The sequence below is a fragment of the Rathayibacter sp. VKM Ac-2835 genome, assembly GCF_013266705.1.
In the GTDB taxonomy this organism is placed as follows: domain Bacteria; phylum Actinomycetota; class Actinomycetes; order Actinomycetales; family Microbacteriaceae; genus Rathayibacter.
Window position 1 is genome coordinate 819332 of sequence record NZ_JABSNQ010000002.1, and the last position, 461373, is coordinate 1280704.

The window sequence follows — 461373 nt, forward strand, 5'->3', positions numbered from 1 at the left end:
TACCGCCGGTATCGCTTCCTTCTCCGCCTTGCATCCGACCGCGCGGAGCCCCGCGGGTCGGTGGGTGTCCGCACGGCCGCCTGCGGCGTTGTCGTCGGGCGCGATACCGCCGGTATCGCTTCCTTCTCCGCCTTGCATCCGACCGCGCGGAGCCCCGCGGGTCGGTGGGTGTCCGCACGGCGATCCGCGGCGTTGTCGTCGGTTGCGATACCGCCGGTATCGCGTTCTCCTCCGCCTTGCGGCTCACCGCGCGGAGACCCGCGGGCGGTTCGGCTTCCGCACGGCCGCCTGCCGCGTTGTCGTGGGAACCATCGGACGCGCGATGGGGTCTGCACGTCTACCTTCGCCCCGTTCGGGTCTATTCGAGCGGGCCGTGGCCGTCGAGTGGACGCGTGCGGGGGTGTGCGCACGAGCCGGACCCCATGTCGAGTCTCTTCGGGGAGGCGGCTGCGGATCGATCCGCGAGTGGACGCATGCCGGGGCATGTACGAGTGCCGGCCCCCTGTTCGCGTCTGTTCGTGCGGCGCGTCGACGTCGAGTGGACGCGGAGCGGGCGAGTGCGGTCAGCGGGACGGGCGCCAGCCGCCGGCCAGCAGGGCTCGGCGGACGCGGTCAGCGCAGCCGTGGAGGTCCGCGTCGAAGGAGGCGGAGGCGATGCGCACGACGGTCCACCCGGCGGCGGCGAGGCGCTCGTAGCGGATCAGATCGCGGTCCCACTGTGCTCGGTCGGTGCGATGGTGGTCGCCCTCGTACTCGACGACCACCCGCCATCGGCGGAACAGCAGGTCGACCCGCCCGATCCTCCCGTCGGCGTCGAAGAGCTCCACGCCGGGCGGTTCCCGCGGCAGATCGAGCGGCCACAGCCGGGCGGCGGTGATGCCGCAGAAGACCGCACCCTCCATGACGGTCGCATACGCACGAGCGCGCTGCGCCACGGTCACGGCCTCGCCCGGGGGAACACGGACTCCCCGGAACGGTGCCTCGAGATCACTCGCGCGCAGCCGCTCGATCCCGACCCCCGCTGCCAGCGCTTCCCGCACCGAGAACGCCCGCCCCGCGAGCGCGGGAGGGAGGGGTGCGGGCCGCGGCATCGCGCCATCCTGCCCGAGGGTTGGAGAGGCCCGCTCGCGTTCTCCACAGGGCGCGAGCGAGTGGCCGCGGAAGGGCCCCTGCTTCTTGTTCAGACCCCATCGAGTGTCCGCTCGCGGCCTGTCCGCGGGTGGGCGGTGCGCTGCCAGACTGGAGCGCATGAGCAGCGGAGCCCGCAGAGTGATCATCGCGCCCGACTCCTTCAAGGGGTCGGCGACCGCCGTCGAGGTGGCGGAGGCGCTTGCCGAGGGCTGGCGCAGCGCGCGGCCCGGCGACGAGCTGGTGCTCGCGCCGATGGCCGACGGCGGCGAGGGCACGGTCGACGCGTTCGCGGTCGCGGTGCCGGAGGCGCGCCGCCACGCGCTCACCGTCACCGGCCCCGACGACCGCCCCGTCGAGACGGCCTGGCTGCTGCTGCCCGACGGCACCGCGGTCGTCGAGCTCGCCTCCGCGAGCGGCATCACGCTGCTCGACCCGCTGCGCCCGCTCACCGCGCACACCCGCGGCTTCGGCCGGGCGATCGCCGCCGCGCTCGACGCCGGCGCCCATGCGCTGCTTCTCGCGATCGGCGGCAGCTCGTCCACCGACGGCGGCGTCGGGGCGCTGCGCGAGCTCGGCGCGCGCTTCCTCACCGTCTCCGGGCACGAGCTCGGCGACGGCGGCGGCGCGCTGCACGAGCTCGCGGTCGTCGACCGACACGCGCTGCGGCCCGTCCCGGGCGGCGGCGCGCGCATCCTCAGCGACGTCACCAATCCGCTGCTCGGCGACTCCGGGGCCGCGCACGTCTTCGGGCCGCAGAAGGGCGCGACCGTCGACGACGTGCTCCGCCTCGACGACGGCCTCCGCCACCTCGCGGCGCACCTCGACGCCGACCCGGAGGAGGCGGGCACCGGCGCGGCCGGCGGCACCGGCTTCGGCCTGCTCGCCTGGGGCGCGCGCCTGGCCCCCGGCTCGGCCGCGGTCGGCGAGGCGCTCGGGCTCCCGGCGCTCGTCGCCGGCGCCGACGTGGTCCTGACCGGCGAGGGCCGCTTCGACGCGCAGTCGATGGCGGGGAAGGTGCCCTCCTACCTGCTCGGGCTCGCGGAGGCGGCCGGCGCCCGGGCGATGCTCGTCGCCGGGGCGATCCAGGCGCCGACCACCGCCTTCGCCGCGGCGGCCTCGCTGACCGAGGCGGCGGGCTCGGCGGCGGCGGCGATCGCCGACCCGCTGCCGCACCTGCGGACGGTCGCGGCGGAGCTCGCGCGCGCCTCCTGATCACCCGTCGAGAGCCCTCCTGCGGCCCGTGCTGCCCCGTCCCCAGGAACCCGTCCGCCGCGCCGCCTCGACCCGTCCGCAGCCCACTCGCGGGGCCGCCGATGTCGGTGGTCGGCCGTAGCGTCGACGTATGGCCCGCGACGTGCGACGACCCCCACATGTAGTGGTCCGATCGCGCCCGAGCACCCGCATGTCGGGCATGCCGACACGCCGGGGAGCGTTGTACCCAGGGAACCCGTCGCGACTGTCCACAGCGGTGGATAACTCGGCGAGATCCGCGTCCTTCCGCGGGTCCGCGGGCCCCGGCCTGTGGATGGACCGGGGGAGGACCGGTGGATAACTACACGGATGTAACTACTACTCCTAGTGGGCTGCCGCCGGGCCGCCCACTATATGTAGTATTGCTGAGCAGGTCGGGCCGAGAGGCCCACCGGCACCGCCGCTCGGTCGCCGAGCGCCCCGCACCACCCCACATCACAACTCCCCACGACCGCCTCCCCGCCCGCCCGGACCCCCGGCGCGGCACCGGATCCGGCCCTCGGGACACCTCCTTCCGAAAGGACGACACCCATGGCTGTGACGGTCTACACCAAGCCCTCCTGCGTGCAGTGCACCGCGACCTACCGGGCCCTCGACAGCAAGGGCATCGACTACGAGATCTTCGACCTCTCCGTCGACGAGAAGGCCCTCGACGCCGTCAAGGCGCTCGGCTACCTCCAGGCCCCGGTCGTCATCACGGACGACGATCACTGGTCCGGCTTCCGCCCCGACAAGATCTCCGCTCTCTGAGGCGTCTGATCGGCCATCTGCGGCGTTGTCGTCAGTCGCCGTAGCGCCGCTACGACTCCTTCCTCCGCCTTGCAGCTGACCGACCAGACGCCTCAGAGAGGGTCTGGTCAGGACACGGCGACGGAGGCAGAGCACACAGCTTCGCCGGTCCGGGTGCGCAGGTTCTGCCCCGGGCCGGCGGAGGATCCGCGGGAGCGGGTCCGCAAGCGCCCGCGAGGGCGGACGACGGAAGGACGGGGGAGGCGCGCGATGAGCGGACTCGTGTACTTCTCGAGCAGCTCGGGCAACACCCACCGCTTCATGCAGAAGCTCGGGCGGCCCGCGCAGCAGATCCCCCTGCACTCCCGGCGGGACGGCGCCGCGGTCGACACGCTCCACGTCGACGAGCCGTACGTGCTCGTCCTCCCCACCTACGGCGGGGGCAACGGCGGGGGAGCGGTTCCCAAGCAGGTCATCCGCTTCCTGAACGTCCCGCGCAACCGCGCCCTGCTCCGCGGCGTCATCGGCGCCGGCAACACCAACTTCGGCGAGGCCTACTGCCTCGCCGGCGACATCATCGCCCGCAAGTGCGAGGTGCCGCATCTCTACCGTTTCGAAGTATTCGGCACACCCGACGACGTCCGCGCCGTCGACGAAGGATTGGACTCGTTTTGGACGCAGCAGTGATCGACGCCCCCCGGGACGCCGCGCAGATGGACTACCACTCGCTCAACGCGATGCTGAACCTGTACGGCCCGAACGGGGAGATCCAGTTCGACAAGGACCGCGAGGCGGCGCGCGAGTACTTCCTGCAGCACGTCAACCAGAACACCGTCTTCTTCCACTCCCTCAAGGAGCGCCTCGACTACCTGGTCGAGAAGGAGTACTACGAGAAGGCCGTCCTCGACCAGTACTCGTTCGACTTCATCCAGGAGCTGAACGACCTCGCCTACTCGAAGAAGTTCCGCTTCGCGACCTTCCTCGGCGCCTTCAAGTACTACACGTCGTACACGCTGAAGACCTTCGACGGGAAGCGCTACCTCGAGCGCTTCGAGGACCGCGTCGTCATGTCGGCCCTCGGCCTCGCGCAGGGCGACGAGAAGCTGGCGATCGCCCTCGTCGAGGAGATCGTCGCCGGCCGCTTCCAGCCCGCGACCCCCACCTTCCTCAACACGGGCAAGGCCCAGCGCGGCGAGCTCGTCTCCTGCTTCCTCCTGCGCATCGAGGACAACATGGAGTCGATCGCCCGCGGCATCAACTCCGCGCTGCAGCTCTCCAAGCGCGGCGGCGGCGTCGCCCTCTCGCTCTCCAACATCCGCGAGGCCGGCGCGCCGATCAAGCAGATCGAGAACCAGTCCTCGGGCATCATCCCCGTGATGAAGCTCCTCGAGGACAGCTTCAGCTACGCGAACCAGCTCGGCGCCCGCCAGGGAGCCGGCGCGGTGTACCTCTCGGCGCACCACCCCGACATCCTGCGCTTCCTCGACACCAAGCGCGAGAACGCGGACGAGAAGATCCGCATCAAGACGCTCTCCCTCGGCGTCGTCGTGCCCGACATCACGTTCGAGCTCGCGAAGAACAACGAGGACATGTACCTCTTCTCGCCGTACGACGTCGAGCGCGTCTACGGCCTGCCCTTCGGCGACATCTCGATCTCCGAGAAGTACCGCGAGATGGTCGACGACCCGCGCATCAAGAAGACCAAGATCTCCGCGCGCGAGTTCTTCCAGACCATCGCGGAGATCCAGTTCGAGTCGGGCTACCCCTACATCGTGTTCGAGGACACGGTGAACAAGGCGAACCCGATCAAGGGCCGCATCAACATGTCCAACCTGTGCTCCGAGATCCTCCAGGTCAACACCCCGACGACCTACAACGAGGACCTCTCCTACAACAGCATCGGCAAGGACATCTCCTGCAACCTCGGCTCGCTGAACATCGCGCTGACGATGGACTCGCCGGACTTCGGCCGCACCATCGAGACCGCGATCCGCGGCCTCACCTCGGTGTCCGACCAGTCGCACATCACCTCGGTGCGCTCGATCGAGGACGGCAACGACAAGTCGCACGCCATCGGCCTCGGCCAGATGAACCTGCACGGCTACCTCGCCCGCGAGCGGATCCACTACGGATCCGAGGAGGGCATCGACTTCACCAACATCTACTTCTACTCGGTGCTCTTCCACGCCCTGCGCGCGTCGAACAGCATCTCGATCGAGCGCGGCACCACCTTCGAGGGCTTCGCCGACTCGAAGTACGCCTCGGGCGAGTTCTTCGACACCTACACCGAGAAGGAGTGGACGCCCGCCACCGAGCGCGTCTCCCGCCTCTTCTCCGAGGCCGGCATCGCCGTCCCCACCCAGGACGACTGGCGCGCGCTCAAGGCCTCGGTCATGGAGCACGGCATCTACAACCAGAACCTGCAGGCCGTCCCGCCGACCGGCTCGATCTCGTACATCAACAACTCGACGTCCTCGATCCACCCGATCGCGTCGAAGATCGAGATCCGCAAGGAGGGCAAGCTCGGCCGCGTCTACTACCCGGCGCCGTTCATGACGAACGACAACCTGGAGTACTACCAGGACGCGTACGAGATCGGCTACGAGAAGATCATCGACACCTACGCCGCGGCGACGCAGCACGTCGACCAGGGCCTCTCGCTGACGCTGTTCTTCAAGGACACCGCGACCACCCGCGACATCAACCGCGCGCAGATCTACGCCTGGCGCAAGGGCATCAAGACCATCTACTACATCCGTCTCCGCCAGCTCGCGCTGGAGGGCACGGAGGTCGACGGCTGCGTCAGCTGCATGCTGTAACGTCCCCCGTCGATCCCCCGACAGTCTCGAACGACCTATCCGCACGAAGAAGAGATCATGACTCCCCCTGAGAAGCTCAAGCTGGTCAGCCACGTCGACGCCATCAACTGGAACCGCATCCAGGACGACAAGGACGTGGAGGTCTGGAACCGCCTCACGAGCAATTTCTGGCTGCCCGAGAAGGTCCCGCTGTCCAACGACATCCAGTCGTGGAACACGCTGACCCACGACGAGCAGCAGCTCACGATGCGCGTGTTCACGGGTCTGACCCTGCTCGACACCATCCAGGGCACGGTCGGCGCCGTCTCGCTGATCCCCGATGCGCTCACCCCGCACGAGGAGGCCGTCTACACGAACATCGCGTTCATGGAGTCGGTGCACGCGAAGTCGTACTCCTCGGTGTTCTCGACCCTGTCGAACACCCAGGACATCGACGAGGCGTTCCGCTGGTCGGTCGAGAACCCGAACCTGCAGAAGAAGGCGTCCATCGTCATGGACTACTACCGCGGCGACGACCCGCTGAAGCGGAAGGTCGCCTCCACGCTGCTCGAGTCGTTCCTCTTCTACTCGGGCTTCTACCTGCCGATGTACTGGTCCTCGCGCGCCAAGCTCACCAACACCGCGGACCTGGTGCGCCTGATCATCCGCGACGAGGCCGTGCACGGCTACTACATCGGCTACAAGTTCCAGAAGGGACTCGAGCTGGTCGACCAGGCCAAGCGCGACGAGATCAAGGACTACACGTTCTCGCTGCTCTACGAGCTCTACGACAACGAGGCGCAGTACACCCAGGACCTCTACGACCAGCTCGGCCTGACCGAGGACGTCAAGAAGTTCCTGCACTACAACGCCAACAAGGCCCTGATGAACCTCGGCTACGAGCCGATGTTCCCCAAGCAGGTCACCGATGTGAACCCCGCGATCCTGTCGGCCCTCTCGCCCAACGCGGACGAGAACCACGACTTCTTCTCGGGCTCCGGCTCCTCCTACGTGATCGGCAAGGCCGTGAACACCGAGGACGAGGACTGGGACTTCTAGGCGTCGACACCACGTCCCGGCCTCCACGGCGAACGGCTCCTCCCCTCCGGGTGAGGAGCCGTTCCTCGTCTCCGCGGTCGGTGCGCGGAGGCTCTTCGCGTCAGCCGTTCCCGCAGCGCCGCGAGCGGGGTGGAGCTGCTCAGAGCGGTACTGCCTCCTGGCGTATCGCGCGGACGACCTCGTTGTCGCAGTCGTCGACGACGACGTCGACCGGGAAGCCGAGCAGCTCCGCAGCCCGACCGCGGAAAGCCGCGAGACCGAGGAAGTCGACGGCTGGATCTGCGGCGACGAGCAGATCGATGTCGCTGTGCTCATGATCGGTGCCGCGGACCGTCGAGCCGAAGACGCGGACGTCGTGCAGTCCGTGCTCGGCCGCGAGGGCCCGCACCTGGTCGGCGAGCAGTTCTAGAGCCAGCGAGGGACGAAGGCGCGCCGCCTTCAGAATCCGAGTGAGCTGCTTCGGGCCCACCCGTCGCGTTCCGGACTCGATCGCAGTGAGATCGGACGGCCGGAGTCCGGCGGCGAGGGCGAGCGCGTCCTGCGACAGGCCGATGTCCTCGCGGGCGCGGCGCACCACCGCTGAGGTGTCGAGCGAGTCTCTCTGCACGTCCGACACGGTAACGGCCGAAGGAACGTCAAGGCGAAGTGGCGCGAGGCCTCTCGTCGACGGGCCGGTCCCTGCCGATCGAGGAGTCGCTCCGCGCCGCACGACGAGCGGCGTCCCGCTGGTCGAGTAGCCCCGCAGAGGCGAGTCACATGCTGGTCGAGTAGCCCCGCGGGGACGTATCGAGACCCACCGTCGTCAGAAGGGTGGGTCTGCAGACCGTCGTGCGACGCTGGTGGATCTCGAAACGCCCGCTGCGCGGACTACTCGATCAGCATGAAGCGCGGCCACCACGACTTGTCGGCGCGTTCACCTCAGCGGCAGGCGCATGACCACGCGCGGGAAGCCGTTCAGCACCGAGGTGGTGTCCGCCGCATGCGAGAAGCCGGCCTTCTCGAAGAGGGCGCGGGTGCCGACGTAGGCCATCGTCTGCTCCACCTTCGCGCCGGCGTTGTCGACGGGGTAGCCCTCGATCGCGGGGGCGCCGTGCTCGCGGGCGAAGCCGACGGCGCCGGCGAGCAGGGCGTGCGAGATCCCGCGCCTGCGGAAGCCGGGGCGGACGCGGATGCACCAGACGCTCCAGACGTCCAGGTCGTCGACGTGCGGGATCCTCCGGTTCTTCGCGTAGCTCGTGTCGGCCCGGCGGTGCACGGCGGCCCAGCCCGCCACCTCGCCGCCGTCGTAGGCGAGGACGCCGGGCGGCGGGTCCTGCGCGACGAGCTCGCGCATCCGCTCGCCGCGGGCCGGGCCGCGCAGGGCGTTGTTCTCGGCGGAGGAGAGCAGGCGGTAGCTCAGGCACCAGCACACGCTCGCATCGGGCCGCTTCGGGCCGTTCATCGTCGCCAGATCGTCGAAGACGGCGGCGGGGCGCACCTCGATCGTCATGGCGGCAGCCTCCCACCGCGGCGTCTCCCCGGCAAGGAGTGCGATTCACCACTCCGGCGCATGAATCGCACCAGCGCCCCCTGTTGGACGGCGCACAGGCGGCGCCCGTACCGTGGTCGAGGTATCCAACGAAGGAGCACTCCCTTGAAGCACGTCCCCCTCGGCGCCTCCGGCCTCGACTCCCCGAACGTCGTCCTCGGCCTCATGCGCATCCCCGACATGACCGACGATGCCATCCGCGACCTCGTCCGCACCGCGCGCGACTCCGGCATCGACTTCTTCGATCACGCCGACGTCTACGGCGGCGAGCTGCACCGCTGCGAGGAGCGCTTCGCCGAGGCGCTGGCGCTCACTCCGTCCGAGCGCGAGCAGGTCGTCCTGCAGACCAAGGCCGGCATCGTCGGCGACGGCCCGTACTTCGACTTCTCCTACGAGCACCTGATGCAGTCGGTCGAGGGCTCGCTGAAGGCGCTGCGCACCGACTACATCGACGTGCTCCTCCTGCACCGCCCCGACGCGCTGGTCGAGCCCGACGAGGTCGCCCGCGCCTTCGACGAGCTGCACGCGGCCGGCAAGGTCAAGCACTTCGGCGTCTCCAACCAGACGCCGTACCAGATCGAGCTGCTGAAGAAGTCGCTGAACCAGCCGATCGTCGCGAACCAGCTGCAGCTCTCGATCACGCACTCGCCGATGATCGCCCAGGGCGTGGCGTCGAACATGCTCGCCGAGGACCAGTCGGTCATGCGCGACGCGGGCATCCTCGACTACTGCCGCCTCAACGACATCACCGTGCAGGCCTGGTCCCCGTTCCAGAGCGGCTTCTTCACCGGCGTCTTCCTCGACAACCCCGAGTACGGCGAGCTGAACGCGGTCCTCGACCGCCTCGCCGCGAAGTACGACGTCCCGCCCCTCGCCGTCGCGACCGCCTGGATCACCCGCCACCCGGCGAAGATGCAGGTCGTCCTCGGCACGACGAACGAGCAGCGCGTGCGCGATGCAGCCCTCGGCTCCGACCTGCCGCTCACGCGGCCGGAGTGGTACGAGCTGTTCCGCGCCGCGGGCCACATCGTCCCCTAGAGCTCCCACCCCGGAGAAACGCGCGTCGGCGCACAGGGAGGCACGGACCGGACAGGGTCCGTGCCTCCTCTTCGTCTGCCCCCCTCCGCGAGATGCCACTTGCGTACGCGACACGCCGTGGAAGGCGTGCACAAGTGGCATCTCGCGGGCGGGAATAGGCGAGGGGCCCCTGCGTTGAACTTGAGTGCAAGTGACTCAACTCTTTCAGGAGGACTGGTGCCCGACAACTACAACGAGGCCGGAGCGAGCTCGTTCGACGACTTCCTCGCCCGCTACCTCGACGGTGAGCGCGCCCGCGCGGCGCGGTCCATCGACCTCAGCCGCTTCCTCAGCGCACGCACTCAGAGCATCCTGCAGTCCGCAGGGCGCTTCGCCCTCGAGCGCGGCCAGACCGAGCTCGACGCCCTGCACGTGCTGCGGGTCCTCGTCGACGACGAGGCCGTGTCGCAGGCGGTCCGCCGCATCGGCGTCGACCCCGGCGCCATCGCGACCGCCACGGAGGCGCGCCTGCCGCAGGCGAGCGAGGCCCCGGCCTCGCAGAACGCGGCGACCATCACCCCGAGCGCCCAGCGCGCGCTCTTCCACTCCTACCAGGTCGCCCGCTCCAGCGGCTCGACCTACATCGACCCCGAGCACCTCTTCTTCGCGCTCGTGCTCGGCCAGGACGCGCCCGCCGGGCAGGTCCTCGCCCGCGCGGGCGTGACCGCCGAGGCGCTCACCCAGGGCCTGCGCGAGACCGTCGCCGGCGAGCAGTCCGTCCCCGAGCAGGGCGCGCCCGCGTCCGAGACCCCGATGCTCGACAAGTTCGGCACCGACCTGACCGAGCTCGCCCGCGAGGGCCGGCTCGACCCGGTGATCGGCCGCTCCGACGAGATCGAGCAGGCCGTCGAGATCCTCAGCCGCCGCACCAAGAACAACCCGGTGCTCGTCGGCGAGGCCGGCGTCGGCAAGACCGCGGTCGTCGAGGGCCTGGCCCGCGCGATCGTGGCCGGCGAGGTCCCGGAGCAGCTGCGCGACAAGCGCGTCGTCTCGCTCGACCTGCCCGCCATGCTCGCGGGCACCCGCTACCGGGGCGATTTCGAGGAGCGCCTCACCACGACGATGGACGAGATCGCGGCTCACTCGGGCGAGCTGATCGTCTTCATCGACGAGGTGCACACCGTCGTCGGCGCCGGCGGCGCGGGCGAGGGCGGCATGGACGCGGGGAACATCCTCAAGCCGCGGCTGGCCCGCGGCGAGCTGCACCTCATCGGTGCGACCACGCTCAAGGAGTACCGCACCATCGAGAAGGACCCGGCCCTCGAGCGCCGGTTCCAGCCGGTCCGCATCGGCGAGCCGAGCATCGAGGACGCCGTGGCGATCCTGCACGGCCTCCGCGGCGCCTACGAGGAGCACCACCGCGTCGCCTTCACCGACGACGCCCTGCGCGCCTCCGTCGAGCTCTCCGCTCGCTACCTGCCCGACCGGGTGCTGCCCGACAAGGCGATCGACCTGATCGACCAGGCCGGCGCGCGGCTGCGCCTGAAGCTCGGCGCGGGAGTCGACACGGACGCGCTGCTCGCGCGGCTCGCCACCCTCGAGGGCGACAAGAACGCGGCCGTCTCAGCCGAGCACTACGAGGAGGCGTCTCGCCTGCGCGACGAGATCACCGCAGTGCAGGCGTCGCTCGATGCGGCGACCGCCGGGGGAGCCGTCTCGCAGGAGGCGGTCGTCGGTGAGGCCGAGATCGCGGCGGTCGTCGCCCGTGCCACCGGCATCCCGGTGTCGCGGCTGACCGAGGGGGAGCGCGACCGGCTCGCGCAGCTCGAGACCGAGCTGCACCGGCGCGTCATCGGCCAGGACGCCGCGGTCGCCGCAGTCGCCCGCGCCGTCCGCCGCAGCCGGACCGGGATGGGCGACTCCTCCCGACCCGTCGGCTCGTTCCTCTTCCTCGGCCCGACCGGCGTCGGCAAGACCGAGCTGGCCCGCACGCTGGCCGGCTCGCTGTTCGCCGACGAGCAGTCGGTGATCCGCTTCGACATGAGCGAGTTCGGCGAGCGGCACACCGTCTCGCGGCTGGTCGGCTCCCCTCCCGGGTACGTCGGCTACGACGAGGCCGGTCAGCTGACCGAGCGCGTGCGCCGGAACCCCTACTCGGTCGTGCTCTTCGACGAGATCGAGAAGGCGCACCCGGACGTCTTCAACCTGCTGCTGCAGGTGCTCGACGACGGGCGCCTGACCGACGGCCAGGGCCGCACGGTCGACTTCCGGAACACGGTGATCATCATGACCTCGAACCTGGGGTCGGAGTTCCTCGCGTCGCGCTCCGGCGCGCTCGGCTTCGTCGCGCAGAGCGACGAGTCGGCCGAGGGCTTCGCCTCGGAGAAGGACCTGCACGATCGCGTGATGGGCCGGCTCCGCGAGGCGATGCGACCGGAGTTCCTCAACCGGATCGACGAGATCGTGCTGTTCCGCCGGCTCGGCCGCGCGCAGCTGCGCGAGATCGTCGGGCTGGTGCTCGAGGCCAGCCGTGCGCGCCTCGCCTCCCGCGAGGTGTCGCTCGAGGTGACCGAGGCCGCGATCGACTGGCTGGCCGAGCACGGCTACGAGCCGCAGTACGGCGCCCGGCCGCTCCGCCGCCTGGTGCAGCGCTGGGTCGACGACCGCATCGCCGACCTGTTCGTCTCCGGCGACGTGACCGACGGAGGCGCCGTCCGCGTCGACGCGATCGCCGGCGACCTGGTCGTGACCTCGAAGGCGACCCTGCCCCTGGCAGCCTGACCCCGCACCTTCTGGTGAGGTGACGCCCCCGGCGTCCCTCCCGCGAGATGCCACTTGTGCACGCGTTTCACGGCGTGTCGCGCGCACAAGTGGCATCTCGCGGAGGGGAGCCGGGGGTTTCGCGCGTCCGGGGGGAGGAGGGGGCGGGGTGTCGAGTGGTTGCGGGGGGTCGCGCGGGCGGATAGACACGAGGGACGAGAACCGGAGGCACGATGTCGAACCCGCGCTACTACGATCCGGTCGGCAAGGCGGTCCGCGCGCTCCTGGTGATCAGCCTGGTCTGCTTCGGGCTCGCGGTCGGCTTCTTCGCCCTCGACATCGTGATGCCCGGCAGCATGACCGACGCGCACCGCCCCTGGTCGGAGGCGAGCGGCGGGTTGGCCTGCTTCGGCATCGCGGCGCTGATCGTGCACTACGCGACGGTCGCCATCGTCGGCGCGCTGCGCGGCCGCGGCTGACGCGGCCCTCTTCTGCTGAGCGAGCAGCCCGCGGAGCGGGCGTAGCGAGATCCACCACCGTCAGAAGCTGAGTCTGCAGACCCGCCCTGCTGAGGACGCTGGGCCTCGATGCGCCCCTGCGGAGCTACTCGACCGGCATGAGCCGTGACGCCCGTGCGGGGCTTCTCGGCCGGCAGGAGGCGCGGCCGCCGGCACGGGGAAACGGCTCCGGCTCGCGGGAACCGGGGGTTCTGCGAGCCGGAGGCGGTTTCACGTGCCGGAGGTGGGGGCTACGGGCACTTCTTGGCGGTGATCGAGACGCGGAGGGTGGCGTCGGGGGTGACGCCGGTGCCGCCCGCGGGGTCCTGGCCGGTCACCTGACCGGCGTCCGGGGCGTTGCCGTTCTCGGTGCAGGACAGGGTGATCTTCGAGAAGCCGGCCGAGGCGAACGCGGCCTTGGCGGTCTCGAGGTCCTGACCGACGACGTTCGGCACCGTCTGCTGGCCGGCCGCGGGGGCGGCCGGAGCGGCGGGTTCCGCGGTCGGGGCGGGGGCGGGGGCGGGCGCGGGTCCCGAGCTCGGGATGATCGTGACCGTGGTGCCGCGGGTCGCGGTGCCGGACGGGCTCTGGCGGACGACGGTGCCCGACGCGGCGGAGTTCGCCTCGGCGGCGCCCTCGCTCACGCTGAAGCCGGCCGACTCGAGCTTCGCCCGGGCGTCGCCGACCGAGAGGCCGGTCACGTCGGGGACGTTCACACGCGGCACGACCTGCAGCGAGCCGTCGGCCTCGGGGAACGTGGTGCCGCCGTACTTCGCATTGGCGGCGGCCATGACCACCGGCCAGATGCGGTGACGGGCGGTCGCCGCGGATCCGGTGTCGAAGGAGTAGCGCGGAGCGCGGAGGCTCGCGGCACCCTTGATGTTGAAGACACCCACGGCGGTCGCGACGCGGGTGCTCGCCCCGGTCATCCAAGTAGCGACGGCGTCGTCGGTGGTTCCGGTCTTGCCGATCAGCGGGATGCGGTCGGGAGTGCGGGAGGCGACCGCGGTGCCGCCGTTCGTGAACGTCGACTGGAGGGCTACAGCCGCCGTAGCGGCGACGTTGCGGTCGATCGACTGCCGGCAATCCGCCGACGGCACCGGCTGCTCGGCGCCGGTGGCGTCGGTGATGCGGTCGATCGCGATCGGGTTGCACGTCGATCCGCCCGAGGCGATGGTCGCGTAGGCGCCGGCCATCGAGAGCGGCGAGACGTAGTTGGTGCCGAGGACCGTGGCCGGGAACTTGTCGAGCTCGCCGTCGCTGCCCTGCACCACGCCCATGTCCTTCGCCGTGTTGCGGATGGCGCACAGGTCGAGCTCGCGAGCCATCCCCACGAAGCCGGTGTTCAGGGACGTCTTGGTGAAGGTCACGGGCGTGCCGACCTGGCCGTTGCCGCCCTCGTCGTTGCGGGCGGCGGTGTCGGAGCTGGTCGTCGAGCCGCTTGGCTCGCACGAGTCCTCGAACGTCCCCCAGGTCGCCTTCCGCGTCCCGTCCACCGACTCGTTGATGCTGTGCCCCTCCTTCAGCCACTCCACCAGGGTGAAGAGCTTGTAGGTGGAGCCGGGCTGGATGCCCGAGGAGCCGCCGTAGGCGCGGTCGGTGCTGAGATTGATGGCGCTGTAGGAGGGGTCGGCCGCGAGCACGTCCGGATCCTGCGAGTACTTCTTGTTCTGCGTCATCGCGAGGACGCGGCCGGAGCCGACCTCGACGCTCACGGAGACCGCTCCGACGTCGAAGTTCCAGGTCTGCGGGACCTGCGCGTTGACGGCGGCGACGGCCGCGTTCTGCAGATCGACGTCGAGCGTCGTGTAGACGTCGAGGCCGCCGCGGCGGAAGTTCGTCCAGCGGGTGTCCTCGTCGTCGCCGAACACCGGGTCGTTCTTGAGGATGTTGGTGACGTAGTCGCAGAAGTAGCCCGCGTCGCCGGCGGTGGAGCAGCCGGTGCTCGGCTCGGTGATCTGCGGCTCGATCGGCGACGCGACGGCGGCGTCGTGATCCTCCTGCGAGATCTTCCCCTCCTCCAGCATCTTGTCGATGATGTAGTCGCGGCGGTCCTTGTTGCGCAGGTAGCCGTTCGCGGCGCCGTTGTCGGGGTTGTCCGGCTGGTCGAGGCGGAGCACGGCCGGGTTGTTCACGATCGCGATGAGGCTCGCGGCCTGGGCGACGGTGAGGTTCGCGGCAGTGGTGTTGTAGTAGTAGTTGGCGGCGGTCTCGATGCCGTAGGTGGTGCCGCCGAAGAACGCGATGTTGAGGTAGCCCTGGAGGATCTGGTCCTTCGAGTACTCCTTCTCGAGGCCGATCGCGAGCTTCATCTCGCGGAGCTTGCGCTCGGGGGAGGTGCGCGTCGCGGCGTCGATGGCGGCGGCGCGCTCGGCCTCGTCGGTGAGGTTGCGGACGGCCTTCTCGACCAGCACGTTCTTCACGTACTGCTGGGTGATGGAGGACCCGCCCTGCGTGTCGTTGCCGAGCACGTAGGTCTGCGCGACGGCGCGCAGGGTGCCGGGGAGGTCGACTCCGCCGTGCTCGTAGAAGCGGGGGTCCTCGCCGGAGACGGCGGCGTCCTTGGCGAACTGCGAGATCTGGTCCAGCGGGACCTCGACGCGGTTCTCGACGTAGAAGGAGGCGAGCAGCTGCGGGGTGCCGTCGGCGCGGGTCGCGTAGATGTTGCTCTTCTCGGAGAGCTTGTCGACCTCGAGGTACTCGGGGAGACCGTCGAACACTCCGATGGACTGGTTCGCGGCGACGCCGGCGATCGCCACGGCAGGAGTGACGGTGGCGGTCACGAGGACTCCTGCCACGACGCTCATGCCGAGGAAGCCCACGATCGCCTTGATCACGCCACCGGTTGTCCTGCTGTCGGACGCCAAACCTTCTCCTTCGGGTCACCCCCGATCATCACGACGGCCGCCACCGACGCCCCGGACGCCCACTGCGCCGGGTCAACCCCGACAGACTAACCGCAGAACCGCGAATGACGAAGGGCCGGTCCGGGGCCTGAAAAGGGCCTGTGCGCGGGCGACGAGCGTCCCGGACGCCGCGGGAGCCCGTGCGGACGCCCGGAGCGGCGCTCCGACGGCGGCCGTCAGGCGGTGACCGGCCAGACGTAGTCCAGCCCGGGGAGGGTGTCCGGGAAGAGCGGCGCGTAGTGCTCCGGGTCCTTCTCCACCAGCTTCGAGCGGTGCGAGAGGTGCACGTCGTCGCGGCCGAACCAGGGCGGCAGCTCGATCTCGCCGGCGCGGTACAGCGCGGTGTCGTCGGGGTCGAGCGCGAGGGCGGCCTCGGTCTTCTCGAGGCAGGTGTCGGCGAAGCCGCGGTCGGTCCAGGCGTCGCAGGTCTCGCGCTGATAGGCCATCACCGCCGGCCGGTAGCCGCGCCACATCCGCACCGCGGGGTGGTGCTGCCAGCCATAGCCGGGCACGGTGAGCGCCCGCATGATCTGCAGGGTCTCGATCCGCTGCTTCCCGAGCCGCTTGCTGTCGAGGGCGCGAGCGCTCGCGCGGAGGTCGGGGACGGGGAGGAAGGTCTGCACCCGCCCCATTCAAGACGACGCGGATGCTCCTCGGCTGTGGCCGCCCGGACGCCGCCCGGCCACCGGCCCGTCACGCCGATGTCGCCTGCGCGGCGTACCGTGCGGCGCATGACCGGTCTCCCCCTCCTCGCCACCGACGACGTCCAGCTGCGCTGGGCGCGCCCCGAGGTCCTCGACTCCGCCCGGCACCGGATGCTTCGGCTGCTCACCCTCGCCGAGCGTCTGCGCTACGAGGCGACCGGGCGCCGTGAGGTGCGCGACGGCTTCCTCCTCGGCCGGGTCCTGGTCCGCGAGCTCGCCGCCGAGACGCTCGGGATCGATCCGCTCGACGTCCGCGTCGACGCGCGCTGCGGGCAGTGCAGCGGACCGCACGGGCGCCCCGTGCTCGGCGGCGACCACCCGGCGCTCGAGCGGATGCGGATCAGCATCGCCCACTGCGACGGCGCCGTCGTCGCCGCGCTCGCCACCGGTCGCGAGATCGGCATCGCCGCCGCCCGGGCCCGCGCGGTGCGCGAGCGGATCGCGTCGGGGAGCACGAGCGCGGAGCAGGTGCTGCAGGAGCTGCGGACCCGCGCCGTGGTCAAGGCCGACGGGCGCGGTGCGTCCGGCGAGGAGCACGTGCTCTTCCGCACCCGCGAGGGGGCGACGGAGGCGTGGATCGAGGGCTCGGAGGGCTATCTCGCCGTCTCGGAGCCGGTGGTGCACTCGGCGCTGGTCGTCACGGTCGCGGTCGCGCAGGACTGACGGCGCGCGGTGCGCGCCGGGACACCCGACGGCGGGCGCCGCCGAGCGGCGGTGACGCCCGAGCGCTCTACTCTCCGAGGACTCTCCTCCCACCGAGTCCTCGGGAGTCCTGCATGCCCGGCCGTCTCCGCCTGCCCGACCGTCCGGGAGGCGCCCGTGCGCCCGCTCCCTCCGCTCGGTGGATCCGCCGACGTCGTGCCGCGGTCGTCGCGCTGACGCTCCCCTCGCTGGTGCTCGGGGGCTGCGCGGAACGGGAGTCGCCCGATCTCGCGTCCGGCGTCGACGTCGACATCGCCGCCTCCGCCGACGCCGGTGCCGTCCTCGACCGGTCCGCCGGCACGATCGAGCTCCCGATCGACGCGTACTTCCTCGACCCGGCCGCTCAAGGGCGGGTGGTGCAGGCGAACGCCCTGCTGCTCGACGCCTGCCTCCGAGAGAGCGGCCGGTCCTACCCGCCGGCCGAGCTCGGGCCCGTGCCTCGTCCGCCGCTCGCCGACGGCGTCTACGGGGTGTGGACCCGGGAGCAGGCGGCGCGCTCCGGCTACGAGCTCGACGCGGAGCGGACGGCGATGATGCGCGCGCTCGACGAGTCGGTCCTCGCGGCGAGCCGGGCCGACGCGGGCTGGGGGCCCGCCTTCGCCGACTGCCTCGAGTCGACGGAGCACCTGCCCGAGCTCGGCCGCGACAGCGCGGACGCGGCGTCGCTCGCGATCACGGAGCTGCCGCGGCGGGTCCGCGAGCGGGCGCGGTCGGCCGCCGAGTCGACGCGCGAGTGGGCCGCGGTGCGCGCGCGGTGGAGCGCCTGCCTGGTCGAGCACGGGCTCGTGCTGCGGACCGGCGAGCGCTCGCCGGGGACGCCGGAGGTGCCGGTCGAGCGCGAGGACGCGGTCCGGACGGCGCTGATCGACGTGGGCTGCAAGGAGGAGACGGCGCTGGTCGAGACGCTGAGCGAGCTGGAGGCGCGGGATCAGGCGGCGCTGATCGCGCGGGAGCGGACGGCGCTCGCCGAGCTCGCCGAACGGGAGCACGCCGTCGCGGTGCGGGCGGAGGAGATCCTGGCGACGCTCGGGGAGTGAGAGCCGGGCCGGCTCACTCGAAGAGCGAGAGGGTGAGCGTCGAGCGGTAGCCGCCGGCGGCGACGCTCGGCTCGGTGGCGAGGAGGAGCGCGGCGGTCGCGGACCACGAGCCGGATGCCGCGGGGGAGCCGTCGGCGGCGCTGAGGAGCACCGCGTCGCTGAGGCCCGGGCCGCCGTCGAGGGTCCCTGCGACGCGGGGGCCCGCGGAGACCGCGTCACCGGTGCCCGTGAGCTCCGGGGTCCAGCCGAGGTGCTCGGCGCCGATCGTGCGGCCGCTCGTGCCGGTGAAGTCGCTCGCGGAGGCGAGGACGTACCAGCCGGAGGCGGCCGGGCTCGGCGCGGGGTCGCGGCTGTCGGTGACCGCGACGGTGGGCAGCGCGCCGACGAACCGTCGGCGCAGGGGTGTGGAGCCGGACTCGACGAGGGTGGCGGACGAGTCGGCGACGGTCATCGACAGGACTCCGGGGACGGCGGGCGGGTCGATGCTGACGCCCACGTCGACGCCGCCGGCGTCCTGCTGCTCGGGGACGCGCTCGGGGGACTCGGGGGAGGGAGTCGCGGTGGGGGCGGGTCCGTCGGGGGAGGCGGGCGACGTGGAGGCGGGTGGCGTGGCGTCCAGTCGCGTGGCGTCGTCACCCGGGGCGGCGGCGGGAGTGGCCGCGCTCGTCGCCGCGGGCGCTGCGCAGCAGGCGGTCGCCGCGTCCGTGACGGACTCGCGACCGCTGCGCGCGGCGGTCGAGGGCCAGGGCAGTGCCGTCGACGAGGCGGAGGACGTGGCGACGGGCACGGGCGCGGCCGTGGCCGTGCTCTCGGGAGCGGTGACCGCCTCCGGAGCGAGAGCGGCCGAGGCGAGGAGGACGCTCAGCGCGACGGCGGCGGTGGGGACCGCGGTCGCGAGGACGGCGCGGGTGGTGCGGATCACTGAGGTTCCCGTTCTGCCGGTCGCGGCGATGCACCGGCCTGAGATTCCTATCAGTGGCGGGCGGGCGGGGGAGACCCCGCTTCCGGGTGCAGTGGGGAAGGGGCGGACGCCCCTGCTCGTCGAGCAGCCCGCGGAGCGGGCGCCTTCGGCGCCAGCGCAGGGCGGGGAAGAGACCGACGTCCTTGGAGTGGAAGGGTCTCGATACGCCCTTGCGGGGCTACTCGACCAGCATGCAGAGACGCCGCTCCGCGGCTACTCGACCAGCATGCAGAGGGGGCCGTGCGCGAGCACCGACCGTCGCCGCTGCGCGATTCCTGCTGATCGAGCAGACCGCGCGGCGGGCGCCTCGAGATCCGGGGGTGTCAGCAGGTGCGGGCCGGGTAGCTCACCTTCTGCTCGAGGGTGGCCGGGCCGGACGCTGCGGTGACGGTGACCTCACCGGACGGCATCGCGGCCTGGCGCGTGGTCCAGCTGTGCGCGGCGTTCGCGCCCGCCGCGACGCTCGCGAAGGCCTTCTGGCCGTACGCGGACGAGACGGTGACGCCGATCGGCGCGCTCTCGCCGTTGCTCGCCGTCACCGACAGCACCGCCTTGCCGGCGATGCAGCGCGACGACACGACGGCCGGCACCGTCAGCGCCGGAGCCGCCGCCTCGGGCACCACGATCTCGGTGATCTTCAGGTACGAGTTCGGCGTCGAGAAGCTCAGCTTCAGCCCCGTGGCGTCGACCGCGGTGAAGGGGATCGTCGTCAGCGCGCCGTTCGCCGCGGGAGCGACGTTCTGCGCGGAGGTCGGGCGCCAGACGCCGTCGGTGCCGCGGTAGGCGATGCTCACCGAGGCGAGCGTCCCCTCGGTGTTGGTGAACGACAGCCCGGCGACGCGGTGCGCCTCCGTGGTGGTCAGCGTGAAGTCCGCACTGCCGGCGAACGCCTGGTCGGTCCAGGTCGACCACGCCGTCGCGACGCTCCCGTCGCAGGCGTTGCCGGCGGGCAGGGTCGCCCACTTGGTCTGGCTGAACGACGCCGAGACGGCGGCGCCCTTCACCCGGCAGACGTTCACGGGCGGCGCGGTGCCCCAGATCTGCACCTCGGAGATCGACTGCCAGGTGTTCGCGGCGCTCGTCAGGTGCAGGCGGAGTCCGGTGGTGTCCGGCAGCGAGGACAGGTCGAGGGCGACCGTCGGCGCGGCGTCGGTCGCGGCCTGCGAGAGCGTCGCCGCAACGGTGCTCGTGGTCCATGCGCCGTTCGCCTGGTACTCGACCTCGATGCGCGAGGGCCAGGTCGCCGTCGCACCGTCCTTGAAGGCGTGCACCGTCACCGAGTCGAGGTTCTGCGGGCTGCTCCAGGAGAACGCGAGCCGGCTGTCGCGGGGGTAGCCGGTGCCGGTCCAGTCGTCCCAGCCCTTCGCCTTCACGTTCCCGTCGACGAGCGTCGGCGCGAGGTCGGCGCGGCTCGAGACCGTCAGCGAAGCGCCGGGCGCGAGGTTCGCGATCCCGGGCTCCGCGACCTCGATCGTGCGGGTGAAGGTGCGGCCGGTCGCGAACTCGGAGTCGGCGGCGAGCGTGCCCGTCACCGTCAGCGTGCCGAGGAGCGCGGGGCCGGTCGGCGCCCAGGTGACCGCGACGTCGCGGGTGGCGGTGTCGGTCGTCACCGAGACCGTCGCGGGCAGGACGTCGGCGACGTCGGCGTTCCGGCGCACCGCGTCGGGGAGGCGGTCGTCGACGACCGACCAGGTGCCGGCTCCGACGCCCTTGTCGTCCCAGTAGGACTCGTTCCAGCCCGCGGCCCAGCGCGCCGGATCCTCGACGGCGGGGTTGCGCATCTCGAGGCGGCCGTTCTCGCCGACGGTCATCGGCAGCCAGACGTAGTTCGAGTTCGACTCGCCGTCGGCCCAGCGGTCGCCCATTTAGACGTACTTCCCGGGCGCGAGCGTCAGCACGTTCGTCGACTGCGAGCCGAAGGTGGTCTTCCGGGTGTCGCCGACGGAGAGGAGCCCGTCGCCGCCCTCGGGGATCGCGTTGTAGGCGACGTTCTCGTTCGCGTCGCCCTTCTCCACTCCGCGGATCCACGAGCCGAGGATCGAGTCGGCCGTGTAGTAGGTCTGCGGGTTGGGTGCCCAGCCGGTCGCTCCGGAGGCGATCGTGGAGTACTTCCCGCCGTTCGCGAAGATGGCGGGCGCCTCGAGGTGGCCGCACTCCTTCACGATCTGGAAATCGGTGCCGCGGACCGGCGCTCCGGCCTTCCCGTCGGCGAAGACGTAGGGGTAGGTGCTGTCGGCCGAGTACTGGCCGGCGTCGAGCGTGTCCGTCGTGGTCGTGCGCTCGACGTTGGTGTAGTCGGCGTCGAGCTTCGCGATGTAGAGGGAGTAGTTCTCCTCGGAGGAGTAGGAGATGTAGGCGGTGCCGTCCTCGTCCTGGAAGACGGTCATGTCGCGGGCCTGGCCGGGGACCGCCGAGGTGGTGCAGGCCTGGTAGTCCGAGCGGTTGTAGAGCCGGTAGACGCCCTGCATCGTGAAGGGGCCGGTCGGGCTGTCGGAGGTCGCGACGCCCGCCATCGACCGGGCGTAGGTGCTGCCGCCGGGGGTGATCCGGCCGTCGGAGTGCCACCACATGACCCACTTGCCGGTCTTCTCGTTGAAGAGCACCTTGGGCCGCTCGAAGATCGCGGTGTTGGGCGAGGACTGCGTCGTGTCGAGGTGGTGGTCGAGCTCCGCGATGCGGTCGGCACGCGGCTGCCCGGCGTCGTCGACGGTGTCGTAGAGGGCGTCGAAGTAGGGGGACTTCAGATCGTCGGGAGCGGCGACGCTGCGCAGCGCGACGCCCTTGTTCTCCCAGTTGTGGCCGTCGGTCGAGCGGTAGACGGCGACGCCGGGGCTGCTCCAGTAGCCCTCGGTGCGGTCCTCGCCGTACCAGTACTGCACCTCCTGGCCGTTCTCCTGCGTGGTGACGATCTGGCCGCCGTGCGCCTGGATGTGCCGCCCGTCGGTGTCGTACCAGGAGGGCTGGAAGTAGCCGGCGGCGGCGCGGCCCGGGTCCTGGATCGCGGGGTAGTCGGTGTAGACGGGCGGCGGACTCGTCCGCGGGACGCCGTCGTTCGGGTCGGTGACCACGCCGGAGGGGGCGGCCGCCGCGGGCGACACTCCCGCTCCGAGGAGGACGGCCGCGAGGAGGGCCGCCACTCCCGCCGCCACGGATCGCTGTCGAGGACTCATGCTGTGCTCCTTTGCACGCCGGACCGATGTTCACGCAAACATCGCACCTCGACCGTACCTGGCGACGTCAACACTTGGCGAGGGGTGGGGGACGCTCCGCTGGTGGACGTGGGTCTCGATACGCCCCTGCGGGGCTACTCGACCCGCATGGAGGGGAGGGTGAGTGGACGCGGGACGGGGCCTGGCGGGGTTGCGCAGGCCGGTCCGGGTCCACTCGCGTGGATGCGCGGACTCGAGTGGACGCGGGGAGGGCTCTGCTCGGGTCACGAGGCCCGGTGCGGGTCGGCTCGCGACATCATGCTGATCGAGTAGTCCGCGGAGCGGGCGCATCGAGATCCACCTTCGTCAGGAGTCGGGTCTGCAGAACCGGTCTGCTGACGATCGTGGGTCTCGATACGCCCCTGCGGGGCTACTCGACCAGCATGGAGGAAGGCGATGCCTCCTCCATTCCTCCCGGTCGACGTGCGGAGGTGCGGGGAGCGCGGGGTCAGCGCGGGGCGCGCAGCAGCGCCAGCGGGCCCTCGTGCAGGGGCTCCGTCTCCCAGCGCGCCGTGAAGGTGCCGTCGGCCGGGGAGAGCGCGAGGTGCAGGCGATGCGGCGTCTCGAGGAAGAGGACGTCGACCAGGAGGGTCCCGTCGTCGCCCGGGCCGGCGCTCGCCGCGAACGCATCGGTGACGGTCCACTCGCCGGAGCCGGGGGCCAGCAGCAGCCGCTCCTCGCCCTCGATCAGCGCGAGGGTCCAGCCGGCGGCGTCGCCTGCGATCTCCACCTCGGTCAGCGAGCGGATCGCCGACCCGGCCGCGGGCGAGAAGCGCCCGGGCTGCGGCGCCGCCGGCAGCACGGGGAGCGGCGCGAGCCCGAGCGCGCCCAGACGCTCGAGCAGCCGCGCGTCGGCGTCGGCGGTCGAGCCGCGGCCGACCGCCGGCAGCAGGTGCTCCCAGACGGCGGCGAGCAGCGTACCGGTGTCGGTGCTCTGCCCGGTGATCGCGACGACGAGGTCGTGCTCGGGCAGGATCAGGCTGAACTGGCCGTAGGCGCCGTCGGCCCGGTAGCCGTGCAGCGAGCGCCAGAACTGGAAGCCGTAGCCCTGCTCCCAGTCCGGGCCGTCGTTCGGGGGAGTGTCGACCTGGGCGGTGGACGCCTCGGCGACCCACTCCGGCGAGAGGATCGCCGCGTCACCCCAGCGCCCGTCCTGGAGGTAGAGCTGCCCGAGGGCGGCGGCCGCCTCCGTCGTGGTGTGCATCCCGCTGAAGCCGATCTCGCGATCCGAGGCGTCGCGGATCCAGGCGACCTCGCCGATCCCGAGCGGGTCGAGCAGTCGCGGGCGGAGGTACTCGGTCAGCGGCAGACCGCTCACGCGCTGCACGATCGCGGCGGCGGCGAAGGTGCAGGGCTGGTTGTAGGCGAAGACGCTGCCCGGATCCTGCTCCGGCGGCAGCAGCAGGAAGCCGCGGACCATGTCGACGGGATCGAGCTCGCGCGCCCGGTCGATCGTCTCGGCGGAGTGGCCGCTGGCCATCGCGAGGACGTCGCGGACGCGGATCGCCCGGGAGCGCTGATCCGTCACCTCGGCGTCGAGCTCGGGGAAGAAGGAGAGGACGGTCGCGTCGAGGTCGACGAGCCCCTCGCCGACGGCGAGGCCGACCGCCGAGGCGGTGAAGCTCTTGCTGAGCGAGTAGAGCAGGTGCAGCCGCTCGGCCGAGTACGGCGCCCACCAGCCCTCCGCGACGACGTCGCCCGCGTGCACGACCATCAGGCCGTGCAGCTCGACGCCGGGAGCGGCCTCGATCGCGTCGAGCAGATCGAGGACGCCACCGGCGTCGAGGGCGTGGGCGGAGGGGGAGCTTCTCGGCAGTGAGCGCGTCATCCTCCGATGCTACGGCGGGCTATGCGTCCGTCTCGGGACCGACGCCGGTGGGGAACGGCCCGAGGTCGAGCAGGAAGCGCAGGATCTCCCCGGCCGGGGCGCGGACGGCGGGGCCGGAGCCGAGCGACCAGGAGGCGTCGGTCGGGACGAGCGAGCTGCCGCGGGCCGCGGCGCGGATGGCGAGCGGGGCGCGGAGGGAGCGGTCCACCGCGACGGCGCCGCTCACCTTCTCGGGGAGCACGGTCTCGGGGGCGAGGGCGAGCTCGACCCGGACCGCTTCGACCAGCTCGGCGACGCCGGTGGGGCCGCGGCCGGCGCGGCGGGCGGTGGCGAGGGCGGTGAGCGCCGCCGGCAGCGCTGCCGGGGCGGGGGGATCGGCGGCCTCGCGAGCGCCGAGGCGGGAGGCGAGCCGCTGCGTCGTGCTGCTGGAGAGCCGCACGACGAGGGCGCCGAGAAGAGGGGTGGAGACGGCACTGGCCGCCCCGCCCTCCGTGAAGGAGGGGGAGGCGGCCAGGACGGCGAGCCGGTCGAGCCGATCCGCGACGAGCGGGCGCCAGTCGTTGCTGACCCCCGACTCGTCGACCGAGGCTCCGGAGCTGAGCGGCAGGAACCGCGACCAGTCGGCCACGACCGGAGCGGCTAGCGTCCGCCGGAGCGGCGCTTGTTGTAGACGTCGAAGGCGACCGCGAGCAGGAGCACGAGGCCCTTGACCGCCTGCTGCCACTCGATGCCGATGCCCATGATCGACATGCCGTTGTTCAGGACGCCGATGATCAGACCACCGAGGATCGCGCCGCCGATGGTGCCGACGCCGCCCTGGACGGCCGCGCCGCCGATGAACGCGGCCGAGATGGCCTCGAGCTCGAAGCCGTCGCCGGCCTTCGGACCCGCCAGGTTGAGGCGGGCGGTGAAGACGAGACCGGCCAGCGCCGCGAGGACGCCCATGTTGACGAACAGCCAGAAGGTGACGTTGCGCGTCTTGATGCCCGAGAGCTCCGCGGCGTGCAGGTTGCCGCCGATGGCGTAGACGTGGCGGCCGAAGACCGAGCGGTTCATCACGACGCCGTAGACGAGGACGAGCACGGCCAGGACGATCAGGGTCACCGGGATGCCCTTGAACGACGAGAGCGCGAAGGCGAACGCGGCGACGACGAGCGCGATGAGGACGAGCTTGGTGACGAACCAGGCGCCCGGCTCGACACCCTGGTTGTACTTCTGGCGGCCGCGGCGGGTGCGGACCGACTGCACGGTGAACGCGATGATCGCGAGCGCGCCGACGCCGAGCGACAGCGGGTCGAGACCCTCGGTCTCGCCGAACAGGTCGGTGAGGAAGCCGTTGCCCAGGGCGCGGTACTCGATCGGGAACGAGCCGATGTTCGCGTTGCCGAGGACGACGAGCGCCAGGCCGCGGAAGATCAGCATGCCCGCCAAGGTCACGATGAACGCGGGTATCCCCACGAACGCGATCCAGAAGCCCTGCCAGGCGCCCACCAGAGCTCCGATGAGCAGCGAGAGCACGATCGAGACGAACCACGGCAGGCCCATGTTGACGGCGAAGACACCGGACATGGCGCCGACGAACGCGGCGATGGAGCCGACCGAGAGGTCGATGTGCCCGGCCACGATGACCATCACCATGCCGATGGCGAGGATGAGGATGTAGCCGTTCTGGACGATCAGGTTCGAGATGTTCTGCGGACGCAGGAGGATCCCGTTGGTCATGATCTGGAAGAGCAGCACCACCACGATCAGGGCGAGGAAGATGCCGTTCTTGCCCAGGTCGCTGAGGACGTGGCTGAGGCGCTTGGTGAACGCGTTCTCGGTGGGGTTCACCTGCGCTCCCGCCGCCGTCGGCGGGGTGTTCTGCAGATCGGTCATCGTTGCTTCTCCTGGGTCATGAGGGTGAGGACTGCCTCGGGCGTGGCCTCGGCGATGGGCAGCTCGCCCGTGATGCGGCCCTCCGACAGCGCGTAGACGCGGTCGCAGATGCCGAGCAGCTCGGGCAGCTCGGAGGAGATGACGATGATCCCCTTACCCTCCGCCGCGAGCCGGTTGATGATGGTGTAGATCTCGTACTTCGCGCCCACGTCGATGCCGCGGGTCGGCTCGTCGAGGATCAGGACGTCCGGGTCGGAGTAGATCCACTTCGACAGGACGACCTTCTGCTGGTTGCCGCCGGAGAGCTTCCCGGTCTTGGCGAGCACGGTCGGCGACTTGATGTTCATGCTGCCGCGGTACTCGTTGGCGACCTCGAACTCGCGGTTGTCGTCGACGAGTCCGGCGCTGGACACCTTGGGCAGCGACGCGAGCGAGATGTTCCGCTTGATGTCGTCGATCAGGTTGAGGCCGTAGTGCTTGCGGTCCTCGGTGGCGTAGGCGAGCCCGTGGGCGATCGCCTCCGACACGTTGCGCATCTTGATCTCCTTGCCGGCCTTGAAGACCTGGCCGGAGATGCGGCTGCCGTAGGAGCGGCCGAAGAGGCTCATCGCGAACTCGGTGCGGCCGGCGCCCATCAGGCCCGCGATGCCGACGATCTCGCCGCGGTGCACAGTGAGGTTCACCTTGTCGACCATGACGCGCGTCGGGTCCTGCGGGTGGTGCGCGGTCCAGTCGACGACGCGGAGGATCTCCTCGCCGATGTGCGGCGTGTGGTCCGGGTAGCGGTGGTCGAGGTCGCGGCCGACCATGTCCTTGATGATCCGGTCCTCGGTCACGTCGTCGTGCGCGATCGTCTCGATCGTCTTGCCGTCGCGGATGACCGTGACGGTGTCGGCGATCTTCTTGATCTCGTTGAGCTTGTGGCTGATGATCAGCGACGTGATGCCCTGCTGCTTGAGGTGCAGGATCAGATCGAGCAGGTGGTCGGAGTCCTCGTCGTTGAGCGCCGCGGTGGGCTCGTCGAGGATGAGCAGCTTGACCCGCTTGGAGAGCGCCTTGGCGATCTCGACGAGCTGCTGCTTGCCGACTCCGATGTCCTGGATCTTGGTGGTGGGGTTCTCCTTCAGGCCGACGCGGGCGAGCAGCGAGGCCGCCTCCGCGTTGGTCTTGTTCCAGTCGATCAGACCGGCGAAGCCGCGGACCTCGTTGCCGAGGAAGATGTTCTCCGCGATGGAGAGGTAGGGGCTGAGGGCCAGCTCCTGGTGGATGATGACGATGCCCTTCGCCTCCGAGTCGCGGATGCTGGCGAACTGCATCACCTCGTCCTCGAAGACGATGTCGCCCTCGTACGTGCCGTGCGGGTACACGCCCGACAGCACCTTCATCAGCGTCGACTTGCCGGCGCCGTTCTCTCCGCAGATCGCGTGGACTTCGCCGCGCTCGGCGTTCAGCGTGACGTCCTGGAGCGCCTTCACGCCCGGGAACGTCTTGGTGATGCCGCGCATCTCGAGGATGTTCGTGGTCACGCGTGCCTCCCTTCCTTCGTAGTGGGGGAGGGCGCCCGATGGGCGCCCTCCCGGGGTCTAGCTGACTTCAGTGGAGGTGAGGCTTAGCCGTTGACTTCCGCGTCGGTGTAGTAGCCGCCGTCGACGAGGACCGACTGGATCTGGTCCTTGGTGACGATGACCGGCTCGAGCAGGAAGGACGGGACGACCTTCTCGCCGTTGTCGTACGTCTCGGTGTCGTTGACCTCGGGCTCGGTGCCCTCGAGGACGGCCTGGGCCATGGAGACGGCCTCCTTGGCGAGCTCGCGGGTGTCCTTGTAGATGGTCGCGTACTGCTCACCCGAGATGATCGCCTTGACCGAGTCGAGCTCGGCGTCCTGGCCGGTGATGACCGGGAAGTCGGTGCCCACGGTGTAGCCGGCGTCGGTCAGCGCGGAGATGATGCCGCGGCTGAGGCCGTCGTAGGGCGAGAGGACGCCCTGGATCTTCGAGCCGTCGGAGTACGTCTTGGTGATGATGTCCTCCATGCGGCTCTGGGCGACCTCGGGGTCCCAGCGCAGCGTGGCGACGGTGTTGAACTCGGTCTCACCGGACGCGACGACGAGGGTGCCCGCGTCGATGAACGGCTTGAGGGTGTCCATCGCGCCGTTGAAGAAGAACGTCGCGTTGTTGTCGTCGGGGCTGCCGGCGAAGAGCTCGATGTTGAACGGACCGGCGGGGGCGCTCGCCGCGGCGGTGCCCTCGAGGTCGGTCAGGCCGAGGCCCGCGAGGAGCGAGGTGGCCTGCTGGACGCCGACCTTGTAGTTGTCGAACGTGGCGTAGTAGTCCACGTTCTCGGAGTCGCGGATGAGGCGGTCGTAGGCGATGACGGGGATGTCGTTCGCCGCCGCCTCCTCCAGGACGCTGGTGAGGGTGGTGCCGTCGATCGAGGCGACGATCAGGGCCTTGGCGCCCTTGGTGATCATGTTCTCGAGCTGCGAGACCTGGGTGGGGATGTCGTCCTCGGCGTACTGCAGGTCGACCTGGTAGCCGGCCTCCTCGAGCTGCGACTTGACGTTGTTGCCGTCGGCGATCCAGCGCTCGGAGGACTTCGTCGGCATCGCGACGCCGACGAGGCCGCCGTCGCCCGAGCCGGAGCCCGAGTCGCCGGAGCCGCTCGAGCAGGCGGCGAGGGAGAGGATCATCGCGCCACCGGCGATGCCGGCGATGAGTGCGCGCTTCATTGTGGTCACTGTGATTCCTTCGTCATTGAATGCAGCGGGTGCTGGGCTGCCGCGGGGGGCCGGCGGCGGCGGGACGCTCATGTGAGCGATCACATGGAGTGATGCTAGACCTGTCGGCGGCAATCGTGCCACCGTGCATGTCTCGACTCGATAACGGCGCGGATCATCGGTGCGCCGCGCCGACGGCGGCCGGAGCGGAGCGGGGCACCGCGGTGGAGCCGCGGACGATCAGCTGCGGGTCGATCGGCGCCGACGCCTCGGGGCGCTCGCCCTCGATCAGGCTCAGCAGCGCGGCCACGCAGCGACGGCCGAGTTCGGCGAAGTCCTGCCGCACGCTCGTCAGCGGCGGCCAGTAGTACGCGGCCTCGGGGATGTCGTCGAAGCCGATGACGCTGACGTCCTCCGGGACGCGGATGCCGCGTTCGTGGAACGCGCTCATCACGCCGAGCGCCATCTGGTCGTTCGCGGCGAAGACCGCGGTGACGTCGAGGAGCCGGCTGAGCTCGAGGCCGACGTGGTGGCCGCGCTCCGCGCTCCAGTCGCCGAGGATCGGCGGGCGCAGCGGCAGATTCCGGTCGCCGAGCTCGACGAGGTAGCCGCGCATCCGGGCCTCGGCCTCGATCCAGTCCTGCGGTCCGGAGAGGTGCACGATCTCGGTGTGGCCGAGCTCGATGAGGTGCGCGGTCGCCATCCGCGCACCGGCCATCTGGTCGACGTAGAGCGCGTCGTCGCGCTCGGCGTCGGTGGTCTGCAGAGTGACGTTCGGGATCCGCAGCGCGACGCCGGAGAGGATGTCGAAGACCCGGATCTGCGGGGCGATGACCACGAGACCCTCGACCGCCTGGTTCAGCAGGTGCCGGATCCCGGCCCGGATGGAGTCGCCGTCGGTGCCGTCCACGTTCGCCGTGACGACCAGGTACCCGGCGTCGCGGGCGGCGACCTCGATGGCCTGGATGCTCGACGCGGGGCCGAACTGCAGGCTCTGCGAGGAGAGCACGCCGATCGTGCGCGTGCGGCTGGTGACCAGGGCGCGGGCGGCGAGATTGGGCCGGTAGTCGAGCTGGGCCATCACGTCGAGGACGCGCTTCTTGGTCTCGGCGCGCAGGCTGGGGTGGTCGTTGAGCACGCGGGAGACCGTCTGGTGCGACACTCCGGCCGCCCGGGCGACGTCGTAGATGCTCGGGGCCCGCGGCGCGGGCTTGTCTTCCGGCATCGGGCACCGTGGCTTCCTGTGATCGGGCGGCGCTTCGTCGCGGGGACGCGGGTGCCGCTGCGATGCGGGGCCCGCCCGTCCGCGGGCGCGTGTGAGCACACCTTACGTCTCCCGCGGGGCGGAACCCCTCTCAGGGGGGACGCGGGGGTGCGCGGAGGTCCGGCTCGCGGGATGGGACGGGCTCGCGGGATTGTGCGGTTGCGGCGTGCCGGGGGTGGCTCCGCGTGCCGGAGGTGGGTGGGGCGGAGGTTCGGCTCGTGGGTCGTTCTGCGGCGCGGATCCGGGGCGGGCGGCTCCTGCGGACTCCGGCTCGCCGAACGCCGTCCGGCTCGCGGGATCAGCGGGTTCCGGCGTGCCGGAGGTGTTTCCGCGTGCCGGAGGTGGCGCGTCGGAGGTTCGGCTCGCGGAACGATCTCGGGCTCGTCGTTTCGGGAGCCTTTCGCGTGCCGGAGACGGTTCCGCATGCCGGAGGTGGGCGGGGGAGCGGCGGTGGGCGGGAGGGTAGGCGCTCGACGGCGGGATGGCCAGCACCTCGCCAGCGGAGCGGGGGTGGACCGACGATGAAGGAGCAGGCGAGACGCGCACCGGCGCACGACCGGCGCGACGGCCCGCCCATCAGCACCGCTCCGCGTCACCGCGGGCACCGACGAGAGGACGACCGATGGGCTTCTGGGGACAGGACGACGACGACTCGCACGGCAGGCCGCGCCCGGTCGACGAGCCGCTGGGCGAGCTGGAGCTCGTGCACGAGTTCACCGAGGGGCCGATGCCGACGGGTGTGAGCGTGTCGCACACGGGCCGGATCTTCGTGAACTTCCCGAAGTGGGGCGACGAGGTCCCCGCGACGGTCGTCGAGCTGCGGGACGGCGTCGCGGTGCCGTTCCCGGACGAGGCGTGGAACTCGCCCGACGGGGACGACGACGCGGAGGCGCTGGTCTCGGTGCAGAGCATCGTGGTCGATCCGGCCGACCGGCTGTGGATCCTGGACACGGGCAGCCCGCTGTTCCAGCCGACGAAGCGCGGCGGGCCGAAGCTCGTCTGCGTCGACCTGGCGACGGACACCGTCGAGAAGGTGATCGTCCTCGAGCCGGACGTCGCCCTGCCGACGACCTACCTGAACGACATCCGCTTCGATCTGCGGCGCGGGATCGCCTACATCACCGACTCCGCCGACTCCGGGCCGAACGGGATCATCGTCGTCGACCTCGAGTCCGGCAGCGCGTGGCGCCGGTTGCACGAGCACCCGAGCACGAAGGCGCTGACGCCGCCCGAGCTGGTGCCGATGGCGGAGGGGCGGGTGCTGATGAAGCGGCCCGCCGACGGCGACCCGGAGCCCGTCACGATGGGCGCCGACGGCATCGCGATCTCGGCCGACGGCGAGCGGCTCTGGTACTGCCCGCTCGCCTCGCGGCGCTGGTACAGCGTCGCCACCGACGCGCTGGTCGACCGCGGCGTCTCGGACGAGGACGTCGCTGCGACGGTCGTCGACGAGGGCGACAAGGGCGGCGGAGCGGACGGGCTCGAGACCGACGACTGGGGCCGCTTCTACGCCACCAGCTACGAGAACAACGCGATCGTGCGCCGCCGCACCGACGGCACGATCGAGACGCTCGTGCACGACGAGCGGCTGCTCTGGCCCGACACGATGTCGCTCGCGACCGACGGCCACCTCTACGTCACGGCCAACCAGCTGCACCGCCAGGCCGACTACCAGGGCGGGACGGACCTGCGGGCCTACCCGTACTCGCTGTTCCGCCTCGCGGTCGACGCGGGACCGGTGCTGCTGCGCTGAGCGGCGATGCGATGCCGGTCGCGGACAGGACCATGCCGGTCGTGCGCCGAACCATGCCGGTCGCGCGCCGAAACATGCTGGTCGTGCGCCGAACCATGCCGGTCGCGCGCCGAAACATGCTGGTCGAGTAGCCGTCCGCGGGACGGCGTATCGAGACCCCGCGTCTGCAGAACGGTGGATCTCGATACGCCCGCTGCGCGGGCTGCTCGATCAGCAGGAGACGCGGGCTGCTCGGCCGCCAGCAGTGCCTGCTCAGGCGACGCCGGCCGCGCGACGCACCAGCGCGGCGACGGTCGCGCGGGTCGCGTCGTCGGCTGCGGTGAGCGCGTAGGCGGTCGGCCAGATGCTGCCGTCGTCGAGCTGCGCGCCGTCCTGGAAGCCGAGCGTCGAGTAGCGGGTGCCGAACTTCGCGCCCGGCTGGAAGAAGACGATCGCCTTGCCGTCGGCGCGGGCGTAGGCGGGGAAGCCGTACCAGGTCTTCGGCAGCAGCTCGGGCGCCTCGGCGGCGACGACGTCGTGCAGCATCTGCGCGATCGGCCGCTCGACGTCCGTCATCGCCGCGATCGCCGCCTCCGCATCGGCCTTCTCGGCGGCGGTCTTGTCGGCGCTCTTCTGCCGCTTCGCCTCCTCGCGCAGCTCGGCGGCGCGCTGCTTCATCGCGGCGCGCTCCTCTTTCGTGAAGCCGTCAGCCATGGGAGTCTCCTTCGCGCGGGCCGCCGTGGTCCGCCGCGGCTCATCGTCGCAGTCGCCTGCGGTTCCGGCAATGCCCGCGACCGCCCGGTGCTCAGCAGCCCTGTCGGCGGCCGCCGGTAGCGTGGACGGATGCGCCTCCTCCTGATCCGCCACGGCCAGACCCCCTCCAACGTCGACGGCATCCTCGACACCCGCATCCCCGGCCCCGGGCTCACCGACCTCGGCCGCAGCCAGGCGGCGGCGCTTCCGGCGACGCTCGCCGACGAGCCGATCGGCGCGCTCTTCGTCTCGACGATGCGGCGCACGCATGAGACGGCCGCGCCGCTCGCCGCCGCGCTCGGGCTCGAGCCCGTCGAGCGCGCCGGGATCCGCGAGATCGCGGCGGCCGGCCTGGAGATGCGCGGCGACGAGGCCGCGGTGGAGGAGTACATGGGCACGGTCTTCCGCTGGGCCGGCGGGGAGACCTCGCTGCAGCTGGCCGGCGGCGAGACCGGCGACGAGTTCGCCGCCCGCTACGACGCGGTGGTCGCGGAGGCGGAGGCGACCGGCCACGACGTCGTCGCGCTGGTCAGCCACGGCGCCGCGATCCGCTGCTGGGCGGGGCTGCGCTCGCTCGACCTCGACGCGCACTTCATCGCCGACCACCTGCTCGACAACACCGGCGTCGTGATCCTCGAGGGCTCCGGCTCGGAGTGGTCGCTCGTCTCCTGGGAGGGCGAGCCCATCGGCGGCGTCGGCGTCGCAGCGCCGTCCGGGCCGGCGGGCGAGACGACGGACTGAAACTCCCCGCTGGTCGAGCAGCCGGGCGCAGGCCGGCGTCTCGAGACCCGCCGTCTGCAGGTGGGTGGATCTCGATACGCCCGCGGCGCGGGCTGCTCGATCAGCAGGAGTCTCGAGCGGCAGGGGTGCCGGTTGCGCGGACCGCTCGATCATCCGGGCGCAAGCGGGCATCCGCGGGTAACGATCGGGCAACGGTGTGGAAAGACGCGCTGACCGGCTCAGACGCACTCGATAGCCCGGCTCTGCATCGTTGCAGACCCCCCGGAGGCGGCGCCCTCCGTTTGTCCGAACGGGCACCCGCGGCTACCGTGGACGGCGGTCCTCGAGACCCCGATGAATCGGTCCGCGCTCGTGCGGCGTCCTCCCCGACGTGCCGCGAGCGTACGGTCAACGGGTGCGCGAGGCGGCCCCGTGGCCGCCTCCCGGACGAACCGGAATCGCCTCCACGCCTCGCCGCTCACGCGCGGCGGGTCGCTCGCGGAGGCTGGAGAGACGGTCGTCCCCCGCACCCGACCCGGCACCACGAGATGAGAGTGCAGGGATGCGTCCCTGCGCGCCGACGGAGTGCACGTGCAGCAGAACCACCAGGACATCAGCGAGCCCGGGAACGGAGCCGCGACCGCGACCCTCGAGCGGGAGGGCCCGGCCCTCGAGGCGAGGAACCTCTTCAAGGTCTTCGGCCGCCGGCCCGAGGAGGTCGTGCGGCGGCTGCGCGAGGGCGCCGACCGCGCCGACCTCGCCGGCCAGGGCACCGCGGCCGTGATCGACTCCTCCTTCGAGGTGCGCCGCGGCGAGATCTTCGTCGTGATGGGGCTGTCCGGCTCCGGGAAGTCGACGCTCATCCGCATGCTCAACGGCCTTCAGGAGCCGACCGCGGGCGAGGTGCTGATCGACGGCGCCTCGATCACCGGCGTCTCCGAGAAGGAGCTGCGCCGCGTCCGCCGCTCGTCGATCTCGATGGTCTTCCAGCACTTCGCGCTGCTCCCGCACCGCACCGTGCTCGACAACGTGGCCTACCCGCTCGAGATCCAGGGCGTCCCCGCCGCGGAGCGCCGCGAGCGGGCACTGCTCGCGGTCGAGCGGGCGGGACTCGCCGGCTGGCACGAGAAACTGCCCGACGAGCTCTCCGGCGGCATGCGCCAGCGGGTCGGACTCGCCCGGGCGCTCGCCGCCGACACCGACATCGTGCTGATGGACGAGGCGTTCTCGGCGCTCGATCCGCTGATCCGCCGCGAGATGCAGGAGCAGCTGATCGAGCTGCAGCACGAGCTCGGCAAGACCATCGTCTTCATCACCCACGACCTCAACGAGGCCATGCTCCTCGGCGATCGGATCGCGGTCATGCGCGACGGCCGCATCGTCCAGATCGGCACGCCGGAGGAGATCCTCACCGACCCGGCGAACGACTACGTCGCCCAGTTCGTGCAGGACGTGGACCGCGCCCGCGTCCTCACCGCCTCGGCCGTGATGGAGCCGGCGCGCTCCGTCGTGACGCTCGCCGCCGGCCCGCGCGCGGCGCTGCGCACCATGCGCGACCAGCAGACCGCGGCGGCCTTCGTCGTGGGTGCCGGCCGCCGCCTCCTCGGCACCGTCCGCGACCGCGACGTGATCGAGCAGGTGCGCGCGAGCATCACCGACCTCTCGCTCGTCGTCACCGAGGCGGTCGTCAGCGTCGGCCCCGACACCGCGCTCAGCGAGATCATCGAGCCCGCCGTCGAGTCGGCGCTGCCGGTGGCCGTCGTCGACGAGGCGGGGCGGCTCCTCGGGGCGATCCCGCGCGTGACGCTCCTCGCCGCGCTCGGCAACGTCGGCACCGCCACCGGCGAGCTGCCGCTCGTCGAGCCGCCGGCCACGCTCCCGACCGAGCTGGTCACCGCGACCCTGCACGCGACCGGCGGCCCCGTCGACGACGCCGTGCTCGCGACCGAGGGGGGCGTGCGATGAACCCGGACCTCCGCCTCCCGCTCGGCGCCGCCGCCGAGACCGTCGTCGACGTGCTGACGCAGACCTTCCAGCCCGTCTTCGACCTCCTCCGCACCGTCTTCGGCGCCGCCTACACCGGCGTCGACTTCGTGCTGGCGACCCCGCCGTTCTGGGTCGTCATCGCCCTGATCGCGGTGCTCGCCTACGCGGCGCGCGGCTGGGTCTTCGGACTCGGCTCCGCGGTCGGACTCCTGCTGATCGCGAGCGTCGACCAGTGGGGCAACGCGATGGACTCGCTCGCCCTGGTGCTCGTCGCCTCCGCCGTCGCGATCGCGCTGAGCGTGCCGCTCGGGATCCTCGCGGCCCGCAACCGGACCGCCTCGGCGATTCTGCGCCCGGTCCTCGACTTCATGCAGACCATGCCGGCGTTCGTGTACCTGATCCCGGCGCTGATCCTCTTCCGCGTCGGCGTCGTGCCGGGCATCGTCGCGACGATCGTCTTCGCGATGGCACCGGGCGTGCGGCTGACCGAGCTGGGCATCCGCGGCGTGGACTCCGAGCTGGTCGAGGCGGGCGAGTCGTTCGGCTCATCGAAGTGGCGCATCCTCCGGCAGATCCAGCTGCCGCTCGCGCTGCCGTCGATCCTGGCCGGCCTCAATCAGGTCATCATGCTGTCGCTCTCGATGGTCGTCATCGCGGGCATGGTCGGCGCCGGCGGTCTCGGCGGCGACGTCGTGGCCAGCATCGGCCGGATCGACGTGGCGCTCGGCTTCGAGGCCGGCATCGCGGTGGTGATCCTGGCGATCATCCTCGACCGGATGACGAGCGCCCTCGGTGCGCCGTCGCCGGCCCGTGTCGCCCGGGCGAGCAGCCGCAAGGCCGTTGTCGCGACGCGCACGGCGATCGCCGCGGTGTCGGTCGGCGTCGTCGCGTCGCTCGGCGCCTCCGCGGTCGCCGGCCCGGCGACCACCGCGTCCGTCGACAACGGCGACCGCACCGACGTCACCCTCGCGGTCTTCCAGGGCTGGGACGAGGGCATCGCCGCGTCGCGGCTCTGGGGCGCGGTGCTCGAGGAGGAGGGCTACGACGTGACGCTGCAGAGCATCGACGTGGCGCCCGGCTTCTCGGGCCTCGCCAGCGGCGACTACGACCTGGCGCTGGACACCTGGCTGCCGATCACCCACGGCGACTACCTCGACGAGTACGGCGACCGCATCGTCGACCTCGGCGCCTGGAACGACGACGCGAAGCTCACCATCGCGGTGAACGAGGACGCGCCGATCGACACGCTCGAGGAGCTCGCGGCGAACCCCGAGGTCGTCGGGAACCGCCTGGTCGGCATCGAGCCCGGCTCGGGGCTCAACGGGGTCACGACCGACGCGGTCATCCCCGGCTACGGCCTCGAGGGGATGGAGTACCTCACCTCGTCCACGCCGGCGATGCTGCAGGAGCTGTCCAGTGCGACGGCGGCCGGCGAGAACATCGCGGTGACGCTGTGGCGGCCGCACTGGGCCTACGACGCGTTTCCGGTGAAGGATCTCGAGGACCCGAAGGGACTGCTCGGCGAGGCCGAGGGGATCCACGCGTTCGGCTCCGCGTCCTTCGACAGCGACTTCCCGACGCTGAGCAGCTGGCTGCGCGACTTCCGGATGGATTCGGACACGCTGTACTCGCTCGAGAACGCGCTGTTCAACGAGGGCGCGGACGACCAGGACGCGGCCCTCGAGTCGTGGCTGGCGGAGAACCGGGAGTACGTCGACGGCCTGACGAGCTGATCGCCGGATCTCGATACGCCCGCTGCGCGCGCTCCTCGATCAGCATGGAACGGAGGACGCCCGATGGGCGACAGCTCTCTCCCCATGCTGGTCGAGTAGCGCGCAGCGCGTATCGAGACCCGCCCTCTGCAGCCGGGTCAGGCGCGGGCCGCCGCGTACTGCTCGCGGATGACCGGGCGGTGGTCCGGCGCCGGCTCGGCGAGGGAGGTGACCTCCCAGGTCGGGCGCGCGCCGGTCAGCGCCCAGGCGGCCTGCACGGCGGCGCCGTCGGCGACGTACTCGCCCGGCGTCGGCACGACCACCGGCACGTCGAAGACCTGCGAGGCGGCCAGCTGCACGGCGCTGTTCTGCGCCGCCCCGCCGATCAGCAGGATGCGCCGCGCCTCGACGCCCTGCGCCCGCACGGCGTCCAGGCCGTCGGCGAGGCCGCAGAGCATGCCCTCGATCGCCGCGCGCGCCAGGTTCGGCCGCGTGGTCGACGCGATCGTCATCCCGTGCAGGCTCGCCGTCGCGTCGGGCAGGTTCGGCGTCCGCTCGCCCTCGAAGTACGGCACGAGCACGAGGCCGCCGGAGCCCGGCTCGGCCTCGAGCGCGAGCACCGAGAAGGCGTCGAAGTCGCTCCCGAGCAGCCCGGCCGTCGAGGCCAGCACTCGCGCCGCGTTCAGCGTCGCGACCAGCGGCAGGAAGCGCCCGCTCGCGTCCGCGAACCCCGCGACCGTCCCGGAGGCGTCGCGCACCGGGTCGTCCGTCACCGCGAAGACGGTCCCGCTCGTGCCGATGCTCACCACGACGTCGCCGGGACCCGCGCCGAGGCCGAGCGCCGCACCCGCGTTGTCGCCCGCGCCGGGTCCGACGACGAGACCGCTCTCGGTCGTGCCCGCCTGCTCCGACGGGCCGAGCACGCGGGGGAGGAGCGCCCGGTGCCCGAGCGCGCGCTCGAGCAGGTCGAGGTCGTAGCCGTCGGCGCCCCAGTACGAGGTGCCGGAGGCGTCGGAGCGGTCGGTCGTCAGCGCGTCCAGCTGCGGCCCGCGTGCGGAGTCGGGCCCGTAGCCGAGCAGGCGCCAGGTCAGCCAGTCGTGCGGGAGCGCCACGGCGGCGACGCGTGCCGCGTTCTCCGGCTCGGCGTCGCGCAGCCAGCGCAGCTTGGTGGCGGTGAAGGAGGCGACCGGCACGCTGCCGGTGCGCTGCGCCCAGGCCTCGGCGCCGAGCTCCTCGATCAGCTCGCGGGCCGCGCCGGCGCTGCGGGTGTCGTTCCAGAGCAGCGCGGGCCGGACGACCCGCCCGTCCGCGTCGAGCACGACCATGCCGTGCTGCTGGCCGCCGACCGAGATCGCGGCGACGTCGTCGAGTCCGCCCGCGTCCGCGAGCGCGATCTGCAGCGCCTCCCACCAGGCGGCCGGGTCGACCTCGGTCCCGTCCGGGTGCGAGGCGCGGCCGGTGCGGACCACGGCTCCGGTGTCGAGGTCGCGGACGACCACCTTGCAGCTCTGGGTGGACGAGTCGATCCCTGCGACGAGCGTCATCGCCGTCTCCGTTCGTTGTGGCGGTGCGGAGGCGCAGCCTCCGCTGAAGTCGGGGTGCGGAGGCGTCGCCTGCGCGGGGTGGGGACGGAGGCGCGGCCTCCGCGGGGGAGGGGCTGGGCCTCCGCCCGAGCATGCGAGAACGGACGAGACCCTGTGCCGAGGCACGGGATCCCGTCCGTCTCAGGGCGCCCTGCGAGGGGAGCGGCCCTGGTGGGTCAGCTGCGCGCGCCGAGCAGGTGCTCGGTGGCGAGCTGCTGCAGGCGGACGAAGCCGAAGCCCTTGCCGCCGAGGTACGCGTCGGTGTCGAACGACTCGTAGGAGGCGGTGTCCGCGAGCAGGTCGTCGTACGACTCGCCCTCGTTCAGCGTCGGGGTCGACAGCTCGCCGACCTTCGACGCCGCGAGCGCCTCCTGGACCTCGGGGTCGGCGCGGAAGGCCGCGGCCCGCTCCTTGAGCAGGAGGTAGGTGCGCATGTTGGCCGCGGCCGAGTCCCAGACGCCGGTCTCGTCCTCGGTGCGCGAGGGCTTGTAGTCGAAGTGGCGCGGGCCGTCGTAGGCCGGGACGCCGCCGGGGCCGCCGTTCTCCAGCAGGTCGACGAGCGAGAACGCGTTGTGCAGGTCGCCGTGACCGAAGACGAGGTCCTGGTCGTACTTGATGCCGCGCTGGCCGTTGAGGTCGATGTGGAAGAGCTTGCCGTGGTAGAGCGCCTGGGCGATGCCGGCCGTGAAGTTCAGGCCCGCCATCTGCTCGTGGCCGACCTCGGGGTTCACGCCGACGAGCTCGGGGCGCTCGAGCGAGTCGATGAATGCGATCGCGTGGCCGAGCGTCGGCAGCAGGATGTCGCCGCGGGGCTCGTTGGGCTTGGGCTCGATCGCGAAGCGGATGTCGTAGCCCTTGTCGGTGACGTAGTCGCCGAGCAGGTTGACGGCCTCGCGGTAGCGCTCGAGGGCCGCGCGGATGTCCTTCGCGGAGTCGTACTCGGCGCCCTCGCGGCCGCCCCACATCACGAAGGTCTGCGCGCCGAGCTCGGCGGCGAGGTCGATGTTGCGGAGGACCTTGCGCAGCGCGAAGCGGCGCACGTCGCGGTCGTTCGAGGTGAAGCCGCCGTCCTTGAAGACGGGGGCGCTGAAGAGGTTGGTGGTCACCATCGGCACGACGAGGCCGGTCGACTCGAGCGCGCCCTTGAGGCGGTCGATCTCGGTCTGGCGCTCGGCGTCCGTCGAGCCGAACGCGAAGAGGTCGTCGTCGTGGAAGGTGAGGCCGTAGGCGCCGAGCTCGCTCAGCTTCTCGACCGCGTGCACGGTGTCGAGGGGCTTCCGGGTCGGGCCGCCGAACGGGTCCGTCCCGTTGTAGCCGATGGTCCAGAGGCCGAACGAGAACTTGTCGGCGCGGGTGGGGGTCAGGGACATTGATCCGAATCCTTTCCGGCGACGTCGCCGAATTGTTGTTGCGCCCAACATATCGATCGGGGGCGTGCGGCGCAACGGTCGTCGCGACGTGTCGCGCGGTGGTGCTCCTCGATCGACGCGACGTCTCGCGTCGATATGTGGCGTGGCCCGACGAATTCCTTGCGGAAGCGTTTCGACTGTGCGTACAGTGCTCAGCAGCAACCCGGTCGAAGCGTTTCGAAGCACTGCTCTCCCGAGCAGGGCGGAGCGGCCGGGCACCGACGACGAGGTCCGGCAGGAGGAACGATGGCGAGCATCCACGACGTCGCCCGCGTGGCCGGAGTCTCGATCAGCACCGTCTCCTACGCCCTCTCCGGCAAGCGATCGATCGCCGCCTCCACCCGCCAGCGGGTCGACGAGGCCGTCCGGCAGCTGGGCTACCGGCCGCACGCCGGAGCCCGCATGCTCGCCGGAGCGCGGACCCACATCCTCGCCCTGTCGGCGCCGATGCGCGGCGAGCTCCACCTGCCCACTCACATGCGCTTCGTCACCGAGGTGCTCGAGCGGGCCCGCGAGTCCGACTACGACGTCCTCCTCCTCGTCACGGACGAGGCCTCCAGCGGCATCGCCCGCGTCTCCTCCTCCTCCCTCGTCGACGGCGTCGTGCTGATGGGCGTCGACGACGAGGACGACCGCGCGGCCCTCATCCGCGCGGCCGGCGTCCCGGCGACCTTCATCGGCGTCCCGGCCGACGCGCACGAGCTCGCCTGCGTCGACCTCGACTTCGCCGAGGCGGCCCGCCGCAGCGTGCGTCTGCTCGCCGAGCAGGGTCACCGCTCGATCGGCCTGATCGAGCACCCGCAGTCGTACACCGACCGCAACGCCGGTTTCGTCCGCCGCTTCGACGACGCGTTCGAGGCGGAGTGCGCGGCCCTCGGCCTCGCCCTCAGCGTCGAGCGCCCGCACATCGGCCGCGCGAGCGCGTCGGCGGCGGTCGACGCGCTGCTCACCGCTGGCGTGTCCGCCCTCGTGCTGCACTGCAACGAGCCGGTGGCGGAGGCGGCGATCGAGCGCCTCGTCGAGCGCGGCCTCTCGATCCCCGGCGACCTGTCGGTCCTCGCGGCCTGCGCGAGCTACGACGGCGCGGCGCTCCCCGTGCCGGTCAGCAGCATCCCCCTCCCGTTCGACGCGATGTGCCGTGCGGCCGTCGCCCGGACCCTCCAGCAGATCGACTCCGGTCGCAGCACCGGCGTCGACCTCCTCCCGCCCCACTACGTCGACCGCGGCTCCGTCGCGCTCGCCCCGGCCGGCGCTCCGGCGCCGACCGCTCCCTGACCTGTCCCCGTCCTCTTCGCCTCCGCCTCTCCGCGCCGATCGTCGAAACGCTTCGACACCCGTCACGTGCCCAGAGAGCGCTCTTCGACTCGCACGACCGACCACTCACAGCCCCTCGTCCACAGCCCCGCGGCACCGTTTGAAGGAGAACTCCCGCTATGTCGCTTCGTCCCCGCACCGCCTTCCACCGCCCCTCCGCCGCCACCGTCGGCTCGCTGAGCCGCCGCGGCCTGATCGCCGGCGGTGTCGGCATCGGCGCGATGTTCGCGCTCGCCGCCTGCTCCGGAGGCGGCTCCGACGCCGGCTCCGACGCCCTCGCCACCGACGTCGACGGTGCCGGCCGCACCCTGACCATGTGGGACTTCGAGACCCCCGACAGCGACCGCGGCATCGCCTGGCTCGCCGCCCGCGACATCTTCACCAAGGAGACCGGCGCCGAGATCGCCTACGAGTTCAAGGCCTTCGAGCAGCTGCGCACCGGTGCCAGCCAGATCTTCAACTCCAACTCCGCGCCCGACGTCGTCGAGTACAACAAGGGCAACGCGACCAGCGGTCTGCTCTCGAGCCAGGGCCTGCTCACCAACCTCGACGAGGCCGTCGAGTTCTACGGCTGGGACAAGCTGATCCCGGGTGCGCTGCAGACCACCGCGAAGTACGACGAGCAGGGCATCATGGGCTCCGGCTCCTGGTACGGCATCCCCAACTACGGCGAGTTCACCTTCGTCTACTACAACAAGGACGTCTTCGCGGCCAACGGCCTCGAGGTCCCGACCACCTACGACGAGTTCACCGCCGTTCTCGACGCCTTCGTCGCCAAGGGGATCACCCCGCTCGCCGAGGCCGGCGCGGAGTACCCGCTGCAGCAGCTCTTCTACCAGCTCGCGCTGCTGAAGGCCGACCGCCAGTGGATCACCGACTACCAGACCTACACCGGCGAGGTCGACTTCGAGGACGCGGCCTGGAGCTACGCGGCCGATCAGCTGCAGACCTACGTCGACAAGGGCTATTTCTCCGCCGACGCCTCCGGGCTCAAGGCCGAGGACGCGGGCACCGCGTTCATCTCCGGCGAGTACCCGATCTTCTTCTCGGGCTCGTGGTGGTTCGGTCGCTTCAAGACCGAGATCACCGGCTTCGAGTGGGACACGTTCCTCTTCCCGGGCGCCGAGTTCACGATGGGCTCCGCGGGCAACCACTGGGTCATCCCCGAGACGGCGAAGAACAAGGACCTCGCCTACAAGTGGATCGACATCACGATGCGCCCCGAGATCCAGAACCTCATCGGCAACAACGGCGGCATCCCGCTGGTCGTCGACGAGACCGCCATCACGGATGAGAAGAGCAAGGCGCTGCTGTCGCAGTGGAAGACGGTCGTCGACGAGGACCAGCTCTCCTTCTACCCCGACTGGCCCACCGCCACCTTCTACGACGACCTCGTCGCCGCCTCGCAGGAGCTCATCAACGGCTCGACCGACCCCAGCGGCATGCTCACCGAGCTCCAGTCCAAGTACGACGACGGCGTCGCCGACATCAAGTAACTGCAAGGTCGCCCCCTTCCGCGAGATGCCACTTGTGCACGCGACACGCCGTCAAAGCCGTGCACAAGTGGCATCTCGCGGCCCCCTCATACAGCCCCCACGTTCTAGGAGTACCCATGACGACGACCGTTCCGCGTCGCGCGGAGAGCGCCCCGCCGCCTCCCACGGCGGAGAAGCCGCCCCGCGAGAAGCGCTCCGGCGGATACTGGCTCTACCTGATCCCGGGCTTCGTGCTCTTCGTGTTCATCGTGCTGATCCCGCTGATCTGGAACGTCTACATCAGCTTCACCTCGTGGCGCGGCATCAAGCCGCCGATCTTCATCGGCCTCGACAACTGGATCGAGCTGATGGGCGACGACCAGTTCTGGACGTCGTTCCTGAACTCCGTCTACATGATCATCGCGATGGTGATCGTCCCGACGATCCTCGGCCTCCTCCTCGCCGCGATCCTCTTCGACCTGGTCGGCAAGAAGTTCGGCGGCCGGATCGCCTCCTTCCTCCGCGCGACCTACTACCTCCCGCAGATCCTGCCGACGGTCATCGCCGCCATCGTGATCGGCTGGATCCTCCGCCCGGACAACGGCGCGCTCAACTCGATCCTCGAGGCGGTCGGCCTCGGCTCGCTCGCGCACGACTGGCTCGGCAAGCCCGACACCGCGATGCTCTCGATCATGGTCGTGATGATCTGGGTCCAGCTCGGCTACCCTGTCGTCATCTTCATGGCCGCGCTGCAGCGCGTGGACCCCGAGCTCTACGAGGCCGCCGAGCTCGACGGCGCGAACTGGTTCCAGCGCTTCCGCTGGATCACGATCTCGATCATCCGCCCCGAGGTCTTCGTGGTCACCCTCACCTGCACCATCGCCGCGCTGAAGGTCTTCGGCCCGATCTACGCGCTGACCCGCGGCGGCCCGGGCGACTCGACCATCGTGCCGAGCTACTACTCCTACACCGAGTTCTTCCAGAAGCAGCAGGTGGGCTACGGCGCCACCATCGCGACCGCGCTGACGATCGTCATCGTGATCCTGGCCGTCCTCTTCATCCGCGCCCAGGAGCGCGTCGAGCGCAGCGAAGGAGCCCGCTGATGTCGGCCATCGAAGCCCTGCCGTTCACCCAGGCCGGCACGGACGACACCGATCTGACCACCCCGAAGAAGGCGCCCAAGGCCTCGAAGGGCGCGACCAAGCGCACCCTCGGCGACTGGGCGATCCTGGTCGTGGCCGTCGTGATCGGACTCGTCATCATCAGCCCGGTGCTGCTGATCCTGCTCAACTCGTTCAAGACCCCGGCCGAGTACTCGGTCGGCGGTCCGCTCGCCTTCCCGACCGGTCTCTCCTTCGACGGCCTCTCGACCTTCTGGGAGCGGGTGAACTTCCCGGAGAAGCTCGGCAACTCGATCCTGATCTCCGGCTCGGTCGCGATCCTCGCGGTCGCCCTCTCGGTGCTCAACGCCTATGCGATCGGCATCGGCCGGGTGAAGGGCCGCAGCTGGATCATCATCCTGTTCCTGCTGGCGAACATGCTGCCGCAGGAGGCCCTGCTCTACCCGCTGTACTACATGTTCAAGGCGGTCGGGATCTACGACAGCCAGCTCTCGGTGATCATCATCTTCACCGTGATCCAGTCGGCGTTCGGCACCTATCTGCTCTCCAGCGTCTACGGCACCTTCCCGAAGGAGATCCTCGAGGCCGCGGCGCTCGACGGCGCTTCGAAGTGGCAGGTGCTCACCCGGGTGATCGTGCCGATCTCGCGGCCGACGCTCTCGGTGCTGATGATCTTCTTCTTCATCTGGACCTGGAACGAGTTCCTCATCCCGCTGGTGTTCCTGGTGAGCGACGCGACCCAGACCGTCCCGATCGCGATCTCCAGCCTCCAGGGCGACAAGATCATGGACGTCACGACGACCAGCGCGAGCGCTCTGCTGGGTCTGCTGCCGACGCTGATCTTCTTCCTGATCTTCCAGCGCACCCTGACCCGCGGCATCACCGCCGGCGCGGTCAAGTAAGAGCTCCGCACGACGGCGCGGGCCTCCTCCACCGGGGCCCGCGCCGCTGATCCCCCCGGCGTGCCCGAGCGGGAATCGAAGCGCTTCGACCTCGCTCCCGGCATCGGCCTCCCATCAGAAAGGCACCACCCCATGAAGTTCACCGACGGGTTCTGGCAGACGAGGGCCGGATTCACGCCCCTCTTCGCGCAGGAGGCGTACGACATCCGCTCCCACGGCACCTCCCTCGAGGTGATCGCGCCGACCAAGGTGATCCAGGGCCGCGGCGACGTGCTGAACCGCCCGACGCTCACCGTCACCGTGTCCTCCCCGGCCGAGGGCGTCGCGAAGGTCCGGATCGAGCACTGGCGCGGCACCGTGACCCGCCGCGGCTTCGACCTGGTCGACGACGCGGTGGGCGAGGCGAGCCTCACCGAGACCGGCGGCGTGCTGCGCACCGGCGACCTCGAGGTCCGCGTCGCGCAGGGCGCGCCCTGGTCGCTCGAGTTCTGGGACACCGCGACCGGCACCCGCCTCACCGGCTCCGGGCACAAGGCCGAGGGCTACCTCACCGGTCCCGACGGGAAGGCCTACCTGCACGAGCAGCTCGACCTCGGCGTCGGCGAGCTCGTCTACGGCCTCGGCGAGCGCTTCGGCCCGTTCGTCAAGAACGGCCAGACCGTCGACGTCTGGAACGCCGACGGCGGCACCTCCTCCGAGCAGGCCTACAAGAACGTCCCCTTCTACCTCTCCAGCCACGGCTACGGCGTCCTCGTCAACGACCCCGGCCTGGTCTCCTTCGAGATCGGCTCGGAGACCGTCGAGCGCGTGCAGTTCTCCGTCGGCGGCGAGGCGCTGGAGTACCTGGTGATCCAGGGCCCGACCAAGAAGGACGTGCTCCGGCGCTACACCGGGCTGGCCGGCCGCCCCGCGATCGTCCCCGCCTGGAGCTACGGCCTCTGGCTCACCACGAGCTTCACCACCAGCTACGACGAGGAGACGGTGAACTCCTTCATCGACGGCTTCGCCGAGCGCGAGCTGCCGCTGTCGGCCTTCCACTTCGACTGCTTCTGGATGCGCGAGTTCCAGTGGACCGACCTCGAGTGGGACCCGCGCACCTTCCCGGACCCGGAGGGGATCCTCGCCCGCCTGCACGAGCGCGGCCTGCACACCTGCGTCTGGATCAACCCCTACATCGCGCAGGCCTCGGCGCTGTTCGAGGAGGGCCGCGAGAAGGGCTACCTGCTGCGCACCACCGCGGGCGACGTCTGGCAGTGGGACCTGTGGGTCGCCGGCATGGCGCTGATCGACTTCACCAACCCGGAGGCGACCCGCTGGTTCCAGGACAAGCTGCGGGTCCTCGTCCGCCAGGGCGTCGACTCCTTCAAGACCGACTTCGGCGAGCGCATCCCCTCAGAGGGCGTCGCGTGGTTCGACGGCTCCGACCCCGAGGGCATGCACAACTGGTACACGCAGCTCTACAACCGGGCGGTGTTCGAGGTACTCGAGGAGGAGCTCGGCGCGGGCCGCGCGGCGCTCTTCGCCCGCAGCGCCACCGTCGGCGGGCAGGCGCTGCCGGCGCACTGGGGCGGCGACAACACCTCCTCCTACGTCTCGATGGCCGAGACCCTGCGCGGCGGGCTCTCGCTCGCGCTCGGCGGCTTCGGCTTCTGGGCGCACGACATCGGCGGCTTCGAGGGCACGCCCGACCCGGGCGTCTTCAAGCGCTGGCTCGCCTTCGGTCTGCTCTCCTCGCACTCGCGGCTGCACGGCTCGTCGTCGGTGCGGGTGCCGTGGGCGTTCGACGAGGAGGCGGTCGACGTCACGCGGCTGTTCACCCGGCTGAAGCTCTCCCTGATGCCGTACCTCTACGCGGCGGGGGCGGAGGCGGCGCGCACCGGCACCCCGGTGATGCGGCCGATGACGCTCGAGTTCGAGGACGACCGCAGCGCGGCGCACCTCGACACGCAGTACATGCTCGGCCACGACCTGCTGGTCGCGCCGGTGTTCACCCCCGACGGCTCGGTCGAGTTCTACCTGCCGCGCGGGCGCTGGACGAACTGGTGGACGGGCGAGAGCACCGACTCGGCGGGGGAGTGGCGCCGCGAGGTGCACGGCTTCGACTCGCTGCCGCTCTACGTCCGCGAGGGCGCGGTCATCCCGGTCGGCGCGCGCAGCGACGTCGCCGAGTACGACTACGTCGACGGTCTCGAGCTGCGGGTGTTCCCGGGGGCTGACGGCGAGACGGTCGTCCGGGTGCCGGCGCACGACTCCGGTGCGGAGACGGTGTTCACGGTGACCCGCTCGGGCGGCGACGTGAGCGTCGACGCGCCCGCCGGCAGCTGGACCTGGACCCGCGCGGGGTCCTGACCGGCGAGGTCCGCGCACGACATCAGCGGAGAAGACGACTCATCGCCCATGGGGGTTCGTCGCCCTTCTCAGCTGATGTCGTGCGGCGGACCGGACGTCCACCCGCGGATAGGCTGGCCCCGGAGAGCAGAGGAGACCGCGGAATGGCCGAGAACGCGACGCGCGGCAACAACCTCGACCGGGTCCGCCGGCACAATCTGTCCGCGATCCTCCGGCTCGTGCACCGCGTCGGTCCGCGCTCCCGCTCGCAGCTGACCCGCCTCACCGGCCTCAACCGCTCCACCATCGCCGCCCTCGTCGGCGAGCTGGTCGAGCTGGGTGTCGTGCGCGAGCTGCAGCCCGAGACCCTCAACCAGGTGGGCCGGCCGAGCCCGATCGTCGAGGCGGATCCCCGCGTCGTCGCGATCGCGGTGAACCCCGAGATCGACGCCGTCACGGTCGCGGTCGTCGGCCTGGACGCCGAGGTGCGCCGCCGCATCCGCCGCACCGCCGCCGTGCCGAGCGCCGAGGCCGCGGCGGCGCTCGCGGCCGGCGCCATCGCCGAGCTGGTCGCCGAGCTGCCGGCGGACGCCCGCACCGTCGGCATCGGCGTCGCCGTCCCCGGTCTCGTCCGCGACGCCGACGGCCTCGTCCGGATCGGCCCGCACCTCGGCTGGACCGACGAGCCGTTCTCGCGGATGCTCGCCGAGGCGACCGGTCTGCCGGTGCTCTCCGCCAACGACGCCAACCTCGGCGCACTCGCCGAGAGCGTCCTCGGCGCCGGACGCGAGGTCTCGCACCTCGTCTACCTCAACGGCGGCGCGAGCGGCGTCGGCGCCGGCGTGATCGTCGGCGGCACCCCGTTGCACGGCATCGACGGCTACGCGGGCGAGATCGGCCACACGCTCGTCAACAGCGCCGGCGTCGACTGCCACTGCGGCGCGGTCGGCTGCCTCGAGACCGAGGTCGGCCGGGCGGAGCTGCTGCGGGTGCTCGGACTCGACGAGAGCGCCGACGTCAGCGAGCGGCTGGAGGAGGCGCTCGCCGCCTCCGGGGACCCCGCGGTGCGGGCCGAGGTGGAGCGGCAGCTCGGGCACCTCGCCGTGGCGCTGCGGAACGTCGTCAACATCTTCAACCCGCAGCTGGTGGTGCTCGGCGGGTTCCTCGGCGCGCTCGTCGGCGTCGCACCGGGCTTCCTCGAGGAGCGGCTGGGCCGCGGCGGGCCGTTCCGGGTGGCGCTCGACTCCGTGCGCATCGCCCGCACCGAGCTCGGCGCCGACCTGCTGATGCTCGGCGCGGCCGAGCTCGCCTTCGAGCGGCTGCTCGCCGACCCCCTCACCGCCGAGCTGCACCCGGTCGGCGGGGCGCGGCCCGCCGCCTGAGCGTCGCTCCGGGCATCCCGCAGGCGCACTCCGGCTCCCGAGGTCGGCTTCCGCTCTTGCGCGACACCGGTCGAATTGATTCGATAGTCGAGGAATGAATCCGGCCTCCCGTCGCTTGGCGGTAGAGGCTGTGCCCTTCCGCGACGCCCCTCTCCCTTCTCCGCTCTGCGCTCCGCAGGAAGGCTCCGTGACCTCTCTCGCCCCGACCCCCACCGGCTCGATCCCCGTGCACCGGCACGCCGGCGACGCCCTGACCAACCGTCAGCGCCTCGTCTACGTGATCGTCCTCGGCGCGCTCACCGCGCTCGGCCCGTTCACGATCGACCTCTACCTCCCCGCCTTCCCCGCGCTGCAGGGCGAGCTGAACGTGTCGGAGGCGGCGGTGCAGCTGACCCTCACCGGCACGACGCTCGGCTTCGCGCTCGGGCAGCTGGTCGTCGGCCCGTGGAGCGACGTGGTCGGCCGGCGGCTGCCGATCCTGCTCGCGACCTCGCTGCACGTCCTCGCCTGCGTGGGCGCGGCGTTCGCGCCCGAGATCGTCTCGCTCGGCGTCTTCCGCTTCCTGATGGGAGCCGGCGCCGCCGCGGGCGGTGTCGTCGCGATGGCGATGGTCCGCGACCTCTTCGGCGGGCGTCCGCTGGTGAAGATGCTGTCGCGGCTCGCATTGGTCTCCGGGCTGGCGCCCGTGCTCGCCCCGGTGATCGGCTCGCAGCTGCTGCTGGTGATGGACTGGCGCGGCATCTTCGTCTTCCTCGCCGCCTACGGCCTGCTGGTGATGCTGGCCGTCGCGCTGCTGATCGTCGAGACCCGCCCCCGGGTCGCGCGGGCCGACCGCGACTCCCGCTCGCTGGTGCAGCGCTACCGCGCCGTCCTCAGCGACCGGGTCTTCGTCGGCGTCGCGATCATCGGCGGCATGACCTTCGGCGGTCTGTTCACCTACCTCTCCAGCTCGTCGTTCCTCTTCCAGGGGCTCTACGGCCTGGACGCGCAGCAGTACGGCCTGCTCTTCGCGGTCAACTCGCTCGGCGTGGTCTCGGGCGTGCAGGCGTCCTCGTTCCTCAGCCGCCGCGGGGTCGGTCCGCAGTGGATCCTCGCCGTCACCACCGTCTCGCTCTTCGTCACCGCGGGGCTGATCGCGCTGTTCGACGTGCTGGGCTTCGGCATCTGGGGCACCCTCGTCCCGCTCTGGTTCTTCATCGCCTCCTGCGGCTTCAGCTTCCCCTGCGTGCAGGTGCTCGGCCTGGTCAACCACGGCCGCGAGGCGGGGACCGCGGCGTCGCTGCTGGGCGCCGTGAACTTCGGCACCGCCGGCATCCTCTCGCCGATCTCCGGCGTCTTCGGTGCCGAGTCGGCCGTGCCGATGGCCGGCGTCATGATGGCGACCGCCGCCGTGTCGATCCTGGCGCTCTGGCTCGTCGTCCGCCCCCGCACGGTCCCGGCCCTGCAGGACTGACCCGAGGGCCGGAGGTGCCCGACCCGCGCGACCCGCCCGCAACCCCCAGCGCGTGAACGGCCGACGACGGCATCATGTCCGGATGGATCCTCGCCACGACCCCCTGAAGACCGAGCCCGGCGTCGCCCAGCCCGACGCCGTGCAGCGCGAGCGCCTCCACCGGCGCGCCCCCTCGGACGACGTCGTCTCGAAGGTCCTCACCACGGAGGCCGCCCGGCACGTCTCGCGCCGCTGGCCGCTGATCTCCGCCTCGATCGCGCTGGCCGTCACGATCGTCCTCGCCGTGATCATCGCCTTCCGCCCCACGTCGGCGTTCTCGTTCGACGTCGAGTGGATGGACGAGGTCGTCGAGCACCGCTCGAGCGTCTGGGACGTCCCCGCCCTGATCATGAACACCGTCGGCGCCGGCATCGTCGGCACGGCGATCATCCCGGTCGCCATCATCATCGTGCTGCTCGTCTTCCGCCGGCGCTGGGCCGCGCTCTACTACGCGGTCGCGGCCCTCGTCAGCGTCGGCGCCACCCAGCTCGTGAAGGAGCTGGTCGGCCGCGCCCGCCCCGAGGACATGCTGGTCACCAGCGACTACGGCTCCTTCCCCTCCGGCCACACCGCGAACGCCTCGACCACGGCGATGGTGCTCGCCCTGGTCTTCCCGCTGCTCTGGGTCTGGATCGCCGGCTTCCTCTACTCCGTCGCGATGATGGCCAGCCGCACCTACCTCGGCGCGCACTGGCTCAGCGACACCATCGGCGGCCTCCTGCTCGGCCTGGCCGTCGCCCTGATCGTCTGGGCCCCCCTCGCCGGCCGCCTCCGCACCGAGTCCGAGCTCCCCCACCCGCCGATCTGGATCCGCCGCACGCACTGATCCCCGCCGCGAGATGCCACTTATGAGCGCGACACGCCGCGAAAGCCGCTCACAAGTGGCATCTCGCGGAGGGGGTCAGAACGCGCGCAGGCCGGTGAGCTCGTTGAAGGTGTAGACGTGCAGGCCGGCGAGGCGGTCGCCCGCGGCGGCCTCGAGGCGCGCGACGAACGCGGACGGGTCGAAGCGGCGGCCGCGCAGCAGCCCGCCCGCCACCGACGAGCTGCGCTTCAGGAAGCCGAGCGACGATCCGACGCCGATCCGCGCGCCCAGCGAGAGCAGCTTCGCCCGCTCGACCGGCCCCGGGACTCCGGCCCACAGCTCCGCGTCGATCCCCGAGTCACGCAGCCCGTCGGCGTAGCGGACGACCGCGTCCACGTCGAAGCACATCTGCGTGACGATCCCGCGGAGGTAGGGCGCCCGCTCGCGCAGGTGCTTCGCGATGCTCTCGTCCGAGAGGTGCGGGTGCCCCTCGGGGTAGCCGGCGATGTCGACGGCGAGCTCCGGCCGCAGCTCGCGGGCGTCGCGGATCAGCTCGAGCGAGGTCGAGTAGCTGCCGGAGGCGCTCTTCGCGTCGCCCGAGACGACGAACGCCTCGTCGATCCCCGCGTCCCGCATCCGCCCGAGCGCGCGCTCCAGGGCGTCGCGCCCGTCCACGTTCCGCGCCGCGAGGTGCGGCACGACCCGGAAGCCGCGGCCGGCCAGCTCCACCGCGGCGTCGATCGTCCGCTCCGTCCCGTGCTTCGGCAGGCTCGTGACGGTCAGCGTCACCGCTGCCGGATCGGGGAACGCCCGCTTCGCCTCCTCGCCGATGCCGTCCGACGGGATGATCTCGAAGCGCGCCCTGGTCACCCGCCCAGCCTCGCACGCAACGGTGTCGGAGGGTCGCCCTACCCTGGAGGCGGTCGTCGCCCGGCGGCCTCGGAGGGAATCGCATGTATCTCGAGGACGGCCGCATCGTCACGAGCCCGACCGATCTCTCCTCCTGGTCGGCCTGCGAGTGGGCGGTGCTCCGCCGGCTCGACGCGACCCTCGGCCGAGCGTCCCGCGTCGTCCTCGAGGAGGACGCGATGCTCCAGCGCACCGCCGTCCTCGGCGACGAGCACGAGGTCGCCTTCCTCGCCGAGCTGAAGCGCACGCACGAGGTCCTCGAGTTCGCCCGCCCCGAGCGCGCCGACTACGCGAGGGCCGCGGACGAGGCGGTCGAGGCGATGCGCGCGGGCGTCGACGTGCTCTACCAGGCCACCTTCTACGACGGCAGCTTCATCGGCTTCTCCGACTTCCTCCTCCGCACCGAGGACGGGGCCTACGAGGTCTACGACACCAAGCTCGCCCGGCACGCGAAGATCCCCGCGCTGCTGCAGCTCGCCGCGTACGCCGAGCAGATGGCGGTGCGCGGCATCCGCGTGGGCGAGCGCGTGCACCTCGTCCTCGGCGACGGCACGACCACCAGTCACGACCTCGCGACGATCGCCCCGGTGCAGCGGGTCCAGCGGGCGCGCCTGCGCACCGTCCTCGAGGAGCACCTCGCCGCCACGGAGCCCGTCGCCTGGGGCGATCCGCGCTTCACCGCCTGCGGCCGCTGCGGCCTCTGCGCCCCCGAGGTGCAGGCCCACCGGGACCCGATCCTGGTCGCCGGCATGCGCCTCGACCAGCGCGCGAAGCTCGCCGCCGCCGGCGTCACCACCCTCGACGCGCTCGCGGTCAGCGAGGGGCCGGTCCCCGGGATGAGCGCCGGCGCCGCCGAGACGCTGCGCGCCCAGGCCCGGCTGCAGCTCGCCACGGAGGCCTCGGCGGACCACGTCCCCGTCGTCGAGGTCGTCGACGCCTCCGTGCTGACCGCCCTGCCCGCCCCCGACCCGGGCGACCTCTTCTTCGACTTCGAGGGCGACCCCCTGCACGCGGAGGACGGCCAGTGGGGCCTCGACTACCTCTTCGGCATGGTCGATGAGGACGAGGCCTTCACCGCGTTCTGGGCGCACGACCTCGCGGCCGAGCGCCGCGCCCTCGTCGACTTCCTCGCCCTCCTCCGCGAGCGGCGGGCGCGCTTCCCGCGGATGCACGTCTACCACTACGCCTCCTACGAGCGCAGCCACCTGCTCTCGCTGGCGCAGCGGCACGGCACGGGGGAGGAGGAGATCGACGCGCTCCTGCGCGACGGCGTCCTCGTCGACCTCTACCCCGTCGTCCGCCGGGCGCTGCGGGTCGGCTCGCGCAGCTACTCGATCAAGAAGCTCGAGCCGCTCTACATGGGGGAGGAGGCGCGCGACGCGGAGGGAGTCACGAACGCGGCGGACAGCATCACCGAGTACGTCGAGGCGCGGGCGCTGCTGCAGCGGGCCGAGAAGGATCCGGGGAAGGCGGCGGCCGATCGCGCCGAGGGCGAGCGCCGCCTCGCCGAGATCGGCGAGTACAACGCCTACGACTGCCGCTCCACCCTGCGCCTGCGCGACTGGCTGCGCTCGCTCGTCCCCGCCCGCGAGGAGGAGCCGCTCCCGCTCGTCGACGTCGATCTGCCCGTGCCCCGCGAGCCCGACACCGCCGCCGTCGCGCTCCTCGCCGAGGTCGAGGGGATCGAGCCGCGCGAGCGCACCCCCGACCAGACCGCCCTCGCCCTCGCCGGTGCGGCGATCGACTATCACCGCCGCGAGGCGAAGACCTTCTGGCAGGAGCACTTCGACCGGCTGCGCCAGCCGCTCGACGACTGGGCCGACGCCCGCGACGTGGTCGTCGTGGAGCGGGTCGAGGTCGTCCGCGACTGGTCGACGCCGGCCAGGGCGCGCACCCTCTCGCGCGATCTGCGGATCCTCGGACGCCTCGCCCCGGGCAGCCGACTGAGAATCGGTGCCAAGCCGTTCCTCGTCTACGACTCCCCGGCGCCGCCCGGCGCGCCGTCTCCCGGTCCGGGGATGCGCGGCGCCTCCGACCGCGCCGAGATCCTCGCCGCGTCCGACGACGGCGAGCGGATCGTGCTGCTGCTCAAGGAGGGCCTGCGCGCGGGGGAGGACCCGCACGACGACGTCCCGATCGCCCTGGCGCCCGCGCCGCCGCCCCGTGCGGCCCCGCAGCCCGAGGCGATCGCGGAGTGGGGCGGCCAGGTGCTCGACGCCCTGCCCGCGATGCTCGCCGACCCCGCCCTCGACGTGCTCCGGCGCGTGCCGCCCGCCGTCGTGGCGCCGGTGCAGGGAGACGACGTCATCGGCGCGGTCGTCGAGACCCTGCTCGGCCTCGAGCGCGCCACGCTCGCCGTCCAGGGCCCGCCCGGCACCGGCAAGACCTACGTCGGCTCGCACGTGATCGCGCGGCTCGTCACCGAGCACGGCTGGCGGGTCGGCGTCGTCGGCCAGTCGCACTCCGTCGTCGAGAACGTGCTGACCGCGGTCGTCGCGAAGGGCGTCGACCGCGCCCGGGTCGCGAAGGTGCCCAAGGCCGGCAGCTCTGCGGAGGCGCTCGCCGCCATCGCCTGGACCCCGGTGAAGAACGGCGCCGCCCTCGCCGCGCTCGCCGAGGGCGGCGGCTGCGTCGTCGGCGGCACCGCCTGGACCTTCGCCAACGCGGGCAGCGTCCCGCGCCGCTCGCTCGACCTGCTGGTGATCGACGAGGCCGGGCAGTTCTCGCTCGCGCCCACCATCGCCTCCGCGATCGCCGCCGAGCGCGTGCTCCTCCTCGGCGACCCGCAGCAGCTCCCGCAGGTCAGCCAGGGCTCGCACCCGGAGCCGGTCGACGAGTCGGCGCTCGGCTGGCTCGCCGACGGCCACGACGTCCTGCCGCCCGCCTTCGGCTACTTCCTCGCGCAGACCTACCGGATGCACCCCGCGCTCGCCGCGGCCGTCTCCGAGCTCTCCTACGAGGGCGCCCTCTCCTCGCGCGCCCCGGCGGAGCGCCGGCTCGACGGCGTCGCGCCCGGGCTGCACGCGGTGCCGGTCGTGCACTCCGGCGACACCACGTCCTCCCCGGACGAGGCGCGCCGGGTCGTCGAGATCGCCCTCTCGATGGTCGGCCGCTCCTGGACCGACGAGCACGGCGAGCGCGCGCTCACCGCCGCAGACGTCATCGTCGTCGCTCCCTACAACGCGCAGGGCGCGCTCCTCCGCGACGCCCTCGACGCGGCCGGGCTCGAGGAGACGCTGGTCGGCACGGTCGACCTCTTCCAGGGCCGGGAGGCGGTCGTCGCGATCGTCTCGCTCGCCGCCTCCTCCGGCGCCGACGTCCCGCGCGGCCTCGAGTTCCTGCTGCTGCCCAACCGGCTGAACGTCGCGATCTCGCGGGCCAAGTGGGCCGCGTTCCTCGTGCACTCGCCGGCGCTCGCCGCGTCGCCGCCCACCTCGATGGCGGCGCTCGAGCGGCTCTCGCGCTTCATCCGCCTCCTCGAGATCGCGGAGGAGACGGAGCAGGAGTGACGGATTCCGTCGTGCAGATCCACCCCGCCTCCCGATTCCCGCGGTCCGGGCCTTGAACCACGAGCGATTCCGTCGCTACGGTGGCTGCATGAGAATCCTCCTGGTCGGCGCCGGCGGCGTCGGCGACGCGTTCGCGAAGATCGCCGCCCGCCGCACCTTCTTCGAGCAGATCGTCGTCTGCGACTACGAGCTCGCCCGGGCCGAGCGCACCGTCGCCTGGATCCTCGAGCGGCACGGCGCCGACGGCCTCGAGAACAGCTTCGTCGCCGCGCGCATCGACGCCTCCGACGCGGAGAACGTGGAGACCGTCGCCCGCGCCCACGGCGCCACCCACGTGATGAACGCCGTCGAGCCGTCCTTCGTGCCGACGATCTTCGCGGGCGCCCTCGCCGCCGGCGCCGACTACGTCGACATGGCGATGAGCCTCTCCCGGCCGCACCCCGAGGAGCCGCACGCGAAGACCGGACTCAAGCTCGGCGACGAGCAGTTCGCCGCCGCGCCCGAGTGGGAGTCCGCCGGCCGCCTCGCCCTGGTCGGGATGGGCGTCGAGCCCGGGCTCTCCGACGTCTTCGCCCGCTACGCCGCCGACCACCTCTTCGACGAGATCGACGAGCTCGGCGTCCGCGACGGCGCGAACCTCGTCGTCCGCGACGACTCCGGCGCCGAGATCTTCGCGCCCTCCTTCTCGATCTGGACGACCATCGAGGAGTGCCTGAACCCGCCGGTGATCTACGAGAAGGACCGCGGCTGGTTCACGACGCCGCCGTTCTCCGAGCCGGAGGTGTTCGAGTTCCCCGAGGGCATCGGCCCCGTCGAGTGCGTCAACGTCGAGCACGAGGAGGTGCTGCTGATGCCGCGCTGGCTCGACGCGAAGCGGGTCACCTTCAAGTACGGCCTCGGCGCCGAGTTCATCGGCGTCCTCCGCACGCTCAACCTGCTCGGCCTCGACCGCACCGAGCCGGTCCGGGTCCGCTCCGCCGACGGTCCCGTGCTGGTCTCGCCGCGCGACGTGGTCGCCGCGGGCCTGCCCGACCCGGCGAGCATCGGCCCGCGGATGACCGGCAAGACCTGCGCGGGCCTCTGGGTCTCCGGCGCGAAGGACGGCGCGCACCGCGAGGTGTACCTGTACCACGTGAGCGACAACGCGTGGACGATGGCGGAGTACGGCACCCAGTGCGTCGTCTGGCAGACCGCGCTGAACCCGGTGATCGCCCTCGAGCTGCTCGCGACCGGCGCCTGGTCCGGCTCCGGCGTGCTCGGACCGGAGGCGTTCGACGCCGAGCCGTTCCTCGAGCTGATGGCCCGCCCGCTCGAGGAGGGCGGCTACGGCCAGCCGTGGCACGTCCGCGAGGACTGAGCGGGAGCGGGGCCCGGGTCGCGCCGCGAGCCTAGGCTGAGCGCATGACCAACGACGACGGGCTCGCCTCGGCGAGGGACGACGCACGCACGGCCCTCGAGGCCGCCCGACGACTGCAGGCCGAGGCCGCGGAGGCGCTCGCCCGCGCCGAGGCGGCCGCCGCCGCCCTCGAGGCGGTCGCCGGTCCGGAGGAGGCGGCCGCGGTCGTCGACGACGTGCGGCTCGTCGACGGCGTGCCGGGGGAGGAGCCCGTACCCGTCGCAGTGCCCGCTCCGGTCGAGGCGTCCGCGCCTGCACCTGCTGCGGCATCCGCCCCTGCACCGTCCGCCGCCCCCACCCCCGGACCGCTCGCCGAGTCCGCCGTCGACGCCGTCCGCACCGGCTACGCCTTCACCGGCCCCGCCCTCGAGATCGGCGCCCTCGTCAACGGCGACGCCCGCGCCGACGTCCCCGTCCGCCTCCCGCTCGGGATGCTCAACCGCCACGGCCTCGTCGTCGGCGCGACCGGCACCGGCAAGACCAAGACGCTCCAGGTCCTCGCCGAGCAGCTCTCCGCGCACGGCGTCCCCGTCTTCGCCGCCGACATCAAGGGCGACCTGTCCGGACTCGCGACCCCCGGCACCCCCGACGAGAAGCTGCTCGCCCGCACCCGCACCATCGGGCAGGACTGGACCCCCGAGGCGGCTCCCGCCGAGTACTTCGCGCTCGGCGGCATCGGCACCGGCGTCCCCGTCCGCGCGACGGTCACCGGCTTCGGCGCCCTGCTGCTGGCGAAGGTCCTGGGCCTCAACCACACCCAGGAGTCGAGCCTCGGCCTGGTCTTCCACTACGCGGAGAGCGCCGGGCTGCCCCTCGTCGACCTCTCGGACCTCCGCGCCGTCCTCACCTACCTCGTCGGCGACGAGGGCAAGGCCGAGCTGGCCGAGCTCGGCGGGCTGTCCAAGGCCACCGCCGGCGTCATCCTGCGCGAGCTGATCGCCTTCGCCGACCAGGGCGCCGACGTCTTCTTCGGCGAGCCCGAGATCGACACCGCCGAGTTCCTCCGCCTCGCGCCCGACGGCCGCGGGATCGTCAGCCTGCTCGAGGTCCCCGGAGTCGCGGACAAGCCCGCGCTGTTCTCGACGTTCCTGATGTGGCTGCTCGCCGATCTCTTCAACGACCTGCCCGAAGTCGGCGACCTCGACCGGCCGAAGCTGGTGTTCTTCTTCGACGAGGCGCACCTGCTCTTCCGCGACGCGTCGAAGGACTTCCTCGCGGCGATCACGCAGACCGTGCGGCTGATCCGCTCGAAGGGCGTCGGCATCGTCTTCGTGACGCAGACCCCGAAGGACGTGCCGAGCGACGTCCTCGCCCAGCTCGGCTCGCGGATCCAGCACCAGCTGCGCGCGCACACCCCCGACGACGCGAAGGCCCTGCGCGCCACCGTCTCGACCTACCCCGAGAGCGACTACGACCTCGGCGAAGTGCTGCAGGCGCTCCCCATCGGCGAGGCGATCGTCACGGTGATGAACGAGCGCGGCGCCCCGACCCCGGTCGCCTGGACCCGGCTCCGGGCTCCGCGCGGCTCGATGGCGCCGACCCCCGAGGCCGAGCGGGAGGCGAGCGTCCAGCGCTCGCCGCTGCTCGCCCGCTACGGCACCCCGCTCGACCGCGACTCGGCCCGCGAGATCCTCACCCGCCGCCTCGACGCGGCCGCCGACGCCGAGGAGGCCCGCGCCGCCGCCGAGGAGCAGGCCGAGGAGGCCGCCCGCCGCGCGAAGGAGCAGGCCGCCGACGACGCCCGCCGCGCGAAGGAGGACGCCCGCGACGCCGCCCGCCGTGCCAAGGACCGCGCCGCCGCCGAGCGCCGCGCCGACGAGGCCGCTGAGCGCTCCCGCCGCCGCACCGCGCCGACCACCCGCTCCCGCTCCACCCGCCGCGACAAGACGGTCGTCGAGGAGGTCCTCGGGTCCTCGGTCGGGAAGACCTTGTTGCGCGAAGTCGTCCGAGGCATCTTCGGCACGGCCCGCCGCGGCCGCTGACACCGCCGTCTGCGGCGTTGTCGTCAGTCGCGATACCGCCGGTATCGCTCCTTCCTCCGCCTTGCAGCCGGCGGCGTCAGCGGCCGCGGCGCATGAGCGCTGACGGGGCGATCTGCGGCGTTGTCGTCGGGCGCGATGCCGCCGGTATCGCTTCCTCCTCCGCCTTGCAGCTCCCCCCGTCAGCGCCCGCGGCCCGCTCGGGCTGCGCCGCGCGCTGCCCCTGCTGATCGAGTAGCCCGCGCAGCGGGATTCCATGCTGATCGAGTAGCCCACGCAGCGGGCGTCTCGAGATCCACCGTGGCCAGTCGGGCGGGTCTCGATACGTCGCCCTGCGGGCGCCTGCTCGACCAGCATGTGCCGACGCCCCTCGTGCTGTTGGTGGAGCCGGCCCCGCCGCCCTTCATGCTGATCGAGTAGCCCGCTCCGCGGGCGTATCGAGATCCACGTCACCGGCACTCCCCGTGCACGACCGCTAACGCCGCCGTGTTAGCGTCGATACTCGTGACCGAGAGCCCGACGACCCGCGACCGCATCCTCAGCGCGACGGCGGCGCTGCTCGCGGAGGGCGGCCGCGACGCGGTCTCGACCCGCGCGATCAGCTCGGCGGCGGGCGTCCAGGCGCCCACCATCTACCGCACCTTCGGCGACCTCCGCGGCCTGCTCGACTCCGTCGCCGCCGCGGGCTTCGCCTCCGCCCAGGCCGAGTTCGACGCCGTCGACGCACCCGCCGACCCCGTCGACGCCCTCCGCGCCGCCTGGGACCACCACATCGCCTTCGGGCTCGCCGAGCCGCACCTCTACGCCCTGATGTTCACCGGGCGGCCGGGGGAGGAGTCCGAGGCGGCCCGCCTCGCCCGCGGCGTCCTCGCCGGCCACGTCCGCGCCGTCGCCGAGGCCGGCCGCCTCACCGTCGAGGTCGAGCACGCCGCCCGCCTGCTGCAGTCCGCCGCCCTCGGCTGCACGCTGACGCTGGCGTCCGCGCCGGACGACGAGCTCTCCGCCCGCTCCCGCGAGGCCGTCCTCGCCGCGATCACCACGACGGAGGCGGGCCCGACCGACCCCGCCGCCCGCGCCTTCGCCGCCCACGCGGTCGCCCTGCGCACCGCGCTGTCCGGCGTCGACGGCCTCAGCGCGGCCGAGAGCGCCCTCCTCGACGAGTGGCTCCTGCGCCTCACCCGCTGACCGGACTCCCGTCGATCGGTCGAGAGGCTGCGAGCGTCGTCAGATGTCCTCGTACTCGAGAAGGCCGGTCTCGAGCGCGTGCTGCCTGAATCCGCCCCTCCCGAACGGCAGGAAGTACTCGCCCTGCAGCAGATCGTCCACGAGCGATTCGACCATCGCCAGCGTGAGCAGCGTCGACCGTCTCCCCTGGCAGAGCAGCGGAACCGTTGCGGTCAAGCGGAGGCCGTGCTCCCGCGCGACGGACCGGGCTACGGAGTCATCGATGACCAGCTCGCAGCCGAACCGCTGGCCCAGGGCCAGGACCGCGCACTCGCCCACGTTCTTCCGGTCCGCGACGAGCCTGTCCTCGACGCTCGCGACAGCACTCAGGAAGTCCAGGTCGGTCGACCGGAAGACCTTGATCCAGGTGTGGCTCGAGAGATCGAGCCCGTCGAAGACGGTTCCCGGCGCGCTGTGCAGCTCCCGCTCGACGGCGTCGGGGATGACGACCGGGCGGTCTCCCGCGAGGAACTTGAGGACCCCCAGCCAGCCCTCCGCTGCGAAGTGGCGCATCGGTCCGGTGTCGAACACGAGCGCCTCCGCCGGCACTGTCATGAGACGAAGGACCAGATCTCGTCGGCGCGCCGCGGGCGGACCTCGGGAGGATCATCCTCCGCGAGAGTTCGACGCAGCAGGTCCAGGCCGCGCTCGCGGCTGATCCGCTCGGTCCTGACCAGATCGAGCACCGCCTTCGAGAACTGCCGAGGCACGCTCGTCCCCGTGAGCTCCTCGGGGGGAGCATGGAGATCGAGCTCGATGGAGTCCGCAGCGATCGGCTTGCACTGGCGGACCACCGCGTCGTCGTCCTGGCTGACGAGGTCGAGCTCCCGCAAGCGCGAGGCGAGCGAGGCGAAGTCGACTCGGTACCTGCTCGCGGTGAGGATCGCGGCGCTCCGTGCGCCCGAGGTCTCGACGAGAGTCGGCCACTCGCGCAGGAGCGCCTGCTCGGGAAGCAGGACCGCGCGAGCGAAGCGGTCGAGCTTGGATTCGAGGGGAACGGAATCGAGTCCGTGCTCGCTGACGCGCCAGTCGACGACGTACGCGGCGGCGGTGAGATGGTGTCCCAGCTCGTGCGCCAGCGCCAACCGCCGGCGCCCGACCTTCATGTGGCTGTTCACGACGGCGATCCCGCCGAGCGTGTACTGCACGGACCCGGCGTCGGCGGTGTCGGCCCCGATGTCGGAGGAGAAGGCGAGCAGCCCGGCCTTGCTGACGAGCTCGCTCAGATCGCGAGCCGGGGCGTCCTCGGGAAGCGCGAGAAGCTCCCGAGCGCGGACCGCGAGTGCTTCCGCCTCGCGGCCGGTGGTCGGTGGCGTCCACCGCGGTCGCGCACCGGTGTCGTCGACCGCTCGGGGCAGCTTCGCGGCGTTCAGTCCCGCGACGAACTCGACGTCCCGCACGAGTCCGGACAGGAGCCCATCGATGTTCGAGTCCACGGTGTCGAGCCCTCGGCTCGATCGGTGAGCGACGATCGCCGGAGCGGCGTCCTCGAAGAACTCCGACATCCGCGCTCCGAGGGCTGCCGCGATATCGGACAGCTCCAGGGCTGTCACCCTTCTGACCCCGGCCTCGATCTTGCTCACGACGGAGCGCTCCAGGCCGACCGCTGCGCCGAGCTCGTCCTGGCTCATCCCGCGGCGTGACCGGGTCTCGCGGATGCGCAAGCCGAGGACGCGGGAGTTCATCTCCGTCATGCGTGCGATTCTGGCACGGTCGTCCTGCCGCCGGTGCGGTGAGCGCGAAGAAGGCGGTGACCGACGCGATTGGACCGTTCCGAGGAGCAAGGTGCTCGCGAAGAAGACGTCGCGTCGGCGCCGGGAAACAGAGAACGGCGCCGCAGCTGGCGAGAGCGTGCGGCGCCGTTCGGCGGAGGATGGGGGATTCGAACCCCCGAGGGCTTGCACCCAACACGCTTTCCAAGCGTGCGCCATAGGCCACTAGGCGAATCCTCCTGGCGCGACCGTGGCCGCGACTCATCGATACTAGCCGGTGCCGGCGCCCTCCGCTGACCACGGCACCGCGACGGCCGTGCTCGCACCCCGCCGACGTCGGTTAGACTGTCTCCCGGCTCCCCGCGTGGCGCCATCCAGGCCAACTCCCCCAGGGCGGAAACGCAGCAAGGGTAACCGGGCTCTGGCGGGTGCGCGGGGGGTCTTTCCTCGTTAACGGGCCCCGCTCCGGCCCACCTCTCCTCCACACCCCGCCGCTCCTGCACGCTCTCCCATCCGGGGCACCCGCCCAGCCTCCGGAGGGCCCCCGTCGCTAGGCTTGCGCCGATGGTTCAGAGCATCTACATCTCGTCCGCCGAAGGTCATTCGGGCAAGTCCACGGTCGCCCTCGGCGTCCTCGACCTGCTCAGCAGCCAGGTGCAGCGGGTCGGCGTCTTCCGCCCGATCGCCCGCTCCACCTCCGAGCGCGACTACGTGCTCGAGATGCTGCTCGGCCACTCCGACTCGGGTCTCGCCTACGACGACTGCATCGGCGTCACGTACGAGGACGTCCACGCCGACGGCGAGGCCGCCCTCTCCCGCATCGTCGAGCGCTACAAGGCCGTCGAGGCGCAGTGCGACACGGTCGTGATCCTCGGCTCGGACTACACCGACGTCGGCAGCCCGACGGAGCTCGGCTACAACGCCCGCATCGCCGCCAACCTCGGCGCCCCCGTCCTCCTCGTCCTCACCGGCCGCGACCCCTCGCGGAGCGAGCAGCTCGGCCAGGCCCCCGCCCGCACGCCCGACGAGATGCGGCAGATCACCGAGCTCGCCGCCGTCGAGCTGCGCACCGCGCACGCGAGCCTCATCGGCGTCGTCGCGAACCGCGCCGACCCGGGCACCTCGGAGCAGGCCGTCGCCGCGATCCGCGAGGCCCTCCCCGCCGGCGCCCCGGTCTGGGCGATCCACGAGGACCCGTCCCTCGTCGCCCCGAGCGTCTCCCGCATCATCGACGCCGTCGACGGCGTCTTCGTCGCGGGCGACCCGGAGCTGCTCGGCCGCGAGGCCCTCGGCGTGGTCGTCGCGGGCATGTCGATGGTCAACGTCCTGCCGCGCCTGATGGAGGGCGGTGTCGTCATCGTCCCCGGCGACCGCCCCGAGGTCGTGCTCGCCGTGATCATGGCGCACGCCTCCGGCAACTTCCCGACGGTCTCCGCGATCATCCTCAACGGCGGCTTCGAGCTGCAGGAGCCGATCGTCCGCCTGATCGAGGGCGTCGACAACCGCCTGCCGATCGTGATGACCGAGCTCGGCACCTACGACACCGCGGTGCGCGTCACCGCCGCGCGCGGTCGCCTCGCCGCCGACTCGCCGCGCAAGCGCGACACCTCCCTCGCCCTGTTCGCCGAGGCGATCGACCCGGTCGAGCTGCTCACCCTCCTCGACGTCGGCCGCTCCGAGGTCGTCACGCCGCTGATGTTCGAGTACGGCCTGATCGAGCGCGCCCGCATCGCCGACCGGCACATCGTGCTGCCCGAGGGCGGCGACGACCGCATCCTCCGCGCCGCCGCGACCGTGCTCAAGCGCGGCATCGCCCGCCTGACGATCCTCGGCGAGGAGGTCGAGGTGCGCTCCCGCGCGGCGAGCCTCGGCCTGGACATCGACGGCGCCCGCGTCCTCAGCGTCCTCGACCCGGAGCACCGCAACCGCTTCGCCGAGGAGTACGCCCGCATCCGCGCGCACAAGGGCATCACCTTCGACCACGCCTACGACACCGTCACCGACGTGTCCTACTTCGGCACGATGATGGTGCAGCTCGGCCTCGCCGACGGCATGGTCTCGGGCGCCGCGCACACCACCGCGCACACGATCCGCCCCGGCTTCGAGATCATCAAGACCAGCCCCGGCGTCTCCGTCGTCTCGAGCGTGTTCCTGATGGCGCTCGCCGACCGCGTCCTCGTCTACGGCGACTGCGCCGTGAACCCCGACCCGACCGAGGCGCAGCTGGCCGACATCGCCATCTCCTCCGCCGAGACGGCGCAGCAGTTCGGCATCGACCCGCGGATCGCGATGCTCTCCTACTCCACCGGCGAGAGCGGAGCGGGCGCCGACGTCGAGAAGGTCCGCGCGGCGACCGCCCTGGTGCGCGAGCGCCGCCCCGACCTGCTCGTCGAGGGCCCGATCCAGTACGACGCCGCCGCGGACGCGGCCGTCGCCGCCTCGAAGATGCCCGGCTCGCAGGTCGCCGGTCGCGCGACGGTGTTCATCTTCCCGGACCTCAACACGGGCAACAACACCTACAAGGCCGTGCAGCGCTCGGCCGGTGCCGTGGCGATCGGGCCGGTCCTGCAGGGCCTGCGGAAGCCCGTCAACGACCTCTCCCGCGGCGCGCTCGTGCAGGACATCGTCAACACCGTCGCGATCACCGCGATCCAGGCGGCGACCCAGGCCATCGTCCCGCCGACCTCCGCCATCCCCGTCGTGCGCTGAGGGCCACCCGCCCGAGCGCCCCGTCCGACCCCGAACCCCCAGGAGTCCCACCGTGTCCGTCGTCCTCGTCGTCAACAGCGGCTCGTCGTCCTTCAAGTACCAGCTCATCGAGATGACGACGGAGGAGACGCTCGCCAGCGGCCTCGTCGAGCGGATCGGCGAGGAGACCGGCCGCACCAAGCACAGCCACGACGGCGACACGGTCGAGTTCGAGACCCCGATCCCGGACCACACGGCCGGCTTCGACGTGATGATCCGCGCCTTCGCCGAGCACGGCCCGAGCCTCGACGAGTTCCCGCCGATCGCCGTCGGCCACCGCGTCGTGCACGGCGGCAAGCGCTTCTACGAGCCGACCGTCGTCACCGACCTCGTCAAGATCAACATCGAGGACCTCAGCGACCTCGCCCCGCTGCACAACCCGGCCAACCTCGAGGGCATCGAGGCCGCGCAGAAGGCCTTCCCGGACGTCCCGCACGTCGCGGTCTTCGACACGGCCTTCCACCACACGATCCCCGCCGCGGCGTCCACCTACGCCATCCCCGCCGAGCTCGCCGACAAGCACCGCATCCGCCGCTACGGCTTCCACGGCACCTCGCACAAGTTCGTCTCCGAGGCGGCCGCCGCGTTCCTCGGCCGCCGCCGCTCCGACCTCAAGACGATCGTCCTGCACCTCGGCAACGGCGCCTCCGCGTGCGCGATCGACGGCGGCGCCTCCGTCGAGACCTCGATGGGCATGACCCCGCTCGAGGGCCTCGTGATGGGCACCCGCTCCGGCGACCTGGACCCCGCCGTCGTCTTCCACCTCGCCCGCAAGGCCGGCCTCTCCACCGACGAGCTCGACACCGTCCTCAACCGCCGCAGCGGACTCCTCGGTCTCTCCGGCCGCGGCGACATGCGCGACGTGCAGGACGCCGCCGAGGCTGGCGACGAGACCGCGACGGCAGCCCTCGAGGTCTACTACCACCGCCTCCGCCACTACGTCGGCGCCTACTACGCCCAGCTCGGCCGCGTCGACGCGATCGTCTTCACCGCCGGAGTCGGCGAGAACGTCCCCGCCGTCCGCGCCGGCGCCCTCCGCGGCCTCGAGGGCCTCGGCATCGAGCTCGACCCCGAGCGCAACACCGCCCGCGACCGCGGCCCCCGCCGCATCTCCACCGACGACTCCCGCGTCGCCGTCCTCGTCATCCCCACCAACGAGGAGCTCGAGATCGCCCGGCAGTCCTTGTCGGTCGTCTAGCAGCTTCGCTGCTAGACGACTCGCGGTCGGCTTGCAGAGGTGGGAGCGTTCCGCGGAGCGGGTCGCGTCGGGCTGCCCTGAATCGCTGGCACGCGATTCCGGGTCGCGGCCCTCTGCCCTGCCCGTGCAAGCCCGGTGCGGCCGATGTCCTCGGTGGTCGCCTGAGCAGCGGTGGGGCCGCGCTGCGCGCGAGCTGCTTTCGGCGACGTCGCCGGCGGACGTGCGAGCCGTGGAAGGGCCGCGCTGGCGCGCGAGCTGGTGCCTTCCGCGGTCAGCGCGCGCTGCGTGGTGGTCGAGGTGTCGCGGGAAGGGCGTGTGGAGATGCCGCGTCAGTCCGCGAGGCGGGCGTCGCCCGCGTAGACGTTGAAGCCCGCGCCGCGGCTGAAGCCGATGAGGGTGAGGCCCGAGTCGCGGGCGAGGTCGACGGCGAGGGAGGACGGGGCGCCGACCGCCGCGAGGAGGGGGACGCCCGCCATCACGGCCTTCTGCACGAGCTCGAACGAGGCGCGGCCCGACACCTGCAGCAGAGTGCCCCGCAGCGGCAGCCGCCCCTCGCGCAGCCCCCAGCCGACGACCTTGTCGACCGCGTTGTGCCGCCCCACGTCCTCGCGCAGCACCAGCGGCGTTCCGTCCGCGTCGAACAGCCCGGCCGCGTGCAGGCCGCCGGTGCGCTCGAACACGGCCTGCGCCTCCCGCAGCCGGTCCGGCAGCGACACGAGCAGCTCGGTCGACACCCGCAGCGGATCCTCCGCCACGCTCCACGCCGACTCCGTCGCGACCGCCTCGAGCGACGCCAGCCCGCACACGCCGCACGAGCTCGACGTGTACACCGAGCGCTCACGGTCGAGCAGGATCTCGGCGCGGCCCCCGCGGACGCTCGCGTCGATCACGTTGTAGGTGTTCTCGCCCGGCCCCGCGCCGCTCGCGCAGTAGCGCATGGCCGCGAGCTGATCGGTCGAGGTGAGCACCCCCTCCGACACCAGGAACCCGGCGACCAGGTCGAAGTCCTCCCCGGGCGTGCGCATGGTGACGCTGAACCGCCGCCCGCCGACCCGGATCTCCAGCGGCTCCTCGACGGCGAGCACGTCCTCGCGGCGGCGGGTCGGCTCCCCGGCGCGGACCGCGATCAGACGGGTCCGGGCGATGGCACGGCTCATGGGGTCCTCCTCGACGCGGCGGCGCACCGCCCCGCGACCTGAGAGCCCGGACGGCAGGCGCTCATCCTCCCACCCGCTCCCCGACGTACCATGCAGGAATGGTCGATGACGCCGAAGCCCGCGAGAACCCGATCGACGAGAGCGCCGTCACGGTCGGCGCCCCGAAGCGGCGGGCGGTCGGCATCCCCGGCGTCGCGCACGCGCTGCAGATCTCGCTCAAGCAGATGGGTCCGCTGCGCAGCGCCGAGACGCTCCTCCGGGTGAACCAGAAGACCGGCTTCGACTGCCCCGGCTGCGCCTGGCCCGAGGCCGACAAGCGGCACGTCGCCGAGTTCTGCGAGAACGGCGCGAAGGCGGTCGCCGAGGAGGCGACGCTGCGCACCGTCACCGCCGCCTTCTTCGCCGCGCACTCGATGACCGAGCTCGAGGGCTGGGACGACTACCAGCTCGGCCAGCAGGGCCGCCTCACCGAGCCGATGCTCCTCGACGAGGGCGCGACGCACTACCGCCCGGTCGGCTGGGACGAGGCCCTCGACGTGGTCGCGGAGGAGCTGCGCGCCTGCGCCGACCCGGACGAGGCGATCTTCTACACCTCCGGCCGCACCTCCAACGAGGCGGCGTTCGTCTACCAGCTGCTGGTGCGCGGCTTCGGCACCAACAACCTGCCCGACTGCTCCAACATGTGCCACGAGTCCAGCGGCTCGGCCCTGACCGAGACGATCGGCATCGGCAAGGGCACGGTCAGCCTGCGCGACGTCGAGCGGGCACCCCTGCTGATCGTCGCCGGGCAGAACCCGGGCACCAACCACCCGCGGATGCTCACCGCGCTCGAGCGGGCGAAGCGAGCGGGCGGCACCATCGTCGCGATCAACCCGCTGCCCGAGGCCGGGCTGCTGCGCTTCGAGAACCCGCAGACCGTCCGCGGGATGATCGGCGGCGGCACGGCCCTCGCCGACCACTTCCTCCAGGTGCGCCTCGGCGGCGATCAGGCGCTCTTCCAGGGCTTCGGCAAGGCGCTCCTCGACGCGGAGGAGGCGCGCGGCGGCGTCTTCGACCGCGCCTTCATCGCCGAGAGCACCGACGGCCTCGACGGCTACCTCGACGAGCTCCGCGGCACCACCTGGTCCGAGATCGAGCGGGCGAGCGGGATCGACGAGGCCCGGATCCGCGAGATCGCCGAGCTGATCGCCGCGAGCGAGGGCACCATCGTCTGCTGGGCGATGGGCCTCACCCAGCACGCCCACTCCGTCGCGACGCTCAAGGACGTCGTCAACGTCCTGCTGCTGACCGGCAGCATCGGCAAGCCGGGCGCGGGCGTCTGCCCGGTCCGCGGCCACTCGAACGTGCAGGGCGACCGCACGATGGGCATCTTCGAGCGCATGCCGGACTCCTTCCACGACGCCCTCGACCGCGAGTTCTCCTTCACCTCGCCGCGCAAGCACGGCACCGACACGGTCGCCGCGATCCGCGCGATGCGCGACGGGAAGGCCCGCGTCTTCATGGGCCTCGGCGGCAACTTCGCCCGGGCGACTCCGGACACCGGTGTCACCGAGGCCGCGATGCGCTCGCTCGCGCTCACGGTGCACGTCTCCACCAAGCTCAACCGCTCGCACGTCGTCACCGGCCGGCGCGCGCTGATCCTGCCGACCCTGGGCCGGACCGACTCGGACAAGCGCGCGACGGGGGAGCAGCGGGTGACGGTCGAGGACTCGATGAGTGCCGTGCACGCCTCCCGCGGGCGGCTCGCCCCGCCGAGCACGGTCCTGCAGTCCGAGGTGGCGATCCTCACCGGGATCGCGGAGCGCCTGCTCGCCGACCGGCCGAACACCCCGGTCGTCGACTGGGCGGCGCTGCGCGAGGACTACCGCCTCATCCGCCGGCACATCGCCGCGGTCGTCCCCGGCTTCGAGGACTTCGAGCGCCGCGTGAACGAGCCCGGCGGCTTCGTCCTGCCGAACCCGCCGCGCGACGAGCGCCGCTTCGCCACCGCGACCGGCCTCGCCCGCTTCACCGCGAATCCGCTGCAGTACCCGAAGGTGCCCGAGGGGCGCCTGCTGCTGCAGACGCTGCGCTCGCACGACCAGTTCAACACCACCATCTACGGCAAGGACGACCGCTACCGCGGCGTGCACGGCGGCCGGCGGGTCGTCTTCGTGCACGCCGACGACATCGCCGAGCAGGGCCTCGCCGACGGTGCGATGGTCGACCTGGTCTCGGAGTGGGAGGACGGCCTCGAGCGCCGGGCCCCGTCGTTCCGCGTCGTCGCGTACGACACCCCGCGCGGCTGCATCGCGGCCTACTACCCCGAGACGAACGTGCTGGTGCCGCTCGACTCCACCGCGGCCGTCAGCGGCACCCCGACCTCCAAGTCCGTCGTCGTCCGCCTGGAGCCGGCCGCCTGACCCGTCGGCCGCCCAGCGGCCGGCTCGCCCTCACGCTGGTCGAGCAGCCGCGGAGCGGCGTATCGAGACCCGCCCCGCCAGCAGTCCGGTCCCGCTCACCACGGCAGCGCCAGCAGCCGCACCGTCTCACCCGCCCCGCTGCCGCCCGACGGGACGACCGCGACCGCCTCCGCCACCGTCAGCCCCGAGAGCATGTGCGAGCGGATCCCGTGCACCGCCCGCCAGACGCCGTCCGCCTCGACCACCGGCACGAGCACGGTCGACCCGGCCCGCCCGAGCGGCTCGCCGAGCACACCCCGCCGCAGCGCGGACGCACCGGCCCGGCTCGCCGCATCCAGTGCCGGCGGCAGGAACGACAGCGCCGCCAGGAACGCCGCGAGCGGATTCCCGGGCAGCGCCAGCACGACCGCCCCGTCGGGCAGCACCGCGATCAGCGTCGGATGCCCCGGCCGCATCGCGACCCCGTCGACCAGGACGGTCGCTCCCGCGAGCCCCAGAGCTCGCCGCACCGCGTCGGCACGCGAGCGCCCGGTCCCGCCCGTCGTGACCCGCAGCGGAGCCGTCGTCGCGAGCAGCGCGCGGGCGACCGCCTCGTCGTCGTCGCCGAGCCGGGCGACGGAGCCGATCGCACCTCCGCAGCGCGCGACCAGCGGCGGCAGCAGCGGCGTGAACGCGTCCCGGACGCGGCCGGTCCCGGGCATCCCCGCGGTGTCGACCTCGTCGCCGGTGAAGAGCAGGTCGACCGCTGCCGGCCGGCGCACGACGAGCTCGTCGAAGCCCGCGATCGCCAGCAGTGCGAGATGCGCCGGCCGCAGCCGCACCCCGGAGTCGACGAGCGCGGTGCCCGCCGGAGCCTCGTCGCCCGCGCTGCGGATGTGCCGTCCGAGCGGCAGCGGCTGCTCCGAGGAGAGCACCTCGCCGGCCACCAGGCCGCGCTCGCTCGGCAGGACGGCCTCGCACCACTCCGGCACGACCCCGCCGGTCACGATCGGCTCGGCGCTGCCCGGTCCGAGCCGCCACGGCGACGCGCCGCGGATCGCCCAGCCGTCCATCGCGGAGGAGTCGTAGTGGGGGAGCGGCCGCGGCGCGAGCAGGGCGCCCGCCGTGACGCAGCCCTCCGCCTCGCGCAGCGGCACGGTCTCGAGCGGCCCCGGAGCGGTCGCCTCCGCGATCCGCGCGCGGGCGCCGTCCCAGTCGGTCTCGCTCATCCGTCCATTCTGGTCGCGGCGACCGCGCGGGAGCGACGGCGCCGGATCCGCGGACCCGGCGCCGTCGGCGGGATCAGCCGAGGTAGCCGTTCGGGTTCAGCACGAACTTCTTCGCGGCGCCCTTGTCGAAGTCGGCGTAGCCCTGCGGAGCCTCGTCCAGCGTGATGGCCGTGGCCTGCACCGCCTTCGCGATCTGCACCTTGTCGTGCAGGATCGCCATCATCAGCGAGCGGTTGTACTTCATCACCGGGCACTGGCCGGTCGTGAAGGACAGCGACTTCGCCCAGCCCAGCCCGAGGCGGATCGAGAGCGAGCCCTCCTGCGCGGCCTCGTCCACTCCGCCCGGGTCACCGGTGACGTAGAGCCCCGGGATGCCGAGCGCGCCGCCCGCCGCTGTGATCGACATCAGCGAGTTCAGCACCGTGGCCGGCGCCTCGGTGCCCGAGTCGGCTCCGTTGCCGTGCGCCTCGAAGCCCACCGCGTCCACACCGCAGTCCACCTCCGGCACGCCGAGGATCTGCTCGATCTGCCCGGCCGGGTCGCCCTTCGAGACGTCGACGGTCTCGCAGCCGAACGAGCGCGCCTGGGCGAGCCGCTCCTCGTTGAGGTCCGCGACGATCACGACGGCCGCGCCGAGCAGCTGCGCACCGACGGCCGCGGCGAGCCCGACCGGGCCCGCTCCCGCGACGTAGACGGTCGAGCCGACCCCGACGCCCGCGGTGACCGCGCCGTGGAAGCCGGTCGGGAAGATGTCCGAGAGCATCGTCAGATCGAGGATCTTCTCCAGCGCCTGGTCGCGGTCGGGGAAGACGAGCAGGTTCCAGTCCGCGTAGGGGACCATCACGTACTCGGCCTGCCCGCCGACCCAGCCGCCCATGTCGACGTAGCCGTAGGCGCTGCCCGGGCGGTCGGGGTTCACGTTCAGGCAGATGCCGGTCTTGCGCTCCTTGCAGTTGCGACAGCGGCCGCAGGCGATGTTGAACGGCACGGAGACGATGTCGCCGACCTTGACGAACTCGACGTCCGGCCCCACCTCGACGACCTCGCCCGTGATCTCGTGCCCGAGGACGAGATCGGCGGGGGCCGTGGTGCGCCCGCGGACCATGTGCTGGTCCGAGCCGCAGATGTTGGTCGAGACGGTGCGGAGGATCGCGCCGTGCGGCAGCTTCCTGCCGATGTTCGCCGGGTTCACGCCCGGTCCGTCCTTCAGCTCGAAGGTCGGGTAGTCGATGTCGATGACCTCGACGACGCCGGGGCTCTTGTAGGCGACGGCTCTGTTGCCTGACATGCGGTTCTCCTTCACGGGATGCGACCGCGGTGCGTGAGCGCCCGCGGGAGCCGCGCCGCGATCGTCCGGAGGAGGGCCGCGGCGTCGAGGCTCGAGCGAACCGTACGCCCAAAGCCTGGTGCCGGATCGAGGGGGAGGGAGTAGCGTCTCAGGATTCGTGCGTTCGCATGCGAATGGTCTCGAGCGACGTCCGCACCGCCGCGTCGATCGCCGCCCGGTCGCCACCCTGCAGGCCCGCCGCGTAGCCGGCGAGGAACGTCGTCAGCGGAGCGGCGGGCCGCACCACGCCGTGCGCCGCGTCGCCGGCCAGGGAGAGCAGGGCGTCGCGCTCGACCGGAACGTCGGCGAGCCCGAGGGCGGCGCTCAGCTCGTCCCACCAGGCGGCGAGCACTGCGGCGGTGTCCTCGCGGGCGCCGTCGCCCTCGCGAGAGTCGGGGGAGGAGGGAGAGGTCTCGTTCGTCTCGTCGGTCACGCGTTCATTCTGGGCCCGGCAGGCGATCCGCATCCGGCACTCGTCTCCCGTCCGGCACGCAGATGCCGTGGCGGAGGGCGTCCGCGGGATCGTCGACGTCCGCGGTCGATCCGGCCGGCACCTCGACGAGCACCACGGCCAGCCCGCCCAGCAGCGCGCGGACGGAGGCGCCGTCCGCCTCTGGCAGCCGCTCGACCGCGGCCGTCAGCGCGTGCCGGCGGTGCAGGCCGAGCAGGAGCTGCGCGCGGCCGTCCTCGTCGACGGCGAGCAGGGCGTCGGTCGCGGGATCCGCGGCGGCGGCCCTCGCCCGCAGTCGATCGAGGGCGGGGGCCGGATCGACGAGATCGGCGGCGACGACGGCGATCCAGTCGGGAGCGCCGGTCCGCGCGAGCAGGGGCAGTGCCGCGGCGAGACCGGCGACCGGTCCGCCGAACACGGGCTCCTCCTGGACGAGGAGCGCGGATCCGACACCGCCGCGGAGCAAGGAGGGCCCCGCGACGACGATGCTGCGCGCCTCGGCGACCGCCGCGAGAGCGTGCGCGAGCAGCGTCGAGCCGTCGTGCTCGAGCAGGGGCTTCGCGGCGCCGCCGAGGCGCTCGCCGCGTCCTCCGGCGAGGACGACGGCGTCGAACGGGGGAGTGCTCGGGCGGCCTGTCACGGGCTCGAGGCTACGGGAGGCGGCGGCGTCGGCGACCAGCGTCCGGTGTCGGAGGTCGCGGCTACTCTTGTCGGGTGGTAGCAGCCCTGTATCGCCGGTACCGGCCGGAGACGTTCGCCGAGATGATCGGCCAGTCCCAGGTGACCGATCCGCTCATGACGGCGCTGCGCACCAACCGCGTCAATCACGCGTACCTCTTCAGCGGCCCGCGCGGCTGCGGCAAGACGACGTCGGCGCGCATCCTCGCCCGCTGCCTCAACTGCGCCCAGGGCCCGACGGACACGCCGTGCGGCGTCTGCGACAGCTGCGTCGAGCTCAGCCGCGACGGCCAGGGCTCGCTCGACGTGGTCGAGATCGACGCCGCGAGCCACAACGGCGTCGACGACGCGCGCGACCTGCGTGAGCGCGCGATCTTCGCCCCGGCTCGCGACCGCTTCAAGATCTTCATCCTCGACGAGGCGCACATGGTGACGCCGCAGGGCTTCAACGCGCTGCTGAAGATCGTCGAGGAGCCGCCGGAGCACGTGAAGTTCATCTTCGCGACGACCGAGCCCGACAAGGTCATCGGCACGATCCGCTCGCGCACCCACCACTACCCGTTCCGGCTCGTCCCGCCCGCGCAGATGCTCGACTACACGCAGGAGCTCTGCGAGCGCGAGAAGGTGGGCGTCGCCGCGGGCGTCCTCCCGCTGGTCGTCCGCGCCGGCGGCGGCTCGGTCCGCGACACCCTGTCCCTGCTCGACCAGCTGATGGCCGGCTCCGAGGACGAGACGGTCGAGTACGAGCGGGCGGTCGCGCTGCTCGGCTACACCCACGGCGCCCTGCTCGACGAGGTCGTCGACGCGCTCGCCGAGCACGACTCCGCCGAGGCGTTCGGCGCGGTCGACCGCGTCATCCAGACCGGCCAGGACCCGCGCCGCTTCGTCGAGGACCTGCTCGAGAGGCTGCGCGACCTCATCGTCGTCGCGGCCACCGGCGGTGCGGCCTCCGCGGTCCTGCGCGGCGTCTCCCAGGACGAGCTCGACCGCATGGCCGGCCAGTCGCGCGCCCTCGGACTCGGCGAGCTCTCGCGCATCGCGGACATCGTCAACGACGCGCTCACCGAGATGACGGGCGCGACCTCGCCGCGCCTGCACCTCGAGCTGATGATCGCGCGCACCCTCGTGCACGGCGCGGGCACGGCGGCCGCCCCGGCGCCGACGCGGCCGGCGGCCGACTCCCGCGCTCCGGGGTCGCGCGCGCCCGAGTCCCGTGCCGCTGCATCCCGCGCACCCGAGACGCGCGCATCCGACTCGCGCATGCCCGAGCCGCATCTCCCGTCGCACGCCGCGACGCCGGAGTCGGTCCCCGAGTCGATCGCCGCGGCCCCCCGCGTCGAGACACCGGTCGTCTCCGCCGCGTCGGTCGACGCCGGCTCCGGCTCGGCCGGGGCGCCCTCCGCGCCCGACGCCGTCGCGGGTGCCGCCGCCGACGCGACTTCCGCCGACTCCGCTCCTGCCGACTCCACTCCCGCCGCCTCGACTCCGTCCGGCACCACGGCTCCGCCGTCGGCCGCGCCCGCTGCGGCGCCCCATCCCTCCGCGGCGGACGAGCCCGGCGGCGTCACACTGCAGCGCATGAAGGACAGCTGGCCCGAGATCCTCGAGGTCGTGCAGAAGGCCCGGATGACGGCCTGGCTCGTCGCCTACACCGCGCAGGTGCGGGCGCTGAAGGACGACGTCCTCACCCTCTCCTTCCCCAGCCAGAACGACGTCGACTCGTTCAAGATGGCCGGCAGCGCCGGTCAGCCGGGAGTGAGCGAGCACCTGCGCCAGGCGATCCAGCAGGTCCTCGGACTCCGGGTCAAGTACATCGCCCGCGTCGAGCCGCGCGCGACCGCGCCCGAGGCCGAGCGCGCGGCCGTCGAGGCGACACCGCCCGCCGCCGTCGAGCAGCCCGCTGCGGCGGCCGCCCCGAGCGACCCCGACGAGTGGGCGACGGTCGCCATCCCCGCCGATCCGGCTCCCGCCGAGGTCGCCGCCGAGCCCGCGATCGAGACGGTCGTCGCTCCCGAGCCGACCGACGTCCCCGTCCTCGCCCCGTCGCCGCGCTCCGCCCCGGTCGTCCCCGCGCAGGAGCCCCCGGTCCGCCCGGCCGCCGCGTCGGCCGGCCCCTCGGACGACGAGCCGCCGTTCGACGAGGAGCCGCCGGAGGAGGACATGCCGCCGGTCGAGCCGCCGATGCCCGACTCCTGGGCCGTGGTCGCCCCTCCCGGCGAGCCGACCGCGCCCCCGGCCCCCGCCGCTCCTGCCCCGGTCCGCGCCCGCGAGCGACCCGAGCCGGCGCCCCGCCCGGTGACCCGCACCACCCGCTCGGCCACGGCCGACGGCCGTCAGCGCTACGGCGAGGCGGTGGTGCGCGAGATCCTCGGCGCCCAGTTCATCGAGGAGCAGCCGCACGTCCCCCGCGGTCCGCGGGTGACCGGCGGATGACCGTCGTGCCGCTCCTCGCTCCCGCACTCCTCACCCCCGAATCCGCTCCCCGAGAGGAGGCGCCCGCATGTACGAAGGCATCGTCCAGGAGCTGATCGACGAGCTCGGCCGGCTCCCCGGCATCGGCCCGAAGTCGGCCCAGCGCATCGCGTTCCACATCCTGCAGACCGAGACCTTCGACGTGACGCGTCTCGCCGAGATCCTGCTGGAGCTGCGCAACCGCGTGCACTTCTGCGACATCTGCGGCAACGTCGCGGAGGAGGCGACCTGCGGCATCTGCCGCGACCCCCGCCGCAGCCGCGCCGTCATCTGCGTGGTCGAGGAGGCGAAGGACGTCCCCGCCATCGAGCGCACCCGCGAGTTCCGCGGGCAGTACCACGTGCTCGGCGGCGCGATCAGCCCGATCGACGGCATCGGCCCCGACCAGCTCCGCATCCGCCAGCTGCTGCAGCGCCTGGCCGACGGCGAGGTGCAGGAGGTCATCATCGCGACCGACCCCAACCTCGAGGGCGAGGCCACCGCGACCTACCTCTCCCGCATGCTCAGCACCCTCGGCATCCGGATCACCCGCCTCGCCTCCGGCCTCCCCGTCGGCGGCGACCTCGAGTACGCCGACGAGATCACCCTCGGCCGCGCCTTCGAGGGCCGCCGCCTCGTCGAGAACTGACGCCGAGCCGGCGGTCCGGGCGGCCTCGCCGCAACATGACCCCTCGCGCATGCGGCCGCCGGTAGACTCCTGCGTCGGGTCGCCACGGCCCGAGCCACTGACCCGGGAGTAGCGCGTGAGCCTGATCGTCCAGAAGTTCGGCGGGTCCTCCGTCGCCGACGCGGAGAGCATCAAGCGGGTCGCGAAGCGCATCGTCGCCACGAAGCAGGCGGGCAACGACGTGGTCGTCGCCGTCTCCGCGATGGGCGACACGACCGACGACCTGCTCGAGCTGGCCCACCAGGTCACGCCGATCCCCGCCCCGCGCGAGCTCGACATGCTGCTCTCCTCCGGCGAGCGGATCTCGATGGCGCTGCTCGCCATGGCGATCAAGAGCATGGGCTACGACGCCCGCTCCTTCACCGGCAGCCAGGCCGGCATGATCACCGACGCCCAGCACGGCGCCGCCCGCATCGTCGACATCACCCCGGTGCGCCTGCGCGCCGCGCTGGACGAGAACGCGGTCGTCATCGTCGCCGGCTTCCAGGGCTTCAACCGCGACACCAAGGACATCACCACCCTCGGCCGCGGCGGCTCCGACACCACCGCCGTCGCCCTCGCCGCCGGCCTCGGTGCCGACACCTGCGAGATCTACACCGACGTCGACGGCGTCTTCACCGCCGACCCGCGGGTGGTCAAGAAGGCCCGCAAGCTCGACCGCATCTCCAGCGAGGAGATGCTCGAGCTCGCCGCGGCCGGCGCGAAGGTCCTGCACATCCGCGCCGTCGAGTTCGCCCGCCGTCACGGGGTCACGCTGCACGTGCGCTCCTCGTTCAGCCCCAACGAGGGCACCATCGTCTACAACGCCGTGCCCGGCGAGGACGCCCCCGGAAGCACCGAGAAGAATGGACAGCCCGTGGAAGAGCCGATCATCGCCGGAGTCGCCGCCGATCTGAACGAGGCCAAGATCACCGTCGTCGGCGTGCCCGACATCCCGGGCAAGGCCGCGCAGATCTTCACGATCGTCGCCAAGACCGGCTCGAACATCGACATGATCGTGCAGAACGTCTCCGCCGCCGCGACCGGCCGCACCGACATCTCCTTCACGCTGCCCAAGGCCGACGGCCAGACGGTCCTCACCGCGCTGAACGCCGAGAAGGACGAGGTCGGCTTCGAGTCGCTGCAGTACGACGACCAGATCGCCAAGCTCGCGCTCGTCGGCGCCGGCATGCGCACCAACGCGGGCGTCTCGGCCAAGCTCTTCCGCTCCCTCTACGAGGCGGGGATCAACATCGAGATGATCTCCACCAGCGAGATCCGCATCTCGGTCGTCACGCGCGCCGACACGGTGAACGACGCCCTCCGCGTCGTGCACACCGCCTTCGGTCTCGACGCGGACGACGAGGCCGTCGTCTACGCCGGCACCGGTCGCTGACCGCCGAACGCCCCCGCGATCCTGCCGATCGCACCCTCCGGTCCCCGCGCCTCCTCCGGCGTTCGGTACCGTCTCCGGGGAGCCCGCCCCGGCACCTCCCGCCAGCACCCTCGGTCCGCTCCTCCCGCGAGCGCCGCACGGACGAAAGAGCACAGCATGAGCAGCACCCCCCTCCACATCGGAGTCGTCGGAGCCACCGGTCAGGTCGGCACCGTCATGCGCCGCCTCCTCGAGGAGCGCGACTTCCCGATCGCGTCGATCCGCTTCTTCGCGACCGCCCGCTCGGCCGGCACGACCCTGCCGTTCCGCGGCGAGGACATCGTGGTCGAGGACACCGAGACCGCCGACCCCTCGGGCCTGGACATCGCGCTCTTCTCGGCCGGAGCGACGGGGTCGCGCGCGCAGGCGCCCCGCTTCGCCGCCGCGGGCGCCGTGGTCATCGACAACTCCAGCGCCTGGCGGATGGACCCCGAGGTCCCGCTGGTCGTCAGCGAGGTGAACCCGCACGCGATCGAGCAGGCCGTGAAGGGCATCATCGCGAACCCGAACTGCACCACGATGGCCGCGATGCCGATCCTCAAGGTCCTCGACCGCGAGGCCGGCCTCACCCGCCTCATCGTCAGCACCTACCAGGCCGTCTCGGGCAGCGGGCTCGCGGGAGCGAACGAGCTGGCCGGTCAGGTCCGCGCGGCCGTCGCCGACGAGCACCTGCTCGACCTCGTGCACGACGGCTCGGCGGTCGCCTTCCCGGCGCCGGAGAAATACGTCGCGCCGATCGCGTTCGACGTCATCCCGTTCGCCGGCAGCCTCGTCGAGGACGGACTGAACGAGACCGACGAGGAGAAGAAGCTCCGCAACGAGAGCCGCAAGATCCTCGAGCTGCCCGGCCTGCTGGTCTCCGGCACCTGCGTGCGCGTGCCGGTCTTCACCGGCCACTCGCTCTCGGTCAACGTCGAGTTCTCCGCGCCGCTCAGCCCCGAGCGCGCCCGCGAGCTGCTCGCCGACGCCCCCGGTGTCGCGCTGCGCGAGGTGCCGACCCCGCTCGAGGCCGCCGGCAGCGACCCGAGCTACGTCGGCCGCATCCGCGCCGACGAGGGCGCCCCCGAGGGCCGCGGCCTCGCCCTCTTCATCAGCAACGACAACCTCCGCAAGGGCGCGGCGCTCAACGCCGTGCAGATCGCCGAGCTGATCGCGGCCAAGCAGCCCGTCGCCTGACCCGGCGCGGGTCTCGACACGCCCTCTGCGAGGGCTGCTCGATCAGCATGGAGCGCCCGCCTGCGCCGCGGCGCCCGCATGCTGGTCGAGTAGCCGCGGAGCGGCGCATCGAGACCCACGTGTCCGAGCATCGGCCGCCCCCGCCGACCCCCGACGGGAAAAGCCGTCAATTTGATGGGGGAGCGGGCCCCCGGCCCGCCTGCCGCCCGGCGCCCGACGGTAAACTCGACTCTCGTGAACTCCTCGGAACCGGTCGACGTCGCCCTCATCGGTGGGGGCATCATGAGTGCCACCCTCGGTGCACTCCTCACCAAGCTCCAGCCCGACTGGACCATCGCCGCCTACGAGCGCCTGGGCGACGTGGCGCAGGAGTCGTCGAACCCCTGGAACAACGCGGGCACCGGCCACGCCGCCCTCTGCGAGCTGAACTACATGCCCGAGGCGGCCGACGGCTCCGTCGATCCCGCCAAGGCGATCCAGATCAACGAGCAGTTCCAGATCTCCCGCCAGTTCTGGTCGAGCCTGGTCGAGGCCGGTGACATCCGCGAGCCCTCGAGCTTCATCAACTCCGCCCCGCACATGACCTTCGTGCACGGCGAGGCCAACGTCGAGTACCTCCGCAAGCGCTACGAGGCGCTGAAGGACCAGCCGCTCTTCGCCGGCATGGAGTTCACCGAGAGCACGAAGACCATCCACGAGTGGGCGCCCCTGCTGATGGAGCAGCGCCCCGCCGGTGGCGGCCCCTACGCCGCCACGCGCATCCCGGCCGGCACCGACGTCGACTTCGGCGCCCTCACCCACCAGCTCTTCGACCACGTCGTCGCGCACGGCGGCACCCTCGACACCGGCCACGAGGTCACCGGGATCACCCGGCAGAAGGACGGCACCTGGCGCCTGGACCTCAAGCAGAAGGTCGGCGGCACCCCCAAGAAGGTCGTCGCCCGCTTCGTGTTCGTCGGGGCCGGCGGCGGTGCCCTGCACCTCCTGCAGAAGTCGGGCATCCCCGAGATCAAGGGCTTCGGCGGCTTCCCCATCTCCGGCCAGTTCCTCCGGACCGACAACCCGGCGATCGTGGCCCGGCACCAGGCGAAGGTCTACGGCAAGGCCGCCGTCGGCGCCCCGCCGATGTCGGTCCCGCACCTCGACACCCGCGTCGTCGACGGCCAGGCGTCGCTGCTGTTCGGCCCGTACGCCGGCTTCACGCCCAAGTTCCTCAAGCGCGGCTCCTGGCTCGACCTGCCGCTCTCGATCCGCCCGCACAACATCGGCCCGATGCTCGCCGTCGCCCGCGACAACCTCGACCTGATGAAGTACCTGCTCGGCGAGGTCCTGGCGGGCCGCGACAAGAAGATGAAGGCTCTGCGCGAGTTCCTGCCCACCGCCCGCTCGGAGGACTGGTACCTCATCACCGCGGGTCAGCGCGTCCAGGTGATGAAGAAGGACGAGAAGAAGGGCGGCGTGCTGCAGTTCGGCACCGAGGTCATCACCGGCGCGGACGGCACGATCGCCGGCCTGCTCGGCGCCTCGCCCGGGGCCTCGACGGCGGTGCCGATCATGCTCGACATCGTCAAGCGCTGCTTCCCCGACCGGATGAAGGCCTGGGAGCCGCGGATCCGCTCGCTCGTGCCGAGCTACGGCTCCACGCTCAACGACGCCCCGGAGACGGCGGAGCGCACCGTCGCCGCGACCTCCGAGGCGCTCGCGCTCCGCGCCTCGGTCTGAGCACCGAGGGCGGGATGAGCACGCTGATCGAGTAGCCCGCACAGCGGGCGTGTCGAGATCCACCGTCCTCAGAAGACGGGTCTGAAGACCCGCCCTGCTGAGGACGGTGGGTCTCGATACGCCCCTGCGGGGCTACTCGACCAGCATGGATCCATCGGAATGTTCGAACACATGTTCTAATGGACGCATGAGGTGGAGCGGGCAGGCGATCGGCGCGGCGGACGAGGCCGCGCTCCCGGGCCTGGTCAAGCTCACCGAGCTCGTCCGGACCGTCCGCACCCCGGAGTTCGACGGCATCACCTTCTACGAGGTGCTCGCGAAGTCGGCGCTGAACCGGGTGCACTCCTCGTCGAAGATGCCGTTCGGCTGGACGATCAACCCGATGCGCGGCTGCACGCACGCCTGCACCTACTGCTTCGCCCGGCCCACGCACGAGTACCTCGAGTTCGACGGCGGCAGCGACTTCGATTCGCAGATCGTCGTCAAGGTGAACGTCGCCGAGGTGCTCGCCCGCGAGCTCGCCCGTCCCAGCTGGGAGCGCCACCCGGTCGCGCTCGGCACGAACACGGACCCGTACCAGCGCGCGGAGGGCCGCTACCGGCTGATGCCCGGCATCATCGCCGCGCTCGCCGCCTCCGGCACCCCGCTGTCGATCCTCACCAAGGGGTCGCTGCTCCGGCGCGACCTGCCGCTGCTGCGCGAGGCGGCTGAGCACGTGCCCGTCGACCTCGGCGTCTCGATCGCCGTGTTCGACGAGGACCTGCAGCGCTCGATCGAGCCCGGCGCGCCGACCGCCGCGGCCCGGCTGGCGACCGTCACCGCCGCGAGGGAGGCGGGCTTCGAGTGCTCGGTCTTCCTGATGCCGATCCTGCCGTTCCTCACCGACACCCGCGCCCACCTCGACGCCTCGCTCCGCGCCTGCCGCGAGGCGGGAGCGAGCACGATCATGTACTCCACGCTCTACCTCAAGCCCGGAGTGAAGGAGTGGTTCCTCCAGTGGCTCGCGCAGGAGCACCCGGAGCTGCTCGACCGCTACCGGTCCCTCTATCCCGGGCGCTCCGCCTACGCGCCGGTCGAGTACCGCCGCTGGCTGTCCGCGCGGATCCGGCCGCTGATGCGCGACCACCGGCTGGAGGAGGGCGAGGCCGACCCGGCGACGGGCTCGATGCGGTCCTCGGCGCTCGGCCCGATCGCGCGGGGGGCCTCGGCGCTCGCCTCGCTCGGCACGCTCCGGACGCTCGGCGGCGAGCACGGCCGACCGCAGGACGGCGAGGCGGGCACGCGGCACGACGGCCTCCGGAACGGCGGTCTGATCCTCCGCGAGCTGGGCGAGGACGGGGCCTCGGTCCTGCCCGGGGTCGGCCAGCCGACGCTGTTCTGAGGCCGCCGCGGTCGTCCGCGTCCCCGCGGCTAGGATCGTCGCATGCTCCCTCGCCCCGGTGAGCCGACGTCCGGCTCCTCCGCCCGGGCCGCGGAGGTCCGCACGGCGGAGACCCGGTCCGCCGAGATCCGGTCCGCCGAGACCAGGTCGGCGGAGACCCGGTCCGCCGAGACCCCGCCCGCCGAGGGAGCCGCCCGGCCGGTCCGGCTCGGCATCCTCGACGACCACGAGCTGCTCCTGGACAGCATGAGCAGCTGGATCGCCGCCAACGCGCCCGACTTCGAGCTCGTGGTGAGCGCCGGCACCTGGATGGAGCTGGTCACCAGCACCGTGTTCCCGACCCAGGTGGTCCTGATGGACTTCGAGCTGAGCGAGCCGATCTCGATCGAGGCGCGGATCCGCACCTGTCGAGCCGCCGGAGCGACCGTGATCGTCCTCGCCGAGCACGAGGACGAGGAGATCCGCGAGCGCTCGCTGCGGGCGGGGGCCGCGCGGCACCTCACGAAGGCGCAGTCGATGCAGGACGTGATGGAGGCGGCGCGCTCGGCGATGGCCATGCGCTCGACCGCCGGATCCGCCTCGCAGTGGCGCCCCCTCCCGATCGGCGTGGCCGCCCAGCAGCGGCCCCGGCTGAGCGCAGGGGAGCTGGAGGCGCTGCGCCTCTACGTGGCCGGCGCCAGCACTCCCGAGGTCGCCGCCAGGATGAACGTGCAGTTCGAGACGGCGAAGACCTACCTCCGCCGCGTCCGGCAGAAGTACGTGAAGGTCGGTCGGCCGGCCGGCCGGCGCGCCGATCTGATCCGCCGGGCCGCGGAGGACGGCTTCCTCGAGTGACCGCGACGATCACGACGGCGACGACCACGACGACCACGACGACGACCACGGCCGCGCACGGCGCGACCCGCGGGTGCAGCCCGCGACCGAGCAGAGACAGGATCTGATGGCGAAGCTCTACTTCCGCTACGGAGCGATGAACAGCGGCAAGAGCACCTCGCTCCTGCAGGCCGCGCACAACTACGAGGAGCGCGGGCACCGGGTGCTGCTCGCGAAGCCCGCGGTCGACACCAAGGGCGAGGAGCTCATCGTGTCGCGGCTCGGCGTGACCCGTCCGGTGGACATCCTGTTCGAGCCCGACGGCGATCCGATCGCGGTCTTCTCCGCCGCGCGGGCGCGCGTCCTCGCCGAGACGGCCCGCGACGTCAGTGCGCTGCTCGTCGACGAGGCGCAGTTCCTGCCCGAGTCGCACGTCGACGATCTGCTCCGGATCGCGATCCTGGAGAACGTGCCCGTCCTCGCCTACGGCATCCGGACCGACTTCCGGACCGCCGCGTTCCCCGGCAGCAGGCGGCTCCTCGAGATCGCGCACAGCCTCGAGGAGCTGAAGACGATCTGCCGCTGCGGCCGGAAGGCGATCTTCAACGGCCGGGTCGTGGACGGCCGGTTCGTCTTCGACGGCGACCAGGTCGCGATCGACGGAGCCGAGGTCACCTACGAATCGCTCTGCGGTTCCTGCTACCTCCAGGAGAGCCGCGGGCGGCTGCGCGGCTAGCAGTGCCGAGATGTGCTCATCCTGCGTGACCCATCCGAAACAAGGATGTGGGTAGCCTTGCGGGCGTGACATCACCGGAAACGCATCCAGGCCTTCCGACGCCGCACGCGCGGCCGGGGGGATCGACGGCGACGCAGGGGACCCCGCCCAAGCGCCGTCCGTCCTGGGAGCAGGACTACCGCCGGCGTCTTCTCGCCACCGACGTGATCGCGATCCTCGTCTCGGTCTTCGGCACGCAGCTGTTCTGGTTCGACCTCGACCTGAACTCCGACGTGGGCTTCAACAACCCCGTCGACATCGCCGTCAGCTACACCTGGGTCTCGGTCGTGCTCTCGATCGGCTGGCTCCTCGCCCTGCAGGTCTTCGACACCCGCGACCGCCGCATCGTCGGCACCGGCTACGTCGAGTACCGGCGGATCGTCGACTCCTCGATCTGGCTCTTCGGCATCGTCGCGATCATCGCCTACCTCCTGCAGATCCTGCTGGCGCGCGGCTACATCATCACGGCGTTCCCCGCCGGGATCCTGCTGATCTGCGTCGGCCGCCTCGTCTGGCGCTCCTGGCTCACCCGCCAGCGCAAGGTCGGCCGCTTCTCCAGCCAGGTCGTCCTGCTCGGCTCCCGCGCGAGCGTGCTGCACACGGCGCGCGAGCTGCGCCGCGGCACCGAGGCCGGCTACAAGCTGGTCGGGGCGGTCTCCACCTCCGTCGGCGGCGCCGAGGCGCTCACGAGCGAGGCGGAGCTGGCGGGTCTCTCGCTGCACGGCTTCTCCGGGATCGACGGCGTGCGCGCGGTGATGGACGCGACCGGCGCCGACACCGTCGTGGTCACGAGCTCCGACGAGCTCGCGCCCCAGCGGATCCGCGAGCTCAGCTGGACCCTCGAGCCCGGTCGCGAGCACCTGGTGGTGGCGCCGAGCCTCACCGACATCGGCGGTCCGCGCATCCACACCCGTCCGGTCGCCGGACTCCCGCTGATCCACGTCGAGACCCCGCGCTTCGACGGCCGGCAGCGCTTCGCCAAGCGGCTGTTCGACATCGCCGCGTCGACGATGCTGATCATCCTCAGCGCGCCCGTGCTGATCGTCGTCGCCGTGCTGGTGAAGACGACGAGCCCGGGTCCGATCCTGTTCCGGCAGGAGCGCATCGGGCTGAACGGCTCGACCTTCGAGATGCTCAAGTTCCGCTCGATGGTGGTGGACGCCGAGGCGCGCCTGGCCGAGCTGGCCGCGCAGCAGCGCGACGAGGGCAACAGCATCCTCTTCAAGATGGCGAAGGACCCCCGGGTCACCAAGGTCGGCACCGTCCTGCGCCGCTTCAGCCTCGACGAGCTGCCGCAGTTCCTCAACGTCTTCCGCGGCGACATGTCGCTGATCGGCCCCCGCCCGCCGCTGGCCCGCGAGGTCGAGCAGTACGAGGAGCACGTGCACCGCCGCTTCCTGATGAAGCCCGGCATCACCGGCCTCTGGCAGGTCAGCGGCCGCTCGAACCTCTCGTGGGAGGACACCGTCCGCCTCGACCTCTACTACGTCGAGAACTGGTCGATGACCGGTGACATCGTCATCCTCTTCAAGACCGCGCGCGCGGTCCTGGCGAGGGACGGGGCCTATTGACCGGCGCGGACCGGACGGGCGCCGAGCCCGCCGGCGCGGAGAAGACCCCGTCGCGGAGCCTGTCGCTCGCGATCCTGGAGGTGCCCTTCCGCGTCGAGCTCGGTCCCGGGCTCTCGGACGAGGACGTCGCGCGGATCACGAGCAGCTGGCAGTCCTGCGCGGCTGAGGACACCGCCGAGGCCCGCGTGATCTCCGCCGACGTCCTCGGCCCGGCCGCGAGCACCGGCGCCGGCGTCCGGGTCCAGGCGCACTCCGTCGCTCAGCTGGAGGAGTCGCTCACCTCGACGCTCACGCTCGAGGCCATCGGGGAGCGCCGCGCGGAGCTGCTCATGCTGCACGCCTGCGGGGTCGCCGCTGACGACGGCCGCGTCCTCGCGTTCGTGGCCGCCTCCGGCACCGGGAAGACGACCGCCTCGCGGGTGCTGGGCGCGCGCTTCGGCTACGTCACCGACGAGACGGTCGCCGTCACTCCCGAGGGCGGCGTGCTGCCCTACCCGAAGCCGCTGTCGGTGAAGCCCCTGACCGGCAGCGCGCCGAAGGCGCAGCTCTCGCCGGTCGACCTCGGACTGCGCCCCCTCCCGCAGGCGCCGCTCGTGCTGGCGGGCGTCGTGCTGCTCGATCGCCGCGACGGCGTCGACGAGCCCCGCCTCGAGCAGGTCGATCCGACCGACGCGATCGACGACCTGGTCCCGCAGACCTCCTACCTCGCCTCCCGCCCGAGGGCGCTCTGGGACCTGGTTCGCACGCTCGCCTCCGTCGGTGGCGTGAAACGACTGGTCTACTCCGAGGCGGAGGGCGTGCTCCCCCTGGTGGACGGCCTGCTCGCCGCCACCCAGGAGCCGGCACCGTCGATCTGGGACGAGGTCCTCGCTCTGCCGATCGACGTGGAGGACGCGGCGGGAGACGGGTCGGTCCGCCGTGCGCGCGTCGACGACGCGCTCCTGCTGCCCAGCGGCGAGGTCCTCGTCTTCCGCGAGAACACGGTGATCCGGCTCGCCGGCATCGGTCCGACGGTGTGGCGCGCCGCCGGCGACGGCGTCGATCAGCCCGCCCTCGTCGCCGCGGTCCTGGCCGAGCTCGGCGGTCCGCCGGAGGGGATCGATGCGGCCGCCGCCGTGTCCGCGGCCGTCGACGAACTGCGCGGTCTCGGCGTGATCACGAGCGGTGCTCCGCCCCGGCCAGCCCCGGAAGGGGTGCACGCCTGACCGGTCCGGAAACGGGCCCGTCATACCGGCGTGCAACAATTCTGAAGCCCGTCTCCGGCGCTCGCCGCTCGGTCCGAACCAGTGAAGGAACTTGACACTGTGGAACTTAGAGACGTCCTGCGACTTCTCCGCACGCACTGGCTCGCCCTCGTCGCGGCCGTGCTCCTGGGCACTCTGGTGGCCTACGGCTGGTCGCTGACCCAGAAGCCGCGCTACGCGGCCGAGGCGCAGGGACTCGTCTCCGCGGCGGTCGCCGACGCCGGAGGCGACCCGAGCCAGGCGATCTACCTCCGCCAGATCGCCGACTCGGTCGCGAAGTCGAGCACCCTGACCTACGTGCCGATCGCGAAGTCGCGGAACGTCGCCGAGATCGTCATCGCCAACCTCGGCCTCGACGTGAGCGCGGAGTCCCTCATCACCGCGGTCCAGGTCACCCCGGACCCGGAGTCGCCGATCCTCGACGTGCGCGCGACGGCGTCCACCCCCGAGGGCGCGCGAACCCTCGCCGACGCCTGGATCGACGCGATCGCGATCCGCATCCAGCAGGTCAACGAGGAGTCCGGGGCCGGCGACACCGTCAGCCTCGCCGGCGTCCAGTCGGCCGCTCTGCCGTCCGCGCCCGAGTTCCCGAACGTGCGCCTCGTGCTCGGCGTCGGCGCGCTGGCCGGTCTCGTGCTCGGCCTCGTCTACGCCTTCGTCCGCAACACCCTCGACCGCCGGATCCGGACCGCCGAGGTGGTCGAGCGCCTGTTCGACCTCCCCGTGGTCGGCACGCTCCCGATCGACAAGCGGCTGAACGAGACCAACCGCATCGTGCCCGAGGCGGACACGACCGACTACGTGAAGTCCGACGGCAAGCACGCTCTCGCCGAGGCGCTGCGCGAGCTGCGCACGAACCTCCAGTTCATGAACGTCGACAGCCCGCCGCGGATCATCGTCGTCACCAGTCCGCTGCCCTCCGACGGCAAGTCGACCGTGACCGCGAACCTCGCCGTCACGCTCGCCGCCTCCGGGCAGCGCACCGTCGTCGTCGACGGCGACCTCCGCAAGCCCACCGTGGCGAAGTCCTTCGGTCTCGTCCCCGGCGTCGGCCTCACCGACCTGCTGATCGGCAAGGCCGAGCTGCAGGACGTGCTCCAGCCCTGGGGCCCCTCGGGCAACCTCTGGATCCTCGGCGCCGGCTCGATCCCGCCGAACCCGAGCGAGCTGCTCGGCTCGAACGGGATGGACATCCTCCTGCACGAGATCGCCCGCGAGGCGATCGTCATCGTGGACGCCCCGCCGCTGCTGCCCGTCACCGACGGCGCGATCCTCACCGCCCGCACCGACGGCGCCCTCGTCGTCATCTCGGCCGGCCGGACCACGACGGACGAGCTCGGCAAGGCGATCCAGAACCTCGAGCGGGTCAGCGGCCACACCCTCGGTGTGATCCTCAACCGCGTCCCCCCGCGCGGGCAGGTCGGCCGCGGCTACGGCTACTACTACACGAGCTACTACGGCTCGCAGAAGTCGGGCGCCCGCCCCGACGCGGCGGCCCAACCGGCCCCCGCACCGGCCCCGTCCGCGGTCTGAGCGGTCGAGGATGACGTTCCCGGGTGACGACGGCCTGCGGCGCGCCCGGCGCGGCTGGCGTCCCGGTGAGGCGGCCACGCCGTCCTCGGCCCCGGTCTTCACCGTCCTCGCGGTCTGCACCGGCAACATCTGCCGCTCGCCGATGGCGGAGCAGCTCCTGCGGGCCGAGCTCGGCGATCTGACCGGTCCGACCGGAGCGGCGCTCCTCGCCTTCCGCAGCGCAGGCGTGCAGACCCGCGACGGCTACCCGATGGAGCCGACCTCGGCCCGCCTCTCGACCGAGCTCGGCGGCGACACCTCGAGCCACCTCAGCGCGAAGCTCACCGAGGCCGTCGCGGGGGAGGCGGACCTGATGCTCGCCATGACCCGCGAGCACCTCGTCGACGCGTCGCGGCGGCACCCGCCGCTTCTGCTGCGCGGCTTCACCCTCCGCGAGTTCGCCCACGTGCTGCCCTTCGTCCTCGCCGAGGTGCCGATCCCGGAGGTCGAGGACCCCGCTGCGCGGCTGCGCGCCGTGGTCCGCCTGGCCGCCGCGAACCGCGGTCGAGCGCCCCGCGGGGACGGCGACGACATCGACGATCCGATCGGCCGCAGCGAGAGCACCCACGTCCGCGTCGCTCAGGAGATCGCCGCGGCCGTCCACGACATCTCCCGGGATCTGAGAGCATTGGCGCGGAGCTGACCTCGCGCGCGCCGCGCGGGCTCCCTCTGCTCCACCTGTTCCTCCCTCACGCAGTCGCCGACGCGACATCGACCCGCCTACGATTCGGAGAAATCCCGTGAAGCTTTCTGTCATTGGTTGCGGCTACCTCGGAGCCGTCCACGCCGCCGCGATGGCCGAGCTCGGCCATGACGTCATCGGCATCGACGTCGACCCGGGGAAGATCGAGGCCCTCTCGGCCGGCACCGCTCCGTTCTTCGAGCCGGGTCTGCCCGAGCTCCTCTCCAAGGGCGTGGCCTCGGGCCGCCTCCGCTTCTCGACCGACACGGCCGACGCCGCCGACGCCTCGGTGCACTTCATCGCGGTCGGCACGCCGCAGAAGAAGGGCGAGAACGCCGCCGACATGACCTACGTCGACGCCGCGATCGACGGGATCCTGCCGCTGCTGACGGCGGACTCGCTCGTCGTCGGCAAGTCGACCGTCCCGGTCGGCACCGCCGCCCGCCTCGCCGAGCGGATCGCCGCCAGCGGCGCGACGCTCGCCTGGAACCCGGAGTTCCTCCGCGAGGGCTTCGCCGTCGAGGACACGATCAGCCCCGACCGCCTCGTCTACGGCGTGCCCGCGGGTGCGGCCGGCGAGGCCGCGAAGGCGACCCTCGACGAGGTCTACGCGACGGCTCTGGCCGCCGAGACCCCGCTGGTGGTCACCGACTACGCGACCGCCGAGCTCGTCAAGGTCTCGGCCAACGCCTTCCTCGCCACCAAGATCTCGTTCATCAACGCGATCGCCGAGATCGCGGAGGTCACCGGCGCCGACGTCACGCAGCTCGCCGACGCGATCGGCTACGACGTGCGCATCGGCCGCCGCTTCCTCAACGCCGGCATCGGCTTCGGCGGCGGCTGCCTGCCCAAGGACATCCGCGCCTTCTCGGCCCGCGCGGACGAGCTCGGCGTCGGGGACTCGGTCGCCTTCCTCAAGGAGGTCGACGCGATCAACCTGCGCCGCCGCCAGCGCGTCGTCGACCTCGTCACCGAGGGCCTCGGCGGCTCGGTCGAGGGCAAGAGGATCGCCGTGCTCGGCCTCGCCTTCAAGCCGGAGTCGGACGACGTCCGCGACTCGCCGTCGCTCGACGTCGCCACGCGCTTCCACGACCTGGGCGCCGAGGTCGTCGCGACCGACCCGGAGGCGATCGAGAACGCGCGCCGCCGCTACCCCGACATCACCTACACGACCGACATCGACGAGGCCCTGCGCGGCGCCGACGCCGTCGTGGTCGTCACCGAGTGGAAGCAGTTCCGCGCGATCGACCCCGCCGCCGCCGGCGAGAAGGTGGCCGGGAAGCTCGTGGTCGACGGCCGCAACTGCCTCGACCAGGACGCCTGGCGCGCCGCCGGCTGGGAGTACCGCGGCCTCGGCCGCTGATCCTCCCTCACCGGTCCCCGAGCCGCTGATCGTCCGCCGCTGTCGAGCGGTCGCCGGTCAGCGACGCTCCGACCGGGGCGGGACCGCTGGATCCTCGACGACGCCGGAGGCGCCGTGGAGCGGGACGCGCGCAGGAGCGCCGTCCGGTTCCGCGGCCCTCCGGCGTCGTCGTGCCAGGAGCAGGCCGCGCAGGAGGGCCCCGATCGCCGCGCCGACCGCGGCGCCAATCGTGTTCGCCAGCACGTCGTGCAGGTCGGCGTGGCGCTGCGCGAGCAGCAGGAGCTGCACGGCCTCGACGGCGGTGCTGGTCAGCATGCCGAGCAGGACGGCGAGCCAGGCCCTGCGCGCAGGCAGGTGCAGTGCGGCGAGCAGCCCCAGGGGGACGAACAGCAGCACGTTCGCCGCCGCCTCGATGCGGGTGTAGTCGAGGAGCTCGAGCCCCTCACGTCGCGGCCTGTCGAGGATCTGCCGGAGCTCGTCCGTGCGCCCTCCGTCGACGGGGGTGGGCCAGAAGACGACGGCCGCGAGGACCAGGGCGTAGACGATCGCCGCGAGGACGGTGAGGCGGGTCAGCGATCGGGGCACGGTGCTCGTCTCGGCGAGGGTCGCCGCGGCGACGGGAGGGAGCGCGTCGACGGCGAGCGCGAGAGCGTCCCAGTCTTCCCGGCGCGCTCGCGGTGCGTCGGCGATGGCGCCGGATCGTCGACGCGATGGCGCCGTCCGTGCGGTCCCGTCCGGCTGCGCCCCGGGAACGACGATGCCCGGGAACGCAGACGCCCGGAAGCGCAGACGCCCGGAAGCGCAGAAGCCCGGGAACGCAGACGCCCGGGAACGCAGAAGCCCGGCCCGGATCATCGATCCTGGCCGGGCTTCTCACCGGTCGGGGTAGCGGGATTCGAACCCACGACCTCCTCGTCCCGAACGAGGCGCGCTACCAAGCTGCGCCACACCCCGGTGGACTCTTCGCGGTGAACCGCTCACGAGCCTCGTCAATAGTAGCCGATTTCGGCGGCGGTGTCGGACACCCGCCGTGATGCCGGGCGAGGGCTGCTCAGGCCACCGGCTCGAGCGTCACCAGGCTGACCTCGGGGCGGCAGGCGAAGCGCACCGGCGCGTAGATCGAGGTGCCGACCCCGGCGGAGACGTTCAGGTGCGCGCTGCGCAGGCCGTTGTCCCAGCTGGAGAACCCGGAGACCTTGTCCCGCGGGATGTCGCAGTTGGTCACCAGCGCGCCGAAGCCGGGCACGCAGACCTGCCCGCCGTGGGTGTGGCCTGCGAGGATCACCTCGGCGCCGCGGGCGACGAAGTCGTCCAGGACGCGCTGGTAGGGCGCGTGCGCGACGCCGATGCTGACGCCGGCCGGCTCGTCCTCCGACGCCCGCAGCTCGTCGACGGCGCCCGCCACGAGGTCGATCCGGTCGAGGCCGATGTGCGGGTCGTCCACGCCGAACAGCTCGACCCGGGTGCCGCGGACGTCGAGGCTGGTCGCCGTGTTGTTGAGGTCCTGCCAGCCGAGCTCGTCGGTGAAGAAGCCCGTCAGCGCCCGGGTGTCGAGGTCGCTGGCGTTGCGCGCGGGGTTCTTCGACGGGCCGCGGAAGTAGCGCAGCGGGTTCTTCACCCGCGGGCCGAAGTAGTCGTTCGAGCCGTTGACGAAGACGCCGGGGACGCCGGCGAAGGGCTCGAGTGCCCGGCGGATGCCGAGGACGCCGTCGCGGTGGCCCAGGTTGTCCCCGGTGTCGACGACCAGATCGGGCGCCAGGGCGGTGAGCGAGCGGATCCAGTCCTGCTTCTTCGTCTGCCACGGCGCCATGTGCAGGTCGGAGACGTGCAGGATCCGCAGCGGAGCCGAGCCCGCGGGGAGCACGGGGACGGGCACGTGGCGGACGGTGAACAGCGTCCGCTCGATCGCGATGCCCCAGACGGCGGCGGCGCTCCCGACGGCGGCGACGGCCGCGAGGGCCGTGGTGAGGGGGCGAGCGCTGCGTCCGGTCATGGATCCTTCTCTCGTCGGGGGCGGGGCGCGGGAGCGACCGCGTACAGTCTGCCCGACGCGGCGCGGGGGACGACCCGGCGTCAGCCGCCGGGCGGCGGGGTGGACGGACCGGCGCTGATCTGCAGTGCGATCGGGGCCCCGCGGGTGAGGCGGGAGCCGGCCGGCGGGTTCGTCTGCGCGACCGAGCCCGCGGGTCGGTCGGAGGGCACGCGGTTAGGGTCGACCGTCACGACGAAGCCGAGCTCGCGCAGACGGGCGGTGGCGGCGGCGGGGTTCTGGCCGGTCACCTCGGGCACCGCCTGCTGCGGCGCGTCGACGAGCGACTGCTCGGGTGAGGGGAAGGCCGATCCGCCGTACTTCTGGTCGGCGACGCGCATGATCCGCGGCCAGATCTGGTGGCGCACCTGGCCGGCGTTGACCCGATTGAGGCTGAAGCCGCGCATCGAGGTGAAGCCGCTGACGTTGCCGACCCAGGTCGCCGTGGCCACCTCGGTGCTCGCGCCGACCATCCAGGTGTGCACGGCGTTGTCGGTGGTGCCGGTCTTGCCGATGTGCGGGACGCCGGTGCCGGTCGCGGAGGCCCGGCCGGTGCCGCCCGTCATCACCTGCTGGAGGGCGAAGTCCGCGGTCGCGGCGACCTGCTCGGACATGCCCTGCGTGCAGGTGCTCGCGGGCGGCGCGACATCGGCGCCGCCGCGGTCGACGATCCGGTCGATCGCGATCGGCGTGCAGACCGTGCCCTTGTTGGCGAAGCCCGCGAAGGCGGTCGCCATCGTCAGCGGCGCGATCTCGTTGGTGCCGAGGATGGTCGGCGCGAACTTCTGCAGCTCGGTGCCGTCGGCGCGGTGCACGCCCATCGCGAGCGCGGTGTTCCGGATGCCGCAGAGGTCGAGCTGCTGCGCCATCGCGGCGAAGCCGGTGTTGATCGAGCCCTTGGTCGCGTCGAGCGCGGAGTAGACGCCGCCGTTGCCGCCCTCGTCGTTCTTGGGGTCCCAGCTGTCGCCGTAGTAGGTGCCGTCGGGCTCGCAGCTGTCGCGGAAGGTCGTGTAGGCGCGACGGGTGCCGTCGACGGTCTCGTTCAGCGCGCGGCCCTCCTGCAGCCATTCGGCGAGGGTGAAGACCTTGTAGGTGGAGCCGACCTGGAAGCCGCTGGAGCCGCCGTAGCCGAAGTCGGTGCTGTAGTTGACGCTGGTGTAGTTGGCGCCGGTGACGTCGGGGTCGTTCGAGTAGTCCTTGTTCTGGGTCATCGCGAGGATGCGCCCCGTGCCGACCTCGACCGAGACGCTCGCGCTGCCGATGTTCACCCGCGCCATCGACTTCGGCACCCAGTCCTCGGTGGCCGCGACCGCCGCCTCCTGCAGGTCGGAGTCGAGGGTCGTGTAGATCTGGTAGCCGCCGCGCTTGAAGGTCGCGTCGCGCTCGTCCTGGCTCGCGCCGAAGGCGTCGTCGTTCTTGATCACCCAGGTCACGTAGTCGCAGAAGTAGGCGGCGATGCCGGCGGTCTGGCAGCCGGTGCTCGGCTCGGTGATCACGGGGACGACCGGCGTCGAGGCGGCCTCGCCGATCTGCTCCGGGGTGACCTTCGACTCGATCCCCATCCGGGTGAGGATGTAGTTGCGGCGGTTGAGCGTCTCGGGGTAGCCCTCGACGGCGAGGTTCGCCGGGTCGTCGGGGCGGTCGAAGCGGAACTTCTCCGGGTTGTTGACGATCGCGATGAGGGCGGCCGACTGGGCGAGGGTGAGGTCGCGCGCGCTGGTGTCGAAGTAGTAGCGCGCCGCCGCCTCGATCCCGTAGACCGTGCCGCCGAAGAGCGCGATGTTGAGGTAGCCGAGCAGGATGTCGTTCTTCGGGTACTCCTTCTCGAGCCCGATCGAGAGCCGCATCTCGGCGACCTTGCGCTCGGCGGTGGTCTCCGTGGCCTCGCGGTAGGCGGCGTCGCGCTCGATCGGGTCCGAGAGCGCCTCCGCCTTCTGCACGAGCACGTTCTTGACGTACTGCTGCGTGATCGACGAGCCGCCCTGCACGTTGCCGCCCGAGGCGACCGTGGCGGCGGCGCGGATCGTGCCGAGCAGGTCGATGCCGCCGTGCTCGTAGAAGCGCGGGTCCTCCGAGGCGACGACCGCGTCCTTCACGAACGGCGAGATGTCGTCCCAGCCGACCTCGACGCGGTTCTGCGCGTAGAACGAGGCGAGGAGCACGTCCCCGCCGTTCGCGTCCTTCGCGTAGACGTCGCTCTTCTCGGCGAGCGTGCCGATCTCGAGGTACTCGGGGAGGTTGTCGAACATCGTCACCGTGTTGTTCGCCGCCATGCCTCCGAGTGCGATCGCCGGGGTGACCGACGCCGCGACGAGGACTCCGGCGATGACGCTCATGGCGACGATCCCGATCAGTCCTCCGACCGCGGCGCCGATGGACGTGACGACCCTGTTCCCGACTGCCCCCGACATAGAATCAGCGTAACCGCCGCTCCTGACACGGGACGCGGCTCGACCCGCCGGCGCCGACTCCTCCGGGTGCGGTCCGCCTGGCATCCGCACCCCTGCCTCACGAGGAGAGCCATGTCCGTCCCCCGCTGGGAATACATCACGACGCCGCTGATGATCCACAACACCACCGCGATCCTGAACACCTGGGGCTCCGAGGGCTGGGAGCTCGTGCAGATCGTCACCGGGCCCGAGGGCGGGCTCGTGGCCTACCTCAAGCGCCCTGTCGCCGAGGCCGGCGCGTGATCGCCGAGCGCCTGGCCGAGCTGGGCATCGAGCTCCCCGCGGTCGCGGTGCCGGCCGGCGCCTACATCCCGGCCGTGGTCGAGGGGAACCTGGTCTTCACGGCCGGGCAGATCCCGTTCGTCGACGGCGCACTGCCGGCGACCGGGAAGGTCGGCGCGGGCGTCGAGCCCGAGGTCGCGAAGGACCTGGCCCGCGTCTGCGCGCTGAACGCTCTGGCCGCGATCGCCGACGTCATCGGCTCGCTCGACCGGGTGACCCGGATCGTCAAGGTCACCGGCTTCGTCGCCTCCGCGCCGGGCTTCAACGGCCAGCCCGGCGTGATCAACGGGGCCTCCGAGGTGCTCGGCGACGTCTTCGGCGAGGCGGGCAGGCACGCGCGCTCGGCCGTCGGCGTGGCGGAGCTGCCGCTCGACGCTCCGGTCGAGGTCGAGCTGATCGTCGCGTTCGCCTGATCCGGGCCCCGGCCCGAACGCCGAGGGGCGCCGCTCTCCTTCTCGGAGGCGGCGCCCTTCGGCGTTCCCGGCGGGCCCGTCGTCCGCGGCCCGGTCCTCGGCGGCTCAGTCCTCGGCGGCGACCGCGGAGGAGATGACGGCCATCACCTGGGTGTCGGCCAGCGTGGTCGTGTCGCCGACGGCGCGGCCCTCCGCCACGTCGCGCAGCAGCCGGCGCATGATCTTGCCGGAGCGGGTCTTCGGCAGCTCCTGCACGATGAAGATGCGCTTGGGCCGGGCGATCGCGCCGATGTGCTCGGCGACATGCGCCTTGAGCGTGGCCTCGAGCTCGTCGTGGCCGCCCGCGAGCGCCTCCGCCCGGCTCGCCTTGGCGATGACGAAGGCGACGACGGCCTGGCCGGTGGTCTCGTCCGCCGCGCCCACCACGGCCGCCTCCGCGACGACCGGGTGCGAGACGAGGGCCGACTCGATCTCGGCCGTCGACAGGCGGTGGCCCGAGATGTTCATCACGTCGTCGACGCGGCCGAGCAGCCAGAGGTCGCCGTCCTCGTCGAGCCGCGCTCCGTCGCCGGCGAAGTAGCGGTCGCCGAACTTCGACCAGTAGGTCTCGACGTAGCGCTCCGGGTCGCCCCAGATGCCGCGCAGCATCGACGGCCAGGGCTCGGTGATGACGAGCAGCCCGCCGGAGCCCGCGCCGACCGGGGCGCCGGAGTCGTCGACGACGTCGATCGAGATCCCGGGGACCGGGACCTGCGCCGAGCCCGGCTTGAGGGTGGTGACGCCGGGCAGAGGGGAGACCATGATCGCGCCGGTCTCGGTCTGCCACCAGGTGTCGACGATCGGGGTGCGGCCGCCGCCGATGACGTCGCGGTACCAGATCCAGGCCTCGGGGTTGATCGGCTCGCCGACCGAGCCGAGCAGGCGCAGGCTGGACAGGTCGAAGCGCTGCGGGATCTGCCGGCCGAGCTTCATGAAGGTGCGGACGGCGGTGGGGGCGGCGTAGAGGATCGTCACGCCGTGCTTCTCGATGATCTCCCACCAGCGCCCGGCGTGCGGGGTGTCGGGCGTGCCCTCGTACATGACCTGCGTGGCGCCGTTCGCGAGCGGTCCGTAGACCACGTAGCTGTGCCCGGTGATCCAGCCCACGTCGGCGGTGCACCAGTAGACGTCGGTCTCGGGCTTGAGGTCGAACACGGTGCGGTGCGTGTACGCGACCTGGGTGAGGTAGCCGCCGCTGGTGTGCAGGATGCCCTTGGGCTTCCCGGTCGTGCCGCTGGTGTAGAGGATGAACAGCGGCTGCTCGGCGGGGAACGGACGGGCGACGTGGTCGGCGTCGACCGCGACGATCTCCTCGTGCCACCACAGATCGCGCCCCGGGCTCCACTCGACGGAGTTGCCACCGCGGCGGACCACGAGGACGTGCTCGACGCTCGACCCGCCGCCGTCCAGGGCGAGCGCCGCATCGACGGCGGGCTTGAGCGGGAAGACCGAGCCCTTGCGCCAGCCGCCGTCCGCGGTGATGACGAGCTTCGCCTCCGCGTCGTCGATCCGCGCGCGCAGGCTCTCGGCGCTGAAGCCGCCGAAGACGACCGAGTGCACGGCGCCGAGGCGGGCGACCGCGAGCATCGCGACGACGGCCTCGGGGATCATCGGCAGGTAGATCGCGACGCGGTCGCCGGCCTGCACGCCCAGGCTCGTGAGGAGGTTGGCCGCGCGCTTCACCTCGGCGGTGAGCTCCGCGTAGGTGAGGTCGCGGCTGTCGCCGGGCTCGCCCTCCCAGTGGATCGCGACGCGGTCGCCGTGGCCGGCGAGGACGTGCCGGTCGAGGCAGTTGTAGGCGACGTTGAGCTCGCCGTCGTCGAACCAGCGCGCGAAGGGCGGCTCACTCCAGTCGAGGGTGCGCGTGAACGGCCGGTGCCAGTGCAGCAGCTCGCGGCTGCGGTCGGCCCAGAAGGCGAGGCGGTCGGCGGCGGCCTGCTCGGCCAGCCCGGCGGTCGCGGCGGCGTCGGCGGCGAACTCCGCGGGCGGCGGGAAGCGGCGCGTCTCCTGCTGGAGGCTGTCGATGGCGCTCGAGCCGGCGGCCCCGGACGCGTCGAGGGGTGTGGACATCTGCGATTCGCTCCTTCGCGAGTGCGACGTGCGCCGTCCGGCGTGGTCGGTTCCGGACCACCGTAGCGTCCGGCTCCGGGGCGGGGAGGGGGCGACGCGAAGCTGACCGTCCGGCGGGGTTTCGTGAAGAGTCGGCTCAGAACGCGAATCGGACTTGGCGAAACGGCCTCCGTGCCCTAACGTTGCATACGGCCGAATGAACTTCGGCTCAGCGGCGCAAGTGATTCCCCCCAATCCAGCGCCGCCGAGGCGGCACCTGTTCCCCCCAATGGGTGCCGCCCCCTTCTCTTCCCTCCGCTGGTCGAGCGCTCAGCTCCCCGGAGGATCCGCACGGTCGGCTCGCAGTCGGCCGGATGCGTCTCCGGCTCGCGCGAGGACGCGCCGGGCACGTCGCTCCTCCCCAGGGGCGTCCTCGGCCCCGCCGTCCACCGCTGCGGTCTTCTGCGCGCCACCGGCGAGCGCGCGCTCTTAGCGTTCCCGGATGACCACCGGTTTCGTCCCGCTCGTTCCCGCCGCCTATCGCCCAGACGCACCTCGCCCACCGGGTGAGGAGGACGGCGGTGCACCGCGGTCCGCGCCGGTCCGTCCCGCGGCGGCGGCGCTGGGCCTGCTCGCCCCGTTCGCGGCGGACCCTGCGGTGACCGACCTCTTCGTCAACGGGGACTCCGGTCTCTGGCTCGACCGCGGCGGCGGAGCGGTCCGCGTCCCGTCGTGGACGCTCGACGCCGCGGGTGCCCGGCGGCTGGCGGTGTCGCTGGTCGCGGCGGGCGGCCGGCACGTCGACGAGGCGAGCCCGTGCGTGGACGTGCGCCTCACGCACGGAGTCCGCGTGCACGTGGTGCTGCCGCCCGTGGCGACCGCCGGGACGCTGATCTCCGTGCGCGTCCCGCGGGCCGACGCCTGGAGTCTCGACGAGCTGCACGCGGCGGGGATGCTCGACGACGCCGGCCGCGGCCTGCTCCGGCGGGCGGTCGAGGCGCGCTGGAACCTCCTGGTCACGGGTGCCGGCGGCTCGGGCAAGACCACGCTCCTCGGCGCGCTCCTGGGCTGCGCGCCCCCGCACGAGCGCCTGGTCGTGATCGAGGACGTCGGCGAGCTGCGGCCCGCGCACCCGCACGTCGTCTCGCTCGAGGCGCGCCAGGCGAACCTCGAGGGAGCCGGCGGCGTCGGTCTCGACCGTCTCGTCCGCGAGGCGCTGCGGATGCGACCGGACCGGCTCGTGCTCGGCGAGTGCCGCGGGGTCGAGCTGCGCGATCTGCTCTCGGCGCTGAACACGGGGCACGACGGGGGAGCGGGGACGCTGCACGCCAACTCGCTCGCCGACGTCCCCGCGCGGCTGGAGGCGCTCGGCTCGCTCGCGGGCATGGGGCCGGAGGCGGTCGCGCGGCAGACGGTCAGCGCGATCGACCTGGTGCTGCACCTCGAGCGGCGGGGCGGCCGGCGCCGGCTCGCAGCCTCGGGCTGCTTCCGACTCGATCCCGCCGGGCGGCTGCGGATCGAGGAGGGCGCCCGGCCGCGCCGGTCCTCGTCGTGAGACGCGACGGGGGGATCGACGAGGTGGCCGCGGTGGTGCACCGGCTGGCGGTGCTGCTCGCCGCGGGTGTCGCGCCGGCGTCGGCGCTCGGGCACCTCGCGGCGTCGGACGGCTCGGAGGCGGCGGGAGCGGCGCGCCGCCGCCGGCTGCTGCGCGCCGTGGCGGTCGAGGCGGCCCGCGGCGGGGACGTCACGGCGGCGATCCTGGCCGGTGTGCCCGCGCCTCGCCGGGGAGAGGGGGCGCGGGCGGGTGTGCGCGCGACCCGCCGTGGGAAGGGCGTCGCGCGACGCCCGCGCGATCACGGCGAGGAGACTGCGTGGGCGGCGCTCGCCGCCTGCTGGCGGGTCGCCGCCGACTCCGGCGCTCCGATCGCCGCAGCCCTCGCCGAGCTGGCGGAGTCGATGCGCGAGCTGGGCCGGGCGCGGCGGGACATCGAGGTCGCTCTGGCGGGTCCGCTCGCGACGAGCCGGGTGGTCGGGGTGCTGCCGCTGGTGGCGCTCGGCTTCGGGACCCTGCTCGGCTTCGACGTGCTCGGCGTGCTGCTCGGGACGGTGCCGGGGCTCGTCTGCCTCGGCGGCGGGCTCGGGCTGATGCTCGCCGCCGCCGCGTGGACACGGCGTCTCGTCCGCGGCGCCGGCCCGGGCGATCCGGCGCCGGGACTGGCGCTCGACCTGCTCGCGGTGGCGCTCGCGGGCGGCGGATCGATCGGCGGCGGGCGGGAGCGGGTGCTGGCGGCGCTCGGCGAGTGCGGGCTCGCGTCGGGACCGCCGGCGCTGGAGGCCGCGGAGCCGGTGCTCGCGCTGTCGGCCGCGGCGGGGGTGCCCGCGGGTCGGCTGCTGCGGAGCGAGGCGGCGCTGGCCCGGGTGCGGGCGGCGTCCGAGGCGCGGGAGCGGGCGGCGAAGCTCGGGGTGACGCTGCTGCTGCCGCTGGGCGTGTGCGTGCTCCCGGCGTTCCTGCTGCTGGGGGTGGCTCCGATGATGATCTCGGTGCTGCTGTCGACGTTCGCGGGGCAGGGGTGAGCGGGTGCGCGGGCGCTCTCCCCAGGCCGCTCCTTCCTCGTCTCTCCACCGTTCGGGTGGGGTCGGCTCCGGGCGGCTCCGGGCTCGACGATCCTCGAGTGGGGGCAGCGAAGGCGAACGGAGCGAGCGATGGACGGCAGTCGGAGGAACGGTGCGGGGACGATCGGGGCGGGGATGATCGGGGCGGCGGGCCTCGGGGCGGCGCGGGAGTGCTTCCCGCAGCCCGCCTGGGAGGCGGGGCCTCTGCGGCGCTGGGGCGACGAGGAGGGCTCGGCCACCGCCGAGTACGCGATCGCCACGATGGCGGCGGTCGGCTTCGCGGGTCTGCTGGTGGTGATCCTCAAGGGCGACGAGGTGAGGGGCATCCTCACCGACCTGGTGACGCGGGCGCTCACCTCGGGGGGATGAGCGGTGCGGTGCCCTTTCGGCGGCACCCGGGCGATGGTCCGAGCGGGGGAGGGCCGGCCGGGCGGAGGCGGTCGCGGCGAGGAGGGCTCCGCGACGGCGGAGCTGGCGGTGGTGCTGCCGGCGGTGGTGGTCGTGCTGGCGCTCTGCCTCGGCTCGGTCGCGGCCTCGGCGCAGTACGTCCGGCTCGTCGATGCGGCGGCCGACGGTGCGCGTTCGCTGGCGCGCGGGGACGATCCGGTGCGTCCGGTGGCCCGGGCGGACGCGGGGGCGAGCGTGGCCACCTCGGCGGACGGCGGGCTCGTCTGCGTGGACGTCGCCGCGGAGCTGCGGCCGCTGCCGGCGGTGGCGCTGCCGGTCTCGATCCGGTCCTGCGCGCTGGGAGGAGGGCGATGAGTCCACGGAGGGGCAGGTGGAGAGGCCGAGGCCGACGGGTGGGGGGAGAGGGCGACCGCACGGGGGAGGACGGCTCGGCGGCGGTCGTCGCGGTCGGGGTCGTCGCGGCGACGATCCTGGTCACGGCGGCCGTGCTCGCCGGGTGCGGGGGAGTCGTCGGGCATCAGCGGGCGGTGGCGGCGGCGGACGCGGCGGCGCTCGCCGCGGCGGACGCGGCCTCCGGCCTGTTCCCGGGAGAGCCGTGCGGGGAGGCCGAGCGGGTCGCCGGAGCAATGACCGCGACCCTCGCGGGGTGCGCGCTGGAAGAAGGGATCGCGACCGTCGAGGTCGTCGTGGCCGTCGGACCGCTCGCGCTGCCCGCCCGATCGCGCGCCGGACCCCCGCCGTGACCGCGGCAGCGAGCCGACGCGGAGCCGGAGGGGAGGAGCTCCCGGTCCTCAGTCCGAGCTGACCCGCAGGTAGCGGTAGGCCGCAGCGGTGGGCCAGGCGCCGCCGCCCTCCTCGTGCTCGAGCGCGCCGGCGAGGAGATAGAGGTAGCGGGCGCCCTCGCGGGCGGCCGGGATCTCGAGGCGGCCCGCCGGGGCCGTGGCCTCGCCGTAGGAGCGGCGGAGGGTCTTGCCCTCGAGCGGTCCGTCGAGGAATTTCGCGGTGTAGGCGGAGATGGTCGGAGCGGAGGTGGGGTGCGTCGTTGCCATGCCTGTCATCATGCGCCGATCGCCGCGATCCGTCACGGGGTGCGGCCCGGGCGATCCGGCGGATCGCCGGGCGGCGACCGGGGCGCTCCCAGCCCGCGGCGAGCGGACGGCGGCGCGGGACGCCCGGGGTCAGTGTGTATGGTGTGCCTGTCGGGCGCCCGAAGCCGACGCGAACGGATCGTCGTTCCTCGTGCGGACGCCGCGCACCGCCTCCCCGCCGAAGGGGACCCGTCGGATTCACTGAATCGTCCGACCCGACAGCATCAATCGAGGAGAACTGTGTCCGGCACGAAGAAGCTGGTGATCGTCGAGTCGCCGGCGAAGGCCAAGACCATCGCCCAGTACCTGGGCGAGGGGTACGAGGTGCTCGCCTCCGTCGGGCACATCCGCGACCTCATCGAGCCGAAGAACCTGCCGCCCGAGCTCAAGAAGGGCGGGCTGGGCAAGTTCTCCGTCGACGTCGACAACGGCTTCGAGCCCTACTACGTCGTCTCCGACCAGAAGAAGAAGACGGTCGCCGATCTCAAGCGCGCGCTGAAGAACGCCGACGAGCTCTTCCTCGCCACTGATGAGGATCGCGAGGGCGAGGCCATCGCGTGGCACCTCCTCGAGGAGCTCAAGCCCAAGGTCCCCGTGAAGCGGATGGTCTTCCACGAGATCACCAAGGACGCGATCCAGAAGGCCCGCGACAACACCCGCGACATCGACACCTCTCTCGTCGACGCGCAGGAGACCCGCCGCATCCTCGACCGCCTCTACGGCTACGAGATCTCGCCGGTGCTCTGGCGCAAGGTCGGGCCCGGGCTCTCCGCCGGCCGCGTGCAGTCCGCCGCCACCCGCCTCGTCGTGGACCGCGAGCGCGAGCGCCTCGCATTCGTCTCCGCCTCCTACTGGGACCTCGCGACGGTCCTCGCCCCCGAGGCCGACGCCTCGGCGGCCTTCGACGCCCGCCTGGCGCGCCTCGACGGCAAGCGGATCGGCAGCGGCCGCGACTTCGACGACCGCGGACAGCTCAAGGGCGACGTCACCGTCCTCGACGAGTCGTCCGCCGGCGCCCTCGCCGAGGCGCTGCGCGACCCGAAGACGCTGGTGCGCGTCTCAAACCTCGAGTCCAAGCCCTACTCGCGCCGCCCCGCCGCTCCGTTCACCACCTCGACGCTCCAGCAGGAGGCGGCGCGCAAGCTCCGCTTCTCGGCGCGCCAGACGATGAGCGTGGCCCAGTCGCTCTACGAGAACGGCTTCATCACCTACATGAGGACCGACTCGCCCAACCTCTCGCAGCAGGCGCTGAACGCCGCCCGCTCGCAGGCGGCCTCGCTCTACGGCGCCGAGACGGTGCCCGAGAAGCCGCGCCTCTACTCCGGCAAGAACAAGAGCGCGCAGGAGGCGCACGAGGCGATCCGCCCCGCGGGCGAGACCTTCCGCACCCCGGACCAGCTCGCCGGCACCCTCCGCGGCAACGACCACCGCCTCTACGACCTGATCTGGAAGCGCACCGTCGCCTCGCAGATGGCCGACGCGAAGGGCTCGACCGCGACGGTCACCCTGCTCGCCAACCCGGCCGGCGACACGGAGCGCACCGCCGAGTTCACCGCCTCCGGAACGGTCATCACCTTCCGCGGCTTCCTGCTCGCCTACGAGGAGGGCCGCGACGAGGAGCGCCACGGCGCCCGCGACGAGAAGGACGCCAAGCTGCCCGTCCTCGAGGTCGGCCAGAGCCTCGTCGTCGCCGAGGTCGAGGCCAAGGGCCACGAGACGTCCCCGCCCCCGCGGTACACGGAGGCGAGCCTCGTCAAGTCGCTCGAAGAGCTGGGGATCGGGCGCCCCTCGACCTACGCCTCGATCATCACGACGATCGTCGACCGCGGCTACGTCACCCCGCGCGGCACGGCGCTCGTGCCCAATTGGATCGCCTTCTCGGTGGTGCGCCTGCTCGAGGAGTTCTTCTCCGACCTCGTCGAGTACGACTTCACCGCCGCGATGGAGGGCGACCTCGACCGCATCGCCGGCGGCGAGGAGGACCGGGTCGACTGGCTGAACCGCTTCTACTTCGGCGGCGGCGACCAGCCGGGGCTCCGCCACGTGGTCGACAACCTGGGCGAGATCGATGCGAAGAGCATCAACTCCGTCCGGATCACCGACGACATCACCCTGCGCATCGGCAAGTACGGCCCCTACCTCGAGGTCGCCCAGGAGGAGGGGCAGGAGACGCCGCGCCGCGTCAACCTGCCGCTCGAGCTCGCTCCCGACGAGCTCACGCCCGCGAAGGCGCAGGAGCTGGTCGACGCCCCCGTGCAGACCGACCGCGTGCTCGGCAGCAACCCGGACTCGGGCAAGACCGTCGTGGTCAAGGACGGCCGCTTCGGCCCGTACGTGACCGAGATCGACCCGGAGCCGGAGACCACCGCCGACCCCGCCACCGGCGAGGTCGTCGAGTCGGCGCCGGCCAAGCGCGGCGCCAAGAAGCCGGCCGCGGTGAAGCCGCGCACGTCCTCGCTCTTCAAATCGATGGACGTCGCGACCGTCGATCTCGCCACCGCGCTGCGCCTGCTCGATCTGCCGCGCACCGTCGGCGAGGACCCGGAGTCGGGCGAGCCGATCACCGCGCAGAACGGCCGCTACGGCCCGTACCTGAAGAAGGGGACGGACAGCCGCTCGCTCACCAGCGAGGACCAGATCTTCGAGGTCGACCTGCCGACCGCGCTCGAGGTGTTCGCCCAGCCGAAGTACGGCGCCAAGCGCGCCACGAGCGCCCTCGCGGAGTTCGAGGCCGACCCCGTCAGCGGCAAGCCGATCCGGATCCGCGACGGCCGCTTCGGCGCCTACGTGACCGACGGCGAGACCAACGTCACCATCCCCAAGGGCCAGCCGATCGAGGAGATCGACTTCGAGCAGGCGGTCCAGATGCTCGCGGACAAGCGGGCGAAGGGCCCGGCGCCCAAGAAGGCCCCGGCCAAGCGGGCGCCCGCCAAGAAGCCCGCGGCGAAGACCACTGCCGCCAAGACGACGGCGACGAAGACCACCGCCGCGAAGACCACGGCGGCGAAGGCGACGACGGCCAAGACCACGGCGGCGAAGACCACGGCCGCCGAGTCCACGGCGGCGAAGACCACCGCCGCGAAGAAGCCCGCCACCACCCGAGCCCGCAGCACCGCGGCGAAGGCGACGGGCGCGACGGAGTCGTGACCGGCCTCTTCGTCACCCTGGAGGGCGGGGACGGCGCGGGCAAGACCACGCAGGCCCGGCTGCTCGAGGAGTGGCTGGGCTCGCGCGGCGAGACCGTGCGGCGCACCCGCGAGCCGGGCGGGACCGATGTCGGCGTGCAGATCCGCGAGATCGTGCTGCACCACCGCGGGGAGATCGATCCGCGGGCCGAGGCGCTCCTCTACGCCGCTGACCGCGCGCAGCACATCGGCACCTTCGTCCGCCCCGCGCTCGAGCGGGGCGAGGTCGTCGTCCAGGACCGCTACATCGACTCCTCCGTCGCCTACCAGGGTGCCGGCCGGGTGCTCGACGCCGCGGAGGTCCGCTCCCTCTCGGAGTGGGCGACCCGAGACCTGCGCCCCGACCTCACGGTGCTGCTCGACCTCGATCCCGCCGTCGCCCGCACCCGGCTCGACGCCGCGCGCACCCGCTACGACCGGCTCGAGGCCGAGAAGGCGGAGTTCCACGGCCGCGTGCGCCAGGCCTTCCTCGACCTCGCCGCCGCGGACCCCGAGCGCTTCCTCGTCCTCGACGCGAGCCGCCCCGTCGACGAGCTCGCCGGCGCCGTCCGCGCGCGCATCGAGCCGATGCTCGACGCCGGTCCTCGCGGCGCGCGGCCCGCTGTCGGACCCCGCGGTTAGCCTGGAACCGTGAGTGTCTGGAGCCAGCTCGTCGGTCAGGAGCACGCCATCGGCGCCCTGCGCGACGCCTCGACCCCCCGCGACGAGAACGGCCGCGAATCGTCCGCGATGACCCACTCCTGGCTGATCACCGGGCCCCCCGGCTCCGGCCGGTCGAACCTCGCCTACGCGTTCGCCTCCGCGCTGCTCTGCCGCCGCGGCGGCTGCGGCGAGTGCCCCGACTGCGCGCAGGTCGCCGCCCGCTCGCACCCCGACCTCGCGGTGCTCGCCACCGAGCGCGTCATCATCTCGATCGAGGAGGTGCGCCGGCTCGTCTCCTCGTCGCAGTACTCGCCGTCGGTCTCGCGCTACCGCGTCATGGTCATCGAGGACGCCGACCGGATGAGCGAGCGCACCTCGAACGTGCTGCTCAAGGCGCTCGAGGAGCCGCCGGAGCGCACCGTCTGGATCCTCTGCGCGCCCAGCGAGGCCGACCTGCTGCCGACCATCCGCTCGCGCGTGCGCTCGGTGCGGCTCCGGGTGCCGAGCGTCGAGGACGTCGCGGGCCTCCTCGAGCGACGTGACGGCGTGGACGCGGCGACCGCCGAGCGCGCCGCCCGGCAGGCGCAGAGCCACATCGGCATGGCGCACCGGCTCGCGACCGATGCGAACGCCCGCGAGCGGCGCGAGGAGACCCTCCGCATCGCCCTCGGACTGCGCGGGGTGTCGGACGCGGTGCTCGGCGCCGCGCGGATGATCGAGGTCGCCACCGAGGACGCGAAGGCGTACACGCTCGAGCGCGACGAGGTCGAGCGGCAGCAGGCGCTGCGCTCGCTCGGCGTCGAGCCCGGCGGCACGATCCCGGCGCAGCTCCGCTCGCAGCTGCGGACCCTCGAGGAGGATCAGAAGCGGCGCGCGACGCGCAGCCTCCGCGACGGCCTCGACCGGATCCTCGTCGATCTGCTGTCGCTCTACCGCGACGTCGTGCGCCTGCAGCTGGGCGCCCCCGGCGGCGTGATCAACGAGGAGGTGCGCGCCGAGATGACCGCGCTGGCCCGGTCCACCGCCCCCGACCGCACGCTCGCGGTGCTCGACGCCGTCGCGACGGCGCGCCAGCGCATCGACGCGAACGTCTCGCCCGTCCTCGCGCTCGAGGCGATGCTCGTCGTCGCCGCCCGGCGCCCGGTGGCGGCATGAGGCGCGCGGGCCGATGGTCGGCGATCGCGGCCGTCGGAGCCGCGGTCGCCCTGCTCTCCGGCTGCTTCGCGCCCGGGCCGTCGCCCGAGCGCACGTCGACGCCCGCCGCGCAGCCGGTCGAGGCCGGCCTCGAGCAGTACTACGGCCAGACCCTGGTCTGGGACGAGTGCGGCGACGGCATGCAGTGCACCGACGCGACCGTCCCGCTCGACTGGGACGAGCCCACCGGCGACACCGCCTCGATCGCCCTGGTGCGCCACCCGGCGACGGGCGGGGACGCGATCGGCTCCCTGCTGGTGAACCCCGGCGGGCCCGGCGGCTCCGGAGTCGAGCTCGTCGGGGACAGCCTCGACTACGCGGTCGACGCCGAGCTCGCGGCCCGCTTCGACGTCGTCGGCTTCGACCCGCGGGGCGTCGGCGCCTCGACCGCGGTGTCCTGCCTCGACGCCGCCGGCCTCGACTCCTACCTGTACGACATCGTCCCGGGTGAGCGCGGCAGCGACGAGTGGATCGCCGCCCAGCGCACCGCCTCGGCCGCCTTCGCCGCGGCCTGCGAGGAGCGCAGCGGCGCGCTGCTGCCGGAGGTCGGCACGACCAGCGCGGCGCGCGACCTCGACGTGCTGCGCGCGGCGCTGGGCGACGAGTCGCTGCACTACCTCGGCTACTCCTACGGCACCTTCCTCGGCGCCACCTACGCCGGGCTCTTCCCCGACCGCGTCGGCCGGCTCGTGCTCGACGGCGCGATCGACCCGGCGGCGACGTCGCTCGACGTGGTGCGCGAGCAGGCCATCGGCTTCGAGAGCGCGCTGCGCGCCTACCTCGCCGACTGCCTCGGCTCGGAGGGCTGCCCCTTCACCGGCACCGTCGACGACGCGCTCACGCAGGTCGCCGCGCTGCTCGCGCGGGTCGACGCCTCGCCGATCCGCGCGGAGGACGGCCGGCAGCTCGGCTCGAGCACGCTGCTCACGGCGATCGTCTATCCGCTCTACTCGGCCTCGTCCTGGGGCGGGCTGAGCGAGATGCTCACCGACGTCCGCCGGGGCGGAGCGGAGATCGCCTTCCAGTACGCGGACGCCTACAACGGCCGGACGGCCGAGGGCGGCTACGACGGCAACACGACCGAGGCCTTCCTCGCGATCAACTGCGTCGACTACGCCTACGACTCCGAGACGGAGTCCATGCGAGCAGACGCGGCCGAGCTCGAGGCGGCGGCGCCGACGCTCGGCCGCTACCTGGCCTACGGCGACATCCTCTGCGGCGAGTGGCCGGCGGCCTTCGAGGGCTCCCGCGAGCCGATCACGGCGGAGGGCGCGGCCCCGATCCTCGTCGTCGGCACCACCAACGACCCGGCGACCCCCTACGTCTGGGCGCAGGCGCTGGCGGGCGAACTGTCCGACGGGCATCTCCTCACCTTCGACGGCGAGGGGCACACGGCCTACAACAAGTCGAACGCGTGCGTGAACGACGCCGTCGACGCCTACCTGCTCGAGGGCGTCGTCCCCGAGGAGGACCCGCAGTGCTGACCGAGCAGGAGCGCCGCAGCGCTCCGGAGCAGCCGGGCCTGCGCGAGCGCAAGCGCCTCGCCACCCGGCGCGCCATCGAGACCGCGGTCCTGCGGCTCGCGAGCGAGCGCGGTCCGGACCGGGTGACGATCGAGGACGTCTCGCGCACCGCCGACGTCTCGACCCGCACCTTCTTCAACTACTTCGCCTCGAAGGAGGACGCCCTCGTCGGCGGTCTGCCCGTGATCTCCGACGAGACCGCGGCCGCGTTCCTCGCCGGTGCTGCGCCGCTGCTCGCCGACCTGCAGGCCGTCTTCGTCGCGGCGGCGGAGGTCCCGGGGGAGGAGGACCGCGAGCTGCACCTGCTGCGACGGAGCCTCTTCCGCGAGCACCCCCAGCTCGTCGGCCTGAAGATCGCCGGGATGCGGGAGTTCGAGGTGGCGATCGAGGACCTGGTCGCCGAGCGCCTGACCCGCGGCGGGACGGACGCCGAGGCGGTGCGCAGCCGGGCCAGGATGCTCACCCTGCTCGGTCTCGCGGCCATGCGGCACGCGTGGGCGGGCTGGGTCGATCACGACGGTCGCGATGCGCTGCCGGGCCTCATCGTGCACTCGTTCGAGGAGCTCCGCGGCGCCCTCGCCGAGTAGCCCGCGGGCTCCGCGCCTCGATTCACGCCCCGGCCCGCGAGCAGGCTATGCTGTGTAATCGTGTCCGGGGCCATCGCCCCGCGAGCACGCCGCCTTAGCTCAGTCGGTAGAGCGTCTCACTCGTAATGAGAAGGTCGTCGGTTCGATTCCGACAGGCGGCTCCGTCTTCGTCGTCGTGGTGCAGCCGCGAGTGCCGTCATCGCCCTCAGGGCCCGTCGATCCCGGCCGGTTACCCTGGTCCGGATGACCGACACCCCGCCCCGCCGCCGACCGCGCGCCCTCGTGGCCGCGGTGGCCGCCGTCGCCGTGCTGCTCGGCATCGGAGCCTTCGGCGCCGGGACCGCCATCGGGCGCACGACGACTCCGGCCGCAGCGCCCTCGCCCTCCGCACCGGCGACCGCGCCGACGACCCCGCCCGCCGCGACGCCGACGCCCACCGCCCGCCCCGCCGGCACCGAGACCGCAGAGGCGCTGCGCACCTGCTCCGTCGCCGGGCTCGCCGCGGACCCGCGGCTCGGCTCGATGCAGGCGCGGGTCGTCGACGCCGCGACCGGCGAGGTGCTCTTCGACCGAGGCGGCACGACCGCCTCGCGCACCGCCTCCGCCCTCAAGATCCTCACCGCCGCCTCCGCGCTCGCCGTCCTCGGCCCCGACACCCGGTTCGCCACGACCGTCGTCGCGGGCGACACTCCCGGCAGCGTCGTGCTGGTGGGCGGGGGAGACCTCACGCTGAGCCGGCTGCCGAGCGGTCAGGAGTCGGTCTACGCCGGCGCCGCGCACCTCGACGACCTCGCCGCCCAGGTCGAGAGCGCCTGGGACGCCGATCCGGCGACGGCGGGCACCGCGATCTCGTCCGTCGTGCTCGACGCGTCGCTCTACTCCGGGGACACCTGGCAGCCGAGCTGGAACCGCAAGGAGCAAACCGACGGCTACATGCCCGAGATCACCGCCCTGCAGGTCGACGGCGACCGCGCGGACCCGACCGCCTCCACCTCCCGGCGGGGCGAGGACCCGATCGGCCGGGCGGGCGACGCCTTCGCCGACGAGCTGACCGGCTCGCCGACGGTGAGCACCGGCACCGCCCCGGCGGGCGCGAGGGTGCTCGGCACCGTCGAGTCCGCCCCGGTGAGCATGCTCGTGCAGCAGATGCTGCTCGTCTCGGACAATGCGATCGCCGAGATGCTCGCCCGCGTGGTCGCGATCCGCACCGGCTCGGGCAACACCTTCGGCGCCGAGCAGGCGGGGGTCCTCCAGGGTCTCGCCGGCTACGGAGTGGACACGACCGGGATCGCGATCGTCGACGGCTCGGGCCTGAGCGACGACAACGCGGTGGCCCCCGCGTACTTCACGAGCCTGCTGCGGAAGGTGCAGGCCAGGGAGGGGCAGCTCGGTGTCCTCCTCGACGGGCTCCCCGTCTCGGGGCGCACCGGCTCGCTGTCCTACGCCGACCGCTTCGCCGGCGACAACGCGGTGGCCGACGGCGCGGTCCGCGCCAAGACCGGCTGGATCGACACCGGCTACACGCTCGCCGGGGTCGTCGACGCCCAGGACGGCACCGCGCTCACCTTCGCCGTCTACGCGCTCGGCGACGTCTCCGACTCGGCGAAGACCGCCATCGACACGCTCGTCACCGGCGTCTACCGCTGCGGCGGCGCGCTCTCCGACTCCTGACCGCGCGCGAAAGCCCCGATTCCCGACCCGAGAGGACCACCATGACCACGGCACTCCTGATCGTCGACGTGCAGAACGACTTCACCGAGAACGGCGCGCTCGCCGTCGCCGGCGGCACCCGCGTCGCCGAGGGGATCACCGCCCACCTCGCCGCGAGCGCCGATCGCTACGCGGCCGTGCTCGCCTCGCGCGACTGGCACGACGGCGACTCCGACAACGGCGGGCACTTCGCCGCCGAGCCCGACTACGTCGACACCTGGCCGGTGCACTGCGTCGCGGGGACCCCGGGGGCGGAGTACCACCCGGCGCTGGCCCTGGACGCGGTCGATGCGCACATCCGCAAGGGCCAGGGTCGGCCGTCCTACTCGGCCTTCGAGGGGGCGACCGTCGACGGCGAGCCGGTGCCGGCGCTCCTCGAGCGCCTGGGCGTGACCGGACTCGACGTCGTGGGGCTCGCGACCGACTACTGCGTGCGGGCGTCGGCTCTGGATGCGCGCGCGGCAGGCCTCGAGGTCCGCGTGCTCTCCGACCTCGTGGCCGGAGTGTCGGCCGAGGCGAGCGCCGCCGCGCTGCGCGAGCTCGCCGAGGCGGGCGTGCACGTCGAGGCCTCCTCCACAGGGGCTCGTCCGTCCACAGCGGCGACCGGCTCCTGAGGAGTGCCGGGGGCCGGTCGTAGACTGAGAAGCATCGTCGTGCGGGGTCCGCGCGACTCGATCCGCACAGGAAGAGTGTTCTCGTGAGTGATTCCGTCGTTCGAAGCGCCGCCGAGGCGGCCCTGCTCGCCCGCGTCCCCGCGCAGCTGCTCATCGGCGGCGCCTGGGTCGACGGCTCGGGCGGCGGCACGATCGACGTCGAGGATCCGGCCACCGGCGAGGTGATCCGCACGATCGCCGACGCGACTCCGGCGGACGGTCTGCGTGCGCTCGACGCCGCCGTCGAGGCGGGGCCGGCCTGGGCCGCGACGGCACCCCGGAAGCGAGCGGAGATCCTCCGCCGCGCCTTCGACCTGCTGCAGGAGCGCAAGGACGACTTCGCCCTCCTGATGACGCTCGAGATGGGCAAGCCGTTCGCCGAGGCGCTGGGCGAGGTCGCCTACGGCGGCGAGTTCCTCCGCTGGTTCAGCGAGGAGGCGGTGCGCATCTCCGGTCGCTACGGCGTGAACCCGGAGGGCACGGGGCGGATGATCGTCTCGCAGCACCCCGTCGGCCCGTGCTACCTGATCACCCCGTGGAACTTCCCGCTCGCGATGGCGACGCGCAAGATCGCCCCGGCCCTGGCCGCGGGCTGCACCGTCGTCGTGAAGCCGGCCGAGCTGACGCCGCTGACGACGCTGGCCTTCGCGGCCCTGCTCGCCGAGGCGGGAGTGCCCGACGGCGTGGTCAACGTCGTCACGACCTCGTCGGCGGGCGCCCTGTCCGAGCCGATCCTCTCCGATCCGCGGCTGCGCAAGGTCTCCTTCACCGGCTCGACCCCGGTCGGCCGGACGCTGCTGCAGCAGGCGGCCGAGGGCGTGCTGCGCACCTCGATGGAGCTCGGCGGCAACGCGCCGTTCGTCGTCTTCGAGGACGCGGACCTCGACCGCGCGGTCGAGGGCGCGATGCTCGCGAAGTTCCGCAACATCGGGCAGGCCTGCACGGCCGCGAACCGGTTCTTCGTGCACGAGTCGATCGCCGAGGAGTTCGCCGCTCGCGTCACCGAGCGGGTCCGCGCTCTGACCGTCGGCCGCGGCACCGAGGCGGGCGTCACGATCGGTCCGCTGATCGACGACCGCGCGGTCGACAAGGCGGCCTCGCTCGTCCGGGACGCTGTCGACCGCGGCGCGGAGATCCGCATCGGCGGGCACGGCGTCGACGGAGCGGGGCACTTCTACGAGCCGACGGTGCTCGCGGGGGTCGCGCCCGGCAGCGAGATCCTGCGCACCGAGATCTTCGGCCCGGTGCTCGCGATCGTGCCGTTCCGCGACGAGGACGAGGCGGTCGCTCTCGCCAACGACACCGAGTTCGGGCTCGTCTCCTACGTCTTCACCCGCGATCTCGCCCGCGGTCAGCGGATGATCGAGCGGCTCGCCACCGGGATGATGGGCCTCAATGTCGGCGTCGTCTCCAACGCGGCGGCGCCGTTCGGCGGCGTCAAGCAGTCGGGCCTCGGCCGCGAGGGCGGCCTCGAGGGCATCCAGGAGTACCTCAGCACGAAGTACACGCTCACCCCCGATCCCTTCGCCTGATCCGTGGAGCTGATCGAGGTCCGCTCGCTCGAGGATCCCCGGCTGCGCGACTACGCGCACGCCACGGACGTCGCGCTGAAGAACGCCCGCGGCCCGCACGGGCTCTACCTCGCGGAGTCGGCGCTGGTGCTCGAGCGGGCCCTCGCCGCGGGGCACCGGCCGCGCTCGGTGCTCTCCCTCGGCGGCTCCGTCGAGGAGGCCGAGCGGCTGCTCGGCGGCCGGGACGTGCCGGTGTTCACCGGGCCCGGCGAGCTGCTGGCCGAGCTGACCGGCTACACGCTGCACCGCGGCCTGATCGCCGCGCTGGACCGGCCGGTGCTGGCCGACCCCGCGGAGCTGCTCGCCGACGCGCGCCGCGTGGTCGTGATCGAGAACGTGGTCGACCCGACCAACGTCGGCGCGATCTTCCGCTCGGTCGGCGCGATCGGCGCCGACGCCGTGCTGGTGACGCCGCGCTGCTCCGACCCCTTCTACCGCCGCGCGATCCGCGTGAGCATGGGCACGGTGCTGCAGGTGCCGTGGACGCGGGTGGGCGACTGGCCGGGCACCCGCGCGCTGCTGCACGACGCGGGCTTCACGATCGCGGCAATGGCGCTGACGCCGGAGGCGGTGCCGCTGCGCGACTTCGCCGCCGCCGCTCCGGAGCGGGTCGCGCTCGTCCTCGGCACCGAGGGGGAGGGGCTCACCGCCGAGGCGCTGGCCGCAGCGGACGTCGCGGTGCAGATCCCGATGCGGCACGGGATCGACTCGCTCAACGTCGCCGCCGCGAGCGCGGTCGCGATGTGGGCACTCGCGGCGCCCTGACCCCCGTCCGGGCCGTGGTCCGTCATTCCGCGCAGGCCTGGCACGCCGCTCCGCGGGCCTGCGCTACGCTCGCCACGAAACCGCCCGGCACCGGCCCTCCGCTGCCGCCCCGTTCCTCCGCCACCGCCCACTCCTCGAGGTCGTCCATGTCCGAGCGCTCCCGGCCCTCCGCCGCCCGCGCGCTGCTCACGCCCGCCGCCGCGCTGCTGCTGGTGCTGACCGCCGGCTGCGCGCTGGACCCGGCCGAGGTCCCCGATTCGGGCGCCACCCCCGCGCGGACGATCCGGGCGACCGACCCCGCGCCGGGAGCGACCGACGCGATCACGGACGGCGGCGACACGGTCTCGCAGCTGATCACCCGCTGCCTCGCGCGCTACGGCCTGAACGAGCGGCCCACCGCGCCGGACGGGTCCGTGAGCGAGACGGAGTGGCTGGCGGCCCAGGAGGCGATCGCCGACTACGACCGCACCCTCACCGACTGCTCCGCCGAGGCGCTGTCCACCGACGCGCCCGCCCCGACGATCGCGCCCTGATGCGCGTCGAGGGCTGCGCGGCGCTGGTCTCCGGCGGAGCCTCGGGGCTCGGAGCCGCGACGGCGCGCGCCCTCGCCGAGGCCGGAGCGCGGGTCGTCGTGCTCGATCTGCCGGCGGCTCTCGACAGCGCCGACCTGCCGGAGTCGGTCCGGCGCGTCGCGGGCGACGTCCTCGACACCGACGCCGTTCAGCGGGCCGTGGCGGCCGCCGACGGACTGCGGATCGCCGTGACCTGCGCAGGCGTCGCCACCCCGGGCCGGCTCCTCGGCCGCGACGGGCCGCTGGCGCTCGACGCCTTCGAGCGGGTCCTCCGGATCAACACCGTCGGCACGCTGAACGTCCTGCGGCTCGCCGCGGCCGCGATCGCGCAGGGCGAGCCGGTCGACGGCGAGCGCGGCGTCCTGGTCACCACGGCGTCGATCGCCGCCTTCGAGGGGCAGATCGGCCAGGCCGCCTACGCCGCCTCGAAAGGCGCCGTCGCCGCGCTGACCCTGCCGCTGGCACGGGAGCTGGCCGCGGCGCTGATCCGCGTCGTCTCGATCGCGCCCGGCACCTTCGACACCCCGCTGCTCGCCGGGCTGCCGGAGGCCGCCCGCACGGCGCTCGGCGCGGCGGTCCCGCACCCGGCCCGGCTCGGCCGGCCGTCGGAGTTCGCCGCGCTGGTGCGCCACGTGAGCGAGAACCCGATGCTCAACGGCGAGGTGATCCGCCTCGACGGTGCGCTGCGGATGCCGCCGCACTGACGACCTCCCGAAGGACCGGCCGCCCGGCTCAGACCAGCAGCTGGTGCTTGGCCAGGTCGCGGTAGAGCGGCGTCGACTCGACGAGCTCGGAGTGCGTGCCGATCCCGACGACCTCGCCCTTCTGCAGCACCACGATCTGGTCGGAGTCGACGACCGTCGAGAGGCGGTGCGCGATGACGAGGAGCGTCCGGTTCTCGGCCACGGCGTCGATCGCCAGCCGGAGGCGCTGCTCGTTCAGACCGTCGAGGCTCGAGGTGGACTCGTCGAGCAGCAGGATCGGCGGCGCGGCGAGGAGCGCGCGGCCGATGGCGAGGCGCTGGCGCTCGCCGCCGGAGAGCATCACGCCGCTCTCGCCGACGGGCGCGTTCAGGCCGAGCGGGTTGCGCTCGAGCACATCGGTGAGGTTCACGGCGTCGAGCACCCGCAGGCAGTCCTCGTCGGAGGCGTCGGGGCGGCCGAGCACGAGGTTCTCGCGCAGGGTGCCGGCGAGGACCGGTGCGTCCTGCTCGACGTAGCCGATCTGGGCGCGGAGGGCGTCGCGGTCGATCGCGGTGATGTCGACGCCGCCGAGCCGGACCACGCCGGCCTCGGGGTCGTAGAAGCGCTCGATCAGCGCGAGGATCGTGCTCTTGCCGGCACCGGACGGTCCGACCAGGGCGGTGCGCTTGCCGCGCGGGACCGTGAAGGAGACGCCGCGCAGGACGGTGCGGTCGCGCGCGTCCTCGTCGACGTCGAGGGCCTTCTCGTCGTAGGAGAAGACCACGTCGTCGAAGGCGATCGCGGAGTCCGCGACGCCCGGGCCGAGGCCGCCGCCGTCGCGCTCGCCGTCGCCCTCGATCGGCAGGTCGATGATCTCCTGGATCCGGCCGAGCGCGCCGAGGGCCGAGTTGACCGAGGTGATCGCGCCGATGAAGTTGCCGAGCGGCATCACCATCATGAAGAGGAAGAGGATGAACGACACGAGCTGCGCGATGTCGATCGCGCCCGAGGCGACGCGGTAGCCGCCGACGCCGAGCACGGCGAGGAAGGCCACCTGCATCGCGATCCCGGCGACCGGGACGACGAGCGCCGAGATGTGCGCGACGCGGATGCCGAGCCGGTACGCCTCGGTCGCGTGCGTGTCGACGACGGCGATCTCGCGGTCGGTGGCGCCGGCGGCGCGGATGGTGCGGACGGCGCTGATCGCGCGCTCCACGGCGGCGGCGAGGTCGCCGACCTTCTCCTGCGCCTTCCGGCTGGCGACGCGGATGCCGCGCCCGAGGGTGAGGGCCGCACCGAGGGCGACGGCGACCACGACGACGATGATCAGCAGCAGCACCCAGTCGATGATCGCCATGGCGACGATCGCGCCGACGAAGAGCAGCGAGCCAGCGATCGAGTCGACGAGGCCCTGGGTGAGCACGGCGCGCAAGAGGGTGGAGTCGGAGCCGACCCGGGAGACGAGGTCGCCGGTGCGGCGGGCGTCGAACTCGCGGATCGGCAGGCGGAGCAGCCGCGCGACGAGGCGGCGGCGGCTGGAGAGGACGATGCCCTCGCCGGTGCGCTGGAGGAGGTAGTGCGCGAAGCCGGAGATCAGGCCGGAGGCGACGACGAGGACGAGGAGCGCCCAGACGAGCGGGCCGAGGTCGAGGCCGTCCTGCACGCGGGTGATGACCTGGCCGACGACGAGCGGCTGGGCGAGGCTGGCGGCGGCGCCGAAGAGGCTGAGCACGACCACGACCGAGAGGATGCCGCGGTGCTCCAGCAGGTAGGGGACGAGCTGCGAGAAGGAGGCGCGGGGGCCGTCGTCCTTGCCGCGGCGGGGCCGCCGTCCGCCGCGCGTGCTCTCCGTGGTGCTGCTCATCGCTCGTTCGTCCTCGCTCATGCCCTGCCGTACTTCTTGTGGACCGCCTGGCGGCTGACGCCGAGGCAGAGCGCGATCAGCTGCCAGGAGGCGTTCGCGTTCCGCGCGCGGCGCACGGCGAGCGCCTCGGCCCGGTCGAGCTCGGCGCGCAGGCCGTGGATCGCTCGGAGGGCGGTGATCGGGTCGTCGGCGCCGGCGTCCCCCGCGAGGGTCGTGATCGTGCCGTCGTTCATTCTGCCTCCTCCTTGCTGCGAGCGGGCCGTCGGTCGCGCTCGCCGATGTGTCAACCGCGATTGACGTCCAGTCTGCGCGCCCCGCTCGAGAGCTGTCAACTCGCATTGACGCGCGGCGCGGGACGACGGCCCGCTGCGAGGCCCGGAGACAGGTCCGGCCCGCCGGGGGAACCGACGGGCCGGACGTGCAGGGCAGGAGCGCCCTACGACACGTTGTCGTGGTACGCCGTGTGCTGCGTCTCCTTCGAGAGCAGCAGGGCGATCAGCGTCAGCACCGCCGCGCCGCTGAGGTAGAGGCCCACCAGCAGGGTGCTGCCGCCGGCCGACTGCCAGAGCGCCACCGCGATGATCGGGGCGAGCGCCGCTCCGAGGATCGACGCGAGGTTGTACGACATCGCCGAGCCGGTGTAGCGGACGTTGGTCGGGAAGAGCTCGGGCAGGACCGCGCCCATCGGGCCGAAGGTGAGGCCCATCAGCGTGAAGCCGAGGATCAGCACCGCCATCACGCCGGCGAAGCCGCCGCTGAACAGCGGGACGAAGAGCAGGCCGAAGACGAGGATCGCCGAGGTGACGACGAGCAGCGTGCGGCGGCGGCCGAACCTCTCGGCCAGCGGTCCGGAGACCAGCGTGAAGATCCCGAAGAAGACGACGCCGACGATCAGCATGATCAGGAAGTCGTTGCGGCTGTAGCCGAGGCCCGGGGTCGCCGCGTCGGAGGGCGTGGTGCCGTAGGTCAGCGTGAACGTGGTCATCAGGTAGAAGAGCACGTAGGTCGCCAGCATGATGAACGTGCCGAGGATGAGCGGGCGCCAGCTGGTCTTGAAGACGCGGGCGAGCGGCAGCTTGGCCACCTCGCCGTTGTCGACGACCTTCTGGAACGCGGGGGTCTCGACGAGCTTGAGGCGCACGTAGAGGCCGACGATCACGAGCACGGCGCTCGCGAGGAACGGCACGCGCCAGCCCCAGGCGGCGAAGGTCTCGTCGCTCATGGTGCTCGCCAGCACCAGGAAGAGCACGTTCGCGACGATGAAGCCGATCGGGGCGCCGAGCTGGGGGAAGGTGCCGTAGATGGCGCGCTTGTTCGCGGGGGCGTTCTCGGTCGCGAGGAGCGCGGCACCGGACCACTCGCCGCCCAGGCCGAGGCCCTGGCAGAAGCGCATCACGACGAGCAGGAACGGAGCGAGGAACTCCCAGCCCGGCGTGAGGGCGGTCGGCAGGCAGCCGATCAGGAAGGTCGCGATGCCCATCGTGAGGAGCGAGGCGACGAGGGTCCCCTTGCGGCCGACGCGGTCGCCGAAGTGGCCGAAGATGATCGAGCCGATCGGGCGGGCGATGAAGGCGACGCCGAAGACCGCGAAGGAGGCGAGGAGGGCGACCGCCGGATCCTCGTTGACGAAGAAGAGCGACGGGAAGACCAGGACGGCGGCCGTCGCGTAGGCGTAGAAGTCGTAGAACTCGATCGAGGTGCCGATGAGGCTCGCCAGGATCACCCGGCCCCGCGAGTTCTGCGGGGCGGCGGCGGGAGCGTCGGCTGCGGTACGGGAAGAAGACATGGAAGAGGGCTGCTCCGATGGAGGGGTCTCCCGGTGCCGGCGGGGGCGGCGTCGATCGGGCGCTGCGGGCCGCGGGGGCCGAGGGGGAGGGAGGGTAGGGCCGCTCGTGACGACCCGTTCACTTTACTCCGCGGTCTCCCAGCAAGAGCGCCTCTCAGCACTCAGCGTCGGCGCCCCCGAGAAGGGGGTCGCCGGCGCTGAGTGCCGCGGGAGAGCGGCGTGCGAGGTCGCCCGCTAGCCGCGCAGCTCGCGGAGGACGAGTGCGGTCGCGATCGCCGCCTCCGCCGCCTCGCGGCCCTTGTCCTCCTTCGAACCGGGCAGCCCGGCGCGGTCGAGGCCCTGCTGCTCGGTGTCGAGGGTGAGCACGCCGAAGCCGACCGGCTTGCCGGTCTGGATCGAGACGTTCGTCAGGCCCGAGGTCGCCGCGTCCGAGACGTACTCGAAGTGCGGGGTGCCGCCGCGGATGATGACGCCGAGGGCGACCACCGCGTCCGCGCCCGCCTCGAGGGCGGCCTTCGCGGCGACCGGCAGCTCGAACGAGCCGGGGACGCGCACGAGCGACCAGGAGGCGCCGGACTCGTCGAGCGCGGCCTTCGCGCCGGCGATCAGCCCGTCGGTGATCTGCTGGTGCCAGGTCCCGGCGACGACGACGACGCGGAGGCCGCTCCCGTCGACGGTGGAGGTGGTGGGGGCGCCGCTACCGGCCATGGCTTACTCCTTCGGTGTCGCGCCAGAGGGTCCGGCGTCGAGGGGGTCGAGTCCGACGAGGGCGTCGAGATCGCTGAAGTGGCCCATCCGGTCGCGCTTGGTCGCGAGGTAGCCCTGGTTGAAGGCGCCGACGCCGGCCACCAGCGGCACGCGCTCGGAGACGGTGATGCCGCGGTCGGTGAGCTGGCGCACCTTCTCGGGGTTGTTGGTGAGCAGGCGGACGTCGGTGACGCCGAGGTCCTCGAGGATGCCGACGGCGGCGCCGTAGTCGCGCGCGTCGGCGGGCAGGCCGAGCGCGAGGTTGGCGTCGAGGGTGTCGAGCCCGTCCTCCTGCAGCCGGTAGGCGCGGAGCTTGTTGATCAGCCCGATGCCGCGGCCCTCGTGCCCGCGCAGGTAGATCACGACGCCGCCGTCGCGCTGGATCGTGTCCAGCGCCGCGTCGAGCTGAGGCCCGCACTCGCACTTCAGCGAGCCGAAGGCCTCGCCGGTGAGGCACTCCGAGTGCACGCGCACGAGTGTCCCGCGGCCGTCGCCGACGGGGTCGGCCACGACGGCGACGTGGTCCGCGCCGGTCTGGCGGTCGCGGTAGGCGCGCAGCCGGAACGGGCCGTGGGTGGTCGGCACGGTCGTCTCGACCTCGAAGCTCACCCGCGGAGTGTCGCGGGCCGGCTCCACGCTGGTCGCGTCGAGCTCGGCGTGGTGCTCCTCGAGATAGGCGATCAGCGCGGCGACGGTCGTGACCGGCACGCCCTCGCGCTCGCCGAGGGCGATCAGACCGGGGAGGCGCATCATCTCGCCGTCCTCGGCCACGATCTCCGAGATGGCACCCACGGGCTCGAGCCCGGCGAGGCGCATCAGGTCGACCGCCGCCTCCGTGTGCCCGTCGCGCTCGCGGACGCCGCCCTCGACGGCGCGCAGGGGAAGGATGTGGCCGGGGCGGTGCAGCCGCGACGGGGTGGCGTCCGGGTCGGCCAGCACGCGGAGCGTGTGCGCGCGGTCGGAGGCGCTGATGCCGGTGGAGAGCCGGTCGGCGGCGTCGACCGAGAGCGTGTAGGCGGTGCCGCGCGGGTCCTCGTTGTCGACGACCATCAGCGGCAGCTCCAGGCGGTCGGCGATCTCGTTGGTCATCGGCGCGCAGATGAATCCCGAGGAGTGGCGGACCATCCAGGCGATCGTCTCCTGTGTCGCGAGCTGGGCCGAGACGATGACGTCGCCCTCGTTCTCACGGCCCTCGTCGTCGGCGACGATGATCGGCCGGCCGGCGCGGAGGGCCGCGACGGCCTCGGGGATGCTGGCGAGGCTCATGCTCGACCTCCGGTGCTGGTGGCGGACCGCAGCGCGAGCATCCGCTCGACGTGACGGGCGAGGATGTCGGTCTCGATGTTGACGCGGTCGCCGACGGCGCGGGCGCCGAGGGTGGTGGCGGCGAGGGTCTCGGGGATGAGCGACACCTCGAACCACTGCTCCGGCTCCGTGGCGGGACTGATCGCCGAGACCGTCAGCGAGACGCCGTCGACCGCGATCGAGCCCTTGTCGGTGACCAGCGGTGCCGCCTCGGCGGGGAGCGAGAAGCGCAGCACCCGCCAGGCGTCGCCGGGCGTCACCGCGAGCAGCGTCGCGGTGCCGTCGATGTGGCCCTGGACGATGTGGCCGCCGAGGCGGTCGCCGACCAGCGCCGCGCGCTCGAGGTTCACGGAGTCGCCGACCGCGACGCCGTCGAGGGTCGACATCCGCAGGGTCTGCGCCATGACATCGGCGGTGAAGCCGTCGGCCGACTGGTCGACGACGGTGAGGCAGACGCCCGAGACCGCGATGGAGTCGCCGTGGCGGGCGCCCTCGACGGCCAGGGGGCCGCGCACGGTCAGGCGGATCGCGTCGGTCCCTGCCGAGACCGCCGTGACCACGCCGACCTCCTCGATGATTCCGGTGAACATCAGGACTCCTTCTGCGGGGCGGGCGGCCGGCGGGCGGGGGAGCCCGGCCGGGCGGTGACGAGGAGGTCGCCGCCGAGGACCTCCACGGAGCGGAGGTCGAGGCGGTGCGCGCCGGCGATGCTCTCGACACCCAGGTCGTCGAGGGCGAGTCGCGGGCCGCCGAGCAGCGCCGGGGCGAGGTAGACGAGGAACTCGTCGACGAGGCCGTCGGCGACCAGGGCGGAGGCGAGCGTCGGGCCGCCCTCGACGTAGACGTTCCGCACCTCGGCGTCGTAGAGGCGGTCGAGGACCGCGGCGAGGTCGTGGGTCCGCTCGAGGATCGGGCGGCGCGGGTGCTCGAGGACGCGGGCGCCGGCGGGGAGGCCGCGCTCGCCGACGACGACGGGGAGCGGCTGCTCGGCGAGGAGCTCGCCGGCGTCGCCGCGGGCGGTCAGGCTCGGGTCGTCGGCGAGGACCGTGCCGGTGCCGACGAGGATCGCGTCGGCGGCGGCGCGCTGCTCGTGCACCCGCTGCCGGGCCGCGGCGCCGGTGATCCAGCGGCTGCTGCCGTCGGCGGCGGCGGTGCGGCCATCGAGCGTGGACGCCCACTTGAGGGTCACCCAGGGGCGGCGGCGGCGGGTCGCGGCGAGCCAGACGTGCAGGAACTCCTCCGCCTCCTCGGCGAGGACGCCCTCGACCACCTCGACGCCGGCCGTGCGGAGGGTGTCGCCGCCGCCGGCCGAGCGGTCGCCCGGGTCGCCGACGGCGTAGACGACGCGGGCGACGCCGGCGTCGATCAGGGCGCGGCTGCAGGGGCCGGTGCGGCCGGTGTGGTTGCAGGGCTCGAGCGAGACGACGGCGGTGGCGCCGGTCGCGGCGCCGGGGGCGAGGGCGGAGAGGGCGTCGACCTCCGCGTGCGCGGTGCCGGCGCCGTGGTGCCAGCCCTCGGCGAGCACCGAGCCGTCGGGCGCGAGGAGGACGCAGCCGACGCGCGGGTTCACGCCGCGGGCGGGGCCGCGCTCGGCGAGGGCCAGCGCCCTGCGCATCGCGTGCTCGAAGTCGATCGTCATTCCCGGTTCCGTTCGTCGCCGAACTCCGGGGTGCGAGCGGCGGTGCGCGGGCACCGTCGTTCAGCGCCGCGCTCGCGCGCGACGCTCGTGCTGCCTCCCATCCGGACTTTCACCGTCGGTCCCGGAATTCCACCAGGTCAACCGCCTCCCACCGAAGTGGTCAGCGGCTCGCGGACTGTCACCGCCGGTTCGGACTCTCACCGACCCCGGAGCACGTTGTATCCCTCTCAGCCTACTCACCGCGGCTGGGAGCGGGGTCTTGCAGCGTCATGCTCGTCGCCGGCGGGTCTCGATACGCGCTTCGCGCTACTCGACCAGCATGCAAGGGCGGCGGCGGCTCCTTCATGCTGATCGAGTAGCCCCCGCAGGGGGCGTATCGAGATCCGCCGAACGGGTCAGGACCGGTCGGCGGCGGCGGCGTGCTCGGCGTGCGCGCCGTGCTCGTCGTAGTGGTCGCCGTGCAGGGCGTGGCGGTGGGTGCCGTGCGCGTAGTCGACGTGGTCGTCGTGCTGGACGGTGGTGTGGCCGCAGCCGTCGCCGTGCTCGTGCTCGGTGACGTCGTGCTCGGCGTGGAGGTCGGTGGTGCTCATGGTGCTGCCTTTCGGAGGAACGAGGCCGCCGGTCGGTGGCCGGGTCCAGTCGACCAGATCCATAAACACATCGCAATACATTCTGGTAATCGAGAGTGATGATCATCCGCAGCAGCGGGCTACCCTCGAGGCGATGGACGAGGACAGGTACGGGCAGGACGTGCTCGCCGGGAACTGGCGGGCGAAGAACACGGTCGAGGTCGCGGTGGTCGAGGCCGAGCGCGATCTCGTGGTCGAGGAGGTCGCCTCCGGCTTCGTCGGCGCCGTCATCGGCGTGGAGCTGAGGATGGTGAAGCTCGAGGACCGCTTCGGCAAGGTCCGCGTCTTCCCGATCGGCCCCGGCTTCCTGATCGACGGCAAGCCGGTGTCGCTCAAGGCTCCCGGCCTCAAGCGCGACGCGAACCTCGGCCGGGCGCGCTCCGCCTCCGGCTCCTTCCACGTCGCCGATGCGAAGGCGCGCGTCGCGCTGCCGAGCCGCATCTACGTCGAGGGCCGGCACGACGCCGAGCTGGTCGAGAAGGTCTGGGGCCACGACCTTCGGATCGAGGGCGTGGTCGTCGAGTACATCGAGGGCGTCGACAACCTCGACGAGCTGGTCCGCGCCTTCGCCCCCGGTCCGGGACGGCGGATCGGCGTGCTCGTCGACCACCTCGTCCGCGGGTCGAAGGAGTCGCGGATCGCCGACGCGGTCGCCGCCGGGCCGCACGGCGCGCACGTCCTCGTGGTCGGCCATCCCTTCGTCGACGTCTGGCAGGCGGTCAAGCCCGCCCGCGTCGGACTCGAGCGCTGGCCGGACGTCCCGCGCTCCATCGAGTGGAAGAAGGGCATCTGCCAGGCGCTCGGCTGGCCGCACGACGAGCAGGCCGACATCGCGCGCGCCTGGCAGCGCATCCTCGGGCAGGTCCGCACCTTCAAGGACCTGGAGCCCGCGCTGCTGGGCCGGGTCGAGCAGCTGATCGACTTCGTGACGGAGCCGGCGTGACCCGCCGCGCCGGGCTCGGGCTGGCGCTCGACGTCGTCCTCGTCGCGGTCTTCGTCCTGATCGGGCGGCGGACGCACGACGGCGGCTCGGTGCTCGAGGGCTTCCTCGTGACGCTGTGGCCGTTCGCCGCGGCCCTGCTGCTGGGCTGGGTGATCGCGCGCGCCTGGCGCACGCCCGACCGGATCCTCGTCTCCGGGCTCGTGGTCTGGATCGTGACCGTGGCCGGCGGGATGCTGCTGCGGGTGCTCTCGGGGCAGGGCGTGCAGCTGAGCTTCGTGGTCGTCACCACGATCGTGCTCGGGGTGTTCCTGCTCGGTCGCCGGGCGCTCAGCCGGCGGATCGGGCGCCGGCGCGCCTAGCGGCGGCGGTGCGCCTCAGCCGAGGACGCGCACGCCGAAGTGCTCGGCGAACAGCGGCAGCATCAGGCTGAGCTGCAGCTCGGTGAGCGCGGCGCCGCGGAGTCCGTCGAGGCCGCCGAGCACGTGCAGCTCGGCGCCGCGCAGGTCGAGGTCCTGGATCATCGCGCCGGGCACCTCCAGCGAGCGGACGTCGCAGTCGGTGAAGGCCACCCGCGAACCGGTGGCCCCGCCGAGGTCGAGCTCGTCGATCGTGCAGCGCTCGAAGAGGACGTCGCGCAGGGTCGCTCCGCGCAGGTTGACGTAGCCGAGCTTGCAGTCCGAGATCCGGACCTGCTCGAAGGTGCTCTCGTAGAGCTCGGCCGAGCCGAGCCGGGAGGAGGCGAGCTCGATCGAGCGCCAGCGGCTGCGGGGCGCGGACAGCCCCGGCACGTCCAGCCGCTCGAGCCGCGACTCGACGAGGGAGGCGGCGCGCAGCTGCGCCCGCTCGAGGACCGCGCCGTCGAGCACGCACTCGCTGAAGGAGGCGGCCGTCAGGTCGGCGCCGGTGAGGTCGACGCCGTCGAAGCGGAGGCCCTCCGCGTGCTCCCGGGCGCCGGTGTCGCCGGCGTAGCCCTCCGCGAGGCGGTCGAGGACGAGCGGATCGAAACGGGGAGCGGGGAGGGCGGCGCGCACCCGGCGAGCCTACGCGGCGAGCCCCCCGCGCACCGCGCACCGGCGAGCCTCTGCGCGCGAGCGGGGCCCGGCGGTGAGAGCATGACCGCATGCCCCGACTCCTCGCCGTCTGCCGCGTCGACCGCCTGCTCCCGGACCCCGGCCTCGTCGGCGTGACCGCGATCGACAAGCGCCCCGTCGAGGGCCCGGTCGTCATCCGCGATCTCGGGGTCTACGCCGACGTGCAGGCCGACCGCGCGCACCACGGCGGCGAGGCGAAGGCGCTCTACGCCTACGCCCGCGAGGACGCCGAGTGGTGGGCGGAGCGGCTCGGCTACCCGATGCCCGCAGGCCGGTTCGGCGAGAACCTGCGCGTCGAGGGACTCGACCTCACCGGCGCCGTGATCGGCGAGCGCTGGCGGATCGGCGAGAAGGTCGAGGTCGAGGTGACGATGCCGCGGACGCCGTGCGCCACGTTCCAGCGCGTGCTCGGCGAGCCGCAGTGGGTGAAGCGCTTCGCCGAGGCGGGGCGCACCGGCGCCTACCTGCGCGTGCTGCACCGCGGGAGCATCGAGGCGGGCGACACGATCGAGGTGCTCTCGCGCCCGGAGCGCGCCGTGCCGCTGCGCCGCTGGTTCGTCGAGCGCCGCGCCGACGACGCGCAGACCCTCCTCGACGCCGAGGCCGCGGGCGAGCTGCGCCTCGCCGCCGACCTGCGGCCCTACGTCGAGCGCGCGCTCGCCTGACCCGCGGTCTCGATACGCCGCTGCGCGGCTGAGCGGCTGGAGACAGCATGCTGATCGAGTAGCCCTCGGAGAGGGCGTAGCGAGATCCACCGTCGTCCAGTGGGCGGGTCTGGATACGCCGCTGCGCGGCTACTCGACCAGCATGGCGGGGCCGCTGCGCGGCTGCTCGACCAGCATGGAGGGGGCGCTGCGCGGCTGCTCCGCCGGCACTGAGGGGCCGCCGCGCGACTCCTCGAGCCGCGGCGGCCCTCCGCAGGAAACTCCGGGAGGATGGGGGGATGAGTCTGACGCTGCTCGAACGGATGCCGACGCCCGACGCCGACGGGCGCGTCGACGACGACGCGGTGTATCTGGCGTTCACGGAGTGGGCCGAGGCGCGCGGGCTGCCGCTGTATCCGGCGCAGGACGAGTCGATGATCGAGATCTCGTCGGGGGCGAACCTGATCCTGTCGACGCCGACCGGCACCGGGAAGTCGCTGGTCGCGATCGGGGCGCACGCCGCCGCGCTGGCGAACGGCCGGCGCAGCTATTACACGGCCCCGATCAAGGCGCTCGTGTCCGAGAAGTTCTTCGCGCTGGTCGACGTCTTCGGCGCCGCGAACGTCGGGATGGTGACCGGCGACTCCTCGGTGAATCCGGACGCGCCGATCATCTGCTGCACCGCCGAGATCCTCGCGAACCTGGCGCTGAGGCACGGCGCCGAGACCGACGTCGACCAGGTCGTGATGGACGAGTTCCACTTCTACGCCGACCCGTCCCGCGGCTGGGCCTGGCAGGTGCCGCTGCTGACGCTGCCGCACGTGCAGTTCGTGCTGATGTCGGCGACGCTCGGCGACGTGACGGCGCTCGCCGCGGACCTCACCCGGCGGACGGGGCGCGAGACCGCCACCGTCACCGGCGTCGAGCGGCCGGTGCCGCTGCACTTCTTCTACGAGATCGCGCCGATCCACGACTCGATCGAGGAGCTGCTCTCGACGAACCAGGCTCCGGTCTACGTCGTGCACTTCTCGCAGGCCGCGGCGCTCGAGCGCGCGCAGGCGCTGACCAGCGCCAACATCGCCACCCGCGAGCACCGCGACCGCATCGCCGAGGTGATCGGCGGCTTCCGCTTCACCACCGCGTTCGGCAAGACCCTCTCGCGCCTGCTCCGGCTCGGGATCGGCGTGCACCACGCGGGCATGCTGCCGAAGTACCGCCGCCTGGTCGAGCAGCTGGCCCAGCAGGGCATGCTGCGGGTCATCTGCGGCACGGACACCCTCGGCGTCGGCATCAACGTGCCGATCCGGACGGTGCTGCTCAGCGCGCTGACCAAGTACGACGGCGTGAAGAGCCGCCAGCTCTCGGCCCGCGAGTTCCACCAGATCGCCGGGCGGGCCGGCCGCGCGGGCTACGACACCGCGGGCACCGTGGTGGTGCAGGCGCCCGAGCACGAGTCCGAGAACCGCAAGGCGCTCGACAAGATGGGCGACGACCCGAAGAAGCGGCGCAAATGGGTCGGCAAGCGCGCACCGCAGGGCTTCGTCAGCTGGGGCGAGCCGAGCTTCCGCAAGCTCGTCGACGCCGAGCCCGAGACGCTCACCTCGCACATGACCATCACCTCGTCGATGCTCCTCAACGTGATCGCGCGCGGCGGCGACGTCTTCGCGAACGTGCACGCGCTGATCTTCGACAACCACGAGCCGTGGAAGCGGCAGCTCCAGCTGGCCCGCCGCGCGCTGGGCATCTACCGCACGCTGCGCACCGCGGAGGTGGTCGAGCAGATCGTCGACCGCGACGGCGTGGTCCGCATCCGGCTGACCGTCGACCTGCAGCCCAACTTCGCGCTCAACCAGCCGCTCTCGCCGTTCGCGCTCGCCGTGTTCGACGTGCTCGACCCCGAGTCGCCGACCTTCGCGCTCGACGTGATCTCGGTGCTCGAGGCGACGCTCGACGATCCGCGGCAGATCCTCGGCGCCCAGCAGTTCCAGGCCAGGGGCGACGCGGTCGCCGCGATGAAGGCGGACGGGATCGAGTACGAGGAGCGGATGGAGCTGCTCGAGAGCGTCACCCATCCGAAGCCGCTGCAGGAGCTGCTCGAGGCGACCTTCGAGACGTACACCGCCGTCCAGCCGTGGGTGCGCGACTTCGAGCTCTCGCCCAAGTCGGTCGTGCGCGACATGTACGAGCGGGCGATGTCGTTCGGCGAGTACTGCGCCTTCTACAAGCTCTCGCGCTCGGAGGGCCTCGTGCTGCGCTACCTCTCCGACGCGTTCCGGGCCGCCCGGCAGACGATCCCCGACGAGATCAAGAACGAGGAGCTGCACGATCTGATCGAGTGGCTCGGCGAGCTGGTGCGCCAGGTCGACTCCTCGCTGGTCGACGAGTGGGAGGAGCTGGTCAACCCGGCCCTGCACGCCGCCGACCAGGCGATCGTGCCGCCCGCCCCGCGACGGCTCACCGCGAACCACCGCGCGTTCCGGGTGCTGGTGCGCAACGAGCTGTTCCGGCGGGTCACCCTCGCGGCGCTGGACGACCACGAGGCGCTCGGCGAGCTGGACGCGGCGGCGGGCTTCGACGCCGACGCGTGGGGCGAGGCGCTCGACGACTACTACGACGAGCACGACTCGATCGGGATCGGCCCGGACTCGCGGGGGCCGAAGATGCTGCTCGTGACCGAGACACCCACCGAGTGGCGGGTGCGGCAGATCCTCGACGATCCGGCCGGTGATCACGACTGGGGCATCTCGGCGACGGTCGATCTCGCGGAGTCGGACGAGGCGGGTGCCGCGGTCGTGCGGGTCACCGCGGTCGGGCGGCTCGACGGCGCGAGCTGACGGCCCTTCGCGCGGCCGAACGCCGCGAGCTGCCCCCGCAAACCGACGCTGGGCGCCGCACGTCGCGTTTTCCGCGACACATCGAGCCCTCATACTGGTTCGCGTGGCAACGGGATCAGGGGACGCGCTCGTCGCGCGCGAGCGGCTCGCCTGGATCGACACGACCCGCGGCCTCGGCGTCCTCGCGGTCGTCCTCTTCCACGTCCTGATCTGGAGCTTCGCCACCGTCGCGGACCCGGCGTCCTCCGTCGCCGCGCTCTGGGACCAGGTCGGCGGCTCCCTCGGGCGCATCCGGATGCCGATCCTGTTCGCGCTCGCGGGGCTGCTGGCGCAGTCCGGCCTCCTCCGCGGCTGGCGGCGCGGCTCCGCCCGCGTGCGCCTCGTCTCGAACTACTACCTTTACGCGGTGTGGGTCGTGCTCTACGCCGTGTTCTTCGCCCTGCTCGCGCGACCGGACTTCCCGCACTCGATCGACTCGCTCGACCGCGTCCTGCTGCAGTTCGTCTTCCCGACCACCACGCTCTGGTTCCTCTTCGCGCTGGCGCTCTACCCGGCCGTGCTGGTGCTGCTGCGGGCGCTCCGGGTGCCCTGGTGGGGGATCCTGCTGCTCGGCACCGCCGCCTGGTTCCTCGCGACGAACCTGCGGGTGATCCTCTTCGGCGACGCGCTGCTGGCGAACTTCGTCTTCTTCGCGCTCGGCGTCCTCGGTGCCGAGCAGCTGCGCCGCTTCTCGCGGCCGGGCGTGCTGGTGCTGCTCGCGCCGCTCGGGGTGTTCCTGCTGGCGGTCGTCGGCGGCCGCGTCGCGGACGGGCCCGTCGCGCAGATCGCCGGGTTCGTCGTCAGCGCGAGCGCGATCCCGCTCGCCGTGGCCTGCGCCGCCCTGCTCTGCCGCTGGGCGCCGGCCGCGCGGGTCGGCTCGGCGATCGGACGCCGGACGCTGCCGATCTACCTGCTGCAGGTGCCGCTGCTGGGGCTGTGGTCGCTCGTCGCGAACCCGGATGCGGCGTGGCTGACCGGACTGCTCGAGAGGCCGGTGGCGGCGCTGCTCTACCCGCTGGTGCTCACGGCGGCGATCGTCGTGCTGTCGCTCGGGATCCGCCGGGTGCTCGCGCTGATCCCGGGCGATCCGCTGTTCACGGTGCCGGCGCCGCTCGCATCGCTGGCGCGACCCGCGCGGGCCGGACGGCACTCGGGCTGAGAGCCGGTCAGGCCCAGATCTGGGCCAGGTACTCGCTCGTCACCTGCGGGCTGCGCTCGTGCACGTCGTCGGCGGTCCACTCGAGGATCGACTCGTCGATGATCCATTCGCCCTCCTTCGGGGCGGCGCCGGTCGTCTCGTAGCCCGCGGTCGACCCCGAGACGGACGCCCAGGTGGCGGCGCCCATCGGGCCGATGAAGGTGCTGTCGAGCGCCGAGCAGCCGAACTCGACGCCGGGACCGTTGGAGGCGCCGAAGCTGCCGTCCTGATCCGCCTCGTCCGGGACGGGGAAGACGCGCTTGACGACGTCCGCTCCGACGACCAGGCAGTGCTGGTAGCGCACGTTCTCGGCCGAGCCGATCTGGAACGCGGTGTTCGTCGAGGCGAAGTCGATGCAGTCGATGCTCGTGATGTCGCCGTAGTAGTTGCCGCCCTGGCCGGAGAACTGCACGGTGTCGGTGTGCGCGCCGGAGCCCTTCTCCTTGTAGGCGGGAGCGGTGTAGCAGCCGATCCGGAAGATGTGGCGGAGGCCGCCCGCGCCGTCGGTCGGGGTGCGCATGCTCGAGACGTCCTCGTCGCGGAGCTGGGCGTCCGGGACGACCACCTCGACCAGCTCGACGTTCTCGGTGAAGTCGGTGCCGTCGACGCCGTAGACGTTGTAGGCGTTGGTGGTGATCCGCGCGAAGGCCGAGCTGCTGCAGCCGGAGGCGAGGAAGGCGCCGTTGGTGACGATGCCGACGAGCGCGACGTTGTAGACGCGGAGCAGGCGCCAGGAGTTGGCGGTGGTGACCGTGCCCCAGCCGTCGCGCGGGTAGACGAGGACGCGGGTGTCCCGATCGAGCGTGCCGATGTCCTGCATCATCGGGGACGAGCTCGAGCCGGCGCCACCGCCGGGCAGCTCGCCCGGTGCGACGAGGATGCGGATGGTGTCGGCGGGCCCCGCGGTGTCGAGCGCCGTGGTGATCGCCTCGCTGATCGCCGACCAGGAGCACTCCACCTCGACCTCGAGATCGACGTCGCCGGTGAACCACGGGGTCCGCGAGGGCCAGTGGGTGCCGTTCGGGCCGAAGGACGGCGTCGGGGTCGGGACGCCGGCGAGCAGATCGAGCTCGGCGGCCGGGGTGCCCGGCTCGCCGGAGACGCCGGGCTGGTCGGGCTGCAGGGCGCGGTACGCGGCGTAGCCGCCGCCGCCGAGGGCGACGAGGCCGAGACCGGCGCCGACCGCGCCGAGCACGACGGCCCGGCGGGAGGGCCGCTTCGGCGGGAGCTCGTGGAACTGCGACGCGTCGAAGGGAGGCTGCGCGGAGGAGGGCGAGGAGGAGTCGGCCAAGGGTGTCCAAACCGTCAGTGGGCGGTGCCGGAGGCGGCACGCCTCGGGTCCGGCGCGCCACGCTGTGCCGTGAGCGCAGCCGTCGGGACGTCGGCGCGCTCCAACGCACCCTAGCAGCCGGGGTCGACGGGAGTCCTGGGAGGGGGGTGCCGGGCGAGGCGGGTGCTGTCGGTGGGTGGGTCTCGATACGCCGCTGCGCGGCTGCTCGACCGGCATGGTGCGGGCGTGCGGCTGCTCGGCCAGCGCGGAGGCGGGAGACCGGCCGTCAGCGGCCGCGCAGCTCGCGCTTGCGCATCTGGGCGGCGATGTCCGCCTCGGTGATCTCCTTCTTCGCCGGGCCCCAGAGGGCGGCGGCCTGACTGGCCACGCCGATGCCGATGCCGAGCATCGGCCAGACCGGCCAGAAGTAGCCGTCGGCGCCCGTCGCGAACCAGACGCCGGTGCTGATCGCGGAGACGGTCATCCAGCCGCCGACCGAGCCGGCGAAGTCGCGGCGGCGCTTGAGGTCCTTGACGGCCTGGGCCCGCTCGATGTCCTCGGGGCGGGCGAGCTCGACGTCGGGTTCGGCGGCCTCCTGCGGCTGCGGGGGCGTGCCGGATCGCTCGACCCCGGTCGCCGGCTCCTCGCGCCGCGACGCCGGCTCCGGCGATCCCCAGACGTTCTCGCTCATGCGACCCCTCCGCTCGTCCTGCCGCCCAGCCTACGCAGGCGCGCCGCCCGGGTCACTGCCCGGAGTCGGCGGGTTCGGGCTGGCAGTGCGGGCACCACCAGGTGCGCCGCTGCTCCGGGTCGTTGCGGACCTCGGCGCGGACGAGGATCGTCGTCCCGCAGCGCAGGCACGGCCGGCCGGCGCGGCCCGCGACCCAGTGCCGCTCGCCGCGACGCGTGTCGCCGGTGGTGGTCTGGAACATCCCGGGCACCGTGACGGATGCGCGCAGGCCCCGGGCGGCGGTGGCGACCAGGGCGCGGACGTCGACGGTGCCGACGGGCCGCCAGGGGTAGAGCCCGCGGAGGAAGCAGACCTCGTTCGCCCAGAGGTTGCCGAGGCCCGCCATCAGGCGCTGGTCGAGCAGGGCGGCGACGACCGGCCGCTCGGGCACGCGGGACAGGCGGGCGACCGCCTCCTCCGCGCTCCAGTCGGCGCGGAGCGGGTCGGGACCGAGGTGGCCGATCGCCTGCGCCTCGTCGCGGGTGGGCAGCAGCTCGACGACGGGGAGGTCGATGCCCCAGAGGGCGACCCCGTCGTCGAGCTGGAGCCGGACGCGGACGTCCTTCTGCACGCCCCGCGGCACGGAGCGCCCGGGCGAGGTGACCGTCCAGGACCCCTGCATCCGCAGGTGGGTGTGCAGGGTCAGACCATCGGAGAAGCGGGTGAGCAGGTGCTTGCCGTGGGTGTCGTGCTCGAGGATCCGCAGACCCTCGAGGGAGGAGCCGGCGGCGTCGCCCGAGCGCAGCTCGCCGTCCGCCACGGTCCGGCCGTCCGCCGCTCGCCTCAGGCGGGCGGCGAGACGGTGGACGCTGTCTCCCTCGGGCATGCTCCGCACTCTAGGAGCCGAGACCGCGCGACGTCAGGGGTGGCGCGACGAGGGCGGGCCCGCTTCTCAGCGGACCCGCCCCCGCGGTCGGTCGTGCCTCGGCCGGCGGGCCGACGCTCTAGCGGGCGCTGTACGCCTGCTGGTACGTGCGCTCCGTGCCGTCCTTCGCGGTGACCTCGATCGTCGCGGTGCCGGCCTTGATCGGGCGGAGCACCGTGAGGTAGGAGGTCGTGAACGACTGGCCGGGCTTCACCGAGCTCTTCGTCCGCGTGCCGTAGGGCGTCGAGATCTCGATCGCGACCGCCTCGGGGCCGTTGTTGACGGCCGTGACCGTCAGCGTGCGGAGCACGGCGAGGCGCGTGGTCTTCGCGCTCGTCGCGACGTCGATCACGGTCGCCGGCGCGGTCTCGGGCAGGTCGAGTCCGACGACGACCGGGTCGTGGTCGCTCGAGCGGTACGCCGAGGAGTCGTAGAAGATCGTCGCGTTGTAGTCGTAGCGGCTGTACTCCAGCGCCACCGACTCCCCGCTGTTGATGTTCCAGGTGTCGACACCGGTCACGGTCGCGTCGGCCGCCGGGGAGGCGAAGACGTGATCGAGCGAGCCGACCGCGCCGTCGAAGGAGTAGGAGTACTTCCCGTCCTTCGCGCCCTGGTCGACGTAGCCGGCATCGCGGAGGACCTGGATCGGGTCCTCCTGCGAGTAGGCGTTGAAGTCGCCGAGCAGGTAGACGAGGTCCGTGGCCTTCTCGGTCTGCAGGCGGTCGGCGAACGCGACGAGCGCGGTGGCCTGGTCGACGCGGGAGGCGTTCGAGGCGCCCTGGCCGTCGCCCTGGTCGGCGTCGACTCCGGAGCCGGAGCCCTTCGACTTGAAGTGGTTCACGATAGCGACGAACTCGCTGGCGCTGTCGCCGATCAGGCGGAACTCCTGGGCGAGGGGCTTCCGGGCGTTCGAGAAGGCGACGCCGTCGTTCAGGATGACCGACTCGCCGACGGGCTCGATGACGGCCTTCTTGTAGATGAACGCGGTGCGGATGACGTCCTCGTCCGCGATGGCCGGGACGGCGGCGGGCGAGGGCACGTACGCCCACAGCTCCGAGCCGGCGGCGGTGTTGAGCGCGGCGGTCAGGGTGGCGAGGGCCTCGTCGCGCGGCTTGCCGAACTTGGCCGAGTTCTCGATCTCCTCGAGCGAGACGACGCCGGCGCCGAGGCCGTTGATCGCGGTGACGATCTTGGCCTGCTGGCGCTCGAGGTCGTCCGCGTTCGCGGCGCCGCGGGCGTCGCAGCCGCTGTTGACCGTGACGGGGTCGCCGTCGCGGTCGGTGTAGAAGGTGCAGCCGGTGATCGAGTCACCCGTGGTGGAGAAGTAGTTCAGCACGTTGAAGGACGCGATCGAGAGGTCGCCGCCGACGGCCTCGGGGGCCGCCTCGCGGGTGTTCGCGAAGGTCGCGGGCTGCACGGTCGCGGCGTTCTCGACGGTCAGCTGAGTCGTCGGCTGGAAGGACCAGCCGCCGTTGCGGTAGTCGAGGACGACCGGGGTCGTGAAGGTCGCCGGGGCGCCCACGCGGATCGGCTCGGTCGGTGTGAGGTAGGGCAGCGGGATCGCCTTGTTCGCGGCCGCGCCGAGGAAGTTGATCGAGGCGCCGTCGTCGAGGACGATCGCGCGGGCGGCGTTGTCGGCGACGACCGCGGCCAGCTCGGGCGAGCCGGGGCGGGCGACCTCGGTCGGGGTCAGCAGCGGCGAGTCGCCGGCGGCGAGGCCGACGGAGCCGAAGCTGTTGAGGTCGAAGGTGTCGGTCACGGTGAACGCGCCCTGCGGGGCGATCAGCATGCTCTCGAGCGTCTCGCGCTCCTCCGTGGAGCGGGGGAGGCCGACCGCGGCCGGGACCGGAGCGGCGGCCGGGGTGTCGAGCTTCTCGACGGTGGCGGCCGAGGTCGGGGTGAGCTCGGTGAGGCCGTTGAACTCGCTGACGGCGCCGGTGATGCGCAGGCTGTCGCCGATCGCGACCGCGCCGACCGAGGCGGAGGAGTAGACGAAGACGGCGTCGGAGGCGGTGCGGCCGCTGGTCTGCGCGCCGGTGCCGGCGGTCTGGATCACGTAGCCGCTGTAGCCGCCGGTGGCGTAGCGCGCGGTGACGACGCCGGTGGTGGTGACGGTCTGCCCGACGAGCGGGGACGCGGCTCCGGTGCCCTGGATCTCGGCGATCGAGACGGTCGGCGCGGTGGTGGGCGGCGTCGTCGGCGGAGTGGTCGGCGGGGCGGTCGGGGTCGCGGTGGGGGTCGGCGTCCCGGTCGGCGCGGGCGTCGGCTCCGGGGTGCTGCCGCCGGCGGCCTCGGGGGTCATCGCGCCGACGGTGAAGTCGGCGGCGTTGGAGTCGGTGTCGCCGGTCGCGGTGTCGGCGCGCGCGATCGACTCGGTCAGCGTCGGCGCGGTGGCGGCCGCCGACTCGAAGGTGTTGGAGGTGCCGTAGCCGAGGAGGTCGAGGACCGCGTCGGGCTGCTCGGCGGTGCCGGTCGGCGGGGCGACGAGGGTCGCGGTGCCCTCGACCAGGAAGAGCGTGCCGCCCGCGGCCGCGATGTTGAGGCCGTTCGCGGTCTGGTCGGCGGCGGGGAGCGGCGCGCCGTTGGTGCCGTTGCTCGCGCCGGCGATGAGGAAGTGGCCCTCGGCGGGGACGGTGCCGGTGAGCGCGACGGTCGTCGTCGGGTTCGCCGTGCCGGTGGCCGAGCGGTACTGCAGCGAGAGGCCCGAGAGAGCGACGTCGGCTCCGGTCGGGTTGTAGAGCTCGACGAAGCGGTTGGTGTAGGTCGCGCCGGCCGAGCCGCCGCGGGCGAAGACCTCGCTGATGACCAGCTCGTCGCCGCTCGGTGCGGCGGTGGCGGGGGTCGCGACCAGCGGCGAGGCGACGAGGGCGAGACCGGCGAGGGCCGCCAGCGCGAGGCGCCTCCTGGGTGAACCGGCGCGGGGCCTGTCCGCGAGGAGGTCGGGGGAGTCGGTCATGTGGTGGTCCTCTCGATCGCCGCCCCGGGGAGCGGTGGTGCGTCACCGCACGTCGACGGCGACCCTCGCCCCTGAAAGGGGCACAGTGAGCCACGCTATGCAGTGCGGGTGCCCGGCCTGTGAACCGGACGTTTCATGAACGTAAACTCACCCACCGACATCGGGACCGGAGGCCCGTCTTCGCGGCCTCCGTCCGGGAACGCGCGCCATGATCAGGGGATGATCTCCTTCGAACTCGCCAGGGCGCTGCGGACGGCGGGGCTGCGCTGGGCACCGGTCACCGGCGACCGCTTCCGCATCGAGCGCGAGGGGTTCGACGGCGACGTCTTCACCGTGAGCGACATGACCATCGAGCCGCACGAGTACGAGACCGGCACGGTGCTCGGCTTCAACGGCACGACCGAGTGGGCGCTCGACTCCGTGGCGCTCGACGACTCGCTCTGGCTGCCGCGCGAGGACCAGCTGCGCGAGCTGCTGCGCGGGACGTTCCGCTCGCTGCGCCGCACGGCGCCGACGGGGGCGCCGGTGCGGTTCGCCGTGACGGCCGAGCTCGGCGGCGAGGAGCGCGTCTTCGAGGACGAGATCGCCGAGAACGCCTACGCGGAGGCGCTGCTCGCGCTGATCAGCTCGGTCGCGGTCGACCTCGACGACGTGGACGAGCTGGTCTGAGCCGACCCTCCGGGCCGGTCGGGCTCAGGACGCCGCCTTCTCGGTCGCGGCGTCCTCCTGCTCGGTGGGGGCCTTCTTCGCGGCCGGCTTCTTCTTCGGAGCGATCTTCTTGGGCGCAGCCTTCTCGGAAGCGGCCTTCTCGCCGTCGTCGGTCTTCGCGGCGCTTTTCTTCGCCGGCGCCTTCTTGGCGGCGGTCTTCTTCGGCGCCGAGTCCTCGTCGGCCGAGGCGTCGTCGTCCGCCTTCTTCCGCGTCGCCCGCTTCTTCGCCGGCGCCTTCTCCTCGGAGTCCGCGGACGCCCCCGCCTTCGCCCCGCGGCTGCGCTCGACCGAGCGCTTCAGCGCCTCCATCAGGTCGAGCACCTCGCCGCCGCCCTCCTCCTCGGGCTTCTCGCCGAAGGTCGCGGAGGTGTCGAGGGCGTCGCCCTGCTCGATCTTCGCGTCGATGAGGGTGCGCAGCTCGGCCTGGTATGAGTCCTGGAACTTCGACGCGTCGAAGTCCTCCGAGTAGGAGTCGACCAGGTGCGAGGACATCTCGAGCTCTCGGGCCGCGATGCGCGTCGTGCCCTCCAGCGCGGGGAACTCGACCTCGCGCACCTCGTCGGCCCAGAGCAGCGTCTGCAGCATCAGCAGCTTGCCGCGCACGCGCAGCGCCGCCAGCCGCGTCTTCTGCCGCAGCGCGAACTCGACGATCGCGGTGCGGTCGGTCTCCTCGAGGGTGCGGCGCAGCAGCACGTAGGCCTTGGGGGAGGAGGAGTCGGGCTCGAGGATGTAGGCGCGGTCGAACATGATCGGGTCGACCTGCTCGCTCGGCACGAACTGCACGACGTCGATCTCCCGGTCGCGCTCCTCCGGCAGCGCCTTCAGCTCGTCCTTGGTGAGCACGACCGTGCGCTCGCCGTCGTCGTAGGCCTTGTCGATGTGGTCGAAGGTGACGACCTCGCCGCAGATCTCGCACTTGCGCTGGTACCGGATCCGGCCGCCGTCCTTGTCGTGCACCTGGTGCAGGGGGACGTCGTGGTCCTCGGTCGCGCTGTAGATCTTCACCGGCACGTTGACCAGGCCGAAGGTGATCGCGCCCTTCCAGATGGCTCGCATGGCCCCAGTGAACACCGTGCGCCGCCGCGGCGGGAAGCCCTGCCCCTCCCGCGAGATGCCACTTGTGAGCGCGACACGCCGAGGGATCACGTCACAAGTGGCATCTCGCGGGGGGCGGGAGGGGCGGCACTCGACGTCCTTTCGGGCGGCGGGTGTCGAATGGGCGGCGATGACTGACGAGAACCGGCCCGCCGACAGGCTCCGCGCCGCCCTGACCGCTCCCGACGCGTCGTCCCGGCTGCAGGCCGCGATGACCGCGGGCACCCGACCCGCCGACGAGTACGCCCCGGTGCTGGTGGCGCGCTGCGCGGTGGAGCCCGACTTCGGGGTCCGCGAGATGCTCACCTGGGCCCTCACCCGGCACGAGCCCGGCGTCACCGTCGACCTGCTGCTGCCCGAGCTCGAGTCCGAGACGCCGCAGGCCCGCAGCCAGGCGCTGCACACGCTGTCGAAGGTGGGCGACCCGCGCGCGTTCCCTGCGATCACGCCCGCGCTGCTGCACGACGAGCAGCCCGCGGTCGCGCACGCGGCGTGGCGCACAGCCGCGCGGCTGGCGCCGGAGAGCGAGCGGCCGGCCCTGGCCCGGCAGCTCGCGGAGCACCTCGGCGAGCGCGACCGGCCGGACCAGCGCGCCCTCACCCGCGCGCTGCTTATGCTCGGCGACGCCGCGGCCCCCGTGCTCGAGGCGGCCGCGCGGTCGGAGGAGGACCCGCGCCGCTTCCACGCCCTCGCGACCCTGCGCCTGCTCGCGGACCCGGACGAGGACGTCGAGGAGGCCTTCGCCCGCGCCCGCCGGCCCTGACGGCGCGCGACACCTCATGCTGATCGAGTAGCCCGCTCAGCGGGCGTACCGAGGTCCACCAGCGTCGGAAGTCGAGTCTGCAGTCCCGCCCTGCTGACGACGGCGGGTCTCGATACGCCCCTGCGGGGCTGCTCGACCAGCATGAAGAGGGCCGCCGCGTCGGCCTTCTCCACACCACCGAAACGCGAAGCGGCCTCCTCTCTCCGACGCCCGAGAACGGGTGAGGCGTCCCGCCCCCGTCGAGGCGTCCTGCCGGAGCGGGACGGGTCGACCGGAGCGGGACGCCTCGGCTGGTGCGGTGGCGGCTAGCCGCCGATGAGCACGCCGCGGTCGGCGAGGTACTCGCGGATCAGGCGCTCAGCGCTCGCCCGGTCGGTGATGCCGTAGCGGTCGATGATCTGCTTCACGTAGGGGCGGGCGATCGCCTCGGTGATGCCGAGCTCGGCCGCGATCTCGCGCGGCGAGAGGCCGGCGGCGATCAGTCCGAGGACCTGCTCCTTGGTGGGGAGCACGAACGGCGGGGTGCTGGGCTCCGGCTCCGGCGTGGTCGGGTCCTTCTCGGCGTCGATCGCGGAGGTGTCCTCGGCGAACGAGGCCGTCACGAAGGCGATCGCCTTCGAGGTGATGCCGAGCGCCTCCTGGTTGATGTTCGCCAGGTCGTCGCCGGCCGAGTGGTAGTTCGGGTCGTGCGGGATGCCGACGGTGCCGCCGAAGAGCGCGAACTCCTCCTCGGTCTTGATGTCGTCCGCACCGGTGAACAGGCCCGAGGCCGGGATGCCGGCCGAGATGAAGCCGTCGTAGTCGCTGCGGCCGTCGAACGCGGTGTCGATCCACGGCTGGTCGATCGAGTCGAAGTAGTCCGTGAACGCCTTCTCGGTGGCGATGGAGCCCGCGGGCACCTCGACCGGGGCCTCGTAGGTGGACTCGTTCGCGTCGTAGACCGAGACGACGTAGTTCGGCGAGGCGACCATGTCGAAGTTCAGGTAGGTCGCGATGTCGCCGGCCTCCTCCTCCGAGAGCGAGTCGACGTAGGTGTACGAGCCGACGAGCCCGACCTCCTCGGCGCCCCACCAGGCGAAGCGCACGGCGTTGGTCGTCTCGCCCGCGTCGGCGAGCTGCACGGCGGTCTCGAGGAGCGTCGCCGATCCGGAGCCGTTGTCGTTGATGCCGGGGCCCTCGGGCACACCGTCGAGGTGTGCGCCGAGCATGACCACGTTGTCGTGGTCGCCGCCCGGGGTCTCGGTGATGATGTTGAAGGTGTCGGTGTCGGTGGTCGTCTGCTCGAGGACGAGCGTCGCCGTCGTCGGCAGCGCAGCGATCAGCGACTGGCCCTCCTCGAGGGTGACGCCGACGGAGGGGATGTAGCTGTCGTCGGGTGCGCCGAGCGTGCCGTTCAGCGGCTCGCCGGGAGCGTTGTTGTAGATGATCACGGCGGAGGCCCCGGCGGCGCCGGCAGCGGCAGACTTCTCCGAGAAGCTGCACGTGCCGCGGCTGACCAGGGCGACCTTGCCCGTCGCGTCGAGTCCGGCCCAGGCGTCGGCGTCGCAGCCCAGCGGGTCGACCGGCTGGATCAGCTCGCCCGTGACACCGCCCTCGGGAGTCGATGGGGTGAACGACATCGGGATGCCCTCGACCGCGGGGGTCGTGGTCAGCGAGAACTCGTCGATCGTCTGGGTGGTGGTGGTGAAGTCCTGGCGCTCGGTGGTGTAGCCGGCGGCCTTCAGCACGGCCTCGACGTACTGGCCGCTGAGCTCGTAGCCCTCGGTGCCGATCGCGCGGTTGCCGTCGTTGGCGTCCGCGATCGCCTGGAAGGCCTCGAGGTGGGTCATGATGCCGTCGACCGTCACCGTGTCGGCGAAGTCGGCGGGCTCGGCGGCGCTCGCCGCGGGAGCGAAGGCGAAGCCGGCGACCAGCGCGCCGGCGCCGATCATCGCGGCCGAGCCGAGGAGTGGACGCCGACGTCGTGCGCCGGAGGTGTCTTCAGTAGCGGGGTGAGCCACAGGTGGTCCCTTTCGTCGAGGGCGGCGGCCGTCGGACCGACGGTCTCCGTCGCTCTCGCTGTGCTGAGAAGCGACGGTGCCCTCTGCGAGCGTATTCACAGGCCGGGCGCGAAAGACACCCCTTCGCGGCACTTGTCACCGCGCGGAAACATGGCCTGTCGTGAGCGGCCATGCACGGAGTCAGGCCGTGGCGTCGCTCTCGGCCCACTCGCGGAGCATCGCCAGCGTCTCGGCGGGGCGGTCGCGCTGCGGACTGTGGCCGGCGCCCGCGACCACCGCGTAGCGCACGCGCGGATTGCCCTGGAGGACCCGCGCGGCGACGGACGGCGGGAACATCGTGAACACCTGCGGGTCGCCGCCGAGCACCAGCACGGGCGCCCGGAGCGTCGGCACGTCGGCCAGCAGATCCCACGGCTCGTTGTCGTCGATCGTCGCGGCGACGGCGGCCGGATCGGCGGCGTGCGCGGCCCGGAGCTTCTCGGCCCGATCGCGCTCGTCCCAGTGCGGCTCGGCCGCCGCGAGCTCGTCCGCGGTGACCGCGAGGGCGGCGACCTCGCCGGCCTGGACCCCCGCCCGCTCCGACTCCTCGAGGCGCAGCACCGGATCGAGGAGCACCAGCCGCCGCGCCCAGCCGGTGTCGCGCGCCGCTGCCCGCACCGCCACGGCCCCGCCCAGGGAGTGGCCGACGACCAGGTCCCAGGCCCCGCCGGGCGCGCGCAGGGCGAGCGCGTCGTCGGCGTAGTCGTCGTGCCGGGAGGAGCCGCCGCGGCGACCGGTGCCGTGACCGCGCAGATCCGGGGCCGTCACGCTCCAGCCGGCGGCGGTCAGCGCCGCGGCGACCCGCCACCAGGTGCCGGAGGCCCCGCCGAGTCCGTGCAGGAGGAGGGCGGTTCTCGTCTCCGGGGCTCGCGTCGTCATGCCGACAGGCTAGGGCGCGTCAGTCCAGGCTCGGGTCGCGTCCGGTGCGCTCGCCGGTCGCGAGTGCGCGGATTCCTGCCAGATCGTCGTCGTCGAGGGTGAAGCCGAGGACGTCCAGGTTCTCCCGGATCCGCGCGGGCGTCACCGACTTCGGGATCACGACGACCCCGTGCTGCACGTGCCAGCGCAGCACCACCTGCGCGGGCGAGACGCCGTGCTTCGCGGCGATCGAGGCGAGCACCGGCTCGTCGAGCAGGCGGCCGCGGGCCAGCGGCGACCAGGCCTGGGTCACGATGCCGTGCTCGGCGTCGAAGGCGCGCAGCTCCTCCTGCGGGAGGCGCGGGTGCAGCTCGACCTGGTTGATCACGGGGACGACCTCGGTCTCGCCGAGGAGGCGCTCGAGGTGCTCGATCGCGAAGTTCGAGACGCCGATCGAGCGGGCTCGGCCCTCCCGACGGATCCGCTCCAGCGCGCGGTAGGTGTCGACGTAGCGGTCGCGGGAGGGGATCGGCCAGTGCACGAGGTAGAGGTCGACGTAGTCGGTGCCGAGCAGCTCCAGGCTGCGGTCGAAGGCCTCGAGGGTCTCATCGAAGCCGTGGTCGTCGTTCCAGACCTTCGTGGTGACGAAGACCTGCTCGCGGGGGAGGCCGCTGGCGCGGATCCCCTCGCCGACGCCGCGCTCGTTGCCGTAGAGGGTCGCCGTGTCGACGTGCCGGTAGCCGGCCTCGAGCGCGGTCGCGACGGCACGGGCCGCTTCGTCGTCGCCGACCTTGTAGACGCCGAGCCCGACCTGCGGGATCGCCCGCCCGTCGTTGAGGGGGATCAGGGGAACACTCATCCCCCCATTCTTCCCCCTCCGCGAGATGCCACTTGTGAGCACGACACGCCGCGGAAACCGGTCACAAGTGGCATCTCGCGGAAGCCGTCAGAGGTGCCCGTGCTCAGAGGTGCCAGTGCAGCTCGCCGTGCGGGCCGACGCGGACGGTGTCCTCGATCAGCGCGGCCAGGCCGGCGACGCCGAAGAGCAGGCGGCGGTCGTCCCGCGCGGCCTGGCTGGAGTGCACGAAGCGGCGGACGGCGAAGTAGTCGTCGTGGCCGGGCTGCAGCCCCTCGACCATCCCCTGCTCGCCGAGGCCGCGCAGTCCGCGGCCCGGTCGGCGGGCGGGCCCGAGGCCGAGCCAGAGCGTGCCGGTCTCGAGCAGCACGACCGTGCTCGGCACGATCGCGCCGGAGCGCAGGCGCCGCGCGGTGATCTGCCAGCCGAAGCCGAGGTGGTGCACCCGGATCGGATGCGGTCCGCGCCAGGCGTGCGAGGGGTCCTCCGCGCGGTAGTAGACGGGGCTCGGTCGGAAGGAGCCCTGCCAGAGCGCCGCGGCGAGCTCGCCGGCCCATTCGGGCGTCTCGGGGTCGGCCCAGGGGTCGAGGACGTGCGCCTCCTCCGCCTCGCGCTGATGCTGGCGGACGAGTTCCTCCGCGTCGTCGCGCAGTCCCATCGGCGGCCCCTCCGTCTCCTCGGCGAGCCCCACCCTAGGGGGGACAGCCTGGGAGCTTCAACGGAGCCGGGTCGGAGCCGGGTGGGAGGCGCCTCCGCGAGAGAGTCGTCGAGGGCGACGACTCAGGTCGGCAGCTCCACCGGCTCGGTGTCCGGCAGCGGGCTCGCGTCGCGCCCGCGCAGGTCCGGGTGGAAGCGGCGGCCGAGCGCCGGGACGACGAAGCCGACGAAGGCGAACACCGCGGCGACCACGATCGCGGCGGTCGGGCCCGACCGGTCGATCTGCACGCCGGCGATGGCCGAGCCGAGCGCGGCTCCGATCAGCTGGCCCGTGCCGACCCAGCCGTAGGCCTCCGCGGTGTCGGAGAACTTCACGCTCGAGGCCGTGATCGTGAAGAGCGCGGCCAGGGCCGGGGCGATGCCGACGCCGGCCAGGAAGAGCGTGATCGAGAGCCACCAGAAGTCGGTCGAGAACGCCGCGAGGCCCATGCCCACGGTGACGATCAGCATCCGCCGCGCGGTCGCCCAGCGGCTGATCGGGATGTGGCCGAGGGTGAGACCGCCGAGGAGCGAGCCGGCCGCGAAGATCGCCAGGACGACGCCCGACTCCACGCCGCCCTCGCCGAAGACCGCCACGACGCCGGCCTCGACCGCGGCGCAGGCGCCGACCAGCAGGAAGCCGACCACGGTCGCGAGCAGCACCGGCGGCTTGGTCAGCACGACGCCGAGTCGGCGGCGCGAGCGCGGGATCCGCACCCGGCCGACCTCGGGCGAGGCGATGAACCAGATCCCGCCGCCGACGAGGAAGAACGCGGCGGTGAGGATGCCCGCGACGGTCGAGATCTGGATCGAGACGAACGTGGTCAGCACCGGGCCGAGCACCCAGATGATCTCCTGCGCCGAGGCGTCCAGCGAGAACAGCGGGGTCAGCTGCGAACTGGGCACCATCTTCGGGTAGATCGTCCGGACCGCCGGTTGCACGGGCGGCATGCTGAGGCCCGAGACGAAGCCGATGACGACGAACTGCCAGATCTCCAGCGGGAGCAGCGCCATCGCGATGATCGCGGCCGCGCAGACGATCAGGGTCGCGGTGAGCACGCGCCGCATCCCGAGCCGGCCCATCAGGCGGCTGGTCAGCGGACCGGCGATCGCCTGGCCGATCGACATGGAGCCGAGCACGAGGCCGGCCGCGGCGTAGGAGTCGTGCACGCGCTCCACGTGCAGGAGGAAGGCGAGCGAGAGCATCCCGAACGGGAAGCGCGCGGTGAGCTGGGCCGCGATGATGCGACCCACGCCGGGGGTTCTCAGGAGTTCGGTGTAGCTGCCCACCGGACGACACTAGCGGCCCGCGGCGGCCCGCCGGCGACGGCCGCCGAACCGGTCGGCGGCGACCTCGGTCAGCCCGCGAGCACCTTCCGGATCCGCTGCAGCGACACGCTCTCGACAGTGCCCAGGCTCTGCGCGAAGAAGCTGATCCGCAGTTCCTCGATCAGCCAGCGGGCGCGGACCAGGCGCTCCGGCGCGTGCGGCGGCAGCGGGATCGTGCCGCCCGAGGAGCGGTACAGCTCCTGTGCGGCCTGCACCTCGTTCAGCCAGACCCGGTCGCGGCCGACGTTCTCGCCGATCTTGGCGAAGCGCTCGGTGATGCCGGCGAGGTAGCGCGGCAGGTGACGCAGCCGCTCGAGCCCGGTCGCTGAGACGAAACCCGGGTGCACGAGGCCGGTGAGCTGCTCGCGGGCGTCGGTGAGCGCCGGCAGCAGCGCCATGCTCGTCGAGGCCTTGAGCGCCTTCTCGACCCCGCGCGCTGTGGTCAGGATCGTGGTGACGGTCTTCACGGTCTCGAACATCGAGTCCATCACGCTGCCCGAGACCCGGTCGCGGACCGCGTCGAACTCGGCGCGGAGGAAGAGCATGCCGTCCGGCTTCATCCGCCAGAGCACCGCGTCGACGCAGGCGAGCAGGCAGTCGCCGAACAGCGCCGTCGTGTTCTGGTACGGGCTCTGCGCGAGCACGAGCTTCTCGTTCGCGGTCAGGTACTGCTGCACGTAGGCGACCGGGCTGGGCGTCGCGAGCAGCAGCAGCCGGCGGACGCCGCGCGGGTGCTCGCGCGCCTGGTCCTCGGCGGTCGCGAGCAGGCGGATCGAGACGGAGTCGCCGTCGTCGATCAGCGCGGGGTAGGCGCGGATCGTGTTGCCGCCCTGGCGGGTGTCGGTGACGCGGGGGAGCTCCGCCATGTCCCACGTCTTGATCCCCCGGCGCTCGAGGGCGTCGGGCACGCGCGCCTCGACGACCCGGGCGACCTCGTCGCGGACCCGGCCGCGCAGGCGCTCGGCCAGCGGGGCCAGCTCCTTGCCGGCGGCGACGGTCCGGCCGCGCTCGTCGGCGATCGCGAAGGTGACGCGGAGGTGCGCGGGGATGCGCTCGAGGTCGAAGTCGGAGGCGTCGATCACGACGCCGGCCTCGCGGCGGATCGCGCCGGCGAGGGTCGCGGCGAACGACTCGGTCGGCGGGTTCGGCACGTCCTGGGGGAGGGCGGCGGTGAGCTTGCGCGCCCAGTCGTTCGCGGGGACGACGTTCCGGCGCAGGTGCTTGGGCAGCGCCTTGATCATCGCGGTGACGAGCTCGGCGCGGAGCCCCGGCACGAGCCAGTCGAAGCCGAGCGGGGTGACGCGCGGCAGCAGCGCGAGCGGCACGTGCACGGTGACGCCGTCCTCCTCCGTGCCCGGCTCGAACCGGTAGGAGAGCCGGAAGCGCTGGTCGGCCTGGCGCCACTGGGTCGGGAACGCGGTCTCGTCGATCTGCTCCGCGTCCTCGGGCAGGAGGGTCTCCTGCGTCATGGTCAGCAGATCGGGCTCGTCGTGCTGCGCAGTGCGCCACCAGGAGTCGAAGGAGCGGACGGACGTGATGTCGCGCGGGACGCGGCGGTCGTAGAAGTCGAAGACGGCCTCGTCGTCGACGAGCAGATCGCGGCGGCGGGTCCGCTCCTCGAGCCGCTCGAGCTCGGCGCGCAGGGCCCGGTTCTTGCGGTCGAAGGCGTGCCGGGCGTCCCACTCGCCTTCGACGAGCGCATGCCTGATGAAGAGCTCGCGGGCGTAGCCGGCGTCGATCCGGGAGAACTGCACGCGGCGGCGGGCGATGATCGGCACGCCGTAGAGCGTGACCTTCTCATAGGCGACGGCCGCGCCCTGCGCCTTCTCCCAGTGGGGCTCGCTGAACTGCCGCTTCACCAGGTCGCCGGCGATCGCCTCGGCCCAGGCCGGATCGATCGCGGCGTTGGAGCGGGCGAAGAGCTTGCTCGTCTCGACCAGCTCGGCGCTCATCAGGGCGTCGGGCTGCTTCTTCGCCAGCGCGCTGCCGGGGAAGATCGAGAACTTCGCGTTGCGGGCACCGACGTACTGGACGCTCTGGCGCTCGCGGTTCTTCGCCGCGCGTTGGGCCTGCTGCGAGGTGGTGTCCTTGATGCCCAGGTGCGAGAGCAGACCGGCGAGGAGGCTCCGGTGGATCCCGTCCGGGTCGACCTTCGGCTCGCCGAGTTCGAGCTTGAGCGGCCGGGCCAGCTGGCGCAGCTGCCGGAAGACGTCCTGCCACTCGCGCACGCGGAGGTAGTTGAGGTACTCGGCCTTGCAGAGCCGGCGGAAGGCGCTGGAGGAGAGCTCGGCCTGCTTCTCCTCCACGTAGTTCCAGAGGTTGAGCAGGGTGAGGAAGTCGCTAGTGGGGTCGACGAAGCGGGCGTGCTGCTGGTCGGCCTGCGCGCGACGCTCGAGCGGGCGCTCCCGGACGTCCTGGATCGTCAGCCCGGCGACGATCGCCATCACCTCGCGGCTGACGTCGTGCTTGCGCGACTCGATCACCATCCGGCCGAACCGCGGGTCGATCGGCAGCCGGGCGAGATCCCGCCCGATCCTCGTGAGCTGAGGCGCCTTGTCGGCCCCCCGCGAGATGCCACTTGTGACGGGTTTCTTCGGCGTGTCGCCCTCATGAGTGGCATCTCGCGAGGGGGAGTCGGCGGGGGAGGCGGGGGATCGGAGGGCGCCGAGCTCGGTGAGGAGATCGAGACCGTCCTTGATGCCGCGGGAGTCGGGCGGGGTGAGGAACGGGAAGCCGGCGATGTCGCCGAGGCCGAGCGAGATCATCTGCAGGATGACGGCGGCGAGGCCGGTGCGCAGAATCTCCGGATCGGTGAACTCGGGGCGGCGCTCGAAGTCCTCCTCCGAGTACAGCCGGATCGCGATGCCCGCACTGGTGCGGCCGGAGCGGCCGGAGCGCTGGTTGGCCGACGCCTGCGAGATCGCCTCGATCGGCAGGCGCTGCACCTTCGAGCGCGCGCTGTAGCGCGAGATGCGGGCGGTGCCGCCGTCGACGACGTACCGGATGCCGGGCACGGTGAGGCTGGTCTCGGCGACGTTGGTGGCCAGGACCACCCGGCGGCGGACGCCCGGGGTGCGGCCGCGCTCGAAGACGCGGTGCTGATCGGCGGCCGAGAGCCGGCCGTAGAGGGGGAGGACCTCGGTGCCGGGGAGGTTCCGCCCGCGGATCGCGTCCTCGGCGTCGCGGATCTCGTTCTCGCCGGAGAGGAAGACGAGGACGTCGCCCTGGTCCTCGCGGGCCAGCTCGGCGAGCGCGTCGGCGATGCCGGTCATCAGGTCGCGGCTGCCGCTGGTGGCGTCGGGGACGTCGGTGTCGTCCTCCTCCTCGGGCTCCTCGGCGACGAGCGGGCGGTAGCGGATCTCGACGGGATACGTGCGGCCGGAGACCTCGATGATCGGCGCGGGCGCGCCCGAGGCGTCCCGGAAGTGCTCGGCGAAGCTCTGCGGATCGATCGTCGCGGAGGTGATGATCAGCTTCAGGTCCGGGCGGCGCGGCAGCAGCCGGTGCAGGTAGCCGAGCAGGAAGTCGATGTTGAGGCTGCGCTCGTGCGCCTCGTCGATGATGATCGTGTCGTACCGGCTGAGCATCCGGTCGTGGTTCATCTCGTTCAGCAGGATGCCGTCGGTCATCAGCTTGATCCGGGTCGACGCGCTCGCCTTGTCGGTGAAGCGGACCTGGTAGCCGACGAGCCCGCCGACCTCGTCGTCGAGCTCCTCCGCGATGCGCTCGGCGATCGTGCGGGCGGCGATGCGGCGCGGCTGCGTGTGGGCGATGCTCTCGCGGCCGAGCTCGAGGCAGATCTTCGGCAGCTGGGTCGTCTTGCCGGAGCCGGTGGCGCCGGCGACGATCACGACCTGGTGGTCGCGGATGGCGGCGGCGATGTCGTCCCTGCGCGCCGAGACGGGGAGTTCGGGAGGATACCGGATGCTGAGGACGTCTGACATGAGCCCTCCATCCTACGGCGCCGTGACATGATGCCCAGGTCCTCCCGCGGAATCCCGCGGGACGCCGCTCCCGCAGCGCGGACCGAGCAGAGAGCCGAGTGTGAGCACGCAGTCCCTCCTCGTGATCCTCAACATCGTCCTGCTGATCCTCGCGATCCGGGGCGTGCTGGCGAACGGGCGGCTGTCGAAGGTCGCGAAGGTCGGCTGGGTGGCGCTGATCGTGATCCTCCCGTTCGCGGGGAGCATCGCGTACCTGGTCTTCGGCCGGCGGGCGAGCGGCGGCGGGTCGCCGGGGCCGCAGCGGCCGACGGGGTGGTTCTTCGAGCGCTGAGGCGTCCTTCGGCGTCTGACGTGCTGACGGGTGGGGCGGACGCGGTGCCTCGTCGCGGCTCCTTCCCGCGCGCCTGCGGCGCGCCCGCCAGACCCGAGCCAGGAGCCGCGACGAGGCACCGCGTCCACCCCGCCGGAGGCGAGGGTGGGCGCCGAAGGGGCGTCCATTCCTTCGGGATGAGACGGAGTCGAGGGAAGGAGGATCGGCGCGGTCAGTGCGTGCCGGCGCCGACATCGGGGGCGGTCAGGGGGTGCTCCGCCAGGGCGATCGCCTGGTCGCGGGTGAGGTGTGCCGGGAAGTTCACCGCGGCGAAGCGGCCCGTCGGGTCGTCGCGGGAGGTGGGCGGCTCGATGCTGCTGCCGCGCAGGAGCTCGAGCACGGCCTCCTGGGTCCGGCCGGTCGTCAGGCGTCCGAGGCTGTCGCGCAACTCCAGGAGGATCGTCTGGCCGGGGGCGTGGAGCTCGATCGCGACGCGCTTCGAGCGGCCACCGGTCGGCCGTCGCTGCGCCGAGGTGAAGGCGGCGAACGGGGTCGTCCGTGAGCGGACGCGGACGGTGCGGGCGGACAGGTCGGCGTACGGGGTCGGGTGCCGGACGGCCATCAGCGTGCCCATCATGCCGAACAGGACGACGGTCAGTGCGGCGAGGACGGCGATCCGAACGCCGAGCTGGACGCCGTCGACGAACACCCCGACGAGGTTCCAGGCGGGGATCGCGAGCACCAGCATGCCGATCACGATGCTCTCGCTCGGTGTCTTCGCCCGCGTGAACCAGTTCCACTGCGTGAGGGGGACCTCCTTCGATGACTGCTCCGTGCGCATCCGCCCGCCTCTCCTGCTCGGGCCACCCTACGATTCCGGGCGGGTCCGCGTCACTCGGTGCGGGGTGGGGCGGAGGCGGTGCCTAGGTGCGGGGTGAGGCGGAGGCGGAGCCTCGTCGCGGGGAGGCGTCCATCCCTTCGGGATGAGACTCGACGTCGTCAGCGGGGCGGCTGCAGTCATGCTGGTCGAGTAGCCCCGGAGGGGCGTATCGAGACCCGCCGGCGTCAGCAGGGTGGGTCTGCGTGCTCGTCCTCTGACGGTGGTGGATCTCGATACGCCCGACATGCGGGCTACTCGATCAGCATGGGGGCCCCGCGGAGCGGGTGTCCACCGGGGGAGCGGCGAGCGTGGGGGCGGCTGTCAACGCCCCGGGCGGCGGCGGGCGGCGCGTCTAGCGTGGAGGGCATGGCCGAACGACTCCGCTCCAGTGTCAGTCCGTACCTCCGCTCGCACGCCGACAACCCGGTGGACTGGTTCCCGTGGGGGGAGGAGGCGTTCGCCGAGGCGGTGCGCCGGGACGTGCCGGTGCTGGTGTCGATCGGGTACGCGACCTGCCACTGGTGCCATGTGATGGCGCGGGAGTCGTTCTCGGATCCGGTGCTGGCGGCGCGGCTGAACGACGGGTTCGTGGCGGTCAAGGTGGATCGCGAGGAGCATCCGGACGTCGACACCGCGTATCTGACGGCGGCGAGCGCGTTCACGCGGAATCTGGGCTGGCCGCTGACGGTGTTCACGACTCCCGCCGGGGAGACCTTCTATGCGGGGACGTACTTCCCGCCGCGGGCCGTCGGCGGGGTGCCGGCGTTCTCGGACGTGCTCGACGCGGTGTCGGAGGCGTGGCGGCTGCGGCGCGACGAGGTGCAGGCGACGGCGGGGTCGCTGAGCGCGGCGCTGCGGGAGGCGACGGCGGTGGTGCCGACGGGAGACGCGCTCCCGGACGACGCGGCGCTCGCGGCGGCCGTCGGGGCGCTCGCCGAGGAGGAGGACCGGGTGCACGGGGGGTTCGGCGGGGCGCCGAAGTTCCCGGTGGCGCCGGTGCTCGGGTTCCTGGCGTCGCGGGACGACGGCGCGGAGCTGGCCGAGCGGACGCTGCTGACGCTGGCGGGCTCGCCGCTGAGGGATCGCGACGGCGGCTTCTTCCGCTACGCCACCCGCCAGGACTGGAGCGATCCGCACTACGAGCGGATGCTCTACGACAACGCCCAGCTGCTCGACGTCGCGGCGGTGCTGCTCGGGCGCGACGGCGTCGACCGCGAGGCGCTGGCCGGGGTGGCGGAGGGAGTCGCGTCGTTCCTGCTCGCGACGCTGCGGCGGCCGAGCGGCGGCTTCGCCAGCGCGCAGGACTCCGAGAGCGTCATCGACGGTCAGCGCTCGGAGGGCGGCTACTACCTCGCCGAGGACCGCACGGATCTGACCCCGCCCGCGCTCGACGAGAAGGTCGTCACCGGCTGGAACGGGCTGGCGATCGGAGCGCTCGCGCGAGCCGGGCGGGCCCTGGGCCGGGAGGACTGGATCGCTGCCGCGCGCGACGCCGCCGATCTCCTCCTGGAGCGGCACCTCGTCGACGGGCGCGTCAGCGTCCGCGCCTCGCTCGGCGACTCCGTCTCCGCCGCGCGCCCGGCGCTGGAGGATCTCGGCATGCTCGCCGGCGGGCTGCTGCAGCTGGCGCTCGCCGAGGGGGCGCCGCGCTACGCGGTCGTCGCCCGGACGCTGATCGACGGGGCGCTGGATGCGGCCCCGTCCTGGCCGCCGTTCGCGCTGCCGGGCGGCGGGGACCCGGCGCTCACCGCGCGCGGGCTGCTGCTGGCGGCGGATCCGTCCGAGGGCGCCTACCCCTCGGGGCTCTCGGCGGCGGCCGACGCGGCGCACGGGCTGTATCTGCTGACGGGGGAGCGGCGCTACCGGGACGCGGCGGAGGCCGTGGTCGCGGGCATCGGGCCGGGCGCGCTCGGGCAGCCGATGGGGTTCGGCGGCGTGCTCGCCCTGGCGGAGCACCTCGCGCGACCGGTCACGCAGCTGGTCGTCGTGGTTCCCGACGACGGCGCGCGCACGGAGCTGCAGCGCGGCGCACGGGAGACCGGGCTGGGTGTGCTGGCGGTGGTGAGCAATGGCGCGGCGGCCGAGTGGGCCCTCGCGGGCTTCGAGCTGTTCGAGGGCCGGACGTCGCGCGACGGCCTGCCGACGGCCTACTCCTGCGAGGCGTTCGTCTGCGCGCTGCCGACGACCGAGCTGCCGGAGGAGCTGCTCATGCGGCCGTGACGACGAGCGGGGCGTCGGGGTCGGCGGCCCACTCGTTCAGCGAGCCGTCGTAGACGACCGCGGTGTCCACGCCGAGCACGGCCAGCGCGAGCGCGTCGGCCGTCGCGGCGATCCCGCCCGCGCAGTAGAGGACGATCCGCTCGGCCTCGAGGCTCTCGCCGAAGAGCGCCCGCAGCCGCTCCGGCGGGAGGAGCGTGTTGTCCTCGCGGTCGACCAGGCGCGCGGCCGGGACGCTGACCGAGCCGGGGAGGTGGCCGAGGCGCGGACGGCGCCCCTGCTCCCCGGTGAACTCCCTCGGCGGCACGGCGCAGACCAGCGCTCCGGGCTCCTCGCCGCGGACGACGCGCTCGACCCCGGCCTTGTCGATCCAGAGCGGGCGCTCCGGGCGCACGGTGACGCCCCCGGCGGCCCGCGGCTCGACGTGGCCCGTCTCGATCGGGCGCTCCTCGCGGCGCCACGCGGAGAGGCCGCCGTCGAGCACCGCGACCGCGTCGTGCCCGGCGGCGCGCAGGAGCCACCACAGGCGCGACGCCCACTGGCCCACCGCGGAGTCGTAGACGACGACCACCGAGTCGTCGTCGATGCCGAGAGCGGCGGTCGCCGCGGCGAAGCGCTCGGGGTCGAGCCGGGTGAAGGGGAAGGCCGCCTCCGGATCCGAGAGCTGCGCGAGCAGGTCGCCGAACACCGCGCCGGGCACGTGGCCCTCGAGGAGGTACTGCTCGTCGCCGCCGAGATAGCCGGGCCGGCCGTCGAAGCCGGTCACGAGCAGGACGCTCGCGTCGACCACGACGAGGTGCTCGCGGCCGAGCTGGTCGGCCAGCCACTGGGTCGAGACGATCGGCCGGGCGAGGTACGGGGAGCTGCTCACTCGGACAACGCTAGGTCCGACCCCCGACGCTCCGCAGATCGGCGTGTCACGCCGCTTCATCCGGCGTCACACGGCGGTGCTGCTCAGCACTCGATGACGTTGACCGCGAGACCGCCCTCGCTGGTCTCCTTGTACTTCGAGGACATGTCGATGCCCGTCTGCCGCATCGTCTCGATCACGGTGTCCAGCGAGACCCGGTGCGTCCCGTCGCCGTGCAGCGCCAGCCGGGCCGCGCTGACCGCCGTCGACGCCGCGATCGCGTTGCGCTCGATGCACGGGATCTGCACCAGGCCGCCGACCGGGTCGCAGGTCAGCCCGAGGTGGTGCTCCATCGCGATCTCGGCCGCGTTCTCCACCTGCCGTGGCGTCCCGCCGAGCACCGCGCAGAGCGCGCCGGCCGCCATCGCGCACGCCGAGCCGACCTCGCCCTGGCAGCCGGCCTCCGCGCCCGAGATCGAGGCGTTGGTCTTGCAGAGCGAGCCGATCGCCGTCGCGGTGAGCAGGAACCGCCGGATCCCCGCGCGGTCCGCCCCGGGGACGAAGCGGAGGTAGTGGTGAGCGACGGCCGGGATGATCCCCGCCGCTCCGTTCGTCGGCGCGGTGACGACGCGCCCGCCGGCCGCGTTCTCCTCGTTCACCGCGAGGGCGAACGCGTGCAGCCATTCCACCGAGGTCGCCCGCGCGCGGTCCAGCGGGTCGTCCTCGAAGGCCTCGAGCCGGCCGCGCAGGACGGAGGCGCGGCGCTGCACGCCGAGCCCGCCTGGCAGCACGCCCTCGGTCGCCAGGCCGTGCTCGACGCAGGCGGCCATCGCGTCCCAGATCGCGTCGAGCCGCGCGTCGACGTCGAGGCCGGGGTGCAGCGCGCGCTCGTTGGCGGCGGCGATCTCGTCGATGCTCGAGCGCGTGCGGTCGCAGGTCGCGAGCAGGTCGAGCGCGGAGACGAAGGGGTAGGGGTGCGGCGCGAGCGAGGCCAGCTCGGCGCGCTCGCCGGCCCGCCGGATGAAGCCGCCGCCGATCGAGTAGTAGGTCTCCTCCCACTCGGGCAGCGCCGCGTCGCCGAGCCAGACGCTGAAGGTCAGGGCGTTCGGGTGCTCGGGGAGTCGGGTGCGCGGCTCGAAGGCGATGTCGTCGCGGGTCATCGGGAGGCGCACGGCACCCGCGAGCAGGATCGAGCCGTCCTGGTCGAGGCGACTCCAGGCCCCGCGGACCTCCTCCGGATCGCAGGTCTCCGGGTGCAGCCCGGCAAGCCCGGCGACGATGGCATCGGGCGTGCCGTGACCGATGCCGGTCGAGCCGAGCGAGCCGTAGAGGGTGCAGACCACGCGGCTCACCCGGTCGAGCAGCCCCGCGTCGCGCAGCCGCTCGGCGAGCGCGAGGGCCGCCCGCATCGGTCCGACCGTGTGCGAGCTGGAGGGGCCGATCCCCACGCTGAACAGGTCGAAGGCGGAGACGTATGCACTCATCTCCCGAGACTACGCCTCGCGCGCGGAAGGGGGCGGGCGCCCGATCGAGCGCCCGCCCCCTCTGATTCCGAGTACCGGGACCGAGGTCCCGCGTGTCAGAACTCGCAGTGCACGTGGTCCGAGTGGCCCGCGTCGCCGGGGCCGAGCGTCAGCGTCGCGCCCATCTCGGCGCAGGCGCTCTGGATCGCCTGGTGGTCGGCGCCCTCGTAGACCCGGACGCCGTCGATCAGGTCGATGTCGACTGCGTCGCCGGAGTAGTGCGCGGAGCCGGTGGAGTGGTCCTCGCCGGCGATGGAGGTGACCCGCACCGAGTGGCCGTACTGCGTGTTCAGCTTGAGCAGCGCGTCGAGCATGGCCGGGTTCAGCGCGACCGAGGTCACACCCGCGTCGCCCTCGGGGCTCGTCTTCGCGGGCTGGCCGGCGGCCGTGTCGCGGATGTTGGCGAGCGAGGTCGAGGCGGCGTCCGAGCCCAGCTCGTAGAGCTCGATCCCCGGGTTGTCGAGGATCGCCTGCGCGGTCGCGGCGGCGTCGCCCGACGGGGGAGGAGTGGTGCCGCCGCCGGTTCCGGCGATCAGCGCCTTCCAGGTGGCCGGTCCGACGATGCCGTCGGCGGTCAGACCTGCAGTGCCCTGGAAGCTCTGCACCGCGGCGGTGGTCGCCGCGCCGAAGGCGCCGTCGACCGCGACGGACGCGCCGTTCGCGTTCAGCTGCGTCTGCACCGCGCTGACCGCGTCACCGGAGGCGCCGCTCTGGACGGTCACCGTCAGCGCACCCCAGGTGGCCGCGCCGATCACGCCGTCGGCCGCGAGGCCCGCGCCGGACTGGAAGGAGGTGACCGCCGACTGCGTGCCGGCGCCGAACGCGCCGTCGACGGCGAGCGACTGACCCGAGGAGCGCAGCAGGTACTGCGCGGTGGTCACGTCCTCGCCGGTGGCGCCGGAGGAGAGGACGGGCCAGTCGGCCGCCTGGGCGCTGGTCGCCGTGCCGACGCTGACGCCGAGGGCGAGCAGGAGGGCGGTGACGACCGCGAGGGCGCGGGCACCGAGGCTCCGTGGCCGCCGGACGTCCGGGGCCGCAGTGGTCGAGCCGGTCGTCGTGGCAGTGCCGGTCGTGCTGATCTCTGTCGTGCTCATGATCCTCATCCCTCGCTCTCGACGGCCTCGCGCGCCAGCGTCTCCCACTGCGCGTAGGCGTCCGGGTAGGCGGAGACCTGGACGGCCTGCGCCGCCTCGGTCACCGACATCGACTCCCAGCCGGCGATGTCCGTCAGTCCGGTGTTCGTGGTGGGGCTGTTGGCCGCCCCGTAGAACGCCCTCGAGGCGTAGACCGGGTCGACGAGGTCGGCCGCGTCGCCCCAGCCCGCCGACGGGCGCTGCTGGAAGAGGCCGACCGAGTCGCGGTCGCCGCCGGAGAGGTTCCGCAGTCGCGACTCCTGCATCGCCGTCGCGATGGCGACGACCCAGCCGTACTCGGGGACGCCGGCCGTCTTGCCCTCGGCGATGATCGTGCGGACGTTCGCGAGCTGCTCCTCGCTGAGGGTCGCGAACGTCTCGCCCGGCTGGCCGGGGTCGGGCGTGGTGCCCGAGCCGGAGCCGACCAGCGACTGCCAGGTCTGCGGGCCGACGACGCCGTCGACCGTGAGCCCGGCCGCCGACTGGACGCTCTTCACGGCGGCGAGGGTCGCGGCACCGAACGCGCCGTCGACCGTGAGGCTCGCACCGACCTTGTTCAGCTGGACCTGGAGCGCGCTGACGGCCTCGCCGGAGTCCCCGGAGGACACCGTCGTGATCAGGGCGGCCCAGGTCTGCGCGCCGACGATGCCGTCGGCGGAGAGACCGCGCGCGCTCTGGAAGGAGGTCACCGCGGCGGCGGTGGCGGGGCCGAAGACGCCGTCGGCGTCGACGGAGGAGCCCGCGGCGTTCAGCAGGTGCTGCACGGTGCGGGCGTTGGCGCTGTTCTCGCCCTCGGCGACGACGGGCCAGGCGGCGGCCGAGGCGGCTGCGGCACTGACGGGCGCCTCGGCCGCGAAGACCGCGGGTGCCGTGGCGACCGACCCGAAGGCGAGGGCGCCGCAGGCGACCCCCGCGATCAGGAGGCGCCTGGGGCGCTGGGTGACTGGGGTGGGACGGGTGGTTCTCATCGTTTCGTACACCTCTTCGTGGCCGCCGGGCGGCCTGATTCGTTGTCACGATCGGCGGAGTTCGCTTCTCCCTTGCCCGTCCTGCCTACTCCTGTCGTTGTCACGGATCCGGGGACACGGAGGGATCGCCCAGAGACCGCGCACGCGATGCGGAGGAGACTCCGACTCACGGGGGAGGCGCTCAGGCGTGGGCCAGGAGGATCCTGCGCCTGGACCTCGCGACGGGCCGTGCCGCGCGACACGCCCGGGTTGCACGGCCGCACCGGGCGCTGCTAGCTTCGGCGGGCGCGCCACCGGAGTGCGCACACCGACGCCCGGAAGGAGCAGCCCGTGACCGCGTACCGATCGACCCGCGTCGAGCTGCTCGTCGCCGACCGCCCCCGCGCCCTCGCCGGCGCGGTCGAGCTCGAACGCTCGAAGCGCGGTCCCGCGAACCTCCAGCCCGGCGTCGTCCGGCACCCCTAGGCCATCGCCCAGGGCCCCGGACGACATCGTCTCGGGGCCCTCGCGCGTCGGCACTCCTCTGCAGGGGAGGGGCCTCGCGGTCGGCTCGCGGCATCCTGCCGCCCCGAGCGCGTCCCACCCCGATCCCGGCGTCGCCGGGCCTTCACGAGAGGAAGGACCATGCAGAGAATCACGGAGCGGCTCGTCTCCTGGGCGAGCATCCTGGACGACAACGCGCGGCAGCAGGCACTCACCGCCTCGGAGATGCTGTTCATCCATCCGCACCTGGCGCTGATGCCCGACGCCCACCTCGGGCGCGGCGCGACGGTCGGCTCGGTCATTCCGACCCTCGGCGCGCTCATCCCGGCGGCCGTGGGCGTCGACATCGGCTGCGGCATGATCGCCGTGCGCACGCAGTTCTCCCGGAGCGACCTCGCCGGCCGCGACCTGGGCGAGCTGCGGCGGCAGATCGAGCGCGCGGTCCCGCTGTCGGCGGGAGCGGCGAACCGCACGATCGTCGCGACCGCCGAGCCGCGGGTCGCCGAGCTGGAGGCGCTCGCCGCCGCGGCGGGCTTCGACCCGGCGCGCTCCGCGAAGCACTGGCGGCTGCAGGTCGGCTCGCTCGGCAGCGGCAACCACTTCATCGAGGTGAGCGTCGACGAGACCGACGCGGTCTGGCTGTTCCTGCACTCCGGCTCCCGGGGCGTGGGCAACCGGATCGCTACCGAGCACATCCGGATCGCCCGCGAGTACTGCGAGCAGCACTGGATCGCCCTGCCGGACCCGGATCTCGCCTACCTGGTCGAGGGGACGGAGCAGTTCGACCGCTACGTCGCCGAGCTGCGCTGGGCGCAGCGGTTCGCCCTGCTCAACCGCGAGGAGATGATGGACCGGGTGATCAGGCAGCTCTCCGAGTGGATCGGCGGCGGCGTCCAGGAGCGGGAGCGGATCAACTGCCACCACAACTTCACCGAGAAGGAGCGCCACTTCGGCCGCGACGTCTGGGTGAGCCGGAAGGGTGCGATCCAGGCCGACGCCGGACGGCCGGGCCTCATTCCCGGCTCGATGGGGACGGCCTCGTACGTGGTGGTCGGGCGCGGCGACGCGATGTCGCTGAACTCGTCACCGCACGGTGCGGGGCGCGAGTACTCGCGGTCGGCGGCGCGGAAGGCCTTCACGCACGAGCAGCTGCGCGAGGCGATGACCGGCATCGAGTACCGCGACACCGACGCCTTCCTCGACGAGATCCCGGCGGCCTACAAGCCGATCGACCGGGTGATGGCCGACGCGGCCGATCTCGTGGAGATCCGGCACACCCTCCGCCAGCTCGTCAACGTGAAGGGCGACTGACCCCGCACCCCTGCCCCCCCCTCCGCGAGATGCCACTTGTGCACGCGACACGCCGAGGAAAGCGTGCACAAGTGGCATCTCGCGGGAGGAGGAGGGGCGTCAGCGGAGGGTTTTGCGGGAGGTGATCTGGCCGGTGTCGAAGCCGAGGAGGTGCAGGCCGCCGTGGAAGCGCGCGTGCTCGACCTTGATGCAGCGGTCCATCACGACGGTGAGGCCCTTCGACTCGCCGTACTCCGCGGCCTCCTGGTTCCAGATGCCGAGCTGCACCCAGACGGTCGGCGCGCCGATGGCGACGACGTCGTCGATGACCGAGGGGATGTCGCTCGCCTTGCGGAACACGTCGACGATGTCCGGCACGACGGGCAGATCGGCGAGGCTCTTGTAGACGGGCTGCCCGAGGATCTCCTTCGCGTTGGGGTTCACGAAGAACAGCTCGTAGTCGCTCGACTGCTGGAGGTAGGTCGAGACGAAGTAGGACGAGCGCGCCGCGTTCGGCGAGGCGCCGACGATCGCGACGGTCTTCGCGCGGCGGAGGATCTCGAGCCGCTTCTTCGCGTCCGGTCCGACCCAGGTGCGCTGCGACTTCAGCAGCTTCGCCAGGGGCGAGTTCGTCGGCACGGAGCAGCTCAGCCCGTTGGACAGGTGCGCGACGACGGTGTCGTCGGCCTCGGCGGCAGCGGGCGCGAGGGCGGTGTCGCTCATGGTCAGACCTCCACGGTCGGGGAGTCGATGGTCACCGAGACGTCGTCCGGCAGCTCGGTCGGTGCGTCCGGCGTGCCGTGCTCCTCGACCGCGCGGGTGAGCGCCTGGTCGAGGTCGTAGATGATGTCGTCCGCGTCCTCGATGCCGACCGAGAGCCGGACGAGGCCCGGCAGCACCCCGGCGTGCAGCAGCTGCTGCTCGGTGAGCTGCGCGTGCGTCGTCGAGGCGGGGTGGATCACCAGGGTCTTCGCGTCGCCGATGTTCGCGAGGTGGCTGGCGAGGTCGACCGACTCGATGAAGGTCTGGCCGACGGCGCGGCCGCCCTTGACCACGAAGCTGAACACCGAGCCGGGGCCCTTCGGCAGGTACTTCTGCGCACGCTCGTGGTGCGGGTGCGCGGGCAGGCCCGCCCAGTAGACCGCCTCGATGCGCGGGTCGGCGTCGAGCCACTCCGCGACGCGGCGGGCGTTGTCGACGTGCGCCTGGATCCGGTAGGGCAGCGTCTCGACGCCCTGCGCGAGCAGGAACGCGGAGTGCGGGGCGAGGACCGGGCCGATGTCGCGCAGCTGCTCGGCGCGCAGGCGGGTGAGGAAGCCGTACTCGCCGAAGTTGCCGTCCCAGGAGAGACCGCCGTAGGAGGCGACCGCGTCGTGCAGCAGCGGGAACTTCTCCGCCGAGTAGTGGAAGCGGCCCGACTCGACGACGACGCCGCCGAGGGTGGTGCCGTGCCCGCCGAGGAACTTGGTGGCCGAGTGGATGACGATGTCGGCGCCCCACTCGATCGGGCGGACCAGGTACGGCGTGGCGACGGTGGAGTCGATGATCAGCGGGATGCCGGCGGCGTGCGCGACGGCGGCGAGGCCCTCGATGTCGGCGATCTCGCCGGAGGGGTTCGCGATCGTCTCGGCGTAGAGCACCTTGGTCTTGTCGGTGATCGCCGCGGCGTAATCCGCCGGATCGCTCGACTGCACGAATGTCGTCTCGACGCCGAAGCGCCGCAGCGTCACGTCGAGCTGGGTGATCGAGCCGCCGTAGAGGTTGGCGGAGGAGACGACGTGGTCGCCCGCGCCGACCAGCGCCGCGAAGGTGATGAACTGCGCCGACAGGCCGGAGGCGGTCGCGACGGCGCCGAGGCCGCCCTCGAGGCTCGCGACCCGCTCCTCGAACGAGGCGACGGTGGGGTTGGAGAGCCGGGAGTAGATGTTCCCGTACTTCTGCAGCGCGAAGCGCGCCGCCGCATCGGAGGTGTCGTCGAAGACGAACGCGCTCGTCTGATAGATGGGCAGCGCTCGCGCGCCCGTCACCGGGTCGGGGATGTTGCCGGCGTGGATTGCCCGCGTCTTGAAGCCGTACTCGCGATCTGCCATGCGATCGACGCTAGCGGGCGCCGCCGACACCGCGGCGCGGAGGCGTCGCATCCCGTAACAGTCCCAGGCTCGGAGTGCTCGTCCGGGCCGAGCGTCACAGCGTCGCGTGCACCGCCGCCAGCGCCATCGCCGCGATCGCGAACCACGACGCGAGCGCGACGACAAGCGCCCGCCAGCCGGTCGTCAGCAGCGCGCGCAGCCGCACGCCGCTGCCGAGCGCGAACAGCGCGGCGGCCAGCAGCCAGGTCTGCGCCGTGTCCGCCGCGACCAGCACGCCCTCCGGCAGCGGCAGGAGCGTCCGCACCAGCACCGCCGCGAGGAACCCGACCACGAACAGCGGCACGATCGCCGGCCGCGGACCGCCCTCGGCGCCGGCGCGCCGGGTCACCGCGGCGGCCACCGCGACCATCGGCGCGAGCATCACCACGCGGGTCAGCTTCACGACCACCGCGATCGCGAGCGCCGACGCCCCCGCGACCTGCGCGGTCGCCACCACCTGGCCGACGTCGTGCACCGACGCGCCCACCCAGTGCCCGAACTCGACGTCGGAGAGCCCGAGCGGATACCGCAGCGCCGGCAGCACCGCGATCGCGAGCGTCCCGCAGAGGGTGACCAGCGCGACCGGCACCGCCTGCTCCTGCTCCTTCGCCCGGGTCGCTCCGGCCATCGCGCCGATCGCCGAGGCCCCGCAGATCGAGAAGCCCGCGGCCAGCAGCAGCGGCTCGCGCCCCGGCAGCCGCAGCGCCCGCCCGAGGCCGTAGGTCAGACCGAAGGTCGCGAGCACGATCGCGACGACGATCAGGATCGCGCCCCAGCCGAGCGCGGCGATGTCGACGAGCGAGAGCTTGAGCCCGAGCAGCACGATGCCCGTGCGCATCAGCGTGCGCGAGGAGAACTTGAGCCCCGGTGCCAGCCGGCCGCTGAGCAGCGGGCGGGAGGCCGGCAGCTGCGCGACCAGGATCCCGAGCGCCACCGCCGCCGTCAGCATCGGCACGGCGGGCACGGCCAGGTGCACCGCGAACGCCAGCACCGCCGCGGCCGCGCAGACCGCGAGCCCGGGACCGATCCGGGCGATCAGACCCACGAGGGCAGCCACATGTGCGCCTGCCAGAACGAGAAGGACGTCTGCTGCCCCGTCCAGAGCGGGTAGAAGTAGGCCGTCAGCGCGGCGGCGAGCACCACGAAGATCAGCACGATCACGATGCCCCGCGTGCGCCGGCCGCGCTCGTCACCGCGGTTGCCGATGACCACCCCCGCCGTCAGGGCGAGCGCCAGCATCATGTAGGGCTCGAAGACCACGCAGTAGAACTGGAAGACGGTGCGGTCGAGGTAGAGCATCCAGGGCAGGTAGCCCGCGACGATCCCCATCAGCACGAAGCCGGCGCGCCACTCCCGGTAGCGCGCGAGCCGGTAGAGCAGATAGACCAGCGCGAGCACGCCGGCGTACCAGATCAGCGGATTCGCGACCGAGGTGATCGCCTCGTCGCAGCGCACCGCCGCGCAGCCGTCGACTCCGGTGGCCTGGTCGACGAAGTACATGCTCGTCGGCCGCAGCATCAGCAGCCAGGTCAGCGGATTCGCCTCGTAGGGGTGCGTGGCGCGCAGGTTGATCGAGTAGTCGTACATCTGCACGTGGTAGTGCCACAGGCTCTGCGCCCAGTCCGGCACCCAGGCGAGCGCGCCGGTCCAGGCGTTGCCCGGCGCCTCCGTCGCCCACTGCCGCGCCCAGCCGCCGGAGGTGCGCAGCCAGCCGAGCCAGGTGCCGACGTAGGCGATCAGCGCGATCGGCACGACCAGGAGGAAGGTGACGGGCCCCTGCTTGAGGATCGCCCCGCTCGCCCAGAAGGGGACGCCCGCGCGCCGGCGCAGCAGGGCGTCGACGACCACGGCGTAGACGCCGTACGCGGCGAGGAAGTAGATCCCGGTCCACTTCACGCCGGCCGCGAGACCGAAGATCAGGCCGGCGGTGAGCAGCCAGGGCCGCCACCACAGCACCGGTCCCCAGCTCGGCAGGTCGCCCGCGGCGACCTTCGCGGCCATCCGCTCCTCGGCCCAGCGCCGGTCGAGGAGGATCGCGGCGACACCGCAGAGGGCCACGAACATCAGGACGCCGTCGAGCAGCGACACCCGCGACATCACGATCGCGTGCCCGTCGATCGCGAGCAGAAGACCGGCGAGCGAGGCGAGGAAGGTGGAGCGGAAGAGCAGCTTCCCGATGACGATCACGAGGGCGACCGCGAGGATCCCGACGATCGCGGTGGCGAGGCGCCAGCCGACGCTGTCGTCCGCGCCGAGCAGCCCCATCCCGAGCCCGATGATCCACTTGCCCAGCGGCGGGTGCACCACGAAGGACGGCGCCCCGGTGAAGACGTCGACGGCCCCGGTGGCGAAGCCGGCATCGGGGTTCTCGGGCCAGGCGCCCTCGAAGCCGAGGTTCCAGAGGGTCCAGGCGTCCTTGACGTAGAAGGTCTCGTCGAAGACGAGCGAGCGCGGGTGGCCGAGGTTCCAGAGCCGGAGTACGGCGGCGACCAGGACGACGAGGATCGGCAGCCCCAGCTCCCAGAGCCGGCGGCGCACGGTGGTCGCGACGAGGCGGTCGTGCACGTCGTCGAACCAGGAGCCGCGGGGCACGTCCGGAGCGCTCCCGCGCACGTGCGCCGGCGCGGCGCTCCCGTCCGTGCTCCCGTCCGCGGGCCCGACCGGCACGGACCGCGAGGCCCCCGCGGAGTCGAGGAGCAGGTCGTCGAAGTCGCGCTGCGGTCGGTCCGTCACCCGGCCATGCTAACGGCGCGCGCTTCCGCCGCAGGGCCGCGTTCCGGTGCGGATGGGCGGCGACTGGGAGGATGGACGGATGATCATCCTGGCCGGCACGCCCATCGGCAATCTCGGCGACGCGACGCGGAGGCTCGTCGAGGCGCTCGAGAGCGCCCGGCACATCGCGGCGGAGGACACCCGGGTCACCATCCAGCTGCTCCGGGCCCTCGGGATCGAGAACCGGCCGCAGCTCTACGCGCTGCACGACCACAACGAGCGCGAGCGCTCCGCCGAGCTGGTCGAGCTCGCCCGCGAGGAGGACCTCCTCGTCCTCAGCGACGCCGGCATGCCCACGGTGTCGGACCCGGGCTACCACCTCGTCGAGACGGCCGTCGCCGCCGGCGTCCGGGTGACCGCCCTCCCCGGCCCCTCCGCCGTGCTGATGGCGCTCGCCGTCTCGGGCCTGCCGACCGACCGCTTCAGCTTCGAGGGCTTCCTGCCGCGCAAGCACGGCGAGCGGGTCACGCTGTTCCGCTCCCTCGTCGACGAGCGCCGGACGATGGTCTTCTTCGAGTCGCCGCACCGCATCGGCGACTCCCTCGCCGATCTGGTCGAGGCGATGGGCCCCGAGCGCCGGGTCGTGGTCTGCCGCGAGCTGACCAAGATGTTCGAGGAGGTGCGCCGGGGCACCGCCGCCGAGCTCGCCGAGTGGGCCGCCGACGGCCTCCGCGGCGAGATCTGCCTGGTGGTCGAGGGCGCGCCCGAGCGGGAGGCCTCCCTGGAGGACGGACTCGCCGACGTCCTCGAGCGGGTCGCGGCCGGCGCGCGGCTGAAGGAGGCCTCGGCCGAGGTCGCGGAGATCACCGGACTCTCCAAGCGCGCGCTCTACGAGGCGGCCCTCGCCTCGCGTCGCGGCTGAGCCGGCCCGGGTCGCGTCCGGCACCGCTCCGTCACACAGCGGGAGGCCCCGGCGCCGAACCATAGGATGGTCGCCATGTCCGACGGCGCCTCCTTCTATCTCACGACCCCGATCTTCTACGTGAACGACGTCCCCCACATCGGGCACGCGTACACCGAGGTCGCCGCCGACGTCCTCACCCGCTGGCACCGCCAGGCGGGCGACGACACCTGGCTGCTGACCGGGACCGACGAGCACGGCCAGAAGATCCTCCGCACCGCCACCGCGAACGGCACGACCCCGCAGGAGTGGGCGGACCGGCTCGTGCAGAACGCGTGGCAGCCGCTGCTGTCGACGATCGACATCGCCAACGACGACTTCATCCGCACGACGGAGCCGCGCCACGAGCTCAACGTGCAGAAGTTCCTGCAGAAGCTCTACGACCAGGGCGCGATCTACACCGGCGAGTACGAGGGCTACTACTGCGTGGGCTGCGAGGAGTACAAGCAGCTCTCCGACCTCGACGAGGGCACCGGCGAGTACGAGGGCCAGTACGTCTGCAAGATCCACTCCAAGCCGGTCGAGCTGCTCAAGGAGAAGAACTACTTCTTCACGATGAGCGAGTACACCGAGCGGCTGCTCGCGCTCTACGAGGAGCGCCCCGACTTCGTGCAGCCCGAGTCGGCACGCAACGAGGTGGTCAGCTTCGTCCGCCAGGGCCTCGCCGACCTCTCGATCTCGCGCTCGAGCTTCGACTGGGGCGTGAAGGTGCCGTGGGACGACTCTCACGTCGTCTACGTCTGGTTCGACGCGCTGCTCAACTACATCACCGCCGTCGGCTACGGCCAGGACGAGGCGGAGTTCGAGCGCCGCTGGCCGGCGACCCACATCGTCGGCAAGGACATCCTCCGCTTCCACGCGGTGATCTGGCCCGCGATGCTGATGGCCGCCGGGCTCGACGTGCCGAAGCAGGTCTTCGGCCACGGCTGGCTGCTCGTCGGCGGCGAGAAGATGTCGAAGTCGAAGCTCACCGGCATCGCGCCGGAGCAGATCACCGACACCTTCGGCTCGGACGCGTTCCGCTACTACTTCATGCGCGCCATCACCTTCGGGCAGGACGGCTCCTTCTCCTGGGAGGACCTCGCGGCGCGGTACCAGGCCGAGCTCGCCAACGGCTTCGGCAACCTCGCCTCGCGGGTGATCGCGATGCTGCACCGCTACTACGACGGCGTCGTGCCCGAGCCCTCGGCGCCGACCGAGGCGGAGGAGCGCGTGCAGGCGACCGTCGCGGAGGCGGCGGCCGCGGCCGACCGCTCGATCGGGACCCTCGCCATCCACGACGCGATCACCGCCGTCTGGACGATCGTCGACGAGCTGAACGGCTACATCACCGAGCAGGAGCCCTGGGCGCTCGCCAAGAGGGACGAGCGCGAGCGCCTCGGCACCGTGCTCTACACGGCGTCGGAGGGGCTGCGCGCCCTGGCCGTGCTGCTCTCGCCGGTCGTGCCCCGCGCGACCACCGCGCTCTGGGAGGCGCTCGGCGTGCAGGACGCGCTCGGCGCCCTCACGGCCCAGCCGCTCCGCGCGGCGGGGGAGTGGGGACAGCTGCCGGTCGGCACCACGGTCGGCACCCTCGCGCCGCTCTTCCCCCGCATCGAGGTCCCGGAGTCCTGAGCCGGGATCGCGATGCGCCGCCTGCGGCGGCTGCTCGACCAGCATGCTGTGCTGCGGCTGCCTCGCCTGCTGGAGGAGCCCGCAGCCCGCTCCGCGGACGCGCTCATGCTGATCGAGCAACCCGCTGCGCGGGCGTATCGAGATCCACCGTCCGCCGGCGCGGGTTCTCCGGATCCACCCTCCGGGGCCCCGCCGCCCCGCCCCGGTAGCCTGGACGCATGACCGACAGCCAGCACGTCCGCGCCCGCGAGAACACGTCCGGCCGCGACCTGACGTACCCGCCGCTGCCCGAGGCGCTCGTCGTCCCCGTCTACGACAACCACACGCACCTCGAGATCAGCGACGGCCTCGAGCCCCTGGACTATCGGGAGCAGCTCGACCGCGCCTCCACGGTCGGCGTCCGCGGCGTCGTGCAGGTCGGCACCGACGTCGAGACCAGCCGCTGGTCGGCCGAGCGCGCCGCCTCCGAGCCGCGCATGCTCGCCGCCGTCGCGATCCACCCCAACGAGGCGCCCGCCCTCGAGGAGCGCGGCGAGCTCGACGACGCTCTCGCCGTGATCGCCGAGCTGGCGACCCAGCCGCGCGTGCGCGCCGTCGGCGAGACCGGTCTCGACTTCTTCCGCACCGGCGAGAGCGGCCGCGCCGCCCAGTTCCGCTCGTTCGAGGAGCACATCCGCATCGCGAAGGAGACCGGGATCGCGCTGCAGATCCACGACCGCGACGCGCACCGCGAGGTCATGGAGACCCTCCGCCGGGTCGGCGCCCCCGAGCGCACCGTCTTCCACTGCTTCTCCGGCGACGCCGAGATGGCGCGGATGTGCGCGGACGAGGGCTGGTACCTCTCCTTCGCCGGCACCGTCTCGTTCAAGAACGCGGCGTCGCTGCGCGAGGCCCTGGTCGCCACACCGCGGCACCTGATCCTCGTCGAGACCGACGCGCCCTACCTCACTCCGGAGCCGTTCCGCGGCCGCCCGAACGCGCCCTACCTGATCCCGCACACCCTCCGCTCGATGGCCGCGACGCTCGAGACCGACGTCGGCCACCTGGCCGCCACGATCGCCTCGAACACCGAGCAGGTCTACGGCGAGTGGGGCGGCGAGGTCGGCTCGGAGCCGTCGGAGCCGGTCGGGCAGCTGGCATGACCGGCCGGCACGCCGCGGAGGCGGGGCCCGACGAGGACGCCGTCCCGAAGCTGCTCGGACCCGCCGAGATCCGCGATCTCGCCCAGCTGCTCGACGTCACTCCGACGAAGAAGCTCGGCCAGAACTTCGTGCACGACGCCAACACCGTCCGCCGCATCGTCAAGCTCGCCCGCGTGGAGCGGGGCGAGAGCGTCGTCGAGATCGGCCCGGGCCTCGGCTCGCTCACCCTCGGCCTGCTCGAGGCGGGTGCCGGAGTCGTCGCCGTCGAGATCGACGGCCGGCTCGCGGAGCAGCTGCCCCGCACCGTCCAGCTGATGGCGCCCGCCGCCGAGCTCACGGTGATCCGCGCCGACGCGATGAAGGTGCTCGAGTTGCCGGGCGAGCCCGTGCGGCTCGTCGCGAACCTCCCGTACAACATCTCGGTGCCGGTGCTGCTGCACTTCCTCGAGCACTTCCCGAGCATCCGCTCCGGCGTGGTGATGGTGCAGTCCGAGGTCGGGCTCCGCCTCGCGGCCGGCCCGGGCTCCAAGGTCTACGGCGGCCCGAGCGTGAAGGCGTCCTGGTTCGGCTCCTTCACGACCGGCGGCACCGTCTCCCGGCAGATCTTCTGGCCCGTCCCCAACGTCGACAGCGTGTTGGTCTCGTTCGAGCGCGGCGAGGAGCCGGGCGACGAGACCCTGCGCCGGGCGGTCTTCGCGGTGGTCGACGCGGCCTTCGCGCAGCGGCGGAAGATGCTCCGCCAGTCGCTCGCCGCGCTCTTCGGCGACAGCACCGCCGCGATCGCCGCGCTCGAGTCGGCCGGAGTGCCGCAGACGGCCCGCGGCGAGGAGCTCGACGTCGCGGCGTTCACCGCCCTCGGTCGGGCTCTCGACCCGGCACGTGTGCCGGTCCGTGGCGGCGCGGTGCCCGCCGCAGCGAGCGAGGACGGCGACGTCGACGGCGACGCGGAGGACGCCGACGAGAGCGCTCCCGCCGCGGACGAGCGCGGCTCCGCCACCCTGTAGCGTGGTCGCATGGCCCATCGCGCGACGACGTCGAACCGGGTCCACGCGCGAGCGCCAGGCAAGATCAACGTCTACCTGAAGGTCGGCGCCGTCCGCGAGGACGGCTACCACGAGCTCGCCACCGCCTTCCAGTCGCTGTCCCTCTACGAGGACGTCCGCGCGAGCGATGCGCCCGACTTCTCGGTCGAGTTCTCCGGCTCGATCGACACCCGCGGCCTCGCCGTCGACGGGTCGAACCTCGCGATCAAGGCGGCGCGGGCGCTCGCCCGGGCGACCGGCTACCGCGGCGGCGTGCACCTCGAGATCGAGAAGAACGTGCCGATCGCCGGCGGGATGGGCGGCGGCTCGGCCGACGCCGCCGCGACCCTGCTGGCCTGCGACGCCCTGTGGGGCACCGCCTGCACCCGCGAGCAGCTGCTCGGGATCGCCGCCGGACTCGGCGCCGACGTCCCGTTCTCCTTCACCGGCGGCACCGCGATCGGCGTCGGCCGCGGCGACGAGCTGAGCCCCGCGCTCGCCAAGGGCCGCTTCGAGTGGGTGCTCGTGCTCTCGGAGCAGGGCCTGTCGACCCCCGAGGTCTACCGCGAGCTCGACCGGCACCGCGAGCGGCACCTGCACGACTTCCGGCCGATCTCCGCGACGCCGAGCATCGACCCCAACGTCCTCCAGGCCCTGCGCGCGGGGGACGCCGCCATGCTGGCCGACGCCATGCACAACGATCTGCAGGCGCCGGCGCTGCACCTGCAGCCCGGGCTCGCGCGCATCCTCGAGCGCGGCGAGGAGAGCGGCGCCCTCGGCGGCCTCGTCTCCGGCTCCGGCCCGACGGTCGCGTTCCTTCTGCCCGACGCCGACGCGGCGCTCGACCTGCAGCTCGAGCTGACGGCCGCCCGGATGCGTGCGGTCCGCGTCTCCGGCCCGGTCCACGGCGCCCGCCTCCTCTCCACCTGACCACGCGCGTCGCGCAGCCGTCACACCGTGCAGGTCGAGCAGTCGCCACACCATGCTGGTCGAGTAGCCGCGCAGCGGCGTATCGAGACCCGCCCTGCTGGACACGGTGGATCTCGATACGCCCTCTGCGAGGGCTGCTCGATCAGCATGAGGGCGAGCACGCGCCGTCCGCAGAGAACGCTCGATCTCGTGGCCTAGAGTGCCGCTCATGGCCCCCAGACGAGTAGCACTGTTCGCGATCCTCACCGGACTCGTCTCGGCCGCCGTCACCCTCGCGACCGCCGAGCTCGTCGCCGTCTTCACAGGCGCCGGCGGCAGTCCGCTGGTCGCGGTCGGCGGCTTCGTGATCGACATCGTCCCGCCGGGCGTCAAGGACACGGTCATCGCCCTGTTCGGCACCGGCGACAAGCTCGTCCTCCTCGTCTCGCTCGGCCTCGCGGTCGCCCTGCTCGCGATCGCCGCCGGGCTGCTGGAGTACCGCAAGACCCCGCTCGGCGTCCTGCTCCTCGCCGCCGTCGCCGGACTCGGCGCGCTCGCGGCCGTCAGCCGGGAGGGCGCCTCCGGCATCGACGCCGCGCCGAGCGTCGTCGGCATGGTCGCCGGCGCGATGGTGCTGCGCGCCGCCTCCGCCCGCCTGCGCGCCTGGGACGAGGAGCCCGCCCAGGGCTCGACCGACCGCCGCTCCTTCCTCCGCCTGGTCGGCATCGCCGGCGCCGCCGCCGTCGTCGCGGGCGTGGGCGCGCGGGTCGTCACGGCCGCCGCCTCCGCCGTCACCGCGGTCCGCGAGGCCGTCGTGCTGCCGACCCCCGCCGCCACCGCCGCGCCGATCCCCGCGACCGGCGTCCTCGACGACATCGAGGGCATCAGCCCCTACGTCACCTCGAACGACGACTTCTACCGGATCGACACCGCGCTCTCCGTGCCGAGCGTCGACCCGGCGGACTGGTCGCTGACGATCACCGGCATGGTCGAGGAGGAGATCACCCTCACCTGGGACGAGCTGCTCGCCCTCCCGCTCGAGGAGCACCTCGTCACCCTCTCCTGCGTCTCGAACGAGGTCGGCGGCGACCTGATCGGCACCGCGCTCTGGCTCGGCTACCCGATCCGCGAGCTGCTCGCCCGTGCCCGCCCGACCGCCGGCGCCGACATGGTGCTCTCCCGCAGCATCGACGGGTTCACCGCCTCCAGCCCGCTCGAGGTGCTGACCGACGAGGGTCGCGCCAGCCTCCTGGCGGTCGGCATGAACGGCCAGCCGCTCCCGGTCGAGCACGGCTTCCCGGTGCGGATGGTCGTCCCGGGCCTCTACGGCTACGTCTCGGCGACCAAGTGGGTCACCGAGCTCAAGGTCACCACGTTCGAGGACGACGTCGCCTACTGGTCGACCCGCGGCTGGACCGAGCGCGGCCCGATCAAGGTCGAGTCGCGCATCGACGTCCCGCGCCAGGGCCAGGCCGTCCCGTCCGGCACGGTCGCGGTCGCGGGCGTCGCCTGGGCGCCGCACACCGGCATCTCGAAGGTCGAGGTGCAGATCGACGGCGGCGCCTGGCAGGAGGCGCGCCTCGCCGAGGCCGTCACCGCCGACACCTGGATCCAGTGGGTCTACGAGTGGGACGCGATCGCGGGCGACCACGTCGTCCTGGTCCGTGCCACCGACTCCGAGGGCCTGGTGCAGACCCAGGACGAGGCGCCGCCCGCTCCCGACGGCGCGACCGGCTGGCACATGCGCACCGTGACGGTCGCCTGAGCGCACCGCGTCCGCCCGTGGGGATCCGCGGAGGCGGCCCCCGGTAAACTCGGCCCCTATGGCACATCTCCTGGGCGCTGAGTCGCTCCGCCTCGAGTACCCCACGCGGGTCATCTTCGACGACGTCTCCCTCGGCATCGAGGAGGGCGATCGGATCGGCATCGTCGGCCGGAACGGCGACGGCAAGTCCACCCTCCTCCGCCTGCTCGCGCAGCGCATCGAGCCCGACGGCGGCCGGGTGACCCACCGCCGCGGCGTGACGCTCGGCATGCTCGACCAGGCCGACACCGTGGACGAGGAGCTCACCGTCGCCCAGGCCGTCGTCGGCGGCCTCGAGGAGCACGAGTGGGCCGGAGACGCGCGCACCCGCGACGTCATCGCCGGGCTGCTGCGCGACGTCCCCTGGGACGGCGTCGTCGGCGCGCTCTCGGGCGGCCAGCGCCGCCGCGTCGCCCTGGCCAAGCTGCTCGTCGGCGACTGGGACGTCGTCTTCCTCGACGAGCCCACCAACCACCTGGACGTCGAGGGCATCGCCTGGCTCGCCGAGCACCTCAAGCGCCGCTGGGCCGCCACCTCGGGCGGCCTCGCGGTCGTCACCCACGACCGGTGGTTCCTCGACGAGATCTGCACCGCCACCTGGGAGGTGCACGACCGCCTGGTCGAGCCCTTCGAGGGCGGCTACGCGGCCTACATCCTGCAGCGCGTCGAGCGCGACCGGATGGCCTCGACCATGGAGTCGAAGCGGCAGAACCTGATGAAGAAGGAGCTGGCCTGGCTGCGCCGCGGCGCTCCGGCCCGCACGGCCAAGCCCAAGTTCCGCATCGACGCGGCGAACCAGCTGATCGAGAACGAGCCGCCCGTGCGCGACTCCGTCTCGCTGTCGCAGCTCGCCGTCTCGCGGCTCGGCAAGGACGTCGTCGACCTGCTCGACGTCACCGTCCGCTACGGCGAGCGGACCGTGCTCAACCGGATCGAGTGGCGGATCGCGCCGGGCGAGCGGACCGGCGTCCTCGGCGTGAACGGCGCCGGCAAGTCGACGCTGCTCGGCCTCGTGGCCGGCAGCGTGCAGCCCACCAGCGGCAAGGTCAAGCGCGGCACGACCGTCCGCGTCGCGATCCTCGACCAGCAGCTGCGCGAGCTGACCGAGGTGCAGCACCAGCCGGTCCGCGAGATCATCGCCGAGCAGCGCACCAGCTACTCGATCGGCGGCAAGGAGATGACGCCGGGGCAGCTGCTCGAGCGCCTCGGCTTCTCCAGCGCGCAGCTGTCGACGCCGGTGAAGGACCTCTCCGGTGGTCAGCGCCGTCGGCTGCAGCTGCTGCTGATCCTGCTGAGCGAGCCGAACGTGCTGATCCTCGACGAGCCCACCAACGACCTCGACACCGACATGCTCGCCGCGATCGAGGACCTGCTCGACTCCTGGCCCGGCACGCTGCTCGTCGTCTCGCACGACCGCTACCTGCTCGAGCGGGTCACCGATCAGCAGTACGCCGTGATGGACGGCGCGTTCCGCCACCTGCCCGGGGGAGTGGAGCAGTACCTCGACCTGCGCCGCGCGCTGGAGAAGGGCGCGCCCGCTGGCGGCTCGACGGGTGGGTCCGCTCCGGCTCCGTCCGGCCTCGGCGGCGCCGAGCGGCGCACCGCCGAGAAGGAGGTGTCGGCGATCGACCGGCGCCTGCACAAGCTGACGCAGCTCTCCGCCGCGGTGCACGAGAAGATGGCGACCCACGACCCGGACGACTACGACGGCATCCTGGGCCTGAACGCGAAGCTGCGCGAGCACCAGGACGAGGCGGCCGGGCTCGAGCTGCGCTGGCTGGAGCTGTCGGAGCTGCTCGAGGGCTGAGTGCGGCGCAGAACATCAGCTGAGAGGCGGTCTCATCGGCGATCAGCGAGGAGGGACGGTCTCAGCTGATGCTCCGCAGCCGGAGCGCGGCGGACGTCAGCCGAAGTCGAGCGAGAGCTTGCGGAGCAGCTGCGCCAGCCGCTCCTGCTGTGCGTGCGTGAGGGCTCCGAGCAGCTCCTGCTCGGCGTCGACGAGCCGGGTGATCGCCGCGTCCACCCGCGACAGACCCGACGGCGTCATCTGCACCAGCACGCCGCGGCCGTCGTTCGGATCGTCCAGCCGTTCGACGAGGTCGCGCTCGACCAGCCGGTCGATCCGATTGGTCATCGTTCCGCTGGTGACCATGGTCGCCTGGAGCAGCTGCTTCGGGCTCATCCGGTAGGGGGAGCCGGCGCGGCGGAGCGCGGAGAGGACGTCGAACTCCCAGGTCTCCAGCTCCGAGCGGCCGAACGCGCTGCCGCGTGCCCGCTCCAGCTGCTTGGCGAGCCGGCGCATCCGCGAGAAGACCTGCAGGGGGGTGAAGTCGAGGTCGGGCCGCTCGCGCACCCAGGCGTCGACGATGCCGTCCACCTCGTCATTCGCGCTCACCCGTCCATTGTGGCGGGTGCGCGGCCCGGGAGTCGCCGGGAGCCTCCCGGCCGAGGGCGCCACGGCGACGGCGAGGGCGGGCGGATGGCAGGATGGACGGCGCGCGCGAGCGCGGTCCGCCATGGTGTAACGGCAGCACGGCAGCCTTTGGAGCTGTCCGGTCCAGGTTCGAATCCTGGTGGCGGAGCTCGAGCACCGAGCACCGGTGCCGGACGGAGGAGCACGCGCACCATGGTCGACAGCACGCTCGCGGTGGTGATCCTGGCCGCCGGTCAGGGCACCCGGATGAAGTCCCGCACCCCCAAGGTCCTGCACCGCCTCGCCGGGCGCCCGCTGCTGGGGCACGTCCTCGACACGGCCGCCTCGCTCGACGCGGGCCACGTCGTCACGGTCGTGCGGCACGAGCGCGAGCGGGTCGCGGCCGCGGTCCTCGACCACTCGCCGGCGGCCCTCGTCGTCGATCAGGACGAGGTGCCCGGCACCGGCCGCGCCGTCGAGCTCGGCCTCGCCGCGCTGCCGGACGACTTCGACGGGACCGTCGTGGTGCTCAGCGCCGACGTCCCGCTGCTCGACGCCCCGACCCTGCGCCGCCTGGTCGACGAGCACCTCGCGGCGGCGAACGCCCTGACGATGCTCTCCTGCGTCCTCGAGGACCCGACCGGTTTCGGCCGCATCGTCCGCGGCGCCGACGGCGGCTTCGCCTCGATCGTCGAGCAGAAGGACGCGAGCGACGCCGAGCTCGCGCTCACCGAGACCAACGCCGGCGTCTACGCCTTCGACGCGGCCGCCCTGCGCGCGGTGATCGGTGCGATCGGCGTCGAGAACGCGCAGCGCGAGAAGTACCTCACCGATGCCGCCGCCGCGCTCAAGGCCGCCGGCCGCGCGATCGAGGCCGTCCCGGTGCAGGACCGCTGGCTCGTCGCGGGCATCAACGACCGCGCCCAGCTGGCGGACGCGGCGCTCGAGCTGAACGCCCGGATCGTCCGCCGCTGGCAGCTCGAGGGCGTCACGATCCAGGACCCGGCGACGACCTGGATCGACGTCGACGCGGTGCTCTCGCCCGACGTCGAGATCCTCCCCGGCACGCAGATCAAGGGGCCGACGGTCATCGCCTCCGGAGCGATCATCGGACCGGACACGACGCTCGACTCCTGCGAGGTGGGCGAGGACGCGGTGATCAAGCGCTCGGACGCGACACTGGCCGTCATCGGCGCGCAGGCGCAGGTCGGCCCGTTCTCGTTCCTGCGTCCGGGCACCGTGCTCGGCGAGCGCGGCAAGATCGGCACCTACGTCGAGACCAAGAACGCGACGATCGGCGCCGGCTCGAAGGTGCCGCACCTCTCCTACGTCGGCGACGCGACGATCGGCGAGGAGTCGAACATCGGCGCCGGCTCGATCTTCGCCAACTACGACGGGGTGAACAAGGCGTCCTCCGTCGTCGGGTCGCACGTGCGCGCCGGGTCGCACAACGTCTTCGTCGCCCCCGTTAGAATCGGTGACGGAGCGTACACGGGCGCCGGCACGGTCATCCGCAAGGACATCCCCGCCGGAGCCCTCGGCATCACCGTCGCTCCGCAGCGCAACATGGCCGGATGGGTGCAGACCCATCGTCCGGGAACCGCGTCGGCCACCGCCGCCGAGGCCGCCCAGGCGTCGGAGCCCGAGGGCACCGACCGCGCGACCGGAGGAAGCGGAGCACAGTGACGGGCATCACCGCCAGCAACAAGAAGAGCCTGGTCCTGGTCTCGGGGAGGGCGCATCCGGCACTGGCGGAAGCGGTCGCCGACGAGCTGGGCACCGAGCTGGTCACCACCGAGGGGCGCACCTTCGCGAACGGCGAGCTCTACGTCCGCTACGGCGAGTCGGTCCGCGGCGGGGACGTCTTCGTCCTGCAGTCGCACACCTCGCCGATCAACGAGTGGCTCATGGAGCAGCTGATCATGGTCGACGCGCTCAAGCGCGCCTCGGCCAAGCGGATCACCGTGGTCGCGCCGTTCTACCCCTACGCGCGCCAGGACAAGAAGGGCCGCGGCCGCGAGCCGATCTCGGCCCGCCTCGTCGCCGACCTGTTCAAGGCCGCCGGCGCCGACCGCATCATGTCGGTCGACCTGCACGCCGCGCAGATCCAGGGCTTCTTCGACGGCCCCGTCGACCACCTCTTCGCCATGCCGGTGCTGCTCGAGCACTTCCGCGAGAAGCTCGACCCCTCGACCCTCACCGTCGTCTCGCCGGACATGGGCCGCGTCCGCGTCGCCGACATCTGGAGCGACAAGCTCGGCGTGCCGCTCGCGATCATCCACAAGCGCCGCGACCCCAAGGTCGCGAACCAGGTCTCGGTGCACGAGATCGTCGGAGAGGTCAGCGGCCGCGTCTGCCTCCTCGTCGACGACCTGATCGACACCGGCCGCACCATCGCCAAGGCTGCCGAGGCCCTCAAGGCCGCCGGCGCGATCGGCGTCGTCGTCGCCGCGACCCACGCCGTCTTCTCCGACCCGGCCCGCGAGCTGCTCAGCTCCGAGTTCATCGACTCGGTCGTCGTCACCGACACCCTGCCGCTGCCGGAGGAGAAGAAGTGGGACCGCCTGACGATCCTGCCGATCGCCCCGCTGCTGGCCCGCGCGATCCACGAGGTCTTCGACGACGGCTCCGTCACCTCCATGTTCGACGGCGACGCGTAAGCCGCAGCCTGGAGACGTCCGCGCTCCGCGCGGCACATGCTGGTCGAGTAGCCGCGGAGCGGCGTATCGAGACCCGGCGTCGCCCGTGGGGCGGTCTGCAGACCCGCGTCTGAGGCCGGTGGATCTCGATACGCCCGCTGCGCGGGCTACTCGATCAGCAAGGGTGCGCGAAATGTCCGCGCAGCTGCCGCGGTCGGCGGCCTCCGGCTCGCTCCGGGAGGCGGTCGACGCCTTAGCATGAGTGAATGCGCGCGCATGGTGATCTGACCCGGACGGGGGGTCTGCTGCGCGCGCCCGAGCTGTCGCAGGCGTCGGTCGCGGTCGCCGCGCTGTTCCTGGTCTGGTCGCCCGCGGCCCTCGAGGCCGGCTGGTGGCTGCTGCTGGGACTCGGGCTCGCGGCGGCGATGGCCGTCGTCGGCGCGGTCGCCGACTCCGGTCGCGAGGTGCACGACGGGCCCACGGGGGAGTGGCTCGGGCTCGCCGGTCGCGCGCTCGCGGCGTCCGCCGTCGCGCTGACCGCCGCGGACTCGGTCGTCGGCGCGAGCGCCCGCCCGGTCGCCGTGCTCCTGATCGTCGGCACGACCCTCTTCGTGCTCCGCGGCGGAGTCCTCCCACCCGGACTGGCGCGGGTGCTCCTGGGCCTCGTGCTCCTCCTCCTGCTGGCCTCGGCTGTGATCCTCGCCCTGGCGCACCCCGTCGCGACCCCGTCCGAGACGGTCATCGGCGGCGCGGAGGGCAGCGTCACGGCGGCCGCCCTCCTGCTTCTCCTCTTCGCCCCCGCCCAGACCGGCGAGACTCCGGCGCTGCGGCGGTCGCTGCCCGCGATCGGCGTCACGGCCCTCGTCGCGGCGCTGATCGGCTCCGGGCTGCTCCTGCTCGTCGGTCCGCAGGAGCTCGCCGACGTCCCGGCCTCGCTCTCCGCGGTCGCGGCCGGGACCCCTGCCGCCGCCCTGGTCGGCATCGCGGCCGTGCTCGCCACCCTCCTCGCGCTCATCGCCCTGACCCGGCGCGACGCCTCGGCGCTGGTCCGCCTGGCCGATGCGGGCGAGATCCCGAGCCCCTTCGACCACCGCAACCGCCGCACCGGGGTGCCCGCCGCGGGTCAGCTCGCCGTCTGCCTGGTGTCGGTGCTCGCGGTGGTCGTCCTCGACGCCGACGCCCTGCTCGCGTTCGCGGTCGCCGCCTCGCTGATCGCGCTGATCCTGCGCCGGCTCGACCGCGGAGTCGCCGGAGCGCGCTGGCCTGCGGTCGTCTCGGCGGCGGGTGCCCTGGTCCTCCTGCTCGCGCTGCCCTCGGCGACGGCCGCCGCGGTCGCCGTCCTGCTCGCGCTGCTGCTGATCGTCCGCGCCTTCCGGCGGTAGTGGGGCCTCAGGCGAGTGCGGCGGTCTCGACCGGGCGGCTCGGCAGCCGGAGTGCGAGCGGATCCGCGCGCACCCGCACGAGCCCGGAGCGGACGGCGCCGAGAGCGACCGCCTGATCGCCGAGCGTCGAGGGCACGATCCGCGGCGCCGGGGCGTGCACCTCGCCCACCAGCCGCTCCGACACGGCGGAGAGCAGCGGACCGGCCGAGGCGGCCAGCGCCCCGCCGACCACGATCAGCGAGACGTCGAGCAGATTGGCGACGGTCGCGGTGATGGCGGTGAGGCGGTCGATCAGCCGCGCGACGACGGCGGCGGCGAGCGGATCGCCCGCGTCGGCGGCGGCGAGCACCTCGGCCGCTCCCGGCTTCGCCACGGCGTCGAGGAGCGACGCGGGCCGCCCCGGGACGGCCAGTGCCTCGCGGGCCCAGGTGCGCGCGAGGGCGGCGATGCCCTCCGCGGAGCCGACGCCCTCGACCAGGTCGAGGTAGCGCATCTCGCCGGTGAGCCCGCGGGCGCCGCGGAGCAGCGAGCCGCCGAGGACGATGCCGCCGCCGAGCCGCTCGCCGGAGAGCAGGGCGAGGTAGTCGTCGCAGTCGATCGCGGCCCCGCGCCAGCCCTCGGCCAGCGCGGCGAGGTTCGCGTCGTTGTCGACCACGGGCGACCAGCCGCGGCCGGAGTACTGGTCGACGAGACCGGGGTTCATCGCGCCCCAGAAGCCGTTGTCGCCGGCGGGGGAGTGGCCGAGCGCGTCGACCGGTGCCGGGACGCCGAGGGTCAGCGCGAGCACCTCGTCGTCGGTCACGCCGGCGAGGTGGAGGGCGCGGTCGAGGACCCGGGCGATGTCGGCGACGCGGCGCTCGTGCGGGAGGTCCTCGACCCGCTCGTGGTCGACCGGCTCGACGTGCCGGACGAGGGTCTCGCCGAGCAGATCGGCGACGAAGACGCCGACGCTGTGCTGCCCGGCGTCGACGCCGACGACGACGCCGGCGCGGCGGCGCAGCGCGTATCGGCGCGCGGGGCGGCCCTTCACGTAGTCGCCGGCGGCGCGCTGGTTCTCCAGCTCCTCCAGCCAGCCGAGCTCGATCAGGTCGTCGCAGACAGCGATGACGGTCGATCGGGTGAGGCCGGTGCGCTCGATCAGGGCGGAGGCGGTCATCGCCTCGCCGGTCCAGGCGCGCTCGAGCACGTCGAGCGCGCTGCGCCGGCGCTGGAACGAGCCGGTGCTCGCGGAGAGCCTGCTGTCGGACATCTTCTCCACGCTCCCCTTGACCTCGGCCGGATCGGCTGCAACAGTACATCGCGTACTAGATCTATTACCTAGATTTAGTCACTGAAGCAACTTATCCGCAACCCGGGAGACGACGACGTGCCCCTCACCACCACCGCCCTCAGCCGGCGCACCCTCCTCACCGCGGCAACGGCCGGCGCCGCCGCGCTCGGCCTCGCCGCCTGCGCCTCCCCCTCCGGTTCGGGCGGGGTCACCGAGATCACCTTCTTCCAGTCCAAGCCCGAGGTGATCGGCTACTTCGACGAGGTCATCGAGCGCTTCCACGCCGCGCAGTCGCGGGTGCGGGTCGTGCACGACTTCTCCTCCAACCTCTCCGCCGGCTTCGTCCGCACCAATCCGCCGGACCTCGGCTGCCTCAACTACAACTTCGAGGTCGCGCGGTTCGTCGAGCGGGGCGCCCTGAGCGACCTGTCCGACATCGCCGAGGCGAAGCGGATCAACCCCGACCTGCAGCCGCTGATCGAGCAGACCGCGTCCTACCCGGGCCGCACCAGCGTGCTGCCCTACTCGCTGATGATGTCGGCGGTGCTCTACAACCGCGAGATCTTCGCCGCGCAGAACCTCGAGGTGCCGACCACCTGGACCGAGTTCCTCGCGGTCTGCGACGCGCTGACGGCCGCGGGCATCACGCCGATCTACGGCACCTACAAGGACCCGTGGACGGTCGCGCAGGGACTGTTCGACTACTCCGTCGGCGGGACCGTCGACCTCGAGGCCTTCTTCTCGCAGCTGAAGGAGCAGGGCGCCGACGTCGGTCCCTCCTCGCCGGTCTCGTTCGAGAAGGACTTCGCGGCACCCGTCGAGCAGATGGTGCGGCTCGCCGGCTACGCGCAGCCGAACGCCGCCAGCCGGGCCTACGGCGACGGCAACCTCGCCTTCTCGAACGGCGAGGCGGCGATGTACTTCCAGGGCCCGTGGGCGCTGAGCGAGATCGCGAAGACCGCCCCGGACCTCTCGATCGGCGCCTTCCCGCTGCCGATGACGGACGACCCGGACGAGCGCCGCGTGCGGGTGAACGTCGACCTCGCGCTGTGGATCCCGGAGGCCTCGACCAAGAAGGCGGCGGCGCGCGAGTTCCTCTCCTTCCTGATGCAGCCCGAGATCATCGACGCCTACAACGCCGACAACAACGCCTTCGGCGTCACCACCGACGCCCCCGCCGTCACCCAGCCCACGCTCGTCGAGCTGCAGGAGTTCTACGACCGGGCGGCGTTCACCCTCGGCGCCTCGCAGCTCGTGCCGCAGAACATCCCGCTGCAGAACTACGTCCAGGGCGTCGCCCTCGGGTCCGACCCCGCCGCCACGCTGCGCACGATCGACGCCGACTGGGCGCGCATCGCGTTCCGCTCCTAGACCTCCCCGACCCCCTCTCAGAGACGAGACACCATGGCCCTCTCCGCCCCCGCCCGCCCGGAGGAGCGCACCGCCGCGACTCCTCGGCCGGCCGCCGCCCCGCGACGGAAGCCGCGCGCCGATCGCACCTTCCTGCTCTACCTGCTCCCCGCGCTCGTGCTCTTCACGCTCGCGATCACCCTGCCCGCCCTGATGGGGATCTTCTTCAGCTTCACCGACTCGATCGGCTTCGGCGAGTGGAGCTTCATCGGCCTGACCAACTACGTCGCGCTGTTCTCGGACCCGGCGATCCTCGCCTCCTACGGGTTCACCGTGGGGCTCGCGCTGGTGACCGTGCTCCTGGTGAACGTCGTCGCGTTCCTCCTGGCGATCGCGCTGACCTCGCAGATCCGCGGCAAGGTCGCGCTGCGGGCCGTGTTCGTGCTGCCGATGGTCGTCTCGGGCATCATCATCGCGTTCGTCTTCAACTTCCTCTTCTCCAACTCGCTGCCCGCCTTCGCGCAGTCGGTCGGAGCGACGCCGCTGGCCGACAGCATCCTCGCGGATCCGAACCTCGCCTGGCTCGCGATCGTGATCGTGACCGCCTGGCAGGCCGTGCCCTCCGCGCTGCTGATCTACATCGCCGGCGTGCTCTCGATCCCCGGCGACGTCTACGAGGCCGCCTCGCTCGACGGCGCCTCCAGCTGGGGGCAGCTGCGCTCGATCACGCTGCCGCTGGTCGCGGGCTACGTCGTGATCAACCTCGTGATCGGCTTCAAGAACTTCCTCAACTCCTACGACATCATCGTCGGCCTGACCGACGGAGGCCCCGGAACCTCGACCCGCAGCGTCGCGATGACGATCTTCTCGGGCTTCACCAGCGGCGACTACGCCTATCAGATGGCCAACGCCACGATCTTCTTCCTCATCGCGCTCGTGATCGCGCTCGTACAGCTGCGCGTCTCGCGCGGAAAGGCGGCCTTCTGATGACCAGCCAGGTCCCCCTCGCCCCGTCCCTCCCCGGCACCCGGGCCGCCGTCGACGCCGACGCCCGTCGCGGCGGGAAGCGGCGGCGCTCGAGCCTCCTGCTCACCCTCGTCCTCGTGGTCTGCGCCCTCTCGGTGATCGGCCCGCTGTGGGTCACCCTGACCATGGCCTTCAAGACCGGCGCCCAGGCGGTCGACGGCAACGCCTTCTCGATCCCGCTGCCGTTCTCGGTCGACGGCTTCGTCCAGGCCTGGAACCTGACCGACTTCCCCCGCGGCTTCGCCGTCTCGGTCTTCGTCTCGGCGATCACGGTCGGCGGCACGATCGTGCTCTCGGCCCTCGCCGCGTTCGCGATCTCGCGGAACTGGGACAAGCGCTTCTACCGCTGGTCGTTCTTCTACCTGCTCGCGGCGATGTTCCTGCCGTTCCCGGTGCTCGCGCTCTCGCAGGTGTCGCTCACCGGACTCGTCGGACTCGACAACCCGCTCGGCGTCGCCGTCCTGCACGTGATGTTCCAGCTGTCCTTCAGCGTGATGCTCTTCACCGCGTTCCTGCGCTCGCTGCCCGAGGAGCTCGAGGAGAGCGCCCGGCTCGACGGCGCGAGCACCGACCAGGTCTTCTGGCGGCTCGTCTTCCCGCTGCTCGCCCCGATGAGCGCGACGGTCGGCATCTTCGCCTTCCTCGCCTCCTGGAACGATTTCATGATGCCGTCGCTGATCACCTCGGACCCGTCGCTGCAGACGCTCCCCGTGCTGCAGAAGATCTTCCAGACCCAGTTCAGCAACGACTACAACGTCGCCTTCGCCTCCTACCTGATGGCGATGGCCCCGGCGATCATCGTCTACCTGTTCACCCAGCGCTGGGTCATGTCGGGCGTGACGCAGGGCGCCATCAAGTAGGGCTCGCGGGCCTCGGGGCGGCCGTCTGCGGCGTTGTCGTCGGTCGCCGTAGCTCCGCTACGCCTCCCTCCTCCGCCTTGCAGCCGACCACCCCGAGACCCGCGGGCTCGACTCCGGGAGGCGAGGGTGCCGTGCTGCGCACGAGCCGGCCCCGAACATGCTGGTCGAGTAGCCCCGCAGGGGCGTATCGAGACCCACGCTCACCGAGAGGGCGGTCCCGGAGCAGCAGTCCAGACATCGGTGGATCTCGATACGCCCGCTGCGCGGGCTGCTCGATCAGCATGAACCGCACCGCATCAGACCAGACCACACACCACGACGAACGGAAGGACACCCGTGACGGACACGGTACTCACCAGGAGCGGCACGACCGAGGACGCCCAGTGGTGGCGGCAGGCGGCCGTCTACCAGATCTACCCGCGGAGCTTCGCGGACGCGAACGGCGACGGGATCGGCGACCTCGCCGGCATCCTCGAGCGCATCCCGTACCTGCGCGAGCTCGGGATCGACGCGGTCTGGCTCAGCCCGTTCTACTCCTCGGCCCTGGCCGACGGCGGCTACGACGTGGCCGACTACCGCGACGTCGACCCGCGGATCGGCACCCTCGCCGAGTTCGACGAGATGACGGCGCGGCTGCACGAGAGCGGCATCCGCGTGATCGTCGACATCGTCCCCAACCACTCCTCCGATCTGCACCCGTGGTTCCAGGAGGCGCTCGCCGCCCCGAAGGGCTCGCCCGCCCGGGAGCGCTACGTCTTCCGCGACGGCCGCGGCGAGGGCGGCGCCCTGCCGCCGAGCGACTGGGAGTCCGTCTTCGGCGGCCCCGCCTGGGAGCCGGTCGGCGACGGCCAGTGGTACCTGCACCTGTTCGCGAAGGAGCAGCCCGACTGGAACTGGGCGAACCGCGAGATCCGCGACGACTTCCTCGAGACCCTGCGCTTCTGGTCCGACCGCGGCGTCGACGGCTTCCGGATCGACGTGGCGCACTCGCTGGTCAAGGACCTCACCGAGCCGCTCCCCACGGCCGCCGAGATCGACGGCCAGCGACTCGACGGCAGCCACCCGTTCTGGGACCGCGACGAGGTGCACGAGGTCTACGCCGAGTGGCGCGCCCTCTTCGACTCCTACGACCCGCCGCGCACCGCCGTCGCCGAGGCCTGGGTCGACGCCTCCCGCCGCGCCCGGTACGCGAGCCCCGAGGGGCTCGGCCAGGCCTTCAACTTCGACCTGCTCGAGGCCGGCCTCGACGCGGAGGAGTTCCGCCGGCTGATCACCTTCAACCTCGAGCTGGCCGCCGATTCGGGCTCGTCGACCACCTGGGTGCTGTCGAACCACGACGTGGTCCGGCACGCGACCCGCTACGGCCTGCCGCAGAAGGGAGCGGCCGAGACCGCGCCTGCGAAGCACTGGCTGCTCAGCGGGGGAGCGGAGCCGGTGCTCGACCGCGCCCTGGGCCTGCGCCGCGCCCGCGCCGCGACCCTCCTGCTGCTGGCGCTGCCCGGCTCGGCGTACCTCTACCAGGGCGAGGAGCTCGGCCTGCACGAGGTGGCCGGCATCCCGGACGCCGACCGCCAGGACCCGACGTTCTTCCGCAGCGGCGGCACCGACGTCGGCCGCGACGGCTGCCGCGTCCCGCTGCCCTGGGAGTCGACCGGCGACTCCTTCGGCTTCGGCCCCGGCGGCGCGCACCTGCCCCAGCCCGCCTGGTTCGCCGACTCCTCCGTCGAGGCGGAGGAGCTCGCCGAGGACTCGACGCTCGCGCTCTACCGCCGCGCCCTCGCGCTCCGGCACGAGCTGCAGACCGACGAGAGCCTCGAGTGGCGGGACGCGCAGCCCGGCGTGCTGCACTTCGCGCGCCCGAACGGCTGGCACTCGGTGACCAACCTCGGAGAGGAGCCGGTCGAGCTGCCCGAGGGCGAGGTGCTGCTCGCGAGCGCCCCGCTCGACGGCGGCCTGCTGCCGCCCGCCACGACCGTCTGGCTGCGCTGACCCGGCGCGCGCTCCCCACGACGAAGGCGCCCCCGCCCGCGGGATCCGAGGATCCGACGGGTGGGGGCGCCTTCTGCGTGAGCGCCGCGCGGGCGGCGGCAGCGGGTCAGTGCGTGGACGGGTCCTGCTCGACCTCGGTGCGGTCGCCCGACCACAGCGTGTGGAAGGTGCCCTCCTTGTCGACGCGCTGGTAGGTGTGCGCGCCGAAGAAGTCGCGCTGGCCCTGCACGAGGGCGGCGGGCAGGCGCTCGGAGGCGAGCGAGTCGTAGTACGACAGCGCGGCGCCGAAGCCGGGGATCGGGACGCCCGAGAGTGCGGCGGTCGAGACGATGCGGCGCCAGGCGGCCTCGCCGTTGGCGACGGCCTCGGCGAAGTACGGGTCCTCGAGCAGCGTCGTGATCTCGGCGTTCTCGGCGTAGGCGTCGACGATGCGGTTGAGGAACTGGGCGCGGATGATGCAGCCCGCGCGCCAGATCTTCGCGACGGCGCCCTTGTCGATCTCCCAGCCGTACTTCTCGGCACCGGCGATGATCGCGTCGAAGCCCTGCGAGTAGGCGACGACCTTCGAGGCGTAGAGGGCGGCGCGGACGTCGTCCTCGAAGCCGTCGTAGAGGGCGACGGGGGTGGGGCGCGAGGTGACGCGCTTCTGCACGGCGGCGCGCTGCGCGGGCTTGGAGGAGACGGCGCGGGCGAAGACGGCCTCGGCGATGCCGCCGACGGGCACGCCCAGGTCGAGCGCGTTCTGCACGGTCCAGACTCCGGTGCCCTTCGAGCCGGCCTGGTCGAGCACGATGTCGAGGAACGGCTTGCCGGTGTCGGCGTCGACCTGGCGGAGCACCTCGGCGGTGATCTCGATCAGGTACGACTCGAGGTCGCCCTTGTTCCAGGCGTCGAAGACGTCGGCGATGGCGGCGGGCTCGTGGCCGCCGACGGTGCGGAGCAGGTCGTACGCCTCGGCGATGAGCTGCATGTCGGCGTACTCGATGCCGTTGTGGATCATCTTGACGAAGTGGCCGGCGCCGTCGGTGCCGATGTGGGTCACGCAGGGCTCGCCCTCGGCGACCGCGGCGATCGACGCGAGGATCGGTCCGAGCGTCTTGTACGACTCGACCGAGCCGCCGGGCATGATCGACGGGCCCTTGAGCGCGCCCTCCTCGCCGCCGGAGATGCCGGTGCCGACGAAGTGGATGCCGGTCTCGCGGACGGTCTTCTCGCGGCGGATGGTGTCGGTGAAGAGCGCGTTGCCGCCGTCGACGATGATGTCGCCGGGCTCGAACGCGGCGGTCAGCTGCTCGATCACGGCGTCGGTGCCGCGGCCGGCCTGGACCATGATGATCGCGGTGCGCGGGGTCTTCAGCGAGGCGGCGAAGGCCTCGATGGTCTCCGAGGCGACGAAGCCGGCCTCGGGGTGCTCGGTGATCAGCGTCTCGGTGCGCCCGTACGAGCGGTTGTAGACGGCGACGGTGTTGCCCTCGCGGCTGGCGAGGTTGCGGGCCAGGTTCGAGCCCATCACCGCCAGACCGACGACTCCGATGTTGGCTGTGGCGGTGGGCTGGTCAGACACGGTTCTCCTCGACGTACACGTTCAGGGTGGACCCGTTCAGGCTAGCGCTGGGGTCGGACGCGCAGCCGTGAGCGGCCGTGCACGGAGGTGGAACCTCTCGAGCACGGCCGTTCAGGGAGGTCAGGCGCCGTGGCCCTCGGGGACGACCTCGGAGGGGATCGGCGGGCCGGGCGGGGTGCCGTCGCCGAACGGGCGGCCGCCGAGCTCCTCGCGGTGCGAGGGGACGAGCCAGCCGGAGAGGTCCGGGCCCTTCGGCACGACGCCGGTCGGATTGATGTCGCGCTGGACTTCGTAGTAGTGCGACTTGATGTGCTGGAAGTCGATGGTGTCGCCGAAGCCCGGAGTGGCGAACAGGTCGCGGGCGTAGCCCCAGAGCGCCGGCATCGCCGAGAGCAGGTTCCGGTTGGCCTTGAAGTGGCTGTAGTACACGGCGTCGAAGCGGGCGAGCGTCGTGAAGAGGCGGACGTCCGCCTCGGTGATCGTGTCGCCGACGAGGTAGCGCTGCGTGCTCAGGCGCTCCTCGAGCCAGCCGAGTCGCGCCCAGAGCGCGTCGTACGCCCGCTCGTACGACTTCTGCGAGCCGGCGAAGCCGCACTTGTAGACGCCGTTGTTGACGTCCTGGAAGACCAGCTCGGCGACCTCGTCGATCTCGTCGCGGTGCTTCTCCGGGTACAGGTCGGGAGCGCCCTCGCGGTGGAACTGCGTCCACTCCCTCGAGAAGTCGAGCGTCATCACCGGGTAGTCGTTGGTGACGACCTGGCCGGTGGGGATGTCGACGATGGCCGGCACGGTGATGCCGCGCGGGTAGTCGGGGAAGCGGGCGAGGAACGCGTCCTGCAGGCGCGGGATGCCGAGCACCGGGTCGACGCCGCCCGGGTCGAGGTCGAAGGTCCAGCTGCGCTTGTCGTGCGTCGGGCCGCAGATCCCCATCGAGAGCGCGTCCTCGAGGCCGAGCAGGCGGCGGACGATCACGGCGCGGTTCGCCCAGGGGCAGGCGCGGGAGACGACGAGCCGGTAGCGGCCCGCCTCCACCGGGTAGCCGTCGCGGCCGTCCGCGGTGATGCGGGTCGGGATGTAGTTGGTGTCGCGGTGGAAGCCGTTCTTCTCGACGTAGGAGCCGAAGTCGTCAGAAGTCATGCCCGCACGCTAGCCAGCCCGGCTGGGGGCGCGGTAGGGGCGCCCGCGGGTGGCGGCTCGGCCGCGCGGCCGGTAGGGTGGGCAGCTGAACTTCGGCGAGGGATGCCCCGTGCATCCGTGATCGACGCGGTGGAACCAGGTGGGGCTCCGGAAGGAGCGCCGCGGACCTTTCCTCACGCAGACACGCGTTCGAGTCGAAACCCCGTCCGCGGCCCCAGGCCGGGACCCGAGCAGGCGGCGCACGGCGCCGTCCAGGAGAACACAATGGCAGAACTCACCAACAAGGTCGTCGCCGAGGTCCGCACCTCGTTCGGCAAGGGAGCGGCCCGCAAGATCCGCGCCCAGAACAAGATCCCCGCGGTCCTCTACGGCCACGGCACCGAGCCCGTGCACGTCACGCTCCCCGGCCACCAGATCCTCCTGCTGGTCCGCAAGGCGAACGCGATCCTCGAGCTCGACATCGAGGGCGTCGCCCAGACGTCGCTGGTCAAGGACATCCAGCGCGACCCGGTCCGCCAGATCATCGAGCACATCGACCTCGCGGTCATCCGCCTCGGCGAGAAGGTCTCGGTCGACATCCCCGTGCACGTCGAGGGCGAGGCCGCTCCCGGCACGCTCGTCTCGACCGAGGCGAACACGCTCTCGCTCGAGGTCGACGCCACGAAGATCCCGCAGAACGTCGTCGTCTCGGTCGAGGGACTCGAGGCCGGCACGCAGATCACCGCGGCCGACGTCACCCTCCCCGAGGGCGCGACGCTGCTCACCGACCCCGAGGCGCTCATCGTGAACGTCACCGAGGAGGTCGAGCAGGACCTGGGCGAGGAGGGCGAGCCCACCGAGCCCGCCGCCCCCACCGAGGCCGCCGAGTAGTCGGAGCACCACCCGCACGAACGGGCCCGCCGCGATCGCGAGCGGGCCCGTTCCGCGTTCAGGGGTCCTGCCCCGTGGAAGACGTCGCTGCTGAGCGCATCGAGAAGAGGAAACGAGATGGGCGAGACCTGGCTGGTCGTCGGACTGGGCAACCCGGGCGCGCAGTACGCGCGCAACCGGCACAACGTCGGGCAGATGGTGCTCGACGAGCTCGCCTCCCGGATAGGCGGCTCGTTCCGCCGGCACAACCGCGCCAATGCGGTCGTCGCCGAGGGCTTCCTGCGCCCCGGCGGGCCGAAGCTGGTCCTCGGCAAGCCGAACAGCTTCATGAACCTCTCGGGCGGCCCGACGGCGCAGCTGCTCGACTTCTACTCCCTCGCGCCCGAGCGCCTGATCGTCGTGCACGACGAGCTCGACATCCCCTTCGACACCCTGCGCCTCAAGCAGGGCGGCGGGCACGGCGGCCACAACGGCATCCGCGACATCCTCGCCGCGACCGACGGCGCCGACTTCCTCCGCGTGCGGGTCGGCATCGGCCGCCCGCCCGGCCGCCAGCCCGCCGCCGACTTCGTCCTCAAGGACTTCGCCGGCCCCGAGCGCGAGACCCTGCCGATCCTGATCGCCGACGCCGCCGACGCCGTCGAGCTGATCGCCGACGCCGGCCTCCAGGCCGCCCAGCTGAAGGTCCACACGACCCCGTAGCGCCGCCCTGCGCGAATCCCGATACGGGCCCGCTGGGCGGCTCATGCTGGTCGAGCAGCCCCGGAGGGGCGTATCGAGACCCACCACCACCAGCAGGTCGGGTCTGCAGACTCGCGTTCTGACGGTGGTGGATCTCGATACGCCCGCTCCGCGGGCTAATCGATCAGCATGCAGTGGACGCCCGGCAGCCGGCGATGTCCCCCGTCCCTCATGCTGGTCGAGTAGCCCCGCAGGGGCGTATCGAGACCCGCCGTCCTCAGCGCGATGGATCTCGATACGGCCGTTGCGCGCCCTACTCGATCAGCATGCAGTGGGCGCCCGGCAGAGGGCGATGTCCCCCTCCATGCTGGTCGAGTAGCCCCGGAGGGGCGCATCGAGACCCACCGTCCCCAGCGCGGCGGCCGCGCCCGCGCTGCCGTGCGCCGCCCCGTCGCAACCGGCTGCTCCAGCCACTCCCGAGCGACCACTCCTGACGACTCGACCTCGCCCCTGTCCCGAACGCGGACCCAATCCGTCAAGATCGGTCGCCTCAGCTACTCCCAGCCGACCACTCCTGACGGATCAAGATTCAGCACCCGGCAGACCAGCCGACCGCCCCGAAGGCGATTTCGAAATCGCGTGCCAAGCGATTTCGAAGAGCCGATCGCAGGACGCTCTGCGGAACGCACCCCGCGCCCGACCCAACCGCGCCGCGCCGGGCAGGGACCGGCGTGGACCGACGTCCGACACCGGCCGAGGCCGGTATCGGAGGTCGGCAGTAAACTCCTCCGGTGCCTCTCAACCGGATCATCTCGGCGCTCTCGCGCGCCTCCACGTTCGACGACGCTCTCGCGTTCGCGATCCGCGACGCCGATTTCTCCGTGGCCGACGGCCTCCGCGTCCCCCTGCTGGCGGGTCTCCTGGAGCGCCGCGCCGAGGCCGACCGTCCGCAGGCCGCGCTCGTCGTCACCGCGACCGGTCGCGACTCCGAGAACGTCCGCGCGTCGCTCAGCTGCGTGCTGCCGGACGCCGAGGTCGTCGAGTTCCCGGCGTGGGAGACGCTGCCGCACGAGCGCCTCAGCCCGAGCGCCGAGATCGTCGGCCGCCGCCTCGACGCTCTGCGCCGGATGAAGACCTGGACCGGCGAGAAGCCGCTCGTCGTCGTCGCCTCGGTGCGCGCCGCGCTGCAGCCGGTCGCCGACAACCTCGCCGACATCGCGCCGATCCGCCTGGTCAAGGGCGGCCGCGGCTACGACCTCGGCCGCATCTCGGCCGAGCTGGTCGACCTCGCCTACTCGCGGGTCGACATGGTCACCCGGCGCGGCGAGTTCGCGGTCCGCGGCGGCATCCTCGACGTCTTCCCGGCCGTGGCCGAGCACCCCAGCCGCATCGACTTCTTCGGTGACGAGGTCGACTCGATCCGCGGGTTCTCCGTCGCCGATCAGCGCTCGCTGCCGGGGGAGGCCGACTCCGTCGTGCTGCCGCCGAGCCGCGAGCTTCTGCTCGTGCCGGCCGTCCGTCAGCGCGCGCGGGAGATGCTGCACGAGTTCCCGAGCCTCTCCGCCATGCTCGCGAAGATCGCCGAGGGCATCCCGGTCGAGGGGATGGAGTCGCTCGCCCCCGCGCTGCTGGAGCGCCTCGTCCCGATCTCGCACTATCTCCCGGCCGGCGCCGCGGTCGCCGTGCTCGCTCCGGAGCGGGTCGCGACCCGCGCGATCAGCCTCGCGGAGACGAACCGCGAGTTCCTGCAGGCGGCGTGGAGCGCCGCGACCGCCGGCGCCGAGGCCCCGATCGATCTGGCCTCCGGCGAGTTCATCTCGCTCGGTGCCCTCCGCGACGCCGTGAAGTTCAGCACCCCGGGCGCCGAGACGCCCGACCACCCGTGGTGGACCATGAGCACCTTCCGCCAGGGTCCCGCCGCCGGCGAGGCCGAGGTGCTGCCGGAGGACCTCGGGATCGACGAGATCCTCGCCGTCCGCGTCGACGGCGAGCCCGTGCCCGGCTTCGGCGGTGCGGTCGAGGGCGCCCTCGCGCACGTGCGCGCCCGCCTGGCAGACGGCTGGAGCGTCGTCCTGACCGCCCCCGGCACCGGCACCGTCGAGCGCACCGACCAGGTGCTGGCCGAGCACGAGGTCGCCGCGCGCATCGTCCCCGACCTGCCCGCCGAGCTCGAGCCCGGTCTCGCCTACGTGCTCCAGGCCAACGTCGACCACGGCTTCGAGGTCGACGGGGCGAAGGTCGCACTGCTCACCGACACCGAGTTCTACGGCCGCACCGTCGGCTACGACTCCCGCGCCGTGAAGAAGCTCGCCTCGCGCCGCAAGAACGTCGTCGACCCGCTGCAGCTCAGCCCCGGCGACTTCGTCGTGCACGCCACCCACGGCATCGGCCGCTTCGTGGAGCTCTCGCAGCGCGAGGTCTCCAGCGGCGGGCGCAACGCGGTGAAGACCCGGCGCGAGTATCTCGTGCTCGAGTACGCGCCCAGCAAGCGCGGCTTCCCGGGCGACAAGCTGCTCGTCCCGACGGACCAGCTCGACCTCCTCTCCCGCTACGTCGGCGGCGAGGCGCCCGCGCTGAGCAAGATGGGCGGCAGCGACTGGGCGCAGGCCAAGAGCAAGGCGCGCCGCGCGGTCCGCGACATCGCGGTCGAGCTGGTCAAGCTCTACTCCGCGCGGATGGCCTCCCGCGGGCACTCGTTCCCGCCGGACACCCCTTGGCAGCGCGAGCTGGAGGAGGCGTTCCCGTTCGCGGAGACGCCCGACCAGCTGACCGTGATCGACGAGGTCAAGGCCGACATGGAGCGGCCGATCCCGATGGACCGCCTGCTCTCCGGCGACGTCGGCTTCGGCAAGACCGAGGTCGCCGTGCGCGCCGCGTTCAAGGCGATCCAGGACGGCAAGCAGGTCGCGATGCTCGTGCCGACCACGCTGCTCGTGCGCCAGCACCTCGAGACCTTCCAGGAGCGCTTCGCGGGCTTCCCGGTGCACCTGCGCGCCCTCAGCCGCTTCCAGAGCGCGAAGGAGTCGAAGGAGACGATCGAGGGCCTCGCCGACGGCACCGTCGACATGGTCATCGCGACCCACCGCCTCCTCAGCGACAACATCGTCTTCAAGGATCTGGGCCTCCTCGTGATCGACGAGGAGCAGCGCTTCGGCGTCGAGCACAAGGAGAAGCTGAAGGCGCTGAAGAAGAACGTCGACATCCTCTCGATGAGCGCCACGCCGATCCCGCGCACGCTCGAGATGGCGGTCACCGGCATCCGCGAGATGTCGACGCTCGCGACGCCGCCGGAGGAGCGCCACCCGATCCTCACCTTCGTCGGCCCGTACTCCGAGAAGCAGGTCTCGGCCGCGATCCGGCGCGAGCTGCTGCGCGAGGGCCAGGTGTTCTTCGTGCACAACCGCGTCTCGACGATCAACCGCGTCGCCGCGCAGCTCGCCGAGCTGGTGCCGGAGGCGCGCATCGCCGTCGCGCACGGCAAGCTCAGCGAGTCGCAGCTCGAGCGGATCATCGTCGACTTCTGGGAGCGCAAGTTCGACGTGCTCGTCTCGACGACCATCGTCGAGACCGGCCTGGACATCCCGAACGCGAACACCCTGATCGTCGACCGGGCCGACAAGTACGGCCTCTCGCAGCTGCACCAGCTGCGCGGCCGCGTGGGTCGCGGCCGCGAGCGCGCCTACGCCTACCTCCTCTACGACGAGATGAAGCCGCTGTCGGAGACCGCGCACGACCGCCTGCAGACCCTCGCCGCGAACTCCGACCTCGGCGGCGGCATGCAGATCGCGCTGAAGGACCTGGAGATCCGCGGCGCGGGCAATCTGCTCGGCGGCGAGCAGTCGGGCCACATCCAGGGCGTCGGCTTCGACCTCTACCTGCGGATGATCGGCGAGGCCGTCGACGGCTTCCGCGGCGAGGTCGCCGAAGGGCAGACCGAGCTGCGGCTCGAGCTTCCGGTCGACGCGCGGATCCCGGAGGAGTACGTCGACAGCGAGCGGCTGCGCCTGGAGGCGTACCAGAAGCTGTCCGCGGCGACCTCGCCGACGGCGAAGGAGGGCAGTGTCGACCTCGTGGTCGAGGAGCTGACCGACCGCTACGGCGACCTGCCCGAGGCGGTCGAGAACCTCGTCCTGGTCTCGCGGTTGCGGATGCGCGCCCAGCGCGCCGGCCTCAGCGACGTGGTCGCGATGGGCTCGAACGTCCGCGTCGCCCCGGCGCACCTCGCCGATTCGATCCAGGTGCGCCTGCGCCGGATGTACCCGACCGCGAAGTACCTGCAGCAGGCGAACGCCGTGGTGGTGCCGATGCCGGTGCACGACGGCGTCCCCCTCGGCGACCGCGCGCTGATCGACTGGGTGGCGAACCTGCTCGACGCGCTCTTCCCCGAGCCCGCCGCCGTCGCGAGCTGACCGCCGCCGCGCCGCCCGCGCGCCGGTTCCGACCTAGAACGAAGGACCGATCATGACCGCCTCCGACGAGCACTCCGTCCCGCCGCGCATCCCCGCTCCCGACGAGCCGAGCATCCCCGAGCTCGAGGAGGACGAGACGATCGCCCCCCGCCCCGAGGAGGAGGCCGCCGACCTCGATCGCGCGACCCCCGACCTCGCCCCGCACCCCGAGGGCTAGCCCCGCACCCCGAGGGCTAGCCCTCCCCGCGAGATGCCACTTGCGCACGCCTTTCACGGCGTGTCGCGTGCACAAGTGGCATCTCGCGGAGGGGGTCAGGACGCGAAGTGGGCGCGGACCTCGGCCTGCCAGCGGGTGCGGTCCTCGGCGGAGATGAAGGCGGCGTCGAAGGAGTTGAGCGCGAGGCGCTCGAGCTGCGCGTCGTCCATCCCGAGCTCCTCGACCAGCGCGCGGTAGTTCGCGTCGACGTAGCCGCCGAAGTACGGCGGGTCGTCGCTGGACACCGTGACGATCAGTCCCGCGTCGAGCATCGCCGGCAGCGGGTGGTCCTTCATCGTGTCGACGGCGCGCAGCGCCACGTTCGACAGCGGGCAGACCGTGATCGGCACGCCCTGCACACGGAGCATCGCCACGACCGCCGGGTCCTCCATCGCCCGGATGCCGTGATCGATCCGCTCCACCTTCAGCAGCTCGAGGGTCTCGGCGACCGTCTCCGGGCCGCCCTCCTCGCCCGCGTGCGCGACGAGGTGCAGGCCCTCCGCCGCGGCCCGCGCGTAGACGTCGATGAAGAGCTCCGGCCCGAAGCCGACCTCGTTCGAGTCGAGCCCCACGCCGATGATGTGCTCGCGGTAGGGGAGGATCGCGGTCAGCATCTCGTCCGCCGCGTCGGCGCCGAGGTCGCGCAGGAAGCACATGATCAGGTCGGTCGAGATGCCGTGCGTCTCCTCGCTCCGCCCGAGCGCGCGGGTGAGCCCGGCCATCACGACGTCGAGCGGCACGCCGTTGCCGAGGTGCGTCTGCGGATCGAAGAAGATCTCGGCGCGGCGGACCTTGGCGAGCTTCGCGCGGTCGAGGTAGCCGGTGGCCAGCTCGAAGAAGTCGCGCTCCGTCTTCAGGACCGTGAGGTTCGAGTAGTGCAGCTCCAGGAAGGACGCGAGGTCCTGGAAGGCGTAGCGCGCCCGCAGGGCGTCCAGATCCTCGGTCGGCAGCGCGATGCCGTTGCGGCGCGCCATCTCGACGATGTGCTCGGGCTCGATCGTGCCCTCGATGTGGATGTGCAGCTCGGCGCTCGGCGGGGCGCCGCGATCGAGGGCGGTGCCGGTGGCGGGAGGCGTGAGGGTCACGGTGGCGTTCCTGTTCCGGGCCGCGGTCGCGCCCCGCGGTCACCGTAGTCGGCGCGTGTTACGCGCCGATGACCAGCGGATGTGCGGCCCGCGACGGCGGCCGCGCGACCGGTATCCACGGATCAGGGCACGAGAGCGGATGCGAGGATGGCCGGGTGACCGCGCATCCCCGGCTCGACGAGCTCATCCGCACCGTCCACGTCCTCCGCGCCCCGGGCGGCTGCCCGTGGGACGCCGAGCAGACTCACGAGTCGCTCGTGCGCTACCTGATCGAGGAGTCGCACGAGCTGGTCGACGCGATCGAGGCCGGCGACCGGGCCGACCTGATCGAGGAGCTCGGCGACGTGCTCTACCAGGTGCTGTTCCACTCCGACCTCGCCGCCGACGGACCGGAGCCGTTCACCATCGAGGACGTCGCGGCGCACATGAACGCCAAGATGATCGGGCGCCACCCGCACGTCTTCGGCGATGCGACCGCGGAGACGGCCGACGACGTCATCGCCGTCTGGGACGAGCTGAAGAAGACCGAGAAGCCGCACCGCACGAGCGTCCTGGACGGGATCCCGCAGGGCATGCCCGCTCTCGCGCTGGCCGACAAGGTGATCGGCAAGGCCACCACGCTCGGCATCGTCGACGCGGGGGAGGGGCCGCTGCCGATCGAGTCGGAGGAGGACCTCGGCCCGCTGCTGCTCGCGATCGTCGCGTCGGCGCGGGCGCAGGGGCTCGACGCCGAGCGCGCGCTGCGCACGGCGACGCGCGACCTGCAGGACGAGATCCGCGCGGTGGAGTTGGAGCGCCGGGAGGGGTGACTGTCGCCTCGAGTGCTGATCACGGGGATCTCGATACGCCCGCTCCGCGGGCTACTCGATCAGCATGAGGCGCGGGCTGCTCGATCAGCAGGAAGGCCGACCGTCAGGCGACCCGGCGCCCGCGGGGCAGGCGCGCCGACGGCGTCGCCGTCCGGCGGATCGCGCCGAGCAGCAGCCCGACCGCGAGCACCAGCTGCAGCGTCAGACCGACGAACCAGGACGGGACGGTCGCGTCGAAGACCTCCTCCGCAGTGTTCGGCCGCGTCGAGCCGGTGTAGCCGGAGCAGGAGAGCTCGACGACCGGCTCCGGCGCGATCTGCGCCTGCCGCACCAGCAGCGAGAGCCCGGTGAACAGGTCCTCCGGCGAGCCGTACTCGTCGAGCTGCGGCGGGACGGCGTCGGCCAGCACGACGAACGGGTTCAGCGCGAGCAGCCCCCAGTAGTAGTCGGCCCGCGCCACCTGCGTCTCGTAGTCCGGTCCGCAGATACCCTCGTCGTCGTCGACGAAGACGGTCTGCTGCTCCGTGGTCGTGACCGCCGTCAGCAGCCCGAACGCGATCAGCGACCCGACGCTCATCGCCGCGACCACCAGGTAGGTGGTGACGACCGACATCAGCGGCCGGTCGAGGATCCCGCTGAGACCCACTCCGATCGCCGCGACGACGCCCAGCTGCACCGCGAGCACGAGCACCGAGACCGACGCGGAGGCGAGCGACACCCCGCCGACCCCGACGGCGACGAGCAGGAACGGGACCGTGCTCGCGAGGAACGCCAGCGCGACCAGCCAGGCCGAGACGAACTTGCCGAGCACGAGCTGCGCCGTGGTCACGAGGGTGACCTGCGTCGTCGCGAGGGTCCCCGCGTCGCGGTCGCCGTTCACGGCCGTGCCGGAGAGCGCGGGCGTCACCAGGCTGCCCAGCAGCAGCACGAAGTAGACGAGGGTCGAGTAGAGGAAGCCGCCCACGACGGCGCCGCTGCCCGAGAAGACGCCGGTCGCGACCACCAGCAGCCCGGTGACCGCGCCGACCAGCAGGAAGAACAGCCCGAGCAGGACGAAGGACGAGGTCCCGCGCACCCGCTGCGCGAGCTCGAGCCGGAGGACGATGCCGACGCCCTGCAGGAAGGGCAGCGGCCGGGCGGTGGTCTCGGCGCTCATCGGGCGTCCTCCTCGTTCTCGGTGCGCGGTTGCGCGGCACTCCCCGGCCGCGCGGCACTCCCCGGCTCCCCGGCCGAGCGGGTCAGATCCGAGAAGGTGTGCTCCAGCTCACCCACCGCCGGCGCGAAGCGGCTGACCGCGACCCCGGCCGACACCAGCCGCGCGAGCAGCTCGGCCGCCGCCGCATCGTTGACGACCGGCACGAGGGCCGCGTCGCGCTCCACTCGGACCGGCACGCCCGTCAGCCGCTCGACGACCTCGGCGAGCTCCGCCCCGCGCGGCCGCACCGCGTCGATCCGCCAGGCCCGCAGTGCCCGCGACGCGCGCGCGACCGCCTCCTGCGAGGCCGTCACCCCGCCGTCGAGGTAGACCGCCGCGGTCGCCATCTCGTCGAGCTCGGAGAGCACGTGACTCGAGACCAGCACCGTGCGCCCCTCGCCGGCGAGCCGCAGCACGAGGTCGCGCAGCGCGATCCGCGCGCCGGGATCGAGCCCCGAGGCTGGCTCGTCGAGCACCAGCACCGACGGGTCGTGCACGAGCGCTCGGGCGAGGCTCAGCCGCTGCTTCTGGCCGCGCGAGAGCACCCGGGTCGGCCGGTCGCCGAACTCGACCAGATCCACGAGCCCGAGCAGCTCGTCCGCCCGGGCCTCGGCATCCGGGCGTGGCAGCCCGTACAGCTGCCCCGTCGTCCGGAGGGTCTCCCGGCAGGTCAGGCTCGCCCAGGAGCCGAGCACGTCGGGCATCCAGCCGAGCGCGGCGCGCACGGCGGCCGACTCCTCGACCGGGTCGTGCCCGGCCACCCGCAGCCGGCCGGCGTCGGGGCGCAGCAGCGTCGCGAGCAGCAGCATCAGCGTCGTCTTGCCCGCGCCGTTGGGCCCGATCAGCGCGGTGACCTCACCAGGCCGGGCCTCGAAGCTGGCGTCGCGCACGGCGTGCACGGACCCGAACGCCCGCGACACCCCCTCCGCGACGATGCCGGCATCAGCGTGCGTCTCCATCGAGTCCCCCTCGTCGAGTCGCGGCGATCCCCCTGACCGCGCGAGCGCGGCGAGCCTAGCCGACACCCCCGACCGGCCGGACGACGGCGGCGCGGAGGGCCGGAGAACACCGGTCGACGGTCTGGGAGAATCGCCGCATGGCTTCTGCGATCACCCCGCCCCGCGGCATGCGCGACTTCCTCCCGGCCGACAAGGCGAAGCGCGAGCACGCGCTCGGAGTGATCCGCCGGGTCTACGCGGCGCACGGCTTCGACGAGATCGAGACCCCGGTCGTCGAGGACTTCGAGCGCCTGCACTCGGGCCTCGGCGGCGACAACGAGAAGCTCGCCTTCAGCGTGCTGCGCCGCGGCCTCTCGCACGACGACCTCGCCGCGGCGGCCGCCGCCGACGACGCCTCGGGCCTCGCCGACCTCGGCCTCCGCTTCGACCTCACCGTCCCGCTCGCCCGCTTCTACGCCAGCCACCGCGCCGAGCTGCCGACCGTCTTCCGCTCGGTCCAGATCGCCCCGGTCTGGCGCGCCGAGCGCCCGCAGAAGGGTCGCTACCGCCAGTTCGTGCAGTGCGACATCGACATCATCGGCGAGCCGGGGCAGCTCGCCGAGGTCGAGCTGATCACCGCCACCGCCGCGGCCCTCGACACCCTGGGCCTGCGCGAGTGCACCATCCGCATCAACGACCGCCGGATCCTCACCGGCATCCTCGAGCACTGCGGCTTCGCGCCCGAGCGCTTCGGCCCGGCCCTCATCTCGATCGACAAGCTCGACAAGATCGGCGCGAGCGGAGTCGTCGCCGAGCTCGAGGCCGACGGACCGGACGCCGCGGCCGTGCTCGGCGGCTACCTCGCCCGTATCGAGGCGGCCGTCGCCGCCGGGGGAGTGGCGCTCGAGCAGTCCGCGATTCTCGGCGTGCTGCCCGAGGGAATCGACCCGGAGGCGGTGCTCGCCCTCGAGACGCTCGCCCGGTCGCTGCGCTCGCTGCCGACCGGCGTCTCGCTCCGCTTCGACCCCACGCTCGTGCGCGGGATGGGCTACTACACCGGCACCATCTTCGAGATCGCACACCCCTCCTCCGGCTCGTCGGTCGGCGGCGGCGGGCGCTACGACGGCATGATCGGCCGGTTCCTCGGCCAGGAGGTGGCGGCCTGCGGCTTCTCGATCGGCTTCGAGCGGATCGTCGAGCTGATCGACGTGCCGCTCGACGAGCGGCCGGACGCGGTCGTCCTCGTGCACGAGCGCGACGCCGCCCCCGAGCTGCTGCTCGCCCTCAAGCAGGAGCTGATCGCCGCCGGCTCCCGCGTGCGCCTCGAGCGCCGCGCCAAGAACCTCACACCGCTGCTCGACCGGGCCGCCGCCGCCGGCTTCACGCGCTTCGCACTCGTGCCTCGCGATGCCGTGACGGCCGCGGATCTCGCGTTCAAGCCGCTCGGCTGAGCTGAGAGGGGCCTCAGTCGATCCGCCGGGAGGGACGGGCGGAGCGGTCGGATCGTTGGCGGATCCGTGAGACCCTTAATACCCGCGAAATCTGCGGACACACCGGAGAAATCTCCCGAGGATAGCGTCGAGGCACCCCGATCGGCGCGGCTTGGCGCGCCCGGCAGGGCACCCGTCGCGACCCGCGCACCACAGCAGCTTCCACCGCCTTACCCGAGGAGTCCCCCTTGCCCCTGTCGCCCTTCCGCACCGCGCAGACCTTCGACCGCCGCAGCGTCCTGCGCATGGCCGGCGTCGCCGGTCTCGCCCTCGGCGGAGTCTCCGTCCTCGCCTCCTGCGCCTCCGACTCCTCCGGCGCCTCGGCCGAGGACGGCGGCGACCTCGGCACCCTGAAGGTCCAGCTCTCCTGGATCAAGAACGAGGAGTTCGCGGGCGAGTTCTTCGCCGACTCCAAGGGCTACTACACCGAGGCCGGCCTCGCCGGCGTCACGCTGACCGCGGGCCCCTCCACCGGCACCGCCGAGCTGCTCTCGGGCTCGGCCGACGTCGCGCTGAGCGACGCCGTCTCGGTCGGCACCGTCGTCGCGACCCAGGAGGCGCCGCTCAAGATCATCGGCGCGACCTACCAGAAGAACCCGTTCACGGTCCTCTCGATCGCGACCGCCGGCAACATCGCCACCCCCGCGGACCTGGCCGGCAAGAAGATCGGCGTCCAGGCGTCGAACACCTCTCTCTTCCAGGCGCTGCTCAAGGCGAACGGCCTCTCCGAGTCCGACCTCACGGTCGTCCCGGTCGAGTACGACCCGTCCGTGCTGATCAACGGCACGGTCGACGGATTCATCGCCTACCTGACCAACGAGGCGATCACCGTCGCCGCCGAGGGCTACGAGGTCGTCAACCTGCCCTTCGCCGACAACGGCCTCCCGTTCGTCGCCGAGACCTTCACCGTCACCGACATGGCCATCGCGGACAAGCGCGAGGCGCTCAAGGCGTTCCTCGTCGCCGAGATCAAGGGCTGGACCGACGCGGTCAACGACCCGGAGGCCGGCGCGATGCTCGCGATCGAGACCTACGGCAAGGACCTCGGCCTCGACGAGGAGTCCTCCAAGAAGGGCTCCACCATCCAGTCGGAGGAGCTCGTCGTCTCGGACGAGACCGCCTCGAACGGCCTCTTCACGATCTCGGACAGCCTCCAGGAGGAGACGCTCGCGTCGCTCTCGGGCGCCGGCATCGAGGTCGACGCCGCCGACCTCTTCGACATGAGCCTCCTCGCCGAGGTCTACGAGGAGAACCCCGACCTCGTCAAGTACGCCGCCTGACCGCGGTCATCGAACCAGCACCACGGAGGGCACCACTCGTGACCGACACGACCGACGCCGGCACTCTGCGCGAGCAGGGTGCCGGCGGCACCGGCATCCAGATCCACGGCCTGTCGAAGACGTTCCGGATGGGCTCTCGCAGCGTCACCGCGCTGCAGGACACCGATCTGCACACCGACCAGGGCAGCTTCCTCGCGCTCCTCGGCCCCTCGGGCTGCGGCAAGTCCACCATCCTGCGCATTCTCGCGGGGCTGGAGGAGCCCACCTCGGGCTCGATCCGGGTGGACGGCCGCACGCCCAAGGAGCTGCGCCGCGACAACAAGCTCGGCATCGCCTTCCAGGACCACGCGCTCCTGCCCTGGCGCAGCGTGATGTCGAACATCCGCCTCCCGTTCGAGATCGCGGGCAAGTCGGTCGACCAGTCCTACATCGACGAGCTGATCGACCTCGTGGGCCTGCGCGGCTTCGAGAAGGCGAAGCCGGCGCAGCTCTCCGGCGGCATGCGCCAGCGCGTCTCGATCGCCCGCTGCCTCATCCTCAAGCCCGAGGTGCTGCTGCTCGACGAGCCGTTCGGCGCGCTCGACGACATGACGAGGCAGAAGCTCAACCTCGAGCTGCTGCGGATCTGGACCGAGAAGCCTGCCACGACCCTCCTCGTCACCCACGGCATCTCAGAGGCGATCTTCCTCTCCGACCAGGTCGCCGTGATGAGCCCGCGGCCCGGCCGGGTCAAGGAGATCATCGAGATCGACCTGCCCCGTCCGCGCACCCCCGAGATGCAGCGCACCCCCGAGTTCCACGCGTACGTCGACCAGGCGTCCGAGCTGCTGTTCGGCGACGGCGGCGCGGCCGCCGACGACCACTGAGGCGCACCGTGGCCACGCTGCTCCCCGCTCCCGTCCCGACGACCGAGCGCCGCTCGCGCTCCCTGCCGCCCTGGGCGTCGGGGCTAATCGGCATCGTCGGCATCGTCGCCGTCTGGTGGCTGATCGCCCTGGTCACCGCCCCCACCGGCGGCACGACCTATGCGCCGGTCCCCACGCCGATCCAGGTCGCGCAGACCATCGCCGAGGACGGGCCCGCCTTCTACTGGGCGAACTTCTCGGTGACGATCGGCGAGGCCGCGGTCGGCTACTTCTGGGGCAACCTGGTCGCCCTGGTGCTGTCCGCGCTCGTCCTGGTCGTGCCGTGGCTGGAGGGGATCGTCTCCCAGCTCGCGGTCGTCACCTACTGCGTGCCGATCGTGGCGATCGGGACGCTCGTGCTCCTCATCCTCGGCGGCTCCGACGCGCCGGGGCAGCCGAGCGCCACCGCGATCTTCCTCGCCGGGCTCTCGGTCTTCTTCACCACCGTCGTCGGCAGCCTGCTCGGCCTCAAGGCGGCCGACAAGGCGTCGCTCGACGTCGTGACCGTCTACGGCGGCACCAAGTTCACCCAGCTGCGCAAGGTCCGCGCGATCGCCGCTCTGCCGAACATCCTCTCGGCGCTGCAGATCGCGGTCCCCGCGGCCTTCCTCGGCGCGATCCTGGGGGAGTACTTCGGCAAGATCGAGACCGGGGTCGGGCCGATCCTGGTCGCGGCGCAGGTCTCGCTGAACTCGCCGCGCGTCTGGGCGCTCTTCCTCCTCTGCGCGGCGGTGGCCCTGATCGGCTACGGCCTCGTCGGCCTCATCGGGCGCCTCATCGCCCCGTGGTCCTCCGGAAAGCGGGCATGACATGACCTCCACGATCCCCGACCGCACCGAGCAGTCGAGCCCGACGCAGATCATCGCGGTCGACGAGCTCCGCCGCCAGCTGCGCAGCGCCGCCCTCGGCGCCACGCTGAAGAGCCTGCGCAAGAGCCTCCTGATCGCGCTGTCGACCATCGCGATCGTCCTCGTGATCTGGATCGGCGTGATCCTCTTCAGCGGCGTCTCGCCGTACGTGATCAAGGGGCCGTGGGACGTCTGGGCGCACCTGGTGACCGACGAGGCGGCGGCCGAGCACCGCGCCGAGCTGGGCGCGCTCTTCGCCGTCACGATGGTCGACTCGTTCATCGGCTTCGCGGCCGGTCTCGTCGTCGCGATCCTGGTCGCGATCCTGTTCCGGCTCTCCAAGGGCATCGAGCACGCGCTGATGCCGTTCGCGCTGCTGCTGCGCTCGGTCCCGCTGATCGCGATGACGCCGCTGATCATCCTGGTCTTCGGGCAGGGCACGGTCGCCTCGGTCGCCGTGGTCGGCGGCATCGTGGTGCTCTTCCCGGCGCTGGTCACGATCGCCTTCGGCCTGAACAACGCCTCGCCGCAGATGCTCGACGTCGTCTCGGTCTACGGCGGATCCACGCTCACCGCGATCCGCAAGGTCGCCATCCCCGGTGCGCTGCCCTCGCTCTTCGCGGCGGTCCGCGTCTCGGTCCCCGGGGCGATCACCGGCGCGCTGCTGGCCGAGTGGCTCTCCACCGGCGACGGCATCGGCGGCGGCATCGCGGGCTGGACCGCGCAGGCCCGCTTCGACGACATCTGGTCCGCCGTCGTCATCGTGACCGGCGTCTCGCTGATCCTCTACATGGTCGTCCAGGTCATCGAGACCTTCGTCCTGTCCCGGATGTCGCTCTCCCTGTCCTGACGCACGTCTGCTCCCTTCCGCGAGATGCCACTTGTGCACGCCTTGCACGGCGTGTCGCGCGTACAAGTGGCATCTCGCGGAAGCGAGAGGGGACGGGTCAGACCGTGACGATCGCGTCGACGCGGCGCGGGGCGAGGAGGTCGCGGCCGCCGAGGCCGTCGAGCTCCATCACGACGGCGATGCCCTCGAGGGACCAGCCGGCGCGCTCGATGAGGCGGCAGCTCGCGTCGAGGGTGCCGCCGGTGGCCAGCACGTCGTCGACGAGCAGCAGGCGCGAGCCCTTCGGCATCGCGTCCTCGTGCACCTCGAGCACGGTGCTGCCGTACTCGAGCGTCGCCTGCTCGCTCAGCACGGTCCGCGGCAGCTTCCCGGGCTTCCGGATCGTCACGACGCCCAGTCCCGCGGAGTAGGCGGCGGCCGCGGCGAGGAGGAAGCCGCGCGCCTCGACGCCGGCGATCGCGTCGATCCGCCCGCGGTACGGCTCGATCAGCGCGTCGGCGACCGCGCGCAGCGCCTCGCCGTCGCCGAAGACCGGGGTGAGGTCGCGGAAGAGGATGCCGGGCTTCGGGAAGTCGGGGACGACCTCGGTGAGGCGCTCGACGAGGGCGGCGGCGGTGCTGGTCACGGGGTCCTCCGGTGGGGCGGGAGCGGATCGGCGGCCGTGCGGCGCGGCTGCCGTCAGGGCCCTGGGAGTCTAGCGACGCCTCGCGGACTCCTCCCGTTCCGGGGCGGTCAGTAGACTCCTTCCCGACCGCTCCCGCCCTCCGGGAGCCCACCCGTCAAGAGGAGATAGTTGTGGCCCTTATCGAGGCAGTCGTCGCCCGAGAAATTCTGGACTCCCGTGGCAACCCCACGGTCGAGGTCGAGGTCCTGCTCGAGGACGGCGCGTCCTCGCGAGCGGCCGTCCCCTCCGGCGCCTCCACCGGCGCCTTCGAGGCCTACGAGCTGCGCGACGGCGACGCCGAGCGCTACCTCGGCAAGGGCGTGCAGAAGGCCGTCGACGCCGTCATCGACGAGATCGGCCCGGCCATCGAGGGCTTCGACGCCACCGACCAGCGCCTCGTCGACGCCGAGCTGATCGAGCTCGACGGCACCGAGAACAAGTCGCGCCTGGGCGCGAACGCGATCCTCGGCGTCAGCCTCGCGGTCGCCAAGGCCGCCGCGCAGTCGGCCGACCTCGACCTCTTCCGCTACGTCGGCGGCCCGAACGCGCACACCCTGCCCGTCCCGCTGATGAACATCATCAACGGCGGCGCGCACGCCGACACCGGCGTCGACATCCAGGAGTTCATGGCCGTCCCGCTGGGCGCCGAGTCCTTCTCCGAGGGCCTGCGCTGGGGCGTCGAGATCTACCACGCGCTCAAGGCGCAGCTGAAGAAGGCCGGCTTCGCCACGGGCCTGGGCGACGAGGGCGGCTTCGCCCCCGACCTGCCCACCAACCGCGAGGCGCTCGACTTCATCCTCAAGGCCGTCGAGGCCGCCGGCTTCACCCCCGGCAAGGACATCGGCCTGGCGCTCGACGTCGCGTCCTCCGAGTTCTTCGAGGACGGCAAGTACACCTTCGAGGGCAAGAAGCTCTCGGCCGAGGAGCTCTCCGCCTACTACGCCGACCTCGTCGCCAACTACCCGCTGGTCTCGATCGAGGACCCGCTGGACGAGGACGACTGGGCCGGCTGGACCCACCTCACCGCCGAGATCGGCGACAAGGTGCAGCTCGTCGGCGACGACCTCTACGTCACCAACCCGGTGCGCCTGGCCCGCGGCATCGCCGAGAAGGCCGGCAACTCGATCCTGGTCAAGGTGAACCAGATCGGCACGCTCACCGAGACGCTCGACGCCGTGGCCCTCGCCCAGCGCAGCGGCATGACCGCGATCCTCTCGCACCGCTCCGGCGAGACCGAGGACACCACCATCGCCGACCTCGCGGTCGCGGTGGACGGCGGCCAGATCAAGACGGGTGCCCCGGCGCGCTCGGACCGCGTCGCGAAGTACAACCAGCTGCTGCGCATCGAGGAGATCCTGGGAGGCGCCGCGACGTACGCGGGTCGCTCCGCCTTCCCGCGCTTCACCGCGTAGTCTCTCCCCGCCGGAGCGGCCCCGGAGCCCAGCACCTCGGTGCGGGCACCGGGGCCGCTCCCGTTCCGCCCTCACCCGTTCCACCGCTCGAGGAGGCACCCGCCCATGGCCCGACCGCCCCGCCGGCCCTCCGCTCCCGGGAGCGCGCCCCGCCGCCCGGCCGCCGCCGAGACGCCGGCCTCGTCGACCTCGAAGCCCGCCGCCTCGACGTCCGCAGCCGCCGCGCCCGGAGCCTCGAAGCCGTCCGCGTCGAAGAAGCCGGGCTCGACGACCGGCTCCGCGACGAGCGGCTCCAAGCGCCCGGGCATGAAGCCCGGCTCGTCCGCCCCGAAGTCCTCGCGCACCCCCCGCGCGAAGCGGCCGCCGGTCGCGCCGTCCTCGGCCTGGGTCGCGGGCGTCCGCGGCTCCGGCTTCACGCTGCTGGTGATGGGCATCATGATCCTGGCCGTCGTCGTCCTCGCGCCGAGCGTGAAGAACTTCGTCGAGCAGCGCGCCGAGATCGCCGAGCTGCAGCGCTCGGTCGACGCGGCGAAGACGCAGTCGCAGAACCTCGACGAGCAGCGCGTGCGCTGGTCCGACCCCGCCTTCATCCGCGCCCAGGCGCGCGAGCGCCTCTACTTCGTGATGCCGGGCGAGGTCAGCTACCTCGTCCTGGACGACATCGCGGTCGCGCAGCAGGCCGCACAGCCGGCGTCGAACTCGGTGCAGAAGACGCCGAGCGACTGGGCGGGCTCGCTGCTGTCCTCGATCGCGGTCTCCGGCCTCGGCGACCCGACGACCGCGGAGCTCACGCCCACTCCCTGACCCCGGCCCCCTCGCCCGGCCGCCGCCTACACTGGAGAGTTCCCTCCGGTCCCCGCGCCCCCTGGAGTCCTCCGTGACCACGCCCCCGTTCGACCCGCCCACCGAGCACGACATCGCCGTGGTCTCCGCCCAGCTGGGCCGCCCCGCCCGCGACGTGGTCGGTATCAGCGCGCGCTGCGTCTGCGGCAACCCGACGGTGGTCTCGACCAGTCCGCGGCTCAGCGACGGCACCCCGTTCCCCACCTTCTACTACCTGACCCACCCGGCCGCGACCGCCGCGATCTCGCAGCTCGAGGCCACCCAGGTCATGGTCGAGTACAACGAGCTCCTGGCCGAGGACGAGGCGCTCCGCGACGCCCACGCCGCCGCGCACCGCGCCTTCCTCGCCGACCGCGAGAGCATCGCCGTCGTGCCCGAGATCGCCGGCATCTCCTCCGGCGGCATGCCGACGCGGGTCAAGTGCCTGCACGCCCTCGCCGGTCACGCGCTCGCCGCCGGCCCCGGAGTGAACCCGATCGGCGACCTGGCGCTCGCCCGCGCCGCCTGGTCGCCCGAGCGCTGCGAGTGCCGGCCGCTCGAGGTCTGACCGGCTCCGAGGCCCGGCGGGTCGACGCGATTCGACGCGCGGTTCGCTAGGCTGATTCCCAGTCGGGGTCAGTGCTGCCACCCGCATCGAGAGCGGGCACTTCGCGAGAAGCAGGGTGTTCGCATTGTCCATCCCTCTGGAGTGTTCACCGTGCCCAAAATCCTGATCGTCGGAGGCGGCTACGCCGGCTTCTACACCGCGTGGAAGCTGGAGAAGTACCTCCGCGCCAACGAGGCCGAGGTCACGATCGTCGACCCGCTGCCCTACATGGCCTACCTGCCCTTCCTCCCCGAGGTCGCCGCCGGATCCATCGAGCCGCGTCACGCGATCGTCTCGCTGCGCCGCCACCTGAAGAAGACCGCGATCCTCGCCGCGAAGGTCACCAAGATCGACCACGCGTCCAAGACCGCCACGATCACCCCGACGGTCGGCGAGCCCTACGAGTTCGTCTACGACCAGATCGTCGTCACCGCGGGCTCCGTCTCGCGCACCTTCCCGATCCCCGGCGTCGCCGACAACGCGATCGGCCTCAAGACGATCGAGGAGGCGACCGCCATCCGCGATCGCATCCTCACCAACTTCGACAAGGCCGCGACCCTGCCGGCGGGCCCCGAGCGCGCACGCCTGCTGACGGTCACGGTCGTCGGCGGCGGCTTCGCCGGCATCGAGGTCTTCGCCGAGCTGCGCTCGTTCGCGAGCGCGCTGCTGAAGCGCTACCCCGAGATCGACTTCGAGGAGACGAAGTTCCACCTCGTCGAGGCGATGGGCCGCATCATGCCCGAGGTCGCGCTCGAGACGAGCCACTGGGTCCTCAAGAACCTCGACCAGCGCGGCGCCACCGTGCACCTCGACACGCAGCTCAAGTCCGCCGAGGGCGGCGTCATCGAGCTGTCGACCGGCGAGAGCTTCGAGTCCGACCTGATCATCTGGACCGCCGGCGTCATGGCGAACCCGTCGATCAAGAACTCCGACCTCCCGATCGAGGAGCGCGGCCGACTGCGCGTGCGCGCCGACCTCCGCGTCGGCCACGACGACGTCATCGTCGAGGGCGCCTGGGGCGCCGGCGACGTGTCGGCCGTCCCCGACCTCACCGGCGGCGGCGTCGGCGGCTTCTGCGTGCCGAACGCCCAGCACGCCGTCCGCCAGGGCAAGCTCATGGCGACCAACATCATCGCGGTCCTCCGTGGTGAGGCGCCCAAGGACTACTTCCACAAGAACGCGGGAGCGGTCGCCGGCCTCGGCATCGGCATCGGCGTCTTCCAGTCCGGCAAGATCGCGATCAAGGGCTTCCCGGCCTGGGTCATGCACCGCGGCTACCACGGTCTCGCCATGCCCTCGTGGGAGCGCAAGTTCCGCGTGGTCTGGGGCTGGTGGAACAACCTCTGGCTCGGCCGCGACATCGCCTCGATCGAGGCCCGCGAGTACCCGCGCGGCTCCTTCGAGACCTACGCGTCGCGCCCCCGTCCGGCCGCTCCGGCCGCCGTCTCCGCGCCGGCCGAGACCCCCGGCCCCGCCGGTGCGCCCGTGACCGTCGGCGGCGAGCCCGCCAAGGCCTGACAGCACCCTCGGGCGGTGCGCGAGAGCGCGCCGCCCGGTGGTCGCCCCCATAGCCCAATCGGCAGAGGCAGACGACTTAAAATCGTCTCAGTCTGGGTTCGAGTCCCAGTGGGGGCACTCTCTCGGCGCCGGCGCGCGCGGCGATCCGGAGTCGGAGCGGACGCAGTCCCCCGGCTAAGCCGCTCGGGCGTGGGCGCTCTTGCTGAGCGGTACCGCCTCGGTGTGTTGCGCCCCGTCGAGCAGGGCCGCCTCGAGGGCGGCGGTGATCTCGCCGGGGGCGCACTCGGCGCAGACGACGACGAGCTCCTCCGAGCCCACTCCCTCGGGGTCGGTCCCGCCGGAGCGGTCCAGGACGACGGCATCGGTTCCGCAGCTTCCGCATTCGATCATGCGGGTACCGTACGTCCGACCTCCGACATCGCCGTGACGCGCGGACGGTGAGTCGTGCGGGAGCACAGGAGTTCCGATCCGGGCTACCGGGCCGGGCCCGATCCCGTCAATTCCCCGCGGCGGACGCCGCCCTCGCATAGAGTCGTGGCCGGGCGGTCCTCGCCCGGACGGAGCGCCTGCGCCGCCGTCCCGGGGGCGGACGGCCCGGCGGCGCCTCGTGGCGTCTCCTTCTTCTCGTGCCCGCGGGCACTGTCATGCACCGCCCGGCGACGGGCGGTCGGGAGGCCTCCATGGGGAAGCTGCTCTACGGCGCGTCGGGCGTCGAGATCGAGTTCGACGACCGCACGCTCACGCACGTCCAGATCGTCATCGCCAACAAGCTGCGCCGCCGCGAGAGCTTCTTCTTCTCCTGGCGCGACGACCCCGCGGTCGGCGACGGCCGCTCCAGCATCTGGCTCGACCCGTCGGTGCCGCTCTACTTCAAGTACTTCGGCGGCCGGGTGCCGTCGATCAACCGGACCTGGATCGATCTGCTGACGGTCTCCGCGAACTCCTCCGGCGGGCTGCAGCTCGTGCAGGAGCCGGACGCCGCTCCCACCCCGCCGCCGAAGGGCGAGCAGGGCGCGTGAAGCGCGACGTCTCGGCCCGGCTGACCCTCGACGTCGCGCGACCCGCGACGCTCGTCTTCTCGATCGCGATCGCGGAGGCCTACGGCGCACCGGAGACGCTGTCCCTGCAGCTCGACGGGCGCGAGGTCGCCGCCCGCGAGGTGCTCGACCAGCACGGCACCCGCCTGCACGTCCTCGAGGCCGGCGTCGGCCGGCTCGTGGTCGACTACACCGCGAGCGTCGGCGGCGTGCTGGAGCCGCTGCCCGGCGAGGAGGTCGACCGCCTGCGCTACCTGCGGCCGAGCCGCTATGCCGAGTCGGACATCCTCTGGGCGACCGCGCGCGCCGAGTTCGCGGGGCTCGAGGGCGCCGCGCTGCTCGCGTCGGTCAGCTCCTGGGTCGGCACCCGGCTCGCCTACGTCACCGGGTCCAGCCTGCCGACCGACGGCGCGGAGCGGACGCTGCTCGCCCGCCGCGGGGTCTGCCGCGACTTCGCCCACCTCGTGGTGGCGCTGCTGCGCGCGCTCGACGTGCCGGCCCGGCTGGTCGCTGTCTACGCGCCGGGGCTCGCGCCGATGGACTTCCACGCGGTCGCCGAGGCGTGGATCGAGGGCTCCTGGCGGGTGGTCGACGCGACCACGCTGGCGCCGCGGTCGAGCCTGGTGCGGATCGCCACCGGCCGCGACGCGGCGGACACCGCGTTCCTCAGCGTCTACGACGGCATCGCGACCCTCACCGACATGACCGTCGGCGCCGTCGTCGACGTGCTGCCGGACGACGACGTGCGCGAGCTCGCCGCGATCGGCTGAGCCCGCACCCGGGCCGCCGGGCCGGAGTCCGCCCCGGCGCTACTCGCCGACGTCGACGAAGCGCCGCCAGGCCCAGATCGACGTGCAGACGGCCGTGAAGGCGATCACGGCGAAGAGCGCCGGCCCGCCGCCGCCGTCGGTCGCCCAGGCGGCGATCGTCGGCGTGAGCAGGAGGAACAGCACCGTGCTCGCCAGCAGCGTCAGCCCGAGCCAGAGCACGGGGGACCAGCGCAGGATGCTCTGCCCCGCGGGCCGGCCGACCGGGAAGAGCAGCACGACGCTCGAGCCGACGGAGAGCAGCGTGGTGGCGCTCAGCACCTCGGCGATGAGGACGGCGGCGAAGGAGCCGTCGGCGGGGACGGCCGCGGAGGCGCCCCAGGCCACGGCGGCGAGACCGAGCAGGGACACCACCCGCACCGTCGCGAGCTTCGCGCGTGCGACGGCCGAGGCGCCCTCGGGCAGGACGAGCCCGATCACCACTCCGAAGAGGAAGGCCGGGTCGAGGCCCGCGAAGCGGGACAGGAGCGCGGCGCCGGCCACCAGCAGCAGGGCTCGGGGCGAGGCCACCACGCGGATGCCGGGCAGACCGAGGCGGCGCCCGGCCAGCGCGGGGACACCCGCGGCGACGGCGTTCACCAGGGCGACCGCGACGATCACGGCGATCAGCAGGCGCAGGTAGGCGGGCTGCCCGTCGACCCGGCCCGAGAGCAGCACGAGGCCGGCGGCGCAGCCGATCATGCCGACGACCATGGTCCGCGTCGAGACGGGCGCGGGCTCGGGCCGGTCGTCGTACTCCACCCGCGCGCGGTTGCGGCCGGTCAGGCGCCAGGTGCGCGCCTCGCGCGGCACCCGGCCGGCGACGGCGAGACGGGCGGGGACGACCAGGAGGGCGAGGGAGGCGACCGCCAGCGCGAGCGAGCGCATCCAGTCGGCCATGGTGCCGAGGGGGGCGCCGGAGGAGAGCGCGGTGGTCATCCCGGTGGCGGCGCTCCAGCCGCCGGGCGCCGAGCCGCCGTCGGGGACGGGAGCGGGTCCGGTGGTCGGCGGGTCGCTCGGCGCGGCGCCCGGCGCCGGCGCGGCGGTGGCGCCGTCGGAGGGCGCGGGCTCGGGCGCGGGCGCCGTCTGACCGGGGCGTGCAGGCGAGGGCGTCGCAGTGCTCGCGGGGGTCGTCGGCCGGGCCGTCGGCGAGCCGGGTGCGGGGGTGGGCGTGCTCCCGGGGGTCGCCGGGCTCGTGCCGGGGGCGGTCGCGGAGGGAGCGGCGGAGGGCGTCGTGGTGGCCGCCGAGAAGGTGGCGTCGATCCACGGGCTGCGCGAGCTGTAGTTGCCGGCCGCGTCGCCGGCGATCGCCGAGACGCGGTGCGCTCCGGCCGTCACCGTGCCGCCGGTGCAGGTCCAGGCGCCGCCGGTGATCGGCGCGTCGCAGGTGTTGACGAGGTCGACGTAGACGTAGACCCGCGTGCCCTCGGTGGCCGAGCCGGAGTAGACGGCGCCGGTGAGCGGGAGGGCGGCGCCGGGCCCAGGAGAGGTGAGGGTCGGCGCGACCGGCGCGGCGGTGTCCACGACGAGCGAGACGGCGGCGCTGGCCGGCGACACCGTGCTCCCGGCGAAGGAGGCGGACTGGGTGGCGGTGACGCGGTAGCTCCCGGGTGCCGGCGTGGGGGCGAGCTGGCAGAACCAGCGGCCGGCGCCGTCGGCGGTCGCGAGGCAGGAGGCGCCGCCGTCGGAGGTGACCGCGACGCTCGCTCCCGGGTAGGCGGTGCCGCTGACCGATCCCGCCGAGGTGGCCGAGCCGTCGACGGACTCGATCACGGGGGCGCTGAGGACCGCGATCTCGGTGCGGGCCGAGGTCGTGCCGCCGGCGGCGAGGAGCTCCACGGCCGTCAGGCGGATCCGGCCGTCGTCGAGGTCGAGCGCGCAGCTCCAGGTGTCGTCGGCGCCGACCGTGGTGATGCAGAGCGGCTCGGTGCTGCCGGTGAGGCCGATCTGGATCTGGTCGCCCGCGGTACCGGTGCCGGTCGCGGTGACCGCGCCGCTGGGCAGCACGGTGCCGGAGACGGGGGAGGTGATGGTGAGCGGCGCCGCGGCCTGCGCGCTCGGCGCGGTCAGGCCGGCGGCGGCGCCCAGCGCGCCGAGCAGCACGAGGAGGAGGGCGGCCGGACGACGGCGCGACGAACGGGGGGAGCGGCGAGGGCGACCCGTCGGGACGACCGACGGACCCCTCGTCGCGGAACCCCCCGGAACAGACGCGGCGACACTCGGAATCACGGTGCGTCCATTGCACGGGGGCACGCGGGTGGTGTCAAGCGCGGCGCGCCTCCGTTGCCGGATGTACACCGGAGGGCGGATCCGCGTCCGCCCCGCGGGGGAGCGGCTGGTCGGAGCGGGAGAGCGCTTCCGCGACAATATACCCATCGACGACTCGGAGGAAAGATGAGCGAGGACGCAGCGCGCGGACGCGATCGGCAGCAGGTGCGCGCCGAGACCGCGCGCTTCGACGATCCACGGGAGCTGGGGCGACTGCTGCCGGCGGGTCTGCGGATCGGGCTCGCGCAGAGCGCGTTCCAGACCGAGGGATCGCTCGAAGCGGGCGGGCGCGGCCGCTCCGTCTGGGACGACTTCGCGCTGCGGCGCGGAACGATCGCCGAGGAGGCGACGCCCGAGTTCGCCACCGACTTCGTCCTGCGCTGGCGCGAGGACCTGGCCCTGCTGGTCGACCTCGGCGTCGACGAGCTGCGGCTCTCGATCTCCTGGACCCGGCTGCAGCCCGACGGGCGCGGGCCGATCGACCGCGGCGGGCTCGGCTTCTACGACCGCCTGCTCGACGAGCTGGCCGGGGCCGGACTCCGGATCGCGCTCACGCTGCAGCACCGGGACACCCCCTCCGCGCTCAGCGGCGGCTGGATGAACCGGGACACGGCCTTCCGCTTCGGCGACGTCGCCTTCGAGATCGGCTCGCGGCTCGGCGACCGGGTGGCGGACTGGATCACGCTGGATCAGCCGTCGACCGTCTTCCTCGAGGGCTACGCGCTGAAGAACCAGGCGCCCGGCGCCGGCCGGCTGTTCAGCGCGCTGCCCGCCCTGCACCACCAGCTGCTCGGCCACGCCGTCGCGGTCGAGGCGCTCCGCTCCGCCGACCTCGCCGGTCGCATCGGCCTCGTCGACGCGCAGGCCGTGGTCGAGCCGGCCAGCGAGTCGGAGCGGGACGGCGCGTGGGCGGCGCTCGCCGACGTCCTGCAGAACCGGCTCGTGGCGGATGCCGTCCTCACCGGCGCCTACCCGACCGGGCCGGAGGAGCTGCCGCCGTTCCTCGCGCCGCTGGCGGCTGTCGATCCGGTCGACCTCGCCCGGATCAGTGCGCCGCTCGACTTCTACGGGGTCGCACCGCTCGCGCCGCAGCGGATCGCCGCCGGACGCGATCCGGCGCTGCCGACCGGGCCGGGCGCACCGGCTGCTCTGCCGTTCCACGCCCGGCCGTGGCCGGAGCTCGACCGGACCGGTGACGGCTCGCCGTTCGCGCCGTGGGCGCCGGTGGCGGTGCTGCGGAGCCTCGTCGAGCGCTACGGGGATGCGCTGCCGCCGCTGGTGCTGACGGAGCTCGGCGCGAGCTATCCGGATCTGCCGGACCGGCAGGGCGCGATCGTCGACACGGAGCGGATCCGCTGGCTGGGCGCGCACCTCGGGGCGCTCGCCGAGGCCGTGCACGAGGGGCTGCCGGTGGAGGCCGTCCAGCTCTGGACGCTGGTCGACGCCTTCGAGTGGCAGCACGGCTACACCCGGCCGCACGGGCTGGTCGCGCTCGACTCCCGCAGCCGCGACCGCGTGCCGAAGGCGTCGTTCGACTGGCTGCGGCGGGTGCTGGACGAGCGCTCCTGACGGCGTCTGCCTGAGGGTCTCGATGCGCCCCTGCGGGGCTGCTCGACCAGCATGAGTCGGGGCTGCTCGATCAGCAGGGGGTCCGGTCCGGCATGGGAGACTGCCGCGATGCGCAGCCTCCTCGCCCTCGCCTCGATCCTGCACGCCGAGCCCGCCGCGGTGCTCGCGGCCCTCGCCGACGTGCTCGCGTCCGACGACGGCCCGGCGTTCGAGCGCTCGGCGGACGGCCTGGAGCGGCGGCTGCCGGTCGTCGGCCTCGAGCAGTGGCGGGTGCTGGCGGACGAGGACGGCTCGCGGGTCGAGTGCGAGCTCGTCGCGTCCGGCGCCTCGTCCGCGCTCGCGGGCGTGCTGGCCCGGCGCCGGATCCGGGACGCGCCGGAGCGGTTCCGCTCCGTGGTCACCGCCGTCGCGGACGTCGTCGAGCCCCGAGCCTGAGTGCCCCCCGCACGGGGAATGTGCGGGCCCCGCGCGCTGTTGTCTCCGATAGCGGGGTGGGGCCCGAGTGCCTCGCCCATCGGATCGCTCGGAGGAGCTCGAGGCAGATGGCAGGAACAGGAATGAGCAAGGGACGGGGAGTGCGCGGCGCCGACGAGGAGATCGTCTACCGCCGGCACGCGAACGGACGCGGCATGGTCGCTCCGGGATCGCGCGTCTCCGCGTCGGCGTACGTCGAGACGGGCGCTTACGTCGAACCCGGCGCCACCGTCGGGGAGCGCGCGTGGATCGGCGCAGGCAGCTGGGTCGACCGCGACGCGATGATCGGGCACAGCGCCTTCATCGGCGCGAACGTGCACGTCGGACCGGAGGCCATCATCGGTCCCGGTGCGCACATCGGCAGCTACTCGCGGATCGGCGGCTCGGCCGTCGTCGCGACCGGCGCGCGGGTGGACCGCGACACGGTCGTCACCCCGGGCAGCCGCTTCGGCACCGACGACGGCGTCCGCGAGATCGGCCGCCGCGCCGCGTAGTGCGGACGACCCCACGACCCTGTTCCGCCCGACCTCAGCGCTCACAGTCCAGCGCTGAGGCGGCGGAATAGGGTCGTTCCATGTTCGAACTCCACCACCTCAGCGCTCAGGAGCAGTGGGACTGGCTGCAGCGCGGCGAGATCACCCCGCTCGAGCTGACCGAGCACTACCTCGCCCGCATCGAGCGCTGGAACGGCGAGCTCGGCGCCTTCACGACCGTGACCGCGGACGCGGCGCGTGCCCGCGCGGCCGCGCTCGACTCCGTCCCGCGCACCGCGCTGCTCTGGGGACTGCCGAGCGGCGACAAGGACCTCTGGCGCCGGGCCGGCGTGCGCACCACCTTCGGGTCGAGGCTGCGGGAGTCGTTCGTGCCCGATGCGTCTGACGAGATCGTCCAGGTGCTCGACGCCGCGGGCGCGATCAGCCTGGGCAAGACGGCCGCCCCCGAGTTCGGGATGCCCTCCTACACCGAGAACCGGGTCGGGCCGCCGACGGTCACTCCGTGGGACACCTCGCTCGGAGCGGGCGGCTCCAGCGGGGGCGCGGCGGCCGCGGTCGCCGCCGGTCTGCTCCCGTTCGCGCCCGGCTCCGACGGCGGCGGCTCGATCCGCATCCCCGCCGCGGCCTGCGGCCTGGTCGGCCTGAAGCCCTCGCGCGGGCGGGTGCCGGCGCTGTCCGGCGTGGGGGGAGTGGGCGGCCTCGTCGTCGCCGGACCGCTGACGCGCTCGGTCGCCGACGCCGGCATGCTGCTGGAGGGGATGCTCGAGCGCCGCAACGGCGTCGTCCCGCAGCGCACGGCGCTGGCCGCGCCGGGCGACGGCGACGGCTCCTTCCTCGGCGCCGCGGTGCGCGGGGAGGGCCGCTTCCAGATCGGCGTGCTGACCGCCTCGCCGTGGGACGAGGAGTACGACATCGGGCTCGCCCCGGAGGCGCGCGCCGCCCTGGACGAGGGGATCGCGACTCTCTCGGCGCTCGGCCACGGACTCGATGACGCGCTGCTGCCGCCGTCCGCCGCCTACCCCGACGCCTTCCGGATGCTCTGGCAGAGCGGGGCGTCGACGCTCCCGATCGAGGGCGACGAGCTCGAGCTGCTCGAGCCGCTCACGCAGTGGCTGATCCGCGAGGGGCGGAAGCGCTCGGCGCGCGAGATCGTCGAGGCCACGGGGGTGCTCTCCGCCTACGAGCGCGCGGTGATCGCCGCCTTCGCGCCGTTCGACGCGATCCTCACCCCGTCGATGACGATGACCCCGCGACCGGTCGGCTGGTACGACGCCGAGGATCCGGAGCACGACTTCGAGCAGCAGGTGCGCTACACGCCGTACACCTCGTTCGTGAACGTGAGCGGGCTGCCCGCTATCGCGCTGCCGTTGAGCGTCACGGCGGACGGGCTGCCGATGGGGATCCAGCTGATCGGGCGCCCCGGCGGCGAGGCCGTGCTGCTCTCGATCGGCGCGCAGCTCGAGCGGCGGGCGCGCTGGCAGCGGCGGCACCCGCCGCAGTGGTGACGTCGGGGCAGCCGGGCGCCCGCTGACACCCGGCGAACGGGCAGCTCCAGGCCCTTTGCCGCTCAGGTTAGGCATGCCTATACTTACTTCCGATGTGCATGTTCGAGGGACGAGACGGCTCGGAGCCGGTCGACGTCAAGCAGTTCCTGATCGCGGGCGACGAGACCGTCGTGCCGTGGATCCAGAGCATGCTCGACGCCCTGCCCGCCAACGCACGGGGCCAGGTCTTCGTCGAGGTGGATGACGCCCGCGGCCTGCCGCCGCTGTCGGCCCCCGGCCGCGTCTGCGTCACCTGGCTCGGCCGCTCGCAGCGCTCCGGCGCTCCTGGCACCGGTCTCGCCTGCGCGCGCGGCGTCGCGCTCGACCGCGCGGTGCGCGCCTGGATGGGCGAGATGTCCGTCGTCGACGGCGACTACCCGTGGGCCGACGACCGGCACGACTTCTGCGCCTGGGTCGGCGGAGAGGGCGCCGTCGTGGCGGAGCTCGCCGCCGACGTCGAGGCTCGCCTGCGCGTCTCCGCGGAGCACGCCGCTCGCTGAGAGCCACTCAGGATTAGGTAAGGCTTACCTTCTCTGCGAGACTGGACAGGTGCCTCCGCTGACCGAAGCCCCCGCCCGCCCGGCCTACCGGCCGTACCTCGCGACCGTCGCCCGCGCGGTCCGGATCGCGCCGCACTTCATCCGGATCACGCTGACCGGTGACGACCTCGGTTCGGTCGGCTGCACCGGCCCGGACCAGCGGATCAAGCTGGTCGTGCCGACGCCGACCTCGAGCGCGCACGACTTCATGGGCTCGGTGGCGGACGAGAGCGGACCGGACGGCCTCGCTCCCGACTGGTACACCCGCTGGCGCGAGCTGCCGGACGCGCTGCGGAACCCGCTGCGCACCTACACGATCCGCGCGGCCCGCCCTGAGCAGGCCGAGGTCGACGTCGACTTCGTCGCGCACGGCGACACCGGTCCCGCCTCCGCCTGGGTGGAGTCGGCCCGCGTCGGCGCGCAGGTCGTCATCATCGCGCCCGACACCCGCTCGGAGCTGGCCGGCGGCGGCGTCGAGTGGCACCCGGGCGCCGCGACGACCCTCCTGATGGCGGGCGACGAGACGGCGGTCCCGGCGATCAGCGCGATCCTCGAGAGCCTTCCGGCGTCCGCGACCGGCGCCGCCTTCCTCGAGGTGCCGAGCGCGGAGGACCGCCTGCCGCTGCGGCACCCCGAGGGGGTCCGCGTGCACTGGCTGGTGCGCTCCGGGACGACGCCGGGCGCGCAGCTCGGCGAGTCCGTGCGCGGCTGGGCCACCCGGTTCCTCACCGCGCACCACCGCGGTGTCGAGGTGTCGGACGTGGACGTGGACAGCGGGATCCTCTGGGAGGTGCCCGCCGAGCGGACCGACCCCGGGCTCTACGCCTGGATCGCCGGCGAGGCGGGAGCGATCAAGCTGATCCGCCGCTGCCTCGTGACCGAGCTCGGTGTCGATCGGACGCGCGTCGCGTTCATGGGCTACTGGCGGACGGGCCGCTCCGAGGCCAACTAGCGGCGCGGCGCGCCCTCCACGGCGTCAGAGCGCGGTGGGCACGCCGACCAGGCGGCTGGAGAGCGTCCAGAGGTCCCGGCCCAGCTGGCGGTCGCGCGCCTGCGCGGCGACGGCGCCGTCCGGCCGGAGCCCGTCGAAGTAGCTGCCGCTCGCCGCGCCGACGTCGGACTCGGACGCGAGTGTGATCAGCGGGACGGCGCCCGCCTCGGCCGAGATGCCCGGCGACCCGCTCAGCGACAGCAGCGACATCAGGCGCGAGTCGGCGCCGAAGCCCGTCGCGACGACGCCCGGGTGGAACGAGTAGGCGTCGACGGCGGTCGGCAGCAGGCGCTCGGCCAGCTCTCGGACGAACAGGATCGTGGCGAGCTTCGAGGTGCCGTAGGCGCGCCAGCCGCCCAGCCACGGCCCGCGCCGGCGGTCGAGGTCGTCGAGCGAGAGCCGGCCGATCCGGTGGGCGGCGCTCGCGGTGCCGATCACCCGTGCGCCGGGACGCTCGCGGCCCGTCTCGATCAGGCGGGGGAGCAGGAGCCGCGTCAGCAGGAACGGGGCCAGGTGATTGCTCTGGATCGTCCGCTCGTGCCCGTCGACCGTCTCGCCGCGGTGCGAGACGAGACCGCCGGCGTTGTTCGCGAGCACGTCGATGCCGTCGTAGCAGGCGAGCAGGGCCGCGGCGAGGTCCCGCACGTCGTCGAGGCGGTCGAAGTCGGCGACGAACGGATCGCCGCCGATCTCCTCGGCGACCGCGCGGGTCCGCTCGGGGTTCCTGCCGACGACGGCGACGCGGGCGCCGGCCGCGGCCAGCGCACCGGCCGCGACCCGGCCGATACCGGAGCTGGCTCCGGTGAGGACGACGACGCGCCCCGTCTGATCAGCGACCACGGACGTAGCCGCCCTTCTCCAGCCCGGCCTCGATCTCGAAGCGGTTCTGCAGCGCATCGCGCCCGGCGACGAAGTACAGCAGCGGGAACCACATCCCGTAGGTGCGCCACTGCTCCTTGTGCACCGCCTCGTGCTCCAGCACGCGGTCCGACGCGTTGGTGCCGGTCAGGTAGCTCGTGCCGACGCAGGAGCCGCCGCGGCCGAACGCCCAGGAGGGCAGACCGGTGAAGACGACGAGCCCGTTGCGGCGCTCGATCGGACCCGTGCTCCAGAGCGCGCCCCAGGCCAGCCCGACCGCGCAGGCGAAGAGGTAGCCGGGCCGGGTGATCGCCGGGTCGAGGGCGACGACCGCGACCGCGCGCCGCAGGGCGCTCACGCGCTGTCGCGCCCGTAGGTCTCGAGCAGGCGCAGCCAGACCTCGCTGATGGTCGGATAGGAGGGGACGGCGTGCCAGAGGCGGGAGAGCGGGACCTCGCCGACGACGGCGATCGTCGCGGAGTGCACGAGCTCGCCGACCTCCTTGCCGACGAACGTGACGCCGAGCAGGACCTTGCGGTCCTCGTCGACGACCATCCGGGCGGTGCCCGTGTAGCCGACGGCGGCCAGCGAGGCGCCGGCGACGGAGCCGATCTCGTAGTCGACGACCCGGGTGCGGTAGCCGGCCTTCTCGGCCGCGGCGGCGGTGAGGCCGACGGAGGCGACCTCGGGGTCGGTGAAGACGACCTGCGGCACGGCCTCGTGGTCGGCCGTGGCGACGTGCGCGCCCCAGGGCGCGTCCTTCACCTCGCCGCCGGTGCTGCGCGCGACGATGACGTCTCCGGCGGCGCGCGCCTGGTACTTGCCCTGGTGGGTGAGAAGTGCGCGGTGGTTGACGTCGCCGACGCCGTAGAGCCACGGGGAGCCGGAGCCGACGGGGGAGCCGTCCTCGCCGAGCACCAGCATCGTGTCGTCGACGTTCAGGGAGTCGCCCGGCTCGAGCCCGACGACCTCGAGGCCGATGTCGCGGGTCTGCGGGGCGCGGCCGGTGGCCGCGAGGATCTCGTCGGCCTCGACGACGTCGCCGCCCTCGAGGGTCACCGCGACGGTGCCGTCGGCGCGGCGCTCGACGGACGCGGGGGAGCCGCCGAGGCGGACGTCGACGCCGAGCTCGCGGAGGGCGTCGCCGACCAGCTCGCCGGCGAACGGCTCGAACGGGGCGAGCAGTCCGCTGCGGGCGAGCAGGGTCACGGTCGAGCCCATGCCGGCGTAGGCGGTCGCCATCTCGCAGGCGACGACACCGCCGCCGACGACCACCAGGCGGCCGGGGACGATCTCGGCGCTGGTCGCCTCGCGGCTCGTCCACGGCGAGGCGGCGCGCAGACCCGGGATGTCGGGGACGACGGCGCTGGTGCCGGTCGCGACGGCGACCGCGCTCCGGGCGTGCAGGACGCGGACGGAGCCGTCGGGGGCGGTGACGCTGACCTCGCGGACGCCGCTGAGGCGGCCGTGACCGCGGACGAGCTCGATGCCGGCGCCCTCGAGCCACTGCACCTGGCCGTGGTCGTCGAAGCCGCTGGTGACGGAGTCGCGGTGCGCCAGGAGCGCGGCGACGTCGACGCGGCCGGTGACGGCCTGGGCCGCTCCCGGGAGGTCGCGGGCGGCCCGCAGCGCCATCGGCGCGCGCAGCAGTGCCTTGGACGGCATGCAGGCCCAGTAGGAGCACTCGCCGCCCACCAGCTCGCTCTCGACGATCGCGGCGGTCAGCCCGCCCTGCACGGCGCGGTCGGCGATGTTCTCGCCGACCGGGCCCGCGCCGATGACGATCAGATCGAAGGTGTCGGCGGCCGCGGTGTCGGTGGCGGCGTCGGTGCTCGGCGTGGTCATGGTCTCTCCGGATCGTTCTCGGGGGCGGTTCGCCCGTTCTGTCCTGGACTCCGGCGCCGTGCGGCCCGGAGGGGATCGTCAGTGCGCGGGCACGATCTCGGCCCGCCAGCCGTCGTAGCGGCCGCCCTCGCGCTCGACGACCTCGATCACCTGGCGGAGGAAGGCGGTCGTCGCCTCCTCGTCCACCGCGGCGTGGTGGCTCGCGACCAGCACGAGGCGCAGGCGCAGGCGCGAGATCGCGATCTCGAAGCCGGAGGCGACGAGGGCGCGGCCCGCCCGGCGCGCCTTGGAGCGGCGGGAGAAGACGGCGAAGTGGTCGACCTCGCGCAGCTCCCAGACCTGGTCGCCGTAGCGCAGGCGCACCTCGAGCTGCTGCGCCGCGCGCTCGCGCTGGGCCTCGAGGACGGAGGTGTGCCGGGCCGCGGGGGCGGTGGTGGTCGGGAGGGACGTGGTCGCGGGTGCCTGCTCGCTCATCGGCCGGTGAACTCCGCTCGCGTCCGGGAGAGGAAGGCCTCCATGCCGATCCGCGCGTCGTCGGACGCGGCGAGTCTGGCCAGCTCGGCGGGCAGGGCGGCGGCCGCCTCGGCGTCGGAGGAGGCGACGGCGAGCCGTGCGCTCGCGAGTGCCGCCTGGACGGCGAGCGGAGCCTGCGCGGCGATCCGCTCGGCCAGGGCGCGGGCGGCCTCGGCGACGGTGCCGTCGGGCACCACCTCCTGGACGAGGCCGATCCGGTGCGCCTCGCGGGCGTCGAACTCGTCGCCGGTGAGGATCCAGCGCATCGCGTCGCCCCAGCCCGCGGCCCGCGGGAAGCGGAGGCTCGCGCCGCCGAAGGGCAGGATGCCCCGGGCGACCTCGATCTGGCCGAAGCGGGTCGACTCCTCGGCGAGGACGACGTCGCTCGCGAGCGCCAGCTCGATGCCGAGGGTGAGGCAGGTGCCCTGCAGGCCGATGACGACGGGCTTGGCCACCGGGCGGGTGCGGATCGCCCACGGGTCGAGGCCGCCCTCGGGCACGAAGTCGAGGCCGTCGCCACCGAGTCGCGGACCGATGTCGGCCAGGTCGAGGCCGGCGGTGAAGTGCGCGCCCTCGGCGAGGACCACGCCCGCGCGCAGCTCCGGATCGCGGTCGAGCTCGCCGTACGCGGCGGCCAGCTCGCCGAGGAGCCGGAAGTCGGCTGCGTTGCGCTTCTCGGGCCGGTCGAGGACGATCTCGAGCACGTGCCCGCGCCGCTCGGTGCGCACACGTCGCCGGTCGTCGCTCATCGGTCCTCCGCTCGGGTCGCGTCCGTCCATCTTGCCCGGTGCCGCCGACACCGGGTCGCGGCGGGGCGCCGATTCGGAGTCGGCGCTCAGGCCGGGCCGGCGCAGTCCGACGCCGGGGGAGCGCCGAGGCTCAGACTCCGCGGGTCGTCGCGCCGACCAGGCGCAGGATCGTCGGCAGGTCGTCGACCGCGGCGGTCGGCGAGGAGGGTGCGAACGAGGTGAGCCCCGCGCCCGCGAGCGGGAACCGGGCCCGCAGCGCCGCGAGGCACTCGACCAGCCGCGAGGCGGGGACGCCGAACGGCACGGGGTCGAAGAGACCGGCGACCTCGGCCGGGTCGAGGACGTCGAGGTCGATGTGCACGTAGACCGAGCCCGCGCCGGTCGCCTCGACGGCGGCGACGAGCGCCTCCGGATCGAGCGCGTCGACACCGAGGTGGGTCGCCCCGCGCTCGAGCAGTCCCTCGAGCTCGCCCGGGTCCGAGGCGCGGACGCCCGCGAGGACGACGTGCTCGTCGGCGATGCGGTCCGCGGCGGACGCGCTGAGCAGTCCGACGCCGCGGCCGAGGACGGCCGAGAGCACCATGCCGCAGAACGCGCCGCTGGGCGAGGTCTCCGGCGTGTTCGCATCCGGATGCGCGTCGAACCAGACCAGGGCGACGGGCTCGGACGAGCTGCGGACCGCGTGCCCGATCGCCGCGAACTCCACCCCGCAGTCGCCGCCGATCGTCACGATCGGTCCCGGCCGGCCCGCCAGCGCCTCGCGGACCCGCTCGGCGGTCACTGCGACGGACGCGTAGCGGCGGACTCCCGTGTCCTGAGCATCGCCCGCTTCGGCGGGGACGTCGACGACGACGGTGGCGGAGGAGGGCAGATCGCCGCGGATCGCCTCGGCTCCGTCGACCAGGCGCATGGCCCGCGTCGACGCGGACCCCTGCCACTGCGGGACAACGAGGAAGGACGCCATGTCCCTCACTATGGCACGCGGCTCCGAGGTGCGGAGGCGGGTGCGCCGCCCGCGCGGATCAGGCGGCGGGGAGCTCGCCGGGCGCGGCCGCGAGCGGATCCGCGGACGGCGCCCCGGGGCCGTCGAGGTCGAGCAGCGCCTCGTCGAGTGCCGAGCGGGCGCGGTCGTCGGCGGCCCGCGCCTGCTCGAGCGCCGCCGACGGGTCGGCGGCAGCGAGGCGCAGAGCCGCGTCCAGCTGGGCGCGGGTCTCGTCCGCGAGGATGCGCGGCGCGGCGCTCACCCGGTCCCCGTGGACGGCGGCCAGCAGGGCGACCGCATCCGCCCCGAGCAGGGCGACCGTGCGCGCGCCCTCGACCAGGAGCAGCTGCCGCTCGGCCTGCGCGCGGGGATCGCGGTAGCCGGCGACCACGGCGTCGAGCGCGGCGTCCGCCTCGAGCAGCAGGGCGAGCACGGCGGAGGGATCGTGCCGGACTTCCGAGGCGCGGGCGTCGTCGACGCTGAGCAGCAGGGCGGTCGCGGCGGCGCAGGCGGTCGCGACATCGGCGGCGGAGGCGAGCTGAGCCGTGGTCCGGACGTCGGTCAGGGTGGCCGCGCGGTCGAGGTCGTCGCGCACCGAGCGCTCCAGCGCGCTCAGCTGCGTCTCGGCGCGCTCGAGCAGCGCCGTCTGGGCCTCGACGGCGTCGAGCAGCGCGGCGGCGTCGTCGTCGTGCTCGGCCGCCGCCTCGATCGCCTCGCGGAGCGGTCGCACCTGCCGCTCGGAGGTGGTGCCCGCGAGCACGGAGACGTCGGCCCGGGAGCGGTGCAGACGCTCCGGGAGGGACGGGGTCGGCGAGGTCACTCCGTGATCGTACGGGCCCAGTGTTACCGCCCGTGTCGTCGCCGCTCGACCCGCCGCGCGCCCGTGCCCAGGATGGAGGCATGCCAGGAACGCTCGCCATCGTCGAAGTCGCTTCGACGCGCCCCGGTCGCGACGAGTACCACGCCTACGTGCAGATGCTGAACGGACGCATCCTCGGTCTCGCCCGCGAGCTGGGCTGGGAGGCGGAGCGCTTCGCCGCGGAGGACCTCGGCACAGCGGCGCTGCTCGAGCAGACGCTCGGCGCCGACGCGATCGTGCTGGCCGGCGGCGAGGACATCGCCCCCGAGCGCTACGGCGTCGCCCGCGGCTACGCCGGCGAGGGTCCGCACGCGGAGCAGGCCGACGCCGCCCAGATCGCGCTGGTCCGCCGGGCCCTGACCCGCCGCACGCCGCTGCTCGGCATCTGCCGCGGCCTCCAGATCGTCAACGTCGCCCTCGGCGGCACGCTCGTCCCCGACCTCGGCCCGGAGGCCGCGCACCTCAACGCCGATGCGCCGGTGCGCGAGCGCATGCACCGCCACGACGTCCTGCTCGCCGCCGAGTCGACCCTCCGCGGGCTCTTCGGAGCGGAGGTGCTCGCCGTGCAGAGCGCGCACCACCAGGCGGTCGACGCGCTCGCCCCGGGGCTGCGCATCGTCGCCCGTGCGGACGACGGCGTCGTCGAGGCGCTCGAGCACCGGGACGCGCCGATCGTCGGCGTGCAGTGGCACCCGGAGGACCCGGCGGCGCCGGCCGGGCAGCTCGCCGTCCTGCTCGAAGGACTCGCGCGCGCCACCGCCCAGCGCACGTCGGTCGAGGCCGTCGCCGCCTGAGCGCCGACGCCCCCGCACCGTCGTCGCGCGGAGCTCAGCCGGCCAGCCGCGCCATCCACGCCTCGATGTCGTCGGCCGAGCGGGGGATCCCGGCCGAGAGGTTCTCGGCGCCGTCCGCCGTGACCAGCACGTCGTCCTCGATCCGGACGCCGATGCCGCGCAGCTCCGCAGGGACGGTCAGATCGTCGGGCTGGAAGTAGAGTCCGGGCTCGATCGTGAAGACCATGCCGGCCTCGACGATCCCGTCCAGGTACATCTCGCGGCGGGCCTTCGCGCAGTCGTGCACGTCGAGACCCAGGTGGTGGCTGGTGCCGTGCACCATGTAGCGGCGGTGCTGCTGGTTGTCCGCCTCGAGCGCCTCCTCGGCGCTCACCGGCAGCAGTCCCCACTCGGCGGTGCGCCGGGCGATGACGGCCATCGCGGCGGCGTGCACCTCGCGGAAGCGGATGCCGGGGCGGACGATCGCGAACGCGGCGTCGGCCGCCTCCCGCACCGTCTCGTGCACGCGGCGCTGCGCCTCGGTGTACCGGCCGTCCACGGGGAAGGTCCGGGTGATGTCGGCGGTGTAGTAGCTCTCCTGCTCCACGCCGGCGTCGAGGAGGACCAGATCGCCGGGGCGCACCGGCCCGTCGTTGCGGGTCCAGTGCAGGATGCAGGCGTGCGCGCCGGCCGCGGCGATCGTGTCGTAGCCGACCGCGTTGCCGTCGGCGCGGGCGCGGCCGTTGAAGACGCCCTCGATCAGGCGCTCGCCGCGCTCGTGCCGGACGATGCGGGGCAGGTCGGCCAGGACGTCCTCGAAGCCGCGGGCGGTGGCGTCGACGGCGGCGCGCAGCTCGGCGATCTCGTACTCGTCCTTGACCAGGCGCAGCTCGGAGAGGTCGCGCTCGAGAGCGGCGTCGCGATCGGCCGCGTCGCCCTCCGCGTCGCTCGCGCGCGCGTCGAGGCGCGCGGTGACCAGCGGGTCGGCCTCGCGCAGGACCGCGACCGGGGCGCCCGCCGCGTCGAGGACGGCGTCGAGCTCCGCGATGCCCCGGGTCTCGAGGCCGAGGTCGCTCGCGACCTGGGCGAGGGAGGGCCGCGGGCCGATCCAGAACTCGCCGATCTCGGAGTTCGCGTAGAACTCGTCGGAGTCGCGACCGGCGCGCTCGCGGAAGTACAGCGTCGCGCTGTGGCCCTCGCCCGCGGGCTCGAGCACCAGGACGGCGCCCGGCTCCGAGTCGGAGCCCCAGCCGGTCAGCCAGGTGAAGGCGGAGTGCGCGCGGAACGGGTAGTCGGTGTCGTTGGCGCGCTGCTTCAGCCGCCCGGCGGGGACGATCAGCCGGACGCCGGTGTGCAGAGCGGAGAGGCGCTCGCGGCGGCCCGCGGCGAAGGCGGCCTGCTCGCGCGGCGCGGGCAGCGCCTCCTCGCGGTCGGCCCAGCCGGACGCGATGAAGTCGCGGAACCGGTCGGAGCCGGGCGTCGTGGAGCGGTTGGTCGTCGCGCGCGGCGTCGGGGCGGCGGCGACGGTCTCCGGTGCCGCGGTGGAGGTCTGCTCGTCCGTGTTCGTCATCCCCCCATTCTCCTCCTCCCGCCGCGAGCGGCGGTCGAGAGCACGATCAGGAGGACTCCTTGACCATCCCGCGGACGGAGAGCTGAGCGATCACCGGTCGGTGGTCGCTGCCGGCCTCGTCCTGGTCGTTGAGCACGTCGAAGCCGGAGACGTCCCAGCGGCCGGAGAACAGCACGTGGTCGATCGGAGCGGCGAGGCCCGTCGGGAGGCTCGTCGGCCAGGTGCCGACGGCGGCGGCGTTCGCGAGTCGCCCGGCGTCGGCGCAGCCGCCGAGATCGGAGTCGCCGGGGAGCGCCGACCAGTGGTCGAGCGTCGAGTTGAGGTCGCCCAGGACGACCAGGTCCTCCTCGGCGGTGCAGAGATCGGCCAGGCGCGCGAGGTCGCTGCGCCACTCGGTCGTCTGCGCGGGCAGGGGAGCGGTGGTGTGCACGGCGGCGATCACCGGGCGCTCCGCCGTGTCCGGGCGGGCGACGAGGGAGGGGCTGGTCGCGGTGGGCGTGCTCGCGGCGTCGACGGAGTAGCCGCCGAGGGACGGCGAGAGCAGGAGCGCCGTGCCGTCGGCGGGGCCCGTGCCCGCGACCAGGTGCAGCGTCATCGGCCGGCCGGCGGCCGCGAGGACGTCGACGACCTGCTGGGCGCGCTCCTGGGACACCTCGAGCAGGGCGACGGCGTCGCTGGCGTTCGCGTTCGCGAGCGCTGCGACCATCTCGGCGGGCACGCCGTCGTGCAGGAGGTTCCAGCTCAGGACGCGCAGATCGCCGAGGCGGTGCGCGCGCGGCGGGGCGGAGTCGCTCCCGCGGACCGCCTGCAGGCCGCCGAGGACGAGCGCGAAGGCGACCCCGATCGCGCTCAGGACGAGGGCGAGCCGGCGCACCGGCTCGACGAGAACGGCGACGACGACGAGGACCACCGCTCCGGCGACCGCGGCGAGGGCCGTGGCCGAGCGGAAGGAGACCAGCTGCGCGAAGGGCGTCTGACCGGCGATGCCGAAGAAGCCGGGTGCCGCGACCACCAGCAGCACGAGCGCCACTGCGAGCGCCACCGCGAACTTGACCAGTCGTGTCCCCATCCCGGCTCAGGCTAGGGCATCGATCCCGGGGAGTCCGCAGGACGCGCGTCTACGATGGCGACCATGCATGTCCCCGGAGGCGGGTACGACCTCCACACCCACTCGCTCGTCTCCGACGGGACCGAGCCGCCCGAGGTCCTCGTCCGAGCGGCGGCCGCGGCCGGTCTCGACGGCGTCGCGCTCACCGACCACGACACGACCCGCGGCTGGGAGGCGGCGATCGCCGCGGCCGGCGACGCGGGGATCGACCTGCTCACCGGCATGGAGCTGTCCTCCCGTGTCGGCTGGGCGAGCGTGCACGTGCTCGCGTACCTGCCCGATCCGGCCGATCCGGGTCTCGCGGCCGAGACGTCGCGGATCCGCTCGGAGCGCTCGCACCGCGCGCAGGCGATCGTCACGGCGATCGCGGCCGACTACGACCTCACCTGGGAGGACGTCCTCGCGCAGACCAGCCCCGGCACGACGATCGGGCGGCCGCACATCGCCGACGCGCTCGTCGCCCGCGGACTCGCGACCGACCGCTCGGCGGCGTTCGCGGGGATCCTCGACTGGCGCGGCGGCTACTTCCAGCCGCACTACGCACCGGACCCGGTCGAGGCCGTGCGGCTCGTGCGAGCCGCGGGCGGCGTCCCCGTGATCGCCCACCCGGCGACGAGCACCCGCGGCATCGTGATCGAGTCGCTGCTGCCGGATCTCGTCGACGCCGGGCTCTTCGGCCTCGAGGTCGAGCACCGAGAGAACACCGGCGAGGGCAAGCGGCGGCTGCGCGAGCTGGCGGCGCGCTACTCCCTGGTCACGACCGGGTCGAGCGACTACCACGGCACGGGCAAGCCGAACCGGCTCGGCGAGAACACGACCGCCCGCGCGACGGTCGACGCCATCCGCGGGGCGGCGCGCGCGAGCTGAGCCGCGCCGTCGGTACGGCGGGCGGGTCTCGAGACGCCGCTGCGCGGTTCCTCGACCAGCAGGTCTCTCCTGCTGATCGAGCAGCCCGCGGAGCGGGCGTCTCGAGATCCTCGGCGGCGGAGGCCTACGCGGAGCCGTCCGGGCGGGGGCTGCGGCGGCGCTGGCGGGTGCGGCGGCGGGGCTCGCTGTTGCCGTCGTGGTGCTCCTTGCTCTCGCTCGAGGGCGCCTGGCCGGCGGGCACCGACTCGGTCTCGGCGGTGGCGGGGGAGGACTCGGCGGAGTCACCGCCGCGGTTGCGGCGGCGCGGCTCGCGGCCGCCCTCGCGCGGCTCCCGCGGCTCGCGCTGACGGGTCGAGCGCTCGGGGCGCGCGTCCGCCTTCGCCTCGGCGGGCATGGGGGTCGGCTTCAGCCGCCCCTTCGTCCCGGCGGGGATGGCGAGGTCCTCGTAGAGGTGCGGCGACGAGGAGTACGTCTCGACGGGGTCGGGCTGGCCGAACTCGAGCGCGCGGTTGATGAGGGCCCACTTGTGCAGGTCCTCCCAGTCGACGAAGGTCACGGCGATGCCGGTCTTGCCGGCGCGACCGGTGCGGCCGACGCGGTGCAGGTAGGTCTGGTCGTCGTCCGGGATGGTGTGGTTGATCACGTGGGTGACGTCGTTGACGTCGATGCCGCGCGCCGCGACGTCGGTCGCGATCAGGATGTCCTTCTTGCCTGCCTTGAACGCGGCCATCGCGCGCTCGCGCTGCTCCTGGTTGAGGTCCCCGTGCACGGCGGCGGCGTTGAAGCCGCGGTCGTTCAGCTCCTCGACGATGCGGGCGGCAGCGCGCTTGGTGCGGGTGAAGATGACGGTCTTGCCGCGACCCTCGGCCTGCAGGATGCGCGCGATGACCTCGTCCTTGTCGAGCGAGTGCGCCCGGTAGACGATGTGCTTGATGTTCGCCTGCGTGATGCCCTCGTCGGGGTCGGTCGCGCGGATGTGGATCGGCTTGTTCATGAAGCGGCGGGCCAGCGCGACGATCGCGCCGGGCATCGTCGCCGAGAAGAGCATGGTGTGGCGGGTGGCCGGGGTCTGCGCGAAGAGCTTCTCGATGTCGGAGAGGAAGCCGAGGTCGAGCATCTTGTCGGCCTCGTCGAGCACCATCGTCTGCACGCTCGCGAGCGAGAGCAGGCGCTGACCGGCGAGGTCGAGCAGGCGGCCCGGGGTGCCGACGACGATCTGCGCGCCGGCCTTGAGCTGCTCGATCTGCCCCTCGTAGGCCTTGCCGCCGTAGATGGAGACGATCTTGGTCGGCCGGTTGGAGGCGGCGAGCTCGATGTCCTCGGTGACCTGCACGGCGAGCTCGCGGGTCGGCACCACGATCAGCGCCTTGACGCCGGGCTCGGGGTCGTTGCCGAGGGCCTGGATGAGGGGGAGGCCGAAGCCGAAGGTCTTGCCGGTGCCGGTCTTGGCCTGCCCGATGATGTCCTGCTTCTGCAGGGCCAGCGGGATGGTCTGCTCCTGGATCGGGAACGGCTCGAGGATGCCCTTGGCGGCGAGTGCGGCGACGATGTCGTCGTCGATCTTGAGGTCGGAGAAAGTCACGGAGTGAAGCGCCTGTCGTGTCGAACGGTCCACGCCCCTGTACGACTCGGGCGCAGGGTCACCGATCCAGCGCCGGTGACATCCCGGCGAGTCTACCGCCACGGGGGTCGCCGGGCCCGGAAGCGCGGGCGGCGCGCGCTGTACACTGATCGGATGGCAGCCTGGTTCCGACGTCGACGTCCGCTCGGCGAAGCCCCCCGACTGACCCCGCGCGGCGAGGCGACGAGCAAGCGCGACCGCGTGGACCTGGCCGATCTGACCCCGGAGCTGCTGCCCTACCTCGGGCAGGTCGCCTACCTCCAGCTGGCCGTCTTCGAGGCGCTGGCCCGCGGAGTGGCGGGCACGGACGACCTCGCCGACAAGGAGGCGATCTCGGCGGCGGCGGGCACCGCGCTCGCGAAGCACCACGCGGTCGTCGCCGAGCTGCGCCGGCGCGATGTCGAGCCGAGTGAGGCGATGGCGCCGTTCCGGCCCGCGATCGACACCTTCGAGCACCTCACCCGCGGCGCGGACCTGCACGAGACGCTGCTGTCGGCGTACATCACGGCCGGGCTGCTCGACGACTTCTTCATCCGGCTCACCGGCGGGCTGCCGAACGACGTCGGACCGCGGATCGCGCAGACCCTGGGCGCCGACACCGGCATCGACGGGCTCGTCGCGATCCTCCGCCGCGAGATCGCCGCCGACGAGCGGCTCGGCTCCCGGCTGGCGGTCTGGGGGCGCCGGCTGGTCGGCGACACGCTCCTCGTCGCCCGCTCGGCGCTGATGGGCTCGGGCAACCCGGACTCGGACGAGTCGCGGATCGAGCCGGTCTTCACCGAGCTGATCGCCTCGCACACCCGTCGGATGGACGCGCTCGGGCTGACGGCCTGACGCGCCGGCGCGGCTGTCAGCCGGAGCTCGGTCTGTGCCGCACCTCATGCTGGTCGAGCAGCCCCGGAGGGGCGTATCGAGACCCGCCGTCGTCAGCAGGGCGGGGCTGCAGAGTCAGGTTCTGACGGTGGTGGATCTCGATACGCCCGCTGCGCGGGCTACTCGATCAGCATGAAGGCGACAGCCACCGGCCGGTCGATCAGCATGGAAGTGGCCGCTGCGGGCTGCTCGATCAGCACGGAGGAAGTGCGCGGCCGCCCGGTCAGTCGTCGATGAAGCCGGGGACGTGGGCCAGCGTGGCGATCGTGCGGGCGCGGCCCCACTCGACGTGGGCGTGGGCGACGGAGACGGCGAGCGGGGCGTCGCCGGCGGCGACCGCCTCGGCGAGCCGGACGTGCTCCTCGTGGCGGATGCCCGGCTCGGCCTGGATGTTGGCGATGTTGAGGCGGTTGCTGCGCTCGTCGAGCGGCTGCATCGTGGTGATCAGGAGCCGGTTGCCCGCGATCGCCTCGATCGCGCCGTGGATGCGGCCGCTCTCGGAGTGGAAGCGCGCGAGGTCGCCGGCGGCCAGTGCGGCGCTCGCCTCCGCGACCACGGCGGTCAGTGCCGAGGCGTCGGCGCCGCGGGCCACCGCCTCCGCGGCCTTGCGGGCGACGAGCGGCTCGAGCGCGGAGCGGATGTCGTAGAGCTCGTCCACGTCGCGCCGCCGGACGATCGACACGACGGCGGTGCTGCGCGGGCGCACGGTGACCAGGCCGGCCAGCTCGAGCCAGGGCAGGGCCTCGCGGATCGGGACGCGCGACACGGCGAGCTCGGTCGCCAGGTCGCGCTCGCGGATCGGCTCGCCCGCCGGCAGCCGGCCGTCGAGGATCCGTGCGCGCAGCTCCTCGTACACGCGCTGCGACATCGTCTGCGCAGGGCTCTTCGTCGGCATCGGCGCTCCAGTCGGTCTACCCGTTCTCCGTCCTCGAAGGGTAGCGGGCGGCGGAGGACGGACCTGGCGGCCCTTGTAACGCCGTCTTCATCTGCCTGAAACACCCCGGCGCCGGATCGGATCTACCGTGATCGACGTGTCTCGGTATACCGAGCGCCTCCCTCGCCACTCCGCCGGAAGGACCCGCCCCATGAGCACCGTCACGAATCCGCCCCCTGCCACGACGATGGGCGACCGCATCGAGGCCGCCTACTCGCGCATCGGAGTGACGAGCGCGCACCTGGGCATCGTCGCGATGATCCTCTTCGGCGTCTTCTTCGACGCGATCGAGCAGAACACGGTCGGCGTCGCCGGTCCGATCCTCGCCGCCGACTGGGGGCTCGCCGGCGCGCAGATCGGCCTGCTCAACACGGCGACCTTCACCGCGGTCGCACTCGGCCGCGTCCTCGCCGGCGTGGTGATGGACCGGATCGGGCGGCGCACCCTCCTCGGCGCGAACCTGATGATCTTCGCGGTCGGCTCGCTGCTCTGCGCCTTCGCGCCCAGCTACGAGATCCTCGTCGCCGCGCGCTTCCTGGTCGGCCTCGGTCTGGGCGGCGAGATCGCGACGGCCGTGATCATGCTCGCCGAGTTCTTCTCGGCCAAGCACCGCGGCACGGCCGTCGGCCTGATCAACGTCGCGGCGGCCGGCCTCGGCAACATGCTCGCCCCGCTCTTCGGTGTCATCGTCTTCTCGGTCTTCACCGGCGACGACCGCTGGCGCTGGCTCTTCGGGATCCTGGTGATCCCGGCCCTCGCGGTCGTGGTCTACCGGCGCGCGCTGCCCGAGACTCCCCGCTACCTCGCCGCCCGCGGCCGCGTCGCCGAGGCGAACACCGTCATCAACCGGCTCGCCCAGGGCCGGCTGCACCGCCCGGTCGAGAACGAGGTCGACTACCTGGGCGGCGCCGCCGACCGGCCCGTGGTCGCCGCGACCACTCCGCGCTGGACCGAGCTCTTCGGCCGCCGCCACCGCCGCACGACGATCGCCCTGGGCGTCGCGGTCTGCATGTCCTACGCCGCGCAGATCTCGATGCTCACCCTCATCCCGCTGATCCTCACCTCCCGCGGCTTCGACATCACCAGTGCGCTCTGGTATACCCTCGTGATGCAGTCGGGCTCGCTGGTCGGAGCGCTGGTCGCGGCCCTCGCCGCCCGCCGGCTGCCGCGCAAGCTCACGCTCACAGTCGCCGCCCTGCTCGGGATCGGCGCCGGTCTCGGCTTCGGCTTCCTGGGCACCACCGTCGCGCTGGTGCTGGTCTTCGGCTTCCTCTTCAACTTCTCGGTGATCGTGCTCAACACCACCATCTGGCTGTTCGCTCCGGAGCAGTACCCCACGCGGATCCGCGGACTCGGCACCTCGGTGATCCTCGCCCTCGGCTCGCTGTCGGGCGGTCTGTTCCCCCTCCTCGCCGGCGCCGTGCTCGACGCCTCGGGGGTCGGCGGGATGTTCGCCCTGCTCGCCGGGCTGTTCGCGATCTGCGCGATCGCCGTGCAGTTCCCGCGCGAGACCGTCGGGCGCCCGATGGCGGAGGACTGAGCGTGCAGCGCACCGTCGTCGTCGTGAATCCGAACACCTCGGTCGCGACCACCCGGCTCCTGGTGGCCGTCGCCCGCGATGCGGTGCGGGGCGAGGACGTCCGGATCGTGGGGGAGACGGCGGCTCACGGGCCCTCGATCATCACCACTCCCGCCGCCCTCGCGGCCGCGGCTGAGCACGTGGTCGCCGCGGCCCGCCGCGCGGCCCTGGCGCACACTCCGGACGCGATCGTCGTCGCGGCGTTCGGGGATCCGGGTGCCGCCGGGGCAGCGGCGGCCACCGGACTGCCGGTCGTGGGGATCGGCGCCGCCGCCGTCCGCGCTGCGAGTGCCGGCGGACGCCGGTTCGCGATCGCGACGACGACGGGACGACTCGAGCCGGTGATCCGCGCGCTCGTCGCCGAGTCGGGCGGCCTCCCCGCCTACGCGGGCTGCTTCCTCACTCTCTCGCCCGCCGAGGAGCTCGACGACCCGGAGCGGCTGCACGGCGAGCTGCGCACCGCGGTGCTGCGGGCGCAGGCGGCGGGAGCCGAAGCGGTGATCATCGGCGGCGGACCGCTCAGCGCGGCCGCCGAGCGGCTCGCGGCGGACTTCGCCGGGGTGCTGCCGATCGTGGAGCCGATCCGCGCGGCGCTGGCGGAGGCGCTCGTGGCGACGGAGCGGGTCGAGGCGCTGCCGGCCTGAGGTCCCCGCCCCGGGAACGACGAAGGCGCGGGAGTCCAGGACTCCCGCGCCTCGGCGTGGTGGTGGGGTGCGCTCAGGGAGCGACGCGGTCCGGGGCGACCCGGCCCGCGAGCATCGCCTCGAGCGCGGCGTCGTCGCGACGGGTGCGCGCCCGGCCCAGAGCGACGTCGGCCACGAGGACCGCGACGGCCGCGAGGCCGAGCGCGAGGATCCAGATCAGTCCGCCGTCCCAGGGCAGACCGGCCCAGGTCAGCGCGACCCAGACGACCGCGGCGACGACGCCGCCGAGCGCGGGGATCAGGACCGACCCGTGCAGATGCCGGTGCGGCAGCCCGTAGCGGGCGGCGAGACCCAGCAGGATCCCGCCGAGCGTGACGAAGAGGAGCTCCACGACGTGACCGTCGGGAGGGGCTAGGCGACGAAGCCGACGCGGCGCGACTCCTCGGAGCCGACCTCGACGAAGGCGATGGTCTCGGTGGGGACGATGTAGATCTTGCCCTTCTCGTCGCGCAGGCGGAGGACCTTGGCGCCCGCCTCGAGCGCGGTGGTCACCGTCTTCTCGACCTCGGCCACGGACAGCGAGGACTCGAAGTTGAGCTCGCGCGGGGTGTTGACGATTCCGATACGGATTTCCACCAGCAGTGCCTTTCGGGAGGGGACGTGGCTGTCAGGATACGGGACCGCGCCCGGCGCCCGGCGCCGGTTTCGCGCTGAGCGGACCCGGCTCCCGAGGGCCGCGCGAGGGGCGGGCGGGAGTGTCGGCGGTCTTCGTTAGCGTGGTCGCGTGAGCGCTCCTCGAACCCCGGCACCCGCCTCCGACGAGGCTCCCGCCCGCGACGACCCCGCCGCCGAGGGGGTCGCCCTCGACGAGTCGCAGCGCGCCGTGCTCGCCCTGGCGGACGGCCGCAGCGCCGCCGTGCTCGGCGCCCCCGGCACGGGCAAGACCCGGACGATCGTCGAGCTCGTCGCCGAGCGCGTGCTCGAGCGCGGCTACGAGCCGGAGTCGATCGCCGTGCTCGCCGCGAGCCGCACCGCCGCGACCGCGCTGCGCGACGTGCTCGCGTTGCGCCTGGGCGTGCCCACGCGGGGGCCGCTGGCGCGGACCGCGACGTCGCTCGCCTTCGAGGCGGTGACCGCCGCGGCGAAGGAGCTCGGCATCGACCGGCCGACGCTCCTCACCGGCGGGGAGCAGGACGTCATCCTCTCCGAGCTGCTCGAGGGGCACCTCGAGGAGGGAACCGGGCCGCGCTGGCCCGACGAGTTCAGCCCCGAGGTGCTGCGGCTGCGCACCTTCCGCACCGAGCTGCGCGAGTTCGGCATGCGGGCGACCGAGCACGGTCTCGACCCGGACGCGATCCGCCGGCTCGCGGTGGACGCCGACCGCGGCGAGTGGTCGGCCGCCGCGGCGGTGCTCGAGGAGTTCCGCGAGGTCGTCGAGTGGATGTCGCCCGAGGCCGGCACCAGGCTCGACGCGGCCGAGTTCGCGGCCTTCGCCGCCGAGACGATCCGCGACGGCGGCGGCGGCGAGCGGATCCGGGAGCTGCGCCTCGTCGTCGTCGACGACATGCAGGAGGCGAGCGAGTCGACCGTCGTGCTGCTGCGCGCCCTCGCCGCGCGCGGGGTCACCGTGATCGCGTTCGGCGACCCGGACGTCGCGACGAGCGCGTACCGCGGCGCCGCCTCCGACACCCTGGGCCGCTTCGGCCCGGCGATCGGCGTGCGCGACGCCGAGACCCTGGTGCTCGGCCGCGTGCACCGGCACGGCGCCGCCCTGCGCTCGCTCGTCTCCGCGGCGACCCAGCGGATCGGCACGGCCGCGGCCGGCCGGCAGCGCGCCGCCGAGGCTCGCGCCGACGAGGAGGGGGCGCCCGCTCCCGTGCTCGTGCTGCACGCGCCGACGGCGGCGCGCGAGGCGGCCACCGTGGCGCGCCTGCTCCGCGAGCGGCGGCTGCGCGACGACGTGCCGTGGCGGCGGATGGCGGTGGTCGTCCGCTCCGGTGCGGCGGTGCAGCCGCTGCTGAAGGCGCTCGCCGTCGCCGAGGTCCCCACCCGCTCCGTGCTGGCCGGCCGTGCCCTCCGCGACGACCACGCCGCCCGGGCGCTGCTCGTGCTCGTCGGCGTCGCGGTCGGCGAGCGGCCGCTCGATGCGGAGCTGGCGGCGGAGCTGCTGCTCGGCCCGTTCGGCGGCGTCGACCGGCTCGGGCTCCGGCGGCTGCGGCTCGCCCTCCGCGCCGAGGAGCTCGCGGGCGGCGGGATCCGCGCGAGCGATCCGCTGCTCGTCGAGGCGCTCGAGGCTCCGGGCCGCTTCGCCACGATCGACTCGGGTCCGGCGCGCCAGGCCGAGCGCCTCGCCGTCACGATCGACCGGGTCCGCCGGCTGCACGCCGAGCAGGGGTCGATCGAGGAGCTCCTCTGGTCGGCCTGGGAGTCGAGCCGCGTCGCCTCGTCCTGGCGCGAGCTGGCGCTCGGCACCGGTCTCACCGCGGCGGAGGCGAACCGCAACCTCGACGGCGTCGTCGCGCTCTTCAGCGCGGCGCGGCGCTTCGTCGAGCGGGCGCCCGGCCACTCGGCCATCGGCTTCGTCACCGAGATCCTCGAGGCGGAGGTGCCGGAGGACACGCTGGCGCCGCGCTCGGTCGAGGACGCGGTGCTGATCGGCACGCCCTCCTCCGTCGTCGGTCTCGAGTTCGACGTGGTCGTCGTCGCGCGGCTCCAGGACGGCGTCTGGCCGAACCTGCGCCAGCGCGGCTCGCTGCTCGACCCGGACGGGCTGATCCGGCACGCGCGAGGCGAGGGCGACCTGCCGCTCGACGGCCGGAAGGCCACCCTCGACGACGAGCTGCGGATGTTCGCGCTCGCCGCCTCGCGGGCCCGCCGCCAGCTCGTGCTGAGCGCCGTCGCGGGCGAGGACGAGACGCCGTCCCTCTTCTTCCGGCTCACGCCGCCCGACGCCCCGAGGCTCGACGCGGCGTCGGCCGTGCCGCTGACCCTGCGCGGGGCGGTCGCGGGCCTGCGCCGCACGGCGACGACGCCGAACTCGGCCGAGGCGCCGGCGGCGATCCGCGGGCTGCGCGCGCTCACGCTGGCCGAGGTGCCCGGCGCCGATCCGGCCTCCTGGTACGGCGTCCTCGAGCCCTCCACCACCGAGCCGCTCTTCGATCTCGACGACCCGGAGCGGCCGGTCTCGGTCTCGCCCAGCCGCCTCGAGGCGTTCGAGCGCTCGCCGCTCGACTGGTTCGTCGACGCCGTCTCGGGCTCGACGACGAGCACGGCGATGGGGGTCGGCACGCTCGTGCACTGGGTGCTCGAGAACGCGGCGAGCACCGAGCCGGAGGCGCTCTGGGCCGAGCTCGAGTCGCGCTGGCCCGAGCTCGTCTTCGAGTCGCCGTGGCTCGGCGAGCGGCAGCTGCGGGTGACCCGGCGCCTGGTCGAGGGGCTCGCCGCCTACCTCGCCGACTTCGAGCGCGGCGGCGGAGCGGTGCTCGGGCGCGAGCAGCAGTTCGAGATCGACGTGCCGCCCGCCCGGATCCGCGGCTCGATCGACCGGGTGGAGCGCGCGCCGGACGGCTCCGTCGTCATCGTCGACCTCAAGACCGGACGGAGCACGCCCCGCCAGGCCGACATCGCCGAGCACGCGCAGCTCGGCAGCTACCAGCTCGCGGTCGCCAGCGGCGCGATCGAGGCGGCCGGCGCGGACGAGGGCGGCGGCGCGAAGCTGCTCTTCGTCGCGAAGGGAGTGCGCGGCTCGCTCTACCGCGAGGTCGTCCAGCCCCGCTTCGGCGAGGAGGAGCTCGAGGCGCTGCGCGCGCGGGTCCGCGCCGCCGCGCGGGGGATGGCGTCGTCGGGGTTCTCGGGGCTGCTCGATGCGGTCCCCTTCTCGCCGGGTGACGCTCTGCGCTACCGGATCCACGCGGTGCCGGAGGTGTCGGGCGACGGGCTGCTGGCCCTCGACGAGGTCGAGACGGACGAGGAGGAGACCGACGCACCCGAGGGCTTCTCCTCCGACGCCGCCGATCCCGATCCCGCCGCCGACCCCGCCGCCGACCCCGCCGCCGACCCCGCTCCCGACCCCGCTGCGAGCCCCGAGGAGGGACCCCGCCCGTGATCGACGCCCTGACCATCGCGGAGGCCCTCGACCTCCGCCCGCCCACCGCCGAGCAGCGCGCCGTCATCGAGGCGCCGCTCGAACCGGCCCTCGTCGTCGCGGGCGCCGGCAGCGGGAAGACCGAGACGATGGCCAACCGTGTGCTCTGGCTGCTCGCCAACGGCCTCGCCGCGCCGTCGGAGGTCCTCGGCCTCACCTTCACCCGCAAGGCCGCCGCCGAGCTCGGCGAGCGGATCGGCCGGCGCATCGACCAGCTCGGTGCCGCGGGACTGCTGCCGCTGCGGGAGGGGCAGACCGAGCCCGACCCGTTCGAGGCCGCGACCGTCTCGACCTACAACGCCTTCGCCAACACGATCTTCCGCGACAACGCCGCCCTGATCGGCCGGGAGGGCGACGCGACCGTCCTCTCGGAGGCGTCCGCCTGGCACCTCGCGCGCGGGGTCGTCGCCGACACCGCCGACCCGCGCATCCTCGAGGTCGAGGCGAGCATCGACCGCCTCACCGACCTCACCGTCGCGCTCGCCCACGACCTGGCCGACAATCTCGCCGACCCGGCCGAGGTGGCGGGCTTCGCTGAGGACTTCCTCCGCCTCGGCGAGCTGCCCCGCGGCTCCAGCGGCTCCGGCCTCTACCGCGAGCTGGAGAAGGCGCTGCAGGCCGTCGGCGCGCTGCCGGTGCTGACGGCGCTCGCCGAGCGGTTCCAGGAGGCGAAGGCGGAGCGCGGCTTCGTCGAATTCTCGGACCAGGTGGCGCTGGCGCTGCGGATCATCGAGCGGATGCCCCGCGTCGTCGACGAGCACCGCGCCCGCTACCGGGTCGTGCTGCTCGACGAGTACCAGGACACCTCGGTGCTGCAGACCCGCCTGCTCGCCCGGCTCTTCGCCGAGCAGGGCGTCATGGCCGTGGGCGACCCGCACCAGTCGATCTACGGCTGGCGCGGGGCGAGCGCGGAGGGCCTCGGCCGCTTCGCCCTCGACTTCGGCTCCGCGGCCCGCTTCTCGCTGTCGACCAGCTGGCGGAACGGCCATGGAGTCCTGGCCGCGGCCAACGCCGTCGTCGCGCCGCTCACCGCGGGCAGCGCCGTGCCGGTCGACCGCCTCGCGGCCGGTCCGGGCGCCTCCGACCACGCCGTCGAGCTCACCTTCCCCGAGACGATCGAGGACGAGGCCGACGACGTCGCGCGCTGGTTCGCCGGCCGCCTCGCCGCGAGCGCCGAGCGCGGGGAGGCGCCGCCGTCGGCCGCCGCGCTCTTCCGCGTCCGTGCGCACATGGACCGCTTCGCCGCCGCCCTGGCGCGGCACGGCGTCCGGTACCACATCCTCGGCATCGGGGGCCTGCTCCGCCAGCCCGAGATCGCCGACCTCGTCGCCGCGCTCACCGTGGTGGAGGACCCGGCGGCGGGCAGCGAGCTGGTCCGGCTGCTGGCCGGCGCGCGCTGGCGCCTGGGCGTCCGCGACCTGCGCGCGCTGCGCGACCTCGCCTCCTGGCTCGCCTCGCGCGACCACGCCCACCGGCTGCTGCCCGAGGAGGTGCGCGAGCGGATGCGCGCCTCGGTCACCGAGGGCGAGGGCGGCTCGATCATCGAGGCCCTCGACTTCATCGCCTCGCGGCGGCCCGGCGAGGACGGCCGGATCGACCACTCCGCGTTGTCCTCGTTCAGCGACGAGGGGCTGCGCCGCCTGCACGACGCCGGCACGCTCTTCGCCCGGCTGCGCGCCCGGGCGGGCCTGGACCTGCTCGACTTCGTCACGCTGGTGGAGCAGGAGCTCGGCCTCGACATCGAGGTGGAGGCCAACGAGTCGCGCAGCGACGGCCGCGCCAACCTCGAGGCGTTCCGCGAGGCGGTGTCCGGCTACCTGCAGACCGACGACCGCGGCGCCGGGACCGGCTCGTCGCTGCGCGGCTTCCTCCGCTGGCTGGTGCTCGCGGACAAGCGCGACGGCCTCGCGCCGCGGCCCGAGGACCCGGAGCCCGGCACCGTGCAGCTGCTCACGATCCACGGCTCGAAGGGCCTGGAGTGGGACCTCGTCGCCGTGCCGCGGATGGTCGACGGCGAGCTGCCCGGCACGCCGGTCGAGGGGTTCCGCGGCTGGGTGCGCCTGGGCGCGATGCCCTACGCCTTCCGCGGCGACGCCGCCGAGCTGCCGGACCTCGCGTGGCGCGGCTGCGCGACGCAGAAGGAGGTGGTCGACGCGATCGCCGACTTCGGCGACACCCTGCGCGAGCGCAACGAGTCGGAGGAGCGCCGGCTCGCCTACGTGGCGGTCACCCGGGCCCGCCACCACCTGCTGCTCAGCGGCTCCTGGTGGGCCGGGCAGGCGAAGCCGCGCGGGCCGGGAGTCTTCCTGCGCGACCTCGCGGAGGCCCGCACTCTGCCGGAGCTGCCGGTCGAGCCGTCGAACCTCGAGAACCCGCTCGAGCAGGCCCCGCGCACCTTCCACTGGCCGCACGACCCGCTCGGCGCCCGCGGCGACCGGGTGCGCGCGGCGGCCGAGCGGGTCCGCATCGCCGAGCCCGCGCTGCTGGGCGCCCGGGGCGCGGACATCCGCCTGCTCCTCGCCGAGCGCGCCGTGCGCCTCGCGGGTGGCGAGCGCGTCGGCCTGCCGACCCGCATCCCGGCGTCGCGGTTCAAGGACATCGTCAGCACGCCGGCCGAGGTCGTGGCGCAGCTGCGGCGGCCGATGCCCGAGCGGCCGTACCGGCAGACCCGGCTCGGCACGACCTTCCACTCCTGGGTCGAGAACCGCTTCGGCATCCAGGGCGAGTCCGAGTCGGTCGACACCTTCCCCGACGAGCTCGACGACGGCGGGGCGACCGCGGAGAGCGCCGAGGGCGAGCAGCTGGCCGGCCTGATCGACACCTTCGAGCGCTCGGAGTGGGCCGACCGCCGACCGGAGGCGGTCGAGATCGAGATCCACCTGCAGCTCGCCGGGCACGTCGTCGTCTGCAAGCTCGACGCGGTGTACCGGACGGAGGACGGCTTCCAGATCGTGGACTGGAAGACCGGCCGCGCCCCGAAGGACGCGGCCGATCTCGAGCTCAAGCAGTTCCAACTCGCGCTGTACCGCGTCGCCTACTCGCGCTGGAAGGGCGTGCCGCTGGAGAGCGTCGACGCGGTGTTCTACTTCGTCGCCGACGACCTCGTGCTGCGGCCCGAGCGCTTCTACTCGGAGCGCGAGCTGTCGGAGTCGCTCTCCTCGGCGACGGGAGCGAGCCCGCGGCCGTGAGCGGAGGAGCCGGTCCGCGCGCCGGGGGTGCGGTTCAGCAGCTCCTCGACCTCGGAGACCTCGAGCACCGGGCCGGTGTCGGTCGACAGCGGCGCGGACAGGTCGCCGAGGACGCTGTCGACGAGGAGGTCGAGCATCCCGACCGCGTCGTCGACGATCGCCGAGTCCTCGGTCTCGGTGCCGTGCAGCAGCCAGCGCGCGAGCTCGAGCTCGGCGTAGAGCTGGGCGCGCTGGCGGATCGTGCGGTCGACCGCACCGGCGCGCATCCGCGAGTACGCCGCGAAGGCGGTGCCCGCGCCCGGCGCGCTGAGCAGCCAGTGCAGATCGCGGGCCGGGTCGCCGACCCGCAGCGCCGCCCAGCCGAGCACCGCGCTGACGGAGTCGCCGGAGCGGAGGAAGGAGTCGGAGGTCATCGAGCCGTTCACGACCGTCGGGTCGAACTGCCAGAGCGCCTCGTCCGAGGAGGCCGACTCCCAGCGCGCGACGAGCGCGGCGGGCACGTGACCGGTGTCGGCGGCGCGCTCGATCACGGCGACCGACTCGTTGACGCTGTCGCGGGCCGAGGCGACGGGCAGCCCAGCCTCCTGGACGAACGACGCGGGCAGCGAGTGGATCGCCCCGATCGCACGCCCGACCGAGTCGGCGAGTCCGCTCGAGGCCGCGACGTCGTCGATCAGCACGCGGTCGCCCTCGAGGTACTCGTAGACGACGCCGCGGGTGCCGTCGAACGGCGTCTGCCCGATGCTCTCCTGCAGATCGAACGGCAGCCGGCTGCGGATGCCGGCGGTCAGCGCGCGCAGGGCGACGAGGTCGCCGAGCTGCTCCTGCTCGGCCAGCGGCGAGGTCGGCACGCGCACCACCAGGCGGGCGCCGTCGCGCGTGGTCAGCAGAGCGGAGTCGAAGTCCCCGTGCGTCGAGTGCGTGAAGGCGCGCGCGGTCCGGACGTCGAGGCCCTCGACGGCCGAAGTGGCCAGCGCGGCTAGAGTGAGATGGGATCTGGCCATGCTCACCAGGGTAGGTCGCCGGGCGCCCGACCGGCCGGTCGCCACGCGCTGACCAGCCGATGCCGTCGAGGAGTCGCGCTCCTCCCGGCCGCCGCCCGGCCCGCCATCTCCTCGGCCCCGCACCGGCCGTCCCCCCGGCACCGCTTCGAAATGAGCCCGCATGATCCCGTCCTTCTCCGACCGCCTCCCGCTCGCCCGTCAGGCGGTCGACCGGGACTACCTCGCCCGCGCGCGCGACGATCTCTTCGACGAGCTCGACGCGGACGCCGCCACCCGGGTCCTCCTGCTCCGCGGCGACCGCGCCCTCGTCGACGGGGAGCGCCTCGCGCTGCGCCCCACGACCGACGTGCCCGCCGGCGCTCTCCGCCTCTACCTCGGCCGCACCACCGCCGACGCCGAGGGAGAGCCCGCGGGCACCCCGGTCGTCGCCGCCGTGCTCACGGACGAGCAGGCGAGCGCTCTCGAGCCGGACGACGCCGCCTGGGGCGCCCTGCGCACCCTCGCCGAGCACCTCAGCGACCGCGACGCCGGCCTCTTCACCGAGGCGCTCGCGATGGTCAACTGGCACGCCTCGCACGGCTTCTCGCCGCGCAACGGCGAGGCGACCGTGATCGAGCAGGGCGGCTGGGTCCGCCGCTCGCCGGCCGACGGCAGCCAGGTGTTCCCGCGCACCGACCCGGCGATCATCGTCTGCGTCCTCGACGCCGACGACCGCCTGCTGCTCGGCTCGAACGCGATGTGGGGCACCGGCCGCTTCTCGCTGCTGGCCGGCTTCGTCGAGCCGGGGGAGTCGCTCGAGGCGGCCGTCGTCCGCGAGATCTTCGAGGAGTCCGGGATGCGCGTCGTCGACCCGCAGTACCTCGGCTCGCAGCCCTGGCCGTTCCCCGCCTCGCTGATGATCGGCTTCACCGCGCGCCTCGCCGAGGACCAGGCCCCCGCCGACCTGCTCCCGGACGGCGAGGAGATCGTCGCCCTGCGCTGGTTCACCCGCCAGCAGCTGCACGACTCGCTCGAGTCGGTGCTGCTGCCCGGCCGCTCGTCGATCGCCCGCGCGATGATCGAGGACTGGTACGGGGGAGCGCTCGAGAACGGCCCCATCGTCGCGTGACCCTGCTCGACGGACTCGACGAGGGGCAGCGCGAGGCCGCGGAGGCGCTGCTCGGCCCGGTCTGCGTCCTGGCCGGCGCGGGCACCGGCAAGACGCGGACCATCACCCATCGCATCGCGCACGGCGTCGCGACCGGCGTCTACACGCCGGCCCGCGTGATGGCGCTCACCTTCACGAGCCGCTCGGCCGCCGAGCTGCGCTCCCGGCTGCGCGTGCTCGGCGCGGGCGGCGTCATGGCACGGACGTTCCACGCCGCCGCGCTCTCGCAGCTCGGCTTCTTCTGGCCGCAGCTGGTCGGCGGCACGATGCCGCAGCTGCTCGACGGCAAGGCCCGGCTGCTCGGCCACGCGGCCGAGCGCCTGCGGCTGAAGCTGGACACCGCGACCCTGCGCGACCTCTCCGCCGAGATCGAGTGGCGGAAGGTCTCCGCCCTCTCGCTCGAGCAGTACGCCGTCGCCGCGCGGACCCGGGCGCTGCCCGGCCGGCTGACCCTCGAGCAGACCGTCGCGATGGTGGACGAGTACGAGGGCCTGAAGGACCAGCGCCGGCAGATCGACTTCGAGGACGTCCTCCTGGTCACTGCGGGCATGCTCGAGTCCGAGCCGGCGATGGCGATGCAGGTCCGCGAGCAGTACCGCTTCTTCGTCGTCGACGAGTACCAGGACGTCAACCCGCTCCAGCAGCGGCTGCTCGAGCTCTGGCTGGGCGACCGCAGCGACCTCTGCGTGGTCGGCGACGCGAGCCAGACCATCTACTCCTTCGCCGGCGCCCGCGCCGACTACCTGCTCGACTTCGGCTCGCGCTGGCCGGCCGCGACGGTCGTCCGCCTCGAGGAGAACTACCGCTCGGCGCCGCCGATCGTGCAGACCGCGAACCGCCTGATGCGCGGCCGGCCCGGCGCGCTCGTGCTGCACTCCGTCGTCGAGAAGCCCGTCGCCGGCGCCTCCGCCGCCGCCGAGAGCCTGGAGCCGGCGATCGACGCCTACCCCGACGACGTCGCGGAGGCCAGGGGAGTGGCGGCCCGCGTCGCCGCCGACATCGAGGCGGGCGTGCGCCCCTCCGCCATCGCGATCCTCTTCCGCACCAATTCGCAGTCGGCGATCCTCGAGCGCGCGCTGCACGAGCGCGGCGTCGCGGCGCACCTGCGAGGCGGCAAGCGCTTCTTCGACCTGCCCGAGGTGAAGCAGGCCGTGATGCAGCTGCGCGCGGCCTCCGTCTCCATCTCGGGCGAGCCCCTGTTCAAGTCGGTCAGCGACGTCCTGCGCTCGCTGGGCTGGAGCGCCGAGCCGCCGTCCGCGCCCGGCGCGGTGCGCGAGCGCTGGGAGTCGCTGGACACGCTCGCCCGCCTCGTCGACGAGGCGCCCGCCGGCTGGAGCTTCAAGCAGTTCACCGACGACCTCCTCGCGCGCCAGCAGGTGCACCACGAGCCGGACCGCGCGGCCGTCACCCTCGCCACCTTCCACTCGGCGAAGGGCCTGGAATGGGAGTCGGTGCACCTGATGGGGCTGACCGAGGGCCTGCTGCCGATCTCCTACGCGAGCGGCCTCGAGGCGATCGACGAGGAGCGCCGGCTGCTCTACGTCGGAATCACCCGTGCCCGGCAGCGCCTGCGGCTGTCCTGGTCGCAGTCCACCGTGGGCCGGGTCACGCGGCGGGAGCCGTCGCGCTTCCTCGCAGAGATCGGCACGCGCACTCGCGGTGCGGCTCCAGCCGCCGCTCGCTGAACGCGCCGGAGGCGTCGGAGTAGGTCCGCTCGGTGCCGCGCAGCCCGGTCCAGCCGGCGTGCAGCCGCCGGAGCGCCGCGTCGGCGGCCGCGACCGCGATCGTGGCACTGGAGAGGGCGGTGCGGGTCGATGCGGTCGTGCCGAGGACCTGGATCACCAGCCGCGGCCACTCCGGATCGAGGTCGATCCGGTCGCGGTAGGCGCAGTGCAGGCAGGGCCCGCCGCCCGGCTCGACGAGGGGGCCGATGCGGACCGCCTCGTCGCCGAAGACCACGGCCAGGTGCGGCACGTCGCTCGAGAGCCAGTGCGCGGCGCGGGCGGGAGCAACGGCGTAGTCCGCGACGAGCACCGCGAGCTCCGGCAGCGCGTCGTCGCCGACGAGCTCGCAGCCCTCGCCGCGGAGCAGGCTGCGCAGAGCGTCCGCGGCGGAGCCGACCCCCTCGACCACGACCCGCGGCGACGCGGGCGGATCGGGGTCGATGCTCCGCACGAGCACGGGTCGCAGCGCGGCGAGCAGCTCGTCGACGCGCGTGTCCGCGGCGCCGGCCCGCGTCGCAATCAGCCGAGCCGTGCCCGCGCTCGTGCCGATCCGCAGGGCGTGCAGCAGCAGCTCCTCGGCGTAGCCGACGCCCTCGAGCACGACCTGCGGGTGGTCGAGACCGATCTGCATCGCGGTCGCGGAGCGCCAGAGGAGGGGGAAGCGGGGATCGAGCCGGAGGACCATCGGGCGATCATGGCCGAGAGCGGCCCCGCGGCGCGGGAGTTGTCCACAGGTCGTGGACGCCTCCCGCGACCGGATCAGACCGGCCGGTCGCCGGTGGGCGGGGTGCCCTCGTCGTCGGAGCGGCGGCCGTCCGCGCCTCCGTCGGTCCCGTCGCCCTCCGGCGCCGCGGGGGTCGTGCCGTTCAGCAGCTCCTCGAGCGCGAGGTCCATCTCGTCGGGCTCCGGTGTCTCGCCGCGGGCTTCCGCGCCCAGACGCGCGACGAGGGCCGACGGGTCGTCCAGGTCCGCCGAGCCGGGGAGGACGTCGGGGTGCGACCAGAGCGCGTCGCGCGCCTCCGGGCCGACCGCGTCGGTGACGGCCTGCCACATCGCGGCGGCCTCGCGGAGGCGGCGCGGCCGCAGCTCGAGGCCGACGAGCGTCGCGAAGGCCGACTCCGCGGGCCCGCCGGACGCGCGCCGGCGGCGGACGGTCTCGGCGATGGCGCCGGCACTGGGCAGGCGGGTGGTCGCCGCCGCGGTGACCACGTCGACCCAGCCCTCGATCAGCGCGAGCATCGTCTCGAGGCGGCCGTGCGCGGCGAGCTGCTCCTCGGTCTTCGGCGGGATCAGCGCGCCGGACGTCATCGCGTCCCGCAGCTCTTCGGGGTTCGAGGGGTCGAAGTTCTCGGCCAGCTCCTCGAGACGGCTGGTGTCGATCGTGATGCCCCGGGCGAAGTCGGTGATCTGCGAGATCAGGGCGAGCCGCAGCCACTTGCCGTGCCGGAAGAGCCGCGCGTGGGCGAGCTCGCGCACCGCGAGGTAGATCTGCACCTGGTCGACGGGGATGTCGAGGCCCTCGCCGAAGGCCGCGACGTTCTGCGGCAGGATCGCCGCATCGTTCTCCTCCAGCAGCGGGATGCCGATGTCGCCGCCCGAGACGACCTCGGCGGCGAGCTGGCCGACCACCTGGCCGAGCTGCAGCGCGAAGAGGGTGCCGCCGATGCCGCGCATCATGTCCTCGGCGCCGGCGATCATCGCCTTCATCTCCTCCGGGGCCTGATCGCGCATCACGCCGGTGAGCGCGTCGGAGATGCTGAGCGCGACCGGCTCCGCGAGCTGCGTCCAGACCGGCATGGTGAGCGAGATCCACTCGAGCCGGCTGATGGTGCGCGGCGGACGGCTCAGCTCGGAGACGTAGGCGACCTCGTCGAGCCAGAGCGCCGCGACGCCGAAGGCGCCGTCGAGCGGTGCGCGGACGGCGTCGGTCACCGGCGCGGAGTCGGCGCGGGCCAGCTGCTTCGCCTGCTCGAGCGCGAGCGACCAGTTGATGCCGCCGCCCGACTGCTGCATCGCGCTCTGCAGCTGGGAGAGCAGGTTCTGCAGCGCGACCGGGTCGTTGGGCAGCCCGGCGGCGCCCGCGAGCTGGCTCGGGTCGATCGGGCCGTTCCCCGAGAGGAACTGCCGCAGCATGTCGCGGAACTCGTCCTCCGAGCCGCCGCCGGGTCGGTCCGCGTTGTCGCCTTCGGCCATTCGGGGAGCCCTCTCTCGTCGCACGGAGCCGGACTCCGCCCACCCGGTTCGGGCGACGGATCGTGACTCGACTCCCAGTCGTGCAAGCTACGTTAGCCCGAGCGTCCGGAGCCACGACGTGAAGTCGACCGCCCGGCCCCGACCCGCTTCCGCCCGCCGCGAACACGCCGGCGCCGCCGCCCCGCACGTCCCCAGAGAGGCCCCCGTTTGCTGTTCTCCGTCGACCCGCGCCCGTCCTCCCCGCGCGGCCGGCGCGCCTGGGTCGGCCCCGCGGTCCTCTTCTCCGGCGTCGCGCTGGTCGTCGGTCTCGGCGTCACCCCCGCCCCCTACGTCATCGAGCAGCCGGGTCCCGTCTTCGACACCCTCGGCACGAGCGGCGAGGACGTGCCGCTGATCTCCATCCCCGACGAGACGACCTACCCCACGGAGGGCACGCTCGACATGCTGACCGTCTCGGTGGTCGGCAACCCGCAGAGCCTGCCGACCTGGATCGAGGTCGCCGGCGCCTGGTTCGACCGCACCAAGGCGGTCGTCCCGGTGGCGCAGATCTTCCCGCCGTCCTCGACGGTCGAGGAGCGGGACCAGGTGAACCAGGCCGAGATGACCGACTCGCAGCAGGAGGCGATCGCCGCGGCGCTGACGGAGCTCGGCTACCCGATCGGCCAGCGCGTCTCGGTCGTGCAGGTCCCGGAGGACTCGCCCGCCGCCGGAGCGCTCGAGACCGGAGACGAGATCGTCGCCGTCGCGGGGGAGCCGGTCGCCGACGTCGCCGCCCTCCGCGCCGCCGTGCAGGCCTCGGGCACGCAGCAGCCGGTCACCCTCACCGTCGAGCGCGGCGGCGCCGAGCAGGACGTGCAGGTCACCCCGGTCGACAACGACGGAGCGGCCGTGATCGGCATCGTCGCCGGAGCGGCCTTCGACTTCCCCTTCGAGGTCGACATCCGGCTCGACGACGTCGGCGGGCCCAGCGCCGGGATGATGTTCGCTCTCGGGATCATCGACAAGCTCACCGAGGGCGCGCTCAACGGCGGCGCCTCCGTCGCCGGCACCGGCACCATCGACGCCGCGGGCGAGGTCGGCGCCATCGGCGGCATCCGGCAGAAGATGTTCGGCGCGGTCGACGCGGGGGCGCAGTACTTCCTCGCGCCCGCCGACAACTGCAACGAGGTCGTCGGCCACATCCCCGACGGCCTCCAGGTCTTCAGCGTCGCCACCCTCGACGACTCCCTCGCCGCGCTGGAGGGCGTCGCCGCGGGCGACACCGACGCCCTGCCGACCTGCGACGGCGCGAACCCGATCAACTGACGACGGCGGTCTTCCGGCCGGCGACGGCGGGTCTCGATACGCCCCTGCGGGGCTACTCGACCAGGATGCGGTGGTGCCGGCGTCTCCGAGTCGCATCGAGTCGCGACGCGCTCCCTTCATGCTGATCGAGTAGCGCGCGGAGCGGGCGTATCGAGATCCACCGCCCGCCCGAGCCGCCCTGTCCGCTCAGGGCGGAGCGCGGGCCCGCTCCCTGAGGGCGACGCTCAGGTCCCCCCGGCGGTCGTCGCCTACCATGGGGAGCCTCCCGTCACATCTCTACAGCAAGAGGCTTATCCGTGAGTTCTGCAGCAACCGAAGCCCCCCCGCGCAAGAGACGGAGCGTTCTCGCCGTCACGGTCGTGGTGGTCGCCGTGCTGGTGGTGGCGTTCTTCGTCTTCGCCGGTCTCTACACCGACATCCTCTGGTACGACCAGCTCGGGTTCCTCTCGGTGCTCACGACGCAGTGGTTCGCCGCGGGCGGGCTCTTCGTCATCGGCTTCGTCGCGATGGCCGTCCCCGTCTTCGTGAGCCTGACGCTCGCCTACCGGCTGCGCCCGGTCTACGCGAAGCTCAACTCGCAGATCGACCGCTACCAGCAGGTCGTCGAGCCGCTGCGGCGCCTGGCGACCTTCGGCATCCCGGCCGTGCTCGGCCTCTTCGCCGGCGTCTCCTCGTCCACCCGCTGGCAGACGAGCCTGACCTTCTGGAACCGCACGCCCTCGGGCGACGTCGATCCGCTGTTCGGCCTGGACACGTCCTTCTACCTCTTCGAGCTGCCCTTCTACCAGAGCATCGTCGGCTTCGCCTCGGCCGTCCTCATCATCTCGGCGCTCGCCACCCTGGCCACCGGCTACCTCTACGGCGCGATCCGGATCAACGGCCGCGAGGTGCGGATCTCGAAGTCGTCGCGCATCCAGCTCGCGATCATCGCCGCGCTCTACCTGCTGGTGCAGGCGGTCAGCCTCTGGCTCGACCAGTACGCGACCCTCAGCCGTCAGGGCGCCCGCATCACCGGCGCGACCTACGCCTCCGTCAACGCGACGATCCCGGGCCTGCAGATCCTCGCCGCCATCTCCGCGCTGATCGCCGTGCTCTTCATCATCACGGCCTTCATCGGCCGCTGGCGTCTGCCCGTCATCGGCACCGCGCTCCTCATCGTCGCGAGCCTGCTCGTCGGCTCGCTCTACCCCTGGGTCGTGCAGAAGTTCCAGGTCGAGCCGAACGAGCGCACGCTCGAGCAGCCGTACATCCAGGACAACATCGACATGACGCGGCAGGCCTACGGCGTCTCGGACGTCCAGGTCATCCCGTACGACGCGACCACCGACGCCGAGCCGGGCGCGCTGCGCTCCGACGCGGAGACCACGGCGAACATCCGCATCCTCGACCCGGCCGTCGTGACCGACGCCTTCTCGCAGCTGCAGCAGTTCCGTCAGTACTACTCCTTCGGCGACCAGCAGAACGCGCTCGACGTCGACCGCTACTCGATCGACGGCTCGACGCAGGACGCCGTGGTCGGCGTCCGCGAGCTGAACCTCAACGGCCTCGGCACCAACCAGACCTGGTACAACCAGACCCTCGTCTACACCCACGGCTACGGCCTGGTCGCCGCCTACGGCAACCAGCGCTCCGCCGACGGCGAGCCCGTCTTCATCGAGTCCGGCGTCCCGACGACCGGCGACCTCGGCGACTACGAGCCCCGGATCTACTTCGGCGAGAACTCGCCCGGCTACTCGATCGTCGGCGGCACCGGCGACCGCAACATCGAGCTCGACTACCCGTCGGGCACCGAGGGCGAGCAGCAGACCTACACGACGTTTGACGGCGAGGGCGGACCGTCGCTCGACAACGTCTTCAAGAAGCTGGTCTACGCGATCAAGTTCCAGTCCGAGCAGATCTTCCTCTCGGACGGCGTCAACGACCAGTCGCAGATCCTCTACGACCGCGACCCGGTGCAGCGCGTCCAGAAGGTCGCTCCCTACCTGACGCTCGACTCGGACGCCTACCCGACCGTCGTCGACGGCCGCGTGGTCTGGGTGGTCGACGGCTACACCACGTCCGCGGACTACCCGTACTCGGAGGTGCAGAGCCTCTCGCAGGCGATCGCCGACACGAACACGCAGCAGCAGTTCCCGACCGACGACGTCAACTACATCCGCAACTCGGTCAAGGCCACGGTCGACGCCTACGACGGCAGCGTCACGCTGTACGCCTGGGACACCGAGGACCCGATCCTGCAGACCTGGCAGAAGATCTTCCCGAGCACCGTCGAGCCGATCAGCGAGATGTCGGCCGACCTGCTGAGCCACGTCCGCTACCCGGAGGACCTCTTCAAGGTGCAGCGCGCCGTGCTCGGCACCTACCACGTCACCGACGCGGGATCCTTCTACTCCCGCGAGGCCGCGTGGTCCACGCCGAACGACCCGACCTCGGGCGGAGCGAGCGCCGCGGCGGTCGGCGGCGGGGACACCCTGCAGCCGCCGTACTACCTGACGCTGCAGACGCCCGACGTCGAGACGCCGTCCTACTCGCTGTACTCCACGTACATCCCCGCGAGCACACCCGGCAGCGCGGCGAGCCGCAACGTGCTCACCGGGTATCTCGTCGCCGACTCGGACGCGGGCTCGACGGAGGGCGCGGTGGCCGACGGCTACGGCACGCTCCGCCTGCTCGAGCTGCCGAGCGACGACACGGTGCCCGGCCCGGGTCAGGTGCAGAACGCGTTCAACACCGATCCGACGGTCGCGAACCAGCTCGCGCTGCTGCAGCGCGGTGACACCACCGTGACCCGCGGCAACCTGCTCACCCTGCCGGTCGGCGGCGGTCTGCTCTACGTCCAGCCGATCTACGTCAGCTCGAACGGCGACACGAGCTTCCCGCTCCTGCAGAAGGTGCTCGTCGCGTTCGGCGACGACATCGCCTTCGAGGACACCCTCGACGCCGCGCTCGACAGTCTCTTCGGCGGCGACTCGGGAGCGGACGCGGGCGACACCGGGACGGTCGTCACGCCGACCCCGACGCCGACCGACACGGCGGACCCGGGGACCGGTGACACCGGGACGGGCGACGCGGGCACGGAGACCGGCGGCACCCCGACCGGTGACCAGACCGAGCTCCAGGCGGCGCTGAGCGACGCGAGCACCGCTCTCGCCGCCCGCGAGACGGCCCTCCGCGCGGGCGACCTGACCGCGTTCGCGGCGGCCGACGAGCAGCTCACGGAGGCGCTCCAGCGGGCGCTGGCGGCCGAGGGGCAGCAGTAGGCCGATGGTCCAGGTCGATCGTGGCGAGCACCTGCGTGCAGGGGAGTGGCTCGATCCGAACCGGGAGTACTGGGAGGGGCGTGCCGGCGACGGCGCGCCCCTCCGGGCGTTCACGGCGGCGGTGCCGGCCGGCGCGCGGGTCCTGCGCCTGCAGTGCGGGGCCGGCGCGGACGCGCTCCTGCTGGCCGAGCGCGGGCAGGACGTCATCGGCGTCGACTTCTCGATGCCGGCCGTCCGCCTGGCGCGGCAGGCGGCGAGCGAGCGCGGTCTCGCGGAGCGCACCCGCTTCGTCTGGGCCAACCTCTACGAGCTGCGGCACATGCTGCCCGAGCCCGACGGGTTCGACGCCGTCGTGACGACCCTGGACGCCATCGCGTGGCTCCCCGATCTCGAGGAGTGGGCGCGGATCGTCGAGTGGTTCCTCGTTCCCGGCGGCACGGCGGTCGTCGGCGAGCAGGCGCGCCCGCGCGTCGTCGACCCGGCGGTGCACACCTGGGAGCGCTCGGCGGACGCGGTCGCCGCGGCCCTCCGCGGGACCGGTCTCGACGTGGCCGCGGGCGCCCTCGAGGGTGTCGCGTGGACCGCGACGAAGCCGGACTGAGCGTCCACGGTCGTCCCGCGCGGAGCACCACCCGCTCCGCCCTCGTCCTCGATTTGCATCGGCTCTGATCCCCGTGTAATGTCTCTTCTTGTGCCGCGGGGTGGAGCAGTTCGGTAGCTCGCTGGGCTCATAACCCAGAGGTCGTAGGTTCAAATCCTGCCCCCGCAACAAGAAGACGGAAGCCGGTCGCGAAAGCGGCCGGCTTTCGTCGTTGACGGGCTTCCGTCGTCAACCGCGGTCTCCGACGGCGCTATGAAGCCGCGTCGATGACGCTCAGGACGTTGCCGGACGGGTCGCGGAACCAGGCGATCGTCGGCCCCCGCCCGCGCATGACGCCGTTCTCGTCGGTCGGCATCTCGCCGTCCGAGTAGATCTTCGTGACGACGCCGGAGTCGTTGAGGGCCGCGACCGCCGCATCGACGTCCTCGACGGCGAAGTTCAGGATCGTGAACTCGGCCGGCACGTGGTTCGGCTTCGGGTAGGCGATGGCGCTCCCGCCGCCGGGCAGGGCGATGTCGAGGATCCCCATCGCGTTCACCGACACCTCGAGCCCGAGGACGTCGCCGTAGAACGCCCTCGCCGCTTCGACGTCCTGCACGCTGAACCCGCTGAAGGCCCGCTCGCTCCGGATCATGACCAGCTCCCGTCCGCGCGGCGCCGTCGCCGCGTCCTGCGCGCGACGCTACTCCGCCGGTCGCTGGATCACGAGGAGCACGCTGCTGACGTGGGACTGTGGTCGCGCATGCTGGTCGAGTAGCCCCGCAGGGGCGTCTCGAGACCCACCGCCTCCCGCAGGCCGGGTCTGCCGACGCGTCGTTCTGGCGCCGGTGGATCTCGATACGCCTGCTCCGCGGGCTGCTCGATCAGCAGGAGGGGCCCACTCGGCGGGAGCCCCGAGTCGCTCGGTGTGTCGGGCCGGGGCGCACGCTATCCTCGTCCGGGATGCGAAGGGTGCTGGTGTGAGCGACGAACAGGTGGACGAGACCGCAGGAGCGACCCGGGACGGGTCCGCGAGCGAGGGGATCCACCTCACCCGGCGCAGCCGGCGGGACGCCGAGTCCGCCGCGCAGGCCCAGCGTCCGGCCCCCCGCATCCGCCCGGTGCCCGTCGCCCCCGTCGCGGTGCGCACGCCCGTCCTCGCGAGCGTCGCGCCGGTCCGCCGCCGCCGGGGTCGCGTCCTGCGCACCACCGTCAGCACCGTCGCCGCCGCCGCTATCGCCGGAATGGTCGCCGTGATGGCGCTGCCCGCCTACTCCTTCGACACGGCACCCGACTCGCAGGCCGCGATCGAGGCCGCCGCCCGCGTCCAGGCGCTCGGCAACCAGAAGCTCACCGTCGCCTCGACCGCCGTGCAGGAGCAGGTCATCCGCGACTCCTTCACCGCGCCCACGCAGGCGCAGCTCGACGAGGCCGCCGCTCAGGCGCGCGCCCTCGCCGCCGCCGCGGAGAAGGCGGCGGCCGACGCCGCCGCGGCCGCAGCAGCGGCAGCCGCCGAGGAGGCCTCCGGCACGTCCTCCGCCGCCGCCTCCCCGAGCCGCTCGGGCGGCACCAGCAGCTCCGTCACCCCCCGCGAGGAGGGCGACGACTACCCCTGGCGCGACGCGCTGACCGACGACCAGGGCGGCGGGCTCTCGCCGCTGCGCTACTACTACCGCGAGTGCGTCGACTTCGTCGCCTGGCGCCTCAACCGCGACCAGGGCTCCACCGGGGCTCCGTTCAAGTGGACCTGGGGCAACATGACCCCCGGCGGCGGCAGCGCCTACGCCTGGGCCGGTCAGTGGGCGTCGCACGGCTGGGAGACCAGCAGCACCCCGGTCCCCGGCGCGGTCGCCTGGTTCAACGGCAACCACGTCGCGTACGTCCAGTCGGTCAACTCCGACGGCACCGTCTCACTCGAGGAGTACAACTGGGGCAACGACCACGCGTACCACGCGCGGACGATCCCGGCCTCGAGCGTCGCGCTCTTCCTCTACCCGCCGAGCTGATGGCGGCGCAGCGCAGGGCCTCGGTACGAAAGGCCGCTCAGCCCGCGAGCGCGGCGGCCGTCGGCTTCGCCGTCGCGCAGTTCGCCCCCACCGACGACCGCGCGGCGAACCTCGCCGTCATCCGCCGGCTCGCCGGGATCGCCGCCGAGCGCGGCGCGAGCGTCGTCGTCCTGCCCGAGTACAGCTCGTTCTTCGTCGATCCGCTCGGTCCCGAGCTCGTCGCGGCGGGCGAGGCGCTCGACGGCCCCTTCGTCCAGGGGCTCGGCGAGATCGCCCGCGAGCTCCGCATCCACCTCGTGGCCGGCATGGTCGAGTCGGTCGACGACGGCCGGCGCATCGCCAACACGCTCGTGGCCGTCGACGCCGGGGGAGCGGTCGTCGCGACGTACCGCAAGCTGCACCTGTACGACGCCTTCGGCCAGACCGAGTCCGACTGGGTCGCGCCCGGCGAGATCGGCGTCCCGCAGACCTTCGAGGTCGGCGGCCTCGTGGTCGGCCTGCAGACCTGCTACGACCTGCGCTTCCCCGAGGTGACCCGCTGGCTCGTCGACGCGGGCGCCGACGTGGTCGCCGCTCCCGCCGAGTGGGTCCGCGGCCCGCTCAAGGAGGCGCACTGGCGCACCCTGGTCACCGCCCGCGCGCTCGAGAACACGATCTACCTCGTCGCCGCGGACCAGACCCCGCCGATCGGGGTCGGCACGAGCATGATCGTCGACCCGATGGGCGTCGAGATCGCGACGCTCGGCGAGGTCGAGGACGTCGCGGTCGCCTGGCTCTCGCAGGAGCGCATCGCCGCGGCCCGGGAGAAGAACCCCGCCCTCGCGCTGCGGCGCTTCGAGGTCCGCCCCGTCCGGGCCGGCCGCCGGTCAGCCGCGGCGCGCGAGTCCCGCTAGCCGCTCCGCCGCGCTGTCGAGGACCTCGAAGCGCTTGCAGAACGCGAACCGCACGAGCGAGCGGTAGGCGTCGGCGTCCGCGGCGCTGCAGAACGCCGACACGGGCACCGCGACCACTCCGGTCAGCCCCGGCAGCGCCCGGCAGAAGGCGACCCCGTCGTCCCAGCCGAGCGGAGCGGCGTCGGCGACGACGAAGTACGACCCCGCGGATCGTGACACCGTGAAGCCGGCCGCCGCGAGCCCTGCCGACAGCACGTCGCGCTTGCGCTCCAGGGTCGTCGCGATGCCGGTGAAGAAGGAGTCGGGGAGCTCCAGGCCGACGGCGATCGCGCCCTGGAACGGCGATCCGCTGACGTAGGTCAGGAACTGCTTCACGGCGAGCACCGCCGTGATCAGCTCGCGCGGGCCGGTGATCCAGCCGATCTTCCAGCCGGTGGTGCTGAAGGTCTTGCCGGCCGACGACACCGTGAGGGTGCGCTCGCGGGCTCCGGGCAGGGTCGCGATCGGCACGTGGGCGCCGTCGAAGCGCAGGTGCTCGTAGACCTCGTCCGTCACGATCAGCGCGTCGTGCCGGTGCGCGAGACGCACGATCAGCTCGCGCGTCTCGACGGGCAGCACCGAGCCGGTGGGGTTGTGCGGATCGTTGACGAGGATGACGCGGGTGCGGTCGGTGACCGCGGCCGCCAGCTCCTCGTGGTCGACGTGGAAGTCCGCACCGCGCAGCGGGACCGTGCGGTGCACGCCGCCGGCCAGCGCGATCAGGGCGCCGTAGGCGTCGTAGTGCGGAGTGAAGGTGACGACCTCGTCACCGGGCTCGAGGAGCGCGAGCAGCGTCGCGGCGAGCGCCTCCGTGGCGCCCGTCGTGACCAGCACCTCGCCGTCCGGGTCGACGGCGAGATCGTAGAACCGCCGCTGGTGCGCGGAGACGGCCTCGCGGAGCACCGGGAAGCCGAGCCCGGGCGGGTACTGGTTGAGGCCTGCGGAGATCGCCGCGCGCGCGGCCTCGAGCACCTCCTGCGGACCGTCCTCGTCCGGGAAGCCCTGGCCGAGGTTGATCGCCCCGGTCCGCGCGGCGAGCGCGCTCATCTCGCTGAAGACGGTGGCGGCGACCTCGCCGCTCGGGCCGAGAAGACCGGCGCCGGCGGCGGCGCGGGTCCAGGATCCGGGGATGCTCACCCCGCCAGTCTGGCGGCTGAGGGGCCGCTCCCGCGCCCCTCGGGCATTGGCGTGCCGCTCGCAGGCCCGTCATAAGGAACGCACAGGTTCGCTGGTCAAGCTATCCCCGCTTGGAAGGAGCACCACCCATGACCGAGAGTCACGACGGTCCTCGTCAGCCGGAGGATCCCCGCACGCCGGAGGATCGCCGCCACGAGGCGAACCAGCCCATCTCCGGCGAGCACACCCCCGGACAGCCCACCTCCCCCGCGGGCACCGGAGCGCCGTCGTCGTCCACCGGGGCCACCGAGCCCCTCCCGTCCTACACGTCGAACTCCGCGGAGGGCAACCAGGCGCAGCCGGTCCCGCCGACCCCGCGCTACGGCCAGTTCGCGCCTCCGGCCGCGCACACGGTGCAGAGCACCGAGCAGCCGCCCGTCGGCGAGAACGGCTCCTTCGGCGGCGGCCAGCCCCCGCTCGGCTCGACCGCTGCGACCAAGCGCCGCGCCGGAGTCGGCGTCGTCGCGGCCCTCGCCATCGGCGCGGTCGTCGGCGGGGTCGCCGGCGCCGGCGTCTTCGGCCTCTGGTCCGCGTCCAACGGAGCCGGCACCCGCGTGGTGTCCTCCAGCGGCTCGCAGACCATCACGGTGAACAACGCCGAGGACGCGACCACCGCGACCGCCGTCGCCGCCAAGGCCACCCCGAGCGTCGTGACGATCGCCGTCGCCGGCAGCTCCTCGTCGGGCACCGGATCGGGCATCGTCCTCTCGAAGGACGGCTACGTCCTCACCAACACCCACGTCGTCACCCTCGACGGCCAGATCTCGGACGGCGCGGTCTCCGTCACCACGTCGGACGGCCGCATCTTCACCGCGACGATCGTCGGCACCGACCCGACGCTGGATCTCGCCGTGATCAAGCTGGCGGACGCGACCGACCTGGTCCCGATCACCTTCGCGGACTCCTCCGAGGTCAACGTCGGCGACACCGCCGTCGCGATCGGCGCTCCGCTCGGCCTCTCCGGCACCGTCACCGACGGCATCGTGAGCGCGCTGAACCGGAGCATCCAGGTCGCCTCCTCGGCCGCCCCCGACGACTCGGGCGACAGCTCGAGCGGCGGCACCGAGAGCCCGTTCAACTTCGACATCCCCGGGCAGACCCAGCAGACGCCCGCGACGAGCACCATCTCGCTGCCCGTCATCCAGACCGATGCGGCGATCAACCCCGGCAACTCGGGCGGCGCGCTGCTCGACAGCGACGGCGAGCTGATCGGCGTCAACGTGGCGATCGCGAGCGCCGGTCAGTCCTCGGGGTCGAGCGGGCAGTCGGGCAACATCGGCGTCGGCTTCGCCGTCCCCAGCGCGGTCGCCGAGCGCGTCGCGAAGGAGATCATCGCGAACGGCTCCGCCACGCACGGCCTCCTCGGCGCGAGCGTCTCGGACTCCACCGAGGACGTCCTCGGCGCGAGGATCCAGGAGGTGACCAGCGGCGGTGCCGCGCAGGCCGCCGGTCTCGCCGCGGGCGACATCGTCACCGGAGTGGCCGGGACGCCGATCACGAGCGCCTCCGACCTCACCGCCCAGGTGCGCGCGCAGGCCGCGGGCGCGGACGTCCAGCTGACCTATGTGCGCGGCGGCAAGACCTTCGAGCTCGACGTCACGCTGGGCACGATGGCCACCAGCTGACCCTCTCCGCACCGAGCAGCCGCCCCCGGGGATCCGTCCCCGGGGGCGGCTGCTCGTCCGCGGGGCGGCGCGCGGGCCGCTGGTAGTGTGGGGCGCCCGCGTCCGGTCAGGACGCTCGGCCCCGCCTCACGAACTGGACCCATGCAGCCCGAGATCCCGACGGACGACCTCCCCGATCTGCCCGGCGTCTCCTACGTGATGCCCGTGCTCAACGAGGTCACCCACGTGCGGGCGGCGGTCGACTCGCTGCTCGCTCAGGACTACGCCGGCCCGTTCGACGTCGTCCTCGCGCTGGCGCCCAGCATCGACGGCACCGAGCGGCTCGTCGCCGAGCTCAGCGCCGCCGACGAGCGGATCCGCGTCGTCGCCAACTCCGTCGGCTCGACTCCCGCCGGGCTGAACGCGGCGATCCGCGCGTCGCAGCACCCCGTCGTCGTCCGCGTCGACGCCCACTCCGTCCTCCCGCACGACTACGCGCGGATCGCCGTCGAGGCGCTGCAGCGCTCGGGCGCCGCGAACGTCGGGGGAGTGATGGCGGCCGAGGGGCTCACCCCGTTCCAGCGCGCCGTCGCCCGCGCCTACGGCTCGCGGATCGGCCTCGGCGGCACCCCGCACCACGTCGGTGGCGAGGAGGGTCCGGCCGACACCGTGTACCTCGGCGTCTTCCGACGCTCCGCCCTCGAGCGCGCCGGGCTCTTCGACGAGCGGTTCAAGCGCGGGCAGGACTGGGAGCTCAACCGCCGGCTGCGCGAGGCGGGCGGACTCGTCTGGTTCACGCCGCGGCTCACCGTCACCTACCGCCCCCGGCCGTCGATGCGGGCGCTGCTGCGGCAGTTCCTCTCCACCGGGATGTGGCGGGGCGAGCTGACCCGGCTGTTCCCGGCGTCGCGCTCCCTCCGCTACTTCGCACCCCCCGTCCTCGTGGCGCTGCTCGCCCTGGGCCTGCTCGCCGGCGTCGCCGGAGCGGTGCAGGCGCTGCTCGGCGCCGCGCCGTGGCTGCTGCTCGGGCTCGTCGTCCCGGTCGGCTACCTGCTGCTCGTCGCGGCCGCGACGCTCGCCGTCGCCCGCGCCGACGGGCCGCGCGCGATGCTGTGGTTCCTCGTCGTGATCCCCTCGATCCACGTCGCCTGGGGCACCGGCTTCGTGCTCGGCTTCGCGGGCCTCACCAGCAACATCGCGGCGCACCGCCACCAGGGGACGGCCGACACTGCCGCCGACACCGCGAGGGACGCATGACCAGCACCGCCAGACCGCGATCGATCGCCGAGCTCCGCGCGGTCGCCCAGCCGCCGGAGGTCCGCGGACGCCGCAACGCGGAGCACTGGACCGCCTCGCTCTACCTGCGCCGCTTCTCGCCGTACCTGACCATGCTGCTGCTGCGCACCTCGATCTCGGCCAACGGCGTGACCGGGCTGATGATCCTGGTCGGCTGGAGCGCCGCCGCCGCGCTGCTGATCCCCGGGATCCCCGGCGCCGCCCTCGCGCTGATCCTCGGGCAGCTGCAGATGCTCGTCGACTGCTGCGACGGCGAGGTCGCGCGCTGGCGCCGGACCTCGTCGCCGGCGGGCGTCTTCCTCGACAAGGTCGGCCACTACACGACCGAGTCGCTGATCCCGATCGCCCTCGGTCTGCGCGCCGCCGGCCTCCCGTTCGACGCCCCCGAGGACTTCCTGTGGACGACGATCGGCCTCGCTCTGGCGCTGGTGATCGTGCTGAACAAGGCGCTCAACGACATGGTGCACGTCGCGCGGGCGAACGCCGGGCTGACCAGGCTCGCCGACACGAAGGGGGAGGCGACGCCGTCCTCCTCGTCCCTCGCGCGCCTGCGCCGCGCCGCGCGGTTCCTGCCGTTCCACCGGCTGTACCACTCGGTCGAGCTGACCATGCTGGCCTTCTCCGCGAGCCTGGTCGGGCTGGTCGTCGGCGCCGGAACGGCCGACCGGGTGTTGGTGTCGGCGCTGCTGCCGCTCGCGCTCCTCGCGCTCGTCGGCCACTTCGTCGCGATCATGGCCTCCAAGCGTGTCCGGTCCTGAGCGGGTGACCGGCGCGGTGCCGCGCGTCGGCGTCGTCGTGCTCACCCAGGGCACGCGCCCCGACGACTTGGCGGCCGGGCTCGCGAGCGTCCTCGCGCAGGAGGGGGTCGAACTCGACGTCGTCTGCGTCGGCAACGGCTGGGCGCCCGAGGACCTGCCGGACGGCGTCCGCGCGCTCGCCCTGCCGGAGAACCTCGGCATCCCGGCCGGCCGCAACGCCGGCGTGCCGGTCGTCGCGGGCGACTACCTGTTCTTCCTCGACGACGACGCGCGCGTGCCGTCGCCGAGCTTCCTCCGCGACGCGGTCGCGCTGCTCGCCTCGCCGCGCCGGATCGGCATGGTGCAACCGCGGGTCGACAGCGTCGACGGCACTCCCGCGCCCCGCCGCTGGACCCCGCGCATCCTCAAGGGCGACCCGCGCCGCTCCGGACCGGTATTCTCGGTCTGGGAGGGCGCGGTCGTGCTGCGGCGCGACGTCTTCGAGCAGACCGGCGGCTGGGCGGCTCCCTTCTTCTACGCGCACGAGGGCATCGAGCTGGCCTGGCGGGTCTGGGACACCGGGCGCAGCACCTGGTACGCGGGCGAGCTCGTCGCTCAGCACCCGGTGATCCAGCAGACCCGGCACGCCGACTACTACCGGCTGAACGCCCGCAACCGGGTGTGGCTCGCCCGGCGCTCGCTGCCGGCTCCGCTCGCGCTCGCCTACGTCGGCTCGTGGACCGCGATCCAGTGCCTGCGCTGGCGGAACGACCGCCGGGCGCTGCGGGCCTGGTTCGCCGGCTGGCGCGAGGGCTGGACCGCCGACCCCGGGGAGCGCCGCATTGTGGCAGGCCGGACGCTGCTGCGCATGACGGTCGCCGGGCGTCCCCCGATCGTCTAGCATCGGGGAATCCGCCCCCCGCCGGGCGGACGCCCCTCGGAAGGACGACGGTGTTCGATTCGACGCAGCCCCCCTCGACAGCTCTGCCCGGTGCAGTGCTGGACGAGCCGGTGCCCACCCCCGACGACCTGATCACGGCCGTGCGCTCCCGCGTGGACACCGTCGGCGGAGCAGTCGCCGATCCGGAGTTCCAGGCGCGGCTCGACGCGCGCCTCCCGCGCCTGGTCGACCTGCTCGCCGCGGTCTACGCGCGCCGCGACGACCTCGTCGAGCAGATCGTCGCCCTGGTCGAGCTCGCCGCGACCTCCTGGCAGGAGCGCCCGGAGGACCTGCGCGCGCTCGACCGCGCCCGCGGGCAGCACCCGGACTGGTTCCTCTCCAACAAGGCCCTCGGCGGCGTCTGCTACGTCGACCGCTTCGCCGGCGACCTCGCGGGGCTGCGCGCCGAGATCCCGTACTTCCGCCAGATCGGGCTGAACTACCTGCACCTGATGCCGGTCTTCGATGCTCCGGAGGGGGAGTCGGACGGCGGCTACGCGGTGTCCAGCTACCGCCGCGTGCGCCCGGACCTCGGCGACATGGACGATCTGCGCCTGCTCGCGGGCGAGCTGCGCGAGCACGGCATCGCGCTGGTCGTCGACTTCGTCTTCAACCACACCTCGAACGAGCACGAGTGGGCGCGGAAGGCGCTCGCGGGCGAGCAGCGCTACGAGGACTACTACTGGATCTTCCCGGATCGCGAGCAGCCCGACGCGTTCGAGGGCACCACCCGCGAGATCTTCCCGGACGACCACCCCGGCTCCTTCGTGCCGCTCGAGGACGGGCGCTGGGTGTGGGCGACGTTCCACCGCTACCAGTGGGACCTCAACTACTCGAACCCCGAGGTCTTCCGCGCGATGGCCGGCGAGATGCTCTTCCTCGCCAATCAGGGCGTCGACGCGCTGCGGATGGACGCGGTCGCCTTCATCTGGAAGGAGCTCGGCACCACCTGCGAGTCGCAGCCCGAGGCGCACCTGCTGCTGCGCGCGTTCAACGAGGTCTGCCGGCTCGCCGCGCCGTCGCTGCTGTTCAAGTCCGAGGCGATCGTGCACCCCGACGAGGTGATCGAGTACATCGACCTCGAGGAGTGCCAGCTCTCCTACAACCCGCTGCAGATGGCCCTGACCTGGGAGGCGCTCGCGACGCGCGACGTCCGGCTGCTCGCCCAGGCCCTCGAGCGGCGCCACGCGCTGCCGGCCGGCACGGCGTGGGTCAACTACGTCCGCGGGCACGACGACATCGGCTGGACCTTCGCCGACGAGGACGCGGCCGAGTTCGGCATCGACGCGGCCGGGCACCGGCGCTTCCTCAACGACTTCTACACCGACCGCTTCGAGGGGACCTTCGCCCGGGGCGTGCCGTTCCAGGAGAACCCGCGGACGGGCGACCGGCGCGTGTCCGGCACGACCGCCTCGCTCGCGGGAGTCGAGGCGGGCGACCCGTACGGAATCGACCGGGTGCTGCTCGCCCACTCGATCGCGCTCAGCACCGGCGGGCTGCCGCTGCTCTACCTCGGCGACGAGGTCGGCCAGCTGAACGACCACGGCTACCTGGACGATCCGAGTACCGCGGGGGACTCCCGCTGGGTGAACCGGCCCCGCCGGCCCGCTGCCCGCTACGCCGAGCGCGAGACCCCGGGTGCCGACGCCGCCGAGATCTTCGGCGGGCTGCTGCACCTGATCGCGGTCCGCAAGCGGACCGACCTGTTCGCGGGGAACGCCCTCACGGTCTTCGACGCGGTGAACGACCACGTGCTCGGATACCAGCGCCCGGGCGACGGCGAGGCGGTGCTCGTCCTCGCGAACGTCTCGGACGAGGCGCAGGAGATCGCTCCGGAGCGCTTCGGCGGCTTCGCGCCGGCGGCGCTCGACCTGGTCACCGAGATCGCCGTCGACCTGCGCGAGGGCTTCCGCCTCGCGCCCCTGCAGTTCGTCTGGCTCCGGGTGACCCCGGCGCCCTGAGTGCCGGAGGACACCGATCCCTGCTGGCCGAGCAGCCTCGCAAGGGCCCACCACATGCTGGTCGCCGCTCCGACTGCTCGATCGGCAGGCAGAACCCGGGCTTGTAGCCTGGACCGATGACACCCGCACCCCGCGACGTCCTCGCCCGTTTGCTCCGGGACGCGACGCTGGCGCGCGGGGTGGCCCGCGACCTGCTCACCGCCCGGCGGGCTCGCCGCGACGTCGCCCGCGCGATCGCCGAGCGCGCGCCGCTGACGCCCGGCGTCTTCGAGATCGGCGTCTACTTCGCCGACGGCGACATCAACCTCTACCAGCTGCGCCAGTGGTACGCGCCGCTGCAGGAGCTCGCGAAGACCCACCCGGTCGTGATCCTCTCCCGGAACGCGACCGCCACCCGCGCGCTGCTGCGCGAGAGCCCCGTGCCGGTCGCGCACGTGCGCTCCGTCGCCGACCTCGAGACCGCCATCGACGAGCAGCCGCTGCGGATCGTGCTCTACGTCAACCAGAACGCGCGCAACTTCCAGATGATGCGCTACGGGCGCCGCTGGCACGTCTTCGTCAACCACGGCGAGAGCGACAAGATGTACATGACGACGAACCAGTTCAAGGCCTACGACTACAGCTTCATCGCCGGGGACGCCGCGCTCGCCCGCCTGCGCCGGGTGCTCTGGGACTTCGACTTCGACAAGCGGGCCCTCGCCATCGGCCGCCCGCAGGCCGACCACGTCTCCGGCCGCACGCCCTACCCCGCGGATGAGCGCCGGGTCGTGCTCTACGCCCCCACCTGGGAGGGCGACCGCCCGGCCGCGGGCTACGGCTCGATCCGCACCCACGGCGTCGCGCTCACCCGCGCCGTGCTCGCCGACCGCCGCTACCGCCTCGTCTACCGGCCGCACCCGCGCAGCGGCGCCGTCGACCCGGCCTACGGGGCGGCCGCCCGCGAGATCGTCGCCCTGATCGCGGCGGCGAACGCGGCTGATCCGTCCGCCCGGCACGTGCACGACACCTCCGCGGAGCTCGGCTGGCAGCTCACCGCCGACGTCGCGGTGCTCGACGTCTCGGCGATGGTCTACGACCGGCTGGCGACCGGCCGCCCGCTGCTGGTGACCCGGCCGATCAGCCCGGCGGCGGACGTCGACGAGTCCGGCTACCTCGGCGATGCGGAGTGGCTCCGCGCCGAGGACGCCGGCGGCGTCGTCGCGCGGCTGGAGAGCGTCGAGCACGACGACGCGGCCGTCGAGCGGCTGGAGCGCTGGGTCGCCCACTACTTCGGCGACACGAGCCCCGGAGCCGCGACCGCCCGCTTCCACGCCGCCGTCGAGCAGCTGCTCGCCGAGTGGGACCGGCACGCCGAGCTCCACCGCGACGATGTCGCCGTCGACGAGCGCGACCCCGAGCGCTGAGGGCCCGGCGAGCGCCCCGGCAGCGGCTCCTCGTCAAGCCTTCCGCCTCGGAACGGGCGGCCGTTCGCGCCCCGCTACGCTCGACGCATGATCACCCCGCGCGCCTTCGCCCGCTCCCGCCGGCGCCCCGCTGCGCCGGCCCAGCCCGCGGTGGAGCCCGACATCGTGGTGTCGAGCGACCCGGAGCGGCCGCAGTTCACCATCCGCTCGTTCCGGATCGGCCTCTTCGGCGGTCTCGGCGTGCTCGTCGCACTCGTGGTCGGCGGACTCGTCGTCTCGCTCGGCACCGTGCTCACCTACGTCTTCGTCGCGCTGTTCTTCGCGCTCGGTCTCGACCCGCTCGTCTCCTGGCTGGAGAGCAAGAGGATCCCGCGCGCTCTGGCGATCACGATCGTGCTGGCCTCGGTGCTGCTGATCTTCGCCGGGCTGCTGCTGTACATCATCCCGATCCTGATCGAGCAGCTCACCATCTTCGTGACCAGCGCTCCCCGGATCGTCTCCGACATCGCCTCGCAGCCGTGGGTGCTCGACCTCGAGCGGCAGCTCAGCGGTGTCGTCGACGTCGACTCGCTCATCGGCAACGTGCAGAGCTTCATCGGCAACCCCAACAACCTGCTCTCGCTCGGCGGCGGCATCCTCGCGGTCGGCAGCGGCATCGCCAGCGGCGTGACCGGCGCGATCATCGTGCTCATCCTCACCCTCTACTTCCTCGCGTCGCTGCGCTCGATGAAGTCGGTCGCCTACCGCTTCGCCCCGGCCTCCCACCGCCCGAAGGCGCGCGAGGTCGGCGAGGAGATCACCGGCGCGGTGGGCCGCTACGTCGTGGGCCAGGTGTCGCTCGCGGCGGTCAACGGCGTGCTGACCTTCATCCTGCTGCTGATCATCGGCGGTCCGGTGCCGGCGCTGCTGGCCTGCGTCGCCTTCCTCGGCTCGCTGATCCCGCTCGTCGGAACCATCTCGGGCGCCGTGATCATCTCGCTCGCCTGCCTGCTCGCCTCGCCGGTGACGGCCCTCGTCGCGGCGATCTACTACCTCGTCTACATGCAGGTCGAGGCGTACGTCCTCAGCCCGCGGATCATGAACCGCGCGGTGTCCGTGCCGGGTGCGGTCGTCGTGATCGCGGCCGTCGCGGGCGGGACGCTCGCGGGGGTGCTGGGGGCGCTCGTGGCGATCCCGGTGGCGGCGTCGGTGATCATCGTGGTGCAGAAGGTCGTGTTCCCGAGGCAGGACACGAAGTAGGGTCCACTTCGGCGCGTCGCTGCGCGACGGCGCGGGTGCGGTACCTCGTCGCGGCTCCTTCCCGCGCGCCTGCGGCGCGCCCGCCAGGCCCGAGCCAGGAGCCGCGACGAGGCACCGCACCCGCGCCTCGTGCCCGGCGGAGGGCCTCAGCGGCAGCATGCTGGTCGAGCAGCCCCGCAGGGGCGTATCGAGATCCTCTGTCCTCAGCAGGGCGGGTCTGGAGGCTGGTCTTCCGACGCTGGTGGATCTCGATACGCCCGCTGCGCGGGCTGCTCGATCAGCATGACGGCGCCGTAGGCGTGCTGGTCGAGTGGCCTCGCAGGGGCGCATCCATGCTGGTCGAGTAGCCCCGGAGGGGCGTGTCGAGACCCGTCGTCCTCAGTGGGGCGGGCCAGCAGGCTCGTCCTCTCCTGCAGGTGCGGCCTCAGCGGAAGGGCGGCAGCGTGCCGTCGACCGTGCCGGTGAAGGCGATCGCGGAGGCGGGGAGATCGGGCGCGGAGCCGGGGGCCGGGACCGGCGGCAGGGTGCGCGTGACCAGGGGGACGGTGCCGGCCCAGACGCCGGGGGTCTGGTCGGCGTCGTCGGAGGGGCCGGCGGCGCGGATCTTGAGGCTGGCCTCGGCGAGGGGAAGGCGGAGGACGAGGGTCGCGGCGATCTCGCGGGCGGTGCTGGGCCGGGTCTCGGCGGGGCGGCCGGGGAGGAAGCGCTCGGTCAGCAGGTCGAGGGCGCGGGCCTTGCCGGGGCCCTCGACGGCCTCGGCGCGGCCGAGGATCATCGCGGAGCGGTAGTTCATCGAGCTGTCGAACGCGGAGCGGGCGACGACCAGGCCGTCGACCAGGGTCACGGCGACGGTGAGCAGCGAGCCGCGGGCGGCCTCGCGCAGGAGGCCGCCGCCGCTGGAGCCGTGCAGGAGCAGGTCCTCGCCGTCGCGGGCGAAGAGGATCGGCAGCACGATCGCGGCCCCGTCGCGGACGACGGCCACGTGCGCGATCAGGGCCTCGTCGAGCAGGGCGTCGAGGGCGTCGCGGTCGAGGACCTGGCGGTCGCGCAGGCGGGTGACGCGCGTGCGGTCGGTGGTGCTGAGAGTGTCCATGGCTCGAGGATCGCGGCCGGGCTGGATCTGCGAGGATGCCAGGGGAGCACGTGTCGAGTGGTCCAGAGCGGGGGAGTCCATGGCGTCCGGCGATCTCGAAGTGCCGCTTCTGCTGAGCGTGCCGGAGCGCGGCTCCGTCCGCTCGGGGCTGGCCGAGGCGCTGCGGGCGGCGGTGCTCGACGGGCGCTACGGGGCCGGGGAGGCGATCCCGTCCAGCCGGGTGCTCGCGCAGCAGCTGGGAGTCTCGCGCGGCTCTGTCGTCGCGGCGGTCGATCAGCTGGTCGGCGAGGGCTACCTCGTCGCGCACCCGCGCGCGGCGGTGACCGTCGCGGCCGACGGGGTGGTCGTGCCCCTTCGATCGCGGGTGGAACGAGCGGAGTCGGCGGTGGTGCCGGCGCCCGTGCGGCTCGACCTGCGGCCGGGGCGGCCGGACACGCGCGACCTCGACGGGCCCGAGTGGCGGGCCGCCTGGCGCCCGGCGCTCTCGGCTCCGCCCTCGGAGCTGCCGTCGGCGGCGGGGCACGCGGGGCTGCGGGCGCAGATCGCCGAGCAGCTGCGGCGCTCGCGCGGGATCGACGTGGAGGCGGAGGACGTCCTCGTGACGAGCGGGACCGCGGACGCCGTCGCCCTGCTGGTGCGGGCGGCCGCCGCGGCGCTCGGGCGCTCGGTGCGGGTCGCCGTCGAGGACCCGGGCTACCCGGCGGTGCGGCGGCGGCTGAGTGCCGAGGGGCACGAGGTCGTCGGGGTGCCGGTCGACGCCGACGGGATCGATCTGGATGCGCTCGCGACGAGCGGCGCCGATGTCGTGATCGTCACTCCGTCGCACCAGTACCCGACCGGAGGACGCCTGGCGCTCGCCGCCCGGCTGGAGCTGGTGCGCCGCGCGGCGACGGAGCGGCTCCTGGTGATAGAGGACGACTACGACAGCGAGTTCCGCTACGTCGGCGCACCGCTGCCGGCGCTCGCGTCGCTCGACGGCGGCGGGGGAGTGGCGCACGTCGGCTCGTTCTCGAAGACGGTGTCGCCGTGGCTGCGGGTGGCGTACCTGGCGCTGCCGCCCTCGTCGTGGCTGCACGCGGCGGTGCGGGGGGTCGACGCCGAGCGCGACGCCTCCGTCTCCGGTCCGACGCAGGAGGCGCTCGCCGCCTTCATGGCGGGCGGCGGCTTCCGGCGGCACCTGACCCGGTCGCGACGGCGCTACGCGCATCGGCGCGGGCTGGTCCGCGACTTCTCCGAGGGGATCGAGTGGGGCTCGGCCCGCGGGCTCGACGGCGGGCTGCACGTGGTGCTCGGGCTGCCCGCGCCGCTCTCGGCGGTGGCGGTCGTGGCGGCGCTCGCGGCGGAGGGGCTCCTCGTCGCACCGCTCGACGACTACGCGCTGGCCGACCGGGCGGAGGAGGAGGCGCTGGTGCTCGGCTACGGCAGCGCGAGCGATCTCGAGCTGACCACCGCGCTCAGCACGATCGACCGCACCGTCCGGGCGATGCTCGGCGGCGGTCCCGGCGTCCGTGGTATCCCTGGAGGATGACCGCCGACTCCGCCCTGCACATCACCGACGACGCCGACGCCGACGCGCTGCTCACCCGCGACCCGCTCGCCCTGCTGATCGGGATGCTGCTCGATCAGCAGGTCGCGATGGAGACGGCGTTCTCGGGGCCGCTGAAGCTCGAGCAGCGCCTGGCCGAGGAGGGGTCGTCCTTCGATGCGGCCGCGATCGCGGACTTCGACGAGGACCGCTTCTCCGAGCTGTCGCGCACGCCCCCGGCGATCCACCGCTATCCGGCCAACATGGCGGGCCGGGTGCAGACCCTCTGCCGCGCGATCGTCGACGACTGGGACGGCGACGCCTCGGCGATCTGGACCCGCGACGACCCCGACGGCCGCGAGGTGCTCGCGCGCCTCAAGGCGCTGCCGGGCTTCGGCGACCAGAAGGCCCGGATCTTCGTCGCCCTGCTCGGCAAGCGCCGCGGCTTCGAGGGCGCCGGCTGGCGCGAGGCCGCCGGCGCCTACGGCGAGGAGGACTCGTTTCGCTCGGTCGCCGACATCGTCTCGCCCGAGTCCCTCGCGAAGGTCCGCGCCACGAAGCAAGCGGCCAAGGCCGCCGCCAAGGCCAAGAAGTAAGGCTCCTCGCGCTGCTCGCGGCCCATGCTGGTCGAGTAGCCGCGCAGCGGCGTATCGAGACCGACGTCTGTTCGGTGGGTGGATCTCGATACGCGCCCCGCGGCCGCCACTCGATCAGCATGCTGCGTCTGCTGCGACGCCTGCAACTACTGCGGCTACGCCTGCTGCGGCGGCTGCAGCGCCTGCTGGACGGCCTGCTGAGCGAACCGCGGCCCTCCATGCTGGTCGAGTAGCCGCGCAGCGGCGTCTCGAGACCCGGGAACCGGATCGCCCCGGCGATTCGATTCCGCAGAGGCCGGGGCTAGAGGCGGTCGGCGAGGGCCGCGATGAGCGCCGCGCGGTCCTCGCGGAGGATCGAGGTGCCGGCTCCGGGGACCGTGCGCACCTCGGCGCCGTGGTCGGCGAGCACGCCGCCGAGCGAGGAGTGGCCGAGCGGGTCCTCCGGCAGCACGGCGAGCGTCGGCACCGCGAAGGCGTCGGGTGCGTCGGCCGCACCGCGCGCCGTCAGGCCGGAGGCGGACTCCGGGTCCCACAGGGCGTGCGCCGAGACGTCGAGCTCGATCTGCTCGTCGGTCCAGATCGGGTGGCGGTGGCGCAGATCGTCCGCGTCGCCCTTCTCGACGTGCGCGATCGAGCCCCCGCGGCGCAGGGCGCTGGTGAGGCCCTTCGCGTCGGAGAAGGCGGGGTCGAGCAGGATCAGCCGCTCGGCGCGGTACTCCGGGGCGAGCCGCGCCGCCACCACCGCGCCGAGGCCGTGGCCCACGATCAGGTCGGGCGACGGCAGCACCGAGGCGCGCACGTCCTCCGCCCAGTGGTCGACGGAGTACGCGGGCGACTTCGGCGATCCGCCGTGTCCGGCGAGATCCGGCGCGACGACGCGGTAGCCGTGCTCGTGCAGCGTCGGCACCAGCGCGTACCAGGTCCGCGAGTCCGAGCCGAGGCCGTGCAGCAGCAGGGCGACCTTCTCGCCGGTGCCGCCGTAGTCGCGGACGTAGAGCTCGAGCGGGTCGGCACCGGCGGCCAGCGCCTTCCGCTCCGCCCTCGTCGGCGGGAGCACGAAGACGTTCCCGAACTCGCGCGGGGCCGGCCCGAAGGCGTCCCGCGCGCTCTGCACGACCTTGCGGCCGAGCATCGCGTTGCCGACCCCGCCCAGCGCGGCGCCGATCCCGAACGGCATCGCCCGGCCGACCAGCCCGGCGCTCTGCTGCGCGAGGAAGTGCTTCGCGAACGACTTCTTGGCCCGGTCGGCGAGCTCGCCGACGAGGAACGACGGCAGCCCCTTGGTCACCACCGAGCCCCAGTACTGGTTCATCCCCGTGCTGGTCCCGGTGGCGTGCCCGGCGACCTGGCGCACCAGCTCGCTGCCGGAGGAGCCCATCATCAGCGTGAGGACGAGCGCGCGGGCGCGGTCCGGGTCCTCGAGGCGGATGCCGTGCACCTCGGTCACCGACTGCGCGAAGAGGGCGCTCGCCTCGAGGAAGCCGATGGCGCCGGCGCCGGAGAGGGCCACGGAGGCGGCGGTGCCGATGCCGGGGACGACCGCGGTCGCTCCGATGGCCGCGCCGCCGGCGGCGACGCTGGAGAGGTACTGCCGCTCGAGCGAGGTGATCAGCTGCTCGGGAGTCGCGTTCGGGCGGCGGCGGCGCAGGGCCCGGATGTTCGCGAGGACCGCCGGGCGCTGCACGGCGAGGACGCGATCGAGCACTCGGGCCAGCTGCGCGTTCTCGACGCCGGCACTGCCGGCCTGCTCGAGCTCGTCGCGGTCCTTGCGGTCCTTCTTCGAGGACATGTCTGCACTCCTGCGTCGTGAGGATCCGAGGAGCGCGGAGCCGAACGCTCCGGCTCGACCTGCCGTCACTCCGCGGCGGGCTGCGCTTTCGGCGCGTAGTCCTCAGAATACCGGGCCAGAACCTGATCGATCGGTCCGTCGAGCACCAGGGCGCCCTTGTCCAGGTAGAGCCCGCGGGTGCAGAAGCGGCGGAGGTCGCGCTCGTTGTGCGAGACGAAGAATAGCGTCCGGCCGGCCGCGAGGAGCTCCTCGATCCGGGCGTAGCACTTCTCGCGGAAGGCCTTGTCGCCGACAGCGAGGACCTCGTCGACGAGGATGATCGGCTCCTCGAGCCGCGACACCACCGAGAAGGCGATCCGCACCTTCATCCCGCTGGAGAGGTGCTTGTAGGGGGTGTCGAGGAAGTCGCCGATCTCGGCGAACTCGATGATCGAGTCGAAGCGGTCGTCGACCTCGCGCTTGGACATGCCGTGCAGCCCGGCGGTGAGGTAGACGTTCTCGCGGACGCTGAGATCGGCGACGAAGCCGCCGGTGATCTCGATCAGCGGGGCGACGCCGCCGCGCACCTCGACCACGCCCTCGTCGGGAAGCACGACGCCGGCGACGAGCTTCAGCAGCGTCGACTTGCCCTGGCCGTTGCGGCCGACGACGCCGATCGCCTCGCCCGCGTGCACCCGCACGTCGAGCCCGCGCAGCGCCCAGAACTCGCCGGGCCGCGACCGGCGCGAACCGCCGGCGAAGAGGTCCTTGAAGGAGCGACGGCCGCGGCGGTTCCGCCGGAACCGGATCCCGAGACCCCGGCACTCGATCACGACGCGAGCGTCACCGGCAGGGGCGTGGCCGACGGGGGCGTCGCCGGCACGGTGCTCATCGGCGGAGGCCACCGTCACAGCTCCTTCAGCACCGCGCGCTCGGAGCGGCGGAAGACGATCAGACCGAGACCGAGCACGAGGAACGAGATCAGCACGGAGGTGAGGATGAGCGGCAGGTCGAGCTCGCTCGCGAAGAAGGTGGAGCGGTAGAGCGCGAAGATCCCGCTGAGCGGGTTGAGCGCGGCCCACGGGCGGACGGCCTCGGGCAGGTTCGCCGTCGAGTAGATGATCGGCGAGGCGTAGAAGAGGAAGCGCAGCACGAGCTTGATCGCGCGCTCCAGGTCGCGGAAGAAGACGACCAGGGGAGCCACCAGCAGGCCGACACCGAGGGTGAGCACGCCCTGCAGCAGGATCGCGAGCGGGAAGAGCAGGATCGCCGGCGTCACCGACGCCCCCGCGACGACCGCGAAGAGCACGAGCACGGGCAGGCTCGCGACGAACTCGATGCCCTTGGACAGCACGATCCGGCCGACCCAGATGGTGCGCGGGATCGACGTGGAGCGCACGAGCTTCGCCTCGCGGAGGAAGGCCCGGGTCGCGTCCGAGGTCGCCTGGTTGAACCACATCCACGGCAGCAGGCCCGCGAGCAGGAAGACGATGTACGGGTCCTCGCCGACCGACCGCTGGAAGACGACGGTGAAGACGAAGTAGTAGATGCCCGACATGACCAGCGGGTCGAGCACCGACCAGACGTAGCCGAGAGCGCTGGTCGCGTAGCGGACCGTGAGGTCGCGCTTGGTCAGCAGCCAGAGCGAGTGCCGGTAGCGCCAGGCCCGCGAGCGGTGCGGACGCAGGGCCGTCGCCGAATCGTCGACGCGTGCGGGACTGCTCACGGCGGAAGACTCCCCTCGCACGGCTCGGTTCGAGCCGGACGAGTCGCGAGCCTCAGACGAAGAGGTTCGCCCGCTCGAGATCCTCGGCGAAGTCCACCTCGACGGCGTAGAGGTCGGAGATGTCCATCGGCTCGACGAGCAGTCTGTCCTGCTCGATCGCCAACTCTATTCCACGCTCGAAGTAGTCCTGGGCGTCGACCCGGGCCAGCTGGCGGATGAGCGCCGGCTTGTCGGCGGCCGAGACGTAGTTGATCCCGACGGCCTCGCCGAGACCGCCCTTCACCGTCTTGGAGAGCTCGTCGATGTAGCCCTCGGCGCTGGTCGTGTACTTGACCTCCTCGTCGGACACCTTCGCGGTGTTGACGGTGACGAAGGAGACGTCCTTCGCGATGAGGTCCGCGGTGCGGTCGAGGATGCGCGGGTCGAAGACCACGTCGCCGTTCATCCAGAGCACGCCGCCCTGGCCGGAGGCCTGCAGGGCGCGGAGGAGGCTCTTGGAGGTGTTGGTCTGGTCGTACTGCTCGTTGTAGACGAACGTCGCCGACGGGAACGCCTCGATGATGTGCTCGAGCTTGTAGCCGACCACGATGCTCACCGGGACCTTCGTGCCGAAGGCGTGGTGGATGTTGTCGAACTGCTGCTGCATGATCGTGCGGCCGTCGTTCAGCGGCGTCAGCGGCTTCGGCAGGGAGCGGCCGAGCCGGCTCCCCATGCCCGCGGCGAGGATGACCACGGAGGCGGGCGTGCCGGTGGAACCGCCGGTGGGGGCGGCCTGGAAGGGCTTGCTCGTCATGTGTTCTCCTCGAGTCGAGTCGCCGCGGAGCGAGGTGTTCACCGCCGCGTAGCGATCCTTCACCGGCGTGCAGCGACCTGATCGCTTCCTGGGTCGCCACTTAGTGTACTGTGCACGCCTTCGAAGGCCAGGGGTTGCCAGGAGCCGTGTCGGCGAGGTGGATCTCGCGCGCCGCCCCGAGGGGCCCGGCGCGCCCCGTCGCCGTCCGGGGCGACTTGGTACCGTAGCCGGATGACGTCCGCGACGAACGCCGAGGAATCCGAGCGCGACGACGCTCCGGCCGCCGAGTCGCAGACTCCCGTCGAGTCCGCCTCCGCGGTGCTGCCGGCTCCCGCCGCGGAGCCCGTGCAGCCCGCCGCCGATCCCGAGCACCCCGTCGTCTTCGAGCTGCACGCCCTCACCCGCACCTTCGGCCGCACGGTGGCGGTCGACCGCATCGACCTCGCCGTCCGCGCCGGCACCTTCTACGGGATCATCGGCCCCAACGGAGCGGGGAAGACCACGACGCTCTCGATGATGACGGGGCTCCTCCGCCCGGATTCCGGCCGCGTGCTGGTGCACGGCGTGGACGTCTGGAAGGACCCGCGTGCCGCGAAGCCGCTGATCGGCGTGCTGCCCGACCGCCTGCGCCTGTTCGACCGGCTCACCGGTGCGCAGTTCCTCTACTACTCCGCGGCCCTGCGGGGGATCGACCGGAGGACCGCCAAGCAGCGCACGGTCGAGCTGGCCGAGGCGCTCGGCCTGACCGACGCTCTCGAGCGCCTGATCTCCGACTACTCCGCGGGCATGGCCAAGAAGGTCGCGCTCGCCGGCGCCATGATCCACGCCCCCCGCGTCCTCGTCCTCGACGAGCCGTTCGAATCGGTCGACCCGGTCTCCTCCGCGGCCGTGATCACCGTCCTGCGCCGCTTCGTCGCGGGCGGCGGCACCGTCGTCCTCTCCAGCCACGGACTCGACTTCATCGAGCGCGTCTGCGACGACGTCGCCGTGATCGTGGGCGGGAAGGTCCTCGCCTCGGGCTCCGTCGAGGAGGTCGCCGGCACCGCGACGCTCGAGGAGCGCTTCCTCGAGCTCGCGGGCGGCAAGCAGATCGCCGAGGGGCTGCAGTGGCTGCACGACTTCTCCGGCTGAGGCTCGACGTCCTGCTCGGCGCCTTCCGCTCGGGCGCGCGGCGGACGGGCGGCGCCCTGCTCGGCCTCCTCGTCGTCGTGCTGTCCACGGCGGCGCTCCTCGCCGGCCTCGGCACGATCGAGCCGGGCTCCTGGCTCGCCCGCGACGCCGTCGTCGCCGGGGGAGCGGTGCTGACTCTCGGCTTCCTGGTGCTCCCGTTCCTGCTCGGGCCGAAGGACCCGATGGACCCGCGCGCGTTCCGGCTGTTCGGAATCCCGAGCGGCCGGCTCGCGGCCGCCCTCGCGCTGGCAGGGCTCGTCTCGGTGCCGGTGCTCGGCGTCGTCGTCGTGGCGGCGGCGACGATCCGGCTGTTCCCCGACGCCGGGGTCCTGGCCGTGGCCGGCCCGCTGCTCGGCGTCCTCACGGCCGCGCTGCTCGCCCGCATCGGGCTCGCCGCCTCGTCGGCGCTGGTTCCCTCGCGCACCGCGCGCGAGCTGCTCGCGGTGCTCGGCCTCGTCCTCCTGCTCACTGTGCCGGTCGCCCTCGTGCTCGCGACCGGGCTCGACTGGGGCGGCCAGGGCTCGGGGGCGCTGGAGCGCCTCGCCGAGGTCCTGGCCCCGACGCCCTTCGGCGCCGCATGGGCGATCGCGCCGAGCGCCGCGTCCGGGGCGGCGGCCGGCCCGCTGCTGACCGCGCTGCTCACCCTCGCCGCCGCCGCGGCGCTCTGGTGGCTGGTGGTCCGCGCGCTGACCGGGCGACCGGAGCGCACCTCCCGTCCGCCGCGCGGCCTCCGCCTCGGCTGGTTCGACGTCCTCGGCGGCACCCGCACCGGGGCGATCGCGGCGCGGAGCACGACCTACTGGGTCCGCGACCCCCGCTACCAGGCCTCTCTCGTCGCCGTGCCGCTGCTCCCGGTCCTCGCCGTGCTGCTCCTCGCCGTGGTGGGGGTGCCGTTCCCGCTGCTCTCGCTGCTGCCCGTGCCGCTCGTCGCGCTCTTCCTCGGCTGGTTCCTGCACAACGACGTGGCCTACGACGGCTCGGCCTTCTGGCTGCACGCCGCCGCGGGGGTGCGCGGCTGGTCGGACCGGCTGGGCCGCGCCTTCCCGACGCTGCTGCTCGGGCTCCCGATCGTCGTGCTCGGCTCGCTGGTCAGCAGCGCCACCTCCGGACTCGAGGACGCGCTGCCGATTCTGCTCGCGGTCAACGCCGCGCTCCTGCTGGTGCCCGCGGGGGTCGCGAGCGCCCTCTCGGCGCGGCTCGCCTATCCGGCGCCGCGTCCCGGCGACAGCGCCTTCGTGCAGCCGCAGGCGCCCGGAGCGAGCGGTGCCGGCGCGCAGGCGCTCGCCTTCGGGCTCGGGCTGCTGCTCGCGGCGCCGGCCGTCGTGCTCGCGGTGCAGGCGCTGTTCTTCGAGGGCGACCGGGACCAGGCGATCCTCGCCGGTCTCGCCAGTGCGGTCGGCGTCTTCGCCCTCGGCGTGCTGCTCGGCGGCTTCCTCTTCGACCGCCGCGCGGCCGAGCTGGTCTCGTTCACCAGCCGCTACTGAGCCTCGCCGAGCCCCGCCCGCTCCCGCGCTCCGAGCGTAGGATCGGAGCCATGACGTCCCGATTCGAGAACAGCAGCACCGACCCCCTCGAGGGAGGCGGAGGAACCGCCACCCTCGACCGCGAACTCGAGGAGCTCCTCAACCAGGAGACGATCGAGCCGGGCGACCACGAGCGCTTCTCCCACTACGTCCCGAAGGACAAGATCCTCGAGAGTGCGATGACCGGCAAGCCCGTCCGCGCCCTCTGCGGCAAGAAGTGGCTGCCGGGCCGCGACCCGGAGAAGTTCCCGGTCTGCCCCTCCTGCAAGGAGATCTACGCCCGGATGAAGTAGGGCGCGCGGCCCGGCCCCGCATCGGGAGCCGGGCCCGCCCGTTCGCAGGCCCGCCCCTTCGCGGGCCCGCCCCGGTTCGGGGTGCTGTGCTCAGGCGTAGCGGGTCGGGATCACCGGGTCGCCGCGGCCGAGGCGCAGCGCGTCCAGCGGCAGCTCGAGCACGGCGTTCGCCCGGTGCTCGCGGGCGGCGGCGACGCCCTCGATGCCGAGGTGCTCGTCGCGGATCCGGCCGTCCTCGATGAGCGGCACCAGCAGGGCGCGCTCGTCCTCGCCGACGGCCCCCTCCGGGCCCGCCCCGACGTGCACGACCTCCTCGACGGCGACGCCGTCCTCGGTCAGGCGCCGGCCCGCCGACTTGCGCCCGCCGATGGAGGCCTTGGCCGCCGACTTCTTCGCGACCGAGACCCATTCGCCCGCGTCGTCCTCGTGCGCGACGAGCTTGTAGACCATCCCCGCGGTGGGGTGGCCGGAGCCGGTCGCGACCGAGGTGCCGACGCCGTAGGAGTCGACGGGGGAGGCGGCCAGCGCGGCGATGCCGTACTCGTCCAGGTCGTTCGTGACGGTGATCCTCGTGCCGGTCGCGCCGAGGCCGTCCAGCTGCGCGCGGACGGCGGCGACCTGCTGCGGCAGGTCGCCCGAGTCGATCCGCACGGCGCCGAGCGAGGTGCCGGCCACGCGGACCGCGAGGTCGACGGCGGCCGGGACGTCGTAGGTGTCGACGAGGAGGGTCGTGCCGGGCCCGAGCGCGGCGACCTGCGCGCGGAAGGCGTCCTCCTCGGAGTCGTGCAGCAGCGTGAACGCGTGCGCGGACGTGCCCATCGTCGGCACGCCCCAGCTGCGGCCGGCCTCGAGGTTCGAGGTGGCGCCGAAGCCGGCGATGTGGGCGGCGCGCGCGGCGGCGACGGCCGAGCGCTCGCCGGCCCGGCGCGAGCCCATCTCGGCGAGCGGGCGGCCGTCGGCGGCCGAGACCATCCGGGCCGCGGCGCTCGCGACGGCGCTGTCGTGGTTGAGCACGCTCAGCACGAGCGTCTCGAGCAGCACGCCCTCGGCGAAGGGCGCCTCGACGATGAGGACGGGGGAGCCGGGCAGGTAGACCTCGCCCTCGCGGTAGCCCCAGATGTCGCCCTGGAAGCGGTAGTCGGCCAGCCAGTCCAGCGTGCGGGCGTCGACGACGCGGTTCTCCCGCAGCCAGTCGAGCTCGGCGTCGCCGAAGCGGAAGCGGGAGATCAGCTCGAGCAGGCGGCCGGTGCCGGCGAGGATCCCGTAGCGGCGGCCCGGCGGGAGGCTGCGGGCGAAGACCTCGAACATGCAGCGCCGGTCGGCGGTGCCGCTGCCGAGAGCGCCCTCGACCATCGTCAGCTCGTAGCGGTCGGTGAGGAAGGCCGTCGCGTCCATCCGACCAGTGTTCCATGCACCGTTCCCTGCACGGGGCACCCTTCCCGGGCGCGGGTAGGCTCTTCCTCCGTGACGGACGCACCCCTCGGCATCTTCGACTCCGGCGTCGGCGGACTCACCGTCGCCCGCGCCGTGATCGACCAGCTGCAGAACGAGTCGATCGTCTACCTCGGCGACACCGCCCACTCGCCCTACGGGCCCAAGCCCCTCGCCGACGTCCGCGCCTACGCCCTGGACACCCTCGACACCCTGGTCGACCAGGGCGCGAAGCTGCTCGTGATCGCCTGCAACACCGCGTCCGCGGCGATGATGCGGGACGCCCGCGAGCGCTACACGATCGGCCGCGGCATCCCGGTGATCGAGGTCATCCAGCCGGCCGTGCGCAGCGCCGTCCGCGACACCCGCAACCGCAGGGTCGGCGTGATCGGCACCGTCGGCACGATCCGCTCGCGGGCCTACGACGACGCCTTCGTCGCCGCACCGGACCTCGAGCTGGTCACCGCCGCCTGCCCGCGCTTCGTCGAGTTCGTCGAGGCGGGCGTCACCTGGAGCGACGAGCTGCTGGCGCTCGCCGAGGAGTACCTCGCGCCGATGAAGCAGGCCGGCGTCGACACCCTCGTGCTCGGCTGCACGCACTACCCGCTGCTGCGCGGCGCCATCGCCTACGTGATGGGGCCGGACGTGCGACTGGTCTCGAGCGCCGAGGAGACCGCGCTCGACGTCTACCGGACCCTGGTGGCGCACGGACTGCAGCGCACCGCCGCCGCCCCGCCGACATACCGCTGGGAGGAGACCGGGTCGAGCGACTTCGTCCGCCTCGCCCGGCGCTTCCTCGGTCCCGAGGTCTCCAGCGTCGACCTCGTCGAGACCGGCACGATCAACCTGCGCGAGCTCGACCGGGCCGCGCGCCGCACGACTCCAGGGAGACCCGAGTGACCGACAGCACCGCCGCCCAGCCCGCCACCGCCCAGCCGACCGCGAAGCGCAAGGACGGCCGCGCGCCCGACGAGCTGCGCGCGATCACCATCGAGCGCGGCTGGAGCACCCAGGCCGAGGGCTCCGCCCTGATCTCCTACGGGAACACCAAGGTGCTCTGCACCGCGTCCTTCACCAACGGCGTCCCGCGCTGGCTGCAGGGCAAGGGCAAGGGCTGGGTCACCGCGGAGTACGCGATGCTGCCCCGCGCGACCAACTCCCGGATGGACCGCGAGGCCGTCAAGGGCAAGGTCGGCGGACGCACCCACGAGATCTCGCGCCTGATCGGCCGGAGCCTGCGCGCGGTCGTCGACACCAAGGCCCTCGGCGAGAACACGATCGTGATCGACTGCGACGTGCTCCAGGCCGACGGCGGCACCCGCACCGCGGCGATCACCGGCGCGTACGTGGCGATGGTGGACGCGATCGAGTGGGCCCGCGGCAAGAAGTACGTCGGCCAGAAGGCCCAGCCGCTGATCGACAGCCTGTCGGCGGTCTCGGTCGGCATCATCGACGGCGTCCCGATGCTCGACCTGGCCTACGTCGAGGACGTGCGCGCGGAGACCGACATGAACGTCGTCGTCACCGGCCGCGGCCTCTTCGTCGAGGTGCAGGGCACGGCCGAGGGCGCCCCCTTCGACCGCCGCGAGCTGGACGCGCTGCTCGACCTCGCCGTGGGCGGGGCGGCCGACCTGGCGCGCTTCCAGGCCGAGGCCCTGGCCGCGGGGCAGGACGCGTGAGCCTCGACCTCGTCCTCGCCACCCACAACGCGGGCAAGGTCGAGGAGTTCCGGGCGATGCTGGCCGGCGCGCTGCCGGGCGTCGGCGTCCGCGCCTACGACGGGCCGGAGCCGGTCGAGGACGGCGTCTCCTTCACCGAGAACGCGCTGATCAAGGCGCGGGCCGCGGCGGCGCACACCGGCCTGGTCGCGCTCGCGGACGACTCCGGTCTCTGCGTCGACGTGCTCGGCGGCTCGCCGGGCATCTTCTCGGCCCGCTGGTCAGGACACGCGCACGACGCGGTCGCGAACTACGAGCTGCTGCTCGCGCAGCTGGCCGACGTGAAGCCGGAGCACCGCGGCGCGCACTTCGTCTGCACGATCGCGCTGGTCGTCCCCGAGTCCGTCCTGCCCGGAGGCCGCGAGATCGTGGTCGAGGGCCGCTGGGATGGCGCCATCGCCGCCGGTCCGCGCGGCACCAACGGCCACGGCTACGACCCGGTCTTCGTCCCCTCGGGCTCGGCCCTCTCGGCGGCGGAGATCGCCCCCGCCGAGAAGAACGCCCGCAGCCACCGAGCCCGGGCCTTCACCGCCCTCCGAGCCGAGCTGACCGCCCTGGCGACGACCCTGTCCTGATCGGGGCGCAGCCGCTCCACCGCGAGATGCCACTTGTGCACGCTCGACACGGCGTGTCGCGTGCACAAGTGGCATCTCGCGGGAGGGGGTCAGTGGATCAGTGCTTGCGGCGCTCGTCGTCGACGGCGGTCGGGTCGAGGACGAGCGCGCTCGCCTCGGACGCGTCGGTGTCCTTGTCGGCGGCCAGGCGGGCCTTGCGGCGCTGCTGGAGGAAGTGGAACACCGTCGGGATGATCGCGAGGGCCACGGCGCCGATCAGGATGACGTCGATGTAGTGCGAGACGAAGTCCGCGACGGGCGGGATGAATGCGAGCAGCCAGCCGATCAGCGTGACTCCGCTGCCCCAGATCAGAGCGCCGATCAGGTTGTAGAGGCTGTACTTGCGGTAGTTCATGTGGGCGACGCCGGCCGCGATCGGCGCGAAGGTGCGGACGATCGGCACGAATCGCGCGAGGATCACGGCGAGGCCGCCGAAGCGCTCGAAGAAGGCGTTGGTGCGCTTGACGTTCTCGACGCTGAAGAGGCCGGACTCCTTGCGCTCGAAGATGCGCGGACCCGCCTTGTGCCCGATCAGGTAGCCGACCTCGCCGCCGACGAACGCCGAGAAGCCGACCGCGAGGCAGATCAGCCAGATCGGGACGCCCAGCCCGCCGTTGGAGGCGTTCTCGTGCGCGAGCAGGCCCGTGATGATCAGCAGGGTGTCGCCGGGGAAGAGGAAGCCGATCAGCAGGCCGGTCTCGGCGAAGACGATCAGGCAGACGACGAGCACGCCCCACGGACCGAACGAGGTGAGGATCGTCTCCGGGTCCAGCCAGGGGATGAGGGCGGCGTGGTTCAACGGTTCTCCAGTCGATCAGTGCCGTTCGGTCGATCGGTGCCGTCCGGCCGGCCGACGCCACAGCCGGTCCTCGGTCTGCGGCGGCTCGACCGCGCTCACTGTACCGGCGAAACCGGGAAGACGACCGGGGCGGCCCCCGAAGGTGGCGCGCTGCGGCGCCCCGCGCCGCCCCTCGTGCGGAAGGTGGGACTCGAACCCACATGCCTCTCGGCACAGGAACCTAAATCCTGCGTGTCTGCCATTCCACCACTCCCGCGTGCGGGCTCCAGTGTAGGAGGGGACGTCGAGGAGGGGACCGCGAGAGGGTCAGCCGCGCGGGCGCCGGTGCGGCAGGTACCGCGGGATCCAGCGCGAGAGCGCGGCGGCGCCCGCCAGCCCGAGCACTCCCATCGCCCCCGCGGCGAACGGCAGCGAGACCGCCGCGGTCAGCGCCGAGACCGCGATCGGCGCGGCGGCGTTGCCCGCGTCGCCGGTGAAGCGGAAGGCGCCGAGGAAGGGCGCCGGATCGTCGGGCGGTGCGAGGTCCGCGCCGATGGTCATCAGGATGCCCGAGCCGATCCCGTTCGCCACCGCCAGGACGCAGGCGACCGCGACGAACCACGGCACCGGGTCCGCGGCGAGGAGCGTCGCCACCAGCAGCAGGTGCCCGACGCCCAGGCCGATCATCGACGGGATCGCGGTGGCGCCGCGGCCGAAGCGGTCCATCACCTGCCCGCCCGCGTAGAAGAGGGCGAAGTCGAGGGCGCCGGCGACGCCGATGATGATCGCGGTGTCGGTCTCGGCGAGGCCGAGGCTGACCGCCCAGAGCGGGAGGATCAGCGTCCGGCTCGCCCGCAGGGCGCCGATCACGGCCGCCCCGGAGCCCATCCGGGCGAGGACCCCGCGGTGCGCGCGCAGGGTGCGGACGAGTCCGGGGGAGGACTCGGGCACGGCTGCGGCCTCGGCGGCGGTGTCGAGCGCGGGGTCGGCGGCGGCCGAGGCGGCCGCCGCGCGGCGCAGCACCGTCGCCGGGTCGGGCACGAGCAGCAGCACGACCACCGCGGCGACGCAGCAGACGATGTGCACCCAGAAGATCGACTCCACCGAGCCGCTGAGGTGCACGACACCGGCCGCGAGGAACGGGCCGATCAGCCAGCCCGCCCGGAACACCCCGGCGAGGGAGGACAGCGCCCGCGCCCGGTGGCTGATCGGCACGAACGAGGTCATGAAGGCGTGCCGCGCGAGCGCGAAGACCGCCGTCGCGAGGCCGATGAGGAAGACGCCGACGGTCAGCGTCACCCACGAGGTCGAGACGAGGCAGATCACCAGCCCGAGGATCGAGGCGCCCGAGGCGCCGAGCATCGCGCCGCGCTCGCCGATCCGCGAGACGATCCAGCCGCTCGGGATGTCACCCGCGAGCTCGCCGATCATGATCATGCCCGCGACGAGGCCGGCGATCGCCAGCGTCGCCCCGAGGTCGCCGGCGACGGCGGGCAGCAGCGGGATGATCGCGCCCTCGCCGACCGAGAAGAGCAGGGTCGGCAGGAAGGTCGAGAGCAGGAGGGGCCCGACGGGGAACGGGCGCTCGGCGGTGCTGCTCACTGGCCCCATCCTAAGCGCCCCCTGCCGAGCGCCTCCCGGGAGGGTGGCCCGCGGCGACCCGGGACGGCCCCGGTAGTCTGGGGTCACCATGCTGGACAACGACTTCACCGAGCAGATCACTGCTCTCCGCTCCACCTTCTCCGACATCCTCGCCGTCATCGACGTCGACGAGCTCCGCGCGAAGATCGAGGAGCTGAACGAGCAGGCGGGCGTCCCCGACCTCTGGGACGACACCGAGAACGCGCAGAAGGTGACCAGCGCGCTGAGCCACCGCCAGTCCGAGCTCGCGCGGATCACCGCGATCGAGCGCCGCCTCGACGACCTCGAGGTCCTGGTCGAGATGGCCAACGAGGCGGACGACGCCGAGTCCGAGCAGGAGGCGATCGCCGAGCTCGAGGCCCTGCAGAAGACGATGGGCGAGCTCGAGGTGCAGACCCTCCTCGACGGCGAGTACGACGACCGCCCCGCCGTCATCACCATCCGCGCGGGCGCCGGCGGCGTCGACGCCTCCGACTTCGCCGAGATGCTGATGCGGATGTACCTCCGCTGGGCCGAGAAGCACAAGTACTCCGCGACCGTGATGGACGCGAGCTACGCGGAGGAGGCGGGCATCAAGTCCGCCACCTTCCAGATCGACGCGCCCTACGCCTTCGGCACCCTCTCCGTCGAGGCCGGCACCCACCGCCTCGTGCGGATGAGCCCCTTCGGCGCCGCGGGCAAGCGCCAGACGTCCTTCGCCGCGGTCGAGGTCATCCCGCTGATGGAGGAGGCCGGCGCGATCGAGATCCCGGACAACGACATCCGCGTCGACGTCTTCCGCTCCTCGGGCCCCGGTGGCCAGTCGGTCAACACGACCGACTCCGCGGTGCGCCTGACCCACCTCCCCACCGGCCTCGTCGTCTCGATGCAGAACGAGAAGAGCCAGATCCAGAACCGCGCGGCCGCCATGCGCGTGCTGCAGTCGCGCCTGCTGCTGCTGCAGAAGGAGCAGGAGGCCGCGACCAAGAAGGAGCTGGCCGGGAACATCACGGCGAGCTGGGGCGACCAGATGCGCAGCTACGTCCTCGCGCCGTACCAGATGGTCAAGGACCTCCGCACCGACCACGAGGTCGGCAACCCCTCGCACGTCTTCGACGGCGACCTCGACGGCTTCATCGCCGCCGGCATCCGCTGGCGCAAGTCCGCGTGACCCGCGGCGACCCGCACGGACGATGAGCACGAGCGCCCGCCGCTCCGCCTCCCTCGCGGGGCGCGGCGGCGCGGCTCTCGCGCTCGCGGCGGGCGCGTTCGTCGTCGCGTCCGTCATCGGCAACCGGACAGGTGCGTTCGACGCCGTGCCGGACGAGGGGTGGCGGGCCGGCTTCGCGGTGGCGCTGGCGATTGCCGGCCTGCTGCTGCTGGGCGCCGCCGCGCTCCTCGGACGGGCGTGGGGTGCCGAGCGCGCGGGAAGCACAGCCCCCGTGATCGCGACGACGGCGGCCGCGGCGGCGGTCTGCCTCCTCGTCGGGCTGTCGCTCGTCAGCGTCGGGACGGAGCCGGCGACGTCGATGCCGACTCCCGAGTCGCAGAGGGCGTCGTCGGCTCTCGCGATCGCTCTCCTCGCCTGCGCGGCCGTCTCCGCCTGCTCCTTCGTCGTCGCCCTGGTGCGGCGACCGGGGGAGTCGCGGGGCGCCTGACTCCCGGGTCGGGTCCGCCGGAGCGCCGGCCGCTCGACGCGCCGGGCGCCCGGACGGGTCACTCTCCGGGATCGTCGCTTACCCTCGTACCGACATGATTCGCTTCGACAACGTCTCCAAGCAGTATCGGGGTGGCACGAGACCCGCCCTCAACGCCATCGATCTCGAGATCCTCCGGGGCGAGTTCGTCTTCCTCGTCGGCGCCTCCGGGTCCGGCAAGTCCAGCTGCCTCCGCCTGATCCTCAAGGAGGAGCGGCCCTCCTCCGGCTCGATCCACGTGCTCGGGCAGAACCTGGGCAAGATCTCGAGCCGCAAGGTCCCCTACTTCCGCCGCAACATGGGCGTGGTGTTCCAGGACTTCCGGCTCCTCCCGAACAAGTCGGTCTTCGACAACGTCGCCTTCAGCCTCCAGGTGATCGGCAAGTCGAAGGGCTACATCCAGGAGGCGGTCCCCGACACGCTCAAGATGGTGGGCCTCGCCGGCAAGGCCGCGCGCCTGCCGCACGAGCTCTCCGGCGGTGAGCAGCAGCGCGTGGCCATCGCCCGCGCCGTCGTCAACAAGCCGGCGGTCCTGCTCGCGGACGAGCCGACCGGAAACCTCGACCCGACGACCAGCGCCGGCATCATGGCCCTGCTCGAGCGGATCAACGCCGGCGGCACGACCGTCATCATGGCCACCCACGAGGCCGGCATCGTCGACCAGATGAAGCGCCGCGTCATCGAGCTCTCGGCCGGCAGCATCGTCCGCGACGAGAGCCGCGGCGGCTACGGCCAGACCGAGAGCATCACCGTCGTGCACGACGGCGTCGTGGTCGTCGCGGCCGACGACCACCCGACGACCACCTCCTCGATCGCCGTCCCCGTGATCACCGAGAGCGCCCTCGCGCCCGCCGAGGTCCCCGAGGTCGACCTGCGCCGCGACCCGGCGCCCGCCGCCGCCGCTCCGGAGCTCCCCGAGCACGGCGCCGCGTTCGCGCGCCCGCGCCTGCAGCAGACCGCGCCTCAGCCCCGCGTCCCGGAGGGCCGACGCTCGGCCGCCGCGCCCGAGACCCACGTCGCTCCCGCCCGCCCCACCACCCGGTCGAACCCGGTCGTGCCGCCGCCGCCCCCCGCTCCGGCCGAGACCCCCGTCTCGCCGCGCGTGGTCGAGCTGCAGAGCCAGACCGGCCCGATCTACCTCCCCGCCGACACCGGGGCCCTCCCCGAGGAGTCGCTCGCGGCCCGCCTGGGGCTGCGCGCCCACGCGGGCGAGGGCGACGAGTCCGGGGACGACCAGCAGGATGTAGGACCCGTCAAGTGAGATACGCACTGATCTGGTCGGAGGTCTCGAGCGGCCTCCGGCGCAACGTCTCCATGGTCGTCTCGGTGATCCTGGTGACCTTCATCTCGCTCACCTTCGTCGGCACCGCGATCCTGCTGCAGATGCAGATCGGCCAGATGAAGAACTTCTGGTACGACAAGGCCCAGGTCGCCGTGTACATGTGCACGGCTACCTCCGGCGGCGCGAACTGCAGCGGGTCCGACGCCACCCAGGAGCAGATCGACACCGTCGAGACGCAGCTCGCCGGCGCGACGCTGGCGCCGTACATCGACCGCTCCTACTTCGAGGACCACGACCAGGCCTACGCGAACTTCCAGGAGCAGTTCGCCGGGAACCCCGTGGCCGAGTACGTCACGCCCGACCTGCTCAACCAGACCTTCTGGATCAACCTGAAGGACCCGACGCAGTCGGACGTGCTCGTGGAGAGCCTGTCCAGCGTCTCGGGGGTCGAGAGCGTCACCGACCAGAAGCAGTACCTCGATCAGATCTTCTCGATCCTCAACGCGGCCAGCTACACGGCCATCGGCATCGCGATGCTGATGCTCGTGGCGGCGGTGCTGCTGATCGCGACGACGATCCGATTGTCGGCGTTCTCGAGGAGACGGGAGCTGGGCATCATGCGGCTCGTGGGCGCGTCGAACCGGTTCATCCAGACCCCGTTCATCCTCGAGGGCGTGTTCGCGGCGCTGCTCGGCTCGATCCTCGCGGGAGTCGCGGTCGTGGCGATCGTGGTCTTCTTCGTGCAGGGCTTCCTCGCCTACCGGATCCCGCTGACGTCCTTCGTCGGGGTGGACGACGCCCTGATCGTCGTGCCGATCCTCATCGTGGTGGGGATCATCCTGGCGGCGATCTCCGCCAACGTGGCGATCGCGCGGTACCTGCGGGTCTAGACCGCCCGGCGCGATCGGCCGCGTGCGGCCGTATACTGGTGGGCTGCCCCGATCGGGGTGGCCCACCATCGCTCTCGGACCGAAGGAGCAGCCGTGCCCAGGGAACAGGGACAGAAGGTCGTCGCGACCAATCGCAAGGCGCGCCACGACTACCTCATCGAGGACACCTACGAGGCGGGACTCGTGCTCTCGGGAACCGAGGTCAAGTCGCTCCGCAACGGGCGCGCGTCGCTGGTGGACGGCTACGCCTTCGTCGACGGCGGCGAGGCGTGGCTCGATGCCGTGCACATCAACGAGTGGGCCCAGGGCACCTGGACGAACCACCCGCCGCGGCGCAAGCGCAAGCTGCTGCTGCACAAGGCGCAGATCCTCAAGATCCACAACAAGGTGAAGGAGGGCGGGTACACGCTGATCCCGCTCTCGCTCTACTTCAGCGACGGCAAGGCCAAGGTCGAGCTGGCGGTCGCCAAGGGCAAGAAGGACTACGACAAGCGCCAGGTGCTCCGCGAGCGCCAGGACCGCCGCGAGGCCGACCGCGCCATGTCGACCCGCCGCCGCATGGGCGAGTAGGGCGCCCGCGCCGACGTCCCGCAAGCGGGGGAGGCGTGCCCTGCGGTCCTGAGAGACTGGACGTCGTGACCTCTCCCGACAACGCTCCCGACGCGCCGACCACCGCCGCGGAGGAGAGGACGCGCTGGCGGGCTTTCGCCGTCGCGGTCTCCGTCGCCGCCTTCACGATCCTCGACCTGTCCAAGGTCAACGTGGGGCTGCCCTCGATCGAGAAGTCGCTCTCTGCGGACCCGAGCCAGCTGCAGCTGATCGTGGCGGGCTACGCGCTCGCGTTCGGCCTCTCGCTCGTGCCGTCGGGTCGGCTCGGCGACATCAAGTCGCGGCGACTGCTGTTCCTCGTCGGGCTCACCGCGTTCACCCTCGCGAGCCTGCTCTGCGCCGTGGCGCCGACCATCGAGCTGCTCGTGGTCGCCCGCTTCGTCCAGGGCGTCGCCGCCGGCATCCAGATGCCCCAGGTGCTCGGCCTGGTGCAGCAGCTGTTCACCGGGGCGGCGCGGGCCCGCGCCTTCGGTGTCTTCGGCGCCGTGATCGGGCTCTCCACGGCCTTCGGCCCGACGCTGGGCGGTCTGCTGATCGCGATCGGCGGCGAGCAGGACGGCTGGCGCCTGCTGTTCTGGATGAACATCCCGCTCGGCATCGCCGCCCTCGTCTTCGCCTGGAAGCTGCTGCCGAAGGTGCAGCGGACCCCGCAGGGCGACACCTCGCTCGATCCGGTCGGCCTGCTGCTGCTGGGCGTCACGATCTTCGCCTTCATGCTGCCGTTCCTGCTGACCACCGGCGCCTCGACGGACTCGCCTTTCCGCTGGTTCTGGCTGCTGCTGGCCGTCGTCGCCGCGTACGCCTTCGTGAAGTGGGAGGCGCACTACGCCGCGAAGGACCGCACGCCGGTCATCGACTTCCGGATCTTCCGCACCAGCTCGTACCGCAACGGCATCCTCGTCGCCACGTCCTACTTCGCGGCGATCCCGGCGACGTTCCTGCTCACGACGCTCTTCCTCCAGCAGGGGCTCGGGCTCGCGCCGGTCTTCGCGGGGATGGTGAGCATCCCGTTCGCCCTCAGCTCGGCGGTCACCGCCTGGTACGGCGGCAAGCTCGTCCAGCGCTACGGGCGCGCCCTCGTCGTGCTGGGCATCGTGCTCGTCGTGATCGGCTTCACGCTGGTGCTTCTGGCGGCCGAGCTGCTGCCGGCCGAGACCGCGGCGTACGGGATGGGGGCGGCGATGCTGGTCGCCGGCGCGGGCGGCGGCTTCGTCGTCTCGCCGAACCAGACGCTGACGCTCGCCGAGATCTCGCCCGAGCAGGGCGGCGTCGCGGGCTCGGTCGGCCAGCTCGGGCAGCGCGTCGGCACGGCGGTGGGCACGGCCTGCGCCTCGGCGGTGTTCTTCGCCACTCTCGCCAGCGAGGCCGGGATGGCCGAGGGGCTCGACCAGTACCACGACGCCTTCCGCAACGGCTACTTCGTCACCCTCGGGCTGATCGCGCTGGCGCTGGTGCTCGGACTGCTCGATCTGCGCCGTCGACGGGTCACGGCCCGCTCGACGAGGTAGACTCTTCTCTCGTAACTCCACAGTGTGCGACGACGACCCACTCCACCCGGCCATCGGCCGGCGAGTGCTCGCGGGGATGATCGGTTTCGACATCGCCTGCGAAACTGCGAGAAGCGGGTCGAGGATTCAGGGTTATCTCGTTAACGATCTCTGAAAAACACAGGTGCCGAACAGAAGCGCACCGACTTCGCTCTCGCTGCCTAAGCCAGAGTAGATAGTCCGTCAGCCCGTGGGTGCGTCCTCGCCCCGGATCCTGGCGTCATCTAGAGGACTTGCTGCGTCGTTACGCCTGAGGGCGACGCGGGACTTGCACTCGGGCTGGGCCCGTCGACCGATGCGCCAGTGGTAACGGTCGGGGCCGAGCAGAACGCTCTCACTGGCTACACCCGTAGAAGGCGCAGAATCACAGCGATGGACGGGGGTTCGATTCCCCCCATCTCCACCACCGGTCGTCGTCGCACACGAGGAGGACGCGCTCCCGCCGCAGCGGCTGCTCCACGGGGCTGCTGCTGCACGGTACGGATGCAGCACGGTACGGATGCTGCACGGTACGGATGCTGCGCCGGTCCGGTCACTCCGGCCGGACGTCGAGCTGACGGACCCGCCCGTAGAGGGTCAGCAGCGCCAGGCGCTCGTCGTCGTCGCGGACGTCCCCACCCGAGGGCGCGTCCAGCGTCAGCGGCGGAGTCCAGGCCCGGTAGAGGTGCTGCCGCGTGAGGACCGCCGCCGTCGCCCCCACCGGGTAGCGCGCCTCGGCATCGATGCGCAGCTCCGCGAACGCGCTCGGCAGGAGCCGCTCGAGTGCGCTCGTGAGGGGCGCGAGGCGGTCGGAGCGCTCGCCGTCCACGGTCAGCGTCACTGCGTTCATCGCCCCGAGGGCCGCCGCCAGGTGCTCGACCGCGTGGTCGTCGACGCAGTCCTCCGTGACGAGCAGGGCGACGACGCCGCGGGGCTTCAGCCAGCCGAGCACGGCCTCCTCGGCGTCGCCGTGCACCGACACCACCCGGTCGGAGATCAGCGCGTAGTCGTGCACCAGCCGGCCCCAGCGCCGGACCGCGTCGTCGGACGATCCGGCCAGTGCCTCGGCGGCGGCGAGCAGCGCGCTCTGCTGCTGCAGGCGGGTGAAGAGGGTGTCCGCCGGGCGGAGCACGTGCTCCGTCGTCGCCGATCGCTCCGGCTCGGGGCTCTCCGGGGTGTCTCCCGCGTGCTCGTGCATAGCCGACTCCTGAAGCGCATCGCGGCGCCCCCGAGCCGTTGGTCGGCCGTGTCCGACCGTGCTCCCACGATGCGCGCGCGCTGCGGTGCTGTCAAACGACGGGCGGAGGGGGTTGACCGCGTCGGCCGGGGCACCGGCCTCCCGCCTCAGCGCGCGGCACCGAAGAGGCTGCCGGTGCTCGCTCCGGTCGCCGGGTCGAAGACGGCGCAGAGGATCGCGCGGTCGCCGTGCCGCCAGCTGACCTCGGACGGCACGAAGCTGCGGTACTCGAGGGCGGAGTCGCCGTAGGCGATGCTCATCACGGCCCCGAACTCGGGCTCGCACCCCGCGTCCGCCTGGGCGAGCAGGGTGTTGCGGCTCGTGTAGTCGTCGCCGGGCTGCGCGAAGACGTGGAAGACCTCGAGATCGTGCGATTCGGCGCAGGGGACGGCCTCGACGTCGGCGACGCGGTCGTCGTCCGGCTCCTGGAGGCAGTCGCCCTTGGCGATCGAGAAGGGGTCGACGGTGCCCGCGGTCACGACCGCTCCCGTCTCGTCGCGCACCGCGTCGGGTCCGCCGGAGCCGACGACCGAGGAGCACGCCGCGAGCGGCAGGGAGGCCGCGAGGAGCACCGCGGCGAGGAGAGCCGAGCGGCGCCGGCTCATCGGCGGGCGGCGATCGCGAGGACCTCGTCGTGCAGGTGGCCGTTCGTCGCGACGGCGCTCCCGTGCCAGGGGCCGTCCTCGCCGTCGGCCGAGGTGAAGCGGCCGCCCGCCTCCTGCACGATCGGCACCAGGGCGGCGAGGTCGTAGGGCTTCACGTCGAACTCGCCGGCGCCGTCGATGAGGCCCTCGGCGACGAGCATGTAGGGCCAGGCGTCGCCGTAGGCCCGGTCGCGCCAGACCGTGCGGGCGAGCTCCAGCAGCTGCTCGAGCCGGCCGGCGCCGTCCCACTGCTGGATGCTGTTGTAGCTGAAGGTGGCGTCGGCGAGGGAGGCGACGCGCGAGACCTGCAGGCGGCGCGGCTCCTCCGCGGCGGGGGCGACCAGCACGCCGCGCAGGCCGTCCGGCAGGTCGAGGCTGCCCAGGGGAGCCCGGCTCTCGTCGACCCAGGCGCCGGAGCCCTTCGAGGCCCACCAGCGCTTGCCGAGGGCGGGGGCCGAGACGACGCCGACCACCGGGACGCCGTCGATCGCGAGAGCGATCAGCGTCGCCCAGATCGGGACGCCGCGGACGAAGTGCGCCGTCCCGTCGATCGGGTCGAGGATCCACTGCCGAGCGGCGTCGCCGGAGGTGCCGAACTCCTCGCCGAGGATCGCGTCGTCGGGGCGCTCGGCGGCGAGGATCGCGCGGATCGCCTCCTCGACGGCCCGATCGGCGTCCGAGACGGGCGTGCTGTCGGGCTTGGTGTCCACGACGAGGTCGAGCGCGAGGAAGCGCTCGCGCGAGATCGCGTCGGCGGCGTCGGCGAGGCGGAGGGCGAGGCGGAGGTCGTCGTCGAGGGTCACGCGTCCACGATACTGAGCGACCCCGCCGATGGCCTGGTGCCAGCGCAGTGTGGACGCGCGTCTCCCTGCTGCTCGAGCAGCTCCGGAGGGGCGCACTGCATGCTGGTCGAGCAGCCCCGGAGGGGCGTGTCGAGACCCTCCGCCTCCGAGGGACGGGTTCTGGCGACCGGCCGTCCGGACCCGGTGGATCTCGATACGCCCGCTGCGCGGGCTGCTCGATCAGCAAGAGGCGCGGACTGCTCGATCGGCAGCGAGCGGGGTGTCCGAGTGCCGATTTGACGAAACGGGGGTGGGCGCTGGTAATGTGATCCCTCGGTTCGGCACGCACGATTCGCCGGTCACCACGCACCTCTAGCTCAATCGGCAGAGCAACTGACTCTTAATCAGTGGGTTCTCGGTTCAAGTCCGAGGGGGTGCACCACTCGAGACGCCCGCCACTCCGGCGGGCGTTTCGTCGTTTCCGGAGCGCGCGACGCCGCCGCTCTCCGCCTGGGCATCCCCGCAACGTGCGGCTGCGCTCCCTGCGCTCCCCGCCTCGTCCGTGGGAGGCTGCCCTCTTCGTCCGATCCGCTCGATGGTGCGCGCCCGTCCCCCTCCCGAAAGGACCGCCGTGCCCGAAGACGCCCTGCAAGAAGTCGGCTCCATCGCCCTCGCCGTCCTGATCGCCGTCGTGATCGCCGTCGTCGTGACCGCGGTCGTGGCCCTGATCATCCGCTCGATCGGCAAGCGCAAGACCTGGGCGCGGCTGCTGATCCGCCGGGTGCGCATCCCGTTCCGCGTGCTGCTGCTCACCATCGCCGTCTGGGCCGCGCTCGCCGCGACCGTCTCCGGCGACACCTGGCCGGGGCTCGTCGACCGGATCTTCCAGATCGCCACGATCGGCACCGCCGCCTGGCTGGTCGGCGCGACCTTCGTCTTCCTCGAGGACCTCGGCGCGGAGCGCTACCGCACCGACACCGCCGACAACCGGCGGGCGCGGCGCCTGCGCACGCAGATGACGATCATCCGGCGCGTGGCCGTCGCAGCCGTCGTCGTGATCGCGATCGGCGCCTCGCTGCTGACCTTCCCCGAGGCGCGGACCGCCGGGGCGTCCCTGCTCGCCTCCGCCGGTGTGCTCTCGATCGTCGCCGGTCTCGCGGCGCAGTCGAGCCTGACCAACATCTTCGCGGGGATGCAGCTCGCCTTCAGCGACGCGATCCGCCTGGACGACGTGGTCATCGTCGAGAACGAGTGGGGGCGGATCGAGGAGATCACGCTGACCTACGTGGTCGTGCACCTCTGGGACGACCGCCGCCTGGTGCTGCCGACCAACTACTTCACGACGCAGCCGTTCCAGAACTGGACCCGCACCGGCTCCGAGCTGCTCGGCGCCGTCGAGCTCGACCTCGACTGGCGCGTGCGCCCCGAGGAGATGCGCACCGAGCTGCACCGCATCCTCGAGGAGACCGAGCTCTGGGATCACCGGGTGAGCGTCCTGCAGGTGACCGACGCGGTCGGCGGCTACGTCCGCATCCGCGTGCTCGTCACCGCGAAGGACGCGCCGACGCTGTTCGACCTGCGCTGCTACGTCCGTGAGCGGCTGGTCACCTGGCTGCACGAGAGCGACCCGATCGCCCTGCCGCGCCAGCGCGTCGAGATGCAGCACGAGGAGGCGGGCACCGCGCCCGCACCGCGCAGCCGCACCCGCTCGGCGCCGGACAACCTGTTCTCGGGCGACCAGCAGTCGAACGAGCGCGGCGCGCTCTTCACCGGCCTGATCGACCTGCGCGAGACGCCCGACCGCGACGGCCGCCCGCGCGCCTGAGCGCGGCCGCGGCCGGGCCCGGATCAGGCCTGGTCGGACGCGAAGGCGAGCAGCGCCTCGGCGATCCGCGCGTCGGCCTCCTCGTGGCTGATCGTGGCGGTGCCGTCGCCCGGCTGCGGGCCGTACCAGCCGAAGTCGGCGTGGTTGGCGCCGTCGATCTCGACGAAGTGCGCGTCGGCGGGCAGCTGGTCGCTCGCCGCCGCGACTTTCTCCGGGGTGCTCAGGCCGTCCTCCGAGCCGCTCACGCTCAGCACCGGCAGCGCCGACGCGGAGAGGTCGTTCGCGCAGTAGCTGCCGAAGAGCACGAGACCCGCGACCTCGGGGTCCTCGCCCCACTGGCAGGCCTTCACGCCGCCGAGGGAGTGGCCGCCGACCAGCCACTCGTCGACGCCGCCGGCCTGCGCGGTGAAGCTCTCGAGCGAGCGGAGGTCGAAGAAGGCCAGGTTGAGGATCGGCCGGGTGATCACCACGCTCGCGCCGGCCTCGACGAGCGGCGCGAGGGTCGCCTCGTAGGCGGCGGCGTCGACCTTGGCACCCGGGACGAAGACGAGCCCGACCCCGTCGAGGGCGGTGCCGGCGTCATCGGTCGGCGTCAGCACGATCGCGGTGTCGGTGCGCTCGACGGCGACCGCGGGATCCGCGTCGACACGGGCGAGGGCCTCGGCGTCCGGGCCCATCACGATCGAGGACCAGGTCAGGAAGGCGAGGAGGGCGACCGCGACGAGCCCGCCCAGGCTCAGCAGGACGATCCGGAGAGGGCGGCGCCGACGCGGCGCGACACGCCGGGCGCTCACCGGTGCGCCGCGATCGCGTCGGCGGCCTGGACCAGCGCGAGGTGCGAGAGCGCCTGCGGGGTGTTGCCCGCGTGGCGGCGGTTCTCGACGTCGTACTCCTCCGAGAGCAGCCCGACGTCGTTGCTGAGCCCGACGAGGCGGTCCATCAGCGTCCGGGCGTCGTCGAGGCGGCCGGAGGCGGCGTACTGGCTGACCAGCCAGAACGAGCAGGCGAGGAACGGATGCTCGCCGCCGGCCAGGCCGTCGACCGAGGACTCCGTCCGGTAGCGGTGCAGCAGGCCGTCGTGCATCAGCGCCCGCTCGAGCTCGGCGACCGTGCCGAGCATCCGCGGGTCGTCGGCGGCGACGAAGCCGACCATCGGCAGGACGAGCAGGGAGGCGTCGACCTCGCTGGAGCCGTAGGACTGCACGTAGTGGCCTCGCTCGGAGTCGAAGCCCTGCTCCTCGATCTCGGCGCGGACGGTGTCGCGCAGCCGCTCCCAGGTCTCGACCGGACCGTCGAGGCCGTGCTCGCGGACCGCGCGGACGCCGCGGTCCAGCGCCGCCCAGATCATCACCCGGGAGTGGGTGAAGTGCCTCGGCTCGCCGCGGATCTCCCAGATGCCGTTGTCGGGCCGCTGCCAGTTGCTCTCGACGAAGCCGAGCAGCGCGCGCTGCAGCGGCCAGGAGAACTCGGTCTCGTCCACTCCGGCGGCGCGCGCCTCGTGCAGGGCGACCATCACCTCGCCGATGACGTCGGCCTGGTACTGGTCGACGGCCGCGTTGCCGATCCGGACGGGCGAGGCGCCGTCGTAGCCGGGCAGGCTCGGCATCTCCCGCTCGGCCAGGTCGCGCTCGCCGGCGAGGCCGTACATGATCTGGACGTCCTCGGGGGCTCCGGCGACGGCGCGGAGCAGCCAGGCGCGCCACTTCTGCGCCTCCTTCTCGAAGCCGTGCGCGAGCAGGGCCTCGAGGGTGAGGGAGGCGTCACGGAGCCAGACGTAGCGGTAGTCCCAGTTGCGGCTGCCGCCGAACTCCTCGGGGAGCGACGTGGTCGCGGCGGCGACGATGCCGCCGGTCTGGTCGTCGGTGAGGGCGCGGAGGGTGAGCAGCGAGCGGACCACGGCCTCGCGGTAGGGGCCGTCGTAGCGGATCGCGCCCGCCCACTCCGTCCACCAGCGGACGGTGCGCTCGATCGCCTTGTCGACGTCGAGCACCTTCGGGGCGCGCTGGTGCGAGGGGAACCAGGCCATCGACAGGTCGATCGTCTCGCCGGGCGCCGTGTCGAACTCGGCCGCGTGCACGTGATCGGTCGCCGAGAGGCGCACGCCGCGGACGACGACCGCGTCCGGGCCGGCGACGGCGACGAGCAGCGGATCCTCGTCCGTCCCCTCCTGGCGCACCCACGGCAGCGTGCGGGCGTAGTCGAACCGGATCCGCAGCTCCTGCCGCATCCGCACCGTGCCGGAGACGCCGCGGACGCGGCGCACGAGCTCGGCCCGGTCGTCGCGCAGCGGCATGATGTCGGTGACCTCGACGACGCCGGTCGCGGTGGTCCAGGTGGTGACGAGCGCGAGGGTGTCGCCGAGGTAGTGCCGCTCGACGGTCGCCTCCGCGTCCACCGGCCGCAGCGACCAGCGGCCCTGGTCGTCACCGCCGAGGAGCGCACCGAAGATCGAGGCGGAGTCGAAGCGGGGGAGGCAGAGCCAGTCGATGCCGCCGTCGCGGGAGACGAGAGCGGCGGTGCGGCAGTCGGAGAGGACGGCGTAGTCCTCGATCGGGGAGACCATGCGCTGATCCTGGCAGCAGAACGCTGGGCGCTCCTGCGAGGTCCGAGGACCACCGACCGGGGCGCGCCCCCGTCAAGGCCGGGAAACCGTCGGCGGGGGCGCCGTAGGGTGTGGCGCATGCCTCAGTCGGTCTCCACGCTGCTCATCCTCGGTGCGACGGGGGACCTGTCCGCCCGCCTCCTCCTGCCCGCTGTCGGTCAGCTCCTGACCCGCGAGCCCGATCGCCGCCTGCACCTCGTCGGCGCCGGTCAGGAGGACTGGACGCAGGAGCACTGGCACCAGGTGGTGACCACGTCGTTCGCGACCGAGACGGCCTCGGGCGCCGGCATCGAGGCCCTCGTGTCGGGGACCCGGTACCAGCAGGTGGACGTGACGGATCCGGAGGCGCTCGCCGCGCTGCTCGCGAGCTGCGAGGGCCCGGTCGCGATCTACTTCGCCCTGCCGCCCGCCGTCGCGGCGAAGGCCTGCGACGCGCTCGCCGCGCACGACCTGCCGGAGGGGACCGTGCTCGCGCTCGAGAAGCCCTTCGGCACCGACGAGGAGAGCGCCCGCGATCTGAACGCGCGCGTCGCCGCCCTCGTCCCCGAGGATCGCGTGCACCGCGTCGACCACTTCCTCGGCCGCGCGACGGTGATGAACCTGCTCGGGCTGCGCTTCGCGAACCGTATCCTCGAGCCGCTGTGGTCCGCGGAGCACATCGAGAGCGTCGCGATCGTCTACGACGAGCAGCTGGGCCTGGAGGGGCGGGCCGGTTACTACGACGGCGCCGGCGCGCTGATCGACATGATCCAGAGCCACCTGCTGCAGGTGCTCGCGGTCGTCGCGATGGAGCCGCCGTCGACGCTGGACGCGGCGGACCTGCGCGACGCCAAGGGCATCGTCCTGCGCGCGACGCGGCTGGCGGGCGAGGACCTGACCGCGAGCTCGCGGCGGGCGCGCTACGCCGCCGGCTCGGTCGACGGACGCCAGCTGCCGGCCTACGCGGACGAGAAGGGCGTCGACCCCGCGCGCAAGACCGAGACGCTGGCCGAGCTGACCGTCGAGATCGACACCTGGCGCTGGGCGGGAGTGCCGTTCACGCTGCGCTCGGGCAAGGCGCTGGGGGAGCGGCGGCGCGAGATCGTCATCCGCTTCAAGCCGGTGCCGCACCTGCCGGCCGGCTTCCACGGGACGGCGGAGGCGTCGGTGCTGCGGCTCTTCCTCGCGCCGGACCAGATGGCGCTCGAGCTGAACATCAACGGCCCCGGCGACCCCTACACGCTCGAGCGCGCATCGCTCGAGGCGACCTTCGGGGCGGGGGAGCTGCTGGCCTACGGCGAGGTCATCTCGGGGATCCTCGACGACGACCCGTCGCTGTCGGTCCGCGGTGACGCGGCCGAGGAGTGCTGGCGGATCGTCCAGCCGGCGATCGACGCCTGGCGCGCCGACGACGTGCCGCTGGACGAGTACCCGGCCGGCAGCGAGGGCCCGGAGAGCTGGCCGACCGTCTGAGCGCGCGGGATCTCGATACGCCCTCTGCGAGGGCTACTCGATCAGCATGAAGCGGAGACGCCCTCTGCAGTGCCGATCGATCAGCAGGGGAGTTCATGCTGGTCGAGTAGCCGCGCAGCGGCGTATCGAGACCCGTCGGCCGGCGCGCAGGGCGTTTCGCGCCACAGCTCGGCCGGGCTCCGCGCCGACCTACTGTGATCGGCGACCGGTGGCGAGTACGAGCCGGTCTCCGGTTCGAGGGAGTCTCCGTGGTCGTCGTCCTGTCCCCACTCGCCGGGCGCGCCGTGCCCCTCTCGGCCGTCCCCGACCCGCTCTTCGCGGCCGGCGTGATGGGAGCGGGGGTCGCGATCGAGCCTCCTGCTGAGGCCGTCGAGGTGATGTCCCCGGTCCGCGGGATCCTGCTCCAGGTCCTGCCGCACGCGTTCGTGGTCGTCGCGGACGGCGGTCGGGCGGTGCTCGTCCATCTCGGGATCGACACGGTGCGGCTGAAGGGCGTCGGATTCACGATCCTCGCCGCCAAGGGCGACCGCGTCGAGGCGGGGACTCCCGTCCTGGCCTACGACGTCCCCGCGATCGTCGCCGCGGGACTCCCGCCCGTCGTCCCCGTCGTCGTGCTGGAGTGCACGGCGGACCACGTCGACGTCCTCGCGGCGGACGGCGCGTCCGTCCTCGCCGGCGACCCTCTGCTCTCCGCATGACCGCGCGCCCCGGGAGCGCGCCCGTCTCGCGCCGTCGCCCGGCCGTCCGCGGCTTCGCCGGACTGCAGCGCCTCGGCAAGAGCCTGATGCTCCCGATCGCGGTCCTGCCCGCGGCGGGGCTCCTCCTCCGGACCGGGCAGCCGGACCTGCTCGGGCGGATCGACGTGCCCGTCCTGGGCCCGTTCTTCACGGCCATGAGCGCGGCGGGCGGCGCCCTCTTCGAGAACCTGCCGCTGCTGTTCGCCGTCGGCGTCGCCATCGGCTTCACCAGGAAGCCGGACGGCTCGACCGCGCTCGCGGCCGTCGTCGGCCACCTCGTGCTCGCGAAGGTCTTCACCGTCCTGTCGCCGATCGTCCTGGCGGGGCGGACGACGGCCGCCGGCGACCAGGCGCAGATCGACTACAGCGTCTTCGGCGGGATCGTGGTCGGTCTGCTCACGGCCGTGCTGTTCGACCGGTTCCACACCGTTCAGCTCCCCGCCTCCCTCGGTTTCTTCAGCGGCCGGCGGTTCGTCCCGATCGTCGTCTCGCTCGCGTGCCTCGTCGTCGGCTTCGGTCTCAGCTGGTTCTACCCGGTCTTCGAGTCCGGCCTCACCGGTCTCGGAGCCTTCATCGGCGGCACCGGGGCGCTCGGCGCCTTCGTCTACGGCTTCGCCAACCGGATGCTGATCCCCCTCGGGCTGCACCACATCCTCAACTCGTACGTCTGGTTCCTCCAGGGCTCGTACACGAACGCCGACGGCGGTGTCGTCACGGGGGAGCTGACCCGCTTCGCCGCGGGGGACCCGACGGCGGGCGCGCTCACGTCGGGCTTCTACCCGGTGCTCATGTTCGGACTCCCGGCGGCGGCGCTGGCGATGATCCACGTGTCGAACCGCTCGCAGCGCGCCGCCGCGATCGGCATCCTCGGTGCGGCCGGCCTGACCGCCTTCCTCACCGGCATCACGGAGCCGCTGGAGTTCGCGTTCATGTTCGCGGCGTTCCCGCTCTACGTCGTGCACGCCGTGCTGACCGGTCTGTCCCTCGCCTTCGCGGACCTCCTCGACGTCCACCTCGGCTTCTCGTTCTCCGCCGGGCTCGTCGACCTGCTTCTCTACGGCACGGCGCCCGCCGCGAAGAACGTCGGGCTGCTCGTGGTGATGGGAGTCGTGTACTCCGTCGTCTACTACCTGCTGTTCCGGCTCGTGATCACGAGGTGGAACCTGCGCACTCCCGGGCGCGAGGACGTCGTCTCCGGCGTGGACGAGGGCGATTCCGCCGCTGTCGAAGCGCCGGAGCCGACCCCCGTCACGAACGACCCGCCGGAGTCCGAGGCCGAGTCGCTCATCGCGGCCTTCGGCGGGCGCGGCAACCTCGTCCACGTCGACGCGTGCATCACGCGCCTGCGCGTCGAGGTCGGTGACCGCTCGCTGGTCGATCAGGCACGGCTGAAGGCGCTCGGGGCGGCCGGTGTGCTCGAGGTGGGCGAGAACGTCCAGGCGGTCTTCGGACCCCGCGCGGAGGCGCTGAAGAACGACATCCTCGACGCGCTCTGACCCGGCACATGCTGGTCGAGCAGCCGCGGAGCGGCGTATCGAGACCCGATGGGCTCAGCAGGCAGGGGACCCTCGGGTCAGCGGGTGGCGTCGGCGGAGGTCGCGACGGACGCGGCGTCGGGCTCGGCCCAGACGGCGATCGGCTTCGGGTCCCAGGTGAGGGCGGCGGGCTCGGCGACGGGGGCGGCCGGCTCCGCGGTGACGGGGGGAGTGGAGGCGCGCATCACGGGGATGGCGGAGGTGACCGGGTTCGCGGTGGCCTCGACGCCGGCGCGCAGCTGCTCGGACTGGATCGCGGCGGACAGCTCGTGGGCGAGCGAGCGGGCGAGCATCCCGTGGAAGATCGGGTCGCGGTCGTCATGGCTGCGCCGGGTGACGACCCAGGCGCCCTCGGCGCCGACGAAGGCGGAGAGGCGCTCGTGCACGACGGCGAAGAGCTGGTCCTGCGTGAGCGCGGGGGCCGCGACGACCTCGGGGGCCGGTTGGCGGCGCCTCAGACGAAACCTCATGACGAACCCCGTTTCCCGTGCCGCGTGCTGAGTCTCCAGTGTCCCGGGGCGAGGGCGCCGGAGCGCGCTGACACGCCGCGGCCCAGGGCACGCGGCGTGTCAGAGGGGTGCGGCGGTCAGCGGTCGCGCTTCTTGCCGTTCTGCTCCTTGACGAGCTCCTTCGAGTCGTAGGAGACCGAGCCGATGGCGACCGCGAGCGCGATCGCCCAGCTGACCCACTGCAGGGCCAGCCGCCAGTCGCGCGGACCCTTGCGCGTCGTCTGCAGGATGGACCAGCCTCCGACGATCGCGCTGATGACGCTGGAATTGAGAATGAACTTGCGCATCGATTGCCTCCTGTGTTCACCACGACGCTAGCGGTGCGGCCCGCTTCCCTCCCAACGGTTGACACCGCCGACGGCCATCGGGCGGCTCCGTCGCCGGTTCCGCCCGCTACGGTGAACCGCTGCTCGGCGCCGGGCCGCGGCGGGCACCGAGGAGAACGGACACGAGATGCGCACGGCTGTGATCGGGGCGGTGCTCCTCGTGCTCGGCGCGATCGCCGCCCTCACCGGGGTCCTGCCGATGGACGCGCTCGGCGAGCTGGTCGAGCGCACGGCGCCGATCCTCGCCTTCGTGGTCGCCGTCACCGTGGTGGCGGAGCTGGCGTCCGAGGCCGGAGTCTTCACGGTCGTGGCCGAGCGGGCCGCGATCTGGGGCCGCGGGCGGACCGCTCTGCTCTGGCTCCTCGTGGTCGCGATGGCGATCGTCAGCACCGTCTTCCTCTCCCTCGACACCACCGCCGTGCTGCTCACGCCGGTCGTCGTGCTGCTCGCCGCGCACGTGCGGGTGTCGCCGCTGCCGTTCGCGATGGCGACCGTCTGGCTCGCCAACTGCGCCTCCCTGCTGCTCCCTGTGTCGAACCTCACCAACCTCCTGGCAGAGAGGCGGCTCGGCGTCGACGGGCCGCTCGCCTTCGCCGCGCTGACCGCCGCGCCCGCGCTCGTCGCGGCCGTGATCCCGGTGCTCGTGCTCGCGATCCGCTACCGCCGCGAGCTCGCCGGCCGCTACCGGACGGGGGAGCGGACCCCGGTCGAGGACCGCGTCCTGCTGATCGGCGCCGGCGTCGTCGTCGCGCTGCTGCTGCCCGCCCTCGTCTCCGGGCTCGAGGTGTGGATCCCCGCGGCCGTCGCGGCGCTCGCCCTCGTCGTGCTCTTCGCGGTGCGGCGGCCATCCGCGCTGAAGGTCTCGCTCCTGCCGTGGCAGTTGGTCGTCTTCGCGTCCGGTCTCTTCGTCGTGATGGAGGCTGCGCACCAGCTCGGCCTCGGAGCGGCGCTCGCCGTGGTCGCGGGCGACGGGAGCGGCGTGGGCGACCTGCTCCGGCTCGCGGGCTCCGGCGTCGTGGCCGCGAACCTCGTCGACAACCTGCCGGCCTACCTCGCGCTCGAGCCGGTCGCCGCCGATCCGGTGCGCCTCGTCGCCCTGCTGATCGGCGTGAACGCCGGGCCGCTGATCACCCCGTGGGCCTCGCTCGCCACGCTGCTCTGGCACCAGCGGCTGACCGCGCTCGGCGTGACGATCTCCTGGCGGCAGTACGCGCTGCTCGGCGCCGTCGCGGTGGTGCCGACGGTCGGCGGCGCGGTGCTGGCGCTCGCTCTCGCTCAGGGCTGAGACCCGGCCCCCGTCCGAGTGCGGCTGGTAGCCTCCCCGGGTACGAAGACGGCACGACCGACGATCGGGACCCACCATTCCTCCGCACTCCGCCTCCGCCCCCGCACCCCTCGAGGACAGCACCGACGACAGCACCGATGACCGGGACACCGCGACCGCGGACGCCCCCGTCTCGACCGCACGCAACGCGTTCGTGGTGGTCTCGAACCGCCTCCCCGTCGACCGCGTCGTCGACGCCGACGGCACCGCGTCGTGGAAGACCTCGCCCGGCGGGCTGGTCACCGCGCTCGAGCCCGTGATGCGCGCCAACGAGGGCGCCTGGGTCGGCTGGCCCGGCGTCGCGGACGAGGAGGTCGCGCCGTTCGAGAACGACGGCGTGCAGATCGTCCCGGTCGCGCTCAGCGCCCAGGAGCTCGAGGACTACTACGAGGGCTTCTCCAACGACACCCTCTGGCCGCTCTACCACGACGTGATCGCGCCGCCCACCTACCACCGCGAGTGGTGGGACGCCTACGTCCGGGTGAACCGCCGCTTCGCCGAGGCCGCCGCCGCCGTCACGGAGCAGGACGGCGTCGTCTGGGTGCAGGACTACCAGCTGCAGCTGGTGCCGAAGATGCTCCGCGAGCTGCGCCCGGACGTCACGATCGGCTTCTTCAACCACATCCCGTTCCCGCCCTACGGCATCTTCGCCCAGCTCCCGTGGCGCAAGCAGATCGTCGAGGGCCTGCTGGGCGCCGACGTGATCGGCTTCCAGCGCCAGGGCGACGCGGGCAGCTTCCTCCGCGCGGTCCGCCGCCTGCTCGGCTACGACACCCGCAGCACCGTCGTCGAGGTGCCCGTCGAGGACGACGCGGTCGACGGCACCCGCCGGGTCAACCGCTCGCGCCGCGGCGCCAGCGTCCGCCCGGTGGTCGCCCGCCACTTCCCGATCTCGATCGATTCCGCCGCGTTCGAGGCGATGGCGCGCACCCCCGAGATCCAGGAGCGGGCGCGGCAGATCCGCTCCGACCTGGGCGACCCCGAGGTGGTCATGCTCGGCGTCGACCGCCTGGACTACACCAAGGGCATCGGCCACCGGCTCAAGGCGTTCGGCGAGCTGCTCGCAGACGGCCGCCTCAGCACCAAGGACGCGGTGCTCGTCCAGGTCGCGAGCCCGAGCCGCGAGCGGGTGGAGACCTACAAGCTCCTGCGGGACGACATCGAGCTGCAGGTCGGCCGGATCAACGGCGACTACGGCACCATCGGCAACCCGGCGATCAGCTACCTGCACCACGGCTACCCGCGCGAGGAGATGGTGGCGCTCTACCTCGCCGCCGACGTGATGCTGGTGACGGCGCTGCGCGACGGGATGAACCTGGTCGCGAAGGAGTACGTCGCCTCCCGCTTCGACAACGACGGCGTGCTCGTGCTGAGCGAGTTCACCGGCGCCGCGGACGAGCTGAAGCAGGCCGTGCAGATCAACCCGCACGACATCTCCGGGCTCAAGGACGCGATCGAGAGCGCGGCCCGGATGCCGCGCGCCGAGCGCACCCGCCGGATGCGGGCGCTGCGCCGCCGCGTGCTCGAGAACGACGTCTCGCGCTGGTCCGCCAGCTTCCTCGACGCGCTGAGCGAGCACGCCGCGGGCCAGCAGCTCGACGTGCACCCGGCCGCGCGCGGCCAGGAGGCGCCGCTCGGCCAGGAGGCGGAGCACCACGAGGACGGCGTCCGCGGTCGCGCGGCCGAGGACGCGCACCACGAGGACGTCCGCCGCGACGAGGCCCGCGGCGACGACGCGGAGGCGACGCGATGACCGTCGTCGCCCCGACGCCCGGCGAGCACCTGCCCGGCGTGCCCGACCGCCTCGTCACCGCGCTGCGCGAGCTCGCCGCGACCGGACGGCTGCTGGTGGCGCTCGACTTCGACGGCACGCTGGCCCCGGAGGTCGACGACCCTGCGCGCGCCCGCGCCCTGCCCGAGGCGCGCGAGGCCGTGCTCCGGCTGCTCGCGCTGCCCGGCACCCGCGTCGCGCTGGTCTCCGGCCGCGCGCTCGGCAGCCTCGAGGAGGTCGCGCAGCTGCCGGATGAGGCGCTGCTGGTCGGCTCGCACGGCATCGAGATCCGCCTGGACCCGGGCGACGACGCCGTCCGCCTCGACGAGACGGAGCTGGCGAAGGTCGGCGTGCTCGAGGACGTGCTGAAGGGCATCGCCCGCGGCATCGACAACGTCTGGATCGAGGACAAGCCGGCCGGCTTCGCCCTGCACACCCGCCTCGCGACGGACCGGCACAGCCGCGTCGCGCACGTCGTCGCCCTCTCCGAGGCGCGCGCGGAGGTCGAGGGCGTCACCGTCCGCGAGGGCAAGAACGTGCTCGAGTTCTCGGTCCGCTCGACCACCAAGGGCGAGGCCGTGCAGCACCTGCGCCGCTACACCGGCGCGACCGCCGTGCTCTACGCGGGCGACGACGTCACCGACGAGGACGCCTTCGCGGTCCTCGGCACCGGCGACGTCGGCGTCAAGAGCGGCGCCGGCACGACCTCGGCCGCCTACCGCGTCCGCGGGCCCGAGCAGATCGCCCACGTGCTGTCGCTGCTCGCCGACTTCCGCGCCACCGCGGGCTGAGCCCGTCCCGTCGATCCGGCGCGAACGGCTGCCCCCGGGCCGCCGACACGACCGTTCGCGACGGATCGGAGCGCGCTGCGGAGCGCGGGAGCACCGCGTGCGAGGCGGTAGCCTCGTCACATGCCGGAAATCGATTGGAAGCCTCGTTCGCGCACCGTCACGGACGGCATCGAGGCCACGACGTCGCGCGGGATGCTGCGCGCCGTGGGAATGGGCGATGACGACTGGGAGAAGCCCCAGATCGGCATCGCCTCGTCGTGGAACGAGATCACCCCCTGCAACCTCTCGCTGGAGCGCCTCGCGCGCAGCGCGAAGGAGGGCGTGCACTCGGGCGGCGGCTACCCGCTGCAGTTCGGCACCATCTCCGTCTCGGACGGCATCTCGATGGGCCACGAGGGCATGCACTTCTCGCTCGTCTCGCGGGAAGTCATCGCCGACTCCGTCGAGACCGTGATGATGGCCGAGCGCCTCGACGGCACCGTCATGCTGGCCGGCTGCGACAAGTCGCTGCCCGGCATGCTGATGGCCGCCGCGCGCCTCGACCTCGCCGCCGTCTTCGTCTACGCCGGCTCGATCGCGCCGGGCTGGGTCAAGCTGTCCGACGGCACCGAGAAGGACATCACGATCATCGACTCCTTCGAGGCGGTCGGCGGCGTCAAGGCCGGGATCATGTCCGAGGAGGACGCCAAGCGCATCGAGTGCGCCTTCGCCCCGGGCGAGGGCTCGTGCGGCGGCATGTATACCGCGAACACGATGGCCAGCGTCGCCGAGGCGCTCGGGATGAGCCTGCCCGGCTCCGCGTCGCCCGCCGCGGCCGACCGCCGCCGCGACTACTTCGCCCGCAAGTCGGGGGAGGCGGTCGTCGAGCTGCTGCGCAACGGCACCACCGCGCGCGACATCCTGACCAAGGAGGCGTTCGAGAACGCGATCGCCGTGGCCATGGCGTTCGGCGGCTCGACCAACGTCATCCTGCACCTGCTCGCGATCGCCAACGAGGCCGAGGTCGACCTCACGATCGACGACTTCAACCGCATCGGCGACACGATCCCGCACATCGGCGACCTCAAGCCGTTCGGCAAGTACGTCATGAACGACGTGGACCGCCACGGCGGCGTCCCCGCCGTGATGAAGGCCCTGCTCGACGCGGGCCTCCTGCACGGCGACTGCCTCACGGTCACCGGCAAGACGGTCGCCGAGAACCTCGCGGCGATGGACATCGCGCCGCTGGACGGCGAGGTCATCCGCACTCTCGACAACCCGATCCACGCCACCGGCGGCCTGACCGTCCTCAAGGGCTCGCTCGCTCCCGAGGGCGCGGTCGTCAAGACGGCCGGCTTCGACGCCTCCGTCTTCGAGGGCCCCGCGCGGGTCTTCGAGCGCGAGCGCGCGGCGATGGACGCGCTGACCGACGGCGACATCAAGAAGGGCGACGTGGTGGTCATCCGCTACGAGGGCCCCAAGGGCGGCCCGGGCATGCGCGAGATGCTGGCCATCACGGCCGCCATCAAGGGGGCCGGCCTCGGAAAAGATGTACTACTGTTGACCGACGGACGATTCTCAGGCGGCACAACCGGCCTGTGCATCGGCCACATAGCTCCCGAATCGGTGGACGCAGGTCCCATCGCATTCGTCCGCGACGGAGACCCGATTCGGGTCGACATCGCCGCTCGATCGATCGACCTACTCGTCGACGAATCCGAGCTCGCCGCCCGCCGAGAAGGCTGGGCGCCCCTCCCGCCGCGCTACACCCGCGGTGTCCTCGCCAAGTACGCCAAGCTCGTCCGCTCGGCCGCCGAGGGCGCCACCACGGGTTGATCCCGGCCCGCTCGGGCCGGCCGCGCATTCGCGCCTCCCGGGCACCGCTCGCTCGCACCCCGAGCCCCGGGTGCCCGCCGCCGCATCACGCTTCGAAGGAATCGACACCCGCATGACCCCGGATCCGTCCGCCGTGCCCACCGCACCGACACCCCAGCCACCCCGCACCGCCGCGTCCGCGCCGGCGGTCGCGCCCGTCGCCGAGTCGCTCACCGGAGCGCAGGCGGTCGTCCGCTCGCTCGAGATGCTCGGGATCGAGGACGTCTTCGGCCTGCCCGGCGGCGCGATCCTGCCCGTCTACGACCCGCTGATGGACTCGTCGAAGATCCGCCACATCCTGGTCCGCCACGAGCAGGGCGCCGGCCACGCGGCCGAGGGCTACGCCGCGGCGACCGGCAAGCTCGGCGTCTGCATCGCGACCTCCGGGCCGGGTGCGACCAACCTCGTCACCGCGATCGCCGACGCGTACATGGACTCCGTGCCGATGCTCGCGATCACCGGCCAGGTCTTCTCGACGCTGATGGGCACCGACGCCTTCCAGGAGGCGGACATCGTCGGCATCACGATGCCGATCACCAAGCACTCCATCCTGGTCACGCGCCCCGAGGACATCCCCTCGGCGCTCGCCTCGGCCGTGCTGATCGCGACGACGGGCCGCCCCGGCCCCGTGCTCGTCGACATCACCAAGGACGCGCAGCAGGACGCGGCGCCGTTCGTCTGGCCGCCGAGGATCGACCTGCCCGGCTACCGCCCGGTGACCAAGGCGCACGGCAAGCAGATCCAGGCCGCGGCGCAGCTGCTGGCCGAGGCGCGCAAGCCCGTGCTCTACGTGGGCGGCGGCATCATCCGCGCCCGCGCGGCGGCCGAGCTGCTGGCGTTCGCCGAGGCCTGCGGTGCCCCCGTCGTCACGACGCTGATGGCGCGCGGCGCTTTCCCGGACTCGCACGAGCAGCAGCTCGGCATGCCCGGCATGCACGGCACCGTCCCCGCGGTGCTCGCGCTGCAGGAGTCGGACCTGATCCTGGCGCTCGGCTCGCGCTTCGACGACCGCGTGACCGGCAAGGCGGCGCTCTTCGCGCCGAACGCCAAGGTCGTGCACGTCGACATCGACCCGGCCGAGATCTCGAAGATCCGGACGGCCGACGTGCCGATCGTGGGCGACCTCAAGGACGTCCTGCCGGACCTCACCGACGCGTTCGCGAAGGCGATCGACGGCGCGGCGCCCGACACGGCCGACTGGTGGACCTACCTCAAGGGCCTGCAGGAGGAGTTCCCGCTCGGCTACACCGAGCCGGTCGACGGCCTGCTCTCGCCGCAGTACGTGATCAAGCGGATCGGCGAGATCACCGGTCCCGAGGGCGTCTTCGCCTCGGGTGTCGGCCAGCACCAGATGTGGGCGGCGCAGTTCATCAAGTACGAGCGCCCGAACTCGTGGCTCAACTCCGGCGGCGCCGGCACGATGGGCTACTCCGTTCCCGCGGCGATGGGCGCCAAGGTGGGCGAGCCCGACCGCACGGTCTGGGCGATCGACGGCGACGGCTGCTTCCAGATGACCAATCAGGAGCTCGCCACCTGCACGATCAACGACATCCCGATCAAGGTCGCGGTGATCAACAACTCCTCGCTCGGCATGGTGCGCCAGTGGCAGACCCTGTTCTACGAGGGCCGCTACTCCAACACCGACCTCAACACGGGGCACGACACCATCCGCGTGCCGGACTTCGTGAAGCTCGCGGAGGCCTACGGCGCCCTGGGCATCCGGGTCACCAAGCCGGAGGAGATCGACGCGGCCATCGAGCTCGCGATCGCCACCAACGACCGGCCCGTCGTGATCGACTTCGTGGTCAGCCGCGACTCCATGGTGTGGCCGATGGTCCCGCAGGGCGTCTCGAACAGCTACGTCCAGTACGCCCGAGACCACAGCCCGACCTGGGACGACGAGGAGTAGACCGCATGACCCACCACGTTCTCTCCCTGCTCGTCGAGGACAAGCCGGGACTGCTCACCCGCGTCGCGGGACTGTTCGCACGCCGCGGCTTCAACATCGAGTCGCTGGCCGTCGGGCCGACCGAGCTCGAGGGGCTCTCGCGCATCACGGTCGCCGTCGACGTCGAGGACCTCCCGCTCGAGCAGGTGACGAAGCAGCTGAACAAGCTGATCAACGTCATCAAGATCGTCGAGCTCGACCCCGACCAGTCGGTGCACCGCGAGCACCTGCTCGTGAAGGTGCGCGTCGACAACGTCACCCGCTCGCAGGTGCTCGAGGCCGTGAACCTCTTCCGCGCCCGCGTCGTCGACGTCGCGACCGACGCCCTGGTGATCGAGGTCACCGGCGACTCGGGCAAGACCACCGCGTTCCTCCGGGTCATCGAGCCCTACGGCATCAAGGAGATCGCCCAGTCGGGTCTGCTGGCCATCGGCCGCGGCTCGAAGTCGATCACCGAGCGCGTCTTCAAGAACTGACGGCTCCGCGCCGCTCTCCGCTCCGCCCACTCCATCCACAGAAAAGGAAGCATCACGTGACCGAGCTCATCTACGACGCCGACGCCGATCTCTCCATCATCCAGTCCAAGAAGGTCGCGATCGTCGGCTACGGCTCGCAGGGCCACGCCCACGCGCAGAACCTCCGCGACTCCGGAGTCCAGGTCGTCATCGCTCTCAAGGAGGGGTCGAAGTCGACCGCCAAGGCCGAGGACGACGGGTTCGAGGTCAAGAGCGTCGCCGACGCCGCCGAGTGGGCCGACCTGATCATGATCCTCGCGCCGGACCAGCACCAGCGCGCCATCTACAGCGAGCAGATCGCGGACAAGCTGACCGAGGGCAAGACGCTCGCCTTCGCGCACGGCTTCAACATCCGCTTCGGCTACATCGAGGCGCCCGCGGGCGTCGACGTGATCCTGATCGCGCCGAAGGCCCCCGGCCACACCGTGCGCCGCGAGTTCGTCGCCGGCCGCGGCATCCCGGACATCATCGCCGTCGAGAACGACGCGACCGGCACCGCCTGGGAGACCGCGAAGTCCTACGCGAAGGCCATCGGCGGCACCCGCGCCGGCGTCATCAAGACGACCTTCACCGAGGAGACCGAGACCGACCTGTTCGGCGAGCAGGCCGTGCTCTGCGGCGGCACCTCGCAGCTCGTCCAGTACGGCTTCGAGACCCTCGTCGAGGCCGGCTACCAGCCCGAGATCGCCTACTTCGAGGTCCTCCACGAGCTCAAGCTGATCGTCGACCTGATGTGGGAGGGCGGCATCGCCAAGCAGCGCTGGTCGGTCTCCGACACCGCCGAGTACGGCGACTACGTGTCGGGCCCGCGCGTCATCGACCCCAGCGTCAAGCAGAACATGCAGGCGGTGCTCGGCGACATCCAGAGCGGCGCCTTCGCGAAGCGCTTCATCGCGGACCAGGACGCGGGAGCGCCCGAGTTCCAGGAGCTGCGCGCCAAGGGCGAGAAGCACCCGATCGAGGAGACCGGCCGCGAGCTGCGCAAGCTCTTCGCCTGGAAGCAGACCGACGAGGACTACACGGACGGCAGCGTCGCGCGCTAGTCGCCCGCACTGACGGACCTCGGAGCCCCGGGCCGTCGACGGCCACCGCACTCGCGGTGGACGCCGGCGGGGCCGGGGCTCCGTCGCGTCCGGGGGTGGTCCGCCTCGGTCGGGCGCCGCACCTCATGTTGGTCGGGCGCCGCATCTCATGCTGGTCGAGTAGCCGCGCAGCGGCGTATCGAGACCCGCCGTCTTCCGCAGGGCGGGTCTGCAGACCCTCGTTCCGGCGCTGGTGGATCTCGATACGCCCGCTGCGCGGTCCACTCGATCTGCATGATTCGCGAACGGACCCGAAACGGGCGCTGAGCTCTGCGCCGGCCCCTGCCCACGTCCACTCGACACCTGCGCGTCAGTCGAGTCGACCCGTCTCGGGCCCTGCTGCTCGGCCGGAGCCCGTCACGGGTCGACTCGCATCGGCCCTCGCTCCACGGTGGGCGAGCAGGCCCGGAGGGGCGTCTCGAGACCTGAAGTCGTCGGGAGGGCGGGTCTGCAGGGTCGGCGTCTGAAGCTGGAGGATCTCGATACGCCCGCTCTGCGGGCTACTCGATCAGCACGAGGGGGGCGTTCCTCCGATGCACTCCATCCACGGTGGTCTGAAGCTGGGGATCTACTTGGAAGAGACGCCCGCAGACAAGCTGGTCGAGTAGCCCCGCAGGGGCATATCGAGACCCGGCGTCGCCAGCACGGGTGGTCTGCAGACCGTCGTTCTGGCGCTGGCGGATCTCGATGCGCCCGCTGCGCGGGGTGCTCGATCAGCATGCGTGGCGTGCGTGGGCGCCGCGGGGTAGCGCACGGGGTGCGGGGGTAGCGTGGGGCGGATGGAGCGACGAGCGCGGCGGCTGCGGCAGTGGGACGAGGGTATGGCGGCGGCGCGGGACGGGCTGTCGTACGAGGTCTCCGCGGGGGTCGTGCTCTGCGGGGTCGCCGGTGGTGGGCTTGCGGCGGCGCTCGCGCTGGCGTCCGGCGGGATCCTCGAGGCGGCGCCGGTCGCGCTGCGGACCGTCACGGCGTTGGCGCTCGCGCTGATCGCGGGGACGGTGCTGGTCGCCACGGCGTCGGCGATGCGCCGGCGGACCGAGGCGGCGGCGGCGCGCTACACGCATGCGGCCTGGCCCGTGCCCGCCGATCTCGACCGGGACGACCTCGCCGAGACCGCTGATCTGCCCTTCGACGTCCGGCTCGCGGAGGACGCCCTCTCGCCGGCGGATCTGGCGGGGATCCTCGCACCGTCGCGCTCGGCGTGGTCTGAGGCGCGGGGGAGAGCCGCCGCGCAGGGTCTGCGGGCCCGCTCCGCGCTGTTCTCGGTGCTCTCGCTCGTCGTCGTCGTCATCGCGGTGGTCGGCCTGCTGCTGCTGCTCTCGGCCGTCGCGCTCGACGGCTCGGAGGGGCTCCTCGTCTCCGCGGCCGTCGTCGTCGCGGTCGGAGCAGGGGCCGGGATCGGCTCGTCGCAGGGGAACGGCCTGCTCCTGGCCGTCGTCCGCTCCTCGGACGCTCAGCTGGCGCGGAGCCGGCGCCTGCTGGTCGAGCTCTGGCCGGGGGACCTGGAAGAGGGACCGCTGTCGGTGCGCGGCGGGGTCGCGGCGATCGACCGGCGCCGGCTGCGGGGTGCCTCGCGCAGGGCGGTGCCGCCCGGCACGGCCGCCGCGCGGGTGGCGCCGATCGTGATGCTCGCGTGCGCGCTGCTGCTGGCGACCCTGCTGCCGCTGCTGTCCTAGCGCCGCCCCCCGGGGTGCGCCGGGGGCGGGGTCGCCCGTGACCGCCCGTCAGGCGCCGGCGTCGCGGGCCAGGCGGCGCAGGCCGCCCTTCGGCGGGACGAGCACGGGCTCGGGCCAGCGCGGAGCGAGGTGGTCGCCGAGCGTCACCCGGCGGATCTTCCGGCCGACCAGGGGGAGCACCCAGTCGTGCGCCCAGCGGTACTGGTCGCGCAGGAGCTCGCGCGGGGTGAGCGGCTCGGGCGCGTCCCAGGGACCGGCGGAGATGGTGTGCGGGACGCCCAGGACGTCGAGCACCTCGGCCGCCAGCACGCGGTGCCCGCGCTTGGAGAGGTGCATCCGGTCGCTCGACCACATCGCGGGCTCGCGGAACGCCTGCATCCGCCAGTAGTCGACGAGGACGGCGCCGCGCTCGCGGGCGATCCGGCGGACGGCGCTGTTGTAGACGCGGTTGCGCTTGACGAACATCCGCGGTGCGGGCAGCCCGGGGATGTCGAAGCCGGTGAAGAGCACGAGCGAGGCGCCCGTCGTCGCGAGCGCGTCGACCAGGTGCTCGTAGCCGTCGATCAGCACGCGCATGTCGGTGCCGAGGTCGAGGATGTCGTTGCCGCCGGCGTAGAGCGTCACCAGGGTCGGCCGCAGCTCCAGCGCGGGCGTCAGCTGCTCGGCGGTGATCTGCGCGAGCCGCTTGCTGCGGATGGCGAGGTTCGCGTACTCCCAGCCGGGCTCGGCGCGGGCGAGGCGGTCGGCGACGCGGTCGGCCCAGCCGCGGACGCCGTTGGGCAGGAGCCGGTGCGGGTCGCCGACGCCCTCGGTGAAGGAGTCGCCGATCGCGACGTAGCGGCGCCGGCCGCCCTCCGCCGCGCGCTCGTCCGTCCCCGACTGCTCCGCCATCCCCGAAGGGTCCCGCCTGGGGGAGGCCGGGGGGTGACCGCGCGGTGGCGGGGAGGTGTCGGGGTGCTCCGAGCCGACTGCGAGGGACGCGCGGCTAGGGTGTTGCGGTGACCGAGAGCAGACCCGAGGACGACCGGGACGACGACGCGCTCAGCTGGGCGGGCGAGGGCGGCGACCCGACGCTGGTCGCGGGCCACGGGCCTGTGGGGCGGAAGGCGCCGCGGGCGGTCCGCTCGGCTCCCCGGGAGCGCGAGGCACGGGACGGCGACGTCGACGAGCTGCCGGACGAGCTGCGCGAGGACGACGAGGACGGGCTCGAGGACGACGAGCCGGACGACGAGCGCGACGCCGCCGACGCGGCGGCAGCCTCCTCCGTGCTGCTGGTCGCGATGGGCGTCGCCGCAGGCCTCTACCTCCTCTGGACGATCGGCTGGATGATCACCGCGACCCGCCAGAACGCCACGATCGCCGCGACCTTCGCGGGCGACCCGCTCGGCGGCGGGCTCTACGGGCTCGGTCTCTGGCTCGCGGTCGCCGGACCGGCCGCCTGGTTCGCCGCGGTGCTGCTGGGCACGCGGAGCGCCCGCACGAGGACCCGCGTGCTCTGGCTGATCGCCGGGCTGATCCTGCTGGCCCCCCTGCCGTTCCTGAAGGGCGCGTGATGAGCGACTCCACCGCGGCCGACTCCACCGCGACCGACTCCACCGCGACCGACTCCACTTCGGCCGACAGCTCGGCGAAGGCGACCCTCGGCGGCGGCGCGCGCCGCAGCGACCCGCGCCGGCGCCTCCTCCTCTCGGTGCTGATCGCCGCGGTCTTCGCGCTCCTCTTCGCCTGGGACGTCTGGGAGGGGATCGGCAACCTCGTCGGGCTGCGCACCTACGCCGCGACGCTCGGCACCGACCTCAACGGCACGGGCTGGATCGTGCTGCTGCTCGGGCTGCTGCTGCCGGTGGTCTGCTTCGTGCTGGCGCTGGTGCTCGGTCGCCGCCGCGGGCTCCTCGCCCGGACGGGCCTGCTGTTCGCGGGGCTCTGCCTCTCGGCCGCCCTCTCGCTCGACGTGCAGCTGATCCTCGGATTCGAGAGCCTGGTCTCGCTCTAGGCGGTCGTGGCGCCCGCCGTCGAGAGCGGGCGTCACACGGCCGGGGGCGGCTGCGGCCCTCCGCTACAGTGGCGGGGGCTCCACCGCGCCCCGTGCTCGGTGCCCGCTCCGTCCCCTCCCCGAAGGAAGCGCCTCTCGTGACTAAGCCGGTCGTCCTGATCGCCGAAGAACTCTCGCCCGCCACCGTGGACGCCCTCGGTCCCGACTTCGAGATCCGCTCCGTGGACGGCACAGACCGCCCCGCGCTGCTGGAGGCGCTCGGCTCGGCCGACGCGATCCTGGTCCGCTCCGCGACGCAGGTCGACGCGGAGGCGATCGCCGCGGCCCCCTCGCTGAAGGTCGTCGCGCGCGCGGGCGTGGGACTCGACAACGTCGACATCACGGCCGCGACCGCCGCCGGCGTCATGGTGGTGAACGCGCCGACCTCGAACATCATCTCGGCCGCCGAGCTCACCGTCGGCCACATCCTGAGCCTCGCCCGCCACATCCCGGCCGCGCACAGCGCGCTCGCGCAGGGCCTCTGGAAGCGCTCGAAGTACACGGGCGTCGAGCTCTACGAGAAGACGGTCGGCATCATCGGGCTCGGCCGCATCGGCGCGCTGATCACCGCGCGCCTGCAGGCCTTCGGCGTGAACGTCGTCGCCTACGACCCCTACGTCACCAGCTCCCGCGCGCAGCAGCTCGGCGTCACGCTCCTGCCGCTCGAGGAGCTCCTCGCGCAGAGCGACTTCATCACCATCCACATGCCGAAGACGCCGGAGACCACCGGGATGATCTCGGACGCGCAGCTCGCGCTGATGAAGCCGACCGCGTTCCTCGTGAACGTCGCCCGCGGCGGGCTGATCGACGAGGACGCGCTGCACCGCGCGCTCGTCGCGAAGACCATCGCCGGCGCCGGGCTCGACGTGTTCGTCAAGGAGCCGCCGACCGACTCGCCGCTGCTCGCCCTCGAGAACGTGGTCGTCACTCCGCACCTCGGGGCGTCGACCGACGAGGCGCAGGAGAAGGCCGGCGTCTCGGTCGCGAAGTCGGTGCGCCTCGCGCTCTCGGGCGAGCTCGTGCCGGACGCGGTGAACGTCGCGGGCGGCGTCATCGACCCGTACGTCCGCCCCGGCATCCCGCTGGTGGAGAAGCTGGGCCAGGTCTTCTCGGGTCTCGCCGCCTCGCCGGTGACCTCGATCGACGTCGAGGTGCGCGGCGAGCTGGCCGGCTTCGACGTCAAGGTCCTCAAGCTCGCGGCGCTCAAGGGCGTCTTCAGCAACGTGGTGTCGGAGACGGTGTCCTACGTCAACGCGCCGGTGCTGGCGGAGCAGCGCGGCATCGAGGTGCGCCTGATCACCGACGCGGTCTCGGACGAGTACCGCAACGTGATCACGCTCCGCGGCGCTCTCTCGGACGGCTCGCAGATCTCGGTCTCGGGCACGCTGACCGGCACCAAGCAGGTCGAGAAGCTCGTCGCGATCAACGGCTACGACGTCGAGGTGCCGCTCGCGAAGCACCACGTGGTGATGAGCTACGTCGACCGGCCCGGCATCGTCGCGGTCTACGGGCGCGAGTTCGGCGAGGCCTCGGTCAACATCGCGGGCATGCAGATTGCGCGCACCGAGGCGGGCGGCAAGGCGCTCTCGGTGATCACGATCGACTCGCCGGCGCCGGACGGACTGCTGGAGAAGGTCCGCGTCGCGATCGACGCCGATCTGATGCAGGAGATCGACATCACGGAGTAGGACTCCGCCCGCCACGACGAGAGAGGACGGCGCCGTGCAGCGCAGTTCCGTGCAGCGCAGGTTCGCCCAGGTCGACGTGTTCGGCGCGGAGCCGTTCCTCGGCAATCCGGTCGCGGTGGTCGTCGACGGCGACGGCGTGGCCGACGCGGACATGGCCGCGTTCGCGCGGTGGACGAACCTGTCGGAGACGACGTTCCTGCTGCCGCCGACGACGCCGGAGGCCGACTACCGGCTGCGGATCTTCACGCCGGGGCGCGAGCTGCCCTTCGCCGGTCACCCGACGCTCGGCAGCGCGCACGCGTGGCTCGCGGCCGGGGGAGTGCCGCGCGACGCCGGAGTGCTGGTGCAGGAGTGCGCGGCCGGGCTCGTGCGGCTGCGGGTGTCGGACGGGGCGATCGCGTTCGCGGCGCCGCCGCGGCAGCGCACCGGGCCGGTGGACGAGCCGACGCTGGCGCGCGGGGCCGCCGCTCTGGGGCTCGCGCGCGAGGAGATCCTCGGGCACGAGTGGGCCGACAACGGTCCGGGCTGGCTGGCGCTGCGGCTGGAGTCGGCGGAGCGGGTGCTCGCGATCCGGCCGGACTCGGCGCGGCTCGGCGGGCTCGCCGTGGGCGTCGTCGGGCCGCATCCGGCGGGGGCGGAGTGCGCCTTCGAGGTGCGCGCGTTCATCCCGGACGCGGGGGTGCCGGAGGATCCGGTGACGGGGAGCCTGAACGCGGGGATCGCGCAGTGGCTGATCGGGGCCGGGCTGGCGCCCGAGCGGTACGTCGCGGCGCAGGGGACCGCGATGGGGCGAGCGGGGCGCGTGCTCGTGGAGCGCGTCGGCGACGACGTGTGGATCGGCGGAGCGACGGCGACGCTGATCGAGGGGACCGTGCGGCTGTAGGCGGCGGGTCTCGAGACGCCGGCCGGCGGCCGGCTGCTCGACCAGCATGCTCCGCGTCCTGCGGACGGCTGGTCGATCAGCAGAGAGGGCGGGCGGGCGCGACCGCGGCTGCTCCTTCGGCGGCTGGTCCTGCGGGGTCAGCTCGGGAGGAGGCGGGCGATGACCGCGAGGACGTCGGCGGCCTCGCCGCGGGGGCTGTCGCCGGTGGGGAGCAGGGCGGAGTTGTAGTAGAGGCCGTCGCTCATCAGGACGATGGCGCGGGCGACCAGGGGGTCGCCGACGGCCTCGGCGACGACGGCGTACCAGCTGTCGTGGATGCGGGCGAGGCCGGCGCTGGCACGCTCGTCGTGGCCCTGGGCGACGCGCGAGACGGCGAGGATCGTGCGGTCGAAGGGGGTGTCCGCGGCGAACGACGTGCGGATCAGGTACGGGACGACGCCCTCGTCGGACGTGCGGATGCGGTCGATGTCCTCGGCGAGCCGGTCGTCCAGGCGCCCGACGAGTCCGTCGACGAGGGCGTCCTTCGAGGGGAAGTGGTAGAGCAGACCGCCCTTGGACACGCCGGCGGCCTTCGCCACGGCGTCGAGGGTGGCCGCGCGCTCGCCCTGGTCGATCAGCAGGGCCTCGAACGCGTCGAGGACGCGGTCGCGGGCGGGGGCGGCGGGCATGGGCTCCATCCTAGGGACGGATCCCGGTTCAGCCCCTGACTACTGTACCGGCTGGACGGTATACTCGGTCGCGATCACCCCGTTCGAGAGAGAGCACCACTGTGTCCGCCCGCACTGCACCCGTCGCCACCGTCACCACCACCGGCTCCGCCGTCACCGGAGCCGCGGTCGAGCCCGACGGTCCCCGCGTCGGCCGCCGCGCCTGGTTCGCGCTGGCCGTGCTGATGCTGCCGGTGCTGCTCGTCTCGGTCGACAACACCGTCCTCAACTTCGCGCTGCCGCTGATCGCCGAGGACCTCGGGCCCTCCGGCACCGAGCTGCTCTGGATCGTCGACGCCTACCCGCTCGTGCTCGCCGGACTGCTGGTCGCGATGGGCAGCCTCGGCGACCGGGTCGGCCGGCGCCGGCTCCTGCTGATCGGCGCGGTCGGCTTCGCGGTCGTCTCCGTCGCCGCGGCGTTCGCCCCGACGGCCGGCGCGCTGATCGCCGCCCGCGCGGCGCTCGGTCTCTTCGGCGCGACGCTGATGCCCTCGACCCTCTCCCTCCTGCGCAGCCTCTTCCCGAACCGCGATCAGCGCCGGATGGCGATCGCGATCTGGGCGACCGGCTTCGCGGTCGGCTCGGCGGTCGGCCCGCTGGTCGGCGGCGTGCTGCTGGAGAACTTCCCCTGGGGCTCGGTGTTCCTGCTCGCCGTGCCGGTGCTGCTGCCGCTGGTGGTGCTCGCGCCGATCCTGGTGCCGGAGTCGCGCGACCCGCGGCCCGGGCCCGTCGACGTGGTCAGCATCGTGCTCTCGCTCGCGACGATGGCCCCGATCGTCTACGCGATCAAGTCGGCCGCCGAGCACGGGATCGACGCGGTCGCGGTGCTCTCGCTCGTGGTCGGCGTCGTCAGCGGCGTACTCTTCGTGCGCCGGCAGCAGCGCCGCGAGGTGCCGATGCTCGACCTCTCGCTCTTCCGCCGCGGCTCGTTCAGCGCGGCCATCCTGGTCAACCTGCTCAGCGTCGTCGCGCTGGTGGGCGGGCTGTTCTTCGTCTCGCAGCACCTCCAGCTCGTGGTCGGCCTCTCGCCGCTCGAGGCGGGGCTCGTGCTGGTGCCGGGACTCGTGGTGATGATCGGCGCGGGACTCGGCGTGGTGCCGATCGCCCGGCGGATCTCGCCGCGGATCGTCGTGCCGGCCGGACTCGTGATCTCGGCGGTGGGCTACGCGCTGCTCGCGATCGGCAGCGCGGCGCCCGGCGGCGCCTCCGCGCTGACCGTCGCCGTCTCGTTCGCCTTCCTGGGCCTCGGGATCGGAGCGGCCGAGACGGTCTCGAACGAGCTGGTGCTCGCGAACGCGCCCGCTGATAAGGCCGGGTCCGCTTCGGCGGTGTCGGAGACGGCGTACGAGCTGGGCGCGGTGCTCGGCACGGCGACGCTCGGCACGGTGCTGACGGCGGCCTACCGCAGTGGTGTGGTGCTGCCCGAGGGCCTCGACGCCGGTCAGGCGCAGCGCGCGGGGGAGACACTGGGCGGTGCCGTCGCGGTCGCGGGCGAGATCCCGGCGGAGTCGGCGTCGAGCCTGCTGGCGTCGGCCGGGGCCGCGTTCGACGCGGGCGTCGGCTGGTCGGCCTGGATCGGCGTCGGACTGGTGCTGCTCGCCGGCGTCGTGGCGGCCTGGCGGCTGCGCCGCAGCTGACGCGGCGCGACCGGCGGGAGGAGCGGCCCGAGAGTACGCTGGGCTGGTCTCCTGCCCCGCACGCTCGAGTGCTCCGCACGCCCAGTGCTCTGGACGCGCAGCACCCCGGCCCGTGCCCCCCGCACGTCTGAGGACCGCCATGACCCGCACCGTGAAGCTCGCCGTCATCCCCGGAGACGGGATCGGACCGGAGGTGATCGCCGAGGCCGTGAAGGTCCTCGACGCCGTCATCGCCGACTCCGACCTGGTGATCGAGAGGACGCCGTTCTCGCTCGGTGCCGGCCGGTTCCTCGAGACCGGCGACGTCCTCACCGACGAGGACCTCGCCTCGATCAGCGCGCACGACGCGATCCTGCTCGGCGCGGTCGGCGGCGTGCCCGGCGACCCGCGCCTCAAGGACGCGAACATCGAGCGCGGGCTGCTGCTGCGCCTGCGCTTCGCGCTCGACCACTACGTCAACCTCCGGCCGACCCGCCTCTACGCGGGCGTGCCGTCGCCGCTGTCGGCACCCGGCGAGGTCGACTTCGTCGTCGTGCGCGAGGGCACCGAGGGGCCGTACGTCGGCAACGGCGGCTCGATCCGCCAGGGGACGCCGCACGAGATCGCGAACGAGGTCTCGGTGAACACGGCCTACGGCGTCGAGCGCGTCGTCCGGCACGCCTTCGAGCTGGCCCGCGCGCGCCGCTCGAAGCTCACGCTGGTGCACAAGACCAACGTGCTCGTCTTCTCCGGCTCGCTCTGGAAGCGGCTCGTGGACGAGATCGGGGCCACCTACGAGGACGTGGCCGTCGACTACCTCCACGTGGACGCGGCGACGATCTTCCTGGTGACCGATCCTGCTAGGTTCGACGTCATCGTCACCGACAACCTGTTCGGCGACATCCTGACCGATCTGGCCGGCGCGATCAGCGGCGGCATCGGACTCGCGGCCTCGGGCAACATCAACCCCGACGGCGCGTTCCCCAGCATGTTCGAGCCGGTCCACGGATCCGCGCCCGACATCGCCGGGAAGCAGCTCGCCGATCCGACCGCCGCGATCCTGTCGGTGGCGCTGCTGCTCGACCACCTGGGTCGCGGTGACGAGGCCGCCCGCGTGACGGCGGCCGTGACCGCCGACATCGAGTCGCGCGACGGCACCCCGCGCTCCACGGCCGCGATCGGCGACTCCGTCGTCGCCCGGCTCCGCTGACCCGCTCCCTCCGGGCCCCCGCTCCCCACCGGCCCCCACGCCACTCCAGGAAGAACCCCTCATGACCGACACCCTCCCCGCGCAGGACCTCGCCTTCGAGGTGACCGCCAACCCCGCGCCGCGCTCCGCCGAGGAGCGCGCCCGCATCCTCGCGAACCCCGGCTTCGGGGTCCACTTCACCGACCACATGGTCGACATCCGCTGGTCGCGCGCCGACGGCTGGAACCACCCGCGCGTCGAGCCCTACGGCCCGATCCAGCTCGACCCCGCCGCGGCGGTCCTGCACTACGCGCAGGAGATCTTCGAGGGGATGAAGGCCTACCGCCACACGGACGGCTCGATCTGGACCTTCCGCCCCGAGGCGAACGCCGGTCGGCTGCAGCGCTCCGCCCGCCGCCTCGCGCTGCCCGAGCTGCCGACCGAGCTGTTCGTCGAGTCGCTGCGTCAGCTGATCGCGGCGGACGGCGCCTGGGTGCCGTCCGAGCCGGAGACCAGCCTGTACCTGCGGCCGTTCATGTTCGCGAAGGAGGCGTTCCTCGGGGTGCGCGCGGCCGAGGAGGTCGGCTACTACGTGATCGCGAGCCCGGCCGGCGCCTACTTCTCCGGCGGCGTCGCCCCGGTGTCGATCTGGCTGTCGACGTCCTTCGCCCGCGCGGGCAAGGGCGGCACGGGAGCGGCGAAGACCGGCGGCAACTACGCCTCGTCGCTGCTGCCGCAGCAGGAGGCGTACCAGCACGGCTGCGCGCAGGTGCTCTTCCTCGACTCGCAGGAGTCGCGCTGGATCGAGGAGCTCGGCGGAATGAACGTCGTGCTCGTGAAGAAGGACGGCACGCTCGTCACGCCGGAGTCGGACTCGATCCTCGAGGGGATCACCCGCGACAGCGTGCTGCAGCTGGCCGAGGACCGCGGCCACCGCGTCGAGCGCCGCCAGGTGTCGATCGACGAGTGGCGCGACGGGGTCGAGTCCGGCGACGTGGTGGAGGTGTTCGCCTGCGGAACCGCGGCGGTCATCACGCCGATCGCCGAGCTCAAAGGCGACGGCTTCTCGGTGGGCCACGAGGGCGCGCCGGCCGGCGCGCTGACGATGTCGCTGCGCGAGGAGCTGACCGACATCCAGTACGGACGTCGCGAGGACACGCACGGCTGGATGACGAGGTTGGACGCATGAAGATCGCACGATTCGCCACGCAGCGCTCCGGGGACAACGGGGGCGCGATCCACTTCGGGATCCTGGACGAGGACGACCTGGTCGTGCTCGCCGGCGACCCGATGTTCGCGGGCTTCGAGACCACGGGGGAGCGGATCCCGCTCGCCGAGGCGAAGCTGCTCGCGCCGGTGATCCCGCGCTCGAAGGTGATCGGGATCGGCAAGAACTACTCCGACCACGCGGCCGAGATGGGCGGCGACGCCCCGGCCGAGCCGCTGATGTTCCTGAAGCCGAACACCTCGGTGATCGGGCCGGACGAGCCGATCGTGCTGCCCGAGGACAGCCAGCAGGTGGAGTTCGAGGGCGAGCTCGCGGTCGTGATCGGGGCGATCGCGCGGAACGTCCGGGCGGAGGACTACGAGGACGTCGTCTTCGGCTACACGATCGCGAACGACGTCACGGCGCGCGACCTGCAGAAGTCGGACGGGCAGTGGGCGCGGGCCAAGGGCTACGACACGTTCTGCCCGATCGGGCCGGTCATCGAGACCGAGTTCGTCTGGAACGAGAGCGCGCTCGAGACGCGGGTGAACGGGCGGCGGCTGCAGTCCGGCAACACCGGCGACATGATCCACGGGGTGCCCGAGATCATCGCCTACGTCTCGCGGGTGTTCACGCTGCTGCCGGGTGACATCATCCTGACCGGGACGCCCGCCGGCGTCGGGCCGATCGCCAACGGCGACACGGTCGCGATCGACATCGAGGGCATCGGCACGCTCTTCAGCCCGGTGGTGTCCCGGGCCTGACGCTCGTCGCGAGATGCCACTTGTGCACGCTTCTCACGGCGTGTCGCGTGCACAAGTGGCATCTCGCGGGGGTCGGGTCAGTCGTCGGTGACGGGGCCGTCGGTGTCGTCCGGGAGGTCGGCGTCGCCGGAGACGGTGTCGCCTCCGCTGTCGCCCTCGGTGACGGTGTCGGAGACGCCGCGGTCGATCGCGGTGCCGCCGGGAGCAGCGCCGGCGGCGCTCGCGTCGCTCGCGTCCTCGCCGGGGAGCACGGTCTGGGCGCCGCCGGTGTTCGGGGTCAGGTCGGACTCCTGCTCGGGCAGGTCCTCGTTCACGTTCTCGGGCACGGGGGCTCCTCTCGTCGGAGTGTCCATCGGAGCACGTGGGGTGATGCGGGCGGCAGGGTCTTGACACGTTCCGGCGGTGGGTGGGTCTCGAGACGCGCCTGCGGCGCTGCTCGACCAGCACGTCCGGGCCACCGGTGCTCGATCAGCAGGGGCCGGGGCGATGGCTTCACCGTGCTCCCCGGAGCTGTCAAGCGGAGACGCTCGGCGGGGGCGGAGACGTAGCGTCGAAGCATGAGCTCGCCCCGCACGACCCGCAGCACCGGCACCGCCGCCACGACGAAGACCGCCGCCGAGAAGACCGCGACCGCGAAGAAGACGACCGCGAAGAAGACGACCGCGAAGAAGACGACCGCGAAGGCCGCTGCCGCGACGACGACGACCGCCGGGCGCGCCCGCACCACGCGCAGCACCGTGGACCGCATCGCCCGCGAGGACTTCGGCTGGACGTCGCTGCTGCCGGGGCAGCGCGAAGCCATCGAGTCGGCCGCGGCGGGCCGCGACACGCTGCTCGTCCTCGCCACCGGCGGCGGCAAGTCCGCCGTCTACCAGATCGCCGGCGCCGACCGCGGGGGCGTCGTGCTCGTCGTCTCGCCGCTCGTCGCGCTGCAGGCCGACCAGCTCGCCTCGATCGAGGCCGCGCCGGCCGCGCCGCCCGCCGTCGCCATCAACTCCGCGCAGGGCGCCGCCGCCGTCGCGCGGGCCTGGGAGCGCATCGACGAGGGCGGACCGCTCTACGTGCTGCTCGCTCCGGAGCAGCTGGCGAAGGCGGAGAACGTCGCCCGGCTCGCTGCGGCCGGCGTCTCGCTCCTGGTCGTCGACGAGGCGCACTGCGTCTCCTCCTGGGGGCACGACTTCCGCCCGGACTACCTGCGCCTCAAGGACGTCCGCGGCGCGCTGGGCGACCCGCCCGTGCTCGCGATGACCGCGACCGCCTCCCGGCCGGTGCGCGAGGAGATCATCGAGCGCCTCGGCATGACCGACCCCGAGGTGCAGGTGCACGGCGTCGACCGCCCGGAGATCCGCCTCGTGGTGCACCGTCACGAGAGCGAGAACGAGAAGCGCGCGGCCGTCGCCGAGGAGGCCCGCAGCTGGACCGCCCCGGGGCTGGTCTACGTGGCCACCCGCAAGGAGACCGAGACGTACGCGGCGGAGATCGCCGCCGAGGGCCGCTCCGTCGCGGCGTACCACGCGGGGCTCAAGACGAGCGAGCGGCGCGAGGTGCATCGGCGCTGGCGCGACGGCGAGCTGGACGTCGTGGTCGCCACCTCCGCCTTCGGCATGGGGATCGACCGCGGCGACGTGCGCTTCGTTCTGCACGCCACGACGTCCGAGTCGCTCGACGCGTACTACCAGGAGATCGGGCGCGCCGGCCGCGACAGCGAGCCGGCCACGGCCGCGCTGCACTACCGGCTCGAGGACCTCGGGCTGCGGCGCTTCTTCGCCAAGCGTCGGGTCGAGCCGGCCGCGCTGCGCGTGGTGTGGGCGGCCGTGTCCGACAAGCCGGGCGTGCAGGTCGACGAGCTGGCGGAGGCGCTGGGCAAGTCGCCGCGCACCGTCGCGCGGCTGGTCAACGACCTGGCCGAGGCGGACCTGCTCGAGACCGAGGGCGGCCTGCGGGCCGTGAGCGACGCCAGCGGGGACGACGCGGTCCGCGCGGTGAAGGAGGAGCTCTCCTCCCGCGAGCGCATCGCGGAGTCGCGGCTGTCGATGATGCGGGCCTACGCGGAGACCTCGCAGTGCCGGCGGCGCGTGCTGCTGGACTACTTCGGCGTCGAGGGTCCGGAGTGGTGCGGCAACTGCGACGGCTGCGAGCGGCACGAGGCGCGTCAGGAGGCGGCCGACGAGGCGGCGTCCGGGGCTCGATCCGACGCCCCGCTGAGCGTCGACGAGGCGGTGGAGCACCGCGAATGGGGTGCCGGCACCGTGATGAGCGTCGAGGACGACCGCGCGACGATCTTCTTCGAGTCCGAGGGGTACAAGGTGCTGTCGTTCGCGGCGCTGGAGTCCGGCGTGCTGAGGGAGCGGGAGCCGGTCTCGGCGTAGCCGCCGGCGGGCCGGGGTCTCGATACGCCGTCCTGCGGACGGCTGCTCGACCAGCATGAAGAGTCATGGTCGCTACCCGGCCCACTGCAGGTGAGTGCTCGGCCGGCATGCGTGGGCGAAGTCTTCCCTGACGGGGGCGATTCGCCCCGCAGGCGGCCTTCATGCTGATCGAGTAGCCCGCGCAGCGGGCGTATCGAGATCCACCGGCGTCAAGAGAACGGTGTGCAGACCGTCCTGCTGAGGACGGCGGGTCTCGATGCGCCCCTCCGGGGCTGCTCGACCAGCATGAAGGGCGGCCGCACCGCAGGTGCGACCTTCACCGCGGGTGAAGTCCATTCAGGGCGCGGAGCGCGAGATGCCACTTGTGGGCGGGCGACACGGCGTGTCGTGCTCACAAGTGGCATCTCGCGGAGGGGTCAGACGTTCGAGACGGCGGAGCTCACGTCGGTGGGCTTGTCGTAGTCGCCCTCGGGGATGGCGCGCAGGGCGTCGAGGACGTCGCTGTCGGCGCCCTCCTTCTCGGCGGTCGCGACGATCGTGTCCTTCGAGGCCGGGTAGTCGATCCCGGCGAGGTACTTCTGGACCTGGATCGGGTTGGGTGCATCCATCGTGCTGTCCTTTCGTCGTTCGGTCAGTGCTGGTGCTCTTCGGTGAAGAGCCGGTCGAAGGCGTCCACGCGCCGGTCGGTGACCGTCGTGGGCGTCTCGAGGTGCACGGCACCGCTGGGGACGAGCCCCGCGCCGCCGAAGCGCTCCATGACGCGCCACTGCGCGGCGACGTCCTCGCCGCTGTGCTCCGGGGGCAGCTGCTCCCAGAAGTCGAAGCCGCCGCAGGCGACGAGCGCCTCGCGACGGTAGAGCACGCACGCCCCGAGCCAGGCGACGCGGTAGGCGCGCCAGGCGCCCTCCGGGACGTCGAGGCGGGCGGCGACGTGGGTGAGGTTCGCGGCGTTGTGCAGCGGCCAGCGCTCGAACTCCGGCGTCCCGCGCCGGATCCGCTCGGGCTGCACCCGGTCGTCCCAGGGCTCGAACGCGGTCTGCTCGTGCGGCCGCTCGTCGCCCAGGTAGGACAGCCCTTGCACCGCCGAGCCGACGAAGCCGCAGTCCAGGCGCCCGAGCGCCTCGTGCAGCCGCGCCAGGGTGCCCGGCTCGAGCCAGACGTCGTCGTCGAGGTAGAGCACCGCCGGCGCCGTCGCGAGCGAGAGCAGGTAGTGCCGCTGCTCCGCGAGGCCGCGCCGGGGGAGGTGCCGGCGGACGAGCGGGGCGCGGCCCTGCGCGGCGAGGATCCGCAGCATCGAGACGACGGTCGGATCGGTCTCGGTCACCGCGGTGTCGGACTGGTCGCTGACGACCACGCGGAACGGCGGATCGTCCTGCGCCGCGAGGCCCGCGAGGGTCGCCGCCAGCTCCGCCGAGCGGCCGACCGTCGGGATCAGGACGTCGACGGCCGGGGTCTCCGGAGGCAGGTCGCGGCCCCAGAGCCCCGACCAGCGCCGGCTGCTCACGGCGCCGACGACGATCGGATGCGCTGCACCATCTCGGTCGTCGAGTGCTCGGAGACGTAGCCCACGGTGGTGACGGTGCCGCCGTAGGAGCGGACGACCACCGCCTCCGCGAGCATGTCGGGGGCGTAGTCGCCGCCCTTCACGTAGACGTCGGGCTGCACGCGCTCGAGCAGCGGGATCGGGGTGTCGCCGCTGAAGAGCGTGACGTAGTCGACGCAGCCCAGCTCGGCGATGACGCCGGCGCGGTCGCCCTCGGGGTTGATCGGGCGGCCCTCGCCTTTCAGCCGGCGGACGGAGTCGTCGTCGTTGACGGCGACGACCAGCACATCGCCGAGCTCGCGCGCCTGGCGGAGGTACGCGGTGTGGCCGCGGTGCAGCACGTCGAAGCAGCCGTTGGTGAAGACGATGCGGCGGCCGCGGCGGGCCTCCTCGGCGAGCACCTCGACCAGTCCGTCCTCGCCGAGCACGACGGCGCCGGGGGCGGCGAGCGAGGCGAGCAGGTCGTCCGCGGTGCAGACGGAGGTGCCCGGGCGCTGGACGACGACGTCGGCGGCGGCCTGCGCGAGGTCGACGGCGGTCGCGAGCGAGCGGCCGGCGGCGAGCGCGAGGGTCGCGGTGGCCGCGAAGGTGTCGCCGGCGCCCGAGGCCTGCTTCTCCTCCGCGGGCTGCGCGAAGGTGCGGGAGACGGTGCCGTCGGCGTCGAGCGCGGTCGAGCCGTCGCGGTCGAGGGTGACCACGACGTGGCGGGCGCCGGAGCGCTCGCGGAGCCTCTCGGCCGCGGCGCGGACGGCGGCGGCGCGCTCGCTGCCGCGGCCGAGCGGGGTGCCGAGGAGGCGCTCCGCCTCCTTCGCGTTCGGGGTGACCAGGTCCGGGGCCGCGAAGGCCCAGTCGGCGAGCTCGTGCGCGTCGATCACGAGGAGGCCGGGGCGCTGCACGGCGAGCACCCGCTCGACGGCCTCGCGGAGGATCCCGGAGCCGTAGTCGCAGACGAGCACGGCGTCGGCGCCGTCGGCCGCGCGGACGGCGGCCTCGGCGAGCTCGGCCAGCTCGGGGTCGGACGGGCGGTGCGGACCGGAGTCGACGCGCAGCATCACGCTGTCGCCGCCGACGACCCGGGTCTTGATGGTGGTGGCGGCGTCGCTGCGGACGATCGCGCCGGTGTCCAGGCCCGCGCGCTCGAGCGCGGCGAGGAGGCGGTCGCCCTCGGGGTCGCGGCCCGCGACTCCGACCGTGCGGACCACGGCGCCCAGCGCACAGAGGTTCGCCGCGGTGTTGGCCGCGCCGCCGGCGACGTCGACGACGTCCTCGAGGCGCAGCACCGGAGCGGGGGCCTCACGGGTCACCCGCTCCGCCTCGCCCAGCCACCAGGAGTCGAGGATGAGGTCGCCGACGACCGCGACGACCGGCGGCCGCTCGCGCACGTGCGCGACCAGCGCGCTCGCCCGCTGGAGCGCGGAGCCCTCGAGGCTCATCGCGCGCCGCCGGGCAGGACGGGGAGGCCGAAGTGCACGACGGTGGTCGTGGTCATCTCGTCGAGCAGCTCCGGGCCGTAGCCGAAGCCCGAGCCGCTGGTCCCGCGCGGCTGGGCGCTGCCGCCGGGGGCGCCGCCGAAGACGCCGTTGATCTTGACGGTGCCGACCGGGAGGGTCGCCGCGGCGCGGTGCGCGTGCTCCATGTCGGCGGTCAGCACCGTGGCGGCGAGGCCGTACGGGCCGGCGGCGGCGCGGGTGAGCGCCTCGTCGAAGTCGTCGACGACGAGGACGGGGGCGACGGGGCCGAAGGTCTCCTCCGTCATCACCAGCATCTCGTCGGTGCAGTCGGCGAGGACGGTGGCGGGGTAGAAGGTGCCGTCGCCGGGCTCGCCGCCGGTGAGGACGCGGGCGCCGTCGCGGACGGCGGAGGTGACGTGCTCGTGCACGGCGTCGCGCATCCGGGCGTCGACCAGGCGGGGGAGCGGGCCGTCGCGCCAGCGCTCGGCCTCGACGACCAGCGCGGCGGTGAAGGCCTCGGCGATGTCGCGGTGCACGTAGATCCGCTCGACGGAGGTGCAGATCTGGCCCGCGTTGGCGAAGGCGCCCAGGGCGGCCTGCTCGGCGGCCCAGACCGGGTCGACGTCGCGGTCGACGACGAGCGCGTCGTTGCCCCCGTTCTCGAGGATGGTGTGCGCGCCGGTGACGGCGGCGATCCGGGCCAGGGCGCGGCCGGTGGCGGTCGAGCCGACGTGCGCGAGGACGTCGACGCCGTCGGTGCGGGCCAGGGCGTCGCCCACGGCGCCGTCGCCCTCGACGAGGGTCAGCACGCCCTCGGGCAGGGCGTCGGCGAGCAGGCGGGTGAAGAGGGCGCCCGTGCCGGGGCTGCGCTCGCTGGGCTTGTGCACGACGACGTCGCCGGAGACGATCGCGGCGCCGAGCATGCCGGCGGCCACGGCGACCGGGTCGTTCCAGGGGGTGAGCGCGAGGACGACGCCGCGCGGGTGCGGCAGGGCGAGGTCGACGTTGAGAGCACCGCCGCGCAGGCTCTTCCCGCGGTGCAGGGGGCCGAGCTCGGCGTACTGCAGCAGGGTGTCGACGCCGGCGCGGACGCCGCCGAGGGCGTCGCCGGCGGGCTTGCCGGTCTCCTCGGTGTTGAGATCGGCGAGCTCCTGCTCGCGGGCGGCCACGCGGTGGGCGGCGGCGCGCAGCAGGGCGCCGCGCTCGGCGGGCGCGGTGGCGGCCCAGGCGGGGAAGGCGGCGCGGGCGCGGGAGACCGCGCCGGCGGCGAGGTCGGCGGTGGTGCCGGTCGTGCCGGCGGCGGGGGTCGCGGTGTCGATGGTCACGGTCACCTCTCGGTCGGAGGCGTCCGCAGGGGTCGCGGACGCGCGTGCAGACCTCCGGTACCCGTGCCGGGGCGGCTCAAACGGAACGCTCCGCACAACATCAGATGAGGGCGGATCCCTGCTGATCGAGTAGCCCGTGAAGCGGGCGTATCGAGATCCACCGCCGTCAGAACGGGAGTCTGCAGATCCGCCCTGCTGGTGACGGTGGGTCTCGATACGCCCCTGCGGGGCTACTCGACCAGCATCAGGCGGCGCCGAGGCGGGTGACGGCGGAGGTGATCGCCGGGGTGGTCTCGCCGTCGGGCCAGCGGAGGGTCACGCCCTCGCCGGGGACGACGCGGCCGATGGCGGCGGTCGTCGTGTGCGGCGTTCCCATGCGGGAGGCGCCGGTGCGGTCGGCGGTGAGCATCGCGAAGCCGGGGAAGCAGGAGAGCCAGTCGGCGAGGCCCGCGGCGGCCGGGCGGGGGATCGCGGCGACCTCGATGTCGGCGCCCGCGCCGGACGCCTCGGCGAGCATGCCGACGGTGCCGACGAGGCCCGCCATGCTGACGTCCTTCGCGCCGTCGGGCGCGCCGGCGCCGATGCTCCCCGCGAGGGCGCGGAGCACCTCCGGCGGGCGCTCCGAGGTCGAGTCCCACTGCAGGCCGGCGTAGCCCGGGCGCCAGCTGCCCGCGAGGTCCGCGGTGAGGCTCAGCTCGTGCCCGACCGGAGCGCTGCCCGGGACCGGCCGCGCGGTGCGGCCGAGGCCGGTGACGGAGAGTGCAGCCGGGACGCCGAGCTGGGTGTGCCCGCCGAGCAGCGGGACGCCCCAGGCCTCGGAGCCCGCGCGCAGGCCGCGGAGGATGCGCGCGGCGAAGGAGGCGTCGCGCGCGCCGACCGCGTCGAGCAGGCCGACCGGGTCCGCGCCCATCGCGGTGAGGTCGTTGACGTTGACGAGCACCGAGCACCAGCCCGCCCACTCCGGGTCGCGCTCGACCATCGAGGGGACGATCGCGTCGCAGACGGCGACGAGGTCGGAGCCGGGGACGGGCGCGCCGTCGTCGCCGCGGAAGCCCGGTCCGCCGAGCTGCCCGGCGAAGGCGTCGAGCAGCGGACCGAGCGCGGCCTTCGCACCGCGCGCGAGGCGGTCGAACCGGTCGATCGGCCAGCGCATCCGCACGTGGGGAGTCCCCGCGACCTCGACGGCGCCGAGCCGGTCCCAGCCGAGCCGGCGGAAGAGCACCTCGTTCTGCGTCTGCACCGTCGCCTCGAAGCGGAGCACGCCGCGCGCCTCGGCCTCGGCGCAGGCGGCCCGGACCAGAGCGGCCCCGATCCCGGCGCCGCCGCGGGCACTGCGGCGGACGACCAGCCGACTGCCGGTCCACCAGCCGAGGTCCTGCTCGAGCGCGGGCGCGATCCGCACGCCGCCGAGCACGCCGTCGGCCGAGCGGGCGACCAGCACGACGGTGCGCGGATCCTCGTCGAGCGCATCGCGGTCGTCGGCGTCGAAGAGGCCCTGCTCGCCGACGAAGACCTCGCGGCGCAGCGCGCGGTACGCGGACACCTCGGCCGGGTCCGCGACCACGACCACGAAGGCGTCGCGGGCGGCCGGCGCGACCGCCCGGACCCCTTCGAGGATCGAGAGCTCCATCAGGCGCCGGCGGTCTTCAGCACACCGCAGGCACCGCAGGCCGCGCAGCCCGCCTTCTGCCCGGAGGAGAGCATCCCGGCGGCGATCAGCAGCGCGGCGACCTGCTCGCTGACCTTCTCCAGCAGCGAGCCGGCCGGCGGCAGGACGTGGTCCACCTCCGTCGCCAGCGTGCCCTTGAGCGGCCGGAACGGCACCACGAACGGGTAGATCCCGCGCTCGATCAGCTCGCCGGCGCTGGCGACCAGCTCGTCCGGGTCCTCGCCCAGGCCGACGAGGAGGTACGTCGAGACCTGGTTGCGGCCGAAGATCCGCACCGCCTCGTCCCAGGCCTCCCAGTACTTCGCGGTCGAGACGCGCGCCTTGCCGGGGGTCCAGCGGCGGCGGATGTCGTCGTCCATCGACTCGATGTGGATGCCGATCGAGAGGGCGCCGGCGTCCTTCAGCTCCTGCAGGGCGGCGAGGTCCTCGGGCGGCTCGCACTGCACCTGGATCGGCAGGCCGGGGACGGCCTGCAGCACCGCGCGGACGCAGCGGGCCAGGTGCCGGGCGCCGCGGTCACGGCCCTTCGAGGTGCCGGTGGTCATCACCATCTGGCGGATGCCGTCCAGCCGGGCGGCGGCCTCGGCGACCTCGGCGAGCTGCGCGGGGGTCTTCACGGCGATGGTGGAGTCGTTGGCGAGCGAGGCCTCGATCGCGCAGAAGCGGCAGCGCTCGGCCTCGTCGTAGCGCATGCAGGTCTGCACGACGGTGGTGGCCAGGATGTTCCGGCCGTGCAGGCGGGCGATCTTCTCGTAGGAGACGCCGTCGGCGGTGCTGAGGTCGTAGAAGCGCGGGCGCTTCACCGGCGCGACGTCGAGGCCGATGTCGGCGCCGTCGAGGAGGAGCCGGCCGTTGGTGACGGCGTAGGGGCTCTTCGGGTTCACGGGGATGGCGGCGCCGAGGCCGCCGAGCATCACGTGCCCGTCGTCGCTCGGGCCGGCGCCGGCCTCGCGGTGCACGGGGGCGTCGACGCGGATGCCCTGCAGGGCGATGTCGACGCGGGTGCGCAGGGCGGAGGAGCCGGTGCGCCGGACGGGCGCCGAGCCGCAGGCGTCGGCGGCGCAGGAGCCGGCGGCGTCGGAGTCGGCGGGGGAGACGGGGGCGGGATCGGCGGTGCGGAAGCGGGGCGTCTGCAGATCGGTCATGGTGCTCCTCGGAGTGTCGAGTCGAGCGGTGCGCGACGGCGGAGTCCGACGTCGTGAGCCTCCATTAGGTCAACGCGGTGTTTCGGAGCGATGACATCGGGAACGCGATCGTGTTACATCCGGCGGGTGTCCGGACTCGTCCCCGGCGTCACGCAGGCTTCTTCTGGCCGAAACCACTTCGAAACACGAGCGGCCTTGACTGGACGCAGTCGGGACGAACGCACCCGACCCGGCCCCGTCGCTCCGCTCGTCGTCTGTCCCGCTCGAGCGACGCCGGCCTCTGCATCACAGCACCGCCCGTTCCACCCGGCACTCCTGTCCCTGCACCACTCGCTCGCGCCCCGCCCGGCGCGCTCCTCACCGAACCCCGGAGGTTCTCATGACCGACGACCAGACCACCCCCGCCGACCACAGCAGCGACGACCAGGCCTCGATCGAGGAGCAGATCAGCGCGAACATCGAGAAGTCGCGCTCCGAGATCGCGCACCCCTCGCTGCCCAAGGGCAGCAACCTCTACGGCTCCACCAAGGTCTTCCCCGACTACCAGGCCGAGCCCGGCCAGTCCTACTTCACGCTCGTGCACGGCATCGCGCACGAGTCCTCGGTCAGCTTCGTCGCGATCCTGCAGGCGACCCGCGCGGCTCGCAAGGGCTTCGAGTCGGCCGTCTACTTCTACGGCCCCGGCACGATCAACGCGATGGCGACCCGCGGCTTCCCGACCGTCGGCGACTCCGGCTTCCCCGGAGAGCAGAACATCAACGACGCTCTGAAGACCTTCATCGACGAGGGCAACCGCGTCTTCGTCTGCCGCTTCGGCATGGCGCTGCACGGTCTGCGCGAGGAGGACCTGATCGAGGGCACCATCCCCTGCCACCCGCTCGACGTCCAGGACGCCGTCATCCACTACGCCCGCAAGGGCGCCATCATCAACTCGACCTACAACCTCTAGGCCGACGCCATGACCGTCGTCGGATCGGTCGCGGCGAACTTCACCCGCGACCTCGATCAGAACTACGCGCTCATCGCCGCGCTGGCCGAGGAGGCCCGCGAGAAGCGGGTCGAGTTCCTCGTCCTGCCCGAGGCCGCGATCGGCGGCTACCTCTCCTCCCTCGGCAACCACGGCGACACCGTCAAGACGACCACCCGCTCGATGCCCCCGGCGATCGCGCTGGACGGGCCGGAGCTGCGCCGGGTGCAGGAGATCGCCGGCGACCTGCTGGTCGCGATCGGCTTCTGCGAGCTCGACGCGGACGGCGAGACCCGCTACAACGCGGCCGCCCTGCTCGACGGCGGGCAGATCTACGGCAGCTACCGCAAGGTGCACCAGCCGCTCGGCGAGCACATGTCGTACTCGCCCGGACCCGGCTACTCGGTCTTCGAGACCCCGGTCGGCCGGGTCGGGCTGCAGATCTGCTACGACAAGGCCTTCCCGGAGGCGGCCCGCTCGATGGCGCTGGACGGGGCGGAGATCATCGCCTCGCTCTCCGCCTGGCCGGCCGCGCGGACGGCGACGGCGGAGAACCTGCAGGAGGACCGCTGGACCTACCGCTTCAACCAGTTCGACATCGCCCGGGCGCTGGACAACCAGGTGTTCTGGCTGGCGTCGAACCAGTCCGGCACCTTCGGGTCGCTGCGCTACGTGGGCAACGCGAAGGTCGTCGATCCGGGCGGCAACATCCTCGCGACGACGCTGCTCGGCTCGGGCATGGCGGTCGCCGACATCGACGTGCGCGGCACCTTCGAGGCGATGCGCGGCGGGATGTTCCACCTCCGCGACCGCCGGCCGGACGCCTACGACATCGACCGCGTCTGGAGCGGAGGGCTGGTCCATGCCTGAGATGACCTTCCACGTCCGCTGGCCGGACGGCGTCGAGGAGCGCTGCTACTCGCCGAGCCTGGTGATGCACGACTACCTCGCCGAGGGCGAGAGCTACCCGCTCGAGGACTTCGTCGGGCGCTCGACCGAGGCGCTGCGGCTGGCGAGCGAGCGGGTGCGCGCGAAGTTCGGCTTCGCCTGCACCTCCGCGCTGCAGCAGGAGTCGGAGATCCTCGCGGCCGCCGCGCGCTTCGACGGCGGGCGGGTGCGGGTGCTGGCGATGGATCCGCCGCTGCCTCCGTCCTCCGTCCCCGCGTCCGGGCAGGGGATGCGCGCGTGACCGCGCTCGAGAGCGGCCGGCACCTCCCGGTCGCCGTGATCGGCGCCGGCCAGGCCGGGCTGTCGATCAGCCGCCTGCTCACGGACCAGGGGATCGAGCACCTCGTGATCGAGCGCGACACCATCGCGCACGACTGGATCGACCGCCGCTGGGACAACTTCACCCTGGTCACGCCGAACTGGCAGTGCCGGCTGCCCGGCTACCCCTACGACGGCGACGACCCGGACGGCTTCATGACCCGCGACGAGGTGCACGCCTGGGTGCGGCGCTACGCCGAGTCGTTCGGCGCGCCGGTGGCCGAGGACACCGAGGTGCTGCGGCTGCGCGAGGGCGCCGACGGGGCCTTCGAGATCGTCACCTCGCGCGGCACGATCACGGCGGACCAGGTCGTCGTCGCCACCGGCGGCTACCACCGGCCGGTGCTGCCGACGGTCGCGCACCGCATCCCGGACGCGATCGTCCAGCTGCACTCGGCGGACTACCGCTCGGCCGCGGCGCTGCCCGAGGGCGGGGTGCTCGTGGTCGGCTCCGGCCAGTCCGGCGCGCAGATCGCGGAGGATTTCTTCCTCGAGGGGCGCGACGTGCACCTGGCGCTGGGCACCGCTCCGCGGGTCGCCCGCTTCTACCGCGGGCGCGACTGCGTGGCCTGGCTCGCCGACATGGGCGTCTACGACGTGCCCGTCCACGCGCAGGTCGGCGGGCTCTCCAAGCGGGAGTCGACCAACCACTACGTCACCGGGCGCGGCGGCGGCCGCGACATCGATCTGCGCGCGTTCGCGCGGGACGGGATGACGCTCTACGGCCGGCTGCAGCAGGTCGACGGTGCGTCGCTCCGCTTCGCGCCGACGGCGGAGGCGTCGCTCGACTACGCGGACTCGGTGGCGGAGTCGATCAAGAACGACATCGACGCCTACATCGAGCGCTCGGGCATCCAGGCGCCGACCGAGGCCCGGTACGCGCCGGTCTGGCGGCCGGAGCGCGAGATCGAGGAGCTCGACCTGGCGGCCGCCGGGATCACGAGCATCGTCTGGGCGGTCGGCTTCCGGGCCGACTACTCCTGGATGCAGATCGGCGTCTTCGACGGCGCGGGGCACCCCACCCACCGGCGCGGCGCGACCGCCGTGCCCGGGCTGCACTTCCTCGGGCTGCCCTGGCTGAACACCTGGGGCTCCGGTCGCTTCGAGGCGATCGCGCGGGATGCGGAGCACGTGGTGCAGCAACTGCTCGGCGGCGCGCGGTTGGACCGGCTCGAGGGCGCCGCGGTACGGTGACGGCCACGTGCTCGCCCCGAGCGCGCCGTCCGGCCGCGCGGGGCAGCGGAGGGCGACGGCTTCCTGTCCGCCCTGCCGCACCGTCCGCCTGCAGAGGGCGGGAGAGAAGGACCATGTCGACGATCACGATGGCCGCGGTCGCGGCGCACTTCGGCCGCGACATCGAGCGCACCCTCGTCAAGCTGCCCGGCATGATCGCGAGCGCGCAGGAGCGCGGGATCGACCTGCTGGTGCTGCCGGACGCGACCCTCGGCGGCTACCTCCTCGACATGCACCACCCCGGCCCCGACGACCTGCCGCAGGCCGTGGAGGTCGACGGTCCGGAGGTCGCGGCCGTCGCGGCGATGGCGGGCGACACCACCGTCTGCTTCGGCATCGCGGAGCGCGCGCTCGAGGGCGGCGAGGTGCGGCGCTACAACTCGGCGGTCTGCGTGCAGGGCGGCAAGGTGATCGGGACGCACCGGAAGGTGCACCTGCCGCTGGGCGAGTCGGAGGCGTACGCGGCCGGCGACTCCTTCTGCTCCTTCGACACCGCCGTGGGGCGGATCGGGATGATGATCGACTTCGACAAGACCTTCCCGGAGTCGGCGCGCTCCCTCGCCCTCGACGGGGCCGAGATCCTCTGCTGCCTCAGCGCCTGGCCGGCCAGCGTCACCGACCGCTCCGACCGGATCCGGAACGACCGCCAGGCGCACCTGTTCGACCTCTACGACTGCGCGCGCGCCGCGGAGAACCAGGTGTATCTGGTCTCCTCCAACCAGACCGGCGTGCTCGGCGGGCTCCGCTTCCTCGGGCAGGCGAAGGTCGTCGACCCGGCCGGCGAGATCCTCGCGAAGACCTGGGCGAAGGGCGGGCTGGCCGTCGCGACCGACGACGTCTCCGCCTCCGTCGCCCGCGCCCGCCGCAGCATGGACCACCTGCGCGACCGCGCCGAGCACGCGTACCACCGCGCGGCTCCCACCGGCTGAGCCGCGGGACCGACCGACCGACCGGTGCCGCCCGCCCGTGCGGGTGCCGCCCCGCCCGAAGGAGACCCCGTGCGGATCGCGCAGCTGACCTACTCCACGAAGCCCCGGGGCGGCGTGGTGCACACGCTCGCGCTCTCGGAGGCGCTGGCCCGGCGCGGGCACGAGGTGACCGTCTGGACGCTCGGCCGCGGCGGCGACTCCGCCTTCTTCCGCGCGGTCGACCGCGCGGTGGCCGTCCGGGTCGTGCCGTTCGCGGCGCGCGACGGGGAGGACGTCGGAGACCGGATCGTCCGCTCGCTCGACGCGCTCGCGGTGGCGCTGGGGGAGGACGGCGGGGAGTGGGACGTCGTGCACGCACAGGACTGCATCTCGGCCAACGCGGCGCTCGACGCGGGCTTCGCGGGGGCCGGCGGACTGCTCCGCACGGTGCACCACCTGGACGCCTTCACGACGCCGGCGCTGATCGCCTGCCACGAGCGCGCGATCACCGGACCGGCCGGGCTGCTCGCGGTGTCGCGGGCCGTCGCCGACGAGGTGACGACGGGCTGGGGGCGCTCGCCGGCGGTGATTCCGAACGGCGTCGACGCCGCGCGGTTCGCCGCCGCGGCCGACGGCGACTCGGCGGGGGAGTGGCGGGCCGAGCTCGGCCGCTACGTGCTCGCGCTGGGCGGCATCGAGCCGCGGAAGGGCAGCATCGACCTGCTGGAGGCGTTCGCGGGGCTCGCGCCGGGCGCGTCGCTGGTCTTCGGCGGCGGGGAGACGCTCTTCGACTACCGGGGCTACCGCGAGGAGTTCGAGCGCCGGGCGGCCGAGCGGGGGGTGACGCCGGTCGTGCTCGGCACGGTGCCGGAGGAGCGGCTCGCGTCACTCGTCGCGGGTGCGGCGGTGCTCGGCTTCGTCTCGACCAAGGAGGGCTTCGGGCTGGCGGCGATGGAGGCGCTCGCCGCGGGGGTGCCGGTCGTCGCGCGTGATCTGCCGGTGCTGCGAGAGGTGTTCGGGGAGACGGTGGCGTACGGGAGCGACGTGGCGGGGATCCGGGAGGCGCTCGCCGCGGCGCTCGCGGGGGAGGCGCCGGAGCCCGGGGCCGGGCGGGACCTCGCGTTCTCGCACTCCTGGGACGACGTCGCCGCGAGTCACGAGGCGCTGTACCGGGCTCACCTCGGCCGCCGATCCGTGGGCGTGTGATGCGCCGGTCGTTCTCGCGCTGCTTCTCGGCGCTCGCCGAGCAGGACCCCGAGCGCGTCGTGGTCGTCGCCGATGACGCGACCCTGACCGCGGGCGCCCTGGACCGGGCCTCCAACCGGCTCGCGCGCGCGTACGCGGCGCTCGGCGTCACTCCGGACTCGCTCGTCGCGGTCTCGCTGCCGAACAGCGCCGAGCTGGTGCTCGCCTGCGCGGCGATCTGGAAGGCGGGCGCGACGCCGCAGCCGCTGTCGCGCGGGCTGTCGGCGCGGGAGCTCGCCGAGGTGGGCGCGCTCGGGCGGCCCTCGCTGAGCATCGGGGTCGAGCTCGACGGCGTGCCGTTCGTCCCCGCCGGCTTCGAGCCCGACCCGGCGCTGCCGGACGACGAGCTGCCCGACATCTGGGCTGCGTCGTGGAAGGCGCCCGCCTCCTCCGGCAGCACCGGGCGGCCGAAGATCGTGCTCGCGGCGGCGCCCGCGCTGATGGATCCCTCGCAGCCGGTCGCGGCCTTCCTGCCTCGGGAGGGGGTGCAGCTCGTGGCCGGGCCGCTCACCCACTCCGCGACCTTCACCTACGCCTTCCGCGGGCTGCTGACCGGGCAGCGGCTGGTGGTCCTGCCGCGCTTCGACGAGGCGCGGGTGCTCGCGGCGATCGCGGAGCACCGGGTGACCTGGGCGCTGCTGGTGCCGACGATGATCCACCGGCTGCTGCGGACGCCCGGGCACCGGGACGTGGACGTCTCCTCGCTCGAGACGGTGCTGCACCTCGGCTCGCCGTGCCCGCCCGCGGACAAGCGCGCGCTGATCGAGTGGCTCGGCGCCGAGCGGGTCGTCGAGGTCTACGCGGGCAGCGAGTCGAACGGGCTGACGATGATCCGCGGCGACGAGTGGCTCGAGCGGCCCGGGAGCGTCGGCCGCCCGATCGGCGGCACGGAGCTGCGGGTGCTGCGGTCGGACGGGTCGGAGTGCGCGGTCGGCGAGCCGGGGCTCGTGCAGATGCGCCGTGGGGAGCCGACCTACCGCTACCTCGGCGGGGAGTCGAAGCGGACCGACGACGGCTGGGACACCCTCGGCGACCTCGGCTCCGTCGATGCGGACGGCTACCTGACGGTGCTGGACCGGGCGGACGACCTGATCCTGCGCGGCGGGGTGAACGTCTACCCGGCCGAGATCGAGAGGGTGCTGGAGGAGCACCCGGCGGTCCGCGGCGCGGTCGCCTTCGGCGTCGCGGACGCGGAGCTCGGCCAGGCGGTGGAGTCGGTGGTGGACATCGCGGAGAGCGACGTGACGGAGGAGGAGCTGCTCGCCTTCGCGCGCGAGCGCCTCGGCTCGCGGGCGCCGCGGGCTCTGCGGCTCCAGCGCTCACCGCTGCGCGACGACGCGGGCAAGATCCGCCGCGGGGCGCTCGCCGCCGACTGAGCGCCCGAGAAGGACCCGGCGGCGGCCCTTTCATGCGGGTCTGCAGACTCCTGTTCTGACGCTGGTGGATCTCGATACGCCCGCTGCGCGGGCTACTCGATCAGCATGACCCGTTCATGTCGGTCGAGTAGCCCCGCAGGGGCGTATCGAGACCCGCCGTCCTCAGTAGGGCAGGTCGGAGGGCTTCTCGGCCCGCTGCGACGGTCTCGTACCGATCGCCGACGGTTTCGGATCGCCCTCGACGGGGAAGTGGAGGAGTGCCCCTTCCCCGGAACCGCCCGCGCGCGGCTCCGCCCCACCGAGAGGAACGCCCGTGGTCGCCATCGCCCCGCTCCGAGACCGCTTCGACGGAGTCGAGAGGATCGCCGTCCTGCGCGGCGGCGGACTCGGCGATCTGCTGTTCGCGCTGCCCGCCGTCGACGCGCTCGCCGCCGCCTACCCGGGCGCCGAGATCGTGCTGCTCGGCACTCCGGCGCACCGCGTGCTGCTCCAGGGCGTGGAGTCGCCGGTGACCGACGTCGAGATCCTGCCGGTGGCGCAGGGCGTCCGCGACGGCGAGGGCGAGGACCCGAGGGTCGTCGAGGACTTCACCGAGCGGATGCGCGCGCGGCGCTTCGATCTCGCGGTGCAGCTGCACGGCGGCGGCCGCTACTCCAACCCGTTCCTGCAGCGGCTCGGCGCGCGGCACACGATCGGCTCGCGCACCGACGACGCGCTCGAGCTCGAGCGCACGATCCCCTACGTCTACTACCAGCACGAGATGCTGCGTGCGCTCGAGATCGTCGGGCTCGCCGGGGCCCCGGCGGTGCGGCTCGAGCCGTCACTGCAGGTCGACCCGGAGCGCCGAGACCGGCTCGCCGCCGCGCTGCCCGCCGGCGGACCGCTGGTGCTGATCCACCCGGGCGCGACCGACGTGCGGCGCCGCTGGAGCTCCGCGAACTTCGCCGAGGTGGCCCGCGCGCTGCTGGCCGACGGGGCGCGCGTGCTCGTCGTGGGCGACGCCTCCGACGCGCGCGCGGCCGACGCGATCGTCGCGGCCGCCCCCGGCGCGGTGTCCTGGGCGGACGCGGTCGAGCTGCCGGACCTCGCTCCGCTGCTCTCGCTCGCGGACCTCGTGCTCGGCAACGACAGTGGTCCGCGGCACCTCGCGGCGGCGGTCGGCGCGCCGACGGTCGGCGTCTTCTGGGTCGGCAACGCGATCAACGCGCAGCCGCTCGGCCGGCAGCGCCACCGCCTCCAGCTCAGCTGGACCGTCCGCTGCCCGGTCTGCGACGTCGACGTCACCCAGGTCGGCTGGACGGCCGAGCGCTGCGAGCACGAGCTGTCCTTCGTCGACGACGTCCCCGTCGCCCGCGTCCTCGAGGACGTCCGCGGCGTCCTCGCCTCGACCCGCTGACGACCCTCAACCGCGAGATGCCACTTGAGTACGCGACACGCCGAGGCGTGCGTACTCAAGTGGCATCTCGCGGAGGGGGGCGGACGCGTCAGGCGTCAGCGGCTCACGGCCAGGACGGCTCCTCCTCGTGGGTGATGACGAGTTCGCGGACCTCGCAGCCGCGGGGCTGGCCGAGGACGAACATGACGGCGTTCGCGACGTTCTCCGGGTCGTTGAGGAGCGCGTCGGGGCCCGGCTTGTACTGGGCGTCGCGGTCGTCGAAGAAGCGGGTCTTCATGCCGGAGGGGATCAGCGTGGTGACGCCGATCTCGCCCTTGGTCTCGGCCGCGAGAGCGCGGGTGAAGCCGAGCACGCCGAACTTCGACGCGCAGTAGGCGGTGGCGTCCGAGACGGCCTTGATCGCGAGCGAGGACGCGACGGTGACGACGCGGCCGTGGGTCTCGGTGAGGAAGGGCAGTGCGGCGCGGACGACGGCCGCGGTGCCGAGCAGGTTGACCGAGATCACGCGCTCCCACTCCTCCGGGTCGACGTCGACGAGGCGGCCGCAGCGGTCGATGCCGGCCGCGGTGACGACGGCGTCGAGGCCGCCGTGCTCGCGGGCGATCTCGACGACGGCCTTCTCGGCCTCGCGGGTCTTGGCGACGTCCACCTGGTAGGCGGCGACGCCCTCCTGCACGTTCGAGACGTCGCGGTCGAGGACGATCGGGGTGCCGCCCGCGGCCGTGACGGCGGCCGCGACGGCGGCTCCGAGTCCGGAGGCGCCTCCGGTGATCAGGACGCGGCCGATGGGGGTGGGGGTGGTGGTCATGGGTGTCCCTTCCAGGATCCTCGTCGTCGGCGGGGCCGACGTGGTGGGGCGGCGGTCGGCGGGGCCGGCCGGGTGATGATCGGCCGGAGCCGACAGCGGTCAGCCGACGCGCGCGAGCGCGGCGGCGAGATGGGTGGTCGAGCGGCCGGCGTGGTACGGCACCGTCAGGACGCGGCCGCCCCACTCGGCGACCGTCGCGGTCTCGGGCAGCGATTCGGCGGAGTAGTCGCCGCCCTTCACCCAGACGTCCGGGCGGATGCGGCGCAGCGCCTCGTCGGGGGTGTCCTCGCCGAAGACGAGCACGGCGTCGACGCACTCGAGAGCGAGCAGCAGGTCGACCCGGTCGTCCTCGGGGATGATCGGCCGGGCCGGTCCCTTGAGCCGCCGGACCGAGTCGTCCGAGTTCAGGCAGACGATCAGGCAGTCGCCGAGCGCCCGGGCGGCCGAGAGGGTGCGGGCGTGACCGGCGTGCAGCAGGTCGAAGCAGCCGCCGGTCGCGACGACGGTGCCGCCGGCGCCGCGGACAGCCTCGGCGACGCGCAGCGCGTCCACTCCCGAGGCCCCGTGCAGGGCGGCGGTGTCGGCGGGAGCGGCGAGCGAGGCGACGCCCCCCGCGAGCAGGTAGGCCCCGGCGGCGGCGACGGCCGCGCCGACCGCCTCGGACGGGGTGGCGCCGCCGGCCAGCGCGACGGCGGCGGAGGCGGCGAAGCGGTCGCCTGCTCCGCACGGGTCGGTCGGCGGGACGGGAGCGGCCGGGTGCACCACCGGGACGCCGGCGCCGCGCGAGCGGACCAGGGCGCCGCCGGAGCCCATCGTCACGGCGACCGCGCCGCAGCCCCAGCGCTCGAGCAGCGTCGTCGCCGCGGTCTCGGCGAGGGTGACGCCGCGGCCGGAGGCCCCGGAGAAGCCCGTCGCCTCGCCGAGGTTCGGCGTCGCGAGCGTCGTCCCGGCGACGGGAGCGGTCCCACGCGGGTGCGGATCCCAGACCAGCGGCACCGTCAGCGCGTCGAGGGCGGCGCGGAGCGGGGCGTCCTCGGTGAGCCGGCGGCCGTAGTCCGCGACGACGACCGCGTCGACCTCGCCGAGCGCGGCGAGCATCTCCTCGGTCACGGTCGGCACCGGCGGGCGCTCGCAGCCGCGGTCGAAGCGGACGACCGCCTGACCGGAGGCCGCGACGCGCGTCTTCACGGGGGTCGGCGCACCGGAGGGCCCGGCCACCACGCGCACACCGTCGAGCGCGGCGAGCAGTTCGGCGGCGTCGGAATCGGCCGCATCGGCCAGCGCCGTCACCAGCACGACGTCGTGCCCGTCGCGGGCGAGCATCCGCGCCACGAGCCCGGCGCCGCCGGCGCGCACTCCGCGGGTCGACACGTCGACCACGGGCACCGGCGCGTCGGGGCTCAGCCGCTCGGCCGGCCCGGAGAGGTCGACGTCGAGCATCACGTCGCCGACCACGGCGATCCGCAGGCGGCTCACGCGGCCGCTCCCGTCCGCACGCGGATCCGGTGCTCGAACGCCCGGCAGAGCGCGTGCACCAGCACGAGCTGCGCCTCCTGCACGTTCGAGCCGTGGCCCTCGAGCGCGATCGACTCGTCGCAGGCCTCGGTCAGCGGGTTGGGTCCGTCGCCGGTGAGCGCCCAGGTGCGGGCGCCGGCCGCACGGGCCGCCTCGGCCGCGTGCAGCAGGTTGGCGCTGCGGCCGCTGGTCGAGAGCAGCACGACGACGTCGCCGGCGCGGGCGTGCGCGGTGACCTGGCGGGCGAAGACGTGGTCGAAGCCGTAGTCGTTGCCGATCGCGGTGAGGCTCGAGGTCTCGGAGTGCAGCGAGATCGCGGAGAACGGGATGCGATCGCCGTCGAAGCGGCCGACCAGCTCGGCGGTGAGGTGCTGCGCCTCCGCGGCCGAGCCGCCGTTGCCGGCCGCGAGCAGCCGGGCGCCGGTGTGCAGGCGGTCCGCCAGCTCGACGCCCCAGGCGACGATCCGGTCGGAGTGCCGCTCCAGCTGCGCGACGACGTCGAGCGCGCGGGCGACGTGGTCGTCGACGAGGCGCCGGGCGGCGTCCGTCGAGGTGTCGGACGGCGTGTCCGTCGGGGTGTCCAGAACGGTGTCGATGCTCATCTGCGCGGGGCCGCCTTCCGGGGGGTGGAGGAGAGGGAGGTGCGAGCGGTGCCGCTCATGGCGGCACCGCCGTCGCCGAGTCCGGCGAGGGTGGTCAGGTAGGCGCGCTCGGTGTCCGCGGCGACGCGGTCCCAGGAGTAGCGGGACTCGACGCGGGCGCGGCCGGCGGCTCCGTAGGTGCGGGCGCGCTCGGGGTCGGCGATCAGCGCGGCGAGGGCCGCGGCGAGGGCCTCGGGGTCGCGCGGCGGCACGTGCACGCCGGTGACGTCCTCGACGACCGTGTCGATCAGCCCGCCGACGGAGGAGGCGACCACCGGCACGCCGCAGGCCATCGCCTCCAGCGGGGTGATGCCGAACGGCTCGTACCAGGGCGCGCAGATCACGATGTCGGCGGAGCGGAGCATCGCCGGCATCTCGGTCTGCGAGAGCTGGCCGGCGAAGACGACGCGGTCGGCGACTCCGAGGCCCTCGGCGACGCCGTGCAGGCGCTGGTACTCCGGGTCGGCGATGAGCGCGTCGCCCGAGCCGGAGCCGCCGACGACGACCAGCTCGGCGTCGCAGCCGTCGGCGACCAGGCGGGCGAGCGCCTCGATCGCGTGGCCCATGCCCTTGCGGGGCACGAGGCGGCCGATGCTCATCAGGCGCACCCGCCCGGTGCGCTCGGCGACGGGTCCGTCGGGCGTGAAGCGCTCGAGGTCCACACCGCAGGGCACCACCGAGATGCGCGCGGTCGGCACGCCGAGGCCCTTCAGTTCGAAAGCCTCGTCGGAGCAGGTGGCGACGACGCCGTCCGCGCGCTGGCCGACGCCCGGCTCGAGCCAGGCGCGCTCCTCGGGGCTGGTGTCGAGCGCGCCCTGCTGGCGGCGCTTCACCACGCCGAGCGCGTGGAAGGTGTGGAAGACCGGGACGCGGCGCCCGGTCGCCCGCTCCACCCGCTCGGACGCGTCGAGCGCGGCGACCCCGGACATCCAGAAGTGGCTGTGCACCAGGTCGGGGCGGGAATCGAGCCAGTCGTTCGCGAGGTCGACGGCGAAGTCGCCCATGAACGGCAGCAGCTCGTCCTTGGACACCTTGCTGGCCGGGCCCGCGTCGATGTGCACGACCTCGACGCCGGAGGTGAAGGGCACCCGGCGGGGGAGGGAGGCGTCGTCGCGCCGCGTGTAGACGGTGACGCGGTGGCCGCGGCGCGCGAGCGCGTCGGCGAGCGCGGCGACGTGCACGTTCTGGCCGCCGGCGTCGACGCCGCCGAGCGTCGCCAGCGGGCTGGCGTGCTCGGAGACCATCGCGATCGAGAGGGGACGGGTCGAGGTCACAGGGAGCTCCCTTCGCGGGTTCCGGCGGTTCCGGCAGCGGACAGGTCGCGCCGGGCGGGCCGGCTGCGGGTGAGGTCGCCGAGCAGCTCGTCCCAGTCGCGCTGGAAGCGGCCGAGGCTGTAGCGGGCGAGCACGGCCTCGCGGGCGACCGCTCCGGCGACGGCGGCGCGCTCCGGGTCCTCGATCAGCGCGCGGGCGGCGGCGGCCAGTGCGTCCAGGTCGTTCGAGATCGCGCCCGCCTCGGGCGGCACGGCGCGGCCGGCCTCGGTGGTCTCGAGCGCGACGACCGGCATCCCCAGGTGCATCGCCTCGAGCAGCGCGAGGCCGAGCGAGGTCCAGCGGAACGGGTGCAGGTAGACGCGGCGGCGGGCGAGCTCCGCGTGCATCGCGCCGGTCTTCACGTCGCCGAGGACCTCGAGGCGGTCCGCGGGCAGGCCGGGCGTCCCGGCGAGGCCCTCGGTCTTCATCCCGAAGACGTCCAGCGGAGCGACCGCGGCGAAGCGCGGCAGCAGATCGGTGCCGGTCACCCGCTGCCGGCGCACCGGCTCGTTGATGACCACGCCGAAGCGCGCCAGCTCGCCGGTGTAGAGGGGGCCGGGGTCGTTGATCCCGTGCTCGATCACCGTGGTGCGCGTCGATCCGGTGTCCCACATCAGCGCGTTGAAGTGCGTGACGTGGACGAGGAGGAGGTCGTCGCGGTCGGCGAGCGGGTGGCGGTTGTCCGGCACGTCGCCGCGGGGCGTGTTGTGCTCGACGTAGACCGCCGGGACGTCGCGGCCGAGCCGCCGGCCGAGCAGGCGCTCCGCCTCGGCGAGCTCCTCGGGACGCTGGAGGAGGACGACGTCGACGTCGGCGTCGCGCAGCTCCTCCGGGGCGATCTCGATCGTGCGCGGCCAGTCGCGGCCGCCGGTGCCCAGGCCCCAGCCGTCGCGGGCGGGGGTCGTCGGGAGCAGGTACTCGTGGGAGCCGCGGACGAACGCGTCCGCCCAGCCGCCGTGCACGTGCCAGAGCAGGATCCTCATGCGAGCGCCTCCGTGGGTGTCGTGGTCGATGTCGTCGAGTCGCGGCGCGGGAGCGCGCGGAGCCGGTGGGCGGCGGCGACCGCCTCCTCGGCGCTCACCCCCGCGAGGCAGGGGTGGCCGGGGACGGGGCAGACGCGGGCGCGCGAGCCGGCGCAGGCCGCGGTCTGATCGCCGAGCAGCGCCACCGGCACGCCGTACGGCGCCCAGCGGATCGCCGGGACGACGGGCGCGAACAGGCTGACCACCGGCGTGCCGACGGCCGCCGCGAGGTGCGCCGGCCCGGTGTTGCCGCTGATCACGACCTCGGCGCGGGCGAGCACCTCGGCCGCACCGGCGAAGTCGGTGGCGCCGCCGAGGTCGATGCCGCGGGTTCCTGCGACGAGGGCGGTCAGCGCGCGCTCGCCCGGCCCGCCGGTGACGGCGACCGCGACTCCGGAATCGGCGAGCAGCTCGACGGCGCGCGCCGCGTTCTCGGCCGGCCAGGCGCGCGCGGGCACGGCCGCTCCGGGGTGCACGACCACGTACGGTCCGACGCCCTCGAGCGCGGCGGGCAGAGCGCCGCCGCGATCCACCCGCAGCAGCCCGTCGTCGCCCTCGGGCAGCGCGAAGCCCGCGGCCGCCGCGATGGCGAGCGCGCGCTCCGGCTCGGGCTGGTCCTCCTCGAGCGTCTCGCCGGGGACGAGCCGCACGTCGAGCAGGGCGCCCGCGAAGTCGACGGAGGCGCCGGAGATCCGCGCGACGCCGGCCAGGCGCAGCAGCAGGGCCAGCGGCAGCGGCGACTGGTGGAAGGAGGTGAGGATCACGGCTTCGTCCGGGGCGAACTCCTCGACGATGGCGCGCAGCTCCGCGACGAGCGCGGCGTCGACCGGCTGCGAGGCGTCGCCGATCCACGGGCAGGACCAGGTGCGCACGGCCACCGGCCCCGGCAGCAGCGCCGCGGCGGGCGCCCCCTGCGGACCGGCGAGCAGCAGCACCTCGGCGTCGGCGGCGATCGCCCGCACGGCGGGGCCGCAGAGCAGCACGTCGCCTGCGCTGTCGAGCCGGGCCACCAGCACGCGGCGGGTCACTCGGAGTCCTCGTCCGGCTGCATCGCCAGCAGCAGCTCGACCGCCTCGAGGAGCGTCGCCGCGCGCAGCGGTGCCGCGGCCACCTCCTCGGCCCGGGTGATCGGGGTCGGCACGAGGACGCCGCGGGCGCCGGCCGCCGCCGCCGCGCCGACGTCGGCGCCGATGTCGCCGATCACCGCGAGGGAGTCGGCGGGCAGTCCGAGGGACTCCGCGGCGTCGAGCACCATGCCCGGCGCGGGCTTGCGGCAGCCGCAGCCGTCCTCGGGGCCGTGCGGGCAGAGCATCCAGGCGTCGAAGCCGCCGAACAGCTCGTCCACCCGGCGGTTCACCGCGTCGGCCTGCGCGCGGTCGATGATGCCGCGGGCGATGCCCGACTGGTTCGTCACGACGCCGAGGGCGAGTCCGGCCTCGCGGGCCCGCTCGACCGCGTCCAGCGCGGTGGGCATCGGCTCGACCAGCGCCGGATCGCCGTTGTAGGGCACGTCGACCACGAGCGTCGCGTCGCGGTCGAAGAGGATCCCGCGCAGGCGGGGGGCACGCGGGGCGGCGGCGTCCTCCGCGGTGCGGTGCGCCGAGCCCGTCTGGATCGAGTCGTTCACCTCTCCCTCGTACCCCCCTGATCGGGGTTCCAAACGCGGGGGAGGAGAAGTCGTCCGCTCGGGCGCGTCGGGGCCTGACCGCCGTCCGCCGCCCGGCTCGCCGGAGATCCGCGCGTCTGAGGTCGCCGGAGCGGGGTACGGGACCTCCGACAGGAAGGAGGCGCCGTGCGCGCTCTCACCGCCCCGGACGGAACCCCGGAGATCCTCGCGCTGCGAGCCCTCAAGCTCGGCGACATCCTCGTGGCCGTCCCCGCTCTGAAGGCCCTGCGCCGCGGGTTCCCCGAGCACCGGCTGATCCTCGCGACGACGCCCTGGCTGGAGCCGATCGTCGACCTGATCGACGGACTCGACGCCCTCGTGCCGACCCTGCGCGGGCTGGACGATCCGCTGCCGGTCGCGCCCGGCCGCGTCGAGCTGGCCGTCAACCTGCACGGCAACGGCCCGGAGTCCCGCGACGCCCTGATCGCGCTCGAGCCCGAGCGCCGCCTCGAGTTCCGCGTGCCCGCCCTCGATCCCGACGCGAGCCACGACGACCCCCGCCCGCTCTGGCTCGACGGCGAGCTGGAGCGCGCGCGCTGGGCCCGGCTGGTCAACTCGATCGGCCTCGACGCCGACCCCGAGGACGTCGGCATCGCGGTCCCGGACGTGCCCGCCCCCGTCGACGGCGCCGCGATCGTGCACATCGGCGCGTTCTACGGCTCGCGCGAGTGGCCGGAGGAGCGCTTCGCCGCGGTCGCGCAGTCGCTGGCCCGCGAGGGCCACCGCGTCGTCTACACCGGAGGCGCGAACGAGGCCGACCGTGCCCGTCGCGTCGCCGAGCGGGCCGGCACCGGCGAGGTGCTCGCCGGGGCGATCGACCTGTCGGAGTTCGCCGCGGTCGTCGCCGCGGCCGAGGTGCTCGTCACGGTCGACACCGGCGCCGCGCACCTCGCCTCCGCCTACGGCATCCCGTCGGTCGTGATCTTCGGACCGGCGCCGCCCGAGGCCTGGGGCCCGCCGGTCAGCGGGCCGCACACTGTGCTGACCGACGCGTCGCTGCGCCGCGGTGACGTCTTCTCGTCCGAGCCCGACCCGGCGCTGCTCGCGGTGCGGACCGAGCACGTCCTCGACGCGCTCGCCGCTCTGCCGTCGCGCGCCGACGCGCACCTCAGGCGGTCCGCAGCCGCGCCGCAGGGTGGACGGGCGTGACCACGGCGACCGACGCGACCCGCGCGCGGCTCGTCGGCTGATGACTGCGCGACGGGGCGCCGAGGCGGTCGGCGAGCTGCGCGAGGATCCGGCGCTGCAGCCGCGAGACCTGCATCTGCGTGGTGCCGAGCGCGTCGGCGATCTGCTGCTGCGTCATCTCCTCGACGAAGCGCATCCGGAGCAGCTCGCGCTGGCCGTTCTCGAGCTCGGCGAGTGCCTGGGCGAGGCCGTGCCGGCGGTCGATGGCCGCGAGGTCCTCGTCCTCGCCGCCGAGCGTCTCGCCCAGCCGCACGCCGGTCTCGCCGACCGTCTCGTCGAGCGAGAGCGGGTGCCCGGCGGAGCGCGCGTCGGCCACCTCGGACGGCTCGACCCCGAGCCGGCGGGCGATCTCCCGGTCGCTGGGGTGGCGGCCGAGCTCCTGCGCGAGCTCGTCGGCGACGACGGAGGAGCGGCGGTGCAGCTCCTGCACCCCGCGCGGCGGGCGGATCATCCAGCCGAGATCGCGGAGGTGGCGCTTGAGCTCGCCGGTGATGGTGGGCACGGCGAAGGCGGCGAAGCTGTCGCCGCGCTCCGGGGTGAAGCGGCGGGCGGCCTTGACCAGCCCGACGTAGGCGACCTGCCGGAGGTCCGCGCGATCGCCGCCGCCGCGGGACACCCGGTTCGCCATCGCCTCGGCCAGCCCGAGGTGGTCGAGCACGATGCGCTCGCGGATCCGCGCCCCCTCGGCGTCGTCGGCGCCGGCCGCCGCGTGGAAGAGGGAGAGCGTGCGGGCGTCCTTCTCCTCGCGCGGCGAGGCGGGCCCGCTCAGCGAGTCGGTCGCAGGGGCGAGCGGTGAGAGGGCGGTGTCGAGAACGACCGTGCTCATCGGGACCCCTTTCCGGGCATGCTGGCGCGTCCGGGGCGGCAGGGTGCGACGCGCTCGTCGTCGAGCGGCCCCGGGGAGAAGCAGTGAGCACAGGCCACCACTGCTCCTCCCGTTCGAGAAGTCCGTTGACGCGGAGCACTGCTTCGCGCTAAGAGCTCCGGCCGCTCGCGAGCCGGATCGGATCCCGCGGCCCGACCGACGCCCGAGCAGCCCCCTGTCCAGTCCGGGCGCCCCTCCCCGCCCCGCCGCTAGAATCGCTCCGTATGTCTGAGCTCACCCCGCCCTCCGATCGCGCCCACGACGCGCACCCGTTCACGACCGCGACCGGGAGCGACGTCCGCGTCCGCTTCTGCCCGTCCCCGACCGGGACGCCGCACGTCGGCCTCATCCGCACGGCCCTGTTCAACTGGGCGTACGCGCGGCACACGGGAGGCACCTTCGTCTTCCGCATCGAGGACACCGACGCGGCGCGCGACAGCGAGGAGAGCTACGAGCAGCTCATCGACGCGCTCCGCTGGCTGAAGCTCGATTGGGACGAGGGCGTCGGCGTCGGCGGCCCGCACGGCCCCTACCGCCAGTCCGAGCGCAGCGACGTCTACACCGACGTCGTCCAGCGCCTGCTCGCCTCCGGCCACCTCTACGAGAGCTACTCGAACGCGGAGGAGATCGACGCCCGCAACGAGGCGGCCGGTCGCGCCAAGCAGCACGGCTACGACAACTTCGACCGCGACCTCACCGAGGAGCAGCGCGCCGCCTTCCGCGCCGAGGGCCGCAGCCCGGCGCTCCGCCTGCGCGTCCCGGACGCCGACCTCTCCTTCGACGACCTCGTCCGCGGCGAGATCACCTTCCCGGCCGGCTCCTTCAGCGACTTCGTCGTCGTCCGCCCCAACGGCCAGCCGCTCTACACCCTGGTGAACCCGGTCGACGACGCGCTGATGCAGATCACCCACGTCCTCCGCGGCGAGGACATCCTGCCCTCCACCGCGCGGCAGATCGCGCTGTACCACGCGCTGATCGACATCGGACTGACGAGCTTCGTCCCGCGCTTCGGCCACCTCCCGTACGTGATGGGCGAGGGCAACAAGAAGCTCTCCAAGCGCGACCCCTCCGCCAACCTCTTCCACCACCGCGACCGCGGCTTCATCCCCGAGGGCCTGGTCAACTACCTCGCCCTGCTCGGCTGGTCGCTCACCCACGACCGCGACGTCTTCTCGATCGACGAGATGATCGCCGCCTTCGACGTCGCCGACGTGAACCCCAACCCGGCCCGCTTCGACCTCAAGAAGGCCGAGTCGATCAACGGCGACCACATCCGCCTGCTCGCGGTCGACGACTTCACCGAGCGGACGATCCCCTATCTGATCGCCGCCGGCGTCCTCGCGGGCGAGCCGACCGCCGACCAGCGCGCCGTCCTCGACGCCGCCGCCCCGCTCGTGCAGGAGCGCATCGGCCTGCTCGGCGAGGCGCCCGGCATGCTCGGCTTCCTCTTCACCACCGCCGACACCCTCGCCTACGACGAGGACGCGCTGAAGGGCCTGCCCGCGAACGCCGGCGAGGTGCTCGCCGCGTCGATCGGCGCCCTCGAGCTCGTGCCCGAGGGGGAGTGGCTGACCGCCTCGATCCAGGAGGCGCTCGCCGGCGCGCTGATCGAGAACCTGGGCCTCAAGCCCCGCATCGCCTACGGGCCGCTGCGCACCGCGATCTCGGGCCGCCGCGTCTCGCCGCCGCTGTTCGAGTCGATGGAGATCCTCGGCAAGTCCGAGTCGATCGCCCGCCTCGCCCGCCTCGCCGACACTCGGAGCTGATCGTGGCGGAGGTGCAGGGCGGCCACTACGACGTCGTCATCATCGGCGCCGGCCCCGCGGGGCTCTCGGCGGGGCTGAACCTCGTCCGCGCGCGCCGCAGCGTGCTGCTGCTCGACAGCAACCGCCCGCGCAACGCGGCGACCCTGCACTCGCACGGCTTCCTCACCCGCGACGGCGTCTCGCCGCTCGAGCTGCGCCGCCTCGGCCGCGCCGAGCTCGAGCAGTACGAGGAGGCGGAGGTGCACAACGCGATGGTCACCTCCGTCGAGCGCTCCGGCGGCGAGTTCGTCGTCACCGCGAAGGGCGTCCGCGGCTCGGCCGACCGCTCCGTGCTCGCGACGGCGGTGGTCGTCGCGGGCGGCCTCTCCGAGCGCCTGCCGACGCTGCCCAGCCTCCGCGCCTACTACGGCACCGCCGTGCACAGCTGCATGGAGTGCGACGGCTACGAGAAGGCGGGGGAGCCGCTCGCCCTGATCGGAGAGACCGCCGACCTCGCCGAGCGGGCCATGCTGCTCTCGCAGTGGTCGACCGACCTCATCGTCTTCACCAACGGCGTCGGCGTGGTCAGCGACACCGACGAATCGCTGCTCAACTCGATCGGCATCCGCATCGAGCGCCGCCCCGTCGCCGACCTGGTGGGGGAGCGCGCCGTGATGACCGGCGTCGCCCTCGCCGACGGCGACGTGATCCCGCGCACCGGCGCCTTCGTCCGCCCGGTCTGGGTCCCTGTCCTCGACTACCTCGACCCGGCCGGCCCCGAGGTCGACCCCGACGGCTTCCTCCGCGTCGACGCGGGCGGCCGCACCTCCGTCCCCGGCCTCTACGCCGCCGGCGAGGTCACCGCGCCCGGCCCGCAGCAGCTGATCGTCGCCGCCGGCTCCGGCGCGCAGGTCGCCTCGGCGATCAACCGCGACCTCGTCCGCGCCCGCCTCGGCGAGGCCGCCCCCGAGTCGGAGGCCCTCGCCGTGCACGATCGCGGAGCCGATTTGAGCGGCGTGCGTCCGTAGGGTACTGTCGTCTCTCGGCGCCGGGTTCCACTCCGGTCGCCGCCTGGTCCCGGCCTCACCGCCGGATGACCATTGGGGTATGGTGTAATTGGCAACACGACTGATTCTGGTTCAGTTGTTCTTGGTTCGAGTCCAGGTACCCCAGCACTGAACTGCTCGCGAGAGTGGCAGATCCTCCCGGCGTCTCCCGCAGCTGAGTCTCCTCTCGCTGAGACCGCCGCCATCGCGTCGCTCTCGCTGTGATCGTTCCTGCAGCATCCGCTCCTGCCGTGATCATGGCATCTCCGCCCGCTCGTCGCCCGGCGCTCCGGCCGCGGCGTGCTCCCGCCGGGCACCGGCGCTCGTCCCGCGCGGAGGGCGACGCATCCGCCGTCCGGCCGACGCCCGGGAACCCCGTCCGTGCCACGATGAAGCTGTACATCGCTCAGAAACCCGCCCTGCGCGGGTTCCGAGAAGGGGGTCCCTCGTCCATGAATTCTGATCTGCTCTGGGTCGTCGGCGCCGGCATCGTCGTCGGTGTCGTGCTGCTGCTCGCCATCATCGGCTTCTTCATCTTCCGCGCCTGGTACCAGGTCCCGCAGGCCGACGAGGCCATCGTGATCGTCGGAAAGAAGCAGAAGGGCGACGACGGGCTGACGTCCAACATGACCGTCATCACCGGCGGCGGCGCCTTCGTCAACAAGCTGACCCAGCGCTCCGACCGCATCTCGCTGCGGTCGCGGCAGATAAAGATGGAGCCGGTCGCTCAGACCAAGAACGGCGTCACGATCCACCTCGCGGGCGTCGCCCTCGTGAAGATCGGCTCCACGCCGGATCAGGTGCGCGCCGCCGCCGAGCGGTTCGCCTCGCAGGACCAGTCGATCGACGTCTTCACCACCGAGCAGCTCGAGGGCGCGCTGCGCGGCGTCGTCGCGAAGCTCAGCGTCGAGGAGGTCATGCAGGACCGCCAGAAGCTCGGCGACGAGATCGCCGAGGGCATCAAGGGCGACCTGCTCGCCCAGGGCCTCGTCCTCGACTCCTTCGCCATCCAGGGCGTCACCGACCGCAACGGCTACATCGAGGCGCTCGGCGCCCAGGAGATCGAGCGCGTCCGGCGCGAGGCCGACGTCGCCCGGATCAACGCGGCCCGCGAGGTCAAGGCCCGCCAGCTCGCCACCGACGAGGCGAACCTGATCGAGCAGACCGCCTTCGACAAGAACACCGCCGCCTCGAAGTCCGAGGTCGGCCGCGCCAACGCCGAGGCCGAGCAGGCCGAGAACCTGGCCCGCGCCGAGCGCGAGCAGGCCGTCCTCGTCCAGCGCGCCGAGAACCGGCAGGCCGAGCTCGATGCCGACGTCAAGCGCGTGGCCGACGCCGAGAAGTACCGGCGCCAGACCGAGGCCGACGCCGACGCCTACGGGCGCGCGAAGAAGGCCGAGACCGACCGCCAGGTCGCGCAGCAGGTGTCCGACGCCGAGGCCTACGCCGTCCAGCGCCAGGCGGAGGCCCGCCAGGCGTCCGCCGCGGCCGAGGCGGCGGCAGTGAGTGCCCGCGCCGAGGCGGAGGCCCACGCTCTGCGGGCCAAGGCCGGCGCCGAGGCCGAGGCCCTGCGCGCGAACGCCTCCGCCGAGGCGGAGGCCATCCGCACCAAGGGTGAGGCGAGCGCGGCTGCGATCCAGGCCGAGGCGGAGGCGCTCCGCGAGAACCAGGAGGCGATCCTGGGCCGCGAGCTGATCGGGCAGCTCCCGTCCCTGATGGCGGAGTTCGCGAAGGGCTACCAGAACGTCGGCACCATCACCCTGATCGGCGGCGACACCGCGGCCACGCACATCGCCCGCGAGCAGGCGGCGAGCCTCTCGGCCACGTTCGACAGCGTCAAGTCCGCGACCGGCGTCGACCTCGGAGCGATCCTGCAGGGCCAGGCGTTCGGCCGGGGTGTGGCGTCGACCTCGGCCGCCGAGCCGACCGCGACCGCCGACCCCAGCGCCGTCCCCTCGACGAGCTGACGACCCGGGCCGCCCGCCCTCGATGCGGGCGGCACGGCGTCGTGCCGGCGGGTGCCGGCCCCGACTACTCGCCACAGCATCGATCCGTCACCAAAGGCTGCCTCGACGGCTCCCACCGGACCCTCCGCGCCGGATCGACGTCCCCTCGCTCGACGAGCACGCGGAGGGCGATCCGTCCACTCCCCGCGCACTCCGCGGTCCGGACGTACGCTGGCCCGATGAGACAGGGGAGGGTGCGCGGGCTCGGCCGGGCCGCCGTCGTCCTGACGGCCGTACTCCTGCTCGCCGGCTGCAGCGGTGACTCCTTCCGCGCCGACTTCACACGCACCTTCGGCAGCGACGACGCGGTCGCCGACCTCGAGCTCGCGACGGTCGAGGACATGCCCTTCACCGGCGGAGTCAGCGCCGAGGTCGTCGCCCGGGAGGACCTCTCCGACGCCGACGTGGCGTCCCTCGCCGACCGGTTGGCCGCCTTCGCCGCGAAGCGCCCGACGGGCGACGTGCGGATCCTCCTCGACGCCGAGGACCTCACTCTGCCCGTGTCCGGCGACGAGGACCTCACGTCCGGCCGGATCGCCGCCGCGCTCTCGCTCCGGGACGACCCGCGAGTCGAGGCCCTCGCCCTCGCCGCCGACGACAGCGAGGACCGCGTCAGCGGGCTGAGCCTCTTCCTGTCGGACGGCGCGACCGCCACCGACGCCTTCGCGCTCGCCCGGAGCGCCCCCGAGCTCCTCCCCGAGACCTCGCCCCCGCACGTCAGCGTCCAGAGCGCCGACCGCTCGCTCCTGGTGAGCGGCACCCCGGGCCCCTGGCTCGACGACGCCGAGCGCCTCTGGACAGCAATCTCGTCCGCGGTCCCCGTCGCGGCCTTCCGCGCCGACCCCGACCACCTCGCCGTGACCCTGACGAGCGACGCCGACCGCGCCGCGGCCACACTCGCCGCCGCCTCCGTCCCGAGCGGCGCGATCGCTGTCGCGTTCTCCGGCCCCTGACCGCGTCGGGCGACACCGACCTCGAGCGCGGGCTCGTGCAGCCTCGTCGTCCCGGATCCCCGCGCCGGTCGGCAGCGAAGCCTCACCGTCACTCCCAGGTCGCGACGACAGGATTCCATCGACCTGGCACTGCGGCGGACAGCACCGGGTCGGTGAAGCGCGCGACCGCGCCGAGCAGGTCGCCGAACGCCTCGGGGAGCTCGCCGTCACGGTGCGAGCGGGTACGCCAGGCGCGGTACTTCTGCTGCGCTCGTTCGCTCATAGGCGCGAGCGCGGGCAGGAGGGGCGCCAGCGTGACCTCGCGGTACTCGGCGACAGCGGTCATCGAGGTGCGAAGCTCTCCTGCGTCGACCGAGTGGAGTCGTGTGAGCACGTAGACGTCTGCGAAATCGCGCCATCGAGTATTGGCGACACCGCGGTCGACGGCAGTGATGATCTTCTCGGCGAGCACCATCGTCAGCGGGTACCCGAGCACTGTCACGGGTGGGAGGCCGAGAGGAACGACGCGCGGCAGGTCGATGAGGCGCGGCGCAGGCCAGATCGGGTCGCCGAAGTTCACGTCCATCCCGATGGTCAACCGCGCAGAGCCGAGCCGCGCGGTCAGTCTCACTCGCACGCCCGCGTACTCGTCCTCGTCGCGGATCGTCGTCGCGGTGACCGCGGAGGGGTCGAAGACGAGGCCGTCGGGACACCCCAGCGCCGCGATCGCTCGAACACGCTCCGCGACCTCCTCGGGGTCACCGTCGAGTCCGGTCGCCTGGAGGTCGATGTCCTTCGTCGGGCGGCGCGCAGCGAATGCGGCGAGCAGCACACCGCCCTTGAGAACGAAGTCCTCGCGGTACTCGGAGAGCGCGATCCGCGCCAGCAGCCCCTCGAGCGCGTACAAGGTCATCAGCTCCTGCACGTCCGCGCCGGACTGCCGGGCGAAGGCGCGGATGGCGAGAATCGCGTCTCCCGCCGGGGTGCCGTGCTGCGGACCAGGGCTCACAGAAGAACCTCCAGCGCCTGCTGGAGTGCGGGACGCGCCATCGGGAAGTCCTCAGCCATCGCGAGCAGCGCACCCGGGCTGCTGCCCCGCCTGCGGAGCCACTGCTTGAGCGCGCCGAGCGCGAGGTCAGTGCCCCAGACGTGCCGCAGCCGGAAGACGTCGATCAGGGTGCGCTCGGCCGAGTAGAGGCCGATCGACATCCCGCCGGGGAGTGCGTGCTCACCGCGACCGACGCCGAACGTGCCGGCGTCGAACCGGTGCCAGGTGAGGAGGGCGTGATGCACGGTGACCGTCTGAGCGCCGCGTGGAACAGCGACGTCGCTTCGAGAAGGGATCTCGTCGGTCAGCTCGTGCAGCGAGAGCGCCGTGAGCAGGCACAGCGTGGCGTCCGCGTTCTTCGCCGCGATCGCGATCCATGCCGCCGTCGTGTCGTCGGCGAGCCCCGATCGCAGGAACAGGCCGGGAGCGATGCGCTCGAACTCGCCCGTCCGGATCAAGCCGTCGAGGCCGTATCGGGTGAGGCCTTGCGCAGCCAGACCGCGGTAGTCGAGCAGGTCCGGCACGGTCGCGGCGTCCACGCTCGCCCTCTCGTCAGGAGAATTCGGTACAGGTGCAGTATACCTGTACCGGTTTTCGTCGTGTCGTTCGACTCCGAACGTCTGCGGCTCCGCGATTCCCCGCTCAGAAGCAGCGGGCCAGGTGCTCGCGCAGCGCTTCGTCGCAGACGTACACGTACGTCCCCCTGATCCCGCGCGTGAGCAGCACCGTGTAGATGTTGCGGACGTACGCGAGCAGGTCCTCGTCGCTGTAGGTGATTCCCAGCTTCTTGTTGTTCTCGCGGCCCTTCTTGTCGAAGGAGTGCGCGCGATCGAAGACGATGCGGCCCGAAACGGTGTCGTAGCGCAGGTCCCGGCCGATGATCACGCCCGCGTAGTTCAGGTCGTAGCCCTGCACCGTGTGGATCGAGCCGACCTCGTCGATCGCGCCGGGGGAGTTGATCCAGTCGCGCTGCGTCTGATTCCAGCGGAGGGATTCGTCGCCGATCACGATGTCGAACGCGCTCTTGTCCGTCTTCGTGACCCACTTCCACGCATACCCGGCGACCAGGCGCGAGAGGCCGTGCGCCCGGTCGCGCTGCACGACGGCCCGCCGCAGCTCGCTCGGATCGTCGAAGAAGCGGAGGTCGTACTCGCCGAAGTCCTCGCGAGCGCGGGGCGGATCGTCGGACAGCACGGCTCGCACGTAGCCGACGTAGTCCTTGTCGGCGGCGATGCGCATCTGCGAGCGGAGCGGGTAGAGACGACCCGCGGCCGACGCCTCCGCCAGAACGGCTCGGGTGACTGTCGCGGGCAGGTCCGCCGGGCGCACGGTCTGCGCGGTGTCCAGCATCAGGATCGTGTGCCGGCTCCGCGCGCGGATCCAGTCGAGCTGCGTGTGCTCCAGCGAGTCCTCGCCGAAGAGGCGCTCGTTGATGTCGATGAACTTGCGGTTCAGCGGCCCCGACGGCTGATTCGCGCGCTGGCTGAGCCGGTGCGCCTCGTCGACGAGCAGGAGGTCGAAGGGCTCCTCGCTCTCGCCGACCTGGAACGGCGTCAGCACGAGGTCCTTCGACAGCCCCGGCGTGAGGGTGCACACCCGCGAGATCGATCCGCGCAGCGACTGCTGCGGCACGACCAGTCCGACCCGCAGCGTCGCGAGCAGCTCGGCGTGCCCCGGGGTGAAGAACTCGCTGAAGACGGAGTCGGCGTCCAGCGGCTCCTCCGGATCGTGCCGGAGGATGTCCTGCAGGAGCTTCAGCAGGTAGATGGCGACGACGGTCTTCCCGGTCCCCGGGTCGCCCTGCACGACGACGGTGCTCCGCTCGCCGGACTCGAGGTCGGCGAACAGCCCCTCGAGGATGTCCTCTACGGCGACGGCCTGATCGTGGTTGAGCGCCTTGAACGGCGACAGCTTGAAGAGGTCGCTGTTGACGATCTCCGGGAGCGTCCGCTGGAAGAGGTGCTCCTGGGTGCGGAGCACCTCGAAGACCTCGTCGAACGTCTCCCGGTAGGAGGCGCGGTCGAAGTAGTCGGCGTCGGTGATGCCGGCGTTCTGATTGAGGACGGTCAGACGTCCCTCGCCGGCGAGCATCCGCAGGAGGAACGACTCGAGATCGAGGCAGGCCGACTTGTTGAAGGTGTCGTCGAAGACCACCCGCACGCGATCGAGTCGGCTCTTGGCCGGCGAGTCCAGGTGCTGGCGCAGTCGCGCCTCCGCGTTGAGCGACTCGCCCACGTAGACCTCCGAGGCGCTGTCGAGGACGTAGACGACGGGCCAGTTGCGGTGGCGGGGATCGGCGGCTCCCCAGGCGCGCACCCGGTCCCCGTCGAAGGGCAGCCGCTCGAGCTCAAAGCCGGTCATGCTTCTCGCTCCGACCCCGCGCCTTCTCCACCGGGTACTTCGCGCGCGTCTTCTCGAGCTTGTCGAGGACGATTGCGCCGGGATCGACCCCGAGCCGGTCCGCGAGGAGGAAGCAGTACGTCAGGACGTCCGCGAGCTCCTCGATCGCCGCCGGGAGGTCGCTCCCGCCCCACTGGAAGCACTCGAGCAGCTCGCCCGACTCGATGCTGATGCTCTTCGCGAGGTTCTCCGTCGAGTGGAACTGCGCCCACTCCCGCTCCCGGACGAAGGCGCGGAGGGCGTCGAGGACGTCGTCATCGGGCATGGCTGCCAACCTACAGCGGCGGTCCCGCTGACCCCGTCGTGCGAGGAGGAGTGTGCCGCGTCCGACCGGTCCTCGGGCCGTTCTGCGTCCACTCGACTCTCGGTCCGACGCCGAACGGACCCGAACCGGGCCCCGCGGTGACGCCAGAGCCCGTTCCGCGTCCGGTCAGCCGAGCTCCTTGCGCATCTGGAGCGACGTCGGCTCGTAGCCGAGCGACTCGTACAGTCCCCGCGCCGTCGTGTTGAAGCCGAAGACGTTCAGCGCGAGCGCCCGGTAGCCGCGCGAGCGGGCGTGCTCCTCCGCCAGCAGCATCGCCGCGCGGCCGAACCCGCGGCCGCGCTCCGACGGGTCGACCTCGACGTCCCAGATGGAGGCGACGCCCTCGAGCTCCTGCGGGTGCGGCCCCACCCAGATCACGCCGACCGGGCGCCCGTCGTCGAGGACCCGCAGCACGTCGTGGCCCGGTGCGAGGACGCCGCCCGGGAACAGTCGCTCGTCGTTCGCGTCGGCGTTCCGCAACGCCGCGGCCTCGTCGTCGCCCGCGCGCATCCGGTCCGCGACGTAGGATGCGCGCTGGACGGACATCCACTCGGCGAGTTCGGCGAGCGGGAACGGCGCGAGGGAGACGGACATGCCCCACGGTCCCACACCTGCCGCGCAACATCAGCTGAATCGGGTGGGCCTCGCCCCACAGGGGACGCCCACCTCTCTCAGCCGAGATCGTGCGCGGCCGACGCGCCGATTCCGGCTCAGGAGCGGTCCGCGTCCTCGCTCTCGGCCGCCGCGGTCTGCTCCGCGTGCTTCTTCTTGCCGAAGCGCGTCGCCAGGAACAGCAGCGTCCCGACGACCACGTAGCCGGCGGTCCCGAGCCAGACCACGCCGGTCTGCTGCGTCAGCAGCACGACGCTCGCGATGATCGCCAGGACCGGGACGACACGCGGCACCGAGTAGTGCGGGTGGTCGACGCGGTCCTTCTTCAGCACCAGCACCGAGATGTTCGCGGAGATGAAGACCAGGAGCAGCAGCAGCACGGTCGTCTCGGCCAGCGTGCCGACATCGCCGACGAGGCTGAGCAGCATGGTCACCCCGCCGACCACGACGATCGAGACCCAGGGGGTGCGGCGGTTCGGCAGGACGCGGCCGAAGGCGCTCGGCACCAAGCCCGACTTCGCCAGCCCGAAGCCCACCCGGCTCGCCATCACCATGAACAGCAGCGCGCCGTTCGCGATCGCGATGAGCGCGATCAGGCCGAACAGCCACGGCGGCACCGCCACTCCGCTGGCCGCGACCACGTCGAGCAGCGGGCCCGTCGACTCCGCGAGCTCCTCGTTCGGCAGCACGATCACGGCTCCCAGGGCGATCAGAAGGTAGACCACGGCGGCGGTGATCAGGGCGCCGAACAGCGCGCGCGGGTAGACCTTCGAGGGGTTGCGGACCTCCTCGGCCATGTTCGCCGCGGCCTCGAAGCCGAGGAAGGAGAAGAAGGCGACGATGGAGGCGGCGAACGCGCCCTGCAGCGGCGCGACGTCGGGGTTGAACTCGAAGACGCGGGCCGCGTCGCCGTTGCCGCCGCCGAAGAAGATCGCGGCGCAGACGATCACGATGACCAGGCCGCTCACCTCGATCACCGAGGCGACCAGGTTCGCGGTCAGCGACTCCTTCACCCCGCGCAGGTTGATCAGCGTGAGGATCGCGATGAAGACGATCGCGGTGGGCGCGGGCGGCACGTCGAGCAGCGCGCCGAGGTAGTCGCCGGCGAACGCGTTGGCGAGCGAGGCGGCGGTCGTGATGCCGGAGGCCATCATCAGGAAGCCGACCAGGAACGACAGGTACGGCTTGCCGAACGCCCGGTCCACGTATCGGGCGGCACCGCCGGCGTGCGGGTACTTGGTGATCAGCTCGGCGTAGGTGCCGGCGGTCAGCAGCGCGATCACGAGCGCGATCAGCAGCGGCAGCCAGATCACGCCGCCGACGTCCGCGGCCATCGTGCCGACCAGCGTGTAGATGCCGGCGCCGAGGGTGTCGCCGACGATGAAGGCGAAGAGCAGCGGGCCGGTGATGACCTTCTTCAGCGACCCTCCGCCCTTCGCGGGGGCACTGGCGGCGGCGTTCGTCGTCTCGGTCATCCCGCGATTCCAACGAGAACCGGGCCCGGGCGCAACCCCTGCCGCGAGATCGCTTCGGGATTTCTCATGCTCGAAACACTCGGGTGTGCCGTGCCCGCAGCTCTCGAGGTCGCGCTCGGGCGCTCCGGTCCCGCGGGGGCGGATCCGCGCCCGGAGGCGCCGGGTGTAGGTTCGACGACCGTGGAAACGCTGACGACGGTCCCCCGGGACTCCCACGATGTCCGGGACCGCGTGCTCGCCGATCTGCGCGCACTGCTCGGCGACCGCGTCGTCACCGACCGCGACGTGCTCGAGGCGTACAGCCACGACGACGCCGAGTGGGCGCCCCACGGCCTGCCGCTCGCGGTCGTCCTCGCCGAGAGCGCGGAGGACGTGGCGCACGCCGTCCGCGTCGCCGCCCGCGGGGGTCTCAGCGTGGTCCCGCGCGGAGCGGGCACCGGGCTCTCCGGCGGCGCCAACGCGCTCGCCGGCTGCCTCGTGGTCTCGCTCGAGCGGATGGACGCCGTCCTCGAGATCGACGCCGACGAGCGGTTCGTCGTCGCCCAGCCCGGCGTGATCAACGATGCGCTGCGGGCGGCCGTCGCCGAGGCCGGACTCTGGTATCCGCCGGACCCGGCCAGCTCCGCCATCTCGACGATCGGCGGCAACGCCGCGACCAACGCCGGCGGCATCTGCTGCGTCAAGTACGGCGTCACCCGCGACTACGTGCTCGGGATGAAGGTCGTCCTCGCCGACGGCTCGCTCGTCAGCCTCGGCCGCCGCACCGCGAAGGGCGTCGTCGGCTACGACCTCACCGGCCTGATGATCGGCTCGGAGGGGACGCTCGGCATCATCGTCGAGCTCACGCTCCGGCTCCTCCCGCTCGCCGGCCGCGAGCAGCGCGCGATCGTCGGCTCCTTCGGCTCGCTGGAGGACGCGGGAGTCGCGGTCGCCGCGATCTCGGCCGCCGGCATCATCCCCTCCGCCCTCGAGATCATCGACAGCACCTGCCTGCGCGCCGTCGACGATTGGCAGCACCTCGGCCTGCCGCACACCGTCGCTACGCTGCTGCTGGCCAAGGTCGACGAGCCGGGGGAGGCGGGCCGCACCGCCGCCGATCGCGTCGAGGCCCTGATGGCCGGCGCCCGCGCGCTCTCCGTCGAGCAGGCCACCGACCAGGACGAGGTCGACCGCCTCTTCCTCGCCCGCCGCCTCGCCTACCCGGCGCTCGAGCGCCTCGGTCCGGTGCTCACCGAGGACGTCTGCGTGCCGCGCGGGGCCGTGCCGGAGATGCTCGCCCGCATCCGCTCGGCCGCCGCCGACCACGACGTGGTCATCGCGACGATCGCGCACGCCGGCGACGGCAACCTCCACCCGCTGATCATCGCGCCCGAGGGCGACGACGCCGCGAAGGCCCGGGCGAAGAGCGCCTTCGACCGCATCGTCGAGGACTGCCTCGACCTCGGCGGCACCGTCACCGGCGAGCACGGCGTGGGCCTGCTCAAGCTGCCGGGAGCGGCCGACGAGCTCGGACCGCGCGTGCTCGGGATGCACCGCTCGATCAAGGACGCCCTCGACCCGCTCGGCGTGCTCAACCCGGGCAAGGCGTTCCCGGGCTGAGCCCGCACGGCGCGCTCAGCGCGCCAGGAACTCCAGCAGCGCCTCGGTGAAGGCCTTCGGCTGCTCGATGTTCGCCGCGTGGCCGTCCTTCTCGATCACGAGGGAGTCGCCGCGCGGGGCGAGCGAGGCCGCGGCGGCCGCGTGCTCGGCCGGCCAGAACTCGCTCTCGCGCCCGGCGACGAAGAGCATCGGCACGCTCGTCCGAGCGATCACCGGCCGCCAGTCCGCCTTCGCGTGGTCGTTCAGCAGCCGCCGCTCGGTCTCGGTCAGCTCCCGGCGCTCGCCGCCGCCGAGCGCCTTCAGCAGCCGCGCGATCCGCACCGCCCCTTGGACGCGCACTCCAGCGGCCGGGATCCGGGATCGTGGTCGCGAAGAGGGTGTCGCGGTTCGCCTCGGTGTAGTCGTAGAAGCCGTAGGGCCAGTCGTCGCCGTCGAGCATGCGGGGCGTCTGGTCGATGATCACGATGCGGTCGACGCGGCTCGCGTCGGTGCTTCCCGCCGTGCCTCCCGCGGTGCCCTCCAGGAACGCCCAGATCGAGTTGTCGCCCATCGACCCGCCGACCAGTGCCGCGCCCTGCAGGTCCAGGTGTCGGAGCAGCTGCGCGAGGTCGGCGCCGTGCCGCACCATCGTCGCACCGGCCTCCGTCCGCTCGGACAGCCCGTGCCCGCGCCGGTCGAACGAGATCACCCGGTAGCCGGCCTCCGCGAGCGGCCCCTGCTGCGGCTTCCAGCTCGTCGCCGGCGCCGTGAACCCGGCGATCAGCACCACCGGCCGCCCGGCCGGGTCGCCCTGCTCGGTCCAGCTCAGCCGGACCCCGTCGTCCGTGGTGAAGTCCGGCATCGTCGCCCCTCGTCGCTGACGTCGCGATCGGGTGCGGTCGCCTCCGCCACGCTAGCCCGCCAGGAGTCGCACGTCGCCGCCCGAGCCGAGCCTCTCGAGATCAGGCCTCCTCGAGCACGCTCCGCACCGCGTCGTTGGCCTCGCGCCACTCCTCCGGGTCCTCCTCCTCCCAGAGCTCCGTGAGCTCGCTCCCGGGCGAGTCCGCGGCGCTGAGCGCGGCGAGGGCCAGGGCCACGAGCTCGTCGTCCGGGCGTCCGGCCCGCTGCACGAAGTGCGCGATCGTGTCGGCGTGCGGACCGCCCTCCCGGCCCAGCCCGCGCGCGACCACCTCCGCGGCCGCGATCGCGATCGTCGCCGCATCCGCGTCCAGCTGCGCCGGCGCGACGGCGGCGTCCAGCGCCTCGCGGACGTACTGCCAGTCGCCGGCCTCGTCGAGCTCGTAGACCCAGTCGCTCGCCGTGTCGTTGCCGAACGGCTCCCCACTCCATGCACCCATGGCCCGACGCTACGCCGCCCCGCGCGCGGCCGCACCGCCGATGCACCGATCGATCCGTCGGAGGAGCACGTGCCGGAGTGCGCGAGGCAGCCGTTCGCGACGGATCGGCCCGGCCGGTCCCGCTCGCCGGACGAGCGGACCGCTCGCGGAGGGTTCCTCCGGCGTTCATCACACAGGGGCCCTCGTGCGTGACCCGGCTCGCCCGCACTGGGTAGGCTGTACTGCTCCGTCGTCGAGGGGGAGCGGTCGCGGAGGAACGATGGGCAAGAAGCGCAATCAGGGACGATCCGGGAACGGGCGCTCCGGCGGCTCCGGCGGCCAGGGCGGCGGCCGCACCGCCGAGACCGCGCTGATGGTGCGGTTCCGCAGCTGGTACCGGTCGCACCTCGCCGACGTCGCCGTCCTGCACGAGCACCTCGATGTCGACGAGGCCGTCGAGGTCCTCACCGACCTCTTCGCCATGACCCGCGACCTCCGCCCGCGCGGCTCGTTCGCCCAGCCCGACGCCGAGCTCCTCGAGGCCGTCTTCGACCAGATCGAAGCCGACCTCTCCGGGGAGGAGAGCGAGGCCGACCTGGACGACACCCTCTTCACCGTCGCCGAGGTCGTCGAGCACTTCCTCGACTTCCTGACGGACGAGGACCTCTGGACCGGCACCGACGAGGAGCTCGACGAGTGCCAGGCCGTGCTGGACGAGGTCCTCGACCTCGCCGGCTCCTTCGTCGAGGCCGTCCTCGACGACCTGCTCGAGGTCGACGAGGTCCCGGACGCCGAGATGCTCTCCGCCGCACGCGCCACCGCCCTCGTGCACGCGGCCGACGTCGTCGTCGAGCACCTCGCCGCCACCGACGGAGCGACCGTCTCCGAGCGCGCCGCCCGCGAGATCGTCGTCGAGGCCGGAGTCTCCTCCGCCGGCTCCTCGCCGAGCGACGACGCCGTCCGCATCCCGGTCTCGGCCTGGTGGGACGCGCTGGTCGCCTCCGCCGTGCTCGACGCCGACGGCTCCACCGCGAGCCTCGGCGAGTCCGCACCGCTCTGGCGCAGCTCCGACGCGCACGAGGCCTCGGTCGAGCGGATCGCCTACATCGCCCGCTTCGTCGAGCTCTGGCTCGTCAGCGCGCAGGAGGCGCTCGCCGCCGCCGACACCGAGAACGGCGCCTTCTCGCCGCGCGAGCGCGCGATCACCACCACCGACGCCGTGCTGGTGCGGATCGCGGTCGCCTGCCAGGCGCAGGTCCACGAGGGCCTCGTCGTCGGCGAGCTGGTCGACGAGCTCGCCGCCGACCTCGACGTCTCGCTCGAGGACGCCCTGGACGAGCGCGAGCGGATGGTCGGCGCGGCCGAGCGGATGCTCGACGACGCCGCCGAGCTCGGCCTGCTGCTGCACTCGCCGGAGTTCGGCTACGTGCTGCCCGAGGGCCTGCAGCCGGTCCTCGCCTCGGTCGTCCGCGCGAGCATCGTCCTGCTCGGCGCCCGCGACGCGACCCGCCTCGAGATCCTCGACGAGGCCACCGAGGACACCGACTCCGCCTACGCCCTGCACGTCTCGCTGCTCGGCACCAAGCCGGTCGTCTGGCGCCGACTCGAGCTGTCCTCGGAGTCGTCGCTGCGCGATCTGCACCTCGCCCTGCAGCTCTCGCTCGGCTGGACCGACGCCCAGCCGCACTTCTTCAGCGTCGGCGTGCCCGACGAGGAGCAGGCGCCGATCGGCTCGCCGGCCGACGCGGAGGAGCTCGGCTCCGACCTGGTCGACGAGGGCGGTGTCGCGCTCGCGGAGGTGCTCGAGAGCGTCGGCGACGAGCTGTTCTACGTCTACGACCTCGAGGACGAGTGGCGGCACGTCATCCGCCTCGAGTCGGTGTCGCCGCTCGGCGCCGCCCTGCCGCGCTGCACCGGCGCGCGCGGCGCGGCTCCGCTCGACGCCCCCGGCGGCCCCGCGGCCTGGGCCGACACCGTCCGCGCCGCGACCGACCCGTCGTCCGCCGACCACGCGGAGGCGCTCGACGCCCTCGGGCTCGCCCCCGAGGCGACGTTCGACCCCGCGAGCGTCGACGTCGACGGCATCAACCGCTCGCTCGGCCTGCTCCGCGCGGCGGTCTGACCGGTCCGCTCTGCTCTCAGCGCCCGGTCACGGGGTGAGCAGCAGCTTGCCGATGTGCCCGGAGGCGGTCATCCGCTCGTGCGCCCGCTCGGCCTCGGCCAGCGGGATCACCTCGTCGACCACCGGCCGGACAGTGCCGTCCGCGACCAACGGCCAGACGCTCTCGCGCACCGCGGCGACGATCGCGCGCCGCTCCGCCAGCGGCCGGGCACGCAGCGTCGTGGCGTGCACCGCCGCGCGCTTGCGCATCAGCGTCCCGATGTCGAGGGAGCCCTGCGCGCCGGACTGGTTGCCGATGAAGACGATCCGGCCGCCGAGCGCGAGCGCCTCGACGTCGCGGGCGAGGTAGTCGCCGCCGACCGGATCCAGGATCACGTCGACCCCGCCGTCCGTCTCGACCGCGATCCGCTCGACGAAGTCCTGCTCGCGGTAGTCGATCAGGATGTCCGCGCCGAGCGCCCGGCAGGCGTCGAGCTTCCGCGGGCTGCCGGCCGTCACGGCGACCCGGGCGCCGATGGCCGAGGCGATCTGGATCGCGGTGGTGCCGATCCCGCTGCCGCCGCCGTGGATCAGCACGGTCTCGCCGGCGCGGAGCCCTGCGACGAGGACCAGGTTCGACCAGACGGTCGCCGTCGTCTCGGGCAGCGCGGCGGCCGAGATCAGGTCGACGCCCTCGGGCACCGGCAGCAGCAGCCCCGCGTCGACCACGACGTGCTCGGCGTAGCCGCCGCCGGAGAGCAGCGCGCAGACCTCGTCGCCCTGGGCGACCGTCGTGACGCCCTCGCCGAGGCCGACGACGGTCCCGGACACCTCCATGCCGAGGATCTCCGACGCTCCGGCCGGCGGCGGATACACGCCGGCGCGCTGCCCGAGGTCGGCGCGGTTCACGCCGGCGGCGGCCACGCGGAGCAGCACCTCGCCGGGTCCGGGGGAGGGGGTGGCGGTCTCCTCGAGGACGAGGCGGGAGTCGGGGCCGGGGTTCTCGACGCGGATCGCAAGCATCCCGCGATGCTACGCCGCGGGCCTCCACGGGCGGTTCCGTCCGATCTGCAGGTGATCCGGCGCTCTGCCGGCGCCTCCGCGCTGACGAGAGCGCGCTCCCGCCGGGATCGCCTGCGGATCGCACGCCGGCCCGCGTCAGGCGTGCTCCGCCAGGAACGCCAGCACCGCGTCCTTGAACGCCCGCGCCGGCACCGTGCTCGTGTGATCGCGGCCCGGGACGCTGACGAAGCGCGCGCCCCCCTCCTCCGCCAGCCGCGCCCCGCCGGGCGCGATCGGGTCGGCCCCGCCCGTCACCATCAGCGTCGGCAGCTCGGGGTGCGCGCCGAGTTCCGGATGCGCCCCGCCGCGCACCCCGTCGGCCACCGCCACCAGCGCGGCCAGGTCGTTCCCGGCGACGCCCTCCGCCATGCCGATGAAGGCGCGCGTGAACCGGTCGTCGATCTCGCCGCCGTCGGCCACCCGCGCCCGGGCCGCCGCCGCGTCGAAGTGCCGCAGCGGCTCGCCGACCGTGAGCCCGCCCAGGCTCAGCGTCGCGAGCAGCTCCGGATGCTCCAGCCCGAGCACCCAGCCCATCCGTGCGCCGAGCGAGTAGCCGAGGTAGTGCGGAGCGATCAGGTCGTAGGTCTCGATGACGCGCACGATGTCGGCGACCATCAGGTCGACCCCGTACGCGCCGGCGCGATGCGGCTTCTCGCTGGCGCCGTGCCCGCGCTGGTCGAGCGCGACCACCCGGTAGCCCGCGCGGGTCAGCGTCCGCAGCCAGCCCGCCGTCTCCCAGTTCAGCACCGCGTTCGACGCGAACCCGTGCACCGCCAGCACGGTCGGCGCCCCCTCGTCGCCGAGCGCGTAGGTCGCGATCCGCGTCCCGTCGTCGGCGACCACGGACACGGGCGGGGGGAAGGCGATCGGCGTCACCCGACCACCCTGCCATCCCGCGGGGGCGGGCCCTGCGCCCCCGCGGGATCGACATCGCGCTCGGATTGGCTGCGTCGGCCCAGGTGAGAGCACTCCCGGAGATGCGTGATCGCGCGCCAAGTTCGCGCAATCGATCCTTGCGTCGTAGGCGTCGTAACCATTTCAGTATGGTTCTCGGATGGGTGAGGCAGAACAGCCGAAAGAAGAGCGGAAGCGAGACCCGATATGGGGAACGCGGACACCGTGGGGATTCGTCGTGATCGCCTTCGTCGGATCGTTGTGCGGCGGTGCCATCGCCAAAGCAGTCGGAGCGATCGACCCGTGGACCGTGGTGATCAATGCCGTGGCCATCGCGATCACATATCTCGTCTGCCGTGCATTGCTCACCCTCTGGCGCAGTCGGCGCCGATGACAAGATCGAGGAAGGTACTCAATGAAGAGCATTTGAACGACCCTGACGGCGGTGGCTGTCTGCGCGACGGCCCTCAGTGGAGCGCCCTTCGCTGCGGCGTCGGCCGCGGTGGAAGCACCGGCGTTGGTGCAGTCCAGCGGACATGCCGAGATCGCGGTGAAACGCGTGACAGCCACAGGAGTGACGTTCGACGTCGGCGGCGGAGCCCTGCCCGTGAAGTCGAAAGATGGACGCATCCGAATCACTGATGGAAGTGTGACCTCGGACGCACTACCCAAGACGATCAGCGGCGCCAGTGGGCGGAGCGTGACGGGGACCTGGACGCTGGATGATGACTCGAACACGGTGACCTTCCACTTCTCCTCCGGGAGCAGCTCTCTCATCCCCGCGAAGGGCGCGCCGCCGCGGGCGCTTTCGAGCGACTGGGGCTCCAAGGAATGGGGTCACTGCGTGGCGGGCAATGGCATCGGTGGAGCAGCCTGGGGAGGGTTCGTCGGGGCGATCACAGGGCCCGGGGCGATCGCCGCGGCGACAGGCGGCCTTCTGGGTGGGATCGTGAGCGGCGCGTTCACCTGCTGACACCGCGGAGAGGATGCATCGGATCTTGGTCAGCGCACCGGCCGGGAGGAGCGCACGAACGGCACCGCGATGACGAGGCGGACGCTCCGGCCGCGACCCGAGCGGACGCCGAGCACGACGCAGAGGACGAGGTTCAGCACGAAGAGGCCGAGGATGGCCGCGATCGTGAGGGTCGGCCAGCCGCCGCCCCAGGTGTCGCGGACCGAGACGAGCGCGAGGTGCAGCGGCACGAGCATCAGCTGCAGCGCGAGGTAGGTCAGCTGCCAGTTGACGGCGACGACGCCGTTGCGGTCGCTCAGGGTGCCGCCGCGACGCCGGGCGCCCCAGGCCAGCACCGTCGCCGTGACCGAGATCAGCGGGGAGAGGATCACGAAGCCCGCGAGCGCGGAGAGTCCGGCGAGCCAGATCGCGCGGGCCCCGCGGCCGTCGCGGCGGCGGCGCAGCGTCTCGTCGTCGTCCATTCGCGGCCGCTCCCTCGCGATCGTCCCGGCGCACCGCCGGTCGTCCCAGTCTCGCACCGGCCCCCGGGAGCGAGCGGGGGGTTCCCCCTCCCGCCCGGGGGTTAGCCGGATGGGGGTGGATCCGCGTCCTCCGTAGCGTGGAGGCATCGCCGGGCGCCCCCGGCACCGCACCCCGCAGAAGGAGCACCGACCGTGTCGAACGCCGAGTCCACCCCGTCCACCCGCACCCCCGCCGACGAGCAGCCGACCGAGGTCTACGGCTCCACCGCCGTCCTCACCGATCCCGCGCCGGAGCAGCGTCCGCAGGCCGAGCAGCAGCGCCCGCAGTCCGAGCGGCCCGCCGCCCAGCACCCGGCCCCGTACGGCGTCCCGCCCGTCGCCGCCGACCCGGCCCCGTCCACTCCGTTCTCGCTGACCAGCCTCATCCTCGGTGTCACCTCGGTCTTCTTCGGCCTCACGGTGATCGCCCCCGTCGCCGGCCTCGTCTTCGGCATCCTGGGCCTCCGCCGCGAGCCCACCGGCCGCACGCTCGCCGTCTGGGGCATCGTCCTCAACTCGGTCATGATCGGCCTCGTCGCGCTCTTCGTCGTCGCCCTGCTCTTCCTCGGCCTGCTGGTGCCGTTCGTCGCGATCGCGACGGGCACCGACGTCAGCTGACCGGGCGGCCGCTCCCGGCTCAGGTCAGGAACGCGCGCAGCAGTGCCGCGGAGGCGTGCACGTGCTCCGTCATCAGCCGGGCCGCCTCCGCCGCCCGCCCGGTCAGGATCGCCGTCACCAGCGCCCGGTGCTGCTCGTCCGCGTGGGCGATGTTCCGCGGCAGCAGCGGGATGTCGTCGAGCAGCGCGTTCACCCGCGTCCGGCTCTCCGCCACGAGCGGCAGGAGCGACGGGACGCCGGCCAGCTCGGCGATGGTCAGGTGCAGCCGGGAGTCGAGCCGCCGGTAGTCCTCGGGACTCGCGCCCTCGACGTCCGCAAGGGCCTGGAACAGCTGCTCGCGGTCGGCGGCCGTCAGATCCGCTCCGGCCGCGAGCCGCGCAGCACCCACCTCGAGGATCTCGCGCAGCCCCACCACGTCGTCGATCTCGGCCCGGTCGAAGCCCCGCCGGCCGACCGGGGCCGCCGGCAGCTCCTCCGCCACGAAGGCCCCGCCGTACCGGCCGCGCCGCACCACCAGGTATCCCGCGTCCGCGAGCGAGGCGATCGCGTCGCGCAGGGTGTCGCGCCCCACGCCGAGCCGCGCGGCGAGCTCGCGCTCGGCGGGCAGCCGCTCGCCCGGCGCGACGAGTCCGAGGTTCACCGTCTGCATCAGCCGCTGCACCGTCTCCTCGAAGGCGTTGCCGCGGAGCAGCCGTCGCAGGACCGCCTCCGCGGCGCTCGCCGCGGGGGCCGCCGGGCGGCCCTCCGCGTCGGCGTCCGCCCCGCCCGCCCCCGTGTCCGCGCTCACTCCGGGGTCACGTAGGCGGAGGAGATCCCGCCGTCGACGAGGAACGTCGCCCCGGTGATGAACGAGGCGTCGTCACTGGCGAGGAACGCGACCGCGGCGGCGAGCTCCTCCGGCTCGGCGAAGCGCCCGACCGGGATGTGCACGAGCCGCCGCTGGGCCCGCACCGGGTCGGCCGCGAAGAGCTCCTGCAGCAGCGGGGTGTTGACCGGGCCCGGGCAGAGCGCGTTCACCCGGATGCCCTGGCGCGCGAACTGCACGCCGAGCTCGCGGCTCATCGCGAGCACGCCGCCCTTCGACGCGGTGTAGCTGATCTGCGAGGTCGCCGAGCCGAGCACCGCCACGAACGAGGCCGTGTTGATGATCGATCCGCGACCCTGCTTCGTCATGTGCCGGAGCGCCGCGCGGCAGCAGAGGTAGACCGACTTGAGGTTGACGTCCTGCACGCGCTCCCAGGCCGGCAGCTCGGTGGTCTCGATCGAGTCGTCGTCGGGCGGCGAGATGCCCGCGTTGTTGAAGGCGATGTCGACCGAGCCGTAGGCGTCGACCGCGGCCTGGAAGAGGGCGTCGACCTCCGCTTCGCTGGTGACGTCGACCCGGACGAACATCCCGCCGAGCGCCTCGGCCACCTCGGTGCCGCGCGCGACGTCGACGTCGGCGATCACCACGCGCGCCCCCTCGCGAGCGAAGCGCGTCGCGGTGGCGAGGCCGATCCCGCTGGCGCCGCCGGTGACGACGGCGACCTTGCCGGCGAGGCGCTGCGTGAGGTCGATCGGGGTGGTGTCGAGAGGAGAGAGCGCCATGGTGCGGCCTTTCGAGGGAGGGTGCAGGGGTGGGGCGGGGCCGGGTCAGTCGGCCGCGAAGAAGACGTTCTTGGTCTCGGTGAAGCCGAGCGCCGCGTCGGGTCCGAGCTCACGGCCGAGCCCGGACTGCTTGAAGCCGCCGAACGGCGTCGAGTAGCGGACCGAGGAGTGCGAGTTGACCGACAGGTTCCCGGCCTCGACCGCTCGCGACATCCGCAGCGCGCGGCCGAGGTCGCGGGTCCAGATCGAGCCGGAGAGGCCGTAGTCGGTGTCGTTGGCGAGGCGGATCGCGTCGGCCTCGTCCTCGAAGGGGAGCACGGAGACCACCGGGCCGAAGACCTCCTCGCGCCAGACCGGGTCGCCGCTCGCCGGCAGCAGCACGGTCGGCGGGAACCAGAAGCCCGGGCCGGCCGGGGCCGAGCCTCGGAACGCGACGGGCGCCCCCTCCGGGACGAACGCGGCGACGCGCTCGTGGTGCGCGGCGGAGACCAGCGGGCCCATCTCGGTCCCCTCGTCCCGAGGGTCGCCGACGACGACGCCCTGGACGGCCGGCTCGAGCAGCTCGAGGAAGCGGTCGAGGACGCGCCGCTCGACCAGGATCCGGCTGCGGGCGCAGCAGTCCTGACCGGCGTTCTCGAAGACCCCGTACGGGGCGGTGCTCGCGGCGCGCTCCAGGTCGGAGTCGGCGAAGACGATGTTCGCGCTCTTGCCGCCGAGCTCCAGCGTGACCCGCTTCACCTGGTCGGCGCAGCCCGCCATCACCCGCTTGCCGACGCGGGTCGATCCCGTGAAGACGACCTTGCGGATCAGCGGATGGGTCACTAAGCGCTCGCCGACGACGTCCCCCCGGCCGGGCAGCACCTGGAAGAGCCCCTCCGGCAGTCCGGACGCGAGGGCCAGCTCGGCGAGGCGGAGGCTCGTCAGCGGCGTCCACTCGGCCGGCTTCAGCACGACGGCGTTGCCCGCGGCGAGCGCCGGTGCGAAGCCCCACGAAGCGATCGTCATCGGGAAGTTCCACGGCGTGATGATCCCGACGACGCCGAGCGGCTCGTGCAGCGTCACGTCGAGCCCGCCCGCGACCGGGATCTGCGCGCCGAGCAGGCGCTCCGGAGCGGCGGAGGAGTACTCGAGGACGTCGCGGACGTGCCCCGCCTCCCAGCGCGACTGCGTGATCGGGTGACCGGAGTTCCGGGTCTCGAGCTGCGCCAGCTCCTCGATCGCGCCGTCCACGGCGGCGGCGAAGCGGCGGAGGGCGCGGGCCCGGTCGAGCGGGGCCAGCGCCGCCCAGCCGCGCTGCGCCACGGCCGCGCACTCGATCGCGGCGTCGACGGTCGCGAGGTCGGCGAGGGCGACCTCGTCGAAGGCGGCGCCCGTCGAGGGGTCGACGAGGGTCTGCGTGGTCGTCTGCGGTGTCGGCGGGGTCATCGGAGTGCGTCCTTCGGGGTTCTGAGGGAAGAGCCTTCTGCCGTGCCGGTGCTCGAGCGGTGCGCGAGCGCGGCGGCCACCAGGCCGGTGAAGAGGCGGGTGTCGGCGGTGTCCTCCTCCGGGTGCCACTGCACGCCGAGCGCGAAGCGGCGGCCGGGCAGCTCGAGCGCCTCGATGGTGCCGTCGGCGGTCCGCGCGGCGACCTCGAGGCCGTCGGCGACCCGGTCGACCGCCTGGTGGTGGTAGACCTGGGCGACCACGGCGTCCTCGCCGAGCAGTCCGCGCAGGCGCGACTCCGGCTCCACCGCGACGTCCACGTGCGAGAACACGCCGCCGCCCGCCTGGTAGCGGCGGTCGCCGACGACGTCGGGCAGGTGCTGGTGCAGGGTGCCGCCGAGGGAGACGTTGAGCAGCTGCGCGCCGCGGCAGATGCCGAGGAACGGCAGATCGGCTTCGAGCGCGGCGGTCATCAGGTGGTCCTCCCACGCGTCGCGCTCGGGGCGGGGCGCGTCGGTCTCGGGATGCGGCTGCTGGCCGTAGCGGGCGGGGTCGATGTCCTTGCCGCCGCAGACGATCAGCCCGTCGAGGCGCTCGACGACGGCGCGGGCGGTCTCCGCCGAGGCGGGCTGCGGCGGAAGGAGCAGCGCGACACCGCCGGCACGGGTCACCGAGTCGATGTAGTTCGCGGGCAGGAAGGACGCCTCGACGTCCCAGACGCCCGAGACGGCGCGCTCGCGGTAGGTGGTCAGCCCGATGATCGGACGTGGCGCGACGGGAGCGTGCTCGGAGCCCGCCCCGAGGTCAGAGCCGCTCAAAGCCGCGCACCCTCTCCCAGTCGGTGACGGCGGCGTCGTAGGCGGCGAGCTCCACCCGGGCGTTGTTCACGTAGTGGTCCACGACCTCGTCGCCGAAGGCGGCGCGGGCCAGGGCGGAGGACTCGAACAGGTCCGCCGCCTCGCGCAGCGTCGTCGGAACGCGCGGTGCTCCCGACCCGTAGGCGTTGCCGGTGCAGACGTCCTCGAGCTCCAGCTCGTTCTCGATGCCGTGCAGCCCGGCGGCGACGAGCGCGGCGACGGCCAGGTACTGGTTGACGTCGCCTCCGGGCACCCGGTTCTCGACGCGCATGCCGGCGCCGTGGCCGACGACCCGCAGGGCGCAGGTGCGGTTGTCGAGCCCCCAGGCGACCGCGGTCGGCGCGAACGACCCGTCGACGTAGCGCTTGTACGAGTTGATGTTCGGCGCGAAGAAGAGGGTGAACTCGCGCATCGCGGCGAGCTGGCCGGCCAGGTAGTGCCGGAACAGCGGCGACATCCCGTGCTCGCTCTCCGCGTCGGCGAAGACGGGCGTGCCGTCGGTGCCGCGGAGGGAGAGGTGGATGTGGCAGGAGTTGCCCTCCCGCTCGTTGAACTTGGCCATGAAGGTCAGGCTCTTGCCGTGCTTGTCGGCGATCTCCTTCGCCCCCGACTTGTAGATCGAGTGGTTGTCGCAGGTGACGAGGGCGGCGTCGTAGCGGAAGCCGATCTCCTGCTGGCCGAGGTTGCACTCGCCCTTGATGCCCTCGCAGTACAGCCCGGCGCCCTCCATCGACACCCGGATGTCCCGCATCAGCGGCTCCATCCGGGTCGAGGCGAGCAGCGCGTAGTCGATGTTGTAGTCGCTGGCGGGAGTGAGGCCTCGGTAGCCCTTCGCGAAGGCCTCGCGGTAGGAGTCGTCGAACACGATGAACTCGAGCTCGGTGGCGACGAACGCCTCGAGGCCGCGCTCGGCCAGGCGGTCCAGCTGCGCGCGGAGGATCTGCCGCGGCGCCTCGCCGACCGGCGCGTCGTCGAGCCAGGTGAGATCGGCCGTGACCAGCGCGGTCCCCGGCAGCCACGGCGCGAGTCGCAGCGTCGAGAGGTCAGGGATCATCTTCATGTCGCCGTAGCCGCGCTCCCAGCTCGAGATCGCGTAGCCCTCGACGGTGTTCATCTCGACGTCCACGGCGAGCAGGTAGTTGCAGCACTCGGCGCCGTGCGCGGCGACGTCGTCCTGGAACAGCCGCGCCGAGATGCGCTTGCCGACGAGCCGGCCCTGCATGTCGGTGAAGGCGACGATCACCGTGTCGATCTCGCCCGCCTCGATGAGCGCGTCGAGCCGCTCGAGGGTGAGCATGCCCCGCACGGGGGCGGGGTCGGCGGCACGGCGTCGATCGGCGGCACTGCTCTCGGCGCTGACGGGTGCCATGGGATGCCTCCGGGGATCACTCCGCCGGGCGGCCGGACGAGGCCGCATGGTCGGATCGGGGTCCATTGAAGCACAGCCGCTGTCGCCGAGGAGGTGCAACGCCCCGCACATGGCGCGAGACGAGCACTGGTGGCGCGGCCCTCGGTCCGCATCGTTCACACCGTCGTAACGCCATCGGTCTTCCCAGCGTCCATTGAGGTCCCTATGCTCGGACCACCCGAGCCGAGGAGACCCGATGGCAGAGCAGACGAAGCAGACTCCGACGAGCAAGGGTGCGAGGCGCCCGGCGGCGTCCGGGCCCGACTCGGCGAACGTCACCAGCACCGCGGGGGTGACCTATCGCGAGGCCGAGGCCGGCTACTTCGAGAAGCGCACCCTGCGCCGCTCCGCCGGCGTCTGGGGCCTGTGGGGCCTGGCGGTCGCCGCCGTCATCTCCGGCGACTTCTCGGGCTGGAACTTCGGCATCGCCTTCGCAGGCTTCGGCGGGATGCTGATCGCCTTCGCCGTCCTCGTGGTGATGTACTACGGCCTGATCTTCTCGATCGGCGAGATGTCCGCCGCCATGCCGCACACCGGCGGCGCCTACTCCTTCGCCCGCTCGGCGATGGGGCCGTGGGGCGGTCTGGTGACGGGGCTGGCCGAGACCATCGAGTACGTGGCCACCACCGCGGTGGTCGTGTTCTTCTCGGCGCAGTACGCGAACGGAGTGACGAGCGAGCTGCTCGGCTTCGATCTCTCCGGTGCGATGTGGATCTGGTGGCTGGTCCTCTACATCGTCTTCGTCGCCCTGAACTCGGCGGGCGCGGCCATCTCGTTCCGCTTCGCGATCGTCGTCTCGATCGTGTCCATCGCGATCCTCCTGGCCTTCTCCGTGATGGCCCTGCTGTCGCCGGCGCTGGACTGGTCGAGCCTGTGGAACATCGCTCCGGACGCGGGTCAGACCGAGTTCCTCCCGCACGGCGTCCTGCCGATCCTCTTCGCGCTGCCGTTCGCCATGTGGTTCTTCCTCGGCATCGAGGAGCTGCCGCTCGCGGCCGAGGAGGCGCACGACCCGGTCCGCGACATCCCGCGCGCGGGCTTCTGGGCCCGCGGCACCCTGATCGTGACCGGCCTGCTCGTCCTCTTCCTCAACACGGCGCTGATCGGCTCCGAGGTGATGGGCGAGTCGCCCGAGCCCCTGCTCGACGGCTTCCGCGCGATGGTCGGCGACGGCGTGGCGGCCGTGCTCGCGCTCTTCGCCCTGATCGGGCTGCTCGCCTCGCTGCAGGGCATCATGTTCGCCTATGGGCGCAACATGTACTCCCTCTCCCGGGCCGGCTACTACCCGCGGGTCTTCTCGCTCACCGGGAAGCGCCAGACGCCGTGGATCGCGCTGACCGTGGGGGCCGCGATCGGCTTCGTCGCCCTCGTCGTGGTCGACGTGCTCAGCCGGCTCGACCCGGACAACGTCGGCGCCGTCGCGGGAGCGATCGTGCTGAACATCGCGGTCTGGGGTGCGGTCGTCGCGTACTTCATGCAGATGGTCTCGTTCGTGCTGCTGCGCCGCCGGTTCCCGAACGCGAGCCGCCCCTACCGCAGCCCGTGGGGCGTCCCCGGAGCGGTGATCGCGGCGCTGATCAACGTGCTGATCTTCCTCGGCTTCCTCTTCAACGACGCGTTCCAGCCGGCGATCATCGCCATCGCCGTGGTCTACGTGATCATCCTGATCGGCTTCGCGGTCTGGGGCCGGAAGCGCCTCGTCCTCTCTCCCGAGGAGCGCTACGCGCTGAGCGGCGGGCTGCAGGCGGCGCCGAGCATCCCGGAGCCGGACCGCGTCGACTGAGCGCGGGCGCGGCGGGATGGTGGCGCCGTCTCAGGCGCCGCCGCCCCGGCTGTCGTAGGCGCGGTCGAACGCGACGGGGGAGTACCCGTCCCGACGGACCGCGAGCGCGAGCGGAACCGCGACGGCGGCGAGGAGGGCGAGGACGAGGAGCAGGGCGAGCATGGGGCATCCGATCTCGAGGTGATGCTGCCAGAGTGGCCCCGTCGAGCCGCTCGTGAGAGCGAGAAGAAGGGCCACCGTGGCCGTCGCGGTCCTTCGACGGCCGCTTCGGTGGAGGTGGCCTGATCAGTGGCACGCCCGTCTCTCCGCGCCGCCGCCGCCGCCGTTCCGCCCGGCCGGCGGTGAGTCCGCGGGGGGCCGAACGCCCTCGACCCGGCGGAACGAGGCCCCGGCGTAGGCTGGCGGCGCAGTTCGCGGACCCCCTGCACCCTTCGGGGCCGCACGACGACAGCGACGGAGCTGACGTGACATCCGCCTCGACCACCCTCCCCGAGAGCATCGACCCCGAGAGCACCGGCCCGCAGAGCTCCGGCCCGCAGGCCCCGCCGGAAGGACCCCCCGTGGACGCCGCCACCCGCACCGAGACCGATTCGCTCGGTCCGCTCGACATCCCGGCCGACGCCTACTGGGGCATCCACACCGCGCGTGCACTGGACAACTTCCCGATCTCCAAGCGCCCGATCTCGATCTACCCCGATCTCGTCCGCGCCCTCGCGACCGTCAAGCTCGCCGCGGCCCGGGCCAACACCGAGATCGGCAGCCTGGCCCCGGCGAAGGCCGAGCTGATCGAGCAGGCCTGCCGCCGCATCATCGACGGCGAGTTCCACGACCAGTTCGTGGTCGGCGTGATCCAGGGCGGCGCGGGCACCTCCACCAACATGAACGCGAACGAGGTCGTCGCGAACGTCGCCCTCGAGATCGCCGGGCGGCCCAAGGGCGACTACGCCTTCCTGCACCCGCTCGACGACGTGAACCGCAGCCAGTCGACGAACGACGTCTACCCCACGTCGATCAAGATCGCGATGACCTGGTCGCTGCGGCGCCTGCTCGACGAGCTCGCGCTGCTCCAGGCCTCGTTCTCGCGGAAGGCGGTCGAGTTCGGCAGCGTGCTCAAGGTCGGGCGCACCCAGCTGCAGGACGCCGTGCCGATGACCCTCGGCCAGGAGTTCCACGGCTTCGCCACCACCCTCGGCGAGGATCACGCGCGCCTCTCCGAGACGATCTGGCTGCTCGCCGAGGTCAACATCGGCGCGACGGCGATCGGCACCGGCATCACCGCCGATCCGCGCTACGGCGCCGCCGCCGTCCGCCACCTCAACGAGCTCACCGACCTCGACCTCGAGATGGCGCAGGACCTCGTCGAGGCCACCAGCGACACCGGCGTCTTCATGTCGTTCTCGAGCGCGCTGAAGCGCTCGGCGATCAAGCTGTCGAAGATCTGCAACGACCTGCGCCTGCTCTCCTCGGGTCCGCAGGCCGGTTTCGGCGAGATCAACCTCCCGCCGCGCCAGGCGGGCTCGAGCATCATGCCCGGCAAGGTGAACCCGGTGATCCCCGAGGTGGTGAACCAGGTCGCGTACTCGGTCGCCGGCGCGGACGTCACCGTCACCATGGCGGCCGAGGCCGGTCAGCTGCAGCTGAACGCGTTCGAGCCGGTCATCGCGCACTCGCTCCTGCAGAGCATCACCTGGATGACGCAGGCCTGCCTCACGCTCCGGATCAACTGCATCGACGGCATCACCGCCAACATCGACCGCCTGGAGGCGATGGTGGCCTCCTCAGTGGGAGTGGTGACCGCGCTGACCCCGAGCATCGGCTACACCGCCTCGGCGGCCCTCGCGAAGGCGGCGCTCGCCACCGGCCGCAACGTCGCCGACCTCGTCGTCGAGGCAGGCCTGATGTCGCGCGAGGAGGTGCTGCGGCTCATCTCGCCGGCCCGCCTCTCCGGCATCGAGGCGATGACGGCGTCCCTCCCGATCATCGAGCCCCCCGCGGAGTAGCCCGCCCCCTCTCCCTCCGCGAGATGCCACTTGTGCTCACTTCTCGCGGCGTGTCGCGTACTCGAGTGGCATCTCGCGGTGAGCGTGCGGCGAGGTGCCGGGCGGCGTAGCTGCGCCAGGGGGCCCAGGGGCGGGCGGCCGCGGCGAGGGCTCGGGGAGTCGAGGGGAGGCCGAGTGCGGCGGCGCCGGCGCGGACGGCGCGGTCGTGGGCCGGGAAGACGTCCGGGTCGCCGGTGATCCGCGCCGCGACGGACGCGGCCGTGGCCGGGTCGATGCCGTCGACGGCGAGCAGGCGCTCCACCAGGTCCTCGCGGCGGAGGCCCGCGTCCAGGCGCAGAGTGCCGTCGGCAAGGAGGGCCGCACTCCGCCGGACCGTCTCGACCCGGTGTTCGGAGCCGCGCAGCACGTCCGCTCCGCTCTCCGCGATCGCCGCGGGAGGCGGGAACGCGTGGGTGACATCGCCGGCGGCGAGGCCGGCGGGCAGCGGCTCGCCGAGCGCCGCGACCAGCCGGGTCAGCGCCGTGCGCGCGACCGCGGTCGTCGCACCGAGCCCGATCAGCGCGCGCAGCAGGGTCTCGGCCGGGTCGACGGAGCCCGCCAGTCGGATCCCGGGAGTCGCGGAGACCAGCGGCGCCAGCACCGGATCGGCGCCGAGCGCCTCGTCGACCGCGGCGGAGTCGGCGTCGAGGTCGAGCAGCCGGCGCACCCGGGCGACCAGGGGGCCGACATCGGCCACCGAGACCAGGATCGCGGTGCAGCGGATCGCCTCGCCGTCCTGCTCGAGCCGCACGACCGCCGGGCCGCCGGGAAGCGCGAGCGAGCGGGAGTACCGCCCCGGCCCCGCCTCCTCCAGTCCCGGCAGCGCGTCGGCCCCGAGCGCCGCGAGCACCCCCGGATCGAACGGCGCCCGGACGGCGAGCCGCAGCGCGAGCACGGTCGCCCCCGCGTGCACGGCCGCCTCGGACCGCCCGCCCCGTGCCGACGCCCGCAGCGCGCTCGGACTGCGCTCGTACACCTCCTGGATCGTCGCGTTGAACTGCCGGATGCTCGCGAACCCCGCGGCGAACGCCACCTCGGACACCGGGAGCTCCGTGCCGGTGAGCAGCAGCCGGGCGGTCTGCGCGCGCTGGGCCCGGGCGAGGGCGAGCGGCGGAGCGCCCAGCTCGACCCGCAGGATCCGCCCGAGCTGGCGAGCGCCGTAGCCGAGGCGCCCGGCCAGCCCCTCGACGCCCTCGCGATCGACCACGCCGTCGCCGATCAGCCGCATCGCCCGCGCCGCGGTGTCGTCGCGCAGGTTCCACTCCGGCGATCCGGGCACCGCGTCGGGCAGGCAGCGCTTGCAGGCGCGCAGCCCCGCCTCGTGCGCGGCGGCCGCGGTCGGGTAGAAGCGCACGTTCGCCGGACGGGGCGTCGCGGCGGGGCAGCTCGGGCGGCAGTAGATGCCGGTCGAGTGCACGCCGGTGATGAAGCGGCCGTCGAAGCGGGAGTCGCGCGAGGCGACCGCGCGGTAGCGCTCCTCGAACAGCGGATCCTCGACCATGCTCCGAGACTGGCACGCCCCGGGGCCGGAGGATCGCGGGAATCGGACACGGCCCCGCCGGCGCCCGCTGTCAACCGCCGGACCGCGCGGCCGCCGGTGCCCTACTCTCGGACCCCATGAGCGCCTACCCGCCGCCGGCCCCCGTCCGACCCTCGATCGTCCCGACGGTGCTGGGTGCGATCGGCGTCGCACTGCTGGGCGTCCTGCTCCTGCTCGTCCTCGCCTACGTCGTCTCCGGGCTCGGTGCGACCGCCGCCGGCATCTGCGCGGTCGTCGCCCTGGTGCCGCTGCTCGTCGTGCTGGCCGGTGTCCGCTGGGTCGACCGCTGGGAGCCCGAGGCGCCGCTCGGCCTCTGGTTCGCGTTCCTCTGGGGGGCGGCCGGCTCCGTCGCGATCGCGCTCCTGGTCGATCTCGGTGTGCAGATCGCGGTCTACGCCACCGGGGCGCAGCCGAGCGAGTCGGACTTCGTCGGCGCCGTGATCCAGGCGCCGATCGTCGAGGAGTCGGCGAAGGGCCTCGGCGTCCTGCTGATCCTGCTGATCTGGCGCCGCAGCTTCGACGGACCGGTCGACGGCATCGTCTACGCGGCGGTCGTCGCCTCCGGCTTCGCCTTCGTCGAGAACATCCTCTACTTCGGCAGCGCGCTGGTGGAGGGCGGGCTCGGCTCGCTCGCCGTCACCTTCTTCCTCCGCGGGGTGCTCTCGCCGTTCGCGCACGTGCTCTTCACCGCCTGCTTCGGCGCGGCGCTGGGCTTCGCGATGAACCGACCGCCGGCCGCGCGGCTGCCGATCGCCCTCCTCGGCCTCGCGCTCGCCGCGTTCCTGCACGCCCTCTGGAACGGCTCGTCCTTCCTGGTGTCCGACTGGTTCGGCTTCTACGGCGTGGTGCAGGTGCCGCTGTTCGTGGTCGCCGTGGTGGTCGTCGTGCTGCTGCGCAGGCAGGAGCGGCGGGTCACCCTCGAGCGCCTCGGCGACTACGCGGCGGCCGGCTGGCTCTCGCCGACCGAGGTGCGGATGATCGGCACCGCCGAGGGCCGCCGCACCGCGCTGCGCTGGGCACGGGTGGCGGGCGGCGACCGGCCGCGGGCGATGCGCGGCTTCCTCCGCTCCGCGACCCGGCTCGCGCACGTGCGCCAGCAGCAGCTCGCCGGCCGCGGCGGACGAGGGGCCGCTCTTGACGAGCGCGTCCTTCTCGACGAGCTCGTGGCGCGACGCACGGCGCTGACCGGCGGCTGAGCGGTCCGGAGCGACGATCAGCGGACCGCGGTCCGCGGGGGAGAGGAGCAGGACGTGGTGCAGACCATCCAGGTCGCGACCGCCGAGGGGCGGCTGCTCGTCGCCCACGACAGCGGCGACGAGGGACGGCCGGTGCTCTGGCAGCACGGCTCCCCGCAGACCGGCGCGCTGCTCGCCCCCGTCCTCGAGGCCGCTCGCGCGCGCGGACTCCGGCTCGTCTCCTACGGCCGCCCCGGCTACGGCGGCTCGAGCGCGCGGCCCGGCCGCGATGTCGCCTCCGCGGCGGAGGACGTCCGCGCCGTGCTCGACGCGCTGGGCCTCGACCGGATCCTCACCGCGGGTGCCTCGGGCGGCGGACCGCACGCCCTGGCCTGCGCCGCACTGCTCCCCGACCGGGTCGACGGGGTCGCCGTCCTCGCCTCACCCGCGCCGTACGACAGCGACCCCGCCTGGTTCGACGGCATGGCCGCTCCGGGCGGTCTCGCCGCGGCCCGCGACGGCCGCGAGGCGCGCGCCCGCTTCGCCGAGACCGACGAGTTCGACCCCGAGTCGTTCGTGGCTGCCGACTACGCGGCCCTCGAGGGGGAGTGGGCGGCCCTCGGCGAGGACGTCGCGCGCTCGGAGCAGTGGGGCGACGGCGGCCTGATCGACGACGACGTCGCCCTCGCCGCGCCGTGGGGAGTGGGCCTCGCGGCGATCCGCTGCCCGGTCGTGCTCGTCCAGGGCGGCCGGGACCGGGTGATCCCCCCGCAGCACGCGCGACGGCTCCGGGCGCTGCTCCCGAGCGCCGAGCTGCGCGAGCACCCGGCCGACGGCCACGTCTCGGTGCTGCGGCACCTTCCCGAGGCCCTCGACCGCCTGCTCGCGCCGAGCTGACCCTTCGGCGATCTACGCCGCGCGCAGCACCCGGCGCTCGCCGGCGGTCACCGCGACGCCGAGGCGGTTCTGCGCGGGCGGCAGCGGGCAGTTGTAGTGCGGCGAGAACCCGCACGGCGGGATGTAGGCGCGGTTGAAGTCGAGCAGCACCGGGCCGGGCGTACCGGCGTCGGCCGCTCCGCCGAGGCGCTGCACGACGAGGAACCGCCCGACCGGGTAGCTCTGCAGCGCCGGGTCGTCGCTGCGGTTGGTCGGGTCGCCGAACGGGACGAGCAGGGTGCCGCCGTCGTCGAACGCGGCGACCGTGTACTCGTGCGCCCGCCCGTCGTCGACGAGCGAGAAGGTGATGTCGCCGGGCACGACGAGGTCGCGGGTCGCGCCGTTGTCGCGCAGGTGCTCGAACGGGATCGTCCGCGCGTCGTCGACCGGCTCGAACCAGGCTTCGAGCACCCAGGCGGCGTCGAAGGGGAAGGTCTCGATCGCCTCGAAGGAGCGCACGCCCTCGGAGGCGGCGTCCCAGACGCGGTAGCCGTACTCCTCCTCGCCGGTGTCCAGGCTCGCGCGGCGCATCCGGGTGAGGGTCGCGGTCGGCCCGTAGCCGGCCAGCGCGGCCTCGTCGTCGACGCGCTCGCCCGGCTCCAGCCAGCGGGTCTCGACCAGGGCCAGGTCGCCGCGCGGGCCGGTGACCCGCTCGGCGCGGCGCGCGAGCCACGACTCCCAGCCGGCGCGGGCCGACTCGGTGGTGTCGATCGAGGCGCGGGAGGGGGCGGTGACAGTGCTGCTCGTCGAAGGCATGCACCGTGCAACGCGGGGGCGGCCGCTTCTCTTCCCGAGCGAGTTGAGGGAGCCGAGGGGGACGAGGGACCCGAGGGGATCGACGGCCGCAGATGAGACGGCTCTCATCTTCGTCTCACACCCGGCTTACGCCCCGTCGGGAGGCTGTGAGCACGGGTCGAGGATCCGCCGCGGCCACCGGGCCGCGCTCATCGCCTTCGAGGGGAACGACATGGTCATCCGCATCGCCCTGTACTCGCACGACTCGGTGGGGCTCGGCCACGTGCGGCGCAACGTCGCTCTCGCGCACGCCCTGAACAGCGCGCTGCCCGAGCTGCTCGGCGAGGAGGTGACCGGCCTGCTGGTGACGGGTCAGTCCTCCGCCACCGCGTTCGCCGCGCCCGACGGCTGGGACTGGCTCGCGCTCCCCGGTGTCACCACCGGCGAGCAGGGCTACCGCTCGCGCCACCTCGACGTCGAGCTGCGCACCCTGACGAGCCTGCGCGGCGACGTCGTCCGCGCCGGTCTCGCCGCCTTCGCCCCCGACCTGGTGATCGTCGACCGGCACGCGTTCGGCGTGCACGGCGAGCTCGAGCCCGCGCTGCGCGCCGTCCGCTCTGCGAATCCCGCCGCGGTGGTGGTGCTCGGACTGCGCGACGTGCTCGACCGCCGCTCCGCGACCTCGGCCGAGTGGAAGGCGATCGGCGGGGCCGGTGCCGTCCGCGAGCTGTACGACGCCGTCTGGGTCTACGGCGACCCGACCGTGCACGACCCGGCGGCCACCGGCGAGATCCCGCGTGGGCTGCACGACCTCGTCGCGCACACCGGCTTCCTCGCGAACGGCCGGCTCGGCGCCGGTCACTCCGTGGTCGAGGAGCCCTTCGTCCTCACCACCGTCGGCGGCGGCTCGGACGGCCGGGCGATCGCCGAGGCGGCGGTCGCGGCGGAGGTGCCGGTCGGCTACCGACACGTCGTCGTCACCGGACCGCAGATGCCGGCCGAGCACCGGCGGGCGATCCGCGCCGCCGCCGGCCCCGCGACCACGGTGGTCCGCTCGGTCCCGGACGCGCTCGCGCTGCTGCGCCGGGCCTCCGCCGTGGTGAGCATGGGCGGCTACAACACCGTCTGCGAGGTGATGAGCACCACGGTGCCGGCCCTGATCGTGCCGCGCTCGCACCGCCGCCAGGAGCAGCGGCTGCGGGCGGAGGCGCTCGAGGCCCGCGGCGCCGTCGAGGTCCTCGCGCCCGCCGAGGTCAGCGCCGAGCGGCTCGGCGCCTGGTTCGCGGCGAGGGTCGGCACCGAGGTGCAGCGCACGGGGATCGACCTCGACGGTCTCGCCGCCGTCGGTCCGCTCGCCGCCCGTCTCGTCACCGCCGCCCGCGGCACCGCGGCCGAGGAGGCGGACCGTGCCGTCTGACGCTCCGGCCCCCACCCCGCCCGCCGCCCCTGTCCCGTCCGCCACCGCCCCCGGAGGAGCCCCGATGCCCCGCACCGCCTACGTCCTCAAGGTCTACCCGCGCTTCTCCGAGACCTTCGTCGTCTCCGAGATCCTGGCCCGAGAGGCCGCGGGGGAGGACCTGGTGATCTTCTCGCTGCGCGCGCCCGACGACCCGCGCTTCCACCCCGAGCTCGCCCGGGTGAGCGCTCCGGTGCGCTACCTCGACAAGCCGGTCAAGGCGTCCGCGCTCTGGCAGGGCCTGCGGGCCGCCGAGCAGTCGCCCGAGCTGCTGGCCGCCGTCGGCCGGCTGCTGCCGGAGCTGCTGCGCGCGAGCCCGGAGGACGCGGCGCAGGCCGTGCAGCTCGCCGCCGCCGTCCAGCGCGAGGGCGTGACGCACCTGCACGCGCACTTCGCCTCGAGCGCCACCACGGTCACCCGGCTCGCCTCGCTGCTCACCGGAGTGCCCTACTCCTTCACGGCGCACGCCAAGGACCTCTTCCACGAGTCCGTCGACGCCGCGGACCTGGAGCGCAAGCTCGCCGGCGCCCGGTTCGCCGTCACGGTCAGCGACTACAACGTGCTGCACCTGGCCGCGCGCTTCCCGGCCGCGAGCGCCCGGGTGCACCGGGTCTACAACGGGCTCGAGCTCGAGCGCTTCGCCTTCTCGCCGCGGCCCGAGCGGACCGGCGTGCTCCGGGTCGCCGCGGTCGGCCGGCTGGTCGAGAAGAAGGGTTTCTCGGTGCTCGTCGACGCCGTCGCGATGCTCGCCCTCGGCGGGACCGCCGTCCAGGTCGAGATCGCGGGCGGAGGCGAGCTGCACGACGCGCTCGCCGAGCGGATCCGCGCCGCCGGCCTCGACGGGAGCGTCCGGCTGCTCGGCCCGGTGCCGCAGAACGAGGTCGCGGAGCTGCTGCGCCGCGCCGACGTCTTCGTCGCTCCCTGCGTGGTCGGCGCCGACGGGAATGCCGACGGTCTGCCGACCGTGCTGCTGGAGGCGATGGCGACCGGGGTGCCCTGCATCTCGACCGCGGTCACCGGGATCCCCGAGGTGATCCGCGACGGCGACACCGGAGTCCTCTGCCGTCCGGGCCGCGCGGACGACCTCGCCCGCGCGCTGCAACGGGTGGTGGATCCCGACTTCGACACCGCCGGGATCGCCGCCCGCGCCCGCGCGCTGGTGGAGCGCGAGTTCGACTCCCGAGGGCAGGCGCGCACGCTCGCCGCGCTGACCCTCGCGGCGCCCGCGCCCGCCCAGCCTGCGGCGGAGGCGGCCTGATGCGCGTCGCGTTCGTCTGCGCCGACCCCGGCGTGCCGGTCTTCGGCAGCAAGGGCTCCTCGGTCCACGCCCAGGAGATCCTCCGGGCCTACCGCGCGCGCGGCGACGAGGTCCGCGTCTACTGCGCCCGGGCCGGCGACAGCGTCCCCGCCGACCTGCAGGACGTCGAGGTGCTGGAGCACCGCACCCGCGTGCAGGACCCGGCCGCGCGCGAGCGTGCCGTGGAGGAGGCCGCCGCCCACCTCGCCGAGGCGGTCGTGCTCGACGGCTGCGACCTCGTGCACGAGCGCTACTCCCTCTTCAGCCGCGCCTCCGCCCTGGTCTCGCGTGCCCTGGGCGTCCCCGCGGTGCTCGAGGTGAACGCGCCGCTGATCGACGAGCAGCGCGAGCACCGCGTCCTCGTCGACGAGGCGCGAGCGGAGCAGGCGACCCGCGCGGTGCTGTCCTCGGCCGCGGTCGTCGCCTGCGTCTCCGAGCCCGTCGCCCGCTGGGCCGCCGAGCACGGCGCCGCCGCACCGCTGGTCGCGCCCAACGGCGTGAACACCCGCCGCATCCAGCCCGGCCCCGCGCGCTCCGGCGGCCCGCTCGTCGTCGGCTTCGTCGGCACCCTCAAGCCGTGGCACGGCGTCGGCGGCCTGCTCGACGCCGTCGCGCTGCTCGACCCCGAGCGCGTCCGCCTCCTGGTGATCGGCGACGGCCCGGAGGGACCGGCCCTGCGCGAGCAGGCCGGTCGCCTCGGCCTCGACGTCGAGTTCACCGGCGCCGTCGCCCCCGCGGACATGCCCGCGCAGCTCGCCCGCCTCGACGTCGGCGTCGCGCCCTACCTGGCCCGCGAGGGCCAGGACTACTTCTCGCCGCTCAAGGTCTACGAGTACCTGGCCGCCGGTCTGCCCGTGATCGCCACCGCAGTCGGGCAGATCCCCGCGATCCTCCGGCACGGGGTCACCAGCTTCGTCGTCGAGCCGGGGCGGCCGGAGGCGCTCGCCGCGGCCGTCGCGGACCTCGCCGCCGACCCCGCCCGCCGCCGCGCGATGGGCGCCGCCGCCCGAGCCGACGCGGTCGCCGAGCACGACTGGTCGCGGGTGCTCGAGCGGATCCTCGCCGCCGTCCCCTCGGATCGTCCCGCGGGCAGGCGCATCGACGACGTGCGCACCGGCACCGGCACCAGCACCGACAGCACCGAGGAGGCCGTCGCATGAGCCGCACGAGCCGCAGCACCCCCGACCCCGGCGCCCTCCGCCGCAGCCTCGGCATCGTCCGCCCGCACCTGCGCGAGCACCGCTTTCTGATGCTCGGCGGCCTCGTCGCGCTGCTGGCCGAGGTGATCCTCCGGGTCCTCGAGCCGTGGCCGCTGAAGATCGTGATCGACAGCGTCAGCGCGAGCCTGGGCGCCACGGCCGGCGCCAACGCCGGCACCCCGCCCGCCACCATCGGCCTCCTCGTCGCCTGCGGCGCGATCCTGCTCGGCCTGGTGGGCCTGCGCGCGATCACCGCCTACCTCTCCACGATCGCCTTCGCGCTGGTCGGCTCGCGGGTCGCGACCGCGCTCCGCGCTCGCGTCTTCGCGCACGTGCAGGCCCTCTCGCTGCGGTACCACACGGTCTCCTCGGCCGGTGACACGGTGCAGCGGCTGGTCGGCGACATCGGCCGGCTGCAGGAGGTCGCGGTCACCGCCGGGCTCCCGCTGGTCGGCAACGTGATCACGCTGGTCGTCCTGACCGTCGTGATGCTCTGGCTGGATCCGCTGCTCACCCTGGTCGTGATCGGCGCGGCAATCGTCTATCTCGTCTCCTCCCGCCGCAGCTCGAGCTCGATCACCAGCGCCTCGCGCTCCACCCGCAAGGGCGAGGGCGCGCTGGCCGACACCGCCGCGCAGACCCTCGGCGCGATCCGCGTCGTCCAGGCCTACGGGCTGGAGAAGGAGGTGGGCGGCGCGTTCGACCGCGGCAACGCGACGGCGCTGCACCAGGGAGTGAAGGCCCGGCGGCTCGCCGCCGCGCTCGAGCGCCGGACCGACGTGATCGTCGGCGCCGCGACCGCCCTCGTGCTGGCCGGCGGCGGCTGGCGGGTGCTCGAGGGGCAGATGACTCCGGGCGATCTCGTGGTCTTCACGATGTACCTCAAGATCGCTATGCGCCCGCTGAAGGACCTCGCGAAGTACACCGGCCGGATCGCGCGCGCCGCCGCCTCGGGCGAGCAGGTCGCCGACCTCCTCGACGAGGAGATCGAGGTGCACGACCGGCCGGGCGCGCGAGCGCTGGTCACGACGGCGGGTGCCGTCTCGTTCGAGGCGATCGGCGTCGACGACGGCTACGGCCGCGCGCTCTTCACCGACCTGTCGCTGCAGCTGCGCGGCGGCGAGAGCGTCTGCCTGCTCGGTGCCTCGGGTGCCGGCAAGTCGACGCTCGTGAGCCTGCTCGTGCGCGCCTCCGACCCGCGCCGCGGCCGCATCGCGATCGACGGGACGGATCTGCGCGACGCGACGCTCGCGAGCCTGCGCTCGAGCATCTCGCTGCTGCTGCAGGACTCGGTCCTCTTCGCCACGACGGTCCGCGAGAACATCCGCTACGGACGCCTCGACGCGAGCGACGCCGACGTGGAGGAGGCCGCCCGCCGCGCGAACGCGCTCGACTTCGTGCTGGCGCTGCCGCACGGCTTCGAGACCGTGCTCGGCGAGCGCGGCGGGACCCTCTCCGGCGGGCAGCGTCAGCGGATCGCCATCGCCCGTGCGCTGTTGCGCGACGCGCCGGTGGTCGTCCTCGATGAGGCGACGACCGGGCTCGATCCGGAGGCGCGCGCCCAGGTCGCGCAGTCGCTCGCCGAGCTCACCCGCGGCCGCACCACGATCTCGATCACCCACGACCCCGCCGCGATCGCGGGCGCCGACCGCCTGCTCTGGCTCGAGGACGGCCGCATCGTCGAGGACGGGACACCCGAGGAGCTGCTCGGCCGCGACTCCCGCGTCGCCGCCTGGTTCCATCGCGCCGCGGCGACCGAGCCCGGAGCGGAGGTGCGCGCATGAGCGCCCGCACCGGCGCCAACAGGTCCGCCGTCACGACCGCCGTCACGACCGCCGTCACGACCACCGTCACGGAGGCGGCCGTCGCCGACCTCGCCCGCCGCGACCCGGCGCTGCCCGCGCTCGCCGAGCTCCTCGGCCCCTGGCGCCTCGCCGAGGCCCTGGGCCGTCCCGTGCGGGTCACCCGCCGCCGCTGGAAGCGCTCCGCGGACGTCGTGGTCGCCTTCGACTCGGCCGACGGCCCGGGCTGGATCGCCTCCTACGCCGACCCGGCCAAGCTCGACAAGACGCGCGAGCGCGCCGCCCGCGTGGGCGTCGAGCTGCGCGAGCACCCGCGGCTCGCGGCCGTGAGCGGACCGGTGCGCGCCGATCGCGAGCTCTCGCCGACCCTGCGGCGTCTCGCGCTCGCCGAGCCGGGACTCCTCGAGCGCTCGCAGGTGCTCCGGCACAATCCGCACCGCCGGCTGGTCCTGGCGGACGGGTCGCGCGTCGTCAAGATCGTCCCGCGCGGAGCCGCCGCCTCGGTCGCCGAGGTCGCGCGCGTGCAGGCGGAGCTGGCCGCGCAGGGCGTGCCGGTGCTCGTGCCGATGGTGCTCGGCTCCGGAGCGGCGTCGACTCCGTGGTGGGGCGAGGGCGATCTGGCCGAGCACCTGTCGGCGGGCGGGGCCGAGGCCGCCGGCGCGGCACTCGCCCGGCTGCACGCGGTCCGCGGAGTGCGCGTGCCCGGCGGCTCCCGCGACGAGGTCGCGACGGCGGTCCGCGCGCTCGTCGACCTCGCGCCGGGCCTCGCTCCGCGGCTCGAGCGACTCGGCGCGGCCCTGGCCGTCGAGGCTCCCGCCCGCTCGGTCGTCGTGCACGGCGACTTCTCCGCCGACCAGGTCCTCGTCGGCGACGGCGTCCGCCTGATCGACTTCGACCGCGTCCGTCGCGACGAGCCCGAGCGCGATCTCGGCGGGCTGGTCGCGGCCGAGGCCCCCGGCTCCGCCCTCGCGGAGGCGCTGCTCGACGCCTACCGGGCAGCCGGGGGAGTCACCGACGAGGCGGCGCTGCGCCGTCGCACGGCCTCGAGCGTGCTGCTGCGCGCGGTCGAGCCCTTCCGCACCGCGCTGCCGGACTGGCGCGAGCGCCTCGACGACGCCGTCGCCCGCGCCGAGGAGGTGCTCGGATGACGACCGCCCCGGACCTGCTGAGCTTGCCGAGTGCGCTGAGCGCGGCGCCCGCCGTTCCCGCCGAGGTCGTCGAGGACGGCGTGAGGTGGACCGTCTCGCGCGCCTGGCCGTCCCGCGACGGAGCGGATCTCGAGGCCCGCACCGCCGGCTCGCCCGAGGTGCGCGCCGGCCGCTGGACCGCCGAGCGAGGTGTCCGGCTGCTCCCGGTCGGCACCGACCGCCGCCTCCCGGCGCTCGAGCACGCCCGCCGTGAGGGCGCCGTGATCGTGCACCGGCCCGGCCGCCGTGCCGTGGTGCGCGCCGCAGACGGCGGCAGCTTCCTCAAGGTCCTCCGCCCGCAGGCCGCCCCCGCGGTGGTCGCGGCCCACCGGAGCGCCGAGGCGTTCGCCGCGGGCTTCGACCTGCCGCGGCTGCTGCACCGCCCGGACGACCCGGAGGGACTCGTCCGCTTCTCGGCGCTGCCCGGACGCACCGTCCTCGAGGTCGGCTCCGACCCGCGGACCACCGCCGTCCAGTGGCGTGCGCTCTGGGGGCGCTGGGCCGAGGGCTGGGCGCTCCTGCCCGCGGCGCCGGCCGAGCTGCCCGAGCACGGCCCGGAGGCGGAGGCCGCCGTCGTCACGCGCTGGGCGGCCCTCGCCGCGCCACTGCTCCTCCCCGGGCTGCGCGCCGAGGTGCTCGCGGCCGCCGAGCGGGTGGCGGAGTCACTCCTCACGGGGCCCGTCGAGCCGCTCGTGCTCTCCCATCGCGACCTGCACGACAAGCAGCTGCTGGTCGCGGAGAGCGGGCTCGCCCTGCTCGACCTCGACACCGCCGCACGGGCCGAGGCGGCGCTCGACCTCGGCAACCTGCGGGCCCACCTGCGGCTGCGCACCGCGCAGGGCCTGCTGCCCGCGGATCTCGCCACCCGGGCCGCCGCCGTCGTGGACCGGGCGGCCGAGCACGCAGGCGCCTCGCCCGAGCGCCTCGCGGCCTGCGAGACCGCGACCCGGTTCCGCCTCGCCTGCCTCTACCTCTTCCGCCCGGCCTGGCGCTCGTCGGCCGCCCACTCGCTCACTCGCCTCGCTGAAAGGATCATCGCTCCATGAGAAGATCATCAGGAAACCCGTTCCGCCGCCCCGATCCCGACACGACCGGTCAGGAGACGCCGATGCCCCGTCGCGGGCCCGTCCTGCTCGCCGCCGCGGCGGCCCTCTGCCTGGCCGCGATCGCCGGGGGAGTCGTCACTGTCGCGAGCGCGCTGCAGCAGCCCCCGCAGGTCACCGAGATCGGCTCGACGCCCGTCGTCGGACCGAGCCGCGCCCCCGGTGCCGGCGAGCCCCCGGGCGCCGACCCGTCGAGCACCGACCCGGCCGGCGCCGATCCCGCCGCGACCGATCCCGCCGCCGTGGACCCCGCCGCCACGACCGCGCCCGCGGCACCGGCCGCACCGGCCCCGCAGAGCCCGGCCGCCGAGCAGGGCGGCGGCACCGCCCCCGTCCCGGTCGTGCCGGTCCCGGCCCCCGCGCCGGCCGACGGGGACGACGACGGCGACGACGAGGACACCGACGACCCGGACGACGACATCGACGACGACACGGACGACTGACGACGGTGCCCGTCCCGGTACCGCTCGGCGCCGGTGGAGGACCGCTCCGCCTCAGCCCACCATCCGGTAGCCCATGCCGCGCACCGTCTCGATCCGCTCGGCCCCGATCTTGCCGCGCAGATACCGCACGTAGACGTCGACGACGTTCGAGCCCGGATCGAAGTCGAACCCCCAGACCCGGCTCAGCAGCTGCTCCCGGCTGAGCACCTGCTCCGGGTGGCGGAGGAACTCCTCCGCCAGCGCGAACTCCCGCGCCGAGAGGTCGAGCGTGCTGCCCTCGACCGTCGCCCGGCGAGAGCGCAGATCGAGGGTCACCCCGCCGTGCACGAGCAGGCCGTCGTCCTCGGCCGGACCCGAGCCCGCCGCTGCGTCGCGCAGCCGCACCCGGATCCGCGCGAGCAGCTCGTCGAAGCGGAACGGCTTGGCGAGGTAGTCGTTCGCGCCGAGGTCGAGCCCCTCGACCGTGTCGGCGACGGAGCTGCGCGCCGTCAGCATGATCACCGGCAGTGTCGCCCCCTCCGCCCGCAGCGTGCGCAGCACGGCGAAGCCGTCCATGCCGGGCAGACCGACGTCCAGCAGCACGAGGTCGAACCCGCCGCTGCGCAGATACGCGAGCGCGTCGTCGCCGCGCGCCGCCCGGGTCGTCGTGTAGCCGGCCGAGCGCAGGCCCTTCTCGACGAAGGCGGCGATGCGCTCCTCGTCCTCGGCGATGAGGATGGTGCTCACTGTGCTCGTCCTCTCGGGGGAACGTCGGTCGATTCGTCGTCGGCGGGGGAGCGCCGCTCGAGGGGGAGCGAGAGCGCGAAGCGGGTGCCGCGGCCGGGGACGGAGTCGAGCTCGACCCGGCCGCCGTGCGCGCGGGCGATCGCGGAGACGATCGCGAGGCCGAGCCCGGAGCCGCGGATGCCGCGACCGTCGTCGACGCGGCCGAAGCGCTCGAAGATCCGCTCGCGCGCCGCGGCCGGGATCCCGGGTCCCTCGTCGGTGACGAACAGCTCGACCCGGTCGCCGCGCCGCTCGCTGCCGAGCACGACCGCCGAGCCCTCCGGGCTGTACTTCGCGGCGTTGTCGGCCAGCTGCAGCCAGGCCTGGGTGAGCCGCGCCGGATCCGCGTCCACCTGCACCTCGGCCACGGGCCCTGCCCGCCAGTCGCGTCCGGGGATCACCGCGACCTTCGCCAGCACCCGCCGGGTGAGCTCGCCGACGTCGACCGGCTGCAGCGGGACGCGGTCCTCGCGCTCGGCCTCCGACAGCTCGGCGATGTCCTCCAGCAGGTGCCCCATCCGGTCCAGCTCGTCGAGCGCGATCGCGCGAGTGGCCTCGACGTCGCCGGGGTCGCGGGCGTCGACGAGCTCGAGGTGGCCCCGGACGATCGTGATCGGCGTGCCCAGCTCGTGGCGCACGTCCGCCAGCAGCCGCCGCTGTGCGTCGAACGAGCCCTCGAGCCGCCCGATCATGTCGTTCACGGTGCGGGTCAGGTCGGAGACGTCGTCGTCTCCGCCGACCGGGATCCGCTCGCCGAGATCGGTCGCGGTGATCCGGGACGCGGTGCGCCGCAGCTCGCGGATCGGGGAGAGCAGGCGACCCGCGACGAACCAGCCCACGAGTCCCGTCGCCGCGAGCGCCAGCGCGGCGATCATGGCGTAGCTCCGCGACACGTCCGCGAGGTCGGAGAGCCGAGCATCGGTGTCGACTGCCGTCACGTACACCCCGGCCGCGTCCGAGCCCTCGACGCGCAGGGGCACGGCGGCGTAGCGGAGCGTCCCGTCCTCCGTCTCGCCCCAGCCGAGCACCGTCGCTCCCGCCGCCGTCTCTCCCGACACGCGGGCGAGGAAGTCGGGGTCGTCGTCGAGCAGGAAGCTGAGGGCGTAGGGCTGCGGCTCCCAGCGGGCGATTCCGTCGACCAGGCCCACGGTGCTCCCGTCCAGCCGCGGCAGCACCTGCCCGAGGACGGTCCGCAGCAGGGCGTCGATGTCGGTGAACCCGGAGCCGTCCGTGGGAGCCGCGGTGAGCGGCGACTCGTCCGGCTCGATCCGAGTCGCCTCGGCGGGCGACTCCACGATCGTGCGCACGCTCTCGACCTGCTGGCGCAGCTCCTCGTCGATCGAGGCGAGGATCCGGTCGCGCTGCAGCAGGAACGACGCGCCCCCCGAGACCAGCAGGCCGAGCGCGGTGACGACCAGGATCGCCGCGAGGATCCGCACCCGGACGGAGCGCAGGCGGCGCACCGGGGCGAGCGCGGGTGTCGGAGTCATGCGGGCTCCCGAGGGCGTGGCCGTGCGCGGGCAGGCGGTCGAGAGCCCTGAGGTTCCCGCACTCATCATCGCAGCAGCTCGCACGGATCACTGAGAAGCTTCTCAGGAGGAGCGGGGACAAGACCGCGCGAACCTGCCCGTTAAAGACCTCGACGCCCTGCGGCAGCGGCAGGGCCGGCTGCTCTGACGGGGCGTCGAGCTCTTCTTGACCGACAGCATGCGCCTGTCGGCGGCCGTCCGCAAGAGGGCGGCGCCGTTCGCCCTCGGCGAGCTGCGAGAAGCCCCGTCGCGCCGGTCGGCGCCCGCGCGGTCGTTAGACTGGACCGCCTGTTTTCGACGGTCCCCGGAGCGCATCCGCCTCCCGCCCGAGACCGCGAACCGGCAGGGAAGGGCGCACGATGACGGACAGCGACACGATCCTCGAGTCGGAGCTCTCGCGCGAGCGCGCGTACGTGGCGGGGCTCTACGCCCGCCTCGATGAGCTGATCGCGCAGTCCAGGGAGGCGCTCGACTCCGTCCGGATCGAGAGCGTCGGCGGCAACCACCAGAGCCGGTCCGAGCGCGACGCGTTCGCGCGCCTCTACGAGGACCGCATCCGCTCGCTCTCCGGTGCCGACGACCGCCTCGCCTTCGGCCGGCTCACCCTCGCCGACGCCGAGACGGAGCACCGCTACATCGGCCGCATCGGGCTCCGCGACGACGAGCAGGACACCCTGCTGCTCGACTGGCGCGCTCCGCAGTCGGCCGCCTTCTACCAGGCCACCGCCGCCCGGCCGATGGGCACGCGCGCCCGCCGGCACCTCACCCTCCGCGGCCGCGAGGTGATCCGCTTCGAGGACGAGGTCTTCGACGAGGAGCTGCTGCGCGAGGGCACGGCGCTCCAGGGCGAAGGCGCCCTGATGGCGGCCCTCGGCGCCCAGCGCACCGGGCGGATGCACGACATCGTGGCGACCATCCAGAGCGAGCAGGACCGCATCATCCGCTCCGAGCTGCGCGGCGTGCTCGTCGTGCAGGGCGGCCCCGGCACCGGCAAGACCGCGGTGGCGCTGCACCGCGCCGCCTACCTCCTCTACTCGCACCGCGACCGCATCGCGTCCTCGGGTGTCCTCGTCGTCGGGCCGTCGCGCTCGTTCCTGCGCTACATCGAGGCGGTGCTGCCCTCGCTCGGCGAGACCGGCGTCGTGCTCTCCACCCTCGGCCAGCTCTACCCGGGCCTCGACCTGATCGAGGAGGACCGCCCCGCGGTCGCCCGGGTCAAGGGCTCCGCGCGGATGGCCGAGCTGCTCAAGCGCGCCGTCCGCTCGCGCCAGGCCGTGCCGGCCGAGACGCTGGTCCTCGACGTCAACGGCGAGAAGCTGCGGCTCGAGCCGCACGAGGTGGAGCGGGCGATCACCCGCGCCCGCGACTCCCGCAAGCCGCACAACGAGGCCCGCGTCACCTTCGTGAAGGCGATGATCACCCAGCTCACGAGGCAGCTGGCCGACCAGCTGCGCAGCCACGGCAACACGGTCGACGAGGCCGACGAGGCGGTCCTGCGCGAGGACGTCCGGACCGCCTACGACGTCCGCGTCGCGCTCAACACCGCGTGGATCCCGCTCACCCCGGAGAAGCTGCTGCAGGACCTCTACGCCCGGCCGAACTGGTTCGCCTCGCTCACCCCGCGCTGGACCCCGGAGCAGCGCGCCCTGCTCCGCCGCGACCGCGACGCCGCCTTCACCGTCTCGGACGTGCCGCTGCTCGACGAGGCGGCCGAGCTCCTCGGCGCCTACGACGACCACGCCGACGCGCAGAAGAAGGCCGAGAAGGAGCAGCGCCGCCGCGACGTCGAGAACGCCGAGGCCGCGATCCGCAACATGGGCGTCGACGGGCTCGTCAACGCCAAGGACCTCGCGGCGGGATTCGCCGAGCGCACCAGTGTCGGCACCACCGCCGAGCGCGCGGCGGCCGACCGCTCCTGGACCTACGGCCACGTCGTGGTCGACGAGGCGCAGGAGCTCTCGCCGATGCAGTGGCGGGTGCTGCTGCGGCGCTGCCCGATGCGCTCCTTCACCATCGTCGGCGACGTCGCCCAGGCGTCCGGAGCCTCGGCCGCCTCCAGCTGGGACGCCGCCCTCCGGGACACCTTCGGCCGCCAGGGCCGCGACGGCGAGGCCGCGCCGTGGCGCCTCGAGGAGCTGACCGTCAACTACCGCACGCCTGCGCAGATCGTCGCCTACGCCGAGCGCACGGCGCGCGACAACGGACTCGAGATCACCCCCGGCGAGGCGGTGCGCTCCACGGAGTGGCCGGTCCGCACCGTGCGCGACCGCGGCGACGCCGTGCTCGCCGACCGGGTGCTCGCCGTCGTCCTGGAGGACCGGGCCATCGGGGACGGCACCCTCGCCGTGATCGCCCCCGACGACGAGCTCGACGCGATCACCGCGCGGCTGGAGCAGGAGCTCGGCCGCGAGGTCGGGCGCGGCTCCCGCGGTCTCGACCGCCCGGTCGCCGTGCTCTCGACGGCCGACGCGAAGGGGCTCGAGTTCGACTCCGTCCTGATCGCCCGGCCGCGGCTGATCGCGGCGGAGGAGCGCGGCGCGGCCTCGCTCTACGTCGCGATGACCCGGCCGACGCAGCGCCTCACGCTGGTCGAGTGAGCCGGGCGGGGGATCGGCCTGATCGAGTGCTCCGGGCGGCCCTCCTAGGATGGAGAGCATGAGCAGCGAGAACCTGACCAAGCCCGAGCTCGACGCCCCCGACGGCCCGGCCCCCGATTCCCTCGTCGTCGAGGACCTCGTCATCGGCGACGGCGCCGAGGCCCAGCCCGGCTCCACCGTCGACGTGCACTACCTCGGCGTCGAGTACGACACCGGCGAGGAGTTCGACTCCTCCTGGAGCCGCAACCAGTCGATCAACTTCCCCCTCAACAACCTCATCCGCGCCTGGCAGCAGGGCATCCCCGGCATGAAGGTCGGCGGCCGTCGCAAGCTGATCTGCCCGCCCGCCCTCGCCTACGGCCCCGCCGGCGGAGGCCACCCCCTCTCTGGCAAGACCCTGATCTTCGTGATCGACCTCCTCGGCACGAAGTAGCCCGTCCTCCGCTTCGCGGCCGTCGAGCCACCATGCTGGTGGAGCAGCCCCGGAGAGCCCCACCATGCCGGTCGAGTAGCCCCGCAGGGGCGTATCGAGACCCGCACGACGAAGGCGCAGCACCCGATCACCGGGGGCTGCGCCTTCGTCGTTGCACGGCCGAGCGACTCAGCGCGGCTGCGCGCGCTTCACCCGCTCCACGAGCTCTCGCCAGGCCCCGTCGAGCTCCGTCTCGCCGAGCCGCACCGTGTGCGTCTGCACTCGGATCTCGTAGACGAAGCGGTCCGGCCGCCCGGCTGTCGGCGTCGCGGCGCGCGGCTGGTCGTCCCAGTCGAGCGAGCCGAGCAGGTCGTGCCACGCGCGCTCGTCCGGCTGCTCGTCGACATCGATCCGCCAGACCCGGCGGAGCCCGGCGAAGCCGCCACTGCGCGACACGATCACATCCATGGCCGCGATCGTACGCGCCCCCTCCGAAGGACCGCCCTCGATCACGCTGATCGAGCAGCCCCGCGGGAGCGGCCGACCGTGCTGGTCGAGTACTCCTGCAGGGGTGCATCGAGACCCACGGTGCAGACGGTGGGCGATCTCGATACGCCCGCTGCGCGGCCTACTCGATCAGCAAGAGAAGGGGCAGCCTGCTGGTCGAGTGGCCTCGTGGGGCAGCCGCATCATGCTTGTCGAGTGGGCTCGCGGAGCAACCGCAGCATGCTGGTCGAGTAGCCCCGGAGGGGCGTATCGAGACCCCCCGACGCCGTCCTCAGGCCGCCGGCAGCTCGACCCCCACCGTCGTCCAGCCGGTGCGGACCGCCGCCTCGACCTCGGAGCCCGCGCCGAAGCGCTCGGCCGCCGCGGCGGCGGTCAGCGCCGCGAAGCCCTCGAAGTCCGCCGTCGCCGTGAGCACGCCGCCGGTCAGCACGTCGTACCAGACCCGCCCCGCGCGCTCCCAGGAGGGCCCGCCCAGCTCGATCGCCGCGACCGCGAACGCGCGGTTGGGGATGCCGGAGTTGATGTGCACCCCGCCGTTGTCGTCCTCGGTGTCGACGTAGTCGGCCATCGAGCCGGGCTGCGGGTCCTTCCCGAGCACGTCGTCGTCGTAGGCCGTGCCCGGCGCGATCATCGAGCGCAGCGCGGTGCCCTGCACCTCGTCCGTGAAGAGGCCCTCGCCGATGAGCCAGCTCGCGTCCTCCGCGCTCTGCCCGGCGCCGAACTGCTCGAGCATCGCGCCGAAGACGTCGGAGATCGACTCGTTGAGCGCGCCCGACTGCCCGCGGTAGACGAGGTTCGCGGTGTACTCGGTGATCCCGTGCGCCAGCTCGTGGCCGATCACGCTCTGCGAGACCGTGAAGCGGCGGAAGACCTGGCCGTCGCCGTCGCCGAAGACCATCCGCGAGCCGTCCCAGAAGGCGTTGTCGTAGTCCTCGCCGAAGTGCACCGTCGCGTCCAGCGGCAGCCAGGCGTCGTCGATCGAGTCGCGGCCGAAGGCCTGCTGGAGGAACTCGGACATCGCGCCGAGCCCGTCGTAGGCCTCGTCCGCCGCGGCGTCGCCGGTGGCGGGAGCGCCCTCGGTGCGCACGACGGTGCCGGGCAGGGTCTCGGTCGACTGCGCGTCCGAGATGGTCCGCTGGAGGGCGGCGACCCGCTCCGCGCGGGGGACCGGCGACGCGGTGGCGGTCGAGCGACCGGGGGAGGGCTCTCCCGGCCGGACGCGACGGAAGGGCACGTCCTGCTCGAGCGAGCGGCTGGCCGCCCGCGCGGCCCGGGCGAAGGCCGGGTCGTCGAGTCGGGCGATGCGGACGAGGAGATACGGCGGCACGACTGTTCTGCTCATGGCCCGATCCTCGCATCCACCTCCGACACGGTCGCGGGCTCGCCGCTCGCCCTCCGATGCGGTAGCGGGGCCCCGCGCGCTAGCCTGGCGAGCGACGAGCGGCATCCACGGACCGGGGCGCACCCGAGGACTCGAGGCGGACATGGGCATCATCACGCGGGGCTTCTTCGGCAAGCGCGAGCAGAACCCGGACGTCCCGCCGGGGCAGTACCTGGAGAAGGGCTTCCCCGTCCTCTCCATCGGGCCGACCCCGAACATCCACGAGTGGGCCTTCTCGATCGACGCGGGCCCGGCGGGAGTGCGCCGCTGGACGGCCGACGAGTTCGCCGCGCTGCCCCGCGAGGACATCCACACGGACATCCACTGCGTCACGCGCTGGTCGAAGCTCGGCACGAACTGGCGCGGCGTCTCGGTCGACCTCCTGCTCGAGGGCATCGAGAGCGACGCCGGCTTCGTGATGGCGCAGAGCTACGGCGGCTATACGACCAACCTGCCGCTCTCGGAGATCCGCGGCGGCAAGGCCTGGATCGCGACCGAGTTCGAGGGTGCGCCGCTCGCGGCCGAGCACGGCGGCCCGGCGCGGCTGCTCGTGCCGCACCTCTACCTCTGGAAGAGCGCGAAGTGGGTGCGCAGCCTCCGCCTCATGCCGGGCGACGAGCCCGGCTTCTGGGAGCAGAACGGCTATCACATGCACGGCGATCCCTGGAAGGAGGAGCGCTACTGGTGATCTGGACGGAGGCGGTGACCGAGTCGGTCCTGCCGCTCACTCCGACCTCGCGCCTGATCGCGCTCCGCGTCCCGGGCTGGCCCGGGCACCTCGCCGGGCAGCACCTCGACGTGCGGCTCACCGCGCCCGACGGCTACCAGGCGAGCCGCTCCTACTCGATCGGCGCGCCCTCCGACGGCGACCGCGTCGAGCTGGCCGTCGAGCGCCTCGACGACGGCGAGGTCTCGCCGTACCTGGTCGAGGGCCTGGAGGCCGGCGACCGGCTCGAGGTGCGCGGCCCGATCGGCGGCTGGTTCGTCTGGCAGCCCGAGCAGACCGAGCCGGTGCAGCTGATCGCGGGCGGCAGCGGGCTGGTCCCGCTGATGGCGATGGCCCGCGAGCACGGCCGCGTCGGCAGCGGCGCCCCGATGCGCCTGCTCTACTCGGTCCGCTCGAGCGTCTTCGCCTACTACCGCGACGACCTCCGGATGCTCGGCGAGCTGCCCCGCGACCGCGGCGGCGTCGAGTCCGAGCTCGTCTACACCCGCGTCGCCCCGCCCGGCGCCGCTCGGCCCGCGGGCCGGCTCACCCCCGACCTGCTCGCCGCGACGGCGATCCCCGCCTCCGATGAGCCGACGGTCTACGTTTGCGGTCCCACCGCCTTCGTCGAGGCCGTCGCGACGGCCCTCGTCGCCCAGGGCCACGACCCCGCCCGCGTCCGCACCGAGCGCTTCGGCGGCCCCTGAGCTCTGCCTCCCTCCGCGAGATGCCACTCATGAGCGCGACACGCCGTGAAAGGCGTGCACAACTGGCATCTCGCGGGAGGGGAGGGGCGCGCGGCTACTCGAAGGAGACGGTGCGGTTCTCGCCGATGTCGGGCTGGCCGCCGGTGACGGCCGCCTTGGCGACCTTGAAGAGCACGACGGGCGCGGGGGAGTCGGTCACCCAGAGCTCGACGGTCTCGGCCGAGACGCGCAGCAGCGCGACGCTCGGGTCGTCCTTGCCGTCGGGGAACCAGGCCGAGACCGAGGGCGACCACAGCTCGTCCACCTTGGCCGGGTCGTGCACGACTGTGGCGGAGCCGGCCACCGAGAGGTAGCCCTTCTTCGACTCGAACGCGACGTTCACGCTCGGGTTGGCGCGGATGTCGTCGACCTTCGCCGACGGATCCTGGGTGAAGAACCAGAGCTCGCCGTCGAAGTCGACGTCCTGCGCGGCGAGCGGCCGGCTGACGAGCTGCCCGGTCCCGTTGACGGTGGTGAGGAGTCCGATCTTCGCGCTCTTCACGATCTCGGTGATCTGAGCGCGGTCGTCGTCCGTGGCGGGGGTGATGGAGGTGTCGGTCATGGCCCCGACGCTACGCGGAAGCGCGGACGCCGCAAGGGGTGGCGAGCGCGCGCGCGGCCTGTCTAGCGTCGAGGCATGGACACCACCACGTACACGGCCATGCTCGACAGCGGCGCGGAGCAGGAGAGCATCCGCCTCGAACTCATCGACGGCTCCCCGCAGCGCTCCCTCACCCGCGTCGCCGACATCGACGGCGAGGAGGTCGAGGTGGTCTGGGAGCTCGACGGCGAGATCGACGGCTTCCACGTCTACCGCCCCGTCCGCGTCGAGGGACGCGACGACGACAGCGGCGAGGTCTCGGACGACCTCACCGACGGCAACGCCGCCGGCGCCTACGCCGGGGAGTGACCTCTCGACCGCGCCGCTCGCCCCCAGCGGGCGGCGGCGCGGTCACTCCGCCACGTGCTTCAGGCCACCGGGTGCAGCGCGTCGTAGCGCCGGAAGCCCGGGCTGAGCCTCAGCACCGCCGCCAGGATCAGGACGATCGCCAGCCCGCCGGCCAGCGGCGGCAGCCAGAGCAGCGCGAGCGAGGCCAGCAGCCCCGTGTAGAGGTCGCCGACCCGCGGCCCGCCCGTGACGACCACGATGAAGACGCCCTGCAGCCGCCCGCGCATGTTGTCCGGCACCGCCGTCTGCAGCATCGTCTGCCGGAAGATCGAGCTGACGTTGTCGGCCGCACCCGCCCCGGCGAGTGCGACCGAGGCGGCCGCGATCAGGCCGAGGTTCGGCTCCGACGCGTCGTGCGCCGTCAGCTCCGCCACCAGCAGCACCGCGCCGAAGCCGACGATCAGCACCCCGTACGCCTGGATCGACCGGCCGATCGCGAGCCCCTGGCTCCGCACGCCGGTCAGCCGCCCCGAGAAGACGCTGCTGAGCAGTGCGCCGACCGCGTACGCCGCGGTGAGGAAGCCGACCGTCACCGCTCCGCCGCCCAGCAGCAGCGCGGCCGCCGCCGGGAAGACCACCCGCGGCTGCCCGAACGTCATCGCCACGATGTCGACGAGGAACGACAGTCGGATGTTCGGCGCCCCGCGGAGGAAGCGCAGTCCGTAGCGCAGCGACTCCAGGCCCGGCCGCTGCCGCTCGCCCTCGGGCACCAGCGCGGGCAGCCCGGCGATGCCGAGGAACGCCGCGAGGAAGAGCACGACGTCGATCGTGTAGGTGACCGCGAAGCCGGAGGAGGCGACCAGCACGCCCGCGAGCGCCGGCCCCACGGTCACCTCCACGCCGCCCGCGATGCCGCCGAGCGCCGCCGCGGCCGGCACCAGCTCGAGCCGGAGCAGGCGCGGCGCGACGGTCATCCGGGTCGCACCGATGATGGTCGTCGCCACGGCGTTGACCGCCGTCAGCGCGTAGAGGGTCAGCGGCGTCTCGGCGCCGAGCCAGGCGAGCGCCGCGATGACGGCGGTCGAGCCCCAGGCGACGATCGCCGAGAGCAGCAGCACCAGCCGCCGGTCGAAGGCGTCGGCGAGCATCCCGCCGTAGAGCCCGGCGATCACGGTGGGCACCAGCGCCACCACGCCGACCATCGCGACGGCGAGCGTCGACCCGGTCAGCGCGTAGATGTGCAGACCCACGGCGACGATCGTCATCTGCCCGCCGATGCCGGAGATCACGTTGCCCGCCCAGAGGCGCGCGAAGGCGGGGGACTCGCGGAGAGGGGAGAGGTCGACGACGTGGCTGCGCCGCGGCGCGGAGGAGGGCTGGCTCACTCGCTCCATTCTCGCCCCTCCGCGCTCGTCCCGCACCGGACGCGCGCGCACGGAGCCGCGGAGGCGGAGACCCTAGGGTAGGGGGATGAGCACGTCATCCGACGGCGCGCCCCGACGCCCGCGCAGCACCGCGTCGCGCGTCGCCGGAGCCGCCCCCGCGCGCCGCGCCGCCGCCCCCGTGCCGCGCCCCCGGACCCGTCCCGCGAGCGCGAGCGCCGCCGCCTCCGGGGGCCGCTTCGCCGCCCTCCGCCGCCGCTACGGCGCCGCGACGGCGTCCATCCTCCTCGCGCTCGTCGTCGTTCCGATCGCGTTCTTCGTCTGGTACGCGATCATCTCGCTCGGCGCCTACCCCGGCGACCAGGCCGTCAGCGATCTGCTCGTCGGCGTCCTCTACACCGCGATCATCCACGCGCTCCTGCTCGTCGGAGTGCTGCTCGGCGTCTCCTCGATCCGCGCGCGGCGCCGCGAGGGTCGGCCGCCGATCGCCGGCTGGATCGGGGTGGTGCTCAACGTCCTCGTTCTCCTCGGCTGGGAGCTGCTCGTCTCGCCGTGGCTCGTCGAGCTCTGGAACCGGGCCGTCGGCGCCTGATCCGACCGTCCTGATCCGCCCGACGCCCCTCTCGCCCGTCGCCCCCGCGCTCTGGTAAGCTCCTGAGGTTGCCGTCCAACGGCCGCGGATCAAGAGAGCCCACGCATCAGGCGCTGGGCACCGCGCAACGAGAGAGAGGGGATCCCATTCATGGCACTCGAAGCAGACGTCAAGAAGGCGATCATCGAAGAGTACGCGACCCACCCCGGTGACACCGGATCCCCCGAGGTGCAGGTGGCCGTCCTGACCAAGCGGATCAAGGACCTCACCGAGCACCTCAAGGAGCACAAGCACGACCACCACTCGCGTCGTGGTCTGCTGCTGCTCGTGGGTCAGCGCCGTCGACTCCTCGGCTACCTGTCGGACGTGGACATCAGCCGCTACCGCTCGCTGATCGAGCGTCTCGGCCTCCGTCGATAGTCCTCTCCGCTCCTCCCCTCACCGGGTCGAGCGCGGAGTCTCGATGACACCGCGATCTTCTTCTGAACGGGCCGCTCTCCTCCGGGAGGGCGGCCCGTTCCGCGTTCCCGGGCACCGCGTTCCCGGGCACCGTGCGCCCCGGCACTGCCCGCCCCGGCGGCGTGCTCAGTCCCGGCGCTCCGGGCGGTCCACCCCGCCCCAGGAGAAGCCGTCCGCCGCCGCGAACCAGTCGGCCGCCGACCGGGCGAGCGCGGCGTCCGCCTCGGGCCGTCCGGGCAGCGCCAGGGCATCGGCGAGCCCGGGGAGACTCCACCGGTCGTCGAGGGCCTTCGCCTGCGCTCGCTGCCACGCGTCCGAGCAGGCGGGCTCGCCGGCCGCCCGCGTGATCGACGCGGCGCCAATGGCGGCGCCGTCCCGCACGAGCGCGAGCGCGCAGGTCAGCGCCGCCGTCCGGACCACGCTCCGCGGCGCTCGCGCCGGCTCGGTGGCGCGCACCTGATCCTGGGCGCCGACGATCGCCGTCAGCGCGAGGAAGAGCCGGGTCGCCGCCTCGTCCGGTCGTGGCGCCAGCCGGCCCGGACCGGCCGAGATCGCGGCGGACGCTCCCGGAGGGAGCACCAGGCCGCGGCCGATCCGAGCGGAGTACGCGCTCAGCAGACCGGTGCCCCCGGCGTCGCGGCGCGGATCGTTTTGACCGACCACCCCGCGCACCCCGGGATCGCTCAGCACCCAGACGACGGGGGTGTCGTTGTGGATCGTCAGACTCCGGTGGTCGGCGTCGGTGCAGGCCAGCAGGTGCCCGGCCAGCGCCTCGCCCTCGCGGTCGAGCACGGAGGAGGCGGCGAGCAGCTCGCACGGCTCGTCGCACGGCCCGGTCGTCCCGCCGGCCGCGGAGGGCAGCCCGGCGAGCGGAGCGAGAACGGCGAGGGCGAGCGCGAGCACCGCGATCGCCGCGGCGGAGGCGACGGTCGCGCCGAGGAGCCGACCGGGGGAGTCGCGCCGGCGCCCGGCGGCGACGGAGCGATCCGGCCGCACTCCACCCCGCCGCACCCGATCGAGCGCGGACGCCACCGTGCCTCGACGCACCATGCGGGACTCCCTCTGCTCGGAGGCTAGACCCGGAACCGGACTCTGACCAGGGGCGGAGCGAGGCGCGCGGACCCGCCGCCGGAATTCCCTCGAGAAATCTCCGGAGAGGTGCATCCGCGGAGGCCCCTCGGCCGGAAGTAGTGGTGAAGGCCCTTCTCGAGAACCCACCGACCCGTCCGCGGGTCCCATCGTGAAAGAGGAACACCGTGACCACCTCCCGCCTCACCCACCGCCTGCTCGCCGGAGCGTGCCTCGGCACCCTCGCCGTCGCCGGTCTCGCCGCCGCTCCTGCGAGCGCCGCCGACGCCGACTCGGCCGACCTCTACGTGCTGCACGCGGTCCCCGACACCCCGGTCGACGTGTACGTCAACGGAGCACTGACGCTCGACGACTTCGCGCCCGGTGCCCTGGCCGGCCCGCTCGATCTCCCCACCGGCACCTACACCGTGGCGATCACCGCCGCCGACGCCGCGGACGCGAGCGCCCCGGTCATCGGCCCGGTCGACCTCGCCCTCGAGGCAGGCAAGAGCTACACCGTCGCCGCGCACCTGAAGCCCGACAACACCCCCACCGCGACGCTGTTCCCGAACGACATCTCGGCCACCGCGGCCGGAGAGGGACGCCTCACGGTCCGCCACATCGCCGCGGCGCCCGCCGTGGACATCCTCGCAGGCGGCTCGCCCGTGCTGACGAACGTGACCAACCCGAACGAGGGGATCCTCAACCTCGCTCCGGCCACGATCTCGACCGTGGTCGCCGCGACCGGGACCACCGCTCCGGTCATCGGCCCGGCCGACGTCCAGGTCCAGGAGGGCGTCAACACGATCGTCTACGCCTGGGGCAGCCTGGAGAAGGGCAACCTCGCCCTCGCGACGCAGACCATCGGCGGTCTGCACTCCTCGCCGTCGGGTGTGCCCGCGGGTGAGGCCGGCCTCGCGGCCGACAACCGCACCGACGCCGCCGCCGGCTGGTGGGGCGCTGCCGCGCTCGCCTCGCTCGCGCTGATCGGCGCCGCGCTGATCGGCCGCCGCAAGGCCGTCGCCGGTCGCTGACCGATGCGCACGACCGCCGGTCGCTGACCGGCACTGAAGACCGCCGGCCCGGCGTGCCCCGCACCCGGGCCGGCCGCCGACCACGTGGAGAGGAGGACACGATGAGCAGGACCCCCCGTCTGCCGCGTGCTCTCCTCGTGGTCGGCTCGATCGCGGTCGGCCTCGGCCTCGGCGGCTGCTCGGCACAGGCGGTCGGGGTCGTGCCCGCCCCTGACGCGAGTGCGCCGGTCCTGACGTCGACGCCGGCCGCGATCCCCTCCAGCACTCCCACTCCGCCCGCCGCGGCGGTGCCCGACGTCCCCGTCGCCGACGCGCGGCTCGGCGCCACTCCCGCGCCGGTCGTGCTCGCGCCGACCCGCCTGGTCGTCGACGGCCTGCCGATCGACATGCCGGTGCAGCCGGTGGGGGTCGCGGACGACGGCACCATGGAGCTGGTGCCCGACACCGATATCGCCGGCTGGTACCGCTTCGGCCGCGGGCTCGACGCCGGCGAGGGCACGACCGTGATCGCCGCCCACGTCGACTCGCTCACCTACGGGCTCGGCCCGTTCGCCGAGCTGAAGCAGGCGCAGCCCGGCCAGCGGATCGGCCTGACCGGGGAGGACGGCGTCCAGCGCGTCTACACCGTGGACACGGTCGAGACGACCGAGAAGACCACCGTCGACCTCTCCACCGTCTTCGTCCAGGACGGCCCCGCGCGGCTCGTCCTGATCACCTGCGGCGGCGATTTCGACTACGACACCCGGCACTACCTCAGCAACGTGGTCGTCACCGCGACCCCCGCGACCTGACCGCCCGACGATGACCGTGCTCGACCACCCCTGTGCTCCGAGTGAGAGCGCGCCGTAGCATGAGCATCGCCGCAGCACCCCGCGCCGTCGAGCCACCGGCTCCTCCGCCCCGGTGCCGCCCCCACTCCAGGAGGACCCCCCTGATCGACGCCCAGACGCGCGAGCCCGACGACGAGGCCGCCGACGAGCGCGCCCTCGTCCAGCGCCTCGGGCTCCGGTTCGCGGCGGGGGAGGAGTCCGCGCTCGCCGAGGCCTACTCCCGGTGGTCCCCGCTCGTCTTCACTCTCGCGCTGCGCTCGCTCGGCGACCGCGGCGACGCGGAGGACGTGGTCCAGCGCGTGTTCGTCTCCGCATGGACCGGGCGCGGCAGCTTCGACCCGGGCCGAGCGGTGCTCGGCGCCTGGCTGGTCGGGATCTCGCGCAAGCGCATCGCGGACGCCCACGAGAACCGCTCGCGCGAGCGCCGGCTCACCGCCGCGCTGGTCGCGGTCGCCCCGGTCGACGAGGGCGAACCGGCGGTCGATCTCGAGGAGCGGGTCCTGGTCGCCGACGAGCTCGCCCGCCTCGACCCCGTCCCGCGGCGGGTGATGAGCCTCGCCTTCTACGACGATCTGACCCACACCGAGATCGCCGAGCGGACAGGCCTGCCGCTCGGCACCGTCAAGAGCCACATCCGCCGCAGTCTCGACAGACTCCGCTCCCGATTGGAGGTGAGCAGCCCATGACGCATCTCGATCCCGACGAGCTCGCCCTCCTCGCCCTCGGCGAGGACTCCTCCGCCGACGCCGCCGCCCACCTCGAGGCGTGCCCCGAGTGCGCCCAGCAGCTGGTCGAGCTCGGCCACGCCGCCGGTCTCGGCCGGCAGAGCCGCTCGCTGGTGCTCGAGAGCCCGCCGGCCGAGGTCTGGGACCGCATCCGCGGGGAGCTGGCGCTGGGGACGACTGCGGAGGCCCCGATCGCTCCGGTGACCGCGCTTCCGGTCGGCCGCCACACGCCGTCGCGACGCCGACCGCGCTCCCGCCGGCTCCTCCCCGCGGCGCTCGCCGCGCTCGCGGCTCTCGCCGTCGGCGTCGTCGGCGGCGTCTGGCTGCAGGCGTCGCGGAGCACCGACGCGGTCGTCGTCGCGCGCGCCGATCTCGCGGCCTTCCCCGACTGGCAGGGCGCCAGCGGCAGCGCCGAGCTCGAGGACGCCGACGGCGAGCGGCAGCTCGTCGTGCACCTCGACGCGGAGGGCGCGGCCGACTCCTACCGCGAGGTCTGGCTGATCGCGGCGGACGCCACCGGACTCGTCGGACTCGGGGTGCTGGACGGCGCGGACGGCCGCTTCACGGTGCCGGCCGACATCGACCTCGCCGAGTACTCGCTCGTCGACATCTCCCAGGAGCCCGACGACGGCGACCCGCAGCACTCCGGCGACTCGATCGTCCGCGGACCGCTGCGGGAGAGCGGACCGCAGGCGGGCGACTGAGCGCCGCGCGCGAGCGGACGGCTCGAGCGCGCCGTGCTCAGACCGGCTCGGCCCGCTCGGCCAGCAGGGCGACGAGCGCCTGCACGGCCGCGGACGCGTGCGGCGGACTGCAGACCGAGACCTCCCACACCAGTCCGGGCCAGTCCAGCTCGATCGCGGTCACCCCGGCCAGCGGTGCGATGCCCGAGCGCGGGACCACCGCCGGCCCGAGACCGGCCTGGACGAAGCGCGGGATCGCGGGCAGGTCGGCGACCTCGGTGGCGACCCGCCGCGTCGCTCCGGCCGCGCGGAAGGCCCGGTCGACGCTGACGCGGTTGCCGAAGCCGGCCGGGGTGTCGATGAACGCGGCGCCGTCGAGGTCCGCGGGGGAGGGCCGCGCCAGCCGCGCCAGCGGATCGGCGCTGTCGATCAGCAGCACGTAGCCGTCCCGGACGACGGTCGTCACGGCGAGGTCCTCCAGCTCGGCCACCGGCAGGGCGAGCAGCGCCACGTCGAGCCGGCCGCGGCGGAGGTCCTCCGCCAGCCCCGTCGATCCGCTCGGCGAGGTGCGCAGCAGCAGGTCGACGAGCGGATGCCGGCGCCGGAACGCACCGAGGGCGCCCGGCAGATCGAGGATGTCGAGCGCGGAGAAGGTGCCGACCCGGACCCGGCCGCGCAGCCCCGCCGCGTCCTCCGCGGCGAGCGAGCGCATCCGGTCGACGCTGTCGATCGCCGCGCGCGCCGACGGCAGCAGCGCCTCGCCGACGGCGGTGAGCGCGACGCGCCGCGTCGACCGGGTGAACAGCGGCGCCCCGAGGTCCTGCTCCAGCGCGCGGATCGTCGCCGACAGGGTGGACTGCACGACGTAGAGACGGGCCGCCGCGCGGGTGAAGCTGAGCTCCTCCGCGACGGCGACGAAGGCGGCGAGCTGGCGGTCGTCCATGCCTCATTGTGCGGCTTCGGCGATCAATGCGTCCAGGATCCTCCGTTGGACGTGGACGATCGACAGGAGCACTCTGGGCGCATGCTGACCACCGGAATCCCCGCCGAGCGCACCGCCGCCCGCACCTCGTCCTCCTCGCGCCGCCCCGAGCTGGGGCACCACCTCGGCTTCTGGGTGATCGCGGTCGCCTTCCTCTCGGTGATGGCCTTCTCCACCGTGCCGACCCCGCTCTACGCGATCTACCAGCAGCGCGACGGCTTCCCCGCCTTCGTCGTGACGGTGATCTTCGCGGCCTACGCCGTGGGAGTGGTCGCCAGCCTGTTCCTGGCGGGTCACGTGAGCGACTGGCTCGGCCGGCGCCGCATCCTGCTCGCCGCGATCCTCGTCGAGGTGCTGGCGAGCATCGTCTTCCTGCTCTGGCCCGACGTGCCCGGGCTGATCGTGGCGCGGCTGCTCACCGGCATCGGCGTCGGCGCGCTGACGGCGACCGCGACCGCGCACCTCTCCGAGCTCCGCGCGATCGCCCGGCCGGAGGAGGGCCCCGGCGCCTCGCGCGCCGTCTCGACCCTCGTCAACGTCGGCGGTCTCGCCCTCGGCCCGCTGATCGGCGGCGTCCTCGCCGTGACCGTCGACCGCCCGCTGGTCGTGCCCTACGAGGTCTTCCTCGTGCTGCTGGTCGTGCTCGGGATCGCGGTCGCCCTCGTCCCCGAGACCGTCGAGCGCCGGGAGGAGCTGCCCGCCTACCGGCCGCAGCGGCTCGCCGTGCCCGCCGCCTCGCGCGGCACCTTCCTCTCGGCCGCCGTGGGTGCGTTCGCCGGCTTCGCGGTCTTCGGCCTGTTCACCTCGCTCGCGCCGACCTTCCTGGCCGGCCGCTTCGGCGAGACCTCGCACCTCGTCGCGGGCGTCGTCTCGTTCGGCGTCTTCGCGGCCGGCGCCGTCGCCCAGCTGACCGCCGCCCGCCTGCCCGTCCGCCGCGCGCTGCTCCTCTCCGCCGCGGCCCTCGCCGTCGGGCTCGCCCTCGTCGCCTGGGGCGCCGTCGCCGTCGTGCTGCCCGCCTTCATCGGCGGCGGCGTGATCGCCGGGGCCGGCGTCGGCCTGATCTTCCGCCTGGCCCTCGGGGTCGCCGGCTCGCTCGCCTCCGACGAGACCCGCGGCGAGGTCCTCGCCGGGATGTTCCTCGCCTCCTACGTCGGGCTCGCGGTCCCGGTGCTCCTGATCGGAGCGGCGCTCGCCGTCCTCCCGGCGGTCCCGGTGCTCGTCGGCTTCGTGGCGATCGTGCTCGCGCTGGTGCTGGTGGCGATCGCGCGGATGCTGCGCTCGGCGGCCTGAGCGCGGCGGCCGGGCTGCGGCGACCGGGCAGGGGCGCGCGCCGCGACACGGGCGGCCCCGGCGCTCCATGATGGAGTCATGAAGCTCTTCTCGTTCGGCCGCTCCGACTCCGACCCCCTGCCCGCCGGCGACCGCGGCTCGGGCAAGCTCGACGACTACGACTACGAGCTGCGCCCCAAGTCCAAGCGCGGTGACACCCTCCTCGGCATCGCCGACTCGCTCCCGCACCAGGACGAGCTGGCCCGCGTGCACGCCCTCGGCGAGGAGGAGATCACGGCGGTCATCCCGCGCCGCACGATCGAGGAGGAGCGCACCGACGCGCCGATGCCGGTCCGCCTCTTCGCGAACCACCGGCCAAGCGATCTGGTCGGCTACGTGCCCCGCGGTCTCGAGAACGTCGTCGAGGCGGCCCTGGCCCGGCTCGCCGAGGCGGGCAAGCAGCCGCGCATCCCCGCCCGGATCGTGAAGGGCAAGGGCGGCCTGCGCGTTCAGCTGCTGATGCACGAGACCCGTGGCTGACGACGCGCGGCCGCAGGGATCGTCGTCCCCGGCGGAGTTCTGGGGCAGCCCCGCCCCCGCCGGTCCGCCGCCCGGCTGGTATCCGGACCCCGGTCAGGTGAACACGCAGCGCTACTGGGACGGCCGGGCCTGGACCGGCCACCTCGCACCACTGGCGCCCGCGGCACCCGCCGTCGGCAACGCCGCCGCGACCGCGTCGCTCGTGCTCGGGATCCTCGGCGTGCTCCTCACTCCGATCCCGCTGTTCATCGGTCTCCTGCTCGGCGGTCCGCTCGACGTGCTCGCCGTCGTCCTCGGTGTCGTCGGCCTCGTCAAGGGCGGCGCGCGGCGGGGCGCGGGCGTCACCCGGGCCGTCGTCGGCCTCGTGCTCGGCGCGCTGATGCTCGCGGCGATCACCGTCGGGGCCGGCACGATCTGGTAGTCGCGCGGCCGCGGTCCCGGCCCGGAGCCGCGCGGCGGATCCGCGGTTCCTGGTCGATCGGTGCCCGCACTGATAGCATGAACCGGTTCCGAATCCGGGAGCGACCGCCGGTCGTCATCGGGTTCGAACCACGGAGCAGGCCGGCAGGAAGCTGGTCCTCGGTGGTGGAGTCCCGGTTCGCGATGTCAGAACGGCCGACATCGGGCAGACCCGGAGCCCTTCTACTGGTGGCCAGCACGAACGCCCTCCACACGACGGCACGGCGCGAAGCCCTGCCGTGGGATCGCGTGCGATTCCTGACCGTCATGCCGCTCCGACGAACGCCGGCGCCCAGAGGGGTGCCGTTGCAGACGTTAAGGAGACAGACCTCTTGGAAGGTCCTGAAATCACATTCGCCGAAGCCGTTCTCGACAACGGCTCGTACGGCACCCGCACCGTCCGCTTCGAGACCGGCCGCCTCGCGCAGCAGGCTCAGGGCGCGGTCGCCGCGTACCTCGACGAGGACACCATGCTCCTCTCGGCCACCTCGGCGTCGAAGAACCCGAAGGACAACTTCGACTTCTTCCCGCTGACCGTCGACGTCGAGGAGCGCTCCTACGCCGCCGGCAAGATCCCCGGCTCGTTCTTCCGCCGCGAGGGCCGCCCCTCCACCGAGGCGATCCTGGTCTGCCGTCTGATCGACCGGCCGCTGCGCCCCTCGTTCGTCGAGGGCCTGCGCAACGAGGTCCAGATCGTCATCACGGTCCTCAGCATCGCGCCCGACGAGTTCTACGACGCCCTCGCGATCAACGCCGCGAGCGCCTCGACCCAGATCTCCGGCCTGCCCTTCTCGGGCCCCGTCGCCGGTGTGCGCCTCGCGCTCATGTCCGACGGCTCCGGCAACGACCAGTGGGTCGCCTTCCCCAAGGCCTCGCAGCTCGAGAACGCTGTCTTCGACCTCACCGTCGCGGGCCGCGTCGTCACCAACGAGGACGGCTCCTCGGACGTCGCCATCATGATGGTCGAGGCCGAGGCCACCGACGTCTCGTGGAACCTCATCAAGGCGGGCGCCACCAAGCCCGACGAGGCCGTCGTCGCCCAGGGCCTCGAGGCCGCCAAGCCCTTCCTCCGCGCGCTCGTCGAGGCGCAGTCGAAGCTGGCCGCCGAGACCGCGAAGCCGGTCAAGGACTACCCGGTCTTCCTGCCCTACGCGCAGGAGACCTACGACAACGTCGCCGAGCTCAGCTACGACGAGCTCGTCCGCGTCTACCAGATCGCCGACAAGGTCGAGCGTCAGGACGCCGACGACGCGCTCAAGGCCCGGGTCAAGGAGCAGATCGCCGAGCGCATCGCGTCCGGTCAGCTCTCCGCCGAGGCCTACTCGCAGGTCGGCGCCGCGTACAAGTCCGTCACGAAGGTGGTCGTCCGCGGCCGCATCCTCCGCGACGGCGTCCGCATCGACGGCCGCGGCCTGGCCGACATCCGTCCGCTCGACGCCGAGGTGCAGGTCATCCCGCGCGTCCACGGCTCGGCGATCTTCCAGCGCGGCGAGACCCAGATCCTGGGCGTCACCACGCTGAACATGCTCAAGATGGAGCAGCAGATCGACTCGCTGTCGCCCGTCACGAAGAAGCGCTACCTGCACCACTACAACTTCCCGCCCTACTCGACCGGTGAGACCGGCCGCGTCGGGTCGCCGAAGCGTCGCGAGATCGGGCACGGCTTCCTCGCCGAGCGCGCCCTCGTGCCGGTGCTGCCGAGCCGCGAGGAGTTCCCCTACGCGATCCGCCAGGTGTCCGAGGCGCTCAGCTCCAACGGCTCCACCTCGATGGGCTCCGTCTGCGCGTCGACCCTGTCGCTCCTCAACGCCGGTGTGCCGCTGCGCGCCCCGGTCGCGGGCATCGCGATGGGCCTCGTCTCCGACGTGGTCGACGGTCACACCCGCTACGCGGCGCTGACCGACATCCTGGGCGCCGAGGACGCGCTCGGCGACATGGACTTCAAGGTCGCCGGCACCTCCGAGTACGTCACGGCCATCCAGCTCGACACGAAGCTCGACGGCATCCCGTCGTCGGTCCTCGACGCCGCGCTCAAGCAGGCCAAGGACGCCCGCACCACGATCCTCGCGGTGCTCACGGCGGCCATCGACCAGCCCGACGAGATGGCCCCGACCGCGCCCCGCGTGATCTCGGTCCAGATCCCCGTCGACAAGATCGGCGAGCTGATCGGCCCCAAGGGCAAGACGATCAACGCGATCCAGGACGAGACCGGCGCCGACATCTCCATCGAGGAGGACGGCACCGTCTACATCGGCGCCGTCGACGGACCGTCGGCCGAGGCCGCTCGCGCCCAGGTCAACGCCATCGCGAACCCGACCAACCCCGAGGTCGGCGAGCAGTTCCTCGGAACCGTCGTCAAGATCGCGACCTTCGGCGCGTTCGTCTCGCTCCTCCCCGGCAAGGACGGCCTGCTGCACATCAGCGAGGTCCGCAAGCTCGCCGGTGGCAAGCGCGTCGAGAACGTCGAGGACGTCCTCGGAGTCGGCCAGAAGCTGCTCGTCTCGATCACCAAGATCGACGACCGCGGCAAGCTGTCCCTCGCGCCCGTCGTGGCCGAGGACGCCGAGGCGCCCGTCGAGGTCCCCGCCGAGAGCTGATCCCTCCCGCGCGACCGACGCCCGTCCCACTCGCGTGGGGCGGGCGTCCGTCGTTCCCGGGGTCCGGCCGCACCTCCGGTGGGCCGGCCGCCTGTCGTCCGTGGGGTACGGTGGCGGGACCGTGCCGTCGCACCGCCCCGACCGGAGGACCCCGTGACCGACTCGACGCCCCCGGCCCTCGCGCCGGAGACGCCCCTTCCGCCCCGCCTCCTCGGAGCCACCGGTCTGCCCGTGCACCCGGTCGCCCTCGACGGCTCCGTCTTCGGCTGGGCCGCGAGCATCGACGAGACCACCGAGGTGCTCGACGCGTTCGCGCAGCTCGGCGGCACCCTGATCTCGACCGCCGACCACTACGCCACCGGACGCAGCGAGTACATGATCGGCCGCTGGCTCGAGCAGAGCGGCCGGCGGGACGAGCTGCTCGTCGCCACGAAGGTCGGCCGGCACCCCGACGCGCCCGGTCTCGCCGCCGAGGACGTGCGGATCGCGATCGAGGGCAGCCTCGAGCGGCTCGGCACCCGGATCGATCTGCTCTCCTTCGACAGCGAGGACCCGGAGGTCCCGATCGCGGAGAGCCTCGCGGCCGTCGCCCCGTTCATCGCGGACGGCTCGGTCGGCGCCCTCGGCGCGGCGCACTTCAGCGGCGCCGCCCTGGCGGAGGCGGAGGAGGCGGCCCGCGAGCTCGGACTGCCCGCCTTCACCGCGGTGATCGCCGAGTACAACCTGATGGAGCGCAAGCAGTACGAGGCCGACGTCGCCCCCGAGGTGCTCCGCCAGGGTCTCGGCACCCTCGCGCGCCTGCCGCTCGCGAGCGGCTACCTCACCGGCAGGCTGCGCCACCGCTCGGACGAGCCCGAGTCGGTCATGTTTGAGGCCGCGCTCGACTACGTCGGCCGGCACGGCAACAAGGTGCTCGCGGCGCTCGACGAGGTCGCGGAGGCGCACGGCAGCAACCCCGGCACCGCCGCGCTCGCCTGGGTGCTCGCGCACCAGGAGGTCTCGGCCGTCATCGTGCGCGCCCGCGGCGCCGAGGAGCTCGCGTCGATCTTCGGCGCCGCGACGCTGCCGATCACCCGCAGCGAGATCGCCCAGCTCGACCGAGCCTCCGCCTGACCGGCGCCGAAGGACGGCCCGGCCGTGCCCCGCGAGAGCTGGGGCGCGGCCGGGCCGGGCGTCAGCGACGCAGGATCCGCGCCTCCCACGGCCCGAGCGTCGACCCCGACGCCCCGGCGACGTTGCCGAGCACCGTCTCGGCGCCGGCCCACTCCTCGAGCAGCGCGACCTCGAGCGGCTCGCCCGACACGTTGCCGACCACGAGCAGCTCGCTCGCCCCGGTGCGGGTGTACGCGAACAGCGTCGGGTGCTCCGGCTCGAGCAGGGCGAAGCGGCCGAGCCGCACCGTCTCGTCCTCGTGCCGCAGCGCGATCAGCGCCCGGTAGTACTCGAAGACCGAGCGCTCCGCGGCGCGGTCGGCCGCCACGTTCACCTCGACGTGGTTCGGGTTCACCGGGATCCACGGCTCGCCGGTCGTGAAGCCGGCCTGCGGTCCGCCGTCCCACTGCACCGGCGTCCGCGCGTTGTCGCGGCTCTGCGCGCGGAGCCCCGCGAGCACCTGCTCCGCGTCCTCGCCGCGCTCCTCGACCGCCTCGGCGTAGTAGTTCAGCGACTCGACGTCGCGGAAGTCCTCGATGCCGGCGAACGGCACGTTGGTCATGCCGATCTCATCGCCCTGGTAGATGTACGGCGTGCCGCGCTGCAGGTGCAGGAGCGTCGCCCAGAGCGTGGCCGACTCGTAGCGCCGGGCGCCGTCGTCGCCGAAGCGCGAGACGAGCCGGGGCTGGTCGTGGTTCCCGAGGTAGAGGCTGTTCCAGCCGCGTTCCGCGAGCCCGTCCTGCCAGCGGGCGAGATTCGCCTTCAGCGCGACGAGATCGAGCGGGACCGGGTGGAACTTGTCGACGCCGTGGTCGATCCCGACGTGCTCGAACTGGAAGACCATGTCGAGCTCGCGCCGCTCCGGGTCGGTGACGAGCACCGCCTCCTCGAGGGTGACGCCCGGCATCTCGCCGACCGTCATCAGCGCGGCGTCGCGCCCGGCGAACACCGCCTCGTTCATCTCGCGGAGGTACTCGTGCAGCCGGGGACCGACCCCGCCGACGATCCCGGAGCCGCCGCCCTCGCCGTCGATCTGGTCGACGTCCTTCGAGACGAGGTTGATGACGTCCATCCGGAAGCCGTCGACCCCGCGGTCGAGCCACCAGTTCATCATCGCGTGCACCGCGTGCCGGACCTCCGGGTTCTCCCAGTTGAGGTCGGGCTGCTGCACCGCGAAGAGGTGCAGGAAGTACTCGTCCGTCGCCGGGTCGAGCGTCCAGGCCGGCCCGGAGAAGTAGGAGCGCCAGCCGTTGGGCTCGGCGACGTCGAGGCCCGCGTCCGCGGTCGCCTCGAGCTCGGCGTCCGGCTCGATCGGCGCGGACTCCTGCCCGGCCGTCTCCCGCCCGCGGCGCCACCAGTACCAGTCGCGCTTCGCGTCCTCCTGCGAGGAGCGCGACTGCACGAACCAGGCGTGCTCGTCGCTGGTGTGGTTCACCACGAGGTCCATCACCAGCTTGATCCCGCGCTCGTGCGCCTCGGCGAGCAGCAGGTCGAACTCCTCGAGCGAGCCGAACAGGGGATCGATGTCCTGGTAGTCCGAGATGTCGTAGCCGTTGTCGTGCTGCGGCGACGGGTAGACCGGCGACAGCCAGACGACGTCCACGCCGAGGTCGGCGAGGTGGTCGAGGTGCGCGCGGATGCCGCCGAGGTCGCCGATCCCGTCGCCGTTCGAATCGGCGAACGAGCGGGGGTAGATCTGGTAGACGACCGCGCTCGTCCACCAGGGCGTCGCGGGGGTCGGGGTGAGGGGCTCCATGGCCCGAATCTAGCCGCCGCCACCGACTCGGACGCGGTCGCCGCACCGGCGCGAGCGACCCCCGGGAGCCCGCCGGGGAACACCGTGTAACGATCGGGTTAAGCGTTCCCGAGCGCCCCGCGGGGCGCCGACCGCGCTCGGATACTCTCGGTGCTGGCGGACCCGGACCGCCGCGGGGGAGTGGGCGAGTGGCGAGGGTGAAGGCCGTGTCGGCCGCGCGGAGTCCGCGCGGCACCGCTCTCCGTCCGCCACTGGCGGACACCCGTCCCGTCGTGGCTCCCGCCTCGCTCAAGCGCACTCTCGGCGGCACCGCCGAGACCCTGTTCCCGCTCGTCCTCGACGCCGTCGTGCTCGCTCGTCACGACCTCGGCGGGCCCGAGCTGCTCGAGCGCTTCGCGGCCTGGGGCGGCGACGGGGTCGTCGTCGCCGACACCGCCGCTCCCGCCGCCGCGGAGGACCGGATCGGCGGCTGGCTGGCCGGTCACCGCGACCGCGACCGGTTCCGGCTGCTCGGCCGCTTCGGCGCGCCCCCCGCCGAGGCCGCCACCCCGCGCGCCCTGGTGACCCGGGTCGAGGAGTCGCTGCGACGGCTCGGCGCCGAGCGCCTCGACGTCCTGGCCGTCCGCTCCGACGGCGCCGGCCGGCTCGACGAGCTGCTCAGCGCGGTCGAGGTGCTGCTCGCCCGCGGTCTCGTCGGCACCGCCGTCGCCTCGGGCTTCGCGGCTGAGGAGCTCTTCGAGGCGCGCGTGCTCGCCGGTCACGGCCACCCCCGGTTCGCCGGCGTCGAGCTGCCCTACAGCCTGCTCGAGAGCTCTCGCGCAGACGGCGACGTCGGTCTGGTCGCGGCCGGTCAGGGCCTCTCGCTCCTCTGCACGGCGCCGCTGGCGCACGGCTTCCTCGACGGCGTCGCGCGCGGCCGCAGGCAGCTCGGCAGGCTCCCCGACGGCGCTCTCGCCGCCGCCCACATCGGTCGGCGGGGCAGGCGCGTGCTGGTCGCCCTCGACGCCATCGGCGCCGAGCTCTCGGCCGCCCCCGCGGCCGTCGCGCTGGCCTGGCTGCTCTCCCGGCCCGGAGTGACCGCGGCCGCCGTCGCCCCGCGCTCCCCGGCCGAGGTCGACGCCCTCGTCCGCGCCGTCTCGCTCGAGCTCGACGACGGCCACCTGGCGGCCCTGGAGCGCGCCCGCCGCTGACGGGCTGCGCAGGGATCACCCCGGGCGGGTGGCCTAGGCTGTGCCGGATGAACCACGGCGTCGCACTCCCTCTCGAACAGCCGGAGACGACCATCGGAGCCGCCGGCGGCTCGCTGGTCCGCCGGTCGGTCCTCTCCAGCGGTGTCCGCATCCTGAGCGAGTCGATGCCCGGAGCGCGCAGCGCGACGATCGGCTTCTGGGTCGCGGCCGGCTCGCGCGACGAGGCGCCGGCCCTGCCCGCGGTCGACGGCCGGCCCGCCGTGCCCTCCAACTTCGGCTCCACGCACTTCCTCGAGCACCTGCTCTTCAAGGGCACGGGCACCCGGTCGGCGCTCGACATCGCCGTGGCCTTCGACTCGGTCGGCGGCGAGCACAACGCGCTGACCGCCAAGGAGTACACCTGCTACTACGCCAAGGTGCAGGACCGCGACCTGCCGATGGCGGTCGAGGTCATCGGCGACATGGTCACCTCGAGCCTGCTCGACCCGGCCGAGTTCGAGACCGAGCGGGGCGTCATCCTCGAGGAGCTCGCGATGGCGGACGACGACCCGGCCGACGTCGCCAGCGAGCGGCTCTTCGAGGCCGTCTTCGGCGACCACCCGCTGGGGCGCCCGATCGGCGGGACGCCCGCGATCATCGGCGAGGCCACCCGCGACGCCGTCTGGGCGCACTACCGCGCCGCCTACCGCCCGCGCGACCTCGTCGTCACGGTCGCGGGAGCGGTCGACCACGAGGTGCTCGTCGCCCAGCTCGAGCGCGTCCTCGCCGCCGACGGCTGGGACCTGAGCACCCCGTCCGCGCCGGTCGAGCGCCGCGTCGGCGGCTCGGCGGCCTTCCGCCGCGGCACCCCGCTCTCGATCACGCACCGCCCGACCGAGCAGGCCAATCTGCTGATCGGCTTCCCGGGGCTGGCCGCCGTGGACGACCGCCGGATGACGATGGGCGTGCTGAACTCGATCCTCGGCGGCGGGATGTCCTCGCGCCTCTTCCAGGAGGTGCGCGAGAAGCGCGGCCTCGCCTACTCCGTCTACTCCTTCGCCCCGTCCTACTCCGATGCGGGTCTCTTCGGCCTCTACGCGGCCTGCACGCCGTCGAAGGCGGGCACCGTCGCCGAGCTGCTGCTGGCCGAGTTCACCCGGCTCGCCGAGCACGGCGTCACCGCCGACGAGCTGGCCCGGGCCCGCGGCCAGCTCTCCGGTGCGGCGGCCCTCGCCCTCGAGGACTCGGACACCCGCATGTCCCGCCTCGGGCGCTCCGAGCTGACCTTCGGCGAGTTCGTCGACCTCGACGAGAGCCTGCGCCGACTCGCCCTCGTCGGCGCGGAGGACGTCCAGGCACTCGCGGCAGACTTGGCCAGGGGGCCGTCGTCGATCTCGGCCGTCGGGGCTGTCGACGAGTCGACCTTCGCCGGCATCGCCGAGATCGAGACCACTCCCGCGGCCTGATCCGCTCCACGAACGCCCGCTGACCGCGCACCGTCGCGCCGCACCAGGGAGGACCTCCGTGTCCCACTACATCTACCTCGTCCGCCACGGCGAGCAGCAGGACGCCGAGCACGGCATGCCCGACGGCCCGCTGTCGGCCCGGGGCGAGCGCCAGGCCCGGCTCATCGCCGAGCGGCTCGGCGGCGTCCCCTTCACCGGCGCCTGGCACTCGCCGCTGCGCCGGGCGGAGGAGACCGCCGCGCGGTTCCGGGCGGTCCTGCCGGGTCTGTCGATCGAGCCGTCCTCGCTGCTGTTCGACTGCATCCCCTCCGGCCCGACCCCGGACATGCCGCGCGCCTTCGAGCCGTTCTTCGGCAGCGTCACCCCCGCCGAGATCGACGCCGGGCACGCGCAGATGCAGGACGCCGTGGCCGAGTTCCTCGCCCCCTCCCGCGAGGACCGCCACGACCTGCTGATCACCCACAACTTCGTCATCGGCTGGTTCGTCCGGCACGTCTTCGACGCGCCCGACTGGCGCTGGCTGGGCGTCAACCAGGCCAACTGCGGCCTCACGATCATCCGCGTCCGCTCCCGCAAGCCCCCGGTCCTCGTCGTGCACAACGACCTCGCCCACCTCCCCGTGGAGCTGCGCACCGGCCTCCCCGAGGCCCAGTCCTACTGACGCCGCCTGCATGCTGATCGAGACGCCCGCGCAGCGGGCGTCTCGAGATCCACCAGCGTCAGAGCAGAAGACTGCAGATCCGCCGTGCTGGCGACGGTGGGTCTCGATACGCCCCTCCGGGGCTACTCGACCGGCATGGGTCGCCCCCTCATGCTGATCGAGCAGCCCGCGCAGCGGGCGCATCGAGATCCACCGCCGTCAGCCGCGGTCGTTAGGCTGGCACGGTGACCACCTCCGTCGCCGTCGTCGGTGCAACCGGCAAACTCGGCTCCCTCACCTGCTCGCTCCTCGAGGCCTCGGAGGAGTTCGACCTCGTCGCCCGGCTCGGCTCGCGCAGCGACCCGCGCGAGATGCTCGCGGCGGACGTCGTCGTCGACATGACGCTCCCCGCGGTCAGCCAGCAGATCGTCGATCTCGCCGTCGCCAACGGCAGGAAGGTGCTCGTCGGCACCTCCGGCTGGACCGGCGACCGCATCGCGGCGCTCCGCCGCAGCGTCGACGCCCAGCCCGGCGCCGGCGTCGTGATCATCCCCAACTTCTCGCTCGGCTCCGTCCTCGCCACCGCGCTCTCCACGGTGGCGGCGCGCTTCTTCGACGCGGTCGAGATCATCGAGACCCACGGCGCCCGCAAGGTCGACTCGCCCTCCGGCACCGCCGTGCGCACCGCCGAGCTGCTGCTGCGCGCCCGCGCCGAGCTGGGCCCCGTCCAGGCGCCGCACACCGACCAGCGCGCCCGCGGCCAGCAGGTGGCGAGCGTCCCTGTGCACAGCCTCCGGCTGCCCGGCGTCGAGGCCCGCCAGGAGGTCGTCTTCGGCGGCACCGGCGAGACGGTCACCATCCGGCACGACACCACGTCGTCCGCGTCCTACGAGGCGGGCATCCTCCGCGCCCTCCACGCCGTCCGCAGCACCACCGGCGTCGTCGTCGGCCTCGATGCGCTGATCGACCTCCGCGCGGCCTTCGACGCCGCGCCCCTGGCCGAGCAGGTCCGCGAGGAGCCGGCGATCAGCGACGACGCGCCGTCCGGCCAGGCCGCGGCCGCGACGAGCACCCCGTGAGGACCCGCATCGGCGTCGGCCTGATGGCCGTCCTCCTCGCGCTGTACCTCTTCGTCTGCCTGCAGTACTCGTTCGTCGCCTTCGCCGCGGGGACCGTGCCGGGCATCGTCATGGGCGTCGGTCTGCTCATCCTCGGCGGAGTCGGCGTCTGGGGCCTCGTGCGCGAGGTCGCGTTCGGCGTCCGCGCCGAGAAGCTCGCCCGTCGCCTCGAGGCGGAGGACGCCCTGCCGTCCGAGGTGCTCGAGTCCAGCGCCAACGGCCGGCTCGATCGCGCGGAGGCCGACGCGCTCTTCCCGCGCTACGCGGCCGACGTCGACGAGAACCCCGAGAGCTGGCGCGCCTGGTACCGGCTCGGCCTCGCCTACGACGCCAGCGGCGACCGCAAGCGGGCCCGCGGGGCGATCCGCCGCTCGATCGCCCTGGAGCACGAGCAGCCCGCCTGAGCGGCGCCGCTCAGTCCGCCAGCACCGCCTGCAGCGCCTCGGCCACCGTGCGGTGGCAGAAGACGAAGCCGTCGTCGAGCAGCCGCTGGGGCACCAGCCGCTGGCTCGAGAGCAGCAGCTCGTGTCCGGCGTCGCGCAGCGCGAGCTCGATGATCTTCTCGGGCACCGGCAGCTTGAAGGGCCGGTGCAGCAGCTCGGCCAGTGTGCTCATGACCTCGTTCGCCGTCGCGGCCTCGGGCCCCGCGAGGTTGACCGGGCCGGACAGCGACGAGGTCAGCAGGTGCCGGATGGCGGCGGCCTCGTCGTAATGGCTGATCCACGGCCAGTACTGCCGGCCCCCGCCCAGCGGGCCGCTCAACCCCAGCTTCGTCAGCGGCAGCAGCGGCTTCAGAGCGCCGCCGTTCCCGAGGACGAGCCCGGTGCGCACCGTCACGACGCGCGCGGTCTCGGGAGCGAGCAGCGCCGCCTGCTCCCAGCGCTCGACGACGTCGGCGAGGAACCCCTCGCCGCGCGCGGACTCCTCGGTCAGCTCCTCGCCCGGCCGGTCGCCGTAGTAGCCGACCGCGGAGGCGTTGAGCAGGATCGATGGGGGAGTGGAGGCCATCCGCATCGCGTCGGTGATGGTCTGGGTGGCCTGCACCCGCGAGTCGAGGATCTCCCGCTTGTAGGAGGACGTCCACGGCAGCCGGCTGATCGAAGCGCCCGAGAGGTTGATCACGGCGTCGACGCGGTCGAGCACGCTGAAGTCGAGCATGTGCGAGGCGGGTGCCCAGTGGAACTCGTCCGGGCTGGTCGGAGCGTGGCGGACGAGGCGGAAGATCTGGTGCCCGTCCGCGCGCAGCTGGCGCACGAGCTCCGAGCCGATCATCCCGCTCGCACCCGAGATCAGCACCCGCAGGGCCCGAGGCGGCTCCTCCTGCGTGCGCGGGGCGGTGGCCGGGCTCGGCACGTCGCCGGGCCGGACCGCCGGTCGCGGTGCCGCGGTCCGGGTGGAGCGCCGGGGGGAGTCGCCGGCGCTGCCGGTGCCGTCCTGGTCCGAGTGCCGTGCGGTCGAATCGCTCATGGTGCCTCCCGAGGCCCGTCGCGGGCCGCCCGCGAAGCGGGATTCAGCCTAGGGCCTCAGGCCCGGGAGCCGGCCGTGCGGCCGAGGACCCCGGCGCGCACCAGGAGCAGGTAGAGCTCGCAGCCCAGGCAGAGGCCGAACGCCGCGTTGAGGAAGGCGGCGAGGAAGGCGATCGCCGCGGCGACCGGGACCGCGCCCGGCACTCCCGCGAGGTGCAGGACGACTCCCGCGGCGGTGACGATCAGTCCGACCAGCTGGGCGAAGCGCGGCGGGCGGGCGTCCTCCCACTCCGTCGGCGGCGCGAGGCGGGGCCGGATCAGCCGGCGGAAGACGACCGCCCAGGGCCCGGAGCCGGCACCGCGGGCGGCCGACCAGGCGAACAGCGCCGCGAGGACCGCCAGCAGCAGGAAGCCGGGCTGGACGAGCCGGGTGACGGAGTCCGCCGGCGCCGGCGCCGCGAGCCCGAGCCCCACGGCAGCGAGCAGCAGCACGGCGGTGACGGAGGCGGCGAAGCGCGGTCCGCGCGGATCGACGGAGCCGGCGGGCGGGGCGGTGGTCATGCTGTCTCCAGTCGGTCGAGCTCGGCGAGGACGACGGCCCGGGCCGGAGCGCCGGCGATGCGGCTGCGGGCCACCCCGTCGGCGTCGAGCACGAGCAGGGTCGGGGTCTGCAGGATGCGGAAGCGATCGGCGAGGTCCGCTCGGCGCGTGAGGTCGACGTCGAGGTGCACGACGCCCTCGCGACCGGCGGAGACGTCCGCGAGCATCCGGTGCACCGCCGGGCAGCGGGCGCAGTACTCGGTGGAGAACTGCACTATCGTCGCTCGCGGGCCGAGGACCGCGCCGTCGACCAGCGCGGCCGGATCGATCCGCTCGGCGGAGGCGGCGGGCCGCGCGCGGACACGCCCGGCCGCGCGCCGGCGCAGCAGCCCGAGGGCGGTCCCGAGCACGACGAGGCCCAGCAGAGCGGCCGCGATCTGGAGAGGGTCCACGCGATCACGCTAGGCGCCGGACGCCCTGCACGCTCGTTCATTGCGCTCTGCGTCGACGGACCGTGCTCTATCGTCGAAGCCGTGACCGAGCAGAGCGAACCCGACAGCCCCGTTTTCCGCTCCGACGTCGTGGTCGAGCTCGTCCGCTCCAGTGCCCACGACTCCGACGTGCTCTTCGCCGCCCGCGTCTCGACGCAGGGCGAGAAGACCCTCTCGGCCGCCCTCGACGAGGAGTCGGCGGACGCCGAGCTGCAAGGCAAGCGCGACCGCGGACTGATCAACTACCTGATGCGCGACCGCCACGGCTCGCCCTTCGAGCACAACTCGATGACCTTCTACGTGCAGGCGCCGATCTTCGTCTTCCGCGAGTTCATGCGGCACCGCATCGCCTCCTACAACGAGGAGTCGGGCCGCTACCGCGAGCTCCGCCCGGTCTTCTACGTGCCCGGACCCCAGCGCAACCTCGTCCAGGTGGGCAAGCCCGGCGCCTACTCCTTCGAGCCCGGCACCCCGGAGCAGACCGAGCTCGTCGTCGCCGAGACCCGTCGCGCCAGCACCCAGGCCTTCGAGGCGTACCAGCGGATGCTGCGCGAGGGCGTCGCCCGCGAGGTCGCCCGCATCGTCCTCCCGCTCAACATCTACTCCTCGATGTACGTGACGCTGAACGCCCGCTCGCTGATGAACTTCCTCTCCCTCCGCACCAAGCGCGAGGACTCGACGTTCCCCTCCTTCCCGCAGCGCGAGATCGAGATGGCCGCCGAGCAGATGGAGCAGCACTTCGAGCAGCTGATGCCCCTCACCGCCGCCGCCTTCACCGCGAACGGCCGCGTCGCCCCCTAGCCCCGCATCCATGCTGGTCGAGTAGGCCCGAAGGGCCGGCGATTCATGCTGGTCGAGCAGCCCCGGAGGGGCGTATCGAGACCCACCGTCCTCACCAGGACGGGTCCGAGCTCCTCGATCAGCGGGGGAGGGCGGCGCCCGCCACGGCCCGCGACCGCCGACCCGATACCCTGGGCTCGTGTCAACTCCGGAGAATCCTTTCGGCCAGGTCCTGGTCGCCCTGGTCACCCCGTTCACCGCCGACGGCGAGGTCGACTGGCCCGGCGTCGAGAAGCACATCGACGACTGCATCTCGAAGGGCGCCGACGGCATCGTCGTCACCGGCACCACCGGCGAGACCAGCACCCTCACCGACCCGGAGAAGATCCGCCTCGTCGAGGTCGGCAAGTCCGTCGCCGCGGGCCGCGCGAAGATCATCACCGGCGGCGGCTCCAACGAGACCGCGCACGCGATGCAGCTCGCGCGGCAGAGCGAGAAGGCCGGCGCCGACGGCAACATGATCGTCACGCCCTACTACAACAAGCCCACCCAGGCCGGCATCCTCACGCACTTCCGGATGATCGCCGACGCGACCGATCTCCCGGTCATCCTCTACGACATCCCCGGCCGCACCGGCGTGCCCATCCGCTACGAGACGATCCTCCGCGCGGCCAAGCACCCCAACATCCTCGCCGTGAAGGACGCGAAGGGCGATCTCTCCGAGGTGAGCCGTGTCCTCAACCAGACCGACCTGATGTACTTCTGCGGCGACGACGCCAACGTCCTGCCCGAGCTGGCGATCGGTGCCACCGGCCTGATCGGCGTCACCGCCAACATCGCCGCCTCGCCCTACCGCACCATCGTGGACGCCGTGAACTCCGGCGACCTCAAGGCCGCCACGCTCGCGCACCAGCAGCTCGAGCCGCTCGTGCGCGCCGTGATGACCCACGTCCCCGGCACCGTCGCGGCGAAGTACATCCTGCACGGGCTCGGCCGCATCTCCTCGCCCCGCGTGCGCCTGCCGCTCGTCGGCCCCGAGGAGTCGGAGGCCGCCCTGATCGAGGACGAGCTCGGCCTCGTCCGCGACATCCCCGGCGTCGACTTCCGCAACTTCCGGCCCGACCGCAACGCCGCCGCGGGCGGCGCGCTGCCGAAGGTCGCCGGCACCACACGCTGACGCCGCACGAGCGGCACGGACGACTCCCGACCGAGGAAGAGGAGGGCGCATGCCCAGTCCCGTGATCACTCCTGCCGCGCTCGAGGCGGGCACGCTGCGGATCATCCCGCTCGGCGGCCTCGGCGAGATCGGCCGCAACATGACGGTCTTCGAGATCGACGGCAAGATCCTCGTGGTCGACTGCGGCGTGCTCTTCCCGGAGGAGAACCAGCCGGGCGTCGACCTGATCCTCCCCGACTTCACCCCGATCAAGGACCGCCTCGACGACATCGTCGGCGTCGTGCTGACCCACGGCCACGAGGACCACATCGGCGCCGTCCCCTACCTCCTCAAGCTCAAGCGGGACATCCCGCTGATCGGCTCGACCCTGACGCTCGCGCTGGTCGAGGCGAAGCTGAAGGAGCACCGGATCAAGCCGTACACGCTCGCGGTGAAGGAGGGCGACGTCGAGAACCTCGGCCCTTTCGAGCTCGAGTTCGTGGCGGTCAACCACTCCATCCCGGACGCGCTCGCGGTCGCGATCATCACCGACGCGGGCTCGGTGCTGCACACCGGCGACTTCAAGATGGACCAGCTCCCGCTCGACGGCCGCATCACCGACCTCCGCGCGTTCGCCCGCCTCGGCGAGGAGGGCATCGACCTGTTCATGGTCGACTCCACCAACGCCGACGTGCCCGGCTTCACGCCGAACGAGCGCGACATCGGCCCGGTCATCGAGAGCGTGATCGCGAAGGCGACCCGCCGGGTGATCGTGGCGAGCTTCTCCAGCCACGTGCACCGGGTGCAGCAGGTGCTCGACGCCGCGCACGCCAACGGGCGCCGCGTGGCGCTGCTCGGCCGCTCGATGGTGCGCAACATGGGCATCGCCGCCACCCTGGGGTACCTCAGGGTGCCGGAGGGCGTCCTGATCGACGTCAAGAAGGCCGGCGACATCCCCGAGGACCGGATCGTCTACATGTCGACCGGCTCGCAGGGCGAGCCGATGGCGGTGCTCAGCCGGATGGCGAACCTCGACCACCAGATCCAGCCCGGCGAGGGCGACACCGTCATCCTCGCGTCGAGCCTCATCCCCGGGAACGAGAACGCCGTCTACCGCGTGATCAACGGGCTGACGAAGCTGGGCGCGACGGTCGTGCACAAGGGCAACGCGAAGGTGCACGTCTCGGGTCACGCCGCCGCCGGTGAGCTGATCTACTGCTACAACATCCTCAAGCCGCTGAACGTGCTGCCGGTGCACGGCGAGTACCGCCACCTGGTCGCGAACGCGAAGCTCGCCCAGGCCACCGGCATCGCGGAGGAGAACACGATCATCGCCGAGGACGGCACGGTCCTCGACCTCCTCGACGGCGTGGTGACCGTGGCCGGTCAGCTCGACCTCGGCTTCGTCTACGTCGACGGCTCGTCCGTCGGCGAGATCACCGACGCCGACCTCAAGGACCGCCGAATCCTCAGCGAGGAGGGCTTCATCTCGATCATCGTGGTGGTGGAGGCCGGCACCGGCCGGATCGTGGTCGGTCCCGAGATCCACGCCAAGGGCTTCGCGGAGGACGACCGCGTCTTCGACGATGTGAAGCCGCGCATCGCGAAGGCCCTCGAGGAGGCGGTGCAGAGCGGAGTGAGCGATCAGCACGCGCTCTCGCAGAGCATCCGCCGCGTCGTCGGCCGCTGGGTGAACACGACCTACCGCCGCCGCCCGATGATCGTGCCCCTCGTCATCGAGGCCTGATCCGCCGGACGGCGCACCCCCGACGCGCCGGCCCGCTCCCGCTCCACCGCCCGTTCGCGGGCGCCCCCGTCCGCACCTCATGCCAGACCCGAGCCCCCACGGAGACCGCGCATGGAGCACTCGATCCGCCCCGCCCGCCGCGAGGACGCCCCCTTCCTCGCCGACATGCTCGTCGAGGCGGCGAACTGGAACTGGACGACCGCCCGCACCCGCATCGACGTCCTCGAGGAGGAGTCGACCCGCCGGTACGTCGCGGGCTGGCCCCGGCCGGGCGATCTCGGCTCCGTCGCCGAGACCGCCGACGGCGAGCGGATCGGCGCCTGCTGGTTCCGCCTCTTCAGCGCCACCACGCCGGGCCGCGGCTTCGTCGCCCCCGGCGTGCCCGAGCTGACCCTCGGGGTGCGCCCGGTCTGGCGTGCGCAGGGCATCGGCCGCGGCCTGCTGCGCGCCGCCCTGGGGCAGGCGCGGGCCGCGGGCTACGCCCGGATCTCGCTGAACGTCTCGACGGACAACTTCGCCCGCCGGCTCTACCGGAGCGAGGGCTTCAGCGCGGTCGAGGACCGCGGCGACGCGGAGACGATGGTCGCGACCCTGCGCTGAGCGGACCCGGCGGCGGCCGGGCACGGGCCGGTCACGGCCTCAGCCCGCCCGGCGCGGGTCCGCGGCGATGACGGAGGCGGCGGGTACGGTGGCCCTATGGCGACGACTCCGAAGACGACCTCCCGCGCGAAGGCGAGCGCCCCCGCGCGCTCGAGCACTCCGCGCTCCGGCCGCGGCTCCGGGCGGGGATCGTCCGAGAAGAGCACGGTCGCGTTCAGCTCGGCTCCGCGCACCAACCCGCTCGTCACCGTCTGGATGGCGCTCGCGCACCTGGCCGGCGGCGCTGCGCGCGCCCTCGGTCCCGAGCGCCTCGCGAAGGAGGAGCGCCGCGACGGCGTCCCCTTCCTGCTCCTGCTGCTCGCCGTCGCCGGCGCGGTGGTGGAGTGGTTCCTCGCCACCGATCCGGTCGCGCTCGTGCTCGACGCCTGGAGCTTCGGCGGCCTGTTCGGCCGCGTCGCCTACGTCCTGCCGGTCGTGCTGCTGCTGTTCTCGCTCTGGCTGTTCCGGCACCCGCGCTCCGTCGACGACAACGGGCGCATCGGCGTGGGCCTCGCCGTCCTGCTGATCTCCTCCGCCGGGCTCTGCCACGCGCACCTGGGTGCTCCGGCGCCGGGGTCGGGCATCGAGCAGATGGCCGCGGCCGGCGGTGTCCTCGGCTGGCTCGTCGGAGCGCCTCTCGTGGCGCTCGCGACCGTGCCCGGCGCCACGGTGCTGCTCTCCCTGGTCGTCCTGCTCTCGCTCTTCATCATCACCAAGACCCCGCCGAACCGGATCGCGGCCCGCTCGCGCGAGCTCTACGGCTACCTCTTCGGCGCCCCCGTCCTCGACGACGAGGAGCGCGCGCGCCTGAAGGCCGAGAAGGCCGCGAGCAAGGCGGCCGCGAAGGCCGAGGGCGAGAAGGCCGACGACGAGCAGGAGGACGGCGGCGAGCTGCCCTGGTGGCGCCGCACCGACTCCGGTCGCGAGGACGAGCCGACCGTCCAGGCCGAGCTGCCGATCGATGCGCTCGGCGACGAGGACGAGGCGCCGAAGGGCCGGAAGGGCCGAGGCCGCGCGAAGGGCTTCGACACCGCGCTCGAGGAGCCGACGACCGCAGACCGCGACGAGCCGGCCGACCCGCCCACCCGCTCCTACGCCACCGAGGTGATCTCCGAGGCCGAGTCGGCAGAGGCCGCCCTGGCCCGCCACGATCAGAGCGCGACCACCCGCATCCCGCTGGGCGTGGTGGACGACGACGCGACGGGCGTGATCGCGCTCGACGACCTCGACGTCGCCCCCGCCGTCCCGCTGCCGCCGGTGATCGAGACCGGCCCGATCGCCCCGGTCGCCGCCGACCCGACCGCCGACTTCGACTCCTCCTTCGAGGAGGACACCCCGTACCGACTGCCGTCCGCGTCCGCCCTCTCCACCGGCACGCCGTCGAAGGCCCGCTCGGCCGCGAACGACGAGATGGTGCGCGCGCTCACCGAGGTCCTGCAGCAGTTCAACGTGGATGCGACGGTCACCGGCTTCTCCCGCGGCCCGACGGTCACCCGCTACGAGATCGAGCTCGGCCCGGGCGTCAAGGTCGAGCGCGTCACGGCCCTGAGCAAGAACCTCTCCTACGCGGTCGCCAGCAACGAGGTGCGGATCCTCTCGCCCATCCCGGGCAAGAGCGCGATCGGCGTCGAGATCCCGAACACCGACCGCGAGATCGTCTCGCTCGGCGACGTCCTGCGCTCCGCCGCCTCGACGACGTCCACCCACCCGATGACGATCGGCGTCGGCAAGGACGTCGAGGGCGGCTACGTGGTGGCCAACCTCGCCAAGATGCCGCACCTCCTGGTCGCCGGCTCGACCGGCTCCGGCAAGTCCAGCTTCGTGAACTCGATGATCACGAGCCTGCTGATGCGCGCGAGCCCGCAGGACGTCCGGATGGTGCTGATCGACCCCAAGCGCGTCGAGCTCACGATCTACGGCGGCGTCCCGCACCTGATCACGCCCATCATCACGAACCCCAAGAAGGCCGCCGAGGCGCTCCAGTGGGTCGTGAAGGAGATGGACATGCGCTACGACGACCTCGCGTCGTTCGGCTACCGGCACATCGACGACTTCAACGCGGCGGTGCGCAGCGGCGAGATCAAGCTCCCCGCGGGCAGCAACCGCGTCCTCCGGCCCTACCCCTACCTCCTGGTCGTCGTGGACGAGCTCGCCGACCTGATGATGGTCGCCCCGCGCGACGTCGAGGACTCGATCGTCCGCATCACCCAGCTGGCCCGCGCCTCCGGCATCCATCTCGTGCTCGCCACCCAGCGCCCGAGCGTCGACGTCGTCACCGGCCTGATCAAGGCGAACGTGCCCAGCCGCCTGGCCTTCGCCGTGACGAGCGTCACCGACTCCCGCGTCATCCTCGACCAGCCGGGCGCCGACAAGCTCATCGGCCAGGGCGACGGCCTGTTCCTGCCGATGGGCACGAACAAGCCGATGCGCGTCCAGGGCGCCTGGGTGCGCGAGGAGGAGATCGCCAAGGTCGTCGAGCACGTCACCCGCCAGGCGCAGCCCGAGTACCGCCAGGACATCACGGTGCAGGCGCAGCGGAAGGAGATCGACTCCGACATCGGCGACGACCTCGAGCTGCTGATGGCGGCGGCCGAGCTCGTGGTCAGCACCCAGTTCGGCTCGACCTCGATGCTGCAGCGCAAGCTCCGCGTCGGGTTCGCCAAGGCGGGCCGCCTGATGGACCTGCTCGAATCGCGCGAGGTCGTCGGCCCCTCGGAGGGCTCGAAGGCGCGCGACGTGCTGGTGACCGCCGAGCAGCTGCCGGGGGTGCTCTCGCGGATGCGCGGCGAGGAGCCCGGCGAGCACGCCGCCACGCCGTCGCCGACCGCGCCCGACGCCTACGCCGACCCGCTGGCCGAGCCCTCCGGCCCGGTCGCGACCGACTACCACGACGACGACGAGGGCTCCGACGACGACGCCTGGGCGCTCACCGGGCGGGACTGAGCGATGACCTCGACGAGCACGAGCGTCCCGCCGAATCGACCGACCACGAGGAACGGCGGACTCCGATGACCAGCCCCACCGCGCAGGCCGGCGCCGCCCCGAGCAACTGGAACCTGCCCAACGCGATCACCGTGGTGCGCATCCTGCTCGCCCCGGTGTTCTTCTGGCTCCTCCTGGCCGACGGCGGCGAGGACGGCGGCGTGCGCATCGCCGCGGCGCTGCTCTTCATCGTCGCGATCGCGACCGACGGGATCGACGGCCACATCGCGCGCAGCCGCGGGCTGGTCACCGACCTCGGCAAGCTGCTCGACCCGATCGCCGACAAGGTGCTCACCGGAGCGGCGCTGGTCGGGCTCTCGATCCTCGCCGAGCTGCCCTGGTGGGTCACGATCGTCATCCTGGTCCGCGAGATCGGCATCACGGTCTTCCGGATGGCCGTCCTCTCCGACCGCGTGATCCCGGCGTCCCGCGGCGGCAAGCTGAAGACGATCGTGCAGTCCGTCGCGATCTCGCTCGCGCTCCTGCCGCTCTGGACCTTCCTCGGCGAGTGGGTGCACTGGCTGAACGGGGTCACGATGACGGCCGCGGTGATCCTCACCGTCGTCACGGGCATCGACTACCTCGCCGACGCGGCGCGCCAGAGCCGCGCCGCGCGCGGCCGGCGATGACCGCCGAGGCGCTGCTGTCAGAGCTCCGGCGGCGCGGTCTCGCGCTGGCGGTCGCGGAGTCGCTGACCGGCGGGGCGCTGAGCTCCGCGCTCGTCGAGGTGCCCGGCGCCTCCGCCGTCTACCGCGGGGGAGTGGTGTCCTACGCGACCGACCTCAAGCACCGCCTGCTCGGCGTCGACGCGGAGCTGCTCGACCGGGAGGGACCCGTCCACCCGGTCGTCGCCGTGCAGATGGCGCGCGGCGCCGCCCGACGGCTCGGGGAGGCGGGGTCGCGGACCGTCGGGATCGCGACGACCGGGGTCGCCGGCCCGGAGCCGCAGGGCGGGGCCGCCGTCGGCACCGTGTTCGTCGCCGCCGTCCTGGACGACGCCGAGCTGGTGCGCGAGCACCGCTTCGACGGCGGACGGGCCGGGATCCGCGCCGCATCCGTCGCCGCGGCGCTCGCGCTGGCCCAGGAGCTCGTCGCGTCGTCGCCCTGACAGCGGAAGCCCAGGAAGCGGCGCGGAATCGTGGAATGCACAGGGTTTCGGCCCGGTTACATCTGACGTCGCTCACACGCAAAGTCCAGTCATCCGGTATTAGAGTCGACTCACACGAGCCGGGTAGTGAACAGCTATCCGGCTCTCTCGTACACATCCCCTTCGAATCCGATGCTCTCGCATCTCTCGAATCGGTGCGCGAGAAGCGGTTGACGTGGAGAAGGAGGGTCCAGTGGTTCTAGTTCGTCAGGAGATCGGCGATGTCCTCAGGGACTTTCGCCTGCAGAAAGGTCGCACCCTGCGCCAGGTGGCGAGCAAGGCGAGTGTCGCTCTCGGCTACCTCAGCGAGGTCGAGCGCGGTCAGAAGGAGGCGTCGTCCGAGATCCTCGCCTCGGTGGCCGATGCGCTCGACACCCCGATCTCGGTGATCATGCGCGAGGTCGGCGACCGTCTCGCGGTCATCGAGGGGATCGACACGATCCCCGACACCATCCCGGCCGACATGGTCGCCGGATTCGACGCGGACCTCGTCTCGCAGTAGCGGGCCCGTCCCCCCACCCACCGCACCCGCACCTCGCGAAGGGCGCCCGAGCTCCGGCTCCGGCGCCCTTCGTCGTTCCCGGGGGCCGCCCGCTTCCGCTCGCTCGCCTCCCATCCGGCGCGGCTTGTTACCGTGGACGCATGCGCCTGAGCGAGTTCCAGCAGCTGGTCGACGACGAGTTCGGCGCCGCCTACGCGCGCGTGCTCGTGTCCGATCTCGTGCTGACCGAGCTCGGCGGCCGGACGGCGCAGAAGGCGCTCCGCGACGGCGCGGAGCCCCGCGAGGTCTGGATCGCGCTCTGCCGTGCCAACGACGTCCCCGAGGGCCGCTGGCACGGGATCGACCCGGCGAAGCGCCGGCGCTGAGCACGCGCTGACCCGCGCCGTCGCCGCACGGCCGAAGTCGTGTTCGACACGCCGGGCGTGCCACCCTCGAATCCCTGTTCGAACGGGTCTAAGCTCCTCACCAGAAGCAGGATCGCCTCCGTCTCCACGGAAGAGGTCCGGCTCGCCACCGATGTCGGTGGTCGGGCCTACCGTCGACATCAGTCATTCGGACTGCTTCACCGCCTTGTCGCAACCGGCCGGGACCGCATTCAGGGGCACTCGCCCGCGAACGGTTCCGGTACGACACGACAGCCTGTAGGCGATACCACCACGACACGAGAGCGAGACGGCCATGCCCAGTTCCTCAGACCGCGAGAAGTCCCTCGAGACAGCACTCGCCCAGATCGACCGCCAGTTCGGCAAGGGCGCCGTCATGCGCCTCGGCAGCGACGACCGAGCCCCGGTCGAGGTGATCCAGACCGGTTCGATCGCGCTCGACGTCGCGCTCGGGATCGGCGGACTCCCGCGCGGCCGCATCGTCGAGATCTACGGCCCCGAGTCCTCGGGAAAGACCACGCTGACCCTGCACGCGATCGCCAACGCCCAGCGCAACGGCGGCATCGCGGCCTTCATCGACGCGGAGCACGCGCTCGACCCCGAGTACGCGAAGAAGCTCGGCGTCGACATCGACTCGCTGCTCGTCTCCCAGCCCGACACGGGTGAGCAGGCGCTCGAGATCGCCGACATGCTCGTGCGCTCCGGCTCCATCGACCTCATCGTCATCGACTCCGTGGCGGCCCTCGTGCCGCGCGCCGAGATCGAGGGCGAGATGGGCGACTCGCACGTCGGCCTCCAGGCGCGCCTGATGTCGCAGGCGCTGCGCAAGCTGACCGGTGGCCTCAACACCACGAACACCACGATGATCTTCATCAACCAGCTCCGCGAGAAGATCGGCGTCTTCTTCGGCAGCCCCGAGACCACCGCGGGCGGCAAGGCGCTCAAGTTCTACGCCTCGGTCCGCCTCGACATCCGCCGCATCGAGACGCTGAAGGACGGCACCGACGCGGTCGGGAACCGCACCCGCGTCAAGGTCGTCAAGAACAAGATGGCGCCGCCGTTCAAGCAGGCCGAGTTCGACATCCTCTACGGCATCGGCATCTCCCGCGAGGGCAGCCTGATCGACTTCGGTGTCGAGCATGAGATCGTCCGCAAGTCGGGCGCCTGGTACACCTACGACGGCGACCAGCTCGGCCAGGGCAAGGAGAAGGCGCGCCAGTTCCTCATCGACAACCCCGACATCGCGGCCGAGATCGAGAAGCGCATCCTGATCAAGCTCGGCGTCGTCGCCGACCCGAACGCGGTGGTCGACGCCGCTCCGGTCGCGATCGAGACCAAGCAGCCGGTCCGCGAGACCAAGCCGCCCGTCCGCAAGGGCGCCTAGCCCGTGGGGGAGAAGGCCGCGGAGGGGGCACAGGGTCGGCCCGTGGCCTTCCTCCCCTGGGTGAAGGACGACGGCGCGGACGCCGAGCAGGCCGAGACGGCCGTGGACGCGATCGCCGAGCTGTCGGCGCATGTCGCGCGCCGGGACGCCGCGCCGGCACCGGTGCCCGGGCGCACCGGTCGGGGCGCCGATGCGCCGGCGGTTGACCCGCTCGAGGACGAGTCGGCCGAGGAGGACTCCTTCGCGGACGACGTCCCCGAGGAGCCCGATCCCGAGCAGATCGCGGACCGCATCGTGCGCGGGCTCTCGCGCAAGAGCCTCTCGGTCGCCGAGGTCGAGGCCCGTCTCTACACCGAGGGCGTCGCCGAGAAGGACGCTCTCGACATCCTCGAGCGCTTCACCCGCTTCGGCTACCTCGACGACTACAAGATGGCGGAGTCGCTGGTCCTCCAGCTGCGCGAGCGCAAGAAGCTCGGGCGCTCGTCGATCATGCAGGAGCTGCGCGCTCGCAAGCTCGACCCCGACGCGATCGCGACCGCGCTCGACGAGTTCGACGGCGACGACGAGTACCGCACGGCGATGGAGCTCGCGCGCAAGCGCCTGCCGAGCCTCCGCTCGCTGTCCGACGAGGTGGCGGAGCGCCGCCTGACCGGCTTCCTGGCACGTCGCGGCTACGCCGGCGCGCTCGTCCAGCGCGTCGTCCGCGAGACGGTGCGCAAGCCCGGCTCGAGCGTCCGCTTCCGCTGAGCGGGTCCGCCGCCCGGTCGCCGAGAGGCGGCCGGAGCGGCGCGTAGAATCGCACACCATGAGCACGCTCGGTCCGGTCACCTCCCCCCTCGTCGATGCGCGGCCGAGGACCTACGAGGTCCGCACCTTCGGCTGCCAGATGAACGTCCACGACTCCGAGCGGCTCAGCGGCTCGCTCGAGGCGGCCGGCTACGTCTCGGCCGACGGCGCCGAGGCCGACATCGTCGTCATCAACACCTGCGCCGTGCGCGAGAACGCGGACAACAAGCTCTACGGCAACCTGGGCCATCTCGCCTCGGTGAAGCGCCGGCACGCGGGCATGCAGATCGCGGTCGGCGGCTGCCTCGCGCAGAAGGACAAGAACGTCATCCTCGAGAAGGCACCGTGGGTCGACGTCGTCTTCGGCACGCACAACATGGGCGCTCTGCCGAGCCTGCTCGAGCGGGCGCGGCACAACGACGAGGCCCAGCTCGAGATCCTCGAATCGCTCGACGTGTTCCCCTCCACGCTGCCGACCAAGCGCGACTCGACCTACAGCGGCTGGGTGTCGATCTCGGTCGGCTGCAACAACACCTGCACGTTCTGCATCGTCCCCTCGCTGCGCGGCAAGGAGAAGGACCGCCGTCCGGGCGACGTGCTCGCCGAGATCCAGGCGCTCGTCGACGACGGCGCGATCGAGGTCACCCTCCTCGGGCAGAACGTGAACTCCTACGGCGTCGAGTTCGGCGACCGGCAGGCCTTCTCGAAGCTCCTCCGCGCCGCCGGCACGATCGAGGGCCTGGAGCGGATCCGCTTCACCAGTCCGCACCCGGCGGCGTTCACCGACGACGTCATCGACGCCATGGCCGAGACGCCGGCCGTCATGCCGCAGCTGCACATGCCGCTGCAGTCCGGTTCCGACCGCGTCCTCAAGGCGATGCGCCGCTCCTACCGCTCCGAGCGCTTCCTCGGCATCCTGGACCGCGTGCGCGACCGCATCCCGCACGCCGCGATCAGCACCGACATCATCGTCGGCTTCCCCGGTGAGACCGAGGCCGACTTCCAGGACACCCTGCGCGTGGTCGAAGCGGCGCGTTTCGCCTCCGCGTTCACCTTCCAGTACTCGATCCGCCCGGGGACGCCCGCGGCGACGCTGCCCGATCAGATCCCGAAGGCCGTCGTGCAGGAGCGCTTCGAGCGCCTGGCCGCCCTGCAGGACTCGATCAGCGAGAGCGAGAACCGCGCGGTCGTCGGGCGCCGGGTCGAGGTGCTCGTCGCGACGGGCGAGGGCCGCCGCGACAGCGAGACGCACCGCCTCAGCGGGCGTGCTGAGGACAGCCGGCTCGTCCACTTCGACGTCCCGGCCGGCTCCGAGCAGCCGCGCCCCGGCGACGTCGTCAGCGTCGAGGTCACCCGCGCCGCGCCCTTCTACCTGATCGCGGACTCGGTGGACGGCGCACCGCTGCAGGTTCGCCGCACCCGGGCCGGCGACGCCTGGGACCGAGCGCAGACGGAGTCCTGCGGCGTCCCCTCCGCGCCGGGTGCCACCGGCGCGCCGAAGGTCTCGCTCGGCCTGCCCTCGCTCCGGCTCCGCCCGATCACGCCGGCTGCGCCGGAGACGCTGACCACTCCGATCTACGACACCCTCGATGGCGAGCGCTGAGCGGGCGGCGCCCGCCCTCCTCACCGTCGTCGGCGCCACGGGCACCGGCAAGTCGGACCTCTCGCTCGCTCTCGCCGCCGCGATCCGCGCGTCGGGCGGCGCCGCCGAGGTCGTCAACGCCGACGCCATGCAGCTCTATCGCGGCATGGACATCGGGACCGCGAAGCTCCCGCCGGAGGAGCGGCAGGACGTGCCGCACCACCTGCTCGACGTGCTCGACGTCACCGAGGACGCGTCCGTCGCCCGCTACCAGGCCGAGGCGCGCGCCGTCGTCGACGACGTCCTGGCGCGCGGTGCGACCCCGATCCTCGTCGGCGGCTCCGGCCTCTACGTGTCGAGCGTGATCTTCGAGTTCTCCTTCGCCGGCACCGACCCCGCGATCCGGCGCTCCCTGGAGGAAACGGCCGAGCGCGAGGGCTGCGCCGTGCTCTTCGAGCGCCTCCGCTCCGTCGACGCCGAGGTCGCCGCGCGGATCGGCCCGCACAACGTCCGCCGGATCGTGCGCGCCCTCGAGATCACCGAGCTCACCGGCTCGCCGAACAGTGCACTGATGTCGGACACCCCTGTGCCGTGGCGGCCGAGCACGGTCCTCGCCCTGTCCGCGCCGCGCGAGGTCCTCGTCGAGCGCCTCGACCACCGCGTGGAGCGGATGTGGGCGGGCGGCATGCTCGACGAGGTCGAGCGCCTCGTGCCGCTGGGCATCGAGCGCGGCGTCACAGCGAGCCGCGCCATCGGCTACGCCCAGGCCCTCGCGCAGCGCGCCGGCGAGCTGACCCAGGAGCAGGCGATCGCCTCCACCCAGGCGCTGACCCGCCGCTACGCGCGCCGGCAGAACAGCTGGTTCCGCCGCTATCAGGCGGCGCACTGGCTGCCGTTCGACGCTCCGGACCTCGTCGAGCGGGCGCTCGCGCTCGCCCAGGTCGGCGCTCCGGCGCCTCGCTAGGCTGTCCGCCATGACGATCGAGCTGCACTTCACCAAGGGCCAGGGCACCGGCAACGACTTCGTGCTCTTCAGCGACCCGGACGGTGAGGTCGACCTGTCGCCCGCGCAGATCGCGATGATCTGCGACCGCCACTTCGGCGTCGGCGCCGACGGCATCATCCGCGCGGTCCGCTCGCGCTCCCTGGCCGACGGCGCGGCCGCCCTCGAGCAGGAGCCGGAGGCCGAGTGGTTCATGGACTACCGCAACGCCGACGGCTCGATCGCCGAGATGTGCGGCAACGGCATCCGCGTCTACGCCGCGTTCCTGCTCGCCGGCGGTCTCGCGACGCTCGAGCAGGGCGACACCCTCCCGATCGGCACTCGCGCCGGGGTCCGCGACGTGACCCGCAGCGGCGCCGGCTTCCAGGTCGATCTCGGTCGCTGGGAGCTCGCGGGCGGCGAGCCGCTCGTTCGCGCCAAGGAGCTGAAGGTGCCGCGCCCCGGTCTCGGCCTCGACCTCGGCAACCCGCACATCGTGGTGGCGCTGAGCAACGACGAGGAGCTCGACGAGGCCGACCTCAGCTACATCCCGCAGATCGAGCCTGAGCCGGCCGACGGGGCGAACGTCGAGTTCGTCGTGCCCGGTGAGCCCCTGGTGCACGACGGCATCGGCCGGATCCGGATGCGCGTGCACGAGCGCGGCAGCGGTGAGACGCTGAGCTGCGGCACAGGCGCCGCCGCTGCGGCCCTCGCGGTCCGCTACTGGGCCGGTGCGCGCGCACCGCAGTCCTGGCGCGTCGAGGTCCCCGGCGGGACGCTGGGCGTGACGATGTTCCCGACCGAGGAGGGCGAGCACGTCGGCGTGTCCGGCCCGGCCGATCTCGTCTACACCGGCACGATCCGGATCGACTAGCGCGGGACCGATCGACCAGCGCGGCACTGGCCCGGTCCGGCGAACGGGAAGTCTCAGGCGGTCAGGCCGTGCGCGTGGTCCGGATGACCCGGAAGCCCTTGGCCGAGGAGATCCGGTCGACGTCGAGCCGGCCCTCGAACGTCTCGGTCAGCCACGTGAGCAGCGAGTCGGCGCCGAGGTTGCGCTGCACGACGAGCCAGGCCTCCGCGTCGGGCTCGAGGCGGGGGAGCCAGCGCTCGAGCAGCGCGTGCAGCTCGGCCTTGCCCACCCGGATCGGCGGGTTCGACCAGATCGCGGCGAAGCGGACGTCCTCGGGAACATCCTCGGGCAGCACCGCGTTGACATTGGAGACACCGAGTTCTGCGCAGTTGCGGCGGACGAGCTCGAGCGCCCGCTGGTTGACGTCGACCGCCCACACCCGGGCGTCGGGGGAGCCGAGCGCCAGGGCGAGCGAGATCGGTCCCCAGCCGCAGCCGAGATCCAGGAGGTCCCCGCTCGCGGGGGCGTCGGGGACCGCGTCCAGCAGGACCCGGGTGCCGAGATCGACGTGGCCGGGGCTGAACACCCCGCCGGCGGTCGTGACCTCGAGGTCGCGGCCGGCGATCCGCGCGCTGATCCTGCGGGGTCGGAGGTCGCCGTCGGGAGTGCTCGTGAAGTAGTGCTCGGCGGCCATGAGAAGTGAACTTATCAACAGCTGAGGAGTTAGTGTTATCCGGATGACGGAAGACCTGAACGAGACCGACACGACCGAGGCCGTGGACGTCGTCTCGCGGGTCCTGGCGAACGCGCAGTCGCGTTCGTCGGGATATTCGCGGTTCGTCGCGGGCGGAGCCCAGGCGCTGCAGAGCGATGGGCAGGACGTCGAGCGCGACGGCGAGCAGAGCAGTGACGGCGACCAGTTCGACCGTGCCGATCGGCAGGCGCTGCGGCGCGTCGCCGGACTGTCCACCGAGCTCGAGGACGTCACCGAGGTCGAGTACCGCCAGCTGCGCCTCGAGAACGTGGTGCTGATCGGCGTCTACTCGCAGGGCTCGATCGAGGACGCGGAGAACTCGCTGCACGAGCTCGCCGCCCTGGCCGAGACCGCGGGAGCGACCGTCCTCGACGGACTGCTGCAGCGCCGGCCGCATCCCGACCCCAGCACCTACCTGGGCAAGGGCAAGGCCGAGGAGCTGGCCGGCCTCGTCGCCGCGCTCGGCGCGGACACGGTCGTCGCCGACACCGAGCTGGTCCCGAGCCAGCGCCGCTCGCTGGAGGACGTGGTGAAGGTCAAGGTCATCGACCGCACGGCCGTCATCCTCGACATCTTCAGCCAGCACGCCACGAGCCGCGAGGGCAAGGCGCAGGTCGAGCTCGCGCAGCTCGAGTACCTGCTGCCGCGCCTGCGCGGCTGGGGCGAATCGATGTCCCGCCAGGCCGGTGGCCAGGTGGGCGCGGGCGCCGGCATGGGCTCCCGCGGACCGGGTGAGACGAAGATCGAGCTCGACCGCCGTCGCATCCACACCCGCATGGCGCGCCTGCGCAAGCAGATCACCGCGATGAAGCCCGCCCGCGAGGCGAAGCGCGCCAACCGCAAGCGCAACGCCGTGCCGTCGGTCGCCATCGCCGGCTACACCAACGCCGGCAAGTCCAGCCTGCTCAACCGGATGACTCACGCGGGCGTGCTCGTCGAGAACTCGCTCTTCGCGACCCTCGATGCGACGATCCGCAAGTCCGAGACCCCGGACGGGCGCGGCTACACGCTCGCCGACACCGTCGGCTTCGTGCGTGCCCTGCCGCACCAGCTGGTCGAGGCCTTCCGCTCGACGCTGGAGGAGGTCGCCGACTCGGACGTCATCGTCCACGTCGTCGACGCCTCGCACCCGGACCCCGCGGGGCAGATCGCGACCGTCCGCGACGTCATCGGCGAGGTGGGCGCGCGCGGGATCCCCGAGATCATCGCGTTCAACAAGTCCGATCTCGTCGACGAGGGGCAGCGGCTCGTGCTGCGCGGTCTCGCTCCCGGCGCGGTCTTCGTGTCCGCCCGCAGCGGCGAGGGGATGGACGAGCTCCAGGCGCGCATCGCCGAGATCCTGCCCGAGCCGCAGATCGAGATCGACCTGCTCGTGCCGTACGACCGCGGCGACGTGGTCTCCTCGCTGCACCGCAACGGGCGGATCCTCTCGACGCAGTACGTCGAGGGCGGCACTCACGTCCACGCGCTCGTGCACGAGGACCTCGCCGGCTCGCTCGGCGAGTTCGCGGCTCCGGCCGCGGCCGTCGAGGCGTAGCACCGACGTCGGAGCGCCCGCCGGCACGGATCACCCCGTGCCGGCGGGCGCTTCGTCGTGTGTCCCGGGCGTCGGCCGCCACCTCCGGCGACACGCGGCGTCACGGCCGGTCACATCCCGTCACGCTCCTCGACGTGCCGGGCGCCCGTTCCTACTGTGGACGACGAGGCGCCACCCGGCGCTGTGAGCGACAGCCGAGCCCGGCACCCGCCCAGACCGCGTCATCGCGGCCGGACGTCCCGGCCGCGTCGAGGAACGGAGGGCTGTGCCGTGCTGACGAACCACGCGGAGACCGCTCCGCAGAGCCACTGTCGGGCCGTCCCGTTCTCCTTCGAGATCTACCCGGCGCGGACCGCCACCGGAGCCCGCGCGCTCGAGCGCACCGTCGACCGGCTCGCGGCCGTCCGGCCGTCCTTCGTCTCGGTGACCTACGGCGCCGGCGGCTCCTCGCGCAGCGCGTCGCTCGACATCCTCCGCTACCTCCGCGAGCACACCGCGGCGGAGCCCCTGGCGCACCTCACCTGCGTCGGCTCGACGCACGCCGAGGCGAACCGCCTCGTGCACGAGTTCCTCGAGGCGGGCGTCACCCGCTTCCTGGCTCTGCGCGGCGACCCGCCGACGGACGCCGCCGAGGACGCGCCGTTCCTCGGCGAGCTGGGCAGCGCGGCCGAGCTGGTGCAGCTGATCCACCGGGTGCAGGCCGAGCGCGAGCCCTACGGCGCGGTGACGGTGCTGCCGAACGCCCAGCGGGTCGACGTCGCCCGCCGGCCGCGTGCGCAGGTGGCGGTCGCCGCGTTCCCGAACGGGCACCCGCGCTCGCGCTCCCGGTCGCAGGACATCGACGCGCTGCTGGCGAAGGAGGCGGCGGGGGCGGCCTTCGCGATCACCCAGCTCTTCTTCCACCCCGCCGACTACCTGCGCTTCGTCGAGCGCGCCCGCGCGGCCGGGGTGACCATGCCGATCATCCCGGGGGTGATGCCGGTGACCAGTCCGGAGCGCCTGCGCAGGATGCTCGAGCTCAGCGGGGAGGACCTGCCCGCCGACCTCGCGATCGCCCTCGACGTCGAGCCCGACGACGACGCTCGGATCCGCATCGGCGTCGAGCACGCTGCGGCGATGGTCCGCACCCTCGTCGACGGCGGCGCCCCCGCCGTGCACCTCTACGCCTTCAACCGGCACGAAGCGGTGCTGGAGGTCCTCGCGGAGAGCGGGCTCCTGCCTGCCGCCGAGCCGTCCACGGACGCGCCCACGCCCGCCCGCACGCCCTGACCCAGACCCGACCCCGAGCACGGAGAGATCATCATGAGCACGACCGCACCCGCCTTCCCGACCGGAACCGTTCTGGGCTACCCGCGCATCGGGCGCCGCCGCGAGCTGAAGAAGGCGGTCGAGGCCTTCTGGGCCGGCACGATCGACGCCGCCGAGCTGGAGGCCGCGGCCGCCCGGCTGCGCACCGCGACCCGGGAGCGTCTGGTGGCCCTCGGCCTCGGCCGCGACGACTCGTCGATCCCGGAGGCGCACTCCTTCTACGACCAGGTCCTCGACACCACGCTCGCCGTCGGCGCGATCCCGGAGCGCTTCGCCGATCTCGTCGTCGACGGCGCGGTCGACCTGGCCGGCTCCTTCACGCTCGCCCGCGGCGACGGCGAGCGCGCGCCGCTCGAGATGACCAAGTGGTTCGACTCCAACTACCACTACCTGGTGCCCGAGATCGGTCCCGAGACGGTCTTCTCGCTCGCCGACACCCGCCGGATCCGGGAGGTGGCGGAAGCGCGGGAGGCCGGCTTCACGACGCGGCCCGTCCTGGTCGGGCCGGTGACCTACCTCCTGCTCGCCAAGCCGAGCGAGTCGGCCCCGGCCGGCTTCGAGCCGCTGTCGCGCCTGGCCGACCTGCTGCCCGTCTACACCGAGCTGCTGGCCCGCCTGCGTGCGGCGGGGGCGGAGTGGGTGCAGCTGGACGAGCCGGCGCTGGTGTCGGAGTCGATCGAGGTCGATCGCGCCCGCGTGCTCGCCGCCACCGAGGAGGCCTATCGGGTGCTGGGCGGAGCGGCGGATCGGCCGGCCCTGTTCGTCGCAGCACCGTACGGCGACCTCGGCGACGCGCTGCCCGTCCTCGCGGCGGCGGAGATCGAGGCGATCGGCGTCGACCTCGTGAAAGGCGCTACGCCGGCGACGACTCCCGGGCTCGAGGGCACCGTGCTCGTCGCGGGGGTCGTCGACGGGCACAACGTCTGGCGCGGCGATCTCGCCGCGGCGTTCGCGAAGGCGGAGGCGCTGCGCTCGCTGACCTCGCGCGTCGCCGTCTCCAGCTCCACCTCGCTCTTCCACCTGCCGCACGACGTGACCGACGAGCCCGATCTCGACGAGCGCCTGGTCACCTGGCTGGCCTTCGCCGACCAGAAGGTGCAGCAGGTCGCCGCGCTCGCCCGCGGGCTCGACTCCGGCCGGGACGCGATCGAGCCCGAGCTGCGCGCCGCGACCGCCGCCCTCGAGGACCGGCGCTCGGCGCCCGGTGTCCGCGACGGCGCCGTCCGCACGCGAGCGGCGGCCCTCCGGCCGGAGGACTACCGGCGCGCGTCCTACGACGCGCGTCTCGCGGCACAGGAGGAGGCCCTCGGCCTGCCGCCGCTGCCGACGACGACCATCGGCTCGTTCCCGCAGACCCGCGAGATCCGCACGGCGCGAGCAGCCGTGGTCAGGGGCGATCTGACCGAGGAGCAGTACGCGACCCGCATGTGCGACGAGATCGAGCGGGTCGTGCGCCTGCAGGAGGAGATCGGTCTCGACGTCCTCGTGCACGGCGAGCCCGAGCGCAACGACATGGTGCAGTACTTCGCCGAGAACCTCGACGGCTTCGCGGTGACCCGCAACGGCTGGGTGCAGTCCTACGGCAGCCGCTGCACGCGGCCGTCGCTGCTGTGGGGCGACGTCTCGCGCCCCGCGCCGATCACCGTCGAGTGGTCGAGCTTCACCCAGTCGCTGACCGACCGCCCGGTGAAGGGGATGCTGACCGGGCCGGTCACGATCCTCGCCTGGTCGTTCGTCCGCGACGACCAGCCGCTGAAGGAGACGGCCGAGCAGGTGGCGCTGAGCCTCCGCGACGAGATCGCGGACCTCGAGGCCGCCGGCATCCGCATCGTGCAGGTGGACGAGCCGGCGCTGCGCGAGCTGCTGCCGCTCGAGAAGGACAACCAGCCGGCGTACCTCGAGTGGTCGGTCGGCTCGTTCCGCCTGGCGACCGCGGGGGCGGCGACGGCGACGCAGATCCACACCCACCTCTGCTATTCGGAGTTCGGCGTCGTCATCGACGCGATCGACCGGCTCGACGCCGATGTCACGAGCATCGAGGCGGCGCGCTCGCGGATGGAGGTCGTCGCCGACATCGAGCGGTCCGGCTTCGCCCGCGGGATCGGCCCCGGCGTCTGGGACATCCACTCGCCGCGCGTGCCCGGCGAGGAGGAGGTCGCCGAGCTCGTGCGCACCGCGCTCGACGGTATCCCCGCCCGGCAGCTCTGGATCAACCCGGACTGCGGACTCAAGACCCGCGGCTACGACGAGACGGTCGCGTCGCTGCGGAATCTGGTGAGCGCGGCGACGGCCGCGCGCCGGTCGCTGCTGGAGGACGCCGCCCGCTAGACCCTCGGGCTGCCAGGCCCGGAGACGCAGGAGGGGCGGACGGCTCGATGCCGTCCGCCCCTCCTGCGCGTGCTGCGCCGCCGCGTCAGACCGAGCGGAGCACCGCGACGATCTTGCCGAGGACCTCGGCCTCGTCGCCGAGGATAGGCTCGAAGTTGGAGTTGCGGGGGAGCAGCCAGGTGTGGCCGTCGCGCTGGCGCAGCACCTTGACGGTCGCCTCGCCGTCGAGCATCGCCGCCACGATCTCGCCGTTCTCCGCGGTGCGCTGCGAGCGGACGACGACCCAGTCGCCGTCGCAGATGGCCGCGTCGATCATCGACTCGCCGACCACCTTGAGCATGAAGAGCTCGCCCTTGCCGACCAGCTGGCGGGGGAGCGGGAAGACCTCGTCGATCTGCTGGTCCGCCATGATCGGCACGCCGGCCGCGATCCGGCCGACGAGCGGCACCATCGCCGCGTCGGCGACCGTCGCCGTCGACTCGAACGAGCCGTCGTCCTCGGTGGAGCTCGGCACGTCGATGAGGATCTCGAGCGCGCGGGGGCGGTTGGGGTCGCGGCGCAGGTAGCCGCTGAGCTCGAGCTGGTTGAGCTGGTGCGTGACGCTGGAGAGCGAGGCGAGCCCGACGGCGTCGCCGATCTCGCGCATGCTCGGCGGATAGCCGCGGCTGGACACCGAGCGCTGGATGGCGTCGAGGATCGCGAGCTGCTTCGCGCTGAGGTTCTTCCGGCGGCGGCCGGCCGCGGGCTTGGCCGCCGCCTTCGCCTTCGGCGCCGGAGTCGTCGTCCTGGCCGGCCTCGCTCCGGCCGTCTGCGCGTCGCTCACGATCGTCCCTCTCTCGGTGCGCACGCCGCGTGCGCGCCCTCTCCGCCCGAGTCGAGCACCGATGTCGGTGGTCGCTGCTGTACTGACTGCGGACTCTCGAAACTGTATCCGGCGGGGGTCCGCGTTCGAAACATTCGTTCGAGTGTGTCGCGCGATCCAGCAACGGATGCGGCGCGACCGGGTCTTGCCCGACGCGGTATTCGAAGATATATTCGGAACAGAGGTTCGGACCGGGTCCTCCCGGCCGAGGACCCGGCCCGAACCCCTGCTGAAAGGAGCGATCACCATGACCGCACAGCTCTCCACCACCGCGTTGCACCAGACTCCCGCACAGCACGTCACTGCTGCCGAGCAGCCCGGTGCGCGCACCCGGCTGCGCCTGACCCGTCGCGGCCGCGCCGTGCTCGCGACCCTCGGCGCCCTGCCGCTCGTCGCCGGAGCCTTCGTCTTCGGCCTCAACGGCGGCGGAGCCGTCGCCTCGGGCGAGAGCGCCGACATCGAGTTCCAGTACGTCACCGTCCGCGCCGGCGAGTCCCTCTGGTCCCTCGCGGAGGAGCTCGCGCCGCAGTCCGACCCGCGCGACGTCGTCTACGACATCCAGTCGCTCAACCAGCTGGCGAACGCCGGCCTCGAGCCCGGTCAGCGCCTCGCCATCCCCGCGCAGTACGAGATCGCGGGCTGATCGAGCGCGTCGAGCGCCCCGGTACCATTCCGGGGTGACGACTCTCGACGATCTCCCCCTCCGCGACGACCTGCGCGGTCAGCAGCCCTACGGCGCTCCGCAGGCCGTCGTCCCCGTGGCTCTCAACGTCAACGAGAACACCCACCCGGTCCCCGACGACGTCATCGCCGACATCGTCGAGCGGGTGTCCGTCGCCCTCCGGACGGTGAACCGCTACCCCGACCGCGAGTTCCGCGAGCTGCGCGACTCGCTGGCCGGCTACCTCGGCCACGGCCTGGCGGCCGACTCGATCTGGGCCGCCAACGGCTCGAACGAGGTCCTCCAGCACGTCCTGCAGGCCTTCGGCGGCCCTGGCCGCTCGCTGCTCGGGTTCTCGCCGACCTACTCGATGTACTCGATCCTCGCCTCCGGCAGCGGCACCCGCTGGATCAGCGTCGACCGCGAGGCCGACTTCCGCGTGTCCGCCGCCCACGCCGCCGACGCGGTGCGCCGGGAGCGCCCGGACATCGTCTTCCTCTGCGCCCCGAACAACCCCACCGGCACGCCGCTCGACCTCGAGACGATCGCCGCGGTGTACGACGCGACCGACGGCATCGTCGTCGTCGACGAGGCCTACGCGGAGTTCGCCGGTCGCGAGGCGCCGACCGCCCTCAGCCTGCTCGAGGGCCGCCCGCGCCTGCTCGTCTCCCGCACGATGAGCAAGGCCTTCGCCTTCGCCGGCGTCCGCCTCGGCTACCTCGCCGCCGACCCGGCCGTCGTCGACGCCCTCCGCCTGGTGCGCCTGCCGTACCACCTCTCCGCATTGACCCAGGCGGCCGCCACCGCGGCGCTCGCCCACGCCGACGAGATGCTCGCGATGGTGGGCGAGATCATCGTCCAGCGCGACCGGATGATCGACGGACTGCGCGAGCTCGGCTACACCCCGCACGAGACCGGCAGCAACTTCGTCCTCTTCGGCGGCGTCGCCGACCCCGGAGCGATGTTCGAGGCGCTCCTCGCCCGCGGCATCCTGATCCGCGACGTCGGGATCCCGCACCACCTGCGGGTGAGCGCGGGAACCGAGGCGGAGACCACCGCCTTCCTCGAGGCGGTCGCCGCGCTGCCCGCCCCTGAGGCGGACCCCGCGGTCGCCCTGGCCCGCGAGTAGCCGCTCGGAGGGGCGGCGGCACCCCGAATACACTGGAGACCATGACCTCCTCGAGCGCCGCTCCCGGGCGCACCGCCTCCCTCCGTCGTGCCACCAGCGAGTCGAGCATCGAGCTGTCGATCGACCTCGACGGCACCGGTGTCGCGGACCTCTCCACGGGCGTGCCCTTCTTCGACCACCTGCTGACGGCGTTCGCGAAGCACTCGCTGACCGACCTGACCGTCCGCGCGACCGGCGACATCGAGATCGACATCCACCACACCGCCGAGGACATCGGCATCGTGCTCGGCACCGCGATCAAGCAGGCGCTCGGCGACAAGGCCGGCATCTCCCGCTTCGGCGACGCCCTCGTGCCGCTCGACGAGGCGCTCGTCCAGGCGGTCGTCGACATCTCCGGCCGCCCCTACCTCGTGCACGGCGGCGAGCCCGAGGGCTTCGCGCTGCACCTGATCGGCGGCCACTTCACCGGATCGATGGTCCGCCACGTCTTCGAGGCGATCGCCTTCAACGCCGGCCTGACCGTGCACGTCACGGTGCTCGGCGGCCGCGACCCGCACCACATCGCCGAGGCCGAGTTCAAGGCGTTCGCCCGGGCGTTCCGCCAGGCCAAGGCCTTCGACCCGCTGGTCGCCGGAGTGCCCTCGACGAAGGGCGCCCTGTGACCGGCGCCCGGCCGTCCGTCGTCGTCTACGACTACGGCTCCGGCAACGTCCACTCGGCCGTCAAGGCGCTCGAGCTCGCGGGCGCCGACGTCGAGCTGACCTCGGACCGCACCCGCGCCCTCGAGGCCGACGGACTCCTCGTCCCGGGGGTCGGCGCCTTCAGCGCGGTGATGTCGGCACTGACGGCGGCGCGCGGCGGCGAGATCATCGAGAAGCGCCTCGCCGGCGGCCGCCCGGTGCTCGGGATCTGCGTGGGGATGCAGGTGCTCTTCGATCGCGGCGTCGAGCGCGGTGTCGAGAGCGAGGGCCTGGGGGAGTGGCCGGGGACGGTCGACCTGCTGCCCGCCGAGGTCGTGCCGCACATGGGCTGGAACACCGTCGACGTGCCGGCGGGCTCCCGCCTGTTCGACGGCATCGAGGACGAGCGCTTCTACTTCGTGCACTCCTACGGCGCCCGGGAGTGGACGCTGGACGTCATGCCCCCGTTCCCGCGTCCTGCGGTCACCTGGGCCGACCACGGCGGTCCGTTCATCGCGGCCGTCGAGAACGGGCCGCTCTCCGCGACGCAGTTCCACCCGGAGAAGTCCGGCGCCGCGGGCCTGCGGCTGCTCTCGAATTGGCTGGGCGGGCTCCGCACGAACTAGGATCGGCCGGTGGTCGGCGGCGCCCCAGGCGCCCCGGCCGCACCAGCTCCGAGACTGAGGATGACGATGAGCGAGTTCACCAAGGCCCCGGGCCTGGTCCTTCTCCCCGCGATCGACGTGGCCGGCGGCAAGGCCGTCCGCCTGACGCAGGGCGAGGCGGGCACCGAGACCAACTACGGCGACCCGATCGACGCGGCCGGCGACTGGGCCGAACAGGGCGCCGAGTGGATCCACCTCGTCGACCTCGACGCCGCCTTCGGCCGCGGCGACAACCACGGCATCATGAAGAAGGTCATCCGCCAGGTGAAGGGCGTCAACGTCGAGCTCTCCGGCGGCATCCGCGACGACCGCAGCCTCGAGTCGGCGCTGAACGCCGGTGCGAAGCGCATCAACCTCGGCACCGCCGCGCTGGAGAACCCGGAGTGGGCCGCCAGCGTCATCGCGCAGTACGGCGACCAGATCGCGGTCGGTCTCGACGTGCGCGGCACCACCCTCGCGGCCCGCGGCTGGACGAAGGAGGGCGGCGACCTCTGGCAGGTCCTCGAGCGCCTCGAGGAGGCCGGCTGCACCCGCTACGTCGTCACCGACGTGACGAAGGACGGCACCCTCAAGGGACCCAACCTCGAGCTGCTCGAGCAGGTCATGGCCCGCACGCACCGCCCCGTCATCGCCTCGGGCGGCATCTCGAACCTCGACGACATCGCGGCGCTGCGCGACCTCGTCCCGCAGGGCCTCGAGGGCGCGATCGTCGGTAAGGCGCTCTACGCCGGCGCCTTCACGCTCGCCGAGGCGCTCGACGTCGCCTCCGAGTGACCGGCTCGTCCTCGGGTGAGGGACGCGCGCTCCCCGCGCACCTGAGCGACTCGGCCGGCACCCCGTGGGCCGGCCGCCACTTCGAGCAGAGCGCGTCGACCGACGACGACGGCAGCGCACCCGAGGGCCTGGTCCGCGCGCTGCGCGCGTTCGGCGCGGGCGACGCGGGCCCGGAGGCGGTGGTCGACGCGCTGCGCGAGTCGCGCCTGCTCATCCCCCTGGTCGCGAAGCTCGGCGAGGAGGCCGAGGGCGTCGCGGGCCTGCGCGCCGACAAGTCGCAGGAGCTGTCGATCGTGACGGTCGCGGGTCCAGACGGCCGGACCGTGCTCCCGGTCTTCAGCGACGTCGAGGCGATGCGCCGCTGGGACCGGCTCGCACGTCCCGTCCCCGTCGACGGACGGCGGGCGGCGCTGGCCGCGGTGGCGGAGGAGACCGAGCTGATGGTCCTCGACCCCGCTTCGCCGCACGAGTTCGCCGTCCGCCGCCCCGCGCTCTGGGCGATCGCCGAGGGGTCGCCGTGGCGGCCGAGCCCGGCCGATCCGGAGGTCCTGGCCGCTCTGCGCGCCGGTGCCGCCGCGGAGGACGCCGTCGTCTCTCTCGACGTGCGGCCGGGCGATCCCGGTCAGCGGCTCACCGGTCCGGAGCTGGTCATCGTGCTGGAGCTGCAGCCCGGTCTCGATCGCGCGGCGCTCGGAGCGCTGGTCGCGCGGCTGGGCGAGCGCTGGGCCGCCGACGAGATCGTCGCCGCGAGGGTCGACTCGATGACCCTCCAGCTGGCGTCCGCTCCCGCCGCCTGAGCCGGCCCTCCGGGCTCAGGTGACCGGGCCGGTCCACTTCTCGCCCGGGCCCTTGCCGATCGGGTCGGCGATCGGCGAGGCCTCGCGGAAGGCGAGCTGCAGCGTCCGGAGCCCGTCGCGCAGGCTGCGCGCGTGCATGTCGCTGATGTCGGGCGCCCCAGCGGTGACGAGGCCGGCGAGGGCGTTGATCAGCTTGCGCGCCTCGTCGAGGTCGACCTGGGCGCCCGGCTCATCGGCGAGACCGCACTTCACGGCGGCGGCGCTCATCAGGTGCACCGCGGCGGTCGTGATGATCTCGACCGCAGGCACCTCGGCGATGTCGCGGGCGGCCTCCACATCGGAGGAGTCGTCGCCGAACCGTCGGGCGTAGTCGTCGTCGTGCTGAGCCATGGGTCCTTCGTTCGGTGGGACCGGCGCACGCGGGTGCCCCGAGGCGGTGCTGGAGCGGGGCGCCCGCGGTGGAGGGGGAGTGGCGGATGCCGCCTGCTGCCCTTCCGGCCGGAAGTCTGCTATGGTGATGCGGGCTCCGAGGCATGTCCTCGGTTCGAAAGTGGAGATTCTCCCACCCGCGCTTGACCGCTTCACTAGGTTACCGGGTCAGAAGCACTCCGCCTCCGGCAACGGGGGCAGGGCTGCGGTCCTCGAGACACGTCTCGGGGAGCGCGTCGAAGGGTGCAGCGCAGCGCGGTAGACGCGCTTCGCACAGGGAATCACCTCTCTCGGGATGCGCCGGACGAACACTCCGGCCGCAGAGCAGCAACTCACCGAGATCAGAGGAGAAACGCAATCAGCGATCCCCGTACCAACGACCGAATCCGCGTCCCCGAGGTCCGCCTCGTGGGTCCCGCCGGAGAACAGGTCGGCGTCGTGAAAATCGAGGTCGCCCTGCGACTCGCGCAGGACGCAGACCTGGATCTGGTCGAGGTTGCTCCCAACTCCAAGCCTCCCGTCGCCAAGATCATGGACTACGGGAAGTTCAAGTACGAGCAGGCCCAGAAGCTCAAGGAAGCCCGTCGCAACCAGGCGAACACGATCCTCAAGGAGGTCCGCTTCCGCCTGAAGATCGACAAGCACGACTACGAGACCAAGCGCAAGCGCGCCGAGGGCTTCCTGAAGGCCGGCGACAAGGTCAAGGCCATGATCCTGTTCCGCGGTCGCGAGCAGTCCCGCCCCGAGATGGGCGTGCGACTCCTGCAGCGCTTCGCGGAGGACGTGTCCGAGTTCGGCCAGGTCGAGTCCACCCCGACCATCGACGGTCGCAACATGGTGATGGTCATCGGCCCGCTGAAGAACAAGTCCGAGGCGAAGGCAGAGGCGAACGCCGTCCGCGCCGCTCGTCGCGAGGCCAACACCCCCGAAGAGGAAACGGCCGAGTCCGAATCCGTCTGATACTTCGCCGCCCCGTCCTCGGGGCCGGTGGACGCCCCGCTCGCGGGGCACCAGTTTCGCCCGCCGAGTGCGCGTGCGACGTCGACAAGGAGAGAACATGCCCAAGATGAAGACCCACTCGGGTGCCAAGAAGCGTTTCAAGGTCACGGGCTCCGGCAAGCTCATGAAGCAGCAGGCCGGTATGCGTCACAACCTGGAGTCGAAGTCCAGCGTCCGCACCCGTCGCCTGAACCAGGACCAGGTCCTCGCCCCGCAGGACGCCAAGGTCGCCAAGAAGCTTCTCGGCCTGTAGTCGACCACCACGGCAGCCCGCTGCCGTCGTAGTCCTCGACAACCGACCCGGATCGTAAGGAAGAAAGAGAAATGGCAAGAGTCAAGAGGGCGGTCAACGCCCACAAGAAGCGTCGCGTCATCCTCGAGCGCGCCAAGGGCTACCGCGGCCAGCGCTCGCGTCTGTACCGCAAGGCCAAGGAGCAGGTCACCCACTCCCTCGTCTACTCGTACCGCGACCGCCGCGCGAAGAAGGGCGAGTTCCGCCGCCTCTGGATCCAGCGCATCAACGCCGCGTCCCGCGCGAACGGCCTGACCTACAACCGCTTCATCCAGGGCCTCGCCCTGGCCGGCATCCAGGTCGACCGCCGCATCCTCGCCGACCTCGCGATCACCGAGCCGGCGACCTTCACCGCCCTCGTGGCGAGCGCGAAGGCCGCCCTGCCCGCCGACACCTCGGCCCCGAAGGCCGCGTAGTCCGCAGCACGTCTCCGAAGGGGGCCACGCCGAGAGGCGCGGCCCCCTTCGTCGTTCCCGCGGGTCCTCGTTCCCTCAGCTCGCCTTCCGGGCGGGCGACGTGTCGACCGGGCCCCGCGACGGAGCGCCGATAGGCTCGCCGCATGCTCGACAACCCCCGTTCTCCCCGTGTCCGCTCCGTCGCCAAGCTCACCCGGCGTCCGGCACGGCAGGAGTCGGGGCTCTTCCTCCTCGAGGGCCCGCAGGCCATGTCCGAGGCGCTCCGCTACCGTCCCGAGCTGCTGATGGAGTCGTTCGCGACCCCCACCGCGCTCGAGCGCCACCCCGAGATCGTCGCCGCGGCCGAGGAGGCCGAGGTCGAGATCGAGTACGTGACCGAGGACGTCCTCGACTCGATGGCCGACACCGTCACGCCGCAGGGCTTCGTGGCCGTCTGCCGGCAGTTCCCGACGTCGCTCAAGGACGTCGTCGCCTCCGAGCCGCGCCTCGTCGCCGTGCTGGAGGAGGTCCGCGACCCGGGCAACCTCGGCACGATCATCCGCGCGGCCGACGCCGCAGGCGCCGACGCCGTCGTGCTGACCGGCCGCTCCGTCGACCTCTACAACCCGAAGGTCGTCCGCTCCACCACGGGCTCGCTGTTCCACCTGCCCGTCGCGGTCGGCGCCGAACTGCCCGACGTGCTGCAGCGGCTGCGCTCCGCCGGGCTCAGGGCCGTCGCGGCCGATGTGAAGGGCGAGGGCCTGCTCGACGTGCGCGCCAGGGGCGACCTCGCGCAGCCCACGGTGTGGGTCTTCGGCAACGAGGCGCGCGGCCTCGAGGACGAGTCGCTCGAGCTGATGGACGGTGTCGTCGCCGTGCCGATCTACGGCGCCGCGGAGTCGCTCAACCTCGCCACCGCCGCCTCGGTCTGCCTCTACGAGAGCGCCTTCGCGCTCCGCTCCTGACGCATCCGCGCGTCAGCAGTCTGAGACGTTTCAGCCCCGGACTGAGAGAACACCACCTCGGCGTGGTGCGAGGCTGGGAGCGAGCCTGAGTTGTTGCGCTCCGGTTAAGAATCCGCTCATGATTTGACCCGCCCATGCCCGTGTGATTCTCTGACGGAATGGAAGCACCCTCCCAGGCCGGGCGATCGTCCGCTGCCGCCCGCGAGCCCCTCGTCGTCCTCGACGGGGTTCAGAAGCACTACGGCGAGTTCCAGGCGCTGAAGGACATCGATCTGACGATCAACCGCGGCGAGGTGGTCGTGGTCCTCGGTCCCTCCGGGTCGGGCAAGTCGACGCTCTGCCGCACGATCAACCGCCTGGAGACGATCTCCGGCGGCACGATCTCGATCGACGGTCAAACGCTGCCGGAGGAGGGCAAGGGGCTCGCCGCGCTGCGCGCCGACGTCGGCATGGTCTTCCAGTCGTTCAACCTCTTCGCGCACAAGACGATCCTCGAGAACGTCACGCTCGGGCCGATCAAGGTCCGCAAGCTCTCGCGGAAGGCGGCCGAGGCGGAGGCGCAGGCGCTGCTCGACCGCGTCGGCGTCGGGCACCAGGCGGGCAAGACGCCCGCCCAGCTCTCCGGCGGTCAGCAGCAGCGCGTGGCCATCGCCCGCGCCCTGGCGATGAAGCCGAAGGTGATGCTCTTCGACGAGCCGACCTCGGCACTCGACCCGGAGATGATCAACGAGGTCCTCGACGTCATGGTCGGACTCGCCGAGGAGGGCATGACGATGATCGTCGTCACCCACGAGATGGGCTTCGCCCGGAAGGCCGCCCACCGGGTCGTCTTCATGTCCGACGGCGAGATCCTCGAGGACACCGACCCCGAGTCGTTCTTCACCGCCCCGCGCACCGACCGGGCCAAGGACTTCCTCTCGAAGCTGATCACCCACTAGGTCCCCGGCGCCGCGGACGGACTCCGCCTCGGCCGCCGTTCGACAGGTCGTGCCCCGAACCGCGGGGAGCGACCCGACATCGCCCGCTCCAGCGGGCCACACCCCAGGAAGGACGATCATGCGCACCAAGCTCATGTTCATGACCGCGGGACTCGCCGCAGCGGCCCTCACCCTCGCCGGCTGCGCCGGTGACTCCGGGACCGGCACCGGCTCCGACTCCGGCTCCGAGGGGAGCGGAGCGGCCTACGAGGTCGCCACCGACGTCACCCTCGAGGGCAGCCCGACCTTCGACGCCATGTCGGCGGACGACACCGTCACCATCGGCGTCAAGGAGGACCAGCCCGGTCTGGGCTACCTCGACGCCGCGACCGGGGAGCGCTCCGGCTTCGACATCGAGATCGCCAAGTGGGTCGCCGCCTCCCTCGGCTTCTCCGAGGACCAGATCGAGTACCAGCCGATCCCCTCGGCCAACCGCGAGGCCTCGATCGTGAACGGCGACATCGACTACTACGTCGGCACCTACTCGATCACCGACAAGCGCAAGGAGCAGGTCGGCTTCGCCGGACCCTACTTCGAGACCGGGCAGCAGCTGCTCGTCGCCGCGGACAACGACACGATCACCGGGCCGGACGACCTCTCGGCCGACACCACCGTGTGCTCCGCGACCGGCTCGACCCCGATCCAGAACATCCGCACCAACTACCCCGAGGTCCCGACCGAGGAGTTCGACACCTACTCGCAGTGCGTCGACGCCCTGGCCGACGGCCAGGTCGACGCCGTCACCACCGACGGCGCGATCCTGATCGGCTACGCCGCCCAGCGCCCGGACGACCTCAAGGTCGTCGGCGAGCCCTTCAGCACCGAGCTCTACGGCATCGGCCTCGCGAAGGACGACACCGCCCTGCGCGGCTTCATCAACGAGATGCTGACCGACGGCGGTGACACCTGGAGCACGATCTACGACGAGACCCTCGGCCAGTCCGGCACCACGGTCGAGCAGCCCGCGGTCGACGCCTACTAGGCCGACACCCCTGAGGAGTCCCGGGGCGGCGCGTCGCGCACCGCCCCGGGACCTCTCCTGCTCCACGCCGAACCGGCGACCGCTCCCACCTCCCCGATGAAAGGGCACGCAGCATGGATGTTCTCCTGAACAACCTCGACGTGTTCGTCCCCGCGTTCGGCAACACCCTGCTGCTGTTCGCCGTGTCGCTCGTCTTCGCCCTCCTCCTCGGCACCGTGGTGGGAGCGATGCGCGTCTCGCCCGTCCCGATCGCCCGAGCGGTCGGCACCGTCTACGTCAACACCATCCGGAACACGCCGCTGACGCTGCTGATGTTCTTCTTCGCTTTCGGCTACCCCAAGCTCGACCTGCCGGACGTCGAGTACACGAACCTCGCGATCGCCGCCCTGAGCATCTACACCGCGACCTACGTCGCCGAGGTGCTCCGCTCCGGCATCAACACCGTGCCGATCGGCCAGGCCGAGGCGGCCCGCGCGATCGGCCTCGACTTCGGCCTCACGATGACCCAGGTGGTGCTGCCGCAGGCGTTCCGCTCGGTCATCCCGCCGCTGATGAGCGTGCTGATCGCCCTCCTCAAGAACACCACCGTCGCCGCCGGCTTCTCGGTCGCCGAGGCCGGGACGATCGTCCGCGTGCTCAACGAGCGCGGCGAGAACAGCCTCATCGTCGTGCTCTGGGTCGCCCTGGTCTTCGTGGTCCTCGTCACCGCGCTCTCCCTCCTCCAACGCCAGCTCGAGAAGAAGTGGAGGGTCGCCCGATGAGCTCCGTCCTCTTCGACAACCCCGGACCCCGCGCGGTCGCCCGCAACCGCGTCATCGGCGCCGTCGTCGTCCTCGTCCTCGTGGCGCTGCTGGCCTTCGTGCTCTGGCGCTTCGCCGAGTCCGGGCAGTTCTCGCCGGCCAAGTGGCGGGCGTTCGGCTACCCGCTGGTCTGGCAGAGCATCGGCGCGGCGCTCGGGCAGACGCTCGCCGCCTTCGCCACCGCGGGTGTCGCGAGCATCGTGCTCGGCCTGCTGCTGGCGATCGGCCGCCTCTCGGACCGTCGCTGGATCAACCTCCCGGTCACGCTCTTCATCGAGCTGTTCCGCGCGATCCCGGTCCTCATCCTGATGATGCTGATGTACTACGGGCTCCCGTTCGTCGGGCTCAAGCTGACGCCGTACCTCGCCGTGGTCATCGCGCTGACGCTCTACAACGGCTCCGTCTTCTCCGAGATCTTCCGCGCCGGCATCGAGGCCCTCCCGCGCGGCCAGAAGGAGGCGGGCTACGCCATCGGCCTGAGCAAGGCCGGCGTCATGCGCCTCATCCTCTTCCCGCAGGCGATCCGCTCGATGCTGCCCGTGATCATCGCCCAGCTCGTCGTCGCCCTCAAGGACACGGCGCTCGGCTCGATCATCACCTACAACGAGCTGCTCTACTACGCCCGCTACCTCGGCAACCAGCCGAGCCTGGACAGCCCGATCATCCCCGCGGCCATCGTGGTCGGCGCCATCTACATCGGCATCTGCCTGATCCTCTCCGGCATCGCCAAGTGGGTCGAGATCCGCACGAAGAACGGCGGCCGCAAGGGCACCGGCCACCCGGCGGCCCGCGCGACCACCGACACCGCCCTGCTCGCCGCGCAGGACTGAACCCGATTGTGGGAATCGCCTGCGGCGATCCCCACCGCGGTCGGCTGCCGAGGCGGTCGCGTCCCGCAGAGCGTCCCGCGTCCGGCTGGCGCGAATCGCTGTCACGCGATGCGGTGTCGATTCGTCGGCATCGCCCGCGGCGATGTCGACCGCAGTCGGCTCTCTGAGACGGTCGCGTTCCGCAGAGCGTCCTGCGTCCGCCTAGCGCGAATCGCTGGCACGCGATTCACACGTTCGCCTTGCGGGCGGTCGGCGATCTGCAGGGTTCCTGTTCGATATCCGTGCACATGCTGGTCGAGTAGCCCCGCAGGGGCGTATCGAGACCCACCGCTCCGCGAGGAGGACTGGCGGCCGCCGGCTCTGGCTCGGGCGGATCTCGATACGACCGCGCCGCGGGCTACTCGATCAGCATGGAGACCGGCCGGATCCGGGATCGGCCGCGCTGACGGGCACAGACGTCCGCCCGCCCGGGCGAGCGGGCCGCGCGAGGCATCCCTACACTGGGGGATCGTGTCTGACAGCAACCCGATCACCGACGAGGCCGTCTCGGCGGCGACCGCGGAGGCGCTCACCGCGATCCGCGCGGCCGCCGATTCCGCCGCTCTGAAGGCGGCCCGCACCGCCCACCTCGGCGAGGGCTCGGCCCTCGCCCGATTGAACGCGCTGATGCGCTCCGTGCCCCCGGAGTTCAAGGCGGCGTCCGGCAAGCTCGTGGGCGGCGCCCGCAAGGAGGTCGGCGACGCGTACGCCGAGCGCGAGGCGGAGCTCGTCGAGGCCGAGCAGGCCGCGGCGCTCGACGCCGAGCGCGTCGACGTCACCGCCGGCGCCAGCTTCGTGCGCCAGGGCGCCCGCCACCCCCTCTCGCTCCTGCAGGAGTCGATCGCCGACGTGTTCGTCGGCATGGGCTGGGAGATCGCGGAGGGACCCGAGCTCGAGAACGAGTGGTTCAACTTCGACGCCCTCAACTTCGACGAGGACCACCCGGCCCGCGCGATGCAGGACACCTTCTTCGTCGATCCGGTCGAATCGCACCTCGTGCTGCGCACCCACACCTCGCCGGTGCAGATCCGCTCGATGCTCGAGCGCACCCCGCCGATCTACGTGATCGCGCCCGGCCGCGTCTACCGCACCGACGAGCTCGACGCCACGCACACCCCCGTCTTCACGCAGTTCGAGGGCCTCGCCGTCGATCGCGGTCTGACGATGGCGCACCTGCGCGGCACCCTCGAGCACGTCGCCCGTCTCCTGTTCGGCGACGAGGCGAAGATCCGCCTGCGCCCCAACTACTTCCCCTTCACCGAGCCGAGCGCCGAGCTCGACATCTGGCACCCCACCTTCGTCGGCGGTGCCCGCTGGATCGAGTGGGGCGGCTGCGGGATGGTGAACCCGAACGTCCTGCGCTCCGTCGGCATCGACCCGGACGAGTACTCCGGCTTCGCGTTCGGGATGGGGATCGAGCGGACCCTGATGTTCCGCAACGACGTGAAGGACATGCGCGACATGGTCGAGGGCGACGTCCGCTTCAGCAAGCAGTACGGGATGGTGATCTGATGCGCATCCCGCTGAGCTGGCTGGGCGAGTACGTCGACCTCGAGCAGGGCGTCACGACCGAGGCCGTGCACGCGGCGCTCGTGTCGGTCGGCCTGGAGGAGGAGGACGTCCACCGTTTCGACGTCTCCGGCCCCGTCGTGGTCGGCGAGGTCCTCGACCTCTTCCCCGAGCCGCAGAAGAACGGCAAGACCATCAACTGGTGCACCGTCCGCGTCGCGCCCGAGGGGGAGCGCGCGGCCGACGGCGGCGACGACGTCCGCGGCATCGTCTGCGGTGCGCACAACTTCGCGGCCGGCGACAAGGTGGTGGTCTCGCTGCCCGGAGCCGTGCTGCCCGGGCCGTTCCCGATCTCGGCGCGGAAGACCTACGGGCACGTCTCCGACGGGATGATCGCGTCCACCCGCGAGCTCGGCCTCGGCGACGACCACGAGGGCATCCTCCGCCTGGCGAGCCTCGGCATCGACCCCGAGGTCGGCACCGACGCGATCGCGCTCCTCGGGCTCGACGACGCCGCGGTCGAGGTCAATGTGACCCCGGATCGCGGCTACGCCTTCTCGATCCGCGGCATCGCCCGCGAGTACGCCCACGCGACCGGCGCCGCCTTCCGCGACCCCGCGCTCGCGATCACCGCGCCCGAGCGGCTCGAGTCCGCGCCCGTCTTCCCCGTCGCGGTCGAGGACGAGGCTCCGATCCGCGGCCGCGTCGGCTCGTCCGTCTTCGTCACCCGCGTCGTCCGCGGCATCGATCCCTCGCTGCCGACCCCGCCGTGGATGATCGCGCGACTGCGCCTGGCCGGCGTGCGCTCGATCTCGCTGGTCGTCGACATCACCAACTACGTCATGTTCGAGCTCGGGCAGCCGCTGCACGGCTACGACCTCGAGCGCCTGGAGGGCGGCATCGTCGTCCGCCGGGCCCGCGCCGGCGAGACGCTCGAGACGCTCGACGGCCAGACCCGCCGCCTGCACCACGAGGACCTCCTGATCACGGACGACGGCGGTCCGATCGGGCTCGCCGGCGTGATGGGCGGCGCCCGCACCGAGATCACCGACACGACCGCCGACGTGCTGATCGAGGCCGCGAACTTCGACCCGGTGTCGATCGCGCGCACGGCCCGCCGGCACAAGCTGCCGAGCGAGGCGTCGCGCCGCTTCGAGCGCGGCGTGGACCCGCTGGTCGCGCCGGTCGCCGCCGCGCGCGCGGTGCAGCTGCTGGTCGAGCTCGCGGGCGGCACCGCGGACGAGCTCGGCTCGGTGCTCGCCGACGCGGGCGCGGCTGAGGCGATCGAGCTGCCCGACGGCTACATCTCCGGCCTGATCGGCCTCGAGTACACGCCCGAGGAGATCCGCGGCGCCCTGGTCGAGATCGGCGCGAGCGTCGAGGCCGGGGGAGCGGGCCTGCTCGTCACTCCGCCGAGCTGGCGGCCCGACCTGACCGACCGCTCCACCCTCGCGGAGGAGGTCGCCCGGATCACCGGCTACGACCGCATCCCGTCGATCCTCCCCGTGGCGCCTCCCGGCCGCGGCCTCACGCCCGGGCAGCGCCTGCGCCGCACGGTCGCGCAGTCGCTCGCGGCCGCCGGGCTCACCGAGGTGCTGTCCTACCCGTTCCTCTCCCGCTCGATCAACGACCGCTTCGGCTCCGTCGACGGCGATCCGGTGCAGCAGGTGTCGCTGGCGAACCCGCTGGACGCGACCGCGGGGCAGCTGCGGCTCTCTCTCCTGCCCGGACTCGTGCAGGTCGCGGCGCGCAACCGCTCGCGCGGCCTCGTCGACCTGGCCGTCTACGAGATGGGCTCGGTCTTCCTGCCGCAGGGCGACCGCCCGTTCGGCTCCGCGGGCCTGCCCCTCGCCGGCGCGCGTCCGTCCGCGGAGGTCGAGGCGGCGCTGAACGCGGGGATCCCGCGCCAGCCGCTGCACGTCGCCGCGCTGCTGACGGGCTCGGCCCTCGAGCGCCAGCCCGGCGTCGCCGCGCGTGACTTCGACTGGCGCGACGCACTCGACGTCGTGCGCGATGTCGCGGCCGCCTCGGGCGTCGAGCTGCAGATCCGCCAGGGCTCGCACGCCGCCCTGCACCCGGGACGCACGGCCGAGGTGCTGCTCGACGGCGCCGTGGTTGGCCACGCCGGTGAGCTGCTCCCGTCGCTCGCCGACGACCTCGACCTGCCGCACCGCGTGGCGGTGGTCGAGCTCGACCTCGATCCGCTGATCGCCCGCGCCGGCCGCCTCGTCGTCGCGCGCCCGGTCGGCGCGCTCCCCGCGGCGACCCAGGACCTCTCGCTGGTCGTCCCCGCGGTCGTCCCGGCGGCCGACCTGCAGGCCGCCGTGGCGGAGGGAGCCGGCGAGCTGCTCGAGGCGATCCGCCTGGTCGACGACTACCGCGGCGCGGGCGTCCCCGAGGGCTCGAAGTCGCTCACCTTCGCGCTGCGCTTCCGCGCCGCCGACCGCACCCTGACCGCCGCCGAGGCCAGCTCGGCGAAGGAGAGCGGCACCGCGCTCGCCGCCGAGCGCTTCGGCGCGTCGCCGCGCGAGTGAGCGGACGGCCGCCGGTTCCGGCCGGCGGCCGCCCGTCGCGATCGGGCGAGGGCGGGTCCCGCCAGCGACTAGGCTCTCGGGCATGACTTTTTCCGTGGCGGTGGCCGGAGCGAGCGGGTACGCGGGCGGCGAGCTGCTCCGCCTGCTCGCCGATCACCCCGAGTTCGAGGTGCGCACGGTCACGGCGCACTCGAACGCCGGCCAGCCCCTCGCCGCGGTGCAGCCGCACCTGCGCTCGCTGCGCCGACTCGAGCTCGTCGACACGACGACCGAGAACCTGGCGGGCCACGACGTCGTCTTCCTCGCCCTGCCGCACGGCAAGTCCGGCGAGATCACCGCGACGCTCCCCGATGACGTCCTCGTCGTCGACTGCGGCGCCGACCACCGGCTGACGGACGAGCAGGACTGGGCGGAGTACTACGGCGGCGACTTCGCCGGCGCCTGGCCCTACGGCCTGCCCGAGCTGATGCTGGCCGGCTCCGGCCGGCAGCGCGACGTGCTGGCGGGGGTCCGCCGCATCGCCGTGCCGGGCTGCAACGTCACCGCCATCACGCTCGGCCTCGCGCCGGGCCTGCACGCCGGCGTGATCGAGGCCGCCGACCTCGTCTCCGTCCTCGCGGTCGGCCCGTCCGGTGCCGGCAAGAGCCTGCGCACCGACCTGCTGGCGAGCGAGCTGCTCGGCTCCGCCCACGCCTACGGCATCGGCGGCGGGCACCGCCACAACCCGGAGATCCGGCAGAACCTCGCGCTCGCCGGTGCCGGCCCCGTCTCGATCTCGTTCACGCCGATCCTGGTGCCGATGTCGCGCGGCATCCTCGCGACCGCGACCGCGCGCCTCGCACCGGGGGTCTCCGCGCGAGACGTGCGCGAGGCCTGGGAGTCGGCCTACGCCGACGAGCCCTTCGTCCAGCTGCTGCCGGAGGGGGCCTTCCCGCGCACCGCGGACACCGTCGGCGCCAACACCGCGCTGATCGGCCTCGCCGTGGACGAGCGCGCCGGCCGCGTCGTCGTGATCACCGCCCTCGACAACCTCGTCAAGGGCACCGCCGGCGCCGCGATCCAGTCGACCAACATCGCCCTGGGCCTCCCCGAGACCCTCGGCCTGAGCACGAACGGAGTGGCGCCGTGAGCATCACCGCCGCAGCCGGATTCGCCGCGGCCGGGGTCGTCGCCGGCCTGAAGTCGACCGGCGCCCGCGACCTCGCCCTCGTGCACAACCTCGGTCCGCTGCAGAACGCGGCGACGGTCTTCACCAGCAACCGGTGCAAGGCGAATCCGGTGCTCTGGAGCGAGCAGGTGATGCGCGACGGCGTCGTCTCGGCGATCGTGCTCAACTCCGGCGGGGCCAACTGCTACACAGGTGCCGCGGGCTTCCAGGTCACCCACGGCACGGCCGAGGCCGTGGCCGGGAGCCTGGGCGTCTCCGCGGGCGACGTGCTGGTCTGCTCCACCGGCCTCATCGGCGACCAGCTCGACCTCGGCAAGCTCACGGCCGGGGTGACCGAGGCGTCGGCCGCGCTCCCCGGCGCGACCGGCCCCGAGGCCGGCGAGGCGGCGGCCCGCGCGATCATGACGACCGACACCGTGCCGAAGCAGGCGAGCGTCCGCTCCGAGCAGGGCTGGACCGTCGGCGGAATGGCCAAGGGCGCCGGGATGCTCGCGCCGGGGCTCGCGACGATGCTCGTCGTGATCACGACCGATGCGGTCCTCGACTCCGCCGAGCTCGACACCGCGCTCCGCGCGGCGACCCGGGTCACCTTCGACCGCCTCGACTCCGACGGCTGCATGTCGACGAACGACACCGTCGCGCTGCTCGCCAGTGGCGCGAGCGGTGCGACTCCCGAGCACGCCGACTTCACCGCCGCGCTCACCGACGTCTGCCGCGATCTCACGCTCCAGCTCCAGGCCGACGCCGAGGGGGCCGCGCACGACGTGGCGATCCGCGTGCTGAACGCCGCGACCGAGGACGAGGCCGTCGTCGTCGCCCGCGCGGTCTCGCGGAGCAACCTCTTCAAGGCCGCGATCTTCGGCAACGACCCGAACTGGGGCCGGGTGCTGGCCGCGGTCGGCACCACCGACGCGCAGTTCGATCCCTACGGGATCGATGTCGCGATGAACGGCGTGCAGGTCTGCCGGGCCGGCGAACCCGACGAGAGCCGCGACCTGGTCGACCTCGCCCCGCGCAAGGTCTCGGTCGACATCGATCTGCACGCCGGGGACGCCACGGCGACGATCTGGACCAACGACCTCACCCACGACTACGTCCACGAGAACTCGGCGTACTCCAGCTGATGAGCGCCGAGAACCCGGTGAGCACCGACGATCCGACCGAGGCCGAGACCCTCGCGCTGCGCGACGCCGTGGCCGTCAAGGCCGGCACCCTGATCGAATCGCTGCCCTGGCTGCAGCGGTTCCACGGCAGGACGATGGTGATCAAGTTCGGCGGCAACGCCATGGTGTCGGAGGAGCTCCAGCGCGCCTTCGCGCAGGACATCGTCTACCTGCACTACGCCGGCATCCGTCCGGTCGTCGTGCACGGCGGCGGCCCGCAGATCTCGGCGATGCTCGACCGGCTCGGCATCGCCAGCGAGTTCCGCGGCGGCTACCGGGTGACCAGTCCCGAGGCGATGGACGTCGTGCGGATGGTGCTCACCGGCAGCATCAGCCGCGACATCGTCCGGCGGATCAACGAGTACGGGCCGCTGGCCGCCGGGATCTCCGGTGAGGACGCCGGGCTCTTCGTCGGCCGTCGTCGCGGCGTCGTGTTGGACGGGGTCGAGCACGACCTGGGCCTCGTCGGCGACGTGATCTCCGTCGATCCCGCCGCCGTCCTCGCCCAGCTCGACGCCGGCCGGATCCCGGTCGTCTCCTCGATCGCGCCCGACTCCGACGACCCGACGCAGTCGCTGAACGTGAACGCCGACGCCGCCGCGGCAGCGCTCGCCGTCGCCGTCGGCGCCGAGAAGCTCGTGATCCTCACCGACGTCCCCGGGCTGTACGCCGACTGGCCCGACCGCGACTCCCTCGTGTCGCACATCGCCTCCGACGAGCTCGCGGCCCTGCTGCCCTCGCTCGAGTCGGGGATGATCCCCAAGATGACGGCGTGCCTCGACGCGGTGCTCGGCGGGGTGCCGAAGGCCGCGATCATCGACGGCCGCGTCCCGCACTCGATGCTGCTCGAGGTCTTCACCTCCGAGGGCGTCGGCACCGAGGTCGTCGCCTCAGCCGATCCTCGCGACCGGGAGCGAACGTCGGGCCGCTGACCACCAGCGGCCCCGGCTCCGAGCGCCACCCCGACCGGGTGCGCGCACCGACGGCCCTCCCGGCCGGACCGCTTCTGCTCGAAAGGCTCGACATGTCCACCGACACCGCTACCAGCGCCTCCGCGCCCGAAGTGCCTTCCTCCGCACCGGCCGTGGAGGCCGCCTCCGACCGCACCGCCGAGGGGCGCGACCGCTACGCCGCCGCGATGATGCAGACCTTCGCCGCCCCGCTCGCCGTGCTCGAGCGCGGTGAGGGCTGCCGGGTCTGGGACGTCGACGGCCGCGAGTACCTCGACTTCCTCGGCGGGATCGCCGTGAACTCCCTCGGCCATGCGCACCCGGTCTTCGTCGAGGCCGTGACCTCCCAGGCCGGCGCGCTCGCGCACGTCTCCAACTACTTCGCCACCGCACCGCAGATCCGGCTGGCCGAGAAGCTCCGCGAGCTCACCGGCGCGGGCGAGGCGGGCCGCGTCTACTTCGCGAACTCCGGCACCGAGGCGAACGAGGCGGCCTTCAAGCTCGCCCGCCTGCACGGGGCCGGCGGCCGGCACCGCATCCTGGCGCTGCAGAACGCCTTCCACGGGCGCACGATGGGCGCCCTGGCGATGACCGGCAAGGCCGCGATGCGCGCGCCGTTCGAGCCGATGCCCGGTGGAGTCGAGCACATCGAGGCGACGGTCGAGGCCCTCGAGGCCGCGATCGACGAGTCGGTCGCCGCGCTGATCGTCGAGCCGATCCAGGGTGAGGCGGGCGTCATCCCGCTGCCGGACGGCTTCCTGAAGCGTGCCCGCGAGCTCACGCTCGAGCACGGTGTCCTGCTGATCGTCGACGAGATCCAGACCGGGATCGGCCGCACCGGCAGCTGGTTCGCCTACCAGCGGGCCGGCATCCTGCCCGACGCGATCACCCTGGCCAAGGGCCTCGGCGGCGGCTTCCCGGTCGGCGCCCTGGTCACCTTCGGCGCGGCCTCCGAGCTGCTGCAGAAGGGCCACCACGGCAGCACCTTCGGCGGCAACCCGCTCGCGACCGCGGTCGCCGGCGCGGTGATCGGCGAGATCGAGCGCGCCGATCTGCTCCGGAACGCCCGGGAGCGCGGCGCGCAGCTGACCGGGGGCGTGCTCGGCCTCGGCTCACCGCTGATCGCCGGCGTGCGTGGCGCCGGTCTTCTGCTCGGCATCGCGCTCAGCGAACCCGTCGCCGCCCGGCTCGCCGCCACCGCGATGGCGGAGGGACTCATCGTCAACGCGCCGAACGAGTCCAGCATCCGGATCGCGCCGCCCCTGATCATCACCGCCGCCGACGTCGACGAGTTCGTCGCCCGCTTCGGCCGCGCGGTGCAGGCGCTCGACGCCTGAACGACCCGACCTCCTTCCCCGATCGAAAGCGAACCGCAGCCGTGACCCGCCACTTCCTCCGCGACGACGACATCACCCCCGCCGAGCAGGCCGAGATCCTCGACCTCGCCCTCGAGCTCAAGCGCGACCGCTTCTCGCGCACCCCGCTCGCCGGCCCGCAGACCGTCGCGGTCATCTTCGACAAGTCCTCCACCCGCACCCAGGTGTCCTTCGCCGTCGGCATCGCCGATCTCGGCGGAAGCCCGCTGATCATCTCGACCGCGAGCAGCCAGCTCGGCGGCAAGGAGACCGCGTCGGACACCGCGCGCGTGCTCGAGCGCCAGGTCGCGGCCATCGTCTGGCGCACCTACGCGCAGTCCGGGCTGGAGGAGATGGCGGCGGGCACCCGCGTCCCCGTCGTCAACGCGCTCTCGGACGAGTTCCACCCCTGCCAGCTGCTCGCCGACCTGCTGACGATCCGCGAGCACCGCGGTCGCCTCGCCGGGCTCACGCTGACCTTCTT

Annotated in this window: 405 protein-coding genes, 9 tRNA genes, 2 other RNA genes and 1 riboswitch (1 of these 417 running past the window's edge); of the genes, 259 read left to right on the top strand and 157 right to left on the bottom strand. The window is 73.0% G+C overall.

Translation table 11 applies throughout. The features are described 5' to 3' along the window. Positions 1-563: 563 nt before the first annotated feature. Positions 564-902, bottom strand: coding sequence for an endonuclease domain-containing protein (locus HRK28_RS19775; protein ID WP_217274656.1), 339 nt, complete (start codon positions 900-902; stop codon positions 564-566). 346 nt (positions 903-1248) lie between these two features. Between HRK28_RS19775 and HRK28_RS11665 the strand changes: the two genes are divergently transcribed. The 5 genes from HRK28_RS11665 to nrdF all read left to right on the top strand — a co-directional run bounded on the left by HRK28_RS11665 (position 1249) and on the right by nrdF (position 6968). After that, the gene (locus HRK28_RS11665) at positions 1249-2343 is read left to right on the top strand and encodes a glycerate kinase (protein WP_173251628.1); all 1095 of its coding nucleotides are present in this window, start codon (positions 1249-1251) and stop codon (positions 2341-2343) included. A gap of 570 nt (positions 2344-2913) precedes the next feature. Next, positions 2914-3132 carry a glutaredoxin-like protein NrdH gene (gene nrdH / locus HRK28_RS11670; protein ID WP_123447771.1) on the top strand — a complete coding sequence of 73 codons (219 nt, stop codon included), beginning with the start codon at positions 2914-2916 and terminating at the stop codon, positions 3130-3132. Positions 3133-3381: 249 nt separating this feature from the next. Continuing rightward, positions 3382-3798: a class Ib ribonucleoside-diphosphate reductase assembly flavoprotein NrdI gene (gene nrdI, locus HRK28_RS11675; protein WP_123447770.1), complete on the top strand. Its 417-nt coding sequence runs from the start codon at positions 3382-3384 to the stop codon at positions 3796-3798. A 26-nt stretch (positions 3799-3824) separates the two neighbouring features. Further along, complete coding sequence (nrdE, locus tag HRK28_RS11680) at positions 3825-5930, top strand: class 1b ribonucleoside-diphosphate reductase subunit alpha (RefSeq protein WP_123737423.1); 2106 nt, start codon at positions 3825-3827, stop codon at positions 5928-5930. A 57-nt stretch (positions 5931-5987) separates the two neighbouring features. Continuing rightward, positions 5988-6968: a class 1b ribonucleoside-diphosphate reductase subunit beta gene (gene nrdF / locus HRK28_RS11685; RefSeq protein ID WP_123447769.1), complete on the top strand. Its 981-nt coding sequence runs from the start codon at positions 5988-5990 to the stop codon at positions 6966-6968. A 139-nt stretch (positions 6969-7107) separates the two neighbouring features. Here the strand turns inward: nrdF and HRK28_RS11690 are convergent, their stop codons facing one another. Both HRK28_RS11690 and HRK28_RS11695 read right to left on the bottom strand, forming a co-directional pair. Continuing rightward, positions 7108-7575, bottom strand: coding sequence for a nucleotidyltransferase domain-containing protein (locus HRK28_RS11690; RefSeq protein ID WP_173251630.1), 468 nt, complete (start codon positions 7573-7575; stop codon positions 7108-7110). Between the two features lie 306 nt (positions 7576-7881). After that, positions 7882-8457 carry a GNAT family N-acetyltransferase gene (locus tag HRK28_RS11695; RefSeq protein WP_173251632.1) on the bottom strand — a complete coding sequence of 192 codons (576 nt, stop codon included), beginning with the start codon at positions 8455-8457 and terminating at the stop codon, positions 7882-7884. Positions 8458-8601: 144 nt separating this feature from the next. Between HRK28_RS11695 and HRK28_RS11700 the strand changes: the two genes are divergently transcribed. The 3 genes from HRK28_RS11700 to HRK28_RS11710 all read left to right on the top strand — a co-directional run bounded on the left by HRK28_RS11700 (position 8602) and on the right by HRK28_RS11710 (position 12752). Beyond that, on the top strand, positions 8602-9534 hold the full coding sequence (locus HRK28_RS11700) for an aldo/keto reductase family oxidoreductase (RefSeq protein WP_279630797.1): 933 nt from the start codon (positions 8602-8604) through the stop codon (positions 9532-9534). Between the two features lie 216 nt (positions 9535-9750). Beyond that, on the top strand, positions 9751-12294 hold the full coding sequence (locus HRK28_RS11705) for an ATP-dependent Clp protease ATP-binding subunit (RefSeq protein ID WP_173251634.1): 2544 nt from the start codon (positions 9751-9753) through the stop codon (positions 12292-12294). A gap of 212 nt (positions 12295-12506) precedes the next feature. Next, positions 12507-12752 (top strand): hypothetical protein, encoded by a 246-nt coding sequence (locus HRK28_RS11710; RefSeq protein WP_160090562.1) that lies wholly within the window; start codon positions 12507-12509, stop codon positions 12750-12752. 269 nt (positions 12753-13021) lie between these two features. Here HRK28_RS11710 and HRK28_RS11715 read toward each other — a convergent pair whose 3' ends face one another. Continuing rightward, on the bottom strand, positions 13022-15637 hold the full coding sequence (locus tag HRK28_RS11715; RefSeq protein WP_173251636.1) for a transglycosylase domain-containing protein: 2616 nt from the start codon (positions 15635-15637) through the stop codon (positions 13022-13024). Between the two features lie 215 nt (positions 15638-15852). Then, on the bottom strand, positions 15853-16308 hold the full coding sequence (locus HRK28_RS11720) for an MSMEG_6728 family protein (RefSeq protein WP_217274657.1): 456 nt from the start codon (positions 16306-16308) through the stop codon (positions 15853-15855). Between the two features lie 99 nt (positions 16309-16407). On the opposite strand from HRK28_RS11720, the gene HRK28_RS11725 reads away from it, so the two are divergent. Continuing rightward, the gene (locus HRK28_RS11725) at positions 16408-17043 is read left to right on the top strand and encodes a 4'-phosphopantetheinyl transferase superfamily protein (RefSeq protein WP_160090559.1); all 636 of its coding nucleotides are present in this window, start codon (positions 16408-16410) and stop codon (positions 17041-17043) included. A gap of 113 nt (positions 17044-17156) precedes the next feature. Continuing rightward, on the top strand, positions 17157-18119 hold the full coding sequence (locus HRK28_RS11730) for a hypothetical protein (RefSeq protein WP_173251638.1): 963 nt from the start codon (positions 17157-17159) through the stop codon (positions 18117-18119). A 13-nt stretch (positions 18120-18132) separates the two neighbouring features. Here the strand turns inward: HRK28_RS11730 and HRK28_RS11735 are convergent, their stop codons facing one another. From HRK28_RS11735 to HRK28_RS11770, 9 genes are all read right to left on the bottom strand, one after another. Next, a complete protein-coding gene (locus HRK28_RS11735) occupies positions 18133-19041 on the bottom strand; it encodes a hypothetical protein (protein ID WP_173251640.1) in 909 nt (302 codons plus the stop codon). A 362-nt stretch (positions 19042-19403) separates the two neighbouring features. After that, positions 19404-20945 carry a hypothetical protein gene (locus tag HRK28_RS20175; RefSeq protein WP_254304736.1) on the bottom strand — a complete coding sequence of 514 codons (1542 nt, stop codon included), beginning with the start codon at positions 20943-20945 and terminating at the stop codon, positions 19404-19406. Then, the gene (locus HRK28_RS20180; protein WP_254304737.1) at positions 20946-22250 is read right to left on the bottom strand and encodes a hypothetical protein; all 1305 of its coding nucleotides are present in this window, start codon (positions 22248-22250) and stop codon (positions 20946-20948) included. A gap of 487 nt (positions 22251-22737) precedes the next feature. Next, positions 22738-24117, bottom strand: coding sequence for a serine hydrolase (locus HRK28_RS11745; protein WP_173251642.1), 1380 nt, complete (start codon positions 24115-24117; stop codon positions 22738-22740). Positions 24118-24136: 19 nt separating this feature from the next. Next, positions 24137-24745 (bottom strand): hypothetical protein, encoded by a 609-nt coding sequence (locus HRK28_RS11750; protein ID WP_173251644.1) that lies wholly within the window; start codon positions 24743-24745, stop codon positions 24137-24139. A gap of 11 nt (positions 24746-24756) precedes the next feature. Further along, entirely contained in the window at positions 24757-25995 is a 1239-nt protein-coding gene (gene mmsB, locus HRK28_RS11755; protein WP_160090551.1) for a multiple monosaccharide ABC transporter permease, read from the bottom strand. Continuing rightward, positions 25992-27521: a multiple monosaccharide ABC transporter ATP-binding protein gene (mmsA, locus tag HRK28_RS11760; protein ID WP_160090550.1), complete on the bottom strand. Its 1530-nt coding sequence runs from the start codon at positions 27519-27521 to the stop codon at positions 25992-25994. Before mmsA ends, mmsB begins: the two co-directional genes overlap by 4 nt. An 83-nt stretch (positions 27522-27604) precedes the next feature. Beyond that, the gene (gene chvE / locus HRK28_RS11765; protein WP_160090549.1) at positions 27605-28723 is read right to left on the bottom strand and encodes a multiple monosaccharide ABC transporter substrate-binding protein; all 1119 of its coding nucleotides are present in this window, start codon (positions 28721-28723) and stop codon (positions 27605-27607) included. Between the two features lie 163 nt (positions 28724-28886). Then, positions 28887-29936 carry a LacI family DNA-binding transcriptional regulator gene (locus tag HRK28_RS11770; RefSeq protein ID WP_160090548.1) on the bottom strand — a complete coding sequence of 350 codons (1050 nt, stop codon included), beginning with the start codon at positions 29934-29936 and terminating at the stop codon, positions 28887-28889. Between the two features lie 661 nt (positions 29937-30597). Between HRK28_RS11770 and HRK28_RS11775 the strand changes: the two genes are divergently transcribed. Next, positions 30598-31728, top strand: coding sequence for an L-dopachrome tautomerase-related protein (locus HRK28_RS11775; RefSeq protein WP_173251646.1), 1131 nt, complete (start codon positions 30598-30600; stop codon positions 31726-31728). Positions 31729-31980: 252 nt separating this feature from the next. Here HRK28_RS11775 and HRK28_RS11780 read toward each other — a convergent pair whose 3' ends face one another. After that, positions 31981-32421 (bottom strand): hypothetical protein, encoded by a 441-nt coding sequence (locus HRK28_RS11780; RefSeq protein WP_173251648.1) that lies wholly within the window; start codon positions 32419-32421, stop codon positions 31981-31983. 129 nt (positions 32422-32550) lie between these two features. Between HRK28_RS11780 and HRK28_RS11785 the strand changes: the two genes are divergently transcribed. The 3 genes from HRK28_RS11785 (at position 32551) to HRK28_RS20845 (ending at position 36899) form a co-directional block, all read left to right on the top strand. Continuing rightward, a complete protein-coding gene (locus HRK28_RS11785; protein ID WP_173251650.1) occupies positions 32551-33201 on the top strand; it encodes a histidine phosphatase family protein in 651 nt (216 codons plus the stop codon). Between the two features lie 591 nt (positions 33202-33792). Further along, a complete protein-coding gene (locus HRK28_RS11790; protein ID WP_367948428.1) occupies positions 33793-35145 on the top strand; it encodes a glycine betaine/L-proline ABC transporter ATP-binding protein in 1353 nt (450 codons plus the stop codon). Further along, on the top strand, positions 35142-36899 hold the full coding sequence (locus HRK28_RS20845) for an ABC transporter permease/substrate binding protein (protein ID WP_160090544.1): 1758 nt from the start codon (positions 35142-35144) through the stop codon (positions 36897-36899). The genes HRK28_RS11790 and HRK28_RS20845 overlap by 4 nt, the downstream gene beginning before the upstream one ends. A gap of 137 nt (positions 36900-37036) precedes the next feature. Here the strand turns inward: HRK28_RS20845 and xylB are convergent, their stop codons facing one another. Together xylB and xylA are read right to left on the bottom strand one after the other, a co-directional pair. Then, positions 37037-38422 carry a xylulokinase gene (xylB, locus tag HRK28_RS11800; protein WP_173251652.1) on the bottom strand — a complete coding sequence of 462 codons (1386 nt, stop codon included), beginning with the start codon at positions 38420-38422 and terminating at the stop codon, positions 37037-37039. Positions 38423-38637: 215 nt separating this feature from the next. Continuing rightward, the gene (gene xylA / locus HRK28_RS11805) at positions 38638-39831 is read right to left on the bottom strand and encodes a xylose isomerase (protein ID WP_173251653.1); all 1194 of its coding nucleotides are present in this window, start codon (positions 39829-39831) and stop codon (positions 38638-38640) included. A 285-nt stretch (positions 39832-40116) separates the two neighbouring features. Between xylA and HRK28_RS11810 the strand changes: the two genes are divergently transcribed. The 8 genes from HRK28_RS11810 to HRK28_RS11845 all read left to right on the top strand — a co-directional run bounded on the left by HRK28_RS11810 (position 40117) and on the right by HRK28_RS11845 (position 50710). Continuing rightward, positions 40117-41145 (top strand): LacI family DNA-binding transcriptional regulator, encoded by a 1029-nt coding sequence (locus HRK28_RS11810; RefSeq protein WP_173251655.1) that lies wholly within the window; start codon positions 40117-40119, stop codon positions 41143-41145. Positions 41146-41303: 158 nt separating this feature from the next. Beyond that, positions 41304-42680, top strand: coding sequence for an ABC transporter substrate-binding protein (locus HRK28_RS11815; RefSeq protein ID WP_254304739.1), 1377 nt, complete (start codon positions 41304-41306; stop codon positions 42678-42680). A 116-nt stretch (positions 42681-42796) separates the two neighbouring features. After that, on the top strand, positions 42797-43762 hold the full coding sequence (locus tag HRK28_RS11820; protein WP_160090540.1) for a carbohydrate ABC transporter permease: 966 nt from the start codon (positions 42797-42799) through the stop codon (positions 43760-43762). Then, positions 43762-44682 (top strand): carbohydrate ABC transporter permease, encoded by a 921-nt coding sequence (locus HRK28_RS11825; RefSeq protein ID WP_123447719.1) that lies wholly within the window; start codon positions 43762-43764, stop codon positions 44680-44682. The genes HRK28_RS11820 and HRK28_RS11825 overlap by 1 nt, the downstream gene beginning before the upstream one ends. Positions 44683-44814: 132 nt before the next feature. Next, entirely contained in the window at positions 44815-47031 is a 2217-nt protein-coding gene (yicI, locus tag HRK28_RS11830; protein WP_173251657.1) for an alpha-xylosidase, read from the top strand. A 143-nt stretch (positions 47032-47174) separates the two neighbouring features. Next, complete coding sequence (locus HRK28_RS11835; protein WP_160090538.1) at positions 47175-48392, top strand: ROK family protein; 1218 nt, start codon at positions 47175-47177, stop codon at positions 48390-48392. Positions 48393-48486: 94 nt separating this feature from the next. After that, positions 48487-49845, top strand: coding sequence for a multidrug effflux MFS transporter (locus tag HRK28_RS11840; RefSeq protein WP_160090537.1), 1359 nt, complete (start codon positions 48487-48489; stop codon positions 49843-49845). Between the two features lie 82 nt (positions 49846-49927). Continuing rightward, entirely contained in the window at positions 49928-50710 is a 783-nt protein-coding gene (locus HRK28_RS11845) for a phosphatase PAP2 family protein (RefSeq protein ID WP_173251659.1), read from the top strand. 75 nt (positions 50711-50785) lie between these two features. On the opposite strand, the gene HRK28_RS11850 is transcribed toward HRK28_RS11845, so the two are convergent. Beyond that, on the bottom strand, positions 50786-51559 hold the full coding sequence (locus HRK28_RS11850) for a methylenetetrahydrofolate reductase (RefSeq protein ID WP_173251661.1): 774 nt from the start codon (positions 51557-51559) through the stop codon (positions 50786-50788). A gap of 83 nt (positions 51560-51642) precedes the next feature. Between HRK28_RS11850 and HRK28_RS11855 the strand changes: the two genes are divergently transcribed. The 4 genes from HRK28_RS11855 to HRK28_RS11870 all read left to right on the top strand — a co-directional run bounded on the left by HRK28_RS11855 (position 51643) and on the right by HRK28_RS11870 (position 59667). After that, positions 51643-55107 carry a bifunctional RecB family nuclease/DEAD/DEAH box helicase gene (locus tag HRK28_RS11855; protein ID WP_173251663.1) on the top strand — a complete coding sequence of 1155 codons (3465 nt, stop codon included), beginning with the start codon at positions 51643-51645 and terminating at the stop codon, positions 55105-55107. 88 nt (positions 55108-55195) lie between these two features. Continuing rightward, entirely contained in the window at positions 55196-56464 is a 1269-nt protein-coding gene (locus tag HRK28_RS11860) for a saccharopine dehydrogenase family protein (protein WP_173251665.1), read from the top strand. A gap of 44 nt (positions 56465-56508) precedes the next feature. Then, positions 56509-58485, top strand: a complete 1977-nt coding sequence (locus tag HRK28_RS11865) for a helicase HerA-like domain-containing protein (RefSeq protein ID WP_173251667.1) — start codon at positions 56509-56511, stop codon at positions 58483-58485. Between the two features lie 501 nt (positions 58486-58986). After that, on the top strand, positions 58987-59667 hold the full coding sequence (locus HRK28_RS11870) for a TetR/AcrR family transcriptional regulator (protein WP_217274658.1): 681 nt from the start codon (positions 58987-58989) through the stop codon (positions 59665-59667). A gap of 39 nt (positions 59668-59706) precedes the next feature. Here HRK28_RS11870 and HRK28_RS11875 read toward each other — a convergent pair whose 3' ends face one another. From HRK28_RS11875 to HRK28_RS11885, 3 genes are all read right to left on the bottom strand, one after another. Beyond that, on the bottom strand, positions 59707-60237 hold the full coding sequence (locus HRK28_RS11875; RefSeq protein ID WP_367948410.1) for a nucleotide-binding protein: 531 nt from the start codon (positions 60235-60237) through the stop codon (positions 59707-59709). Between the two features lie 20 nt (positions 60238-60257). After that, complete coding sequence (locus HRK28_RS11880; protein ID WP_173251670.1) at positions 60258-61400, bottom strand: helix-turn-helix domain-containing protein; 1143 nt, start codon at positions 61398-61400, stop codon at positions 60258-60260. Between the two features lie 173 nt (positions 61401-61573). Further along, positions 61574-61658, bottom strand: a tRNA-Ser gene (locus tag HRK28_RS11885). Between the two features lie 111 nt (positions 61659-61769). On the opposite strand from HRK28_RS11885, the gene ffs reads away from it, so the two are divergent. The 3 genes from ffs (at position 61770) to HRK28_RS11900 (ending at position 65364) form a co-directional block, all read left to right on the top strand. Next, positions 61770-61866: signal recognition particle sRNA small type (ffs, locus tag HRK28_RS11890), an RNA gene on the top strand. Between the two features lie 116 nt (positions 61867-61982). Beyond that, positions 61983-64127 carry a phosphate acetyltransferase gene (gene pta, locus HRK28_RS11895; protein ID WP_173251672.1) on the top strand — a complete coding sequence of 715 codons (2145 nt, stop codon included), beginning with the start codon at positions 61983-61985 and terminating at the stop codon, positions 64125-64127. A gap of 52 nt (positions 64128-64179) precedes the next feature. Continuing rightward, on the top strand, positions 64180-65364 hold the full coding sequence (locus HRK28_RS11900) for an acetate kinase (RefSeq protein ID WP_173251674.1): 1185 nt from the start codon (positions 64180-64182) through the stop codon (positions 65362-65364). Between the two features lie 329 nt (positions 65365-65693). Here HRK28_RS11900 and fdhD read toward each other — a convergent pair whose 3' ends face one another. After that, positions 65694-66521, bottom strand: a complete 828-nt coding sequence (fdhD, locus tag HRK28_RS11905; RefSeq protein ID WP_173251675.1) for a formate dehydrogenase accessory sulfurtransferase FdhD — start codon at positions 66519-66521, stop codon at positions 65694-65696. Between the two features lie 98 nt (positions 66522-66619). On the opposite strand from fdhD, the gene HRK28_RS11910 reads away from it, so the two are divergent. Further along, on the top strand, positions 66620-68923 hold the full coding sequence (locus HRK28_RS11910; RefSeq protein WP_173251677.1) for an FdhF/YdeP family oxidoreductase: 2304 nt from the start codon (positions 66620-66622) through the stop codon (positions 68921-68923). 95 nt (positions 68924-69018) lie between these two features. Here HRK28_RS11910 and HRK28_RS11915 read toward each other — a convergent pair whose 3' ends face one another. From HRK28_RS11915 to HRK28_RS11930, 4 genes are all read right to left on the bottom strand, one after another. Continuing rightward, positions 69019-70131, bottom strand: a complete 1113-nt coding sequence (locus tag HRK28_RS11915) for a molybdopterin molybdotransferase MoeA (RefSeq protein WP_160090525.1) — start codon at positions 70129-70131, stop codon at positions 69019-69021. A 73-nt stretch (positions 70132-70204) separates the two neighbouring features. Further along, positions 70205-71419 (bottom strand): formaldehyde dehydrogenase, glutathione-independent, encoded by a 1215-nt coding sequence (fdhA, locus tag HRK28_RS11920; protein WP_123447705.1) that lies wholly within the window; start codon positions 71417-71419, stop codon positions 70205-70207. A gap of 148 nt (positions 71420-71567) precedes the next feature. Beyond that, a complete protein-coding gene (locus tag HRK28_RS20580; protein ID WP_160090524.1) occupies positions 71568-71891 on the bottom strand; it encodes a DUF6457 domain-containing protein in 324 nt (107 codons plus the stop codon). Between the two features lie 4 nt (positions 71892-71895). Further along, entirely contained in the window at positions 71896-72549 is a 654-nt protein-coding gene (locus HRK28_RS11930) for an NTP transferase domain-containing protein (RefSeq protein WP_173251679.1), read from the bottom strand. Between the two features lie 74 nt (positions 72550-72623). Here HRK28_RS11930 and HRK28_RS11935 point away from each other — a divergent pair, with 74 nt between their 5' ends. From HRK28_RS11935 to HRK28_RS11995, 13 genes are all read left to right on the top strand, one after another. Continuing rightward, on the top strand, positions 72624-75020 hold the full coding sequence (locus HRK28_RS11935; protein WP_173251681.1) for a DNA polymerase III subunit gamma and tau: 2397 nt from the start codon (positions 72624-72626) through the stop codon (positions 75018-75020). A 67-nt stretch (positions 75021-75087) separates the two neighbouring features. Then, on the top strand, positions 75088-75687 hold the full coding sequence (gene recR, locus HRK28_RS11940; RefSeq protein ID WP_173251683.1) for a recombination mediator RecR: 600 nt from the start codon (positions 75088-75090) through the stop codon (positions 75685-75687). A 115-nt stretch (positions 75688-75802) separates the two neighbouring features. After that, a complete protein-coding gene (locus HRK28_RS11945; protein ID WP_160090521.1) occupies positions 75803-77101 on the top strand; it encodes an aspartate kinase in 1299 nt (432 codons plus the stop codon). A 156-nt stretch (positions 77102-77257) separates the two neighbouring features. Continuing rightward, the gene (locus tag HRK28_RS11950; RefSeq protein ID WP_160090520.1) at positions 77258-78316 is read left to right on the top strand and encodes an aspartate-semialdehyde dehydrogenase; all 1059 of its coding nucleotides are present in this window, start codon (positions 77258-77260) and stop codon (positions 78314-78316) included. A 174-nt stretch (positions 78317-78490) separates the two neighbouring features. Further along, positions 78491-80038 carry a malate:quinone oxidoreductase gene (locus tag HRK28_RS11955; protein WP_123705213.1) on the top strand — a complete coding sequence of 516 codons (1548 nt, stop codon included), beginning with the start codon at positions 78491-78493 and terminating at the stop codon, positions 80036-80038. Between the two features lie 187 nt (positions 80039-80225). Next, positions 80226-81419, top strand: a complete 1194-nt coding sequence (locus tag HRK28_RS11960) for an Rv2578c family radical SAM protein (RefSeq protein WP_160090519.1) — start codon at positions 80226-80228, stop codon at positions 81417-81419. Between the two features lie 42 nt (positions 81420-81461). Further along, on the top strand, positions 81462-82253 hold the full coding sequence (locus HRK28_RS11965) for a response regulator transcription factor (protein WP_254304741.1): 792 nt from the start codon (positions 81462-81464) through the stop codon (positions 82251-82253). A gap of 106 nt (positions 82254-82359) precedes the next feature. Next, positions 82360-82968 carry a thymidine kinase gene (locus HRK28_RS11970; protein WP_160090518.1) on the top strand — a complete coding sequence of 203 codons (609 nt, stop codon included), beginning with the start codon at positions 82360-82362 and terminating at the stop codon, positions 82966-82968. Between the two features lie 65 nt (positions 82969-83033). Beyond that, positions 83034-84578 carry a sugar transferase gene (locus HRK28_RS11975; protein ID WP_244231658.1) on the top strand — a complete coding sequence of 515 codons (1545 nt, stop codon included), beginning with the start codon at positions 83034-83036 and terminating at the stop codon, positions 84576-84578. Then, positions 84575-85783, top strand: a complete 1209-nt coding sequence (locus HRK28_RS11980; protein ID WP_173251685.1) for a hypothetical protein — start codon at positions 84575-84577, stop codon at positions 85781-85783. Before HRK28_RS11975 ends, HRK28_RS11980 begins: the two co-directional genes overlap by 4 nt. A 99-nt stretch (positions 85784-85882) precedes the next feature. Further along, positions 85883-87355, top strand: coding sequence for a polysaccharide biosynthesis tyrosine autokinase (locus tag HRK28_RS20850; RefSeq protein WP_244231657.1), 1473 nt, complete (start codon positions 85883-85885; stop codon positions 87353-87355). Between the two features lie 10 nt (positions 87356-87365). Next, positions 87366-88037 (top strand): low molecular weight phosphatase family protein, encoded by a 672-nt coding sequence (locus HRK28_RS11990; protein ID WP_173251687.1) that lies wholly within the window; start codon positions 87366-87368, stop codon positions 88035-88037. 97 nt (positions 88038-88134) lie between these two features. Next, complete coding sequence (locus tag HRK28_RS11995) at positions 88135-89439, top strand: UDP-glucose/GDP-mannose dehydrogenase family protein (RefSeq protein ID WP_173251688.1); 1305 nt, start codon at positions 88135-88137, stop codon at positions 89437-89439. Positions 89440-89496: 57 nt separating this feature from the next. Here the strand turns inward: HRK28_RS11995 and HRK28_RS12000 are convergent, their stop codons facing one another. The 4 genes from HRK28_RS12000 to HRK28_RS12015 all read right to left on the bottom strand — a co-directional run bounded on the left by HRK28_RS12000 (position 89497) and on the right by HRK28_RS12015 (position 93879). After that, positions 89497-90024 carry a VanZ family protein gene (locus HRK28_RS12000; RefSeq protein ID WP_173251690.1) on the bottom strand — a complete coding sequence of 176 codons (528 nt, stop codon included), beginning with the start codon at positions 90022-90024 and terminating at the stop codon, positions 89497-89499. Positions 90025-90319: 295 nt separating this feature from the next. After that, a tRNA-Pro gene (locus HRK28_RS12005) sits at positions 90320-90393 on the bottom strand. Between the two features lie 97 nt (positions 90394-90490). Further along, entirely contained in the window at positions 90491-91432 is a 942-nt protein-coding gene (locus HRK28_RS12010) for a metallophosphoesterase (protein ID WP_160090512.1), read from the bottom strand. Between the two features lie 80 nt (positions 91433-91512). After that, complete coding sequence (locus tag HRK28_RS12015; protein ID WP_160090511.1) at positions 91513-93879, bottom strand: transglycosylase domain-containing protein; 2367 nt, start codon at positions 93877-93879, stop codon at positions 91513-91515. 111 nt (positions 93880-93990) lie between these two features. On the opposite strand from HRK28_RS12015, the gene HRK28_RS12020 reads away from it, so the two are divergent. Continuing rightward, positions 93991-94161, top strand: a complete 171-nt coding sequence (locus HRK28_RS12020) for a hypothetical protein (protein ID WP_164861113.1) — start codon at positions 93991-93993, stop codon at positions 94159-94161. Further along, entirely contained in the window at positions 94158-94613 is a 456-nt protein-coding gene (locus HRK28_RS12025) for a RidA family protein (RefSeq protein WP_208543677.1), read from the top strand. Before HRK28_RS12020 ends, HRK28_RS12025 begins: the two co-directional genes overlap by 4 nt. Positions 94614-94718: 105 nt before the next feature. Here HRK28_RS12025 and acs read toward each other — a convergent pair whose 3' ends face one another. Continuing rightward, positions 94719-96722, bottom strand: a complete 2004-nt coding sequence (gene acs / locus HRK28_RS12030; protein ID WP_160090510.1) for an acetate--CoA ligase — start codon at positions 96720-96722, stop codon at positions 94719-94721. 481 nt (positions 96723-97203) lie between these two features. On the opposite strand from acs, the gene HRK28_RS12035 reads away from it, so the two are divergent. From HRK28_RS12035 to HRK28_RS12055, 5 genes are all read left to right on the top strand, one after another. Further along, a complete protein-coding gene (locus HRK28_RS12035; protein ID WP_173251692.1) occupies positions 97204-98256 on the top strand; it encodes a TadA family conjugal transfer-associated ATPase in 1053 nt (350 codons plus the stop codon). Beyond that, on the top strand, positions 98253-99275 hold the full coding sequence (locus HRK28_RS12040; protein ID WP_173251694.1) for a type II secretion system F family protein: 1023 nt from the start codon (positions 98253-98255) through the stop codon (positions 99273-99275). The genes HRK28_RS12035 and HRK28_RS12040 overlap by 4 nt, the downstream gene beginning before the upstream one ends. A gap of 129 nt (positions 99276-99404) precedes the next feature. Beyond that, positions 99405-99683, top strand: coding sequence for a DUF4244 domain-containing protein (locus HRK28_RS20855; protein WP_347877742.1), 279 nt, complete (start codon positions 99405-99407; stop codon positions 99681-99683). A gap of 33 nt (positions 99684-99716) precedes the next feature. Next, a complete protein-coding gene (locus HRK28_RS12050; protein WP_160091411.1) occupies positions 99717-100076 on the top strand; it encodes a TadE family type IV pilus minor pilin in 360 nt (119 codons plus the stop codon). Between the two features lie 38 nt (positions 100077-100114). After that, positions 100115-100465, top strand: coding sequence for an Rv3654c family TadE-like protein (locus HRK28_RS12055; protein WP_173251695.1), 351 nt, complete (start codon positions 100115-100117; stop codon positions 100463-100465). A 48-nt stretch (positions 100466-100513) separates the two neighbouring features. Here HRK28_RS12055 and HRK28_RS12060 read toward each other — a convergent pair whose 3' ends face one another. Then, entirely contained in the window at positions 100514-100771 is a 258-nt protein-coding gene (locus HRK28_RS12060; RefSeq protein WP_173251697.1) for a hypothetical protein, read from the bottom strand. A 279-nt stretch (positions 100772-101050) separates the two neighbouring features. Here HRK28_RS12060 and topA point away from each other — a divergent pair, with 279 nt between their 5' ends. From topA to HRK28_RS12120, 12 genes are all read left to right on the top strand, one after another. Next, positions 101051-103957 carry a type I DNA topoisomerase gene (topA, locus tag HRK28_RS12065; protein ID WP_173251699.1) on the top strand — a complete coding sequence of 969 codons (2907 nt, stop codon included), beginning with the start codon at positions 101051-101053 and terminating at the stop codon, positions 103955-103957. Then, entirely contained in the window at positions 103954-104616 is a 663-nt protein-coding gene (gene tmk / locus HRK28_RS12070) for a dTMP kinase (RefSeq protein WP_173251700.1), read from the top strand. Before topA ends, tmk begins: the two co-directional genes overlap by 4 nt. A gap of 9 nt (positions 104617-104625) precedes the next feature. Continuing rightward, positions 104626-105792: a DNA polymerase III subunit delta' gene (locus HRK28_RS12075; protein WP_160090503.1), complete on the top strand. Its 1167-nt coding sequence runs from the start codon at positions 104626-104628 to the stop codon at positions 105790-105792. Next, the gene (locus HRK28_RS12080) at positions 105789-107315 is read left to right on the top strand and encodes an alpha/beta hydrolase (RefSeq protein ID WP_173251702.1); all 1527 of its coding nucleotides are present in this window, start codon (positions 105789-105791) and stop codon (positions 107313-107315) included. Before HRK28_RS12075 ends, HRK28_RS12080 begins: the two co-directional genes overlap by 4 nt. After that, a complete protein-coding gene (locus HRK28_RS12085; RefSeq protein ID WP_160090501.1) occupies positions 107309-107941 on the top strand; it encodes a TetR/AcrR family transcriptional regulator in 633 nt (210 codons plus the stop codon). Before HRK28_RS12080 ends, HRK28_RS12085 begins: the two co-directional genes overlap by 7 nt. An 88-nt stretch (positions 107942-108029) precedes the next feature. Beyond that, a tRNA-Thr gene (locus HRK28_RS12090) sits at positions 108030-108102 on the top strand. An 82-nt stretch (positions 108103-108184) separates the two neighbouring features. Further along, positions 108185-109612 (top strand): D-alanyl-D-alanine carboxypeptidase/D-alanyl-D-alanine-endopeptidase, encoded by a 1428-nt coding sequence (gene dacB, locus HRK28_RS12095; protein WP_173251704.1) that lies wholly within the window; start codon positions 108185-108187, stop codon positions 109610-109612. 41 nt (positions 109613-109653) lie between these two features. Then, positions 109654-110265, top strand: a complete 612-nt coding sequence (locus HRK28_RS12100) for an isochorismatase family protein (protein WP_160090499.1) — start codon at positions 109654-109656, stop codon at positions 110263-110265. Positions 110266-110348: 83 nt separating this feature from the next. Further along, positions 110349-111836, top strand: coding sequence for an NAD-dependent succinate-semialdehyde dehydrogenase (locus HRK28_RS12105; protein ID WP_173251706.1), 1488 nt, complete (start codon positions 110349-110351; stop codon positions 111834-111836). 3 nt (positions 111837-111839) lie between these two features. Continuing rightward, on the top strand, positions 111840-112640 hold the full coding sequence (locus tag HRK28_RS12110) for an RNA methyltransferase (RefSeq protein WP_160090497.1): 801 nt from the start codon (positions 111840-111842) through the stop codon (positions 112638-112640). Positions 112641-112786: 146 nt separating this feature from the next. Further along, on the top strand, positions 112787-113173 hold the full coding sequence (locus HRK28_RS12115) for a hypothetical protein (RefSeq protein WP_160090496.1): 387 nt from the start codon (positions 112787-112789) through the stop codon (positions 113171-113173). Continuing rightward, positions 113173-113916 carry an SDR family NAD(P)-dependent oxidoreductase gene (locus tag HRK28_RS12120; protein WP_173251708.1) on the top strand — a complete coding sequence of 248 codons (744 nt, stop codon included), beginning with the start codon at positions 113173-113175 and terminating at the stop codon, positions 113914-113916. Before HRK28_RS12115 ends, HRK28_RS12120 begins: the two co-directional genes overlap by 1 nt. A gap of 28 nt (positions 113917-113944) precedes the next feature. On the opposite strand, the gene HRK28_RS12125 is transcribed toward HRK28_RS12120, so the two are convergent. The 8 genes from HRK28_RS12125 to HRK28_RS12160 form a co-directional block, all read right to left on the bottom strand. Beyond that, positions 113945-115759 (bottom strand): ABC transporter ATP-binding protein, encoded by a 1815-nt coding sequence (locus HRK28_RS12125; protein WP_160090494.1) that lies wholly within the window; start codon positions 115757-115759, stop codon positions 113945-113947. A gap of 17 nt (positions 115760-115776) precedes the next feature. Further along, entirely contained in the window at positions 115777-115992 is a 216-nt protein-coding gene (locus HRK28_RS12130; protein ID WP_160090493.1) for a hypothetical protein, read from the bottom strand. A gap of 203 nt (positions 115993-116195) precedes the next feature. Next, a complete protein-coding gene (locus tag HRK28_RS12135; RefSeq protein ID WP_160090492.1) occupies positions 116196-117545 on the bottom strand; it encodes an MFS transporter in 1350 nt (449 codons plus the stop codon). Between the two features lie 234 nt (positions 117546-117779). Continuing rightward, on the bottom strand, positions 117780-118253 hold the full coding sequence (gene ribH / locus HRK28_RS12140; protein WP_160090491.1) for a 6,7-dimethyl-8-ribityllumazine synthase: 474 nt from the start codon (positions 118251-118253) through the stop codon (positions 117780-117782). A gap of 3 nt (positions 118254-118256) precedes the next feature. Beyond that, a complete protein-coding gene (gene ribA / locus HRK28_RS12145; protein ID WP_160090490.1) occupies positions 118257-119558 on the bottom strand; it encodes a GTP cyclohydrolase II in 1302 nt (433 codons plus the stop codon). Continuing rightward, entirely contained in the window at positions 119555-120187 is a 633-nt protein-coding gene (locus tag HRK28_RS12150; RefSeq protein ID WP_173251710.1) for a riboflavin synthase, read from the bottom strand. The genes ribA and HRK28_RS12150 overlap by 4 nt, the downstream gene beginning before the upstream one ends. After that, positions 120187-121236, bottom strand: a complete 1050-nt coding sequence (ribD, locus tag HRK28_RS12155; RefSeq protein WP_244231656.1) for a bifunctional diaminohydroxyphosphoribosylaminopyrimidine deaminase/5-amino-6-(5-phosphoribosylamino)uracil reductase RibD — start codon at positions 121234-121236, stop codon at positions 120187-120189. Before ribD ends, HRK28_RS12150 begins: the two co-directional genes overlap by 1 nt. Before the next feature lie 84 nt (positions 121237-121320). After that, positions 121321-121454: riboswitch (FMN riboswitch) on the bottom strand. Between the two features lie 177 nt (positions 121455-121631). Continuing rightward, positions 121632-121826: a zinc transporter permease gene (locus tag HRK28_RS12160; protein WP_160090488.1), complete on the bottom strand. Its 195-nt coding sequence runs from the start codon at positions 121824-121826 to the stop codon at positions 121632-121634. 133 nt (positions 121827-121959) lie between these two features. On the opposite strand from HRK28_RS12160, the gene HRK28_RS12165 reads away from it, so the two are divergent. After that, complete coding sequence (locus HRK28_RS12165; protein ID WP_173251712.1) at positions 121960-122808, top strand: DUF3097 domain-containing protein; 849 nt, start codon at positions 121960-121962, stop codon at positions 122806-122808. Further along, positions 122805-123167, top strand: a complete 363-nt coding sequence (locus HRK28_RS12170) for a DUF3054 domain-containing protein (RefSeq protein WP_160090486.1) — start codon at positions 122805-122807, stop codon at positions 123165-123167. The genes HRK28_RS12165 and HRK28_RS12170 overlap by 4 nt, the downstream gene beginning before the upstream one ends. Before the next feature lie 15 nt (positions 123168-123182). Here HRK28_RS12170 and HRK28_RS20860 read toward each other — a convergent pair whose 3' ends face one another. Beyond that, positions 123183-123839, bottom strand: coding sequence for a pentapeptide repeat-containing protein (locus tag HRK28_RS20860; RefSeq protein WP_173251714.1), 657 nt, complete (start codon positions 123837-123839; stop codon positions 123183-123185). A gap of 89 nt (positions 123840-123928) precedes the next feature. Between HRK28_RS20860 and HRK28_RS12180 the strand changes: the two genes are divergently transcribed. The 3 genes from HRK28_RS12180 (at position 123929) to HRK28_RS12190 (ending at position 128575) form a co-directional block, all read left to right on the top strand. Continuing rightward, the gene (locus tag HRK28_RS12180; protein WP_160090484.1) at positions 123929-124564 is read left to right on the top strand and encodes an MOSC domain-containing protein; all 636 of its coding nucleotides are present in this window, start codon (positions 123929-123931) and stop codon (positions 124562-124564) included. A gap of 278 nt (positions 124565-124842) precedes the next feature. Next, positions 124843-127377, top strand: coding sequence for an RNA helicase (locus tag HRK28_RS12185; RefSeq protein WP_160090483.1), 2535 nt, complete (start codon positions 124843-124845; stop codon positions 127375-127377). A gap of 103 nt (positions 127378-127480) precedes the next feature. Beyond that, a complete protein-coding gene (locus HRK28_RS12190; RefSeq protein WP_173251715.1) occupies positions 127481-128575 on the top strand; it encodes an acyltransferase in 1095 nt (364 codons plus the stop codon). Between the two features lie 7 nt (positions 128576-128582). Here HRK28_RS12190 and HRK28_RS12195 read toward each other — a convergent pair whose 3' ends face one another. The 4 genes from HRK28_RS12195 to HRK28_RS12210 all read right to left on the bottom strand — a co-directional run bounded on the left by HRK28_RS12195 (position 128583) and on the right by HRK28_RS12210 (position 134435). Continuing rightward, positions 128583-129905 carry a hypothetical protein gene (locus HRK28_RS12195; RefSeq protein WP_173251717.1) on the bottom strand — a complete coding sequence of 441 codons (1323 nt, stop codon included), beginning with the start codon at positions 129903-129905 and terminating at the stop codon, positions 128583-128585. A gap of 265 nt (positions 129906-130170) precedes the next feature. Next, positions 130171-130575: a 2TM domain-containing protein gene (locus HRK28_RS12200; RefSeq protein WP_160090480.1), complete on the bottom strand. Its 405-nt coding sequence runs from the start codon at positions 130573-130575 to the stop codon at positions 130171-130173. Between the two features lie 52 nt (positions 130576-130627). Then, complete coding sequence (locus tag HRK28_RS20600) at positions 130628-131440, bottom strand: Fpg/Nei family DNA glycosylase (protein ID WP_173251718.1); 813 nt, start codon at positions 131438-131440, stop codon at positions 130628-130630. Positions 131441-131558: 118 nt separating this feature from the next. Beyond that, complete coding sequence (locus HRK28_RS12210; RefSeq protein ID WP_173251720.1) at positions 131559-134435, bottom strand: ExeM/NucH family extracellular endonuclease; 2877 nt, start codon at positions 134433-134435, stop codon at positions 131559-131561. A 219-nt stretch (positions 134436-134654) separates the two neighbouring features. On the opposite strand from HRK28_RS12210, the gene HRK28_RS12215 reads away from it, so the two are divergent. Continuing rightward, the gene (locus tag HRK28_RS12215) at positions 134655-135104 is read left to right on the top strand and encodes a hypothetical protein (RefSeq protein WP_173251722.1); all 450 of its coding nucleotides are present in this window, start codon (positions 134655-134657) and stop codon (positions 135102-135104) included. A gap of 24 nt (positions 135105-135128) precedes the next feature. Here HRK28_RS12215 and HRK28_RS12220 read toward each other — a convergent pair whose 3' ends face one another. Continuing rightward, a complete protein-coding gene (locus HRK28_RS12220) occupies positions 135129-136199 on the bottom strand; it encodes a Ku protein (protein ID WP_173251724.1) in 1071 nt (356 codons plus the stop codon). A gap of 169 nt (positions 136200-136368) precedes the next feature. Between HRK28_RS12220 and HRK28_RS12225 the strand changes: the two genes are divergently transcribed. Then, positions 136369-137001 (top strand): HEAT repeat domain-containing protein, encoded by a 633-nt coding sequence (locus HRK28_RS12225; RefSeq protein ID WP_173251726.1) that lies wholly within the window; start codon positions 136369-136371, stop codon positions 136999-137001. Positions 137002-137306: 305 nt separating this feature from the next. Here HRK28_RS12225 and HRK28_RS12230 read toward each other — a convergent pair whose 3' ends face one another. The 6 genes from HRK28_RS12230 to hrpA all read right to left on the bottom strand — a co-directional run bounded on the left by HRK28_RS12230 (position 137307) and on the right by hrpA (position 146723). Then, positions 137307-138932 carry a M28 family peptidase gene (locus HRK28_RS12230; RefSeq protein WP_173251728.1) on the bottom strand — a complete coding sequence of 542 codons (1626 nt, stop codon included), beginning with the start codon at positions 138930-138932 and terminating at the stop codon, positions 137307-137309. A 249-nt stretch (positions 138933-139181) separates the two neighbouring features. Next, a complete protein-coding gene (locus HRK28_RS12235) occupies positions 139182-139919 on the bottom strand; it encodes an alpha/beta fold hydrolase (RefSeq protein WP_173251730.1) in 738 nt (245 codons plus the stop codon). Positions 139920-139938: 19 nt separating this feature from the next. Further along, positions 139939-140757, bottom strand: a complete 819-nt coding sequence (locus HRK28_RS12240; protein ID WP_173251732.1) for an aldo/keto reductase — start codon at positions 140755-140757, stop codon at positions 139939-139941. A 103-nt stretch (positions 140758-140860) separates the two neighbouring features. Continuing rightward, positions 140861-141412: a hypothetical protein gene (locus HRK28_RS12245; protein ID WP_160090471.1), complete on the bottom strand. Its 552-nt coding sequence runs from the start codon at positions 141410-141412 to the stop codon at positions 140861-140863. A gap of 122 nt (positions 141413-141534) precedes the next feature. Beyond that, positions 141535-142740 (bottom strand): MFS transporter, encoded by a 1206-nt coding sequence (locus HRK28_RS12250; protein ID WP_173251733.1) that lies wholly within the window; start codon positions 142738-142740, stop codon positions 141535-141537. 68 nt (positions 142741-142808) lie between these two features. After that, the gene (gene hrpA, locus HRK28_RS12255; protein ID WP_173251735.1) at positions 142809-146723 is read right to left on the bottom strand and encodes an ATP-dependent RNA helicase HrpA; all 3915 of its coding nucleotides are present in this window, start codon (positions 146721-146723) and stop codon (positions 142809-142811) included. 100 nt (positions 146724-146823) lie between these two features. Here hrpA and HRK28_RS20205 point away from each other — a divergent pair, with 100 nt between their 5' ends. After that, complete coding sequence (locus tag HRK28_RS20205) at positions 146824-147054, top strand: PLD nuclease N-terminal domain-containing protein (RefSeq protein WP_160090468.1); 231 nt, start codon at positions 146824-146826, stop codon at positions 147052-147054. A gap of 211 nt (positions 147055-147265) precedes the next feature. On the opposite strand, the gene HRK28_RS12265 is transcribed toward HRK28_RS20205, so the two are convergent. Next, the gene (locus HRK28_RS12265; RefSeq protein WP_173251737.1) at positions 147266-147874 is read right to left on the bottom strand and encodes a hypothetical protein; all 609 of its coding nucleotides are present in this window, start codon (positions 147872-147874) and stop codon (positions 147266-147268) included. A gap of 405 nt (positions 147875-148279) precedes the next feature. On the opposite strand from HRK28_RS12265, the gene HRK28_RS12270 reads away from it, so the two are divergent. Beyond that, positions 148280-150133 carry a thioredoxin domain-containing protein gene (locus HRK28_RS12270; protein WP_173251739.1) on the top strand — a complete coding sequence of 618 codons (1854 nt, stop codon included), beginning with the start codon at positions 148280-148282 and terminating at the stop codon, positions 150131-150133. Here the strand turns inward: HRK28_RS12270 and HRK28_RS12275 are convergent. From HRK28_RS12275 to HRK28_RS12290, 4 genes are all read right to left on the bottom strand, one after another. Further along, complete coding sequence (locus HRK28_RS12275; RefSeq protein ID WP_173251740.1) at positions 150120-151001, bottom strand: rhodanese-like domain-containing protein; 882 nt, start codon at positions 150999-151001, stop codon at positions 150120-150122. The two genes, HRK28_RS12270 and HRK28_RS12275, sit on opposite strands and share 14 nt — an antisense overlap. Before the next feature lie 83 nt (positions 151002-151084). Then, entirely contained in the window at positions 151085-152464 is a 1380-nt protein-coding gene (locus HRK28_RS12280; RefSeq protein ID WP_160090465.1) for an L-serine ammonia-lyase, read from the bottom strand. Positions 152465-152559: 95 nt separating this feature from the next. After that, positions 152560-153597, bottom strand: a complete 1038-nt coding sequence (locus HRK28_RS12285; protein WP_173251742.1) for a peptidoglycan-binding protein — start codon at positions 153595-153597, stop codon at positions 152560-152562. Between the two features lie 5 nt (positions 153598-153602). Further along, complete coding sequence (locus HRK28_RS12290; protein ID WP_173251743.1) at positions 153603-154604, bottom strand: peptidoglycan-binding protein; 1002 nt, start codon at positions 154602-154604, stop codon at positions 153603-153605. A gap of 330 nt (positions 154605-154934) precedes the next feature. Here HRK28_RS12290 and HRK28_RS20605 point away from each other — a divergent pair, with 330 nt between their 5' ends. Together HRK28_RS20605 and HRK28_RS12295 are read left to right on the top strand one after the other, a co-directional pair. Then, entirely contained in the window at positions 154935-155069 is a 135-nt protein-coding gene (locus tag HRK28_RS20605; RefSeq protein ID WP_279630796.1) for a hypothetical protein, read from the top strand. A gap of 159 nt (positions 155070-155228) precedes the next feature. Then, positions 155229-156398, top strand: coding sequence for an RtcB family protein (locus HRK28_RS12295; RefSeq protein WP_173251745.1), 1170 nt, complete (start codon positions 155229-155231; stop codon positions 156396-156398). Between the two features lie 99 nt (positions 156399-156497). On the opposite strand, the gene HRK28_RS12300 is transcribed toward HRK28_RS12295, so the two are convergent. The 4 genes from HRK28_RS12300 to HRK28_RS12315 form a co-directional block, all read right to left on the bottom strand. After that, positions 156498-157100, bottom strand: a complete 603-nt coding sequence (locus tag HRK28_RS12300; RefSeq protein WP_160090461.1) for a CoA-binding protein — start codon at positions 157098-157100, stop codon at positions 156498-156500. A 2-nt stretch (positions 157101-157102) separates the two neighbouring features. Beyond that, positions 157103-158467: an O-acetylhomoserine aminocarboxypropyltransferase/cysteine synthase family protein gene (locus tag HRK28_RS12305; protein WP_160090460.1), complete on the bottom strand. Its 1365-nt coding sequence runs from the start codon at positions 158465-158467 to the stop codon at positions 157103-157105. Positions 158468-158561: 94 nt separating this feature from the next. Continuing rightward, positions 158562-159563: a putative sulfate exporter family transporter gene (locus HRK28_RS12310; RefSeq protein ID WP_173251747.1), complete on the bottom strand. Its 1002-nt coding sequence runs from the start codon at positions 159561-159563 to the stop codon at positions 158562-158564. Then, positions 159542-161239, bottom strand: a complete 1698-nt coding sequence (locus HRK28_RS12315) for a dolichyl-phosphate-mannose--protein mannosyltransferase (protein ID WP_367948411.1) — start codon at positions 161237-161239, stop codon at positions 159542-159544. Before HRK28_RS12315 ends, HRK28_RS12310 begins: the two co-directional genes overlap by 22 nt. 79 nt (positions 161240-161318) lie before the next feature. Here HRK28_RS12315 and rsmI point away from each other — a divergent pair, with 79 nt between their 5' ends. The 7 genes from rsmI to HRK28_RS12350 all read left to right on the top strand — a co-directional run bounded on the left by rsmI (position 161319) and on the right by HRK28_RS12350 (position 170477). Further along, the gene (gene rsmI / locus HRK28_RS12320) at positions 161319-162140 is read left to right on the top strand and encodes a 16S rRNA (cytidine(1402)-2'-O)-methyltransferase (RefSeq protein ID WP_160090458.1); all 822 of its coding nucleotides are present in this window, start codon (positions 161319-161321) and stop codon (positions 162138-162140) included. Between the two features lie 75 nt (positions 162141-162215). Beyond that, a complete protein-coding gene (gene metG / locus HRK28_RS12325; protein WP_160090457.1) occupies positions 162216-163793 on the top strand; it encodes a methionine--tRNA ligase in 1578 nt (525 codons plus the stop codon). A 218-nt stretch (positions 163794-164011) separates the two neighbouring features. Beyond that, the gene (locus HRK28_RS12330) at positions 164012-164935 is read left to right on the top strand and encodes a TatD family hydrolase (RefSeq protein WP_173251748.1); all 924 of its coding nucleotides are present in this window, start codon (positions 164012-164014) and stop codon (positions 164933-164935) included. Beyond that, entirely contained in the window at positions 164932-165939 is a 1008-nt protein-coding gene (gene rsmA / locus HRK28_RS12335) for a 16S rRNA (adenine(1518)-N(6)/adenine(1519)-N(6))-dimethyltransferase RsmA (protein ID WP_173251750.1), read from the top strand. Before HRK28_RS12330 ends, rsmA begins: the two co-directional genes overlap by 4 nt. Positions 165940-165948: 9 nt before the next feature. After that, complete coding sequence (locus HRK28_RS12340; protein WP_160090454.1) at positions 165949-166887, top strand: 4-(cytidine 5'-diphospho)-2-C-methyl-D-erythritol kinase; 939 nt, start codon at positions 165949-165951, stop codon at positions 166885-166887. 208 nt (positions 166888-167095) lie between these two features. Next, positions 167096-168631, top strand: coding sequence for a molybdopterin-dependent oxidoreductase (locus HRK28_RS12345; protein ID WP_173251752.1), 1536 nt, complete (start codon positions 167096-167098; stop codon positions 168629-168631). A 58-nt stretch (positions 168632-168689) separates the two neighbouring features. After that, positions 168690-170477: an ABC-F family ATP-binding cassette domain-containing protein gene (locus tag HRK28_RS12350; protein ID WP_160090452.1), complete on the top strand. Its 1788-nt coding sequence runs from the start codon at positions 168690-168692 to the stop codon at positions 170475-170477. Between the two features lie 96 nt (positions 170478-170573). Here HRK28_RS12350 and HRK28_RS12355 read toward each other — a convergent pair whose 3' ends face one another. Next, entirely contained in the window at positions 170574-171065 is a 492-nt protein-coding gene (locus tag HRK28_RS12355) for a MarR family winged helix-turn-helix transcriptional regulator (protein WP_244231653.1), read from the bottom strand. A 115-nt stretch (positions 171066-171180) separates the two neighbouring features. Here HRK28_RS12355 and HRK28_RS12360 point away from each other — a divergent pair. From HRK28_RS12360 to HRK28_RS12375, 4 genes are all read left to right on the top strand, one after another. Further along, positions 171181-171252: transfer RNA gene (locus HRK28_RS12360), tRNA-Gln, on the top strand. Positions 171253-171296: 44 nt separating this feature from the next. Next, on the top strand, positions 171297-172769 hold the full coding sequence (gene glmU, locus HRK28_RS12365) for a bifunctional UDP-N-acetylglucosamine diphosphorylase/glucosamine-1-phosphate N-acetyltransferase GlmU (protein WP_160090450.1): 1473 nt from the start codon (positions 171297-171299) through the stop codon (positions 172767-172769). After that, positions 172766-173743, top strand: coding sequence for a ribose-phosphate diphosphokinase (locus HRK28_RS12370; protein WP_123447631.1), 978 nt, complete (start codon positions 172766-172768; stop codon positions 173741-173743). The genes glmU and HRK28_RS12370 overlap by 4 nt, the downstream gene beginning before the upstream one ends. Before the next feature lie 245 nt (positions 173744-173988). Next, positions 173989-175104 carry a hypothetical protein gene (locus tag HRK28_RS12375; protein ID WP_173251755.1) on the top strand — a complete coding sequence of 372 codons (1116 nt, stop codon included), beginning with the start codon at positions 173989-173991 and terminating at the stop codon, positions 175102-175104. A gap of 7 nt (positions 175105-175111) precedes the next feature. On the opposite strand, the gene HRK28_RS12380 is transcribed toward HRK28_RS12375, so the two are convergent. Further along, positions 175112-176353, bottom strand: a complete 1242-nt coding sequence (locus HRK28_RS12380) for an ROK family protein (RefSeq protein WP_173251756.1) — start codon at positions 176351-176353, stop codon at positions 175112-175114. 117 nt (positions 176354-176470) lie between these two features. Between HRK28_RS12380 and HRK28_RS12385 the strand changes: the two genes are divergently transcribed. The 4 genes from HRK28_RS12385 to HRK28_RS12400 all read left to right on the top strand — a co-directional run bounded on the left by HRK28_RS12385 (position 176471) and on the right by HRK28_RS12400 (position 181599). After that, the gene (locus HRK28_RS12385; RefSeq protein ID WP_173251757.1) at positions 176471-177745 is read left to right on the top strand and encodes an extracellular solute-binding protein; all 1275 of its coding nucleotides are present in this window, start codon (positions 176471-176473) and stop codon (positions 177743-177745) included. A gap of 33 nt (positions 177746-177778) precedes the next feature. Continuing rightward, positions 177779-178711 carry a carbohydrate ABC transporter permease gene (locus tag HRK28_RS12390; RefSeq protein WP_160090446.1) on the top strand — a complete coding sequence of 311 codons (933 nt, stop codon included), beginning with the start codon at positions 177779-177781 and terminating at the stop codon, positions 178709-178711. Continuing rightward, the gene (locus tag HRK28_RS12395) at positions 178711-179610 is read left to right on the top strand and encodes a carbohydrate ABC transporter permease (RefSeq protein WP_173251758.1); all 900 of its coding nucleotides are present in this window, start codon (positions 178711-178713) and stop codon (positions 179608-179610) included. Before HRK28_RS12390 ends, HRK28_RS12395 begins: the two co-directional genes overlap by 1 nt. Before the next feature lie 336 nt (positions 179611-179946). After that, positions 179947-181599: a glycoside hydrolase family 13 protein gene (locus tag HRK28_RS12400; RefSeq protein ID WP_173251759.1), complete on the top strand. Its 1653-nt coding sequence runs from the start codon at positions 179947-179949 to the stop codon at positions 181597-181599. Between the two features lie 106 nt (positions 181600-181705). Here HRK28_RS12400 and gndA read toward each other — a convergent pair whose 3' ends face one another. Both gndA and HRK28_RS12410 read right to left on the bottom strand, forming a co-directional pair. Beyond that, the gene (gene gndA, locus HRK28_RS12405) at positions 181706-183163 is read right to left on the bottom strand and encodes an NADP-dependent phosphogluconate dehydrogenase (protein WP_132437722.1); all 1458 of its coding nucleotides are present in this window, start codon (positions 183161-183163) and stop codon (positions 181706-181708) included. Positions 183164-183283: 120 nt separating this feature from the next. Next, a complete protein-coding gene (locus HRK28_RS12410; protein ID WP_173251760.1) occupies positions 183284-184300 on the bottom strand; it encodes a glutathione S-transferase family protein in 1017 nt (338 codons plus the stop codon). A gap of 264 nt (positions 184301-184564) precedes the next feature. On the opposite strand from HRK28_RS12410, the gene HRK28_RS12415 reads away from it, so the two are divergent. From HRK28_RS12415 to HRK28_RS12430, 4 genes are all read left to right on the top strand, one after another. Then, a complete protein-coding gene (locus HRK28_RS12415) occupies positions 184565-185170 on the top strand; it encodes a 50S ribosomal protein L25/general stress protein Ctc (protein WP_160090442.1) in 606 nt (201 codons plus the stop codon). 117 nt (positions 185171-185287) lie between these two features. After that, the gene (gene pth, locus HRK28_RS12420) at positions 185288-185872 is read left to right on the top strand and encodes an aminoacyl-tRNA hydrolase (RefSeq protein WP_173251762.1); all 585 of its coding nucleotides are present in this window, start codon (positions 185288-185290) and stop codon (positions 185870-185872) included. A 770-nt stretch (positions 185873-186642) separates the two neighbouring features. Further along, on the top strand, positions 186643-190260 hold the full coding sequence (mfd, locus tag HRK28_RS12425) for a transcription-repair coupling factor (RefSeq protein WP_173251764.1): 3618 nt from the start codon (positions 186643-186645) through the stop codon (positions 190258-190260). 52 nt (positions 190261-190312) lie between these two features. Continuing rightward, positions 190313-190477, top strand: a complete 165-nt coding sequence (locus HRK28_RS12430; RefSeq protein ID WP_160090439.1) for a hypothetical protein — start codon at positions 190313-190315, stop codon at positions 190475-190477. A 95-nt stretch (positions 190478-190572) separates the two neighbouring features. Here the strand turns inward: HRK28_RS12430 and HRK28_RS12435 are convergent, their stop codons facing one another. Beyond that, complete coding sequence (locus HRK28_RS12435) at positions 190573-191601, bottom strand: adenosine deaminase (protein ID WP_173251766.1); 1029 nt, start codon at positions 191599-191601, stop codon at positions 190573-190575. Positions 191602-191756: 155 nt separating this feature from the next. Between HRK28_RS12435 and HRK28_RS12440 the strand changes: the two genes are divergently transcribed. Further along, a complete protein-coding gene (locus tag HRK28_RS12440) occupies positions 191757-192410 on the top strand; it encodes a MazG family protein (protein ID WP_123733558.1) in 654 nt (217 codons plus the stop codon). 103 nt (positions 192411-192513) lie between these two features. Here the strand turns inward: HRK28_RS12440 and HRK28_RS12445 are convergent, their stop codons facing one another. Together HRK28_RS12445 and HRK28_RS12450 are read right to left on the bottom strand one after the other, a co-directional pair. Further along, positions 192514-193566 carry an ABC transporter permease gene (locus tag HRK28_RS12445; protein ID WP_173251769.1) on the bottom strand — a complete coding sequence of 351 codons (1053 nt, stop codon included), beginning with the start codon at positions 193564-193566 and terminating at the stop codon, positions 192514-192516. Further along, positions 193563-194564, bottom strand: a complete 1002-nt coding sequence (locus tag HRK28_RS12450; RefSeq protein ID WP_160090435.1) for an ABC transporter ATP-binding protein — start codon at positions 194562-194564, stop codon at positions 193563-193565. Before HRK28_RS12450 ends, HRK28_RS12445 begins: the two co-directional genes overlap by 4 nt. Positions 194565-194701: 137 nt before the next feature. Here HRK28_RS12450 and hisS point away from each other — a divergent pair, with 137 nt between their 5' ends. The 5 genes from hisS to HRK28_RS12475 all read left to right on the top strand — a co-directional run bounded on the left by hisS (position 194702) and on the right by HRK28_RS12475 (position 199916). Then, the gene (gene hisS / locus HRK28_RS12455) at positions 194702-195994 is read left to right on the top strand and encodes a histidine--tRNA ligase (protein WP_173251771.1); all 1293 of its coding nucleotides are present in this window, start codon (positions 194702-194704) and stop codon (positions 195992-195994) included. A gap of 227 nt (positions 195995-196221) precedes the next feature. Continuing rightward, a complete protein-coding gene (locus tag HRK28_RS12460; protein WP_244231652.1) occupies positions 196222-197313 on the top strand; it encodes an ABC transporter substrate-binding protein in 1092 nt (363 codons plus the stop codon). Positions 197314-197441: 128 nt separating this feature from the next. Continuing rightward, the gene (locus HRK28_RS12465; protein WP_123705595.1) at positions 197442-198179 is read left to right on the top strand and encodes an ABC transporter ATP-binding protein; all 738 of its coding nucleotides are present in this window, start codon (positions 197442-197444) and stop codon (positions 198177-198179) included. An 8-nt stretch (positions 198180-198187) separates the two neighbouring features. Beyond that, a complete protein-coding gene (locus tag HRK28_RS12470) occupies positions 198188-199027 on the top strand; it encodes an ABC transporter permease (protein ID WP_244231651.1) in 840 nt (279 codons plus the stop codon). A 1-nt stretch (position 199028) separates the two neighbouring features. After that, positions 199029-199916, top strand: coding sequence for an ABC transporter permease (locus HRK28_RS12475; RefSeq protein ID WP_208543675.1), 888 nt, complete (start codon positions 199029-199031; stop codon positions 199914-199916). 97 nt (positions 199917-200013) lie between these two features. Here the strand turns inward: HRK28_RS12475 and HRK28_RS12480 are convergent, their stop codons facing one another. Beyond that, entirely contained in the window at positions 200014-200541 is a 528-nt protein-coding gene (locus HRK28_RS12480) for an adenine phosphoribosyltransferase (RefSeq protein WP_173251773.1), read from the bottom strand. Between the two features lie 170 nt (positions 200542-200711). Between HRK28_RS12480 and eno the strand changes: the two genes are divergently transcribed. Continuing rightward, positions 200712-201992 (top strand): phosphopyruvate hydratase, encoded by a 1281-nt coding sequence (gene eno / locus HRK28_RS12485; RefSeq protein ID WP_160090432.1) that lies wholly within the window; start codon positions 200712-200714, stop codon positions 201990-201992. 71 nt (positions 201993-202063) lie between these two features. On the opposite strand, the gene HRK28_RS12490 is transcribed toward eno, so the two are convergent. Then, positions 202064-202426 (bottom strand): hypothetical protein, encoded by a 363-nt coding sequence (locus HRK28_RS12490; RefSeq protein ID WP_173251775.1) that lies wholly within the window; start codon positions 202424-202426, stop codon positions 202064-202066. Between HRK28_RS12490 and HRK28_RS12495 the strand changes: the two genes are divergently transcribed. The 4 genes from HRK28_RS12495 (at position 202419) to HRK28_RS12510 (ending at position 205056) form a co-directional block, all read left to right on the top strand. Continuing rightward, positions 202419-202796, top strand: coding sequence for a septum formation initiator family protein (locus tag HRK28_RS12495; protein ID WP_123447611.1), 378 nt, complete (start codon positions 202419-202421; stop codon positions 202794-202796). The genes HRK28_RS12490 and HRK28_RS12495 overlap by 8 nt on opposite strands. Before the next feature lie 73 nt (positions 202797-202869). Continuing rightward, positions 202870-203382 carry a DUF501 domain-containing protein gene (locus HRK28_RS12500; RefSeq protein ID WP_173251776.1) on the top strand — a complete coding sequence of 171 codons (513 nt, stop codon included), beginning with the start codon at positions 202870-202872 and terminating at the stop codon, positions 203380-203382. A 150-nt stretch (positions 203383-203532) separates the two neighbouring features. Beyond that, the gene (locus HRK28_RS12505) at positions 203533-204939 is read left to right on the top strand and encodes an NAD(P)/FAD-dependent oxidoreductase (protein WP_160090428.1); all 1407 of its coding nucleotides are present in this window, start codon (positions 203533-203535) and stop codon (positions 204937-204939) included. A 43-nt stretch (positions 204940-204982) separates the two neighbouring features. Then, a tRNA-Leu gene (locus HRK28_RS12510) sits at positions 204983-205056 on the top strand. A gap of 57 nt (positions 205057-205113) precedes the next feature. Here the strand turns inward: HRK28_RS12510 and HRK28_RS12515 are convergent. Continuing rightward, positions 205114-205329, bottom strand: coding sequence for a hypothetical protein (locus HRK28_RS12515; RefSeq protein ID WP_173251778.1), 216 nt, complete (start codon positions 205327-205329; stop codon positions 205114-205116). 290 nt (positions 205330-205619) lie between these two features. On the opposite strand from HRK28_RS12515, the gene HRK28_RS12520 reads away from it, so the two are divergent. Further along, positions 205620-205958 (top strand): ATP-dependent DNA ligase, encoded by a 339-nt coding sequence (locus tag HRK28_RS12520; RefSeq protein WP_068211888.1) that lies wholly within the window; start codon positions 205620-205622, stop codon positions 205956-205958. Then, a complete protein-coding gene (locus HRK28_RS12525) occupies positions 205955-206746 on the top strand; it encodes a transglutaminase family protein (protein ID WP_173251780.1) in 792 nt (263 codons plus the stop codon). Before HRK28_RS12520 ends, HRK28_RS12525 begins: the two co-directional genes overlap by 4 nt. Before the next feature lie 39 nt (positions 206747-206785). Here the strand turns inward: HRK28_RS12525 and HRK28_RS12530 are convergent, their stop codons facing one another. Beyond that, positions 206786-208885, bottom strand: coding sequence for a hypothetical protein (locus HRK28_RS12530; protein WP_173251782.1), 2100 nt, complete (start codon positions 208883-208885; stop codon positions 206786-206788). Positions 208886-209176: 291 nt separating this feature from the next. Between HRK28_RS12530 and HRK28_RS12535 the strand changes: the two genes are divergently transcribed. The 6 genes from HRK28_RS12535 (at position 209177) to HRK28_RS12560 (ending at position 214622) form a co-directional block, all read left to right on the top strand. Then, positions 209177-210619 carry a glycoside hydrolase family 1 protein gene (locus HRK28_RS12535; protein WP_173251784.1) on the top strand — a complete coding sequence of 481 codons (1443 nt, stop codon included), beginning with the start codon at positions 209177-209179 and terminating at the stop codon, positions 210617-210619. Between the two features lie 108 nt (positions 210620-210727). Next, positions 210728-211054: a hypothetical protein gene (locus HRK28_RS12540; RefSeq protein ID WP_160090423.1), complete on the top strand. Its 327-nt coding sequence runs from the start codon at positions 210728-210730 to the stop codon at positions 211052-211054. 122 nt (positions 211055-211176) lie between these two features. Further along, on the top strand, positions 211177-211587 hold the full coding sequence (locus HRK28_RS12545) for a transferase (protein ID WP_173251786.1): 411 nt from the start codon (positions 211177-211179) through the stop codon (positions 211585-211587). Between the two features lie 80 nt (positions 211588-211667). After that, on the top strand, positions 211668-213092 hold the full coding sequence (locus HRK28_RS12550; RefSeq protein WP_173251788.1) for an amidase: 1425 nt from the start codon (positions 211668-211670) through the stop codon (positions 213090-213092). A 98-nt stretch (positions 213093-213190) separates the two neighbouring features. Beyond that, positions 213191-213631: an SIP domain-containing protein gene (locus HRK28_RS12555; RefSeq protein WP_160090420.1), complete on the top strand. Its 441-nt coding sequence runs from the start codon at positions 213191-213193 to the stop codon at positions 213629-213631. Between the two features lie 49 nt (positions 213632-213680). Continuing rightward, complete coding sequence (locus HRK28_RS12560; RefSeq protein WP_173251789.1) at positions 213681-214622, top strand: siderophore-interacting protein; 942 nt, start codon at positions 213681-213683, stop codon at positions 214620-214622. A 24-nt stretch (positions 214623-214646) separates the two neighbouring features. Here HRK28_RS12560 and HRK28_RS12565 read toward each other — a convergent pair whose 3' ends face one another. From HRK28_RS12565 to HRK28_RS12595, 7 genes are all read right to left on the bottom strand, one after another. Next, entirely contained in the window at positions 214647-215501 is an 855-nt protein-coding gene (locus HRK28_RS12565; protein ID WP_367948412.1) for an SDR family NAD(P)-dependent oxidoreductase, read from the bottom strand. Beyond that, positions 215491-215877, bottom strand: a complete 387-nt coding sequence (locus HRK28_RS12570; RefSeq protein ID WP_367948413.1) for a Fe-S oxidoreductase — start codon at positions 215875-215877, stop codon at positions 215491-215493. The genes HRK28_RS12565 and HRK28_RS12570 overlap by 11 nt, the downstream gene beginning before the upstream one ends. Next, positions 215874-217364, bottom strand: coding sequence for an NAD(P)/FAD-dependent oxidoreductase (locus HRK28_RS12575; protein WP_173251792.1), 1491 nt, complete (start codon positions 217362-217364; stop codon positions 215874-215876). Before HRK28_RS12575 ends, HRK28_RS12570 begins: the two co-directional genes overlap by 4 nt. Positions 217365-217442: 78 nt before the next feature. Continuing rightward, positions 217443-217838, bottom strand: coding sequence for a ribonuclease E inhibitor RraB (locus HRK28_RS12580; RefSeq protein WP_160090415.1), 396 nt, complete (start codon positions 217836-217838; stop codon positions 217443-217445). Further along, positions 217835-218626, bottom strand: a complete 792-nt coding sequence (locus tag HRK28_RS12585) for a crotonase/enoyl-CoA hydratase family protein (RefSeq protein WP_173251794.1) — start codon at positions 218624-218626, stop codon at positions 217835-217837. The genes HRK28_RS12580 and HRK28_RS12585 overlap by 4 nt, the downstream gene beginning before the upstream one ends. A 130-nt stretch (positions 218627-218756) precedes the next feature. Beyond that, positions 218757-219590 carry an arginase family protein gene (locus tag HRK28_RS12590; protein WP_173251796.1) on the bottom strand — a complete coding sequence of 278 codons (834 nt, stop codon included), beginning with the start codon at positions 219588-219590 and terminating at the stop codon, positions 218757-218759. Positions 219591-219648: 58 nt separating this feature from the next. Then, positions 219649-220428 carry a hypothetical protein gene (locus HRK28_RS12595; protein ID WP_173251798.1) on the bottom strand — a complete coding sequence of 260 codons (780 nt, stop codon included), beginning with the start codon at positions 220426-220428 and terminating at the stop codon, positions 219649-219651. 80 nt (positions 220429-220508) lie between these two features. Here HRK28_RS12595 and HRK28_RS12600 point away from each other — a divergent pair, with 80 nt between their 5' ends. Beyond that, the gene (locus HRK28_RS12600) at positions 220509-221261 is read left to right on the top strand and encodes a gamma-glutamyl-gamma-aminobutyrate hydrolase family protein (protein ID WP_173251800.1); all 753 of its coding nucleotides are present in this window, start codon (positions 220509-220511) and stop codon (positions 221259-221261) included. A gap of 34 nt (positions 221262-221295) precedes the next feature. On the opposite strand, the gene HRK28_RS12605 is transcribed toward HRK28_RS12600, so the two are convergent. Together HRK28_RS12605 and HRK28_RS12610 are read right to left on the bottom strand one after the other, a co-directional pair. Next, a complete protein-coding gene (locus HRK28_RS12605) occupies positions 221296-222810 on the bottom strand; it encodes an aminopeptidase P family protein (RefSeq protein WP_173251801.1) in 1515 nt (504 codons plus the stop codon). A 46-nt stretch (positions 222811-222856) separates the two neighbouring features. After that, positions 222857-223879: an endonuclease/exonuclease/phosphatase family protein gene (locus HRK28_RS12610; protein WP_160090409.1), complete on the bottom strand. Its 1023-nt coding sequence runs from the start codon at positions 223877-223879 to the stop codon at positions 222857-222859. 63 nt (positions 223880-223942) lie between these two features. Between HRK28_RS12610 and HRK28_RS12615 the strand changes: the two genes are divergently transcribed. Further along, positions 223943-224785, top strand: a complete 843-nt coding sequence (locus HRK28_RS12615; RefSeq protein WP_173251803.1) for a PHP domain-containing protein — start codon at positions 223943-223945, stop codon at positions 224783-224785. Positions 224786-224909: 124 nt separating this feature from the next. On the opposite strand, the gene HRK28_RS12620 is transcribed toward HRK28_RS12615, so the two are convergent. Next, positions 224910-226367, bottom strand: coding sequence for a DEAD/DEAH box helicase (locus tag HRK28_RS12620; RefSeq protein ID WP_160090407.1), 1458 nt, complete (start codon positions 226365-226367; stop codon positions 224910-224912). A gap of 153 nt (positions 226368-226520) precedes the next feature. On the opposite strand from HRK28_RS12620, the gene HRK28_RS12625 reads away from it, so the two are divergent. After that, the gene (locus HRK28_RS12625) at positions 226521-227240 is read left to right on the top strand and encodes a ferritin-like fold-containing protein (protein WP_160090406.1); all 720 of its coding nucleotides are present in this window, start codon (positions 226521-226523) and stop codon (positions 227238-227240) included. 262 nt (positions 227241-227502) lie between these two features. Here the strand turns inward: HRK28_RS12625 and HRK28_RS12630 are convergent, their stop codons facing one another. Beyond that, positions 227503-228174, bottom strand: a complete 672-nt coding sequence (locus HRK28_RS12630; protein ID WP_173251804.1) for a GntR family transcriptional regulator — start codon at positions 228172-228174, stop codon at positions 227503-227505. 190 nt (positions 228175-228364) lie between these two features. Here HRK28_RS12630 and HRK28_RS12635 point away from each other — a divergent pair, with 190 nt between their 5' ends. Together HRK28_RS12635 and HRK28_RS12640 are read left to right on the top strand one after the other, a co-directional pair. Next, positions 228365-229753: an MFS transporter gene (locus tag HRK28_RS12635; RefSeq protein ID WP_254304747.1), complete on the top strand. Its 1389-nt coding sequence runs from the start codon at positions 228365-228367 to the stop codon at positions 229751-229753. A 2-nt stretch (positions 229754-229755) separates the two neighbouring features. Further along, positions 229756-230436, top strand: a complete 681-nt coding sequence (locus tag HRK28_RS12640) for an aspartate/glutamate racemase family protein (protein WP_217274662.1) — start codon at positions 229756-229758, stop codon at positions 230434-230436. A gap of 73 nt (positions 230437-230509) precedes the next feature. On the opposite strand, the gene HRK28_RS12645 is transcribed toward HRK28_RS12640, so the two are convergent. Beyond that, positions 230510-230827, bottom strand: a complete 318-nt coding sequence (locus HRK28_RS12645; protein ID WP_173251806.1) for a hypothetical protein — start codon at positions 230825-230827, stop codon at positions 230510-230512. 20 nt (positions 230828-230847) lie between these two features. Beyond that, on the bottom strand, positions 230848-231072 hold the full coding sequence (locus HRK28_RS12650) for a DUF3107 domain-containing protein (protein ID WP_123447586.1): 225 nt from the start codon (positions 231070-231072) through the stop codon (positions 230848-230850). A gap of 148 nt (positions 231073-231220) precedes the next feature. Here HRK28_RS12650 and HRK28_RS20865 point away from each other — a divergent pair, with 148 nt between their 5' ends. After that, positions 231221-234541 carry an ATP-dependent DNA helicase gene (locus HRK28_RS20865; protein ID WP_173251808.1) on the top strand — a complete coding sequence of 1107 codons (3321 nt, stop codon included), beginning with the start codon at positions 231221-231223 and terminating at the stop codon, positions 234539-234541. Then, the gene (locus HRK28_RS12660) at positions 234538-237768 is read left to right on the top strand and encodes an ATP-dependent DNA helicase (protein ID WP_173251810.1); all 3231 of its coding nucleotides are present in this window, start codon (positions 234538-234540) and stop codon (positions 237766-237768) included. The genes HRK28_RS20865 and HRK28_RS12660 overlap by 4 nt, the downstream gene beginning before the upstream one ends. Here HRK28_RS12660 and HRK28_RS12665 read toward each other — a convergent pair. Next, positions 237705-238772: a phosphotransferase gene (locus tag HRK28_RS12665; RefSeq protein WP_173251812.1), complete on the bottom strand. Its 1068-nt coding sequence runs from the start codon at positions 238770-238772 to the stop codon at positions 237705-237707. The two genes, HRK28_RS12660 and HRK28_RS12665, sit on opposite strands and share 64 nt — an antisense overlap. Positions 238773-238932: 160 nt before the next feature. On the opposite strand from HRK28_RS12665, the gene nudC reads away from it, so the two are divergent. Next, the gene (nudC, locus tag HRK28_RS12670) at positions 238933-239880 is read left to right on the top strand and encodes an NAD(+) diphosphatase (RefSeq protein WP_173251813.1); all 948 of its coding nucleotides are present in this window, start codon (positions 238933-238935) and stop codon (positions 239878-239880) included. After that, positions 239877-241604 (top strand): ATP-dependent helicase, encoded by a 1728-nt coding sequence (locus tag HRK28_RS12675; protein WP_173251815.1) that lies wholly within the window; start codon positions 239877-239879, stop codon positions 241602-241604. The genes nudC and HRK28_RS12675 overlap by 4 nt, the downstream gene beginning before the upstream one ends. Here HRK28_RS12675 and HRK28_RS12680 read toward each other — a convergent pair. Beyond that, entirely contained in the window at positions 241525-242328 is an 804-nt protein-coding gene (locus HRK28_RS12680) for a hypothetical protein (RefSeq protein ID WP_173251817.1), read from the bottom strand. The genes HRK28_RS12675 and HRK28_RS12680 overlap by 80 nt on opposite strands. 74 nt (positions 242329-242402) lie before the next feature. Beyond that, the gene (locus HRK28_RS12685) at positions 242403-243836 is read right to left on the bottom strand and encodes a zinc-dependent metalloprotease (RefSeq protein WP_160090397.1); all 1434 of its coding nucleotides are present in this window, start codon (positions 243834-243836) and stop codon (positions 242403-242405) included. A 207-nt stretch (positions 243837-244043) separates the two neighbouring features. Here HRK28_RS12685 and HRK28_RS12690 point away from each other — a divergent pair, with 207 nt between their 5' ends. The 4 genes from HRK28_RS12690 (at position 244044) to HRK28_RS12705 (ending at position 249170) form a co-directional block, all read left to right on the top strand. Next, complete coding sequence (locus HRK28_RS12690) at positions 244044-245141, top strand: PDZ domain-containing protein (RefSeq protein ID WP_173251819.1); 1098 nt, start codon at positions 244044-244046, stop codon at positions 245139-245141. Positions 245142-245437: 296 nt separating this feature from the next. Further along, a complete protein-coding gene (locus HRK28_RS12695) occupies positions 245438-248401 on the top strand; it encodes a UPF0182 family protein (protein ID WP_244231647.1) in 2964 nt (987 codons plus the stop codon). Between the two features lie 4 nt (positions 248402-248405). Then, positions 248406-249002 (top strand): bifunctional 2-polyprenyl-6-hydroxyphenol methylase/3-demethylubiquinol 3-O-methyltransferase UbiG, encoded by a 597-nt coding sequence (locus HRK28_RS12700; RefSeq protein WP_173251821.1) that lies wholly within the window; start codon positions 248406-248408, stop codon positions 249000-249002. A gap of 94 nt (positions 249003-249096) precedes the next feature. Beyond that, positions 249097-249170 (top strand) — tRNA-Met (locus tag HRK28_RS12705). A gap of 82 nt (positions 249171-249252) precedes the next feature. Here the strand turns inward: HRK28_RS12705 and HRK28_RS12710 are convergent. Beyond that, positions 249253-249636 (bottom strand): VOC family protein, encoded by a 384-nt coding sequence (locus tag HRK28_RS12710; RefSeq protein ID WP_173251823.1) that lies wholly within the window; start codon positions 249634-249636, stop codon positions 249253-249255. A gap of 325 nt (positions 249637-249961) precedes the next feature. On the opposite strand from HRK28_RS12710, the gene HRK28_RS12715 reads away from it, so the two are divergent. Together HRK28_RS12715 and HRK28_RS12720 are read left to right on the top strand one after the other, a co-directional pair. Next, complete coding sequence (locus HRK28_RS12715; RefSeq protein ID WP_173251825.1) at positions 249962-250987, top strand: CHAP domain-containing protein; 1026 nt, start codon at positions 249962-249964, stop codon at positions 250985-250987. Next, positions 250987-251880 carry a carbon-nitrogen hydrolase family protein gene (locus tag HRK28_RS12720; protein ID WP_173251827.1) on the top strand — a complete coding sequence of 298 codons (894 nt, stop codon included), beginning with the start codon at positions 250987-250989 and terminating at the stop codon, positions 251878-251880. Before HRK28_RS12715 ends, HRK28_RS12720 begins: the two co-directional genes overlap by 1 nt. Here HRK28_RS12720 and HRK28_RS12725 read toward each other — a convergent pair. Next, on the bottom strand, positions 251854-253056 hold the full coding sequence (locus tag HRK28_RS12725) for a pyridoxal phosphate-dependent aminotransferase (RefSeq protein ID WP_173251829.1): 1203 nt from the start codon (positions 253054-253056) through the stop codon (positions 251854-251856). The genes HRK28_RS12720 and HRK28_RS12725 overlap by 27 nt on opposite strands. Positions 253057-253184: 128 nt before the next feature. Between HRK28_RS12725 and HRK28_RS12730 the strand changes: the two genes are divergently transcribed. The 7 genes from HRK28_RS12730 (at position 253185) to HRK28_RS12760 (ending at position 262275) form a co-directional block, all read left to right on the top strand. Then, positions 253185-254720, top strand: a complete 1536-nt coding sequence (locus HRK28_RS12730; RefSeq protein WP_160090390.1) for a S1C family serine protease — start codon at positions 253185-253187, stop codon at positions 254718-254720. 141 nt (positions 254721-254861) lie between these two features. Further along, complete coding sequence (locus HRK28_RS12735) at positions 254862-255956, top strand: glycosyltransferase family 2 protein (protein ID WP_173251831.1); 1095 nt, start codon at positions 254862-254864, stop codon at positions 255954-255956. After that, entirely contained in the window at positions 255953-256753 is an 801-nt protein-coding gene (locus HRK28_RS12740; protein ID WP_173251832.1) for a CDP-alcohol phosphatidyltransferase family protein, read from the top strand. The genes HRK28_RS12735 and HRK28_RS12740 overlap by 4 nt, the downstream gene beginning before the upstream one ends. 4 nt (positions 256754-256757) lie before the next feature. Further along, a complete protein-coding gene (locus HRK28_RS12745; RefSeq protein ID WP_160091401.1) occupies positions 256758-257633 on the top strand; it encodes a glycosyltransferase family 2 protein in 876 nt (291 codons plus the stop codon). Positions 257634-257773: 140 nt separating this feature from the next. Further along, on the top strand, positions 257774-259633 hold the full coding sequence (locus HRK28_RS12750; protein ID WP_367948429.1) for an amylosucrase: 1860 nt from the start codon (positions 257774-257776) through the stop codon (positions 259631-259633). Positions 259634-259749: 116 nt separating this feature from the next. Then, on the top strand, positions 259750-261036 hold the full coding sequence (locus tag HRK28_RS12755; protein WP_254304748.1) for a hypothetical protein: 1287 nt from the start codon (positions 259750-259752) through the stop codon (positions 261034-261036). Between the two features lie 87 nt (positions 261037-261123). After that, the gene (locus HRK28_RS12760; protein ID WP_160090387.1) at positions 261124-262275 is read left to right on the top strand and encodes an AI-2E family transporter; all 1152 of its coding nucleotides are present in this window, start codon (positions 261124-261126) and stop codon (positions 262273-262275) included. Between the two features lie 424 nt (positions 262276-262699). Here the strand turns inward: HRK28_RS12760 and HRK28_RS12765 are convergent, their stop codons facing one another. After that, on the bottom strand, positions 262700-263368 hold the full coding sequence (locus tag HRK28_RS12765; protein WP_173251834.1) for a pyridoxamine 5'-phosphate oxidase family protein: 669 nt from the start codon (positions 263366-263368) through the stop codon (positions 262700-262702). Between the two features lie 79 nt (positions 263369-263447). Between HRK28_RS12765 and HRK28_RS12770 the strand changes: the two genes are divergently transcribed. Together HRK28_RS12770 and HRK28_RS12775 are read left to right on the top strand one after the other, a co-directional pair. Further along, positions 263448-264896 carry a PLP-dependent aminotransferase family protein gene (locus tag HRK28_RS12770; RefSeq protein WP_173251836.1) on the top strand — a complete coding sequence of 483 codons (1449 nt, stop codon included), beginning with the start codon at positions 263448-263450 and terminating at the stop codon, positions 264894-264896. Continuing rightward, positions 264893-265489, top strand: a complete 597-nt coding sequence (locus HRK28_RS12775; protein WP_123447563.1) for an HhH-GPD-type base excision DNA repair protein — start codon at positions 264893-264895, stop codon at positions 265487-265489. Before HRK28_RS12770 ends, HRK28_RS12775 begins: the two co-directional genes overlap by 4 nt. A gap of 301 nt (positions 265490-265790) precedes the next feature. On the opposite strand, the gene HRK28_RS12780 is transcribed toward HRK28_RS12775, so the two are convergent. The 4 genes from HRK28_RS12780 to HRK28_RS12795 all read right to left on the bottom strand — a co-directional run bounded on the left by HRK28_RS12780 (position 265791) and on the right by HRK28_RS12795 (position 269776). Further along, positions 265791-267278 (bottom strand): alpha/beta fold hydrolase, encoded by a 1488-nt coding sequence (locus tag HRK28_RS12780; RefSeq protein ID WP_173251838.1) that lies wholly within the window; start codon positions 267276-267278, stop codon positions 265791-265793. Positions 267279-267343: 65 nt separating this feature from the next. Next, entirely contained in the window at positions 267344-268090 is a 747-nt protein-coding gene (locus HRK28_RS12785; protein WP_160091399.1) for an ABC transporter ATP-binding protein, read from the bottom strand. Between the two features lie 74 nt (positions 268091-268164). Further along, complete coding sequence (locus HRK28_RS12790) at positions 268165-268944, bottom strand: ABC transporter permease (protein WP_160091398.1); 780 nt, start codon at positions 268942-268944, stop codon at positions 268165-268167. Positions 268945-269035: 91 nt separating this feature from the next. Beyond that, positions 269036-269776, bottom strand: coding sequence for a phosphocholine cytidylyltransferase family protein (locus tag HRK28_RS12795; RefSeq protein ID WP_347877741.1), 741 nt, complete (start codon positions 269774-269776; stop codon positions 269036-269038). 231 nt (positions 269777-270007) lie between these two features. On the opposite strand from HRK28_RS12795, the gene HRK28_RS12800 reads away from it, so the two are divergent. From HRK28_RS12800 to HRK28_RS12810, 3 genes are read left to right on the top strand one after another with little or no spacing between them, the layout of a single operon-like run. After that, positions 270008-270907 (top strand): ABC transporter ATP-binding protein, encoded by a 900-nt coding sequence (locus tag HRK28_RS12800; RefSeq protein WP_173251839.1) that lies wholly within the window; start codon positions 270008-270010, stop codon positions 270905-270907. Continuing rightward, complete coding sequence (locus tag HRK28_RS12805; RefSeq protein ID WP_173251840.1) at positions 270883-272430, top strand: ABC transporter permease; 1548 nt, start codon at positions 270883-270885, stop codon at positions 272428-272430. The genes HRK28_RS12800 and HRK28_RS12805 overlap by 25 nt, the downstream gene beginning before the upstream one ends. A gap of 50 nt (positions 272431-272480) precedes the next feature. Further along, entirely contained in the window at positions 272481-272762 is a 282-nt protein-coding gene (locus HRK28_RS12810) for a DUF3039 domain-containing protein (protein ID WP_123448008.1), read from the top strand. Between the two features lie 90 nt (positions 272763-272852). On the opposite strand, the gene HRK28_RS12815 is transcribed toward HRK28_RS12810, so the two are convergent. After that, positions 272853-274157, bottom strand: a complete 1305-nt coding sequence (locus HRK28_RS12815) for a nicotinate phosphoribosyltransferase (protein WP_160090380.1) — start codon at positions 274155-274157, stop codon at positions 272853-272855. A gap of 69 nt (positions 274158-274226) precedes the next feature. Between HRK28_RS12815 and murI the strand changes: the two genes are divergently transcribed. Genes murI through rdgB form a run of 3 tightly spaced genes read left to right on the top strand, consistent with a single transcriptional unit; the run spans position 274227 to position 276486 of the window. Beyond that, the gene (murI, locus tag HRK28_RS12820; protein ID WP_123705080.1) at positions 274227-275093 is read left to right on the top strand and encodes a glutamate racemase; all 867 of its coding nucleotides are present in this window, start codon (positions 274227-274229) and stop codon (positions 275091-275093) included. Beyond that, positions 275090-275872, top strand: a complete 783-nt coding sequence (gene rph / locus HRK28_RS12825) for a ribonuclease PH (RefSeq protein WP_160090379.1) — start codon at positions 275090-275092, stop codon at positions 275870-275872. The genes murI and rph overlap by 4 nt, the downstream gene beginning before the upstream one ends. Further along, positions 275869-276486 carry an RdgB/HAM1 family non-canonical purine NTP pyrophosphatase gene (rdgB, locus tag HRK28_RS12830; RefSeq protein WP_173251841.1) on the top strand — a complete coding sequence of 206 codons (618 nt, stop codon included), beginning with the start codon at positions 275869-275871 and terminating at the stop codon, positions 276484-276486. Before rph ends, rdgB begins: the two co-directional genes overlap by 4 nt. A gap of 97 nt (positions 276487-276583) precedes the next feature. Here the strand turns inward: rdgB and HRK28_RS12835 are convergent, their stop codons facing one another. The 3 genes from HRK28_RS12835 to HRK28_RS12845 form a co-directional block, all read right to left on the bottom strand. Beyond that, entirely contained in the window at positions 276584-277324 is a 741-nt protein-coding gene (locus HRK28_RS12835; protein ID WP_173251842.1) for a DedA family protein, read from the bottom strand. A gap of 175 nt (positions 277325-277499) precedes the next feature. Next, a tRNA-Leu gene (locus HRK28_RS12840) sits at positions 277500-277580 on the bottom strand. A 50-nt stretch (positions 277581-277630) separates the two neighbouring features. Beyond that, a complete protein-coding gene (locus HRK28_RS12845; RefSeq protein WP_367948414.1) occupies positions 277631-278905 on the bottom strand; it encodes an MFS transporter in 1275 nt (424 codons plus the stop codon). Between the two features lie 88 nt (positions 278906-278993). Between HRK28_RS12845 and prfB the strand changes: the two genes are divergently transcribed. From prfB to ssrA, 7 genes are all read left to right on the top strand, one after another. Continuing rightward, positions 278994-280094 carry a peptide chain release factor 2 gene (gene prfB, locus HRK28_RS12850; RefSeq protein ID WP_160090375.1) on the top strand — a complete coding sequence of 367 codons (1101 nt, stop codon included), beginning with the start codon at positions 278994-278996 and terminating at the stop codon, positions 280092-280094. 22 nt (positions 280095-280116) lie between these two features. After that, the gene (locus tag HRK28_RS12855; RefSeq protein ID WP_173251844.1) at positions 280117-280581 is read left to right on the top strand and encodes a hypothetical protein; all 465 of its coding nucleotides are present in this window, start codon (positions 280117-280119) and stop codon (positions 280579-280581) included. Positions 280582-280675: 94 nt separating this feature from the next. Then, positions 280676-281881: a cell division ATP-binding protein FtsE gene (ftsE, locus tag HRK28_RS12860; protein WP_173251845.1), complete on the top strand. Its 1206-nt coding sequence runs from the start codon at positions 280676-280678 to the stop codon at positions 281879-281881. Further along, positions 281878-282792, top strand: a complete 915-nt coding sequence (ftsX, locus tag HRK28_RS12865) for a permease-like cell division protein FtsX (RefSeq protein WP_173251846.1) — start codon at positions 281878-281880, stop codon at positions 282790-282792. Before ftsE ends, ftsX begins: the two co-directional genes overlap by 4 nt. 93 nt (positions 282793-282885) lie before the next feature. After that, on the top strand, positions 282886-283362 hold the full coding sequence (gene smpB, locus HRK28_RS12870) for an SsrA-binding protein SmpB (RefSeq protein ID WP_123447996.1): 477 nt from the start codon (positions 282886-282888) through the stop codon (positions 283360-283362). Between the two features lie 65 nt (positions 283363-283427). Continuing rightward, positions 283428-284909, top strand: a complete 1482-nt coding sequence (locus HRK28_RS12875) for an MFS transporter (RefSeq protein ID WP_167306052.1) — start codon at positions 283428-283430, stop codon at positions 284907-284909. 72 nt (positions 284910-284981) lie between these two features. Then, positions 284982-285354, top strand: a transfer-messenger RNA (tmRNA) gene (ssrA, locus tag HRK28_RS12880). 126 nt (positions 285355-285480) lie between these two features. On the opposite strand, the gene HRK28_RS12885 is transcribed toward ssrA, so the two are convergent. The 3 genes from HRK28_RS12885 to HRK28_RS12895 form a co-directional block, all read right to left on the bottom strand. After that, the gene (locus HRK28_RS12885) at positions 285481-286125 is read right to left on the bottom strand and encodes a hypothetical protein (protein ID WP_173251847.1); all 645 of its coding nucleotides are present in this window, start codon (positions 286123-286125) and stop codon (positions 285481-285483) included. 146 nt (positions 286126-286271) lie between these two features. Further along, on the bottom strand, positions 286272-286769 hold the full coding sequence (locus HRK28_RS12890; protein WP_160090370.1) for a septum formation family protein: 498 nt from the start codon (positions 286767-286769) through the stop codon (positions 286272-286274). Beyond that, the gene (locus HRK28_RS12895; protein WP_173251848.1) at positions 286766-287611 is read right to left on the bottom strand and encodes an inositol monophosphatase family protein; all 846 of its coding nucleotides are present in this window, start codon (positions 287609-287611) and stop codon (positions 286766-286768) included. The genes HRK28_RS12890 and HRK28_RS12895 overlap by 4 nt, the downstream gene beginning before the upstream one ends. A 345-nt stretch (positions 287612-287956) precedes the next feature. Between HRK28_RS12895 and HRK28_RS12900 the strand changes: the two genes are divergently transcribed. Then, a tRNA-Lys gene (locus tag HRK28_RS12900) sits at positions 287957-288032 on the top strand. A gap of 189 nt (positions 288033-288221) precedes the next feature. Next, on the top strand, positions 288222-289415 hold the full coding sequence (locus HRK28_RS12905; RefSeq protein WP_367948415.1) for a mechanosensitive ion channel family protein: 1194 nt from the start codon (positions 288222-288224) through the stop codon (positions 289413-289415). 23 nt (positions 289416-289438) lie between these two features. On the opposite strand, the gene HRK28_RS12910 is transcribed toward HRK28_RS12905, so the two are convergent. Together HRK28_RS12910 and HRK28_RS12915 are read right to left on the bottom strand one after the other, a co-directional pair. After that, a complete protein-coding gene (locus HRK28_RS12910) occupies positions 289439-290209 on the bottom strand; it encodes an alpha/beta hydrolase (protein WP_173251850.1) in 771 nt (256 codons plus the stop codon). Continuing rightward, a complete protein-coding gene (locus tag HRK28_RS12915) occupies positions 290206-291978 on the bottom strand; it encodes a glycoside hydrolase family 15 protein (protein ID WP_173251851.1) in 1773 nt (590 codons plus the stop codon). Before HRK28_RS12915 ends, HRK28_RS12910 begins: the two co-directional genes overlap by 4 nt. A gap of 117 nt (positions 291979-292095) precedes the next feature. On the opposite strand from HRK28_RS12915, the gene HRK28_RS12920 reads away from it, so the two are divergent. From HRK28_RS12920 to HRK28_RS12930, 3 genes are all read left to right on the top strand, one after another. Then, on the top strand, positions 292096-293469 hold the full coding sequence (locus tag HRK28_RS12920; protein WP_167306051.1) for a glucose-6-phosphate dehydrogenase: 1374 nt from the start codon (positions 292096-292098) through the stop codon (positions 293467-293469). A 248-nt stretch (positions 293470-293717) separates the two neighbouring features. Next, positions 293718-294167: a PTS glucose transporter subunit IIA gene (locus tag HRK28_RS12925; protein WP_173251852.1), complete on the top strand. Its 450-nt coding sequence runs from the start codon at positions 293718-293720 to the stop codon at positions 294165-294167. Beyond that, positions 294164-295702: a PTS transporter subunit EIIC gene (locus tag HRK28_RS12930; RefSeq protein ID WP_173251853.1), complete on the top strand. Its 1539-nt coding sequence runs from the start codon at positions 294164-294166 to the stop codon at positions 295700-295702. The genes HRK28_RS12925 and HRK28_RS12930 overlap by 4 nt, the downstream gene beginning before the upstream one ends. Before the next feature lie 77 nt (positions 295703-295779). Here HRK28_RS12930 and HRK28_RS12935 read toward each other — a convergent pair whose 3' ends face one another. Next, on the bottom strand, positions 295780-296211 hold the full coding sequence (locus tag HRK28_RS12935; RefSeq protein WP_173251854.1) for a hypothetical protein: 432 nt from the start codon (positions 296209-296211) through the stop codon (positions 295780-295782). 116 nt (positions 296212-296327) lie between these two features. Next, positions 296328-296537 (bottom strand): hypothetical protein, encoded by a 210-nt coding sequence (locus tag HRK28_RS12940; RefSeq protein ID WP_123447985.1) that lies wholly within the window; start codon positions 296535-296537, stop codon positions 296328-296330. Positions 296538-296703: 166 nt separating this feature from the next. Between HRK28_RS12940 and HRK28_RS12945 the strand changes: the two genes are divergently transcribed. The 8 genes from HRK28_RS12945 (at position 296704) to HRK28_RS12980 (ending at position 307537) form a co-directional block, all read left to right on the top strand. Continuing rightward, positions 296704-297861 carry an SLC13 family permease gene (locus HRK28_RS12945; protein ID WP_160090361.1) on the top strand — a complete coding sequence of 386 codons (1158 nt, stop codon included), beginning with the start codon at positions 296704-296706 and terminating at the stop codon, positions 297859-297861. Positions 297862-298054: 193 nt separating this feature from the next. Further along, positions 298055-299653 carry a trehalose-6-phosphate synthase gene (locus HRK28_RS12950; protein ID WP_173251855.1) on the top strand — a complete coding sequence of 533 codons (1599 nt, stop codon included), beginning with the start codon at positions 298055-298057 and terminating at the stop codon, positions 299651-299653. Then, on the top strand, positions 299650-300462 hold the full coding sequence (otsB, locus tag HRK28_RS12955) for a trehalose-phosphatase (protein WP_173251856.1): 813 nt from the start codon (positions 299650-299652) through the stop codon (positions 300460-300462). Before HRK28_RS12950 ends, otsB begins: the two co-directional genes overlap by 4 nt. A 120-nt stretch (positions 300463-300582) precedes the next feature. Then, on the top strand, positions 300583-302277 hold the full coding sequence (ilvD, locus tag HRK28_RS12960; protein WP_160090358.1) for a dihydroxy-acid dehydratase: 1695 nt from the start codon (positions 300583-300585) through the stop codon (positions 302275-302277). A 112-nt stretch (positions 302278-302389) separates the two neighbouring features. Continuing rightward, complete coding sequence (locus tag HRK28_RS12965) at positions 302390-304225, top strand: acetolactate synthase large subunit (protein ID WP_160090357.1); 1836 nt, start codon at positions 302390-302392, stop codon at positions 304223-304225. A 5-nt stretch (positions 304226-304230) separates the two neighbouring features. Beyond that, the gene (ilvN, locus tag HRK28_RS12970; RefSeq protein ID WP_123447978.1) at positions 304231-304740 is read left to right on the top strand and encodes an acetolactate synthase small subunit; all 510 of its coding nucleotides are present in this window, start codon (positions 304231-304233) and stop codon (positions 304738-304740) included. Between the two features lie 56 nt (positions 304741-304796). After that, positions 304797-305822 (top strand): ketol-acid reductoisomerase, encoded by a 1026-nt coding sequence (gene ilvC, locus HRK28_RS12975; protein WP_123734023.1) that lies wholly within the window; start codon positions 304797-304799, stop codon positions 305820-305822. An 818-nt stretch (positions 305823-306640) separates the two neighbouring features. After that, a complete protein-coding gene (locus HRK28_RS12980; protein WP_173251857.1) occupies positions 306641-307537 on the top strand; it encodes a hypothetical protein in 897 nt (298 codons plus the stop codon). Between the two features lie 48 nt (positions 307538-307585). On the opposite strand, the gene HRK28_RS12985 is transcribed toward HRK28_RS12980, so the two are convergent. Further along, positions 307586-308428 (bottom strand): SGNH/GDSL hydrolase family protein, encoded by an 843-nt coding sequence (locus tag HRK28_RS12985; RefSeq protein WP_173251858.1) that lies wholly within the window; start codon positions 308426-308428, stop codon positions 307586-307588. A 107-nt stretch (positions 308429-308535) separates the two neighbouring features. Here HRK28_RS12985 and HRK28_RS12990 point away from each other — a divergent pair, with 107 nt between their 5' ends. The 4 genes from HRK28_RS12990 to HRK28_RS13005 all read left to right on the top strand — a co-directional run bounded on the left by HRK28_RS12990 (position 308536) and on the right by HRK28_RS13005 (position 312140). After that, the gene (locus HRK28_RS12990; protein ID WP_173251859.1) at positions 308536-309090 is read left to right on the top strand and encodes a DNA polymerase III subunit gamma/tau; all 555 of its coding nucleotides are present in this window, start codon (positions 308536-308538) and stop codon (positions 309088-309090) included. Further along, complete coding sequence (locus HRK28_RS12995) at positions 309090-309530, top strand: hypothetical protein (protein WP_173251860.1); 441 nt, start codon at positions 309090-309092, stop codon at positions 309528-309530. The genes HRK28_RS12990 and HRK28_RS12995 overlap by 1 nt, the downstream gene beginning before the upstream one ends. A gap of 137 nt (positions 309531-309667) precedes the next feature. After that, the gene (serA, locus tag HRK28_RS13000; RefSeq protein WP_160090352.1) at positions 309668-311257 is read left to right on the top strand and encodes a phosphoglycerate dehydrogenase; all 1590 of its coding nucleotides are present in this window, start codon (positions 309668-309670) and stop codon (positions 311255-311257) included. A gap of 34 nt (positions 311258-311291) precedes the next feature. After that, positions 311292-312140, top strand: coding sequence for a PhzF family phenazine biosynthesis protein (locus HRK28_RS13005; RefSeq protein WP_173251861.1), 849 nt, complete (start codon positions 311292-311294; stop codon positions 312138-312140). A gap of 137 nt (positions 312141-312277) precedes the next feature. Here HRK28_RS13005 and HRK28_RS13010 read toward each other — a convergent pair whose 3' ends face one another. After that, a complete protein-coding gene (locus HRK28_RS13010; protein WP_160090350.1) occupies positions 312278-312808 on the bottom strand; it encodes a TetR/AcrR family transcriptional regulator in 531 nt (176 codons plus the stop codon). 101 nt (positions 312809-312909) lie between these two features. On the opposite strand from HRK28_RS13010, the gene HRK28_RS13015 reads away from it, so the two are divergent. The 4 genes from HRK28_RS13015 to HRK28_RS13030 all read left to right on the top strand — a co-directional run bounded on the left by HRK28_RS13015 (position 312910) and on the right by HRK28_RS13030 (position 317623). Beyond that, positions 312910-314484: an MFS transporter gene (locus HRK28_RS13015; RefSeq protein ID WP_367948416.1), complete on the top strand. Its 1575-nt coding sequence runs from the start codon at positions 312910-312912 to the stop codon at positions 314482-314484. A 139-nt stretch (positions 314485-314623) separates the two neighbouring features. Continuing rightward, positions 314624-315673 carry a 3-isopropylmalate dehydrogenase gene (locus HRK28_RS13020; RefSeq protein ID WP_160090349.1) on the top strand — a complete coding sequence of 350 codons (1050 nt, stop codon included), beginning with the start codon at positions 314624-314626 and terminating at the stop codon, positions 315671-315673. Between the two features lie 61 nt (positions 315674-315734). Further along, positions 315735-316841, top strand: a complete 1107-nt coding sequence (locus HRK28_RS13025; RefSeq protein WP_173251862.1) for a branched-chain amino acid aminotransferase — start codon at positions 315735-315737, stop codon at positions 316839-316841. Then, entirely contained in the window at positions 316838-317623 is a 786-nt protein-coding gene (locus HRK28_RS13030; protein WP_123734013.1) for a fumarylacetoacetate hydrolase family protein, read from the top strand. Before HRK28_RS13025 ends, HRK28_RS13030 begins: the two co-directional genes overlap by 4 nt. 77 nt (positions 317624-317700) lie before the next feature. On the opposite strand, the gene HRK28_RS13035 is transcribed toward HRK28_RS13030, so the two are convergent. Next, positions 317701-317949: a hypothetical protein gene (locus tag HRK28_RS13035; protein WP_160090347.1), complete on the bottom strand. Its 249-nt coding sequence runs from the start codon at positions 317947-317949 to the stop codon at positions 317701-317703. A 231-nt stretch (positions 317950-318180) separates the two neighbouring features. Between HRK28_RS13035 and HRK28_RS13040 the strand changes: the two genes are divergently transcribed. Beyond that, on the top strand, positions 318181-319992 hold the full coding sequence (locus HRK28_RS13040) for a RecQ family ATP-dependent DNA helicase (protein ID WP_173251863.1): 1812 nt from the start codon (positions 318181-318183) through the stop codon (positions 319990-319992). Between the two features lie 416 nt (positions 319993-320408). Here the strand turns inward: HRK28_RS13040 and HRK28_RS13045 are convergent, their stop codons facing one another. The 6 genes from HRK28_RS13045 to HRK28_RS13070 all read right to left on the bottom strand — a co-directional run bounded on the left by HRK28_RS13045 (position 320409) and on the right by HRK28_RS13070 (position 327125). Beyond that, a complete protein-coding gene (locus HRK28_RS13045) occupies positions 320409-320600 on the bottom strand; it encodes a DUF2795 domain-containing protein (RefSeq protein ID WP_173251864.1) in 192 nt (63 codons plus the stop codon). Positions 320601-320623: 23 nt separating this feature from the next. Then, positions 320624-321496: a glycosyltransferase family 2 protein gene (locus HRK28_RS13050; RefSeq protein WP_367948417.1), complete on the bottom strand. Its 873-nt coding sequence runs from the start codon at positions 321494-321496 to the stop codon at positions 320624-320626. Then, positions 321493-322968, bottom strand: a complete 1476-nt coding sequence (rfaE2, locus tag HRK28_RS13055) for a D-glycero-beta-D-manno-heptose 1-phosphate adenylyltransferase (protein ID WP_160090346.1) — start codon at positions 322966-322968, stop codon at positions 321493-321495. Before rfaE2 ends, HRK28_RS13050 begins: the two co-directional genes overlap by 4 nt. After that, positions 322965-324305: an aldehyde dehydrogenase gene (locus HRK28_RS13060; protein WP_367948430.1), complete on the bottom strand. Its 1341-nt coding sequence runs from the start codon at positions 324303-324305 to the stop codon at positions 322965-322967. The genes rfaE2 and HRK28_RS13060 overlap by 4 nt, the downstream gene beginning before the upstream one ends. A gap of 250 nt (positions 324306-324555) precedes the next feature. Continuing rightward, positions 324556-325941: an MSMEG_0567/sll0787 family protein gene (locus tag HRK28_RS13065; protein ID WP_173251866.1), complete on the bottom strand. Its 1386-nt coding sequence runs from the start codon at positions 325939-325941 to the stop codon at positions 324556-324558. Next, positions 325941-327125: an MSMEG_0568 family radical SAM protein gene (locus HRK28_RS13070; protein WP_173251867.1), complete on the bottom strand. Its 1185-nt coding sequence runs from the start codon at positions 327123-327125 to the stop codon at positions 325941-325943. The genes HRK28_RS13065 and HRK28_RS13070 overlap by 1 nt, the downstream gene beginning before the upstream one ends. Positions 327126-327504: 379 nt before the next feature. On the opposite strand from HRK28_RS13070, the gene HRK28_RS13075 reads away from it, so the two are divergent. The 8 genes from HRK28_RS13075 (at position 327505) to HRK28_RS13110 (ending at position 335516) form a co-directional block, all read left to right on the top strand. Next, positions 327505-328074 (top strand): MSMEG_0572/Sll0783 family nitrogen starvation response protein, encoded by a 570-nt coding sequence (locus HRK28_RS13075; RefSeq protein WP_160090342.1) that lies wholly within the window; start codon positions 327505-327507, stop codon positions 328072-328074. Between the two features lie 9 nt (positions 328075-328083). After that, the gene (locus tag HRK28_RS13080) at positions 328084-328962 is read left to right on the top strand and encodes a carbon-nitrogen hydrolase family protein (protein ID WP_123447958.1); all 879 of its coding nucleotides are present in this window, start codon (positions 328084-328086) and stop codon (positions 328960-328962) included. Beyond that, positions 328955-329281 carry an MSMEG_0570 family nitrogen starvation response protein gene (locus HRK28_RS13085; RefSeq protein WP_160090341.1) on the top strand — a complete coding sequence of 109 codons (327 nt, stop codon included), beginning with the start codon at positions 328955-328957 and terminating at the stop codon, positions 329279-329281. The genes HRK28_RS13080 and HRK28_RS13085 overlap by 8 nt, the downstream gene beginning before the upstream one ends. Continuing rightward, positions 329278-330552, top strand: coding sequence for an MSMEG_0569 family flavin-dependent oxidoreductase (locus HRK28_RS13090; protein ID WP_173251868.1), 1275 nt, complete (start codon positions 329278-329280; stop codon positions 330550-330552). Before HRK28_RS13085 ends, HRK28_RS13090 begins: the two co-directional genes overlap by 4 nt. Positions 330553-330665: 113 nt before the next feature. Beyond that, positions 330666-331520 (top strand): carbon-nitrogen hydrolase family protein, encoded by an 855-nt coding sequence (locus HRK28_RS13095; RefSeq protein WP_173251869.1) that lies wholly within the window; start codon positions 330666-330668, stop codon positions 331518-331520. 69 nt (positions 331521-331589) lie between these two features. Then, positions 331590-332705: an MSMEG_0565 family glycosyltransferase gene (locus HRK28_RS13100; protein WP_173251870.1), complete on the top strand. Its 1116-nt coding sequence runs from the start codon at positions 331590-331592 to the stop codon at positions 332703-332705. Continuing rightward, positions 332705-334120 carry an AMP-binding protein gene (locus HRK28_RS13105; RefSeq protein ID WP_173251871.1) on the top strand — a complete coding sequence of 472 codons (1416 nt, stop codon included), beginning with the start codon at positions 332705-332707 and terminating at the stop codon, positions 334118-334120. Before HRK28_RS13100 ends, HRK28_RS13105 begins: the two co-directional genes overlap by 1 nt. A 313-nt stretch (positions 334121-334433) precedes the next feature. Next, positions 334434-335516 carry a glycosyltransferase family 9 protein gene (locus HRK28_RS13110; RefSeq protein ID WP_173251872.1) on the top strand — a complete coding sequence of 361 codons (1083 nt, stop codon included), beginning with the start codon at positions 334434-334436 and terminating at the stop codon, positions 335514-335516. Positions 335517-335619: 103 nt separating this feature from the next. On the opposite strand, the gene HRK28_RS13115 is transcribed toward HRK28_RS13110, so the two are convergent. From HRK28_RS13115 to HRK28_RS13145, 7 genes are all read right to left on the bottom strand, one after another. Next, complete coding sequence (locus HRK28_RS13115) at positions 335620-336324, bottom strand: SDR family oxidoreductase (protein WP_127887118.1); 705 nt, start codon at positions 336322-336324, stop codon at positions 335620-335622. A gap of 99 nt (positions 336325-336423) precedes the next feature. After that, positions 336424-337791, bottom strand: a complete 1368-nt coding sequence (locus HRK28_RS13120; RefSeq protein WP_173252014.1) for a PfkB family carbohydrate kinase — start codon at positions 337789-337791, stop codon at positions 336424-336426. Positions 337792-337796: 5 nt separating this feature from the next. Continuing rightward, on the bottom strand, positions 337797-338441 hold the full coding sequence (locus HRK28_RS13125; protein WP_173251873.1) for an SIS domain-containing protein: 645 nt from the start codon (positions 338439-338441) through the stop codon (positions 337797-337799). Then, positions 338438-339724, bottom strand: coding sequence for a glycosyltransferase (locus HRK28_RS13130; protein ID WP_173252015.1), 1287 nt, complete (start codon positions 339722-339724; stop codon positions 338438-338440). Before HRK28_RS13130 ends, HRK28_RS13125 begins: the two co-directional genes overlap by 4 nt. A gap of 26 nt (positions 339725-339750) precedes the next feature. After that, the gene (locus tag HRK28_RS13135) at positions 339751-340776 is read right to left on the bottom strand and encodes a glycosyltransferase (protein WP_173251874.1); all 1026 of its coding nucleotides are present in this window, start codon (positions 340774-340776) and stop codon (positions 339751-339753) included. Beyond that, positions 340773-341843 carry a glycosyltransferase family 9 protein gene (locus HRK28_RS13140; RefSeq protein WP_367948418.1) on the bottom strand — a complete coding sequence of 357 codons (1071 nt, stop codon included), beginning with the start codon at positions 341841-341843 and terminating at the stop codon, positions 340773-340775. Before HRK28_RS13140 ends, HRK28_RS13135 begins: the two co-directional genes overlap by 4 nt. Beyond that, the gene (locus HRK28_RS13145) at positions 341840-342442 is read right to left on the bottom strand and encodes an HAD family hydrolase (protein WP_367948419.1); all 603 of its coding nucleotides are present in this window, start codon (positions 342440-342442) and stop codon (positions 341840-341842) included. Before HRK28_RS13145 ends, HRK28_RS13140 begins: the two co-directional genes overlap by 4 nt. Positions 342443-342607: 165 nt before the next feature. Here HRK28_RS13145 and HRK28_RS13150 point away from each other — a divergent pair, with 165 nt between their 5' ends. Beyond that, positions 342608-343630, top strand: coding sequence for a glycosyltransferase family 9 protein (locus HRK28_RS13150; RefSeq protein ID WP_173251876.1), 1023 nt, complete (start codon positions 342608-342610; stop codon positions 343628-343630). Here HRK28_RS13150 and HRK28_RS13155 read toward each other — a convergent pair. Beyond that, entirely contained in the window at positions 343590-344495 is a 906-nt protein-coding gene (locus HRK28_RS13155) for a sigma-70 family RNA polymerase sigma factor (RefSeq protein WP_173251877.1), read from the bottom strand. The two genes, HRK28_RS13150 and HRK28_RS13155, sit on opposite strands and share 41 nt — an antisense overlap. Positions 344496-344758: 263 nt before the next feature. Between HRK28_RS13155 and gltX the strand changes: the two genes are divergently transcribed. The 5 genes from gltX (at position 344759) to HRK28_RS13180 (ending at position 350284) form a co-directional block, all read left to right on the top strand. Further along, positions 344759-346300, top strand: a complete 1542-nt coding sequence (gene gltX / locus HRK28_RS13160; RefSeq protein WP_173251878.1) for a glutamate--tRNA ligase — start codon at positions 344759-344761, stop codon at positions 346298-346300. 11 nt (positions 346301-346311) lie between these two features. Further along, a complete protein-coding gene (locus tag HRK28_RS13165; RefSeq protein ID WP_160091390.1) occupies positions 346312-347307 on the top strand; it encodes an NAD(P)/FAD-dependent oxidoreductase in 996 nt (331 codons plus the stop codon). A 73-nt stretch (positions 347308-347380) separates the two neighbouring features. After that, positions 347381-347452: transfer RNA gene (locus tag HRK28_RS13170), tRNA-Gln, on the top strand. 325 nt (positions 347453-347777) lie between these two features. Further along, positions 347778-349292, top strand: coding sequence for an SPFH domain-containing protein (locus HRK28_RS13175; RefSeq protein ID WP_173251879.1), 1515 nt, complete (start codon positions 347778-347780; stop codon positions 349290-349292). A gap of 218 nt (positions 349293-349510) precedes the next feature. After that, entirely contained in the window at positions 349511-350284 is a 774-nt protein-coding gene (locus HRK28_RS13180) for a hypothetical protein (protein WP_173251880.1), read from the top strand. 88 nt (positions 350285-350372) lie between these two features. On the opposite strand, the gene HRK28_RS13185 is transcribed toward HRK28_RS13180, so the two are convergent. The 6 genes from HRK28_RS13185 to HRK28_RS13210 all read right to left on the bottom strand — a co-directional run bounded on the left by HRK28_RS13185 (position 350373) and on the right by HRK28_RS13210 (position 356102). After that, positions 350373-351272 (bottom strand): nucleotidyl transferase AbiEii/AbiGii toxin family protein, encoded by a 900-nt coding sequence (locus tag HRK28_RS13185; RefSeq protein WP_367948420.1) that lies wholly within the window; start codon positions 351270-351272, stop codon positions 350373-350375. Then, on the bottom strand, positions 351269-351850 hold the full coding sequence (locus HRK28_RS13190) for a hypothetical protein (RefSeq protein WP_160090322.1): 582 nt from the start codon (positions 351848-351850) through the stop codon (positions 351269-351271). Before HRK28_RS13190 ends, HRK28_RS13185 begins: the two co-directional genes overlap by 4 nt. 103 nt (positions 351851-351953) lie before the next feature. Next, positions 351954-353672 carry a DUF2075 domain-containing protein gene (locus HRK28_RS13195; RefSeq protein WP_173251881.1) on the bottom strand — a complete coding sequence of 573 codons (1719 nt, stop codon included), beginning with the start codon at positions 353670-353672 and terminating at the stop codon, positions 351954-351956. Next, complete coding sequence (locus HRK28_RS13200) at positions 353659-353976, bottom strand: nucleotide pyrophosphohydrolase (protein ID WP_173251882.1); 318 nt, start codon at positions 353974-353976, stop codon at positions 353659-353661. The genes HRK28_RS13195 and HRK28_RS13200 overlap by 14 nt, the downstream gene beginning before the upstream one ends. Before the next feature lie 165 nt (positions 353977-354141). After that, positions 354142-354609, bottom strand: a complete 468-nt coding sequence (locus HRK28_RS13205) for a GNAT family N-acetyltransferase (protein WP_173251883.1) — start codon at positions 354607-354609, stop codon at positions 354142-354144. 116 nt (positions 354610-354725) lie between these two features. Then, positions 354726-356102, bottom strand: coding sequence for an APC family permease (locus tag HRK28_RS13210; RefSeq protein WP_173251884.1), 1377 nt, complete (start codon positions 356100-356102; stop codon positions 354726-354728). A gap of 180 nt (positions 356103-356282) precedes the next feature. Here HRK28_RS13210 and HRK28_RS13215 point away from each other — a divergent pair, with 180 nt between their 5' ends. Next, positions 356283-357701 (top strand): FAD-binding oxidoreductase, encoded by a 1419-nt coding sequence (locus HRK28_RS13215; RefSeq protein WP_367948421.1) that lies wholly within the window; start codon positions 356283-356285, stop codon positions 357699-357701. Here HRK28_RS13215 and HRK28_RS13220 read toward each other — a convergent pair. Next, positions 357673-358542 carry an alpha/beta fold hydrolase gene (locus HRK28_RS13220; protein ID WP_254304752.1) on the bottom strand — a complete coding sequence of 290 codons (870 nt, stop codon included), beginning with the start codon at positions 358540-358542 and terminating at the stop codon, positions 357673-357675. The two genes, HRK28_RS13215 and HRK28_RS13220, sit on opposite strands and share 29 nt — an antisense overlap. A gap of 100 nt (positions 358543-358642) precedes the next feature. Next, positions 358643-359038 carry a DUF4259 domain-containing protein gene (locus HRK28_RS13225; protein ID WP_173251886.1) on the bottom strand — a complete coding sequence of 132 codons (396 nt, stop codon included), beginning with the start codon at positions 359036-359038 and terminating at the stop codon, positions 358643-358645. Positions 359039-359297: 259 nt separating this feature from the next. Between HRK28_RS13225 and HRK28_RS13230 the strand changes: the two genes are divergently transcribed. Beyond that, entirely contained in the window at positions 359298-361139 is a 1842-nt protein-coding gene (locus HRK28_RS13230; protein ID WP_173251887.1) for a plasmid pRiA4b ORF-3 family protein, read from the top strand. A gap of 27 nt (positions 361140-361166) precedes the next feature. Here HRK28_RS13230 and HRK28_RS13235 read toward each other — a convergent pair whose 3' ends face one another. Continuing rightward, positions 361167-362141 (bottom strand): NAD(P)H-quinone oxidoreductase, encoded by a 975-nt coding sequence (locus HRK28_RS13235; RefSeq protein WP_173251888.1) that lies wholly within the window; start codon positions 362139-362141, stop codon positions 361167-361169. Between the two features lie 135 nt (positions 362142-362276). Continuing rightward, positions 362277-363056, bottom strand: a complete 780-nt coding sequence (locus tag HRK28_RS13240; RefSeq protein ID WP_173251889.1) for an alpha/beta hydrolase — start codon at positions 363054-363056, stop codon at positions 362277-362279. 178 nt (positions 363057-363234) lie between these two features. Between HRK28_RS13240 and HRK28_RS13245 the strand changes: the two genes are divergently transcribed. Further along, positions 363235-363468 (top strand): hypothetical protein, encoded by a 234-nt coding sequence (locus tag HRK28_RS13245; RefSeq protein WP_173251890.1) that lies wholly within the window; start codon positions 363235-363237, stop codon positions 363466-363468. Between the two features lie 123 nt (positions 363469-363591). Further along, entirely contained in the window at positions 363592-364047 is a 456-nt protein-coding gene (locus HRK28_RS13250; RefSeq protein WP_173251891.1) for a hypothetical protein, read from the top strand. Positions 364048-364076: 29 nt separating this feature from the next. On the opposite strand, the gene HRK28_RS13255 is transcribed toward HRK28_RS13250, so the two are convergent. Then, positions 364077-364508 carry a DUF4870 domain-containing protein gene (locus HRK28_RS13255; protein WP_160090309.1) on the bottom strand — a complete coding sequence of 144 codons (432 nt, stop codon included), beginning with the start codon at positions 364506-364508 and terminating at the stop codon, positions 364077-364079. Positions 364509-364700: 192 nt separating this feature from the next. On the opposite strand from HRK28_RS13255, the gene HRK28_RS20870 reads away from it, so the two are divergent. Continuing rightward, positions 364701-365165, top strand: a complete 465-nt coding sequence (locus HRK28_RS20870) for a DUF4190 domain-containing protein (protein WP_244231642.1) — start codon at positions 364701-364703, stop codon at positions 365163-365165. 19 nt (positions 365166-365184) lie between these two features. On the opposite strand, the gene HRK28_RS13265 is transcribed toward HRK28_RS20870, so the two are convergent. Genes HRK28_RS13265 through HRK28_RS13285 form a run of 5 tightly spaced genes read right to left on the bottom strand, consistent with a single transcriptional unit; the run spans position 365185 to position 370328 of the window. Then, positions 365185-365952 carry an FCD domain-containing protein gene (locus tag HRK28_RS13265; protein WP_347877738.1) on the bottom strand — a complete coding sequence of 256 codons (768 nt, stop codon included), beginning with the start codon at positions 365950-365952 and terminating at the stop codon, positions 365185-365187. Next, positions 365949-366752, bottom strand: coding sequence for a 3-oxoacyl-ACP reductase (locus HRK28_RS13270; RefSeq protein ID WP_173251892.1), 804 nt, complete (start codon positions 366750-366752; stop codon positions 365949-365951). The genes HRK28_RS13265 and HRK28_RS13270 overlap by 4 nt, the downstream gene beginning before the upstream one ends. Before the next feature lie 45 nt (positions 366753-366797). Further along, positions 366798-368177, bottom strand: coding sequence for an aldehyde dehydrogenase (locus HRK28_RS13275; RefSeq protein ID WP_173251893.1), 1380 nt, complete (start codon positions 368175-368177; stop codon positions 366798-366800). Next, a complete protein-coding gene (locus HRK28_RS13280; RefSeq protein WP_217274663.1) occupies positions 368174-368992 on the bottom strand; it encodes a gamma-glutamyl-gamma-aminobutyrate hydrolase family protein in 819 nt (272 codons plus the stop codon). Before HRK28_RS13280 ends, HRK28_RS13275 begins: the two co-directional genes overlap by 4 nt. After that, on the bottom strand, positions 368979-370328 hold the full coding sequence (locus HRK28_RS13285) for a glutamine synthetase family protein (RefSeq protein WP_173252019.1): 1350 nt from the start codon (positions 370326-370328) through the stop codon (positions 368979-368981). Before HRK28_RS13285 ends, HRK28_RS13280 begins: the two co-directional genes overlap by 14 nt. Before the next feature lie 307 nt (positions 370329-370635). Between HRK28_RS13285 and HRK28_RS13290 the strand changes: the two genes are divergently transcribed. Further along, positions 370636-372222 (top strand): amino acid permease, encoded by a 1587-nt coding sequence (locus tag HRK28_RS13290; protein ID WP_173251894.1) that lies wholly within the window; start codon positions 370636-370638, stop codon positions 372220-372222. Positions 372223-372252: 30 nt separating this feature from the next. On the opposite strand, the gene HRK28_RS20620 is transcribed toward HRK28_RS13290, so the two are convergent. Beyond that, the gene (locus HRK28_RS20620; RefSeq protein WP_279392003.1) at positions 372253-372384 is read right to left on the bottom strand and encodes a hypothetical protein; all 132 of its coding nucleotides are present in this window, start codon (positions 372382-372384) and stop codon (positions 372253-372255) included. A gap of 398 nt (positions 372385-372782) precedes the next feature. Here HRK28_RS20620 and HRK28_RS13295 point away from each other — a divergent pair, with 398 nt between their 5' ends. Beyond that, on the top strand, positions 372783-374222 hold the full coding sequence (locus tag HRK28_RS13295; RefSeq protein ID WP_208543808.1) for an aspartate ammonia-lyase: 1440 nt from the start codon (positions 372783-372785) through the stop codon (positions 374220-374222). Here the strand turns inward: HRK28_RS13295 and HRK28_RS13300 are convergent. Further along, a complete protein-coding gene (locus HRK28_RS13300; protein ID WP_173251895.1) occupies positions 374200-375762 on the bottom strand; it encodes an Ada metal-binding domain-containing protein in 1563 nt (520 codons plus the stop codon). The two genes, HRK28_RS13295 and HRK28_RS13300, sit on opposite strands and share 23 nt — an antisense overlap. A 116-nt stretch (positions 375763-375878) precedes the next feature. Here HRK28_RS13300 and HRK28_RS13305 point away from each other — a divergent pair, with 116 nt between their 5' ends. Then, on the top strand, positions 375879-376997 hold the full coding sequence (locus HRK28_RS13305) for a PrsW family intramembrane metalloprotease (RefSeq protein ID WP_173251896.1): 1119 nt from the start codon (positions 375879-375881) through the stop codon (positions 376995-376997). Between the two features lie 54 nt (positions 376998-377051). Further along, the gene (locus HRK28_RS13310; protein WP_367948422.1) at positions 377052-377873 is read left to right on the top strand and encodes an alpha/beta fold hydrolase; all 822 of its coding nucleotides are present in this window, start codon (positions 377052-377054) and stop codon (positions 377871-377873) included. Positions 377874-377885: 12 nt separating this feature from the next. Here HRK28_RS13310 and HRK28_RS13315 read toward each other — a convergent pair whose 3' ends face one another. Then, positions 377886-378668: a DUF1684 domain-containing protein gene (locus HRK28_RS13315; protein ID WP_173251897.1), complete on the bottom strand. Its 783-nt coding sequence runs from the start codon at positions 378666-378668 to the stop codon at positions 377886-377888. A 211-nt stretch (positions 378669-378879) separates the two neighbouring features. On the opposite strand from HRK28_RS13315, the gene HRK28_RS13320 reads away from it, so the two are divergent. The 7 genes from HRK28_RS13320 (at position 378880) to HRK28_RS13350 (ending at position 387134) form a co-directional block, all read left to right on the top strand. Further along, complete coding sequence (locus HRK28_RS13320) at positions 378880-380064, top strand: glycosyltransferase family protein (RefSeq protein WP_173251898.1); 1185 nt, start codon at positions 378880-378882, stop codon at positions 380062-380064. A gap of 64 nt (positions 380065-380128) precedes the next feature. After that, positions 380129-381361, top strand: coding sequence for a glycosyltransferase (locus HRK28_RS13325; RefSeq protein WP_160090302.1), 1233 nt, complete (start codon positions 380129-380131; stop codon positions 381359-381361). Continuing rightward, entirely contained in the window at positions 381361-382560 is a 1200-nt protein-coding gene (locus tag HRK28_RS13330) for a glycosyltransferase family 4 protein (RefSeq protein WP_173251899.1), read from the top strand. The genes HRK28_RS13325 and HRK28_RS13330 overlap by 1 nt, the downstream gene beginning before the upstream one ends. After that, a complete protein-coding gene (locus HRK28_RS13335) occupies positions 382557-384383 on the top strand; it encodes an ABC transporter ATP-binding protein (RefSeq protein ID WP_173251900.1) in 1827 nt (608 codons plus the stop codon). Before HRK28_RS13330 ends, HRK28_RS13335 begins: the two co-directional genes overlap by 4 nt. Further along, a complete protein-coding gene (locus tag HRK28_RS13340) occupies positions 384380-385549 on the top strand; it encodes a hypothetical protein (protein ID WP_173251901.1) in 1170 nt (389 codons plus the stop codon). The genes HRK28_RS13335 and HRK28_RS13340 overlap by 4 nt, the downstream gene beginning before the upstream one ends. Beyond that, positions 385546-386634, top strand: a complete 1089-nt coding sequence (locus HRK28_RS13345) for a hypothetical protein (protein WP_173251902.1) — start codon at positions 385546-385548, stop codon at positions 386632-386634. The genes HRK28_RS13340 and HRK28_RS13345 overlap by 4 nt, the downstream gene beginning before the upstream one ends. Beyond that, positions 386631-387134 (top strand): hypothetical protein, encoded by a 504-nt coding sequence (locus tag HRK28_RS13350; protein ID WP_173251903.1) that lies wholly within the window; start codon positions 386631-386633, stop codon positions 387132-387134. The genes HRK28_RS13345 and HRK28_RS13350 overlap by 4 nt, the downstream gene beginning before the upstream one ends. A gap of 51 nt (positions 387135-387185) precedes the next feature. Here the strand turns inward: HRK28_RS13350 and HRK28_RS13355 are convergent, their stop codons facing one another. Together HRK28_RS13355 and HRK28_RS20875 are read right to left on the bottom strand one after the other, a co-directional pair. After that, positions 387186-387860 (bottom strand): response regulator transcription factor, encoded by a 675-nt coding sequence (locus tag HRK28_RS13355; protein WP_123447907.1) that lies wholly within the window; start codon positions 387858-387860, stop codon positions 387186-387188. Continuing rightward, positions 387857-389389: a HAMP domain-containing sensor histidine kinase gene (locus tag HRK28_RS20875; protein ID WP_173251904.1), complete on the bottom strand. Its 1533-nt coding sequence runs from the start codon at positions 389387-389389 to the stop codon at positions 387857-387859. The genes HRK28_RS13355 and HRK28_RS20875 overlap by 4 nt, the downstream gene beginning before the upstream one ends. A gap of 398 nt (positions 389390-389787) precedes the next feature. Between HRK28_RS20875 and HRK28_RS13365 the strand changes: the two genes are divergently transcribed. Both HRK28_RS13365 and HRK28_RS13370 read left to right on the top strand, forming a co-directional pair. Further along, positions 389788-392025 carry a UvrD-helicase domain-containing protein gene (locus HRK28_RS13365; RefSeq protein WP_173251905.1) on the top strand — a complete coding sequence of 746 codons (2238 nt, stop codon included), beginning with the start codon at positions 389788-389790 and terminating at the stop codon, positions 392023-392025. 58 nt (positions 392026-392083) lie between these two features. Next, the gene (locus HRK28_RS13370; protein ID WP_160090294.1) at positions 392084-392458 is read left to right on the top strand and encodes an FKBP-type peptidyl-prolyl cis-trans isomerase; all 375 of its coding nucleotides are present in this window, start codon (positions 392084-392086) and stop codon (positions 392456-392458) included. Between the two features lie 168 nt (positions 392459-392626). On the opposite strand, the gene HRK28_RS13375 is transcribed toward HRK28_RS13370, so the two are convergent. Continuing rightward, entirely contained in the window at positions 392627-392905 is a 279-nt protein-coding gene (locus HRK28_RS13375) for a protealysin inhibitor emfourin (RefSeq protein WP_173251907.1), read from the bottom strand. A gap of 310 nt (positions 392906-393215) precedes the next feature. Then, positions 393216-394286, bottom strand: coding sequence for a M4 family metallopeptidase (locus tag HRK28_RS13380; protein ID WP_173251908.1), 1071 nt, complete (start codon positions 394284-394286; stop codon positions 393216-393218). A 142-nt stretch (positions 394287-394428) separates the two neighbouring features. On the opposite strand from HRK28_RS13380, the gene HRK28_RS13385 reads away from it, so the two are divergent. Next, positions 394429-395013, top strand: coding sequence for a molybdopterin-dependent oxidoreductase (locus HRK28_RS13385; RefSeq protein WP_173251909.1), 585 nt, complete (start codon positions 394429-394431; stop codon positions 395011-395013). Then, positions 395010-395738 carry a ferredoxin reductase gene (locus tag HRK28_RS13390; protein ID WP_367948423.1) on the top strand — a complete coding sequence of 243 codons (729 nt, stop codon included), beginning with the start codon at positions 395010-395012 and terminating at the stop codon, positions 395736-395738. Before HRK28_RS13385 ends, HRK28_RS13390 begins: the two co-directional genes overlap by 4 nt. Positions 395739-395832: 94 nt before the next feature. On the opposite strand, the gene HRK28_RS13395 is transcribed toward HRK28_RS13390, so the two are convergent. Then, entirely contained in the window at positions 395833-396339 is a 507-nt protein-coding gene (locus tag HRK28_RS13395) for a pyridoxamine 5'-phosphate oxidase family protein (protein ID WP_160090290.1), read from the bottom strand. 75 nt (positions 396340-396414) lie between these two features. Between HRK28_RS13395 and HRK28_RS13400 the strand changes: the two genes are divergently transcribed. Further along, on the top strand, positions 396415-396687 hold the full coding sequence (locus tag HRK28_RS13400) for a hypothetical protein (protein ID WP_123704987.1): 273 nt from the start codon (positions 396415-396417) through the stop codon (positions 396685-396687). A gap of 59 nt (positions 396688-396746) precedes the next feature. Here HRK28_RS13400 and HRK28_RS13405 read toward each other — a convergent pair whose 3' ends face one another. Beyond that, the gene (locus HRK28_RS13405) at positions 396747-398051 is read right to left on the bottom strand and encodes an MFS transporter (protein ID WP_367948424.1); all 1305 of its coding nucleotides are present in this window, start codon (positions 398049-398051) and stop codon (positions 396747-396749) included. 85 nt (positions 398052-398136) lie between these two features. Between HRK28_RS13405 and HRK28_RS13410 the strand changes: the two genes are divergently transcribed. Beyond that, entirely contained in the window at positions 398137-398640 is a 504-nt protein-coding gene (locus HRK28_RS13410) for a hypothetical protein (protein WP_173251911.1), read from the top strand. Between the two features lie 150 nt (positions 398641-398790). After that, positions 398791-399060, top strand: a complete 270-nt coding sequence (rpsO, locus tag HRK28_RS13415; protein WP_123447896.1) for a 30S ribosomal protein S15 — start codon at positions 398791-398793, stop codon at positions 399058-399060. A gap of 165 nt (positions 399061-399225) precedes the next feature. Here the strand turns inward: rpsO and HRK28_RS13420 are convergent, their stop codons facing one another. Continuing rightward, positions 399226-400149, bottom strand: a complete 924-nt coding sequence (locus HRK28_RS13420; RefSeq protein WP_173251912.1) for a hypothetical protein — start codon at positions 400147-400149, stop codon at positions 399226-399228. 206 nt (positions 400150-400355) lie between these two features. On the opposite strand from HRK28_RS13420, the gene HRK28_RS13425 reads away from it, so the two are divergent. The 4 genes from HRK28_RS13425 (at position 400356) to HRK28_RS13440 (ending at position 403460) form a co-directional block, all read left to right on the top strand. Next, the gene (locus HRK28_RS13425; RefSeq protein ID WP_160090286.1) at positions 400356-401201 is read left to right on the top strand and encodes a DUF4397 domain-containing protein; all 846 of its coding nucleotides are present in this window, start codon (positions 400356-400358) and stop codon (positions 401199-401201) included. Between the two features lie 101 nt (positions 401202-401302). Further along, the gene (locus HRK28_RS13430; RefSeq protein WP_173251913.1) at positions 401303-401992 is read left to right on the top strand and encodes a class F sortase; all 690 of its coding nucleotides are present in this window, start codon (positions 401303-401305) and stop codon (positions 401990-401992) included. Positions 401993-402051: 59 nt separating this feature from the next. Further along, positions 402052-402717: an RNA polymerase sigma factor gene (locus tag HRK28_RS13435; protein ID WP_173251914.1), complete on the top strand. Its 666-nt coding sequence runs from the start codon at positions 402052-402054 to the stop codon at positions 402715-402717. Beyond that, positions 402714-403460: an anti-sigma factor gene (locus HRK28_RS13440; protein ID WP_173251915.1), complete on the top strand. Its 747-nt coding sequence runs from the start codon at positions 402714-402716 to the stop codon at positions 403458-403460. Before HRK28_RS13435 ends, HRK28_RS13440 begins: the two co-directional genes overlap by 4 nt. Positions 403461-403497: 37 nt before the next feature. On the opposite strand, the gene HRK28_RS13445 is transcribed toward HRK28_RS13440, so the two are convergent. After that, positions 403498-404382: a LysR family transcriptional regulator gene (locus tag HRK28_RS13445; protein WP_160090282.1), complete on the bottom strand. Its 885-nt coding sequence runs from the start codon at positions 404380-404382 to the stop codon at positions 403498-403500. Between the two features lie 81 nt (positions 404383-404463). Between HRK28_RS13445 and HRK28_RS13450 the strand changes: the two genes are divergently transcribed. From HRK28_RS13450 to HRK28_RS13470, 5 genes are all read left to right on the top strand, one after another. Next, positions 404464-405711 (top strand): MFS transporter, encoded by a 1248-nt coding sequence (locus HRK28_RS13450; RefSeq protein ID WP_173251916.1) that lies wholly within the window; start codon positions 404464-404466, stop codon positions 405709-405711. Between the two features lie 78 nt (positions 405712-405789). Further along, positions 405790-406230 carry a hypothetical protein gene (locus HRK28_RS13455; RefSeq protein WP_173251917.1) on the top strand — a complete coding sequence of 147 codons (441 nt, stop codon included), beginning with the start codon at positions 405790-405792 and terminating at the stop codon, positions 406228-406230. Continuing rightward, positions 406223-406651: a DUF2510 domain-containing protein gene (locus tag HRK28_RS19785; RefSeq protein ID WP_208543668.1), complete on the top strand. Its 429-nt coding sequence runs from the start codon at positions 406223-406225 to the stop codon at positions 406649-406651. Before HRK28_RS13455 ends, HRK28_RS19785 begins: the two co-directional genes overlap by 8 nt. Before the next feature lie 370 nt (positions 406652-407021). Further along, entirely contained in the window at positions 407022-409286 is a 2265-nt protein-coding gene (locus HRK28_RS13465) for a polyribonucleotide nucleotidyltransferase (protein ID WP_160090279.1), read from the top strand. A 153-nt stretch (positions 409287-409439) separates the two neighbouring features. Beyond that, a complete protein-coding gene (locus HRK28_RS13470) occupies positions 409440-410399 on the top strand; it encodes an aldo/keto reductase (protein WP_160090278.1) in 960 nt (319 codons plus the stop codon). Positions 410400-410460: 61 nt separating this feature from the next. Here the strand turns inward: HRK28_RS13470 and HRK28_RS13475 are convergent, their stop codons facing one another. Further along, positions 410461-412194, bottom strand: coding sequence for an alpha-glucosidase (locus HRK28_RS13475; protein ID WP_160090277.1), 1734 nt, complete (start codon positions 412192-412194; stop codon positions 410461-410463). A 272-nt stretch (positions 412195-412466) separates the two neighbouring features. Between HRK28_RS13475 and HRK28_RS13480 the strand changes: the two genes are divergently transcribed. The 5 genes from HRK28_RS13480 (at position 412467) to HRK28_RS13500 (ending at position 416991) form a co-directional block, all read left to right on the top strand. Next, positions 412467-413384 (top strand): aldo/keto reductase, encoded by a 918-nt coding sequence (locus tag HRK28_RS13480; protein ID WP_160090276.1) that lies wholly within the window; start codon positions 412467-412469, stop codon positions 413382-413384. A 47-nt stretch (positions 413385-413431) separates the two neighbouring features. Continuing rightward, complete coding sequence (locus HRK28_RS13485) at positions 413432-414829, top strand: pitrilysin family protein (RefSeq protein WP_173251918.1); 1398 nt, start codon at positions 413432-413434, stop codon at positions 414827-414829. A gap of 58 nt (positions 414830-414887) precedes the next feature. Beyond that, on the top strand, positions 414888-415490 hold the full coding sequence (locus HRK28_RS13490) for a histidine phosphatase family protein (protein WP_160090274.1): 603 nt from the start codon (positions 414888-414890) through the stop codon (positions 415488-415490). Between the two features lie 224 nt (positions 415491-415714). Next, positions 415715-416548 (top strand): 4-hydroxy-tetrahydrodipicolinate reductase, encoded by an 834-nt coding sequence (gene dapB / locus HRK28_RS13495; RefSeq protein WP_173251919.1) that lies wholly within the window; start codon positions 415715-415717, stop codon positions 416546-416548. After that, complete coding sequence (locus HRK28_RS13500) at positions 416545-416991, top strand: hypothetical protein (RefSeq protein WP_173251920.1); 447 nt, start codon at positions 416545-416547, stop codon at positions 416989-416991. The genes dapB and HRK28_RS13500 overlap by 4 nt, the downstream gene beginning before the upstream one ends. Before the next feature lie 10 nt (positions 416992-417001). Here the strand turns inward: HRK28_RS13500 and HRK28_RS13505 are convergent, their stop codons facing one another. From HRK28_RS13505 to HRK28_RS13515, 3 genes are read right to left on the bottom strand one after another with little or no spacing between them, the layout of a single operon-like run. Further along, a complete protein-coding gene (locus HRK28_RS13505; protein ID WP_173251921.1) occupies positions 417002-418054 on the bottom strand; it encodes a TIGR01777 family oxidoreductase in 1053 nt (350 codons plus the stop codon). 56 nt (positions 418055-418110) lie between these two features. Further along, positions 418111-418614 carry a DUF4395 domain-containing protein gene (locus tag HRK28_RS13510; RefSeq protein WP_173251922.1) on the bottom strand — a complete coding sequence of 168 codons (504 nt, stop codon included), beginning with the start codon at positions 418612-418614 and terminating at the stop codon, positions 418111-418113. Beyond that, entirely contained in the window at positions 418611-419045 is a 435-nt protein-coding gene (locus tag HRK28_RS13515; RefSeq protein WP_160090269.1) for a thioredoxin family protein, read from the bottom strand. The genes HRK28_RS13510 and HRK28_RS13515 overlap by 4 nt, the downstream gene beginning before the upstream one ends. A gap of 81 nt (positions 419046-419126) precedes the next feature. Between HRK28_RS13515 and thyX the strand changes: the two genes are divergently transcribed. The 14 genes from thyX to dapF all read left to right on the top strand — a co-directional run bounded on the left by thyX (position 419127) and on the right by dapF (position 434028). Beyond that, complete coding sequence (gene thyX / locus HRK28_RS13520) at positions 419127-419885, top strand: FAD-dependent thymidylate synthase (protein ID WP_160090268.1); 759 nt, start codon at positions 419127-419129, stop codon at positions 419883-419885. Between the two features lie 178 nt (positions 419886-420063). Beyond that, complete coding sequence (gene dapA / locus HRK28_RS13525; RefSeq protein WP_160090267.1) at positions 420064-421041, top strand: 4-hydroxy-tetrahydrodipicolinate synthase; 978 nt, start codon at positions 420064-420066, stop codon at positions 421039-421041. A 49-nt stretch (positions 421042-421090) separates the two neighbouring features. Next, positions 421091-422767 carry a ribonuclease J gene (locus HRK28_RS13530; protein WP_160090266.1) on the top strand — a complete coding sequence of 559 codons (1677 nt, stop codon included), beginning with the start codon at positions 421091-421093 and terminating at the stop codon, positions 422765-422767. A 111-nt stretch (positions 422768-422878) separates the two neighbouring features. Further along, a complete protein-coding gene (locus tag HRK28_RS13535) occupies positions 422879-423367 on the top strand; it encodes a GNAT family N-acetyltransferase (RefSeq protein WP_160090265.1) in 489 nt (162 codons plus the stop codon). Positions 423368-423463: 96 nt separating this feature from the next. After that, on the top strand, positions 423464-426349 hold the full coding sequence (locus HRK28_RS13540; protein ID WP_173251923.1) for a DNA translocase FtsK: 2886 nt from the start codon (positions 423464-423466) through the stop codon (positions 426347-426349). A gap of 65 nt (positions 426350-426414) precedes the next feature. After that, a complete protein-coding gene (gene pgsA / locus HRK28_RS13545) occupies positions 426415-427017 on the top strand; it encodes a CDP-diacylglycerol--glycerol-3-phosphate 3-phosphatidyltransferase (RefSeq protein ID WP_160090263.1) in 603 nt (200 codons plus the stop codon). Further along, positions 427014-427496, top strand: coding sequence for a CinA family protein (locus HRK28_RS13550; RefSeq protein ID WP_160090262.1), 483 nt, complete (start codon positions 427014-427016; stop codon positions 427494-427496). Before pgsA ends, HRK28_RS13550 begins: the two co-directional genes overlap by 4 nt. Before the next feature lie 232 nt (positions 427497-427728). Beyond that, positions 427729-428037, top strand: coding sequence for a helix-turn-helix domain-containing protein (locus tag HRK28_RS13555; RefSeq protein WP_123704950.1), 309 nt, complete (start codon positions 427729-427731; stop codon positions 428035-428037). Between the two features lie 140 nt (positions 428038-428177). Beyond that, positions 428178-428402, top strand: coding sequence for a DUF3046 domain-containing protein (locus tag HRK28_RS13560; protein WP_160090259.1), 225 nt, complete (start codon positions 428178-428180; stop codon positions 428400-428402). Positions 428403-428715: 313 nt separating this feature from the next. Next, positions 428716-429804 (top strand): recombinase RecA, encoded by a 1089-nt coding sequence (recA, locus tag HRK28_RS13565; RefSeq protein WP_123444530.1) that lies wholly within the window; start codon positions 428716-428718, stop codon positions 429802-429804. 42 nt (positions 429805-429846) lie between these two features. Then, positions 429847-430551 carry a regulatory protein RecX gene (locus HRK28_RS13570; protein WP_160090257.1) on the top strand — a complete coding sequence of 235 codons (705 nt, stop codon included), beginning with the start codon at positions 429847-429849 and terminating at the stop codon, positions 430549-430551. Positions 430552-430609: 58 nt separating this feature from the next. After that, positions 430610-432193, top strand: a complete 1584-nt coding sequence (miaB, locus tag HRK28_RS13575) for a tRNA (N6-isopentenyl adenosine(37)-C2)-methylthiotransferase MiaB (RefSeq protein ID WP_173251924.1) — start codon at positions 430610-430612, stop codon at positions 432191-432193. After that, entirely contained in the window at positions 432180-433136 is a 957-nt protein-coding gene (gene miaA, locus HRK28_RS13580; RefSeq protein ID WP_160090253.1) for a tRNA (adenosine(37)-N6)-dimethylallyltransferase MiaA, read from the top strand. Before miaB ends, miaA begins: the two co-directional genes overlap by 14 nt. Before the next feature lie 10 nt (positions 433137-433146). After that, positions 433147-434028: a diaminopimelate epimerase gene (dapF, locus tag HRK28_RS13585; RefSeq protein WP_173251925.1), complete on the top strand. Its 882-nt coding sequence runs from the start codon at positions 433147-433149 to the stop codon at positions 434026-434028. Between the two features lie 61 nt (positions 434029-434089). Here dapF and HRK28_RS13590 read toward each other — a convergent pair whose 3' ends face one another. Continuing rightward, entirely contained in the window at positions 434090-434701 is a 612-nt protein-coding gene (locus HRK28_RS13590) for a class I SAM-dependent methyltransferase (RefSeq protein WP_173251926.1), read from the bottom strand. Positions 434702-434744: 43 nt separating this feature from the next. Here HRK28_RS13590 and hflX point away from each other — a divergent pair, with 43 nt between their 5' ends. The 3 genes from hflX (at position 434745) to metE (ending at position 439934) form a co-directional block, all read left to right on the top strand. Beyond that, positions 434745-436298 carry a GTPase HflX gene (hflX, locus tag HRK28_RS13595; protein ID WP_173251927.1) on the top strand — a complete coding sequence of 518 codons (1554 nt, stop codon included), beginning with the start codon at positions 434745-434747 and terminating at the stop codon, positions 436296-436298. 270 nt (positions 436299-436568) lie between these two features. Further along, positions 436569-437567, top strand: a complete 999-nt coding sequence (locus HRK28_RS13600; RefSeq protein WP_367948425.1) for a methylenetetrahydrofolate reductase — start codon at positions 436569-436571, stop codon at positions 437565-437567. A gap of 33 nt (positions 437568-437600) precedes the next feature. Further along, complete coding sequence (gene metE / locus HRK28_RS13605) at positions 437601-439934, top strand: 5-methyltetrahydropteroyltriglutamate--homocysteine S-methyltransferase (protein ID WP_173251928.1); 2334 nt, start codon at positions 437601-437603, stop codon at positions 439932-439934. 85 nt (positions 439935-440019) lie between these two features. Here the strand turns inward: metE and lexA are convergent, their stop codons facing one another. Then, on the bottom strand, positions 440020-440757 hold the full coding sequence (gene lexA / locus HRK28_RS13610; protein ID WP_173251929.1) for a transcriptional repressor LexA: 738 nt from the start codon (positions 440755-440757) through the stop codon (positions 440020-440022). Positions 440758-441043: 286 nt separating this feature from the next. Here lexA and HRK28_RS13615 point away from each other — a divergent pair, with 286 nt between their 5' ends. The 6 genes from HRK28_RS13615 to HRK28_RS13640 all read left to right on the top strand — a co-directional run bounded on the left by HRK28_RS13615 (position 441044) and on the right by HRK28_RS13640 (position 445502). Beyond that, positions 441044-441439 (top strand): LysM peptidoglycan-binding domain-containing protein, encoded by a 396-nt coding sequence (locus HRK28_RS13615; protein ID WP_160090243.1) that lies wholly within the window; start codon positions 441044-441046, stop codon positions 441437-441439. Positions 441440-441473: 34 nt separating this feature from the next. Then, positions 441474-442586, top strand: a complete 1113-nt coding sequence (locus HRK28_RS13620; protein WP_173251930.1) for a histidinol-phosphate transaminase — start codon at positions 441474-441476, stop codon at positions 442584-442586. A 41-nt stretch (positions 442587-442627) separates the two neighbouring features. Beyond that, positions 442628-443248 (top strand): imidazoleglycerol-phosphate dehydratase HisB, encoded by a 621-nt coding sequence (gene hisB / locus HRK28_RS13625; protein ID WP_123444522.1) that lies wholly within the window; start codon positions 442628-442630, stop codon positions 443246-443248. After that, complete coding sequence (gene hisH, locus HRK28_RS13630) at positions 443245-443892, top strand: imidazole glycerol phosphate synthase subunit HisH (RefSeq protein WP_173251931.1); 648 nt, start codon at positions 443245-443247, stop codon at positions 443890-443892. The genes hisB and hisH overlap by 4 nt, the downstream gene beginning before the upstream one ends. Positions 443893-443958: 66 nt before the next feature. Further along, positions 443959-444705: a bifunctional 1-(5-phosphoribosyl)-5-((5-phosphoribosylamino)methylideneamino)imidazole-4-carboxamide isomerase/phosphoribosylanthranilate isomerase PriA gene (priA, locus tag HRK28_RS13635; RefSeq protein WP_173251932.1), complete on the top strand. Its 747-nt coding sequence runs from the start codon at positions 443959-443961 to the stop codon at positions 444703-444705. Continuing rightward, on the top strand, positions 444702-445502 hold the full coding sequence (locus HRK28_RS13640) for an SseB family protein (protein ID WP_167306050.1): 801 nt from the start codon (positions 444702-444704) through the stop codon (positions 445500-445502). The genes priA and HRK28_RS13640 overlap by 4 nt, the downstream gene beginning before the upstream one ends. A gap of 15 nt (positions 445503-445517) precedes the next feature. Here the strand turns inward: HRK28_RS13640 and HRK28_RS13645 are convergent, their stop codons facing one another. Further along, positions 445518-445892, bottom strand: a complete 375-nt coding sequence (locus tag HRK28_RS13645; protein WP_133963637.1) for a DUF1844 domain-containing protein — start codon at positions 445890-445892, stop codon at positions 445518-445520. 396 nt (positions 445893-446288) lie between these two features. Here HRK28_RS13645 and infC point away from each other — a divergent pair, with 396 nt between their 5' ends. The 15 genes from infC to argF form a co-directional block, all read left to right on the top strand. Then, positions 446289-446891, top strand: a complete 603-nt coding sequence (gene infC / locus HRK28_RS13650; protein WP_160091379.1) for a translation initiation factor IF-3 — start codon at positions 446289-446291, stop codon at positions 446889-446891. A 97-nt stretch (positions 446892-446988) separates the two neighbouring features. Continuing rightward, positions 446989-447183 carry a 50S ribosomal protein L35 gene (gene rpmI, locus HRK28_RS13655; RefSeq protein ID WP_056042364.1) on the top strand — a complete coding sequence of 65 codons (195 nt, stop codon included), beginning with the start codon at positions 446989-446991 and terminating at the stop codon, positions 447181-447183. Between the two features lie 71 nt (positions 447184-447254). After that, positions 447255-447638 carry a 50S ribosomal protein L20 gene (gene rplT / locus HRK28_RS13660; RefSeq protein ID WP_123444519.1) on the top strand — a complete coding sequence of 128 codons (384 nt, stop codon included), beginning with the start codon at positions 447255-447257 and terminating at the stop codon, positions 447636-447638. Between the two features lie 143 nt (positions 447639-447781). Further along, the gene (locus tag HRK28_RS13665) at positions 447782-448582 is read left to right on the top strand and encodes an RNA methyltransferase (RefSeq protein ID WP_123444518.1); all 801 of its coding nucleotides are present in this window, start codon (positions 447782-447784) and stop codon (positions 448580-448582) included. A gap of 158 nt (positions 448583-448740) precedes the next feature. Then, the gene (locus HRK28_RS13670) at positions 448741-449520 is read left to right on the top strand and encodes an amino acid ABC transporter ATP-binding protein (RefSeq protein ID WP_123444517.1); all 780 of its coding nucleotides are present in this window, start codon (positions 448741-448743) and stop codon (positions 449518-449520) included. Between the two features lie 118 nt (positions 449521-449638). Continuing rightward, positions 449639-450541 carry a glutamate ABC transporter substrate-binding protein gene (locus HRK28_RS13675; protein WP_173251933.1) on the top strand — a complete coding sequence of 301 codons (903 nt, stop codon included), beginning with the start codon at positions 449639-449641 and terminating at the stop codon, positions 450539-450541. A 113-nt stretch (positions 450542-450654) separates the two neighbouring features. Further along, entirely contained in the window at positions 450655-451302 is a 648-nt protein-coding gene (locus tag HRK28_RS13680; protein WP_173251934.1) for an amino acid ABC transporter permease, read from the top strand. Next, positions 451299-452171, top strand: a complete 873-nt coding sequence (locus HRK28_RS13685; protein ID WP_173251935.1) for an amino acid ABC transporter permease — start codon at positions 451299-451301, stop codon at positions 452169-452171. Before HRK28_RS13680 ends, HRK28_RS13685 begins: the two co-directional genes overlap by 4 nt. A 510-nt stretch (positions 452172-452681) precedes the next feature. Then, complete coding sequence (gene pheS / locus HRK28_RS13690) at positions 452682-453722, top strand: phenylalanine--tRNA ligase subunit alpha (protein WP_173251936.1); 1041 nt, start codon at positions 452682-452684, stop codon at positions 453720-453722. Then, positions 453722-456253, top strand: coding sequence for a phenylalanine--tRNA ligase subunit beta (gene pheT / locus HRK28_RS13695; protein WP_173251937.1), 2532 nt, complete (start codon positions 453722-453724; stop codon positions 456251-456253). Before pheS ends, pheT begins: the two co-directional genes overlap by 1 nt. A gap of 82 nt (positions 456254-456335) precedes the next feature. Further along, positions 456336-457382 (top strand): N-acetyl-gamma-glutamyl-phosphate reductase, encoded by a 1047-nt coding sequence (gene argC / locus HRK28_RS13700; RefSeq protein WP_173251938.1) that lies wholly within the window; start codon positions 456336-456338, stop codon positions 457380-457382. Next, positions 457379-458545: a bifunctional glutamate N-acetyltransferase/amino-acid acetyltransferase ArgJ gene (gene argJ / locus HRK28_RS13705; protein ID WP_160090220.1), complete on the top strand. Its 1167-nt coding sequence runs from the start codon at positions 457379-457381 to the stop codon at positions 458543-458545. The genes argC and argJ overlap by 4 nt, the downstream gene beginning before the upstream one ends. Further along, positions 458545-459516, top strand: a complete 972-nt coding sequence (argB, locus tag HRK28_RS13710; protein WP_173251939.1) for an acetylglutamate kinase — start codon at positions 458545-458547, stop codon at positions 459514-459516. Before argJ ends, argB begins: the two co-directional genes overlap by 1 nt. Before the next feature lie 92 nt (positions 459517-459608). Continuing rightward, positions 459609-460871: an acetylornithine transaminase gene (locus tag HRK28_RS13715; protein ID WP_173251940.1), complete on the top strand. Its 1263-nt coding sequence runs from the start codon at positions 459609-459611 to the stop codon at positions 460869-460871. 41 nt (positions 460872-460912) lie between these two features. Then, positions 460913-461373 carry the beginning of an ornithine carbamoyltransferase gene (gene argF / locus HRK28_RS13720; protein ID WP_173251941.1) on the top strand. The gene runs 484 nt beyond the window's last position, so only the first 461 of its 945 coding nucleotides appear in the window; its start codon is at positions 460913-460915; the stop codon falls past the right edge of the window.

Bases quoted from the DNA above. Each gene is read 5' to 3' on its own strand.
- nrdE (WP_123737423.1), top strand. From the start codon at position 3,825: ATGGACTACCACTCGCTCAACGCGATGCTGAACCTGTACGGCCCGAAC.
- HRK28_RS12815 (WP_160090380.1), bottom strand. From the start codon at position 274,157: ATGGACGCGACGGCCTTCCTCACCGACCGCTACGAGCTGACGATGGTC.
- HRK28_RS12605 (WP_173251801.1), bottom strand. From the start codon at position 222,810: ATGACGAACACGGACGAGCAGACCTCCACCGCGGCACCGGAGACCGTC.
- HRK28_RS13230 (WP_173251887.1), top strand. From the start codon at position 359,298: ATGGGCAAGAAGCGCAATCAGGGACGATCCGGGAACGGGCGCTCCGGC.
- HRK28_RS13105 (WP_173251871.1), top strand. From the start codon at position 332,705: ATGCGCCGGTCGTTCTCGCGCTGCTTCTCGGCGCTCGCCGAGCAGGAC.
- HRK28_RS11730 (WP_173251638.1), top strand. From the start codon at position 17,157: ATGCCCGGCCGTCTCCGCCTGCCCGACCGTCCGGGAGGCGCCCGTGCG.
- HRK28_RS13235 (WP_173251888.1), bottom strand. From the start codon at position 362,141: ATGCTTGCGATCCGCGTCGAGAACCCCGGCCCCGACTCCCGCCTCGTC.
- HRK28_RS12010 (WP_160090512.1), bottom strand. From the start codon at position 91,432: ATGACCGGACGCAGCGCTCGCCCCCTCACCACGGCCCTCGCGGCCGTC.
- HRK28_RS12340 (WP_160090454.1), top strand. From the start codon at position 165,949: ATGGCCCATCGCGCGACGACGTCGAACCGGGTCCACGCGCGAGCGCCA.
- HRK28_RS12770 (WP_173251836.1), top strand. From the start codon at position 263,448: ATGGCGTCCGGCGATCTCGAAGTGCCGCTTCTGCTGAGCGTGCCGGAG.
- HRK28_RS12215 (WP_173251722.1), top strand. From the start codon at position 134,655: ATGATCTCCTTCGAACTCGCCAGGGCGCTGCGGACGGCGGGGCTGCGC.
- HRK28_RS12535 (WP_173251784.1), top strand. From the start codon at position 209,177: ATGAGCGAGGACGCAGCGCGCGGACGCGATCGGCAGCAGGTGCGCGCC.
- HRK28_RS12575 (WP_173251792.1), bottom strand. From the start codon at position 217,364: ATGACCACGCCGAGCACCGACGCCGCCACCGACACCGCGGCCGCCGAC.
- HRK28_RS13535 (WP_160090265.1), top strand. From the start codon at position 422,879: ATGGAGCACTCGATCCGCCCCGCCCGCCGCGAGGACGCCCCCTTCCTC.
- pta (WP_173251672.1), top strand. From the start codon at position 61,983: ATGGTTCAGAGCATCTACATCTCGTCCGCCGAAGGTCATTCGGGCAAG.
- HRK28_RS13675 (WP_173251933.1), top strand. From the start codon at position 449,639: ATGCGCACCAAGCTCATGTTCATGACCGCGGGACTCGCCGCAGCGGCC.
- HRK28_RS12200 (WP_160090480.1), bottom strand. From the start codon at position 130,575: ATGAGCGAGAACGTCTGGGGATCGCCGGAGCCGGCGTCGCGGCGCGAG.
- HRK28_RS11960 (WP_160090519.1), top strand. From the start codon at position 80,226: ATGAGGTGGAGCGGGCAGGCGATCGGCGCGGCGGACGAGGCCGCGCTC.
- HRK28_RS11840 (WP_160090537.1), top strand. From the start codon at position 48,487: ATGAATCCGGCCTCCCGTCGCTTGGCGGTAGAGGCTGTGCCCTTCCGC.
- HRK28_RS13590 (WP_173251926.1), bottom strand. From the start codon at position 434,701: ATGGCCGCCGAGCACTACTTCACGAGCACTCCCGACGGCGACCTCCGA.
- HRK28_RS12350 (WP_160090452.1), top strand. From the start codon at position 168,690: ATGGCACATCTCCTGGGCGCTGAGTCGCTCCGCCTCGAGTACCCCACG.
- HRK28_RS13130 (WP_173252015.1), bottom strand. From the start codon at position 339,724: ATGGTCTCCGAGCACGCCAGCCCGCTGGCGACGCTCGGCGGCGTCGAC.
- HRK28_RS13395 (WP_160090290.1), bottom strand. From the start codon at position 396,339: ATGACCGACACCTCCATCACCCCCGCCACGGACGACGACCGCGCTCAG.
- HRK28_RS12300 (WP_160090461.1), bottom strand. From the start codon at position 157,100: ATGAGCGACACCGCCCTCGCGCCCGCTGCCGCCGAGGCCGACGACACC.
- mmsB (WP_160090551.1), bottom strand. From the start codon at position 25,995: ATGACCGATCTGCAGAACACCCCGCCGACGGCGGCGGGAGCGCAGGTG.
- HRK28_RS13510 (WP_173251922.1), bottom strand. From the start codon at position 418,614: ATGACCACCGCCCCGCCCGCCGGCTCCGTCGATCCGCGCGGACCGCGC.
- HRK28_RS13030 (WP_123734013.1), top strand. From the start codon at position 316,838: ATGAAGATCGCACGATTCGCCACGCAGCGCTCCGGGGACAACGGGGGC.
- HRK28_RS12185 (WP_160090483.1), top strand. From the start codon at position 124,843: ATGAGTCTGACGCTGCTCGAACGGATGCCGACGCCCGACGCCGACGGG.
- HRK28_RS12035 (WP_173251692.1), top strand. From the start codon at position 97,204: ATGACCACCGGTTTCGTCCCGCTCGTTCCCGCCGCCTATCGCCCAGAC.
- HRK28_RS13070 (WP_173251867.1), bottom strand. From the start codon at position 327,125: ATGACCGATCTGCAGACGCCCCGCTTCCGCACCGCCGATCCCGCCCCC.
- metG (WP_160090457.1), top strand. From the start codon at position 162,216: ATGTCCGACGGCGCCTCCTTCTATCTCACGACCCCGATCTTCTACGTG.
- HRK28_RS12475 (WP_208543675.1), top strand. From the start codon at position 199,029: ATGACCTCCACGATCCCCGACCGCACCGAGCAGTCGAGCCCGACGCAG.
- ribH (WP_160090491.1), bottom strand. From the start codon at position 118,253: ATGGCCGGTAGCGGCGCCCCCACCACCTCCACCGTCGACGGGAGCGGC.
- dapF (WP_173251925.1), top strand. From the start codon at position 433,147: ATGACGATCGAGCTGCACTTCACCAAGGGCCAGGGCACCGGCAACGAC.
- HRK28_RS13450 (WP_173251916.1), top strand. From the start codon at position 404,464: ATGCTGACCACCGGAATCCCCGCCGAGCGCACCGCCGCCCGCACCTCG.
- HRK28_RS12800 (WP_173251839.1), top strand. From the start codon at position 270,008: ATGACGTCCGCGACGAACGCCGAGGAATCCGAGCGCGACGACGCTCCG.
- HRK28_RS13485 (WP_173251918.1), top strand. From the start codon at position 413,432: ATGAACCACGGCGTCGCACTCCCTCTCGAACAGCCGGAGACGACCATC.
- HRK28_RS13645 (WP_133963637.1), bottom strand. From the start codon at position 445,892: ATGGCTCAGCACGACGACGACTACGCCCGACGGTTCGGCGACGACTCC.
- HRK28_RS12720 (WP_173251827.1), top strand. From the start codon at position 250,987: ATGGCGGCGCAGCGCAGGGCCTCGGTACGAAAGGCCGCTCAGCCCGCG.
- nrdI (WP_123447770.1), top strand. From the start codon at position 3,382: ATGAGCGGACTCGTGTACTTCTCGAGCAGCTCGGGCAACACCCACCGC.
- HRK28_RS13205 (WP_173251883.1), bottom strand. From the start codon at position 354,609: ATGTCCGTCTCCCTCGCGCCGTTCCCGCTCGCCGAACTCGCCGAGTGG.
- HRK28_RS13455 (WP_173251917.1), top strand. From the start codon at position 405,790: ATGAAGCTCTTCTCGTTCGGCCGCTCCGACTCCGACCCCCTGCCCGCC.
- HRK28_RS12795 (WP_347877741.1), bottom strand. From the start codon at position 269,776: ATGACGAGCAAGCCCTTCCAGGCCGCCCCCACCGGCGGTTCCACCGGC.
- HRK28_RS13095 (WP_173251869.1), top strand. From the start codon at position 330,666: ATGTCGACGATCACGATGGCCGCGGTCGCGGCGCACTTCGGCCGCGAC.
- HRK28_RS12380 (WP_173251756.1), bottom strand. From the start codon at position 176,353: ATGTCCGACAGCAGGCTCTCCGCGAGCACCGGCTCGTTCCAGCGCCGG.
- HRK28_RS12740 (WP_173251832.1), top strand. From the start codon at position 255,953: ATGACCAGCACCGCCAGACCGCGATCGATCGCCGAGCTCCGCGCGGTC.
- HRK28_RS20180 (WP_254304737.1), bottom strand. From the start codon at position 22,250: ATGAGTCCTCGACAGCGATCCGTGGCGGCGGGAGTGGCGGCCCTCCTC.
- HRK28_RS12415 (WP_160090442.1), top strand. From the start codon at position 184,565: ATGGCAGAACTCACCAACAAGGTCGTCGCCGAGGTCCGCACCTCGTTC.
- HRK28_RS12100 (WP_160090499.1), top strand. From the start codon at position 109,654: ATGACCACGGCACTCCTGATCGTCGACGTGCAGAACGACTTCACCGAG.
- HRK28_RS13085 (WP_160090341.1), top strand. From the start codon at position 328,955: ATGCCTGAGATGACCTTCCACGTCCGCTGGCCGGACGGCGTCGAGGAG.
- HRK28_RS12465 (WP_123705595.1), top strand. From the start codon at position 197,442: ATGGGCTCTCGCAGCGTCACCGCGCTGCAGGACACCGATCTGCACACC.
- ribA (WP_160090490.1), bottom strand. From the start codon at position 119,558: ATGAGCCTCGCCAGCATCCCCGAGGCCGTCGCGGCCCTCCGCGCCGGC.
- HRK28_RS11915 (WP_160090525.1), bottom strand. From the start codon at position 70,131: ATGAGCGAGACCGACTGGGACGGCGCCCGCGCGCGGATCGCGGAGGCG.
- HRK28_RS13335 (WP_173251900.1), top strand. From the start codon at position 382,557: ATGAGCCGCACGAGCCGCAGCACCCCCGACCCCGGCGCCCTCCGCCGC.
- HRK28_RS11780 (WP_173251648.1), bottom strand. From the start codon at position 32,421: ATGGCTGACGGCTTCACGAAAGAGGAGCGCGCCGCGATGAAGCAGCGC.
- HRK28_RS12550 (WP_173251788.1), top strand. From the start codon at position 211,668: ATGTTCGAACTCCACCACCTCAGCGCTCAGGAGCAGTGGGACTGGCTG.
- HRK28_RS13615 (WP_160090243.1), top strand. From the start codon at position 441,044: ATGACCGCACAGCTCTCCACCACCGCGTTGCACCAGACTCCCGCACAG.
- HRK28_RS13065 (WP_173251866.1), bottom strand. From the start codon at position 325,941: ATGGAGCTCTCGATCCTCGAAGGGGTCCGGGCGGTCGCGCCGGCCGCC.
- HRK28_RS11845 (WP_173251659.1), top strand. From the start codon at position 49,928: ATGGATCCTCGCCACGACCCCCTGAAGACCGAGCCCGGCGTCGCCCAG.
- HRK28_RS13125 (WP_173251873.1), bottom strand. From the start codon at position 338,441: ATGAGCATCGACACCGTTCTGGACACCCCGACGGACACGCCGTCCGAC.
- HRK28_RS13380 (WP_173251908.1), bottom strand. From the start codon at position 394,286: ATGAGCAGAACAGTCGTGCCGCCGTATCTCCTCGTCCGCATCGCCCGA.
- HRK28_RS12980 (WP_173251857.1), top strand. From the start codon at position 306,641: ATGGAGCGACGAGCGCGGCGGCTGCGGCAGTGGGACGAGGGTATGGCG.
- HRK28_RS12665 (WP_173251812.1), bottom strand. From the start codon at position 238,772: ATGGCCAGATCCCATCTCACTCTAGCCGCGCTGGCCACTTCGGCCGTC.
- HRK28_RS11990 (WP_173251687.1), top strand. From the start codon at position 87,366: ATGACGTTCCCGGGTGACGACGGCCTGCGGCGCGCCCGGCGCGGCTGG.
- HRK28_RS20875 (WP_173251904.1), bottom strand. From the start codon at position 389,389: ATGACTCCGACACCCGCGCTCGCCCCGGTGCGCCGCCTGCGCTCCGTC.
- nudC (WP_173251813.1), top strand. From the start codon at position 238,933: ATGATCCCGTCCTTCTCCGACCGCCTCCCGCTCGCCCGTCAGGCGGTC.
- HRK28_RS12080 (WP_173251702.1), top strand. From the start codon at position 105,789: ATGAGGCGCGCGGGCCGATGGTCGGCGATCGCGGCCGTCGGAGCCGCG.
- fdhA (WP_123447705.1), bottom strand. From the start codon at position 71,419: ATGTCAGGCAACAGAGCCGTCGCCTACAAGAGCCCCGGCGTCGTCGAG.
- HRK28_RS13540 (WP_173251923.1), top strand. From the start codon at position 423,464: ATGGCGACGACTCCGAAGACGACCTCCCGCGCGAAGGCGAGCGCCCCC.
- HRK28_RS11785 (WP_173251650.1), top strand. From the start codon at position 32,551: ATGCGCCTCCTCCTGATCCGCCACGGCCAGACCCCCTCCAACGTCGAC.
- HRK28_RS13075 (WP_160090342.1), top strand. From the start codon at position 327,505: ATGACCGACGACCAGACCACCCCCGCCGACCACAGCAGCGACGACCAG.
- HRK28_RS13245 (WP_173251890.1), top strand. From the start codon at position 363,235: ATGGGTGAGGCAGAACAGCCGAAAGAAGAGCGGAAGCGAGACCCGATA.
- HRK28_RS12280 (WP_160090465.1), bottom strand. From the start codon at position 152,464: ATGAGTGCATACGTCTCCGCCTTCGACCTGTTCAGCGTGGGGATCGGC.
- HRK28_RS12265 (WP_173251737.1), bottom strand. From the start codon at position 147,874: ATGCGCACGGAGCAGTCATCGAAGGAGGTCCCCCTCACGCAGTGGAAC.
- HRK28_RS12015 (WP_160090511.1), bottom strand. From the start codon at position 93,879: ATGTCGGGGGCAGTCGGGAACAGGGTCGTCACGTCCATCGGCGCCGCG.
- HRK28_RS11810 (WP_173251655.1), top strand. From the start codon at position 40,117: ATGGCGAGCATCCACGACGTCGCCCGCGTGGCCGGAGTCTCGATCAGC.
- HRK28_RS12615 (WP_173251803.1), top strand. From the start codon at position 223,943: ATGCATGTCCCCGGAGGCGGGTACGACCTCCACACCCACTCGCTCGTC.
- HRK28_RS13155 (WP_173251877.1), bottom strand. From the start codon at position 344,495: ATGAGCACGGTCGTTCTCGACACCGCCCTCTCACCGCTCGCCCCTGCG.
- argC (WP_173251938.1), top strand. From the start codon at position 456,336: ATGACTTTTTCCGTGGCGGTGGCCGGAGCGAGCGGGTACGCGGGCGGC.
- HRK28_RS12515 (WP_173251778.1), bottom strand. From the start codon at position 205,329: ATGATCGAATGCGGAAGCTGCGGAACCGATGCCGTCGTCCTGGACCGC.
- recA (WP_123444530.1), top strand. From the start codon at position 428,716: ATGCCCAGTTCCTCAGACCGCGAGAAGTCCCTCGAGACAGCACTCGCC.
- HRK28_RS12540 (WP_160090423.1), top strand. From the start codon at position 210,728: ATGCGCAGCCTCCTCGCCCTCGCCTCGATCCTGCACGCCGAGCCCGCC.
- fdhD (WP_173251675.1), bottom strand. From the start codon at position 66,521: ATGAGCCGTGCCATCGCCCGGACCCGTCTGATCGCGGTCCGCGCCGGG.
- HRK28_RS13435 (WP_173251914.1), top strand. From the start codon at position 402,052: ATGAGCATCGCCGCAGCACCCCGCGCCGTCGAGCCACCGGCTCCTCCG.
- priA (WP_173251932.1), top strand. From the start codon at position 443,959: ATGAGCGAGTTCACCAAGGCCCCGGGCCTGGTCCTTCTCCCCGCGATC.
- HRK28_RS13400 (WP_123704987.1), top strand. From the start codon at position 396,415: ATGGACACCACCACGTACACGGCCATGCTCGACAGCGGCGCGGAGCAG.
- HRK28_RS12780 (WP_173251838.1), bottom strand. From the start codon at position 267,278: ATGTCCTCGAAGAAGGACCGCAAGGACCGCGACGAGCTCGAGCAGGCC.
- HRK28_RS12755 (WP_254304748.1), top strand. From the start codon at position 259,750: ATGACACCCGCACCCCGCGACGTCCTCGCCCGTTTGCTCCGGGACGCG.
- HRK28_RS13680 (WP_173251934.1), top strand. From the start codon at position 450,655: ATGGATGTTCTCCTGAACAACCTCGACGTGTTCGTCCCCGCGTTCGGC.
- HRK28_RS12495 (WP_123447611.1), top strand. From the start codon at position 202,419: ATGGGCATCATGATCCTGGCCGTCGTCGTCCTCGCGCCGAGCGTGAAG.
- hrpA (WP_173251735.1), bottom strand. From the start codon at position 146,723: ATGTCAGACGTCCTCAGCATCCGGTATCCTCCCGAACTCCCCGTCTCG.
- HRK28_RS13320 (WP_173251898.1), top strand. From the start codon at position 378,880: ATGGTCATCCGCATCGCCCTGTACTCGCACGACTCGGTGGGGCTCGGC.
- HRK28_RS13385 (WP_173251909.1), top strand. From the start codon at position 394,429: ATGGGCATCATCACGCGGGGCTTCTTCGGCAAGCGCGAGCAGAACCCG.
- HRK28_RS13225 (WP_173251886.1), bottom strand. From the start codon at position 359,038: ATGGGTGCATGGAGTGGGGAGCCGTTCGGCAACGACACGGCGAGCGAC.
- HRK28_RS12270 (WP_173251739.1), top strand. From the start codon at position 148,280: ATGGCCGAACGACTCCGCTCCAGTGTCAGTCCGTACCTCCGCTCGCAC.
- HRK28_RS13210 (WP_173251884.1), bottom strand. From the start codon at position 356,102: ATGACCGAGACGACGAACGCCGCCGCCAGTGCCCCCGCGAAGGGCGGA.
- HRK28_RS12940 (WP_123447985.1), bottom strand. From the start codon at position 296,537: ATGCGCAAGTTCATTCTCAATTCCAGCGTCATCAGCGCGATCGTCGGA.
- HRK28_RS11860 (WP_173251665.1), top strand. From the start codon at position 55,196: ATGAGAATCCTCCTGGTCGGCGCCGGCGGCGTCGGCGACGCGTTCGCG.
- HRK28_RS12545 (WP_173251786.1), top strand. From the start codon at position 211,177: ATGAGCAAGGGACGGGGAGTGCGCGGCGCCGACGAGGAGATCGTCTAC.
- HRK28_RS11770 (WP_160090548.1), bottom strand. From the start codon at position 29,936: ATGCCGGAAGACAAGCCCGCGCCGCGGGCCCCGAGCATCTACGACGTC.
- pheT (WP_173251937.1), top strand. From the start codon at position 453,722: ATGCGCATCCCGCTGAGCTGGCTGGGCGAGTACGTCGACCTCGAGCAG.
- HRK28_RS13430 (WP_173251913.1), top strand. From the start codon at position 401,303: ATGAGCAGGACCCCCCGTCTGCCGCGTGCTCTCCTCGTGGTCGGCTCG.
- HRK28_RS13330 (WP_173251899.1), top strand. From the start codon at position 381,361: ATGCGCGTCGCGTTCGTCTGCGCCGACCCCGGCGTGCCGGTCTTCGGC.
- HRK28_RS12945 (WP_160090361.1), top strand. From the start codon at position 296,704: ATGCGCACGGCTGTGATCGGGGCGGTGCTCCTCGTGCTCGGCGCGATC.
- HRK28_RS11745 (WP_173251642.1), bottom strand. From the start codon at position 24,117: ATGACGCGCTCACTGCCGAGAAGCTCCCCCTCCGCCCACGCCCTCGAC.
- HRK28_RS11835 (WP_160090538.1), top strand. From the start codon at position 47,175: ATGGCCGAGAACGCGACGCGCGGCAACAACCTCGACCGGGTCCGCCGG.
- HRK28_RS11950 (WP_160090520.1), top strand. From the start codon at position 77,258: ATGAGCAGCACCCCCCTCCACATCGGAGTCGTCGGAGCCACCGGTCAG.
- HRK28_RS12180 (WP_160090484.1), top strand. From the start codon at position 123,929: ATGCCCCGACTCCTCGCCGTCTGCCGCGTCGACCGCCTGCTCCCGGAC.
- HRK28_RS13285 (WP_173252019.1), bottom strand. From the start codon at position 370,328: ATGCTCACCCTCGAGCGGCTCGACGCGCTCATCGAGGCGGGCGAGATC.
- HRK28_RS13365 (WP_173251905.1), top strand. From the start codon at position 389,788: ATGACGGACAGCGACACGATCCTCGAGTCGGAGCTCTCGCGCGAGCGC.
- xylB (WP_173251652.1), bottom strand. From the start codon at position 38,422: ATGACGCTCGTCGCAGGGATCGACTCGTCCACCCAGAGCTGCAAGGTG.
- HRK28_RS12240 (WP_173251732.1), bottom strand. From the start codon at position 140,757: ATGAGTGTTCCCCTGATCCCCCTCAACGACGGGCGGGCGATCCCGCAG.
- HRK28_RS12225 (WP_173251726.1), top strand. From the start codon at position 136,369: ATGACTGACGAGAACCGGCCCGCCGACAGGCTCCGCGCCGCCCTGACC.
- dacB (WP_173251704.1), top strand. From the start codon at position 108,185: ATGACCGACACCCCGCCCCGCCGCCGACCGCGCGCCCTCGTGGCCGCG.
- HRK28_RS12885 (WP_173251847.1), bottom strand. From the start codon at position 286,125: ATGCACGAGCACGCGGGAGACACCCCGGAGAGCCCCGAGCCGGAGCGA.
- HRK28_RS13275 (WP_173251893.1), bottom strand. From the start codon at position 368,177: ATGACCCCGCCGACACCGCAGACGACCACGCAGACCCTCGTCGACCCC.
- HRK28_RS12210 (WP_173251720.1), bottom strand. From the start codon at position 134,435: ATGACCGACTCCCCCGACCTCCTCGCGGACAGGCCCCGCGCCGGTTCA.
- HRK28_RS12965 (WP_160090357.1), top strand. From the start codon at position 302,390: ATGACCCCGGATCCGTCCGCCGTGCCCACCGCACCGACACCCCAGCCA.
- hisS (WP_173251771.1), top strand. From the start codon at position 194,702: ATGGCTTCTGCGATCACCCCGCCCCGCGGCATGCGCGACTTCCTCCCG.
- rplT (WP_123444519.1), top strand. From the start codon at position 447,255: ATGGCAAGAGTCAAGAGGGCGGTCAACGCCCACAAGAAGCGTCGCGTC.
- HRK28_RS12590 (WP_173251796.1), bottom strand. From the start codon at position 219,590: ATGGCGTCCTTCCTCGTTGTCCCGCAGTGGCAGGGGTCCGCGTCGACG.
- HRK28_RS13340 (WP_173251901.1), top strand. From the start codon at position 384,380: ATGAGCGCCCGCACCGGCGCCAACAGGTCCGCCGTCACGACCGCCGTC.
- HRK28_RS11965 (WP_254304741.1), top strand. From the start codon at position 81,462: ATGCTCCCTCGCCCCGGTGAGCCGACGTCCGGCTCCTCCGCCCGGGCC.
- HRK28_RS12060 (WP_173251697.1), bottom strand. From the start codon at position 100,771: ATGGCAACGACGCACCCCACCTCCGCTCCGACCATCTCCGCCTACACC.
- HRK28_RS12985 (WP_173251858.1), bottom strand. From the start codon at position 308,428: ATGGCGGAGCAGTCGGGGACGGACGAGCGCGCGGCGGAGGGCGGCCGG.
- HRK28_RS19775 (WP_217274656.1), bottom strand. From the start codon at position 902: ATGGAGGGTGCGGTCTTCTGCGGCATCACCGCCGCCCGGCTGTGGCCG.
- HRK28_RS12235 (WP_173251730.1), bottom strand. From the start codon at position 139,919: ATGACGACGCGAGCCCCGGAGACGAGAACCGCCCTCCTCCTGCACGGA.
- HRK28_RS13550 (WP_160090262.1), top strand. From the start codon at position 427,014: ATGACCGCCGAGGCGCTGCTGTCAGAGCTCCGGCGGCGCGGTCTCGCG.
- HRK28_RS12710 (WP_173251823.1), bottom strand. From the start codon at position 249,636: ATGATCCGGAGCGAGCGGGCCTTCAGCGGGTTCAGCGTGCAGGACGTC.
- HRK28_RS11665 (WP_173251628.1), top strand. From the start codon at position 1,249: ATGAGCAGCGGAGCCCGCAGAGTGATCATCGCGCCCGACTCCTTCAAG.
- miaA (WP_160090253.1), top strand. From the start codon at position 432,180: ATGGCGAGCGCTGAGCGGGCGGCGCCCGCCCTCCTCACCGTCGTCGGC.
- hisB (WP_123444522.1), top strand. From the start codon at position 442,628: ATGACCTCCTCGAGCGCCGCTCCCGGGCGCACCGCCTCCCTCCGTCGT.
- HRK28_RS12410 (WP_173251760.1), bottom strand. From the start codon at position 184,300: ATGACTTCTGACGACTTCGGCTCCTACGTCGAGAAGAACGGCTTCCAC.
- nrdH (WP_123447771.1), top strand. From the start codon at position 2,914: ATGGCTGTGACGGTCTACACCAAGCCCTCCTGCGTGCAGTGCACCGCG.
- HRK28_RS13375 (WP_173251907.1), bottom strand. From the start codon at position 392,905: ATGGATGTGATCGTGTCGCGCAGTGGCGGCTTCGCCGGGCTCCGCCGG.
- HRK28_RS20845 (WP_160090544.1), top strand. From the start codon at position 35,142: ATGAACCCGGACCTCCGCCTCCCGCTCGGCGCCGCCGCCGAGACCGTC.
- HRK28_RS12700 (WP_173251821.1), top strand. From the start codon at position 248,406: ATGGTCCAGGTCGATCGTGGCGAGCACCTGCGTGCAGGGGAGTGGCTC.
- HRK28_RS12630 (WP_173251804.1), bottom strand. From the start codon at position 228,174: ATGCCGACGAAGAGCCCTGCGCAGACGATGTCGCAGCGCGTGTACGAG.
- rsmI (WP_160090458.1), top strand. From the start codon at position 161,319: ATGATCATCCTGGCCGGCACGCCCATCGGCAATCTCGGCGACGCGACG.
- HRK28_RS12585 (WP_173251794.1), bottom strand. From the start codon at position 218,626: ATGAGCGACGACCGGCGACGTGTGCGCACCGAGCGGCGCGGGCACGTG.
- HRK28_RS13010 (WP_160090350.1), bottom strand. From the start codon at position 312,808: ATGCCCGCCGCCCCCGCCCGCGACCGCGTCCTCGACGCGTTCGAGGCC.
- HRK28_RS13305 (WP_173251896.1), top strand. From the start codon at position 375,879: ATGAGCGCCTACCCGCCGCCGGCCCCCGTCCGACCCTCGATCGTCCCG.
- HRK28_RS12130 (WP_160090493.1), bottom strand. From the start codon at position 115,992: ATGAACGACGGCACGATCACGACCCTCGCGGGGGACGCCGGCGCCGAC.
- pth (WP_173251762.1), top strand. From the start codon at position 185,288: ATGGGCGAGACCTGGCTGGTCGTCGGACTGGGCAACCCGGGCGCGCAG.
- HRK28_RS12430 (WP_160090439.1), top strand. From the start codon at position 190,313: ATGACCGCCTCCGACGAGCACTCCGTCCCGCCGCGCATCCCCGCTCCC.
- HRK28_RS12760 (WP_160090387.1), top strand. From the start codon at position 261,124: ATGATCACCCCGCGCGCCTTCGCCCGCTCCCGCCGGCGCCCCGCTGCG.
- yicI (WP_173251657.1), top strand. From the start codon at position 44,815: ATGAAGTTCACCGACGGGTTCTGGCAGACGAGGGCCGGATTCACGCCC.
- ilvD (WP_160090358.1), top strand. From the start codon at position 300,583: ATGCCGGAAATCGATTGGAAGCCTCGTTCGCGCACCGTCACGGACGGC.
- HRK28_RS12775 (WP_123447563.1), top strand. From the start codon at position 264,893: ATGACCGCCGACTCCGCCCTGCACATCACCGACGACGCCGACGCCGAC.
- HRK28_RS12610 (WP_160090409.1), bottom strand. From the start codon at position 223,879: ATGGGGACACGACTGGTCAAGTTCGCGGTGGCGCTCGCAGTGGCGCTC.
- HRK28_RS12890 (WP_160090370.1), bottom strand. From the start codon at position 286,769: ATGAGCCGGCGCCGCTCGGCTCTCCTCGCCGCGGTGCTCCTCGCGGCC.
- rpsO (WP_123447896.1), top strand. From the start codon at position 398,791: ATGGCACTCGAAGCAGACGTCAAGAAGGCGATCATCGAAGAGTACGCG.
- HRK28_RS11910 (WP_173251677.1), top strand. From the start codon at position 66,620: ATGGTCGATGACGCCGAAGCCCGCGAGAACCCGATCGACGAGAGCGCC.
- HRK28_RS11775 (WP_173251646.1), top strand. From the start codon at position 30,598: ATGGGCTTCTGGGGACAGGACGACGACGACTCGCACGGCAGGCCGCGC.
- HRK28_RS13530 (WP_160090266.1), top strand. From the start codon at position 421,091: ATGCCCAGTCCCGTGATCACTCCTGCCGCGCTCGAGGCGGGCACGCTG.
- HRK28_RS12220 (WP_173251724.1), bottom strand. From the start codon at position 136,199: ATGCGAGCCATCTGGAAGGGCGCGATCACCTTCGGCCTGGTCAACGTG.
- HRK28_RS12580 (WP_160090415.1), bottom strand. From the start codon at position 217,838: ATGAGCGAGCAGGCACCCGCGACCACGTCCCTCCCGACCACCACCGCC.
- rsmA (WP_173251750.1), top strand. From the start codon at position 164,932: ATGACCGGCCGGCACGCCGCGGAGGCGGGGCCCGACGAGGACGCCGTC.
- HRK28_RS12765 (WP_173251834.1), bottom strand. From the start codon at position 263,368: ATGGACACTCTCAGCACCACCGACCGCACGCGCGTCACCCGCCTGCGC.
- HRK28_RS12285 (WP_173251742.1), bottom strand. From the start codon at position 153,597: ATGAGCACGACAGAGATCAGCACGACCGGCACTGCCACGACGACCGGC.
- HRK28_RS20600 (WP_173251718.1), bottom strand. From the start codon at position 131,440: ATGCCCGAGGGAGACAGCGTCCACCGTCTCGCCGCCCGCCTGAGGCGA.
- HRK28_RS12625 (WP_160090406.1), top strand. From the start codon at position 226,521: ATGGCAGCCTGGTTCCGACGTCGACGTCCGCTCGGCGAAGCCCCCCGA.
- HRK28_RS12165 (WP_173251712.1), top strand. From the start codon at position 121,960: ATGGACGAGGACAGGTACGGGCAGGACGTGCTCGCCGGGAACTGGCGG.
- HRK28_RS12445 (WP_173251769.1), bottom strand. From the start codon at position 193,566: ATGAGCGCCGAGACCACCGCCCGGCCGCTGCCCTTCCTGCAGGGCGTC.
- HRK28_RS11880 (WP_173251670.1), bottom strand. From the start codon at position 61,400: ATGACGGAGATGAACTCCCGCGTCCTCGGCTTGCGCATCCGCGAGACC.
- HRK28_RS13025 (WP_173251862.1), top strand. From the start codon at position 315,735: ATGACCGACACCCTCCCCGCGCAGGACCTCGCCTTCGAGGTGACCGCC.
- hflX (WP_173251927.1), top strand. From the start codon at position 434,745: ATGACGGAAGACCTGAACGAGACCGACACGACCGAGGCCGTGGACGTC.
- HRK28_RS13440 (WP_173251915.1), top strand. From the start codon at position 402,714: ATGACGCATCTCGATCCCGACGAGCTCGCCCTCCTCGCCCTCGGCGAG.
- HRK28_RS11815 (WP_254304739.1), top strand. From the start codon at position 41,304: ATGTCGCTTCGTCCCCGCACCGCCTTCCACCGCCCCTCCGCCGCCACC.
- nrdF (WP_123447769.1), top strand. From the start codon at position 5,988: ATGACTCCCCCTGAGAAGCTCAAGCTGGTCAGCCACGTCGACGCCATC.
- HRK28_RS12810 (WP_123448008.1), top strand. From the start codon at position 272,481: ATGACGTCCCGATTCGAGAACAGCAGCACCGACCCCCTCGAGGGAGGC.
- miaB (WP_173251924.1), top strand. From the start codon at position 430,610: ATGAGCACGCTCGGTCCGGTCACCTCCCCCCTCGTCGATGCGCGGCCG.
- HRK28_RS11710 (WP_160090562.1), top strand. From the start codon at position 12,507: ATGTCGAACCCGCGCTACTACGATCCGGTCGGCAAGGCGGTCCGCGCG.
- HRK28_RS12600 (WP_173251800.1), top strand. From the start codon at position 220,509: ATGCCAGGAACGCTCGCCATCGTCGAAGTCGCTTCGACGCGCCCCGGT.
- HRK28_RS12915 (WP_173251851.1), bottom strand. From the start codon at position 291,978: ATGGTCTCCCCGATCGAGGACTACGCCGTCCTCTCCGACTGCCGCACC.
- HRK28_RS13560 (WP_160090259.1), top strand. From the start codon at position 428,178: ATGCGCCTGAGCGAGTTCCAGCAGCTGGTCGACGACGAGTTCGGCGCC.
- argB (WP_173251939.1), top strand. From the start codon at position 458,545: ATGAGCGCCGAGAACCCGGTGAGCACCGACGATCCGACCGAGGCCGAG.
- HRK28_RS13315 (WP_173251897.1), bottom strand. From the start codon at position 378,668: ATGCCTTCGACGAGCAGCACTGTCACCGCCCCCTCCCGCGCCTCGATC.
- HRK28_RS20620 (WP_279392003.1), bottom strand. From the start codon at position 372,384: ATGCTCGCCCTGCTCCTCGTCCTCGCCCTCCTCGCCGCCGTCGCGGTT.
- HRK28_RS12680 (WP_173251817.1), bottom strand. From the start codon at position 242,328: ATGGTCCTCCGGCTCGATCCCCGCTTCCCCCTCCTCTGGCGCTCCGCG.
- HRK28_RS12345 (WP_173251752.1), top strand. From the start codon at position 167,096: ATGGCCCCCAGACGAGTAGCACTGTTCGCGATCCTCACCGGACTCGTC.
- prfB (WP_160090375.1), top strand. From the start codon at position 278,994: ATGCTGGACAACGACTTCACCGAGCAGATCACTGCTCTCCGCTCCACC.
- HRK28_RS11720 (WP_217274657.1), bottom strand. From the start codon at position 16,308: ATGGGGCGGGTGCAGACCTTCCTCCCCGTCCCCGACCTCCGCGCGAGC.
- HRK28_RS12150 (WP_173251710.1), bottom strand. From the start codon at position 120,187: ATGTTCACCGGAATCATCGAGGAGGTCGGCGTGGTCACGGCGGTCTCG.
- HRK28_RS13475 (WP_160090277.1), bottom strand. From the start codon at position 412,194: ATGGAGCCCCTCACCCCGACCCCCGCGACGCCCTGGTGGACGAGCGCG.
- HRK28_RS12390 (WP_160090446.1), top strand. From the start codon at position 177,779: ATGGCCCTCTCCGCCCCCGCCCGCCCGGAGGAGCGCACCGCCGCGACT.
- HRK28_RS13200 (WP_173251882.1), bottom strand. From the start codon at position 353,976: ATGCCCGATGACGACGTCCTCGACGCCCTCCGCGCCTTCGTCCGGGAG.
- HRK28_RS12935 (WP_173251854.1), bottom strand. From the start codon at position 296,211: ATGAGGTTTCGTCTGAGGCGCCGCCAACCGGCCCCCGAGGTCGTCGCG.
- HRK28_RS13420 (WP_173251912.1), bottom strand. From the start codon at position 400,149: ATGGTGCGTCGAGGCACGGTGGCGTCCGCGCTCGATCGGGTGCGGCGG.
- chvE (WP_160090549.1), bottom strand. From the start codon at position 28,723: ATGAAGCGCGCACTCATCGCCGGCATCGCCGGTGGCGCGATGATCCTC.
- HRK28_RS12135 (WP_160090492.1), bottom strand. From the start codon at position 117,545: ATGTCTTCTTCCCGTACCGCAGCCGACGCTCCCGCCGCCGCCCCGCAG.
- HRK28_RS11695 (WP_173251632.1), bottom strand. From the start codon at position 8,457: ATGACGATCGAGGTGCGCCCCGCCGCCGTCTTCGACGATCTGGCGACG.
- HRK28_RS13300 (WP_173251895.1), bottom strand. From the start codon at position 375,762: ATGGTCGAGGATCCGCTGTTCGAGGAGCGCTACCGCGCGGTCGCCTCG.
- HRK28_RS12395 (WP_173251758.1), top strand. From the start codon at position 178,711: ATGACCAGCCAGGTCCCCCTCGCCCCGTCCCTCCCCGGCACCCGGGCC.
- HRK28_RS12375 (WP_173251755.1), top strand. From the start codon at position 173,989: ATGCGCGCGCATGGTGATCTGACCCGGACGGGGGGTCTGCTGCGCGCG.
- HRK28_RS12735 (WP_173251831.1), top strand. From the start codon at position 254,862: ATGCAGCCCGAGATCCCGACGGACGACCTCCCCGATCTGCCCGGCGTC.
- HRK28_RS12245 (WP_160090471.1), bottom strand. From the start codon at position 141,412: ATGGGACTGCGCGACGACGCGGAGGAACTCGTCCGCCAGCATCAGCGC.
- HRK28_RS12730 (WP_160090390.1), top strand. From the start codon at position 253,185: ATGACCGAGAGTCACGACGGTCCTCGTCAGCCGGAGGATCCCCGCACG.
- HRK28_RS13080 (WP_123447958.1), top strand. From the start codon at position 328,084: ATGACCGTCGTCGGATCGGTCGCGGCGAACTTCACCCGCGACCTCGAT.
- HRK28_RS12020 (WP_164861113.1), top strand. From the start codon at position 93,991: ATGTCCGTCCCCCGCTGGGAATACATCACGACGCCGCTGATGATCCAC.
- HRK28_RS12555 (WP_160090420.1), top strand. From the start codon at position 213,191: ATGTTCGAGGGACGAGACGGCTCGGAGCCGGTCGACGTCAAGCAGTTC.
- HRK28_RS13685 (WP_173251935.1), top strand. From the start codon at position 451,299: ATGAGCTCCGTCCTCTTCGACAACCCCGGACCCCGCGCGGTCGCCCGC.
- recR (WP_173251683.1), top strand. From the start codon at position 75,088: ATGTACGAAGGCATCGTCCAGGAGCTGATCGACGAGCTCGGCCGGCTC.
- HRK28_RS13345 (WP_173251902.1), top strand. From the start codon at position 385,546: ATGACGACCGCCCCGGACCTGCTGAGCTTGCCGAGTGCGCTGAGCGCG.
- pgsA (WP_160090263.1), top strand. From the start codon at position 426,415: ATGACCAGCCCCACCGCGCAGGCCGGCGCCGCCCCGAGCAACTGGAAC.
- HRK28_RS20175 (WP_254304736.1), bottom strand. From the start codon at position 20,945: ATGGGCGACCGCTGGGCCGACGGCGAGTCGAACTCGAACTACGTCTGG.
- HRK28_RS13715 (WP_173251940.1), top strand. From the start codon at position 459,609: ATGTCCACCGACACCGCTACCAGCGCCTCCGCGCCCGAAGTGCCTTCC.
- HRK28_RS11820 (WP_160090540.1), top strand. From the start codon at position 42,797: ATGACGACGACCGTTCCGCGTCGCGCGGAGAGCGCCCCGCCGCCTCCC.
- HRK28_RS12635 (WP_254304747.1), top strand. From the start codon at position 228,365: ATGAGCACCGTCACGAATCCGCCCCCTGCCACGACGATGGGCGACCGC.
- HRK28_RS13505 (WP_173251921.1), bottom strand. From the start codon at position 418,054: ATGAGCGATTCGACCGCACGGCACTCGGACCAGGACGGCACCGGCAGC.
- HRK28_RS13665 (WP_123444518.1), top strand. From the start codon at position 447,782: ATGCTCGACAACCCCCGTTCTCCCCGTGTCCGCTCCGTCGCCAAGCTC.
- HRK28_RS12685 (WP_160090397.1), bottom strand. From the start codon at position 243,836: ATGGCCGAAGGCGACAACGCGGACCGACCCGGCGGCGGCTCGGAGGAC.
- rpmI (WP_056042364.1), top strand. From the start codon at position 446,989: ATGCCCAAGATGAAGACCCACTCGGGTGCCAAGAAGCGTTTCAAGGTC.
- HRK28_RS12160 (WP_160090488.1), bottom strand. From the start codon at position 121,826: ATGAGCACCACCGACCTCCACGCCGAGCACGACGTCACCGAGCACGAG.
- HRK28_RS13040 (WP_173251863.1), top strand. From the start codon at position 318,181: ATGAGCTCGCCCCGCACGACCCGCAGCACCGGCACCGCCGCCACGACG.
- HRK28_RS12115 (WP_160090496.1), top strand. From the start codon at position 112,787: ATGTCCGAGCGCTCCCGGCCCTCCGCCGCCCGCGCGCTGCTCACGCCC.
- HRK28_RS12930 (WP_173251853.1), top strand. From the start codon at position 294,164: ATGACCGCGCGCCCCGGGAGCGCGCCCGTCTCGCGCCGTCGCCCGGCC.
- gltX (WP_173251878.1), top strand. From the start codon at position 344,759: ATGTCTGAGCTCACCCCGCCCTCCGATCGCGCCCACGACGCGCACCCG.
- HRK28_RS13135 (WP_173251874.1), bottom strand. From the start codon at position 340,776: ATGAGGATCCTGCTCTGGCACGTGCACGGCGGCTGGGCGGACGCGTTC.
- acs (WP_160090510.1), bottom strand. From the start codon at position 96,722: ATGTCCACACCCCTCGACGCGTCCGGGGCCGCCGGCTCGAGCGCCATC.
- HRK28_RS12305 (WP_160090460.1), bottom strand. From the start codon at position 158,467: ATGGCAGATCGCGAGTACGGCTTCAAGACGCGGGCAATCCACGCCGGC.
- HRK28_RS12520 (WP_068211888.1), top strand. From the start codon at position 205,620: ATGGGGAAGCTGCTCTACGGCGCGTCGGGCGTCGAGATCGAGTTCGAC.
- HRK28_RS13115 (WP_127887118.1), bottom strand. From the start codon at position 336,324: ATGACCACCACCCCCACCCCCATCGGCCGCGTCCTGATCACCGGAGGC.
- HRK28_RS12050 (WP_160091411.1), top strand. From the start codon at position 99,717: ATGGTCCGAGCGGGGGAGGGCCGGCCGGGCGGAGGCGGTCGCGGCGAG.
- HRK28_RS13180 (WP_173251880.1), top strand. From the start codon at position 349,511: ATGAGACAGGGGAGGGTGCGCGGGCTCGGCCGGGCCGCCGTCGTCCTG.
- HRK28_RS13325 (WP_160090302.1), top strand. From the start codon at position 380,129: ATGCCCCGCACCGCCTACGTCCTCAAGGTCTACCCGCGCTTCTCCGAG.
- HRK28_RS12490 (WP_173251775.1), bottom strand. From the start codon at position 202,426: ATGCCCATCACCAGCAGCGTGAAGCCGGAGCCGCGGACGCCCGCGACC.
- HRK28_RS11955 (WP_123705213.1), top strand. From the start codon at position 78,491: ATGGGGGAGCGGGCCCCCGGCCCGCCTGCCGCCCGGCGCCCGACGGTA.
- HRK28_RS13020 (WP_160090349.1), top strand. From the start codon at position 314,624: ATGACCCGCACCGTGAAGCTCGCCGTCATCCCCGGAGACGGGATCGGA.
- xylA (WP_173251653.1), bottom strand. From the start codon at position 39,831: ATGTCCCTGACCCCCACCCGCGCCGACAAGTTCTCGTTCGGCCTCTGG.
- HRK28_RS13175 (WP_173251879.1), top strand. From the start codon at position 347,778: ATGAATTCTGATCTGCTCTGGGTCGTCGGCGCCGGCATCGTCGTCGGT.
- HRK28_RS12290 (WP_173251743.1), bottom strand. From the start codon at position 154,604: ATGAGAACCACCCGTCCCACCCCAGTCACCCAGCGCCCCAGGCGCCTC.
- HRK28_RS13220 (WP_254304752.1), bottom strand. From the start codon at position 358,542: ATGCCGGACTTCACCACGGACGACGGGGTCCGGCTGAGCTGGACCGAG.
- HRK28_RS12855 (WP_173251844.1), top strand. From the start codon at position 280,117: ATGAGCACGAGCGCCCGCCGCTCCGCCTCCCTCGCGGGGCGCGGCGGC.
- rfaE2 (WP_160090346.1), bottom strand. From the start codon at position 322,968: ATGAGCCTCGAGGGCTCCGCGCTCCAGCGGGCGAGCGCGCTGGTCGCG.
- glmU (WP_160090450.1), top strand. From the start codon at position 171,297: ATGGTCGACAGCACGCTCGCGGTGGTGATCCTGGCCGCCGGTCAGGGC.
- HRK28_RS11970 (WP_160090518.1), top strand. From the start codon at position 82,360: ATGGCGAAGCTCTACTTCCGCTACGGAGCGATGAACAGCGGCAAGAGC.
- ilvN (WP_123447978.1), top strand. From the start codon at position 304,231: ATGACCCACCACGTTCTCTCCCTGCTCGTCGAGGACAAGCCGGGACTG.
- HRK28_RS11865 (WP_173251667.1), top strand. From the start codon at position 56,509: ATGACCAACGACGACGGGCTCGCCTCGGCGAGGGACGACGCACGCACG.
- HRK28_RS12920 (WP_167306051.1), top strand. From the start codon at position 292,096: ATGCCTCAGTCGGTCTCCACGCTGCTCATCCTCGGTGCGACGGGGGAC.
- HRK28_RS13290 (WP_173251894.1), top strand. From the start codon at position 370,636: ATGGCAGAGCAGACGAAGCAGACTCCGACGAGCAAGGGTGCGAGGCGC.
- HRK28_RS12120 (WP_173251708.1), top strand. From the start codon at position 113,173: ATGCGCGTCGAGGGCTGCGCGGCGCTGGTCTCCGGCGGAGCCTCGGGG.
- HRK28_RS13445 (WP_160090282.1), bottom strand. From the start codon at position 404,382: ATGGACGACCGCCAGCTCGCCGCCTTCGTCGCCGTCGCGGAGGAGCTC.
- HRK28_RS20855 (WP_347877742.1), top strand. From the start codon at position 99,405: ATGGACGGCAGTCGGAGGAACGGTGCGGGGACGATCGGGGCGGGGATG.
- HRK28_RS12295 (WP_173251745.1), top strand. From the start codon at position 155,229: ATGCAGAGAATCACGGAGCGGCTCGTCTCCTGGGCGAGCATCCTGGAC.
- HRK28_RS12450 (WP_160090435.1), bottom strand. From the start codon at position 194,564: ATGGAGACGCACGCTGATGCCGGCATCGTCGCGGAGGGGGTGTCGCGG.
- HRK28_RS13255 (WP_160090309.1), bottom strand. From the start codon at position 364,508: ATGGACGACGACGAGACGCTGCGCCGCCGCCGCGACGGCCGCGGGGCC.
- HRK28_RS12330 (WP_173251748.1), top strand. From the start codon at position 164,012: ATGACCGACAGCCAGCACGTCCGCGCCCGCGAGAACACGTCCGGCCGC.
- HRK28_RS13670 (WP_123444517.1), top strand. From the start codon at position 448,741: ATGGAAGCACCCTCCCAGGCCGGGCGATCGTCCGCTGCCGCCCGCGAG.
- HRK28_RS11825 (WP_123447719.1), top strand. From the start codon at position 43,762: ATGTCGGCCATCGAAGCCCTGCCGTTCACCCAGGCCGGCACGGACGAC.
- HRK28_RS12230 (WP_173251728.1), bottom strand. From the start codon at position 138,932: ATGATCGGCGCCGGCGCGCTGGTCGCCGGCTTCGCCTTCGCTCCCGCG.
- metE (WP_173251928.1), top strand. From the start codon at position 437,601: ATGAGCACGACCGCACCCGCCTTCCCGACCGGAACCGTTCTGGGCTAC.
- HRK28_RS13045 (WP_173251864.1), bottom strand. From the start codon at position 320,600: ATGGATGCACCCAACCCGATCCAGGTCCAGAAGTACCTCGCCGGGATC.
- HRK28_RS13270 (WP_173251892.1), bottom strand. From the start codon at position 366,752: ATGGCGCTCTCTCCTCTCGACACCACCCCGATCGACCTCACGCAGCGC.
- HRK28_RS11855 (WP_173251663.1), top strand. From the start codon at position 51,643: ATGTATCTCGAGGACGGCCGCATCGTCACGAGCCCGACCGATCTCTCC.
- HRK28_RS13410 (WP_173251911.1), top strand. From the start codon at position 398,137: ATGAGCACGTCATCCGACGGCGCGCCCCGACGCCCGCGCAGCACCGCG.
- otsB (WP_173251856.1), top strand. From the start codon at position 299,650: ATGACCGTCGTCGCCCCGACGCCCGGCGAGCACCTGCCCGGCGTGCCC.
- HRK28_RS12995 (WP_173251860.1), top strand. From the start codon at position 309,090: ATGAGCGACTCCACCGCGGCCGACTCCACCGCGACCGACTCCACCGCG.
- HRK28_RS12125 (WP_160090494.1), bottom strand. From the start codon at position 115,759: ATGAGCAGCACCACGGAGAGCACGCGCGGCGGACGGCGGCCCCGCCGC.
- ftsE (WP_173251845.1), top strand. From the start codon at position 280,676: ATGATTCGCTTCGACAACGTCTCCAAGCAGTATCGGGGTGGCACGAGA.
- HRK28_RS13195 (WP_173251881.1), bottom strand. From the start codon at position 353,672: ATGACCGGCTTTGAGCTCGAGCGGCTGCCCTTCGACGGGGACCGGGTG.
- ribD (WP_244231656.1), bottom strand. From the start codon at position 121,236: ATGACGATCGACTTCGAGCACGCGATGCGCAGGGCGCTGGCCCTCGCC.
- HRK28_RS13370 (WP_160090294.1), top strand. From the start codon at position 392,084: ATGAGCAGCGAGAACCTGACCAAGCCCGAGCTCGACGCCCCCGACGGC.
- HRK28_RS11725 (WP_160090559.1), top strand. From the start codon at position 16,408: ATGACCGGTCTCCCCCTCCTCGCCACCGACGACGTCCAGCTGCGCTGG.
- HRK28_RS13350 (WP_173251903.1), top strand. From the start codon at position 386,631: ATGAGAAGATCATCAGGAAACCCGTTCCGCCGCCCCGATCCCGACACG.